A 461373-nucleotide genomic window follows, 5' to 3' on the forward strand; every position below is an offset into this window, starting at 1 on the left:
GCCACTGCACTACAGCATTTTCTTTATCACCTTTTAAAAACAAAATATCACCGTAATGTTCCAAATAAACAGGATTGTTAGCTTCGTTGTTTTGTAAAGCTTTTTGAATATAAGTTAGTGCCTCATCAACTTTGTTTAACTTTAGGAGAACTATGGCGTAAGTATCTAAAATTGAAGAATTTTGTGGCATAGCCGATGCTGCCTTGGATGCCAATTTTTCGGCCTTTGGCAAATCGTGGTTACGCAGGGCAAGATAATAGGCATAATTGCTCAACGTAAGGTAATTATTAGGTGCTAACGACACCGCTTTATCGAAAGCCAGATCAGCCTCCTTTAATTTCCCTTGATCTATCAGCACTTCTGCTTGCAAGGCTAAAATCATTGCTTTTAAATTGGCGTCTTCTGGCTCCAACTGCAAGGCATTCTTTAGTTCGAAACCTGCTTCGGCATTTTGCCCATTACGATGCAACGCAAACGCTCGGTAATAATATAATATTGCCTGATTTGGATAAATCTGCAAAGCTTCCTCTCCTGACTTGATGGCTTCTGCATAGCTCCCCATCAGCGTTTGTACGCCAAGCAATTTTTCCCAAGCAATGTAAAGCTGTTCTGATTGCTTAATTGCAGCTAAGTATTGCTCTTTAGCACCACTTAAATTTCCCTGTTGATATAAAATATCGCCATAAAGCACAACTATTTTAGCATCGCTTTTATGTTCGTTTAGCGTAATTAAGCCTAACTCCGTTGCGTTTTTTACTACTTCTGGCTTATTAAAACGCAATAGCATTTGGCTCAAAATTTTCACCTTGTTAGGCAAAGGCATTTCAGCGTTAGTGAATGCAGCTTTAAGTGAGGTAAAGGCTTCTTCGGGCTTCTTTAAGGCATAATACACATCAGCCAATGCTAAATTTAACTCATAGTTATCTGCATCTATCTGCTTAGCTTTTAATAGCGTTGCCAAAGCTTCGTCATTTTGGTTTTTCTCTAACAAGGTACCACTTAGATCGAGGTAGTTTTTAAGATCGTTAGGATTATCGTTAATCTGTTTTTGCAGGTCGTTGCTTTTTGCAGGATCATTTATACTTTTAAAACGTTGCTTGGCCGTAGTTGAGGCTTTTGAAACACCGAATTTCTCCTCCAGCAAATCATAAGCTTTTTTTGATTCATCTACTTTGCCCGCAATGTACAATGCGTTTGCTCTGTCAAAATAGAAGCTTTCTGCATCTGGCTCTAGTTTAATCAATTGATCGAAAACCTGAACTAAAGCATCCATATTACCGCTTCGCTTATAGATTTCGCTTTGCAGCTTCAAATACCAAACATTGTTGGGTTGACCGGTCAATGCCTTTTTGATAGATACTTCTGCGTCGAGCAGTTTATTTTGGCGCAACTGGATGTTAGCAATTTCGAAATGAGCAGCACTGTTATCTGGATCTATGATTAAAATCTTCGAAAAACTGTTGCTGGCATTTACATAGTTTTCGCTCAGCTTTTCCTTTAAACCCGCGAAGTAAAATTCTTTTATCGCATTGCTATCTTTTACGGCAAGAGGTTTCTGTTGCGCTTTTACGGAAAAGCACAAACTTATAAATACCGCTGCAAAAAATAGTTTATTCATTGATTCTACTTTTTAGTTATCAAGCGCCAAGAGCACTAAGTGAGTTTCGGTTCATACTTGGAAACTCCTTTCTTAACAATTTATCAATTTAAGCAATTAACCCTTGCCTGTATGTCCGTAGCCACCAGCACCTCTGTCGGTGTTACTTAATTCTTCGGTAGTTTCCCAAATTACAGTTTCATGTTTAGCTACTACCATTTGTGCAACGCGTTCGCCATTATTTACCACAAAATCAGTATCTGATAAATTTACCAGCAATACTTTTAACTCGCCACGGTAATCGGCATCAATGGTACCTGGTGAGTTTAATACCGTAACACCGTGTTTGTAAGCTAAGCCACTGCGGGGTCTAATCTGTGCTTCGTATCCTACTGGCAACTCAATAAACAAACCCGTTGGAATTAAAGAACGTTGTAAAGGTTTAATTATGATTTGTTCTTCGATATTAGCTCTTAAATCCATGCCTGCTGCATGTGTAGTTTCGTAAGCTGGCAATTGGTGGCTAGATTTATTGATGATTTTGATCTGCATATTAGATTTGCGTATTGAGATTTGAGACTAGGCTTTCTTAAAAAATCGCTTTAGGTCGTTCTTTTCTAAAACGTATACTATCGCCAAAAATAAAATTAACAAAGCATTACCGATGAATATATTTTTATTGAATAAGAAAAACGAACTGAAGCCAATCACTACCGAGATCATGAGATAAAGTAAAATTCTTTTCAGATTATAAGGAATTGGATAGTGCTTTTGCCCCAAAATATATGAAATCACCATCATGGTGAAATAGGTGATCATGCTTACCCAAGCCGAGCCCATGTATCCAAATTTTGGAATAAGAATGGGATTAAAAGCGATGGTGATAACCGCACCTATAACAGAAATATAAAGCCCGAATTTAGTTTGATCAGACAATCTATACCAAATAGATAAATTCATGTAAACACCTAAACAAACGTAGCCCAACAATAAAAAGGGAACAGCAGGCAAACCTACCCAGTAATCCTGATTTCGGATAAAATATTTAAGGATCTCGATATTTGCAATTAGTGCTACAAAAAGAATAGCTAATGCAACAACAAAATATTGGAGTATAATGGCGTAAATTTTTTTCGCATTCTCTTGTTTTGCATAGCTGAAAAAGAAAGGTTCGGCACCTAACCTAAAAGCTGTGATAAAAATGCTGATAAACACGGCAATCTTACATACAGCTCCGTAAATACCAACTTCGCTAGCTGCAATATCTTCTGGCAATAATTTATTTAATACAATCTTGTCTAAACTTTCGTTAATGGTAAAAGACAAGTTAGCTACCAAAATTGGCCAGCTGTAACTATACATTTGCTTAAATAATACCTTATCGAACTTAAGTTGAATTTTACCAAACTCTGGCAACAGCATAATTAACGTAGCCGCACTTGCAATAAGGTTAGAAACGAAAACATAACCAATCCACTGTGTTCTGTACCAACTTTCTACCCATTGTGCTCCAATCCATTGATGTTTGATAATTGCTGGAAGTACAAACAAAAACACAAGGTTAAATCCAACGAAAAACCCGATGTTAAGAAATTTGACAGCACTGTATTTTATTGGCCTTTCATCTGCTCTAATTTTAGCAAAAGGGATTACACTAATCGCATCCAAAAAAAGGATCAACAAAAAGTAAATCGTATATTTTTTATAGTCGCCTATATCATCGGGAGAACTTGCAAGGTAATTGGCAATTGGATCGAGAAATATCAACCCTGTTACCAAAAACAATGTGGATATAAATGCAATGCACCAAAATGAATTATTATAAACTTCCTGCTTTTTGTCTTCGTGTTTATTTAAATATCTGAAAAATGTGCTTTCCATACCAAATGCCAAAACCGCATTGATGATGGAAGCATTGGCGTACATGTTGGTAAAGATCCCGTACACACCTGTTTTGTAAACTCCGGTGTAAATTGGGGTAAGAATGAAATTGAACAAGCGGGAAAACACAGTGCTCAATCCGTATATTGCTGTTTGACCGAGGAATTTTTTTAAAGCCAATTTGATTTTAGATTTGCGATTTTAGATTTACGATTTTCTAAAATTAATATACCTATTAAATCATTTTTGAGATTGCAGATGGCTAAATCGTAATTCGTCAATCTACAATCGTAAATTATATTACCAAAGCAAATTCTTTTTAATTACAACAAAGTTAGTATAACCTTGCAATTCCCCGTCTTCTACAAGCACTTGCTCCACATTAGATTTCTCTGGTCCTTTATGGCACCACTCCAAAAACATATCTAAAATAATTTGATCAGCTTCGGCTTCGATTAAAACGGAGCCATCTTTTTCGTTCTTTACCTTTCCTTTTACTCCCATTTGGTCGGCTACCGCTTTAGTGCTTGCTCTAAAAAACACGCCCTGTACTTTGCCTATTACTTTTATGTTGATGTGCTTCATTACTAGATTTGAGTATTGAAATGTGAGATACAATACAAATTTACTTACCGCAAAAGTAATTATTTTGAACCACCTAAGACACCTAAGTTAATTTTACAACAAAGAATTATAAAGTTGCCAAAAATTCTTAGACAATCAGCTTAGGTTTCCTTAGGTGTCTAAGGCGATAAAACCTAAAATGCCAGACCAGCTAGTTTTTCTTTCTCCGCTAAAAACTCATCCCAAATTTCATTTAAAATAACCGCAGCGGGTTTAATTTCATTAAGCATGGCTGATACTTGACCTATTTCCAACTCGCCTTCTTCCATATCTCCTTCGAACATTCCGAGTTTGGCTCTTGCTCGTCCGAGTAATGTAGCCAACTCTGCTGTGCCTGCTCCGTTAGCTTCTGCTTGTGCTACGGCATCGGCAAATTCATTTTTCAATAACCGAACTGGAACTAATTTTTTCATCCTCAATTTGGTATCGCCTTCGGTAGATAAAAGGATTTTCTCCTTGAAATTAGGATGTGCAGACGACTCGTCGGCAACGGCAAAAGCCGAACCTACCTGCACCGCATCTGCTCCTAAAGCAAAAGCCGCTAACATCGCTTTTCCGCTTGCAATACCTCCCGCAGCAATTACTGGTATATTTACTACTGCTTTAATCATAGGGATTAAACATAAGGTTGTAGTTTCTTCTCTTCCATTGTGGCCACCAGCTTCGAAACCTTCGGCAACAATAGCATCTACACCACTTTGTTGTGCTTTTAAAGCAAATTTTGTATTTGCAATTACGTGAACCACGGTCATTCCTTTTTCCTTCAAAAAACTAGTCCACGTTGCTGGATTGCCCGCTGAGGTAAAAACAATTTTAATATCTTCTTCCACCAAAATATCCATGATCTCTTGCACATTCGGATAGAGTAAAGGTACATTTACGGCAAAAGGTTGAGTTGTCGCTTCTTTGCACTTTTGAAGATGCTTTCGTAAAACATCGGGATACATAGAACCTGCACCAATAATACCCAAACCACCAGCGTTAGATACGGCGGCGGCTAAGCGCCAACCACTACACCAAACCATACCAGCTTGGATAATTGGATATTTGATATTAAATAAGGAAGTGATTGGGTTTGCCATTAAATCAATCGTTTTACATTTTTAGATCTTATAATTTTTGCACCTCCCAACTCTATCAAATTTACTCCGGGAGTTTTACCGATTTCAAAGCTTCCATACTGATTGTTGATACCTAAGAACTCAGCACCATTGATAGTTGCCCATTTTAAAAGCTCATCGAAAGGCACTCTTTTTTTCTGTTGTAGCGTTTGCATTTCTGCCAAGATAGATAGCTGGTGATTACTCGCCAAACTGTCTGTTCCTAAAGTAACTTTAACTTTTGGATCGATGAAAAGAGTAACGTCTGGCAAATTATTTTCGATGTAAACATTGGCGTTTGGACATAAACACCAATACAAATCTTTGTGAGTGGCTAAGGCAAAATCAATATCAGCTTTGCTTGTAAAAGTGTTGTGCACTAATAAACTTTTGTTACTTGGCATTTGAGGCAAGTGGTATTGGATAGCATTTTTCCCAGTTCCATGTGCATCACTTTTAGGCACACCCATACGCTGGTACATTACCTCAAAATCTCCAGTACCTCGTTCAAAAAAATCATTTTCTGCAATGGTTTCTTGATTATGAATACTAAGAACATCTTGCAGGCGGGTATTTTTCTCGATGTGCTGAAATAACTCGTTAGATACTGAGTATGGTGCGTGCGGCACAATTGAAGCTTTAAGCGGCCAATAGCTATCTCTAATTTTCACCGCCTCATCTATAATAGGCTGCGATGGCCAGTTAAATCCAAAAACCTCCACAAAAGTGTGGTAATATAAAGAACTGTGTTGTTTCACTTCTTTAGAAATCAACTGATTTGAAATATCGCCTACTGCAACAATTCCATGCTCGTACATTTGTTTATCCGCAGCGTCCATAGCAGCTATGATTACCTCATCTTCTGCCGCACGTTGAGCCACAATTTCCCTCACAAAAGCTGGCAACCCGGTTTGTTCCGGAATTTTGCCAAATAGGTGTGATAACTCCAAATGGCAGTGCGTATTTACAAAGCCAGGAACCAGAACACCTTCAAATTGTTCTATACCATCTATATTTTTAGCGGCTGCTTCTTCGGTAGTTAATATTGAAATAATTTCGCCTGTTATAGAAACCTCTAATACACCATTTTCAATTGGCGCACTGGTTACAGGATAAATCCATTCTGCTGACAAGTATCTTTGCATCCTACAAATTAAACGGAATACAGCCTAATATGGAAATTTAAAACTTTTTTGCAGCCTTAGGCAACAAGTTGTAGAGAAACTCCACATTCTTAAATTCGGCAAAAAACACATAAATGACTGATTTTTATTCACTTAAGTTTTGGCATAACGCGATAATAGCCTCTGGCACTATTCTGTAGCATTAGGTTAGTATAATTCACAAATTGTATTAAACTTAAAAATAGATATTATGAAAAAGTTATTTGTAGCAGCTATCGTAGCATTCGCAGGTTTTACAGCAACTCAAGCTCAAGCTTCAATCAATAAAGTAGAAATGGTAACTGTACAAGACAGTGTTGTAAAAACGCCAATTGAAATATCAGCATTGCCAGATGCAATTAAAACAGTTTTGGCAACAGATCCGTACAAAGATTGGACACCAACAGCAGCTTTCAGTGTAAAAGATGGTGATAAAAACTACTTCCAAGTTGATGTGAAGAAAGAAGAAGAAACAGCTTCATTAAAATTTGACGCTGAAGGTAAACCGGTAGATTTTGCTGGAACTAACCTAACACAAGCAACTGCTTCGATTGCTAACGAAGAAAATGTGTCGGTACAAGACAGTGTAGTAAAAACTCCAATTGAAATATCGGCATTACCTGATGCTATTAAAACAGTATTAGGAACAGATCCATACAAAGATTGGACGCCAACAGCAGCTTTCAGTGTAAAAGATGGTGATAAAAACTACTTCCAAGTTGATGTGAAGAAAGAAGAAGAAACAGCTTCATTGAAATTCGACGCTGAAGGTAAACCAGTAGAATAATTAGATCATTCTAAAAACTACATAATTTGAAAGAGCCAGCTTTAATGCTGGCTTTTTTTTTGTACTGATTATGGAGAAGGTGGACGACCACAAGCAACTGTAGAAAGTAGAAAGATATGCAACAGCGTTCCTAAGAAAACTTATCAAATTCATAGTAAACACCTTCTAGATCATTAATCTGCTGATTGTCGACATAAGAAACAAGTTGTAGAGAAAGTCCTCAAAACTAATTTTAACGCAAAAACTCCAATAAACTGATTTTCAAATAATTAAAGTTTTGGCACAACATCAAATCCTTGTTGGCATCATTATGTAGCATTACTTAGTATAATTCACAAAATGTATTAAACTTAAAAATAGATATTATGAAAAAGTTATTTGTAGCAGCTATCGTAGCATTCGCAGGTTTTACAGCAACTCAAGCACAGGCTTCAATCAATAAAGTAGAAATGGTAACTGTACAAGACAGTGTTGTAAAAACGCCAATAGAATTATCGGCGTTACCAGATGCAATTAAAACAGTATTGGCAACAGATCCGTACAAAGCTTGGACACCAACAGCAGCATTCAGTGTAAAAGATGGTGATAAAACCTACTTCCAAGTTGATGTGAAGAAAGAAGAAGAAACAGCTTCATTAAAATTCGACGCTGAAGGTAAACCAGTAGAATAGTTAAATCTATTATATTCTTAAAACTAAAAGCGGGAAAAGTCAGTTATATAATACTGGCTTTTCCTATTTTTGTATATATGGCATCTGTTTTAATTATTGAAGACGACAGCACTTTCGCTCAGATTATTGAAGGATTTTTAATTAAGAACAATTTTGAAGTAACCACCGTAAGTAATGTTGCCAAAGCTCTCAAACTCATCGCAAACGAAGATTTTCAGCTCTTATTAATTGATTATCGCTTGCCAGACGGTACTGGTATAGATGTGCTTAACCACAGACGAGAAACGGGTTTATCTGTGCCTGCAATAATCATGACTTCTTTTAATGATGTCCGTACCGCTGTAAAAGCCATCCATTTAGGCGCTGCAGATTTTATCACCAAGCCTATTAACCCTGACGAGCTTTTGATGGTAATTAGCAATGCACTTAAGAAAAAGGAAACTCCAAAAAATACCGAAAACAACTTTATTCGTGGTAAAAGTGACGTAGCGCAGAGACTTTACCAGCATATAGATTTAGTGGCCGAAACCGATATGTCTGTAGTGATACAAGGTGAAAGTGGTACTGGAAAGGAATTTGCTGCAAGAACTTTACACCAGCAAAGTAAACGAAAGAACAAACCTTTCATTGCTATTGATTGTGGCGCTTTATCGAAAGATTTAGCAGCTAGCGAATTGTTCGGACACATTAAAGGTGCTTTTACTGGGGCAGTTAACGATAAGAAAGGTTCTTTCGAAGCCGCAAATGGCGGAACCATTTTCCTCGATGAAATTGGAAACCTAAGCTACGAAGTACAGGTTAAGCTACTTAGAGCTTTACAGGAACGAGTAATTCAACCTTTGGGCAGTAATAAACAAGTTCCAGTTGATGTCCGTATCATTACCGCCACCAACGATGATTTGGCCAACAGCATGAAAATTGGCGAGTTCCGAGAAGATTTGTACCACCGTATCAACGAGTTCAAAATTCAGTTACCGCCCTTACGAGAAAGAGGTTCAGATTTAGAGCTTTTTATCGAACTTTTTATCAAATTATCTAACGAAGAACTAAACAGGAATGTACAAGAATTAGATAAAGAAACTCGAAGCTTACTGCTTAAATATGATTGGCCAGGTAACTTACGTGAGCTACGAAACGTGATAAAGCGCATGGTTTTGCTTACCGCTGGTAGTGTGGCAACCGCCGATAGCTTGCCAGATGAGATGAAGATTGCCGTAGCAAATGAAGTACCTTTAGACAATCCGTCTGATTTGAAAGCGGTAAACGAAAGCAACGAGAAAGCACTAATTGCCGAAACTTTAACCAAAGTAAAATACAATAAATCTAAAGCGGCAAAATTGCTCAATATCGATAGAAAAACACTTTACGCCAAAATGGAACGCTACGGCATTGATTAGGCAGTTCGTCTTTTTTCAGCATTGCAAAGCACGAATTAATCTATTTTGAAAAGCACAACCACTACCACTACCAACAGAAAGTCCTTCTTTCCGCTGTAGTCCCTTCATTCGTTACACTCTGTCGGGAGCTGCCGCTACAATAAGGTTTATTTAAAGAAGCAATTACAACTATTAAACAACCCTAGCATTATCGCTTTAAGAAGAAAAATTAATATCAGGAATAGTGAAAGTATCAATTACAAAATACCAAAATGCTGTAATGCATTTAAAATCCCATCACTGTCTACATCGTCCGTAACGTAATCTGCAATGGCTTTTACTTCCGGATTGGCATTGCCCATAGCTACACCAATATTCACGTGTTTTAGCATTTCAATGTCGTTTCCACCGTCGCCAAAAGCCATAGTTTCAGACAAATCTATACCGAAATGTTTACAGAAAACATCGATACCTACCTTTTTGCTTTGATTTTTTGCATTCACATCAGCAAATAAAGGTGTCCATCTTGAAGCTGTAGAATTTGGCATTACCGCCGCCATAAAAGCAGTTTCCTGCTCCGGCCCTAAAAAAATGTTTGTTTGCAAAACCGAAGCAACATCAACCTTATCAAAATCAATAAGCGGTGGCACTGGCAAATTCACATGCGCATACATTCCAGCAATTTCTGGAGTAACATCATGGATACCGATTTCCTTCTCTGACATGAACGAAAAACTCAATGAATTTTCCTTCGCATAGGCTAAAATCCCTCGGATATCATCAGCATCGATACATTGTTTAAAAAGCAGCTCTCCATCTTTTGCGGCACAATAACCACCGTTAAACGTAATGTATCCATCAAAATTCAAATACTTTACATGATCGATACTGTTAATTGAACGACCGGTAGATAGGATAGTCTTAATGCCTTTAGCCTGTAAATCGGCAATTGCTTTTTCTGTAGAAGCAGCTACTTTGTGCGTTTTGAAACTTAGTAATGTACCGTCAATATCGAAAAAAACAGCTTTTACGGATGGATTTTGCATAGAACAAAGTTAAGAGTATTTATTTGCCGCAGATGCATAGATAAATCATCAAATGGTTAATTTTTTAGGCTGAAGTATTCCCAAGAAAATCTGCGTATCTGTGGCAAATTTTTTAAGAGAAAGACTGAATACGAAATGATACTGTTTTCAATAACGACTGCAACTGTTCCGACAAACCTGATATGCTAGCTTGAATAGTCTCATCCAGCATTTCTACCCCAGCAATCTCTTGTTCCAATTGCCTAAACGCAGCACCCAAATCTTTGGCACCAATTTGGGCAACCCTTCCAGCTAATCGGTGAACCACCAACCTAGCTTGCGGCTGATTTCCGTCGATCAAACTTTGTTGCAATAGCATTTTATCTTCTTCGCAATCTCGTTTAAAGCTGGCCAAAATCTTTCCCATCATCACTTGATCGCCCATTGTCATTTTTTGCAAAGAACTATCATCAAAATTCACATCTTGTGTTGCCGCCGAAATCGAAAACAAGCTCAACAGATCTTCCGCCTTAAAAGGTTTGATAATCACCCCTTCAAATCCCTGATCTAAAACCGCCTGCTGCTCATCTGGCAAAACCTGGGCAGTAATAGCATAATACTTCACTTTCGCTGGTAACTTAGTTTTTAGCTTTCTGTGCAACTCAATACCTGTAATTCCCTCCAAGCGCATATCCACCAAAACATAGGTTAAATTATCGTCTATTGGTTCGCTCAAAATTGCCTCGGCGGTGCTAAAAGTTTTATATGGAATTTGATGGGCGGAGAAAATCAAATCGCACAATTCTAAAATCAGTTTATCGTCGTCAATCACCCAAACTGTCTTCATTCTATCCACAGCTTTCGCTTTCGTCAAGCCAATGGTTTCTAGCGGAGCATCCACTTGTTGATAAGGCAGGTAAACCACAAAAGAAGTACCTTTACCTGGTTTACTTTTCGCAGTAATTCTACCTTTTTGCGCATCAACCAATGTTTTCACAATAGCCAAACCTAAACCAGTGCCATTTTGGTTAATTGCCTGATGATCTTGGTTCGCTACCTGCTCAAACTCCTTAAAAATCTTTTCCTGATCTTTCTGCGAAAAACCAATACCAGTATCCTCTACAGTAAAGTAGCAATGCACCAGACCTTCTGCTTCCTTGCAATCTGCCAAAAGCTTCACATATCCTTTCATGGTAAACTTAATGGCATTACCCAATAAATTATACAACACCTGCTTTAACCTAAAAGCATCACCATTTACCCAACGTGGTTCGGTTAATTCAAAATTAGCCAACAGGCTGATGCCTTTCTTTTCCGCCAACGGACGTACAGCATCCAACACCTCATCCAGCAATTTTTGAAGATCAAAATTCTCCTGCTTAAAACTAAACTCGCCCGAAGTAATTCGGTTATAATCTAGCACTTCATTCACAATTTGCAACAAGTGCACCGAAGAACGATGTATCGCATCCACATGTTTTTTATCGGGTCTGTCTTGTTGCGCAATAAACTCGGCATAACCCAAAATGGCTTGCAGAGGCGTTCTAATTTCGTGGCTCATATTAGAAAGAAAGCGCTGCTTTGCCCTACCATGATATTCTGCCTCCTCTTTAGCTTTCTCCAGCGCCACTCTATATCTATTATTCTTCGTAATATCAATGAGAATCAACGAACCCAAAATCAACGTAATCACAAAAAACACAATAATGATGATTTTGATTTGCTCCACACCCTCGCTCACCACAGCTCTTGCTTGTTCTCCAGTAGAGTCTATTTGTGTCAGAGCCTCCGATTCCACTTCGCGAAGTACATTCAGCATTTGCTTGGTTAGCGCACTACTAGAACTCGCTAATTCGGCTTCCTTCTTTAAAAAACGGTTACTCTTTTCGCGTTGTTCGGTTTCTATCGTTTTCAACGAAATTTCTACGCCTCGCATAATGCTATCTTCTACCTGCGGATTGAGTGTATCTTTTTTAACCTTGTACTCTTCGTTAATGATTTTGTAAACTTCTGCCTTTTTTTTACCGAACAATCTGCTTAAAAAGCCTCGAGATTTTTGCTCTTCTTCAGGAGCCACTGTTGTAGTAGAAGTCGAAGTTTCGGTAGTAAACACAGCACTATCTGCTTCTCTGGTTCGCTGTGCAAATAGCGTGTTCAGTTTTTCTACCTCTTCAGAAAACGATTGGGTGTTCACCAAATTTTCCTTCACTTCCAAATAAAGCAGAAACTGTTTATCCCGATCTTTAAGTAGCTGTTTTAACTTCGAAATACGTTTTTGTTGCTCCTGATCGGCATCGTAAAGCGTATTTAAGGTCTCTAAAGTTCTACGTAATTTCTGTGTGGCTGCAAAAAAACTCACATTGTTTTTCGGCTCCCGCTGCAATTGATCTAAAGAGGCAATTTGGTGCGAAAGTTTATTAACTAGCCTCAACTTATCGTTAGGGGTCGATATTTTTTCAACCGTTCCTAATATTTCTTCAAAAACAAACTTACTAACGCCCCAGGCCATAAACAGTGCCAAACCCGCAAACAAGAATCCAAGCACTACCTTACCTTTGGTAGCCCTAAAAAAATGTTTCTGAGGTTGCGTTTTCGAAGTCATATTTAAATAGTAACCACAAAACACGCACCGAAAGTGTTTTCAAAATCTAAAAATTTTATTACTTAACATCTTCCTACTATCTACATCCCTATCAATTACAAATCTTTCAATTCTCATGATCAGATTTTTTTCAATCTTATATCTTTGTTAAATGAACAGAATTGATCGGCTATTTGGCATCCTCATTTTATTGCAATCTAAAAAACATGTAAGTGCCGAAACCATTGCCAGTCGGTTCGAAATTAGCGTTCGCACCGTTTACAGAGATGTAAAAGCTTTGGCCGAGCAAGGCGTACCCTTAAGCTTCGAACCTAACAAAGGCTACTTCATCGTTCAAGGATATTTCCTCCCACCCGTTTCATTTAATACTGACGAAGCCAGTGCACTATTAATGATGGAACGTTTCATCGAAGGTTTTGCCGATAAGTCTATCAAACAGCATTACCACAGTGCGCTAGATAAAGTTAAAAACGTACTGAAAAGTAATCAGAAAGAAATTTTGGAGAACTTGAATGAGAACATCAGGCTTCAGCTTCCAAAACGTTTGCACAGCGATGTCGAGTATCTTTCTTTGCTACAAAACGCCATTGCCGATAAGAACGTCATTTCCATCAAATACAAAAATTACAAAGAAGAAATTAGCGAGCGCCGCTTAGAACCAATCGGATTAATTTTCTACGCTTTTTCTTGGCACTTAATTGGCTATTGCCATCTGCGAAATTCCTATCGAGATTTCAAGGTGAACAACATCCTGCAACTCAATTGTTCCTCGCTGCCTTTTACCCTGTCATCGCACATCAGCATTAACGATTACATGAAACAACTTCCTGTAGATTATTAGTTTTTAGAAAGCGATTTCCTTCCAACATCGGCAATTGCAGCCCCGCTTTCCGCTACAATCTTTTTGTATACTGTTTCCGTCATTTCGAACTCAGAGAGAAATCTGTCAGACAGGAGCAATGACACACAGATTTCTCCTCGTACCTCGTCGAAATGACGTACCAAAAAGTATTCCGCTGCAATCGGGCTTATTTAACAAAGCAAGCTTCTACTTTTGCGCCCTTAGCGATTCTTCTATCGCTTTGCGTTAAAAATAAAACCGCAAAGATTAATTAAGTGTTCGCAAAGGACGCAAAGCCCTCCAATTGTCGTCATACCCAACTCGGTTGGGTATCGTAATGCGAAAGTTCCAATAAAAATCCTATCTAACATTAGCTTCGCTGAGCACTTTTTGTTCCCACCAACATGGAAATAACAAAGAGACAAAAAATATTTTCTCATCAATTTCCCACTGCCATAGGGTTGTCACTCCCGGTTCTCAACTTTGTTTTAACAAAAAAATAAACGTTATGGATATCATCAAATTATTAAAACACGAACTAACCGAAGAGGCTGCAACTACCCGTAAATTTTTAGCGTTAGTACCTTTCGACAGGCCTGATTATGCACCACATGAGAAAAGTATGAAAATGATGGATTTGGTAACGCACATTGCTGATCTATTTAGCTGGCCTAAGTTAGGTGTAGAAACCGACGAGCTCGATTTCGCAACTGCTCCTTATAATCCTACAAAAGTTGAAAATAACGATCAACTAATTGCCATTTTAGACAAAGGCTTAGCAGAAAGCTTGGCCAGTCTAACAGAAGTTGAAGAAGCATTTCTAGAAAAACCTTGGGTTTTACGTACTGGCGAACAAATTCATGCCGAAATGACTAAATACGGACTTATCAGAGTGTCGCTCAATCAAATTACACACCACAGAGCTCAATTAGGTGTTTACCTTCGTTTGCTTAACATTCCAATTCCTGGATCTTATGGTCCAAGTGCCGACGAGCAGAATTTCTAATTCCTATAACCACATAGACACATAGTCAAGGTAGCTTTGGAATTGAAATAGATCTTGCCTTATTGCATACAGACCTATGTGCCTATGTGGTTTCATTTTTTGAAGCCTTCAACAAGATATTCAAATTAGAATTGGTTACTTTGCATCTTCGAAGAACCAATTATGGATAACACCACTCGTTTAAATAAATACATCAGCGAAAGCGGACTTTGCTCAAGACGGGCTGCCGATAGATTCATTGAGTTAGGTCAGGTTTTTATCAACGGCAAAAGAGCAAAAGTAGGCGATAAAGTTGCTGTAGGTGATGTAGTAAGCGTAAACGGACAAAAAATTGAAGCTCGCGAAGCAGACAACACCGTAATTTTAGCGTATAATAAACCTGTAGGCGTAACTAGCACCACAGAAGCTTCGGTTAAAGACAACATTGTTGATCACGTAAATTACAGCGATCGTGTTTTTCCTATCGGCAGGTTAGACAAAGATTCGCAAGGCTTAATTTTTCTTACCAATAATGGCGATTTGGTAAACAAAATTCTTCGTGCCGGTAACAATCACGAAAAAGAATATATCGTTACAGTTGATAAACCCATTACCGACCAATTTATTGAAGGCATGGGTCATGGTGTACCCATATTAGGTGTAATGACCAAAAAATGTAAGGTTAAAAAAGAGAGTTCAAATGTACTGCGAGTTACACTAATACAAGGATTAAACCGACAAATAAGACGTATGTGCGAGCACTTTGGTTACGAAGTTGTTAGATTGGAAAGGGTTCGCATCATGAATATTTCGTTAAAAGGACTTGCTGTTGGCGATTGGCGTGAGTTAGAAGAACAAGAGCTCAACGCTATCTATAAACTTTTATCCAACTCAAGCTCAGAAGTAGAAACGCAAAAGAAATCGGCGATTAAGGCAGCAAAAGACTTTAGCAAGCAGAAAGCAATTAAAGTAGGTGCTAACGTAGATAAAAGAGCTAAAACAACATCCAGATCTACTGGAAAATCTCCCAACAAAAATACTAGAAACAGCACTGCAAAAGCAAAACCTAAAAATTTCTCATCAAAAGGGAAAAGAAGATAAGTCCTACCCCTTTTTTGACTGCTTTTTATTGAAGTAGTGTTGCAATAATCGCCTAATTTCATTATATTAGCGAGAAACGCACAATTACAATCTATGGACGCACTAAACAATCTCGAACCCTTACTTAAGGTCTTTTGGTATCTTGCTATACCTATCAGCTTCATTTTCATCGTTCAAACTGTCATGACATTTATCGGTGCCGATTCTGGCGATGGTCTTGATGCAGACTTTGATGGTGATTTAGACGGCGGTAACGCTCCCTTTCAACTTTTTTCTTTTAGGAACTTAATCAATTTCTTGCTAGGTTTTAGCTGGACAGGCATTTCATTTTATGGTTTGATTACGAATAGAGCTATCCTCATTATTCTTTCTGTAGTAATAGGTATTGCTTTTATCCTGATCTTCTTTGCCATCATCAAACAAATCCAAAAACTAGCAGAAGATAATTCCTTTAAAATTACTTCGCTTTTGCACAGAAGTGGCTCTGTTTACCTCCGTATTCCCGAAAAAAGAACCGGCATGGGTAAAATACAAGTAAGCGTAAACGGATCTTACAAGGAAGTAGATGCCATTACCAATGATGAGCAAATTGCCAGTGGTGCAGCAGTAAAAATCGTAAAAATTGAAAGTAACAACTTAGTACTCGTAGAAAAAATATAATATGGAAAACCTCTTACAATCGCCTATTACCTTAATTTTAATTGCTGTTATCGTTGTATTCGTAACGCTCTCTGCTTTATTAGCCCGCTACAAACGTTGTCCTTCCGATAAAATCCTAGTGATTTATGGAAAAACTGGTGGTACATCCGCAAAATGTATCCACGGTGGTGGTGCTTTCATTTGGCCAGTAATTCAAGACTTTGCTTATCTAGATTTGAAGCCAATTTCAATCGAAGCAAATTTGGTTAACGCATTGAGTAGACAAAACATCCGTGTAGATGTCCCTTGTCGTTTCACCATTGCTATTTCTACCGAAGCAGATAGCATGAACAACGCAGCTGAACGTTTATTAGGTTTAGCACCTGCTGATATTCAAGAATTATCGAAAGATATCCTATTTGGTCAGTTACGTTTGGTTATTGCTACTATGACTATCGAAGAAATTAACTCTGACCGTGATAAATTCTTAGATAATATCTCTAAAAACGTAGATACCGAGTTAAAGAAAATCGGCTTAAAATTGATCAACGTAAACGTAACGGATATCAAAGACGAATCTGGCTATATTGAAGCTTTAGGTAAAGAAGCCGCAGCGAAAGCGATCAACGAAGCGATCATCAGCGTTGCTGAACAAACTAAAATCGGTGAAACCGGTAAAGCCATTGCTGATAGAGAAAAAGACGTACAAATTGCAGAAACACAACGTGAGCGTGATGTTAAAATCGCTATCACTCAAAAAGACAGAGAGATTAGTATTGCCTCTGCTTTTAAGGACGAAGCTATTGGTAAGGCAGAAGCAGAAAGAGATACGCGTATCAAAACTTCGGAAGCAAATGCTATCGCCGTAAAAGGAGAAAACGAAGCGAAAATTGACATTGCCGCTTCAGATGCTTTACGTCGTGAAAAGGAAGCGGAAGCTTTGAAAATCGCAGTAGCCGCAGAGAAAGTACAACAAGCGAAAGCCCTAGAAGCATCTTACTTAGCGGAGCAAAAAGCAGAGGAGGCTCGTTCTGAAAGAGAAAGAGCAACGCAGATTGCAAACATTGTTGTTCCAGCAGAAATTGCTAAACAAAAAGCGATTATCCAAGCACAAGCTGATGCAGAAACTATTAGAGAAAATGCAAAAGGTGAAGCTGATGCTATTTACGCAAAAATGGAAGCAGAGGCGAAAGGTTTATTCGAAATCTTAACTAAGCAAGCAGAAGGTTACCGCGACGTGGTTGCAGCTGCAGGTGGCGACCCAACCAAGGCCTTCCAGTTATTGTTAATTGAAAAATTACCTGAATTAGTTAAAACGCAAGTTGAAGCGGTTAAAAACATCAAGATTGATAAAATTACTGTTTGGGATTCTGGTAACGGAACTGGAGAAAATGGTGCTGGTTCTACCGCAAACTTTGTTTCGGGCATGATGAAAACAGTACCTCCTTTAAATGATTTGTTTAACATGGCCGGATTGAACTTACCTACTTACCTAAAAGGAGAAGATACGGAAGTGACTCCTACAATAGAAGCAAACGACACCAATCCTAAAGCTTAATTTTAATTAGCTTTTATACATTTTTGAGGCTTCGGAATTAGGTTTTCGAAGCCTCAATCTTTTTAAGTAACTTTGTAGCCTCATGCAAAGCACAAAGAAGATAGATATCAGATCGTTAAACCCAGAACAGTTAGCCCAACATTTTAAGGATATGGGCGAACCTGCGTTTAGGGCCAAACAAGTCTATCAATGGCTTTGGGAAAAATCTGCTCGCAATTTCGAGGAAATGAGCAATCTCTCGAAAGATTTGCGCAAGAAACTGAGCGAAGGCTATGCCATTAATACCGTCGAAATTAGCAACGCACAATTCAGTAACGACCATACCATCAAAAATGCTTTTAAATTACATGATGGCAATATCGTTGAGGGCGTTTTAATTCCTACAGAAGAAAGAATGACTGCCTGTGTAAGTTCACAGGTAGGCTGCAGTTTAACCTGCAAATTCTGCGCAACTGGCTACATGGATCGTGTTCGTAATTTAAATGCAGATGAGATTTACGACCAAGTGGTATTAATTGACCAACAGGCGAAGAAAAACTACAATATTCCCCTCACCAACATTGTGTACATGGGGATGGGCGAGCCCTTGTTGAATTACGCCAATGTACTGAAATCTATCGATCGTATTACTGCACCAGACGGCTTGAACATGTCGTACAAACGTATCACGGTTTCTACGGCTGGTATCGCCAAAATGATTAAAAAGCTAGGTGATGACGGAGTAAAATTCAATTTGGCACTTTCACTTCACGCTGCAAACGACCAAAAACGTCACGAAATTATGCCAATTACAGAGCATAACTCTTTAAAGGCATTGGCCGAAGCATTGAAATATTATTTCCAGAAAACTAAAAATCCAGTTACTTACGAGTACATCGTTTTCAATAACTTTAATGATGAAATACAAGATGCAATGGAATTGGCCAAATTCTGTAAACACGTACCTTGTAAAGTAAACTTAATTGAATACAACCCAATTCAATTTGCAGATTTCATTAATGCTGAAGGCGATAAAATTGATGCTTTTGCAAATTATCTAAAGAAACAAGGCATCACTACCAATATCAGACGTAGTAGAGGTAAAGATATCGACGCCGCTTGTGGACAGCTGGCGGTAAAGGAAAAAGCTTAACCTTTCTTAATCAACTAATATTTAGTAAATTGTATAATGTTTGCCTTGAAACGTTATACCGAAGATCTCATCAATCTACTTTTTCCAGAACTATGCAATGGTTGTGGCAAGTTACTTTATCACGGAGAAAAAGACATTTGTACCAAGTGTCTTTATGATTTGCCTTATACAGATTTTCACTTGCATGGAGAGAATTTGGTGGCCAAACAGCTTTGGGGCAGATTACCAGTAAACGCAGCAATGGCGATGTTGTATTTTAAGAAAGGTACTAAGGTTCAAAATCTCATTCATGGATTAAAATATGACGGTAAAACCGAAATTGGTGTTATGCTTGGAAAGCTATTGGCGAAAAAACTAGCAGAGAGCGACCTTTATGCGGATGTCGATGTGGTAATTCCAGTTCCATTACATCAAAAGAAAATGAGAACTCGAGGTTACAATCAAAGTGAGTATATTGCAACTGGTTTGGCAGAAGAACTAGGAATAGCAGTGAGTACAAAATATTTACTGCGTGATAAATCTACCGAAAGCCAAACCAAAAAAGCAAGATATACGCGTTACGAAAACATGCAAGATGTTTTTAGCGTTATTAAAGCCGAAGAGCTCGCAGAAAAACACATCCTTTTAGTAGATGATGTAGTTACTACTGGGGCTACATTAGAAGCTTGCGGAAATGTCTTGCTAAACAATGGAATTAAAAAATTGAGCATCGCTGCTGTAGCATTTGCAGAATAATGAACCGTCAAAGATTTTAATTGGTTTTAATCTTTGTAAGCTCCATCTGACAAATAAAAATTTATAAAAAAACAGATGAAAAATAGAGTTCTACTTTTCTTAATAACTATAGTCACTTTATCTTTTGCGGCTTGCAATAAAGATGAGGACATCACTTTTGACCCTAATGCGAAGCTCAGTTTTTCTACTGACAGTGTATTGTTCGACACGGTTTTTACGTCTATAGGATCGACCGTTCGCAGATTTAAAATATTCAATTATAACGAAAAAGCTATCAACTTAGATGAAATAAAGATTGGTGGGGGTGCCAATTCCTCGTTCGTGATGAATGTAAATGGGAGGCAAATTGTTGATGGGAAAAACGTTAAAATTAACGGCAAAGATTCTATCAATATATTAGTTAGAGTTAACATTAATCCAACTGCAGAAAATCAGCCATTTATTGTACAAGACTCAATCTTGATGTTCTTCAATGGCAAAAAGGAAAAAATACCACTACTCGCATACGGTCAAAATGCCATTTTCCTCAAAAATGCCTCTATAAAAACGAATACCTCTTGGGATAGTAAATTACCGTATATCATCTCTAATTCTATTACTGTTGAAGAGAGTGCAACGCTAAACATTGCTCCGGGAACGAGGGTTTTGTTCCATAACGGAGCCACAATGCACATCAAAGGGACACTGAACGCAGTAGGAACAAGAAAAGATACCATTCTATTAGCCAGCGATAGAACTGAGCGTATTTACGAAGAAGAACCTGGACAATGGAATGGCATCCATATTTACGGCACTAGTAAAAATTCTATTATCAATTACGCCACCATTAAAAATGGCATTGCAGGTATTACTGTAGATTCGTTGTCGGTGAATAGTAATCCGAAATTGGTGTTGGCAAATACTGTGGTTAAGAACATGCAAGTTGTTGGCTTGCTTGGCTATCATACCGAAGTAGCAGCCTTTAACAATCTCTTTTATAATTGTGGACAATACTTAATTTACGGCATTGGTGGTGGCAATTACGATTTAGCTCAAAATACTTTCGCCGCATATAACTTTAATTTTGCACGACGAACTTCGGCAGTGCATCTATCCGATTTCATTAGCGCTACCGAATTTGCACCATTAAGAGCGAGCTTAACCAACAATATCATTTGGGGCAGTTTGGAAGATGAACTATTGATAGAAAAAAAGTCGAGTGCAGTTTCTGTCGTTGATATTAAAAACAACTTAATTAAAACAACAAAAGCTGAATTTAACACAAACGGAAACCTAATTAATTCAGATCCGCTTTTCATCAACACAAGACAAGGAAACTTCAAGATTTCTGAAAACAGTCCAGCTAAAAACAAAGGCATAAATTTATCATCGCATCCTTACTTTTCGTCTTATTTATCGAAAGACATTTTAGCAAACGAAAGATTATTTCCTTCTGAATTAGGATGTTACGAGAATAATTAAAAAAATATCAATCTTTCAAAAACTTTTTGACCACGCTTCTCGTTTATTATATCGAGAGCGTTAATTTAGATGGTAAGGGTCGATAGTTCCATACGGAATATCGGCCCTTTACTTTTAATAATCCGCCGAACATGAAAGCCGATGCTGACCTGTAGCGAAGCGAAAAGTTACGCAGTAAAATAAATTCAGGGTCAGTAAATCAGTCCTAAAACTCAATTATCCCAAAAAATCCATTAAAACCTTTTTGATCTCACTCGGATTAAATGGTTTTAACACATGACCATTCATGCCGCTTTCTTTAAATTTACTTTCTTCGTCGTGCAAAGTAGAGGCTGTAAGTGCAACTATTGGCAAGTTTTTATAATACTCTTGTTCCATTCCCCTAACAATTATTGTAGTTTCAAAACCATTTATTCCAGGCATTTTAATATCCATAAATACCAAGTCGTAATGGTTTTTGGTAATATGCTCAATCGCCTTATAACCGTCAGATGCAAAATCAATACGCAATCCCCACTTCATCAAGATTCGTTTTGCAATAAGAATATTAATTTCATTATCATCTACAATTAAAACCCTTTTTCCATCAAAATCTACGGCTTTAGTTTTTTCCTGCAAAGCCTTTTGAGATGATTTACCAAAACTAATTGTAAAAGAGAATGTTGTCCCCTTCCCCTCTATGCTGTCTACTCTTACTTCAGAGTTATATAGTTTCAACAACTTCTTGGTTATTGCAAGCCCCAAGCCTGTGCCTCCATATTTTCTAGAAATATCTGCTTTCGCTTGTGTAAAAGTCTCAAAAATGTATTCTTTCTTATCCGATGGAATACCAATACCATTATCTCTAACTTCAAATTGAATTTCAATATTATCAGAACCTTCTTTTACCAATTTCAGTAACAAATCAACATTACCGTTTGTGGTAAACTTGATGGCGTTACCCAACAAGTTCATCAGTATTTGGTAAAGTCTGGTTTTATCCGCAAGTATTAAATGAGGTATCTGACTATCAAAAGCAAGCTTTAAAGAGTTTTTCTGTTTAGCGGCGCTTACTTGTAGCGAGTTAATGATATCGTTACATAAATGATGGAGGTTGGTTGGCAAAAACTCCAAATGCAAATTTCCTGTTTCAATTTTGGTGAAATCAAGCACATCGTTAATTATATTCAGCAAGTTTTCGCTAGAGAACTTCAAGATATTAAGATCTTCGGTTTGAGATGGCTTAGGATCATTTTCGATGAGCAAATGCGTCATGCCGATAATAGCATTCAACGGAGTGCGTATCTCGTGGCTCATTACCGAAAGGAACATTTCCTTAGCTTCACTTAGCTGCAAAGCCTGTTCTTTGGCTAGCAAAATATCACGTTCTACCTGCTTACGCTCCGTAATATCGGTAATCAGCTCTACATATCGCTCTACTTTTCCCTTACTTATAATTGGTGTATTAGAAACGGCAAGCCAAACATCTGTTCCATCTTTCTTTTGCGCTAATACTTCAATTGAGAAAGATTGCTGATGCTCGGATGCTTCTCTAGCCTTCAATATTACTTGTCTATCTGTTTCATCAGTAGAAAGTACATCACCCAATAATTTACCAGATAATTCTGCAGAAGAGTAACCTATCAGCTGTTCTAAAGCTTCATTAACCCAAGTAATCTCTCCATTTTGGCTACAAATTGCAACACCTGTGTGAGATTTACTCGCAACTGTAGACAATACTTCCAGCTCTTGCTCAGCTTTTTTCTTATCTGTAATATCTAAAATAATCTCAATTTCTGTTTCTACCTCTCCGTCTTCACTTAAAATTATTGTACTGTAAATGGAAAGCCAAATTTTTCTTTTGTCTTTTCGATAAGCCAGAATATCAACTGTGAAAGATTTCTTTTCGCTAATCAGCTTTCTAGCTTCCTCAATTACAGACCAATCGGTTTCTGGTCCCCTAATTAAATCGCCCAATGGCTTACCCTGAATATCTTCTAAAGTAAAGCCGGTAATTTGTGTAAAGGCATCATTTGCCCAACTAACGCGATTATAATCATCGCTAATTACCACACCGTTATTCACTTTGCTTGCCACAAACGACAAGTGGGTAAGTTCAGTTTCTAAGCGCTTCTTTTCTGTAATATCTCTTCCGTAGCTATACCACCTATCGTCTTTGGCGACCATAATCCAGCTCAGCCACTTAATCTGTTTTGCTTTGTCAACAACCCGAAAATCTAAAAAGAACTGCTTTTTACCCTCTTTTAGTCCTTCTTCAATATAACTTATAATCTTAAAAATATCTTCACTATGGCAAAAGCTCCACATACTTTTACCCAACACATCTTCAATCTCGTATCCAAGTAATTTTTTGGCAGCTTGGTTGGTAAAAATAATATCGCCGTCTCTAGTTAAAATACAGTGAATTTCGGGAGAAGCCTCAAATACATTGATAAATTCTTCTGAACGTTTGGTTTGAACCTCTAACTGAAGATTTTTTCTCCTTAAGGAAAGTTGCGTAATAATTTGTAGAGACAAAGTTTGCAAAGCTTCCGTTTGCAGCGATGTAAGTTCTTTCACGCAATCGTCTACTACGCACAAACAGCCCAAGGCATAACCATCAGCATCTATCAATGGCACACTGGCGTAAAACAAGATATTATCCTGCGAAGAAATTAATCCATTATCATGAAACTCTTCTGTTAATCTAAGGTCTGGCGCAAGGTAGATGTCTTTATACATCGCATATTGGCAAATGCTGCCTTCTCTGCTAAAAATACGTTGCTGAGTAATTAAACCATAAGTAGCCTTAAAGACAATGTTTTCTTTATCAATGAAACTGATATAGGCTTTTTTGGTAGAGGCGATTTGAGCAGCTAATTTAACTAGGTTATCTAGTTCATTGTTAAGTCCTTCTCCAAGTACATCGTAAGAATAAAGTGCGGCCAAGCGGCGCTCTTCCATCTGAGAACTTGGAGAAGGTACATTTAACATATTATTCGGTAATTAAAACCGAATATAACTATTTATAAAGTGGAAAACGACTTACTAAGGCTTGAACTTTAGTTTTTACTGCCTCAAGTACTTGGTCATCGCCAGCATTCATCAATGCTTCATCAATCAAGTCAACAATTTCTTCCATTTGTTCTGCTTTAAAACCTCTAGAAGTAATCGCAGCAGTACCTACTCTAAATCCTGATGTTACAAATGGAGATTTATCGTCAAATGGCACCATATTTTTATTAACAGTGATATCGGCTTTGCCTAAAGCTTCTTCAGCAGCTTTACCTGTGATATTCTTGTTTCTAAGGTCAATTAACATCAAGTGGTTATCTGTACCACCTGAGATAATTCCGTATCCTTTAGCTACAAACGCTTTAGCCATAGCTTGTGCATTTACACCAACTTGCTTGATATAATCGCCATACTCATCTGTTAAAGCTTCGCCAAATGCAATTGCTTTAGCAGCGATGATGTGCTCTAATGGACCACCTTGTGTACCAGGGAAAACAGCCATATCTAATAAGTTAGACATCATTCTAGTTTCGCCTTTCGGTGTTTTTAAACCCCAAGGATTTTCAAAATCTTTACCCATCATAATCATCCCACCACGTGGACCTCTTAAGGTTTTGTGCGTAGTTGTAGTTACAATATGGCAATGAGGAAGTGGATTGTCTAATAAGCCTTTAGCGATAAAACCTGCTGGGTGAGAAATATCTGCCAATACCAAAGCACCAATTTGGTCTGCTACCTTGCGGATAAAAGCATAATCCCACTCTCTCGAGTAAGCAGAAGCACCGCAGATAATCAATTTTGGTTTTTCGGCCAATGCAACTTCTTCCAATTTTGCATAGTCAATTTTACCATCTTCCTTTTTAACTCCGTAGAACAAAGGTTGATATAATTTTCCAGAGAAATTAACAGGAGAACCGTGAGTTAAGTGACCACCGTGAGACAAATCGAAACCTAAAATTTTATCGCCAGGTTGAATTACAGCTAACATTACCGCAGCATTAGCTTGTGCTCCTGAGTGTGGTTGTACGTTTACCCATGCAGCACCGAAAAGTTTTTTAGCTCTGTCGATAGCGATGTTTTCTATTTCGTCTACCACTTGGCAACCTCCATAGTAACGTTTCCCTGGTAAACCTTCAGCGTATTTGTTAGTTAATACCGACCCCGCAGCTTCCATTACTTGCTTGCTAACGAAGTTTTCAGAAGCAATAAGCTCTAAACCGTGTTCTTGTCTGTCTAATTCTTTGTCAATTAAATCGAAAACTAATGTGTCTCTGTTCATTATTGGAATTGGAAATATGTGTTTGTTTCGGTAAAAATACTCAAATTATTAGGGAATACAATGAACAAATGCGGATAACTAAGTCATCCTCATTAGCATTGGTCGGCACATTCTACCTATTTGGAACTTTTATTGATAAATTTATTAAACAAAATACCGTAATTTGTGCTTTTATAACATTGCATGGAAGTAAAAACAGGAGCCTTATTATCTACTATAAATTATCCAGAGGATTTAAAGAAATATAGTGAGCAGGAACTGGAGCAGATTTGTCAAGAGTTACGTCAGTATATCATTGATGTAGTGAGTGTTAACGGTGGGCATTTTGGAGCGAGTTTAGGTGTGGTAGAGCTAACTGTTGCTTTGCATTATGCGCTCAATACTCCTTACGATAAGTTGATTTGGGACGTCGGCCATCAGGCTTATGGTCATAAAATCTTAACAGGAAGAAAGGACCAATTTCATACCAACAGGATTATTAATGGCATCAGTGGGTTTCCAAAAATCAGCGAAAGCGAATATGATACTTTTGGTGTAGGCCACTCTTCTACTTCTATTTCTGCAGCTTTGGGTATGGCTGTGGCTTCTCATTACAAAGGCGAAAAAGATAGACAACACGTTGCCGTAATTGGCGATGGCGCTATGACTGCAGGTTTAGCTTTTGAAGGTTTAAACCATGCTGGCATTGAGAAATCTAACGTTTTGGTGATTTTGAACGACAATTGCATGTCGATTGACCCGAACGTTGGGGCATTAAAAGAATATTTAACGAGCATCACTACTTCTAAATCATACAATCGTTTTAGGGATGATGTTTTCAATGTGCTGACCAAACTTTCGGAGCTTGGGCCAAACGCACAGAAATACGTAAAGAAAATTCAAAAAAGCATTAAAGGTACTTTGCTAAAACAGAGTAACCTTTTCGAAGCTTTAAATTTCAGATATTTTGGTCCGGTAGATGGCCATGACGTGAAGCGTTTAGCGGCTATCATCAAAGATTTAAAAGATATTCCTGGTCCTAAATTATTGCATTGCGTTACGGTTAAAGGCAAAGGTTTCGCATTGGCGGAAAAAGACCAAACCAAATGGCATGCACCAGGTTTATTCGATAAAATCACGGGAGAGATTAAAAAATCTGTTCCAGATAAACCGCAACCACCAAAATACCAAGATGTTTTTGGACATACTATGGTGGAATTAGCGGAAGCAAATAAAAAAATTGTGGGTATTACACCTGCAATGCCATCGGGTTGTTCGTTAAATATCATGATGAAAGCAATGCCAGACAGAGCTTTTGACGTAGGTATTGCCGAACAACATGCAGTAACTTTTTCTGCCGGTTTAGCAACCCAAGGATTGGTTCCTTTCTGTAATATCTACTCTAGTTTTATGCAAAGGGCTTACGACCAAGTTATCCACGATGTGGCGATACAGAACTTGAATGTAGTATTTTGTTTAGATAGAGCTGGTTTAGCTGGCGCTGATGGTGCAACGCATCACGGTGCTTATGATTTAGCTTTCATGCGCTGCATTCCAAATATGACAGTTGCTTCTCCTATGAATGAGGAGGAATTGCGCAACATGATGTACACCGCACAGTTGGAAAACAAAGGTCCATTTACTATTCGTTACCCAAGAGGAAATGGAATGTTGCCAGATTGGAAACGTCCATTAAATGAACTACAAGTTGGTAAAGGTCGTAAGGTGTGTGATGGCGAAGATGTTGCCATCTTAACCATTGGTCATGTTGGTAATTTTGCTGTTGAAGCTTGTAAAGAGTTGAACAGCGATGGCATTAACCCTGCACACTACGATTTACGTTTTGTAAAGCCTTTAGACGCAGAATTGCTTCACGATGTATTTACTCGTTTTAAAAATGTAATTACGGTAGAAGATGGTTGCTTACAAGGTGGAATGGGAAGTGCGGTTTTAGAGTTTATGGCTGATAACGGTTATAAATCTAACGTGACTAGACTTGGTATTCCTGACGAGATTGTAGAACACGGAGAGCAACCAGAGTTATGGGCACTTTGTGGCTATGATACTACTGCAATTATCCAAGCAGTAAAAAAAGTTGCAGTAAGCAGACCAACTAAAATAATGGCTTCTTAGTCTTCGAAAAGCGCAGGCTGACAAATAACACTCAATTGGAAAAGAATTCTAAAATCTTCGTAGCAGGCCACCGAGGTATGGTAGGCTCTGCCATTTATCGTAAACTTCAAAAAGAAGGTTATCAAAATATCATCACTAGAACTTCAAAAGAGTTAGATTTACGTAACCAACAAGCAGTAGCCGATTTTTTTGCAGCCGAAAAACCTGATTACGTATTTTTAGCAGCGGCTAAAGTTGGTGGTATTGTAGCGAACAACACTTACAGAGCAGATTTCCTTTACGAGAACTTGGCTATTCAGAACAACGTTATTCATCAATCTTATTTGAATAACGTAACTAAACTGATGTTTTTAGGCTCAAGCTGTATTTATCCGAAATTGGCCCCCCAGCCACTTAAAGAAGATTATTTGTTGACTGGAACCTTAGAGCCTACAAACGAGCCTTACGCTATCGCTAAAATAGCCGGGATTAAAATGTGTGATGCTTACAGAGAACAATATGGCTGTAACTTCATTTCGGTAATGCCTACTAATTTATATGGCTTAAACGATAACTATCACCCAGAAAATTCTCACGTTTTACCTGCTTTAATTAGAAAGTTTGATGAAGCTAAAAATGACGGCAGCAAAGAAGTTGTTATTTGGGGAACAGGCTCGCCGATGCGTGAGTTTCTATACGCAGATGATTTAGCTGACGCTTGTTATTACCTAATGGAAAACTATAGCGAGCCAACTTTAATTAACATTGGTACCGGAGAAGATTTAACCATTAAAGACTTAGCTTTAGCCGTTAAGAAAACTGTAGGATTTGAAGGAGAGCTGGTATTCGATACGAGCAAACCAGATGGCACACCACGTAAACTGATGGATGTTTCTAAGCTTCATAACTTAGGCTGGAAGCACCAAATAGAATTGGAAGAAGGTTTAAAACTTGCCTATCAAGATTATCTAAGCAAGAAATAAAAGAAAAGTCCTGATTTGAATTCAAATCAGGACTTTTCTTATGCTGTAACAAGACTTACGAAGTTTAACTTTCTTTGTTTATTGATTTTTAAAGGTTAAGTTGAGGGCTTCGCCGTTTAAAAACTTCGTAAGTCTAAAGATTAAAAATCGTAGTAAAGGTTCCTAAAGCTAGTCTTCAATCCGAAGGTTACCATTGCTGTATTATGGCTGGCTAAGCTATTTTTCTCTTGTCTCAAGATACCGCCTAACTCTAACCTTAGATTATATTTCGGATTTAACAAATAAGCCACTCTTCCTTGTAATGTGAGAAGGTCTGTTTTAATTCCTTGTCCCACATGGCTGCCATATTGTACCGAACGTGTTTCGTAGCTTTTAAAAATATCTTTTCCGAAGTTCGTTCCAGCTGCATCTAAACCATAAGTAGCATATAAAGCTTGCCCTTGGAAATCAAATCGTTTTACGCTGTAGTTCAACAAGCCTAAAAACTCTCTAAAATTAGCCCCAAAAGGGTGCGCTAAAGACTGATTATAGTTTGCGTAGTTAGATAACCTATCAAAGTGTGCGTAAGTGTAAGGACGAGCTGTATTAAACTCGGCTAGGTAATTTAAACGAGCAACCTTAAATAAATCAGAACCTCTTAAACCTAACTGTACAGCCCATTTATTTGCCCAGTATCCATTTCCTGCAAAAAATTCTTTTGCTGTAAATTCGTCAAACATGAATTGCCCGTAAAGAGCTGTCTTTTCTAATAGCTCGTACTTTGCATTCAAACCTAATCTCATTTTATCTGGAGATGTAGTGTTCGTATTCTCTACTGGTCGTAAGAACATAAAAGGATGGATGTAATTAAAATCAAACCCCCTCTTGCCTTCTACCTCAGCATCAGCCCAGGTTACCGCCTGAAACAAACCGATAGATAAACGATTTGTTGCGTTCCAATCTAAGTAGTGTGCTGCCATCCACTTGCCTCTGTCGCCTAATCTCCTGTCGTTAGCCAACTTCGGTGCTCCGGGGTCTAGCATGTAGGCATAAATGGTTTGATATTGCAAACTTCCTAAACTAGCCCTCATTCTAAAGAAAGAGTAGTTGGACGAAACATCCGATAACAGTACCGAGCGATAACCGTCTCCAATGAAGTTCTTATCGTAGCCTAAAGCGAAATTTAGGTATTTATTGGGTGTGTATGAAAGTAAAGCGGTAACATAAGCCCAATCTTGGGTGTCAGTTCCAAGTTTGCCAAAACCCTGTCCTGGCACCACTCGATTAGTAACAATATAGTCATTGATATAATCAGCGAATTTACCTTGATTCTCAAAAGCATTTAAGTAGAAAGAAAACTTCTGTCCTACATTTCCACCAACTTGAAAACCACGAGTATTTAACCAAGTACCTCTATTACCTTCTATATCTTTACCAATCTGAAAGTCTGCAAGAAAATCGGCATAAATGTTATATTCATCAGTTTTAAATTGAATTAAATGCTCTTGAAACAACTTGCGGCGAACCCAGCTCCTTTTGTTAAGACTATCCGTACCGTAATTCATTAAAGAATCATAAGCTGATTTCAACTTCATATCATCTGCATAAAACCCTCTAATGGACGAGTGAAATTTCGCTTTAATATCGTAAACAGACTTATTAAGCTTTTGATAGAATTGATAATCGTGAAGTATGTTCTGATTTGCTGTTGGATTAGTATCTTGTGCATTTGCTCCAAAAACAAAAAAGGCCATGAGAGTGGCCATTATAATTTTAGTCTTCATTAAAATTTAGTCTTTATTTATTACTCCGTCTAGCTCTTCGTAAACAGAGTTTTTGCTTTTAAACTCTACTACCATTTTCTTCATGCCAATTACCACTTGCCTATCATCATTCGCCTTAGCATAATCAATCAATGAATAGATCTGATCTTCTACTTCGCTAAAAACATATTCCCTCACCCTGCCAATCATAATTTTTTCATGGTGTGTAGGCATAGTATTTTCGTTATCATTCAGTAACTCTTCAAATAACTTCTCTCCTGGCCTTAAACCAGAATATTGAATTTTCACGTCTTGATTTGGTATCAATCCCGCCAAACGGATCATTTTCTTAGCAAGCTCTACAATCTTTACAGATTTACCCATATCAAACACGAAAATCTCTCCACCTTTACCCATACATCCAGCTTCAAGAACCAATCTACATGCTTCTGGTATTGTCATAAAGTATCTTGTAATTTCTGGATGAGTTACGGTTACTGGCCCGCCCTTTTCAATTTGCTGTTTAAAACGAGGAATTACGGAACCATTGGAACCTAATACATTCCCAAAACGCGTGGTGATAAATTTGGTAATTGGTTTTACCTGTAAATTGTTAATGTAACTTAATCCATTACTAAAAACAAAATCTTTTCTATTAAGAGAATTATTTAACGACTGTACATATATTTCGGCAATACGCTTAGAAGCACCCATAATATTAGTTGGGTTAACCGCTTTGTCCGTAGAAACCATTACAAATTTCTGCACACCATATTTTACAGACAGGTCTGCAATCATTTTCGTACCTAACACATTATTCTTAATTGCTTCGGAAGGATTATCCTCCATTAAAGGAACATGTTTATATGCTGCCGCATGATAAACGTAATGAGGTTTATACATCTCAAAAAGATGTATCATTCTTTTTTCGTCTTTCACGTCTCCAATAAACGCGTGAAAATTATTGTGCTTATGCGTTTCTTCTAGTTCTAAGTAAATATCATGTAAAGCAGTTTCGGATTTATCACAAAGGATAATTAAACCGACCTCAAAATTCATCAACTGACGTACAATTTCACTTCCTATAGAACCTGCAGCGCCGGTAATTAAAATCCGCTTGTCTTTCAGCTGATTTTGAAGTTCTTTAATATCTATTTCGATAGGTTTACGGTTTAGTAAATCTTCAATATTAATATTCTGGATTTGCGATTTATTCAGCTTTCCACCTTCCCAAGCATCTGCTGGAGGGATATTTAGAACAACAACATCATTCTCCAAACATACATCTACAATACTATTTTTTCTATCTAAAGGAATAGTATAGGACGCAAAAATAACTTCATCCACCTCGTGATCCTTAATAAGTTCTTCCAAGCGAGCGGCACTTAAAATCTTAACGCCATCAATAGCCTTACCTACCTTTCTCTCATCATCATCAACAAAAGCCATAATGGTTTTATTTACCTTACCATCGTGATCGAAAGTACGCTTTGTTGCAAGACCAGCTTCACCTGCACCATAAATGATTACTTTTTTCTTATCCAGGTTTAAATTCTTGATATACATGAAGAAGTACTTGATAAGAACCCTATACGTAATCAGTAAAAGGAATGATGTAAGAAGGTTTATGATCAGAACTGTATTTGAAATATATGGGTGGTGACCAAATGCAGTGATGACAAAATTGATAAATGAAAAAACACCATTGCTGATAATTACAGCAAATAATATCCTGAAGGTATCTTGTGCACTTGTGTACCTAATGATACCAGCGTAGGTTTTTACATTAAAAAATACAACGATATTAATTGCAGTGAGGATCAGAATGTTTCTACTAAACTCTACAATATCAATAGCAGATAATGCTAGATTTAATTTAACCGCATAGGCGATCACGACAGAAACTAAGCAAATGCCTAGGTCTAGGAGGAAAATAATCCACCGGGGAACAATATTTATTTTACCAAACAAAGTAGATAATTTTAACTAAGGTACAACTATTAATACAGTCTATCAATTTTTTTACATTTCACTAATGATAAGACACCAATAACTTTTGCCTTCCTTCGAGTTTAACGCGAAGCAAAAGGTAAATTGAGATAAAAGCAAAAAACATCATTAGAGAATATATTACATCCGTTTTAACTACTGATACGAGGACTACATTTACCAATAATTGAGCCATAATGTAGATTAATGAAACTAATATATGTGGATACTTACGTTGGTTAGAAAGATATTGATAAAAATGGCTACGGTGTGCCTCAAAGATGTTTTCACCTCTTACTTTTCTAAATAAAACGGTAAAGGCTGTATCGGTTCCATAGATTAGCAGCAGTAAAATATAGGATAGATTTTGAGTAGTTAATATTAACTGGCCTAGAAGGAATACGATGATAAATGCTATACTTACACTTCCTACATCACCAGCAAAACACTTAGCTCTCTTTCTGAAATTAAAAAAATTAAATACAACTAAAGATAAGCCGACAATTATTAAGAGTTCGCTTGAAGTGAAATTTGTTATTCTCTCATTGATATAATATAGTGTTATAATTGTGAGCAGGCTATATCCGCCGGTGATGCCATTTATGCCATCCATAAAGTTATAGGCGTTAATAGTAGCAATTACAAAAATTAGAGCGATCAGTATCCAATACCAGTTTAAACTGAATAAATTCCATTGAAAAAACAATAACAATACCGAGCTTAAATGTATACTTAATCGAACTTTGTTGTTTAGCGTCAACACATCGTCTAGAAAACTGATGGTAGAAATAGCGACTAGACCAATTACAAAATAAATATTTTGAAATCCGTTAACCAAGGAGTAAGCGAGAACGGCCAAAGGGAAGATAATCCCACCACCGCGAATGGTAATCTTAGTATGAGAACTACGATGGTTAGGTTTATCAATAATATTATATCGATCTGCGATCTTAAAATAAAACAGTTCTAAAATGACAAAAAGAACAAAATATAGAAGTAGAATTGAGTTTTGCATTAAGTTTAAATAAATTTTTATCCTTACTTGAAAGATATTTGATATTTAGGACTGGGATGGAGTTGAGGTATTGAACGATTTAGCTGTAACTGTTAGTCCCTCAATAACAGATTTTGGGAGTTCTGTAGCTAGTGCAGTTTTAATTTTTGCATTGCTTACTAAATAGCTCTCTGTCAGTTTTTGAAGCCGTTCTGAATTAAGAGGTAACTTCAATATGTCACCAACTTTTGCCATTCCTTTGATTAATCCAGACGGAATTTTCCAAAGTTTAGCTCTTTTATTTGATGATTGAGCTAAAATTTCTACCACTTTATTTGTCGACAACGCTTCGTCGTCAGCTACGTTGTATATTCCGGAGTGCACTTCGTGTTCCAATAGCTGTTTGATTACGAAACAAAGGTTTTCGATACTTAAAAAAGAGCGCCTATTTTCGAAAGCAGCTAAGGGGTATGGAATACCTTTTTGCACGAATTTATGAAGCAAATTCAAATTTCCTTTGTTACCAGGCCCATGGATCATACAAGGTCTTAAAATATAATATGATTTACCTTCTGGAAGTTTTTGCTCTTGAATATATTGCTCAGCCATCAATTTAGACTTGCCGTAGTCCGTTTTTGGACTAGGTTGATGGTCTTCAGTTAAAACGTTGTCAACACTATCTGCAGCGGCCTTTACAGAACTAACGAAAATAAATTTCTTTGCGCCAGATTTCAAGAACGCATTGTAAAGTTTTTTTGTCAATTCGTAGTTAACCTGATAATACTCCTCCGGGTTCGAAGTTTTTTTAAGATCGTGGGCTTTACCTGCAAGATGGATAATTGCATCGGAATTCTCTAATCGCTCAATTGCTAGATTGCTTAGCTGTTCGCGGGTAAGTTGGTCCAGAGTAAAATCATCTTTTAGATAAACCAAAAGATTTTGGCCAACGAAGCCAGATAAGCCAGTGATTGCTATTTTACACATTTTTTGTCATTTAACTTACTTGGAATAAATTGAGGGAATTCACAATCATAACTTTCATTTAATAATAGACAATAACTACCCTATTAGAGGTATTTCACAATTGACCTGGTCATTTCTTGATTTATATTTTCTCTCTTGAATTTTTCAACAAATCCCTCCCTAAACTCATTCTTATAAGTATACTCTTCTAGTTGAGCAACCATATCAGAAACATCGCCGGGGAGAAATAAAATTTTGTTTGAGATATTTTTCCTGATAAATTCATTTGCAAACCCTGCAACACCTGCAATTAATGGCTTATCATATGCAGCTAGTTCAAATATTTTTGAAGGAAGAACTTTTTTAAACGCATCATAGTCATTTAAATGAATGAATAGATAGTCTGATTTTTCATAAATCTTAAGGAGTTCATTGCGCTTAATAGGTTCCACAATTTCAACGTTTTTCACTTGCATTCGTTCCAATTCATCTAGCAATAGTTTCTTAGCTCCTCCATCTCCAATTAGTAAAAATTTAAATTTTGCTCCTAGCCTATTAGCTGCTTCAGGAACTATTTTGTGTAAACCCTGCCCTTCTCCAAAATTTCCGGCATAAGTAATTAATTTCGAATCGCTATCGTTTGGGGCAGAGTTAGGTAAGTCTAGAAATATGTCATCGATGCCATTAGGGAAAAAAGTGTAATTTGCTGAAGGAAACTTTTCAAAATACCCTTTGAACCCTTCCGAGATAAGATTGATATGCACGGCATAATTAAACACCTTTCTTTCAATCAATCTCAATGCTGGCAATGCCGATAATTTAATTAATGGATTCTTTATCACATCATTTAATGTATCTGTAAAAATGTCTCTAATATCAAGATACAACGGTATTTTTTGAGACTTTGCAATAGTGTAGCCTAGGTATGCTGTAAAAAGTCTAGAGGATGAAGCTACTACCAAATCGTACTTTTTTGATTTAATTAACTTCTTCGTTTCTGCAAAATATTCTTTAAATGAGAATATTTGATCCCTCATGCCACTCTGGTGTTTAGGTATAGCTATCCTATATATATTGATGTTACTGCGTACTTCAAACCTAGGTGCATCTGCTTGAAAAGTACTATATCTATTCGGGAGTGTAGTAATTACGTCCAACTCTGCTTCCCCTTCTGTTTGTACCCCAAGCTCTTTAATTAATGGCGAATTACGAAATGAACCAGCACATAAATCAGGTTCAAAATAAAAGCTTAAATATAAAATTCTCTTCATCTTATTTTAAAAATGTTACCTGTGATGTTAATTGATTTTGAAATTTAACAATCACTTTTTTCGCAGATCTATAAATGTTAAAACCACTTGCAAACTCATAATCTTCTACCCGTAAATCTATTAGGTTTATATCTGCAAACGATAAAGTTGCATTTGTGTCAATTAAAACCACATTATCTTTAACGATAACCGACTGACAATTTGGATGAAAATGAAAATTTGCCTCTCCATAGCCATTACCTATTTCATCTAGTATAAAAATTTGAGAATCAGAGAAAATGAATTCACGTTTATGGAGTATTCCAAAATTAGACAAGTAACCATTATGAGTAGCAGTTAACTTAGATTTACTAGCCTCAATAGTACTAACAACAGCACGTTTACCTACCCTAAAGCCTCCCCAGACTTCTGATTGGTTGATATTCGAAACCACGACAGTATTATGAGCAGCAGTAGAACGTTCCTTATTTCTTTTTTCACCAATTTGGTATGTTGATGTTCCCTGTTCTACTAATAAAGGGTTGTTTTTGTAGTAAAGAATAAATGATAAAGCATCTGCGTGGCTATGTCCAGGCTGGTAATTAGGTCCAACAGCGCCTATATCAACAATACACTTGTAATTGGGATAATTAAAAGTTCTATAACCTGAATTTTTTAGTTCAACCGAAACAGAATTATCAATTTTTAAATGCGCAGCGTAGTCTAAAAGTTCCTTAGAACTTAGCGCTATCAAATCGGCGCTATCATTAAAATGAGGAATATCTCCATTAGAAAAGGTGATCTCTTTTAAAAAAGCACACATTTTTGCTGCCTTTTTGTTTAAAAACCTTAAAAACTCCTCATCCTCATTAATTTTGCTGTACCAATCGATAAGTTCTAATACCCTAAATAAAATAATCTGATGATACATAGGGCTTAACTCAAAATGGCAACCATCATCGAGTATTTGTTCGTCCAACTCTTTATATAAAATAGACTTGGCTTTTTTTTTCCATTTGTCTTCATCAAAAAAATAACCACCCATCATCAATGCAAAGGAATTCTCCAACAAATGGTTTCCTAATAAGTGATATTCCAGATTTCGATATAAATATTTGAGTTGAGCCTTTATTTCTGCAAATAATGACGTATCTGTTAATTTTTCCCGAGATAGGAATCTGATCGTATTTATCACTCTTAACGAGACAGGATAAGGCTCCAATTTTAGCCTACCTTGTTTTAACCATATACCAATATCTTTAAGCCAAGCTAATTTTACTTCTTTCGTTAAGTAAGGATCGTTTAAATAATTTAGGTATTGAAGATTATAATTCCACAGCTTACCAAAACCTTGATAATTCCAATCAATATCTTCATCAAACGTTTTCTTTAAGTTCAAAAAACTAAACTCCCCAATTTCGGTAACATGTGTTTTAGGGAATGTCTCGCCTTCAAAAGCTAAAAAATTGAGTTCATTAGAGTTTTCGAATTTATTGAGATAAAAATTGAGATCTCTAGAAGGCTTTAAACGATAAAGAATTTGATGAGAAATCTGAGTAGGTTTTAGATATTTAACAGTATTAAATAATAATCTGATTTTTTTTAACATTCAGCCTTATTTTACTATCGATAACAAATGGCTAACAATGCGTTCAGCAGTTTTTCCATCCCATAGTGATGGAATACTTCCTTTTTTCCAATTACCTGCAAATAGATTTTCCATTGCAGGTTTGATAGCTTTAGGATGGATGCCTAGAAGCTCATTAGTACCTATTGAAATGGTTTCTGGTCTTTCCGTGTTATTTCTTAAGGTCATACAAGGAACCCCCATAACAGTAGTTTCTTCTGTTATGCCTCCAGAATCGGTAATTACAGCTTTGGCTTTTTCTACCAAATAGTTAAATTCCAGATAGCCTAACGGTTCTATAAAGAAAAGATTTGGTGCCTTAATACCCAAATTCTCAAGGTTTTTAGCCGTACGAGGATGTACCGGAAAAATGATGGGTATGTTGCGGCTATTTTTAATGATCTCTTCCATTAAATATTTAAGACCATTTTCCTGATCTACGTTAGCTGGTCTATGTAGGGTTAATACTAAATAATTTCCCGGCACAAGCCCTGCTTTATCCCAAATTGTTGGCGCAACAAATCGAGGTCTATTTTTCAGCAATGTGTCTATCATAGTATTCCCTACAAAAAATATTCTTTCTTCTGGAATACCGGATTTCCTCAAGTTATCATTTGCAACTTCAGATGTAGTAAAGAAATAGTTAGTAATCGCATCCGTCACCAATCGATTTATCTCTTCAGGCATGGTCCAATCATCGGATCTAATGCCTGCCTCTACATGAGCAACTGGAACTTTAAGCTTTTGTGCAGTAATGGCACAGGCCATAGTTGAAGTTACATCGCCCACAACTAGAACGAGATCTGTTGGATTTGAAAGCAATTCTTGTTCAAATCTAATCATGATTGCCCCCGTTTGTTCAGCTTGGGTACCACCTCCTGCTTCCAAATTAGCATGGGGTGAAGGGATATTTAATTGATCAAAAAAATCTCCAGACATTTTTTGATCAAAATGCTGTCCAGTATGGATCAATCTAAAATCGATTTTTTTACTTTCTATTTTTGCTTTTTGAATAGCATGAATTATAGGGGCAATTTTCATAAAATTAGGTCTTGCCCCGGCGATTATCGTTATTAACATTACTTTCTTGTTTTTACTTTTAAGAGATGTCGATCCATTTTTTATTCTTAAGACTTTCAATAGCGGCAAATGATGCTTTCGTTGTATTTACAAGTTCATCAAAAGGTATTAGTGGACTACCTCCATTTTTTAAGGAAGCTACCAATAATTGGAATTGATTTTCATGACCTTTATCAATTCTTGTTTTAAGCTTAGAAAAATTCTTAAATCCAAACCCTTCAGTAACTCTAAAATTGTCCATAGTAAGGGTTCTCTCTTGAGAGTAGATTTCTACCCTTTCTTTAGAATATGCTTTAGACCCATTCGAGAAATAATTGATTACTCCTGTACTACCGTTTTCGTAAGCTAATAAAATAGACGCATTATCTGTATTTTCTTGCGGATTTATTCCCATCGCATTCATACAAACCGATTTCACTTTACTTCCAGTTAAAAAAGTAATTAAATCTATATAATGACAGGCTTCTCCAATAATTCTCCCTCCACCTATTGTTAAATCATGAACCCAAACACTAGGCGGAATATAACCTGCATTCATAGTAGCAATTACATTCATGGGAGACTTACCTACTAGGGATTTCATTTTTTGGATGTGAGGAGAAAACCGCCTATTAAAACCCACTGTTAAAGTTTTACTACCTGTATAAGCCTCAATAATTCTATCAAGTTCATCGGCATTTAGAGCTAACGGTTTTTCAACGAATACATGCTTATTTGCATTAAGTGTTTCAATTACTGTTTGGGCGTGTTGGTTATGTCTAGTCATTACCATAACCATCTCTACAGCCGAATCATTTAATATTTCTTGATAGTCTGTAGTACTTTTAGCAATCCCATATTTCTTGGCCAAAGTTGTTCCAGATAATCCACCTCTACTCGCTATCGACATCAGATTGCCTTTTGCCTTCTTTAATGCGGGCAACATGGTCATCTGAGTAAAATTTCCAGCTCCTATTATACCTATTCCTCCGATGCCTGGTTTAAATTCTCCATCTGACAAAACAACAGTACTTAAGTTCTTACTATTTTTATTATAAGATAGAATAGAGGCAATTGAATTCCCACTAGAAGCCATGTTATCATAGATCTGAGCATAATCTTCTAAATCTACGCGTTCTGTTATTAAAGACTTCACCTCAAGTTTTCCAGACGAAATTGCTTGTAAAACAGCTTCAAAGTTTCTCTTTTCTGTCCATCTTACAAATGGCAATGGATAATCTCTACCTTTTTGTTCATAGTTCTCATCATATCTCCCAGGTCCATAAGAACATGACACTTGAAAACTCAATTCCTTTTCATAAAAATCAGCTCTACTAATATCTAGGCCTGTAACTCCAACCAAAATTATTCGACCTCTTTTTCTGCTCATTTTAGCAGCCTGTCCAATAATTTCATTAGATTTAGCTGAAGCGGTAATTATTACTCCGTCGGCACCAATTTCGTTAGTAATATCATTTACATACTTAATTACATCTGTACCATCTTTAGGATTTACAGCTAACACACCTTTTGAACGAGCTATTTCAATTTTACGTTCATCTAGGTCTATACCTATTACTCTACAGCCGTTTGCTATCAGTAGCTCCGCTGTAATAATACCTATTAATCCTAATCCAATGACAACAATGGTTTCTCCGAGAGTAGGATTACATAATCTTATTCCTTGTAAGCCAATTGCTCCAATTACTGTAAAAGCCGCCTCTTCGTCTGAAACGTTTTCTGGAATTGAGCATACTAAGTTCTTTGGAATAGACACAAATTCGGCATGATGACCATTTGATGCAACTCGATCACCTATTTTAAATTCACTTACTCCTGCTCCAATACCTATAACTTCTCCAACATTACAGTAGCCCAATGGCAAAGGACTTCCTAATTTATTAAATACGGCTTCTAAAGTTGGCATTAGCCCATCCGTCTTAATTTTATCCAAAACTTGTTTTACCTTATCTGGCTGTTGTCTAGCTTTCTGTATTAAATTCGCCTTACCAAATTCGACTAGCATTCTTTCTGTACCTAAAGATACAAGGCTTTTAGTTGTTCTTATTAATACACAGCCCGCATCTGCTATTGGAGCAGGTACTTCTTCAAGAATTGTTTCTCCTGTTTTAAATGATTGTATAATTTGTTTCATAACTTACTTAGATGCTTCAATTAACATAAATAATCCGTGCTCTGGGAAAAATTTCTTGATCAAGTAGCTTGGCCATATAAACCTTGCTATTGAAAGAAAAATTCCACGGTGTCTCTGGCCCGAACCAGAATCAGTTTCTAACAGGTCTGCATGCGTTAGGACTGTCTTTATTTTAACTGTTTTAAACTTTTTAAATAGCTCTGCGGCTTCAATTTTAGAATATGCTTTTGTTCCTGGGCTTTCAAGTTGGTCAGCATAAATATCTGATAGTTTTCTAAATGGCCTTAGTTTCATCAAGCCATATCTTATCCAAAGCATATATCCTACAAAACTATTAGTATGATAAATCATAATTTTTGCTTTCCCATTCTCCTTTAGAATTCTAAATATTTCATCAATTGCTTTAGGTGTATCAGGAGAGTGGTGTATTACCCCCCAAGAGTAAACAACATCAAAAAAAGAATCTGTAAAAGATAAGGCTTCTGCGTCGCCCAGAGATAAATTAGATTTTAATCCAAATATTTCAAAACGCTTGCGGGTATTTTCTATCGCTCTATCCGTTAGATCAATTCCGTAAAGGTCTGCTCCATTTTCTGCAAAGCGTTGATGGTCTGCCCCGAGCCCTACTCCAATCTCAAGAACTTTTAAACCATTTACCGATTCAAAACCTGCAAAAGGAACAATATATGGCTCTAATTTATACCTTTTAATAGATTGATTTTTGAAAGCGTCAAGCTCGTTTGAGCCGTGAAGATATTGCTTTTCTCCACAAGAGGCTTCATTCCAAAAGTTCTTTACATCTTCCTTTTTTCTTTCCAAACTAGTTATCTATAAATTGCCTACTCCATGATTCGAAGGCCATTAACGCCAAAACAATATAAGAGCCATCAATTTGACCAGATTTATTTTTATTTAAGAGTGCTTCCACCTGTATTGGATTAAAAACTCCTCTTTTTTTGATACTCTCAGCAGAAAGATAGTCTTCTACCAACGTATTCATGTCATTTAATATCCATTTTCGTAAAGGAACCCCAAATCCTACCTTAGGCCTATAAATTATATCTTTAGGCATATAGCGCTCCATTACTTTTTTTAGAATATACTTTGTAGTCTTCCCCTTCATTTTCAGATGGACAGGGATCGTTGTAGAGAACTCTACCAGCTCTTTATCTAAAAAAGGAACCCTAACCTCTACACCAGCAGCCATACTCAATTTATCCGTATAATTTAAGTTATGATCCACCAAAAACGTCTTCAATTCCCAGTATAAACTTTTATTTATATCAGATTTCTCCTCTGATATATTATTTAGCAAGCTCATAAAGTAATCACTAGGAAGATAGTTTTGTATTCTAGCTTTAGCTGAGTCTGTAAAGAGATTCATTACCGATTCATTGTCCAGCCATTCAAAATAAGAATAAAGTCTCTCATTTTTGCTTTTGGCTATATTTTGAGCAATTTTTTTTATCCTACGACTACTTGTTGAGTTACTTTTAACTGCCATAATTTTTTTACTAGCAAATTGTCTAATGGCAACCGGAAGAAGCCTTATGTATTTTTCTAAAATTATAGCTTGGTGTCTTCGATAACCCGTAAAAAGATCATCTCCAGCTGTCCCTCCTAATAAAACTTTATACCCATCAAGATTAGCCCTTCTACATATATTCAATACGTTAAGTGCTGCCAAATCCGCTTGAGGCTCATCTAGGTGAAAAATCATTTTATCAAATTCCTGTAAGATTCCTGCATCAGCCTCTACTTCTACCAAATCCAGATTCCATTTATCGGCAAGTTTTCTAGCATATTCCAGATCACTGCCAATGCCTTCACTTTCCTCCGATTCAAAATCTGTTTTTATAGTATAACACCTCAATCTTTCATTTGGCCTAATTCTTTTCGCCATTGCAACAATTGCACTAGAGTCTAGTCCTCCAGACAAGAAAAAGCCTACTGGCACATCTGATAGCAATTGTCTTTCAACAGCTTTGTATAATTTCTCATCTAATAAATCTAAAATTTCATTCTCTGTTCTTTTTAATCTATTTCCATTAAAGGGGATATCATAATATTTTCTAACCTGATATTGTTTGGGATTTGTTACAATTAACTTAATATAATGCCCGGGTAATAGCTTTTTTACTTTTAAAAATGGTGTTAATTCTCCTGGCGACCATAGTAAAGAGGTATAGTTAACCAAACTGTTATAAGCTATCTCTTTATTTAGTGCAGGATCTGCCAAAAAAGACTTCATCTCTGAAGCAAAATAGAACTTATCTCCCTCTATGTAGTAATATAATGGCTTTACTCCAAAGTGATCTCTTGCAATAAAAATCTCTTTGGAGCTGTGATTAAATACAGCAAAAGCAAAGATTCCATTTAACATATTCAACAATTCTTCTCCGTATTCTATATATCCATATAAAAGAGTTTCCGTATCTCCGGTGGAATGAAAAGGATATTTATTGATCAGTGACGATCGAATCTCTGCATGATTATATATTTCTCCGTTAAAAATTATCGTATAATTACCATCTGCCGAGTGCATAGGCTGACTTGCACTTTGGCTTAAATCTTGAATAGCTAGACGTTTATGTCCCATAGCCATGTTCTCTGCGATAAAAACACCTGCCCCATCTGGCCCCCTATGTCCCATAAGATCAATCGCTTGATCAATATACTCTTTCGAATTTTCACCTATTAAACCTACTATGCCACACATATTTTTGGAGTTATTTTAAATTTTATACTAAATAATGATATCATTTAAACTGCGATATAAAAAAGTTATCAGTACTAAAACAAGAAATGCAGTTATCATGACAAAAAAATCCTTATAACCTTTCTTGAATTCTGGTTCATATTTCGAGGAATACAAAAAGGTTAATAGGCAATACGTTAAGTAAGTTAAAAAGATACCTATAGACGCACCAAACATTCCTTTAGATATAATCAAACCGTAATTTATTAGAATACAGAAAACAGCAACAGAAGAAGTTATAAGTGAAAGGGACTTATTTTTTCTTAGAGCAAATAGAATGTTAGAGTAGATATAATAATATCCCAGCAGATAAAAACCGAGGTATATCAATAAGAAATCGAAAATAAAAGTCGAAATATTAATGTTTATTTTTTTTATATAAGCTTGATCTATAAAAATACCTGCTAATAAAAAACAGTAGAGTAAAACACTTGATATTGTATAATAAATTAAAAACTTACTTCTTAATGTTCCCGTAATCCATTTGTTATAATTTTTAATAATTTGTTGGGGAATAACTATACCAATACCACTATTAATTATCATCAATACCATAGCGACATTAAATACCTTACTATACTGCCCTAATTCATAGTCTCCTAATAATTCTTTAAGTAAGAACCGTCCAGAACTAGCAATTAACCAAAGTGCTATAGAATGGGGGATTAATAATATGGAGAACCTAATTGCTTCGGCTAAAGAAATAATATATTCTTTAAGTCTATATCTAGTTATTATCAAATGGTATATTATTCCAATGCAACTGAACCATAGTATTTGAAGGAGAAGATAATCGTACAGTTGTTTGCTATTTGTGAAATAGTTGTAAGCTACATAAATCACTAGTAGTCCTAATGTTTTACTAATAGAAAATGTAAAGAAAGTCCAATTTTTCTCAAATGCTCTAAAAACATTTAGAATCATATTATGCCAGGCCTCTATACTAGCTAAAAGTAAAATCCAAGTATATATAATGCCCACGTTAATGTTTGTAAGCATCCATGCGGTTAAAGCGACTATAATAGCTATTATAAGTAAAGGCTTTAAAGATTTATGGTATAAATATAATCCTTTGCCTGGATCATCTGCTCCTTCTCTGCTAATAGCAACTATAATATTAAGTGAAAGTATTGGAGCCAATAACTGAAATAATAGTTGTGCGTAACTGTAAAGCCCGAAATCTTGAACAGATAGGATGCCGAGAAGAAAGGGCATAAGTAATAATATCGCCCCTCTATTAAGACCTACCGAAAGACCATAAATTATTAATTCTTTCCTCAACTAACTAATTCCTTTCGACTTGTCTTTAATAATGTCTATAATACTTTTCATTGGATATCGGTGATAGTATAACACTTCAATGCCTACTTGCTCATATTCTACTCCTAATGTAGATTCGTATGATACAACTAAGTCTACCTCTGGAAAAAATGTACTGTCTTCTATCAAGAAAAAAGGATGGTCTTTTTGAAGTCTATAATATTCCTTTTTGGGTAGTACTGGATGGGGCTTCAAATAAATATCTACCGATACGCCATGCAGTTCTTTTATTAATTGAATTTCTTTATCCAAAGTAAGCACAGAATTACCAATTATTAAAAGTGACGAATTTTGCGATTTTTGAATACTTCCCAACTTGATTTTGCCTTCCAAGTACAGAATTTCAGGTGTTCTCATGAAAATTTTATTTTCAAAATGAGGTCTCTGATCTGGCGCAATTAAGTATGCTTTTTTAATTGTTCTGTACCTAACGATAGGAATTACGTTTCCCTCTTCGATACCGTGTTGCACAAAAATTTTATTCTCTACTGGTAAATATTCACAAAGTACAGCCCATCTATCAAAATGATTGGCAAACCATATTTCCTTTAAAGACATATTATTTAGCGTAAACCAAGCTACAAACCATTCAAAAGCGGTATAATTTTGAAGTTTATATATAAAATCGACTTTCAATTTTTTAACTAAAAAAGACGTTGAAAGACTAGCTCTGTATGCTCTAAATAAAATTTTGATTGTACTGAATTTACTAAGCATTAAATTACCCCGCCCCTTATAGATAGACAGGTATTGAGTGGGTAAATTAGCGTTCAAAATCTTTCCAATTTGTTCCTCAATTCTAGGTGTAAAAACCAAAACCACACGATTATCGATTGTATTTTGTTTATTCTCTAAAAGCGATAAAATACAACCATAGAAAAATTTACATGTAGTAATAATTATAAATAAAACTGGCCATAAGAATGCAAAAAAGTATATAAAAACCTTGAATAACTTAGGATACTTGCGAACCAATCCTTGAATTTTATGAACTCTTACTAACTTGTAGTCAATAATTTTGTTTATACCAGAAAAAGCCAAAGCTATTTCATCTCCCTGTATTTCACTTTCAATCGCAAGCTTATATGCGGTTAATGCTCTTTTCAACTCTTACTACTCCTTAGATTTACTGACTTAATTAGAATTACCCAAAAAACATAGGCGGTAGGCCATATGTAAAAGATATTCAAAGAAAAACCACACAATAGCAAGGTCATATAAGGAAATATTAATGCTGGCTGTAGGTAATACATTTTATATACTGAGAAAAGGAGTACCCCACAAAAAATAATCATTCCAATTATACTAGTATCTCCCCATAGTTGTATGTATGCATTATCTACAGTAAATCCCTCCTTATCATAGAAAGGGAATAGAAAGTTTTTTTTGACATCATCTACAAAATCCACCATCTGTTGTGCCCTAATTTCTCCCGTTTCCAGAGAAACCTCTCTACCACCTCCATCGCTCGTTTTACGACTTAATTGCACATAAAACGCAGCAACTGCTAAGAGACACGAAATTGATAAAAATTTCAGTGTATTTCTTTTTATTGAATACGTATTTAATATGCGAATGGTAGATTTAAAAACAACATACAGCAAATACATTGCAAGTACAACAAATCCCGTCTTTGATCCGGTTAGGTATACTAAATAAGAACTATTCAAAAAAATAATTCCTGATAAACAATAGCTTATAAATGTTCTATGTTTTGTATTCTCTATAATATAATAATTTAACAGAGCTATCAATAATCCTGCATTGTTTGGATTTATAAATACTGAAGAAATTCTAAAGGAATCACCACCCGCAACTAAGTAGAATGCTTCAAAAATGCCTTTTAACACATAAAACTCGACATACCCTACCACAGACGTAAAAAGCAAAGTGAATATTGCCACTTTTCTCCAATTTACAATATCAATCACCCTATCTAACAAAAGTATTGTTGCAGGAAAAAAATAAGGAATGAATTTACCTAAAAGTTGGGCTGGATTAGTTTGAACATAATAATTAGAGATAAGCAGTAGAAAAAATAAAAAAAAACCTATCAGTGTTATTAGAAATACCCTTTGAATAGAAATCTTGTTAAAATTAATTGCGATTAGTAGCAAGACTATAATATATTTAATCCACTTTAATGGACTCTCTGGATTTTGTATATCTTGAGGAAAGAAAAAATAGATTATCCCATGGAGCAAAAACGCATATATAAATAACAAAGAAATACTACTTTGTGCTTTCTTTAAAAACTTGGCTACGAAAGGCATCCTAAATTAAATTCCTCTTATCAATCTCGCAGGATTTCCGGCAAAAACAACCCTATCCGGTACACTTTTAGTAACTATTGATCCTGCTCCTATTACGGCATTTTCTCCTATTGTAACCCCTGGTAAAATAATAGCATTCGCTCCTATCCAACAGCCTCTTTTTAATATAACCTGTTTAGCTTGTTCATGTCCTTGGTCAACAATTAATTTACTACCATCTGAAAATCGATGATTCTCAACATAAATATGCACACCAGAACCAATTAAAACGTCATCTTCAATAATAATAGAGATACTTAAGGTGTTGGTCTCGCCATGCAACATTGTCAACGGCCTAATAACCACGCTCTTACCGATAACTATTTGACTACAACCAACAGCATAGGCTCCCGGTCTAAATTGTGATCCTTTATCGAATTGCTTAAACTTTCGTTCACAAATTCTCTTCATTGTTGACGAAAAATATAGCTTCCAATGGGTAAAAGGAATATCCGGACCTAAACGATCACAATTTAAATCAAACTTTCTCTTTAGTAGAAAATCAGATATTAATGACATTTAGCACTGATTAATCATCTAATCCCTTACCCGCAACGTTATGCCTCAATTTCCATTGCCCGTTCTCATCCTTACCCCAAAGATGCGGAGATCTAAATTTATCTACTAATTCATGGAATTGGTTAGCATCCATATCCAAGTACTTCATAACGTCATCAAAATAACGATCTGGGAATTCGCCATCAAAACGGTTAACCAACGCGACCCCTTCCTCTCGGGTTAAGTGTTTGTTTCTAATCTCTTGAGACGCATCATAACTTGCTCTACCAATACCGAATTTAATGAAAGTAGTATAGAAGTGCAAATCATCAATTTTATCATCTATCCCGCTATATTTACTATAGGTTCCTTGTGTTCTGTGAGGCCTCGCTTTGAATCCTGTATTTTCAACAGCATAGTAGTAAACTTCTTGTGGAGTCCATTTTAGGTAATAGCCTAAGTAATGAACTTCAATATTTGCTCTTTCTAAATCTGCGGCAGTCGGCGGAAGATAAGCCATCAAATCACTTAATCTAACGTCATGTTTTTCCATTAAATCTTTAATAGAAACTCCAGCAAGATAAATATCATCTAAATGTTCAAAACTGTAATATGATTTATCCCTTAATGAACTAGTGTTATCTGCTAATGGATTTCCGTATTCCGCTTCATTTTCTCCGTAAAAAATCAAATTGATGCCATGAGCTGCAGCTATTTTAGGGGCAAGATTTTTTTGACCGAGGATAAATGTTTGAAACGGGTGCATTAAATTTTCTATAGACAATTTGGTAAGCAGTTTCATCACTTTTCCGTTTCTGTAGAATGATACGTTATCAAAACCGCTATCTAACCAATTTCTCCAGTTATTTAATCCATAATCTGTATATAAAATTGGTGGCCAAGTACAAGTAAGTGGATTCATGTTGTATTTGTACTTCAGAATATGTGCTTGATATGCGCTATCTTTACCACCACTGCCTGGAACTAGACAGTCGTAAGAGCCATCATTCTTTCTATGCTTATCCAATAGTGCAACCAGTTCTTCTTCACGCATTCCCCAGTTAATTCCGTCTTTAATTTCGGCGGTTCTACATGCGTCACAAACACCATGCTCATCAAAGTTCATGGTTGTTTTCTTACTATCTTTAGTATGTTTAAATTCAATGGTCGAAGCCGGCCTTTGATTAGACATTACACAAATTTTACAGAATTTCACTTCTGTAGGCAAGCCATAATATGCTTCTAGTTCTTGTTTTTCACTCATGATATTAAGTTATAATTTTTAGCCCAATTTTTATAAATCGATAGTCCCTTTTCGCCACTCTTCTCTGGATGATACTGCGTAGCAAATAGATTATTCTCTGAAATTGCAGAGCAAAATTCAATTCCATCATAATTTGTAGTTGTTAGGATACAACTATTTTTAGCAGGTTCAACATAGTAAGAGTGTATAAAATACATGAATTCTCCATCTTGAAGTTCTTTCAGTGCAGTATCTCCCCAACTTTGGTTGCTACCATATATTCTATTCCAGGCAATTTGAGGTACTTTAATTTTCTTGCCATTTAACTCTTCCGGAAATCTTTTAATTACTCCAGAAATTAAATCTAGTCCATTTCCTGCTCCAAATTCTTCGCTTTCTGTAAACAACAATTGTTGGCCCAAACATATTCCGAAAATTGGCGTCCCGGCTTTCACTTTCTCTTTGATGGCGTCTACCAAGTCCAGTGATTTCAAGTTGTTCATCGCCTCAATAAAAGCTCCAACACCAGGTAAGATAAGTGCGTCCGCATTTAGAATATCTTCTTTTGACGAGCTGATTTTCGCATTCATCCCTACAGTTTCACATGCTTGGTTCACACTAAATAAATTACCCAATTGATAATCTATAATCGTTACTTTTTTATTGCTTTCCATTTTATATTCTACAATCAATTTTATAGTCTACCAAAGTGTTTTTTAAACTGTTTATGCTGCAAGATTCAAAGGTATGAAAGTTTCTTTTTTGTTTCAAAAATTCTACATTCCCTTCAAGCATTGATCCTTTAGACTCATTTTCCTTAATGAAATCATAATGGAAAAGTGAAGAAATCATTACGGCATCTGCTTGCGCTTTTTCCAATACTTCCACAACATGTGCTTTTTTACCGGCTCCACCGTGAGCAATAATTGGACAGCTTACCAGACTACTTACTTTTGATACTAAATCTAAATCAAACCCTTGCCCAGTTCCTTCTTTATCAACAGAGGTAATTACAATTTCGCCTGCACCTAGTTCATCAACCTTTTGTGCCCATTCAAAAACATCTACACCTGTATATTCCCTGCCATTATCTGTATAAGCTAGATATTTTCCTTCTCCTTCTTTAATAGCTTCTATTGCCACAACAATTGTTGAAGACCCAAACATTCTCGAAGCTTCTTTAATTAAATTTGGGTTTTTAATAGCTGCAGTGTTTAAGCAAACTTTATCTGCACCTGCTCTAAGAACCTCTTTGATATCAGATATTGTTCTTAAGCCACCGCCAACCGTAATTGGGATAAATATCCTCTTTGCGGTTTCAGAAATAATATCATGAAGACTATTACGCTCATACAGTGATGCTACCACATCCATAAACATTAATTCATCGGCACCTTGCTCATAGTAAAACTTAGCAAAATCCGAAGGCTTTCCTAAAACTCTAAGCCCTTCAAGATGGATACCTTTAACTAAATTTGGCCCTTTTATGTCTAGCCTAGGAATTATTCTTACTGTTTTCATTTATTTTATTTATTTGCTTGTAAAAGCTTATATTAAATAGCTGTCCATCCTCCATCAACCATCAAATTATGTCCTGTTATAAACGAAGCATCATCAGACAATAAAAATGTGATTGCAGGGGCAATTTCTTCTGGTTTCCCTAACCGTTTCAAGGGTGATTTTTCGCTATATCTTCTTATAAAAGAAGGATGTTGATTTGCTTCATCTAAAATACCTCCCGGTGAAACACAATTAATCCTAATATTATACCCCCCATAATAGGAAGCTAAATACCGGGAAAAATTAACTACTCCTCCTTTGATTGCCGAATATGCTGCTGGAGAGGTTCCTCCATATTCTTCATAAAGGCTAAAATCGTTACCTACTACGCCATAAATGGAAGCTATATTTACTATCGAACCGCAATTTTGCTTCTTCATTATCGGCAAAACCTTTTGGCAAATATAGAACAAACTATTCAACTGCATGTCAACATTTTCTCTCCATGAGTTTAATTCTATATTTTCAAAACTAGCCCCCCAGTCTTTAGTTCTTGGGTAGGCTAAATTAACTAAGCCATCTATCTTTTTGTATTTTTCTAAAACTTGCTGTATCAGCTCGTCTATTTTCGAAGCCTCAGTAATGTTCTTTTCGATAAAGTCTATATCCTTAAAGGGGAATCTATCTCTTTCAAGGTCTACCGCAACAACAATTGCAGCATTATCAGACAAATGTTTAACCGTCGATCTCCCGATTAAACCATTTGCTCCCGTTACTATAATTACCTTATTTTTTAATTTTTCAAACATAATTTTAACACTTCATAAGCTTCATCAATCGGATTAAATTTTGCTTGTCCAGAGCATATCTTATTTAGAAAAAAATCCATTTGAGACTGATAAGTATCTGCAATGGTATTACTAGATTCGTAGTATACCTCATCATTTTTATAGATAGTATTCTTTAATAAATCTACAATCCAAACATCCTTATCCGTGATGACTTCCAATTGTCTCTTAGGTATTTTCCTATAATAGTTTAATATTACATTAACAGAAAATGTTGGATAGACCCAAAGGTAATTGGCATAATCATTTGCTGTTATATTTAATGATGAGTGGTTGGTAAAGAAACCAGAATTTTTTTGAGGCTTGCCAAATAGCCAATAGACATAATCTAACTCGTGTATCAAATCTATCTCTACCCCCCCTCCCATTTCTTTGTTTGCGCTGTATGTTTTTCGAAAATCTACGTTCTTTCTCCAATTTGGTAAATAAGACCCGCAGTAAACATTTACTTCTTCAATTCTTGGATGATATTTATCTAACACCTCGTTTTTGAAATAAGAGATACAGTTTAAGAAACGTAGATTACAAGCAACATAGCTTACTATTTCAGCATCATTTATATCATTTACCAAATTTTCCATTTCGCGACCTAAGGCAGAAAATAATGGCTTCTCAATAAACAGTGGTATTCTAAACCTTTTCAAATCATCTATTACTTGAAAATGGTTGCCAGTTGGGTTTGAGATTATAGCAAAATCAGGGTTAATTTTTTCAATATCCTCTATAGAATAAATATTCTGAACGCCTTCTACCTCCGACTGGTTTGTCGTACTTCGTAATGCAAAAATCTCTACCGAATTTAGGAGGGCTTTAAGTGATAAGATGTGCTTACCAGCAATTGAGCCAAGCCCTACAATTAGCACTTTCATAAAGCAAAACCAAGTTTGTTTTCTGTAAAGAGGTATGACATAAACTCAAAATCAATGGGATGATCTAAATCAAAACACAGATGCGGAACTTCATATATCAAACTCCTGTTTTCTGTAATTACTGTGCTGTAGTTATCTTCAAAAAATTCCTTTTTGAAAACATAAAAAGACGCATTAAGGTCATATACTTTAGGGGCTGACTGCCTAGTAAGAAACTTCCCTTTTTTACATAGTCCATAAAACCCTGAGGGTAGTTCCTCAACCATATTAAAATAAGGGTTACGGTTTGCCGGACTAACAGAAAAAAGATTCAGTGCATTTTCGTTTTCAAAAAGCATTGACTTGGCTATTTGTAAGTCTTCCACTGTTCTTAAAGGAGAAGTTACATCTAAATCTATGACATAATCATAATTGCAGCTATTACTTTCTTGCGCATAGCGTTTAATATCTTTAATGACATCTAATTTACCAGCTTGATCTGTAGCCAGACTCTCAGGTCTGGTATATGTTGTATTTATGTTAGGTATATTTAATTTATCTACTACATTTCGTATTTCCTCAGAATCTGTTGATAGAAAAATATCTACATTATTTTTTAGAGAAAAATTAAATGCTGTATTCAATGAATAAAATATCAGGGGTTTTCCTCCCAGCTCTCTTATATTTTTACCAGGTATTCCCTTAGAACCACCCCTTGCACATATTGTGATTAATCCTTTCATATATCTATAGATTAATATGTTTTATGTCTTCTTGGGCCTTCTTAAAATCATCGGGTTTCCCTATATCTAACCAATATCCGTTAATTGGGTATGTAATTAATTTTAGATCCATTTCTAGAACTTTTTCCATTAGATCTGTAATATTAAAGAACGTATCTGCAGGTATCATGTTTAACAATTTCTTCTTGAGGATATAAATACCTGCATTTGAATAATAAGTATATCTTGGCTTTTCTTTTAAAGATTTTATCGATATCCCTTCTCCAAGTTCTAAAACACCATAGGGTACATCAACATGATAACTCGTTGCGGCTACAATCATATCTGCACTAGAATCTCTATAAGTTTTATAGAAATCATAGAAATCAATGTTTGTAAGCAGGTCACTATTCATTACAATAATGTCATCGTGTAGGAATCTATCGACCAAGAGTATTGATCCAATGGTACCTAAAGGCTTGTCTTCTTTTACATAAGAGATCTGTATTCCTTTCGAGTCGCCATTTCCAAAATAATTAATTAATTGATCTCCCAGGTAATTAATGCTAAGATTTATTTTTTTAACTCCATGATTAATTAATCTGTCAATGTTATATTCTATAATAGGCTTACCGCCTACTTCAAGTAATGGCTTTGGTGTATTTTCTGTTAATGGTCTTAGTCTCTTTCCTTCTCCTCCCGCCATTAAAATGGCATCTACAGGCAAAATAGTTTTTTGGAAACTAAAACTAAGAACATCTACAATTATCGATTCTTCATTTAAAATTGGGATTACCTTAAATGAATTATTTCTATATTCTTCTATTTTTTTGAGATCGTAACCATTCTCTTGTAGATAAACTGGCGATGATTGTACAAAATCTAAAAGTCTATTTGAAAAGTCAAGCCCTTTGATAAATCCTCTTCTTAAATCTCCGTCAGTTAGTGAGCCTAATAATTTGTTGCTTGAATCTGTAACAAACAAAATAGAATCTGGGGCTATTTCGTCCAATTTAATTAAAGCTTCCCTAACAGATTGATTTTTATCTATAATATGCTTTGCTACTATTTCTTTCATACTAAATCAAAAAAATTCTTCATTTCTAGTCCCTTATTAAGGGATTTTTTTAATACATCGTACACTTTTCCTGTTGTGCTACCATTACCATAAGGATTTTCTATAGTAACTTTCTTCGAGCCGAGTAGCTTAACTTGTTCAAAGGCATTTGCTATTGCTTCACAACTTGTTTCACAATTTATCACACTATTAGCCTGTATTCTCCCACTTTGTCGGCCTCCAATATTTATTGTAAATGTTGCTAAAGACGGAGCCTCTATAATACCGCTAGAACTATTACCAACTATGGCATTGCAATGCTTTACTAAAGAAAGAAATTTAAGAGAACCCAAAGAGTCGAAAGCTTTAGATGTCTCGGGGTTCTTAGTTACATACTCGTTGATCAGTTTGTTCAAGATTCTTCCATCTGTATCTGCATTAGCTTTGGTAAAAACAAAAAAGCTATCTTCTTGTTGATCAATGGCACTTAACAGCTCTTCGAACTGCTGCACAACACTTTGTTTACTAAGCGTTTCTGGGTGGAAAGTTATTTGATAATTATACTTCTTAAACTTGATATCTAATTGCTTTTCTAAATCTTCCTTAGAAAGAAGTTGTTGATTTACAATATTATCTAATCCAATAGCTCCCACATTAAAAACTCTTTCGGGAGCTTCCCCCATCTGTATCACTCTATTTTTATATTCTTCTGTAGAGGTAAAATGTAAATAACTCAATTTAGTAATGGCATGTCTAATTGCATCATCATAGGCTCCTTCGGTTATTTCGCCCCCATGTATATGTATAATAGAAATTTTAAATATGGTGGCAGATGCCGCAACAGCTAACATTTCATATCGATCGCCTAAAATAATAACTACATCTGGTTTTAACTGAGCAAATGCATCTGCGTAACCTATCATCCCTATCCCCATTGATTTAACTATGCCAGAATCTGTATCTGCCGATAAAAGCATTTCTACTTTACTATCGATCGCATAACCATCTGTTTCTATTTGAGCGTATGTTAATCCAAACTCTGGAGATAAATGGGCTCCTGTAACCAATATTTGTAAAATAAAATCTTCTTCTTCCTTAATTTTTTTAATTAAGGGTTTTAGCAAGCCATATTCTGCTCTTGTAGCTGTTACAATACAGATTTTCTTCATTCTAGTCTAATTAAATCATCAGCAGAGAAATCAAATACCGCTGTGTTACCTATAACTTGATCCCAAAGCATAGGAGATATGCCATCTCCTGGTCTCTTAACAGTTATATTATCTTCTGTGAACACCTCGCCTTTTTTAATATTTGTTAGTGCAACTATGCTTTTTCTAGCAATAGCTATATTTTTAACTTCCGAACTAGAAGGCTCTTTAATACCAGAACCTTTTAATGCGCTTTCAATATTTCTAATGGCAGATACCATTGCCTTTAATTCCTTTGGTTCTAATGATGCGATGTGGTCTGGTCCTGGCAAATTACGATCTAATGTATAATGCTTTTCGATCATTGTTGCCCCTAAAGCAACGGCTGCAATTGGGACTTCGATACCTAATGTATGGTCAGAATAGCCAATCGCTGTTCCAAATTCTTCGCCAATAGTAAGCATTGCTTTCAAATTGACATCTAGCATTGGTGTAGGATACTCTGTATTACAATGCAAAATTGTAATGTTATCTTTTGCAATACCTGCATCTAAAAACACATTTAAGGCCGATCTGATATCTTCAAGCGTTGCCATTCCTGTGGAAAGAATTACCTTATCAAACAATTTTGCTGCTAAACGCAGATACGGCAAGTTGGTTATCTCTCCAGAAGGAATCTTCACCATATCTAAGCCAATTTCCGATAAATATTGTAGTGAAACCAAATCAAATGCTGTTGAAAAAAATTGAATATTTTTCTGCTTACAATACTGGATTAGTTTTTCATGATCATCTTCAGAAAGCTCCAATTTCTGTAACATTTCTAGTTGAGATTCATCTGCATTATTTGTATTATCAATCTGATAATCTGCTTTTTTTGCAATTCCAGAAACTAATTTGTCTGCTTTGAAAGTTTGAAATTTAACATAGTCAACGCCAGCATCTACAGCTGTGTCAATCAATTTAAAAGCATTTTCTATGCTTCCATTATGATTTACGCCTGCTTCTGCAATTATAATCGTGTGCTTCATTTTTTAATACTTTTAGCGGGATTACCAGCTTGTATATCGCTTATATTAACATTGTTTATTACTACCGATCCTGCCCCTATCACAGCTTTGTCTTCAATAATAATTTGATTAGCGATAGTGGCATTACTTCCAATAAATACTCCATTACCAATCCTACAGTTCCCGTTTACAGTAGCTCCAGTAGAAATGTGAGTATGATTGCCAATAATAACGTCATGCTCAATGTCACATTTGTTGTTTAGAATACAATTATCACCAATCGTAGCCCCTGCATTAACTATAACATGGTTCATCACAATACTACCGGCACCAATCTTGCTATACTCAGAAACATAGGCTGATGGAGCCACTATGGTAGCTATATCTGCATGGTTTTCTCTTAGCTTATTGAATAGTTTTTCTCTTAAAGTTGCTGATTTTATTTGCCCTACGGTTATCAAGAAACCATATCCTAATTCAGCATATTTGATAATGTCTTGGTCTGTTCCAATTATTTGATAATCAAATACTGTTGTCCCTACCAATTCTGCCAAATCTAATATGCCCATAATTTCAAATTGTCCAGTTTGTTCAATTACATCGATACAAACTTTGCAATGTCCGCCCCCGCCAATTAGAATAAGCTTAGTCTTCATCAATTATCTTGTCCTGTAGCCGCTTGGTATATTCACCAATCTGTCTGCAATCCAAATGCTGTTGGTAAGTTCGTCTGTTTGACAATCCTCAAACATTGGTAGACGGTTCATCAATTCCCACACAGGCCTCGTCATGACGCCCCTATCATTGGTATACGCTAAAAAATCCTCCCTCTGAGCTGAATCAGCTAATAGAACAGCATTTAACCAATAATTTGATTTGGAATTGTCTGGTTCCTGAACAAAATCGATAGATAGCTCGTTAAACAACGTGATATACTTTGAAGTTAATTCACGTTTATTTTCTACAAACATTGCCAATTGTTCTAATTGGGCACAGGCTAACGCAGCGTTCAAATTTGGCATTCGGTAATTATAACCTATTTGATCATGTACAAATTCCCATTTATGAGGAACTTTAGCTTGGGTAGTTAAGTGTTTAGCTCTTTTGGCAAGCTCCTCATCATTAGTAATTAAAGCACCGCCACCTCCACAAGTTACTGTTTTGTTGCCATTGAAACTGAATACACCCAATTTACCAAACAAACCTGTATGTTTACCCTGATAATAACTGCCCAACGACTCTGCTGCATCTTCGACTACTGTAATTTGCCATTCTTCACATATGGAAACAATTTCATCAATCTTGCAAGGCAAACCAAAAGTATGCATAGGCACACAAGCAGCTATTCGTTTACCTGTTGATTTATTATAACAGCCACCAGCTCGCAGTTCGGCATTTGCTTCTAGAAAATTTTTCAAAGCAACTGGCGACATACCTAATGTCTCTTTATCTACATCTATAAACACAGGTTTTGCATTAATATAAGAAATAGCATTTGCTGTAGCTATGAATGTTAATGCTTGCGAAATTACCTCATCTTCGCTTGTTACATTAGCTAGTATAAGTGCCAAATGAAGCGCATTTGTTCCATTTACAATAGCCACGGCATGTTTTGCACCTGTAATTTCGACCATCATTTCTTCAAAACGATTTACATAAGCGCCAACTGAAGAAACAAAAGTTGAGTCAATTGCATCCAACACATACTTGCGCTCATTCCCTATAAACACAGGCTCGTGTAAGGAAATAAAATCTTTATCAGGATATTGCTCTTTTACGAAATCAACTACTTTTTGAAATTTTTCCATATTACATTTTAGCATCTAAGTACTTCCCAGTTTCTTTATGACCAAAATCTGGAATAATTTGATGGAATAATTCTACTATTTGTTCTTTAGACCATTTCTTGTCAGACTTATATTTTGATATAACCGCTGTAAAATTATTCAGTTTATTATCATCAAATTGAAGTTCATTTTTGATAATACCTAAATTTTCGAATTTGGCCATATCCAAAATTTCTCTTGACGTAAAAAACTCTTCGAAATCTTTTTCGCCAGTAGTATCACTAGTTGTGAATAGGCAAGGCCATTTCTTCTTTTGAGGCAAGGTTTTAACTAATTCACGTGCTTCCTCTTCGGTTTGGCACAAAAATGGTTCATAGCCGAGGTCGTTCAGATACTTTACTGCAATGTCTGCAAAGGTTATTAGATGTAGATCTTCGCTCAGTTTTGGGAAGAAAATATCTCTATTTTCTCCGAAAATGCATGACATCAAGCATAATTCGCCAGACTCTTTAGGAATTACAAAATATCTTTTAATATCATTTGGAGCAACTATTGGCTGCATTTTTTGAATACGTTGATTGAAGCCATGCAGTAATGAGCCATCAGAAAATGCGACGTTCGCAAATCTAGCGGTAGAAATAGAAATCTCTTGGCTCTTTCGCATTAAAAACATCTCCATGATGCGTTTCGAGGCGCCCATCATATTTACCGGATTTGCAGCTTTATCCGTTGAAACACAGAAATATTTTTTTACCCCCTTTGCTATCGACTGATTGATGGTCTTTTCTGTATTAAATATGTTCACGTCAATCATTCGCATTAGCGTAAAAGGATCTTTCTCGCTACGTACATGTTTTAATGCCGATAAGTTCAGTACGTAGTCAAACTGACCATCAGCTTCAATAAAAGCATCATACTCTATTGAACCGATGTCTAACGCAAATGTCTGAAAGTCGCCATCTATATAACCAAAAGAACTTCTAATATCTCTTACCAGCTCAACCATATTGTTTTCGCTGATATCAACTACGTGAAGTTTTTTAGGATTTCTTTTAAAAATTTCTTTGGTTACTGCCTGTCCTATTGAGCCAGCACCGCCAATTACCAAAAATTTAGATCTGCTTACAATTTCACGAAGTTGATCATCATGCTTTTGAATATCATGATGAAACAATTCAGTATCTCTTCCAATTAAGTTTAATAATTTCATGAGCAATATCTATCTTCTATAACCTACCATTAACAAGCCCTTTATCCAAGAAAGATTTTGTATCAAAAATTATCGATTCTCTTTGTCTTTTTAGATCTTCATAATTAATGCTTAAAAACTCATTATGGCTTACTGCAAGTACAATGGCATCATACTTCTGCTCTAGCTTATTCGTCAGCTGTATCCCGTACTCTTCCGATACTTCTCCTGCATCTGCATGTGGATCATACACATCTACTACAAGTCCAAATTGAAGTAATTCTGTATAAATATCAATCACTTTAGAGTTTCTAGTATCTGGACAATTCTCTTTGAAAGTAACACCTAATATTAGGGCTTTTGCTCCTTGTATCTTATACCCCCCATTAATCATTAACTTAATAACCTTATTAGCGACAAACATACCCATGTTATCATTCACTCGCCTTCCGGAAAGAATAACTTGGGGATGATAGCCTAATGCTTCAGCTTTGTGAGCTAAATAGTAAGGGTCTACCCCTATACAATGGCCTCCTACAAGTCCTGGTTTATATTTTAAAAAATTCCATTTAGTTCCAGCCGCCTCTATAACATCTGAAGTATCAATTCCAATTCGGTCAAATATCAGAGCTAATTCATTCACAAACGAAATGTTTATATCTCTTTGAGCATTTTCAATAGCTTTACTAGCTTCTGCTACCTTTATACTTGTTGCTTTGTACGTTCCTGCCGTAATAATGCTTCCATATAATTGGTCCACAATCTCTGCAATTTCTGGTGTAGAGCCTGAAGTTACCTTAATTATTTTAGTAAGGGTATTTACCTTATCCCCTGGATTAATCCTCTCTGGGGAGTACCCACAAAAAAAATCTTTATTATACTCAAGCTTAGAATATTTTTCTAAGATTGGCACACAATCTTCTTCAGTACATCCCGGATATACAGTTGATTCATAGATGATGATATCACCCTTTTTAAGAATTTCTCCAAGCATTTTGGATGCACTAAGTAGTGGAGTTAAATCTGGGGTCTTAAATTTATTTATTGGGGTAGGAACAGTAACGATATATATATTACAATTTGAAATTGCTTGTATATCTGAAGAAAAAACTAATGTTTTATTTTCAATTACCGCATTCAAAGTTACTAAATCTGCTTCCTTAGTTCTGTCCTCACCTCTTTGAAGCTCATTTGTTCTGTTTTCATTTATATCGAAGCCTACAACATTAAATTTCGTCGCAAACTCTATCGCCAATGGTAGCCCAACGTAACCAAGGCCAATGACCCCTATTTTATAATTATCCATTAATAATTCCTTTATATATTCTATATATTGTTAAATAAAAAAAAGTAAAAACCCCAAACAATAATGCTCCAAATACAATTCCCTTTGCTTTGCCTAGTTTATCTTCCTTAAGTGGATAAATCGGTCCATCTATAATTTCAATTAAAGGAGTCTCTTTCATCAGAGACATCTTACTCATCTCTAGGTTTTTTACCATCTCGCCCAATACAGCTTTATTGGTTTCTGCAGAAAATTGGGCTCGCTGTACTGGCGCTGCTCGTTGTACTTGTCTAGTGGGATTCAAGTTAGGTGTAGCATCCGCTACCGAAGCTGCAGAATAAATGGCTCCATTCATCACTGCTCTAACCGAATCTGTTTTATGTTGCAGAATCTTAACATTATCTAGCGACTTTTTAGTCTTGGTTTGCACGTAGAAATCGTTAACGTTCTTTACTAATTCTTCATTGAAACGTTTGGCAAAAATTTCTCCTTTAGCTTTTACGTCGATCTGAATTTTACTCAATTTCTTATCTGGTTTAGAGACATTTAGATAATTTCTATTGATATCCTCAACGATCTTTCCTACTACGCTGTCTCTAAGTCTATCACGTTTGATATTAACAGTGTTTAATGTAAAGACAAGGTTCTTCAATTTAGGTTTTTTTGACCATTTTTCTCGTAACTCGTTAATTTCGATATAACTTTCAATAAGTGGGATTTTCGAGGAACTGTCAACCGGACTGAATAGAGTCTTCTCGATCATCTTACGCGACTTATAGAGGTCTAGAATATTGTCACCCTGGAAGATGCCTCCACCTCCGCCCCCTAGGTCAATCCCCATCATAGAGGCCACCCCAGCATAAGTGCTAAGTCCGCCACTTTTCTCGCCACTTTCTAAAACAAATGTTGTAGTTGCAGTATAAATTGGCTTCTTTACTAATGAGTATCCAAAGCCTAATATTCCTCCAAAAATACCTGCGGCTATGATGATCCACTTCTTACTCCAAAGATATAGCCACAATTGCTTAATTTTTAAGATGAGTTCTTTTAATGAAATTTCATCTTCCTGAATATTCTTGTTTCTCTCCGTTTCTTTTGTCATTGTTGTTTGTACAATTAAACTAAAACTTTTCTCTTTTTAGCATAACTTTTGATATTTCTACTATCGTATATATGACTTATCATTTCAACCACTTTAACACCGTCCTCAAGAGATACATCTGCAATTCCGTTATTTTTCAAAACATGAATTACATTGTCTATCACACAATTATGATTAGATGCAGAACCTTTATAAGTACCGTAGTTATTCATTAACAGTTCGTCAGGGAATACAGGTTGTTCAGCACCTTCGACGTGACTATACTCTAAACAGTTCATATATTGACCGCCGATCTTTATTGTTCCTTTTTTTGCTATCACAGTAATACTACTTTCGAAGTTACTTTGGTAAACACATGTCGAATAATTGATAGAACCAATACCTCCATTTACAAAATCGAAAGAAATTACACCGCTATCCTCAAATTCGGTACTATGTTGATGATTAAAGTTAAAAAACTTCGTTTGTAAATTTTTTATATCACCAAAAGTCCAATGCAATACGTCTATAAAGTGAGAGAACTGAGTATATAAGGGACCTCCATCTAATGAAAGTGTGCCATGCCAACTTCCTTTAGTGTAATAATTATCATCTCTATTCCAAAAGCAATTCAATTGAACAACAAATATTTCACCTAACTTGCCGTTAGCAACAATTTCCTTAAGCCACTTTACAGTTTTAGAGTACCTATTTTGCACCACAGGGAAAACTTGTTTCCCGCTAGCCAAAGCTACAGCAGAAATAGAATGTGCTTCAGCCGCAGTCAATGCAATCGGCTTTTCAATTATCACATTAAGTCCCTGATTCAAACAACTGATTGCCTGACTTGCATGTAATCCGTTTGGAGTACAGATATTAACAACATCTACCTGTGGGCCAGTTGACAAAAAATCTTCTAAATTTTTAAAATGTGGAACATTAAAATTCGAAATTTGCAATTTCTGCCCATCAACAGGATCGATAATTGCAACCAGTTCTGCTTCTGGGTGCTTCTGCACCAATTCAGCATGTCTCTTCCCAATATGGCCACAACCTAAAATAGCAAATTTTATGTGCTCAGACATTATTTCAACTCAACCAATTGATTATCTATCAACTTATATTTTATATTACATTCCGAGCAAACCGCTACGTCACCTACGTTAAAATTGAGTACATTCCCACACTTACTTACCCAACCTTTATGTTTTCCTGGAGTACCAACGATCAACGAGTGCGCTTTTACATCCTTCGTAACTACTGCGCCAGCTCCGATCATCGCATAATTGCCTATCGTTACTCCACAAATAATGGTGGAATTTGCCCCAATGGAAACACCAAAGCCAACAGTCGTTTTTAAAAATTGATGTTTACGATTGACAAAACTTCTCGGCATCTTTACATTTGTAAACACTACAGAGGGGCCAACAAAAACATCATCTTCAATTAAAACCCCATCGTAAATAGAAACGTTGTTCTGTACCTTAACCCCATTTCCCAAAATTACATTGTTGGCGACCATTACATTTTGTCCCAAAATACAATTTTCTCCAATTATAGCATTCTGCATTACATGCGAAAAATGCCAAATCTTAACTCCTTCTCCAATTTGAGCACCTTCATCAACAACTGATGTTTCATGTACAAAGTAATTAAGCATAAGTAAAGAAACGGTTGATGTGCTCGACCACGTAGTCTTGTTGTTCAGAGGTAAGTGCAGGAGAAATGGGTAGTGCTAAAACCTTCTTACAAATACTTTCGGAAGCATGTAATTCTCCTTCTTTGTATCCCAAATATGAGTAGGCTTCTTGTAAATGATTAGGTTTATCATAATAGATCATTGTAGATATGCATTGATCTTCTAGATATTTTTTCAGACTATTTCTTTGAGATTCATTTTGTAGCTGGATACAATATTGATTGAAACTATGTTTAATATCTGCTGTTTCCTCTGGCAGCTTGATACCGAGCTTTCTTAAACCCTCTGAATAGTGCTGTGCTAACTTTCTTTTCTTTTCAACATCATCATCAAGCTTTTTAAGCTGATATATTAAAATAGCCGCTTGGAGCGTATCCAATCTTGAGTTAATACCTATATATTGATGTTCGTATTTTTTTTTCTGACCATGGTTGGCTAACATCTTAATCTTTTCCGACAGCCTTAAAATATTGGTAAATATAGCTCCGCCGTCCCCAAAACATGCGAGATTTTTAGTGGGGAAAAAAGATGTACAACCAATATTACCTATAGTTCCTAACTTGCGCCCTTTATATTCGCCTCCCAATGACTGAGCCACATCTTCTATTACAGAGATATGATGCTTATCTGCTATCGTCATGATTGCGTCCATATTTGCAGCACCACCAAAAAGATGAACTACTATGATAGCCTTGGTTTTTGGCGTTATTTTTTCGGCGATACTTTCTGCACTGATATTAAAATCATTAGCATTTACATCGGCAAAAACAGGAACCAAACCCAATAAGGCGACAGCCTCTGCTGCTGCTATGAAGTTGAACGCAGGAACTATCACTTCATCACCTTTTTCTAAATCCAACGCCATTAATCCTAAAGAAATGGCATCAGTTCCGTTGGCACAAGGAATAACGTAATTGATATTTAGATAATTCGAAAGATTTTTTGCAAAAATCTGAACCTCTGGCCCATTAATATATAGACCTCTTTTTAGTACTTCTTGCATAACCAAGTCTATCTCTGCTTTATTTGCAATGTACTGCGCAGAAGCGTCAAAAAATGGAATTTGTAATTTATTCAATACTATCCTATCAAAAAAGTATCTTACCGGGAAACTGGCTATCATTTCGCCTTAGCTAGCGAACTCTAGCCAAGAAAATCTGAATATTAAATTAGCTTTTTAAACAAAATGCCAACGGTAAATAATATAAACGAAGCCAATTACTGAGATTTTTAATCTATCGGCAGCGTAATCTTATCTTAACAAACTAACTACAATAGCCGCCAATGAAGCTACGCCTGTTCCTATTCCAATCCAAGCTTGCGGACTAATTTTTTCTCTTTCAGCTTTAACAGGAACCATAATTTCTGACCCTGGCTTAACTTTAGGATAGTTATTAAAAAACAAGAATTTCTTAGCTGCCTCTGCTGAACCGTTAGCATACTTGATGTACGCTCTATTTTTCCAGGCACTACTAGTAAAACCACCAGCACCATTAATATATTGTTTAAAGCTTTTGCCAGGGATATAAACTATACTATTTGGATTTAATACCTCTCCTGTTACTTTAACCGTTTGAAGCTGTTTAGGAACACGCACAATATCACCTTCTTCCAAAATCAAATCTTGCCTAGACAAAGGTTTTTCCAAAATACGCTCTAAGTTAATTCCAACCAAATCAGATTGAACCAACTTTTCGTCAATTTTTTTAGTGCCTTCGTTTTCTTTGCCATTCTTTTCCTGAACACGCTCTAAATTCAAGAATTTCTTCTCTTCCTCTTCCTTATTGTTTATGGCATTCTTATCCGCTGGATTAACTTTCTCAGCCCCTGGACGTTTCAAAGAAGCACCCTCAGCATAAGCAAATGGCGTTAAACCACCAGCTCTTTTAATTAAATCTGATATGCGATAATCTTTGCTTGTTATAGTATAAGGCCCCGGATAAAGTACCTCTCCCTCAATTTTAACCTGTTTCTGAATGGCATATCCTTCAGAATTTCTCACAGAAATAATATCAAATGGCCTAATCTCAAACTTATCTCCCAAAACCCTCAAGTTTTCATCTACGTTAACTACAAACACGTCAGCGGTCTTTGAAGATGTAGAATTTGGATCCGTATTTTTAATTCTTCTAGAAACCTCAATTCTATTTGGCGCTGCACCTTCCCTTAAACCTCCAGCCATCTGTATGACATCTTCCAATTTCAAATTTTCGGCGAATTGAAAAGTGCCTGGCGCTCTAACTTCACCTTGGACGGTCACCGAATACTCTTCTCTTAAATCGAAGATCGAACTGATAGTTACTTTGTCTTCCCTTGTTAGAGGGATATCTTTTTCTTCACCGGAAAGAATCTTAGCTACATCAAATGAGATAAAATACTGTGTTTTATCCGGGTTTAAACGATTGATGTATCCTCTATTTAAAAAAGCATCTTCGGTAATTCCATCTGCCTTCCTAATCAATCCTCTTAGCGTAAGGCCTTTATCTAAAGCATAAACACCTGGTCTGAATACCGAACCAATAATTTCAACACGATTTTCAAAACGTTCTAAGATTGCTTCTACGACAAATTTATCTCCATTCTTAGGTTGAAACGTGGCATATTGTGATGAAGAAATATCTCTAATTCTTCTCTCTTTGTTTGTATTTTGAAAGGTTTTGATTTTAGCAGTGTATGCTTCAGCAGTAAAACCTTTGGCAAAGTTGATCACATCTTGCAAGGTTTCTGTTCCTTTTATTTCGAAAATGGCAGCTTCCTTAACTTCTCCAGAAATTTCTACTCGCTTATCATAAGCCGGGATATTGATTACATCCTGATCTTGCAAACGAATATTTCCTTGTTGAATTCCTCTCAATAAGAAATCATAAACATCAATTGTAGAGATTATTCTATTATTTCGGATTACTTGAATATTTCTGAAAGAACCGTTTTGTGATGGTCCGCCTGAAACATATAGCACTCTAAATACATTGGCAAGCGACGGCAATGTATAGGTACCTGCCTTTACGGCCTGACCCGTTACTGTTACTTGGATGCTTCTGATGTTTCCTAAATTGATGGCAACGGAAGTTCTACCCGTTCTTAAAGCCGGATAGGTCTTAGACATTGCTGCTCTTATTTTAGAAGATGCTTGTTCAACACTTAAACCAGCAACAGCAATTCTTCCTACATATTCTAAATTGACTACACCTTCTGGGCTTACTTGTAGGTTATATGAACGTTCGTTATCACCTGTCAAATCAACGATAAGTTGGTCATCTGGACCAATAACATAACTTTTTGGTGTAGCAATCCTTAAATTTGGTTCAAATGTAATACTTCCATTTCTAAACAAATCTGACCCGAAGATTTTTGCTTGGATTTCACCATCATCTTCTTTCTTATCGTTGGTAATAGACCCACCATCAGTAGTTTCGCTATATTCCCTACCAGTACCTGTTGTAGGTTTGTCTGTAGTTTGTACGCCAGCACCTTGTTTTTTCAGCTTTTCTACTCTTGCTTTAAACTTTACAAGTTCTTCCGGTTTAACCCCTCTATTTTGTGCTACTTGCGCCAGTTGTGCTTCGGACGTATAACCCATTGATTCTGCCTGTTTTACAATCTGTAGAATCTGAGCATCAGAAAGCTCATCTACCTTGATGTTAGATCCAACCTGTGCAAAGGTTGAAGCTGATAAAATGATAAATGAGAGTAATAGAAATATTTTTTTCATAAGCCGTAGCCGTGTCCTTTTTACTTTTTATTATTCGAAATAATTTAAGGTCTGGTAATCTCCCTGTTTTAGGTATTCATCTTTCTTCATTAGGTTAAGGTCTGATTGCATCATATCCTCTACCAAAGCTTGCAGATCGTATTTAGGCTGCCAGTTAAGCTGGGTTTTAGCTTTAGTTGGATCACCTAACAACAAATCTACTTCGGTTGGTCTAAAATACTTAGGATCTACCTTAACTACTGTTTCTCCAAGTTTAAGTACTTCAACATTTAAACCTAATTGCAAACCTTTTTCTCTGTCGATATCTATAATTACACCTGTTTCCTTTTCGTCTTTACCAGAAAACTCAACAGTAATGCCAAGTTCTGCAAAAGCCATACGCACGAAATCACGTACAGTTGTTGTAATACCAGTAGCAATAACGTAATCTTCCGCCTTTTCTTGTTGCAAGATTAACCACATCGCTTCAATGTAATCTTTAGCGTGCCCCCAATCTCTTTGTGCTGAAAGATTACCAAGATATAGGCACTTTTGCAGGCCCAAAGCAATTTTAGAAGCTGCTCTAGTAATTTTACGTGTTACAAAAGTTTCACCACGTAGCGGACTTTCGTGATTAAATAAAATACCGTTACAAGCAAACATATTATAAGCTTCACGATAGTTAACTGTAATCCAATAACCATAGATTTTAGCTACTGCGTATGGTGAACGAGGGTAGAAAGGCGTATTCTCACTTTGCGGTACAGCTTGCACTAAACCATAAAGTTCTGAAGTAGATGCTTGGTAAATTTTTGTCTTTTCTGTTAGACCTAATATTCTAATTGCTTCTAACAACCTTAATGTTCCAAGACCATCTGCATTTGCAGTATATTCTGGCATTTCGAAACTTACCTGTACATGGCTCATTGCGGCCAGGTTATAAATTTCGTCTGGCTGTGTTTCTTGAATTATACGGATAAGATTGGTAGAATCTGTTAGGTCTCCATAATGCAATTTAAACCTTAGGTTACTCTCATGTTGATCTTGATATAAATGGTCTATCCTATCGGTGTTAAATAGCGAAGATCTCCTTTTAATGCCATGTACGAAATAGCCCTTCTTCAGTAAAAACTCTGCCAAATAGGCGCCATCCTGGCCGGTCACTCCCGTAATCAGTGCAACTTTCATTTATATTTTGAGTAAGATTTAACGTGCGCTATCATATACATCACTTTGTTTGTAATAAAAAAGTTGTAGATGAGCAACGTCGCAAAAATAGTATTTTTATCGAACTTCTATAAGAATTTTACATAGGTAGGTTATTGATTTACACCAAATAGGAATAACGCTGTAGAGATAATGCTCCTAATCCATTGCCAACCAACTTACGAGCAATCATTCTAAAAATATTCAATATTTTTTGTGAATGTAATTACATGAGTTTGTCGAGCACTTGTCGCCAGCTATCTACACGTTCGTACGCTGTGATGAGCATATTATGGGGAGAAGTGAAAAGCAGCGGCCTTCCGTTAAAGTCAATAAAGTTCTTTATCCTATCATCAATCATAACATCCACATTTACGATTTTATCTCCACAGAATATGATATGTTTACAACTTATAAATGGAAAATGTTCGGTTAACCAGTCTAATTTATCTTCTAAAGAATTGCGAAATTCCATTGCTGCAGATACGATATAAACTTCATATTTTTCTTGTAGCTTTTTAACAGCATCAACTGCGCCGTCAATTACCGGCAAATCTCTGAAGAAACCTTTTTCGTTAATGTAATGGAACCATTTATCGTTTACATCTTCTGGAACGTTTTCGAAAAGTTCTGTTCCGGGTTTGATGATTAAATCTAAGGGAACTTGATGGTCTCTATTATAAAGTCGCATGAATTTATGAATTGGGTCGGCTAAAACTTCATCCATGTCTATGGCTATTCTCATTTATTTTGAATTTATTTTTTTGCAATGGCTGATGTAACCAAATATCGACAAAAGGTATTTCACTTTTATTAGCTCGACTTATTTTGGGCAAAAACAGGCATTTTTTGCGTTGGCTTTCGGCAATAAACCTGATTGAAGTGATTATCCTTTTTGTTTACTTGTCATTCTGAGCGCAGCGAAGAATCTGTGGGAATAGATCCCTCTAAACTCGGGATGACAGGCAGACTAAAACAAAAAGATAAAAACGGAAAGCAGGGCTGCAATCACCATGAAACGATGACTTTGATTTTCAAATATTTACAATTGATGATAATTTTTAACCTAGTTTGCTAATTACCAACATATTGTTTATTTTTGCAGCCCCGCAATACAAAGTTCCGGGAACTATGTTGAATACATAAACTATAAAAAAGAATGGCAACTAAAATCAGATTGCAAAGATTCGGTAAAAAAGGAAAGCCTTTTTACCACGTGGTAGTAGCAGATGCTCGTGCTCCAAGAGATGGAAAATTCATCGAGCGTTTAGGTTCTTACAACCCAAACACTAACCCAGCAACTATCGAACTTAACTTCGATAAAGCTGTAACTTGGGTACTTAACGGTGCTGAACCTACAGACACAGCTCGTGCTATCCTTTCTTACAAAGGTGTGCTTTACAAAAAACACTTAGAAGGCGGTATCAGAAAAGGTGCTTTAACTCAAGAACAAGCAGATGCTAAATTTGCTACTTGGTTAGAAACTAAAGCTGGCAAAATTTCTGGTAAAACAGAAGGATTGGCTACTAGTAAAGCTGAAGCTCGTAAAGTGGCTTTAGCAGCAGAAGCTAAGAAAAATGAAGACAGAGCAGCAGCTATCGCAGCTAAAAACGCACCAGTTGCGGAAGAAGTTGTTGAAGAAGAAGTAGCGACTGAAGAAGCTCCAGCGGTAGAAGCTGAGGCTGCAACAGAAGCTCCTGCTGAAGAAACTCAAGCAGAAGATAAAGCTGAATAATTAGCTTTACTTCAAAAAGGAATAGCGTTTCGAGTAAATCGGGACGCTATTTTTATAACCACCCACCTGTTATTCTAAAGTGAAAGAAATCTGTTTCATCCTACAATTTTGCTTACAGACTCTTCATTAGCATTCGGAATAACAAAATTCAAGATACATGACTAAAGACGAATCATTTTATATAGGTTACATTACTAAAACTAAAGGCTTAAAGGGTGAGGTGCAGCTTTTCTTCGAATTTGAAGACTACCACGATCTTGAGCTAGATGTAATATTTCTAGAGTTGAATGGAAAAATGGTTCCCTTCTTTATTGCCAGCCATAAGTTGTATGACAATAAAACAGGTCTATTCTATTTTGATGATGTTGACCATGTGGACAAAGCATCGCCTTTGGTAAAGAAAAAAGCTTATTTGCCTTTGAGCAAAAAGCCGGAACGCGATGAGGACGAATTCTATTATACCGATTTAAAAGGTTTTATTGCTGTTGATGAAACTTTAGGGGAGTTAGGAGAAATCATAGAAGTAAACGAATATCCTCAACAGTTTGTAGCGACGGTGCATTATAAAAATACCGATGTGCTTTTTCCTTTAAACGAAGATTTTATTGTAGAGATAGACGATGAAGAAAATATCCTCACCTTGGATTTACCTGAGGGATTGCTAGATGTTTATCTTAACCCGTAAGGCGCTGCAAACAAAAGCCAATTTATTTTAGTTTGTATAATTATGAAAAAACTCGGAGCTTATTGTGTTATTATCCTATCTACCTTGGTACTTGCTTGTACTGGCTCTGACCGTACGGACCGTACGACAGAATCTACATTGTCGAAAGATACAATTAAGAACCAAAAGCCTACCGACACTATTGGTGAAGAAGAGACAATTAACACGATAGCTTTAGAAATACTGACAACCTTAAAAGCAAAAGACTACAAAGCATTTGCAGCTTACTTTCATCCCACAGAAGGCGTTGTTTTTTCTCCGTACGGATTTATAGATACCAAAACTTCGAAAAAGATGACAAAAGCCACCTTCTTAAAGTTAATAGAAGAACATGGCTCAGTAATTTGGGGAAGCTACGATGGCTCTGGCGAGACAATTAGATTAACTGCGCAGCAATACTTGGATAAGTTTGTGTACAACGCCGATTACATCAACGCAGAGAAAACTGCTTACAATCAAATCATCGGCAAAGGAAACTCCATAAACAATCTCAACGAAATATTCCCTCAATACCCTTTCGTAGAATATTATTTTAGCGGCTTTGATGAAAAACACGAAGGTATGGATTGGACCAGTTTGCGTTTGGTTTTTAAGCCGCATCAGGGCACCTATTTTTTGGTAGCAATTGTACATGACCAATGGACGACCTAGACTTTAGTTTACAGCAATATCATTAGTTAATTAAACCCGATTGCAGCGAAAAGCCCGGAATGAGCGAGCGCAAGAATTAGTGCGTTGGCAAGGCGAATGAGGACTTGTAGTGAAAAACGGGGCCGAACTATCTTAGCGGCAACGCCTGTGCTTTTCAAAAAATCTAAACCAAGTTTACAGTCTGTTTGAAACCGCAAACAATTCTTACCTTTGCGCCATGCGTTTTGATATTATTTCTGTACTCCCCGATTTATTGACCAGTCCTTTTGCCCATTCTATTTTACAGAGGGCACAAAAAAAGGGAATTGCGGAAATTGTGGTACACAACCTAAGGGATTATGCTACTAACAAACAAAAAAGCGTAGACGACTACCCGTACGGAGGTGGCAGCGGCATGGTGATGAGTATCCCTCCTTTTGCGGCTTGCATAGAGAAACTGCAGCAAGAACGCACTTATGACGAGATCATTTTCATGAGCCCTGACGGGGAAACATTGAACCAAACAATTGCCAACGAACTTTCTATTAAAGGAAATATCATCATTTTATGTGGCCATTACAAGGGTATTGATCAACGTATCCGTGATATTTATGTAACTAGGGAAATTTCTATTGGCGATTATGTGCTTTCTGGCGGAGAGTTACCTGCTGCAGTATTGGTAGATGCTGTTATCAGATTAATACCAGGAGTTTTAAATGATGAAACTTCGGCATTATCAGACAGTTTTCAGGGTGAGTTGCTAGATGCACCCGTTTATACCAGACCTGCAGATTGGCGTGGACATAAAATTCCAGATATTTTGTTGAGCGGACACGAAGCCAAAATTAACGAATGGCGACACGAAGAAGCTTTGAAACGCACACAAGAACGCCGCCCTGATTTATTAAAATAAAGCGGCAACAGACCGATTTGATAATTAGCTAACTGGCAAAATATTAAATCGATAAATATTTTTAAATTTCACTTTTATTTTAAAAAAATAATCCCTAATATTGCAGTCCGATTTTAAACAATACAAAAATCGGCTTAATAGCTTAAAATCATGGATTTAGTAAAATTTGTAGAAGAACAGGTAAGCACTAAAAAAGAATTTCCTTCTTTTAAATCAGGAGATACAATAAGTGTTCATTATAAAATTCGCGAGGGTAACAAAGAACGTGTTCAAATTTACCAAGGCGTTGTTATCCAACGTAACAGTGCTGGCGCTAATGAAACATTTACTGTTCGTAAAATTAGTAATGGTATTGGCGTAGAGCGTATCTTCCCTATTAGTTCTCCAAATATTGAGAAAGTAGAAGTTAACAGCCATGGTAAAGTACGTAGAGCTAAATTGTTCTATTTACGTAGCTTAACTGGTAAAGCAGCTCGTATCAAATCATTAAGAAAGTAATTTACTTTCTAATAGAAAAAATATAACCTCGACATCATGTCGGGGTTTTTTTGTTTCCTATCTTTGCGCAACCAAATAAAAAATCTGATAGTGACATGTTGTGCGCACTTTAACTAACTTTTGCTCATAACAGCTTCATTATTTATAAAAATGAACACCAAATGAAAGAACTTTTAAAGAAGTACGAAGAAAAACAACCCGAAATTGTTTTTGAATGGAAAGACAAAGAATCTGAAGCTGAAGGTTGGGTAGTAATTAACTCTTTGCGTGGCGGTGCTGCTGGTGGCGGTACTAGAATGCGTAAAGGATTGGACAAAAACGAGGTGGAATCTTTGGCAAAAACAATGGAAGTGAAGTTTACGGTTTCTGGCCCTCCTATTGGCGGAGCAAAATCGGGAATTAACTTTGATCCTGCCGATCCGCGTAAGAAAGAAGTACTAGAACGTTGGTACAAAGCCGTAATGCCTTTACTTAAAAATTACTACGGTACTGGTGGCGATTTAAATATCGACGAAATTCACGAAGTTATTCCAATTACCGAAGGCTACGGCTTATGGCATCCACAAGAAGGTGTAATTAGCGGCCATTACCAAGCTAGAGAAAACGAGCGTATCCACCAAATTGGTCAATTACGTTACGGTGTTTCTAAAGTGTTGGAAGATTTGACCTATACGCCAGACATCAAAAGAAAATACAAAGTTGCCGACATGATTACCGGTTATGGTGTATCAGAATCCATTAGACATTTCTACGAAATTTGGGGAGGCGAAATTAAAGGCAAAAAAGCCATTATACAGGGCTGGGGCAACGTGGCTGCAGCAGCCGGCTATTATTTGGCACAGCAAGGCGTAAAAGTGGTTGGTATTATTGATCGTGTTGGTGGCTTAATTAACCCAGATGGATTTAGTGTTGCTGAAGTAGCCCAACTTTTCAACAATCGTGTAAACAACACTTTGGTTGCCGATAACCTGCTTTCTTTTGAAGAAGCAAACGAAAAAATCTGGAGTATGGGTGCTGAGATTTTTGTTCCAGCTGCAGCTTCGAGATTAGTAAAACAAAACGAAGTAGACCAAATGATTGCTGCCGGCATGGAAGTAATTGCCTGTGGTGCAAACGTGCCTTTTGCAGATAAAGAAATTTTCTTCGGCAGCATTATGGAACATGCAGACAACCATTTAGCGGTAATTCCAGATTTTATAGCCAACTGTGGCATGGCAAGAGTGTTTGCTTACCTAATGCAGCGTAATGTAGAAATGAGCGACGATGCCATTTTCACAGATGCATCAAACATCATCGGCAACGCACTTAAAGCCGTACATCAAACATCTAACAAGAAAACAAATCTATCAAGTACTGCGTTCGAGATCGCATTAAAACAACTCGTATAACCTATGAATACAGACTTTTTCGAACAGATTTTTTGGGGCAACACCTTAAAAACCTATGCCATTATTACTGGCATTATCATTATTGGCCTACTATTTAAACGGATAGTATCTCGTGTACTTAGTCAGCTGATTTTTAAGCTCTTCAAAAAATTTGCAGATCAAGTCAATTCCGAAACTTTTATTGCTTTATTGATAAAACCAATTGAGTTTTTCATTAGTGTATTTACGTTTTACGTTGCCGTTAAGCAATTAAAGCACCCGCTTGATGTTACCTTTTTCAAGTATAAAAAGACCATTGATAAGGTTAAGGTTGATGAAGTTTTTACCATTGGCGAACTGGTAGACAAGGTATTTCTTTTCCTCATTTTACTTTCGATATTTTGGATTGTTCTGCGGATGATCGATTTTGTTGCCCACGTATTATTGGTGCGTGCCGCCAAAACAAAAAACAAAGCAGATGATCAATTGGTGCCTTTCATCAAAGAACTGCTGAAATTCATCATTGCGTTTATCGGGTTTTTCGTGTTGCTTGGCTACGTTTTCGAAGTAAATGCGGTAAGTTTAATTACTGGCTTGGGTATTGGTGGTATTGCGATCGCAATGGCAGCTAAAGAAAGTTTGGAGAACCTTTTGGGATCTTTCCTCATTTTCTTAGACAAGCCCTTTACCGTAGGCGATGTGGTAAAAGTTGACGGCATTGAGGGCACTATTGAGCGTGTAGGCTTTAGAAGTACCGTATTGCGCAGTGCCGATAAAACCACTTATGTTATCCCTAACCGTGCTATGATTGACGGCGTGTTGGAGAACTTGACCATGAGAAATGCCCGCAGAGTAAAATTTGATATTGGTTTGGTTTACGAAACCAGCAATGAAGTACTGAAGAAAATTATTGCAGATATCAGTACATTTTTAAACGAAAATCCGGCGACTACAGATGCAGTTGTTGCACTTGATTCGTTCGGAGATTCGGCACTGAACATCCAAATTATTTACTTGGTGCCAATGAAAAAGGAGTTTGATTTGGCAAGAGTAAAGGAAGCGGTAAACTTTGCCATTATTGAAATTGTACAGCAAAACGGCTCTGACTTTGCCTACCCAACACAGCGAAGCATCGGCGAAAGCACTCCGGCAAAAAATGATAATTAATTGTATTAGAAAAGCAATTGCAGGAGCCCGATTAAATATTAGTCGGGCTTTTTGCTATAATCTTTTTGTATAGGTAACCTGTCATCCGGAGTTTCGAGGGATCTATTTAAGAAGTACGTTAAGCAACAGATTCTTCTCCGCCAGTTGGCGGATCAGAATGACAAGTAAACAAAAAGTATTACCGCTTCAATCCCGTTTATTTAACACGGGTAAGTGTTAGGCATAACGGACAGTTTCCCCTCAATAGGTTAATGAATAAATAACGATGTTTCTTGCCTCGCAATGACGGGGAACTCCACTTATCCATTACAATAAAAAAAGCCTTGCAAGTATTAACTCACAAGGCTTTCGAATATCTATTAAAGCGAAACTAGCTCAATTCTCCTAAAACGGTGATACCACCTTTAACAACCTGGTTAAGCTCTAAGTTAATTTTGGTACCTAATGGTAAGAAAAGATCTACCCTAGAGCCAAATTTGATAAAACCAAACTGCTCGTTTTGACTTACTTGATCGCCTTCTTTCACATACCACACAATACGACGAGCCAAAGCACCGGCAATTTGACGGTACAATACGGGCGCACCATTTTTATGCTCTACAACTACTGTTGTACGTTCGTTCTCGGTACTCGATTTCGGGTTCCAAGCAGCTAAATATTTACCTGGGTGGTATTTGAAGAACTTAACCACTCCAGAAATTGGGTTACGGTTAATGTGTACATTTACTGGCGACATAAAGATAGAAACCTGTAAACGTTTGTCTTTGAAATATTCACCTTCCTCAGTTTCCTCAATTACTACCACTTTACCATCTGCAGGGCAAATAATCAAATTATCGCCATTGGTAAAAGTACGTTTCGGATTTCTAAAGAACTGTAGTACGGTAACAAACAATGCAAAAGAAAAGATGTAAACGAACCATCTTAGCACAAACATATCAGCAAATCTGTATTCTACTACTGCATTGATGATAAATATAAAAAGTACTGTAAGGGCAATTGAGGTATATCCTTCTTTATGTATGGTCATTTGATTTACGAATTACGATTTTAACTATTCCGAGCGCTATACACAGGAATGATTTCATCTGGTTTTTAGTTACCTGCAAAACTCGTAAAAATTTATCAATTTTGTAGTGTCTTTTTTGACCTACCTGCATTGTTTTTGGTTTACTAAACCCGATTGGAATGGCAGCCCCGGGAGAGCGTTTGCTAACGAGGGCTAAAATGTAAAGCGGGGCTATCGGAACAACAGTATTACTGAAATTGCTTTTCTAAAAAATCTAAGCGCCTATAATTGAAATTTAGCGCTAAACAGCTCTGTAAATATCGTTCAAGTTTCTGCCCAAACCATCGTAGTCTAAGCCATAACCAACTACAAATTCATTCGGAATTTCGAAACCGATGTAGTTGAGATTCTCTACTTCCTCTTTCAAAGCATCGGGCTTAAAAAGCAAAGTACATACCGTAACAGATGCAGGCTCCTGTTCGTTAATTTTAGAAAGAATATATTTCATTGTTAAGCCGCTGTCTACAATATCCTCCACAACAATTACATCACGATCCTTGAGGTTTTGCGGCATCCCTAAGGCATCTTTTATTGCGCCAGTACTAGTAGCACCGTGGTAAGAGGCAACTTTGATAAATTCAGTTTCGCAAGCTAAATCTATTTCTTTCATCAGCTCTGCCATAAAAAGAAAACTTCCGTTGAGCACACCAATAAAAATTGGGTTTCTGTTTTCGTAATCGACATTGAGTTGGATCGCCATTAAACGAATGCGTTTTTCAATCGCCTCCTGCTCTAGCAATAATTCAAATTCCTTGTCATGAACGTTGACGTTAGTTTCCATTTTTCTCCTCCTCTTTTTGTCGTCTGCGTTCTTCTCTTCGCTCTTGCCTCAGCTGTTTTTTAGTTTTTGTAGTATCCGTGGCAGGTTGTACCTTAACTGTATCTTTCTTCGCTGCACCTCCAAACAAGCGGTCAAAAAGGTTTTTCGACTTATCTTGCATCCCTTCTGGCGTCATCATATCATCTTCACCAATATCAACTGCATTAGTATCTATTGTAGTCGAGTCTGGCAGTAAATATTGACGTAAACCTTCACGTAAACGCACATCGTAAAAGCCATATCCCGTACTATCTGCCGGAGCCAGGCCACGGCGAGCCATGATGTTTCCTATATATCTGAAGTACGGCAGCAAATAGCCTTTTAAGCTACCATTACTCATAAACTTGTATAGCGCCACTTTTGGTTTGGGTACAATATTCGCTAAGAATATACCTTCGCCCAAGTTTAACTGCGATGGCGTTTTACCAAAGTAATGTCTCGAAGCTTCACCTATTCCGTATACATTATTGCCCATTTCGATGATGTTGAAATAAACCTCGAGCATGCGAGATTTACTTACCAAACGGTTATTCTCTATGAGCCAAACAATAAGGATTTCTTCTGCTTTACGTACCAAGGTTTTCTTCCTACTTAGGAATACATTTTTAACCAACTGCATGGAAATGGTACTTCCGCCTCGTTTAAATTTCTTCTCTTTAAAGTTTACCGCGATAGATTTACGGATAGATTCTTCTACAAAACCTTTGTGCCTAAAAAATGACGGATCTTCTGCCGTTAGCAAAGCATTCTTAAAATTTGGAGAAATATCATCAAGCCTCGTAAAGTTAGGATTTGATGGGCCAATGGTAATATTTCGCATTGGTTTACCATACTCGTAAGGCGTGTAAACAAAGTCTGAATTAATTTTGGTGAGGTCTGTTTTACCAAATTGCAGTACCTTAAAATCTGTTGGTGTTAAAGTAGAACTAAACCTAACGCTGTCTGGCGTTTTCGTGTCTAAATGGAAATCTAAACTGTATTTCAGTTTTCCTTGCACTTTAATACCATCTAACGATTCGAACAAACCTACTGGGAAAGAATTGAAAATAGCCTGTGCATCTTGCTCTGGCGCATTCAATTTCATCTCATAAATTTTGTTCGGCGAAAGTGTGTATTTCAAGTAAGGATGTATAGAAGCATCTCGCAGATGAACTGTTGAGGTACTATCTAAACACACAAAATTTTCACCAATCAGCATGTCCGCCTCTACTCTGGCATCGGGCACAATAATGTCTTCTGCCGAGATACGAGGCTGGTTGATCAGTAAATTTTTGATAGCCCAAGAGCCAGAAATTTTATAGTCGCCCCCGCTAAAACGAGCATCTTTCATTTGGGTCCTAACCGTATCAAACTTAATCTTGGTGTGTAGCTTATTTTCTAAATAAGGTAGTTCTACTTTCTTCCCATCGGCAAATAGCATTACATCTAATTGCTTATCTCCAGGATCTAATTCACCGTTAACATGCCAAACCGCAGCTGTATCATTTACTTTGATAGTCGATTTTAATTCACCACCATCAATGGTTGCCGTAGTAGTTAAAAATTTTACAAAGGCAGTATCGTTGTCGTTCAACTGCATCATAAAATTATTGATCTCCATATCATCAGGTATCTTATAAAAAACCTGATTTAACAAGTTACTAGCAATTTCACTTAAATCTACCTTGCTCTTAGTTGTTGTACTGTCTTTTTTCTTTCTTTTAAGGATAAAATCGATATTAGTTAGCGTATCACGCATTACAACATTTAATTTACCATCTTTTATAGCAACTTCCGACAGCTTCACATCGCCAAATAGCAAAGGAAATATCTTAACACCAACAGTAATATCGCTAATGGTGGTTAGTGTGTCTCTATCTTTGGGTACCACAGAAACGTGGTTCATATGTACACTGCTTAGTCCCTTAAAGCCATACTCGCCAATTTTTACCGTTAAACCGTAGTCTTTCTCAGCTTTGCTGATAGCCTTAGCCACCATTTTATTGAGCAGTGCTTCTCTTTTAGAATAAGCTATTGCTCCACCAGCAACCAATATTAATGCAAATACGCCCAACACCCAGGCGCCAATCTTCAAGTATTTTTTAGGGATCTTAATTTTAGGTATTTGCATATATCTATATAGAAATCATTGTTTTAACAAACGCAAAAAGCAAATGTTTAGTTCATGTTTTTTCAATGGAATTTACCAATTATAACCACTTTATCCAAATGGGTGTCAGCGGCGGCTCATTTTGCGCTAAAAATACAACAAAAAGCTAGATACAAAATTATTTGTAGCTTATGTTTATTAATTTTGCGGCATGATAATTACCGAAGAAAAAGTTTTAGCCGCACTTAGTCATGTAGAAGACCCAGACTTGAAAAAAGACTTGGTCACCTTAAAGATGATTAAGGATGTTAAAATTGAAGATAAAAAGGTTTCTTTTACGCTTGAACTGACCACACCAGCCTGTCCAATGAAAGACATGTTGAAAAATGCTTGTACCAACGCTATAACACATTTCGTGGATGCATCCGCTGAAATTGATATCAACATAACTTCACGAGTAACCAAGCCAATGGACACGAGCCAACTGAAAGCGATCAAAAACATTATCTTAATTTCTTCGGGTAAAGGTGGTGTTGGAAAATCTACAGTATCGAGCAATTTAGCGGTTACATTAGCGGCAAACGGTGCTAAAGTTGGTTTAATAGATGCAGATATTTATGGTCCATCTGTACCGATTATGTTCGATTTAGTTGGTGCAAAACCTAGTGCCAGAGAAACTGAGGATGGTAAAACTTTAATTCTTCCGATAGAGAAATATGGTATTAAGTTACTTTCTCTTGGTTTCTTCTCAGATCCAGATCAGCCTGTGCCATGGCGTGGACCAATGGCATCTAATGCTATAAAGCAATTATTTAACGATGCAGATTGGGGTGAACTAGACTATTTACTGATTGACTTGCCTCCTGGTACGGGAGATATCCATATTACAATTTGCCAGAGTTTCCCAATTGCCGGAGCTGTAATAGTAACTACACCACAACAAGTTGCCCTTGCTGATACAACAAAAGGATTAAAAATGTTCAGCATGCCAGGAATTAATATTCCAGTTTTGGGTGTGGTAGAGAATATGGCTTATTTTACACCAGAAGAACTACCAGAAAACAAATATTATATTTTTGGTAAAGATGGCGGTAAGGGACTAGCACAACGTTTCGAGGTTCCTTTTTTAGGCGAAATCCCATTAGTGCAGGGTATTACTGAGGCTGGAGATAAAGGCGCACCGATTTCTTTGCAAAAAGATCATCCGCAAGCGACTTCATTTAAAGAAATGGCAGGAAAAATTGCACAGCAGATTTCTATACACAATGCGCAGCAAATGGCTAATTGCTAAATTTTTATTACTTTTATCTTTTTAAAATTAACAACATGGATTTAACAGCACGAGTAGAGCAAGCTTTAGAAAGTATCAGACCATATCTGATAGCCGATGGGGGAAATGTAGCTATTGAAGAAATTACACCAGATAACATTGTAAAAGTTAAGTTGTTGGGTAACTGTGGTTCTTGTAAAATGAGCTTTATGACTATGAAAGCCGGAATTGAGCAGGCTATCATGAAAGATGTGCCCGAAATTAAAGGTGTAGAGTCTGTTGATTTAGCAGAACAAGCGTAAGAGAGCGTTAAAGAGCGTAACACTTTTAACACATTTTAACCAAATAGAAACTCCATAGCATATACATTTGTTATATTATTGTATTACAGATGAGATATTCGTTAGCCGTCATATTATTATTTTTTGTAAGCTCGGTTTTTGCACAAGATAAAACCCAGCAAAACAAATTGATTCAGTTCTCTGGTATTGTTACCGATGCTGATAGCAATATGGTTGTGCCCTATGTTACCATCACCAATTTGAGCAACAAGGGACAAAAGTACGCTGCAAATTATCAAGGCTTTTTCTCTTTTGTGGTAAACCCAGGCGATACGGTGATGTTTTCTGCCGTAGGCTTTACCAGCAAAACATTGGTTTTACCTAGAATTGTAGCCGATAACAAATACACGGCAATGGTTCAAATCAAATCAGAAATTGTTTACCTTAAAACAGTAAGGGTAAATCCTTGGGCTACCGTAGAAGAATTTAATAAAGATTTTCTCGCTTTAAAAGTAGCTGATGACGATATGGCTATTGCAAAGAAAAACCTCTCTCGTCAAAGTATAAATGGCATGAAACTAACATTACCAAGAGATGGTGGTGAGATTGCCAACTCCAACTATCGTTACAATTTCGATAGGATGATGAACGTGAATATGCGCCAAACCAATCCATTACTGAACCCATTTGCTTGGGGCAAGTTAATGCAGGAGATCTTTAACGGCGATAAAGCCAGAAGTTCGGAACAGTAAAATTATGAAAACAAAGCGCTCACTTTACATTACACTTTCTTTCTTGGTATTTATTCTAAGTTTTTATGCTTGTAAAAAAGACGAACCAATTGAAAAAAAATTAATTGGTACTTGGGAACTAAATAAAATTACTTTTCTAGAAACTAAAGTGTCTTACCCTTTAGACTCTTTTAGAAATTTACGCAACGTAAGCCTTACACTAAATAGTGACTTTTCTTTTAAGTCGACAGAGATAATTGACGCATTTTCATTTGGTCCTCTACTAAGTTCCGAAATCATAGAATCGTATGCGCCTAGAAATAGCAAAGCAAGGTTTTTACTTTATAAGTATTCACAAGACAATAGCATAGCTGATCTTAATTTTTCTATAGATAGAGATACATTGATTTTTACAGAAAAGAAAGGGACAGCAAATTACAGTTACGAACGAAATTACAAAAGGAAATTTAACCTAGTAACCAAAAACGAGTTAGAAGTGGATAGAGAAGACATTCTGATTGTCAACATCCATAACCGTAGTTACCCTTCAGAAAAGCTTAGATTTTCATTTAAAAGAAAGTAATTATTCTATCTACCGTCTATTTTGATATTTTTTCAAAATATTTTCACAACTCCGTGCAACAAAACTAATTCGTTTGCGACTATCATATAGTTAGCAACCAAAAAGCTGTGCGATTTAATTAATATCTTTAATTCATACAGTTTAAGAAATTAGTAGAAATAAGTTTTAACACCTTGCATCTGAGTATCTCTATAAACGAACAAGAATTGGTACAGCAATGTGTAGCCGGCGAAGAAAAAGGCTATGCCATGCTATACAACAAGTACGCAAAACGTATTTACCATGCAGTTTTTAGAGTGATGGGCAATAGTGCCGAAAGCGAAGATATTGTTCAGGAAGCCTTTTGTACTGCTTTCGAGCAAATTGACAGGTTAAAAAATCAAAACAATTTTGAAGGCTGGGTAAAACGGATCGCTATTAATCAGGCGATATCTGCTTTGAGAAAAAAGAAGATGGTTTTTGCAGACGATGGCCAACTAGAAGCAGTTGCTGATGAAGATGTAGATATGGACGAGGAGTTTCTGTTTCAATGTCAAGTAGATGATGTGAAGCGAGCCATACAAGAACTACCAGATGGTTACAGAACGATTGTGTCATTGCATCTATTTGAAGATATGGGACAAGAAGAGATAGGCCAAATGCTCGGTATTAACCACGCAACAGTACGCAGTCAATACCACAGAGCAAAGAAAAAAATTTTTATAGCATTAAAAGATAAAGCATACTATGGAACGTGATTTTTTTAAGCGATATGTAGATGAGCACAGAGATGCCTTCGAAAATGAAGCTTTGCCTCCAAACATGCTAGGCAATATTTTAAATAAGTTAGAGGAGCGCAAATCAGCTGAAGAGAACCTAAAAATTGAAATTGCGCCAAAGAGCCGTAAACTCAACTACACTTGGTTGGCTGTAGCGTGCTCATTGTTAATGGTAGCTGGTGCTTACTTGTTTCTTTCGCAAGAGAAAAATGAGTTGACCGCAATGCCTCCTCAAATCGTATCAAATAACAATACCAGTGTTGAACCAGCTCCAGTATTAGCATTGGAAGAAGTAGTAGAACCGCCGCAGCAAAAAACCATAAAAGCACAAAGAAACTTTGTTGCTCACAAACCAAAAGCAGAAGCGCACCAAGAGATATACGCAGGCTTGTCAGATAGCTCATCAGTTGCTAACAGAATGGAGGCAATTATTAAGGCAAGTGCGCTAGCATCGCTAAATGAAAAGATGAAAGCTGAGCTTTGCAAAACTTTTAGCGACGACAATAATGATAACGTGAGATTAGCGGCTTTAGAAGTTTTATCGAAATTTTCGAATGATAAATATATCCACGAACAACTGATGGCTGGTTTAAGTAGACAAAAAGATCCAATTGTACAGTTGGAACTGGTGAAGATAATGGGGAACAACAGCAGCCCAGAAGCTACAGATAAATTGATTGCGATGGCCAACAATCCATTTACAGTAGACGCTGTGAAAGAGCAAGTGCACTTTGCTCTATTAACAAACAATAATTAAACACACACAGATGAAACCTTATGTTTTTGAATCGTATAGCTTCATCGTCTTTTAAAAAATAAACAAACAGATGAAAAAAATAACTTTGATAGCTTCGGTATTACTTTTAATAGTTGCCCAAGCGTTTGCCCAAAAAGAATTTAAAATTGCTAAAAGTAGCGGAAAATTAGTAATTAACAATATCCCTAACTTAAAAGTAGAAGGCTACGACGGAAAGGAAATTATTTTTTCGGCAGCAGCCAAGAAAAGTGATAAAACAGAAGACCCAAGAGCGGCTGGTTTAAGCGCTCTGAGCAGCTCTGGTTTTGACAACACTGGCATTGGTATCAGCGTAACAGAAAAGGAAAGTATTGCTATTGTTTCCCCTGTAGAAAAAGATGTGAAGTTAACGGTGAAACTTCCTCAGGGTGTAGCATTATCTATTAAAACCTCGGGCTTTGCACACAGAGACTCAACAGTAATTGTACTGAATAATCTTAAAAGCGAAATAGATGGCTCTACGCAGTACGAGAATTTTAACTTAAACAATGTTACAGGGCCTATTAGTTTAAAAAGCCTTTATGGAAATATAGAAGGCAAGTTAACACCTTCGTTTAAAGGTCCAATTTCTTTGGTTTCGGTATATGGTTTTATAGATGTTACAGTACCAGATCAAGCAAAAGCCGACTTGACAATTAGTTCGCAGTACGAAAACCTTTACGCTGCTAAAGATCTTAAATTGGTAATGGACGAAAATCCAGTGAGGGTAGAAGGACAAAACATTCAAGTTTATACCGTTGATGGGTTTAGTACAAGCACCTCTACTAGCACCACTACATCTGCTAAATCTAAAGGTAAAACTGTTACTTCAACAAGCGAAAGCCCTGCCGTAGCTGTAGCAATGGCAGTACCTACACCTCCCAATCCAGAAAAACCAGCAGCCCCTAAAAAATCGGCTACCATAGTAGGCGATGGTGTATTCAATTTTGCTGCAAGTCCTTCTGTTTTTTCTTACGCATTTGGCGGAACTACCGTTAATGGAAAACTAAACGGCGGTGGAGAAAAGATTGTTCTTAAATCTACGTACGGTAAAATCTATTTACGGAAATAAAATCAAACAAACTATAATTTAAAGCCAGCATCTATTGATAGCTGGCTTTTTAATTTTATTGCAGCTTTATGCGAACATTTGCAGTTTTATTTTTATTTTAGTAAAATAACCAACTAAAAACCAGCATATGAAAAGACATTTACTTGCTATTTTTATCATTTTATGGCAAATTTCCGCATTCTCTCAAAACCCTAAGAAAGAGATGAGAGCTGCTTGGATATCTACTGTATTTGGAATAGATTGGCCCAGTTCTGGCGATTCTCCAGCAACTCAGCGAACTAAACTTACTAATATTTTAAATGGTTTAAAAGCATCTGGTATAAATACTGTTTACTTTCAAGTCAGAACAGTTGGTGATGCGCTATACAATAGTTCACTTGTACCTTGGTCACATTGGCTAACTGGTGTTTATGGTCAAAACCCTGGTTGGGATCCTTTAGCTTTTGCAATTGAAGAAAGCCATAAACATGGAATTGAGCTCCATGCTTGGCTAAATCCTTACAGAGCGGCAACCGCAGCAGCAAACATTAACAGCTACAGCGCGATACATAAGGCGAAAACTAATCCAAACTGGCTTTTGAGTGAGGTGAGCGGAACATCAACACTTCGTTATCTGAATCCGGCATTGGCTGATGTTAGAAATCATATAGATGCCGTGGTTAGAGAACTGGTTACAAATTACGACTTGGATGGTATCCATTTTGATGATTACTTTTACTATGCAGGTATCGGCACCCAAGATAATGCGCAATTTGCCAGCGACCCACGAGGTTTTACTAACCAAAGCAATTGGAGAAGAGACAATGTTACGCTACTGATACAGCAATTGAGCACGTCTATTAAATCTTTAAAACCTTGGGTTAAGTTTGGTATTTCGCCATCGGGAATTTATAGGAATTTTACGGTTCCAGGATCCAATCCCGCAATTACCACTACAGGCTCGCAACATTACGTTACCCAACACGCCGACACCAGAAAATGGATAACAGAAGGCACCATAGATTACCTAGTCCCGCAAGTGTATTGGGCGTTTAGCCAACCTACCGCAAATGCCAAATTTAATTATATAGTTGATGAATGGAATAGGCAGAATTTCACTCGCCATCTATACATAGGTTTAGGCACATATAGAGTAGATCCTGCAGATGGGAGTGCGTGGTCATCTACAATAGCCGGAACCGAAATCAAAAATCAAATTGACTACTTGAGAACTAATACTCCCAATGTGTTGGGTGCTGCTCATTTCACTAGCCATGATTTACTTTCTACCAAAACAGTAGTGAAAGATGCCATGGATTTGGTACGCATACAATATAACACACCTGCAATTATCCCAAGCATGAGCTGGATAGACAATGTTGCACCAGTAGAACCCACTAACTTAACGCCAAGTTTGGTAGCTGGCAAAACCAAACTAACTTGGACTGCACCTGCAGCTACCTCCGACGAATTGCAGAAAGTTGTAAGGTATGCGGTTTATCGTTCAACTTCTGCGACAATAGATTATAGCAACTCGGCCAATTTAATTGCTGTAATTTCTAGTAACGATGCAACTTACACCGACAATGCCGTTACGCCTGGGCAAGGAACTTCGTATTATTATGCTGTCACCTCCCTAGACAGAATTAGCAACGAAAGTGCAGCAAGCAATGTGGTTCCAGATGCGGTTACACTTCCTGTTAAGCTAATTAATTTCATTGCGAAGAAAGGTAACAACAGAATCAAGATTGAATGGTCTACTGCAACTGAAATGAATAGCGACTATTTTCTAATTGAAAAAGCTGGAGCTGATGGCGTATTTACTTATTTAGATAAACAAAGCTCGAGCTCTGAAAATACCACTACAGTTAAAAATTACGTAACTTTTGACATCAATCCTTTTAACGGAACAAATTACTATCGACTAACTCAATTCGATAAAAATGGTGAAGTAGCTAAGCCCTGGTTAACCTCCGTAGATTTCAATGAATTGATTATAGCTAACGCTACTGCGTTTCCCAACCCAACACAAAAAGATATTAATTTCAATCTGAATAATTTCCAAGGCAAGTCGATAAAAACAAAGTTGATTAATCTATATGGCCAGATAGTTCACGAAGAAGAGTTCAGTACACAAAACGGAAGCAGTAAGTATCAGCTTAATTTGAAGAATGATTTACCAAAAGGCCAATACATTCTAACCTTGTTCGACAATACATTTAAGAAGAACATAAAGCTGATTGTATTATAGACTTATGCAGTTTTTAAACGGCGAAGCCCTCAACTATTCCTTTGAGGACAACAAATTATAAAACTTCGTAAGTCTTTTAAACAGAAAGCCCCGAATTAATCGGGGCTTTCTGTTTATCTCTTCTTATTCTGTCTAGGGAATTTCATTTTGTAATCGCCTCTAATTTCTCCTTTAGAGATCTTATCTAGCTTGCCTTTTATTAACTGTTTACGCAATAAGTTAATTTTTTCGGTGAATAACTTACCTTCTATATGATCGTATTCATGCTGAATTACACGAGCTGCAAAACCAGTAACTTGTTCTTCGTGCTTTTGCCAGTTTTCATCATAATAACTGATCAAAACATTCGGCTTGCGGAACACCTCTTCTCTAATTTCTGGAATACTTAAACAACCTTCCGTAAAACCCCAAGGTTCGCCAGTTTCTTCTAAAATTTGAGCATTGATGAATACTTTTTTATAGCGAGGTTCGTCGTCATTATCTCCAGTATCTACTATGAATAAACGGATAGGTAAACCAATTTGCGGAGCCGCTAAGCCAACACCACTTGCATTGTACATGGTTTCCCACATATTTTCTATCAGCTCGTTAAGCTCTGGATAATTTTCGTCTATTGGCGTACAAACTTTCTTTAAAACTGGGTCGCCATAGGCTACAATTGATAGTTTCATCGGGTATTTTTAATCTTTTCTAATGGTCGATGAGCTATGATGGCTTTAGAAATTATTTTAAAATAGGTAAACCATCATGGTTCATGCTGCAAATTTAAGAAAATTGTTTGATTGCTTGATTGTTTAATTGTTGTAAACGAGTTTCAGAAAGGTTTTGCCAATGCTTAATCTATTGGGTTAAATAGTAGACTCGTCCATTTGCTTTCATCAAAAACTTCGTTGATGATGTTGCTCATATCCGAAACACTTACTTGGTGAATTTTCTGAAAAACGGTTTCCAAGCTATCTATTTGGTTATAATCTAGCAAGCTTTTTGCCATAGCGATGATTAAACCAATTCTGTTTTCTTCTCCTAGTGCAATTTGACCAATGAACTTACTCTGCGCCTTGTGCAATTGTACCTCTGTTAAAGGTTTTTGCTTCAGTTTATTCATTTCCTTGCGGATGAGTCGCAGTGCTTTCTGCGATTTTTCTTTATCTGTACCAAAGTAAATGGCAAAAATTCCCGTATCAGAAAGTGGGCTATAGGCAGATTCGATAGTATAAGCAATACCGTACTTTTCTCGTAATTGCAGATTTAAAATTGAACTCATTCCGTTGCCACCAAAAAGGTTATTCAAAAGCAATAAACCCGTTTTATAAGGATGATGTAAAGAATAAGTTTGCGTACCCATCATACAGTGACTTTGCGCAATTTGTTTATCTACAATTTGATGGGCTGAAGGATTAACAACTGGCACAATTCTACTGTTTGCGCTCGTGTTTTCAGGTACATCGCCATAGTACTTCTCTCCTATTTTAGCAAGCTTGTTAAAAGAGTAATTTCCAATAACTGCAATTACTATCTGATCTGTGCGGTATTTCTTTTTGATAAAAGATTGGATGTCTTTCTTGGATAATTTAGAAACAGTTTCTGGAGTTCCTAAAATATTTCTACCAAATTGATGGCCTCTAAAAAGGATGTCTTCAAAGTCGTCGTTAATAGCTTCTTCTGGCTGATCTAAATAAGATGAAATTTCATCTAGCACCACTCCTTTTTCCTTCTCCATTTCATCTTCGGGAAAGGTTGAGTGAAAAACGATATCATTAAAAAGCTCTAAAGTTCTATCTAAATAAGGATGAAGAAATGACGCATGAACGCAAGTATATTCTTTGGTAGTGTAAGCGTTTAAATCGGCACCAACACTTTCCAATCTGTTCAAAATTTGCGATGTATTACGCTTCTCGGTGCGTTTAAAAATTAAATGCTCGATGAAATGCGCCAAACCCATTTGCGCATCTTCTTCATCGCGGGAACCGGCATTAATTAAAATACAAGCATGCGAAATTGCCGAGGCAGCTGGAACATGCAAAATACGGATGCCGTTTTTAAGTGTATGAACGTTGTACTCCATTAAGCGGCAAAGATAAGTATTGTTTTGTTGTTAAAACGTTGAAATGTTGTGAATAGAATTTAACCACAAAAACACTAAGAACACCAAGCTTTTTTTATGGTGTAAATTAGTGTTACTGCAGTTTTAGAAGCTTGCCTTTGCGCAACTTCGCGAATACTTTGAAAAACTTTGCGTTAAAATTAGCCGCAAAGAAAAGGAAAGTTTCGCGAAGGGTGCAAAGGTTTTTCCCGCAATTTTTTTGGTTAATTAAACCCGATTGAAGCGAACACGTATCCCGATTTTATCGGGAGAAGTAAAGCGGAAAGCGGGACTATCGTACCCGAAGAACTACTGCAATTGCTTTTCAAATATTATAAAACAGCAACTAACTGCCTGCCACTTTGACCTATATTTTACTTTGGAACAAGCATTGATAAACAAGCGTATAAGCAAAAATTTAGATTAAGATATGACAACAGAAAAAGGAAATATTTCCATACACACAGAAAACATTTTCCCAATCATCAAGAAATTCCTGTATTCGGACAATGAGATCTTTTTAAGGGAACTAGTTTCTAATGCGGTTGACGCGGTGCAAAAGATTAAACGCTTAGGCGCTCTTGGTCAATTTAACGGCGAGGTTGGCGAACCTTTGGTAGAGGTAAAATTAGACGAGAAGGCAAAAACCATCACAATTAGTGATAATGGTTTGGGTATGACTGCCGAAGAAATTAAGAAATATATTAACCAAGTGGCTTTTTCGGGCGCTAGCGAGTTTGTTGAAAAGTTCAAAGATGCGAAAGATGCTAACGAGATTATCGGTAAGTTCGGTTTAGGTTTCTACTCGGCATTTATGGTTGCAGATTTAGTTGAAATTAACACTTTATCTTACCAAGAAGGCGCTGAAGCTGCAAAATGGACTTGCGATGGTAGTACTTCTTTCGAAATTTCGGAAGGTTCTAGAACTACTCGTGGCACCGATATTATTTTGCATGTTAACGCAGAAAGCGAAGAGTTTTTAAGCGAGCACAAACTGCAAGAAATTTTAGATAAATACGCTAAGTTTTTACCTGTGCCTATCAAATTTGGCACTAAAACAGACAGCGTAGAAGATGGTGTTGACGAGGAAGGCAAGCCGAAATATACATCGGTTGAGGTTGATAATATTGTAAATACTACTAACCCAATTTGGACCAAAGCACCTGCAGATTTGTCAGATGCTGATTACTTGGATTTTTACAAGCAATTATATCCGTTCTCTGATGATCCTTTGTTCTGGATCCACTTAAATGTTGATTATCCTTTTAACCTAACGGGAGTTTTATATTTCCCTAAGGTGAAGGAAGATTTCGACATGCAACGTAACAAAATCAAGTTATTCTCTCGTCAGGTTTTTATTACGGATGAGGTGAAGGATATTGTTCCTGAGTTTTTGATGTTGTTACACGGTGTAATTGATAGTCCAGATATTCCTTTGAACGTTTCTAGAAGTTTCTTGCAAGCGGATGGAAATGTGAAAAAAATTAACAACTATATCACTAAAAAAGTAGCTGATAAACTAAGCGAACTGTTTAAAGCAGACCGTAAAGGTTTTGAAGAAAAATGGGGCGATATTGGCTTGTTCGTGAAATACGGTATGATTAGCGAGGAGAAATTTTACGATAAAGCGAAAGATTTCGCCTTGTTAACCAACACTAAAAAAGAGGCTTTCACTTTTGAGGAGTACAAAGAAAAGGTAAGTGCTGTACAAACTGATAAAAACGGTAACGTAGTTTACTTATATGCTACAGATTTAGATAAACAAGATGGTTTTATCCAAGCGGCAGAGAAAAAAGGTTACGATGTATTGGTAATGAACTCTGCAATTGACAGTCACTTTGTAAGTAGTTTAGAGCAGAAGTTGGAGAAGACTTTATTGAAACGTGTAGACGCTTCGGTTGCTAACCAATTGATCGAGAAAGATGAGAAATTGGAGTCGGTATTGAGCGAAGAACAATCAACTACAGTTAAAGGTATTTTTGAGAAAGCGATTACTAAACCAGGTTATACCGTAGAAGTTGTTGGTTTAAATCCGGATGATGCGCCTGTTACCATAACAATGGACGAGTTTATGCGTAGAATGAAAGACATGGCTAAAATGGGCGGTGGAATGAGTTTCTATGGAAGCATGCCTGATAGTTACAAAGTAGCAATTAACGGAAACCATAAATTGGTAAGCAAAATTTTAGCATCGGCTGATGAAGCAGAGCAAAGCAAATTTGCCAAACAAGCAGTTGATTTAGCATTGTTATCTCAAGGCATGTTGACTGGTGCAGAATTAACTGCATTTGTAAGCCGCAGCGTTGAGTTGATATAACTAATAAAACAACATTAACATATAGCGTCATTTCGACTGAAGCGTAGCGAAATGGAGAAATCTCTCTAAAGACCTCTCCACTACAGTCGAGGTGACGCTTTTTTGATTTGTTTATTTAACCACCTTAGACACCTAAGTTCATCTAAGTATAAGTCTTTCTAAGTTTTCTTAGGTGCCTAAGGTGGTTCAAAATTTCAAAATATGAGAAGAAAATTTCCATTTGTACCAATTTTAATATTTGCATTGGTATTTCTATCAATTAATGGATATGCCCTGAGTGCATTAGCTCCAGTTATTGCTGCGCCATTTTTACCTTGGCTATGGCTTTTTCCAATTTTATTGTTAGTGGTATTTTCTTTTAGTTTAAGCAGACTTAGCGTAGACGGACAAACAAGTTTATTTAAAATTAGTGCACACACACTGCTGGTATACTTTGCTTCGCTACTCGTATTCGTGTTGACAGAGGTACTCACTGATGTCTATAGATTAGGAGCAGCTGGAATTAATTATCTCTCTGAAGGAAATTTCACATATCCCGAAAGACCTATAAACAGTGTTTATTTAGGAATTCTATTATCATTACTAATTATCATAGCTTTTGTCTATGGAATTTTGAAAGGCAAATACGCTTATCGTATCATTAAGCATACTTTGTATTTTGATGATTTACCAGATGCTTTCGATGGTTTTAAATTAGTGCAGATTTCAGACGTACACGCAGGCAGTTTGACCAATCCAAATGCGGTACAAAAAGGTATCGATATGATTAATCGTCAACAGGCAGATTTATTTGTTTTTACTGGAGATTTAGTAAATAATAAGGCAGAGGAAGTAAAACCTTACATCAATCATTTCTCGCAAATTAAAGCCCCATTTGGACAATTCTCTGTATTGGGCAACCACGATTATGGCGATTACATAAAATGGGAAAGCGACGCTGCGAAACGAGAAAACCTCCAACAACTAAAAAAGTACCATTCTGAAATTGGTTTTGAATTATTGTTGGATGAACATGCGACTTTGGAGAAAGGCGGCCAAAAAATCATTTTAGCTGGAATAGAAAACTGGGGCTTGGGCTTTGGCGAACGTGGTGATTTGGAAAAGGCTTTGCAAGGCACTACCAAAGACGAATTTAAAATCTTGTTGTCTCACGATCCAAGTCATTGGGAAACGCAGGTGAAAAACCATCCATCGAAAATACACCTTAGCTTAGCTGGGCATACCCACGGAATGCAATTCGGTATAGAAGCTTTTGGTTTAAAATGGAGCCCTGTCCAATTTAGGTACAAACATTGGGCTGGCGTTAAAGAAGAAAATGGAAGATTCTTGAACGTAAATAGAGGTTTTGGTTTCATTGGTTTTTCTGGCAGGGTTGGAATTTGGCCAGAAATCACGGTAATTGAGCTTAAAAAACAAGAACTAAGTCGCTAAAAATCAATCTCAAACAAAAAACATTTAAAAACTTGTAGCGTTCTTAATAGGATTAACGTATTAGATGTGTGAGTTAATGGCAATGTGCCGTATTGTTTAAATATTTTTATATATCATCATGAGATTTTTTTTAAAACACAAAGCTATCGCTGCTGCGTTAACGTTCTCAGTGTTTTCTTTAGGCTTGGTTTCTTGTTCTAAAATGGACAACAATTATGAGCCAATTCAAGTATCTGGATTAAACATTATCCAAGCTTCTCCCACTACCGAGCTGTTAGATGTTTTCGTAGGAAACGACAGAGCAAATGGCTCAACAGATTTCGAATTTGGAAATAAAATTGGTTATCTAAGTGCTTTCTCTGGCAACAGAACATTTAACGTAACTAAGAAAAACAATCTGACTTCATTAAAAAGTTTACAATACACCTTGAAGCCAAACTTAGGTTATTCACTTTTTGTAGTTAACAAACTAGAGAATATAGAGCTTTTAATGCTCGACGATAATTTAGAAAAACCAGCAACAGGAAAAGCAAAAATTCGTTTCGTGAATTTGAGCCCAGATGGCGGTTCTTTGAGCTTAAATGTAAATGGTGCTGCAACAGATCTAGCTACCAACAAAGCGTTTAAAGAATTTAGCACTTTTGAACCTGTTGACGCGACAGAAAGTACAACACTTAATATCAAAAATGCTACTAGCGGAGTTGTAGAAACTACGCTTACCAATGTTAAACTTGAAGACGGTAAAATTTATACAGTTTATGCAAAGGGTTTAAAAGCAAACACTGACGATACTAGATTTTCTGCTAAGTTATTCGTTCACAGTAGCGGAAATTAATACTCCCAAACACACAATACTCTGTCGCCATTGCGATTTTAGGAGGGACTTAAAATGTCTAAGCAACAAAAGTTTCTTCTATCGCAGTGGCGGCTTTTTTTTATTTTAAAATACTGTATATCAAATGAATAAAACAACATAAAACACCTTGGTTGTAAGAATATAAAATAGAAAAACTTAATAGATAACTTAGACTTAACATCAAAATCTAAAAAACATGAAAAAAAAATTAATCTTAGGTCTAACTGCGATTGGGCTTACCTCAGTGTTATCTTCCTTTACAGAAAGTAAATCAAAAACCGAAGTAGAAACTAAATTAAATCTCGCCGTTGCAAATACGGTAGAAACATTTTACGAAATTCCAATATCCATTTTTAGCCCTGTTACGTTTTACGAAACATTTTGTGCTTGGCCGAATACTAATTGTTTAAAAACAGTTGTTATAGTTCCTTCAAATCCTACAGAGAATAAAAATGCTTCGAATAAGTCAGATGATTATATTTATGAAGTTAGAAAAGAAAGAGAGATTTCCTCAAAAGCTCTAGCAGAAACATTTCAAGCACTTGATAAATTTCCAGAGCTTAAATCTAGATTACTGGCTCATTCAACTATTAAGACAAAAATTGTTACTGATTATAAAACAAGAATAATGTTTTTAAAAAGCTATAAAATAGAGAATGGTGAAGAACAAGTTGTTTTTGCCTCTCCAGTAGCTGAAAGTTATCTAGAAATTTACGACAGCTTATGATTAATAGGAACCTTCTCATATTAATTTCTTTCCTGTTTGGGTGTAAAAACCCCAAACAGGAAACTTCTTTTAAGGTCGTAAAAAACATTAAACTCAATGTTACGTACCAAGACATAAATAATAAAATTGGATTTGGAACATACAACAATGGTGTGAGTTCTGGTTTTTATTTCTTGAATCAAAGTAATGAAGTGCTTTTCTTTGAAAATGGTATCGAGAAAATGAAAAAACAAATTTTATCCGAGCCAATGCCATTAGATGGGATAACTTATGATTCCGCAAAAGATGACTTATATTGGACCATTTCAAACAAAGTCTTTTGTTTAAACTCTTCTAATCTTTTAACTCAGATTTTATTTAATGCACCCAATGGCTATGTTTTAGAATCATTAAGCTCTGATATACAACCAAAGGCAATTAATGGATTTATTAATTTGAATATAGTAGATCCAATCCCAGTAGCGAATACAAAAACAGGCTACTCATTATACTGCAAAAACCCATCATTTATAAATGGCACGATTTCAAACGGGAAAATGGAAAATGTACGTTTACTAGGTGAGTTTCCTGAGAACTATAGGTTAGGAAAAAACTACAATAACTACTTTTGTAACATTGAAACAGACGGAGAGAACATTTTAGCTAGTTATGCAGCAAATGACAGCGTATTTGTTTATGGAAAAAAAAATGTTGAACCTAAAAAATATTACCTGGGTTCCGAAAACATTAAACATGAAATAGAACAAATATCTTTTGATGATTTGCTTATTAACTCTAAGATAAGCAAATACATTAGAAATGAGGCGAAATACATTAAAGCAATGTATGACCCTTACAACAAGCAATATTTGAGAATATATCAGTTAAAAAATACTGAAACAAAAATGACTGTTGCTAAATGGGGTATATCTTTTTATCGTGAAGACTTTACTTTCATCAGAGATATTGTCTTCGATAGTAGTCAATACATTTATTTGCTAGTATCGCCATCAGAAAAAGGATTAATTGTAACCAAAGCTCTTAAAGATTACAGGAATGATAAAATCGAAATGGATATACTTAGTTTTAATTAACATAATCTTATTAAGTTCATTCTACGCTTATCGAAATAATAAACTTAAAATAGATACCCCTCCTATAAAACGGAAATATCTAAATTGGGTAAATAAAAATTTTAATGAAACTGCCGACCATATCTTTTTAATTCCACGTAAAGGTTGTTCTGGATGTATGGCAAAAAGCCTTTCTTTCTTATTAGAAAAACTTCCAGCTAAAAAATCCAATTCTTCCATTCTAATTATTAGCTCTAACATTGACACTTATAATTTGTTAAAGAAATATCATGCTCCAAATTTAGAAATCATATTTGACAAAGAATTTTTATTAGACAACCAATTTGATATAGACATTTCTAATATGACATACATTAATTTAGTTGCGAAAGATGATAAAATCATTTTTGACGGCCCAAGTTTCAATCTCGATTCTATAAGATTAAACTAAGCTATAGTGAATAGAGTAACTAAAAAATTATGGAATCTTGCCCAAGATTACATCTTATAACGAAGCTTTGTTAAAATTTCCTAAAAACTAAAAAGCTTGACAACTAAACATTAAGTTTGTTTTTAGAAATACAAAACTCTTGAAGAATTTATCTTTCTTACCGCTCTTTCTACTACTTCTTTTTGGAGGATTGACTTCATTTGCGCAAAACAAAAAAATTAACGGCAAGGTTACAGATACCGCTGGTGTTGCCATTTCTGATGTCACCATTTTAGTAATTGATCAAAAAGACACTTTACGCACTAAAACAGACGCTGATGGCTTGTTTAATTTCAGCAAAATAAAAAGTGAAAATTTCAAGCTTGATGTAAGTATAATGGGCTATTACACTTTCCAGCAGAGCTATAGTTTTGGCAAAAAGAAGAATTTAGACGTTGGGGTTATTAGCCTAAAACTAGCGAGCAACATGCTAAAGGAAGTGGTTATTAAATCGAAGCCAAACCCTATACGCATTATGCAAGACACTGTAGAATACAACGCCGCAGCTTACCAAGTTTTTGATGGAGATAATGTAGCTGATTTAATTAAGCAGTTTTCAGGAATTGAAGTTGACGATGAGTACAACGTGAAGTCGATGGGGCAAAACGTAGTTAAATTGCGGGTAAACGGAAAAGATTTTTTCACTAACGATGTAAAGGAGTTTATTGCTACTTTACCTGCCGGAATTGTTTCAAAAATTCAAATTATAGATGATTATGGTGACCAAGCCAATTTTACAGGATTGAAGATTGGGGAACCGCAAAAACTGATCAACATTGTAACGAAACCCGGCATGGACAGAGGAAAATTCGGCAGCCTTGCTATTAACGCTGGGTCGAACGATCAGATTGGCTCTAAAAACAGAATGAACCTTTGGAAAAGCGATAAACAGACTGGTTTAGGTTTAAATTATACAACACAAAATAACGGAGCTGGAGATAGTAAGAATGCTAACTTTTCAATTAATCACAGAGATAAAATTGGAAAAACGGGTAGTATTGGTTTCAATTACAACACCAACCAAAACAGCAATGCTTTTACCAGAGAACAAGCTGTAGAAACTTTGAGTGATCTGGGTACCTATTTCAATAATTCACAAAATAACGGCAACTCAAAAAATGGCAGACATGGTTTTAGCACCGACATTAACCATCGTAATAAAATTTGGTTCTTAAACGGATCTTTAAATGCTGGCTTTGGCAGAAACAATAACAACAATTTTTCAATCAATAACCAAAGTGGTGTAACCAAACAAGATTTTAGAAACGTAAGTGACAACAATGGTAATTCGGCAAACATAGATGCTAACTTTAGTTTATCAAAGAAATTAAAGAACGTCCGCAATAATTTCTCCACCAATTTTGGCTTTTCAATTAATAACCAAAATTCTGCTCAGCTCGTAAACACCAACACACTTTACTACAACCAGCAAGATCAAACCTTATTAAAAGACTCTGTGCTGAACCGTAATATCGACAACGATAACCGATCGCAGAATTTTTCGTTTAGCACTGCTTACTCTGCAGCTATAAGTAAGGTTACCGATACCGTTAACCGAAGACACGTCAACTTCAATTATTCCCTTTCGTTAAACAACTCTTTCAATCGCTCTGCCACAAGTGTGCTAAGCAACCTAACCAACGAGTACCGCTTTGTAGATTCGCTAAGTTCTGAGCTCAAATCTTTGTTCATTACGCAATCAATGGGTGTAAGCTACAGTCAAAACAGTAAAAAGACCAGACTAACCGTAGGTTTTAATGCTCGGCCTAACATCTTACAAAACAACTACATCAACCTAGGGCGAAAGATAAATAACAACACTTTAAATTATTCGCCCACTATCAATTACAACAAGACGTTGAAGAAAGGCAAAACATTAACGTTAGGATATTCTGGCAGTAACAATAGTCCAACACCAGCTCAGTTACAACCTATCCGAAATACGCAAAATCTACAAAACATTATTATTGGAAATCCAGATCTGAAGCCTTCTTTTCAGCATAGGTTAAATGCCAACTACAATTATATCCAAGAAAAATCGGGGGCTTCTATGTTCGCTTCAGCAAATTTTTCTACTACACAAAACGAAATAGTAAATAACATGGTTTTATTGGCCGATACCCTGGGTGCTTTTAGGCAGGAAACCCGCTACGAAAACACCAATGGCACCTACAACCTTAGCGGAAATTACAATATCAGCATTCCTATTAAAAAGAAGGTTTTCACTTTGGGCTACAACGGGACTATTGGCGTATCAAACAGAGCGTTATTTATCAATAATGTACGCTATTTTAATAGTGGACTAAACTTTTCGCAACAAATTTCTGGCAATTTAAATTTTAAGAAAGCCCATCTTAGCGCTAGGGCTGGTTATAATCAAGTAAATAACAATAACGTACAAAACTTGCAAAGCAACTACATCAGCCTTGGAAACTATGATATAGGCAGCCTAAACCCAGGCTATGTTTTGCCATCATTTAATCCCGGGCAATTTACAACTACGCAGTTTTTTGTTACAAGAACCTTTAACTCTAGTTTAAATGGTAGAGCAACAATCAAAAACTTTAACATCAGTGGCAATGCCGAATATTCTTACAGCTCAAACTCAAATAGTAGTTTGCAAGGTGGAAATCGGGATTTACAGAACTTATCATTTTCGTTAAACGGAAGTGCTTTCATCAAAAAAACGTATAGGATAAGTTTTAACGGCTCGAAAAGAATTAGTACTGGATTTGCCGTTGCCAATCAAAACCCACTGCTATTGGGTGTAAGTTTCAGCAGGAATTTCCTAAAAAACAAATCGCTAAGCTTAACCGCTAGTGCAAGCGACTTGCTAAATCAAGGCAATATGGTCTTCAGGCAGGTATCGGGTAATTCAGTTATTGATTCTAGAAACAATGTAATTACCAGAGTTTTCTCTTTCGGTTTAAGCTACAATGTCTCTAAATTTGGTGCAAGGGGTACTACTTTCCGTGTAGATCCAGATTTTTGATGTATACCACATGGTTTTTCAAAACAAAACATGGAATGAAAAATTTGAAACTTCATCACCAATAAAAGCAAAAATAAACGGATGAAAAAAATTTCGATCTTACTCATTTTAAGCCTAAGCTATTTTTTATGTTTCGGCAACACAGATACTGTATTGGTTAAAAAACATCTTAAAAACATCTCCAAAACTGCTGGCTATCGTAATCCAGAAAACCTTGTCCAACTTAATGCTATTGCGGCATACATTAAAAAAGATTTTTCTACATACAGCAGCAATGTATCTTATCAGGAGTACAAAGTAGATGGAAAAACTTATAAGAATGTAATTTGTTCATTTGGCATCGAAAATAAACAGCGCATCATTGTTGGTGCCCATTACGATGTTTGTGGAGACCAAGAAGGTGCCGATGATAATGCAAGCGGCGTGGTTGGTTTACTAGAATTGGCCTGTCAACTGAAAGGTAAAAAACTAAATAAGAGAATTGATTTGGTGGCTTACACTTTGGAAGAACCGCCCTATTTTAGAACAGAACAAATGGGAAGTTATGTTCATGCCAAGTCGTTAAAAGACAATAAAATTGATGTTTTGGGAATGATTTCTATAGAGATGATTGGCTATTTTAGCGATAAAGAAAATAGCCAAAATTATCCAGTAGCAGAGATGTCTAAATTGTACGGCAATAAAGGAGATTATATCACACTAGTTTCTACCTCTAACAAAGGAAAATTTGTAGAAGACTTCAGTCAGCGTTTCAAACAGTCTAAATCTGTAAAAACCGAAGAGTTTAATGCGCCAAGGGCATTACCAGGCATCGATTTTTCAGATCATTAAAATTACTGGAATTTTGGTTACAGCGCAATGATGATTACCGATACATCGTTCTATAGAAATAAGAATTACCACAAGAAAACGGACAAGATGGAAACGCTAGACATCCGCCGTATGGCAAAAGTTATTGATGGTATTTATTTAGCTTTGCTAGATTTGACGAAATAAGGATGAACAAAAAGAACTTAACAAAATACATTTCCAACGGGATTTTCATCCTCATTTTAGGATTGATTTTATTCGTGCCATCTGCAAAGGCATTGGTGATACAAGGTTTAATAAAAATTGGTTTGTTTAATCCTGATGTTACAACCGAACAAGTGGCTGCAAACCCAAGTTTAGATTTACGCTTTAAAGACAGACAAGGAAAAATTGTTACGTTGAACGATTTGAAGGGAAAAGTTGTCTTCCTCAATTTTTGGGCTACTTGGTGTCCGCCATGTTTAGCAGAAATGCCATCTATCAACAAGCTTTATGAGCAACATAAGAATAACAAGGATGTGATTTTCATTATGGTTGATGCTGATAGTAATTTAGAAAAATCACAGGGTTACATGAATGCTAGAAAGTATAGCATGCCGGTTTATCAGATGGCGAGCAGTGTTCCAGAGCAGATCTTTGCTGGGTCTTTGCCAACCACAGTGGTTTTCGATAAGCAAGGTCGTGTATCGTTTAAGCACGAAGGAGCAGCGAATTATAATAGTAAGAAGTTTGTGGAATTTATGGAGAAGTTGCGGAAGAGCACGAAGTAGAATTGAAACATTAATAGTAGTACTAATCGACTATCATATCAACTAGCTAGAAACTCCTCGTAAGTTTTCCTATCCATCATCTCCGCACCCAAACTTAACAAATGCTCATTAGGCAGCTGGCAATCTATTAACTCAAAATCTGTTTGCTGACAAAGAAAAATCAGTGCTACTTTAGAGGCATTACTTAGTAAACTAAACATACTTTCGCCGCAAAACACTTTGCCAATGGCGATACCGTACAATCCGCCAACCAGCTCGTTAGCTTTCCAAACTTCCAAGCTGTGCGCATAACCTAATTGATGTAAATTGATGTAAGCATCTTGCATTTCTTTGGTAATCCACGTTCCTGGCTGATCTTTACGTGGTGTTTTTGCACAGTTGGCAATCACCTTTTCGAATGCCTGATTTGCAGTTACTTTAAAACCTGCATTTTTCAGCACCTGCTTCATACTTTTGGTAATCTTAATCTTATCAGGATAAATTACACAACGTTCGTGCGGCGAATACCAACAGATGGGGTCGCCTTCGCTAAACCAAGGGAAAATACCGTACTCGTAGGCAAGAATTAATCGCTCTGCGCTGAGGTCACCGCCAATAGCAAGCAAACCATCTTCGTCGGCTAATTCCGGGTTAGGGAATACAATTTCATCATCAGGCAACCTAAAAACCATGCTCAAAAATACAGAACAGATATTTAGGTTGCCATAAAAATTAATCTTTACGCTTTAGCACATAATATTTTAAAATGGTATCATCGCGAAGCGTTACACCATAGGCCGTAAATAATTCATAACCATAAGCCTTCATTTTATTTACGAAATCGAGCGCCGAGTTAAACTCCATGTTTTTCCCATTTTCATCTTTCACGAGCGATGCCTGTCGCTCGTTGATTACTCGCTGGCCATATTCAAGTTGAACGAGCACTTTGCTTCCAAAATCTTGTTTGAAAGCACGAAGTTCCAAAACTGGTTCTTTTAACTCCGATAATTTAACTCCATTAATGGTTTGAGCTGAAACTTTGCCATAAGCAAAGCAGGCGAGCATTGCCGCCAATAAGATGGTTCTTTTCATTTGTGTAAGGTTTAAATTGTGTGTATAAAACCTTAAACACTAACAATGCCAAAAGAAATCTAGCTAAGTAACAAAATCGATGAATACTAAATTTAGGGTAATTTAGTAAACACCATTAATAATGTTTCGTTCTGATACAGATACAATCTTTTACCAGAGATGTTTCCAGCAGTTACCTTTTCTAAATCTGCGTAATATTTATTCTCAGCATCGCCTACGGCTTCACAATACATTTTGGTGCCAAAAATTTTGCTAAATTGTATTGCATTGCCATTAATTACAGCGCTACCGCCATAGCTATTGCAGAAAGATTTACCGCCAATTTTATTTCCGCTACTTATATTCAAAGTAGCTTTAGCTTCGTTAGGCAATGTTTTGCCAGGCCAACGTACAAGCTCCCATTTGCTGTCACTTTGCTTAATAGTGCTTAAATCTTTGGTACAAGCTTGCATAGTAAAAACTACAAATAGTGCTAGAATGATTTTTTTCATAATTAAGTAATTAGGCCTATTTTTTTGGAGTGAGCAATTGCATCTTCGCTATGTACAAAAATACAGGTACTAATGTTTTTCTCCTCTAATTTATTCAATATTTCTTGTGTTGCGAGTAATTTAGACTTTCTCACGTTTCTAATATAAACAGCAATAACATTTTTACCATATTTTTCAGCTATTTTATAATAGATTTCGGGATCCATTTGTGAATTATCGCCCAAGAAAACAAATTTCTGATTAGGGAAAGCGTCAATAATCCGCATAATTCGTAGTAGTTTTCCTTCATGCCCGGTCTTTCCTGTCTTCATCAAATCTTTCCATCTTTTTAACTGATTTAACAAAAACGTACCTTCTGGAAATCCGTTGAAACGAAAAGTCTCTACCAAATAATCGTACAAATTCCACTCGCTGCTCGATACGTAGAAAAAAGGATTTGGCTGTTCTGATTTTGTATGTGCCTTAGCCAACAATTCGTAATGATACCTTGTAGATTGAAAAGTTTTCCTAGTCCGTGGATTTTTCAACAAAAGCTCCTTCAATCTTTTAGCTATGGTTTTAGAATGCGACACCATAATTGTATCATCAATATCAGAAATAAAGGCATACTGCGTAATGTGCGGAACGTAAATAGAACCTTGAGAATTTGCAAGTTCCTTTCCATTTTCATCAAAAGCAATCACATCCACACTGTGCCAACCAGCGTCTACATTATCAACAGCATCCCATTCAAACTTAAAGAAACCATCATAGGCAGCGTTAGTATAAACGGTTTTTCCATTAAAAGTTAGCTGCACTTTTGCAAAGGCATAAGGCTTTAGTACAAACAACTTAAAAACGTGCATCAGATTAACAAAAAGGCCATTCTTAAAGCGCTGCTTTGTTTTTGCTCTATACTTAAAAACATGTCCATAGACTACTAAATTATGGGTGTGCCCATAGCCATGATATACTTTTACTTCGGCAGTTTTTTTTGACATATAATTTTAAAACAGATTAATACAATTGTTGTTTTATATCATATTTTTGATATGACCTATAAAAACAAACAACGGTTACTCTTCGTAGTAAATCAAGGCTCAGGCAACAAAGACCAAAGCCTAAGTGAAGAAATTATCAATTATTTCAGTGAGAGCGATTTAGCTATTGAAATCTACGAACTTCCTCGCAAATGCAACTCAAAACAAATTAAGGATGCCATTGAAAAAGCAAAGGCAGATAGAGTGATTGCTGTGGGTGGAGATGGTACCCTCAAATTAGTAGCAGAGTGCTTGCTCAACACTGAAACACCCATCGGAATTATACCTACAGGCTCTGCCAACGGAATGGCAAAAGAGCTCGGCATTCCTTTAAATATTGAAGAAGCTTTGGAAGTTGCCGCCACAGGTACACCAAAAAAAATACACGCTACCTTAGTTAACGACGAGCTTTGCATCCATTTATCAGACATCGGCTTTAATGCCTATTTAGTTAAAAAATTTGATGAACTACCCACACGAGGCATGCTCACCTATGCTAAATCTGCTTGGCACGCCTTCTGGAACCATCGTAAAATGAAGGTACAATTTAAAGTTGGCGACCGTGAGATTAAAACCGACGCAGCGATGGTGGTTATTGCCAATGCAACTAAATACGGTACTGGTTTTAACATCAACCCCAATGGTAAATTAGACGATGATGCTTTTGAAATTATCTTAATTAAAGAATATGCAGTAATGGAAATTCTTAAAATTTGGGTGAGTAAACTTCCTTGGAACCCCAAAAAAATCGAAAGTTTTCAAGCATCTGAAGTACAAATAACCACCAAACACAAAGCCCATTTTCAAGTAGATGGCGAATATTTAGGCAAAACCAACAAGGTAGAAGCTAAACTTTTGCCAAACGCGATAAATGTAGTTACACCCTAATAGATTGATGCGCCCTCACTGTTAAAAACAGTCGGATAAATTCGGCAGCAAAGCAAACTTTAAATAAGATCGAAAACCACTTATCATCGTAATTGCCCAAGGCTTCCGGAAAAAGAGTGATAAAGCCCAAGGTAAAAACCCACAAATAAAGTCTGAAAGGAAACTGAATATAATAGCTGATAAAGCCAATTTTCTTAAAGAAAAACAGTCCGTAAGCTCCTACCAAAACCAAAATGAACATCGGAAACATTAACACGCCCTGCACCTTCTCAGACATCAAAGAAAACCTTTCGTAGTTTTTAAATATTGCCCACAATTGCATTGACATAAATACAAGTGATACTACGTCTAGAAAAGCAAAAGCACGAAGAAGGATACGCATGTTTATTTACAATATTTGGCAAGCAGTTTATCCGCTTTTGTAGAGCCCATATATTTCACAAACTTAAGATCTTCACAAGCGTGTTCCAAATCGCCCTGACTAATTTTTTTCTCTGCAATTCGTATTTTCTTTGCAATAAAATCGTCATCTACGCCCATATCGTTTTTTAGGGAGATAATTTTCGATTCTTCAATAAAATTCTCTGTACCCTGTTCTATATTACGGTAAAAACTAGCTATTTTACTGTAAGAAGTCATATCATCAGCATACTGCTTTATGGCCAAACCCACACTACCCGGATTAATATTTTCGCAGCCATAATCTTGCAAAGAAAATTTCATGGGCGAACGGATCAAAAAAGTAGTGTCGTAACCTGCAGGTACTGTCCACTTTCCGCTGGTTAATTTAATTAAACGAAGCGCCTCGCCATCTAAATCGGCACCAATGCCTCTAGTCACCCCCGCATAGGTGATCTTCCCTTCTTTGTTCACTTTAAAGGCTACTTCAATAGTACCCTGAATGCAGTTTTCGAGCGAATATGTCGGGTATATGGTATTTGCCTTCACAAAATTCTCCAAGCCATTTTTAATGGTAGGCTGTTGTGCATTAAGCTGTAACGATAAAGCTAGTAGTAAAACCAAAATCAATCTGCTCATACTTAAATTTACGATTTATAAACCAAAGCCTAAAACTTGCATTGGCATTGTTACTCAATTGGTTCAGAGTTTATTTTCTTGAAAAGCAATTGCAGTAGTTCTAAGGTTACGAAAGTCCCGTTTTCCGCTTTACTTTGGAGCAAACACATAGGTTTGCCCCTACGTGCTCGCTACAACCGGGTTTATGAAACTTCTGGAGTTGCAACTATTGAAGAAGACCGTTTCAACGCCTAATATTCACGCTGATTTTAACAGATTTGAAACCGCTAATTTACGCTGATATTTATTTCACATTAATATTTGAGCAATTCGAACTAAATCTCCTTATATCTGCGGAGAAATCAGCGAAAATCTGCGGGTAAACTTTCAATTAGAGACGCTTGACATGTCAGCAAAACTATCCCTTAAACACGTAAACGTAGTTATAAAAGAAATGCGATAAAGCCCCGAAGTTCACAAACAAATGCCACAACTCGTGACTATGCAAATATTTGTACAAAGGCTTATCTTTTGCATAATAGTAAGTACCGCCAATATAGAAAACACCGCCCAGAAACAACCAAAACAAGCCCATTACAGGCACAGCTTCAACCATCTTTGCCATAAACGGAATAATTAAACAGCCCATGCCAATGTACAAAGCCGTAGACAGTTTTCCCTTTTTTAGTTTGTTGAAGATTTTAAGCAAACAACCTAGTATAGCTATTAACCACACCAATCCAAACAACAACCAACGCAACCAGCCATCAAAAATGATAAGTGCTGTGGGAGTAAACGAACCTGCAATCATTAAATAGATGCAGCAATGGTCGAACTTTTGCCAAAACCTAATGCCATATTCTGTTTTGGGTACGCTATGGTAAATAGCACTTACGCTAAATAGCACGAATATGCCCAAACCATAAACTACCGAAGCAGTTTGCTCAATAGATGTCGTCGATTTTTGCAGCAGCAAATACATCCCTGGCAAAGCCAACAGTGCAGGCAAGAAGTGAGTAATGAAATTTCCAGGTTCCCGGATGTATTTATTCATTCTCTGGCAAATCCGTTTCCTTACGTTCTTTCGCTATTTTATCGAAAATCTGGTCCATTCTTTCTACATATTCGTTGGTATCATCAACAAAGAAAGATAAGGTTGGGATAACCCTAGCCTGGTGACGAATGCGAGAACCCAATTTGTACCTAATTTCGCCAGCGTGTGAATTAACCGTGGCTACCGATAAGCTTGTGTTGTTTGTATTTAAAAAACTAAGGTATACCTTCGCCACCGCCAAATCTGGCGATACACGCACCTTAGTAATTGTTACCAATGTATTTGGCAAGTAAGCAGCCCCTTCACGTTGAAAAATTGACGCCAATTCTTCCTGTAATAATCCTGCAAACTTCTTTTGTCTGTTACTTTCCATATTTTTTTCTTTTCGTCATTGCGAGGTACGAAGCAATCTTAAAGCGTAAGAGATTGCTTCGTACCTCGCAATGACGGTTTTAATTCCTAATAAAGCAATTTATCATACGGATATCTCGTGGTATGAATATCCTTCACTTTATCGTACAATAATGTTCTAAACTCTTCTAAATTCTCTTTTTGCGTAGCCGAGATAAAAATAGCCGGAGCGTTATTATGTGCCATCCAAGTCTTCTTAAAATCTGCCAAAGTTACTGGCTCACGCTGCTCATCTACATCTACCAAATTATCAAATTCTGGTGCAACGTAAGCATCAATTTTATTGAAAACCATGATAGTTTCTTTATCTCTTGCACCTAAATCTTTCAAGGTTTCGTTTACGGTATGTATCTGGTCTTCGAAGTTCGGATGCGAAACATCTACTACGTGCACTAAAATATCGGCCTCGCGAACTTCATCTAATGTAGATTTAAAACACTCTACCAAATGGTGAGGAAGCTTGCGAATAAAACCAACCGTATCAGATAGCAAGAAAGGTAAGTTTTCAATTACTACCTTACGTACCGTTGTATCTAAAGTTGCAAATAACTTGTTCTCTGCAAAAACATCAGACTTAGAAAGCATATTCATAATGGTAGATTTACCAACGTTGGTATAACCCACCAAAGCCACACGAATTAACTGTCCGCGGTTTTTACGCTGCGTTTCGTTCTGCCTATCAATCAGTTTTAAGCGGTCTTTCAACAAAGTGATTTTTTCCAAAATCATCCTTCTATCGCTTTCTATCTGGCTCTCTCCAGGACCACGCATACCAATACCGCCTTTTTGACGCTCCAAGTGGGTCCATAAACGTGTTAAACGAGGCAACAAGTATTGCAACTGTGCTAGTTCTACTTGTGTTTTTGCTTGCGCTGTTTGTGCTCTACCCGCAAAAATATCTAGGATTAAATTACTCCTATCTAATATTTTAACCTGTAATTCTCTTTCTATGTTACGCAATTGCGATGGCGAAAGCTCATCATCAAATACTACAATATCAATCTCTTCCGCCTTTACGTAAGCCTGTATTTCTTCTAACTTACCAGTACCCACAAAGGTAGCACGGTCTGGCTTTTGCATACGCTGGGTGAAATTTTTTTCCACCACACCACCAGCTGTATTTACCAAAAAGGCTAACTCATCCAAATACTCCTTGGTTTGCTCGGCTTTTTCACCTGGCAAAGCCACCCCTACTAAAACCGCCCTCTCTTGCTTGGGCGCTGTGTCATAAAATTTCTGTTTTCCCATTAATTAATACAAAGATACAAAACCGATTCCGATAATTTCGGGTGACCTACCATCATCCATTTAAAACAAAACATAGATGTAGGCTATTTCCTTTCATTAAGATAACAGACTATATGTAATAGTGTTTAGACAAAAAACGCCATCCTAAATGGATGGCGCTCTTTCTAATTTCATTTTATATTAGTTGCTAGTCATATAAACTACAGTACTCGATAAAATTTGGCCAAAACTTTCATTTTCCTTCACCACTTTACCATTTACTAAGATCTGTACTTTTATGGTTCCAGTTGCATCTGTGGCAGTTGCATTAGCTCCAAGAGATATAGCTTGCACACCTGCGTTAACAGTCAACGTTTTACTCCAAGTGCTTCCACTTAAACTGGTAATTGAAGATGCATCACCTTGTGCATTGGTATGTACAACAGTGCTTATGCTCGCATTTGAAGAAGTTGTTACTCTATACTCAACTTCATAAGGTCCACCATTATTATTTTCATCATCTTTTGAGCAAGAGAAAAAGGCTGTTAAAACAACTAAACAAAACGAAAGAGCTAATAATTTTCTAAAATTTTTCATGATTTAATATTAAGGTTACACATTTAAGGAGTAAGCGGAAAATCAAACTCCATGCCAATAACGTCACATTTCCTTTACAAGGTTTCCAATTTTATATTAAAAAGCACGTTCTAATCTTATTTAATTAGGTTAATTTTAGCCTCTTTTAAAATTGATTATGAGTAACCATCTACAACATATTTCTACAGCATTAAACATCAGTAGCAAACAAGTTAATGCAACGCTAACACTCTTAGAAGAAGGAGCTTCCGTTCCTTTTATCTCTCGTTATAGAAAAGAAGTAACAGGCAGTTTAGACGAAGTGCAGGTTGCCGCCATTAGGGACTTGGCACAAGCTTTAAAAGAGTTGGACAAACGCAGGGAAGCAATTTTAAAATCGATTGCCGAACAAGGCAAATCAACCCCAGAATTGGAGGAAAAAATCAATTCAGCAGAAACTTTGACCATTTTAGAAGACATCTATTTACCATACAAACAAAAACGCAAAACCAGAGCATCGATAGCGAGAGAAAAGGGCTTAGAACCTTTAGCGTTACGCATTTTGGCGCAAAGTAGAATTGATATAGAGGATGAAGCGGCTACTTATATCGACAGTGAAAAAGGTGTTGTCAATACTGAAGAAGCCTTAGCCGGCGCAAGAGATATTATCGCAGAGATTATCAACGAAGATGCCGAAACTAGAACTAAAATGCGCAAGTATTTTGAGCAAAAAGCTACTTACAAAGCGGTTGTAGCGAAAGGCAAAGAAACTGAAGCAATAAAATACAAGGACTACTTTGAGTGGGAAGAAAGTGCTAAGAATGCACCATCGCACAGGGTTCTAGCAATGCTTCGTGGAGAAGAAGAAGGTTTATTAAAACTAGATGTACTTCCGCCAGATGAAGATGCGATTGACTTATTGCAAAAGCAATTTATTACGGGAAATAACGCAGCCAGTGGACAAGTAGAATTAGCTATTTACGATGGCTACAAACGCTTGCTTCGCCCATCGATGGAAACGGAATTAAGAACTGCGATTAAACAAAAAGCAGACGAAGAAGCTATCCGAGTTTTTGCAGCTAATGCTCGTCAGTTGTTAATGGCGGCGCCTTTGGGACAGAAAAATGTGATGGCCATTGACCCTGGTTTTAGAACTGGCTGTAAAGTGGTGTGTTTAGATAGACAGGGAACTTTGTTGGAAAATACAGCAGTTTATCCGCACACGGGACAAGGAAATATTAAAGATGCTGAGTGGAAAATTAAGCAGCTTTGTGAGAAATATGAGATTGAAGCTATTGCTATTGGCAACGGAACGGCAGGTAGAGAAACCGAAACTTTTGTGCGTGGTTTAAAGTTAGCCAACATGACTATTGTGATGGTTAACGAAAGTGGTGCTTCTATTTATTCGGCATCGCCTTTGGCAAGAGAAGAATTTCCTACGCACGATGTAACGGTGCGTGGTGCGGTTTCTATTGGTCGTAGGTTGATGGATCCTTTGGCAGAATTGGTGAAAATTGACCCGAAATCTATTGGCGTTGGTCAGTACCAGCACGATGTTGACCAAAGCAAATTACAGCAAAGCTTAGACGATACCGTGATGAGTTGTGTAAATGCGGTTGGCGTTGAATTAAACACGGCTTCGAAACAAATTTTAGCTTACGTTTCTGGTTTGGGCGAAAGTTTGGCTCAAAACATCATCAACTACAGAACTACCAATGGTGCTTTTAAAAATAGAGCTAGCTTGAAGAAAGTGCCTCGTTTAGGCGATAAAGCTTTTGAACAAGCGGCTGGCTTCTTGCGTATCCGCAATGCTGAGCAACCTTTAGATAGTAGCGGCGTACACCCAGAACGTTACGACTTGGTAAAACAAATGGCGAAAGATTTGGGCGTTTCTGTAGCACAGCTGATGAAAGATACAGAACTGCAAAAACAGATTAACCTACAGAAATATGTGAGCGCAGAAGTTGGTTTGCCTACGCTGCAAGATATTGTAAAAGAATTGGCAAAACCAGGTCGTGACCCACGTGAACAATTTGAAGCTTTTAGTTTTGCCGATGGCGTGAATAGCATGGCAGATTTGAGAAAGGGAATGAAGTTGAAGGGCATTGTGACCAACATTACCAACTTTGGTGCTTTTGTAGATATTGGCGTGCATCAGGATGGTTTGGTGCATACCAGTCAGTTGGCTAACCGTTTTGTGGCAAACCCAAATGATGTGGTAAAAGTGAGCCAAGTGGTAGAAGTTACTGTAACAGATGTTGATGTAGAACGTAAACGTATTTCTTTGTCGATGAAGGAGGAAGGAGTTGCCAAGAGCAAAGAACAAGGAGCGAAGAATTGGAACAAGGAGCAAGGAACAAGGAATAAAGACAAAGCGCAGAAACGTAATGAGCAACCTCGTAAGCAATTCAATCAAAATCGACCTAAAAAGGAAAAAGAAGTTGATGGCGATTTGCAGGAGAAATTAGCGAAGTTGAAGGGAATGTTTAAGTAATCGCTATCTTCTTTCTTGTTTGCATAAACTCCCTCCTATATTAGGTAATTGGATGGTTTGAGGAAGTTTTTCCAAAAAATCCGATATAAAAAGTTAGCTACCAGGCCAAAACCATGACCATGATCAAAGAAGAATTGTTCGATAATCCAACCGTGAATGAAGTAGAAAAGCAGATTGCATCTGAATTAGGATTGGAGCTGTACGCTGAGCAAAAACATATCATCCGAAATTTGATCCAAAAAGAAATCGAACAGAGTATGACACCACTGTTTTACATTCATATTTCATCAACAATAGAAGTGAATTGGTAAAATTTGGAGTGTTGCTTTATGCAGGGGAACAAAAAGCAAATGATGGCGAGGAGTACCCAAAAGGAGAAACTGTTTCGAAAGAACAGAGACCAATTGAACATAAAAGTCACGGACCAAGTGTCGGTTTTGGGATAACCTATGCCATCTATTTTCACTTTCTGCATACAAATACTTTAGCAGAATTAAGCGAATACTTAAAAAACAGACGTATCCCTCACTTTAAGAAATTCCAGTTAAGGATGGAAAATTATTATAGAGAGGCAGTGAAATAAAAGAATACCAAAAGAGCTGCCTAGCAGCTCACACATTAATCCTTCTTCCCTCTAATTTTTCTATACACTTTAGACCATTTCTCGGCCGTTCTTTTTCCTAAAACGGCATTCGCAACCTTACCGAGCAAGGTATAATTATGATCTATCCAAGAACCTGCAAAATGGTGAATACAGTACGTATTTGGGGTAATATCCATCTTTAAAGTCTTCCAACTTTTCGGATAGAAATACTCGCTAGGGTATATCGTGCAATACTCCTCTATTTTCTGATAAGTGTTATTGGCTAAAACTCCTTTTTTACTTACTAAATGGTCGGTAATCATCTCCGTAATCGGATTAAGATCTAGACTTCCATCGGCTTTGTAAAAGCTTTTATCTTCATAAAACTCAAGTAAACTGCTAACCCATTCGCTACCTTTAACACTGCCTATTACTCCTGCCGAAACTAACTGATCTTCAAAAGCAGTAAATGCAACATCATTTAAAAAAGTATCTGGCATAGATTTGATGAATTCTACATCAGTATCTAAATAAAGTCCGCCAACTTCTTTAAGCACATGCAAGCGGCACACATCCGCCACGAAAGCAAATTTCCTTGCCTTGTACGCATCTGAGGCATACTGATAACTATCTATGTCGAAATTATCTTCGTTCCATAGCTTAATTTCATAGTCTGGAAGATGTTTTTTCCAAGAATCAACACATTTGAGCGCCAACTCAGGCATTTCTCCCCTACCAAACCAGCAATAATGAATAACTTTAGGTATCATGAGCTTAATTTACGTTTAGAGCACCAGTTTAAAACATTTTTTTACTCCTATATATTTTAGACAAAGCGTCCGCAATCCTTTTACCAAACAAAAAACGAGCCATTTTACCCAAAAAGCTCTGTTTCTTGTGCAACCAAGAGCCTGCAAAATGATGAATGCAGTAAGTATTCTCTGTTTGTTTAATTTCCAAAGTTTTCCAAGTTTTAGGGCAGAAATAATCGCTGGGATAAATTGTACAATAGCCTTCTATTTTCTGAAAACGGTTATCAATTCGCACGTTTTTCTTCGTTTTCATAAAATGGGTGATGATTTCTGTATTTGGGTTTACGTCAAATCCCCCATTCTTGAGGTAAAAACTTCGGGTATCATAATAAGACAGCAGATCGTTAATCCAGCTCCCATTTTTCTCACTTCCCATAATAGCAGAAGAAAGCAAAAGATTATCTTCGAAACCAGTAAAAGCAACATCGTCGAGTATCCCATCATCCAACGGGCGTAGAAATTCTACATCAGTATCGAGGTAAATTCCCCCCATATTTTTAAGTGCGTATAAACGACAAACATCGGCTACGAAAGCATATTTTTTCTCTTTATAAGCTTCTGAAGAAAAACGATACATATTCACATCAAAGTTTTCTTCGTTCCACTCTACAATTTCATAGTCGGGAAGATGTTTTTGCCAAGACTCTATACACCTTAGCGTTAATTCTGGCATAGTGCCTTTCCCAAACCAACAGTAATGTATAATCTTGGATATCATATATTCGCCTTCTCTCTAATTTTTCTAAAAATTTTGGCCCTGGTACCGCTATCGAAATTTATAAATAGCGTTACTACCAATAATACAGAGCCAATTAAAAAACAATTGATGAGAAACGTTAACCAAGTGTGTACTTCAAACAAGTTAAGCTGTTTCCAACCGTAACACAGTGCAATTAAAAACGAGAAGCCCGCAAGCCCACGTATAATTTTTTTGAAGAAATACCATCTACTTTCCTGCAAACAATAAGCAGCATACAAGGGCGTGAAAGTTAAATGGCTAAGTACGCCACTTACCAAAGCTCCTACCGGGATGCTGTATACACCTAAGCTACTGTATTTACATAAAATGATGACTAGAACAAAGTTGAAAAAGGAGATAAAAATACCCCAGAACGATGCTATGCGCAGTTTATTGGTGATTACGAAAATGTGATACACCGTTTCTATTGTACCATGTACAATAAACGGAACAAGTGTAATTACAGATAAAATATGCAGCGCATGGGCATCTTGCGTTGGCAACCACAGCCTAAAAAATACTTCTCCGTAAACAAAAAACACCGAAAGTGGCAGCAATACCACCAAGAAAATAGCTTTGAAAGATAGGTCTAACGTTTTTTTCAACTTGCCCATGTCACTATTGGCGTAGGCCTTCAGCATTTCTGGCAAAAATATGGGCACTATAATCCCTAAAAGGATGTAAATAGCGTTGGGTATAAATTTGGTGAGCGAAAGAAAACCCATTCCAGAAGCACCAAAAAAGTGGTTGGCGATCAATAAATCTAATTGGGTATTGATTACGTTTGCCATGGCCATAATTGAGTTCCAAACGCCTGAACCCACGATTACGTAAAGTGCGCTTTTAGAAAAGAATGACCAATCTATCTGTACTTCTGGAAGCAACTTTTTAGTAAGCCGATAGTTGGCTACTAGCATATAAATTGATGTTGCCGCCGTAGTTACGCCTAAGAAATAGATGCGTGGTGTAAAAAAGTAGAACAGCAAAATAATGGCACCTAGTTTCAATACATTTGAAATGATATTGATAAAAGCCAATTTATCAAACCTATTCAGTGCAAAAGCTGTAACCTGGAAAACTGCAGACGAAACATTGATAACCAAACTGAAAAGTATGAACACAAAAAGCAGCCTTACATCGTACAGTAGATTTCCCGGTATGTCTAAAATTTTATCGATAAAAAAACAAAACAGCGCACTTACTACTACAAAAGCAAGTGAAATAAAGATATTTCCAAATAGAACCGAGTTGAAGTAGGTATTAGCTTCCTTGATATCTTTTTTCTCTAGGCTTATGGTAATGTAGCGACTAGACATTGAGTTTAGCGCCGTTGTAATAATGCCCGCGTACATCACAAAGTTGTTAGACAACGGAAAAAACCCGTACGCTTCTTTTCCCAAATGCTCTACAATATAAGGCGTTAGAAAAAAAGAAATACCTACACCCGAAAGTGCACTGAAAAAATTAGAAACTAAATTTACTACGAACCGTCTTTTATCCATACTTCTATTAGCTTTACTAAATTACGTTTTATGCCTAAACTTAGAGCTATTTGTGATAAAATATGTTTATTTTGGATATCATTTTCAAATCAATTAATAAAATAAGATAATTTGGAACCACTTGTAAGCATTATAACGCCTTGTTACAATTCTGCCGATTTTATTGCGCAAACCATCAACTCTGTTATAGCGCAAACGTATAGCAATTGGGAGTTAATTCTAATTGATGATAAATCTAAAGATGAAACCTGTAAAGTAGCAGAGGAGTTTGCACAAAAACACAGTAACATCAAGCTGATTAAGTTGGAGCAGAATGGCGGAGTTGCTAATGCAAGAAATGTAGGCTTAACCAATGCAAACGGGAAATATATTGCCTTTTTAGATAGTGATGATATCTGGCTGAAAGACAAGTTAGCTAAGCAAGTGGTTTACATGGAAAATGATAATTTACCAATGACTTTTTGCGCTTACCACAGAATTGACGAGGCTGGCGAGGTGATCTCTAAAAAAATTGAGGTTCCACATAGCGTAAGTTACCAGCAGCTATTATCTCACAACGTAATTATTTTTTCTACCTCGCTAACCTTAAAAAGTGTAATTGGAGATACCAAATTTAAAAAAGCGGGGCACGAAGACTGGATTTTCTGGCTGGAAATCTTTAAAAAACCCTTTAACGGATATGGGATTAATGAAGCACTAGTCCAGTACAGAATAAGGCAAGGATCGGTTTCTTCCAACAAGTTAAAGGTAATTGGCTTTACTTGGAAAATCTACAGGGAAAGTGAAAAACTGGGCCTAATCCCCTCAATATATCATTTTGTTCGATATGCTTTTTCTACAGTTTGGAAGAGATTGAGATAGAACTGTCAGCAAAATCATACTATCAAATGATACTATCATACACAAAATTTAATCTCAAACAAACTGCAATTATCTATTCAGCTTCAAAACGTTACCACTTATGCGGAAACAAATTAAGGGTGTCAGTTTAACGATAATTCTTCATCGAAAAATCTGGTGACAAAAAAATATCGACTTACAAAAAGGTAAATTAGGATTTTATTTCGTAGCCTAATTCCTTGCTGTTTTTGGTGTGCGTAAAATTCCACCACAATCCTTTTAATGTCCATTTAGCTAGCTGAGTTTGTCCAGCCAATAGGTATTTTACAACCGCTTTTGGACAAGCAATCAATGTGAAGTACACTGAGAAGAAAATGGTGTTTAACCACCCGGTATTTTTTCTAATGAACAACATTCGGTTGCGGGTGTTAAAGTAAATCTTCAGACCGCTAGCTTTGCCAACGCTAACCGATTCCTTATGATAAACCTGCGTTTTACCTGTAAACCAAATCTGTTTGCCAATGCGCATAAACTTCTCGCACCAATCTAACTCCTCGTAATACAGGAAATAGGTTTCGTCCATTAAACCCGCCTTGTTCAAATCTGTTTTACGACACATTACCGCAGCGCCATGGCAATAACCGGTTTGGCAGGTTTGGTTGTCGTATTGTCCCACATTTTTTTCAAACTGACCGATGTATGCGTTACGTGCAACGAGATAATTCATTGGCGTAAAACCGGCATATTGTACCAAATCCTTTTGATCATAGTATAGCAACAGTGGCGAAAGTAAGCCGATTTTATCGTTAGCTTCCAATTCAGCAATCATTGTTTCAATGCAATTAGCAGGAATTTCAGTATCGTTGTTAAGCAGGAAAATATATTCGCCCTTAGCTTGTTTGATCCCTAAATTATTTCCGCCAGCAAATCCCAAATTTTCTCTAGACTGAATGTATTTGATATTCTCAAAATATGGCTGAAAAATTAGTTCCATGTTTTTATCGGCACCATTATCTACAATGATAATTTCCACTTGCGAAGGCGAGTAAGATTTTGCTACAGATTTCAATAATTCTATAGTTACTTCTGCTTGATGAAAATTGACGGTAATAATGGTGGTTAATGACATCCTTATCTAAATTAGCCACAGATGCACAGATATTTTGCAGGTAATTATCTGTGTATCTGTGGCAATAAAAAACTTATAAAGTCTTAATTGTTTTATATATCTCCTCTACATTCCTTTCCCAAGTATGCGTATGGGCAAAAGCGATGCGCTTATTTGCTAGTTCTTCGCTATTTTCTGTTAATGCTTTTTCAGCCAACGCAACGTAATCTTCTTTTGTTTCTGCAATGTAGACATAATCTTCAAAAACACTCATTGCTTCGGTCTTGGTAGCCAGCGTTGGTTTTCCCATGGCTAAATATTCATCAATTTTGCGTGGATAATTTCCAATAGTCAACGGATTTAATGCCTGCGGATTTAGACAAATATCAAAGCCTTTAATATAAGCAGGCAAAGTTTCTGGCTTTTGCGGACCGAGGAAATAAACATTGCTCAACTGATGCAATTTGCTACGTTTGAAATCATCATCTTCCGGGCCTACCAAAACGATACTCCAATTTGGCCTTTGTTCTGCCAAATGAATCAAAATATTTTCGTCTAAGCGGATAGAAAGCAAGGCGCCTACGTAACCTAAAATGGGCTTCGGAATTGAAACAAGATTTGGAGGAATTTCTACGCTTTCATCGTTTCTAAAGATCGTAAAATCGCAACCCTGCCCTACATAAAAAGAGTTTGGGTTATATTTTTTGCAATAATTGGCCAAGTAAACTGAATTAGCTACGCATAAATCGCTCTTTTTAATGAGCTTTGGCTCTAAATGTTTACCATGTTTGCCCCAATAAGGTGTTGCCAATAAATTATCTCGAGAATAGTAGATACTGGTAGCCGGGTTAAGTAATTCTTTCAAATGATAGCTCCTGAACATATCGCTATCATTAAATAAAATGAAATTTTTAAAATCTAACCGTTGAATGGCTTTTTTGATAGACTTCGCAAATCGTTTGTTATTGATTTTATTGAACAAACGGAAGATCGCAGTAGGCATCCAATTGATAGACTCATTCATCACGTCTGGATAAAAAACCCAGAAGTTAAGGGCTATTTGCTCCAAGCCATCTTCTTCTCCTTTAATTACCCTCACACGTTTTTTAACGCCTTCGGTTTCGGCCTGCTGAAATTTAGTTCTACGATCTAAAGGCGCATTAATGTACAGCACCCGATTATGCTTGCTAAACTCCATTGCGATATCCTTGCAGTTACTTCCAATAGGAGTATCCCAAGGTTGTTGGCCGACTACAATAACATCTCTATTCTCAATAATTGCCATAGCTATGATTTATCTTGAACGCGTTTGTAAGCACTTACGCCTCGTACGAAACCTAATATACCGAAAACTATAGCGGGAAGGATTAATAACTCTAAAGGCATAACTAAATATTTTCTTTTTCTACAGGTTTACTACTATGTGGCGTTGCCATGAAAGACTTTTTTGCTTTGCCGATACTCAACAAAGCAACCACCATTCCCCACATTGCTCTCGGTATTTGGAACAGTGCAACATACATCCTTTTATCTGCGTAAAATCTTCTTGGTATAGAGATAATCAATGTTAAGCAGAGGCTGATGAGCAAACCTATCCAAAATGCTTTTGACGGACCGAAAGGGTTAAAAAAAGACTGAGCAACCAATAAAAAAAGTAGTGCCAGCAACAACATTCTTGGACCTAAAAAAGTCTGTAAAGTTTTATTGAAGAACTCAACATTACCTTTAAAAAGTTCCGCAAAACCCACAAATGCATATTTTTTCAGGAACTCTACCTGCGAGGCAATCCACCTGGTACGTTGCTTGGTGAAAACCTTTGCATTTTCTATTTTCTCATCATAAACATACACATCGTTTAAATAGGCAATGTTTACTTTGTCTTTTGCAATCATAAAATCCAACTGCTTATCTTCACCTACGGTTTCGCCAATATTATTTAGCAAATTGTGGAAATAACCAAACTCAAATGCCATTCCAGAACCAATTAGCGCTGGCGACAAACCCAAAACAGCATGGCTTTTACGGAAAAGATGATTATTCACTTCCTCGTTACAGGCATCTAAAAATGCGAAACTGCTGTCCATATTTTTGGCTACGCGATGTGCCTGCACTGCTAGTTTCCCTTGCTCAAAAGAACCGTTGATGTAGTTCAGACAATCATCGGCCATGATATTATCTACATCTAAAACTACCGCAATTTCGAAACCTTGGCCTTCTAACTGATTCATTGCAAATTGCATCGCTTTTCCCTTGGTGCTTTTTTCAAAGAAAACCTCAATTACCTTCGCTCCCAATTCGTTCAATGTATGCAGTGTTTCTTGTTCCAAACCATCGGCAATAACTACTACTTCAAAATTTCCTTTGTATTGATGTTTCAAAGCCGTTTTCACGCTATCTATGATCACCACATTTTCTTGATAAGTTGGAAACAAAACCGCAATTTTCCTATAATGCGTTGCTTCTTTTTTTGATTTGCGCAAAGGCAGTAATCCCACCAAGGCAAAGAAAGCCAGGTAGGCGCAGTTGAGCATAATGTAAATGCCGACTATCCAAAATATGATATCAATAATGCTATAAACTATCTCCATCGGTTTCCAATTGTTTTCTTTGTGTATCTAGCCAGGGGGCGATAAATATAAACGACCAAGACATAAACATGATTACGGAAGAAGGCACGGCATTCATCACCTCATTACCATAACTACAGACAAAACAGCCTACTGTGCCTGATGTAAGTGCAATCATCTTGGTTTTAAGCTTCGGATCTTTTAACTGCCAAACAATTCCACTGCATTTACCTATCATATAACAGTTGATGCCGAACCAGCTAACTAGCCCAACTACGCCGTACATCACCCAAACTTTTACCCAATAACTATCTGGCTGGATGTTAGCTATTGGCTTATCTGCATTATAGGTGGTTCCATTCATGCCGCTCATTCCCAGCCCAGCACCAAAAGGTTCATCTTTCAGCAAATAGGCTAATTTCTTTTGGTTAATCATCCTTACGTTAAAAGATGCATCTTTCGGGTCTAAAGCACTGCGCAAACGTCTTATCTGGAAAATTTCATCACCTATGGTGGTATATTTTAATACGCCCAAACCACTTAACGCAAAGGCGCTACCTATGATCAAAACTTTAAAATTCTTACTTAAAAAAAGTGCAAAGGCTAATCCAGCTACTAGGGCAAACAAAGCACCCCTAGTTCCAGAAATACCCATTCCGTAAAGCATAACCAATGCAAGCACACCAAAAATGAGTTTCTTGAATAGCGAAAACGGCCCCATAGCCAGCACCATCGCCATTACTGCCATAATTGCCTGTGATGCTCCGAATTGACCTGCATCGGTAAAAAAAGAGAATACCCTTAACTTCCCACCTAAAATATGGGTAACACTATTTCCCAAATCTAGCCATTGCTGCTCGCCACTGGTTAAGCCAACGTACAGCTGTTTTACGCCATATAACGTAGCCACAGCAGAAAAAAAGAAAATAAAGGCAATAAAACGGTTGAGATCAACCATTCGGTTAAACAGCAAAAATACGATTGGGGCAATGAGCAACCAACTTAATGCAGTAAACCTCAATTCGTTAAACCAGCCGGTAATACTGCCGCCGTAAGGATTTAACACTTGTAACACACTTACCCCAAACCAAATTAGGGAAAGTAAAACGTGTTCGTTTTTTAAGGCCTTCCAATTAAAGCGGTTCATGTTCACCAAAATACTGGCCCAAGTGAGCAGTAAAGTAGCGTCCATCGCTAAGCCTACCGGTATGTTCAAGAAAGTTTTGCCAACAAAGCCGAGGAAGAAACAGTAGACAAAATAAACTATAAAAGCGATACGTGGGTTACTAAAGGCAGCAACCAGAAATGCTCCTGCACCAGCGGCTGCAAGCACAAAAGCTGGGCCTAAGAAACCGTATCTAGCTGTAGAGCCAGCAACCAAAATAGAAAGACTTAAAGCTATCAGAATAAATAGCACTTTCTGTTTGTAATCGGCAATATGTAGTTGCAGATTTTTAAGCATAGCCTACTTATTTCTTTTTACGCCGTTCATCAGCCAACCAATGAATTTCTCATCCTTGTTGAGTAAATGAATAGCCTCTTTGTCTTTTTCGCTGAACGAATTACCAGCCATAAAAGTGGCCACGTACCTTTCTGTGAACTGAATCCACTCTTTTACATCAGAAACACTATTTACCGCATCTAGGTATATAATGATTAAATCAAACTCGTTCTTTAAACCCTTAAAAATTTGCGCAACGCTAGAATTATCTTTGTTTTCTAACAGAGAAACACCATCTAAATCTTTATTTAAAAAGGTAATGAGGTTATTTTTTTGAAGGCTAAGCGTTTCTAAAACGGTTTTTAAAGATTGATTGGTCGGCACATTCCACTTCTGAATTTCTTCGGCTATTTCCGAATTTCCGATTAACAAGATCTGCTTGTCTAATCTTGCAAAAGCGTAGGCTAAACTTACCGTAGAAAACACCGTAAAATGTTCGGGATGCAATCGCGTTAAACCCAAAACTTTATGCTTTCCTTCAGTAAGTGATTTGTCAATTTCGAAGCGAACTTCACGCAGCAAATTCTTATAGGTAAGCATTTCCTTACTATGCTCAGCATTTTTCCAAATCTCATCAATATCTCTGTGATCAGGTTTGATGTAGTTAAGTTCACCTATCACTTTCCCTTTGGTAGCCGCAGCAAGCTGTTTCTTATTATTGATAGAACGATCTAAAACGTGAATGACAAACAGTACGCAAAAGCAAATTACAAAACTTGCAATGGCACTCAGCGCCATAAAAATTAACTTTTTAGAAGGTTCTGCCAACGATGGCACACCTTCCTGTTCTAATTGTAAACGAAGGCCAATATTTTTATCGAGGTTGTTCTGATTGTAACGGTTCAGCAAATCCAAATACTCTTTAGTGGCCACATCTGCATCACGCTCAAATTTTTGCACACCAGCATCATAAGGCACCATGGTAGAAAACTTTGCATTCAGCTTTGCTAATTCTCTGTCGATATCTTGGATGCTCGCTCTAGTTTTTTCCAAATCGATACGTAAACCAATTCTGCGCTGCACCAAAGTCTGCTTAGCAATTACAGGATCTGCCACATATTGGTCGTTCGTTTTTATCAGCTGTTCTGTAAGAAGTTGCTGTAGCGAGTCTACTTTTTTCTTATCTGCCGGATTAAAGCCACCATCCAAATACCTTTCATTTGCTGTTTGCAATTTGTTGCGCAAAGCGATGACCGCCTGATTATCGCTCGACAACTCTGCACCTAGGTATTTATCTAGCGATGTATTGTCGAGTGTACTATTTACATTGTTCAAAGCAGATTGCAGAGACTGCAAATCGATCAACGCTTGCGATTTCTTGTTCTCGTAATCAATAATTTGCTGATACACGATTTGAGATTGCTTATCGAGGTTAAGTACACCGTTGCTGATTTTGTACTCTTTAAGCTCTTGATTTTTCGCGTTCATTACCGCTTCTGCCTTTTTCACTAAAGAATCAAGCACCAGAATAGATTTATTTTTATTGCTGATGAGGTCTAAGCTGTAATTATTGATAAAATCGTTTGATAAGGTATTTACCACGAAAACAGACATGAAAGTGTTTCCGGAAGTAAACTCTACGGTAATGAAATCACTATTGTCTTCGTGACTAATTGATAATCTTTTACTAATGGTAGCGCCATCATAACCCATCGATTTAACCAGGTTATAATATTTTACATCTGCATAATTATCAAATGGCGTTAACACGAGTTTTTTTGCCAAACGTTCCTCAAACCCTTCAATTGCTCGTTGGCGTTGCGCTGCACTTAGCGCCTTCATATCATCACTTTGTGGCTGAAAAGGATCATTAGGATTGCGCAAATCATGTAATACCAACCTGTATGACAAAATGCTCATATTCTTTGGCATCGCCATGATATCCATGATGTTGGTAAACTGCTGGTTAATCTTGATGAGCAAATCTGGTCCAGAATAATTAGGCACTTCTGGGGCAACCTGCCTAGAAGGATCTAACAGACCAGTAGATAATTTAGCATAAGATTTATACTGCTTTGGAAGGTTTCTAACAGAAAGATAGGTAACAAAAAGCGTAATTATCGGGATAGCGACAATCAGCCATTTATACTTAGCAATCAGATGTAAAAACTCCTTTATATTCATATGCTACTTTACTTCCTCCAGTTTTTTTCCAATTAAGGCTTCTAACGAACTTTTTGCCCTTAGCATATTCAGTTCGGCAGTCAGTTTTTCAGAATTAGATTGTGATGTTAAAGATTTTGCTTTGCTATATACATCGAGAGAAACCTCGCCCTTTTCAAACTTATAACGCAGCCCATCGCTCGATGTTTTATTATCATAGTAGGCTTGGTTGCGCACTTTTAGATCGGCAAACCATTGTAGGTACTCAAAATATAGCTGCTTCACTTCAGTTTCGAGCAAAATATCATACTCTTTTGTTAGGTAGGCAGCAGAATTATACTCTTCCCTTGCTTGCTTAACTAATGATGGTGTACGGAAAAACATGCCCAAGTTTAAATTTACACCAAATTGAAATCCATTAATAGAATAAGGATTCATGGCATCTAAAATGGTTCCATTACCAGGGCGATAAAAATATGAAGCATTCAGCGCCTCTAAATAGCTTGCTTTAGCAATACCAATTTTCGCTTTTGAACTTAGTTCGCTCGCTTTATACATCTTCCTTTTAGGATAATATTCTTTAGCGAGGTCTATATATTTTTGAAGTAAGGGCGTGTTAATTTGGCTTATAATATCATCTTGCGCATTAACACTTATGTTAATCGCCAAAAGAAGCAATAAGATTGTCAGCCTTTTTAATATCATTGATTTCTCATTTATACCTTTTCTTTTTGGAAAAGCACAGGCACAGTCATAAAAATAATTTTCAAGTCTAACCAAACCGAAAACTTCTTATTGTAGAAGTTATCCAGTTTCTTTCGTTCACGATCAGACATATCACTTTTCCCTCTTTTAATAATTTGCCAAAGTCCGGTAATTCCGGCAGGGCCAAGAAACCTCATAGACCATTCATTGGTAGTTAACTGCTCTGCCTCATACAATGGCAAAGGCCTATTTCCTACAATAGACATATCGCCTTTAACTACGTTAAATAGTTGCGGAAGCTCATCTATACTCGAATTTCGTAAAAAATTACCCAGTTTGGTCACCCGAGGATCATCCTTCATTTTGAAAAACGCAGAATCGCCATATTGGTTTGCCGTAGTTGCTTTTAAAGCTTCAACTTCCTTATCGGCATTGGCACGCATCGATCTAAATTTATAGAAATCGAATATTTTATAACCGGTTCCTACACGCTTACTGGTGTAAAAAATAGGCCCTTTAGAATCTAGCTTAATTAAGATAGCGATGATTAAAAAGAATGGACTTAACAAAATAAGTGCGGTAACTGATATCCCTAAATCTAAGAAACGTTTTAAGAAGGGAGCTTTATATTGTTTTAATGGAGCTTCTGGTAAATTCTTTAACTGCTCGTTTAAAATTTTGTAGGCAGACAAGAATTGGATACGCAGTTTTACATCTGCAAAGGATATCGACGGAGAATAACAGTCTGCAACTCTAGCTTCGAAAGCTGCTGCTGTTGCCGCAGGATCCTTTTCGGTTAACAAGAAGATGACCACTAAGTTTCTACTCAACCAGTTTTTCCTGAGTGTTTCGACAAGTCCAAGCGCTTCGTTAATTTGGCCCGGCTGTACTTCCAATAAAACACTTACATCGAGCTCGTAAACCGACAATTTGCTTACAATTTCGTAAAGGTTAATAAAGCTATTCGCCTTTTTTGCAGTTCCGCCGTTTCCAAATGCAGCAACAATATCTGCATCGTATAAATTGGCATAGTATATCACATTAACTCTAGACTGCGGCATGCCAAATGAGCTGTTTTCTTGCATATCGGATGGGCTAGTTTAATAGGGTTTGAATACTCTCTTTTAACTTTGCAGGGTTAAAAGGCTTAGGCATTAATAAATTGAAATTATAAGGTAGTTTTTCAGCTAAGTCTTCTAAAGAATAAGCCGCCGAAAGCAAGATGATTGGGATATCTCGATAATAGCCGCTGGTTTTTAAACTACGTACAAAATCGAGCCCATCTACATAAGGCATTTCCAAATCTGATATGATCAAATCTGGCATATTTCCTTCATCCATCCAACTGATGGCTTCCAACCCATTATTATGAATAACCAACTCGTAATCTTTCTTAAGGATGAACTCCAAAAGTTTCAATACGGTTATCTCATCATCAACGAGTAAAATCAGTTTTTTGTCTTGGCCTATCCTCATACCTAGAAATGTGTTGCTTGGGCAAATTGCTACAACAATTAGTACGGAACTAATCTATTAATAAAAACTCAATTTTTACTCCTTTTTGTGATATTAGAGTACTTTTTACACTAAATAAGTTCAATTTGGCGTTTAATACTTTCTTCTAAAGAAATAAGCGTTTCTGTACGCTGGATACCTTTAACTGCCTGTATTTCTTCGTTTAACACATGACGTAGATGATCGGTGTCTCTACAAGTAATTTTAGCGAACATACTATAGGCTCCAGTGGTGTAATGCAATTCTACCACTTCTTTAATCTTACTCAATTGATCTACGGCATCCTTATATAAAGAACCCTTCTCTAAATAAATACCTAAAAAGGCAGTAATATCATAACCAGCTTTTCTTGGGTCGATAATTAAATGTGATCCTCTAATGATACCCATATCAGCCAATTTTTTCATTCTTACATGAACGGTTCCTCCAGAAACAATCAGTTCTTTGGCAATTTCTGTATATGGTTTAGTAGCATCGGCCATCAGCTGGGTAAGTATCTGAATGTCGAGGTTATCAATTTCTAAATTTTGAGTTTCCTTTTTAAGCATAAATTACATTTTTGTTAACTATTTATAAATATAAATGAAAATATAATAAAAATAAAATTAAATCATTAATAAATTTGCAATAAACTATTTAATTGTTCTATATTTGTTTCAAGCAAACGCCAGAGGGCATAAGCGATTTACAGTTACCAACAAATAATTTGCAGTATTGACAGCTGTCAATTGGAAACTGAAACTTGAAATAACAAACAAAATGTAGGGTGGTGAAATTGGCAGACACACCTCCTTGTCTCGGTGGTAGAGGAAATGGGAAATCCGGCAACGGTACAACCACTCTATGAAGGTTCGACTCCTTCCCCTACAGCAGTGAACAGTTCTCGGTAAACAGTTTGCAGTTTTAACTGCCAATTGGAAACTGAAAACTGTAAAACTAAACAAAATGTTGGGTGGTGAAATTGGCAGACACACCTCCTTGTCTCGGTGGTGGGGATCATGGGACAAACGCAGTTTATGGGTTGACCACAAATTAATTTTTGAACTGTAGCTAACTACCCCTTGAAGGTTCGACTCCTTCCCCAACAGCCATTTTTATAAATAATAAGTTAGTTAAGGAAGCGGTTCTGGATTGAATCGCTTTTTTTATTTTCATTATTTTTTCAAAGACCAAACTTTGCATTTCATTATTTCTCGAAGTGAGCACTTACGAACGCAGGTTCAAATGTACGAAATAATCATTTATATATTTTTTTGATTAATTAGCTATCAATATTTCAAAACATCCTTGAGTGAAAAATAAATCTAATAAAAAAGGCGAGTGATAAACACCCGCCTTTAACTTGATTTTTTCAATGTTGGCGAGGACGCCAACATCGGCAATGGAAGCACACGTTGACGTCCCCGCCAACGTGCAACAATTACTTAATTGTATATTTATCGCTAAACTTCTTATCCAATTGCTTGTGTAAGTTATCTAGGTTGATATCTCTACCTTGAATAAAAGCTTTTTCGATTTTATTGGTTTTCATATCCAACGCATCGCCAGTAGAAACGAAGAATGTAGCATCTTTGCCTACCTCTAAACTTCCAGTAGTTTTATCAATACCTAAAATTTTAGCGGTATTTAAGGTAATGGTCTGCAAAGCTTTTTCTTTATCTAAGCCCCAAGTTGCTACCGTACCTGCCATAAAAGGTAAGTTACGTTGCTGCCAAAAATCGTTGATACTTACCGCTACAGTAACGCCAGCATTAAATAAAATTGCTGTGTTTTTGTATGGCATATTCACATCATCGTCTATATTACCGGGCAAAGAGTGCGGCTGATTTACAATTACAGGAACATTGTTTTGCTTTAAGAAATCAGTAACTAAATAAGCATCGCTACCACCAATAATTATTGGAGTGATGTTGAATTTCTTCGCAAAATTTACCGCAGCAACAATATCCTTTTGAGTATTTGCGCTGATGTAAAGCTTCTGCTCGCCTTTGAAAAGTTTCGCCATTGCTGCCATACGAGTATTCGTTTCAGCAGGTTTAGCACCTTCATTGTACGCTTTTGCCTCTGCGAAGAAACTGTTCAATTCTGCAATTGCAGCTTGCGTACGCTCAGCCATTGCTTCCGCAGAAAAACCAGGTCTTGCAAAACCTCTGAAACGAGGTGTAGCCGGCCAGTTCACGTGCATACCATCATCGGTTTTTATGGCAGCATCTTCCCAGTTCCAAGCATCTAACTGAACAATAGAAGAACTACCAGAAACAGCACCACCGCTTGGTCTAATCTGCGCCATTAAAACGCCATTACTACGTAAAGTTGCTGGCACCTTAGAGTCAGTATTGTAAGCTACTAACGACCTGATATGCGGATTTAAATTTCCAATCTCTTGAAAATCTAAAGTTGCTTTGATTGACTCGTACTCTACCAAACCCAAAGTATTTACCGGAGCGATAAAGCCAGGATAAACGTGCTTTCCATTGGCATCAATCACATCAGCATCTGTAAGCGCCAATTTTACAACAGTTGCATCGCCAACGCCAGTAATTTTGCCTTTCTCAAAAGTCATGTAGCCATTTTGGATAACTTGTCCGTTACCGACATGGATGACAGCACCCATCAAAATCGCTTTTTTGGATTGTACTTTGGCCGGAGAAATATTGGCCTGCCCAAATGCAGATGCACTTGCCGCAAGCGCTAAAAACAAGGTTAAAATTTTCTTATTCATGGTGATGTCCTCCTTCTTCTGAATGAATTGCTTCGAAACCGTTTGAGAAATCGCTCGCAGTTTCGCAATTGTATAATGTAGAAGTATTACCCATTGGACGCTGAGTTCTTCCTCCCTTATTTTTACTATCTAACATTTTTTGAACTAGTCTAGCTCTTTCAACTTGTTGTTGTTTCAATTTTTGAGCATCTTTTTCGATATCCCAATATAAAACACCATCTACGAAAGTCATTTCTGCTTTTGCATAAATTGACAGTGGATTATCAGACCAAACTACTACGTCGGCATCTTTACCAGCTTTTAAACTTCCCACTTTGTTATCGATGTGAAGCATTTTAGCCGGGTTTAAGGTTACGAATTTGAAAGCATCTTCTTCCGAAACACCACCATACAATACCGCTTTACCAGCTTCCTGATTTAAACGACGAGCCATCTCAGCATCATCAGAGTTAAATGCAGTGGTGATACCCACATTGTGCATAATTTTTCCGTTGTAAGGAATTGCTTCCGCTACCTCAAATTTATAAGCCCACCAATCTGAGAAAGTTGATGCTGCAATACCATGAGCTTTCATTTTATCAGCCACTTTATAACCTTCTAAAATGTGCGTAAAAGTGTTGATTTTGAAGCCCAAACTATCAGCAACATGAATTAACATGTTAATTTCTGACTGTACATAAGAGTGACAAGTGATGAAACGTTTGTTGTTAAGAATTTCTACCAAAGCATCTAATTCTAAATCTCTACGTACATTATTGCCTTTTACTTTTAAAGCAGTTTCGTAATCTTTAGCACGAGTAAAAGCATCAACAAATGTTTGCTCTACACCCATACGAGTTACCGGAAAACGCTGACCAGAACCGAAGTTACTTTGTTTCACGTTCTCTCCTAAAGCGAATTTAATGAAACCATCAGCGCCAGCAAATTTCAACTCTTCAGGTAATTTACCCCAACGTAATTTAATTAATTGAGATTGACCACCGATTGGATTTGCCGAACCGTGTAGAATTTGCGAAGTAGTAACACCACCCGCCAACTGGCGATAAATATTGACATCTTCAGAGTTGATGATGTCGCCAATGCGAACTTCAGAAGAAACAGATTGTGCGCCTTCGTTGATACCACCTGTACCCGCAATATGCGAGTGCTCATCGATAATACCTGTAGTTACGTGTTTGCCAGTAGCATCAATTACTTTTGCCGAACCCGCAGCTAAGTTTTTGCCTACTGCTTTAATTTTTCCACCTTCTAAAAGTACATCTGCATTTTGCAGGATGCCTTCTTTTTCGTTAGTCCAGACCGTTGCATTTTTTAGCAATACGCTTTCTGCTTGTGGCTGTACTTCGTTACCAAAAGATTGGAACGGATAAACTAAAGGTGCATTTGCTGCCAAAGCAGGTTTTTGTTCGTCGCGTTTTGGAGCTTCCTTTCCAGCTTCTTTGAAAGTTGCTGTCCATTTGCCTTCCGAACCATCACTTAATGCAGATTCGCCTTTCATAGCAATTGGTGCTTCCGAAGAAATGTATCCTGTTAAGCGAACATCACCTTTTGGATTTTTCTTTAAGTTGAAGCTCAAAGTAATCCAATCGCCGTTGCGACCTAAAGTTGCTGTAGTTTTAACGCTGTCAGCACCAGTTCTTTCAATTGAAGCTGCAGTAGGTCCAGTGATTTTTAAAGTTAGCGAACCAACGCCATCAACGTTCAAATTGTAAACACCTTTCAAGTCGCTTACGTCCATTTTGTTTACTACGTAACGTTTGCCTTGCACCCAGTTTTCGTGGATGATATTAGTGCTTTTGAATAAATTATCTGACGTAATTAAGAAGTTAGCTAATTTACCTTTCTCCAAAGAACCTACCTTATCGCTAATGCCCAACATTTTCGCGGGGGTTTCAGTCACTGCCAATAATGCTTGTTTCTCGGTCAATCCACTTTCTATCGCGGTGCGGATATTTGCCCAAAACTCACGAGTGTTATCTAAACCAAAAGAAGTTAAAGCGAAGTTAATTCCAGCTTTTTCTAAAATCCCAGGATTTGACGACGCCATTTCCCAAGCTTTCATTTGCGCCAAAGTAACGTTTCTAGCTTCTGCTGGGTCTTCCACATCATAAGCTTTCGGATAAGCGATTGGAATAATCAGACTAGCGCCAGTTGCTTTAACCGCATCTATACGTTGGTATTCATCGCCATTAGATTTGATGATGAATTGCTTGCCAAACTCTTTTCCAATTTTATCGGCACGAAGAATGTTTTGCCATCCATCAGCTTCAAAGATTTGGGGTAAGTTTTGTTGCTTATTAAATTCATCCAACGAGATGTTGTATTCTTCTTTTTGACCTTTATACCAAGCTGCATCTAAATAAGTTTGGCGCAATAAAGCGATAGAACCCATTAAAGAGGTTGGATAATCGTTAGTAGAACTTCCTTTGCTGAACGAATAATTTGCCGCAGTTTGGTCTTTCAAAATTACCTTGTGCTCAAATTCATCGTTCAAAGTAACCGCAGCCGAAGTACCACGAGCAATACCATCACGGTTAATTACATTCACACTACCGAAACCAGCCTTACGTAAATCGTCCGCTTTTTTAGTATCGATAGAAAAGATAGTTCTTACTTCTGTTTCTGGGCGAATAGCTGCGTTCCAATTGTAAGGTCCTTTTTTCTGTGAAGTGAAGATAGATTGACGCTGTCCGCCGAAGCCGCCACGTTGTGCAGCACTGGCATCTACAGGAACTCCGTAGCTTGTAAAAGCATCAATCAATGAAGGATAGATGTATTTTCCTTTGAGGTCAATGACTACATATCCTTTTGGAATTGACGTACCAGTACCCACAGATTGGATGACCTGGTTTTTGATTAGCAACACGCCATTGCTAATAGTTTGGTTAGCGTTTACCACAATAGTTGCATTGGTAAAGGCATATTGCCCCGACCGCACATCATAAGAACCATTTACTGGATAAGTTTGTTGCGCAAATGCAAATACAGTAGAAAATACCAACGCTAACGCTAGTAAAATTTTCTTCATGTTAGTTAAAGTTTAGAATTATTGCTTAAAGCTATTTATAAATTAGGAGCAATTACAAGATTAACTTACTTTTTACAATAAAGCCATCCCCTATTCTGGGATGGCTTTGAGTTTATATTGTTTAAAAGAGTTAATGAAATATCTCTATCTGTTACTTGCTGAAATTTTTACCTTCGAAAATATGGAGATAGTAAATACCACAGTTTGTTCAATTAACTAAAATACCAACTTCTTTTATTCGAATGTTTAAAATATCAAAGGTTATTGGAGTTTGTACTTCACATTGTTGTTTGACAGGACTTGTATCTAAGTAAAAGTGAAACGAGTAGGTTTTTCCAATGTTTTTATAAGCGTCCGCGAGATTATATGTTTTTACAACATTTACGTACTTTATATTGTTATAGGTAATTTCATTTCCGAAAGTTCTACCCCCAGCACTAGGTTTAGTTAATTGTATCAACCATGCATTTTTTGATGGATCATTTGAGCAGTTTTCCTGTCCAATAACGATACCTGGAGCGAGTTCAAAATCTATTTTAAATGGTAATTTTGGCTTGCAGCCACCTAATGTAATTAGTATAGCTCCTAGTGCAATTAGCTTTTTCATAGTATTCGTTTTGTAAAGGTATCAAACATAAAAATGTATATAAAAAGTTAATATAACGATGTGTTTGGATTATTCTTTTGTTAAGTGCGTTTTTTAGGATTATTATCAGTTGAGGAGAAGGGAAGTAAAAAAATAGTCAAGTAATGGATGCAAAGCTGTAAATTAAAACGATTATAAATTACGCCCTAAATTTACGCTTAACACAATCGCTCAATTAAATTCCTATTTTTGAAAAAATAAAAAGACAAAACATGAACTTATACAATATCTTAAAAAGTGCGCACTCAGGATGGCGTTATTTAGTATTAATTTTATTAGTAGTTGCAATTATCCAAGCATTAGCTGGCTGGTTAGGCAAAAAAGGATATACAGAAGGTAATAGAAAGCTGAATGTTTTCACTTTAATTAGTGCGCATATTCAGTTGTTAATTGGTTTAGTTTTGTATTTCTTAAGTCCGTTTACTAAAGGGCCAACTAGTGAAGCTGTATATCGTTACTGGAAAATGGAACACATTGCGATTATGATTGTAGCCGTAGTGTTAATTACTGTTGGAAATTCGAAATCTAAAAAGATTGCTGATGCAGTTGCAAAACATAAAGCTATTGCTATTTTCTTCGGTATTGCATTAATTTTAATTATTGGATCAATCTTTATGATGGTAAAAAATGATCCATCAAGAACATTATTCGGCATATCTTAATTGAATATTTCATAATATTTTTAGGTTTGGCAGAGAAAATTTTCTAAAATATTTTGATTATTTAACATTTTCTATAAATTTGCTTTACAATGATTAACAAAACAAACACTTGGCACTGGCGAACTAACTCGAAAGAAAGTTTCGTCAATGGCTCGTGCAAGAAATAGTTTATCAACTTAAACCTAAACTTAAACCACATTCAAACCCGACGGAACCACACGTCGGGTTTTTTATTTTATAAAAAAATGAACACTTACAAAATACATACTTACAGCAAGAAAAGGTTAGCAGACACCACCACGCCTGTTAGCATTTATCTGCGTTTGAGAGATGTTTTTACCAATACCATATTATTGGAAAGTTCCGATTATCATAGTCGTGAAAATGCCACGAGTTATGTGTGTGCTGAGCCTGTAGCGGGAATTATCCTTAAAAATGGCGAGTTGAACATCAATTATCCAGATGGGAAAACCGAAGTAAAAAAAGACTTCGATCTATCAGAAGAAATTACTGTTTTTAAAGGAAAATTCGAACGCGTTTCTTCTCCAGATTCGAAGCACATCTCTAGTGGTCTATTTGGATACTTCACTTGGAATACCGTACAATATTTCGAGGATATCAAGTTTTCTTCGGCTACTCCGGATGAAGATAAAATTCCAGAAATGCAGTACCATATTTACAGGTACATCATTGCTATCGACCACTTTAAAAATGAAATCACTCTGTTTAAAAATACTTTTAACGAAGATGAAAGTGATGATTTGAGCAAGATGGAATATATTATCCAGAACAAAAACTTCCCAGAGTATGGTTTTAGTACCAACGGCGAAGAAAGCTCAAACTTAACCGATCAAGATTTTATTGATGTGGTAGAGAAGCTGAAAAAGCATATTTACCGTGGCGATGTTTTCCAAATTGTTCCATCAAGAGCGTTTACACAAGGATTTTTAGGCGATGAGTTTAACGTTTACCGCTGTTTACGTTCTATCAATCCATCGCCGTATTTATTCTATTTCGATTATGGCAGTTTCAAACTTTTTGGTTCATCGCCCGAAGCACAGATTACCATTAAAAACGAAACGGCAAATATCTTTCCAATAGCAGGAACTTTTAAACGTAGCGGCAACGACGAAGAGGATGCAAAAATTGCAAAAGCTCTAGAAAACGACCCCAAAGAAAGTGCAGAACACGTAATGTTGGTTGATTTAGCAAGGAACGATTTAAGTCGCCATTGCAAGCAAGTTGAGGTAAAATCTTTTAAGGAAGTACAATATTACTCGCATTTGATCCACTTGGTTTCTAAAGTAAGCGGACAACTGCAAGATAAGGGAAGCTCGTTTAAAGTGGTTGCAGATACTTATCCTGCCGGAACTTTAAGTGGTGCGCCAAAATACAGAGCCATGCAATTGATTGACGAAAATGAGAACCTTGGTCGTAATTTTTACGCAGGTGCAATTGGCTACATGGGTTTCAATGATGATTTTAACCATGCGATTATGATCAGGACTTTTATGAGCAAGAATAACAAGCTTCATTACAGAGCTGGTGCTGGTATTGTGGCTGATTCTGTTGCCGAAACAGAGTTAAACGAAGTAAATAATAAGATTGCGGCTTTGCGTAAGGCAATTGAAATGGCTGTTGAAATTTAGACTAACCACAAAGGCGCAAAGTACACAAAGAAAAACTTAGAGTTTTTGGTGTCTTGGTGGTAAATTAATAATATGAATAACAAAATTATTTCCCCATTGGGGGACAAGAGCGTAGTGCTAGTAATAGACAACTACGATAGTTTTACCTATAATTTGGTGCATTTAATTAACGAATTAGGCTATGATACCGAAGTTTGGAGAAACGATAAATTTGAACTGGAGGATGTAGCCAAATACGATAAGATCTTACTTTCTCCAGGACCGGGAATACCAGAAGAAGCGGGTTTGTTATTGGAGGTGATTAAAACTTACGCCCCGACAAAAAGTATCATGGGGGTTTGTTTAGGTCAGCAGGCTATTGCAGAAGCTTTTGGTGGAAGTTTGCTGAATTTAGGTAGACCAATGCACGGCATTGCTACACCAGTAACCAAAACCGTTGAAAACGAATTGCTTTTCAGAGATGTAGCAGCTCCGTTTGAAGTTGGTCGTTACCACAGTTGGGTGGTTGATCCTGCGAATTTACCAGAGAGCTTGACCGTTACTTCGGTAGATGCAGACGGACAAATCATGTCGGTTAGGCATAAGGAACTGGATGTTTGTGGCGTGCAGTTCCATCCAGAGAGTGTATTGACACCTGAAGGAAAGCAAATGATGAAAAATTGGTTAACTCTTTAACTTTACCGTCATTCCGAGGAACGAGGAATCTGTTAAATAGATTGCTTCGTCATTCTTCCTCGCAATGACGACTACTTATATATGAACATACTTGACAAAATCGTTCTACGAAAAAAAGAAGAAGTTGCATTTGCTAAGCAGCAAGTAAGCGTAAAAGACTTAGAAAGTAATCCAACTTTTCGTAGAACACCCTATCGTTTTAAGGATTTCCTTTTAGCCGATGATAGAACTGGTATTATCGCCGAGTTCAAAAAGCAATCGCCTTCTAAAGGTATAATTAATGGCAATGCCGATGTAAAAGCAATCACACAAGCCTACAATGCGGCTGGTGCTTCGGCACTTTCTGTACTTACTGATACTGACTTTTTTGGTGGCAAGAAAGAAGATTTATTACAAGCCCGCAGCGTAAATGAAATTCCAATCTTAAGGAAGGATTTTATGATTGACGAATATCAAATCTTAGAAGCTAAGGCTTGGGGAGCTGATATCATTCTATTAATTGCAGCCATTTTAACACCTCAGCAAATTGTTGATTATGGAAAGTTTGCACAAAGCTTAGGTCTAAATGTATTGCTGGAAGTTCATGATTTAGCAGAGCTGGAAAGAAGCATTTGTCCGCATTTGGATGCCATTGGCGTAAACAACCGCAACTTGGGAGATTTTACAGTTAACATCCAAACTTCATTCGATTTAGTGGATAGAATTCCTAATGAGTTTTTGAAGATCTCGGAAAGTGCCATTAGCAATCCGCAGACAATTAAAGATTTGAAGCAAGTTGGTTTTCAAGGTTTTTTAATTGGGGAAAACTTTATGAAAACGGAGAACCCAGGCTTGGCGATGAAGGAGTTTGTTGGGGAGTTGTAGGTTAGATTTTAGAAAGACTTACGAAGCTTTAGAAACTTCGTAAGTCTCAAGTATAATTCGTCATTGCGAGGCACGAAGCAATCTTACAACATTAGTAATTATTCCCTTTAAGATTGCTTCGTGCCTCGCAATGACGGTAGGGATAATAATAGCGCCAGAGGCTGATGACTACTCCCTAAGTCCTAGTTCCTAACTACTAATACCTAATTAACTATCAAACGAAACACATTCCTTCAACTGCTTTTCTGTGTAAGCTAACTTATACTGCTTCAACACATCATCAGGTACACCATTCCATTGGTTTGGAGCATTACCAGCATAACCAATATCGGCTACGCCAATTTCTGAAGTATAAAAACCAGAAGCTACCAAATTGCGCAATCGGTTAAAAAATGCTACGCCTTGGCTCATTTCTTTTGGGGCCTTGTTTGGGTAAGCAATTAAATCTACCAACTCAATCTGCTGTTTCTCGCTGCATTCGCGAAAAGGTTTCCCAAAGCGATTTAAACATTGCATATCCACCCAACGCAAACCGCCCCGCATCGGAATTTGATGGTAAGGCATATCCTTTACAATAAACTCTATAAAGTCTGGAACTTTGGCTTCAGAAGCACTTCCACTTACTTCATCTTTTGGGATTATAATATCCGACAGAATAGTAATGGTAGCCATTTCTTCTTTGCTGAAAAACTTACCTTGAGCCAGTAGTTCCTTTTCTCTTTCAATCTCTTCTTTAGCTCGGTCGTAGGTAAATTCTGGATCGCCAGTCACTACTTCCTTTTTTTCTTCGCTAGGTTTACAGCCACTTACTATAGCAGTAGCAGAAATGGCGCCAACGCCCAACATTTTTAAGGTTTCTCTTCTGTTCATGCTTATAAGTTTTGTTTTTTCATTTCCGAAATAATGTATTCACTAGCTCTCATAGAAAGCGCTAAAATGGTCCAAGTGATGTTTTTGTCTGCCTGTGATGTAAAGGCTGCCCCATCTACCACAAACAAATTCTTACAGTCGTGTGCTTGGTTATATTTATTTAAAGCTGATGTTTTCGGATCGTTCCCCATACGTGCCGTACCTGCTTCGTGAATGATTTTACCTGGAGATTCTAAACCATAATTGTTCTCCTTGTTATAATCGCCACCCCAAGTTACAATTGCACCCATGTTATGCATCATTTCATCGAAAGTCTCCTTCATGTGCTTGGCCTGCAAAATCTCGTGCTCACTCCATTTCACATTGAATTTTAACACCGGAATACCAAATTTATCAACTACGCTTTGATCGATTTCGCAACGATTATCGTACACAGGAATAGCTTCGCCTCTACCTGCCATGCCCACACTTGCACCATAGAAATAACGGTAATCTTCCTTCAACGACTTGCCATAACCTCCTGCTTCTTTCTGTTCACCTCGAACGGCAAATTTCCCATTCATCCCCTCAATTCCACCGCCAAAACCATAAGCTGGCTGGCTCATTCCGCCCCAATATTCGATATGGTAACCACGTGGAAAATCTAGTTTTTTATTGTCTAACCACCAAGGCGAGTAAATGTGCATGCCACCTACGCCATCTTCGTTGTAACGTTTTCTATCAAATAATTGAGGAAGCACACCACCTAAAGCCGCACCAGTAGAATCGTGTAAATAACGACCAACAACATCGCTACTATTCGCTAAGCCATTTGGATGACGCTTCGATTTCGAATTGAGCAACAGACGCGATGATTCGCAAGCACTAGCCGCTAAAATTACTGTACGTCCGGTTACTTGGTATTCCATCATATCATCTTTGTTGATGTACGAAACTCCAGTTGCCAAGCCTTCTGCATTAGTCAAAACTTCCCTAGCCATGGCATTAGGAATTACATCAACATTACCGGTTTCTATAGCTGGATAAATGAGTACGTTGGTAGAAGAAAAATCGGCTTTTGCCATGCTACAGTTTCTGTTACACTGCCCACAAAAAAAGCAAACCCCTCTATCATCGTTTAATTTTTGGGTAAGGATAGATAACCTTGATGGAATGACCTTAACGCCAGACACCGCAGCACCTTTTTGAATAAAAAGTTCGTGCAAACGTGGTTTTGGTGGCTTCAAGAAGAAACCATCGGGATGATCTTCCAAACCTTCATTGGTACCGAAAATACCAATCAGTTTGTCTACCCTATCGTAAAATGGTTTGATATCATCGTAGCTGATAGGCCAATCTTCGCCTAAACCATCTATACTTCTTCTTTTGAAATCTTTTGGACCGAAACGCAGTGAAATACGTCCCCAGTGATTGGTTCTACCACCCAACATACGGGCACGCCACCAATCCCATTCGGTACCGGCTTCTTTCGTATATGGCTCACCTTCTACATCCCAACCGTAGTAACAGGCATCAAAATCGCCAAAAGGACGAAATTTTGTGCTTGCTCCCCTACGCGGTGATTCCCAAGGATTTTTTAACTGCGTAATGTTCTTTTGCGGGTCATACATGGCTCCAGCTTCTAAAAGACACACTTTTAGTCCAGCTTTGGCAAGCGTATAAGCCGCCATACCGCCACCAGCGCCCGAACCTACAATTACCGCATCATAATGTTTGCTTTGTTTTTTAATCTGCATCTCGGCTTATAAGTTAGTAAGCTCAAGTTAGTGATTTTTATGGCTTGCGCAAACACACCAATCAATTGTAACGACATCGATAAGAACGACATTACTCTATGCAGATTTTAGCCAGCTTACTTTAGCTGTTTCAACAATTGATTTAACTCTTGTTGAGTTGTAGCAGTTTTGTCTTTTGCGTACCAAGAATGAAGTTTTTCTGCTAACTCGGGCATTACTACTCCTTCATTTTTCCACTCCAACATCAAATTGTGCAAAGCGATTGGTCTTGGTCCCCATTTAGGTAACACCAAATTTCCAGCTTCATCTAAAACCAATAATACGGGGATTGCTCTTCCACCATTGGTTAGGTGAGCATCGATTAACGGGAGGTTTTTGTCTCTTAAAGTCAGTTTCAATTCGAATTTATCAGCCGCTGCTGAAGCAATTTTATTGAAAACAGGTACAATTTGAGCTGCATCACCACACCAGCCTTCAGTAATAATTAAAAAGCGATACTTGCCTTGAATTTGTTGTAAGGTCGAGATGATTTCTTCGGTTAAAACAGTAGTTTTATCAACTCTGTTCATACGTTGCACATTCATTTTGGTGTAGTGCAGCATATCTTCCGAATTATCTGGACCGGTAGTTTTGCCGTTGGCTAAAAGTTCATCCACTAAGTTTCTGTAGCTAGGATAGTCTAGCGCCTCTTTATCAAAAATATTACTGTAATTGAGCATAAAATAGCTGTAATAAAATGGTTACTCCCTTCTTTTAATTCTTTTATTGAGCGAGATTTGCCCCCTCATTAAAATTACATTAAACTCACCGAATTTAAATGGATAGGATTAAGTGCAAAGTTCTTTTATTAGTCGCTTTTATTTGTATTGCAACTGTAAAAATTTATGCCCAAACGGGTAATACAGGAAAAATTAGCGGCCGAATTGTAGATGCCCAAACCAATGAGACCATACCTTACGCTTCTGCTGTACTTACCGACAGAAAAACTAAAGCGCAAGTTAGAATAGTACAGACTGATTTAGACGGAAATTTTAGTATCCCCAACCTAGCCAATGGCGTATATACTTTTAAAGCTAGCTATGTAGGTTACCAAACAATGGTAAGAGATTCTATCTCGATTACTGGAGCTCTGAAAAGCATCAACTTGGGCACTATTAAAATGAAAACTGGCAAAGGCAACATCTTAAATGAAGTGACCGTTACCGCCCAAAGGCCAACCATGCAGTTAGGTATTGATAAGAAGGTTTTCTCGGTAGATCAAAGTGTTGTAAGTGAAGGTGGTTCTGCTACAGACGTATTACAAAACGTACCTTCTATACAAACAGATATGAATGGTGGTGTTTCTCTGAGAGGTTCTAACGCAAGAGTTCTGATCGATGGAAAGCAATCGTTGATTGGAGGTGGAGATGTAGCGCAAATCTTAGCTTCCATTCCTGCCAGTTCTATCGAAACAATTGAAGTGATCACCAATCCTTCTTCAAAATATGATGCTGAGGGACAAACGGGTATCATCAACATTGTTTTAAAGAAAAACAAGAAGTTAGGTTTAAACGGTAATGTAGCCTTAACGGCAGGTAATAGAGATAATTACAATGCATCTACCAACCTCGCTTTCCAGAATAAGAACGTAAACCTTTACGCCAACTACAGCTATCGCTATGGTAACAGACCAGGCAGCGGATTTAATAACACTTCTTATAGAAACGAAGTTAACGGAATTGGATTTGTTGGTCAGCGCAATAGTTCTAACGATTTGGAGCAGGGGCACAACGTTAAATTGGGCGTAGATTATAACCTAAGTGAAAAAAGTACGGTGAGCCTTTCTGGTGGTTTTAACGCTAGAAACAGTACCGACGAAGAATTTATCTACCTGAGCAGCTTTAGCTCGAGCAACGTTTTGGTGAATGGATCTGATAGATTTAATACTAGGGACCGTAAAGGTAACAGCTATGATTTAAGCTTAGATTTTGTACAAAAACTGAAGAAAAAGGGTGAAGAATTAACCTTCAACGCAAGTTACGCAACAGGAAATAACGATACATACCAGTTATTTAATACCGATCAGTATTTGCCAACTACTGCTTACTTTTTGCAACGTACAGACAGACCTAGCGACAATAAAAACTATAACATCCAATTGGATTATACTTTACCGCTAACCGAAACATCTCGTCTAGAGGCAGGCTACAGAAGTCAGTTCCGTATTGCCAACAGCAGAACAATTGCAGATTCATTAATTAACAATGTGTACGAATTTAGCCGTGCCTTAAGTAATGATTTTAATAGCGATGATTATGTGCATGCGATTTATGTGAACTATCAAAATCAGATTAAAAACTTTGGTTACCAAGTTGGTTTAAGGGGTGAAGATGCGGCTTTAGAAACTGAGATGGGTGCTTACGATGCCAACAGAAACATTAGCTATACGCCGGGAAGAGTAGCTTACACTCGTTTGTATCCAAGTGTTTTCTTAACCCAGAAATTGAAGAATGAGCAGCAGCTTCAATTAAGCTACAGTCGTCGTGTTAACCGGCCAAGAGGTTGGGATACCAACCCTTTCTTAGACGTTTCTGACCCGATTAACTACCGTCAGGGTAATGTGAATTTGATGCCAGAAGATGTTCACGCATTTGAATTTAGCTACAGCAGATTTTTCAATAAATTCTCTTTGGTATCATCGGTTTACTTCCGTCAAACAAATGATGTGATACAACGTATTAGGGAAGAAATTGGTAACGGTATCAACTTAACTACGCCTCGAAATCTTACCAGTGCAAAAAATAGCGGGGTTGAATTAATTGGAAAGTTCGACATTTCAAAAAAATGGAATTTAACATCGAACTTTAACCTATTCCACAGAAAAATTGAAGGTGTGGCAGAATTTGGCACCTCGGATGTTGATGGAATGGCTTACAACGCTAACATCACCAACAACATCACATTACCAGCAAATATCACCTTACAGTTAAGAGCCGATTACCGTTCGAGCGAAGTAACTGCGCAAGGAACTTTCAAAGCTATGTACGGATTTGATGCCGGTGCAAAAATGGATTTGATGAACAAGAAAGCAAGTTTAAGTTTCAACATCAGAAACTTGTTCAATGCCCGTAAATTCCAAATGGAGTTCCAAAACACAGGTTCTACTATCGACTTCAGTAGAATGAGAGCAGGAAACATGGGTTCATTAACTTTCTCTTACCGTTTTGGTAAAACCGATTTTAGCCAGCGTAAAAAGAAAGCGCCAGAAACGCCAAGATCTGACGAGGAGACGTTTTAAACGAAATTTAACCTAATTTAAAAAAATGTAAAAACCCTTAAGAAAATTAAACCTTAAGGGTTTTTTGTTGTCCAAATGCTTAATCGGCTAATTTTTAAAATACGAAACCTAAAGTTTAGATATTGATTACATCGCTAACTGCAATAATTTTAGCAATGAATATAATTGAATTTGATACTGTTTCTTAATATATTAGCGTAACCAAACACATGATTTAGCAAACTAGACGTTGAAAAATTTACTTGCCTTTGTAACCGTAATCCTATTTTTTTTTCCTTTTTTAGCAAGCTCGCAAACGGCAAATAAAGGTGCTATTAGAGGTAAGGTTGTGGAGGAAGTTGGTGGCTTGCCAATTCCTTACGCAGTAGTTTCGGTAACGGAAAGCAATTCAGAATCGCCAACAGCAACTTTCCAGACAGACGAAAATGGCTACTTCAAGTTTCAAAACCTTAAATTAGGGAGTTATAAAGTGAAGGTTAGTTTTGTCGGTTTTAGCCAGGTAGTGGTGAACGACATCTACGTTAGCGCATCAGAAGCTGAAAAAAACATAGGTACCATTAAGCTCGGTCAATCTCAAAACAGTTTATCGGAAGTAGTAATTACTGGTGAAAAGCCTCTAATTGAAAGCGATGGCGATATGATTACCTACAATGTTGGTGCTAGCATACATGCCGAAGGAAGTTCTGCCGTGGATATTTTAAAAGATGTGCCAATGGTAGAAGTAGACATTGATGGTAAGCCAACCATCTCTGGCATGAGAAGCACTCGTGTTTTTATCAATGGTCGCCCTTCTGATTACATGACCTCCAACATTGCTGATTTGCTGAACGTACTGCCATCAGATGCAGTAGAAAAGATTGAAGTGATGACTAATCCGCCAGCAAAATATTCTGCTGATGGCGAGGGTATCATCAACATCGTTTTACGAAAAGATTTTAAGGTTGGTTTTAATGGCAACGTAGGTATTGGGGCAGGTTTGCAAGGCAACAAAAATGCTAACGCTAACGCGTCTTACAAAGGCAAAAATTACAGCATTAACGGTGGTGGTTCTATTAGATCTAGTATTGGAAAAGGGTATAACGAAAATTTTAGAACCAATGTTTTCCCAGACACCACTTACTACTATAACCAGTACAATAATAGCGAGAGCGACAATGGAGGTACCAATGTCCGAGTAGGCTTCGATTGGGATATCAACAAAAAACAAAACCTAAAAACCTCTGCAAGTTATGCGGAAAACCACAATGAAGGGCTCACCACCAACAACTTCTATTATATTACCGAAGAACTTACCGAGAGGAGGTTAAGAAACCAATTAAACGGTTCTAATGGTGATAATAAAACACTGGTTTTTAGTGCAGATTACAGTTATAGAATTGATACTTCTGGCAACACGCTTTCGATGGGTTTAACATTAAACACTAATAGCAATTACTCGTTCAGGAATTTTGACAGAAGCTATATTTTTCCAACAAATCTATCGCCATCATTACAACAAAACAACAACGACATTGGCAATAACGGGCTAAATTTTAACCTAGATTATGAGAAACCGTTGTTTAACAAGAGAGATCGCATAGAAGTTGGCGTAGCTGTTGGCATACGCGAAAACCAAAGTGATTTATTGGTAGAAAACTACAATTTCAAAAATAATGTATTCAACAAGAACGATAAGTTAAGCAGCGATTTCATCTATAACGAAAAGATATATGCAGCTTACGGTTCATACAATTATAGAAAAGACGGCTGGACGGTAAGAGGGGCTATGAGAGCAGAATATACCAACGTAGATTTTGATCTGAATACTGCGCAAAGCTACGCTGTAAATCCATACTTCAGCATGTTTCCATCCCTATCGGTAAGCAAATTCATCAAAAAGAAATATAACGTGGGACTTAGCTATGGCGTTAGGGTAAACAGGCCTAGAGAAAACACGCTGAACCCACAAGTAAACAACGCCGATACTTTAAACATCTCTTACGGAAACCCAAACCTATCGCCTTCGTATACACACCAGATTGCATTAAACATGGGGATGTACGGAAGAGATTGGTCATTTAACCCACGCATTACTTATTCAAGGGCTACTGGCGTGATAGAAAGATACAGGTTTGTGCATCCTAACGGGGTTTCGGAGTCTACGTTCGATAATGTGGGCAGCAACTACTACATTTCATATATCCTAATTGGTAATTACAGACCTACGAAGAAAACATCTTTCAATGGTAATTTCACGTTGATACAAAGCAATTACAAATCTGCCATGAACCAATCGTTAAATCGTGGTGGTTGGAGTATAAGATCTCGGATTGGTATGTCGCTACAGATTAGTAATAGAACCGCAGCAGAAGGAAGTTTAAATTACGCCAATAATTTGGTGGCGCAGGGCAGAAATAGAAGTTCGATGAATACCACCATAGGCATCAGGCAAAACTTCTTGAAGAATAGATTATCTGCAAGAATTTCTGCGAACGATCCGTTTAGAGGTCGTCATAGCTATTCTTTTAACGAGGGCACCAATTTTTTTGCTGATTCTTTTAGTAGAAACAACACCAATAACTTCAATTTGAATATCAATTACAGATTTACACGAATTAAAACCAACAAGGTTACGGTACCGCCAGCACCAAAAGTGGTAACCAAAGCTAATTAGGATTTTGTGTATATTGCCTGCCTATGAGCAGCGAAAACCCTTGGCAAACCCTTAGCAGCGAAGAAAAATACAGTAACAATTGGATAAAGGTTACCGAACATCAGGTGATTAATCCTTCTGGCGGCAAAGGAATTTATGGCGAAGTACATTTCAAGAACATTGCCATAGGCGTGCTTCCATTAGATGGAGAACAAAATACCTGGCTGGTTGGGCAATATCGTTTTCCGCTAAAGGCTTACAGTTGGGAAATTCCAGAAGGTGGTGGGCCATTAGGCATCGACCCAGAGTTAAGTGCAAAAAGAGAGTTAGTTGAAGAAACAGGCTTGGTTGCCAACAAGCTCACGGAAATACAGCGCATGCATCTTTCCAATTCTGTGAGTGATGAATTAGCAATTATTTATCTTGCCCAAGAGTTAACGCAGGGCGAAGCCCAACCTGAGGAAACAGAAGAGCTTGAAATTATAAAAGTGCCCTTTGCAAAGGCTTACCAAATGGTAATGGATGGTGAAATTACTGACAGCATGAGCGTGGCTGCAATTTTGAAAGTACAACTGTTGCTAGAGAAAGGATCAATATAGTGCGCTTTTGCTATGTTTTAGTACTCATTTTACTACTCCTTTCATGTAAAACACAACGTGAAGCAAGACAGAAAACTACCTTTGAAGAAAACTTCAGCAATGGTTACCACGAACATTGGCAGGCAGAAAATCATACTTTCGAGAATAACCTAGCTCACTTCTCAGAGTACAATGTTTCATCACAGCAGAACCAAATTATTTTAACGCTTGACAATAAAAAGCATCACGAAAAAGCTTACACCGCAGCCGAACTTCGTACCAAAAAGATGTTTCTTTACGGCCGCTTCGAAGCGCAGCTAAAAGCATCTGATGCCATGGGCTGTATCACGGCATTTTTTCTTTACCGACCAAATGCAGCTCATAACACCGAAATAGATTTCGAAATTAGCGGAAAATACCCAAAGGTAATTACAACAAACCATTGGGTAGACAGACGGTCGCACGACAAGGAAACACCCCTAGATTTTGACAGCACGAAAGACTTCCATACTTATGTGATTCACTGGAAACCAAATAGTATAGTTTGGGAAATAGATGGAAAGGTAATCCATAGCACCACTACTGCTGTACCCAATAAACCAATGCAGGTAATCTTTAACTTATGGGCTACCAAATCTGAAAATTGGGCAGGTAGTATAAAAGACGCAAAACTTCCTACCTTTGCGTACGTAAATTCGTTTAAATACACACCTTATAAAAAATAAAATGAGCAAACTTATTGGCTATATCTTAACTCCAATATTTTATCTGTCTTTCGGTTTATTCCTAGTTATTTTTCACCCCATACAGTGGATTTGCTATAAAGCTTTCGGTTACTCGGCACATAAATGGTCGGTAGATGTGCTCAACTTTTTCCTTACTTATTCTCAAATTACCTTGCTTAATAGCGTAAGTTTTAAGAACAGCCAAAAATTGCCAACAGATAGACCAATTATTTTTGTGGCCAACCACCAAAGTATGTACGATATTCCGAGCTTAATTTGGTTTTTACGCAAACATCATCCAAAGTTTATCTCGAAAATTGAGCTCACCAAAGGGATACCTTCTATTTCGTTTAACTTGAAATATGGTGGTGGTGCTAATATTGATAGGAAAGATAGCAAACAGTCTATAGGCGAAATCATCAAATTAGGTCGACGAATGAACGAAAATAACTGGAGTACGGTAATTTTCGCGGAAGGTACACGAGCTAAAGATGGCAAAATGAAGCCTTTTCAAGTAGGTGGTATCGCAACTTTGTTGAAAATCGTGCCTACTGCGATTATTGTTCCCGTAGCTATAGAAAACTCTTGGAAAATTGTTCGTAATGGAACTTACCCATTAAATGCGCTGCTACCTTTAAAGTGGACGGTGTTAGCGCCAATAGAAAGGGGCGATAAAAATCCAGAAGAGTTGGTTTTGCAGGCGGAGAATGCGATTAAGCAGCAGATTGGACAGTAATATTTATTCCAACTCGTGATATTTACTAGCTCAAAAGTATCGTCATTGCGAGGCACGAAGCAATCTTACAACTATAAATAGGCAATAAATCGAATAAAGCTTCTAGTAAAAACCGATAAATATCCCGATTCTCCTTAAACGTTCTTTGCGTCAATTAACTTGAAAAAAGCATCTCTGTAAGTATCTCCTACTGGGATAGTTTTGCCAGCAATCGCAATTCGGCTGCGCTCTATGCTTTCAATTTTATCTACTGCGATAATGTAAGATTTATGCACTCTGATGAATTCGCCTTTTGGCAAGGTTTCTTCCATCTTTTTCATATTTTGCAGGGTAATTACACGCTCGTTTTTGGTAAAGATGGAAATGTAGTCCTTCAATCCTTCGATGTACAGAATGTCATCTAGCTCAATTTTTTGAATTTTATGCTCCGTTTTTACGAAAATAAAATCTTGTATAGGCGAAGTGGCAGGTGTAGCTACAGGCTCTGGAGTTGGTGCAGCAGCGACAGTTCCGTTATCTTGCTTTTGATGTTGATTACGAACCTTCTCTACAGCTTTGTAGAACCTGTCGAAAGCGATTGGCTTCAAAAGATAGTCGGAAACATTTAAATCGTAGCTTTCTAATGCGTACTGCGAATATGCCGTAGTTAAAATGTAACTCGCTTTGTTTCCGGCAATTTTTAAAAACTGAATACCCGTTAATTCTGGCATCTGAATATCTAAAAACACGAGATCGATGTTACCTTCTTGCACCAATTGCATGGCTTCGATAGCACTTTCGGTACGTTTAACCAGTTCTAAAAATGGAACTTTCGCTACATAATCAGCAATAATATCAAGCGCTAAAGGCTCATCATCTACGGCAATACATTTTAAAATCATAAATCAAGCATTAGTTCTGTGGTGTAGTGGTCTGACGTATTTACAATATTTAGTTTATACCTATCGGGATAAAGTAATTGCAGCCTTCGTTCTACGTTGTTTAGGCCAACTCCGCCAATGGCATCTTTATTGGCTGTATTTTTTTTATTGCTTACACTAAAATGCAAAATCTTTTGGTTAGCAATGATGTTTATTTTAATTGGGTCTTCCTTATCGTTTGCTACACCGTGTTTAAAGGCATTTTCTACAAAGGAAATTAAAATTAATGGTACAATTTTTTGTCCGTCTATTACGCCGTTGATACTAATTTCTACCGCAGCACCGTCTTTAAAACGCAGTTTTTGTAGTTCTACATAACTTTCTACGTAATGCACTTCTTTATCTAAGCTTACCCAGCTATCATTACTCTCGTAAATCATGTAGCGCATCATCTCCGAAAGCTTTAAAATTGCGTCGGCAGTTTTATCAGATTTTTGGTAGGCTAAAGAATAGATGTTGTTTAGCGAGTTAAATAGAAAGTGTGGATTTAGCTGAGATTTTAGGAACTGCAGCTCCATATCTTTCTTCTCGCTTTCTAAATTGCGTTGGATACGCTCATTTGAGAACCAATCTACAGCGAATTTGATGATACAGCTGGAAACTAAAAAGAAGCCTGCTATAAAAATAACACTGATAATGTAATTGGTCATTGAGATGTTTTGAACCTTGCCGTCATCTGTAGTGTACTGCAACACATACTCGGGATTGAACATGGCAACCCCAACTTTAATGCCTACACTTACAACGATTAAAAGAACAAAGCACACCACATACCATAGGTACTGCTTCCTCTTTTTGATAAGTTCTGGAATTAGAACAATGTAGTTGATGTAGAAAACGGCTACGTTAATAGCGCCAAAAACCACATAATCTAATATATACTCCTTTATAGAATGTGTTTTTGTAGAAAAAATAAGGGAAGCGGCAACCAATGCGCCAATAATTCCCCAGAATATGATGTTTAATATTAATGATGCCCTGCTGCTATTCTTCATAAAATTTGTAGAAACATAATTATCTAAACTACCTATAAGCCTATTTGCAAACAAGCACTTTCGACCAACTGGCATTTTTTTTCTACGAAAGGGCAATTTAGCCGATTTATTCGACAAACTGGCATTTTAGCCGTTTATCTAGGATTTTTTGCACTTGGTCTAAAACATTTTCACAGGTTTTTAAGAATTATTCTATTTGTTCAACGAAAACGAAAAGAGTATTAAACCTTAAATATTACAAACATGAAAAAGTTAACCAACGTATCGCCTTTCTTACTTTTATTAGTACCTGTATTTGTGGTAATGTTATTTGCTTTTACTACTAACGGCAACAATAACACTGGCGAAGAAGGCTTAGTGAAAACTACCTCTAAAACTACTTCTATTGTTAAGGCTGCAACTGTAATTTTAAAATAAGGATGAGCAGATTTGCCATAGAAACCGTAGGGCTTAACCATCATTTTGGTTCGCAAGCTGTAGTAAAAGATCTATCGTTACAAGTACCTAAAGGCAGCATTTATGGCTTTTTAGGTCCGAATGGTGCGGGTAAAACTACTACCATTAAAATTTTGCTGAACTTGCTACAGTCGCCAGCTGATACCGTTTTTATCTTTGGCAGAGAACTCAACAACAACCGTACTACTTGTTTAAAGCAAATGGGTGCTTTGGTAGAACAACCAGCCATTTACGCCCACCTTACAGGAAAAGAAAACCTTATCAATAGATGCATCCTTTTAGGGATAAACAAAAATAAAGCAAGCGAAATGTTGGCATTGGTAGGCTTAAGCGATGCTGCCAACAAGAAAGCTGGCAAATACTCGCTAGGTATGAAACAGCGCTTGGGTATTGCTTTGGCTTTAATTGGCGATCCAGAATTACTCTTGCTCGACGAACCTACCAACGGCTTAGATCCTAACGGGATTATCGAAATAAGAAACTTGATGATTGAACTGACTAGCAAGCATGGCAAAACGATTTTGGTTTCTAGCCATTTACTGGCAGAGATAGAAAGAACAGCTACCCATGTGGGTATCATTAACAAAGGGGCACTTCTTTTTCAAGGAACCATAAACGAGCTGCACGATTTGAGCAAGCCATCTATCAAAATAGAGGTAGACGATCATGCTGCTGCAGTTAATATTTTGAGCAGCAATGGCGCAGAAATTCTGAGCGAAGAAGCTTGCCGTATCCATATCAATTATACTGGCAAAGCCGAAATGGGCAATTACAATAGTCTTTTGGTGAAAAATGGAGTTACCGTTTACAGCATTGGCACCGAAAAGAAAGATTTAGAGAATTTGTTCTTGGATATTACCTCGAAGGGATAATGACCAATACACAATATCCAATTACCAAATAGTCAAAATTCAATATCCAACTGCCATTTCAATTAAACAACCCAAAAGTTTAAACGATTAACCAAACCCAACAAACACATTATGCGATCTTTATACATATCATTTATCTCCGAGTTTTATAAATCTCGTAAAACATTAGCTTTTTGGGCTGCCATTATACTTCCATTAGTTATTTGCGGACTAATTGCTTTTGGCTATTACACTAGCTCGGCTAAAATCTTAAAATATAACTATCCAGGCATGATGTTGTGGTTTCAATACAGCAGTGCTGCGCTTGGTGTAATGGGAATGCTTATACTTCCATTTTATGTAATGTTTATGGCATTTTCTGTAAATAACATTGAACATAAAAACGATACCTGGAAAACCCTATTCTCGCAGCCGTTAAATAAGTTTTCAATCTACTCGGGCAAATACCTTTATTCAGTAGCGTTATTGCTCATTTGCGTTGTACTTTTTCCTCTTCTTACTTACGGTAGCGGATATTTATTACAAGCCCTTGTTCCAAAATACACTTTTAACGCTTACGATCCCGCGATAATACTGAGCAGATTTTACGGAAAACTATTTTTAGCATCATTGGGTATCCTCTCTATTCAATTTGTATTGAGCTTAATTTGGGGAGATTTCCTAAAACCTATGGGCATTGGCTTTATTGGAACTATTGCTGGAATTATTACTGCGAATGTTGGTTGGAAGTATGCTTTTCTGATACCTTACAGTGCACCAACTTTAGCATTAAGAGCGGCTAGCGGCACCAAAAATGGCCGTCCGGAAGATCTGCCAATTTTTACACAAGAAATTTGGGTGAGTTTAGCTTATGCAGCTGTACTGTTTATTGCCGGTTATTTTATCCTTTCGAAAAGGAACATCAAATAAAGATTTTAGTTTAGTTTTAGTTAATTAGAGAAGGCGGCTGGTTACCGCCTTTTCCTTTTTTAGCGTCCCGGCTTCGGAATAACCATTAAGCTTTCATGGCCTTTTTCATCCACAGATTGCACTGCAAAAAAGTAGTTATCTTTAGAATAATTTAGCGTAGCTTGATTTTCCTTCACAAAAAATTTGCGCTCCCAAAAAGGACTAGAGGTTTCTCTCATTAAAACGTAGTAGCCATGGGGCGATTTTCCCTTTGGAGCGTCCCATTTCAAAGTTGTTTTATTGGTTAAGCCCGAAGTAATGACTATCACATTTTCTGGCTCTTGTGTAGCTAAGCCTAGGTTTGCCATCACCGACATATTCATTCTGGTTACTTTTTGCAGATAGGTATAATCTACGTACTCGGGCAAATCACCAAATTTGAAACCGTTTTCCGTTCTCACGTCCTGATGTTGGCGGTTGAAATCCTCGTTCATTTCTGTAAGCCTAACTGCTGCAAAACCTTGTTGTGAAAATGGCGTATGATCTCCACCACGTAAATATCGATCTCTTCTGTAAATCAACTTCACTTCCAACTGATCCACATATCTTTCAGCTATTTCTTTGATATAACGTGCGGCTTGTCGTGCTTTCCCGTCATTTTCCGTTCCTGCCGACTGTCTGGCCGCAGCTTGTTCTTTGGTTTCGGCAGCAGAAACTCCTTCGCTAAATACACGGACACTCTTATTGTCTTTAATATCGGTTTCCATTCCGTAAGAATTCCCTACAATATCATTGTTCATTAGTAAATGAACATTCCATCCCTCCTCTTTTGCTCTTTTGGCTAGGTTAGCAGCTCCGTATAAACCTTGCTCTTCGCCAACAAAAGCCACAAACACCAAAGTACTACTGAATTTATATTTGCTCATTACACGAGCCATTTCCATTACCGCAGCTACGCCAGAAGCATCATCATTAGCACCGGGAGCAAAATCTTTAGCATTCATCACATCGGTAACTCTCGAGTCGTAGTGACCAGAAACCATCAACATCCGTTTATCAGATGGATCTGTTCCCGGTAAGATAGCCATCACATTCTTCAAAACCACCGCTTCCTTTATCCTTCTGCCATCTGCCGGCTGGGTGAAAGTATCGTAAGACACCTGTAAACGCCCGCCGCTTGCTGCAGCATATCTTTCAAACTCACTCTTAATCCAGGTTCTTGCTGCACCAATCCCTTTAGTTTTACTAAGGGTGTCACTTAAAGTATGTCTGGTATGAAAAGAAACCATTTTCCTAACTAAAATTTCCAAATTAGCCGCAGATACTTCGTTCAGCATGGTGGCAATTTCAGGATCTTTCACTTCTGTTTTTTGAGAAAACGACGATTGAGGAAGACCAAAAGAAAGGCAAAAGAATAGCAGGAGTAAGTAATTTCTCATCTTTTTTAAACGTTGTAAAATTCTTAATAGAAAGTTACAACTATTTCTCTTTAGCTGTAAATTCACACCATATTGTTACTTAACCTAACACAACATTTATGTTAAAAAAAATTACCATTGGCGCATTAGCGTTTGCGGTTTCTTTTAGTGCTCTTGATGCATTTGCACAAGAAGCGGTAAACAACGAGGCTGTACAAAAAATTAGAAAAGAGGGATTAGAAAATTCAAAGGTAATGGACATTGCTTTCCAAATTACCGATGTGATCGGTCCTCGTTTGGCCAACTCTCCGGGCATTAAAAAAGGAAGAGACTGGGCTGTAAAATACCTTACAGACTTAGGTTTAAAGAATGCTAAGCAAGAAAGTTGGGGTAACTTTGGTAAAGGCTGGTCTGTAGAGAAATACTATGCTGCAACTACCGCTCCTTTTTACAGACCAATTATTGGTTATCCGAAGGCGTGGACGCCTGGCACAAATGGTCCAATTAAATCTGAAGTGGTTTTAATTAAAGCCGATACTGTAACCGATTTAGATAAATACAAAGGCAAATTAGCTGGCAAAATCGTGGTGATTGAGTCGGTAATGGTGCAACCATTAAAGAATTCTTATACACCAGATGTTGTTCGTCATACTGATGAGAAATTAGCTGAAATGGCAGCTGCTGAACCTGCAGCTCCAGGCCAAGGTCGTCCGGGCGGTCGTGGTGGCAACAACCAAATGGCCATGATGATGCGTATGCGTCAAAACCGAGTGGCAATTAATGAAATGTTACTTCAAGAGAAAGTGGGTTTAATTTTAACCTACGCTCGTGGTAATTATGGCACTTTCTTCACTAGCAACGGTGCTTCTTATGCTTTAGATGCTAAACCAGTTGCACCAGAGTTAGAAGTTTCAGCAGAAGATTTCTTGCACATCTTGCGTTTGTTACGTGGCGGACAAAAAGTTGAAGTTGAAGCAGAAGTGAAAACTACCTTCTACCCTCAAGATCCTAAAGGCTACAACGTAATCGCTGAAATTCCGGGTACAGACAAAAAGCTGAAAGAAGAAATTGTAATGTTGGGTGCGCACTTCGATTCGTGGCATTCTGGAACTGGCGCTACAGATAACGCTGCCGGCTCTATTGTGATGATTGAGGCAGTACGTATTTTGAAAGCTATCGGTTTTCAGCCAAAAAGAACAATTAGAATTGCACTTTGGGATGCTGAAGAACAAGGTTTACACGGTTCGAGAGGCTATGTGAAACAACATTTTGCAGACCCAACTAAAATGGAATTATTACCTGAGCACAGTAAATTAAGCGCATATTACAATTTAGACAATGGTACTGGCGCCGTTCGTGGTATTTATTTGCAAGGCAACGCTGGTGCGAGAGATATTTTCCAAGCTTGGTTAAACCCATTTGCAGATTTAGGTGCTAAAACTGTAACCATTAACAATACTGGCGGCACCGACCACCAAGCTTATGACGCAGTTGGTTTACCTGGTTTCCAGTTCATCCAAGATCCGATGGATTATAACACTCGTACGCACCACACCAATCAAGATACTTACGATAGATTAGTGGAAGATGATTTGAAAAAGTCGGCTACTATTATTGCTTCTTTTGTGTATCATACCTCAGAACGAGCAGAAAAAATCCCTCGTAAAGAGTTACCTAAGCCAGTAGCTCCGAGAAATTAAGACGTTTAACACTTAACCACATAGGCACATAGTGAAATCTATGTCTCTATGTGGTTTTTTATGCAAAAACTCTCTCCTTAAATGCCCAAACTACCAACTGGTAAGCATTTTTAAACCCCATTTTCTTCACCATATTCCTTCTGTGGGTTTCTACCGTAAGTCTACTGATGAAAAGCATATCCGCAATTTCCTTATTGCTATAGCCTAAAGATATGAGGTGTAGAACCTCAACCTCTCTGGTACTGATATTATTCTGTACGTATTCTTCATTAATTTCGATTGTCATAGCTCTTAGTTTTATCCAAAATTATTTAGAGCTAAGTGTTTTATTTCAAGAGATATTACCCTAACTTACAGGGTGTTTTTACGGTATTGACCACCTGTAAAAACGCTTTACTTTGAAGAAATAAAAAAACATTAAACTAAACCTTAAATCAACGAACTATGCAAGAAGAAAAAGAAAAAAGTTATTCCCTCAATGGGTTTACTAAGGCAGAAGCACAGACAATCATTAAAAATTACATTTCGAAAGCCTCTAGAGGGAGGGATGAAAAAATTAATGAAACAATATCGGTGTGGTTTTCTTATGAAGAGATCAAGAAATTTTACGATCAATTAGATAGTGAAGTCAAAATTTCGCGTGCAAGAGGAGATAAAAATCCAGTTGACGGCGTTCGAATTTACTTTGCAAACTATGGCAAAGATGGTGTTGAGCATGATGCAGCATATAAACATCAAAACACATTAGTGTTAGTATCTACAATTGACTTAGGTGTAATAAAAGGTCCAGATGATAAACCTTTAGTGGATTCCGAAGGGAAGCCAGTTCATAGGCATAGAGATTTATATTCCAACATCAAAAAGACAGGGCCTCTCAACAGAGGAAAATTATGTCCTCCCGAATCTGGCTGTGATTGTGATGAAATTTTAATCACAGGTAATTTTTGTAAAGAGGAAACAGAAGAAGAACCAACGGAATAGTTGTATCAAATGCGTCTTTCTGATCTTACATTTGTCGTTGAAGTATGCTGCTTCTTAACATCTCTATTTTTTCTCTGGAAAAATAGAGATGTATTTTCTAAGATAACCATTGCTTACTTAGTGTTGGTACTGTTAACGGAAACTTTGGGTACTTTATGGTCTGTTATTTACCGCCAAAATAACTCGTGGATTTATAACATTTACAGTATTTTTGAAACTGGATATATTTCTATAGGCTTTTACTACTTATTGGGAAAGAATAAGCTACTAACCTTAGCCGTTTACGCTACCTTTCTAGTAAGTTACAGCTTTGAAACTTCTTACCATGGTTTTTTTAAATATCATGCAGTTACCAACACCATTGTTTCCGTTTGTTTTGTAGTACTCAGCTTGGTATATTTTTTTAGGTTGGTAAAGCATGAAAAGGCTTTTGACCTACAATTTTACAGCCCATTTTGGTGGGCCGCAGCTGTCCTTATTTACTATTTTGGCGGCACTATGTACAATTTATTTGTTTTTTATGCCATACAGTACAATCAAAGCTTTTCTATTCTAGTTCACACCATGCTTGTACTTAACTTTTTACTATACGGAATTTGGTCTTATTCTTATATATGCAGCTATCGTCATCGGAAATTGTTGCCATCGTTATCATAGGCACCTTAATATTTTTATTGGCTCCACTATTTCTGTTGATCTATATCAGACAGTACAACCTGCGTAAAATCAAAGATGTAGAAGAGAAAAAATTGATGGCGCAGCAATTCGAATCCGAACTGCTCAAAACCCAGATAGAAGTACAAGAACAAACCATGCAGACCATCGCCAGCAACTTGCACGACAACATCGGCCAGCTACTGAGTTTAACCAATATCATCTTGGGTTCTATCAACATCAGTAATGCTGAAAAAGCGGAAGCCAAAATCAATACTTCGGTAGAGTTGGTGAATAAATCTATCAAAGAACTGCGGGAGCTCGCAAAGCTCTTACAAGGCGAACAGTTATTACAAAATGGAATTGGCTATGCTATTGAACAGGAAGTGAATTGGCTAAGAAAAACGGAAGTTTACGAAGTTACTTACGAAAATGGATTGCTGGAACAAATGAGTGCCTCGCCAAAAACCGATTTGGTGATACTGCGCTTATTTCAGGAAATTTCGAACAACATCATTAAACATGCACAAGCCTCAAAAATCATCGTACAACTTTATCAAGAAGAAAATCAGCTCTTTTTAAGCATTAAGGAAAATGGTATCGGTTTCGATTATCAGGCGGCAAAAAATAGCGGCCAAGGCTTAGGATTAAATTCAATCGAAAAAAAGGTACGGCTTATTAACGGTTCATTTGATATTCAATCGAGTTTGAATAAAGGAACTCAAATTGTGATACAGATACCTTACCCCCTAGCTACCTAATTGTTATTTAACAGCATGACTGATGGAAATATACATAAAATAATAACACTGATATAATATGAGCGATTGTAAGGAAAGCCCTTTTAGGGGTTTGGGGTTTAAAATAGCCTTAGTAGACGACCACAGCTTATTTAGATCTGGCTTGGCTAGCTTATTGAGCGAATTTGAAGAGTTGGAGATAGTTTTTGAAGCCACTAATGGTGCTGATTTACAATCTAAAATTAAGAAACACGAAGATGTACAGCTCATCTTAATGGACATCAATATGCCTGTAATGGATGGTTTTGCCACCACAAAGTGGATGAAAGAAAACTATCCGAAGGTTTACATCTTAGCCTTAAGCATGTTCGAGGATGAAAAATCTATCATCAATATGATTAAGGCTGGAGCAAACGGTTACATGCTAAAAGAGTCCAAATCATCGGAGCTGCTCATCGCTATTAAAACAATGATTGAAAAAGGCTTTTACGTCAACGAATTAGTGTCAGGACGTTTGCTGGTATCGGTTAAAAACGAAGAACAAAAAAACATCCTCACAGATAAAGAATTAACTTTCCTGCAACATTGCGCCAGCGAACTTACCTACAAAGAAATTGCTAGCTTAATGAACGTCAGCCCAAGAACGGTAGATAATTACAGAGAGTCGCTATTCGCTAAGCTCTATCTAAAATCTAGAACAGGTTTAGTAGTTTACGGCATTAAAAATAATCTGATAAAAATTTAGTTGTTTAATTGGTTAACTGTTGAAATCGGTTAAATCGATCACATCTTGAGGCTAGCCTAAGCGACATACTCAATCGTAATTCTAAAATCCTAAATCAAAAGACTGATGTCTATCAGGAATTTCTACATTCTTAAAACCTGCAGCCTGTAATTTCTCTTTAAAAATTAACTGTACTTCATATTCGCCGTGCACCAAAAACACTTTCTTTACCTTACTCGCATCCTGACAAGAAAGAAACTGCAACAAATCGTTATAATCTCCATGCGCACTCATAGATTGAATGCTCTGCACTTCTGCGTGTACAGTAAATCGGTCTCCGAAGATGCCTACTTCCTGAGCACCCGCTTTTAACCTCCCGCCTAGAGAATTCGGTTCGCAATAGCCAACCAACAATATTGTATGTTTAGCATCGCCAATGCAATTTTTAATATGATGTTTCACCCGTCCGGCTTCTGCCATACCCGATGCAGAGATAATAATGCAAGGCTCTGGGTTTGCATTTAGTGCAATCGAATCTTCCGCGGTTTCTACGTAGTGTAAACGTTCAAAATCAAAAGGATTGTCATCAATTTTCATGATATCCAAAACTTCATCATTAAAACCCTCTGCATGATTTTCTACAATCGCCGTAGCCTTAGCCGAAAGTGGGCTATCTACATAAACATGAACTTTAGGCAAGCGACCTTCTAAATCTAAGTTGTTAAGCACATAGAGGATTTCCTGCGTTCTGCCCACACTAAATGCCGGGATGATTACTTTACCCTTTTTCTCTACGCAAGTTCGCACCACAACATCTAACAAAGCCTGTGCTGTTGGTTGCGCATCCTTATGGAGTTTATCACCATAGGTAGATTCCAGTAGTATATAATCAGCTTGCGGAAACGACGCTGGTGGTCTCAATAACAAATCACCATACTGACCTACATCGCCACTAAAGCTTAAGCGAGTTGTTTTGCCATTTTCTGTAATGGATAAATGGACAGATGCGCTACCAATAATATGACCAGCATCGAAAAACTGCAAAGTAACATCGTTGGTAATTGATACCTCTTTTTGATAGGGCACCACCTCGAAAAAAGACATTGCTTTTAGCACATCATCTTCTTCGTACAAAGCTTCCTCTAATGGCAAACCACGCTTTGCAAGCTTTTTGTTTTTGTACCGTAAATCTCCAGCCTGAATTTTCGCAGAGTCTAGCAACAAAATCTTTGCTAGTTCTTTCGTAGCCGAAGTTCCGTAGATCTTTCCCTTAAAACCTTGAGCTACCAGACGTGGAATTAGGCCACTGTGATCTATATGCGCATGTGAAAGTACCAAGATATCTACTTCAGCAGCGTTAAATCCGAAATTTTCGTTTAAAGCTTCTATCTCCTGCCCCATTCCCTGGAACATTCCACAGTCTAGCAAAATTCGAGTTCCATTAGCTAACGTAAGTAAGTGTTTACTGCCAGTTACATTTCTAGCAGCACCGTGAAAGGCTATTTTCATTTATAGATTATTTATTCAATAATAAGAAAATTGTTTTATTGTTCTATTGCTAAATTGATTGAGAGACTGAATACAGAACTCCTAAATTAACACTTTACCCTTCATTCGTTATGTGTTCAAAAGTCTAGGCTTGCCGACTTCTAGATCAAACAAAGAAATAAATTGCTAAAAATTTTGAAAACTAAAATATTAGTTATAAATTAGTATTAGATATCTAATTAGTAATCGGCGCATTGCAAGGCGCTGTTTTCAAAATAACACAAAAATGGAAATTAAAGATTTAACAAAAGCAGAAGAACAGTTAATGCAAATTCTATGGCAATTAGAAAGCGCTTTTGTAAAGGAAGTGATTGATGAGTTGCCAGAGCCTAAGCCAGCCTACAACACCGTTTCTACCATTATCAGAATATTGGAAGTTAAAGGTTTTATTGGGCACGAAGCTTTTGGGAAGGCACACAAGTACCACCCATTAATTTCGAAGGAAGAATATAAAAGACATGCTACCGAGAAGCTGTTAGGTGGTTATTTCGAAAATTCTGTAGAAAGTATGTTTTCATTCTTTGTAAAAGAAGAAAAACTCGACTTAAGCGATGTTGATGAGATTTTGAAAATGATTAACAAATTTAAAAACAAACCGAAATGAGTTGGTCGCATTATTTATTGCAGGTAAATATCTATTTAATAGTTTTTTACGCCTTCTACAGGCTTTTACTTGCCAAAGAAACTTATTTTGTTCTTAACAGGATATATTTAATTTGTTCGGGTATATTTTCGCTTACCATTCCTTTTATGCAATTTGATTGGTTTAGCAAACGAGAAATTAGTAAGCAAATTTATGTTCAGGTAGAACAATTGAACCAGTTTGTAGTGCAAGATACTACGGTAAAAGCAATAGCCCCACAATTTAGTTGGGGAGGTTTAATCGTAGCCGTGTACCTAATAGGTGTCGCTTTCTTTTTAATTCGCTTTGCGATAAAATTATTAGCCGTACGACAAATGTTTAAAGGCATAAGAAGCGGATTGGCATTTTCATTTTGGAACAAAAAAGTAGTGAGCCAAAACCTGCCCGAGGCAGCTACAGTAAACCATCACGAAGACATCCATATTAAACAACTGCACACTGCCGATGTAATTTTTTTCGAGCTCTTAGGAATTATTACTTGGTTCAATCCCATCATCTATTTGTACAAAGAAACGGTAAAAAACATCCACGAATATTTGGCAGACGAGGCTGCGGCTAAGTTTCAGGGTGATAAAGAACTGTATTCTATGTTGCTCCTTAACCAAGCTTTCGGCGTAAACGCAAATACTTTAACAAACGGTTTTTTAAAGAAATCGATGATTAAAAAGCGGATTTTTATGCTGTACAAAGAAAGATCTCGTAAAACTGCCATTCTTAAATATGGCATATTTGTTCCCCTTTTTGCCGCAGCTTTACTCCTATCTTCCGCAACCATTAAAAAGAATAACCAGCTTTTAGTGGCGTCAGAAAAAATCCAAATAGCAGAAGTAAAAGCAGCCGTTGCAGAAGTATTGGATATTTCTACAGAGGTAGTTCCCGAAGCTGCTATTGAAACTAAAGTAAAGTTCCCAGAACCTAAAACCAAAAAGGACGACGGTTTGGAAAAATTCTATAGTTTCTTAGGAAAGAACATCAAGTATCCGTCGACAGCATCTAGCAACCATGTGCAAGGGAACTTGATAGTCAACTTTTCAGTAAAAAATGGCAAGCCAGAAAATATTGTAATTGAACCAAAAATGGGTTACGGCGCCGACGAAGAAGTGATAATAGCCTTATCAAAATATGAGGGCAAGGTACTGAACGATGGCAAATACAGTATGCGAATTGAGTACAGACTTAACGGCGCTAACACCGCAGTGATTAACGACGACGCTACTGTGAAAAAAGGCTATAAGAATTTAAATACCATTAAGATAATTGGCTATGCCCCTAAACTAAAAAGTACAGAAGATGATGACAATACCATTTACAGCTTTGTAACCCTAGAAAACCCGCCGACTTACCCAGGCGGAATGGAAAGTTTCTACAAGTTTTTGGGTGCCAACATTAAATATCCAGCCCTTGCTGCAGAAAATAATATCCAAGGAAACGTATTTGTCTCCTTTACCGTAGAAAAAGACGGATCTCTAAATGATATCAAGATAGATAAGAAATTAGGTTACGGCACCGATGAAGAAGCGGTAAGGGTTTTACAGCTGAGTAGACGCTGGAATCCAGGAATGATTGGCGGCAGGACGGTGAGAGTAAAGTACAACCTTCCTATCAAGTTTGCACTGAATAATATCCCAAAAAATCCAAAAACTTACAGAATGGTTCCTAGTGAACGAATGAATACTGAAAGCTTCTTTGCTAAACGATTGGAATTTGAAGGCGAAAAAGCGCCACTTCTTATTCTTAACGGGAAAGAGTATGACGGAAAAATAGCCGAACTAGACCCTAAAAAAATTGAATCTATCTCGGTATTGAAAGATGCTAGCGCCACAGCACTCTATGGACTAAAAGCATTAAATGGCGCAGTAATAATTACCACAAAAGCAGATAAACCATTAATATCACAACCAAAAAATTAAAGAAAATGAAAAAAATCGCACTCATTACATTAGTTACGTTACTAGGTTTTAGCGCAAGTAAAGCTCAAACACCTGCTAAAGCAGACGACAAGGTGTATTCTTTTGTTGCTATGGAGAACCCTCCTAAATTTCCTGGCGGTATAGCAGAATTTTATAAATTCTTGGGAGAGAATATCAATTATCCAGAGGCAGCCAAGCAGAATAAAATTCAAGGAAATGTATTCATTTCATTTGTAGTAGAAAAAGATGGCAGTATTTCTAACGTAAGAGTAGATAGAGGACTAGGCTACGGAACAGACGAAGAAGCTGTAAGGGTTTTAAATCTTAGTCCGAATTGGATAGCTGGCACACAAAACAGAAAAGAAGTGAGGGTGAAATACAACATCCCTATCAAGTTTAGCCTAAATAAACAAACGCATTAAGCTCCAAAAATCCGCAACTAACACCTGCGGATTTTTTTATGGAATGGTGCTGCTAATAACATCATTCTCTTAAAAAACTAATGATGCTTTTGAGGAACCACAAAATATCTCTACTTATCCTCGCAATTTTATTTATTGGAATAAGCGCTATTGGTCAACTTCCCAAACATTATGGGCGTAGATTAGAAAAGACCTATCCGATAGATTTGCAACGGCATTTATTTAACAGCATAAAATACCCCCATAAAGCTGAACATTCTTACACCCAAGGAAATACCGTTGCATATTTTAAAGTTTACAACCGCAAAATCACCTTACTTTCTGTTGCGCCAAAACTCACTGTCGATTTTAAAAACGAAATCATCAAAGCCTTTAAAAATTTCGAAACCAACGATTTGAAAAATGGATTTTATGGTTTACCGATTAATTTTAGGATCGCTAATGTGGTCACAAAAATTCATAACGCAGAAATTGAAGTTCATCAAAGTTATATCGATTTACCTTACTTAGAAATTTTATTAGGTATTCCAAGCTGTGATCCAGGTGCACCCCATCTCTATTGCGATCCAAATACTTTACACGCTCCCTATAAATTACAAACCCCTCCGGTTTATCCAAATGACAATTACAGAGGCTTTATAAAGTTTCTCAAAGCCAACGTTAACTATCCAAAAGCGGCAATTGAAAACCAAGTACAGGGAAATGTGTATGTCTCTTTCGTAATAGAAAAAGACGGCAGTTTAAATGAAGTAAAAATTGAAAGAAGTTTAGGCTATGGTACCGATGAAGAGGCGCTCAGGGTTTTGAAACTAAGTCAAAAATGGAAGCCTGGGTATGAAAATGGCAAACCAGTAAGAACAATCTATCGAACCCACATCTCGTTTCAGCCAGATCGCCCTTTTAAAAACCCAAAACTAATAAAGATCTATCAGCTAAAGCAATTAAAATATCCACCCCAATATCCGGGAGGGAAAGAAAGGTTAATGGAGTTTATTAAAACCAATATCAATTACTCAAATTTAACCAACAGACAAATTAAAGGTATAGTAGTAATTAGTGCTGTGATAGAAATGGATGGTAGTTTGAGTCAATTAAAAGCGATTGATAACCTAGGTTATGGCACAAAAAAGGAAGCTTTGCGGGTGGTATCAAAACTTAAGCGTTGGAACCCTGGAATGGAAAACGGAATACCTACAAGAACACAGATAGCAATTCCAGTAAAATTCAATCCTTAAAAAAACAAAAGCCCTTCCGACAAAAATATCGAAAGGGCTTTGTAATTCTCCTGTGTCTCGGACAACTAAAGTTAAATAATTAATTTCAATTTTCCGAATTTACTATGCTAGCATACAACCAATTACGATTGGAAGATCTTGCCTTTTATTTTACGCTCGTTCTCAGTTAAGAAGATTTTACGTAAACGGATGCTTGCAGGCGTAACCTCAATATATTCATCAGCTTGGATATATTCCATACATTCTTCTAACGAGAATTTAATTGCTGGTGCAATACGAGTGTTATCATCTGTACCAGAAGCACGCATGTTAGTTAATGCTTTTCCTTTAACAATGTTAATCACCAAATCGTTATCACGGATGTGCTCACCTAAAATCTGTCCTTCATAAATATCTACACCTGGATCTACAAAGAAACGACCTCTATCTTGTAATTTATCAATAGAATAAGCGGTAGTTGTACCTTTATCCATAGAAATCAATACACCATTTAAACGACCAGGAATTGCACCTTTCCAAGGCTCGTAAGCTTTGAAACGGTGTGCCATAATTGCCTCACCAGCAGTAGCAGTTAATACGTTGTTACGTAAACCAATAATACCACGAGAAGGAATTTCGAATTCCAAGTGTTGTAAATCGCCTTTTGGCTCCATAATTAACAACTCACCTTTACGTTGAGTTACCAATTCGATTACTTTACCAGCTACATCTCCAGGTACGTCTACAATTAAAGTCTCAACTGGCTCATGTTTTTTACCGTCAATTTCTTTAACAATTACCTGCGGCTGACCCACTTGCAATTCGTAACCTTCACGGCGCATAGTCTCGATCAATACTGATAAGTGAAGAATACCACGGCCATAAACCAACCATGAATCTGCACCTTGAGTCTCCACAACTTTTAATGCCAAGTTTTTCTCCATTTCCTTCATCAAACGATCTTTGATACGTTGAGAAGTAACTAATTTACCTTCTTTACCAAAGAAAGGCGAATTATTAATGGTGAACAACATGTTCATTGTTGGCTCATCAATGCTAATTACTGGTAATTGTTCTGGTGCCTCAAAATCAGCGATAGTATCACCAATATCAAAACCATCAATACCAACAACAGCACAAATATCTCCAGATTTAACTTCAGTAGTTCTTACTTTACCTAAACCTTCAAAAGTATATAATTCTTTTACTCTAGACTTAACCAATTTACCGTCACGTTTAATCAAAGTAACAGGTTGGTTTTCTTTAATCGTACCTCTGTGTACACGTCCAATAGCAATACGACCTACGAAAGAAGAATAATCTAACGAAGTAATTTGCATTTGCAACGTACCATCGTTAATTGGCGCAGCAGGAATATGCTCTACAATTGCATCTAACAATGGGAAAAAGTTATCAGTTGGTTTAGTGTAATCAGTGCTCATCCAACCATTTTTAGACGAACCGTAAATTACAGGGAAATCTAACTGCTCTTCTGTAGCTTCTAAGTTAAAGAACAACTCAAAAATTTGTTCATAAACTTCTTCAGGGCGACAGTTTTCTTTATCAACCTTGTTTACAACAACAATTGGTTTTAAGCCTAATGCCAAAGCCTTTTGCGTTACGAAACGCGTTTGAGGCATCGCACCTTCAAAAGCATCACATAACAAAAGTACACCATCAGCCATTTTCAATACACGCTCTACCTCACCACCAAAATCGGCGTGACCAGGAGTATCAATAATGTTGATTTTAACATCTTTATATTTTACCGACACGTTTTTAGACACGATGGTAATACCACGCTCACGCTCTAAATCGTTGTTATCAAGAATTAAATCTCCAGTTTGCTCGTTGTCACGAAAAATAGAACAGGCATGTAAAATTTTGTCTACCGTAGTGGTTTTACCATGGTCTACGTGGGCTATAATAGCTATGTTTCTTATCTTTTGCATATAATGCGATTGTATTTAAGGGCGCAAAGGTAGTAAAAAAACCTTAAAACCGAAATAAAAACGACCAGCAAAATGTGTTAAGTTTTTGTAAATCAATTGCATTGCTAATTGGTTGTTGTAGCCCCGCTATCCGTTTTATCCCGAAAAAAAATCGGGATGCCCACTGCTATCGGGTTTATTACACAAAATTCTTCCTAACTTGGGGTAAAACATCTACCTAACCATGTACAAAGCCGAACTTATTACACATAAGGGCCAAAACCGCATTGCGGTTTATTTTGATAACAAACCAGAGCTTATTTTACGTTTTAAAAAGCTGGCGGGCGCAAAATGGAGTGCCAGCCTTAAGGTTTGGCACTTGCCAGCAAGCCCAGCAAACCTTCAGAAGTTTAAAATTAAAACAACCAACAGTAACGTGGCTAGCCTAGCCGCAGATACGAGGATAAAACTTGAACAGTTTACACTTTACCTCAATACAAAAAGATATAGCCAAAACACCATTAAGACCTATAGCGAAGCGCTGTTAACCTTCCTAAATTTTTATAAACATAAAGAAGTAGCGGCAATAACAAGCAACGATATCGATAATTTCAATAACGATTATATACTCCAAAAGAAACTAAGCGCTTCCTACCAAAACCAAATCGTTAACGCCATCAAATTATTTTTTGCTCAAGTTGAGCAAACCAAAATAGATATCAGCGTTATACAGCGGCCCAAAAAATACAATGCACTGCCAAAAGTATTGGCAATTGAAGAAGTAGCAGCCATAATCAACGCTTTAACCAACAGTAAACATAAGTGCATGATTAGCTTAATTTATGCTGCAGGTCTTAGACGCAGCGAACTACTAAACTTAAAGCTTACAGATATAGACAGTAAAAGGATGCAAATTTTAATTAAAAATGCCAAAGGCAGAAAAGACCGAAATTTACCCTTAAGCAATACCGCTCTAGTACTATTGCGCAATTATTATAAAGATTACAAGCCCAAAACGTATTTATTTGAGGGCCTAAACCATGGCAGATACAGCGAGAGAAGCTTGGCGCTAGTACTAAAAAAGGCCTGTGCCATAGCGGGAATAAAAAAAGCGGTAAACCTGCATATGCTGCGACATAGCTATGCCACGCACCTGCTCGAAGCTGGCACCGACCTACGCTACATACAAGCTCTGCTTGGCCACAAGAGTAGCAGGACTACCGAAATCTACACGCATGTTAGTCAAAAATCTCTGCAAAAGATAGTTAGCCCGTTAGATAAATTAGGAATAAAATGATAGTGGGCAAATTTTATTCAAAAACTTCCTCCTATATTTATAAAACCGGAGGCTTGAGGAAGTTTTTCGAGAAAAAGATTCCGGTATAAATAAGTTGTGCGTAATGCTATGAGAACGACAGTAATCATATTGACAATTTTACTCTTGACAAGTATTTCAGGACGACTTTCCGCTTGTTCTTGTATTGGACAAAGGACAGTTCAAGAAGAAGTAAAGCATGCAGACGCAGTTATCGTTGGGACAATTGTAAATAAAGATATTATTACACTTACCGACTCGACACTATTACAAATGTTCCCGAATGACACGACAATGAAGAACTCACCAATGGCAAAAAGGACAATTGCTCGTTACGGACTTCTTGTATCAGATATTTACAAAGGAAAAATTACAGCCGACACAATAACAATTTACACAGGAATTGGTGGCGGTGACTGCGGAATTAGATTTCAAATAGGTGAAAAGTATATCGTTTACGGAGAAAGTAACACTTACTTCGGGCAGGTTAACAACGACTTCAAATTTCCAAAACAGAAAAATGCATTTTGGACTTATAGTTGTTTAAGGACAATGTCATATTACCAAGACGAGATTACAGAAATTGAAAAATATGCCAAAAGAAAACATATTGACAAAGACGAAGTAATTTTTGCAGACCCAGACATTCCGCCAACATTCAAAGACGGTGGTGATATTGGACTGAAAAAAGTTATCCGAGAAAATTTACGTTACCCAAAGACAGGCGAATGTGTGACAGGAAAAGTTTATGTAGGATTTACGGTTGACACGCTTGGCAACGTAAAAGACATTGAAATTAAAAGAGGTATTACGACTTCAACAGACGAAGAAGCAATAAGAGTTGTAAAATTGTTGACCTTTGTTCCGGGAACAAGATTTGGACAACCCATTGAAATGAAAATGGTTTTACCAATCAGTTTTACAATTGAATAAAAGGACGACAGATGACAATAAGAAAAAAAGCACATACGCACAACATCGGCTTGCCAAAAGCGGGGCTGACGTGCATAATTGAACAGTTGTGCTTCTAATGCCCCGCCTTCGGCAAGCCCAGGACCGTTACCACCAATTATAAAAGACGACACCGTAAAAATAAACAAACAGACAAAAAGAAATGCCATTTACATTTTCACACCCAGCAATAGTTTTACCGTTGACATTTTTTCCTCGACAATGGTTCTCATTGACTGGACTTGTAATCGGCAGTTTGACACCAGACTTTGAATACTTTTTAAGAATGAGAATTAAAAGCAATTACAGCCATACAATTGACGGACTTTTTTGGTTCGACTTACCGTTAGGACTTTTGCTTGCATTCATTTTTCACAACATTGTTCGGGACAGTTTATTCGACAATCTGCCGACAATTTTAAAGCCAAGATTTTTCGCATTTAAACAGTTTGATTGGAACGAACACTTTAAAAGAAACTGGTTTGTAGTGACAATTTCAATTCTAATCGGTGCAGCTTCTCACATATTTTGGGACAGCTTCACTCACGACGACGGCTATTTCGTACAGACAATTCCAGCACTACAAAACTTGGTTGACTTTTTAGGCAGACAAATTCCAATCTTGAAAATATTGCAACATTCTTCGACTTTGCTCGGTGGACTTGTAATTGCTTTTGCCATTTATAAACTGCCGAAAAACAAGACCAAAAAAGAAAATATAAATTTGAAATATTGGGTAATTATAGCAGGACTTACTTTGACAATTATTTCAATAAGACTTTTAAGCGGACTTGAATTGAAACAATACGGAAACGTAATTGTGACAGCAATTTCGGCAGTACTAATTTCATTAACATTGACACCGTGGCTAACAAGGACGAAAGTAAAATAACTGGTGGTAACAGGCGTTTGGCTCAATGGCGAGTGACGTGGTTAATTGAACATTCTACCTCGGATCCACTTTTGTGGTTAAATGAAAGTTTTGAGCTCCGAAATCCGCCACTGCGCCAAGCGCCGAAACGTTAGTGGCTATTTTTAAGACGACCGTGAAACATAAGATTTATATATTAGCAATTACAGCAGGATTTTTAAGTTGTAACAATCAACCTAATCAAGTTGAAAAGACTGCTATTGCTAATACAGCCACTAAGACTACAAAGATTGACAACTCACAATATTATACACAACAAGACACCATTTTCATCACAACAGAAATTGGTGATACTTTGAGGTTTGCCAAATCAGACTTCAACAAAATTGTGGACGAACATTCTGAATTATTTCAAGAGTTTTCACAACACCCCGACAAGCTTTATTATCGTTTTGTAAATAGTGTAGACTTTGGAAGCGAACAGGGACAAGATGTTTATTATGTCTTATATGCGCACTTCTTAAAACAAAAAAACGGTATCGCAAAATATGCTCAAAAAAGAAAGAACCTTATCGAAATTTATTCAAGAATAAACTCTTTATTTGGACATTTTCAATATGGTGGAACATATTTCGGACACCAACGAATGAGGATTTTAGGATATGCTGAATACTCAATTTACCTTTTTCCTAAGGAGAGAAATGAACTTGAAAAAACTTACAATATAACTAAGCAAAAAGAGCTTTATATAAAGTCTTTAAGACAACTAATAGAAGACGAAAGTAAAATTGATTTTGAAACATTAGGACGAGAGAAAATTAAGCGAACAAAAAAACTAAATGAAATTGTTGATGAACTTGATAACTTAATCACGGACAATTTTTATTTGAGACGAACTCAGGAATTTCATTATAGCAACTACGAATATTATTGATTAAAAAACAGCCACTAACACGGGTTTTGCGTCAGGCGGGCTGACGTACAACCTTGAAGCTTTGTACTTCTAATGAACTTTAGTAATAAATTGAAACTTTGTGATCCGAAACCCGCCCGAACGCAAAGCCCCAAAACGTTATAGGGCATTTTAGGACGACAGTCAAATGAAAGAAAAACTGATCAAAATAATATTACCATTCATTTTCATATCGACAAGCTTTCTGTTGACATATTCTTTTTTCTATTGGCTTGTGTTTATTCGATTAAAGCTTTTTGACCTTAATGATAACATTTTTGGTTTCTTTGTTCCAATAATTATTTCATCAGCTTTAATTTGGTTTTATTTCAGAAAAAAACTTCGGTTGTTAGACACGACAGGCAAACATCGTGAGTTTACACTTTTCATATCTTGGATTTTATTGACCGCACCGATTTTGACTTTCCAATTTTATGTTGACAGAGAAACTGGAGAATTAACGCACTTAACAAGTGTAGACGAAATTTTGACCAATAAACCGACAATGTATTATTCAATCGAAAGTTCATCACAGCATAAAAACAGAAGTGGCTTATTTGTCACAAAAGGTTATCCCGACAGAGGAAACGAAGTAGGAATTGGATGTTACTATGCTTGTCCCTTAACAAATAAAGACGACAGCATTTATGATAAAAATATTTGGATAGGAACTATGTTTGGTGATAAATTCAGCAATAGATTATTTGACAACAAAGAGAAACAGGCGAAATTAATATCAAAATTTATTGACTCATCAGTAGCACTTTACGACAAGTATGAATACAAAACGACATTATTAAAACGCCTTACAAATTCAGACGAAAGAAATTATTACTTGAAAGCGATACAGCAAACCAATTTATCATTTGACAATGAGAACTTAATAATTCTGAGAGAAGAAACCGGAAATTATCAATCAAGAGCAGGGACAAGTTTGTGGTGGACAGTATTTTTCGTAATAACTTCAAACTTAGTTTGGACACTCTTGACAATATTTACAAAACTAAAAATCAACGGAAAGAAAAACGCCCTATAACAAGGGTTTTGCTATAGTGGGGCGAAACTGCAACGTTCAACAGTTGTTCTTCGGTTCAACTTTTGTACAAAATTGAAACTTTGTGCTCCGAAACCCGCCCGAACGCAAAGCCCCAAAACGTTGTGCGTCAGCTTAAAACGACGGCGTACAAATATAAACAGACAAAAACAGAAAATATGAAATTCATTTATTACAACCTATTTTTTATACTTGTAACATTGACAAGTTGCTCAAATACATCACAACCAAACGACCCAATTCCAGAACACGAAACCTTTAAAATTCAATCTAAACAAGTTGGAGAAGAAAGAATAATCAACGTTTGGACACCTGAAAATTATAAAGCAAGTAAAGACTCTTTGCCAGTAATGTATATGGCAGATGGTGGAATAAAAGAAGACTTTCCTCACATTGCAAATACATTGGCTAAACTGATTAAAGAAAAGAAAATAAAACCTTTAATACTTGTAGGAATTGAAAACACTCAAAGAAGAAGAGATTTGACAAGCTTTACAGAAGTAGCAAAAGACAAAGAAATTGCACCAGTTGTTGGCGGTTCAGAAAAATTTAGAGCCTTTATAAAAGAAGAACTTTTTCCTGAAATTGACAAACGATACAGAACAACGACTGAAAAAAGTATAATTGGAGAATCTGCATCAGGACTTTTTTTAATGGAAACTTTCTTCTTGACACCTGAAATGTTTGACAATTATATCGCTTTTGACCCTTCACTTTGGTGGAATAATCATTATTTAGTGAGAACCGCAAAAGAGCGTTTAGCAAAATTTCCATCAACTGAAAAACGAATTTGGTTTGCTGGTTCAAATGCAGAAGATGTTTCACCTTTTACAAAAGAACTAGCTGAAATCTTGAGTACTGAAAACAGAACAAACATAAAATGGAAATTTTCTGACGAGCCGAAAGAAAAGCACACGACAATTTTCAGAGCAACAAAAGAAAAAGCGATTACTTGGACACTTAACAAAACTGAATAAAAAGCCGAACGCACAACAGCAGTTTGGCAAAATGGCGGGTTCAGTGCTAAATTCAACGGCAGTTCTTCGATTGAGCTTTTGTGCAAAATTGAAGATTCGTGCTTCGATTGCCCCACCATCGCAAAGCCCCAAAACGTTAGCATCCTATAAGTAAACAAACGCAATAGGTATTACACCACTATTATCGGTTTACCAGTAAGTTCATTAGCAAACATTCCAGAAGGATTTGTTGGCTTAACGATTGAAACCGACATCTACCAGAAATTTGTTTCGAAGGGTAAAATGCCCGAAGCCGTTGTTAATACCTGGTTAGAAATATGGGGCAATGAAGATTTAAATGCAAAGCGAGCTTACAAAGCAGATTTCACCATACACGGTAAAAAATATTACGATGGAGATCAGGCAGAAGTAGAGACCTTTATTTCTGTAAAAGAATAACATTTCCGAATTGGAAAAAATAGGCGAGAACCTAGTTATTGCACTTTGTTCTCGCTCTTTTTCTATAGCACTTTAGCATATTTCTACGACGAAAAGGATATTCTTTGCTAACTTTATAATCCAAAAAATTCCAATTCCAATTCCAATTCCAATATGAAAAACACTCGTCAATTTCTAGTCATAGCTCTTTTATCTTTTGTAGTTATCAATTGTAGTGCTCAACATATATTCAAACCTAAAGTAGTTTACAAATCCGATGATTTAATCGTTACCCAAATTTCAGCAAACGCTTTTGAACACACTTCCTATCTTCAAACCCAAGATTTTGGTAAAGTTCCGTGCAATGGATTAATTGCTAAAAACGGCAACGAAGTCGTTATTTTCGACACACCTACCAACAACAAAAGCGCCGACCGGCTAATAGAATGGATAAACAATAAACTGAATTGCCGTATCAATGCGGTTATTGCAACTCATTTTCACGACGACTGCCTCGGCGGCTTAAATTCCTTTCACCAGAAAAACATTGCATCTTATGCCTATTTCAAAACCATTGAATTTGCTAAAGCAAAAAGTTTCACTGTCCCGAAAAACAGTTTTAGCAAACCACTTATGCTAAAATTAGGCAAAGCACAAGTTACAGCTACGTTTTTTGGAGAGGGACACACCAAAGATAATGTGATAGGCTATTTCCCTAGTGAAGACATTATGTTTGGTGGATGTTTAATCAAAGAATTAAATGCTACCAAAGGTTTTCTTGGCGATGCAAACGTTGCTGCTTGGTCTACGACGGTAGAAAAGGTGAAAAAAGATTATCCCAACGTTAAACTTATCATTCCAGGACATGGCGAACGTGGCGATGCTAAATTGTTAGATTATACCATCAACTTGTTCAAGAAACCATAAACAAAGCCTATCGTAATGCTAACCATTTTTCGTAGCTAAGGACGCCCAATTCTGATTTTCCTTCTCCTTCTAGCATAGCGATAAATTCTAATTCGTGCCCATCTGGATCTTTAAAGTAAATTGCAATAGCTGGCATCCAAGCAAACACCATCGGTTCTTCATTACCGTCTTTAAGGAAATTGTAAGGCTGTAAGTTTCGTTCCTTCAAGAAAGTCACGGATTTGTTCAGCACATCATCTACACCACACCCAAAAGCAAAATGACGGATATCAATCTCATTCTTTGGCTTTTCCCACAAGCCTAACATTGCCCCTTTGGGCTCGCCAATCCAAAAGAAGGCTACCCTGCGAACTTCGTTGTAACCGCAGTCGATTAAGCCCAATACATTTTTATAGAAATCGATAGACCTTTCTAAGTCTTCAACGAAAATATGCGTTTCAAATAATCCTTTAATCATTTGGTGAAGTTACGCTAGCGTTAGGTGTAAAGAAAATCACTTCTTTCAATCAGGACATCAAGAAAATCTATGTAAATTTTAAAAGGGTGCCACAGGTGTGCAGCTATTCGTTTAATAAAAAAAGTTGAATTAACTAAATCTTAGTTACCATAAAAAGAAACGGGGACTTAGCATACCGCCTTGTCCCCGCCATCTAAATTAACGCTCTCGAATATATAAACTCGTAAACTTTTAGTTTATTGTATAGGTATTGTATTTTTTCGAATTTTTATTGAAGCTTTAGTCTTTCGACTTTAGTTCCTACGCTCAACTTTCAGCGTTCAAAATCATTTCCCAAAAGCCCACTCCAAAAACTTCGGAAAAGCCTTACCCCAAGTAGGTACATCATGCTTACCTCCTACCATTTCGTAGTAAAAAACTTCCGATGGACGCTGGTAACCTTTGTTCACTAATTCCTTTACTACATCAATGGTGTCGTCAATAGAATCGATAATAAAATTCTGGTTACGGTCTGCTTTTTCATCTTCGGTACCGGTCATTAGCCAGAACTTAAGATCTGGTTTGGTAGCTGTTTCCCTCACCATTTCATGTAAAATTCGGTCATCATCGGTATAGCCATCACTCAAATCCTTTTTACGCCACCAAAACGAGCCAGAAAAAACCCCAACCAGATCAAAAACCGCACTGTTATGCCAAGCAACGTCAAAAGCCGTCAATCCTCCCAAAGAAAAACCTGCAAATGCCTTTTTACCATTAATATTGATCCCTGTTTCCTTCTTTATAAAAGGTAGCAACTCGTTAATTACAAAACTGGTATGAAGATGTGCCTTGCTTCCGCGATTTTTAAAATCTGGCCTATGGGCAACGCCATACTCTAATAAACGTTCTTCATTAGCTTTAATACCCACCAAAATAATAGGCTCTATTTTCCACTTTGTGTACAAAGATGAAAGCGATTGCTCAATTTCCATTTGGGCTAAATCTTGCCCATCGTTTACCAAAAGTAGGTTCACAATTTCATTTCCCAACAAATTTTCGGGCACATAGATATCTACATCAACGCTTCGCTGAAGAAATTTAGATTTTATTTGATAGGTAGTTTTAATAACAGAGGTATTATGTTCGAGAAGAAAATCTTCAATTCTGAAGCAAAGTTATCAATATCCTAAAAAGAGGCAAATCTATAGCTGCTTTTTACTTGTTAAAATATTTATCAGATATTTTTGTCGTTGAGAATGATTTACTTAACTTAAGTCGTCTAAAACATTATGCCAATGAGAGAAGAACTACATAAATGGTACAGCCCAAGTTTAAATAAAGATATAGAAACGCTCGTTTTCGGGCATAGCGGTCTTCCGGTCGTCTTATTTCCAACAAGTATGGGCCGTTATTATGAAAACAAAGATTTTAAGCTAATTGATTCCGTACAAAACTTCATCAACGAAGGTAAAATCAAAATCTATTGCCCAGATAGCATCGATTCGTTGAGCTGGTATAATAAAAATATCCACCCGGCAGAAAGAGTAAGAAATCATATTTGGTACGATAAATTTTTGCTGGAAGAATTGCTCCCATTAGCTAAAGCCGAGACGGGAAGAGATAAGGTAGTAACTGCCGGATGCAGTTTTGGTGGTTACCATGCTGCAAATTTTGCCTTTCGCCACCCTTGGGCGGTTAGCCATTTGTTCAGTATGAGCGGCGCTTTTGATATCAGAAGCCAATTAGATGGATTTTACAACGATGATGTTTACTTTAACAACCCTGTAGACTACCTACCTAACAACATAAATCCCGAACTTTGGCAATTGAAAATTGTTTTGGGAACATCGGATAGAGACATCTGCAGACCAGACAATGAAAACCTTTCTGGCATTTTGCATCAAAAAGGAATTCAGCATTGGCTGGATATTAGACCAAATGCCGACCATGATTGGCCAATTTGGAGAGACATGTTCCCAGAATACATTTATCAGCTGTAGTCGAAATGACTAAATGAGAAAATTTTGAATGATTAAATATCAGCCCATATCAACCTTCAAACATTACAACAACAATAAAAAAACATAATATACCAATGAAAAAAATAGGAATTTTATTTGGCCAAGAGCGTTCATTTCCGCAAGCTTTCGTAGATAGAGTAAACCAAAAAGCAGTTAAAGGAGTTACTGCAGAATTTGTAAAAATTGATAAAGTTTTTCAAGCAGAAAAACCAGATTATGCAGTAATTATTGACCGTATTTCGCAAGATGTACCATTTTACCGTGCTTACTTAAAAAATGCAGCAATGGGCGGTACAGCAGTAATTAACAACCCATTCTGGTGGAGCGCCGATGAGAAGTTCTTTAACAACGCATTAGCAGAAAACATTGGTGTACCTGTACCTAAAACGGCCCTAATTCCATCGAGAGAACATCCGGATGATACAACGGACAAATCATTTAGCAATTTAGTAATGCCTTTTGATTGGGATGCAATTTTTGAATACACTGGTTTCCCAGCATACATGAAACCTTTTGATGGCGGCGGCTGGAAAGAAGTTTACAAGTTACGCAGCAAAGAAGAATTCTTCGAAAAGCACAGCGAAACCAAACAAACAGTAATGATGCTGCAAGAGGAAATCATTTTTGATGAATACTTTAGATGCTACTGCATTGGTGGCAAACATGTGCGTATTATGCAGTACGAACCGCGTAACCCACATCATTTACGTTATGTGGTTGATGGCCCTAAACCTAGCGCCGAACTTTTAAAAACCATTGAAGAATATACCTTAAAACTGAACCAATATTTAGGTTACGATTTCAACACAGTAGAATTTGCTGTACGTAATGGCGTGCCTATTGCTATCGATTTCTGCAATCCTGCTCCAGATGCTGGCGTAGAAAGTGTTGGTGAAGAGAACTTTGAATGGGTAGTAGAAACTGCTGCTAATTATGCCATTGAGAAAGCATTGGCACAGGAGTTTGGCAAAGACAACCTAACTTGGGGTAATTATGTAAAATCTGGCGCTGCTGGAACTCCACTTGTTGCTAAAGCTGTAAAAGCCGCAGCTAAGCCTGCTGCAAAACCTGTGGTTGCTAAAGAAAAACCAGCGGCGAAACCAAAAGCAGCAGCAAAAGCTCCTACCAAAAAATCAACCAAATAAAACAACGCTAAACCTAAACCACCTATGAACGAATTCACCTTAGGGATTGAAGAAGAATACATGATCGTTGACCCTGTAACAAGGGAATTAACCTCTCATGACCAGAAAATTGTCGAGGCGGCACAGAAAATCCACAAAGACCAAGTGAAGGCAGAAATGCACCAAGCTGTGGTGGAAGTGGGAACTGGCATCTGCAAAAACACCGACCAAGCTAGGGAAGAAATATCCCAACTGCGAAGAACGGTGGCCGAATTGGCTGGAGAACAAGGTTTGCGTATCGGTGCTGCAGGCACCCACCCCTTCTCACACTGGGAAAAACAGTTGATTACGGAGCATCCTCGCTATAGTGAAATTGTAAACGAGCTACAAGAAGCGGCTAGATCCAATTTAATTTTTGGATTACACGTCCATGTAGGCTTCCAATCGAGAGAGCTGGCAATACATATCGCCAATCAGGTGCGCTACTTTTTGCCTCACGTTTTTGCACTTTCAACCAATTCTCCGTTTTGGGAAGGTAGAAATACAGGCTACAAATCGTTTCGTACCAAGGTTTTCGATAAGTTTCCACGTACCGGTATTCCTGATATTTTTAATAGTATTGAAGATTACGACAATTATGTGAAGCTGTTGATCAAAACCAACTGTATCGATAATGCGAAAAAAATCTGGTGGGATATCAGGGTACATCCTTTCTTCGAAACCATTGAATTTAGAGTGTGCGATTGCCCAATGCTAATTGATGAAACAATGGCTTTTACTGCCTTATTTCAAGCATTATGTGCTAAATTGTACAAACTACGTTTACAGAATTTGAATTTCATTTCTTACAGCAGAGCACTCATCAACGAGAACAAGTGGAGGGCAGCTCGTTATGGAATTGACGGAAATTTGATAGACTTTGGCAAGGAAATGGAAGTAAATTGCCGAAATTTGGTGCTCGAATTGCTAGACTTTGTAGATGATGTGGTAGATGAGTTAGGCAGCAGAAAAGAAATTGAGTATGTGCAAACGATCTTGGCTAATGGCACCGGAGCCGACAGACAGCTAGCAGTTTACGAACAAACCAAAAGTTACGAATCAGTAGTAGACTACATTACTACGCAAACATTAATTGGTGCTAAATAAAAAAATGAACGATATTAACATAAAGGTGGCCGTTATAGATATGAATAACGGGTTCCCTAATCAGGGAATGAGGGGTATACAAGAGATTTTACACCGATACAAAATTTACAATCAGCTTAACTTAACAGTAGATATTTTCGACATTAGGCAAAAGGGCGAAGTGCCAGACTTAAGCTACAATATCTACATTTCGAGTGGTGGTCCAGGCAATCCTTACGATGGAGAAGGACAGAAATGGGAAACAGATTTTTTTGATTTATTAGATAGAATCGATGATTTTAATTTGAGCAATAACGACAAAAAACACGTTTTCTTGATTTGTCATTCTTTCCAATTAGGTTGCAGGAAATATGGATTGGGTGAAGTAACACAGCGTAAATCAAACGCATTTGGCATTTTTCCAATTACCTTAACTCAAGCTGGAGAAAATGAACGTGTTTTCGAAGGCCTTTACAACCCATTCTTTTCTGTAGACAGTAGAGACTGGCAAGTGGTACAGCCCAACGAAAGTGTTTTCAAAAAAATGGGAGCTAAATTATTGGCAATAGAAAAAGAGCGTCCGCATGTAGATTTAGAACGATGTATGATGGCTATTCGTTTTTCGCCTTACATGATCGGCACACAATTTCATCCAGAGGCAGACCCAATTGGTATGAAAATGTATCTTTTGCTAGAAGAGAAGAAAGAATTGATCATTAAAAACCACGGCAAAGAAAAGTACGAAGACATGATTGATAGCCTAGAAAATCCGGATAGAATTATGCTTACACAAAGTGTGATTTTACCGAATTTCCTAGATGAGGCTATTAATGCGCTACAAGCGGTTTAGTTCTACCGCTCATTTTACGTCATTCCCGCAAAAGCGGGAATCTTAAAGCGAATTATATTTATTTCTTTAGGATTCCCAATCGAGTTGGGAATGACGACAATAGGAATGTCAATACTAGATTACAAAAAATTCATCTACCATGATCAACAACCACCGACAAGCCTTTAACGTTAATTTCAGCCAAGAAAAATACCAAAGCTTTCTAGAACAACTAAGCGAAGGTTATCCCGAAATTACTTTTAGGGTGGCAGAATCTCCTATTTTCATTTCCGAAGATTTAAAGCAGAAACTAATTGCCGCTGGCGATGAAATTATAGCACTAATTAAACAAGATAATTTTAAGGAACTCACTCAAAATGCAATTCCGAAAGAATGGACTGTACCTAATGAGAACAAGCAACCTCACTTTTTAACCTTCGACTTCGGTCTTTGTAAAGATGAAAATGGAGAAGTCTCACCAATGTTAATTGAGATGCAAGGCTTTCCTTCATTGTATGGCTTCCAAACACATCTGGCTAAACAATATAAATCTGTTTATGATCTAGATCCTCAACTTACACCTTTTTTTAGCGGCTTAACAGAAGATACTTACTTTGATTTATTAACGAAAGTTATTGTTGGCAAACATCAGCCTCACGAAGTAGTATTAATGGATATTGATGCACTAAACCAAAAAACAGCAATCGACTTCTTTGTTACAGCAAATAAAATCGGCATTAAAATTCTCCCATTAGAAGGCATCAAAAAGGAAGGAAATCAGTTGTTTTACATGCAAGGCGAAGAAAAAGTTCAAATCAAAAGAATTTATAATCGTTTAATTTTTGATGAAATAGCTGATAATACATCTGTTTTCGAAAACAGTTTCGATCCTCGGGAAGAATTAAATGTAGAATGGATCACGCATCCAAATTGGTTTTATCGCATCAGCAAATACACTATGCCTTTTTTGAGCGGCAAATTCGTTCCAGAAACTAGGTTTTTAAACGAAGTGGAAGCAATTCCATCAGACTTAGAAAATTACGTACTTAAACCACTTTTTTCGTTTGCGGGCATGGGTGTAATCATCGATGTTAAAGAAAACGATATTACATCAATAAAAGATCCAGAAAATTGGATTTTACAACGCAAGGTAACTTACGAACCTGTGGTGCAAGCTCCCGATGGCGGCGTGAAAGCTGAAATTCGTTTAATGTATTTGTGGCCAGATGGCGGAGAACCTCAGCTTTGCATTAACTTGGCTCGTTTAAGTCGTGGTAAAATGATTGGCGTTCGTTACAATGCCGATTTTGATTGGGTTGGCGGAACAGTTGGACTGATGGAATAACCGGTGTCATCCTGAGCCCGTCGAAGGATTTATATGGTCTTCGACAAGCTCAGACTAACACCGTTTCAATTGTTAAACCCACATTTTTCTTTTACAATCTGTCAACAATTAAACAACTTAGCTATATCACAATACCCTATCTTTGTAGTATGGATATCCAATTCGTTTTAATGATTGTGGTTTTCGCTCTTGCATTAATTTATGTAGGTCGAATTATCTATCGCAGTGTTGCAGCGAAGAAAGACTCATGTGCAACTGGCTGTGGCAAATGCAGTGCAGATTTCAGCAAAATCCCTGACACTAAATCTTAATTGATGTTAGAGAAATTCCAATCTTATCTAAAAGAGCGTTTGTCAATTACCGACGAGCAGGCAATAGAAGCCACGAGTTGCCTTAAAAGTAAAAGCTTTAAAAAAGGAACCATCTTATTAAGCCCTGGAGATCTACGTTCGGAAAACTATTTTATTAATGATGGTTTGCTGCGTTACTTCTCCATAGATGAAAAAGGAAAAGAGCATATTTTACAGTTTGCACCAGAAAATTGGATGATTTCAGACCGTAACAGTTCTGTTTTTAATGAGCCTTCCATCTTTTTTATTGATGCCATAGAGAACACCGAAGTCCTTGTTGTTCCCAATCATTTCTTTGCAGATATTCAAAAACTTCTACCTCATATTTTAGAATTAAATATTTTGATGCTGCATAATTCCATCCGCTTTATGCAGAAGCGCATCAATATGCTTTTATCCGCAACTGCGGAAGAACGTTACCTAGACTTCATTAAATTATACCCAAATTTAACTTTACGCGTACCACAATGGATGATTGCATCTTATTTAGGCATCACTCCAGAATCTTTAAGCAGGGTACGTAAAGACCTTGCTAAAAAGCATTTCAAGTAGCGAGGTGCTATTGGTGAACTAATGAACAATTGAACCAATAAGCCAAATTCATTACTTAACATACATCAACGTTTAGTTAAACAGCTAGCCATACCTTTGTGTTATAAATATTAAAGAACACAAAACTTAAAATACTATGGCAACTACTAAATGGGCTTTAGACCCTACCCACAGCGAATTACAGTTTAAGGTAAAGCATTTAATGATTACTACCGTAACTGGAAACATCAAATCTTTCAATGCAGAACTATCTTCAGAAGGTGATGATTTTACCAACGCAGATATTTCTTTCTCTGGCGAGATCAGTTCTATTGATACTGGTAATGGTGATAGAGATGGTCACTTAAAAAGCGGTGATTTCTTTGATGCAGAAAAATTCCCTGCAATTACATTCAAATCTACTAGCGTAGAAAAAGATGGTAGCGATTACATTGTTAAAGGCGATTTGACGATTAAAGATGTAACCAAACCAGTAAAATTAAACGCAGAGTTTGGCGGTATCGCAACAGATCCTTGGGGAAACACTAAAGCTGGCTTTACTTTAAGCGGAAAAATTAACCGTACAGAATTTGGCTTAACATGGAACGCGGCTTTGGAAACTGGCGGTGTAATGGTAAGTGAAGAAGTAAAAATCTTAGGCGAACTACAATTCGTTAAACAGGCATAATTAGAAAGGAGGCTACCATGCCTACATTAAAAAAAGTTGCTGCTATTCTAAATCCACCTGCGCCTCACATGGTTGGAGATGGGTTTAGAGTGCACAACTTCTTCCCAAGCGGACACAAGATTAAAATGGATCCGTTTTACTTACTCGATTACAACGCAAAAATCGAGTTTTCGCCAACAAATAAACTCAGGGGTGTTGGCGTTCACCCGCACCGTGGATTTGAAACCGTAACCATTGCTTATCACGGCGCTGTAGCACATCACGATAGTGCGGGCAATAGCGGTGTCATTTATCCGGGCGATGTGCAATGGATGACGGCTGCTAGTGGTATTTTGCACAAAGAATATCACGAAGAAAATTTCAGCAAAAGTGGCGGCACATTTCAAATGGTACAGCTTTGGGTAAACCTGCCAGCCAAGTTCAAAATGAGCACGCCAAAATATCAGGCTTTGCCTAATGATGGTATGGCTAAATACAATCTACCTAATGGAAACGGAGTTGTAGAGATAATTGCGGGCGAATATGAAGGCATTAAAGGTAGTGCATCTACTTTCACACCCATTGAGATGTATAACCTTAAATTAAATGCTGCTGCGAAGATTACGTTAGCTAGTCCGGCAAATTACAACACCGCCTTGATTGTGATTGAGGGAGCAATAACGGTAAATGGAATTGAAAAAGCCGCTACCAATCAAATGGTACATTTTGAACATGAAGGCTCCGAAATTGAAATTGAAGCCAACGAAAACTCAGTAGTATTACTCTTATCTGGAGAACCAATTAATGAGCCAATTGCTCAATATGGCCCGTTCCTAATGAACAAACCAGAAGAATTGCAACAAGCTATCGAAGACTATAATACTGGAAAGTTTGGGTATTTAGAGGAATAAACGTTACGAGTTATGAGTTGTGGGTTGTGGGTTTAAAATCCACAACTCGTAGCCGATAACATTTAACCAATTTTCTCTATCAAACAAACGGCATATGCAACCACGCCTTCCTCCCTACCAATAAAGCCCATCGTTTCGTTTGTAGTTGCTTTAATTGAAATATCATCTACAGAAATACCGATGGCCGCCGCAATATTTTCTTGCATCTGCGGAATGTGTGGGTTGATCTTTGGAGCCTCTAAACAAAGCATCGCATCAATATTCCCAACTTCGTAATTTTTATCCTTTAACAATTTAACGGTTTCCTTCAATAAAACTAAACTGCTAATTCCTTTCCATTGAGGATCGGTGTTTTTAAAGTGAAAACCGATATCACGCAAGTTTGCCGCACCTAGTAAAGCGTCGCAAATCGCATGAAGCAAGACATCTGCATCAGAATGACCGAATGCACCTTTGTGGTATTCCAAGTTTACACCACCAACGATAAACGGATGATTATCTTTCAGCTGATGAACATCAAAGCCGAAACCTACTTTTATACGCATTATAATTTCTACTTACCTACTTTATCAATATTCCAAGCCAACGTAAATCTCAAAGTATTGGCCAAAGGGCTATTTTGTGCATTGGCTACTAAATAAGAGAAATCTAAATTGAATACATTATACTTCAATCCGCCACCAATGGTAAAATATCTTCTATCTCCCTTATCAGGATTTTCGTAGAAATAACCAGCTCTCACAGCAAATTGTTGGTTGTAGGTATATTCGATACCCGTTGAAATGCCAACTTCCTTAAGTTCTTCTTTAAAGCCACCTGGCGCATCACCAAATGAGCCTAATATGCCAGAAGGTACTGAGCGGAACGGATCTTTTCCGGCAACAATTTCTCCGTTGATATCTCTAATTGGATCTGTTGGCACCATCAGTTTATTGAAATCTAATGCAAACGTGAATTGATTGTAGTCATCGATTATAAAGGTAGACGCACCACCCAATTTCATATTTGCGGGTAAAAATCTTCTATTTTGAGTTTCAGCATAACTCATTTTCGTACCGATGTTTGATAAGTTCAAACCTGCAGACAAGATCGCATCTTTTCCAAACAAAACTGTGGGCTTTTTGAAAAATGCGGATACGTCTACAGCCACTGCCATACCAGGCTTTTGTTGACTGCCGCCAACTTGGGCTGAAGTAAGGTTAGAACGAATGAAACGTGCAGAAGTTCCTAAAGAGAAATTCTCACCAAATCTACGTGAATAAGTGGCATCAAAAGCTAATTCATTAGGATTAAAAGTGCCTTCAGTGCCACCTTGATCATTTGTTAGCGAAATATCGCCCAAAGAGAAATACCTTAACGAAGCTCCAATTACTGTTCTGTCGTCTACTTGATAAAAACCACTCAAATAAGCCAAGTTAATATCAGGTACTAAATTTGCTAGCCAAGGACTATAAGACAAACTTACACCGTAAGGTTTATCTAAGAAAGCCAATTTAGCAGGGTTAATGCTCATTGCATTTCCATCTGGCATTACCGCTACTCCTGCTTCGCCCATGGCGCCAGCTCTTGCATCAGGAGTAATTAATAAGAAAGGAACATCTGGATAAACGCCATTTGTTTGACGGGTGCTGCTTCCTGTGGTTGTTTGAGCAGAAACATCTCGCTTTATAAATACGAAAAAAGGCAACAGCAATAAGGCTCTACTCAAGTAGTTTAATTTCATCATAAAATAGTTAATCTGCGCAATTTAATATAGAGTTTGGTAATTTCAAAGAAGTATTCCTTACGTTACAACCTTGATGCTTGCCTAACGTAAAAATCTAAAAAATATTGTTCCCCAAATTACCAGCTACATCACGTTTTGCTATTTAATTGCATGACTGGTTCTTCAGCACTAAAAAAATTATTAAAAGTCGCAGAAACAAACAGTTTTAAGCCTATGCAACTCCCAAAACAGGGAAAATATTCTACACGAACAATATTTAAAAAGATACTAACAATATTATAGATATTTGCACGTTTACTAGCTTTAAACGAGAAAGTTCCAATTTGGTTTACGCATTTTTCAGTACTCCTTTTTTGAATGTTTTTTATTGGATAAAAAAGATTTTTTTATTTCTCGTTCTTTTTTTGTGTAATTTTAACGACTAAAGTGCAATTTGCAATATATGAATAGATTTTACTTATACGCATTAGCGTCATTTATCGGTGTAGGGGCATTAAGCTCTTGCGGTGGCTCTAAAAAAGGCAGTGCAGTTTCCGAAAAAACTGGCTACGCTTACAACAAAAGAGAAAACGGCGGTTTTGAAGTAAAAAAGGACTTTAAGAGAGGTCCCGGACCAGGCTTAATTGAAATTGAGGGTGGTGAATTTATTATGGGCGGCAGTGCGGTTGAAATTCCTGGACAGGACATGAGCACCTACAACCATAAAAGACAAGTTACCGTAAGTTCGTTCTACATGGATGAAACTGAGGTTTCTAACACAGATTGGCTAGAGTATTTGCACTGGATAAAAACAACCTTTAAAGGAAAGACTGAACTTGCACAATATTATTACGAGGCGCTTCCTGATACATTGGTATGGAGAAGACCTTTGTCATACAACGAACCTTACGTAAACAACTATTTGAGACATCCAGCTTACGGAGACTACCCAGTTGTTGGAGTAACTTGGCAACAAGCTACCGATTATGCTGTTTGGCGTACAGATAGAGTAAACGAGTTTATTCTTAGAGAAAAAGGTATCATGACCCCTTTCAAAGAGTTGAATAAACCTACAGCGAAAGGCGGCACTCCAGTAAAAAAATCAGACACTGTATTTAACACAGATATTTATTTAAACGGCCAAATTAAAGATTTAGGCAAGAAAGCTCCTCTTGATTTAAGTGCTGATGCAGCTGCAGGTGGCGGCAAAGGTAAAGCCTTAAGAAACGTGAGATTGGAAGACGGTGAGATTTTCCAACCTTACCGTTTACCAACTGAAGCAGAGTGGGAATATGCTGCTTTGGGCTTAATTGGAAATACACAATACGCTAACATCAACGAGAAAAAAGTATATCCTTGGAATGGTTTAGGCATTACCTCTCCTAGAAAATCTACCAGAGGGATGATTTTGGCCAACTTTAAACGTGGCAAGGGTGATTATATGGGTGTTGGAGGTTCTTTAAATGATAAGGCTGGTATTACATCTGAAGTGAAAAGCTTTACACCAAATGATTTCGGACTTTACAACATGGCTGGAAACGTAAATGAGTGGGTGAACGACGTTTATCGTCCTAACACGTTCGAGGCAACAGAAGGCTTAAACCCATTTAGAGGTAACCAATATGCAGATAAGGAGAGAGATGCTACATCTAATGTAATCAAGATTGATGGCAAAGGCCGTCCAGTAATGAAAGCTGCTGTTTCTGGTGTGAAACAAACTTGGGCGCAGCTACAAGCTAACTATGTAGATTCTGCTTACAAAGCCGATCAACGTGGTTTTAAAGACGATGAGAAAAACTTAGGCAGCGAGGTAATCACTTTGTATAACGACAAATCAAGAGTTTACAAAGGCGGTTCATGGAACGATCAGGCAATGTGGTTAAACCCAGCTGCAAGAAGATATTTGCAAGAAGATGAATCTACAGCAGATATCGGTTTCCGTTGCGCTATGACCATGTTAGGTGCTTCTGAAGTAAAATCTGCTGGAAAAGCACAGTTTAGAAATAAACCTACTAAACCTTTCAAGGTTAAATAGTTAAATTATAGCTTAAAAAAGAAAGCCCTTTGCAAAATGCAAAGGGCTTTCTTTTTGGAATATCTTTTAAGAGAATTGGATTAAAACAGTATTCTTTTCTATTTTATCTCCTTTGGCTACTTCTATTTTTTTAACAACAGCATCTGCTGGCGCTTTAATGATATTTTCCATCTTCATTGCCTCCAGTATTACTAAGCTGTCTCCTTTCTTTACTTCATCACCTTCTTTCACCAACAGATTTAATACCAAGCCAGGCATAGGCGCTTTAATTTGCGCTACTTTGCTGGAATTTAGGTTGTCCATACCTAATCGCTTTAATAACTGATCTAGTTCAGTAGTAACCTGCACCTCATACTCAGTTCCATTAACTTTAATTTTCGCTAATTTCTCTGTCGGGTCAAAATCAACTACTTCTACATTATAAGATTGATTTTGATGGATGATGTGACTAGACCGACCACCTAGTTCAAGTGTATCTATTGTAACAGGTTGTTGATTAACCTGCAAAACTTCATTCACAATATCAATATCAAATTGTAAGTGGCTATTAACGGTTACTTTGTTCATAAGTTATTAATTGGTTAGCGCATATTGCACTAGGTTTGCACCCATTTTAAGCGCACTAGTTCTACTTTCTTGTGTATCGGAAGAATAAGTTCCGTAATCTTCCCAACCATTGCCCAGATCCGTTTCATAAGAATAATAGCAAACTACCCTTCCTTTATAAACTAAGGCGAAACCTTGCGGTCGCTTGTTATCATGTTCATGGATTTTTGGCAAGCCGTTAGAGAATTTAAACTTTTGATGGTAGATTTTGTGATTGGCTGGCAATTCGATAAAATCTAGCTCTGGGAAAACCTTCTTCATCTGTGGGCGAATAAACTTATCTAAACCATAGTTATCATCGATATGAAGAAATCCTCCGCCAATTAAATATTTACGCAAATTGGCCACCTCTTGTGCGTTAAAAGTCACATTTCCGTGCCCAGTCATGTAAACAAAAGGATAGTTAAACAACTCGGCACTACCAACATCAACAATACCTTCGTCTGCAGCAAAGTTAGTAGCGATATTTCTATTACAAAACGCAATGAGGTTAGGCAAAGCGGTTCTATTTGCATACCAATCGCCCCCACCAGCATATTTCAGTTTACCCATCTTGTAGGTTGGCGGGAAAGTAAAAGCAGAGAGGCCAAAGACGAAAGTCAAAAGCACCACAAACCTTCCAAATTGTTTAACAAAAAACTGAAAACTGAAAATCGACAAACTAATCCCTATTTAAAAAATTAACTTCAAAACAAGCCGCCAAACCAGCAGTTTCTGTACGCAGACGGGTGTTGCCTAAAGTTACTGGTTTAAATCCGCTTTGCAAAGCAAGTTCAATTTCTTTGGGAGTAAAATCGCCTTCTGGGCCTATTAAAATTAAGTATCGTTGATGCGGCTTGATGTACTGAGAAATTGCCTTTCTATCTTCTGCATCAATACAATGAGCAATCAACTTCTCACCTGCGTCGCTCTGTTTAATGAAAGCTGCAAAAGAGATTGCAGTATTAACTTTTGGATGATATGCCGTTAAAGATTGCTTAACTGCGGAAGTAACTACCTTCTCCAAGCGCTCTTCCTTAACGATTTTGCGTTCAGAGCGTTCGCAAATAATTGGTGTTATTTCGTCAATTCCTATTTCTGTTGCTTTTTCGAGAAACCACTCAATTCTATCATTGTTTTTCGTAGGTGCGATAGCAATATGAAGATGGTGATTACGTTTACCAAACTCACTTTGCTTCTCTAGTACAGTTAAATGAACTGCCTTTTTGGTTACTTCCGAAATTTCAGCGGTATACAAACCTCCCACGCCGTCTATCAAATGCACCTTATCACCTTGTTTTAGGCGAAGTACCTTATTACAATGGTTACTCTCCTCCTCATTTAAGGTGTAATTGTTAGAGGTAATATCGGGTGTATAGAATAAATGCATATATAGTTAAGCGTGTGGCGTTAGGCGAAACTAAGACTAAAGGCTGAAGACTAAAAACAACAAATACGCCTCAAAACAAATGAGCTAATGAACCAACAAACCTTCTAGTGCAAGTCGACCATATCGCTCTTATTAATTAAAATCTCAAGCTTTACGGTTTCAATATTTTGCTCTGTTTTTTTAAGGATGGTGAACAGATATCCATAACACTCCTCGTTATCGCCAACTTCTGGAATTTTACCGAAAGCATGGGATACCAAACCGCCAACAGTATCAAAATCTTCATCCTCTGGCAAATCGTGCGGTAAATATTCGTTTACGTCGTAAACAGTAGCATATGCATTTACGATAAACTCTGTATCTGTTACTTTCTCAACAATAGGTTTTTCCTCGTCGTACTCGTCCTGTATTTCACCTACAATTTCCTCTACGATATCTTCCAGGGTAACCATGCCCGCAGTACCGCCAAACTCATCTAAAACAATAGCAATTTGAATGCGCTTTTGCTGCAATTCGCTTAATAAATCATTAATTTTCTTAGTCTCGGGAACGAAATAAGGTTTTCTAATGATATCGGTTAGCGCCCATTCTTTCTGACTAGCTAACAGCGGCAGTACGTCTTTAGCGTGGATAATTCCAGTAATTTTATCAATGATTTCATCGTAAACTGGCATTCTCGAATATCCTTCTGAAATGATTTTTTCTACAACTTCATTTCTAGGCGTGTTTCTTTCAATACCTGAAATTTTTGTACGCGGTACCATGATATTTTTCACTACACGTTCATTAAAATCGAATACGTTTTTAATGAGTTCATGTTCGTTATCTTCCAGTGCGCCACTTTCCTTTCCTTGATCTAAGATATACTGTAGCTCCTCATTACTATGAATAGATTCGTGCCCACCAGAAGTATCAATGCCAAATGGTTTGAGGATAATTGCGGCCAAGCCGTTCAAAGCCCAAATAAAGGGTTTCAAAACGATATAGAAACCTTGCAATGGCGCCGCAATAAAAAGCGTTGTTGCCACAGGTCTTTGTATTGCTAAAGATTTAGGAGCAAGCTCACCAAACACAATGTGCATAATCGTAATTACCGAAAATGCAACAATAGTAGCGGCGGTGTGCAATGCTGCATCGCTAACCTCTATGCCAAAGCTATTGAACATGTTTAGAAAGATAGTGTGCATTACGCCCTCACCTACCCAACCTAAACCTAGTGAAGCTAACGTGATACCTAACTGCGTGGCCGCCAAATAGCCATCTAAATGATGAACTATGTTTTTTGCCATTTTACCAATTCTGCTGCCTGATTTGGCCTTCACTTCTATTTGAGAAGCTCTAACCTTTACAATCGCAAATTCAGCGGCTACAAAGAAACCGTTCAAAAACACCAAAAACAACGCGAATAAAACGCGTAGTCCAATCGATCCTCCATCGCTATCAGCAGGAGTAACTACTGCCAATACCGATGTTGGAAAATATGCATTTAATAGTGCCACTAGGGGCGTACCGACGGAGTAAATCATTAAGAATTATCTAAATGTATTATTATAGAGCTCAATGCTCTCATTAATCACCTTGTGCGCATATCTTACGCCCAAAAGATGTTCAATGGTAACTTGTTTATTCTCTAACGCTTTATAATCTTGAAAGAATTTTACAATTTCTTTCATAGTGTGCGGAGGCAACTCGCCCAAATCATTAATATAATTAACCGAAGGATCGTTTTTCGCTACCGCGATAATTTTATCATCCTGCTCTCCATTATCAATCATATGCATTACGCCGATAACTTTCGCTTCAATTATTGTCATTGGGTATACATCTACCGAACACAATACCAATATATCCAACGGATCTTTATCATCACAATAAGTTTGTGGAATAAAGCCATAGTTTGCTGGATACATTACTGATGAAAATAATACTCTGTCTAACTTAATTAGGTTAGAATCTTTATCTATTTCGTATTTAGCTTTTGATCCTTTTGGGATTTCTATAATTGCATTTACTGTTTCTGGTAAATTTTCACCAGGAGATACGCTGTGCCACGGATGGGTTTCCTCTTTAATCATCTTTCTTTTGAAACTCTGTTTCTTCTAAATTATTCTTATTTTTTATTTTATTCTTTACAAAGGTCATCACTAATGGAATTGTTGTTATTACAATAAACCCAAAAATGATATAACCTAAATATTCTTCAATCTGTTTGGCAAAACTTTTGCCCAAAAAATAGCCCAGCAAAGTTAAGGAACAAATCCATAAAAGTGCACCCGAAACATTATAGAGTACAAACTTCTTAAAATCCATTTTGATAATTCCGGCTACAATTGGCGCAAAGGTTCTTACTATTGGTACAAACCTTCCCATAATTAGGGCAAAAGCACCTTGCTTGCGGTAATATTCTTCTGCGGTTTTAAGAAACTTTTTCTTGAAGAAGAAGGTGTCCTTTCTCGTATGTAATACCGGTCCTGTTTTTCTTCCGAACCAATATCCTGTGAAATTTCCAGAGATAGCAGCGACGATCAAAGAGAAAACTAATACGTAAATATTTACATCTAGCTTACCTGTTGCAACGAACATTCCCGCCAAAAAGAGTAAATAATCACCTGGTAAAAAGAAACCGAAAAACAACCCCGTCTCTGCGAAAATCACAAACACAACAAGATAGAAACCGCCTTGGTGCAGCAGTTTCTCAGGATCTATGAGATGTTGTAGATGATTCCAGAATTGTTGCATAGTTCCGATTATTCGTAAAACTACAAATAAAATTCTATATCGCTATGCTATATCAAGTTTAAAATAAGCGAAGGGTAAATACCTAAAACTAAGATGACTATTGTTGAAACAACTAATACCACTTTGTACTGCATAGGCGTATCTAGCTCCACTTCTTTACCTTCCTTAAAGTAAACGGCAATAATTACTCTGAAGTAATAATAGAAACCAACCAAAGCATTTAAGATAGCAATTACAACTAGAATGATTTGATAGTTCTCCATAACGTTTAAGAACATCACATATTTACCAATGAAACCTGCTGTTAAAGGAATACCTGCCAAAGAAAGCATTGCAATAGTTAAAGCCAATGCCGCTAAAGGATTGCGTTTTGCTAAACCATCGAAAGCTTCGATATCATCACTTCCAGTTTTCTGTTTTACGTTAATTAATACCGCAAAAGCAACAATACTTGCGAAAGTATAGGCAGCAGCATAAACCAATACATTACTTGCTGAGTTTGCTGTTAACACGATTAGCGAGAACAACAAATAACCTGCGTGAGAAATACTAGAGTAAGCCAACATCCTTTTGAAGTTCTTTTGGAACAAAGCTGTGATATTTCCTACACAAAGCGTGATGATAACGATCACCAATAATGCCGGCATCCAGAAATCGTGAAGCGGTTCGAAAGCACCTGCGAACAATCTTAAGAAAGCTGCGAAACCTGCAGTTTTAACCACGGTTGACATGAAAGCTGTGATTAACGATGGAGCGCCTTCGTACACGTCTGGTGTCCAGAAGTGGAAAGGAGCAGCGCCAACTTTAAAGCACAGGCCAACCATCATCAAAATAATACCTGGGTAAAACAAAGGCGATACATTAGTAACGTTGTTTACCAGGTTTGTTTGGATCACATCAATATCAAATGAGCCCGTAGCACCGTAAACCAAAGCGATACCAAACAACAAGAAACCTGTTGAAAAAGCACCCATCAAAAAGTATTTCAACGACGCTTCGTTTGATGCAAAATTTTGCTTTCTGATGCCTGCCAATATATAAAGACATACCGACATGATTTCTAAACCAACAAATAACATTGAAAGGTTTTTATAAGAAACCATGATGATGATACCGCACAATGCAAAAAGTATCAAAGTAAAATATTCGGCTGTGTTAGGGCTGTTTTCAGCAAAATAACGTTGTGTTAAAAGGAAAATTAAGAATGTTCCTATAATTGAGATTGCTGCAAAAGCTAATGCAAAGTTATCTATTTGCATCATTTGGAAGTGAACCGTTGGTTGATCCCAAGAGCAAACAGTGAAGCCTAAAGCAACCAAAAGACCAAGCAGGGTAATAGGTAATAAAGCTTTTTTAGCTTTAAATAAACCTGTATAAAGAACTACTAAAGCCGTTACGGCAATGGTGATAATAATATTCATGCTTAGTTAATCCCTGTTAATTTATGATTAATCTGTTCCAATAAGTGTTGTACCGAAGCGTCTGAAATTTGCAATAGTGGTTTTGGATAAACACCAATTGCAATAACCAAAGCACAGATGGTATACAACACTACTTTCTCCGTTCCGTTGATATCTTTAAAGCTAGCCGTAAGTGCATTCGTTTCGCCCAGCATAATTTTCTGGTAGCTTCTTAACATGTAAACAGCTCCGAAGATAATCGTTAAACCTGCTACTGCACCTAACCAAGCATTATAGTTGTAAACGCTCATCAGCAATAAAAACTCACCAATAAATCCATTAGTTCCAGGTAAAGCAACTGTTCCTAAAAGGATGATTAAGAAAGTAATTGCTAATTGAGGAGCTACTTTAGCTAAACCGCCCAATTCATCAACTTTGTTGGTTGCTAAACGAGAGTTAATGATATCCAATACGAAAAACAAACCGATAACATTGATACCGTGACTTAACATCTGTATCATGCTACCTTGTAAGCCTTGGTGACTTAAAGTGAAAATACCTGCTGCAATTAAACCAACGTGGCTGATTGATGAATAGGCAACCAAACGTTTAGCATCTTTCTGCATGAAAGCAATGATAGCAGCATAAACCACTCCGATAATTGCCAAAATCATTACTAAACAACTCCAGTCTTGAACACCCTGAGGTGCAATTGGCAACAACCATCTGATTACACCATAAATACCCATTTTCAACATAATACCCGATAACAACATTGTTCCTGGCGTTGGTGCTGTAGTGTAGGTATCTGGCTGCCAAGTGTGGAACGGGAAAATCGGCATCTTAATAGCAAAAGCGATAAAGAAAGCCCAGAAAATCCAGCCTTGGTGCGCAGCGTCTAATTCAATTTTATAAAATTCAGCTAGCTCGAAATTGTTAGCTGGGTTTTGTAGATACAAGTAAATGATCCCCAAAAGCATGAACAAAGAACCTGCAATGGTGTATACAAAAAACTTCATGTTAACCTTGATGCGGTCTTTACCTCCCCAAGTAGCACAAATAAAGTAAATTGGAATTAAAGCAGCTTCCCATCCAATATAGAACAAGAAAGCATCTAAAGCTGTAAACACCAACAATAAACCTGTTTGCATAAATAACACTAGTGCATAAAAAGCATTCGCATTTTTATATTCATGTTTAAAGCTCGCTAGAATAATTAACGGCATTAAAACATTCGTTAATAAAACCGTAATCATGCTAATTCCATCAATTCCTGCGTGGAAGTTAATGCCTAATTGCGGTATCCAAGGGAAATTAACAACAAACTGTGTGCTTGCATCTGGAGTGAATTTACACAATAGGCCAATGGCAACCGCCAGTGAGAAAAGTGAAAAAGCTAATGCTGCTACCTTAGCTGTGTTTTGCTTGGCAAATAAAGCGGTGGCAATTGCGCCAACTAAGGGTAGAAATATGAGTATTAAAAGTTCCATTTATAATATTTGAACTAGTTTTAAGCGATAGACAAATAAGTGTATAGCATCAGTGCCACCACACCAACAACCATCATAATGATATAGTAACCAACGTTACCCGACTGCAATAATCGCAAGCTCTTGCTACCTTCATTGGCAGTCCAGCCTAAGCCGTTTACCAAACCATCAATTACTTTGTTATCGATAATTTTATAGAAGAAGTTAGAGAATGCATCCAAAGGTTTTCTGATAATGGTATCGTAAATCTCATCTAAATAGAATTTGTTGTACGATAATTTTTCTAAAGCAGTACGAGGTGCTTCATCAGCTACCGGAATATCTGCCTTTTTAACGTATTTACTGTAAGCTAAAAGTATCGCTACAATAGCAGCTAATACTGAAACGCCCATCAAAGTAAATTCTGTAGTGTGATCTAGCTCTAAATGGTTTTGCGTAACCTTTGCACCAGTTAACCAGTGTGCTAACCACTCATTTCCACCAAATACATGGGGAATGTTTAACAAACCACCAACAGCAGCTAAAATTGCCAATACCACTAAAGGAATAGTCATTGATTTTGGCGACTCGTGAATATGCTCTTCTGTGTGATGAGAACCTCTGAATTTTCCGTAAAAAGTTAGGAACATCATGCGGAACATATAGAAAGCAGTTAAAAATGCTGTCAATACACCTACACCCCAAAGTACCGGACTAAATTGATAAGCATGTGCTAAGATTTCATCCTTAGAGAAAAAACCAGAGAATGGAGGTAAACCAGCGATTGCAATGGTACCCACCATCATGGTAGCAAAAGTAGTTTTCAACTTAGCTTTTAATCCACCCATATGGCGCATATCTTGTTCGTGGTGTAAAGAGTGGATTACCGCACCAGCACCCAAGAATAACAAAGCTTTAAAGAAAGCATGAGTTAATACGTGAAAGAAAGAACCTGTATAAGCTCCAACGCCTAAGCCTAAGAACATATATCCTAATTGAGATACCGTTGAATAAGCCAATACTTTTTTAATGTCTGTTTGTGTTAAGGCAATTAACGCTGCAACTAACGCGGTTGCTGCCCCTACAATAGCGATGATATTTTGAGCGATTGGCGCTAAATCGAACACTACACTTGAACGAGCAATCATGTAAATACCTGCTGTTACCATGGTTGCTGCGTGGATTAAAGCCGAAACTGGCGTTGGTCCAGCCATTGCATCTGGCAGCCAAGTAAACAAAGGTAATTGCGCAGACTTACCACAAGCACCTATAAACAATAATATCGCAATGATCGTAATCGTATCGTTTCCTGGCAACATGTTAGCTGCTTGAGGGAATACTTTTGCAAACTCTAAACTTCCAAAAACTTGGAACATTAGGAATACCCCTAAAAGGAAGCCTAAATCACCAATACGATTCATTACAAATGCTTTTTTAGCTGCACTTGCATAACTGCTGTTGGTAAACCAGAAACCGATTAATAGGTATGAACATAAACCTACGCCTTCCCATCCAATAAACATGACGATGTAGTTTGAACCTAAAACCAAAATCAACATGAAGAAGATAAATAGGTTTAAGTAGGCGAAGAACTTTCCAAAGCCAGCATCTTCGTGCATATAGCCTGTAGAGTAAATGTGAATTAAAAAGCCAATTCCAGTGATGATCAAGAGCATAATTGCACTCAATGGATCGTATAAAAACGACAAAGGAATTTTTAAATCTCCAACACTAATCCAATCGAAGAAATTAACGGTAAACTGTTTTTCTACACTTGAATTTAATTCGAAGAAAAAACAAACGCTTAGGATAAATGAAGCTAAAACCACTCCGCTACCGATAAAACCAACGGCACCTTTGCTCAATGTATTACGGCCTAAACCGTTAATCACGAAGCCTAAAAGCGGAAGAACTGGAATTAACCAAAGTAAACTTGTAATCATTTTATTTTATTAGAATTACCACTTAAGGCGATTTAATACATTAATATCTACTGATTGTGTGTTGCGGTATACCATCACGATGATACTTAAACCAACTGCTACTTCTGCGGCGGCCAAAGCCATAATGAAGAATACAAATACTTGCCCTGATGGATCATTATGATGCACCGAGAATGCAGCTAAAAGCAGATTTACTGCATTTAACATCAACTCTACCGACATAAAAATGATGATCGCATTTCTACGTACCAACACGCCAATAACACCAATAGTGAAAATAAGTGCGCAGAACCAAATGTAGTGGTTCAACGGCACAGCCTGCATATTTTCGAATAAACTACCCATTAGTTTTTTCCTCCCTCTTGGTTAAAAGTACTGCACCAACCATTGCACTTAATAGTAGTAATGATGATAACTCGAATGGTAACATAAACGGACCAAATAGTTCTTTACCCAAACTTTCTACTAAACCTAAACTTGGGTTTTTCAATACCAAAGGATTAGTAATTGCTACTGATTTTAACGAACCAATTAGCGTTACAGCCAAACATCCGCCAGCAACTACACCAATAATCTTTAGGAATACTGATTTATTGGGTTCACTTTCTTTATTGAGGTTTAGTAACATCAGCACAAAGAGGAAGAGTACCATAATGGCTCCCATGTAAACGATGAAGTTAACTACCGCTAAGAATTGTGCGTTTAAAAGCACGTAATGAACTGTGAACGTAAAGAACGTTAGAATTAAGTATAGCACACTATGGATTGGATTTTTTGCAAAAACCACCATTAGCGCACAAATAACGCTTAGTGTTGCTACGAAATAGAATACTGATGTACCCATTAATTTTTATTTAGTTGTTATTTATTCAACTGTCATGCTGACGAAGGAAGCATCTGTTTGATAGAGATTCTTCGCTGCGCTCAGAATGACAAACTATTTTACCTCCAAAGGAGCTTCTACCAATTTATCTTTACCGTAAATAAAATCTTTACGTAAATAATCTGCTGGTACAATTGGTCCATCTAAGTAAATCGCCTCTTTTGGGCAAGCTTCTTCGCATAAACCGCAGAAAATGCAACGCAACATGTTGATTTCGTAAACTGATGCATATTTCTCCTCACGATATAGGTGTTTTTCATCGTTCTTACGCTCGCCAGCAATCATGGTAATTGCTTCTGCCGGACAAGACAGAGCACATAAACCACAAGCGGTGCAACGCTCTCTACCTTGTTCGTCTCTTTTTAAAGAGTGCATTCCTCTCCAATTGATAGAGAACTCACGCACTTGCTCCGGATATTTAATCGTTGCAGGTTTCTTAAAAAAGTGACCAATAGTAGTTGCCATACCACTTGCAATAGCAGGCAGATACAGTCGCTCTGCCAAATTAAGCGGTTTGGAAACCAATACTTTTTTCTTATTGCTTAATGATTCCATGTCTCTCTTAAAATTTGTTTACGATAGCGATAACGATACCTGTGATAATGATATTCGCAATAGCTAAAGGGATTAAACCTTTCCATCCTAAATTCATCAACTGATCATAACGGAAACGAGGGATGGTCCAACGTACCCACATGAAGAAGAAGATAAATCCAAATATTTTTAGGAAGAAAATTAATGTACCGAATAGAGGAGCCCACGTTGGCCCTAACAATTCGCCCATATAATCCATTCCTGGATAATTGTAACCTCCAAAATATAAAGCCGCCATGATTGTTGATGAAACAAACATGTTGATATACTCAGCGAAAAGGTAGAAACCCAATTTCATTGATGAATATTCAATGGTATATCCACCGTTTAGCTCCGCTTCACACTCAGGTAAATCGAAAGGTGCACGGTTAGTTTCTGCAAAAGCACATACCATAAAAATGATAAAGCCTAAGGGCTGATAAAGCACATTCCAATGCCAGCCGTGTTGTTGTGCTACAATTTCTCTTAAACTAAGTGAGTTGGTTACCAATAGCAAAGCGATGATAGATAAACCCATCGCAATTTCGTAGCTGATATTTTGAGAAGCAGCACGGATAGCACTTAATAACGAATATTTGTTGTTAGATGCCCAACCACCAATCATCACTCCATAAACACCTAAAGCAATAACACCGAAAATATAAAGCAAGCCAACATTGATATCAGCAACTTGTAACTTCACTAGTCTATCCCCTATCATCATGTCTTGTCCCCAAGGAATAACCGCTGTACCAATACAAGCACAAAGCATTGCTAAACCAGGACCAAACATGAATAACCATTTATTGGCATTTGCAGGAATAACTTCCTCTTTCATAAACATTTTCACACCATCGGCCAAAGGCTGCAAAATTCCAAAAGGACCCGCTCTATCTGGACCAAGCCTATCTTGTAAAAAAGCTGCCACCTTACGTTCTGCGTAGGTAGAATACATCGCAATTAGCAAACTAATCGCAAATATGGCAGTAACCAATATAAATTTCTCTATGACGAAATCGATTTCCATTAGATTTTAAAGGTTTTTTCTAATTCGCGTTGATTTGCTTCTTGTAAAGCCGGGTTTTCCTTAATTACAGGAAGTGGCTTAAATGTTTCGTAATGATTTGATGCAATCACCGAAGTATCAGAGATGTGTGTTGGATGTTCTAAAGTCCAATCTGAAGTTTTCTTCTTATCGAAACGACACTCATTACAGATAAATTCTTCTACCTCACCAAACTGATCTTTTCTCGCAGTAACACGTAAAACATCTTCTCCTTTGTACCAAAGCGTTACTTTACCATTGCATTTTTCGTGTGAGCAGTTTCTATGTGCATCAACTGGTTTTGTAAACCAAACACGGTTTTTGAAACGGAAAGTTCTATCGGTTAAAGCACCAACTGGGCAAACATCAATTACGTTTCCTGAGAAATCGTTATCAACAGCTGTTTGGATATAAGTTGAGATTTCTGAATGATCTCCACGATTTAAGATACCGTGAACACGTTTGTTAGTGATTTGGTCTGCAGTAAACACACAACGATAGCATAAAATGCAACGGTTCATGTGCAACTGGATTTTATCACCAATATCAATTCTATCAAACGTTCTACGCTCGAACTCGTACCTTGTTTTTTGTAAACCGTGCTCATAACCTAAGTTTTGTAAATCGCACTCACCAGCTTGGTCGCACACAGGGCAATCTAACGGGTGATTAATCAACAAAATCTCTACCACACCAGCACGAGCTTCCAAAACTTCCGGAGAAGTAATGTTTAGCACTTCCATACCATCCATTACTGTGGTACGACAAGAAGCTACCAACTTCGGCATCGGTCGAGGATCTTTTTCAGAACCTTTGCTCACTTTCACAATGCAGGTACGACATTTACCTCCACTACCCTTCAATTTAGAATAATAGCACATTGCAGGAGGCACAATGTCTCCTCCAATTTGACGAGCAGCGTTTAAAATGGTAGTACCATTTTCTACTTCTACTGTTATTCCATCTATGGTTACTTTAACTAAATCACTCATGGTTAAAGATTATCCTGTTTAACTTCTTCTTTCTTTTCGATTGGATTAGCATAATTCGCTAAACCATAATTGCTGCTTTGGCTTTTCATTGGCTCTTTCACGTGCCATTCAAACTCATCTCTGAAATGTCTGATCGCACTTGCTACCGGCCAAGCTGCCGCGTCACCTAATGGACAAATCGTATTTCCTTCAATTTTACGTTGTACATCCCATAAAAGATCGATGTCTTCCATAGATCCATGTCCATGCTCAATTTTATGAAGGATTTTCTCCATCCACCCCGTTCCTTCTCTACAAGGCGAACACTGTCCGCAACTTTCGTGGTGATAGAAACGAGAAAAGTTCCATGTGTTGCGTACAATACACTGATCTTCATCAAAAGCGATGAAACCACCTGAACCCAACATGGTCCCTGTAGCAAAACCACCTTCAGATAAAGACTCGTAACTCATTAAACGAGGCTCGCCGTTAGCGTATTTTAAGGTTAAATTAGCAGGTAAAACTGGCACCGATGAACCTCCAGCAACAGTTGCCTTTAGTTTTTTGCCATTGGCGATACCACCACAGTATTCATCAGAATAAATGAATTCTTCTACTGGTAAGCCTAATTCTATTTCGTAAACTCCTGGTTTTACCAAGTTACCAGAAGCTGATATTAATTTTGTTCCTGTACTTCTTCCAATACCGATTTTAGCGTACTCATCACCGCCATCGTTGATGATTGGAACTACAGCCGCAATAGATTCTACGTTGTTAACCACTGTTGGACAACCATACAAACCTGCAATAGCTGGGAATGGTGGTTTAATACGAGGGTTTCCTCTTTTACCTTCCAATGATTCTAAAAGTGCAGTTTCTTCACCGCAGATATAAGCACCACCGCCCGGCTGAACGTAAAGTTCTAGGTCATATCCTGTTCCCAAGATATTTTTACCTAATAAGCCCGCGGCCTTTGCCTCCTCAATTGCTCTCTCTAATATTCTAATTTGAGGCATCATTTCGCCCCTTACGTAGATGTAAGAAGTATTTGCGCCTAAAGCAAAACTTGAAACAATCATTCCCTCAATTAAAGCATGAGGAATGTGCGTCATTAAATATCTATCCTTAAAAGTACCTGGCTCAGATTCGTCTGCATTGCAAACCAAGTAACGAGGCACACCTTCAGGCTTGGCCAAAAAGCTCCATTTCATGCCTGTAGGGAAACCTGCACCACCACGACCTCTCAATCCAGATTTCTTAACCTCTTCAACAATCTCTTCTGGAGTTAAGGTTTTCAATGCCTTCTCAACCGCACGGTAACCGCCTTTTTCACGATAAACCGCCAGCGTATTAATGCCAGGCACATTGATATGTTCTAATAATAGTTTACGAGCCATTATTTTTTGCGTAAATCGTCAATTAATTGATCTACCGATTGCTCGGTTAAATTTTCGTAGAAAGTATATTCTGGACCAATTTGTAAAACCGGACCAAAACCACAAGCGGCTAAACACTCTACACCTCTCCAGCTAAATAAGCCATCTTCCGTTACTTCACCTTCCTTCACTCCTAACTTATTTTCAATATGAGTCATGATTTTTTCGGCACCCACTAAACAACAAGGTCCAGTACGGCAAACCTCCAAAACATATTTTCCTTTCGGCTGTAAAAAGTACATGGTGTAAAAACTCGCCACCTCATATACTTCAATAGATTGAATGTTTAAATATTCCGCAACTTTATCCATTGCTGGTACACTCGTCCATCCAAATTCTGCTTGTACCAAGTGTAATAATGGTAGCAAAGCTGATTTTTGCTTTCCTTCTGGATAGCGTTTTACAATCTCATCAAACTTAGCTAGCAAAGCTGATGAAAATTCTACAGGCTGTGTTTCTTCTACTTTAAGCATCTAATTCTCCTGCAATAATGTTCAAACTACTCATGTTAATGATAGCATCAGATAATAACATGCCCTCACTCATTTTCGCGTACATTTGGTAGTTAATAAAACTAGGTCTTCTAAAGTGTAAACGATAAGGACTTCTGCCACCATCATTAATTAAGTAGAAACCAAGTTCACCATTACCACCTTCAACAGCGTGGTAAACTTCTGCTTTTGGAGCATCAATTTCGCCCATCACAATTTTAAAGTGATAGATTAACGCTTCCATATTATTGTAAACTTCTTCCTTTCCTGGCAAATAAAAATCAGGAACATCGGCGTGGAAAATACCTTTTGGCTCCGATTTCAATTTCTCAATGGCTTGCTCAATGATGCGAACACTTTGCCACATCTCTTCGTTGCGCACCAAATATCTGTCGAAAACATCACCGCTTGTACCTACTGGAACTTCAAAATCAAAATCTTGATAAGACGAATATGGCTCGCTTACTCGAACATCATAATCAATACCAGTAGCACGTAATAAAGGACCAGTCCAGCTGTAACTTAATGCATTTTCTGCAGTTACCTCAGCCACACCTTTAGTACGATCAATGAAAATACGGTTACGGTTCAATAAACTTTCAAATTCCTTTAAGGCAACAGGAAATTCTTTTAAGAATTTATTGATTTTAGCAAAAGCCACCTCATTAAAATCTCTTTCTAAACCACCAATACGCCCAATATTTGTGGTTAAACGAGCGCCACAGATTTCCTCAAAAATCTCGTAAATATGCTCTCTGTATTGAAAAAGGTAAAGGAATGTTGTAGTTGCACCGGTATCTTGGGCAATGATGGTATTACAGATAATATGATCGGCAATACGTGAAAGCTCCATGATAATTACCCTTAAATAATCTACCCTTTTTGGGATTTGAATATTTAAAAGCTTTTCTACCGTCATGTGCCATCCCATATTATTAATAGGCGACGAGCAGTAGTTTAAACGGTCGGTTAACGGAGTAATTTGATAGAATGGACGGTGCTCAGCAATCTTTTCAAAAGCTCTGTGAATATAACCAATGGTAGAAACACCACTTACAATTCGCTCGCCATCCATTTGCAAAACATTTTGGAAAACCCCGTGTGTTGCAGGGTGTGTAGGCCCTAAGTTTAGGGTTACCAATTCGCTTTGCGGATCGTTATCTGTATATACTGGTTGATTTACACTCATATTATCTACCAAAATATTCGTCTTTTTTATCTACCCTGTTAGGATCTTCTAACGGATATTGTCTTAACATTGGATGCACACCTAAGTCGTCCATGTTTAATATTCTTCTTAAATCTGGATGTCCCTCGAATTTAACGCCGAAGAAATCGTAGGTTTCTCTCTCCATCCAGTTAGCGCCATTCCATAACACTGTAGCAGTGGCGATACGAGGATCTTTTTCGTTCAAAAAAACCTTTAACCTCACCCTAATACCACTTACCATGCTATGCAAATGATAAACCACTGCAATTTGCTCCTTTTCGGGATAATGTACCGCAGTGATATCAGTTAAAAAATTGAAGTTAATCCTGCCGTTCTCCTTCAAAAAAGACAGCACTTCAATTACTTTATTTTTTACAGTAGAAAACGTAAGCAAGCCATAAGGTTCAGAAACATCAAAAAGCTGTTCGCCGAATTTATCGCCTAAAAGTTCTACTAATTCTGTATTTGTTGCTTTAGCCATTATTGTATTCCGTAACTTGCTAAAAGTTCCTTATACTCTGGAGAATGTCTTTTTCTGCCAGATTCGTTTTTCACTAAATCTTGAATGCGCTGAAAACCATCCAAAATTGCTTCTGGTCTTGGTGGGCAACCCGGCACGTAAACATCTACAGGAATAATTTCGTCTATACCTTGCAACACCGAATAAGTGTCGAAAATACCACCACTAGATGCGCAAGCACCAACTGCCATTACCCAACGAGGCTCGGCCATTTGAAGATAAACTTGCTTCAATACAGGACCCATTTTTTTTGCTATAGTTCCCATTACCATTAAAACATCGGCCTGACGAGGAGAAAAACTCAACCTTTCTGCACCGAAACGTCCAAAATCGTAATGCGAACCCATGGTAGCCATAAACTCGATACCGCAACAAGAAGTTGCAAACGGCAAAGGCCACAACGAATGTGAACGGGCCAAACCGATAGCCTTGTCTAAAGAAGTAGCAAAAAAGCCATTTCCTTCTATGCCTGGAGGCGCCTCAACTATTTTGATTTCACTCATGCTTATAAACAAAAATGCTTGTCCAAATATAATTAGGACAAGCAGCAAATCTACGATATTTAGGATGATTTAGCTCACATCCTTATCATTTAGAAACAATCTAAATAATTGTTTTTACCTTCTAATGCCAATCTAATGCCTTCTTTTTTAAGATGTAGATGAAACCTAGCAAGAGTGTACCCATAAAGATAAACATCTCGATTAAACCGTTCCACCCTAGCTCTCTAAAGTTAACCGCCCAAGGGTACATAAAGATTACCTCTATATCAAAAAGCACAAATAATATCGCCACCAAAAAATACTTAATAGAAAATGGCTGACGAGCATTACCTATTACTTTAACTCCAGATTCGAAAGTGCTTAACTTATCTTCAGTCTTTCTCTTTGGACCAAGTAAGTGAGTTGCAAGTAATGTAACTACCACGAAACCTAAGGCTACAATTACCTGAAATATAATAGGAATAAAATCTTGTGCTGTACTATGTGCTTGCATAATGATAATGATTTGTGGCAAAATTAAAATAAAAAGGCAGGATTACAAATCCTGCCTTTTTGATATTTGCTATAAAGACTATTTCTTAATAGGTGCTTTTTTTGCTGGAGTGGCCGGACCAGCTAGATATTTTAAGTTATCTGTTGCTAAAGCATTTGCTGGATCTAGCGCTAAAGTTTTATTGAAATATTCTTTAGCTTTTTCTTTATCTGATGATGCCCAAACTGCTCCTAAATAATTGTATGATTCTACTAACGCATTTTTATTAGCAGCTGCTTTTTCTGAATTCTTTACAGTCACCAAATCAATGAATTTTTCATAATAAGGAACTGCCAGTTTTTGAGTGCTTTCAGCATCGTCCAAATTTTTATTGATACGAGCTCTGTATAAATAAGCTGTCTCATAATCTGGAGCTAACCTAGTCAATTTAGAGAAAGCGGTATCTGCTTTTACTAAAGCATCTTTTGTAGGGTTTTTATTATCTCTAACATCAAAAACGTAAGCGAAATAGTGAGAAGCACCTAAATAATAGTAGTTCATTGCTATGTTAGGGTCTTTCGAATTAGCTTGCGTTACTTTATCGTAAACCTCTGCCGATTTAGCAAAGTTTTTAGCTGCATAATATTTAGCCCCGATAGCAGCCAACTCCTCAACTTTGGTAGAATCTAATTCTACAGCTTTAGAAACATTGATAAAAGCTAAGCTGTCTTGACCTAAGTTTTGTTGCGCTCTACCCAAGTACAAATAATCTGAACCAATGATACGAGAAGCATCTTGAGTTCTACCAAAAAGCTCATTCATGTACTTGATACCTTGCTCATAATTTTTATTCTCGATAGCTGAGTAACCTCTCATCCTTGCTACAACAAAGGTTTTAGGGTTATTTGGATCTGATGCATTTAATGTTGCCACTTCTTGTCCAAGTGTTGCGAAATCACCTGCATAAACTAAGAACTGTGCATAACGTAAACGAGAGTCAAAAGATTTATCAGTTAAATCTAAGTACTTTTTCATGTTAGCTAACGCTTCAGCTTTCTTAGCTGCACCGTTTTTTGGATCAGCAAATGACCATTGCATTTGGATCTCTGCCAACTCTCTATAGGCAGGACCGTAATTAGGATCAGTTTCAATTACTTTTTTCACCTCGGTTTCAGCCTCTGGAAAAGCAAAAGCTGACTTATACATTCTTCCAATCTGAACATGAGCTCTCGACAAATTCGGATTGATATCTAAAGCTCTTAAGTACATTGGATACGCTTCTGTATTTTTAGTTTGCTGTGCGTAATAGTCAGCTAAAGCCAAGAAAGTTTCTGGATCTTTATCTTTTGAATCTAATTCATCAGCTTTTTGCAAGTTTGGCAAGGCTTGCGCATAATCAACATTCGGTTGATCTATGTATGCTCTACCAATAGCTAAATAAGTTTCGTAATTCTTAGCTTTCAAGCCAACAGCCTTATCAAAATTTGTTTTAGCGTTAGCTGCATTTCCTTGTAATAAATCAGCCTGACCCAATCCTACAAAATTCAATGCATTTTTGGGATCAGCAGTTGTTCCATTCGTAAAAGCAGCTCTAGCCGAATCGATATTATCTGTTAGTAAATAAACTTTACCCAAGTTGAAGTAGTTATCTCCTTCCTTGGCTTGGTTTGCCACCAAAGTTTTCAGCATAGATGTTGCTTTTTGATATTGTTCAGCATCTATCGCCTTCTTGGCATCAGCTAAACTCTGAGCAAATGAGGCAGTGCTACCCATCAATAATAAGCCTGTGGCCAAGGCTATGTTCTTCTTAATCATTTTCATTGTCTGCATTTGTTAATTTGAAATAACTTCTACTGCGTTTACGTTACAGCTTCTATTTCTCTAGTTGAATAATTAGTTTTTTAGTTATTGTTGTTAGTTCTTAATTTAATTTCTCTGCTCGCTATTTCGTGGGGACCTAGTCCCGACTTCAGTACTATCAATTGTCCTCTAGGGCTTAATAACCAGTTTGCAAAACCCGTGCCCAAACCGTTAGTTCCTTCCGCATTGATAATGCAAACATTTCTTAAAAAAGGATACTTCCCGTTGATCAAATTCTCCTGACTAGGCTTGTAAAAGGCATCTGCGCCATTTTTTGCTTTAGAATTCTTTACCCCTAACACCTTTACCTTAGGCAAATAGTCAGACGACTCTTTAACATTTTTTAACAACCAATTTACACCTATTACGCCAATGTAACCACTATTGTCAGCTACATATTTAATGACATCATTAGTTGTTTTTAAAGTATAAACTCCCGTTTTAGGCAATTCCTGTATACGTGCCGAGTCTATAAAATATCTTATGGTACTAGAATAGGCATTATCAAATACCAATTTCTTACCGCTTTTAGAAGTACCCTGCATAATTTTGTAGGCTTCTTCCGTTGTTATTGTCGAGTCTTTATCTGCTACGTTTGTAATCAACGCCAAACCGTCAATTGCAAATCTACTGGTATAAATACCGCTTTCCCTTTTTTTGTAGAAGGTTTCCTCAGCTGGTTTCAATACTCTTGATAGCACGATCATTTTTACTTCACCGCTTCTAAACTTACTAAGGATCTCACTCTCATTGCCAGTAATGGTCTCCACTTTTGCATCTGGATAATCTGACTCGAAAACTTCAATCTGATCATCTAAAATACGTGCGTAAGTTTCATCAACCAATACTGTCGTCTTTCCAGAAGTTCTTTTCTCACCAACAGTTTCTTGGTTTGTATTTCTGTTACAAGAAATCCATACAAGTGCAAAAACAAGAATGAGCGTTAAAAACGATGCTTTTCTCATCTATTTATTATCTCTTAATATTCTGAAAAATCTGATTGCAGCATAAATAACCAACACTATAGCAAATGCTATACGGTATTCTTGCGGGAATTTCAGCGGATCTAAGTTAATCAAATCGCCAAAAAAAGCAACCACTACGGCTAGGGTGCAAAAGAGAATAATCATCGCAACCCCTAAAATAAGCAGAAATCGCTGTTGAGGCGATTTCTGCTGTGAACTATTTGAATTAAACATGCTTTAACTAGTTAGCTAAGCTAAATTTAATTGGAATGTTATATTTAACACGCACCGGTTTACCATTTTGCATACCTGGATTCCAACGTCTACTCATTTTCAATACGCGGATAGCTTCTTCGTCTGTTCCATATCCTAACTTCCTATCAATTTTGATATCAGTTAAAGAACCGTCTTTCTCAACAGTGAACGAAACGAATACGTTACCTTGAATATTATTTTCAGCAGCCATTGGAGGATACTTGATATTCTTACCTAGAAAATCGTAGAATTTCTCGATACCGCCAGGGAACATTGGAGGGTTCTCCATACTCACAAAGCTATATACCGTATTATCTTCTACAACAACCGCTTGTTTAGGACCTTCACCAGCAGCAGTAATTTGCACTACGTCTGCAGTTGGGTCACCTTCCATTGTTTTCTGTCCAGGATCTGCTTTCTTCAAATCCTCAACGGTTGGCGGTTTTTCATCAGTTACCTGGTTATCCGGTTTTACAATCGGAGGAGGGAACTTAATTTGATCCTGTTTTGGTGGTGGTGGCTCAACCGGTGGAGGTGTTTGAACCTCTGGGTTAATTGGTGGCGGCGGCGCCATAACCACCTCTGTTATCACATCCTCTGGCGGCTCTGGAGCCATTCCCTTTAACAACGCATAAATTTTCGGTGTAAAGAAAAGGAAAATGAAAACCGAACCAGCCATAAGTAATGATTTGGTTGTATTCCAAGAATTCTCCTGACGAAGCTTGTATGCTCCATAAGTTTTGTTCTTGTCTTCGAACACAACGTCGATCCACTTCTTATTATATAAATCTATTTTAGACATTGTTCAATTTTTTAATTGTTAATAATCGCTACCAAATTCCGTTAGATTTCATGAAATCTCTCTCGCCATCCAAAATATGAGCAGGATCATCGTCAACAGCAGGTGCACTGATGTTGGTTTTTGTAATAGCAATTTCATCCATGATATCTACAAAGTTTTTATAAGTAGAACCATCTGTTGGTTTAATGATAATTACAATATCACGACCTGTTTTATCTTTAACTTCCTTTTTATTCTTCAACAACGAACTCTTGATATCACCAAAACCTTCAATTGTTGGAGCATTTGTAGCTGAAGGTTGTCCCATATACCATGCTATTTTATCATTTTTACCTAGTAAAATGGTCATAGTCTGAGATTCCCTTAATTCTAATCTGTTTTCATCTTTAGCATCCTTATCTGGCTTCGCTATTTCCATAGCTGCAGGCTTAGATAATGATGTGGTTAGCATGAAGAACGTAATTAATAAGAAAGCTAAATCAACCATCGCAGTTAAATCTACCTTAGTAGCCTGCTTCTTGGTTCTTACCTTACCGCCTTTTTTACCTCCGCCGGACGAGGTGTCTAATTCTGCCATAGCTTAAAAATTATTCTCCGCCGCCCTCCGACGATGTAATTAAACTGAATTTGTTAATTTTTTGGTTCTGGAACACCTCAATCACTTTTCTTACCTGAGGATACTCGGTCTTTGAGTCTGCCTTGATTGCCGCATTTAAATCGATACCATAAATCTCTCCATTTGCCATACGTGCTTCTTTCAACCAATTGAAAAGCTCGTTGTTTTTTGTAGAGTCTAACGGAATTCCACTTTGCAGGCCAGATTTCTCACGGGCTGGACCATCCATTGCCAGAAATTGTTTAAGGTTTCCGAAAGGAACACCAAATGCTGGTAGTACAGAAAAACGTTTGTATTCTTCTTCCGTGAAGTTAACGTTGTAAGCAGCACCCATTTTTTGAAGTGTAGCTCTTTTAACGTCTTGTCCTACGATGTCTAAAAACACTTTGCCTTTACCAACACTTACAACTACAACACCTTTATCTGGCAATTTATATTGCACGGTAGAGGAAGGCGTTGCAATTTCTAACGGATCTGGCTGACGAGCCGTAGCCGTTAAGATAAAGAAGGTAAGCAACAAGAACGATACGTCGCACATGGCGGTCATATCAATCGAGGTACTGCTTCTTTTTACTTTTGCTTTAGCCATAATTTATAAATTATTTAAATCTTTTTTATTAATGATGTTAATTGTTCCGGTTTTCCATAAAGCCGGGAAAAGATTTTTTAATAATTCTTATTTATGGGTACTAGCGTAAGTTTGAACGATGCTGAATCCAGCTTCATCAATAGCATAAGTTAACTTATCAATTTTAGAAGTAAGGATGTTGTACATGATAATTGCTAATGTAGAAGTACCGATACCAGTAGCTGTACACATTAGGGCCTCAGAGATACCTACCGCTAACGCTGCTTGATCTGGAGCACCAGAGTTTGCCAAACCTGCGAAGGCCTTGATCATACCTGTTACTGTACCTAATAGACCTGTTAATGTACCGATAGATACTAATGTAGCAATTACAGTTAAGTTTTGCTCTAACATTGGCATTTCTAAAGTAGTTGCCTCTTCGATATCTTTTTGGATAGCTAATACTGACTGCTCAACATCTAATCTGTCGTCGCCTTCAACTTCGCTATATTTTTTAAGACCTGATTTAATTACATTAGCTACTGAACCTTGTTGTTTATCACACTCAGCGATAGCAGCAGAAATGTTGTTAGTTTTCAAGAAACCTTGAATTTTAGTAACGAAAGCTTGTAAACTTCCTTTACCAGTTGCTTTACCAATAACGATCATACGCTCTACAGAGAAAACGATTGTCATTAATAATAATCCGATTAAGATTGCCACAATTGGACCACCTTTGTAAGCCATACCTGCATAGTTTCCTTGCTTAGGTAGGTTGTCAACATTGTTATCGATAAAGTTATTTGCATCACCCAAAACGAATTTGAAGATTAAAATACCAATAACGATACAAATAGGAATAACTAGCGTTGCAAATAAGTTAGATGCTGATGAGCTACCCTCTTTTTTAGCTGGTGTAGGTTTTGGTGCGTTTGCCATTTTTTTTTAATTTTTAGTTTTAGTACTTGTTTTTTAAAATTTCTAAATAAATATAAGTTAATACACTCAACGCAGCCTAGGCCGAATTGTTGCGGAAGCAAATTTATAATTTTGATTTAAATTACAAATTAAATATTCATTACACAATTAATTCGTTACTTAAGCTTTTTAAAAAGTGTATAACTAAAAAAGATTGCCGTAGAGGCAATCTTAACGCAATTAAAACTAAAAATTTAATTAAAAGCAAATTTTTGAAAGAAAAAAAAGTGTTACGCTACAATTTCAACGAGTTTTGGCATCCCTTTTTTCATCTCTTCGTCGGCAAAATCTTCGAAATCTTTAAAGTTATCTAAAAATGCCAATGCGAGCTCGTTTGCTTTTAAATCATAAGCTTGTGAACTTTCCCAAGTATTTCTAGGATCTAAAATTTCTGAGGGTACGTTCTCACAAGAGGTAGGCATTGCCAAACCGAATATAGCATGATTAACAAACGCCGCGTTTTCCAAAGATCCGTTCAAAGCAGCAGTAATCATTGCACGGGTGTAGGCAAGTTTCATTCTTTTCCCAACACCGTATGGGCCTCCACTCCAACCGGTATTTACTAACCATACGTTTACCTGGTGTTTTTTCATTTTTTCACCTAGTAATTTTGCATAGGCGGTGGGATGTAGGGGCAGAAAAGCCTTACCAAAGCAAGCTGAGAATGTCAACTGAGGTTCTGTTACACCTGTTTCGGTACCAGCAACTTTGGCAGTATAACCAGAAATGAAGTGGAACATCGCTTGTCCAGCTGTCAACTTTGAAATTGGAGGCAAAACGCCAAAAGCATCTGCAGTTAAAAAGAAAATATTTTTTGGCACCGGCGCTACAGAAGGCTCTAATGCATTTTCTATGTGATGCAATGGATAAGCTACCCTCGTATTTTCTGTTTTATCAATATTTGCAAAATCTACCGAACGTGTACCAGGAAAGTAATTGATGTTCTCTAGCAATGCACCAAACTTAATCGCGTTGTAAATCTGCGGTTCTTTTTCGGCAGTTAGGTCTACGCATTTGGCATAGCAGCCGCCTTCGAAGTTAAAAATTGTGCCCTCACCCCATCCATGCTCATCATCTCCAACCAAAGCTCTATTTGGATCTGCAGAAAGTGTTGTTTTGCCAGTTCCAGACAACCCAAAAAACACAGCAGAATCTCCATCTTTACCTACATTGGCAGAACAGTGCATAGAAAGTGTGTTTCTTTGCTTCGGTAAAACAAAGTTTAAAACCGAGAATATTCCTTTTTTCATTTCACCAGTATAAGCAGTACCTCCTATTAATATTACCTTTTTAGAGAAATTAAGAATAGAAAAGTTTTCTTGCCTCGTACCATCTGTAGCTGGATCGGCTAAGAAAGATGGAATAGCGATAATCGTCCACTCTGGTTGTTTAGGCAGTTCTTCGCCATCCTGATATCTTAAAAAAAGATTATTAGCAAAAATACTTTGAAAAGCATATTCGGTAATTACCCTGATACTTGTGCTGTAGTTTTTATTAGCGCAAGCGTAAGCATCTCTAACATACAGTTCCTTACCATCTATATAGTTAAGTACTTTTTTATAAAGCTGATCGAAGTGTTGCGTACTAATTTTGATATTGACATCGCCCCACCAAACGGTATCGTTGGTCACATCATCGGCAACAATAAATCTGTCTTTAGGCGAACGCCCCTTGAATTTTCCGGTGTCGATAGCAAGTGCTCCCGAATCGGCTAATGTACCTTCTCCGTTTTTGACGGCTTCTTCTACAAGTTCTGGAATGCTGAGCTGATATTTAAACGTCAGCGAGCCCATTCCCAGATAATCTAACTGAGGTTTTTGAACACTATATTTGGTCATATTTTTGGTTTAAATATCCCGCAAAGCTAAAGAGATATTTCCCCAAAAAACAACCATTTTGCTACAATTATTTTACTTATTGTGGCAATTACACTAAGAATTAATTATTTGATTTTCAGTAAATTAACCAGAAATTACCCGCCAGATTTTTTTACTTTATAGCCGTCTTTTTGAAGGAATAAAAACACTTTTTCCTTAAAGTCGCCTTGCAAGATGATCTCTCCGTCTTTAGAAGTACCGCCAACACCGCATTTCGTTTTAAGCGTTTTAGTCAGTTTTTCCAAATCCACATCAGTTCCTACAAAGCCAGTGATTAAAGTTACCGTTTTACCACCACGGTTTTTCCGATCTAACATCACCCTCAAATCTTGTTGGGTATTAGGCAAAGTCTCTTGCTCACTTGTTGACTGATCCTCATACACAAAATCGGGATCTGTTGAGAACATGATACCACTAAAATCGTTGAATGTATTTTTCTTTTGCTTACTCATTGAAAGTTGGAGATTAAAAAGTTGAAACGCTAAGTGGTTAATATCTTTAACGAAGCAGGTACAATCTTTATTTCAAGTTGCTCGCCTAATTGTAGCGGTTCACCGTCTAAATGAACAGCATCGGGAGCTTTTCTTACTATATTAATATGTTTACCTCTGATGATTTTTACCAAACTAGATTGATGAGTTTTAGCGGTAATCATTTGAAAAGCCAAAATTGGCAGCTTCACCAAAGAAATAGGATGTATGATACAAACATCTAAAAATCCATCTGTTAATGACGATTGAGGTGAAATGTATACGTTATTACCATATTGCGATGAATTGGCAATACTGATGGCAAAAGCATCTTTATCGTAAACCTGTCCATCTATCTCTATGTGATAGGGTTGCGCTTTGTAGGTAGTAATTTCCTTAAAACCCAATTCTACATAACTTTTTAACCCGCGTTTCTTATTTCCTGCAAAAACCGAGCTCAAATGTGCATCAAACCCCATTCCTGCCATGTTAAAAAACTTCTTTCCATTCAACTCAGCGGTGTCTATAGTTTGGGTTGTTGCTGTATTAATTAACTCAATAGCTTTTTTTGCCTTTAGGGGGATGTTTAGAAACCTCGCTAATCCGTTGCCAGAACCAAAGGGAACTATAGCCAGTACTTTATCGCTATGCACTAATTTACTGGCCACTTCGTTAATGGTTCCATCGCCTCCAACAGCCACAATAATGTCATAGTTTTTCTTATCAGCTTCTTCAGTAAGCTCTGCTGCGTGACCGACGTATTCGGTAAAAGCATATATGGGAGCAAACTTCTCTTTATCAAGATATTGATCTATTAATGCTGGCAGGTCAGTTTTCTTCTTGCCACCAGAAATAGGGTTAATGATAAAAAGGATATTTGACTTGTTCGACGACATATTTATTAGCGCACAAAATAATTGATAATTTTTGAGTATTAAAATTTATTGTAGTAGTTTTGCGCCGTTAGAGTGGATCGATTTGCTAATCTCGACTAGATCGGGACTGATTGCAACCACGTAAAAAAAAGTGCTAATGTATTTCTACACTTCTGTTTTACAGCCTGTAAAGGGGTCTTTCATTTTAACTTTATTGTTTTGTTTATTTTAATAAAAAACTTAAAATGTCGTACTTATTCACATCAGAATCTGTATCTGAAGGTCACCCAGATAAAATTGCTGACCAAATTTCTGACGCACTAATTGATAACTTTTTAGCTTTCGATCCAGAATCTAAAGTAGCTTGCGAAACTTTGGTAACTACTGGCCAGGTTATTTTAGCTGGCGAGGTAAAATCTAAGACTTATTTAGATGTACAGCAAATTGCTAGAGATGTGATCAAGAAAATTGGTTACACCAAAAGCGAGTACATGTTTGAAGCAAATTCTTGCGGTGTACTATCTGCAATTCACGAGCAATCTCAAGATATTAACCAAGGTGTAGATAGAAGCAGCAAAGAAGAGCAAGGAGCTGGTGACCAAGGAATGATGTTCGGTTACGCAACTAACGAAACTGAGAATTACATGCCATTGGCGCTTGATTTATCTCACGCTTTGTTAAGAGAATTAGCTGTACTAAGAAGAGAAAACGCGGAGATTACTTATTTGCGTCCGGATGCAAAATCTCAAGTAACGTTAGAATATTCTGATGATAACCAACCGCAAAGAATTGATGCAATTGTAATTTCTACACAGCATGATGATTTTGTAAAATCTAAATCTGACTCTAGGGCTGACAAAGATGCTGCAAATGACGAGATGTTGGTTAAAATAAAAAGCGATTTGATCAGCATTTTAATTCCAAGGGTTAAAGCTAAATATCCTCAATACGCTCATTTATTTAATGATGATATCACTTACCACATTAACCCAACTGGTGTTTTTGTAATTGGTGGTCCGCATGGCGATACAGGTTTAACAGGCAGAAAGATTATTGTAGATACTTACGGTGGTAAAGGTGCCCACGGTGGTGGTGCATTTTCTGGAAAAGATCCAAGTAAAGTAGATAGAAGTGCTGCTTATGCTACCCGTCATATCGCTAAAAACTTAGTTGCTGCAGGTTTATGTGACGAAGTTTTAGTACAGGTTTCTTACGCTATTGGTGTTGCAAAACCAACTTCTATTAACGTAGTTACTTATGGTACTTCAAAAGTTAGCTTAACTGATGGAGAAATCAGCAAAAAAGTAGAAAGCATTTTCGATATGCGTCCTTACTTTATTGAGCAACGTTTGAAGTTAAGAAACCCAATTTACAGCGAAACTGCTGCTTACGGACACATGGGCCGCAAGCCAGAAACGGTGAATAAAACTTTTAAATCACCAAATGGTGAAGAAAAAACTGTAAGCGTTGAGTTGTTTACTTGGGAAAAATTAGATTTTGTTGATCAAGTGAAAGCCGCTTTTGGTTTGTAGTTTTTAACCACGTAAAAACATAGATTTTAGCCACAGATACACAGATTAATTCTGTAGATCTGTGGCTGTTTTTTTTATAGGCGGCATGAGCGAACACCTGCGCCAATACCACAGTTTATATCCCTTTGCTTTTCATGAAACCAATCTCTTCGTCTAATAAATATTTATCATCTATTGCGTAGGTATTGATATTATTGACTCTTATTTCATCGATTACATCTACAAAATTTTTATAAACTGATGTGCTGGTTGGTTTCACAATCACATACATCGACTTATCATCACTAGCACTATGGGTTTCTGCAACTCGTTTCTTGTTATCCAATAGTACTTTTTTTATTTCAGCCATACTGATTACCTGCATCGGGCTTTTATCTGCTTCGCCTAAAAAGTATGCCGCTTGGTTATTCTTTCCCAAAAGGATGGTCATAGTTCTGGAAGCTGGCCAAGGTTCTTGCAAGTCTCCATCATCAATGGGAACTGGCTTTGCTATTTCCATTGCACCCATTTTGCTCAAAGATGTGGTAAGCATGAAGAAGGTAATGAGTAGAAATGCCAAATCGACCATTGCAGTTAAGTCCACACCAGGGATTGGTTTTCGTGAGCTTCCCCTTACGGCCTTGCCGCTTTGAGGAACGTTAAGTGTAGCCATCTTTTTTAGTTTAGTTTTTTAAGATGATGATGACTACCACTTGATTTCCATAAGCTACTACAATTTTTAACGAAGTTTATAAGATTAGTAAGTCTAAGCACAAAAAAGGGCGATCAAAATTTGACCGCCCTTTCGTTTACTTTACTGCAGCAATTACACCACAACCAATTCGTGGCCCTGAGTTGCCTGTCGGCTGTGTTTCGTAATCGTCTGTGCCTCCATGTACAATAATTCCTCGGCCAATAATATTTTTCACATCGCCATCTGCTATGCTCCATCTAGCTGTGCTTACAGATATTTTCGCATGGCCCTTGCTATCTAAAGCAATGTTGCCAATGTCTCCAGAGTGATAGGTATCCGAATCCCATTTTCCATGTGGTTCGTTGGTTGGGTTCCAGTGTCCGTGGGTATTTTCTCCCATATTGCCGCAATCGCCGTGCTCGTGGAAATGAACAGCTACAGTGCTGTCTGCTTTTTCTGGCATATTAATTTCTAAATCCATCTTAATTTTACCATCCGACAGTTGAAAAAACTTTGCGGAACCTACAGCCTCGTTGTTTGCTGTTGAGTTTAAGGTAGCATTTGCAACTTCCCTTTCTTTATTTGCACAGCTGCCAAATACGGTTACTGCGCCAAGCATTAGGTATAAAATGTGATGTTTCATGTTCTAAGGTTTAATTAATTGTGATAAAAATTAGAGCTAACTGAATAGCAGACGATAACAGAACAAATTATGTTGGTTTTGGTTTTTTGACAGCTGATTTAGCACAAAAAACCAAAACCATTCTTTTACAGGGTTGTTTTATAGGTGAACAAAAATTAAACGTTATGGAACAGCCAGTTGATATGAATACCCTTAGTCAGATTTTAGAAAAATTAAGAAGCAAGGGAATAGATAATGAGTTAAAGATGACCGATCACGGTAAAATGCAGTCTAAAACTTTGGATAAGATTTATACACCAGAAGACCTCAACATTGTAAAAACATATAGGTTCGAAGGAATGTCTGACCCAGGAGATAACTCTGTGCTATACATGGTAGAAGATAGTGATAAGAATATGGGTTATATTTTGGATTCTTACGGTGCCTATTCAGATAACGATGGTGCAGCGTTTGCAGACTTCCTTAAAAGAATTAACACGATAGATAGAGACGAGCAGGAACTTTTCCGTTAAATGCTATTGGCCTAAAAGAGGCCATCATTAGTTATCCATATACCGGTCAAAATCATATATTTGTTGTACCTACACCATTGTATGAAAAAACCGGTTACTATAAAAGAGATTGCAAGGAAATTGGAATTATCATTCTCAACAGTCTCTAGAGCATTACACGGACATCCTAGCATTAGTATAAAAACTCAGGAACGAGTTAAACAAACCGCCGCTGAAATGGGCTACGAACCTAATCAGACGGCGATTTTTTTTCAAAAGGGCAAGACTTTTACCATTGGTGTTATTTTGCCGGAATTAGCAGAGGCTTTCTTCGCTTCAGCAATTAGTTCGATTGAAGACATCGCCTATAAAAAGAACTACACGGTTTTACTGGCTCAATCGCACGACGATGAAGAGCGTGAAAAACTTTTAGTTGAGAAACTTAAGTCACACCGAATTGACGGTTTGTTGGTATCCGTAGCCAAAAGCACTTCCAATTTTGATCACTTTGAACAGTTAAGGAAGCAAGGTATCCCTGTAGTTTACTTTGATAGAATTCCTCCATTAAAAAACATCCACTCTGTGTCCTGCAATATTGAAACTGGGAGTATTGAGGTTGTGCATTATCTTTTAAAACGAGGACACAGAAATATTGGTTTGATTAATGGCCCAAACTCTTTAGTTGCTAGCGGACAGCGCAAGGAAGGCTATATTAAAGCTTTGCAGAAAAATCGCTTAAAGTTTGATCCATCACTTGTGGTTAACTCCGATTTAACCACCGAAGGTACAACTGCAGCATTGGAAACTTTGTTTAATCATAAACGTAAACCTACTGCTATTGTAACGTTCAATGACTACGTGGCTGCAACTGCTATAAAACATGCGTTAAAATTAGCTGTGAAGGTAAATGAAGAAATTGAATTTGTGAGTTTTGCCAATTCGCCTATCACTGCATATATGCAATATCCTCCACTGGCATCTGTTGAACAGTTTCCGTCTGTACAGGGACAAAGAGCTATTGAAACCTTACTCGATATCATCAAAAATGACGATGAAGAACAGGCCTTTTACAAGATTGTGATCGAGTCGGAGTTGATTGAGAACCAAAAAGAATAATAACATGCCCACGGTTTAATTCGTGGGCTAAATAATGCTAATATCCGCTATCGTCTAGCGCAAATGTATTTTTTCTGTTCTTCCACTTACCTTGCGTAAAATCTGGAAATTCTTGAGGTTTATTTCCTTCTTTTAGTGATTTGGTAGATAAAGGGGTAATTACGCTCATAGTAACGGAATCGTAAACGTCTATTGGAGTTTGTTTTTTATCTTTCACTGCAAGAATAAATGCATTGAAAACAAACCAATCCATGCCACCGTGACCTGCACCCGCAGCAGTAGTTTCGTATTTTTTCCAAAGTGGATGGTCGTATTTCTTAAACCATTCTTCGGCTTTATCCCAGCTATGTGGTTTAGATTTTCCTTCAATGTGAACCGACTTATTTACATCCATCCATAAACCATCAGTGCCTTGAATTCTAAAGCCTAATGAGTATGGGCGTGGTAAGTGCGTATCATGCGAAAGCATTACAGTTTCACCATTTGCACAGTTCAATAAAGTAGTGGTTACATCTCCATTTTTGTAACTAATCTTCGCATTTGGATGACCTGGAGATTTTTTCTCTACATAGTCTGCCAATCCGCGGGCTTTAGAACTGAAAGAAACCAAGTTGGTGAAACGATTTCCTCTATTGATATCAACACATTGTATAATTGGCCCTACACCGTGTGTTGGATACAAATCTCCGTCTACATCTATATTAAATTGGGTACGCCATTGCGCTTCACTGATTGCTTTTTCTCCAAACTCTACACCGCCGCCATAGTATTGCTTTCCATCGTTAAATAAAACTTCTCTTAAATCATGCTGGTAACCACCTTCCAAATGCACTAATTCACCAAAAAGACCTTGTCGCACCATATTCAAAGCAGCCATTACATCTCTTCTGTAACATACATTTTCTAGGGTCATGTAAGGCATTCCCGTTTTTTCAGAGGTTCTCACGATATCCCAATGTTCTTTAATTGTTAGACCAGCAATTACTTCGCAACCCACATATTTGCCCGCGTTCATCGAATAAATTGATTGCTCATGGTGAAATTGCCAAGGAGTAGAAATAATAATAGCATCAATATCTTTACGATCTACCATTGCTTTGTAGGCATCCAATGAGCCTGTGTATTCTTTCGCAGCTGTTCTACCGGCTTTAGCTATGGCATTTCTGCAGTTTTTTAAAGCCCATTCTTGCGTATCGCAAACCGCTACAATCTCTACATCATCTCTTAACAATCCTTCTTTGATATGGTTCATACCTCGGGCACCAACACCAATATAACCTAGTCTTACTTTTTTAACATCTTTTGCAAACAATGAGCCACTTGGTAAAATGGTTATTCCGGCAGCAGCTACCGCAGTATTCTTTAGAAAATTTCGTCTTTCCATTACAGTTTTATTCGTGGTTAATCGAATATGATTGGTAAGTTAAATAAAATGCTGCTTGAAAATCAAATTTCATCGAACACTTCTACTGCGCAAACGTTTGATATATTATTTATGAGTATTTGTACATTTACCTTTCGAATGAGCAGCACATCATCAAGAACATACGAAATTGACTACCTTCCACTTCAGGTAAATTTTATGGATAAGGTGGTTAGTATCGACTTCACTCCTTACCACAAAAAAGAACATCTATTAAAGCTATATCGAAGCAGTTCCTATTTAATTGGGCTGATCAAAGTCGATTATCTTAACATTTACAATACTCCGCTAAAGATTAGGAATGCATCTTTTGTAGCAGAAATTTGGGGACACCTCATTGCTTACAAAATATCTCTTTGGTTAAAGAAAAATATCAAAATAGGTTTGGTACAGAAGTTAGCGAAATTTACTGCCTTTAGAAGCGGCATGACTGATTGTGGTGAAGCAAATGTAGATACCAACCGCTGGTTTTGGGATATTTTAGGCTGGATGTTTTTTCAGAAGTACAACTGAGAGTTTTAAAGAACCTCGGCTAATAATCCGTGAACTTTTCAACAAAATAAAATTGAGCTTTTTAACAAAGTGATATTCGATTTTTATATTGACTTTTGTGCTGTAAATTAAAGTCGAGAAAATAAAGAAGGATAATACTCGCTCAAATTGTACTAATGAAGAAAACATTCAAAATATTTAAATACACCATGATCATCTTATTGAGTTTAGCCTTGATATTGGCTATAGCTACCTATTTCTACATGCGCTCGCCTAAATTTGGCCAAGCACCAAGCGGAAAACGTTTGGAACGCCTACAACAATCTCCCAACTACAAAGACGGAAAATTTCAAAATATCAGCTTTACGCCAGATTTAACAAAAGGCTATTCGATGTTAGGCATCATGATGGATATGTTCTTCAAAAATCATCCAAGACGCAAACCTGTAGACAGCCTGCCATCGGTTAAAACAGATCTTTTAAACCTACCTGCAGACTCGAATGTATTAGTTTGGTTTGGGCACTCTTCGTATTTCATGCAAATTGAAGGCAAGCGCTTTTTGGTTGACCCTGTGTTTAGTGGCAATGCTTCGCCTGTACCTGGTACTACCAAAGCTTTTAAAGGCGCAGATATTTACAGCGTAGCTGATTTACCTAAAATAGACTTTTTGGTAATTAGTCATGACCATTACGATCATCTCGATTATGAAACAATTATTGAGCTAAAAGGAAAAGTGGATAAGGTAATTTGTGGTTTGGGTGTTGGCGAACATTTTGAATATTGGGGCTATAAAGCCGACCAGCTCATAGAGAAAGATTGGCATGAAAAAGTTGATTTGGGCAATGGTATGATATTAAATACTGTTCCTGGCAGACATTTCTCTGGTCGTAGCTTTACACGAAACAACACTTTATGGACATCGTATGTTTTGGAAACACCTAATGCTAAAATATTTATTGGAGGCGATAGCGGTTACGATACCCACTTTGCTGAAATTGGCAACAAATTTGGCCCGATAGATTTAGCAATTTTAGAAAATGGTCAGTATAACGTTGCGTGGCAAGCTATTCATACTTTACCTCAGGAAACCGTACAAGCAGCAAAAGACCTCAAAGCAAAACGTTTTTTCCCTGTACATTCGTCTAAGTTTACGCTTGGCATGCACCAGTGGGACGAGCCTTTAAACGAAGTTACTAGAATAAATAATGGCCAAATACCGTTGGTTACGCCAATGATTGGACAAGTAGTAAACCTTAATGACGACCAGCAGGTATTTACACAGTGGTGGAAAGGGGTTAAATAATGGAAGTTAAAGGAATAGAAATCACATCTTGTTATATCGGCCCGGAAATTTCTCCCGAGCACTTTATTCCAGAGCACTTGTTTATGTTTTTAGCCAAGGGCGATATTACCGGATATGATGGTGATAAAAAATTCAACATGAAAAGTGGCGAATACTGTTTGGCAAGGAAGAACCACTTAGCAAGATATACCAAGCAAGAAGACAATGGCGCTTTCGACAAAGTTGTAGTGGTGTTCGAAGAAGATTTCTTGAAGCAGTTTCAGCAGAAACATCAAGTTAAACGAACTGGGAGCATAGCTAAAGGAGCTTTTTACGAACTTGTTAAAACAGAACTCGTACCCAACTTTGTAAGTTCATTAATGCCTTATTACAATGGAGCACATCAAATAGATGGCGCTTTTGAGCAAATTAAAAAAGAAGAACTTTTGTTAATTCTGTTACAGACCAACCCAGATTTGGTGAACATTCTTTTTGATTTCGGCATTCCAGAAAAGATAGATCTGGAAGCTTTTATGAACCATAATTACAAGTTTAATGTAGGCATAGAACGCTTTGCCTATCTTACAGGCCGCAGCCTATCGTCTTTCAAAAGAGATTTCATCAAAATATTTTCGAAAACACCGAACAGATGGTTAGTTAAACGAAGGTTAAAGGAAGCACATTTTCTAATAAATAAAAAACAACAAAAGCCCACAGAAATTTACCTCGATTTAGGGTTTGAGGATTTGTCACATTTTTCTTTCGCTTTTAAGAAGTTGTTTGGTTATGCCCCTACAAGATTGGCGGAGTAAGCAAAAAGGCTAGTTGAATATTCAACTAGCCTTTTTTAATAAATATTAATCTTATCAAATTGCTTTAAAAAGCAAAAATCCTCAATCTTTATCAGATTGAGGATTTTTTGCGGTCCGGACGGGACTCGAACCCGCGACCTCCGCCGTGACAGGGCGGCATTCTAACCAGCTGAACTACCGAACCGTTCGCAACGTTAAACAACCGTTTTCCGTTTTGGTGATGCAAATATAGAGCGAATATTTTATTTATTCAACAATAATTTAAAAATAATTTAACACCACCCAAAAACACCTCATTTACAATTCTTTATTTTTCAAAACCATATAAATCAAAAAGCCCCGAAATCAATTCGGGGCTCTATATAATTTCAAACGAAGCAATCTTAATTAAATCGCTCCCTCTTTCATTTTTTCTGCATTTTCAGCAAATTGTAGCTTCTCAATTAACTCTTGAATATCTCCATCCATAATTGAAGGCAAATTATATAAGGTTAAACCAATACGGTGATCAGTTACACGACCTTGCGGATAATTATAAGTTCTAATCTTGGCAGATCTATCACCTGTAGAAACCATCGTTTTACGTTTTGCGGCAATGTCACCATGTTTTTTCTGCACCTCAATATCGTAAAGCTTACTTCTCAACATCTCCATCGCAATAATACGGTTACCCAATTGCGAGCGCTCCTGCTGACAAACCACCACAAGTCCCGAAGGCTTGTGCGTTAACTGCACCTTAGTTTCTACCTTGTTTACGTTTTGCCCACCAGCACCACCAGAACGCGATGTTTGCAGTTCAATATCCGCTGGGTTCAAGTAAAAGTCAATTTCTTCCGCCTCTGGCAAAACCGCTACAGATGCCGCCGATGTATGTACCCTACCCTGAGTTTCCGTATCTGGCACACGTTGCACACGGTGCACACCACTTTCATACTTCAACGTACCGTAAACATCATCTCCAGTAACTTTTAGCACCACCTCTTTATAACCGCCAGCAGTACCTTCCGTTACGTCAACCGTTTCCACTTTCCAGCCTCTACTTTCGAAATAACGAGTGTACATACGGTACAAATCTCCAGCAAAAAGTGCCGCTTCATCACCACCAGTACCACCACGAATTTCAAAAACAGCGTTTTTAGCATCTTCAGGGTCTTTCGGAATTAGCATCAACCTAATGCGCTCTTCCATTTCCTCCTGCTGTTTCAACAAGCCATCCTGCTCCTCCTTCGCCATTTCCCTCATCTCAGGGTCCTTCTCGTTGTTCAAAATATCTTTGTTCGCCTCAATATTGCTCATTACGTTCTTGTACACCTTGTACTCCTCCACAATCTTGGTCAAGTCTTTATATTCCTTGTTCAACGCAGCAAAACGCTTCATATCCTGTATCACATCCGGATTACTCAACTGCTCTTCTACATCTTCCCAACGCAACTTAATGGCTTCTAATTTATCTAACATATTTTTATAAGAAAATCAATACTATTCTTCCAATTAAAGCAAGTCCCGCTTTTCGTTTTTATTTTTTTTGCAAACTTCTGTCATCCAGAGCCGGTCCCAACTATTCACGAAACTCAGCGCAACACAAAACGACGTTATAGCAAGCAAAAAAGATAATCACTTCAATCGGGTTTATTACACCAAAAACGGTGCAAAAAGCAACACGCTTTAATTATCGGACAGCAAAAATACGGCTTTTTCGGTTAACACTGCAATTAATTTGTTTCCAACTGCTAACTGCTTAATTGGCGCTCCTACAGCAAGTTTGGTTTGCGAACTTTCAAACGAAGTGGGATTGTATTTAATCAACCTATCTCCCTTGGCATAGGCTATAATATTACTCGTGATATTAAAGTCCGACAAACTATCTATTGGCAACTCTCTAATAAAACCACCAAATCTGTCGAACTGCAAAATTCCGTTATTCTTTTGCTGCAGGAAAACGTATTGGTCCGAAGCCACCAATTTCTTGGGGTCTATCACTACATCAAAAAGTTGGTACAAATTTGCAGAGCGAATATCTTCCGTAAAATTACTGCTAAGTTTAATCAGCATATTGGTTGTTCTATCAAAAGTCCAAAGGCTATTGTTATTTGCCGATGCTACCACCGAAACCTGCAAATTACCATCCTTCGCAAACGAATAACTGGTAATTTCATTTAAGTTATTGTTAAGCACCACCACCTGCTGAAAATCTGCATAGAAAAGCACTACACGCAAAGGGTCCGAAACATCCACACTGTGTAATTTACCAAAACGGTTATTACTGTAACGCCAGCGAAGTTTTCCTTTAGCATCATACTTTAACAATTCATCTCTGTCAGAAAGCAAATAGACATTATCTAGGTTATCGGCATAAATGGCTTTGCCAACCGTATCTACTTTTGCAATTTGTTTTAACTGCGCCTTGGCAATACCGCTATTCAGTAGTACCGCAATAAAACAATTCAGCAGTAAAACAATTAGCTTTCTCATTTCTCGAAATACTCTAACCTTAATTCTTTTCCATCAAACACACCGTACGAATTATAGTTTAACCACTCCCCTATATTGATGTAGGTGCTTTGGTCGTTCAATTTCATCTCAATTGGCAAATGTCTATGTCCAAACACAAAATAATCGAAGTGTTGCTTTTGCAACTGCTCTTTAGCGTAAATAGCCAGCCATTCTTTATCCTCTCCTAAAAAAACTTCTTCAGCTTTGCTAGCTGCCCTACTGTGCGACGACCAACCGTTGGCAATACCCATTCCTATTCTTGGCGGTACAATACCAAACAACCACTGACAAACTGGATTTCTAAAGATTTTACGTAAAAACTTGTACTTTTTATCGCCAGGTCCTAAACCATCGCCGTGATGAAGGTAAAATTTCTTTCCGCCTCTCTCAATCAGCAATTCATCGCTTACAATTTGCACGCCCAATTCTTTAATAAAATAGTCTTTTACCCACATATCGTGGTTACCTTTAAAGAAGTAGATTTTAATGCCTTTGTCAGACATTTCGGCCAATTTTCCTTGCAACCTCACAAATCCCTTTGGTACCACATATTTGTATTCGAACCAAAAATCAAATACATCGCCCATTAAAAATAACTCGCTGCAAGTAGGCGTGATAAAGTTTAACCACCTTACAATACGGTCTTCTCGTCGTCTGCTTTCGGTATAATTAGGCGAACCTAAGTGAAAATCTGATGCGAAATATATGTGCTTAGTCATGTAAAGCCAAAGGTAAGCAAAAAGCTGAAACAAAAACTCCGAAGCAACAGCCACCTACGGCTATCTTCTCCATAAGAAAAAACATATATTAGTAAATAAATTTCGTAAACATGAAGAAACAAATTTTATTAGGCTTATTTGCAATAAGTCTGTTTGCTTGTAAAGAAGGCAAAAAACCAGCAGAAAAAATTACCTTAATGAAATATCCAGATACTAAAAAAGACAGTACTACAGACAATTATTTTGGAACTATCATTGCCGATCCTTACCGTTGGCTAGAAAACGACACTTCAGCAGAAACTAAAGTTTGGGTTGATGCGCAAAACAAGGTAACACAAAATTATTTGGAGCAGATACCTTATCGTAACGATATCAAAACCCGCCTTACCGAAATTTGGAATTACCCTAAAGAAAGTGCGCCATTTAAAGTAGGCGAGTATTATTTATTTACTAAAAATGATGGCTTGCAAAATCAAAACATCTGGTTTATTAAAAAAGGTCTGGATGTTACCGAAGAAGTATTTTTAGACCCGAATAAACTTAGTGCAGATGGTACAGCGGCTATCAGCTTTCTAGGTATTTCTAACGATAAAAAATACATTGCCTATTCTGTAGCTCAAGCCGGCTCTGATTGGAGTAATATTTACGTAATGGAAATGGCAACTAAAAAGAAACTTGCCGACGAGTTAAAATGGACAAAATTCTCCGGTGCAGCTTGGAAAGGCGATGGTTTCTATTACAGCAAATTTGATGAGCCTGCAAAAGGAACTGATTTATCTGCCGCCAACAAGTTTCAAAAAATCTACTACCACAAACTGGGCGACGACCAAAAAAATGACCAGTTAATATTCGAAGATAAGACAAATCCGAACCTGTATTTTGGAGCAAGCGTTACCGAAGATGAGCGATTTTTGAGCATCTATGCCAGTGCCGGAACTTCAGGAAATGCCCTTTTCTATCAAGATTTAACTGAGCCAAACGGTAAAATTTCACTGTTAGTTGAAGGCTACGCAAACAACCACAGCATTATTGACAACGATGGCGACAAGCTATTACTGAACACTGATTTGGGCGCAGAAAATAGGCAAGTTGTACTCATCGATCCTAAAAATCCAGACCCAAAATCTTGGCAAACAATTATTCCAGAATCTAAGTTGGCGATGGAAGGCGTTGGCACGGGCGGTGGCTTTTTATGGGCTACCTATTTGAAAGATGCAAGCACAAACATTGCCCAGTTCGATTATAAAGGAAAGAAAATAGGCGATGTTAAACTTCCCGCAATTGGTACGGTTGGTGGCTTTGGCGGCTACAAAGATGACAAAGAATTTTTCTATTCGTTCACTAATTTCACCACACCAGGAACAACTTATCGCTACAACATCGCCAAAGGCGAATCGGAGCTGTACAAAAAATCTCAACTGAAATTCGATACTGAAAACTACGAAACCAAGCAAGTTTTTTATCCTTCAAAAGACGGTACGCAGGTGCCTATGTTCATTGTCCACAAAAAAGGAATTAAATTGGATGGCAACAACCCTGTCTATCTTTATGCTTATGGGGGTTTTCAAGTGAGTTTAACTCCGGCATTTAGTCTTTCGAGAATGTTGTTTTTAGAAAAGGGAGGTATTTATGTACAGCCTAGTCTGCGTGGTGGCAGCGAGTATGGCGAAGCTTGGCATAAAGCAGGAATGTTGGAGAAAAAGCAAAATGTTTTTGATGATTTTATTGCGGCAGCCGAATACCTGATTAATGAAAAATATACTAATTCTTCGAAAATTGCCATATCTGGAGGTTCAAATGGCGGACTTTTGGTTGGCGCTTGTATGACACAACGTCCGGAACTTTTCAAAGTCGCATTGCCTGCCGTAGGCGTTTTAGACATGCTTCGTTACCATAAATTTACTGTTGGCTGGGGCTGGGGTGTAGAATATGGCACCAGCGACAAAAAAGAAGATTTCGACTATCTAATTAAATACTCTCCATTGCATAATATTAAGTCTGATGTTAATTATCCGGCAACATTAATTACTACGGCAGATCATGATGACCGTGTAGTACCTGCACATTCATTTAAGTTTGCGGCTACACTACAAGAGAAATATAAAGGTAACCATCCAATGTTAATTAGAATTGAAACTAAAGCCGGTCATGGAGCTGGAAAGCCCACTGCAAAACTTATAGAAGAGTCTAGTGATATTTGGAGTTTTGTATTCCAAAATTTGGGGATGAATTGGTAGTTATGGCTAGCTCAAAGAACTGTTAACAGCTTTTCTTTGAGCTAAATTTCAGTTTTTTCTTGATTTTTTACAACAAAAAGAAATAACAAATCATTGTAAAAACGCTATATCTATAGATTTACTAGTACTTTTTTGACTTTCTATCTAGAATTCATCTAAATAGCTGCCGTTTTTTAAAACTTAATTTTGTACTTTTGCACAAAATTTTATTTGATATGATCTCTACTGATATAGCTATTATAGGCGCTGGGCCAGTTGGTTTGTTTGCAATTTTTGAAGCGGGTTTACTAAAAATGCGCTGCCATTTAATTGATTATTTGCCACAGGTAGGCGGTCAGCTATCAGAAATATATCCTAAAAAACCAATCTACGATATCCCTGGTTTTCCATCGGTATTGGCTCAAGAACTAGTAGATAACTTAATGGAGCAGGCTAAACCTTTTCATCCGGGTTTTACTTTGGGCGAAAGAATTGAAGGTTTAGAAAAACGAGGCGAGGCTGATTTTGTGTTGACTACCAACATGGGTACCGTAATTGAAGCTAAAGTAATTGTTATTGCTGGCGGATTAGGTTGCTTTGAACCTCGCAAACCTGCTGTTTCTGGTTTGGAGAAATTTGAAAATGGCCGTGGCGTAAATTACATGATTTTAGATCCAGAGAAATACCGTGATCAGAAAATGGTAATTGCTGGTGGTGGCGACTCTGCTTTAGATTGGACAATTTTCTTGGCTGAAGTTTGTAGCGAATTGACTTTGGTACACCGCAGTGAAAGCTTTAGAGGTGCTCCAGATTCAGTTGCAAAAGTGATGGAACTAGCAGAAAAAGGTAAAATCAACTTAATTTTAAATAGCAATTTAAACGCTGTACATGGCGAAGGCAAGTTAGAAACTGTTGAAATTATCCATAACAAAACAATGGAAACTATTTCTGTAGAAGCAGATCATTTAATTCCTTTGTTTGGTTTAAGTCCAAAATTAGGACCTATTGAGCAATGGGGATTAAATATTAGCAAAAGTGCTATTGAGGTGAATGTTGATGATTATTCTACCAACGTACCAGGCGTTTATGCTATCGGTGATATCAACACTTACACCAATAAATTGAAACTGATTTTATGTGGTTTCCACGAAGCCTCTTTAATGAGCCACAGCGCTTATCAATACATGAACCCAGGTGTAAAATATACCATGAAGTACACTACGGTTAATGGTGTAAGCGAGTTTTAAATAACAACGAAGATATAAGGAATAAAAACCGCTTTGTGCCTTCGGTACCGTTGCGGTTAATGATATAAAACATGAGTGATATCAATATAACTGTTGAAGACAGAGAAGGAAACGTAGCTGAGCTTGTAGCGCCAACTGATATGGGACTGAGCTTGATGGAGTTTTTAAAAGCTAGTGAGTACGATGTATTAGCTACGTGTGGCGGCATGGCCTTGTGCGCAACATGTAGTGTAGATGTGCTTGAAGGTGAGGAGAAGCTGAACGAAATGAGCGATGATGAGTATGCGATGTTGGATACTTTACCTGATTTACTCCCTAATACAAGATTGGCTTGCCAATTACAATTAAGCCCTGCAATGGAAGGCTTAAAGGTGAGACTACATGCAATGGATTAAGCCCTCTAAATCTCCCCCTAAAAGGGAGACTTATATAGACATAGAAAAGTCCCGACATTTGATTTGTCGGGACTTTTTTAGTTTTCAGCTTGATCTGTTTTTAAGGTTGGACTGCCAATCGTTTTATGGTTACCATCTCCTTTCAATATAGCTAACATTTGGCTCTGGTTACCGAATAATGATTTTGCCTTTGCAATTTCCTTATCGTATTGAAAAGATTGCTCTATCCTACCCTTTTCATGAAAATAGCGACTGATAATTTGCGTTTCCAAAGCACGCTTAATTTCGGCTTTATGCGTAGTTAAGTCACTTTTCTTGACCGAAGTCATTTTAAGTTTTAGAGCTTCAAGATCTGCTTTTACGGTTGTGGCTTTGTTTTCTCGCTCAGCTTCTTTGGTAAGCTCGTTTAACAAACGTTCTGATCTAGAAGTATAACTGTAATCCTTATCAGACAATGAAGCTAAAAATTGGGTATAATTCGCATCGCTGATTTGGAATTCTTTAGCAGAAGTAATTGTTTTATTAGCTTTCTTAAATGAATTTGCATAATCGAAAAACAAGTTCTTAGTAAACAAAGAGATGGTAATTGGACTGTACTTGGTTGGTTCTATTTCTACATCTGGAAAAACACCATTGCCATCATATACCGTTCTTCCAGCTTTTGTACCGAAAGCCTTTAATGTACTATCGGCAAATTTCCCTGCCGATCCATCTTGTTTTTTGTGCGCATAATCTAAAGCTTGAATGCATCGCCCAGATGGCGTATAATATTTTGCCACCGTAACCTTAACTAAGCTATTATAAGGCAAGTTAAATGTTTGTTGTACCAAACCCTTGCCATAGCTGCGTTGTCCCACTACAATGCCCCTATCTAAGTCTTGCAGTGCACCCGCAACAATCTCAGATGCTGAGGCTGAAGTTCCGTTAATTAAAACTACTACTGGTAAATTTGGGGCAATGGCATTAGCTGTAGTCCTGTAAGTAACACTTTTTTCCGGATTACGTCCCTTTTGGGTAACCACCAAGATATTTTTATCTACGAAAAGGTTAACAATCTTCACGGCTTCTTGCAATATGCCTCCGCCGTTGTTTCTTAAATCTAGTATGAGACCTTTTGGATTTTGCTTGTTGATTTTCTCTAAGGCTTCCCTAACCTCTTGCCCAGAATTTTCTAAGAACTTGTCTAATCTGATGTAGCCAATTTGGTCATCTAACATTCCAGAATAAGACACATTTGGCTGCTTAATTTCTTCTCTATTTATTGTCTTGTTGATTACCGTACCATCCCTCAATAACATTAGATTAACTGGAGAGCCTTTTGGTCCACGTAATAACTGACTAATTTGTGAGCGCTCTTTGCCCTCAATCTCTACACCGTTAATTTTTACAATCTGATCTCCTGGACGTATGTCATTTTTTTGGGAAGGATGCCCTTCACTAACTTCATTTACAAAAAGTTTACCGTTAATATTTAAAGTTCCCGCACCAATTCCTCCATATTGGGTACTGATGTATTTCATTTTGTAATCTTCAATCTCCGATTCTGGCACGTACTCTGTGTACGGGTCTAAACTACCCAACATGGCGTCAATACCATGCTTCATCAACTCCGAAGGATTGGTTTCATCTACATAATTGATGTTGATTTCTTTATAAAGAGATGCAAATACATCGAGATTTTTTGATACCTGAAAAAGATCTTCCTTAAAAGCTAAAGTAAGCGAGGTAACGGCTAAAGTAGCGCAGAGAAGTATAGTTTTTACTTTCTTCATATCTTTAAAATGAAAAAGTTATTGCGCTTGCACTAGGAAATAGCGACAACCGATAAATAACGAAAAGTAAATTTACTAAAAAAGAATAGAAAGACGAGCCGCTAGTGAGGAAACTTATAACCTGTTACCATCAGGGTCTGCCAATGCCTTGCGGATCGTAAACTCTATATAGGCATTATCTCTATTTACCAGTTTGGCCAAAGTTTGTACTAACTGATCCTCTTGTCCAGGTGTAAAGTTGATTTCTACCGCCGCTAACTCACGATATTTTCTTAAAAACTTTGTCTTTACTTTATTCCAGCTTTCAGATGTAAGGGTAAAACTTGCCATGGTTAAAAGGTTTTGGGCAAATATAGGAATTTTGCCGAGGTGTGGGAACAAAAAAAGCCCCGAAAATTTCGGGGCTTTAGTGTTTATGTGTTTATCTGTTCTCTGTAAAATCGAGGAACAAAGTTGGATAACTCGTTGCGCCCATCAAATCTCCACGTACAGTAAACGTGTAAATTCTATTTCTAAGTAAAGCAGTAGCCGTGGCTCTGTTTACAAACTTACCGCTAGGACTATCAATGCATCTTAAGGTATACAAACCAGGAGTAACTTTTACAAATTCTGAACCAGATTTATAAGCAACGCCATTAATGGGAGTAGTAACATCTACTACTGGTACACCATCTATAGTAAACGATCTAGTTAATTCCAATGACAATCCATTCGTATTAGGTGCAGGATTAACTAGCCTTACGTATGCGAAAGCGGTATCTGGAGCTGGAAGCACATCCTCAACGATAAAACCATCAGCCTTTTTTGTTGCTGCTGTAAATTCGCCACAAACGTAAAAAGTATAATTTTTTCCATTTTGAACGTTAGCGGTAACACTGGCTATCTCTAAATCAGGCCCAAAACCTGTGGCAGCATTTGTTAGTGCATTTTTAGGCGTAAACGCTTTGAAAGTAACATTACCGAACGGAGTTAAAGAATAACCCCTAGTTGGTGTCAATCCTCCACGTGCTAATCCATCAGCGCTTTCTGTACCTGTAGTAGAAAGAATTGCTGCAAATTTAATGTCATTAACGTATGAATTAAATGTTAAATAAGGAGTGGTGTTACTCCTAACAAATGCAAAATTATACACCTTAAACAATGCTCCATCGTAAGGACGGGTAATATCTACTACCGCATTTTTTTCGCAGCCAAACATTAATGTTATAGCAGCTAAGCCTAAAAAGGCGTATCTAGAAAAGATCTTATTCATAATCTTAAATTAGTTTTTTTCAAAAATCCACATTATATCTGTGTGATAGCTTTCCTTATCTCCACCTATCTTCTTCAATGTTTCCAAATTCCAAACCCACTCAGAGTTATATCTTGGTCTAACGCGATATGCAGGCTTACTCAAATTTGAAGTAGCAAGTCTATCAGGTTCTGGAATTAAAAAGCCTCTAAAAACCTGTTTGTCTGTACTACCTGGCTCCAAATCAGTATAGTGATAGCGTCTCAAATCTGTCCAAGCTTCGTTAAATGCCCAACCCCATTGTGAAATATATTTCTGCAACATAATATCTCCCAACTTTAAAGTGCTAATAGTTTTCTTTACAGCTACTGAATTCAGAAAAGTTGTTTTTTCTGCTGCAGTAATTTGTGTAATAGCTGGATTTGCCGCTTCCGCATTTGCGGTATTTACAAAATCAAGATGTGCAGCAATACCAGTTTCATACGCAGTTAACGCAGTCTGTTTTTCTCCCAATAAAAAAGCTGCTTCTGCCTTTACAAATTGTAATTGCGCATACGTCATTATTGGAAAGCTAGATTTAGCATTAAACACATAATTACCTGGTAAATCAAGACCAGATGTAGTGGTTCCCCAAATAGTTCTTGGAATCTTATTAGCAGGTATTCCAGTTACGCCAAATGTAGGTTCAACTCCGTTGAAGGTACCATCTGTAGAAGGGAAAATCAATCTGCTTAACCTAGGGTCTACCACACCGTCAAATTCAGTTCCGTTCAACATCTTCACAAAGAAATTGGTTTGACGAACATTAGTAAAATTACCTCTGTCAGGACTTAGGAAATTTTTAGTAACGTTATCAATTCCTGTGAATTTAAACTTAGCGTCATCAGCGTTGCTTTGAAACGAATTATCAACAGCGGTTATTACAGCTCTTGCATCATAAATGGATTTATTTGATAGATGGTTCAAGCTTATCGCTTTTAGTCCATAAGCCAATTTAAGCCATTTTTCTCTATTTCCATTATAAACTATATCTCTAGAACCGATATAGCTAGCATCAACTTTTCCATCAGTTCTTTTTAAGTTTTCAATTGCTAAATCTAATTGCTTGATGATTTCAGCATACACCACATCTTGGTTGTCATAATCAAAAGTTTTTCTGCTGGTATCAAAAGCTTGTGTTACAATAATTTGACCGTGAGTAGTTGTTAAATTCAACCAGCCCCAAGCTTTAAAGATATGTCCAATACCCAACAAATCCCATCTCTGCTCCTCTTCAGAAAGCCTCATCATATCTATGAGGTTATAGCCCACTAGGAAGTATATTGCCCTCCACTGCTCTGAGGCGATATCGCCCGCAGTGAATTGATATCCGTGTCTGTCCCAAACATCTAGCGCTGAGTTCTGACTCCAAAACTGAGCATATTTACCTGTATATCTACCGTCCCAAGTAGGTGCGGCTACAAAATTCGTCATTAAAGGACCTAAATATAAATTAGGCGCTACCACATCTGGTGCGTTAGGACTTTTATTGACATCCAACCATTTCTTACAGCCTGAGCCAACGATAATGGTTGAGATTAAAAACAATTTTATGAGTTTACTTTTCATAATTCACTTATATTATAAACCTATTCTAATACCAAAATTAACACCTGTAGAAATTGCGAAGTTTCCATAATCTATTCCCATACCCCCTGAACCTACAGTTGATGCGTTATTACCGTTTGCCACTGGATCAGCTCCTGAATAATTTGTAATCAAAAATACATCTGTAGCGGTAACAAATGCCGAAGCCGATTTAAAGAATTTCTGCCTAGCTAGAAGTTTACTTGGTAAAGTATAAGAAAGTGTAACGTCTCTTAATCTAATCCAATTTATATCTTTTTCTATAAACAACTCTTCACTCATTGTAGAGTAATAGGTTTGATCAAAAAATGGATTAATTACGATATTATTAACCGTTGGATTAGCAGAATTTTCCAAACCATCTCTTAACACTCCTTTTACTACACGAGGAGTTTCTCTATCTAATGTTCTCATAGATAAGCCTCTTTGAGTTAAGTAATGTTCGGTTGCATTTAATACGTCTCCACCTTTTCTAAAGTCTAACAAGAATGATAATCTAAAGTTCTTATAGCTAAATTCGTTTGTTAACCCTAAAGTCCATTCTGGCCAAGTATCTGTTCCATTGGTAATAAAATCAGGAGAACGGTAAGGAATACCTGTACTTGGGTTAATTAAGATATCGCCATTATTATTTCTCATGTAAAACATTCCTGAAAACGCTGTTAACGGCATTCCTGGTCTAGCAGTTTTTCTTACGTTACCATATAACCATGTGTCAGAATTGTACGACTCTGGCAAATCTCTAGGTAAAGAAACTACTTTTGACCTAGAAACATCAAAGTTTGCGATTACATTCCACGTGAAATCCTTTTTAAGTATAGGCTTAAATGTTAACAACGTTTCGTAACCATGGTTTTGTGTGATACCGCCATTCATATCCATCAATACGAATCCTGTACCATAACTAGCTCTAATATCTCTTACAATTTGTTCTTCAGTTCTCTTTTTGTAGTAAGCAAATTCAACATTAATTCTGCTATTTAAAAAAGATAATTCAGTTCCAACCTCAAAAGATTTTGCCTTTTCTGGTTTTAGACCAAAGTTAGGTCCAGTAAAACCGTAGCGATACCCGCCAACACTAAGATCTTCAAATTGTAAAGCGGGGTAAATTTTATATGGTCTAGCATCGCGACCTACTTGGGCAAAAGCTGCACGGATTTTACCAGAGTTTAAAACTTTCTTTATTCCTTCTAAACCTTTGATATCCGTAAAATTGATATTACCTGATACTGAAGGATAAAAGAAAGATTGGTTAGCCACTGGCAAAGTAGAAGACCAGTCATTTCTACCTGTTACAGTTAAATAGGCAATTCTATTATAGTTAAATTGCATTTGTCCGTAAACCGAAGCAATTCTTCTTTGCACTTTTGTATTTAATGCCCTTCTAGTACTTGCTGTTGTATTATTAATTGATGAGAAATTTGGTTCCAAAAACTTTTCACCGTAAGAAGATAATGACGAAGATTCTTCTTGCTTCATTTCGGCACCGGCTAAAACGCTAAAATTAAGTTTTGGCAACAATTCTTTCTGATATCTAGCAAAACTGTTAACATTTAAGTTTTGAGTGTTTCTTGAAATCTGCGTAAAAGCTCCACCTCTAAGGAAAGCTCGAGCAGTTTCTGGATGTTGAAACATTTCGCTTGAAAAGTTACCCACATCGAAACCAATCCTGGTAGTAAAAGTAAAATCTTTAATAGGTGTTAAAATCAACGAAGTCGCTGCAAAAATCCTGTTGTTAACATCCTTAATATCATTCTTATTAACGTTAAAATACGGATTATCAAGTTCGTCGTTTGGATCTAAATTATCAAAGTATTGACGTCTAAGACCTCCTGCAGTTAAGTAATTTCTAGCATCATCTACACTTGGCCAAGTCATCAAACTCAATAAAGGTCCACCTGTACCATTAAAAACTTTATCATTAGCAGCATAACTGTAAGTTAAAGACAAATCGATATTAAACCAGCTATTAATTTTAGCGTTTGTTGCACCACTTAAAGTAAACCTGTCATATCCAGTAGTAGGTACCACTCCATTTTGATTTGTATAAGTGGTAGAAATCCTATAAGTAGCTTTATCACTACCCCCTTCGAAAGACATATTATGCTTTTGTGTCAAAGAAGATAAAAAGAAATCGGACACATTATCATAAAGTGTGGTCCCTGGTTGATACTTTGCACCGAAATATCTAACCGGAGAAACGGTAACATTCTCGGTTAAGCCACTAACACCCACTCCATAAACTTGTTGTACTTCAGGCATTCTAGTTACTTGATCTATTCTAAAGGCATTGCTATAGTTGATCCTTCCATCACCCGCTTTACCTCTTCTGGTAGTAATAATGATAGCTCCATTTGCAGCGTCAATACCGTATAAAGCGGCAGCTTCAGGACCTTTTAAGATGGTGATATCTTCAATATCTTCAGGGCTAAAATCTGAAGATCTATTCGCAAAGTCAATCCCTCTGTTTTCCATTGAAGTTGGGTTCTGAGTTGTAGAACCAATGGACGACGCCAATTCTCCAGTAGATAATGTACTGTTATCTGAAGGAATACCATCAATTACGATTAGAGGTTGATTATTACTGTTAATTGAACTGATACCCCTTAAAATAATAGAGCTAGATGCTCCAGGAACTCCAGATGTACTATTAACTGTTAAACCTGCAACCCTACCCTGCAAACCATTGATAAAGTTTTCCCTCTGGGTTTGCGCCACCTCGGTTCCCTTAACGGTTTGACTTGAAGTTGACAACGCTCTTTTTGTTTCCTTGATACCCAAGGCACCAGTGATCTCTACTTCAGAAAGCTGGCTTGCATCGTTTTTAAGTCGTACGTCGATTACGTTATCACTTCCAACTTTTATTTCTTGACTAACTGTTCCGATAAAGCTATAGACAAGCGTTTGGCCTACACTAGCCTTAATCGAGTAAACACCGTCACTAGAGGCGGTGGAACCACCGGTAGCACCTTTAATTCTAATGGTAGCTCCGGGCAAAGGCAGTCTGTCTTCATCTAAAACCTTACCTGTAATAGTCTTTTGCTGAGCTAGCACTTGTAAGCTTAGAAGAAAAACTCCCACCCATAGCATGAGTAATTTTTTTTTCATAAAAGTTTTTTTAGTTAATAGATATTTTGTTGGTTATAAAACCGCATATACACGCAGTTCAAATAGTTTAGGTAAATATAAACATTTGTTTTTCAGTAAAAAAAGAAAATTTTAACATTTTTTTAACAAAAACAGAACTCTTTCACGAAGAACCCCGCAAAAATACGCAATACTCTAAAAATTTGAGTATCAACAGAAAAGGCTTCCATTTTCTGAAAGCCTTTTCTGTTGAGGTTAAAATACTAAATAGCTATTTTGCCGCTCGTATCAATGAATTTTCACCAGCTGCATCTTGAGCAATCTCCCAAAACATAATGCCTTTAGCACGAGTTTTAGCTAATTGAAATTTCTGTTGAATATCGGAAATGCCATTATAATAATAAGTAGCACCTCCCGGAACGGCAAATACAGAGCCATTTTTATCTGCGCCTGCTTTAAGCAAATCTTTAAAAGACATCGCAGTATTTCCTGAAGTTTTACCATAAGCAGGCACACCTAACACAGCCTTTTCGGCTGGTAAATTCTTGTCTGTTAACCAAATATTCAACACCCTCTCTGCCATTGCATAAGTTGAGTGGTGATTTGGACTGGCAGAATCTGTACCTATACCATCGTAAGCCATTAAATTTACGAAATCGCAAGCATCAATAGCCTGTTGGTTAATTCCGTCTTTAATAGGACCGGCATAAATACCTGCTGTAACCGCCATACTTAATGATTTATGCCAACTATGTAGCTCAGCTGCTAATTCGGTCATGAAAATACCGAAAGTTACATCGTTACCTTTTGTAGCATTAGGATATTCCCAATCCATATCTACGCCGTCAAACTGATTTTGTATCGCATAGTTAACAATATTTTGCACCAACAATCTTCTAGTTGTAGGGCTAGAAATTAAAGTGGTATAAATTTTACTATCTCCATTTAAAGCAATTACAATTTTGCAATTATGTCGTTTTGCTAATGCAACAACATTTCTAACACTTTCCCTAGAATCGTCTAGTACCAGTGTTCCATCTGCCCTAGGTTTTAAGAACGAGAATATAACATGCGTTAAATGATCTAGAGATGTCGTGTCAATATCGGCAATAGCTCTGTAAGCTGGAAAATAGGCGACCTTTTTAAACGTATTATCAGCAACGTATGGTGTAGTAGGCTTTACGAACTCTTTAGCGCCATAACCATCTGGCACCTGCGCTATTTCCTTCTGACATGCCGTAAGCGATGCGAGCGCCGCAATCCATAATAAAAAATATTTTTTCATAATCTATATTAAAGTAAACTATCCTCTATCAAAGAGGATAGTCATAGTTTCTCTATCTTTTTACGTTATCTATAGCTATGCCATAAGGCGCATAACCTTTTATTAAAAACCCAGCAGGTTGCGTTCCATCTAACTTATAGCGCATGATACCAGAGTTAGCACCAGATCCTACAGATTGAGGTGCATTAGTACCGAACGAATCTGTTCTGTTTCTGTAACCAAAATATAGATAGCCTTTACCATCATCATCTTGATCTAGCTCCATCCCTGTTACGTAAATTGCCTCACCAGAAGGAAATGCCGCTGTACCCACGTAGCCTTGATCGCTAAATCCTGTTGCTGCAGTAAAGCCCATGGCAGACGGTGTGTTGTAAACAGCTACGATATTACTGCCATCCATATTACACCTGTAAATACCTGGTTCATAAGCAGTCGCTCTGTTAATAGCAAGATAAATATGATTATTCTTACTATCTACCACAAACTGCCTGATACCGATATCTTTCAAATTTGTAATCTCACTAACAAATTCTCCGGTTTTCTTAAATTTATGTAAACCGCGACCTCCGTTTCCTGTAAATGAAACCCAAATCTCGTCGCCAACTTCTCTAATACCAGAATAGAAGTGTGAACTAGAACTAAATCCAGTAGAGGTTACACCCCTAATTCTAAAAGCTGGATATGGAGCTTCGGTAGATGATGCATTGATTACATGTACACCATTATTTCTTGTGCCCCACCAAATATTACCATCCTTATCTACAGTATGCAACCAAGGATCGACATTGTAAGCTCCGGTTCCGGTATTCCTGGTAATGATTTTCTCACCAGTACCATCCAAGTTAAATGACTTTAAATAACCATCGCCATCTGCATTTACGCCAGTACTAAATCTTAATCCTAAACCTGCTTCCGAATAATAAATTTTGTTTCCCGAAACAGATAAGCCTAGCGGACTAACTCCCGTAGTAATACCTGGTAACGCAATTGGCGTAGATGGTGTTGAGGTTGTAAGTTTGTAAGCATAAATTTTCTTAGTAACTACATCAGTAAAATATATAGTTTTAGCTAATTCGCCTTTTACCTGAACCTTAGCCTCAACGGTGATTGTTTCCTGTCCGTCGTTTACTGTTAATTTAACAATATGCTCGCCATCTGTTGTAAACCTAACAACTGGATTTTTAATATTAGAAGTTCCAGCTGCGCCGAAATCCCAAGAATAAGTTACCGGTTGACCTGGATAGTTAAAAGCTTTAGCATCGAACTGCACATCTTCAAATACAGCAATATTTGCTGGCACAATGATGCGAGGCTGCATTTTTACTAAGGTAATTTTTTTGCTCACCTCTTGCGCCTTATCGCCTTGCCATGTTGTTAGCTTTACCGTATACTCTCCAGGAAGCTCATAAAAGATAGTATCTGGAACCATTTTCTCTGACACCGAAACGTCTGAAAGGCCACTTTTATTAAGCGTTTTACCTCCGGTATATTCCCAACGGTATTTATCTGCATTTTTAGAACGGTTAGTAAGTACCACTTTAGCAGGCACATTTACCACACCAGTAGGGAAATCGAAATTTGCGGCATAATTGCCTTGTTGCCCAATTGTTGTAATTTCCTCTTTTGAACAGCCTAGGTAAATAAGCCCAATCAAAAGCAATAATAATTTAAATTTCTTCATGATCTTATTTTTATAAGGTAATATCAAAAGTTCGTGTTGCGGCTGTAATCGTGTTTGAAGGTGTTACAGCATTTACATCTATCGTTACACTGTAATTCCCTACTTTCTTAACCGTATTAACGTTAGCTGCAAGCATTGCTTTAGTACAGTTGTTTCTTAAATTCTGCATCCCCGCAGCAGTTAATATATACGTACCTCCTGTTGTGAAGTGCGAAGCTGGTGCTGTAGGGAAGATTGCCAAATAATCGTTACGCGTAATGGTGTACGCAAGCAAGCCTTTAAGCGTAGCAAACTCACCGTCGCCCATAGTAGTAATTATTGTAGCATCACTTGCATATTTACCTACTTTAGGCTCTACCTTATATTGGTGGTTAATTACATAGTTGCTAGATGATGTTACCCAATAATTATCTAATTCGCTCGCTTGCACATCAAGCACTGCACTTTTCTTTGCTATAGAATCTACTAGTGTTAAAGTAGACTCATCATTTGTTCTCGTAACGATTGAGGTACCGTTTTTTAAAGCTAGCTGTATACCGAAACTTTCTACAACAGTCTCATAAAATGTTACCTGTTTAAATTTATCATCTCTTTGCCAAGTAGATGCCGTTACGATCAAGGTATCGCCAAACGCCGGCCTTGTATTGTTATAAGTTACTCGCAACTGACTAGCAAATTGATTGTTTGACGAGCCCAACTCGGTAATTGGGTCGTTCTTTTTACACGATGCTAGGGCTAAAAAGCAAAGCGATAAAATGCCTATATATTTTTTCATGCTAATCATCCTTCTAGTTTTTTAATGTTGAATTTTGAACCCACCAAACTGGAGTAAATGCCCAGCTTCTAACTTTAGCCCCAAGCCTATCAATTTCTTTAGGATTGTACACATATTCCGTTTGAGGATCATAAGGGAAGCGTTGAACAAACTTACCGCCCCATTCTGCCAAAGCATATCTTGGGTAATATATATTATGATCGGTATTTCCAAGTCTGTTAGTGTAAACGGAAGCTTTGTAGCCATAACGTCTCATATCAGACCACGTTTCGCCCTGTAGATATAGTGCAACGTACTTTTGCATCATAATTTTTGAAATAGTGAGTTCCGCTTCGCTCTGCGCCACTTTTCTTTGATCACCTAAATAGCTTATAATTTGACCCTCGGTAACACCTAAGCGCTCCATGTTGGTACGGATTGCCTCACGATAGGTCGCCAAAGCACCAGCAATATCGTTTAAATAAAACTGCGTTTCTGCCTTAATGAAAAGTAACTCTTCTTTAATTAAAATTGGATAAGGAGAATTGTCAGATGTCCAATAGCCACCGTGAAGTTTCGCAAAGTCGTTGAATGTAGTTCCAGTTGGCAGATTTACATCCCTCAATCCTTCAGACATTTTAGCGCCCAAGTACTTGCCTGTTGTACCTGGAGTAGTCAGTTTAAGCAAACGAGGATCGTAAGCTACAGGATTTCCCGTCGAACCATCATCTACTGTTAATGCTCTCATTAAGAAATCTGTTGGAAGTGTGTTCACCAAGTCACTTCTAATATCAGCAAATTGGAAAGCTTCACCTGCCGGAGGAGGATCTGAAGGACCCCATAAATTATGTGTCCAACCTGTTGTGCTTACTTCAGGATATTTAAACATGGCATCGCTGAAACTTACTAAAGCATCGTTTACAATGGTTAGCAACTCTTGGTTTCCACTTTGGAAATTAGCTGTTCTTAGCTTCAATCTTGCCCTAACTCCTTTAGCTAATGCCTTCCACTTATTCAAATCACCGTTATAGATCAAGTCAGACTTGGCATCCATAGTTTCTGCGGTAGCACTTACATTATCTAGTGCAGCAACACCTTCTAAAAGTAGTGCATCAGCACCTGCAATTACCTCTTCTTGAGGATCATATTTTGGATTAAAAGTACCGTTGTAAACTTCCTTGAAAGGCATGTCGCCAAAAACATCGGTAGCAGAAAGATAACTCAATCCAAGTATGATTTTACCCACACCCACGTAGTTGTTAGACCCTTCATCTGTTGCTCTTCTTAGCATTTGGTTAATGTTTGAACCTACATCAAAATAATGCCATCTCCAAGCTCCCATACGGGTGATGTTGTTATAGTTCCAAGTGTCAGTGATTGCATTACTATTTCCAGTTCTAGTTGTGAAATAATAGCTATGGTAAGCACCAAACCTAGCTTGCGAGAATAGCGAATAAGCTAAATTTGCCTGAATTGCCGGCAAACGTTGCTTAGGCGGAACAGTTACTGGCTGCACCGGATTTACGTTTAAATCTAATTTATTACATGCGCTTATCGCTACAACGGCAAGCACCAATATTGTGTTTTTAATTATCGTCTTCATATCCATCATCTTAAAGCGTTATATTAATACCCAACGAAAAAGTACGCGGCAAAGGAATAGCGCCGTTATCCACCCCCATGGTACTCGCTCCAGAACCTCCAGCATTTGGCCCAGCACTATTAACTTCGGGATCACCCCCAGAATAATTTGTAATAATGAAAGGATTTTGTGCTCCCAGTTCTAATCTTGCATTTTTAAGTCCTAATTTGGTAGCAAAAGAACTAGGTAATTGATATCCTAGGTTGATAAAACGAACTCTGGCCCAATTCACTTTTTCGACAAAATTTGTTCCCACTTGGTAGTAATTATTAGCAAAATAGCTATAATCTAGCACCACGTTTTTAGTGTTCTTGATATAGGTTCCATCGCCTTGTTGTACCACACCGTTAAATACAAATTCTTTATCTCTCCATTCACCAATGTCGTATGCAATACCGTTAGACATCATGCCTTGGCGGCTGGCGTTTAAGATATCTCCACCTAACCTGAAATCCCATAAGAATGACAAGCTAAATTGTTTATACTTTAAATTATTGATAAAACCGAAGTTGAACTCTGGCTCTCTATTACCAATGTAACGCTCTTTGGTACTTGCGTCAATAATAGGGTAACCATTAGCATCTACTACAACATATCCCTCAGGGTTTCTTCTATAGTCAGATCCAACGATACCTAATACCGGTTTATTAAGCGTAGTTGCAGCAGAACCTGCGTTTAACTGTGCGTTTGTATAAATAAACGTAACGATATCTCCAGCAAACTGAAGCATTTTCGAATTGTTTTTCCATCCGTTTAAGGTTGCAGACCAAGTAAAATTTTCTGTTTTAATAGGTGTTCCTGTAACAGAGAATTCTACCCCCCTATTTCTAAGAGAACCAGCGTTAAATGTCATAATTACATAACCTGATGGCAAAGGCACACGAGGTGTCATAATCATGTCCAAACTTTTTCTTTCGTAAACCGCCAAATCGAAGGTTAATCTATTTTTGAAGAAACTCAACTCTGTACCAAATTCTAATTCTTGTGTTTTTTCTGGTCCTAAATCTGGATTTCCTCCAATTGGATCGTTCACAAAGCCACCACCCACAGTGAAAGCTTGTCTTAGGTTACTGTTAGTCCTGTAAATCGGTGCATCTTTACCCACCCTTGCAAAACTAGCCCTTAACTTTCCGTACCATTTGTTACTGTTTTCGAAAAGTTCTGAATAAGTAAAACTTGCAGAATAAGACGGAGAGTAAAATGTTCTGGCGTTTTTCGGTAGAGTAGAAGTCCAATCGTTACGACCAGTAATACCAATAGATGCAATATTTTTGTATTCTAACCTAACATCACCAAAAACAGCATAACGTTGTCTACGTGCAATTGATTCCGATAAAACAACATTTTCTCTATTCACCACATTTGGAGAATAAATATCACTGATCAAAAATCCAGTTGCTTCGTAACTCACACCTCTAGCATCGTAGTACTCGCTGCTTCCTCCTAATATTGCAGTAGCCCTAAAATCTGTTAAAAATTTCTTGTCTACAGTTGCTGTGAAGTTTGAAGTAATGAATTTAGTTTCACTATTGTTTTCAGCAACAAAACCGTTAAATGCTGTTGCTGAAGGTGTTCCGGGAGTAATTACTCTTCTAAATTTTGAAGAAGTAAAATCCTGTCCCAATCTGTAATCTAACCTTACACCTTCGATAGGTTTGTAGGTAATATTGTTATTTACCAAAAATCTATCAACATTGTTATTTCTAGGGTTACGCATTACGCCCCACATTGGTGATATTCTTGCTAAATTTTCGCTACCTGGCTCCACATATGCGTAAGCAGGGTCTCCATTTGGCTTTTGATAATTAAGGATATCGTAGCGGCGAGGAAACAACAAAATACTGTTGATCCATCCACCTGCTCCTGCCCCCACTAAACCTTCCTGAATATCATTTTTAATGTAACTGGCAGAAGTTGTAAGATCTATCTTCTTACTTAATTTTGCAGTTCCTTTTAGCATTAAATTAATCTTTTCCTGATCGGTATTTGGAATCATAGAACCTGCGTTTCTATAACCGCCAGACAGGTAATAGTTTAACTTTTCCGAACCACCATTAACATTGATATTGGCATCGTGTGTAACCGCTGTTTCGAAAAAACGGTTAATGTTATTATATATAGGCTCGTCGTAACGGAACTTTCTTCCCCAAGAGCTTCCCGAAGTTTCATCGTAAACACCGCCTGTACCAGTAGTATAAATGGCTTGTTGGCGAGGAGTTCTGCCCATTGTTTCAACAAACGACCTATAAGAACCTGCAACTTGCAATGTTCCGGCCTTTCCGCTTTTTGTAGTGATGATAATTGCTCCCGAAGCTGCATCGATACCATAGAGGGCCGCAGCGGCTGCACCTTTCAATATGGAAATATCTTCAATATCTTCTGGGTTAAAATCTGCCAAACGGTTTACAGTACCATTTGAAGCATTATTATTTACACGTATACCATCTACAATCATTAAAGGTTGATTGTCGCCAGATAAAGTAGTAGAACCCCTTAAGATAATTTCAGAAGGCAAACCAGGCGAACCCCCAGTTGCACTGATCTGCGCTCCAGCAATTTGTCCCTGTAAGGCGTTAATGATATTGGACTGGTTAGCATTCCTTAAGTCGTCGCCCTTTACTGTTTGTACAGAATAAGTTAATGATTTTTTGCTTCTCTCTATCCCTAAAGCCGTAACCACAACCTCATTCAAAACCTTTGAGTCTGGTCTTAGCTGTACGTCGATAGTCTTTGCATCCCCTACTGTTCGCTCTTCGGAAATAAAACCAATGTAGGAATAAACCAGTACATCGCCTTTTTTTGCGCCTATGGTATAAGCACCGTCTGGATTTGTTTGAGCGCCATTAGCGCCATTTTTCACTCTAATTGAAACCCCGGGAATACCAAGCTTGTCTTCTGCTGATGTTACCTTACCTGCAATGGTTATTTGCTGAGCCATTAGCTTTGCACCCAACAAAAACACACTCAAGAGCAACATGAGTAGCTTTCTTTTCATAAATCTAAATTTGGTTAATTAACTAAAATTAATATTGCATATCGGCAATACAAATACCGCAAATAAATGCAATTATTTTTTTTGCAACTGTAAATATCCTATTTATAAACCAAAAAACAAACACAAAAACGCAAACACTAAAACAAACAGTATTTAAAGCAAAAAAACAACGCAAAAATCCGCAACATTTTTGTTGCCTTGAAAATATTATTTTGGTAAAAAATATTACTACCTTACCATCATCAAACGCTATATTAAGAAATGTTAAAAAAAGAACGCCACAATATGATTATGCGCCAAATTAACTTGCACAATAGGGTGCTAAGTTCAGATTTGGTGGATTTATTAAATGTATCGGAAGATACCATCAGAAGAGATTTGCAAGAACTTGCTGACGATAATTTACTTACTAAAGTACACGGAGGAGCGCTTTCTAAATCTTACCAATCCTCTTTTGATGATAGTAAAGTATATGCGAAGGATGCAAAAATTAGTATCGCCAAGAAAACCTCATCACTTATTAAAGATGGCATGGTGGTTTTAACTGGCGGCGGAACTACCGTTATAGAGCTGGCCAAGCAATTACCGCAGCACCTTCACGCTACGTTTATTACCATTAGTCCTTTAGTTGCGGTAGAGTTGGCGAAATACGAAAAAATTGAAGTGATCTTAATCGGTGGGCTTTTCGCAAAGAATTCTCAGATTAGCTACGGCGGCCACGTAATTAGCCAATTGGCTGATATTAGAGCAGATTTATGCCTGATGGGAACAAGTGCACTGCACCCAGCGGATGGTGTAACTGATACTGATTGGGAAATTAATCAATTGAAAAAGGCGATGATTGCTTCTTCTAAAAAAACTGCAGTACTTTGTATCTCAGAAAAACTTGGAATTACATTGAGGTTAAAAGTAGCTGGGCTGGAGAATATCAGTTATCTGATTACTGAACTAGACCCTAGCGAGGAAACTTTACAAGCTTATCAAACCAAAGGTTTACAAATAATATAATCATAAAAAGGAGGCTTAAAGCCTCCTTTTTATTTATTAAAATGCTGGGTTTGCTGGTGTGTTTGGATTGTTATCTCTTTCTTGAAAAGGGTAAGGCATAAAACGACGTTTCATTTCTGCCTGTGGTCTATTAAACCTACGCATGTCTTCTAATTTCAAACCTGAAGCAAACAGCTCGATACATCTATGTTGATAAATGCGATCTAATAACGCAGCTTGTGTAAATGGCCCAACCAGTGGAGGTAGATTTGCATTTACACCAAATACATCATTATTTTTAGTTACCACCTTATTTAACTCCGTTAGTGCATTGCCTAAGTCTGGTGTAGCCTGACGAGCATAGGCCTCAGCCTTTATCAATGCCATTTCACCAGGTAAAAACACAGGTATACCGCCAGTTACCGAGGTTGAAAAACCAGCCATGCGTACGGTAGCTGGACTGCCTGCCATTATAGTGTAGAATGGAACACGCTTGTCATTCGGATCTGGTGCTAATGTACCTGACAAACCAAAGTTCGTATCCGTGGGCTGAAATACGTTATTTGATGCGATAATAGTATTCAAAACGTTGGGATTTGCATTATCAAAAGCAAATGACGACCCAACTGTTAATGTAACTGCATTTGCCTCAGCTATAGCCAATGGGTATTGGGCTGTAAATAACGCATATCTTGCTTTTAATGCATGAAGTGCATTTACAATATTTAGGTTGGGTACCGTAGCATTAAATTGCGATGAAATTGGAGCCGCCGCAATAGCAGCTAGAGCCTTATCTATTGCAGCAATTGCCGCCTTGTAACCTTCATCACGAGTTACAAAAGGAACATTTTTACCTGTCGTTACCGGTATTTTTTCCCAAAATGAAGATACCGTACCTAAAGATAATGCCTTAAAGATTGTAACATAGCCGATTAGGCCCGATGCATAACCTTTGTCGCCAAGCCTTTCTGCATTGCTGATTACGTTATTACTTTCAGCAATAACCTTATAGGCAGATGCCCACAAATTAAAAAGAATGGTATTGGTTCCATCTACTGCATTGCCACCTGTACTTAATTGCAATTCTGGTATGTTTCCCGAATTTAGCAATCTTAGTTCATTACCCGAAAAACCTGATGTTGCTATAGCATTAAAGATAACACCGGTACGTGCTACCGTGTATGTCCGTTGGATACCAACGGCAACAGCCGACATCGCTTGGGCAGAACCTAAAGCGACATCCGATTTTGCTCTTGAAGGATCATCAAACTCCTTTTTGCACGATGACATTATACTTGCAGCGAATAATAACCCGCAAGCAAGGTATGTTGAATTTGTTCTTATATTTTTCATCATTATATCTCGTTAACCATTAAAACTTAACCTGTAAACCTAAACTGAATGTTCTAGGAATTGGAACAGAGCCGAAATCTATGTTTCTTAAAATAGTCGATTGACCTGCTGAGTTCAACTCTGGATCATAACCTTTGTATTTATCCCAAGAAATTAAATTTCTTCCGCTTAGCACAACAGTCATGTTACTGATAGACTTAACCTTACCAATGTTGTAACTCAATGCTACCTCTCTTAACTTAACGAACGACCCATCATCAATTCTCCACTCTTCAATAGCATATACACCAGCCACATAACCTCTTGGTAATTGGCCCAACTGTTCTTGTTCAGCCACTTTTCCATTACCAACACCTTGTCTAGTTCTCCAATCTGCGTTCCAAACTTCACTGCCTTGTACACCATCTAGCTGAACTCGCAAACCAAATTTCTTATAGTTAAAATCGTTAACGATAGTCCAGTTAAAATCAGGATTTGGATCTCCAAGCACTTTTCTTAACGGATTTCCTGCGCCATCTCTAGCCTGTTGTGGAATACCAGCAGCATTAGTCACCAAACTTCCATCGGCATTTCTAGCGAAATATGTACCATAGAAAACTCCCAATGGTTCTCCATCAATAATACCTATTGGAGCGCCTGGGTTTGTACTTAACAAACGCATTGCACCAATATCATAAGCTTCATTTCTATTTTTGTTGAAGATCAAATTGGCATTCCAATTGAAATCATTCGTTTTAACAGGAGTTCCTCCCAAAATAATCTCAAAACCTGTATTCTTTAATGATCCGATGTTATTTAAAAAACTAGTAAAGCCTTCAGTCGGTGCTATTACCTGAGGAAGCAATAAATCCTTTACTTTTTTATTATAGTAGTTGAAACTTAATGTTAATCTATTTTTTAAGAAGCCTAAGTCTGTACCTACTTCTAACTCATCTTGACGCTCGGGCTTAACATCCTCATTGGCCAATGTACCAATGGTAAATAGTGACGTAAAACCTAGAAAAGGCTGACCACTATAAGCGTTTATTCTTTCATAAGCGCCAATACCTGTTAAATTGCCGGATTGTCCGTAAGCCGCTCTCAATTTAAAAGTATCCCACCACGAAGAAAGGCTGGTTTTTTTCCAGTAATCTGCTGACGACAATACATAACTTAAACTTGCTTTTACGTAAACCTGATTTCTATACGCCTTGCCAAACACAGATGACTCATCCATGCGAAGGGCACCTGTAACGAAAAGATGGTCTTTATATTTAAAATTTTGCTGCAAATATGCTCCACTGATAGAAAGCTCTGTTCTGCCATCAACTCCTGGAAGCGGTGTAGAAGCGCCATTTACCGTATTGATTTTGGGAGCTAAACCACGTCCTTGCAATAATGCATACTGCCCTCTTTCGTATTGATATGAATAACCTACCTGCGTAACGGAAGCCAGTTTTTCAGAAATTTGTGCCTGATAAGTGGCATTGATTTCGTTGTTAAACAACAATGCTTTGTTGCTAGCGGCACTAGAATAACCGTTTTGGGCAGCATTCATAGTAACACCACCGCCAAAAAAATCTGGGTTAACATTATAAGTATACGGTGGAATGTAGGTTGTTCCATTTTGCATAGAGTTATCTACACCCAATGTAAAATCTACAGTTAGGTTTTTTATTGGATTTAGTTTTAACGCTGCGTTTGCAATAATCCTGTCAACCTCTTGCTTCTGTTTAATGTCTTCAATAACAGATACTGGATTTACACGACCTCGCTCTCCCACTGCCATTAAGTTTCCGTTAGCATCTCTTCTCCAAATGTCATGAAAATTACCAATAATGGTTACAGAGTTCATTGGAGAGAAAAATGAGTTACCATCTGGCTTTTCGTTAGCAGCACTTTTTACATAGTTTAAACCTCCCGAGAGACGAGCCCAGTCGGTTATTTTTTGTTCGATATTTGTTCGGAAGGTATATTTTCTAAAATCAGTGTTTTTAATAATCCCTTGATTGTTAAAGTAACCAAATGAACTATAAACTTTGGTGTTCTCACCTCCACCAGAAATAGAAAGGTTATTGTCAGTACCTACAGCTGTTCTAAAAATGTAATCTTGATAATCGTAGCGGGTAACAGGACTAGTAATGGTAGCCAGCGGCGTGGCAATAACATCCTGCGTCAATACATCAACCCCCAAGCCAAACTTAACCGGAGATTGGTTCACTTCAATTTTTTTGCGTAGCTCGCTAATCATAAAATTAGTGTTAAAGCTCACTTGTGTCTTACCTGCAACACCTTTTTTAGTAAAGATTTGGATTACACCTGCGTTTGCTCTAGAACCGTAAATCGCAGCCGCAGATGCACCATTTAAAACCTCCACTCTTTCAATATCCGCAGGATTGATATCTACCATCCTGTTCTGTCCAATGCTACCCACGAAGTTACCTCCATCATAATTAGCGGTAGTATTTGTAACCCTTGTAGTTGTATTGTTAACGATTACCCCATCGATAATGTACAATGGCTCTGTAGAAGAGTTAGCAGAGCTGATACCACGAAGTTTAACAGACATACCTCCGGCTGGATCACCAGAGTTCTGGCTGATTTGTGCACCAGCAACTTTTCCCTGTAATGAAGTGAGTACGTTCCCAGTTGGTGCTTTCACCAAATCATCTCCTTTTACAGTAGTAATGTAGTTACCCAATTGCTTCCTTGTAGTTCCTTGCGAAGTACCTGTAACAATAACCTCATCAAGTCCCATCGCATCTTGCGACATAGAAAAATCTGCAGTTACGTTATTGTTGCTTCCTAACGTGATCTGCCGGGTTGATGTTTTGTAACCAATAAAAGTTACTGCCAACTGGTAACTGCCGGGAGCCAGATTAGCTGTTAAAGAATAAGTTCCATCGCTATTAGCAGCTACAGCAAAATTAGTTCCTTGCACCTTTACCCCCGCCCCGGGTATGGGTGCTTTAGAAGCATCTTCTGTAATTTTTCCAGTAATTACATAACGATTGGTTTGTGCATTTGCCGTGATAAACAACAGCAAAAAGATTGGCGCCATAATGAGTACCCTCAATGTGGAATGCCATGAAGTGTTGAGTTTCTCCATACCTGAAGTGAATATAAATGGTTAGTTATCCTGACTAAATTGTCAGCTTACGCAACAAATATGTTACGCTGAGATAAATATCCAAATTTATTTCAAATCTGCAAGGCTAAAACTTATAAACAAATTCACATTTATTTTGGCAAACTGATTTTTCCCATACAAATAGACGGCACACCCTCTCTATCACCAAAGTTAATTTCGCCACCAGTTAGTGTTTCATTTGCTAGTAAAGCGAAAAGAACCGCCTCTTTCGCATCCGGGTTGATCTCCAGATCGTGAGTAGTTTTAAACTCAATTTGTGGCAAAGCTTCTCTCAATAAGGACAACAATAATGGATTGTGCATTCCACCTCCACTTAGATATAACACAGGCTTAGATAGATTTGGCAATACACGTTGAATAGATTCTATAATTCCTTTGGCAGACAAGTGACATAATGTAGCCATTACATCTTGCTCGTTCAAATCGGTAGTTGCACTTTTTTGTTGCGCTTGCTCCAAATATCCTAAACTAAACAGCTCTGGCCCTGTCGTTTTCGGAAAATCTGCCGTGAAAAAAGGATCTTTCAATAGTTCATCAAGCAATGCTTCATTTACAGTGCCGGATTTAGAAATTGCAGCATCTTTATCGTAGTACAAACCTTCAAAATGCTTCTGTACATACTGATCCATTAATGTATTTCCCGGGCCAATATCGGTTGAAAACACTTTAGAAGAGTCCAGATCACCTGGCAAATAAGTATAATTGGCAATCCCGCCAATGTTGAGCATAATCCTGTCTTCATCTTGTTTAGAAAAAATCAGATAGTCTCCGTAAACTGCCAAAGGAGCACCTTCGCCACCTGCGGCAATATGTTTTTGCCTAAAATCGCTAAGCGTAATTATTCCAGTATGTACCGCAATATGATCTCCATCGCCTATCTGCAAAGTACCGTTTGGCAAATCCGTTCGTTTATGTAATGATTTTGGAGCATGGTAAATCGTTTGTCCATGGCTGGCAATAAAATCAATATCGGCATTTTTATAGCCCCACTCGGCAATAGCTTCATTAATTAACTTAGCATGGGTAATGGCTACCTGCTCATTCATTAAGCAAACCATCTCTAAATCTACCTCTCTTTTAGAAAAAATCGACTTTACCTGCTTTCTGAAGGTATCGGTATAGTCGGCTGTTTTAAATTTTAGCAACTTGATTTGCGTGTTAGCACCGCTACCTTTAAACGAGCTAAGGGCAATATCCAAGCCATCCATAGAAGTACCCGACATTAAGCCAATAATTAATTTCTCTTCCTTGTTAGATCTTTGGTAAAGATTTTCGATTTGATTTTTCATCGTTGCATATTTGGACGAAGCAAGTTACAAGATGTTTCGGTATCTCGTTTGATATTCTTGAATTAAAGCAAAACTCAACAGTCACCAAAAAAAGTTTTTTAATTTTTTTAAAAAGTGCAAACGCTTGAAATTGCGTTTAAAGGCTGTTTTCGTTTAAAACCTGCATCCTTTACAAATAACTAAACTTTTTTTTATTGCCTAACTATTCTATATTTACTGCTCCGTTCAATAAAAAACCAAGATTAATGGCAAGATTAAATCTATTAGAAGAAACGAGGTTCGAAAAGCTCCCAGTAAGTATTTTTAAAAATCCGAAAGAAGCTTCTCTGAGTGTTGCGAACCGTATCGCTTCACTAATCAAAGAAAAACAACAAAAAGGTGAAAATGCAGTGTTAGGTTTAGCTACTGGTGCTACGCCTGTTGCAGTTTACAAAGAGTTGGTAAGGCAGCACAAACAAGAAGGATTAAGCTTCAAAAATGTAATTACTTTCAATTTGGATGAGTATTATCCAATGCAACCAAACTCTGTACAGAGCTATGTTTATTTTATGAATGAAAACCTTTTCGATCATATTGACATAGACAAAAACAATGTGCACATTCCAGATGGCACCTTAAGTCTTGAAGAAATTCCAGCTTTCTGTTTAAATTACGAAAAGAAAATAGAAAGTGTTGGCGGACTGGATATTCAGATTTTAGGTATTGGTCGTACGGGTCACATTGGTTTTAACGAGCCAGGTTCTGCACCAAACTCAGGAACACGTTTAGTTACCCTAGATGACCTTACCCGTAGAGATGCGGCTCGTGATTTTGGTGGTAAATCTAACGTACCAACCAAAGCCATTACCATGGGTATTGGTACTATTTTCAAAGCTAAAGAGATTATCTTGATGGCTTGGAATAGGAAAAAAGCTTCTATCATTAAAAAAGCGGTAGAGGGAGAAATTTCGAGTGAAGTTCCTGCTACTTACCTACAACTTTCTGAAAATGTAGAGTTTATCTTGGATCAAGATGCTGCTTTAGACTTAACCAGATTTAACACCCCTTGGTTAGCAAGAGATTGTGACTGGACGCCAGAACTTACCCGTAAAGCGGTAATTTGGTTAGCTAGACACTTGAAAAAACCTATCCTTAAATTAACTGAAGACGATTATAACAACAACGGCATGGCTCAGTTAGCTACAGAGCAAGGCCCTGTTTATGATATTAACATCGATATCTTCAACAAATTACAACATACCATTACCGGATGGCCAGGTGGCAAGCCAAATGCCGATGATAGCCAACGTCCTGAAAGAGCAAATCCTGACAAAAAAAGGTCAATTGTGTTTTCTCCGCACCCAGATGATGACGTTATCTCGATGGGTGGTACTTTTATCCGCTTAGCAGATCAAGGTCACGAGGTTCACGTAGCTTATCAAACTTCTGGCAACACCGCTGTTTGGGACGATGATGTTTTACGTTTCGTAGAATTTAACATCGATTTCTCCGAAAAAATGGGTGTTGACCAAGCTAACATGAGAAAAACTTACGAAGATATGCGTGAGTTTATGGCATCTAAACTACCTAACCAAGTAGACACCGAAGAGATTAAGTTAGTTAAAGGCTTAATAAGAAAAGGTGAAGCTATTGCGGGTGCCCGTTTCTCGGGATTACCTGATGAGAACATTCACTTTATGGCGCTTCCGTTCTATGAGACTGGCAAAGTTAAGAAAAATCCAGTTTCTGATGTAGACGTTGAGTTGACGATGGAATTACTTCAAAAAGTAAAGCCTCACCAAGTATTTGCTGCTGGCGATTTTGAAGATCCACATGGTACACACATTGTTTGTTTTAACATTATTGTAGAGGCTTTAAGACGTTTAAGAGCTTCTGAAGCTTGGGTTGAAGATTGCTGGTTATGGATGTATCGTGGCGCTTGGCATGAGTTTGAGCCGCACGAAATTGAAATGGCAGTTCCGTTGAGCCCTAAAGAAGTTGAACGCAAGAAATTAGCTATTTTCAAGCATCAGTCGCAAAAAGATATTCCAGTTTTCCCAGGTGATGACCCAAGAGAATTTTGGCAAAGAGCAGAAGACAGAAATCGTGAAACAGCAAAAATTTATGATGATTTAGGTTTAGCTGATTACGAAGCGATGGAAGCTTTTGTGAGATATCATTATTAATGTTTTAGCACGTCATTTCGAACGTAGGGAGAACTGAAAGAAAGCGAAGCTAATTCTCTTAGCTAGAAGCTATAACTAACAGTTTTCTCCTCTTTAAAGTCGTCGAAATGACGTCATTCGATAAAATATCTTCTATCTTTAGCGTAACAAACTAAATGATAGAAGATATTTTTATTTACAGACAATGGAAACCAAACCACAACGCCTCCTTTCTTTAGATTTTTTTAGAGGTTTAACCGTAGCTGCCATGATTTTGGTAAATAACCCTGGAAGTTGGGGTCATATTTATCCGCCTTTGGAACATGCTGCATGGAACGGCTGCACTCCTACCGACTTAGTTTTCCCTTTCTTTTTATTTATCGTTGGCGTATCTATTGCCTACGCGATGGGCAGCAAAAGAGAAATTCCAACATCTCATGGACAAACGATTTGGAAAGCATCAAAAAGAGCTTTCACACTTTTCCTTTTAGGTTTTATTTTAGCTTTTTTCCCAAGAAATTTTAGTGATTTCAATTTTATTGAAGCGTTGAAAACGGTTAGAATTCCGGGTGTTTTGCAAAGAATTTCGGTCGTTTTCCTTATTTCATCTATTTTATTTTTAAAGCTGAGCGATAAAAGGCTTTTCCAAACCATTGTAGCTTTGTTATTTGGTTACTGGGCATTAATGACTTTTGTTCCAGTTCCCGATTTCGGCCCTGCCAACTTAGAAAAGGAAACCAATTTGGGAGCTTGGTTAGACAGAACCATTTTAACTGAAGCACACCTATGGAAATCGGCAAAAACTTGGGACCCAGAAGGAATTTTGAGCACCTTACCAGCCATTGGCACTTGTTTAATCGGTGTATTGGTTGGCACTTACCTTAAAAAGAAAACCATAGAACCAGCTACCAAAATTGCTTGGCTATTTTCTGCTGGCACACTAATGTTTATGGGTGGTTTACTTTGGGATTTGTCGTTCCCAATCAATAAATCTTTATGGACCAGCTCTTATGTTTTATACACTGGCGGATTAGCGACCGTTATTTTAGCCCTGTCTTATTGGCTGATTGATGTGAACCAATACAATCGTTTTACAAAGCCCTTTGTAGTTTATGGCGTAAATGCTATTACGGTTTTCTTTTTATCCGGCTTGATGCCTCGATTGCTAAATATGATTAAAATTGATTTGAACGGAGAAAAAACTGGAGCATTGAGTTATGTAAACAAGGCTTGGTTTGTGCCTAATTTCGAAAATCCAATGAATGCTTCTCTGGCTTACGCTGTTGCATTTGTGCTCTTTTGGTATGTAATACTTTGGGTGATGTATAAAAGGAATATCATTATTAAGGTTTAAATAAGGGGGGAAGGAAGGATGGAAGACTAAAGTTGAAAGTTGCCTCAATCTTAACCTCACCCTCAATCTCAAATCTATTTGTAACTTTAACATCCACATCTTATCTAAAAAACAAAATACCCTTAACTAAATTTATATCAATGAAAAAAAATCTGCATTTACTTGCTGCCGGTGCGCTCTCACTTGTGTTAGCCCAGCCAGCAATTGCACAGAAAAAAGCACCAGGCAAAGCTCCTGTTGCTAAAACTGCTGTAAAAACAACTGCAAGCCAAACCCTACCTAACGATCCAAACGTTAAAATTGGCAAACTGCCTAATGGCTTGGTGTACTACATCCGTAAAAATGTTGAGCCTAAAAATAGAGCTGAACTTTATTTAGGGAACAAAATTGGCTCGTTAATGGAAAATGAAGACCAATTAGGTTTAGCGCACTTTACAGAGCACATGGCTTTTAACGGAACTAAAGATTTTCCTAAAAACGAAATCATTAATTACCTACAAAAAGCTGGCGTACGTTTCGGTGCCGATTTAAATGCATACACAGGCTTTAACCAAACGGTATATCAATTACCGATTCCTACAGACAGCGTTGAAGTTTTCAAAACAGGTTTCAAAATTTTAGCTAACTGGGCTGGAAAAGTAACTATGGACGGTGCAGAAATTGACAACGAACGTGGAGTTATTGTTGAGGAAGACCGTCAACGTGGTAAAAATGCACAACAAAGAATGAGCAATCAGTTGCTACCTTTCTTGTTGGGCGATTCGCAATACGCTAAACGTATCCCAATTGGTAAAGTTGAAGTATTGCAGAACTTTACCCACGATAAAATCCGCAATTTCTACAAAGATTGGTATCGTCCGAACTTACAAACTGTAATTGCTGTTGGTGATTTTGATGTTAACGAGGTTGAAAAACTGATTATCGCTAACTTCTCTGAACTGAAAAACCCGGCAAACGAAAGAGCAAGAACTTCTTACAGTATTCCTGACAATGCACAGCCTTTAATTAAGATTGCTACAGATAAAGAACAGCCTTACAACGTAGCTCAAGTAATTTACAAGCAAAAACAAGGTACTGTAAAAACAGAAGCTGACTACAAACTGCAAATGACACAGGGTATGGTAAACAATATGTTGGCTGCCCGTATTACTGAGCTTACACAAAAGGGAACTGCTCCTTTCTTGTTTGCTCAAAGTAGCTATGGTCCTTATCAAGGCGGAATGGTTTGGGATATGAGCGCACTACAAACTGTAGCTGTAGCAAAATCGGGTGCCGAATTAGAAAAAGCTTTAGTTGCTGCATTAGCAGAAAATGAGCGTATGGCTAAATTTGGCTTCACTGCTGGCGAGCTGGAAACTGTGAAAAAGAAATTGGAAGCAGGTATCGAGAAGCAGTTCAAAGAAAAAGACAAAACTAAATCTGCTGCTTACGTTCAACAGTATTTGAACAACTTCCTAATTGGTTCGGCTATTCCTTCGGCAGAGTACACTTACGAGCTTTCTAAAAAAATGCTTAACAACATCACCTTAGCTGATATTAACGCAGCTGCAAAGGCAATGGTTACTAAAACTAACCAAATTGTGGTGGTTCAGGCTCCAGAGAAAGAGAAAGAAAATCTACCTACAGAAGCCGCATTATTAGCAGCGATAAAAACTGCTGGTAACGGTGTAACTCCTTACGTAGACAACACTGTAAATAAGCCTTTAATTGCGCAGGCTCCTAAAGCTGGAACAATTGTTAGCGAAACAAAAAATGATAAAATTGGTGTAACAACTTTAGCTTTGAGCAATGGAGTAAAAGTGGTTTTAAAACCAACTGATTTCAAAAACGACCAAGTAATTTTCACATCGTTTGGTAAAGGTGGTGCTTCATTAGCTAGCAATGACGATTTCATTTCTGCTGAAAACGCAAACCTAATTGCACAAAGCGGTGTGGGAGATTTTAATCCAACGCAATTGACCAAATACTTAGCAGGAAAAACAGCTTCTGCTGGTGCTTATATCGATGATTTGTACCAAGGTTTCTCTGGAAGTGCTTCGCCGAAAGATTTAGAAACTGCATTCCAGTTAATCTACGCTCGTGCAACTAATCCACGTAAGGATACAGAGATTTTTAACAAAAACATTAGCGACTATAAAGTAATTACCGCAAACAAAGGTAGTAACCCAAGCAGTGTATTTGCAGATACAGTACAAGCTGTAATGGCTAATTACCACAAACGTGGGATGCCTACAACTTTAGCTGATATTGATAAAATCAACATCGATAAAGCTTATGCTTTCTACAAAGACCGTTTTGCTGACGCTAGCGGACAAACCTTCGTTTTCGTAGGTAACTTCGATGTAGAGAAAATCAAACCTTTTGTAACTACTTATTTAGCAAGCCTACCATCATTAAACAAAAACGAAAACTTTGTAGATAATGGCGTAAATCCTCCAAAAGGAAAAGTAAGCAAAACCGTTAAAAAAGGTTTAGAAGACAAGGTTACTGTACAATTGTTATTCCATGATGATTACGTTTACAATGCAGAGAACAATGTGATGTTAGATGCTTTGAAAGCGGCATTAGATATTAAAATCACTGAGCGTTTGCGTGAGAAAGAAAGTGGTGTTTATAGTCCGGGTGTATCTTTAAGCGTTCAGAAAAACCCAACCGCACATTACTATTTCACTATTTCATTTAACTGCGCTAAAGCTAATGTAGATAAGTTAATCAACGCTGCTTTAGAGGAAGTGAATGCCTTTGCTAAGAATGGCGTAACTACAGAAGACTTGCAGAAATTCAAATCTGAAGAATTGAGACAAGAAGAGTTAAGCCTTCGCGAAAATGGATTTTGGTTGAATTATTTGACTAACCGTTTAAAATACGGCGATAACTTAGAGCAAGTTTTAGGTAACACAGCACGTATTAACGGCGTAACTGTTGATGCAACCAAAGCTGCTGCGCAGAAATATTTAAATGGCGATAACTATATTCGTTTGGTGTTGTTGCCAGAGAATTAATAGTAATTTTCATTACTAAAGAAGGGGATGTCTAATAAGCATCCCTTTTTTTATTTAAATTCAATTTGACAATTGAACCTCAAAGATTGCTTCGTCGATACTCTCCTCGCAATGACGAAAATGAGAGCGTCATTGCGAACTGAAGCTCAAGGCGTAGCGAGGAGTGAAGCAATCTTTCCAATGATTTATCTCTCGGCGGTTAACACAGAAGTTTTTATTTTCAAACCTTGTAGCGTTTAGCAATACTTCATCGTATCTATCTAAAACCAACCAATACAACCATATGAAAAAACTTCTACTCAACAGCATTTTCTTCGTACTCACCCTTGCAACGCTAACTCAATGCAAAAAAACCACGAATAATTCATCGCAGTTAGAATTGATAGAAATAGCTAAAACCGTAACTGTAGAATCTATCAGAGCAGAAACAACCGGACTTACCAAACCCGCCAAAGTATTAAGAACGGGGAAAATCTACATTTATAAAAACTTCTTATTTATCAACGAAGTAAGAAAAGGCATCCATATTTTCGAAAATTCTGATCCGAGTAAGCCTGTTAACGTAGCATTTTTGAAAGTTCCAGGAAATGTAGATATGGCAGTTAGTAATGATATTTTATATGCTGACAGCTATGTTGATTTACTTGCATTTGATATTTCCTCAATTAACAATATCAAAGAGGTGAACAGGCTGAAGGATGTTTTTATGCAGTTTTACGCTAATAATGCCGCCCAAAGATATGTGGTTACCTACAAAGACACATTAGTTAAAAAGGGTTATCACAAAGATTTAATGTATGCTTCTACAACAAGTAATGCATTTTCGTCGGGACAAGGTGGCTCTATGGCTCGTTTTACCTTGCTTAACGATCATTTGTATACCGTCGGTCATACAGATTTGAGTTTGTTTAATACTAAAACTGCAGCAAACCCAACCTTTGTAAAATCTATCAATTTGGGTTGGGGTGTAGAAACTATCTTTCCTTACGAAAACAAGTTATTTATTGGCACCAACACGGGCATGCACATTTTTAACGCTGCTGATGCTGCCAACCCTGTAAAACTGTCTACCTATAGCCATGTTTTTGCCTGCGATCCTGTAGTGGTGCAAGGCAAGTACGCCTATGTTACCCTTAGAACTGGTAACTTCTGTATGCAAGCAGTAAACCAATTAGAGGTAGTTGACATCGAAGATCCTACGAAACCTAAACAAGTGGCGGCATTCCCAATGAAAAATCCGCATGGTTTAAGTGTAAGCGGCAATAACCTATTTTTATGTGAAGGCGATTTCGGTATCAAAAGCTTCAACATCACCAATAAAAACAAAATCGATGATAATCTTTTACAACATCTTAAAGACATCAAAAGCTTTGACGTAATTGCCGGCCCAAAATCACTCATTGTTACCGGCAAAGATGGCGTTTATCAGTTTAATTATAGCAACGCAGCCAACCTAATACAATTAAGTAAAATTAAACTCCAAAGATTACCAATAGAAGGGTGGGATTAAACTCAGCTCAAATAGACTTGCGGAGCTCATCAACTTCGTAAGTCTTATTTCGCTTCTACGCCTACTGGGCCACTCGGCTCACTTTCGTTCTTAATTCGATCTAAAGCCGTCACTAAATAGCTGTAACGCTTGCCCTTTTCTATGTTAGTATCCAAGAAAAAAGCATAATCGTTAAAGGCAATACGTACAATGTTTTTAGCATTAAGCACATCCACCTTCTCTCCTTCTTCAAAACGATACACCACATAACCCGATGCCGTTTCTCCATCTTTTGCACGCAAAGGTTTAGTCCATTTTAAATGAATACCATCTGTCTGTGCATCTGCAGTCAAATTTTGAGGTTCGTTTGGCACTACATCATCAATCCAAGGCATTTGTGGCGGCAAAGCCGGATATTTGTAAAAATCGGTACGTAGTGAATCTGCCAAACCACGTGCTACCGTAGATAGTGATTTGGAACTGAAGAATATACTTCCCTGAGTTCTGTTATTTGCCCTTATAGCCCTAATTTGGTTAGGGATTTCATTTGGTCTGCCCCAAGCTGCTTCCTTTTTTGTATTTCCGTTATGAATTAGATAGGCTGCCTGACCAATGTACAAATGACGCCCGTAAGTATTTTTATTCCACCAATCTAACAACACCTGAAAAGGAGCCGCAGCACGAGAAAATGAAAAGTAAATCTGAGGATTGATATAGTCTACCCAACCTTCTTTGATCCATTTTCTAGAATCAGCATATAACTCGCCGTAATTAGATAAACCGTTTGTCTTCGAGCCAAGTGTATCCTCTCTAAAATTTCTCCAAATACCAAATGGACTGATCCCAAACTTAATGTGTTTTTTATAATGATGCACGCTGTCGTTCACCATCTTCACTAAAAGATCTACATTATTTCTACGCCAATCATCAATTTTTGTAAATCCATTGGCATATTTAGAAAATGTAGCGCTATCGTTAATTGTTTGTCCAGCTATGCGGTAAGGATAGAAATAATCATCAAAATGTACACCGTCGATATCATATCCCTTAACTACATCTAATATTACTTGTGTGATGTATTCTCTATTTTCAGGAATACCTGGATCAAAGAGAATTTGTCCGCCGTAGCGATAAAATAATTCTGGTCTTTTGTTAGCGATGTGGTCTGGATAAACTTGCATTTTAGCGTGCATAGTTACCCTATACGGATTAAACCAGGCATGCAGCTCCATCCCTCTTTCGTGAGATTCTCTAATAGCAAAAGTTAAGGGATCGTATCCGTCGGCTGGTGCCAATCCTTGCTTGCCCATCAGCCAATGGCTCCAAGGTTCTCTAGATTTGGCATAAAGTGCATCGGCAGTTGGTCTAATTTGTAACAGAATGGCATTTAATCCATTTTTTTTGTGTTGCTCTAAAATGCCAATTAGCTCTTGTTTCTGTTGGTCGGCAGTTAAGCCCTGTCTAGAAGGCCAATCTATGTTAGCTACTGTTGCTACCCAAACACCTCTAAATTCTCTTTTAGGCGCAATTTTTATATCCTGTTGTGCGTTTAATGTTGACACATTTAGCGTTGCGAGAAAAAGCGATAAAAAGATGTGGTATTTCGATAAATATTTAGACATTTTAATTATTTGAAGTAAGCTAATATGTTAACGCATATTGGCGAGTTTACTTACAAAAGTGACATTATTTTTATACTTTTTTGATTTTTTATTAAGTTAGCACTCACTTTAACGCTACAGAATTACTTAATGGATACTAGAAAATATAATGCAGACACCCGAAAAAGCTGTAGATAATAAAGTAGACCGCAATAAGGTTTACTTCCTAATTATTGTAATTGTTGCACTATTAGGCATCAATGGCTACCTATATTTCAGAGATCAACAGCAATCTAGCAGATTTGTTACCATTAGTTCGGAAAAAGACCGTTTGAAACTCGAAGTAGAAAAAATAGAAGTAGAACTTGACCGTGTTAATCTATTAAATGTTACACTAAATGACAGGTTAATTGAAGAGCAAAAGTTGGCTAGAGAAAAAATTGCTGAACTTAAATTAGCACTAAAGAAGGGTGAATTAACCCAACAGGAACTAGATGAAGCACATAAGCAAATTGTTACGCTAAAAGACTTTGTAAAAAGTTACAACAATCAAATCGCTATTCTGGAACAAGAAAATTCTTACCTTAAAACTGAACGCGATAGCTTAAAAACAAGTATCAGCAATTACAACGAGCAAACTGAAAATTTACGTAGAGAAAATAGAAATCTAAATAAGAAGGTTAAGGCAGGCTCTTCTTTAAAAGCTGCAAACATTAGTGTAACGGCATTTAGGGTTAAAGACAATGGTAAAACTTCGTTAGTCACCAAAGCAGGTTCGGCTAATAAACTAACCATAGATTTTGGCATTGCTCCAAACGATTTAGCTGAAAAAACTTACCATCGCATTTTTTTAAGGGTTATTGATCCGGCGGGAAATTTAATTGCTGATGAAAATAACATGTTTGAAGCCGATGGACAACAAATGCAATATAGCAGAGCCATAGAGATCTCATATAATGATGATGATACGAGATACAAGATAGATTGGATTAACCCGAGGACCTTCATTAAAGGCACCTACGGAATTTTCTTGTATGCAAATGGCTTTCTAATGGGGAAATCAGAAATTGAGCTAAAATAGGATTAAAAGAGATTTTAACAGAAAATCCCGCTAGGAAAACCTAACGGGATTTTTTGTTCTTAGTTTTCATCATTCCTTCTCGCAATGACGAGATGGTCTATTACATCTTAATATCCATCACCTTGCTTTTCTTACGACTTTCCTCTGCCATAAAACCCATGACGTGACTTTCTATAGAGTCGTCAATAGTTGAAGTAAGTAAAGCTGGATTTTTTTGTGAAACCGCTTGCACAAAATCTCTTACTAGTAACCAATCTCCACCACCGTGACCACTGTTTTTGTATTCTTCTACATCTTCTGCTTTCGGGATAAACTTTGTGTCTTTACGGGTTTTGAAATCGTAGTGAACCAACTCAGTCATATCTCCAACTAAATCACCCATTGAGCCCATCACCCTAGTTCTTCTGCCGTGATATGACGTGAAGGCTTCCATTGAGAAACTAGCCGTTACACTATCTGCAAATTGGATGTTAGTGATGTAATGGTCTGGTTGATCGTTTTCCATTCGGTATACGCAGCGACCGTAATTAGTGGTCTTCAGTTTTTCTGTGATGTAGGCTTTTCTGTCTTTTGTTCCGGCAGGCACATCGAAAACCGAAGTACGTTTATTTAAATCTACATATTCTTTAATGGCAGAATAAGGGCATTCTCGTTCTACCTTACAACCATCGGTGCAACGAGCAGTACTGCCCGCTGGTGCATTTACCGACCTAAACCATTTTAAATCGCCCATGGCAGATATTTTTTGGCTAGGTTTATTGATTACCCATTTGATGATATCCAAATCGTGGCAAGATTTCGCTAAAATGATTGGCGTAGTTGCTTTTGAATTATGCCAGTTTCCTCTCACGTAAGAATGCGCCATGTGTGTATGCTCAATCGGCTCGAAATGCTGAATGCTAATTACTTCACCAATAGCTCCTTTCGCAATCAGCTCTTTCATTTTTACAAAGTACGGTGCATAACGTAAAACATGGCAAACCGCTACAATTCGGTTGTTCTTTTTGGCCAAGTTTAAAATATCTCTGCACTCTTTTTCTGTGGGTGCAATAGGCTTTTCTAAAAGGATATCGTAACCCATAGCCAAAGCTTTCATACATGGCTCGTAATGCATGGCATCTGGTGTAGAAATGATTACAGCATCTGCAAATTTTGGACGCTTAAAAACATCTTCCCAAGTATTGAAGCGGTTTTCTTTAGCGATATTATGGATTTTCGCATACCTATCGTTTCTGAACTCTATAGGCTCAGCAACTCCTACAATCTTAATCTGGTCGGTAAATTTAGCTGCAAAACCTCCATAAACCATCCCTCTATTACCTGCTCCAATAGTAATTGCCGTTACTGGTTTATCTAAGGGTTTATGCTCCGGATTATCTGGGATGTTGTACAAAAAAGAACGTTCGCCAATTTTTGCAAGCACATCTGTGCTAATCAGTGATGCTCCTGCGGCAAAGGAAAGTGTCTTGAGTAAATTTCTACGGTTCATGATATTTTGGTTATAGATTGCTTTGTATAACCAAATATACATTTCATTTAGTTTTGAATTATTCTAAATTACTTTTATTTTATTTCGATTTTTAACAAAAAGAAAACAAATAAAACATATTGAGTTGATTTTGACGGTTTGATTGGTGGCGATATGAAATGGCTTTGTTAAATAAACCTGATGGAAGCGGATATATTTTTGTAGCGTCATTTCGAAGGAGGCACGACTGAGAAATCTGTTAGTTAGAAGCACATAGTTTGGAGATTTCTCTCTGCGTTCGAAATGACGGAAAACGTTCTCAAAAAGATATTAGCGGACAGCAGGACTATCGAAACCGATGAAACACTGACCTACCTTTTCAAATAAATTTACTTAATCACAATTTTAGCTGCAATTGGTAAATGGTCTGAAGCTTGATGCTCTTGAATAACTTCATGGTGAAGCACCGAAATCTTGTTATTCTGCTTAAAAGCGATGAAATCTATGGTGCGTTTTGGATTGACCACAGGAATGGTAAAACCGCAATCGGTGCAAGTTCTGGTAAAGGTTTTGTCTAACAACTGGATGGTTGCCGTATTTGGCATGGCATTAAAATCGCCAGCTACAATGAATGGCTTCTTTTCTTTTTTGGCTTGTTGCGCTATTTCAGAGATTTGGATTAACCTTAAAGCTTCGTCTTTTGTATGGTCTAAATGGGTAGATGAAAACTTGATTTTCTTTCCACTTTTTAGCTTCACAGTTACGGTTGCTAAAACTCTATCTTCCGCTTTGCGACCTTCTATTCTTGAAAATTTTAAGGTAGTTTCTTCTTCTATTGGAAATTTAGACAACACAGCAACACCATAATCGCCGCCATCGTGGTCAATTGCCTTGGCAAAATAGAAATGCATATCTAGCTTTTTCGCCAAATATTCGGCTTGGTTAATGTTTCCCGAACGTTTGATATTCACGTCTACTTCTTGTAACGCTACTAAGTCTGGTTTTTGTGCAGCAATCACGCTGGCAATGGCGTCTAAATCTATTACATCGGGCTTTGTTGGTGGATTACCGTGGTGAATGTTGTAACAAACGATGATTAAAGTATCTGCCTTTTGTGCAAATGTGTTGATACCGATGAGTGTTAAAAAGAACAGCGAAAAAGTTAGTATAACAGCTTTCATATCATTTATTTTAATGAGCTATAGCATTAAGATTGCTTCGTGCCTCGCAATGACGAATTAACGAACCAAATCTTCGATAGCTTTATTTACTTTCTCGAAGCCAAATTGACTTAAAGTCTGTTTCATTCCAGCAGTAATTTCCTCGTTCATTAAGTTGCCGATGGTACCTTCGTGTGTATGTTTTACCTCGTACATCGGTTTGAAAGTGCCGGTTTCAATTTGCTCGCCAACCACTTTGTAGGCATCTCTAAATGGCATTCCGTTTAATGCCAACTCATTTACCACTTCAACGCTGAACAGGTAATCGTATTTTTTGTCTTTAAGGATATCGTCTTTAATGCTGATGTGCTGCAACATGAAAGTAGTGATTTCCAAACATTCGTTCAACGAAATAAACGATGGAAAAAGGTTTTCTTTCAGTAACTGTAAATCTCTATGGTAACCCGATGGCAAGTTGGTAGTCATCATTGCAATTTCGTTAGGCAAAGCCTGAATTTTATTACAACGCGAACGAACCAGCTCAAAAACATCTGGGTTTTTCTTGTGCGGCATGATGCTACTTCCCGTAGTCAGCTCTGACGGGAAACTGATGAAACCGAAGTTTTGGTTGATGAACAAACAAACATCCATGGCCATTTTGGCTAAAGTTGCCGCTACAGATGACATTGCCTGCGCTAAAATTCTTTCCGTTTTTCCACGACCCATTTGGGCGTAAACTACATTATAATTTAAGCTTTCGAAACCTAATAATTGGGTGGTTAAAGTTCTGTTTAGCGGAAATGAAGAGCCGTAACCCGCAGCCGAACCTAGTGGGTTTTTATTGGTAATTTTCCAAGCGGCCAACATCAATTCCATATCATCAGCCAAGCTTTCTGCATAGGCTCCAAACCACAAACCGAATGATGATGGCATTGCGATTTGCAAGTGCGTATAACCTGGCAACAATTTGCTTTTGTGTTCTTCGCTTAGTTTAATAAGCTGATTGAACAAAGCCTCGGTATTGCTTACCATTTCTTCGATACAGCTACGGAAATATAGTTTCAAATCTACCAAAACTTGGTCGTTACGTGAGCGACCGCTATGGATTTTCTTGCCTGCCTCGCCAATGCGCTGCGTTAGCAACCATTCAACCTGCGAGTGCACATCTTCTACGCTGTCTTCAATAACGAAGTTGCCTTCTTCAATTTCTTTGTAGATATTTTTCAGCGCTGATTGAACTTCAGCTAGCTCATCGGCGGTCAATAGATTGATGGTTTCTAGCATTTGCGTGTGTGCCAAAGAGCCCAACACATCAAACTTTGCCATTTGTAAATCTAGTTCACGGTCTTTGCCTACGGTGAAGTTTTCTACAAATTGGTTTACATCAATATTTTTCTGCCAAATTTTCATTTTAATTTACGATTTTAGAATTACGACTTACGATTTGTTCGCTTCTATTTAAGTTGTTGCTATTTTATATCCTGTGCTAATTCAACCCCACCACTGGTTTCAACATCGCGATATAACCTTCAATCCCCTGTCTAATTTCATCGACATATAAAAACTCATCTGCCATGTGCGAGCGACCAGAAAAACCTGGACCACATTTTAACGATGGGATAGACAGTAACGCTTGGTCTGAAGTTGTTGGAGAACCGTAAGTGGTTTTTCCTAAAGCAACGCCCGATACCACAATTGGGTGGTTTTTATCGATTGATGATGGTTTTAACCGCACCGACCGTGGTTTCACTTCACAGTTTACATGCTGCTTGATGATTTCTACCACTTCCTCGTTGGTGTAGGCATCCGTTACGCGAACGTCAACGGTGAAAGTACAATTTGCAGGCACTACGTTGTGTTGCGAACCAGCGTTAATAATCGTAACCGTCATTTTAACCGGACCAAAAACATCAGATACCTTTGGAAATTGATAAGTGCGAAACCATTCGATATCTGGCAAAGCTTTGTAAATCGCGTTTTCGCCTTCTTCTCTAGCTGCGTGACCGGCTTTTCCGTGAGCAGTACAGTCGATTACCAACAAGCCTTTTTCGGCAATAGCCAAATGCATTTCCGTAGGTTCTCCAACAATGGCAAATTCCAATTCTCCCAAATCTGGGATTACCAATTCTAAGCCATCATTACCCGAAATTTCTTCTTCAGCAGTTGCCGCCAAACAGAAGTTATATTTTAAATTTTCCTGCTCGTAGAAGTACAAGAAAGTCGCAATTAGCGATACCAAACAACCGCCAGCATCATTACTACCCAAACCAAACAACTTGCCATCTTCAATGGCAGCATCGTAAGGGTCGCGAGTATAGCCCGAATTTGGCTTAACCGTGTCATGATGCGAATTTAATAGAATTGTTGGTTTAGCAGCATCAAAATATTTGTTATAAGCCCAAACATTGTTCAGCTTACGGTTAACTTTAATACCATGCTCTCCTAAAAACTGCGCAATTAAATTCGCAGTCCTATCTTCTTCCTTGCTAAAAGACTGAATACGGATTAAATCACGCAATAATTCAGTACTTTCTTTAATTAGTTTTTCAATCATTTTGTGTGTTTAAAGCTGAAAGTCCAAGGCTAAAAGCTCATAAAACCTCTTGCTAAAATGCTTTAAGCCTTTAGCTCTATTCATTATACAACCCGCCAGCTTTTTTAGCCGATAGTTTAATTCCTTTAATTAGCGACGAACTGAAGCCATTATGTTCCATTTCATTCAGGCCTGCAATGGTGCAACCCTTCGGCGAAGTTACTTTATCTATTTCAGTTTCTGGGTGCGTTTCGTTCAATAACAGCAAATCTGCTGCTCCTTTTGCCGTTTGCACTGCCATTTTTAAGGCATCGTGTGCATGAAAACCAATTTCTACACCACCTTGCGATGCCGCTCTAATGCTACGCAAAAAGAAAGCGATACCACAAGCACATAAAGCAGTTGCCGACGTCATTAAATCTTCTTGAATAGTTACCACAGCACCAACAGTTTCGAATAAAGTCACTACTTCATTCAAATTTTCTTCCGTAGCAGTGTCTGTAGCTACGCAAGTCATGCTCTGACCAATAGAAATTGCGGTGTTTGGCATTGCTCTAATTACCTGCACATTTTCGCCAAGTTCTTTGCGAACATCGGCACAGCTCACCCCCGAAATTACCGACACAAACAATTGCTTTTCTGGATTTACCGCTGGAGCCAATTGCGTTAAAACTTTCTTCAATTGTTGCGGCAAAACTGCTAAAACAACAATATCTACACCTTCAATTGCAGCTAAATTATCGTCGCTTACATTAAAACCAGCAGCCACTTCTTCCGTCATCAATTTGATGTTTCTACGGGTTAAAGTGATATTTTCTGCCTTGCAATAAGCTTTGTTGACCAGCCCTTTCGCTAAAGAAAGTCCGATATTTCCGCTACCGATAATGGTTATTTTTTTCATTGTTTTGTGATTACACAGATTTTATGATTTCACCGATGTTTCGATGTTTATTATTTTATTTTGAAAAGCAGTTTTTGTGCTCTTTTTATTGTTCAGTCCTGCTATTCGCTTCAATCTTTTTTAAACTTCTTGTCATGCCCCCCTCTCCGTCATTGCGAGAAGGAACGACGAAGCAATCTTTCAAGTTGGGCGCAATAAAAAAGTATTTCCGCTACTATCAGGTTTAGTATACTTCATTTGTGCAAACCACAACCAAACACCCCGCCTTTCAGGCACCCCTCTAAAAGAGGGGAATGCATAGTTTTCAAACACCAACCTATTCCGTAATTGCGAGCTTTGCAAAGCAATCTCATTCGCTTTAAGATTGCTTCGTGCCTCGCAATGACGATATGGCTAAGCTAGGTCAAAAACCTTATACCTTCCACCTTTAAACCTTATACCTTATTTCAACAATTTCGTTCCAAAAGTCCCTTTTTCAATTTCCGCTAATTCATCGGCTTTGCCAATATAAACCGAAGTAACACCTTTATTAATCGCTTCAAAAGCGTTGTGCAATTTCGGTATCATTCCACCTGCAACAGTGCCATCCGCTTTAAACGGTTCAAAATCTGATGAACGGATTTCTCTTACTACCGTGGCATCATCGCTTACATCCTTCAAAACCCCTTTTTTCTCGAAGCAATATACCAAATGCGTTTCATAAGCACTCGACATAGCTACAGCTACCGCCGATGCAATTGTGTCTGCATTGGTATTCAGTAATTGCGTTTTACCATCGTGAGTGATGGCACAAAGCACAGGTACAAATCCAGCTTGTAGCAAGTTGGAAAGCGAGCTAACCGAAACCGAGCTTTCGTCCAAATCACCTACAAAACCGTAATCAATTTCTTTTACCGGACGTTTTTTTGCTTTGATGATATTTCCATCTGCACCGGTTAAACCGATAGCATTTGCTCCCTTGGCTTGCAGCTGCGCCACAATGTTCTTATTGATTAACCCAGCGTAAACCATCGTAACCACACGCAAAGTATCGATATCGGTAATCCTTCTTCCATCAACCATCTTTGCTTCAATACCTAACGAAGCACTAGTTTCTGTCGCAATTTTACCACCACCGTGAATTAAGATTTTCGGTCCTTCTAACGCAGTAAAATCTTCCAAAAAATGATGCAAATTTTCGGAGTTATCGATGACGTTTCCGCCGATTTTTATGATGGTTAGTTTTTGCATTTACGCTGTTTTATCTGTTGAAAAGTTGGAATGTTGGGCTTCGACAGGCTCAGCCTGACAAATTGCATTTTTATTCCGACCAAACTGCTAATTCGTAGCCGTCAGGGTCGGTAAATTGGAAACGTCTACCTCCAGGGAAGCTAAAAATATCCTTCACAATTGTTCCGCCCGCAGCCAACACTTTGTCTCTCGTCGCTTCAAGGTCTGATGAATAAAGTATCACCAAAACAGTTCCATTAACGGGTTCGCCTGTGGTAAATCCTCCATCAACATATTCACCTTCAAACGCAGTATAATCGGGTCCGTAATCGGTAAACTTCCAACCAAAGCACTTGGTATAAAAATCCTTTGCCCTATTAACATCTGCTGATAGGAATTCGATATATTGTATTTGTTCGTGTTTTAGTTTTTGCATTTTTTTTGAGCTTAAAGTTTAAAGCGAAACGCTAAAAGCTTTGGGCTTTTAGCTTTAGTCTTTCTGCTTTTATAATTCCTCCAACATTGCTTTTAACACCGCTTGCGCAGACCACAATCTATTTCCAGCTTCGTGGATTACCAATGAATTTGGCCCATCCAATATTTCTGAAGACAGTTCTAAATCCCTACGAACAGGTAGACAGTGCATTACTTTTGCGTTATTGGTTAACTTTAGTTTTTCGTTGTTCATCATCCATCCCTCTGGGAAATCTAATAACTTACCATACTCTTTGTAGCTGCTCCAGTTTTTCACATAAACATAATCAGCATCAGCGATAGCTTCATCTAAATTATGAGAAATCTTAGCACCTGGAGTGAAACTTTCTTCGAGTTCAAATCCCTCTGGTTGTGCGATGGTAAAATCCAACATTCCTTCTGCCTGCGCTCTACTCATCCACTCGGCAAACGAGTTTGGAACTGCTTGCGGCAAGGGTTTAATGTGCGGTGCCCAAGCCAAAACTACTTTCGGCACTTTTCCGTTCGCTCTATCTGCAATAGGAATTGGATTAGTTTCTGTGATGGTAATTAAATCTGCCAAACTTTGCAAAGGATGTCTGGTTGCGCTCTCTAAACTCACCACTGGCACACCACAAAACTTCACGAACTTATTAAAAAACTCTTCGTTATAGTCTTCGTCTCTGTCTTGCAACTTCGGGAAAGAACGCAAACCCAAGATATCGCAATACTCGCCCATTACGGCAGCAGCTTCGCGGATATGCTCTACAGTTGTACCATTCATGATGATACCATCTTGCGTTTCCAAAGCCCAACCTTCCTTATCCATGTTCATCACCATCACATTCATTCCTAGGTTAAGGGCAGCCTTTTGGGTACTTAAACGCGTACGCAAACTCGGGTTCATAAACACCAATCCGAGGGTTTTATTCTTGCCCAAATCGCCATACGCATAAGGACTTGCCTTCAGCGCCAAAGCACTTGATACTAATTGTTTGATGTCGATTACATCATGTACGGAAGAAAACAACTTCATATTTTAAAAGGTATAAGGTTTAAGGTATAGGGTTTAAGGTTTTCCTGCACCGTTTCTTAAAAATTTCAAAAACGAAATTAGCATCGCTCTAACTTCATTAATTGACTGGTTCACTTTATTATATTCTTCTTCACTTATGTAATTCAATTCTAAAGCACATAAGCAACAATAATCTATTTCATTTGTAGAACCTAACGCTGTATCTAGAAAATGGGCAAAATCCTTATCAGTAAATCTTCCACATCCTTCTACAATATTTAAAGGGATGGATAGTGAAGCTCTAGTTAATTGAGAGGCTAATTCAAATCGCTCTTCTTTGGGAAATTGCGTGGCAATACTCTTTTTGATGAACATATTCAGCTCATGCGCCTTTTTCCAAACATCGAGTTTTTTGTAGTCCCTCATAACCTTAAGCCTTATACCCTACACCATTAACCGCTTTCTCAAAAGCACTTAAAAACTCATCTGCATGCTCCTTCGTTAAGTTTAAAGCTGGCAACAAACGAATTACATTAGGTTTAGCTTCTCCTGTAAACACGAAATGCTTGAACAACAAATCTTTCTTCACGTGAGCCAATTCTTCTGGCAATTCAATGCCAATCATTAAACCTCTACCACGAACTTCTTTTACTTGCTCAAATTTTTGCAATTGCTCAATTAAGTAAGTTCCTACTTCTTCAGCATTTTTCATCAAGTTATCTTTCTCGATTACTTCCAACACCGCTAACGCCGCAGCGCAAGCCAAATGGTTACCTCCGAAAGTAGTGCCTAGTTGTCCGTGCCAAGGTTTAAACTTCGGAGCGATAGAAATCCCAGCGATAGGAAATCCGTTGCCCATTCCTTTTGCCATGGTGTAAATATCGGCATCTACGCCAGCCCAATCGTGCGAATAAAACTGTCCTGTTCTGCCATAGCCACATTGTACACTATCAGCGATGTAAACTGCGTTATATTCGTCACAAAGTGAACGGATTTTTTGTAAGAAACTTTTTGAAGCTTCTCTAATGCCGCCAACACCTTGAATGCCTTCGATGATTACCGCAGCGATTTCATTTCCGTGTTTAGCAAATTCATCAGCCAATGCTTGCTCATCGTTGAAAGGCAAGAATGTGATATTCTCGGTTTCGTTAACTGGTGCTACAATTTTCGGATTATCCGTAGCGGCAACTACTAAAGAGGTACGTCCGTGGAAAGCGCCTTTAAATGCTATGATTTTCTTTCTTCCGTTGTAAAACGAAGCTAGTTTCAAAGCATTTTCGTTCGCTTCAGCGCCAGAGTTCAACAAGAACAACTGGTAGTCGGTTTTACCAGAAACCTGACCTAATTTCTCTGCCAGCTGTGTTTGCAAAGGAATTTTGATCGAGTTAGAGTAAAATCCAACTTTGTTTAATTGCTCGGTTAAACGTTGCACATAATGTGGGTTGGTATGACCAATGCTAATTACCGCATGACCGCCATAAAGGTCTAAATATTTTTGTCCGTTAGCATCCCAAACATTGCTGCCTGATGCTTTCGTGATTTCTATGTCGTTTAATGGATATACGTCGTATAAGTTCATTTTTTCGTTGTTGTTGTCATCCTGAAGAAAGAAGGATCTGTATAATCGTTTGCAGATGCTTCGACAAGCTCAGCATGACAGGGTGTTTAAAAGTTCGCAGCCTTTAAGCGCAAACCACTATTCTCTTCCAAGCCAAACATTAAGTTCATATTCTGAACTGCTTGTCCGCTGGCACCTTTTAAAAGGTTATCTATAATGCTGATGATAAATAATTTATTGCCATGTTTCTCCAAGTGTACAAGGCATTTATTGGTATTTACCACTTGCTTTAAATCGATGTTTTTCCGGCTTACATGAGTGAACGAATGACCGGCATAATAGCTCTCGTAAAGTTCGTAAGCTTGCTCCTCTGTCAAATCACTTTCGATGTACATTGCAGCCAAAATTCCTCTGGTAAAATCGCCACGTTGTGGGATGAAGTTCAAAGCTTCTTTTACTTCACCTTGCAACTGAGTTAAACTCTCGCCGATTTCATTCAAATGTTGGTGTTCAAAAGCTTTGTATATAGAAAGGTTGTTGTTTCTCCAGCTGAAGTGTGAAGTTTTGCTCAAACTTTGTCCGGCACCTGTTGAACCTGTAGTAGCATTAATATGCACTTCGCTTTTCAGCAAACCTTTAGAAGCTAAAGGCAACAAACCCAACTGAATGCAAGTGGCAAAACAACCTGGATTAGCAATATTTTGTGCCGAAGCAATTTTCTCCTTGTTCAGTTCCGGCAATCCATAAATGAAGTTACGAGTTGCGAGTTGTGAGTTCTGAACTAGTCTAAAATCCTGAGATAAATCAATGATTTTAACTTTCTCATCAATCGGATTTACTTCTAAAAACTTCTTCGCATCACCATGACCAACACATAAAAACAATACGTCGATGTCTTGCAAAATTTGGTCTGTAAACTTCAAGTCAGTATCACCAAATAAATCGGTGTGAACATCTGAAATCAAGTTCCCAGCGTTGCTGCTGCTATTTACAAAAGCAATTTCTACTTGTGGGTGGTTTACCAAGATACGTAGCATCTCGCCACCTGTGTAACCTGCTCCTCCAATAATTCCTGCTTTTATCATATTTTTAGGTTTAAGGGTTTATGGTGTAAGGCTTAGGGTCTTGGCGCATAACCTTACGCCTTTTACCTCAAACCTTATACCTTCAAAAACTACTTCTCTCCGTTTACTTTATGCCAAATCATTACTTGGTTACCGAAGATTTTAGAGAAACCTTTTACATCTTCACCGCTCCAAGCATTGTTCATCTCGCCGTAGCTACCAAATTTATTACTCATTAAATCGTTAGCACTTTCGATACCCACAATATGGAAACGATAAGGCAACAACTCTACGAATACTTTACCGTTAACAGTGCTTTGCGTAGAGCTTAAGAAAGCTTCCATATCTCTCATAATTGGATCGTGGAATTGACCTTCGTGCAACCAGTTACCATAAAATGATGACAAGTTTTCTTTCCAGCTCAACTGCCATTTAGTTAAGGTGTGCTTTTCTAAAGCGTGGTGCGCTTTGATGATGACCATCGGCCCTGCCGCTTCAAAACCTACACGACCTTTAATACCAATAATGGTATCGCCAACGTGTATATCACGACCAACTCCGAAAGGAGCAGCAATAGCTTGTAATTTTTGGATAGCTTTCACTGGCTCTAATTTCTCGCCATCAACAGCAACCAATTCACCTTTTTCAAAAGTTAATTCTACTTTCTTAGCTTCGGTTTCGGTTACTTGCGTTGGCCAAGCACTTTCTGGTAAAGTTTGGTGCGAAGTCAATGTTTCTGAACCACCTACCGAAGTACCCCACAAACCTTTGTTAATCGAATATTTCGCTTTCTCTGCAGTGTAAACCACCCCATGTTTAGCTAAATATTCTATCTCCGCTTCGCGTGATAATTTCAAATCTCTAATTGGCGTAATAATTTCAACACCAGGAATTAGGATATTAAAAATCATATCGAAACGCACTTGGTCGTTACCCGCACCAGTACTACCGTGAGCCACATAATCGGCACCAATCTTATTTACGTAATTGGCAATTGCCGTAGCTTGGCAAACACGCTCTGCACTTACCGACAACGGGTAGGTCGCGTTTTTCAATACGTTACCAAAAATCAAATACTTGATGCTATCGTTGTAATAGTTTTCGGTTTCATCTACCGCAGCGTGCGATGTTACACCTAAAGCATAAGCCCGTGCCTCAATTTCCTTTAGCTCTTCTTCAGAAAAACCACCTGTGTTTACTACCACCGAGTGTACTTCTAAATCTCTGTCTTTAGTTAAATGAATGCAACAGAATGAGGTATCTAAACCTCCGCTAAATGCTAAAACAACTTTTTTCTTCATCTTGTATTTTACTTTTATTGTTTACCACATAGGCACATAGATTTCAAGCTTCCTATGTTTCTATGTGGTTATATTTCAATTCTATTTATTTATAACGGCCAAAAACAACAATAGTGATTTAAGGTCGCTGCCTCCCTTGTTCTTTTCAATTAAACGCTGCTTAATGCGCATAAAACGTTCATAAAGCTTTGGTTTTTTCTGTAGCTCTTCCGCAAATTCTTTGGCAGCTTCGTGTTTTTTCTCCTTCGGGTCGTACAACATAGCTGTGCACATGCAGTTCTTGCGCTCCTTCATCTTCAAGATTTCGAAGTTGACACAGCTTTGGCAGCCTTTCCAAAATTCTTCATCTTGGGTAAGTTCCGAGTAGGTAACTGGTTCGTAACCTAAATCAGAGTTGATTTTCATTACTGCCAAACCAGTAGTTAAACCGAAGATTTTTGCTTTAGGGTACAGCTTTCTCGACAAAGCGAAAATTTCCTCTTTAATTGCTTTGGCTAAACCTTCTTTGCGAAATTTCGGACTTACAATTAGTCCCGAGTTGGCCACAAACTGACCATGACTCCATGTTTCGATGTAGCAAAATCCAGCCCACGTGCCATCCTTGTGGAAAGCGATTACTGACTTTCCTTCTTGCATTTTACCAGCAACGTATTCTGGCGAACGTTTAGCGATACCCGTACCTCTAGCTTTCGCAGACTCGGCCATCTCTTCAACTATTTCTTCTGCAAAAACACGATGTTCAGGAAGTGCGACTTGCACTATAAAATCGTTATTATTCATTAATTCTTTAACGAAAAAATATGGTATTCTTGTTAATTGGGTTTTTATTGAGGATCAATTCCTCATGGGTTTTAAGTTCCCTAGGGTAAGACTTAAATCCGCGGCGTAAAGAGTTGCCGACTTGTAGTGATATGAAATATAGGGTGTAAACGCTCAATAAAATAGCCGTTAGGCGCCATATTTTTGGCATCTAAAACAGATAATTTATGTACAATTTGTTTACTCATTTTTTAATCCAATCAATTGTATTGAATTGATTGTGGCGCAAAGGTTTAAATAAAAAATGAGTTGTGCAATACAATTCGCATTTTTTTACATTTTGTTTATGATTTTTTAACCCTATGCAGGAGTAAGGATAAAGGAGTAAAGACTTGAGTTTCATAATTTAATTTGAAAAGCTAGGTAAGTACTACTATTTAGGTTCAGTCCCGCTACTTGGCTCATACTACACTTGGCCTTAGCCACAAGGCCGGTATCCGCCAGTATCGGGTTTAGAAGGCAAAAGTCTGACCTCGGCTTTGCGTCCTTTGCGCAACTCTTCTGTTCTTCGCGTTTATTTTACCGCAAAGGTTTTTCAAAGCTGACGCAAAGAACAATCTACGTAGCAGCGTTATCTAGTTATTGTTATGCACAGGTTTAAGTTCGTTAAACCCGATTGAAGCGGATGCCGATTCTTCATCGGCAGAAGCGGAAAGCGGGGCTGGCTAAGCCAAGAGGAATTTACAATCATTTTCAAATGTTAGCTTACAATATTATTTTTCAAAACCTTGTAGCAAAACATGCAAACCAAACGTATTGAGAAATACCAATGCCAGGTAATTGGTCATTTAACAAAGTTTAACATCATACTAAAGCCGATAAAACCAATATTTGTATATTTGAAACTAAATCGATTATCAACTCCAGAACATGAATAAATTTTCCTTAAAAACTTTATACGCTCTTTTTGCAATTGTAACAGCAACTTTAATTTCTGCGTGTGGCAGAAGCGACCAAGAACAAATTAACGTTGGTTCTTTAAGTGTTTACAACGCATCGCCTTCGCTTTCTACTTACGATGTTTATATTAACGGATCGAAATTAAACTCGGCTAATTTACCTTACGGTGGCGGTGTTAAATACACGCAATTGCCTCAGGGCACTTACGAAGCTAAATTTAATGTAGCTGGAGAAACGGCAGCAGTTTACACCAAAACAGGCATTAGTGTTGCCAACAATAACTTCTCTACTTTATATTTAACAGGTACCACTGGAAACTTTGATGGTTTGTTGTTAACAGATGACTTTTCTAATGCTTCAGTAGAAAAGGCTTACGTTCGTTTCATTAACTTGTCGCCAGATGCTACAGCTTTAGATTTACACGTTAAAGACGCTACAGGCAACTTGGTTGCTAACAAAAAATATAAAGAATACAGTGGTTTTACAGCAATAGATGCAGGTTCGGTAACTTTTGAGATTAAGGATAATGTTTCTGGTGCTATAAAAACCACTTTAGAACCTACAACGTTTGTAAAGGCTAATTTCTACACCATTATTGCAGGTGGTAAAGTTAATGCTGGTAATAACGAAAGACTGTTTAACGGACAGATTATTCAACACAGGTAATAGTAGCCTACCCATAAATTAATTTAAATCCTAAGCAGTTTCCTGCTTGGGATTTTTGCATTTAGGGCCTCATTTTCCTCTGATTTTAAGGTTCGGCAACATCAAACTGAAGCGCCACCCTTCTTTCTTTATTTAGAATAATTAAAAATAATTTGTTTATCAGAAATATTGCTTGTTAATTTGCGTCTGTTTGGAACAATTCTAAATAACATATACAATTATAAGACAATGAAGAAATTACAACTTTTGGCAATCCTACTATTATCTGGTGTATTTGCCAATGCACAAAACAAGCTTGAGCAAGATCGAAATGCCATTAAAGCTTTAGCAGGCTTTTATAAAGTAAGTTTTAACTATGCGGAGACATTTTCGCCGGTTAGAGAATATGAATATCATGGCAGACATCGCTCTTCTGCAAAGGAAATTGCCATTATTGTTGAGGATTCTCCAAAGAAAATTGTAATTCAGCATTTGTTGGTAATGAGAGGCGATAGCATGATTATTAAACACTGGCGTGAAGATTGGACTTATGAAGATCCGAAAATATTAGCGTTTGACAAGGAAGATACTTGGAAAGCTGTAACCTTAAAACCCGCAGAAACCAAGGGTAAATGGACACAAAAAGTATTTCAGGTAGATGATAGCCCTAGATACCAATCTATTGGTACTTGGGTACATGTTGATGGCAGATCTCAATGGTTGAGCTACGCAGATTCGCCGCTTCCTCGTCGTGAGCACACCGAACGTAGCGACTACAATGTATTAAACCGTCGCAACTTTGTGTATTTAACGCCAACAGGCTGGATGTTTGAGCAAGACAATAAAAAAATGGTACGTAAACCAGGACAAGCAGATGAGCTGATAGCGCAAGAAAAAGGCTTGGAAGAATTCGTAAAAACTGACCCTTCCTCTTTTACCTACGCACAAGAATGGTGGAAAAAGAACGAAGGTTTCTGGAAAGATGCCCGCGATATTTGGGACAATGTTTTTGCAGCTAATGCAGTAATTAAACTAGCACCTAAAGTAGATAACAAATTACTTTACGAGAAATTCTTCGCAGCTAATGCGCAGTCGGTTAAAGAAAAATGGACTTCGGCCAAAAACAAAGAAGAGATTACAAAAATCATCAATGCTTATTTAATTAAAGGCTAGGTTTTTAAAAACAATACAAATGCTTTGTGTTTGCAATTTTATATATTGTAGTCACAAAGCATTTTTCGTATGTACCGTTTCGTTATTATCGCTGCCTTTCTTCTTTTTGGTTTAAATGGTTTAGCACAAGATTTAAACTATGCTAAAAAGACCATCCATACTTTAAGTTCTAAAAAATATTGGGGACGAGGCTACACGAAGAACGGCATGCAAAAAGCCGCTGATTTTATTGAAAAAGAATTCTTACGTTTCGGTTTAGTCGCTCTGGGCGACAACGACTTCAAACAAGAGTTTTCTTTCCCTGTAAACACTTTTCCTAGCCAAATGAACCTGAGGCTAAATGGGAAGAAGTTAATTGCGGGAACGGATTTTATCGTACATCAGGCGAGTAAAGGAACTAATAAGAAAGGTAGCTTAATCCAAAAAGACAGCATCACTTTTGTGAGCAAAGACGCATACATTGTCTTCAGTTCACAACCAAAGCTAACTTGGTCTGTATCACAAAAACAGGAAGAATATACCGTAATCGAAATCAATAAGAAAACAGTTCAGTATCAACCTTTGAACTTTGAAATCAATATTGAAAATGAGCTTGTACCCAACTTTACAGCTGCAAACGTTGCCGCTATGGTAAAGGGAACCGCAAAACCAGATTCGATAATTGTATTTACGGCACATTACGATCATTTGGGTGGAATGGGCGACAAAACTTATTTCCCGGGAGCAAACGACAATGCTAGTGGTGTGGCTATGCTGTTAGATTTGGCAAAGCACTACGCTAAAAACCCTCCTAAGTACAGCATGATCTTCATCGCCTTTGCGGCAGAAGAAATAGGCTTGTTAGGTTCTAAATACTTTACTGAAAACCCGCTATTCCCTTTAAAAAACATTCGCTTTTTGTGGAATTTGGATTTGCTTGGTAACGGTGATGCAGGAGCTACAGTAGTAAACGCTACCATTCATCCAAAAGAGTTTGCTTTGCTGAACAAAATTAACGACCAGAAAAAATATCTACCTAAAATTAATCCCAGAGGGAAAGCAGCCAACAGCGATCATCATTTTTTTACCGAGAAAGGAGTGCCTGCGTTTTTTCTATATACACAGGGTGGCGTAAGTGCCTATCATGATGTGGATGATGTTGCCAAAACATTGCCGTTAACAGCCTATGAAAATCTGTTTAAGTTGTTCGTGGATTTTAACAATGCGATCATCAACTAAAAGTTTAATTATTAGACTAGCTTTCAGCGAATAAGAATTATATTCGCAAAAAAAACAAATTAACTCGTCTAATGAAGAAAATGCTTTTCACCGTCGCTTTAGCGATGGTTACGCTTTATGCAAGCGCTCAAGAATCAGAAAATTCTGATTTTAAACCCACCAAAGGAAGCTTCGCTACCGAATTAAATTTCAACCCTTTTAAAGGAAACTTGAGTTTCAACAATGTACTCAATCAGATTAAAGGTAGATATTTCCTGTCGCCACAATTAGCCTTGAGGATTGGATTTAACGTAAACACTTTAGATTCGACCCAAAATTATGGCACGCCGTACGGCACACAAGCTTCTTTTACTAACGATAAAAGAACGAGCACTAGCTTTGGGTTAAATATCGGTATCGAAAAACACTTTAAGGGTACTAAACGATTATCTCCTTATATCGGCGCAGACGCATTTTGGGGCACAAAAAGTGCAAAACAAGAAACATCTACCAACGCCAACACCACTACAGTGAAGAACGGTTGGATAGAAACCCAAATTATTCAAACTAATAATCCGCCATACTACTACAGCACAATTACAAGAATTTCTGAAGGTGCTTATACCCGCTTTGGCATATCGGCCGTTGCCGGATTTGATTTCTACATGGCTAAAAACTTTTTTCTAGGCTATGAGTTCAATTTGGGCTATTCAAAAACTGATTATAAAACACCAGAAATAACTACTACAGGGCAATCGGCAACTACTCCAAATTTCTACTCTAATAATTCTACGGGTAAATTTGGAACCACGCTAATGAATGGTATACGTATTGGCTATGTATTTTAACGCAACTCAATCATGAAAAAATTAGCTCTTTTTTGCTTTCTGGCAATAACAGTAATTGCTTGTAAGAAAGATAAATTTGCTCCGCCAGAAGTACAAACACTTTCTGCTACGGCTATTTCGACCAACAGTATTACCTTGGTAGGCAACATCGTTTCTAAAGGTAAGCATAACCTAAAAGATTACGGTTTTGTTTACAGTACTAACAATCAAAATCCCGATGTAACAACTGGCACCAAAGTTTCTTTAGGTGCCAATCCGGGCGAAGGTGAGTTTAGCAAAACTATCGAAAATATTAATCTCACTAGCGCAATTTACGGTAACATAGTTTGGGCAAGGGCCTATATTACCGACGACCAGGGAACGGCATTCGGTTCTACTTTATCGGTAAGCTTACCAAGACCCAACAGTACTAGTATATTACCTACATCGGGACAAGCAGGCGATATTGTAAAAATCTCGGGAAAGTTCTACAATCCTAATATTAATTTCTTGGTAGTAAACTTTCAGAACATTAAGGCAAAGGTAATTACAGCCACAGACACCGAAATTTCGGTTGAAGTACCTAGAGGTGTGACCGCTTCGCATAACCAACAAGTACAGGTTACGGTTTCGGTAGATGGCGCTATGGCTTCTAACTCACATTACTTTACGATGTTGGCTACCGTAAGAGATTTTTCTCCTAAAACCGGCCCAGTTGGCACATTAGTAATCCTTTCTGGAGATAATTTACCTACCAGTTACTATAGCAATAACTTTTCCGTTTATTTCGGAGGTCAGCAAGCTACTGTATACAATTACCCTAACCAAGTAACAGTACCGTTTAACGTGACGGAAACTTCTGAGATATCAGTATTGATTAACGGGCAGAAAAAAGTGTTACCAGGTGTGTTTACGGTAACAGCTCCACAAATTACCGCTATTAGTCCAGAAACTGTGTTGCCAGGGCAAACTATTACCATTACTGGCAGCAATTTCCCAACACGCTACGATAATACCACTGGCAGGGCCATGATCAAATTGGGCACGCAAGCCTACCAAGATGCTTCTTACAGCTCTAGTACCAGTTTTAGTTACCAAGTGCCTACCAACACTTCTCAGGGCGATCATACTTTGTATTACAAGGTTGGACCGCACGAAATACAGGCACCGAAAAAACTAAAGGTAGTTGACTACAGCGCAACAAGCTTTTCGCCAACAGCTGGTGCTCCAGGAAGAGAAGTAAATATTACCGGAAACTTTATTCAAGGCAGTAACTACTATGTTGCTTTCGGTACGGTTAATTCTTACGGAACGGCAACTTCTAGCACCAATTTAAGAGTTATTGTACCTACTGGGATAAATGCTGGAAAAGTGAAATTGACAGTAGACCCATCTAATCGTAGAATTGTGATCCCAGGAGAATTTGAGATATTAGGCCCATCTTTCACCTCGTTCTCGCCTACCTCGGGTGTTGCTGGCACGCAAATTACCATTAGGGGCACTGGTTTTTATCCGGGCATGTATGGCGCCTCTGTGTTATTTGGTACCGTAAACGTTACACCAATTAGCGTAACAGAAAATACCATTGTGGTGGCAGTACCATCTAACGTTACACCTGGTGCCATGAAGCTTTCTGTGGTAACAGGCGGACAAACCGTTACGCACAATGACAACTTCACAAAGACCAATTAAGAAATATTAAATCAATCAGGAAAGGATAAGTCGCTTGACTTATCCTTTTTTTATGAAGCCTATTCGTTTAATTCCAACCTTAAGCTTATCAATCTTTACAACAGCTCCAAACAAATTAGTTTTACGTTTTGTTAAGCTTTTAATATCTTTATACTTAACAAGATACCAAATATACGCCTGCCTGTTGATCAACTACTGACAAACGCTCTTAGGAACGATCTTGAATGCTCTCAGGAACGCTCCCATCAGCGCAACCATTAATATGAAATGCTTTGGTACAAACCACGGCTTTCTAAATGATATGGCTATATGGATACAACTACTCGCTCATCAGTTAGAAGGGAATTCAAGGGAATTGACATTACTAAATTCATCTTGGCGCTCTTGGTCGTTGCTGGCCACACGCATCCCTTTAAAGACATTACCAACCCAACGTTTCTACAAATCTGGAACGGTATTCTATTCCTCGTAGTGCCCTATTTCTTTATGGCTGCGGGCTATTTTTTGTTTGCAAAAGTATTTGCCAAGCCAGATAAAGATGCCCAATTGGCAGCACTTTGGCCTTATCTTAAACGAATTATCAGCCTCTACGTTTATTGGACCATCATTTTCTTACCCATTACCATTTGGCGGGCGGCAACCAATGATCTTTCCCTATCACAAGACCTTGTACTGTTTTTACGCGGAACTTTCTTTTTCGGCGAAAATTACTTTTCCTGGCCGCTCTGGTTTTTGTTGTCGATGATCTATTCCATCGCTTTTATCTACCTCCTCATTTGGATCAACCTAAAAATCAATACCATTTTCTTCATCTCTATATTGGTATTAACTGTGGCGATGATTTTTAATTACAGCGTAGAAACCGAAACCGATAACAAATACGTGCATGCCTTGGGCAAAGTGGTAAAATACCTCTTTTTAACCGGGCGACTGTTTACGGGTATGTTCTACCTGTTGATGGGAGGCATGATTGCCCTTGGCAAAATCAAACTTTCTCGTCCAATCTTATTGCCTCTGGTTGTTATTGCTATCGTTTTTCAGGTTTTTAAGGTCGATGTATTTTCTGCATTAGTGTTTGCCTTATTGCCAGTTACTTTATTTTACAGCACCTTATCTTGGAACTTAGACAACGTTAAAAACAATGCCTTTTTAAGGCGTTGCAGCACCGTGATGTATTTTACACATATGATCGTCTTCTTCTGCTACATCATCATTTTTAGGCAAGTGCCTTACTTCGGTTGGGATGCCTTTTTGGTAGCTGTAGCAGTACCCATTTTGCTCACGCCTGTCATCATCCGTAACGAAGAACGATGGCCTATTTTAAAGCATTTGTTTGGATAGCCACATTGCAATACATTGTTTTTAAACTTTGTGTAAAGGCAATTAGGAATTACCTAAAGTTTTAGTACTTTAGGGCATCTAAACAAACATTTTTAATGAAGAAAATCTTTTTAACGCTCACCTTTATGGGAGCATTCTGCCTTTTCGCCAAGGCACAGTTGAGCGCCAGTGCTGGTGCAACCTACACTAATTACGGATCTGAATTTGGAAAAGCGTCGCCAGGTGTACACCTCCGCGGATCTTATTATTTCCGTGAGAAAGTCGCCGCCGGATTAGGCATTTCCTACAGCCTGCCTATGAAGACCACTTACGATGATGGTATTACAAAATTTGACCAAAGCAGTTCATTTATGTCTGTTGGCGTAGTTGCTACCTTTCACCTCATTGGCTCTTACGAAACCGATTTCAGTTGGTACTTCCCTTTTGCTGCTAATTACCAGTTTGGCAACAGCAAGTACAGTATCACCAACAACCAAGCAAGCGTTGTTGCACCCGAAAGCGCAAAGCTAAGTGGTTTAACGGTAGGTTTAAACACTGGCTTGCAGTACAGAATTGGCAATCCTTATGTATTTGTAGAAGCTGGTTTTGCGTTAGCAGCCAATAACACTTCTAACACCCGCGATGGAGTGACTGGAACCAATCCGGCACCAAGCTCTACCGTGCTACAGTTAGGCATTAGAATTCCGCTTGGCGCTGGTATAGGCGGCGGCGTTTATTAAGTTCGATTTAAAGCAATTTTATAAAGGTTTCTCAGCAATGGGAAACCTTTTTTGTTGATGCGTCTACAGAATACGATTCTCACTGGCCTCTATTCCTTTTAGCTATAAGAAACTCTTATTCAATTATTTGAGAAAAGGTTATAAGCAGCTATTTTTAGTAGAGCAATGTCTATTGCTTCATAACTAACTAAATATCTCACCTAAAAAACATTGAACTATGGGATTAACCAATTTGAACAACACGCATCTAAGCGCAGCAGAAGCTACCGCAGCCAAAGATGCAGTAACACAATTAGAAACTGCATTAGCTGCCATTACCCTTGTTGTTTCGGCTACCGACCGCCAAAAGTATGGACGCATTAACGAGCAGAACAAGCTTTTTGTGAACAAAGTATTTGATTTCCACAACAACCAACCACAACTACAAACATCGCAGGTAGAATGGGGTGAGTTTGACAGAGATTACAGCAGCCGACTTTTAATGGAAGACATTATTACCAAATTAGAAAGTGTTTTAACGAAATTAAAAGGTGCAAAAACGCTACACGATTACGACAACTATCAGGCTGCCTTGCTAGATTATGCCTACACTAATTTTATGGCGGGCGCTGGTGGCGAAAGCTACGAAAACAAGCTTAGGGAATTGAAGCAGTTTTTTCAGAGAACTAAAGCCAGCAATGGTGACACCTAACAGTGTAACCGAGTATTTTTGTAATGGTCTGTTGGGCAGAATTAACCTAACAGACCATTCTTTTTATAGCAAATACTTTTAATGTAATGGTATAATGGCTTAAGCGAATGCTCGACAGCTTAACTCGAATACTACGACGGGTTAATTTAATGCTCTGTTGCAGTTCGGGGGTAGAACCGAGCGATCGGGAAGTGCAACGGAGCGCTTCCGAAGCGCAAATGATCTCTCGGAGACTGCAAATTTGCACTCGCCGATGCCAACCGAGCAGTCCAGAAGCGCAACTTTGGAATAAACAAGCAGAACGGAGCATTAAATAAGTATGCTAGGTACTTTGCAGTGGCTTTTTTAGTTTTTGCTTTTCGTTTTCTTCTCCGATTTTATACAATTTGGAACTGTCTTGCCATCTTTCTTCTTGGTACCCGCTTGCTCGTAACCACTCCAACACGGATCTTTTGCCTTTTGCTTTGCCATAATGATATGTTTGTTTATAGGTTAACATACGGGTTATGGGGATTGTTTAGGGGAGGGTGTGGAAGCACAAGCGGGGCGGTTGCGCTAGCGGGAATACTTTATTTTATCGGGAAAACACCTCTGTTTTTTTCATCCATAGACCATTGAACTTGATATACTTCTCCATCAATTTGATCGAGTAGCAAAAAGTTATATATGTTTTCTGTAGAATATAGAGTAAACCTGCCCTTAATTTCTTTTTCTTTACTAATTAAAGACAAGGAATTTAAAACTAATTCTCCTTGTGCATCATCATCTTTGACACTAAAATGCACTTGCCAAATCTTCCCATTCCGCGTATCTAACTTTAAAAAAGTCCAATAATTTTTCGTAGGAAATAACTGATAGATAGCATTTTCAGCAATTGGCTTCTGTTGAACCGTATTAATTGGTTTGGTTTGGCTTTGGGCAAACGCAAGACTTGTAAACAATAACAACATAAATGTGAAAATTTTACCCATGGTCTTATTAATATAAATTCCCCAATAACAAAAGTCTTTGGTGTGTACACTTACTTACCAGCACAATGATATATTTGCGCTCACAACTCATTAATTAGTAACTTTATCTATCTCATTCAGTAATAATTCAGCTCTTTTTTCTAAAAAGTCATTGTAATTATCATTCTGATATAACTCCTTTGTAAGTGGAATTAAATTGCTAGATAGTATCTCATTAAACCTTACCTGAGGAATCAAATTAAAGAAATAATCAGAAGGTTTTTTACTAGATATTTTCTTGTTGCTATCAGCAGGAAGAAAACAAAAATTTGCGATGCTAAATATCTTATTTTGGGGGAAACCCTGCTTACGCAAAAATGCGTTTGGAAAAATATGATGATATTGTTTTCTATTGTATCTCGATAAAGATTGTGTGATATCTATTCTTGAATTTTTCACTAAATCGGAAGGCTTGTGCTGAGCTAAAAGAAGTAAGAATGCTCTGGTCAAAGGGTTTGCTTTTGAAAATTTAGTTTCCATTAGATCACTTTTAACCGTTGAATATTTTAAATTCTCGACTTCTTTAAAATCATTATTTCTAACCTCAATTATTCTTTCAATATCGACATTCATTTTATCTGTCGTTTGACCTGTAGAATACCTATTCGAAAAAGACGTTTTCCAAAACCATTTTTTCAATACTTCCAATTGTTCTGCCGAAGGGCTCCCTGAAATTGAGAAGAATTTGGTTATTGCAACAATTTGCTGTTGATAAGGCAGAAAATCGATATGTAAACAATTTAATTCAGAACAAATAAAATCAATCCCTCGCTTTATTGCCTCACAAAAATTATCCCAATTATCCCTAATTTCCTCACCTGACAGTTCAGTTACGGACTTAGTTGTCGTATTATTTTGTATAACACCTGAAATAGCCTGCAAAAGAATATTTTGTGTTAAATCTCCAAAATTTTTCTCTTCTAATTCTTCCTGCAATGAGTTCATTGATTCAAGTAAATGAAAGTCATCTGTCCAAGTCCAGGCAGTCATAAGGTCGAGAGTGGAAAGTTTTGTCCCTGTATTATTAATTCTTTCAAAAATAATTCCCACTTCACTTTTTTCTCTATTTTTTATAGTTACCACTGGCAACTCATAATTTATAAACTTAGAATAAAGTTCCTTTGCTTCTTGATGATATCTTGAGTCAAGAACTTGCAATAAATCAATTAGTTTAGCTCCATCCAAAAAATCTCGCAAATAAATTACGCTTTTACCTTCAGGGTCAACATCTTCTCTTGGCATGAACTCCTGTTTACTAAAGTCATAATAGATCTCAAAAATATCCAAATTAGGGTTATACTTTGCAGAACTAATATCTTGCTTAGTTTTCCCACTAAAAGTCGCATAAATCGAGGAAATTCTTTGCTGCCCATCCAAAACATAATTTACGGGATATTCTTCTCCTGTTTCTGGTATACTATAACCTGCTATGTTTCGAGTATGGTTCAAACGCTCGCTCGTACTCCAAAGTAAAACGCTTCCTACTGGATAGTTCTTTACAATACTGTCGAGCAAGTCTAAAATTTGATTTTGTTTCCAAACATAAGCTCGTTGAAATGCTGGTATCCTAATATCACCAGTGTTAATTCGAGTGATAATTTTATCTAGCTTTTCAGGAACTGTTGATAATTCTGGGGCCCTCATAGTTTCTTATTAATTAATAACGATAAACCTACCCATTTTCGATATCAAAATGTCAATGACTATTTGATAAGTAAAGGGTGAATTGGAGTTTTTCCAAAGCACGTGAGATATGAGCACTTAATTTTCTCTAAACTAACATATTACATTCATATTTACAAATTAAGAAAAAGCACCAACCATTATCTGATTGATGCTTTTAAAAAGTAGCCCCGAGCAGAATCGAACTGCTATCTAAAGTTTAGGAAACTTCTATTCTATCCGTTGAACTACGGGGCCTATTGTGTGCGCAAATATATAAAAAGCACTTATTTAAATTTTCCTTTTTTTTAAATAAATTGCCGTAAAACCTAAGCGGTGTACTTGTTTTCTGTGCAAAGCCATTGGGTCATGTGCGGAAATGGTTTCGCTCCATTTTGTGCTGCATTTCTTTCATCGTAGCACATGCCCAACCACTGCAACAACGGAATGCCAGGTCCATGCCCTGCTTCATAAGCTTCAATTAGCACTTTAGATTCATCTTTGTAACCGAACTCATGAAAAACTACCGTAGTATCTAGTTGCAAATGTTTACAAGCTGCAAAAGACCAAGCCATCGCCATCATTTCACCACCTTGCATCATGTCGTTATTAGGCAAAACACCAGTCATACCAGTTCTTACATCTGGAGGCATACACGCCAAATGCCCAGCTTCATGCAAAATATCCCCCTCGTATTTCAACCTTTTCAAATCAATAATGATAACCCCTTCTCGGAGCTCAAGTCCAGGTAAAAAACCTTCGTCTTCAATCTCCAAAAAAGCATATTTAATACCAATAGTATCTAAAAACGTTAATATGGTTTCCATCTCCTACTCTGTTGAATTAATTTCGATATGTTTTAAATCGCCCGAACCTTCGGCTTCGTAAATCTGCAGACCAAAATAAGGTGCAGCTGCAATAATATGGTCAAAAATATCGGCCATAATATGTTCGTACTCTGCCCAAATAATGGTGTTGGCAAATACATAGACTTCTATCGGTAAACCATGTTGTGTAGGTGCCAATTGCCTCACCATAATGTTCATCTTTTTATTGGTGCCCGAGTGGCTAGCTACATAGTTATCGATGTATTTACGAAACAAACCTGCGTTGGTGAGGTTTCTACCGTTAATCAGCAAGCTTTTATCTGCGTTGGTACGGGTGTTATGTCTTTCTATATCTTTTTGGCGGTGCTGGATGTATGAACTCACCAATTGGATTTGCTCAAATTGAGCCAATTCCTCTGCTTTTAAGAAACGAATACTCGACTGCTTAATGTTGATCGCCCTTTTTATCCTCCGTCCACCAGATTGGCGCATTCCACGCCAGTTTTGGAAAGAGTCGGAAATGAGTGAATAGGTAGGAATGGTAGTGATAGTTTTATCGAAGTTCTGCACCTTTACTGTAGTGAGATTAATTTCGAGGATATCGCCATCGGCACCGTATTTGGGCATGGTAATCCAATCGCCAATGCGCACAATATCGTTGGTGGTTACTTGGATACTGGCTACAAAACCCATAATGGTATCCTTAAACATTAATAAGAGCACAGCAGATATCGCCCCCATGGCTGTAAAAAATGCTACTGGCGATTTTCCCGTGAGGTTAGAAAACAGCACTACCGTACCAAACAGGTACAACAAAATCCGGATGACTTGCAGGTAACTGTCCATCGGTTTGCCTTTGAAACCTGGCTTCTCTTTGAGGAGGTCGGCACCGGCTTTAATAATAGCCATGAGTACCCAAACTACTACGAGCACTAAATAGATATCGCACAGGCCTAGCAGCAGTTTGTTAATTTGCGGATAATCATGAAATGCAATTGGAATGGTTAGGTAAAGCACCATCAGCGGTGCTATTAACGAAAGGTAGTGTGGGGCTTTGTTCTCCAACAAAAACTTGAAGAAGGGAATATCCGCCTTGCGAATGGTTTGAATAACGATTAAGCGCAACAAACGCCTAACAATGTAATAAATAATGTAGGTAATTACGAGGGCAAGTGCCAGCAACGTTAGCGCATTAATTACTGCCGCTGCGTTGTCTGATAAGCCTAGGCTTTTAAAGAAGTTTAAACTGGCACGACTGAAATCTCGCAAGTAATTGTTTAATTCCATATCGTGGCAATATAAGGGTTTTGAGATTAAGTAGCGAAGGGTGGGCGTAATACTCTTGTTAATAAATGCCCTCTCTGCTCGTTGTAATCTAATAACGGGTGGCCTTGAAAGCTTTTATAAATAATCCCTGGTCTACGACCACCCCTCTAAAAGAGGGGAATAGGGAAGCTGCAAACAAACATCATTCGTATAATACTTTACTTCTAGACTTTAGCCTAAAATTCCCCTCTTCTAGAGGGGTGCCCAAAGGGCGGGGTGTTTTTGCAGGCAAATCATTAACTTTAAGCAAACCTACGTTATGGATATCAGTATCAATGGCGACTTGATCAAATCATCGCCTAAACAAAACCTTCCATATAATCCCCTATTAAAAGAGAGGGCGAAAGCCTTACGTTATGCAGAAAACCTTCCCGAAGTATTATTTTGGATGCAGGTTAACAAGAAGCAGTTTCACGGTTTAGACTTCGATAGACAACGAGTAATAGGAAATTATATCGTTGATTTCTACATCAGACAGTTGGGCTTAGTAATCGAAATAGACGGAAAAAGTCATGATTTTAGTGGTGAATATGATGAACAGCGAGAGAAGTATCTTAATTCTTTAGGACTAAAAATTTATCGTGTTACCGTTGATGATATATTGAAGCAAATGGTTTTTGTATTGACTGGGCTAGAAAATTACATTGTTGAACATTACAAATGAATTTTACTTTGGATATATTTTTTCTGAGGTATGCAACTTTGATAGAAACACCCCACCCTTCGGGCACCCCTCTAAAAGAGGGGAATTGGGAAAGCGCTAAAACAAAAACAGTCCGTTGTAGTTAACAACGGACTGTTTCGATATCATATGCAATCAACTTACCTCACAACACCACCATTTGTACTAGCCGCTGTTGGACTTACAAAACTCAATTTCCCTTGCGCATCCTCAGCCATTAAAATCATGCCTTGCGAAACAATTCCTTTGATTTCTCTTGGTGCCAAGTTAGCCAACAAACTTACCTGCTGGCCAATAATTTCTTCTGGCTTGTAATGTTCTGCAATGCCCGAAACCACCGTACGTTGGTCTAAACCAGTATCTAAAGTCAGCTTCAACAGCTTTTTGGTCTTCTCTACTTTTTCGGCAGCAACAATGGTTGCTACACGAATATCCATTGCACCAAAATCTTCGAAAGTGATGTTTTCTTTCGCCGGAGCAACAGTTGCATTTGCCGCTTCGTTTTGTGCTTTACTGTTGTTTAACTTGTCAATTTGCGCTTGCACTTCTTCATCTTCAATCTTAGCGAACAGCAAAATCGGCTCGTTAATTTGGTGACCGCGTTTCAATAAACTTACCGAACCAGCGTCTTCCCAAATGTGACCGCCGTAGTTTAACATCTTCTGCAATTTATCTGCAGTGAACGGTAAAAATGGCTCAATCAGAATTTCTAGGTTAGCAGCAATTTGCAAAGCGATGTTCAGGATTGTTCTAACTCTATCTTCGTCGGTTTTAATCAATTTCCAAGGCTCTGTATCTGCCAAGTATTTATTACCCAACCTAGCCACGTTCATCACCTCAGAAAGAGCTTCTCTAAAGCGATAATTCTCAATAGATGCGCTAATCTTAGCAGGATAAGCTTTTAACTCTTCAATCACCGCGTTATCGATGTCGGTTAGTTCCATGCAAGTTGGCACTTTACCGTCAAAATATTTATGGGTAAGTACAGTTACACGGTTAATGAAGTTACCGAAAATAGCAACCAGCTCATTGTTATTTCTTGCTTGAAAATCTTTCCAAGTAAAGTCGTTATCCTTTGTTTCTGGAGCTGTTGCCGTTAACACGTAACGTAAAATATCTTGTTTCTCAGGGAACTCTAGCAAATACTCGTTCAACCAAACTGCCCAGTTTTTAGAGGTCGATATTTTTTGACCTTCCAAGTTCAAGAACTCGTTAGCAGGTACATTATCCGCCAGTGTAAATTCGCCATGCGCCATTAACATGGCAGGAAAAATGATACAGTGAAAAACGATATTATCCTTACCGATAAAGTGTACCAATTTCGCATCTTCACTTTTCCAGTATTCCTCGTAATCAAATTTGTCTACACTATTTTGGTCGATGTAATATTCCTCTGCCTTCGGGTTCCACACATCCAATTTCGCATAATTAGCAAGTTCTTTGGTTGCAGAAATGTAGCCTATTGGTGCATCGAACCAAACGTAAAGCACCTTGCCATCCGCACCTTTTACTGGCACTTTTACACCCCAGTCTAAATCTCTAGTCATTGCCCTTGGCTGCAAACCTGCATTTAACCAGCTCTGGCATTGTCCGTATACATTTGGTCGCCATTCTTTGTGGCTTTCAATGTAGGTTCTTAATTTATCCTCGTACTTATCCAATGGCAAAAACCAGTTCTTGGTTTCTCTCATTACAGGCGGTTCGCCAGACAAAGTCGATTTTGGGTTGATTAAGTCTGTAGCATTTAAGGTGCTTCCACAGCTTTCACATTGGTCGCCATAAGCATTTTCGTTGCCGCATTTAGGGCAAGTACCGGTGATGTATCTATCTGCCAAGAAAGACTGTGCTTTCTCGTCATAGTATTGCTCGGTAACTTCTTCGGTGAAAACACCGTCGTTGTACAATTTCTCAAAGAAATCTTCGGCAGTTTGGTGGTGTGTTAAGGACGAAGTACGGTGGTAGATATCAAAAGAAATCCCGAACTCCTTAAAAGAATCGCCAATGATTTTATGGTATTTATCTACCACTTCTTGTGGTGTAATGCCTTCTCTTTTCGCTTTTAGCGTAATAGGCACTCCGTTTTCGTCAGAGCCGCAAATAAACTTTACATCTCTTTTGTTTGAGCGGAGATAGCGCACATAGGTGTCTGCAGGCAAATAAACCCCTGCTAAGTGACCAATATGCACCGGACCATTGGTGTAAGGCAAAGCTGCCGTTACGGTATATCTTTTAAATTTATTATTATCCAAAACAATTTATTTATTTTGGCAAAGATAAGCGTTTTTAACATGATTAAACAGCCACCATATTTAAAAAAGGGAGATAAAATTGCTATTGTTTGTCCGGCAAAGAAACTTCCCAAACCTATAGACAAAGGAATTGAGATTTTACAAAGCTGGGGACTAGAAGTAGTTTTAGGCGAAACCGTTACGGCAGAGCACCATCAATTTTCGGGTACCGATGAGCTAAGAGCTAAGGATATCCAACAGTTTCTGGACGACCCATCTATTAAAGCCATCATTGCTGGGCGTGGTGGTTATGGTACCATTAGAATTATTGATGAGTTGGATTTCACTGCCTTTAATGAAAACCCTAAATGGTTAATTGGCTTTAGTGATATCACTATTTTGCTTTCCCATGTGTTTGCACAGTTCGAAACACAGAGCATTCACGGGCAAATGCCATATACGTTCGAAGACAGTACTCCCGAGGCTTTAGAGAGCCTTAAAAAAGCGTTATTTGGAGAGAATGACTCTTACATTTATCAAAGTGATTTACCTTGCAGAGATGGAAACGTAGAAGGCGTTTTAGTGGGTGGAAATCTAACGTTGTTATTGGCTGTAGAAGGTTCGGTTTCTGAAATGAATTTCGATGACAAGATTTTGTTTATTGAGGATGTTGGCGAGCACGAATATTCGATAGATAGAATGATGAGAGTGTTGAAACGCAAAGGCAAATTAGCCAAGCTGAAAGGTTTAGTGGTTGGTGCATTTAACGAGATTGGCGAAGAAAGCATTTATTTTGGTCAAACACCAGAAGAAGTAATTTGGGATTTGGTGAAGGAGTACAATTACCCAGTTGCTTTCCTTTTCCCTTCTGGCCACATTGCCGATAACAGAGCAATGGTTTTAGGCAAAACGGTATCTTTATCCATCACAAATAACAACGTAACTTTCAAATACATTTAAGCTCATGGCAATCTTCGACACATTAGGCAAATATCGCAATACAGGTCTTTTAATTTTAAGAGTTGGCCTTGGTGCCATGATGATGGTTCACGGCTTGCCAAAAATTATGGGTGGTCCGGATAAATGGGCAGCATTAGGCGGCAGCATGAAAGTAATCGGCATTGACTTCCTGCCTACTTTTTGGGGCTTAATGGCAGCCCTTTCTGAAGGTATGGGCGGTTTTCTTTTGGTGCTGGGTTTATTCTTTCGTCCAGTAAATATGCTATTGGCTTTTACAATGATGATAGCTGCCCTTGTGCACTTTGGCAAAGGCGAGGGCATTATGGGGGCCTCTCATGCCATTGAAGTTGGCATTGTGTTTTTTAGCTTAATTTTTATTGGACCGGGTAAGTATAGTGTAGATAAGAAGTAGAGGTTCTATTTTATAATACAAAAAAGGGAGGCAAATTGCCTCCCTTTTAAGAATGATTAAATTTCTTAATCGTCTTGTTTTGAGTTGGTATTCGCTTGAATCTCTGCACGAGGAATAACCCATTGCCATCTTGGATCTCCAGCAGGAACAACCATTACATCACCTACAGACGCTGCTACAAAGTTAGGAGCAGTTCTTCTGTCTAAACCTCTGTTTAAACGTTTTAAATCATAAAATCTATGGCCTTCGCCCCAAAGTTCAACCCTTCTATAAACCAAAATCTCTTCTATTAACGCTGCGCCACTATTTGTTGATAAAGCATAGCTCGCATTCCTAGTTCTGTTTAAATCGTATAATTTTTGTCTAGCTTCCGCTTCTCTTCCCGGAATATTTGCTAAAGCTTCGGCTAAAGTCAAATACACTTCTGCCAAACGGATGTAAGGAACATCTCCTAAAGTAGTATTAGCTTCTTTAATTTTAAACTTTCTGCTCATGTACGGCTCGCGTCTAAACGTAGTAGCTGGTAGAGGAAAATTTGCAGCTGTTGGAGCTGGTTCCCACATTTTCTTTCTTACGTCTGTAGCAGGAATCAAATCATATAATGCTGAGTTAATTCTTTTAGGCCTGTCACGAATGAAGGTTGTATTTCCATCTAAAGAAATCTGACCATGGAAATTAGCGAAAGTATCACCTTGATCAGCTTGTAAAAATGCTCCCCAGATCCACTCTGGATTAGAGATATTGTTGAAGCCCGTTTGATATTGAGCTTCGGTCATTAAAGTAAACTTATTGTTCGTAATCACTTGTTGTGCGTAAGTCGCCGCAACTTCGTATTCTTGCATAGTAAGCGCAACACTTGCTTTAATAGCTCTTGCGGCGTCAATGTTCAAGTGTGATTTATTTGCAGGAGCAGTAGCGACTGCATAAAATCCAATTGCAGCATCAAGGTCTTTATTAATTTGCGCATATACGTCTTCTACCTTTGATCTTGGCAACTTCACTTCTTTTGCACTAAGTGGCATAGAAACCCCTAATTGTGTATTAGGTTTAGATGCTTTATCGTACCTTTTAGCAAAAAGTCGCACTAGATTGTGATAAGCCCAAGCCCTTACTGTTAGTGCTTCCGCTTTTAGCATCGCTTTATCAGCATCTGGTCCCTGTGCTGCATCGATATTATCCATGATAGCGTTGGCATTTCCGATCACTCGATAATATAACCTAAAAGGAAATTCTACCCAGATATCGGCATCATTACGCATCTCTATATAGTTAGCCGCCCCGTTAGCAGCATTCGTATACCAAGATTGTACCGCTAATCCAATATCCTCACCCATGAAATCCAATTGCAGCATCATTCCGCCGTGGCCAGGTTGGTTCTGCGTACTGTATCTGGTATACATATATCGATAAATACCATTAATTACATTTTTCGCATTAGTTGTGGTTTCAAAAATACTTGTATCATCCACACTAGAGGTTGGTTTTGTATCTAGAAACTCTTTTTTGCAATTACTAAAAGATAGTACTGCAAATAGTAGTATTAATTTTAAACTAATCTTTTTCATCTCGTTAAATTAAAGTGTAACATTCAAACCTGCAGTAATGTACCTGTTTGGAACATAGATGTTGCTATTCGTTCCGTTGAAACTTTCCATTGGATTTAGCCCCTTACGTTTCGAAAACATATGAATATTTTCACCCATGGCAAAAACTCTTATCCTTTGTAAACCTGTTTTGCTCACTAACTTTTGCGGGATTGAGTATGTTAAGCTTACATTTCTTAAGGTCAAATATGAAGCATCGATCAAGAAACGTGACGACTGTGTATTGTAGGTGCCATAATTAGCTATATCTAAGCGTGGTGTATTATTTGTTTCTCCAGGCGTAGTCCAAGAGTTTAATGCATCCTTATGTACTGCTGTACCATAAGAAAGTCCAAACAAACCTGCATAAACAGAATCATAGAACTTGCCGCCTAACTGATAATTTAATAAGAACGAAAATGAAATACCTTTATAGGTAAATGTATTGTTCATAGACCCAAAATAATCAGGGATTGCTGATCCAGAATAGTCGAATAACGCATTGTTGGGATTGTTAGTTACCGCTACATCATTGATAGTTTGAGAACCTGCAGCAGTAGCTGAAATAGCGGGGTCCCTTAACCATAATGCTTGGCCGTTAGCAGGGTCTGCACCGTACCATTGCCTTAAATAAAACGCATATATATCCCTTCCCTCTTCCAAACGCTTAGTACCTGACGTAATAGGATTACCGCTAGGTAATGATGTAATTTTATTTTTGATAAAAGTGTTGTTTAATTGAATATCCCATGCAAAATTCTTACTTCTAATGATTTTTGCATTTAATAGAAACTCGAAGCCTCTGTTAGACATTGCGCCTATATTTTCATTACGTGTAGTTACTGATGAAGATAAACCTTGTGGTACATCAAATAACAACTGAGACGAACCTCTCTTAAACCATTCAACTGAGCCATCAATTCTATTATTAAATATAGCAAAATCTAATCCAGCAGTAAAAGTTTTATTTACTTCCCAAGTTAAATCTACATTTGGCAACTTTGTCGCTAGAGCACCCGGTTCGGTCGCATTATTAAAGTTTAAGCCATATAAAGATTGAAATTCATAATAACTATCCAAAGCATCATTACCTACTGTTCCATAAGCGGCTCTTAATTTCAAATTGCTCACCCATGAAACATCTTTAAGAAAACTCTCTCTTGTTAAATTCCAAGCAGCACCTGCAGAGAAAAAGTTACCCCATCTCGATTTAGAGCTAAATCTCGCAGATGCATCTCTACGATAAGCCGCATCTACAAATATTCTATTGTCAAATCCATATTCAACTCTAGACAAATATGCATCCCTTCGAAGATTTGTAATAGATCCTGTCAAACCGGCTAAGGTAACGTAGTTTACCAATTCAATATTTCCGTCAAGATTTAATAGCCTTTTGCTCCCTGATAAAAAAGTATTATCAACTTTCTGTATTTCGTGACCGACTAAAGTCTTTACACTATGTAAACCAAATTCACGCTCATACCTTAACAACTGATTAAAAGATACGTTTCTATACTCATTAGCTGCACGACTTGAGGTACCGCTGTTAGTAACCCCATCACCAACTGTTTTATTTTGAGAAGATGTGGTCCTATTTGTTGCTAAATCCAGAGCTAAAGTCGTTGTGAACTTAAAATCTCTTAGAAATGAAATTTCCGCATAAGTTCTACCTGTAATACTATTTCTAGAACTTCTGTTGGTATTTAATAAGGTTTCGTATATGACGTGTCTGCCTGGATAAGCACCTCCAGGACGTCCTGTTGCTCCAGTGTGCATACCATAATCATATACGTGAACTCCTTTGTCGTCAAGAACAGGCTCTCCAGCTGCAGTATATGCTCTAACTGGATAAATTGGACCAATCCCCCTAGCAAATACGAAAGGATTGACAATTGAACCTGTATTATCAGAAGTAGCATTTGCCAAATTATTATCTACCAAAGTAGCCGCTAAATTAATACCCGTTGTTAACCAAGATTTTGGTTTAGAGTTAATTGAAACCCTACCATTGATACGTTCAAAGTCTGAACCAATTACAAATCCGTTATCTTTAACATATCCCATCGATACATAATAATCCGATTTACCCTGTTTTGCTGAATAATCTATCGAAGCTTCGTTTCTAGCACCATTGTTTTGCATTTCACCAAACCAATTGAAATCGTTATAAAGCAGACTTGCGTTAGGATTTAATTTGCCGTCATTCGTTACAAGCTGGTTTGCCGGTACGTTAAATGGATTGTAGATTAATTGAGTACCTACTGTATTATTGGCATACGTAATTGCTGCAGCTTCCGTATCACCGTTACCATAAATTCTATTATTCTTTAATGCCGTCCAAAATAAAGGATAATATTCATTTATACCCACTCTATCATATTCTGGAATAGCCCTACTACTTACACCTTTTGAAACATTAATGTTAAATTTCGGATCTAAAGTAGCTCCTTTTTTAGTTGTAATAACAATTACACCATTTGCAGCTCTTGCACCATATAATGCAGTCGAAGATGCATCTTTCAAGATAGAGATACTTTCGATATCATTTGTATTGATATCTCCTAAATAACCTTCATAAGGGAAACCATCCACAACATAAAGTGGTGCATTACTCGCATTTACAGATCCAAAACCTCTAATTCTTATACCTGCGTCTGATCCAGGCTGACCGTTTCCAGAACTAGTAGAGATACCTGGCGCAGCCCCAGCAAGAGCCTGTGTCGCATTCGATATTGGTCTATTTTCTAGATCTTCAGCACCGATCTTAGCAACGGAACCAGTAATCGACTCCTTCTTTTGTGTGCCATAAGCGACAACAACAACCTCACTAAGCACCTTAGTATCTACATCTAAAGACACATTCAAGACATTATTTGTAGGCACGTTCACAGTTTGGCTAGTAAAACCAATAGCACTAATTTCTAATGCTGTTGCTGAACGATTAATAACGATGGTAAATTTACCATCTTGACCGGTAGCTACACCTGTGGTAGCCCCTTTCACCTTTATACTTACACCAGGAAGCGCCAATCCGTCGGCTCTAGATGTAACTGTACCAGTGACTGTCCTATTTTGCGCCGTAGCTGTAAAGGCTACAAAAAGCAAAATGAACAAACTTTGTAGAAGTTTCTTCATACGTTTTCGATAATTAGGTTAGTTAATAATTGTCTAAGATATAAACATTATGCTTTGTAACAAAACTTTTATAAACAATTCGCAAACCGCATTGGCTTTGGGAACCATGCACATTTGAGCAGTTAAACCTATTTCACTTCTATTTTAAAAGTCTGAAACCCAGGTGTACCATCAACACCAACGCCTTGTATAACCCCAATATACTTTCCAGAAATGTCTGATGTGTAGAAGCTAATTCGGGATTCATCTTTCCCATTAAACAAAATATTTGGTTCCCAATGCAAGGTTGTTCTATAATCTGGCAAGCGCCTTTTCAAATTTTCTACAGAACTGTATTTCGGTGAATAAAACTCCCTTTGTAACTGCATTCCATCATAGTCGATCACTATTGCCTTCGGATTAAGTTCGTAGTCGGATATTGTTGCCTTTTTACTGAAAAACTGCACAATGCCCGCAAATGTCTCTCCGTTATAGAAATATCTGTCTTTAAAAATTTCGATCTTTTCAATAGCCTCTGGGTGCACAGTCATCATTTTACTAAGATTAAAGTATGGAATTCCGTCATATAATATAAGCGGATCATTTTCGAAAATTTCCTGTCCCCCAACGGCACGTAATGCTATTGTTCCTCTTCGTTTAAAAACATGGATTTCCTTTATATATTCTCTAAAAACATCCTCTAGTGTATTAAACTTAGTAAAATCTTGCAAACTGTATGATTTATGTGCATTGTTATAAAACTTATTGGCACGAGGAGGTATAGAATAACTATCAAATAAACTTCTAGAGTAAATTTCTTGTACCTGCGATGAAAAATAATAGCTTTCTAACGTTTCTTTACTTGATGTCAGATTTGCCTTAGTCATTTTTTTGCTAACTGAAGTATATTCTTCGAAATACGGGCTAGAAATTAAGATATTAGATGTACTATCTTTTGTATAATCAGCTTGGATAATAAGTTCATTTTTACCATACAATTTATCAGTGTTAAACAAGAAACCGCCCAAAGAATCTGTTTTTGCAATATAGAATGAACCTTGTTTCTTAGGCGAGCTAAAATATAAGCCTAAATTTCTTACTGGTATTTTATTGTCCGATAAAACTTTTCCAGAAATCAAATGTCCATTATACTCCGGAAGAAACCTCAAGACAGGCTGTGCTCGCTTCTTTAAGTCAAATTTTCGCCATCCTTGTGTTAAAAGCAAATTATCTAATGCTTCTAAAGCTTCCTTTGTATCAGAAGAAAAATAATACGAGGGATGATCGATGTGCCCTCTTACCTCGGATTTTAAATAAAGTTCACTAACAATATCAATATCATCAGTAGTTTGAATCGAATCTACTTTATAAACAGAAAATGAAGCATTGCTCAATTTAGCTCTAAACTGTTCATCTAAAGCTGATAATTTTAACTCTACCCTCTCTCTATTTAAATATTCTGTTTTAGCTAACTCTGCTTTAAAACTCAACTTATCTTTAAATCCATTAAAAAACATTCTTTCCGCAACAGGGTTTCCTTCAGAGTTAAATGCTGTTAAGTAATATACGCCGTTAGAAAGTGTTGATCTTTTGATAGAAATTTCAGCCGTTCCATTAGTTAATTTACTGGCTTTAGCGTAAGCAATAGACTTCCCATTATGTATAACAATGTATACGTCATTTGTATGCATATTCGAGTTCACTGAAATTACAATCTCATCTTCATTCTTGGTTAACCTTAACCCATAACCTTTAGGAGAAGCATCAGGCAATTGTTTTATCAAAATTTCTTTATCAGGCATAATGCAAACAGCCTTATATTTTCTACCCAAGCTTGGTGCAAAAGCGAACTTTCCGATGCCAAATTTTAAACTTTTGATAACCGCAACCGTATCATTTTTATCGTCAACAATTACGCCTTTAAAATCCGTACCTACACCATCTTTGTCTATCGCTTTAAAAGCAACATTCCCCAATATACCATCAACCATTTCACCACCCTCCGCAAAAAAACTGATGTCATAACCTTTCTTCTGAACAGCCGCTGACTGAGTGATCTTTAATGGATTAATGATATAAATATCCTTTTCAAAGAATGTTTCTGCTCCCGCATTCTTCATCAAGTTAGTATACGCACGAAGCTTATATTTTCCTGTTTCTATGAGTTTCGACAAATGTAAACTTCCATCACCCGTCCCCTCATTTAGCGCAATCATAGTTTGTATTTGAGGACTATTCTTTTCGTTTAGCAGCTCTATATAAACTACTTTACTCATATTCGAAAGTCCATTTTTCAGATTACTTATATTGTAAACTTTAAACCACAAGGTCTCATTGGAAAAATAGGTGGACTTATCTGTATGAACAAATATCTTCTCAGCAAAATATCTTTGTTGGCTATGAAAACTACTCAATATTGTTTCAGGGACTTGACTAGATGCACTAAAACAAGTAAGCATTAAAACAGCAAAGACAATTTTTTTAAAAACTATTTTTTTCATAAATTAAGTATACTGATTATTGCCAGAATGCTGGACGCGTAGTGGTACCACGGAATGTACAGTCGCCGCATCTTTTTTGTGTACCTGTATGTCCAATTAGCGCCCCTCCATCATTGTATATTTCTTCCAAGGCAACATAATTAGGATCATTGAAAATATAATTTTGAGAAAGCTTAATTGTATCTGGCACGCCACACTCAAATGGCTCAGAAAATTTCCAATCCGGCAACTCATTTTTTGCAATGAATATTCTTCTACTGGTAATACTACCTACACTAATAAAACCAAGCACGGGTTCGTTTGGATCTTTTACATTTCTAATATTCCCAGTTAATTGAGAAGGTTGAGCATCAAATATAGACCCTAAACTTTCTGTATTTTTTCTTAAATTTTCCCAAAAATCAAATGCTTCTTTAGTAAGCACATATTGCCTAACTAAGATGCTATACTTTTCAGAAAGCTTCTCCGAACTAGACGGAATCAGCGCTATTGGTTGTTTATAAACTACATCTTCATTTAATTTAGCTGTAGAACCTACTATAACAGAACTAGAAATACCATTCCCCCAACATTTGTAAACATTTTCCGTATCTACATCTCTACGTCTCATCGCGTTTCCTGTCCATATTAAAGCAGAATAGTATTTGGCGTGAAATATCCAAGTATCATCAAATTCCCATCTATAATATTTAGATTTATCACTATCATCATGAGTATTCAAATAAACCTGTAGACCATTTTTTTTTGCCTCCCAAAACAGATCGTCTATAGGTGGTGATAGCTTGACATCCAAAAAATCAGTGGTATATTCCACATTTTTAGTAATGATCTTTAATCTATATTTTTTACTTGGGTCTAGTGTGAGCGCTTCAGACTCATACTCGCCCTTTCCCTTATCTAATAATGGGTAAGACTGACTTGTATTGCTTTCTATACTAATCTTCGCACCAATTTCTGGTGTCCTATTCCCTGTTTCCGAAATAGGAACAGTGCGACTTAATCTGATATATGTTTTTTCTCCACCGGCGTTAATCATCCCTTCAACAACCAACAGTTTACCATTTGTTTCTCTCAATTGTGGAGTGAATTGTTCTTTACATCCTAAAGATAAAAGTAGTACCAGTATGAAAAAATATTGTTTTAAAACCCTCATTTTAAAATCTTATGTTATAATTGATAAACGGTATTGCAGTAGCAAAAATTGACAAGTTATACCCATTTATAGCCCCACCTTCTTGAGTAAAAAATGTAGAAAAAACATTTCTTCTGCCGGTTAAGTTATATACTCCAATTGTCCATGAATTATGCGTCAACTGCTTCACCTTATGATTTCCCTCAATATTGAATGAAGCATCCATTCGTAAGTAGTCTGGGATTCTATAGGCATTACGATCCGAGTAATAAACCCTTTCGCTACCGGCATAATAATATTTAGAAATAGGTAATGTAATAGGTCGGCCTGTACTATATGTGAAATTTAAAGAGAAGTGATACCTGTGCTTAAACTTATAATTCCCGGTAAAATTAAACGAATGTGGTTTATCATAATTTGCAGGGTAATAATTTCCTTCATTCACTAGAGGGCCAACATTAACATCATCCATTTTTAGCAAAATTCTAGAATATGCATAACTTACCCAGCCATTCAATTTACCCGTGTTCTTTTTAATAAATAGCTCCACTCCGTAAGCCTTCCCTCTTGTGTTGATCACATCTTGTTCTATATTGTGGTTTAGCACTAAATTTGCTCCACTTTTATAATCCAAATAATCTACCAGTCGCTTATAATATCCTTCTACTGAGGTTTCTATAGTTTGAGACGCAAAATTTTTGTATAGACCCAAAGCTACCTGTGATCCCTTCTGAGGACGAATGTTTGGATCGCTTAACTTCCAAACATCTGTAGGAGATATAGCTGTTGTATTAGAAAGCAAGTGTATATATTGTCTGAGAGTGTTATATGATGCTTTTACAGAAAGATCATTGGTGATGATATACCTTCCTGCCAAACGGATTTCTGGGGCATGATAGGTATTAATGATTTCATTATTACCATAAGTTTTAACATCTAGAATATTGACATCCGATTTAGGAAGATTATCGGCATATACAGCTACCTCTCTAGAGCCCAGTACATTGAACATCGAATATCTCAAGCCTAAATTAACCGATAATTTATCATTAACCTTGAATTCATCGCCAAAATATATAGCTGTTTCTAGTGCCTTTTCTTTCTGTACAATATCTGGGTTAACCAAAGAAGCATTACCAATTGGCTTAAACTCTCCCGGAGTGAGGTTATAATGCGTTGATGAAATTCCGAAGTTAAAAAGATGTTTCGCATGGAAATCATACTTAAAATCGGCTTTCAAGTTAATCTGATCTATTTTGAAGTCTAATGCGTAAGCATTAACTGGGTTTTGATCACTTCTAACATTATACTTATAGCTATCTACTGCAGTTTTAAAAACACCGTTAAGCTTTTGGCTATATATTTTCTTCCATTCTAAGGAAGCATTTCTATTACTGTAATTATAACTAGTGTCCGAATTTAGCCTAAAGTTATCTTTGCTATGATAAGCTGTCAAATTAATTTCATTTGTTTTATTAATTTGATGACTAACACCTAGATTAAAATCATAAAATGAGGCTCTGCTATTTTTATAATCTTCTGGCAATAAATCCATAAGCCAATTAGAGTAAGTTGCCCTACCTCCTAAAATAAATGAAGTTTTACCACTATCTATCGGTGCTTCAATATTGAAACGACTTGTGATCATACCAATTCCAGCAGAACCTTTCAGTTTAGATTTATCTCCTTGCCTATTCTGAACCTCCAAAACTGACGACAAACGTCCGCCAAAACGCTCAGGGATAGTACTTTTATAAAGTTGCACATCTTTAACGATATCTGGATTGAAAGCAGAAAAGAAACCAAAAAAATGTGAAGGATTATATATGGTGGAATTATCCAACAATATCAAATTTTGATCTGCAGATCCTCCTCTAACATTAAACCCAGTACTCGCTTCGCCAACAGATTGAACCCCTGGTAGTGTTAACACCACCCGTAACACGTCTGGTTCTCCAAATACAGCTGGAACTTGTTTAATACTAGCAATACTTAGCTTATTTACGCCCATTTCTAAATTTTTAAGCGTAGACGCTCTTTGCGACAAAATTCTAACTTCGTTAAGTAATTCGATATCTTCTTTAATTTCGATATTTAACTTACCATCTCCATAAAGCATCAGCTGTCTCTTAGCTGTACGATACTCATGAGCAGAAACTATTAGCTGATTATGCCCAAGAGGCAACGTGATAGAAAAAAAACCTTCACCATCTGACACAGCAACACTCTTTTTATCAATAGTAGAAATTCTTCCGCTTGGTATGGGTTCTTTAGTAATTTCATTTCTTAAGTAGCCAGCAATAGTCGCAGTTCCTCCCTTTTGTACATTAGACTTAGTTCCAATTTCGTAAAGCTTATTAAAAACACTCGCATCTACAGAGCTCTGTCTTTGATCAATTTGAGCTTGGGAAGCTGTTACATCATCATTAGAAAATGAAATGCCTTCAGTATCAAATTTGACATCTTTTGTAAGAAAAACATTGCCGCCTCTAATTAAAAAATGAATTTTGGTCCCCTTCGTTAGTTCAGACAGAATAGTGCTAATTGTAACATTTTCTAATGTTAACGACAATCTCGTATTAGAAATGTCTTTTTCGATATAATAAAATTTGAGTGCAGATTTGCGCTCTAAATCCTCTATAATTTCTTCCAAAGCTTGATTTGTATAACTAACGCTATGGCGTTTATCAACACGATCTTGCGCCTGGGCCAAGTTTTGCAGTGAAAGAAATGCTAGAAGCAAAAAATAGACGTGAGTTAGTTTCATACTTATTTAAAATTTTCCTCATAATATGAAACAAGAGCAACCAAAGTCCCGTTAGGATCGTCCCTAAATTTTAGGTTTTGCGATCTTACGTATTTCTTCAGCTCTGATTTTCTATCGGCAAATAGTCGCAAAATATCAGCTTCCCGATTAATTTTATAAAGTTGCTTCTCTTTACTAATAAAATATTCATTCTTTTGATAAAAGATTTTTGTTACGCCATATTGTTCCACCATTTCTTTTATTGACTTAGTCCTCTTAACCAATACCTGCATTTTTCCTTCATAAGATATTTCGAAAAAACCTCCCTTTCTAATTGTTGCATTTTCTGAAGTATCAGAAGGAATAGACAAAAATCTTCTGTCATTAATTATAAATCCTGATAGTCTATCGTTTAACAGACTATACCAGTTGTACCCATCACTAGAAAGCGAAACCAACTTTTCAGCAACTAGATCTACCAGAATCGGAACATTCTTGAACTCGAAGCCATCATATGTCACACTTCCATTAACAAAGGTTGCATTATCGTCTAAATAAGCATTTCCTTCTAGTTTACCAAAATAGCCTGTGTATGACACGCCATTATATAACCTTATTTGAGGCTTTAACTTGCTATTAAAGGAACTAATCAAATCATCCTCAACAGCATTATATTTAGACTGGCCTAAAAGGTTTAGACATGAAAAAACACAAATACATAGAATAATTTGCGAAATATAACTTGGGGCGGATTTTCTCCTAATCATGAAATAGTTAGTTGGAATATTGTTGACAAATTAGAAAAAAAAAATAGTCTACCAAAAATTCCTATAAAAAACATTTATTCCGTCTTCACATCATATAAGAATTGTCCTTCTTTATAATTTATATACAAAAAAAAGAAGGGTTGTCACGAATTCTCGGACAACCCTTCTATTATTAAGCCTAACTATTGACATTAAATGCCACTATTAAGCATTTTACAAACTGTATTTAATGTTACGGCAAATAAAGAACTTCTTTACCCGCTCCGAACGAACCAGCAGAAACTGTATAAGCTCCAACGTTTATTGTTGCAACGTTATTTGTAACAGTTCCAGTCACGTTTGTAGCTGATACAGCTCCGTAAGTAGCATGCATAGCAATCACCTGGTTAGGGAATACAATAGTTTTACCATCAGACTTAACCATAAATGCAAAGCTTACAGCACCAAATGGTGTAACCATCTTATAAACATTAGCGCCATTTGCTTTTTGTATTTTGGTAGTCATGTCCGTTCCTGACCATCCATCGCGAGAATCAAGCCTAACAGTACCTTTATCTTCAAATACTAAAGCACTAGAGGCTGAAACATCAACCTTTTTCACATTGCTAACAGAAGCATCTGCAGTAGCAATATTTAATGAAAAAGGAAAAGCAAGACCAACATTTACATCAGATCCAGCAGCACTTACAGATAGTGAACTTGGGTCAATTGTTGAAAAATTACCATATTTTACCTTTGCATAAGCTTTTGATTCTCCTGCGGCAAACTTAACTGGTCCTTCCAAAGAAAAAACAGTACTGTAATTGGCACCTGTAGCTGTCAATGTAAGCGGCACAGATAACTCTCCAGACGAAGAAGTCCTACCAACAGGTACACTAATGGTTCCACCAGTCATAGCAATGCTTGTAGTTGGACCATAAAAGCTAACTTTATTAGGCTCGCCAGAATACAACGCTCCTTCTGTCTTGTCACAAGAATTCAGCACAACAATAGCCGAAATACCTAAAAGACATTTTATTATATTTTTTTTCATGACTATCTTTTTAAATATTAAAGTGGATTTTGATCTGTTGTAGCGTTCATGTTAGGGTTACCATCAAACTCTTTTTGAGGAATGGTAAGGATAAACTCTTTATTTCCAACTAACAATGTGTTAAATGTAGGTTTGAAACTGTGGTTTGATCCTGGAGCATTTCTATCGAAGCCCATTTTTAGGCGTTGGATATCAAAAATACGCTCTGCTTCGCCCCATAACTCTATACGTCTTTGAAGTATAATTTGATCCATCAAAGTTGTAGGTGTACCGATAGAGCCCATTGTATGCTGATTAGATACTGTCATTGCATTCAACGTTGCTTGGTATCCTGTTGGGTTTCTTAAAACCATTAATGATTCCAATGCAGTTCTAGCTTCTGGCAATCTATTATCATTTGCTAACGCCTCTGCTTTAACTAATACCATCTCTTCAGCTCTCATGAAAATATAATCACCTAAATCTGTCGCGATGTTAGAATATCTAAACTTAACTTGGTTGTAAGGCTTAGTTGTATTTGTACCTCCATCAGTAGCGCCATTCCACCATGCTCTTCTAGCATCTGTAGTTGGCACTAAATCGTAAAGCCATTTGTAAGCGCATTTTCTTGATGCTCTAGCGTAACGATCTGCTGCAGCATCCATGTGCGAGAAGAACGACGCATAGATACCAGACTGATCTGCAATTACCTCTGCACCCCACATCACATTTTTCAAGTTTCTGTTGTTAAATCCAGAAGTTAAATCAGTACCACTACCAATAGCTAATCCAGGTTTTGTTAATGCCTCTGTTGCAAATTTAGCAGCATCAGCCCACTTATTTTGAACTAGAGCTACATTTGCTTGGATAGCATTTGCAATATAATAGTCCATGTGTGATTTGTGCTTTTGAAGGTTTTTATTTGCAGAAAACAGAGAAATAGATTTAGTTAAGTCATTGTTAATTTGCGTGTAAACTTGTTCAACCGTTCCTCTTCCTTTACCTTCAGTTGCTGAAGTTGTAGGCTCAGTATACAAAGGCACACCTTTAGCTGTTTGATTTCCAATATAAGTTTGTTGGAATGACTGTATCAATTGAAAATAGGCATATGCTCTAATAGCATAAGCTTGAGCCATAATGTTGTCTACAGTTGCCTTGTCACCTTTTAAAGTTGCCTCTTCTGCCAATACATAGTTTGCATTACTTACCAAAGTATAGTAAAAATTCCAAGTAGCATAAGAACGCCAAGTTGTAGCGGTAAAACGACTACGAACGTCATATCTATAGTCGAAATAAAACCAACCGTTACCTTGAGCATCTTGAACCATATCCTCACCCATTAGTGAAGTATATAGTTTCGTAGACAGAATACCAAAGTTTTGCGCAGTATTACCAGTTGTCCATCCAGAGGTGTATAACATTCTGTAGATACCATCCATAGCTACCTGTGCGCCTTGAGTTGTTTCAAACAAGGTTGGACCCGCAACCCTATCCGTAGGGCTTGTTTCCAAAAAATCCTTCTTACAAGAGGCTAGGCCTAAAGCAAGAGAAAGTGCCGATACATATAATAATTTTTTCATTTGCTTTTTTTAATTAAAATTTAAGACTTAATCCTGCAGAAATAATTCTGTTAGGAGAGTACACATAATCAGTTGTACCTGTAAAGTTCAATTGAGGGTTCAAACCTTGTCTTGCTGAGAAAACCGCAATGTTATCACCTTGTACGAATACTCTAACTGAGTTTAATTTAATTGATTTCACATCAAAAGTATAACCTAATGAAATATTTCTAATTGAGAAATACGACGCATCAACTAGAGCTCTGTCAGTAATAGTATGGGTAACCTCTTTTTGCAATCTAGGTACATCTGTTATATCTCCTGGGTTTTTCCAAGATCTTAATGCATCTCTAGTCATATTATTACCGATGTAAAGTGGATTCAAATAGCTGTAACCTACAACATCATAAATTTTTCCACCAACTGAATAGGTAGTCAATGCTGCAAAATCAAATCCTTTATATTTTAAGCTTGTCGCCAAAGAACCAGAAAATTTCGGGATGCGACTTCCTAGCATCACACGGCTTGCAGCGGCTTTATTTCTATCGCTAGAAATATAATGTTTGCTCAAATCTGTCTCGTCAGCCTTGTTGTCATAAACCCAATACAACTGAGTACCAGTAGCTGGATCTACACCTGCGCTTCTAGCCATATAGAATGAATTAACTTCTTCTCCTACTCTCACGATAGTAGTACCTGCGATGATCTCTGTTTGAGTACCAGTAAGCTTTAAAACTTTGTTGTTTATTTTTGAAGCAATTGCAGTCACATTCCAAGTAAGATCTTTGGTTTTTAGAACGTCGTATCCCAATGTTAAATCAAAACCTGAGTTTTTCATGTCACCAATATTGTCATTGAAACCGTCGAAACCTGTTGATAACGCTAAAGGTCTATTCAACAACATATCTGTGGTTTTACGAGTATACCAGTCAAACGCAAAAGTTAACCTGTTATTTAGCATACGCCCATCAATACCTAGGTTTATATTTTCGTTTTTCTCCCACGATACGTTTTTGTTTTCTACTGAAGCTACAGCACCACCATTATTAGTAGCATTGTTCCAAGTCAGGTTGTAGAAAGCCTGCCATGCGTATAAGCCAACAGAGTTATTTCCTTGCTCACCATAACTTGCTTTCGCAGTTAAGCTATTGATCCAGCTGATGTTTTTCATGAAGTTTTCTTCTGAAACCAACCAAGAAGCACCTACTGACCAGAATTTACCCCATCTGTTATCAACATAAAAACGTGAAGATCCATCTGTACGGAAACTACCGGTTAAGAAATACTTTCCTGCATAGTTATACTGTACTCTTGAAAAATAAGACTCTAATGTTTCATTGTTTTCGTAAGAGTTTGCACTTGCAATTGTTGAACCCGGAGCTAACTCATATAATCCACCAAAAGGGAAGCCAGTTTTTTGTGCACTTAGTAAATTGAATCTATATGAATAGCTCTCATGACCAAGCAATACATCAAACGAGTGTTTGTCAAAATTACGGTTCCAAGTCAATAACTGGTTAAAAGTATAAGACAAGGTCTTGTTCCACTCTTTATTTAAACGTCCTGAACCAGATGCATTACCAAAAAATGGATTATAATAATAGGTATAAGATCTTCCAATATAATCAGCACCTAAGTTAACAGCAAAAGTAAGCCCACTAAATACACCATATTTAGGATCTCTTGTGTTAAACTCTATTCCAGCTCTTGTTCCTACGTTATCTCTCAAATCGAAATATTTATCGTCATATAAAACCGCAATTGAGTTAAAGTTTTGCTGTGCTCCAGAAGCTCTATTCAAACCATAATCAAATAGTTTGTTTCCGTTAGCATCCAGTACTTGATTTCCACTAGCATCTCTAGTCCAGATAGGATAAATAGGAGCCATTTGCTCTGCAGAATACCAAACATTCGACGTTGAACTACCACCAGAATTTAAAAGATTTGAAGTACCTTTTGAGAAGTTTGCAGACAAAGAAGCTTTAAACCAATCTGTTGGTGTTAAATCTGAATTTACACGACCAGTAAGCCTATCAAAACTTGTAGTTTTCAAAAGACCGTTTTCTTTCAAGGCATTAAATGAAACTAAGGTTTTCATTTTATCATTACCTCCAGAAGCATCAAATTGATACTCTTGGCGTAAAGGGTTGCTTGCCATTACTTCACCTAACCAATCTTCATCCCATCTTAAAGAAGCATTAGGATTTAATATTCCAGTGATAGGATCTATTAATTGCGCAACAGGAACATTATAAGGATTATACTGCTCGTTAACACCAAAGATAGGATCAACAGTACCTTTCATTCTATTCAAAGCATTAGTTCCTGCTAAATTTTCTGGAACTCCTTTAGCAAAAATCTCATCATTTTTGTAAGCTAAGAAAACAGACTCTAACCATTCTTTGGTGTTCATTACATCGTATCTCTTAATTGCACGAGACGCAACACCAACATTTGCTTTAAAGTTTACATTTACTTTTCCTTGAGTGTTTTTACCAGCCTTAGTGGTGATCATTACCACACCATTAGCAGCTCTTGAACCGTAAAGTGAAGCTGCAGATGCATCTTTCAACACCGATAAGCTTTCAACATCATTAGGGTTGATCGAGTTTAAATCGCCATCGAAAGGAACGCCATCTACCACGTAAAGTGGGTTAGAAGACGCATTGATTGAACCAAAACCACGGATTACAACACCTGCGTTAGAACCTGGCTGTCCACTTCCTAATGTAGAGGTAACACCTGCCACAGCACCATCTAGGGCTTTCGTAATACTTGAAATAGATCTGTTCTCGATTAACTCAGGCTTCACTGTCGAAACAGATCCTGTAAATGTAGATTTTTTAGCGGTACCGTAAGCAACTACGATAACTTCGTTTAGGTCACTTGCGCCAGCGGTTAAGGCAACATTTACTACATTTGAAGCACCGATTGTTACCGTCTGTGCAGCAAAACCGATTGAACTGATTTCTAATGTTCTGACATTTGCCGGAACGGACAAAGAAAACTTACCATTGGCACCTGTAGAAACACCAATATTTGTTCCTTTTACCTTCACACTCACTCCCGGTATCGGTTGCCCATCTTCTTTAGAAGTAACCGTACCAGTAACTGTTCTATTTTGGGCTAATGCCGCCGAGGCAACAAATAGCAAAATGAACAAACTCTGTAGAAGTTTTTTCATGAATTTTTAAAAATTTAGGTTAGTTAATAATTAATTAAGAGCTAAATATAGGCGAATTTAAAAGTACCAACAAATTTTATTTAACATTTTTTAACAAAATAGGTAGAAATCTCGTCTTTGGATTACTCTATAAATCATTGATTTGGATGATTTAACTAAACTAGGCTATTAAGATAATGTCAAATAAAACTTCTAAATAGACTTTATCAGATATCTATTTAGAGAAAAAAGCATCACATTTAAATTCATTGCATAAGGCTGAATTGTTTAAAGCTATCGATCAAACGAGGAACAAAACATCAGACTATATTTAACTAATGAAGTGGGATTCATATCGATTTCAAATTATAAACCTGTTTTCTTAAATCATCCACCTTAATTCAAAAACACCCCATTCAACAACACCTGTTTGCCGTTCTCCCAGAAATTCCTAAAAATTAAGCCGGTAGCAAAGTACAACACCTGACCTTTTCCAATTTCTTGTGCACCATACAGCATACCCGACGAGATTTTGCTTTTCACTTTGGAGCCAGCCACACCAGCGATATAGCTGTCTGCATTAAGTGCACCTAAACTATAGCCGCTTTCTAATGGCTCATAGATATTGGCATCCGTTTTTAACGTGAAGTAATATTTACCGATACCAAAACTTAAAGGATGCGTTTGATCTAGGTACACTTTGTAAATGGCACCGGGAATAGAATTGCTGAAATCATCATGGTCTCTTGAGCTATATTGCTGACCACTTTTTACCTCGGTAGTTTTAGGTTCTTCTTTTCGTTTGATCTGGTAAGGCTTTTTACCCACAAAAGCAGCAATGGCATCTTCTAACAAGATCAATTTACCGCCTGCACTTACCCACGACGTCAGTTGATCGGCCAATTTATCATTATAGTAGCCGTCGGGCACTAGCAAGGTATTTACCTTATTGATATCCAAATTGGCTACAGCACCAACATTGATCATCGATATCGGATATTTCAATTCCTGCTCAAAGAAATGCCAAATTTCTCCTAAAGATTGCGATGAAACCTCTGTCCCACTTAATGCAGCCACCCTAGGTGTACTTAATAATCTGTATACGGAAGAGCCAAAGTCCTTCCCTTTTTCTACATAGCCCGAGTTCAATGTTTTAAAATCGGCATTCAGGTTAGAAAGCATTTTTTCTAGTTGAGCTTGGAAATTAGGCCTTCTCTTTTCATTCTCTGCTCTATAGATAAGCAACGTGCCAGCTTTATAAGTAATGCCCCCTATGGTAAATGCCTGTTCCGCCATCCTTACTTTAACTTCTTGCTGTTGCAAGGCCATCAATACTTTAGCGTCCTCCATCCCATTCCATGACAATATCCATGCGTAAGGTTTTGTTGTACCAGCTACATTTCTTTTCGGCTCTTCTATAAAAGAATGCGTTCCCACTACATTTTCCTTCAATGCGTAGGCATTTAAACCGTAGGCATAAGGAAGTGCCCAAGCCGTGATATCGTAAGTATTCGAATCGGTAACATAAGTTTGTGGCTCGAAAAGGATATTCGCCAACACACCGTGCTTCTGCGCTACGCTAATCACCATATCGTTACGTTCCACCTTAAATTGCTCTACCTTTTGGGTTTCGTAATTGTAACCGTTTAATGTGCGTTCTACCCTTTCAGCACCAAAGTTATAGCCAATTTTATTCTTCGTGAGCAGTTCCGCTAATTTCCTCAGTCTGGATATGTTCTGTGCTTTAATCACGTAGCTTTTATAGGTAGTTGTAGGTGATAAGCTTTGCTCAAAGAACTTCTTAAACTCCACTACTAACTTTTCGGCATGGGCCGATGCCACTTCTATCGTAGACATCGAGGTAGTAAAGTGGTGCGAGATACGATCTTTTAAAGTCAAGGTATCCCCGTTTGCCGTCACCACGGCCAATCCAGCCCTGCCACTTCCAGCTTGCTCATAGGTCATCCCGATAGCACCATTATACAATGGATAAGTATCACCATAAGATGGATACAATAAATCAAAGCGCTCTTTAGTAAAATATTGCCAGCCATTTTCATCAAAGTACTTCGCATTATTTCTACCCACGATCACCTGAAATTCTCTTTGCCACGGCGTAACCGCTTGATGAATTGGCTCTGCTGCAGGTGCGAAATAATAGGGCTCGTTGTAACCTTGTTCATGAAAATCGACATGAATTTGAGGCAACCATTGATGATATTGCTTCAGCCTTTGTTCGCTTTCTATCTGAGTTTGCCAAGCCCAGTCGCGGTTTAAATCAAAATAGTAATGGTTTGTTCTGCCTCCTGGCCAAGGCTCGTAATGCTCTCTACTTGTAGGGTCTGGATTCGGAACTGCTCCCGCCACACTGTTATAAAAGTTCACATAACGTTCTCTCCCATCCGGATTTAAGCAAGGATCAATAATTACTACAGTGTTCTTTAGCCATTGCTTTATCTTTTCGTCCTTCGCTTCTGCCAAAGTATAAAGCACTTTCATTGCCGTTTCGGTAGAATTAGCTTCGTTACCATGCACATTATAGCTTAACCACACAATGGCAGGCTGCTTAGCAGTTTTTATGGTTTTGTTATTATTGGAAATAGCGATGTTGTTAGTCCTAATCTGCTCCAATTGCTCCATATTTGCGGCATCAGAAACTACCGCAAACAGCAACTCCCTGCCCTCATAAGTTGCGCCGTAAGATTGTAATTTGACATTTTTCGCCTTGCTGGCTACATCCTTAAAATAGTCGACCACCTTTTGATGTGGAGAAAAGTGCGTACCCAACTCGTAACCCAAAAAAACATCTGGACTTTGAATTTGTGCGAATAAAGGCGAGGCAAAAACACCCAACCACAATATTAGTAACGTTCTTTTCATACCTCACTGTTAAAAGCCACAGATGCACAGATTTGATTAGATTAAAAACAGAACTATCTGTGCATCTGTGGCTACATCAATAATACTAAAAGAATATTTGATTTCATCTAAGCATTTGTAATTTTACAAAGTATTCAAATCAAAGCAATGGCCAACATCGAACAGCTTTATCAGCATTATTTAAAACACCCCGTTATTTGTACAGATACCCGTTCTATTACCGAGGGTTGTTTATTTTTTGCCTTAAAGGGCGATAAATTCGATGCCAACCAATTTGCGGAAAAGGCGGTAGCGGCTGGTGCTGCGTTTGCAATTATTGATAACTCAGCATTTGCCAAAGGCGATCAGTTTATACTAGTTGATAATGTTTTGACGGCTTTACAAGAATTGGCCAGACATCATAGAAAGCAATTAACCATTCCTGTAGTTGGCTTAACAGGAAGCAACGGAAAAACTACTACCAAAGAACTGATTAGGGCTGTACTAGCTGAGCACTTTAAAGTATTCGCCACCAAAGGAAACCTAAACAACCATATTGGCGTACCGTTATCTATTTTAAGCATAGCTGATGACGTAGAAATTGCCGTGATAGAAATGGGTGCCAACCATCAAAAAGAGATTGAATTGTTGTGCAGCATTGCCCAGCCAACCCACGGACTGATCAGCAATGTAGGGATGGCACATTTAGAGGGTTTTGGGGGCTTTGAGGGAGTAAAGAAAGGCAAAGCCGAACTCTATGCTTATTTAAGCGAAAACAATGGTTACGCCTTCTTAAATGCAGCCAACAAAGATTTAACTGAAATGGTTACGAAAGCAGGCGTTAAAAACGTTGTTCGCTATAATATTGCTGAAGAGGGCGTGGTACAAGGTGTACTGAAACACAGCGATCCGTTGATTGAATTTGAATGGAGCTACAGAGGAGAAACCCACGAAGCGAAGGCAAATTTAACTGGCACTTATAACTTTGAAAACATTTTAGCGGCCATCAGTATTGGTTCTTTCTTCAAATTAAGTGCAGAAGAAATTAACAAAGGTTTGGCAGATTATTTCCCAACCAATAACCGCTCGCAGCTTACCAAAACAGAAAAAAACACGGTAATTTGCGATTTCTACAATGCCAACCCAAGTAGTATGGCCGCAGCAATTACAAATTTGAATAGCTTAAGTTCTGCCAATAAGATTGCCATTTTAGGTGATATGTTCGAGTTGGGCGATGAATCTGCAGCGCAACACCAGCGGATTATCGAGTTGTCTATCAAAAATGAAATCGGAACCCTGATTTTTGTAGGCCACCATTTCTATAATGCCAAAGGCGATGCTAATGCCAACTTTTTTGCTACACCAAGCGAAGCAGCCGAGTTTATCCAAACACAAGATTGGAAAGATTCGCTTATTCTTTTGAAAGGTAGCAGAGGAATGGCGCTGGAGCAGTTGCTGCCGCTTCTGTAACCCCCTCTCTGCCTTCGGCATTTATTGGTAAGTTATTTATTTTTCAAAAGTCTCAATGAGCTTCGTTTCACTACGGTTCTCCCCTAAAAGGGAGAGAAAAGAAAATAGGAACGGTAATAAAACCGTTCATTCTCATTACGTCAATTCCTAAGTATGTATTCGGCATAGCAGATTTTCGCAGAAGAAAGCGCCAAAACACATCTTGCAAAAACATTAATTATTCACCAATAAGCAAGAAAGCAGCGTGTGGGTGAGAAGTGTGTAAAAGGGGTCGCATTTTTCTTGCGCTATCGATGTGTTGGCAGCTTTATTCAAGAAAAGGTGCAAGCCTAGATTTTTGTTTCTTTTCATCGATGGAAAAGAAATAGATTTACTATCGCTTTATGATCCCAGACTAAATCTGGGATGACGAGATAGGAACGATACCGCTAACACGATTAACCAGTTTCAACAGTTAACCGATTAACTAAAAAAATCAGTTGCCCATATTCTGCAAAGCCTGCCTTAAGTCTTTCTTGATATCTTCTGGCGTATTGGCGCTAGCTAACATCGCATTCGCCGTCTCTTTAAACTTATCGGTTTGTTTAGTTTTGATATAGATGATCGCTTTTACAAAATCTTTAAGGTAAGCTAAATCAGCTTCTTTTGCTGGTACAGGAATGGTATTGAACTTCTCCAGATAAGGATCTAACTTCCCTTCTTCGAACAAAGTTGGCCCAAAGCCCATCATTGCATTACATACGTGTTGATAGCCAACTTTGGCTGGATTGTCTATGATTTCGTTAAATGCTGACAAAGCTGGTTCTATTTCCTTATTTTCTAAGAAATATTGCGTTTTGAAGTAATTGTAAACGAAGAATGAACGTTCTGGAACATATTTATCTAAAATACCTTTGACGGCATCAAAATCAAGTTCATCAGTTACTTGCACTTCTTCCGACAGCGCAAATTGAATAGCCAAACTCACTAAACGCTCCTCAAAGTCGTCATCGGTATATTTGCCTACTCTTAATACCTTACTCTTGTTATTTTTGAAATAAGCTAAGTCCTTATCCTTTGGTAGAACGAACGCATAGTTCATCACTAAATCAATTAGATCCGGATCACCTAAAATATCTGGTTTTGCCGCTAGAAAATCTTTACTGATATAACCAAAATCTTCATCTTGTAATTCTGTTGCTTGTTTTGCGAACTTCAAAAACTGCGCATTCGTCAGCTTTGCTGCATTTTTCTTTAAGGTATAGTACTGCGTCTCTGGATTTTTTGCTGTTTTAGCCAAGGTTAGAAATTCGTTTGCCGCTACAAAACCTACCGCTTTATGTACCATCACCCCATCTGGGTTAATAAAAACCAAATTTGGATAGGCCGAAACATAGTAACGATCTGCCAACATTGCCCCTTCGCCTTTTTCCATATCGTATTTCACGTTAATGAAATTGGCATTATAGAAATCGGCCACCGCCTGATTGGTGTAGGTTTCTGCATCCATTTGCTTACAAGGACCACACCAAGTAGCACAGGCATCCAAAAAGATGATCTTGTTTTCCTTCTTCGCTTTTTCAAGTACCGAAGTCCAAGTTGGGTTTTCTAAAAACTTGATTTCGGCAGCTTTAGCACCTAAGGCAGCTACCAACAAATACACAGCAAATAATATCTTTTTCATATAATCAATCAGTTTCCAGTTAGCGGTTTGCAGTTAACCACTGAACAATTTACAATTTTAACCACAAAGGCACCAAGAGCACATAGTTTTTCTTGATTAGCGAGACAATTAAGCCTATTGCGTCATTGCGAGGAACGAAGCAATCCTAAAGCGAATGGTTTCATTTTAATAGTTGTAAGATTGCTTCGTTCCTCGCAATGACGAAGAATATCCCAATTAACCAGTTAAACGATTAACCAATTAACCAACATCACTTCACTTCAATCCCCACATCGCTTACGCCCACCAATGGGTTATCACGCATGTTTTGCTCTATCTCAATACTGTATTTTCCAGTATCCGCAAAGCGATGGTTTTTCAATAACGGAAAAGAGTAAGTATACAAATCTCCAGAGCCATTGCCAAGCCATTGCCCGTCTTCCTTCGCTAATTTAAACTGATAGCGAATTCTTTTCCTTTTCTTGCTGTCTTTAAATGTTGTAAGCACAAATAAGTTAGCGTACCTGTAGTCTGTATTGATACGCAATTTGAAATTCACCTGATAAGGCTTGGTCGTATCTTTAATTTCAAACTCAGCTTTTGCCGCATTGGCGTAAAGCCACTGGTTATCTTCAATACTTTGGTTGGTATCTACTACGGTATCGAAATTGCAGGAAGAGAACGCAAACAAAAGACAGAAAAAGGCGACAAGTTGCAACCATTTTCTAGTATCAAAGATTGCTTCGCCGAATTGTCGGAGCAGGCTGCTGTTTCTCCTAGCAATGACTAAAAAAGGGCGATCCTTGCGCTTTACTTCTTTAAACATTTGGAATTCATTAAACTCAACCTTATTCTCCATCTGGCTTTGGTCCTTGGTCTTTATTCCTTTCTCCTTGCTCTCTATTCTTATTGCGGTTTTTATTTTTATTTCTGTTGTTACGCTTTTGCGCTGTATTTCCGCCCTCGCCTTGCGCTTGAGGCGTTTCTGCCTTTGAATTAGGTTGATTATTCTCCTTCGCTTTAGCTTCTACAGGTTTTTGTTGTGGTCGCTGGTTTTGTGGCGGCCTGTTATTTTCCTGTTTCGGCTGATTTCTCTGATTTTGCTCTTGCTGAGGTTTATCTTGAGATTTCTGCTGTTGCGGTCTATTTTGGTTTTGTTGTCTATCTCTATTTTTAGAGTTAGCTTGTCCGTTTCTATTGCCAGCGTTCTCTTTATCGCCACCTTGACTAGACTGAGGTCTGTTTCTGTCACGCTCTCCACGTTCTCCGCGGTCTCTATCTCTATCACGCTCTCTGTCGTTTCTGTTGTTGTTATTGCGGTTACGGTTGTTTCTGTTACGGTTTTTATCGTCTAAACGCGTTAAACTATCCTGACCAACTACATTTTCGTAATCGTGAACTTTCTCTACCACGGTAGTAGTTTTCAATTCAACTGCTTCATCTTTCAAGTTACTTGGTTTTTCGCCACGTTTATTCATTGCCATGATTTCTTTCACACGGTCAACTTTTAACGGAATCCAATCTTCTTGATTAGCATAACTGAACCACATCAGTTTTTTAAAGATATCTGTCTTTTGGTGACGAGCAACGCCAACCTCAGTTTGTAAGGCATCAATGCGGTCAGGAATATCCTTTAAGGCATCTAAATAAGTATCTAGCTCGTAGTTTAAGCAGCATTTCAACTTACCACATTGTCCGGCAAGTTTCAAGGTGTTTAACGACAGGTTTTGGTAACGAGCCGCAGCCGTAGAAACGGTTTTAAAGTTAGTTAACCAAGTAGAGCAGCACAATTCGCGACCGCAAGAACCAATACCGCCCAAACGACCAGCTTCCTGGCGCATTCCAATTTGGCGCATTTCGATACGGATACGAAAAGCCTCTGCCATTTTCTTAATCAACTCCCTAAAATCTACCCTACCTTCTGCAGTGTAAAAGAAAGTTGCCTTTGTTCTATCACCCTGATAATCAACATCGCTAATTTTCATAGAAAGCTTTAAATCTAAAGCCAGCGTACGGGCTTTGTGCATGGTTTCCCACTCTAAGCCTTTGGCTATTTTCCACTTTTCTACATCAGCTTCTGTAGCTTTTCTGTAAACCTTGCGAGTAACCTGATCTATCGGTGTTTTTCTGCGTTTCAATTGCGTACGCACCAATTCGCCAGTAAGCGAAACGTGGCCAATATCGTAACCACCAGTAGCGCCTTCAACGGCAATTAGCTCACCAATTTCCAAATAAATATCATCGTTATTTACAAAAAACTCTTTTCTAGAGCCTTTAAATTTAACTTCGATAATTGGAAAAGATCTATAATTTGATGGCATATCCAAATTAGACAGCCAGTCGTGTACTTCCATTTTTTGGCAACCTCCAGTAAGGCAAGAGCCATTACTTTTGCAGCCAGCGGGGGCGCAACCACCTCCCGTAGAGCAACTTCCACATCCCATATTACGTGTATATATATTGAGTCCCTTTCGGGAGCGTTTTAAACTTTATAATTTTTACCAATTGTAAAGATACATCTAAAAACAGAATTTTCGGATTCGCATTACGTTCGATATGGTAATGCGCCTTTTCTAATTCGTTAATAAGCGCCTCTATCATAGGCATATTTAGCACAGCTGATAATTTTTTTGCCACTTCTAAGTGCTGAGGAGGCAGTTTTACCAAAGCTTCGGCCCCGCTGAGAATTAAACCACATTCTCTTAAAAAATTAATGCCGTATTTGATGTAATTCTTCTGATTTTCCCTGCCCCAACTTGCGGCGGTTTCGGTAAAAGCCATCATATCTGGTACTCTATTGCCATAAGCCATACGCAACCATTCGGCAAAATAGCCTGCATTGTTATTCACCTGATCTGCCAGTAAAGCATTGGCTTCAATCAAATTTCCATCTGCCAAAAAGCTGTATTCTTCTGCCTGATGGTCTGACAGATTAGCTTTGTCTATCAAATATTGCTTCACAACTTCATCCGCCAGCTTAGGAATTTTAACAATTTGTGTACGAGACAAAATAGTGGTTAAAATTTGCTCTTGATTTTGTGCAATGAGAATAAACAAAGTATTTGCAGGCGGTTCCTCAATAATTTTCAGCAGGGCATTTCCTTCTCTATCCAAATACTCGGGCAACCACATGATGAGCACCTTGGTTTCTGCCTCAAAAGCTTTATAACTTAATTTCTTGATGATGTCATGCGCTTCGGCAATGTTGATGTTTGCCTGTTTGTTATCTGCACTTAACTTAGAACGCCAAATATCCAAATCGAAGTAAGGATTTTCTAACACCATGTTGCGCCACTCTTCCAAAACATCGGTGGCAATTTTTACATCCTTCGAAGCGAAAAACGGATAAGAGAAATGTAAATCTGGATGAATTAAGCGTTCGTATTTACGACAAGACGCACATTCTCCGCAGCTATCTTGTTCAGTTTTTTGTAAACAGTTAATGTATTGGGCATAGGCTATTGCCATTGGTAGCGCACCACTTCCTGCAGGCGAAAGAAAGAGTTGCGCATGGCTCACCCTGCTCTCGGCTACGGTTTGCAATAAGTGTTGCTTTACGTCTTCTTGTCCAATAATCTCTTTAAACTGCATTGGTGCAAAATAAGAAATTTTTAGTTAGCGCATAAGATGATGTGATAATTAGCCGATAGGATAATATAGATTAAGAGCGTATTTTTGATACTCGACGTATGCTGTGAAATTAGATGGACGCCAAAAACTCTGTAGCCGAACTTGGAGAAAACCCTATAAGCTCGGCTGCAATTTCATTCTTCGGTATGACAATCAATGTCCGCCTGATTTCGAAAAAACATTGATTACTACCACACCACAAACAATTAATGCCATTCCTAAAATTGCTGGCGTATCTAACTTTTGTTTAAAAATTACAACCGAAACTGTTGCAGTAAGTACAATGCCCAATCCTGCCCAAATAGCATAGGCAACGCCTAAAGGAATACTTTTTAACGCAATGGAAAGTACATAAAAACAAGCACTAAATGCGATAACGGTAACTATACTCGGAACTAGTCTTGTAAATCCGTTTGATTTTACCAAAAAACTAGACCCTAAAACTTCGAGGCAAATTGCCAAACCTAAAAATAGATACTTCATATTAACTTACTTTTTCTGCCAAATCCCAGATGTAACCAAACGGGTCTTGAATTCTTGCTTTCAAATCTCCCCAGAACATTATTTCTGGGTCTTTTAAAATTTTTGCTTCTCCGTCTTTTATAAGCTCTTCCACCAAAGCTTTTACATCATCTACATACAAGTAAAAAACAAAGGGCGATACTTGCCCGGAGGTAATTGGGGCAACAGCATTAAAATCCCAATGTTCTTTATTGAGCACAAAATTATTTCCACGATAGCGAATTCTTGCAAAGAGCAGTTCTCCAGTTTCGTCTTCCAGTTCTGAGATAGAAACCATACCCATTACTTCTGTATAAAAATTCACTGCTTTTACTACATTTGGCACACTGATGGTTGCTGTAAGCCAGTTTAAACCTTGGTGTGGATGTGGACGGTGTTCTACGTTTTGGAACCAATTTAATTTGTCTTTTTGCATATCGAATTATTTGATGATGCAAAGTTCAGCTTAAATCAAAGCACTTTTTTTGATGTAGATCAAAATCGTTAGCCTTTTCTGATACGGCTCAAAGTTTCTTGAGTTACACCTACATAAGATGCAATATGGCCCAACCTGATCCTGTTTAATAAATTTGGATGTTCTTTGATCAGCGATTGATAACGTTCTGGAGCACTTTCAGTATGTAATGAAGTAATTCGATCTTCAAGTACGATGCAGACTTCTTCAGCAATTTTTCTGCCGATAAAATTAAGCTCGGAATGTTGTTTGTATAAATATTCTAAATCGTCAACTGAAATAGCATAAATCTCTGCATTTTCTAGAAACTGAATATTTTCTGGTGAAGGTTTGTTGGCATACATTGGTTTAATTGCCCCAAAAATTTGGTTCTCCTCTCCAAACCACACATTTACTTCTTTATCTTTCCGATGGATATAAGCTCTAAAAACACCTTTTTGAACAACAAAATAACTTGATGCCATTTGTCCTTCTTTTAGAAAGTGGTCGTTCTTCTTCTTTTCGAAGTATTTTATTTTCTCCTCCAAATCCTTTTCAGCCTTTGGACTAAGATTTCCATATTTTTTAAATTGGGCGATGAGGGGGTTCATTTATTCTGGGTCAATTAAATTATTCAAATTTAATTTTATTTTGAAGTTAATCTAACGTAACTTTTTAAGTCTTGGACAGGCATGTCTTTAATACGGGAAAGTAGCCTAATTAGCTTTAAACTATTTACAGCTTCCTTTTAACAAAGTTTTGCTAAATAAATCTAGTTATTTCCTTTTTCTCATTACCCAATTTAGCGTGTAAACGTATTCGACATACGCTAGAGTCCTATATTGACTATTGATGTATTTCGGACAGGCAATTCCTAAGAGTGCTTTCTAATGAGATTTCCATTATATTTGGGTTATTCATGAGGCGCTTTTTAATTCAAACACTTTTTAAATCGGGTTTAATAATATTAATGCTATGGCCCGCAATGGCAATAGCTCAATCGACAAGCAGTATTACACCACTTATAAAGGCTTGGAAAGTAGCCGATACCAGCCAAACTAGGCGAGCCGAAGCAACTTATGCTTCGTTACGATTAAAAAACAATCCAAACGAATATAGTAACCACCGAAAAGTAGTTACAGAATTTGAAAACTACCTTAAGAAAAATCCGAACGACAGGCTACAAGCGAGATTAACAATTTACGAGATTTTAGGAAAGATATCTTACGGTCAGCAAATTACTCAACTAGACCATGAAAAGATATTTCAGCATATCAAACTGGCGTATAAACTTAAAGACGACCAGTTAAAATCTGAACTTTTTGCGCTTTATGCTTCCGTTAACTATTGGAACGACAGCATTTTCTTGCTCTACCACATTAAATCTATTTTACTACAACAAAAAGTAGGCATTAAATACTTTGAATACGACCAGAACAGGTATTTCAATCTAAGCTCCGCATTATATCGTGCAGATAAACACCAAGAAAGTATTTACTATGGCAAGCAATCTTTAGGCTTTATGAAGCATAGCAAGAAAAAAGATAGCATGGACTACATCTTCCAAAATGATATTATCGGCGCAAATTACATTAAGTTGAACCAGCCCGACAGTGCTATTTTCCACTATCAGCAAATGTTAAATATGTTAGCCAAATACCAATTTGATGCTCAAATAATGCAAAGTATTTGGACAGCAATTGCTAAAGGCAGAATTGGGCAGTCTTTAATTTTAAAGGGAAATGAAGCGGAGGGTGTGCCTTTAGTGAAAAGCTACTTAGATAGTGTTAAAATTTTAAAAGACACCATAAATATCGCCATTGGCGAAAACATTTTAGCCTCGGTAAATTATCATCACCAAAGTTACCAAAGTGCTGTTGATGGATGGAAAAAAGGTTATCAATACGCCTTAAAATTTAACTTGTATGATGAACAGATTTCGGCATTGCATGGCATTGCAAAGAGTTTTACAAGGCTAAACCAAGCCGATAGCGCAATAAAATATTTTAAAATTTACGAACGAGCTAGAGACAAACGTAGGGCATGGCTAAACTCTTTAGAGAACGATAAACTAAAACTTGAACTATCCTTTGAAGATTTACAGCGTAATGTAGAATTGAAAGATAGTGAACTCAGTTTCCAAAAATTAGTCCGAAATTTTGTGATTACCAGTGCCGCACTGCTATTGATCATCGGTATTCTCATTTACAAACGAAAAGTCGCGAGGACAAAATACCAAAGAATGGAACTAATGGTGCAGCAGCAAGAAGCAGAAAAGGAATTGTTGATTGCGAGAAAACAAGTAGAGGATTTCAGTAAGAACATTCTGGAGAAAGACCGAATCATCTATGACCTGTCCAAACTTATTAAACCTCAAAAGGCACTTTCTGAAGAAGAACAAAAAAGTGAAAACCCCTTATTAAAATATATCCTATTAACTGACCAAGAACTCGTTAAGTTTAAAGAAATGGTTAACAAGGCCTACCCTACTTTTTATACTAGGCTAGAAACTGTAATTCCGAACATCACCCCTGCCGAAGAGCGTATAGCCAGTTTAATTTGTTTAAAATTGAACGACAGGCAAATGGCCAATATGCTTGGGATCAGTAAAGAAAGCGTGGGCAAAAGCAAGCGACGCTTAAAACAGAAGTTAACCATTCCAGAAGGTCAAAAACTAGAAGACTATATTTATCATTTAGCTACTTGGTATAAATGATCTTGGGTCATTCCGATGTTAGCGCTTGCTCCGATTTTTCGAATGAAATTTGTTTAATAGTATCTAAAACATCAATTTCAGCACTATTTTTATTAATGTTTCTAATCATGACAAATTGATTTCCCGCTGTGATTACATGGCATTATCCAAAAGCACAATCAATTGACTTTTAACTAATTAATCTCTTCAAAAACATTTGTCCGTTTTTTTGTCCGTACCGTTTCCTTGCCTTTATACTATAAATAAGCAATTTTTGGCTTTAGGTAATTTCAATAATCTCAAACGATGATGAAAATTAAAAATCTACTTTTTACACTACTGTTTTTACTGAGCGTAAAACTGAGCATCGCACAAACTTGGACTAACTATAGTCTGGCAAATAGTACTGTTCGTTGCATAGCGATAGATGTAGAAGGCAACAAATGGTTTGGTATTACTACTGGTGGTATAAGAAAATTTGACGGGACTACATGGACTACCTACAAAACTGACAACAGCGGACTGGTAGATAATAATGTTCGCTCCCTAACCTTAGATGCAGAAGGCAACAAATGGTTTGGTACTGATGGTTGGGGCGTTAGCAAGTTGAGCGGTACTACGTGGACTACCTATACTACCGCCAATACCAGCAACGGGCTGGCAAATAATTATGTTTATGCCATGACCATGGATGCACAGGGCGATAAATGGTTTGCAACTGGTGGTGGTGTTAGCAAGTTGAGCGGTACTACGTGGACTACCTACCATATAGGAAATAGTGGGTTGGCAGATAATAATGTTCGTTCCATAGTCATAGATGCAAATGGCGACAAATGGATTGCTACTTTTGGTGGTGTAAGCAAGTTGAGCGGTACTACTTGGACCACCTATAATACCAGTAACGGGCTGGTAGATAATTTTGTTTATTGCATAGCCATAGATGCACAGGGCAATAAATGGTTTGGCACTGTTAATGGCGTAAGCAGGTTTGATGGTACTACCTGGACTACCTACAGAGCCATCCACGGGCTGGCGCATAGTAGTGTTTGGTCAATAACCATAGATGCATTGGGCAATAAATGGTTTGCTACTAATGGTGGTGGTGTTAGCAAATTTAGCGGTACTACATGGACTACCTATAATACCACCAATGGGCTGGCAAATAATGTGGTTTATTCCATAGCCATAGATGCACAGGGCAACAAATGGTTCGGTACTTTCTCTCGTGGTGTTTCTGTTTTAAACGACAATACGGTTTTGCCCATAAAGCTAAATTCATTTACTGCAACGCCCAAAAGCTACGGCAATGTGCTCAACTGGCAAACCGCTAGCGAAAACAACAACAGCCATTTTGTGGTAAAGAGAAGTACCAATGGGGCAGATTTTGTAGAAATTGCTACCATAAACGCAAAATCAGTAAATGGAGCGGTTTACAGCTATAATGATAATAAACCTGCCAACGGCACTAATTATTACCAACTTTTACAGGTAGATTTAGATGGCGAAACAACAGATTTGGGTGTAAGAACGGCAATTTTTAACTTTTCACTCTCTACTTTCAACTTATACCCCAATCCCGCAACAGATATATTAACGTTAAACGGAGCAATTACCGATATTAAAAGCCTAAGCATTACCAACATTAGCGGTGGAATTATAAAAACCTTGCCCCCAAGTATCAAAATAGATGTGTCGGCACTACCAACGGGCATATATTTCATTAACATTACCACTCTTACGGGTGTGCGAACCGTTAAATTTGTGAAGCAGTAAAGCTCCCCGTCATTTTGAGGGAAGCGTAGCGACGAGAACCGAAGCTCTACGAAGTAAAATCTCTGTGTTTATTAGCACTAGCTTAAATAGGGCAGTAACATATTTAGGTTCTGGCTACTATTTAACAGATTCTCCCTAAGGTCGAAATGACGCAACACTTACCAACGTAACCATGCAGTTAACTTCTCGCTGTTAAATGCCGAAGTTAAAGCATGGCCAAACCCTGTAGCTAAAATCTTAAAATTAAGCTTCCCTGCTGCGAAATACCAGGGCTTAAGGATAATGAACTTTAGCGGTAAAAAACTACATGAACAAACATTAAGCAAAACGCAAAGCGAAGTAGAACTGGATATGGGTAGTTATCCAAAAGGTGTTTATATCATTGAGCTACAAAGTAGCAATGGCAACCATGTAATTAAGGTACTGAAATAAAGAAACACTTTCTCCCTTGGAAGGGATCTGTGTCCCCTTTCAATTTTAAACCTCACCGTAGCAACTACCGCCCCTCTTGCCGTCATTGCGAGACTGGACTTGTGCGAGCCGAAGCAATCTCAAAATTGATTAGCATTGCCTCCCTCTAGATCATGCGTCATCCCAGATTTAGTCTGGGATCGTAATGCGATAGATACTACACCTCCTTTTTTCTTGATAAAAAAGGAGGAAAAAATCAAGGCTGCTTTGCCTAGCTCGCTAAAGCTCGATAAAACTTTAATAGCGCTGGCTGAAACGTGTGACCGTTATTGCTTAACTATCGTATCTGCTACACTTCTGCACCCAGCTTGTTTGTAGAGAGATCCTTTTGCAACTGCTAACGTTTTATAGAGAGTATTTATTGTTGTTTTAATTAGCTCTATGAGCTCTGTGCTGCGCCCAATCGGTTATCGGCTTACACATCGCTATGCCAAGAGGCCGTCCTCGTCCTTGGCAATGTCAGTTCTTACCTTGCACTATCCATGTCCCCCTCTGGAGGGGGTTGGGGGAGGAATTCAAGGCACAGCCCCCTCTGCATCATGCGTCATCCCGTACTCGATACGGGATCGTAATGCAATAGAAAGGCTTAACCTCCAACTTCTTCTGCGCCATCCATGTCCCCCTTTGGAGAGTTTATCCCGACTATTCGGGAGAGCTTGTTCCGTACATACGGAAGTAGGGGGAGGTTATCCAAACTAGCTAACTTACTCCTTTTTCACCTCCGTCCCCTTTTCGTCATTGCGAGGCCTTGGTATGAGCGAGCTGAAGCAATCTCAAAGTTTCGTAGCAATTCCGTTCCTATTCCGTCATCCCGACTATTATGGAGGGATCTTTGGACTATACCTTTTTGGTCATTGGTTCATTGATTTTTGGTCATTGGTTCAGTCGTAATGCGGTATAAAATCCTAACTCCAGATCCAATAGGGCTGGATAACCAAACATTGCAGCGCAAATTGTATTTGCTTAATGAGTGCATGATAGCCTCATCCTGTGGTTGTGCAAACAACCTCAATAAAACTTTATTCTACAATTAACTGTATACCTGCTTTTTCAGCTTTGTAGCTAATTTTCTCCTTCAAACTATAATAACTCCAGTTCTGCAACAAGAAAGGATCTTCCTTCGCCAGTTCTTCCTTCGCCTGCTGATTAACCAATAACAGCGTAGCCGCTTGATGTTTGATACAAAAGTTGATGAGCATTCTGCTGTACACATGCAGTTTCTGCTCTATATAGCGCTTTTCCTGCTGTTGATAATCGTCCAAGCTTTTCATCTTTCGTTTTCTACCATGCCCACCAACATTAAAGTTTACGCCCTTTGTTACCCTTTGTATTGCTGCCCTAATTGCCAAGCGACGGTGCAAAAATTCCTCTTTGTTGCCTATCACATACTCGCACTTTCCAATCTTTACCACTACCGGATGTTCTATAGACAGCGAAGCTTCGGCAATAACACTAGGATCTAGCGCATGGTGCTCCTGTTCAGTCTGTATAGCCGCCAATAGAAATATCTTGCCCTGATCTAACTGCAAATGGCTGGTACGCAGTTTCAAGAGCTGGCTTCGTAGCCTTTCTAGGAGCATTTTCTTATCCAAGCGATCCTTACCTAAGTAAGTTCTAAAGGGAATTTGAAACAGCTTAAAGCAATAGTTCTTCCCATCTGGACTTAAGCTAATGTTAGAAATTGCTTCTCCTCCAAAAGGCATCGGAATATTCCTCTTGTAATTCCGCAGCGACTTCTCTCCTTTCCAATAGGCGGTTTTCTCTCTATTAAAATACGACAGCAAACTATGGTTAAGGTTGGCCATCATGCCCATAGGTACCTGCCCCTTAAAATGTTTAGAAAGCAATTGATAAGTGGTACTTGCCCTCGACGATTGAAGTATCCCGTCTTCATCCTTCTTTTGGTCGGTTAACTTTAGCTTGATGTCTTCCGTGAGGTAGAAAAAATCTTTCACCTGCTCCTGTATAAACTGATGGCTCATGATCATGTTAGCCGCCCTAAAACAAATGTTTTGCCATTGATAGAGTTGGGCTTTTGCCTGTTTAACTACCTCTGCATCCTCGCTGTCTATCAAGAGTTGAATTTTACGGGTAATAATGATGCTTTTAGTTTCCATTTTTTCATAGGTTTAAGTCACTTTAATACATCGGTAATTGATATAGGGGCATAACAATATTTAAACACCCCGGTCTTCGACCACCCCTCTACAAGAGGGGAATTTGCGACATACATTCCCCTCTTCCAGAGGGGTGCCTGAAAGGCGGGGTGTTTAGTTGTTTAAATATGGAATGATATTTCCCATCCCAACACTTCGACAAGTTCAATACCCCACAAACCCCTACAATTAACCAAATAACCAGTTAAACAGTTAACCTCAAATCAACCTTTATCCGTCATTGCCTTTACAAAAGCCTGTTGAATGTAGCCTTGGTTCATGTTCAGAGCTTTGGCTATTTCCTCGAAACTATATTTCAGCTCATATCGCATCTTCATAATCTGCACTTGCAATTCATCTAAACTGCCGCTAAAAACCAAAGGCCGCCTACTGCTTGCTTGTTGCAATTTTTGATTAGCCGAAAGCATGCACTTTAAACGCTCTAATAGCACTTCTACCTTTTTCTTTACCGCATAGTCCGAAATACCCCCTAAATAAAAAGCAATATGTTCATAGCTGAAATCATACTTCAAACAAAGCTTAATTAATTGTTGCTACGTGTGAGATAAATTGGCCACGAGCTGTGCCAACTGCTCCCATTGCTTTTGCCTGAGCAATTGAGCTGCTACATCTGGCTCTGCTAATGCTTCGTCTTCCAAATTCCCATCGACTAGTAAAAAATCGTGGTTTTCTAATTCATCTAAACGGAAAAGATTGGCATGAAACTTATTTTTAGCGGTATCGTAATAGGCGTATACAGATTTCTTCAGTTGCACTTTTAAAAAATCATATACATCACTCACCGAAAGCTGATCTCGCAGTAGCCACACCCTTAAAAAAGCATCTTGAACCATGCCACTAGCGGCTACTTCGTCTTTTACCGAGCGCTCGCAACGCCAAGCAAAGAGGTTATAGTATTTGGCGTACAGCCCATTAAAAATTAGGAGTTGATTGTTTGATTGCGTTGTCATAGGTTTTTGGTTAGTTTTTATTGGTATATTTTAGTTCATCAGCGCTGCACTTCCACTACCCCCCGCACCATTACCGCCTCACTCTGCATCATGCGTCATCCCAGATTTAGTCTGGGATCGTAATGCGTTAACTTTTTCCTTCTTCTTTTCCATTGATGAAAAGAGCAACCTGAGCTTTAGCGAAAGCATGCCTGCCTATAAAAACAATAAACTACTAGGCATAAAATCTAGGCTGCTTAGCCTAGCTCGCTACAGCTCGATAAAACTTTAATAGCACTGGCTGAAACGTGTGACCGTTATTACTCAACTATCGTCGCTGCTACACTTCTGCACCCAGCTTGTTTCTACAAACCCTTACGAAACTGCTCACGCTTTATCGGCTTACACGTCGCTATGCCAAGAGGCCGGTCTTCGTTCTTAGCAATGTCAGTTCTTACCTTGCACTATCCATGTCCCCCTCTGGATGGGGTTGGGGGAGGAATTCAAGGGACGAACACTCACTACACCACGCGTCATCCTCAGCCTCATTGCACGTCATTGTTCGTCAACGTCTGCTGTCATCCTGCATGTCCCGACATCATCGGGGAGCTTGTCGAAGGATCCAAGTTCATAGCACTGCCCCCTATGCATCATGCGTCATCCCAGATTTAGTCTGGGATCGTAATGCGATAGAAAGGCCTAACCCCAAGTTCATCTGCACTGCCCATGTCCCCCTTTGGAGGGGGTAGGGGGAGGAATTACACCGGGTTCTTAGGCTTTAACGCATAAAGCCTATCAAATAAATAAACCGATAAAGATGAATGGTTACGGAAAGAAAAGCCAAACATTTGGCCATGCCCATTGCCAAAATGAGCTACAGATAATACCGATGTGTTAATTCTTCCCATTTACTCGTATTTGGTGATACGAGTCTTGTTGGTAAGCTAACCCTACACAATACATGTGGGACTACATACCATGGTTACAATAAAGCTCTGACCCCTTACGCTAACATGGATTTACAGCAGTCCCACATCTATTTCGATTTGCACAAAGATATGCATCTACGTATAGACATGGGTATTAATCTGCTGTCTTGCGTTAGCGGGGTCAGAATATGCAACCACAAGACTCTTATTAATACCTAATTACATTAAATCAAATATACAAATTCATTTCATTTGTTACAAGAACTTGTAACAAAAAATAACTGAAATTTTGTTGCCTTTATTGAATGAATGAAGCAAGAGACAGAAAACGATTAAAAGCATTCGGTGAAAACATTCGAAAAATTAGAGAGAGCTTAAATCTAAGTCAAGATCAAGTAGTTGCAAATTGCGATGTTACAAAGGGTAATCTTAGTAATATAGAAAATGGGAATAAAGATTTTACATTTACAACACTCTTAGAAATAGCAAAAGGTTTGGGGATAGAGCCTAAGGAATTATTGGATTTTTAAAGTAGCGGTTTGATATACCTAAGGCGGGGATTTTAAGAACAAAAGTTAAATAGAATTTCGGAAACTTGCGGGACTGCACTTTGCACAATTTGTCCAAAAATTTCGTGGAATGCCCTCAACCATTTCCAACACACTTTCGGTAAACCCTTTTTATAGGTAAATCAACCGAATTTATCGAATACGTTTAACAGTAAAATTTCAATGTGGGCTGCAACTTTTTGTTCTCCAACTACCAATGTACTCGGATGACCGCAAGAATTTCTAAGTTTAAGACAAGCTTCTAATTCATTTTTGGTATTTTTACCAAACACAGAAATACTTTCTAAAACTTGTAAAAAGTCATACTCTCCCATTCTAGTAAGTCCATCCACATTTTTTGCATTTATCCATTTCGGATTTCTTCGAAGCGCTTCCAGATTAAAAGCGTTCAAATGAATATTGATTACATGCTCATACAATAAGGAAATAGCACCAATCCAAGAGAAGACCACAGCTGATTTTAGCAAATTATATTTTAAACAACTTATTGCTTCAACTATAAAATCTTTTACATATAATGATTTGATTTGCTTAGACTTTTCTATTAGATCATCGTATCTGGCGGCAATTGGCGGCGAACTTTTTATAATCTTTTTCTCAGATAGTTTATTCAATCCTTGACTTGTCAAAATCCAACCATCTTTAATTTTAATTACATCTCCTTTTGACTTTAATAACAAATCTGAAAGATTCCATTTTTCGATTTCTCGAAGTCCATTCTCCTTAGCAATTTCTCTGATTTCGTTCAAAGATTTAGCAGAATTGTTCTTATAATTTAGAATCAAATGAGTCTTTTCCGTTCGACTAAGATCATTCCTACTAAGGTTATCGCTTAAATCAATTACCATTAAGCATTGGTTTTATTCTTGCTAGTTCTTTAGCTGACAAGGCATATTGACCTGTTGATCTCTCCATTAAATTTTGATTTTTCGTAAGAGTTTTAAGCGATGCTATTAGATTTTTAGAAATAGTTTCCTTAAAATAATTTGTTGCATTTCTTATTTCTTTTGAAATATCATTTCTGTTAAAAAGATTTTTATTTTGAACTAATGACAAATGTGCGCAAGCAGCCATAATTAAGTCTGGACCAGTTTTAACATTCATTTTTGCAGCAATTGAATTTATTGACATTTGAGGGACTGCGGTTTCAACGCTACTAATAGAAATCTCATTTACAGTTGAATTATTGTAATGATTGTCATGATGTTCTGCTGGTATGTTCAGAGAAACTAATTTATCTATTAAAGATGGTAAATCGTTTTTTAGATAATTTAAGTCCCCTTCATATTCTATTTCTAATGAACCAAGTTTGATTCGGATTTTGTTATCCATAATGTTTCGTTTTGTTAAGAAGTAAATATAAGAAGTTTTAGTAATAGACTAAAGGTTAAAATGCTGCCTATAAAGTTTCGGAGATTTGCGAAGGCGGGGATTTTTAGCATTAAAGTTCAATCGAATAACTAATGTTGAAGCCTGTACAAATGTTCCATCGAAGGCATTCAGCCCCACTTTTGACAATGCCTTATTGTATGCAGTTATGTTTTTCTTATTTCTTGCATTATTTCTGGTATTTCACTATAAGTATCAACCCAAATTGTTTTAATACCAAAGGACTTTAAGTCATTTTCTTCAAAAGATTCTATTATCTGGACTAGGGTAGTTGCAGTTTCCTCTAGTTGCAATGATGCTTTTGACTTTTCATTTAAAAGTTCAACTTCATTATTTAATAGAAGACTTAAGGCTTTTTTTACATCCTCTACTTTATACTTAGTTTTAAAAATGAAGTGGTAACCTTTTTTAGTGGTTCTCTGCTGATTTGCAATGTCAAGTAAACGTCTCGTATTTGGGTCAGTTAAAGACGTCCCAATAAATAAACAGTTGTTCTCCCTGAATTTGTTTATCTGTACTATATTATTCCAACTGTATGTGTCTGTATATTGCTTATGATAAACACTTTCTCCAAATGTAATTTGATTTGCTTCAGTTAATTTTCCTTTTTCAGGCAAATAGCCGTGAACATGATATATTGGAAGTTCCCCTGTGTCAACACCCATACCATTGCCGTAAATAGACTTGTAGGGTAAGTCTAAACTACTTTTTTGTATGTTAAATTCTAAAATATCGTCAAAATTATACGTGATTATACTATTCAGATTTGGGCTTTTGCCAGGTGCAATGCAATACCTGATAATTTCGTCCATTAATTTTGATTTTGTTTCCCTTTCAATCTCTTGATACAAGATTTTTCGAACCTCTTCCTCAAATGAAGTTTTGTTATTCTCGAAATATTTTTGCAAATATCTTCCTGCAATTAGTGGGCTTGGATTGAAAATTTTTGCAAACAATTTCGACAAAATGCTTGAGGTGTTTTTCTCCTTTTCAAGAGTTGTCATCATTAGTTTTTGCAATAAAATATCCCAAGATGGTAGTCCAAACGACATTGAAACTCCAGCACCCAGAACTAAAACTAATTTCTCTTTTCTGTAGTTCTGTTTTAATTCTCTGATTATTTCAGTTCTATCGGTTTTACTAAAACTATGAACTAAGCTATTTCTAAACTTTTGAAGTATATCAGAATAATTTCCTTTTAAGTCTTCATAAAAATACTTTTTTAAATAGTCCCTTGTTTTAGATTTGACTTCATCTGAATAAACTGGAACTGAGATTCTAGAATACGATTCAATAAAATCTTCTGCAGATTTTAAGCTTTCCGATTCTTCATCTTTTGTTGGAATTGTCTTTTTTGCCATTAGGATCTTATTTTGATTGCACACAACTTGCATATGCGTGCTACTGTTTAGCGAAAATTCACCCAAATATGGTACGGCCACGAAACTTTAACGCAAAAATTATACAGTAGCTAGAGCTTGAGATATTTAGATAACGCAATATAAATGAAGGCTTTGAGATTTGCAAATCTTTACGAATATCGAATACGAAGCAAATAGCACAACCTACTTCAACCTACTATTCGCATTACTGCTAATAAACATTTCATTTCTTCCTTCGGCAACAATGACCATAAAACGTTCGTAATGCTTAAGTACGTCCGAAATAAGTTCGTTGCGAGTAAACAGCCTTACATCATAGCCCTCTCTGGCATCGCCAAAATAAGCCATCGGGAAATAAGCTTTAGCACCTTCATAATCGGGCAGGTTATCTTCAGAAAGCACATGCTCAGATACTGCCCTCGATTGGTTTCTTACGCCATACACGAAATTGTTCACTATATCATAATGGATTTCAACCTCTACCCTAGTCGGTTTTTCATAGCTGTTTACCTCTGCTGCAACACCATTTTGGGCAAACTCTGCCTGTAATTCTATCAAGGCGGGCTTTACCTTTTCTGCAATGAAAACATCTATTTCCTTACGATCGCCATAGGAAACCATTTGCTTTAGCCGCTCTTTCCAAAACTCTCCAGACCAAGGCACCGTAGTCACCGAAAAATCTTTCTCGTAATAGCTGTAATCCATCACCAAGGCCTTAAGTAAGCTCACAATAAACAGCAGCACAATAATAGCAAATGGCAATGCTGTAATTAAGGTGATACTTTGCAAGGCCTCCAAACCACCTGCATTAAGCAAGATAAGCGCCAAGGTAGCCAGCAATATACCCCAAGCTATGGTTTGCCATTTGGGCGAGATCTTGGCATTTCTAGTGGCAATGCTGTTCATCACAAACATTCCCGAATCTGCCGAGGTGACAAAAAAGATAACGATGATGAGGATCACCAAAAAACTCGCAATGCTGCTCAAAGGAAGGTATTCCAAAAACTGGAACATCAATGTATCTGGGTTGGAAGCCAACCTACCCAATGCCCCGCTGGCAATATACTGATCGAACCAAATGGCACTGTTGCCGAATACCGACATCCACACGAAGTTGAAAAGCGTAGGCAGTAACAGCACCGCAGCAATAAACTCGCGGATGGTGCGGCCTTTAGAAATTCTGGCAATGAAAAGTCCCACATAAGGCGACCAAGAAATCCACCACGCCCAATAAAGGATCGTCCAGTTGTAAAACCAGGGCAAAGTTTCTTCTTCGTACACATGGGTACCAAAAGTGAGGTTAAAAAAGTTGTTGATGTAATTGCCAAGCCCCTCGGTGAAACTGCCAATAATGTACACCGTAGGCCCAAATATCAATACAAACAACATGAGCACCATGGCCGCCGAGATATTGATGTTACTTAAAATTCTGATGCCCTTGTCTAATCCGCTTACGGCAGACAAAATGGCGACACCCACCAAAACGCCTACAATGGCAATTTGAGATCCGATGTTACTTTCGGACAATATCCCCAGCGATTGCAGTCCTGAGTTAATTTGCACCACCCCGAAACCAAGTGTGGTGGTAATGCCGAAAAAGGTACTGCATAGCGCAAAAACATCAATGGCGCTGCCCCATTTGCCATTTACCTTTTCTTTTAACAAGGGATAAAGGCAGCTGCGTAAGGATAATGGCAGTCGGTAGCGGTAACAGAAGTAGGCCAAAGCCAAACCTACTACACCGTAAATAGCCCAAGCATGAATACCCCAATGGAAGAAGGTGTACAGTTGTGCGTTTTTTGCACGGTTAATCTGCCCACCTTCAAAAACAGGATTGGTATAATGCTGCATTGGTTCGGCCACGCTAAAGTACATTAGCCCAATTCCCATACCTGCGGCAAAAAGCATCGATAGCCAGGAGAAGAAAGAATATTCTGGTTTACTGTCGTTTCTGCCCAGCCTGATCTGTCCGTATTTGCTGAGCATTAGGTATACTAAAAACACCACAAAAATGGTAACCGACCATACATAAACCCAGTTAAGGTTAACGAAAATAAAGTGCTTCACCTTAGCCAACAGTTCGTTGGTTAACTGTGGAAAAATGGCTGCGAGCATACAGATACCCACAATAAAAACTAGGCTGGGAAAGGTTACCCCTTTACTAAGGGTATGTTGTATTCTTTTCATTAGATCATGTATTTGCCAAAAGGCGATTGCATTTTAGCAGGTTTAATTCTGACTAAGCTACAAATTCACCGAATACAACAAATATACGGTCGATGTGTTTAACGGCATAGTTAGAGATTGATTTTGGTGGGTAGGGTTTGGATAAAGTTTTGGTGCCGAGTTGTTTTCGATGGTGGATGACAGATAAGATTTCCTAATACAAAATAACAACATAGCTCAAAGATCCCTCCGCAAGATTAGGATGACGATGTAGGAAAGGAAAGCGAATTAGCACAATCCATTCCCAAGAACGACGACTGGCCTAGCAGGTTTTCGCAGGAGAAAGCACCAAAATATCCATCGCACCAACTGAAAAAAAAGTACCACAGAGCAAGAAAGCAGCGTGAGGGCAGGAAAGCGAAACGGCAAACGCCTCTTTCTTGCGCAAACAGGATATTGGTAGCTTTATTCAAGAAAAGGTGCCAGCCTTGAACTTTTGCTTCTTTTGGTTCAAGCCAAAAGAAGAATAAAAGCACTTAATTTCCAAATCATCAGCATTAAAAATATAATAGCCCAAGATGTTAACCTTGGGCTAAGCGATAGTTGATTAAATTACTCCTCGTCAGCAGTATTTTTCAACTTCATTAACAAAGAATAAGCACCTTTAACGGCAACCTTTTTACCTTTCAAGTCTGTAGTGATAGCGGTTTTGCCGTCGGCGGTTTCACCAGCTTGCACAGCGTTCATCACAAATTTTCGCGGACTGGTCTCTACGAAAACATAGTCCTTGTTCTCAAAATTGACAATGGCATCTTCTGGTAAGAACTGCACTTTTTGATTTTTGAACTGTAGCTCGGCATTCATGTACATCCCAGGAACCAAGCTTTTGTCGTATTGCTCAAAATGGCAATGCACCTCGCTCCTGCCACCTTCCACATTGTGACTTACCAAAATCACTTCCGTTTCGTACTTCTTTTCTGGCTTGGCGTTAGTGTAAGCCAACACCCGCTGACCAATACCAATTTGATGTAAGTCTTTCTCGAAAATAGTTAAGTTCAAATGGATGTCACTTGGATTAATCAGTTCGAAAATCACATCAGATGGGGTAACGTATTTGCCAATATTCACGTTTACCTTGCTCACATAACCGTTAATTGGCGAGTACACATTCACAGATTTTGAAATCTTACCCGAGTTCAGCTGCGCCGTACTGATGTTGATTAACTTCAGTTTTTCTATCAATGCAGTATGCTCTACTTTCAGGTTTTGGTATTCGGTTTCTGCCAGTTGTAAAGTTTTATCGCTGTTTGCCTTGCTTAAATTCAACTCTTTTTGGCGAGCAAGTTCTTTACTTGCATAGTTCAATTTGTTGTGGATGCTCAAATAATCTTGCTGCAATTGAATGTATTGCGGGTCTTCCATTACGGCGATGATTTGACCTTTTCGCACCTGCGTACCTGGCAACATTTTGGTAGCTTTTAAATAACCTCCCAAAGGGATGCTCACCGACACCAAGTTTTGAGGCGGAACATCAATTTTACCTTGCAGTTTCAATGTTTCGTTAATTTCCCCAAAACCTACTTCTCCAATTTTTAGGTCGATATTTTTTGCCTGTTCGGCAGTTAAACTTACTTCGTTCTCGTTAATGGGCGCTGCCTTTTCTTCTTTTGGTTCATTGCTGTTACTGCAAGCAAATGTTAAAGAAATAGCCAAGGCTCCTAGATATAAATAGTGCTTCATTGTGTTATTGCGCTAAAAGGTAATTCAATTCTGTAATGTTTCGGTTCAATTGTTGGATGGCTTCAAAGTAGCTTTCCCGCATACTAATCGCCTGATTGTTTAGCATCGTCCATTCCAAATAATTGATTTCTCCGTTTTTCAACTGCTTGTTTAAGGTCGAGGTAATTTCTCTAGCGGTTTTCAAACCATCTTTTTCCAAGCTTTCTACCAATAATAATTGTTCTTGATATTGGGTGTAAGCGGCTTTCAAACCTGTGCTAATTTGCTTGCTCGCATTGGCCGTTTCCGATTTCCTAAACTCTTGGTAAGTCTTGGCAGACTTCACTTTGTTTCGCTGCGAACCACCAAACAAAGGAATGCTCAAACCTAATTGGAACGATTGAAAACGGTCGCTTTGGTCGAAGTTGATACCATCTTGCAAGCTGGTATTGTTGTAACCTACATTAAACTCCGGCAACAATTTAGATTGCTCCATTTTTGTAATTGCCAAAGCTGCCTTTTCTTCCTGCTGTTGCAGTTTAATTAAAGGATGATTTGCCCAACCTAAGGTATCAGCAAAAGTAGATTTCACTTTTAAAGCTTCTGCTGTAGGTTTCAAAAGCTGATTGGTATTCAGCAAAAATGCCAACTGCTGTTGCAATACCAGTTCCTGTATTTTAAGGTTTCTCAACTTCGTGTTTACCTGCAACAATTGATTTTCGGCACTCGCTTTTTCCAGAAGATTACTTTCACCACTTTTCAGTCTCAGCTCAGCCAATTGCTTTAGTTTGAGATATGCACTATCGGCTTGCAGATACAACTTTTGCAGTTGTGCTATCAGTACCAAATCGTAGAAAACTTGGGTAGTTACTTTGGTTAATTCAGCTTTGCTCAACTCCCTTTGCAACAAGGTAGTTTTCCATTCTTCCAAGAACTTATCTTTCTGTCTTGCATACACACTTGGCAAGCTAAAACTCTGGCTAACGGTAAGCATATTATCTACCAAATTACTATTGTACTTGCCGTATTCGCCAGTTACACTTAAAGGCGCAATGGTGGTGGCGGTTTTACTCAATTGCTGGCTATAATCGGCTTTCAACTGACTACTTTTTAAACTGATGTTGTTTTTATACAAGCTATCTAATGCGGCATCCAACGTAATAGCTTGTTGGGCATTGGCCGATGAAATAGAAAGACCAACAAGCACCAATATCATGGTAGCAACTTTTGGTAATTTCTTCCTTCTGATTAAGCCCTTTTCAAAGCTCACGTACAAAATAGGCAATACAAATAGCGTCAATAAAGTGGCAATCATTAAACCACCGATTACTACAGTAGCTAATGGACGTTGTACTGAAGCTCCCGCACCGTTACTAATCGCCATTGGCAAGAAACCCAGCGATGCTACAAAAGCGGTCATGAGTACTGGTCTTAAACGAGTTTTAGTACCTTTTAACACTACTTTCTTCATATCCTGTTCTCCCGTTTTTTTAATGTTATTGAACTCTGCCACGAGTACAATCCCGTTGAGTACCGCAATACCAAATAGCGCAATAAAGCCTACGCCAGCACTGATACTGAAAGGCAATCCGCGGAGCGCTAACAAGAAAATACCGCCGATGGCAGATAAAGGGATAGCCGTATAAATGAGCAAGCCATATTTGATAGAACCGAAGGCGAAGTAAAGCAACAAGAAAATAAGAATTAAGGACACCGGAACGGCAACCGTTAACCTCGCTTTTGCTTCGTTTAAATTCTCAAATGAGCCACCGTAAGTAACAGTATATCCTGTTGGCAGCTTAATTTCTGCTTTTACCTTCTCTTGCAGTTCGTTAACGATACTTTCTACATCTCTACCGCTTACGTTAAAACCTACCAAAATTCTACGCTTGGTATCTTCCCTTTGGATTTGACTAGGGCTATTCACCAAAGCTACATTTGCAACCTGCGACAATGGAATTTGATTGCCAGTTGGTGTTGGAATTAACAGGTTTTGTACATCTTTGATATCCCTTCGTTTATTGTTCTGCAAACGAACCACCAAATCGAAATGCTTTTCGCCTTCGAACACCAAACCTGTACTTTGTCCGGCAAAAGCAGTGTTTACATTTCTGTTGATATCGGCAACGTTTAAACCGTATTGTGCAATGGCTGCTCTGTTGTACTGGATTACAATTTGCGGTGTTCCTGTAATCTGTTCTACGTAAAGTTCCGTTGCACCTTCCACCGTCTTCACCAAATTACCGAGCTTCTTCGAATAGACGGCTAGCGTGTCAAAATCCTCACCGAAAATCTTCAATACCACATCCTGTCTAGCGCCGGTCATCAACTCATTAAAACGCATTTGCACCGGAAATTGGAAACTGGTAGTTACGCCTGGTATTTCACTGGCAGCTTCGCCCATTTTCTCCGCTAATTCATCAAAACTTTTGGCAGAAGTCCACTCGCTTTTAGGTTTTAGGTTGATGATCATATCTCCCATATCCATTGGCAGCGGCTCTGTTGGCACTTCACTACTCCCTATTTTGGTCACAATATTTTTCACCTCTGGAAATCTTTCCTTAAGGATGCCTGCTACTTTCTGAATGTTCTCGATAGAAGTATTCAAGTTACTGCCCGAAAGCACTCGTGTTTCTACTGCAAAGTCCGCCTCTTCAATAGAGGGAATAAACTCGCCACCAAGATTGGCTAAAATCACTACAGCAGTCACGAACAAGCCCAACACAATAGCGATGACCGTTTTAGGGAAACCCAACACACGTTGCAATAGCTTTTCGTAACGGTTTTCGACCTTCGCCATTGCCTTATCAGAGATATTTGGTTCCGTTTTGATTTTCTTGCTCAGGAACAAACTAGACATCATTGGGATATAGGTTAACGATAGGATAAACGCACCTAACAAGGCAAAAGCTACCGTTTGTGCCATTGGCTTAAACATCTTTCCTTCGATACCTTGTAAGCTGAAAATTGGCAAGTAAACAATAAGAATGATGATTTGCCCAAACACGGCGCTGTTCATCATTTTAGAGGAAGCACTTTTCACTTCCAAATCCATTTGGTCTTGCTTAAGGAAGGTCATTCCTGCAAATCTCTTGCTGTGTCCGAGTTGATGCATTACCGCCTCCACGATAATGACGGCGCCATCTACAATTAAACCGAAATCTAGCGCACCTAAGCTCATCAGGTTACCGCTTACGCCAAACATGTTCATCATGATAATGGCAAACAACATGGAAAGTGGAATTACCGAAGCTACAATAAAGCCTGCTCTAAGGTTGCCTAAGAAAATTACCAATACAAAAACTACGATTAAAGCACCTTCCAATAAATTGGTTTCAACCGTTTTAATGGCATTGTTCACCATGCTGGTACGGTCTAGGAAAGGTACAATCTCTACGCCTTCGGGCAAGGTTTCAGAAATTTGTGCAATTTTAGCTTTGATGTTATCAATTACGACATTGCTATTCGCACCTTTCAACATCATCACAATGGCGCCCGAAACTTCGCCTTCATCATTGAAAGTTAACGCTCCGTATCTGGTCGCAAAGCCGATTTCTACATTGGCGATATCTCTGACTAGCAGTGGCGTAGCGCCTTCGTTATTTCTTACCACTACATTCTCGATGTCCTCCTTGGTGCCAATCAAACCTTCCGTTCTGATGTACTGAACCGTGGCTTGCTTTTCGATATAAGCACCACCTGTGTTTTGGTTGTTGGCCTCTAACGCATCAAAAATTTCACTGATGGTTACTTTGTGTGCTACGAGTTTATTCGGGTCTATGGTCACTTGATATTGTTTCAGTTTACCTCCGAAACTACTTACTTCGGCCACACCTTTAACACCCAGCAACTGCCTTCTCACCACCCAATCTTGAATGGTGCGCAGTTCGGTAATGTCATAACGTTTTTCGTAACCTTTTTTCGGTTTTACAGCATATTGGTATATCTCGCCCAAACCAGTAGAAATAGGCCCCATTTCTGGTTTTCCTATTCCTTTCGGGATTTGTTCCTGCACCACCAATAAGCGTTCAGCCACTTGTTGACGAGCCCAGTACACATCTACATCGTCATTAAAAACCAGCGTTACTAGGGAAAGTCCGAAGCGGCTGTAACTTCTAATTTCTTTGATACCTGCGATGTTACTATTGGCCTGTTCCACCGGAAAAGTCACCAATCGCTCAATATCTGTAGCACCATACGAAGGGGCTGTAGTAATAATTTGCACCTGATTGTTCGTGATGTCAGGTACGGCATCTATGGGTAATTTGGTAAGCTCAAAGCTTCCATATATGATGAGGGCAATGGTAAATAGCCCAACAATGAGTTTGTTCTTTATCGCAAACTCAATAATTCTATTCAGCATGAAAAATGGGGATATCGTTTCTAAATAGCTTTATACGTCATGTTGTCCCGTATGTACGGGATCAGCATCCGCATAGTAAGCCAGTAAATAGTTTTTAATTCTATATTTTAAGAAAGGATAGCCTTTGGCGGTTGCCAAATTTTTCCGGCAAAAGCCGAATTAGGAATGTAATCGTTATTGATTAAGATTTTCTGCTTTGGCAGAATTTGATAAGCTTTTTTGGGTATTGCTCCAAAAGAAGGTGTTATTGCATTAGCGACATTGCCGGCAAAAAGTTCGTGGGTTTTAAATGGCAGTTGATTATCCCTATCCTCATCATTATCTGTATGTGGGATATCGTTGTAATGTTCTTCTAGATAACCAAAGAAGGTGATTTTGCTATCCAGATTTTTGTGTTCGAAATAGTGTTGAAAAAGCACAGGTAGCCTAGTCAAATCTTGTAAACCAGTACAAGAAAGCATGTAGAAGCTTAAAAGTAATATGTTAAGTGCCTTTTTCACCGCGTCAAAATTAGCCAAATGAAACAGATTTACAATTATAGAAAGTTAAATGTTACAAAATGGGAACTGTTTTAACCTCTATATATGGATTTTATTCTTTTCTTCCAATAGGCTACTTCCTTTTTGTTCACACCTGTCTGAAATTGGCAAAATTTGACTGGCTTTGGATACCCTTGTTCGTATTGTGTTCGGTATGTGTTCGACTCACCTTCGGTAAAACGGCCTTTTTACCGAAGAAGCACCGAAGCAGGTACGAAGAAAAGCCCTAGACATTCTTGATGGTGTAATAAAGTTAAATAGACCGGATTGTAACGAAACCCGATTCAGATTTCATACTATCTTGCGGACATATCTATCAATTCTTCCGTTATTCTTTTCCTTGATGAAAAGAAACAAAAATCAAGGCTGTATTGCCTTCCTTGCACTACGCTAGCGAAACTTTTGAGGGCGAAATTGGAATGTCCTGCCAACTCTTTAGCCCCACGCTCGACTGCCCAATTTCTTATTTCTGCAAAATTTTGGGTTGCTGCAAAAGTTTCACTGCCTATTGCATCGGAATCCAATAAGGCCGATAGCATAGCGCATAACCTTTATACTAACTAAGCCTACTACATTGGATATTTTGCAGAGCTATTAAACAATACATTCATTGGTTCGGCCTATAAAATGTGTCAACACGATAGGATGAAAAATCGGGAGAGCCAAGCCGGACTAACGTTGATTGAAAAACAGGTGTTGCTCTTCCAAAAAAATAATTTAATCTAAAAGGTTCTCGTAGCTATCGCCGTATTTGGTTTTTAACCTTTGTTTGGCTTTTTTTACGGCGTCTAAAGTTAAGCCAAGTATGCGGGCAATCTCCATGTTGTTCATCCCTAACTTCATTAAAAAGATAACACGTAGGTTAGAGTCGGTTAAATCTTTAAAATTTTGAACCAGATTTTGATAATAGTCTGCGTGCTCTTGAATAAATGCATGTTTAAATTCCGTCCAAGCAGCATTATCTAACAGGTGAGACTGTAAAAGCGCTTCTATTTTGTTTTTGTATTGCTCAGAATAGCTGGCAGACGACTGCTTAATCTTAGTCATTTCTGTCTCCAACTCTTTTATTTGGTCATTTTTTTCTTCCAAATAGGTGACATAAGACTGCAATGTTTGGTTATTGACCTTCAGTTTCTTTTCAGACTTTTCCTTATCTAGGCTTAGCCGATGTAAGTTCTCATCATATTCATCCGCATTAGTTTTTATGGTTTTGCGATATCCCCTAACTACCAAAACAATAATGACCAATAGCACACAACAACCCACTAATGCAGTAACCTTTAACAATGTTTCTTTCTCCCGTCCTGTCCTTTCGGCTTCGATACTAAGTTGGAGTTTTTCCTTTTCCAAGTTCCAGTTTACTTTGGCGATCACCTCTTTTCCATCTAAATGAGCTAGCGATTTTTTCAATGTCTCCAGCTTTCTTCTTGCCTCAAGCTCATCTTTGTCGCTCCCTACTTTTTTAGCAATTTCTAGAATAAGCGTGTTGATTTCGTAATCTGAGCTTTGCAGGTAAACCTTAGATTGAGCGTAGCTTTGTGCTTTTTGCAAGGTCTCATTTGCCTTTGTGAGGTTATTATTTGCCAAATGGACTTTGCCCAACATTACCAGTGCAAAAATGGTATTTTGGATATTATTAACCTTTTGAGATATCACGATATCCTTTTCTAATAATTCAATGGCTGATGAATATTGCTTTTGCTTAAATTCTAGCATTGCCATATTGCCCAGCACTTTCGCATATCGCAATTCATCTTCGGCTTTTTCGGCGATCAGCAAGGCTTGGTCGAAATATTTTTGTGCTTCTACTGGTTTATTCCTGTTGATACTATTTGTACCCAAATTATCGGTGATAGCTGCAAGCTCTGCACTATTTGGTTCTGCATACTGTTTCGCTTTGTTGAGATATTCATCAGCTTTCTCATAATCCTCTACCGTCATTAGAAAAAAGCCTATCTTTTTGTACGTTTCGGCAGGGCTGATGATGTTATCGGCATCTATTGCATCCAAAATATGGATACTGGACATAAAAAGCGGAAAGGTTTCTTCGTACTTTCTGTAGGTGTACAGATAAAATGCATATTGTGTAGTTGCCCAAAGCTCTAAATCTTGTCGCTTTAGCTTCTTGGCGGCTTTTATGGCATTGTTAAAAAGCTGCGTACTGGTAGCATTTAATGCATCTTTTTCTGAAGCGGTCTTAGTGGCGATGAAAACATTGTTAATTAGCGCTCTACTCTTAGCGGGCAGAGCAGCAGTGTTTTCCTGTAAGATTTTTTTTAAATCCTCTGGGCTCGTTAAATAAGGATATTTCTTTGTTACAAAAGCTATTATTTCCTTTTCGGGATGGGCATCATTTGTATTCGAGTTGGCATGACTAGGCTGGAACCATAGCAAAGCCAATAAAACGGAAAGCATTATTTTTTTCAAAACCATAGGGGGATTTCCCCCAAATGTAGTAAAAATGCTGATTAAACGCTAAAAAAGCCCATTTTTTCATTTGTCCCCTTTTTGTCCACCCCTAAAATTTTAAATTAGTTAAGGTGAGCTTTAATTTTATGCCCTAGCGTACATGAACTCTATAGAGATTACACGAAATGAAAATTGTTTTTACGCCTCAGCTTACTCTCGCATTCATGAAAAAAAATCTACTTCTCATTTTAACTTGTTTGGGCTATAGTTTTTGCGCTATAGCACAAACACCTAGTGCCAACAACATTCTTTACGTTAACAAAAACGTAACAGGTGGCAACGGCAGTGGCAGTAGCTGGGCTAACGCCGTACCCGAACTGGCAGATGCATTAAAATGGGCAAATGATAACAAAACTGCCAATGCCACGGCTTGGGTCACAACACCTTTAAGCATTTATGTGGCCAAGGGCACCTATAAACCCAAATACAGCCCAGAAGATGGCGCAAATTACGGCACCAACCAGAACAGAGAGAATACCTTTTTAATGGTAAATAATGTGAAGTTGTACGGTGGTTTCGACCCAGTAAACGGCATTACAGATCTTAGCCACAACAGAATTGTCGCTACCAAAGCGGGCGCACCTACAGCTGGTGGCAGTATTTTAAGTGGAGATTTAAATGACAACGATGCCGCGAACATACCTTTAGACCAATTAGTTACTCACAGCACAAGACAGGACAATGCCTACCATGTTATTGTAGCAATAGGTAGTAACAACAATGCAGCGATCACCGAAATAGATGGCTTTGAAATTAAAGGAGGTAACGCAAATGGTAATGGCACCTTTGCTATTAATGGCGAAACTATGTCTCCTAGCTACGGTGGAGGGATTTATTCTTCTTCTTCTTCTTCTTCTTCAACGGTAAGTTTAACCAATTCGAGCTTGACCGGTAATACGGTTTCTTCTCCTTCTTCTTCTTATTATTCTTCCAATGGCGGAGGAATTTATTCTTCTTCTAATTCCTCTTCAACGGTAAGTTTAACCAATTCGAGCTTGACCGGTAATATGGCTTCTTCTCCTTTTGAATATTCTTATGGTGGAGGGATTTATTCTTTTTCTAATTCCTCTTCTTCAACGGTAAGTTTAACCAATTCGAGCTTGACCGGTAATATGGCTTCTTCTCCTTCTTCTTCTAATGGTGGAGGGATTTATTCTCGTTCTTCTTCTTCTTCTTCTTCGGTGAATTTAACCAATTCGACTTTGACCGGCAATACTGCCTCTTCTTATTCTTCTACTTCTTCTTCTTATGGCGGAGGGATTTCTTGTTCTTCTACTTCTTCTTCTTCAACGGTAAGTTTAACCAATTCGACCTTGACCGGCAATACTGCCTCTTCTTATTATTCTTCTCATGGCGGAGGGATTTATTCTTTTTCTAATTCCTCTTTTTCAACAGTAAGCTTAACCAATTCGAGCTTGAGCGGTAATACGGCTTCTTCTTCTTCTTATTATTCTTATTCTTCTGCTTATGGCGGAGGTATTTCTTCTGTTTCTTATTCTAGTACTTCTTCTTCTTCGGTGAATTTAACCAATTCGAACTTGAGCGGTAATACTGCCTATTCTTCTTCTTCTTATGGCGGAGGGATTTCTTCTGTTTATTCTTCCATCAACCTGATTAATAGCGTAATGGCAGGTAATAAGGCAAGCAGTTTTATAAATTTTTCTCCAAGCAACGCAAAAAGTTTCAAGGCGCACAATAGCTTGGTGTATGGTAACCACATCAGTGCAACTGATGCTACTAATAGCATCCTATTTGGCAGTCTTGTTAAAGACATCAAGCACAGCTTGGTGCAGGGAGAGACAGCTATTACAGAGGGTAACCTAAATGGTACAACAGATCCTTTATTTACCGATGCAGCTAACGGAGATTACACCCTCAATCCAAACAGCCCAACCATTGGTGCAGGTAGCAACCAATTATATACCGATGCTGGAGGCAATTTAACTACAGATAAAGACTTAGCTGGCAATCCTCGTGTTTACAACCTTGCTAATAACGGGGCGATAGATATGGGCGCTTATGAATACCAAGGCGAAGGTACGCTACCTGTAAGCTTTGGCAAATTTACCGCTGCCCTGCAAAGCAACCGTGTAAAACTAGATTGGAATACCTTTAGCGAACAGGAAAACCAGGCCTTTATAATCTACCGCAGTACGGATGGTAAAACTTATACTGAGATTGCACAAACACCAAGCAAAGGTAACAGCGCAAACAATTACACCATCTTCGACAACAGCCCTGCAAATGGTGTAAATTATTACCGCTTAAAGCAAAAAGATACAGATGGTACCATTACCGAACTAGGCGATGATGCTGTTAATTTCTCTTTAAATGCTACTGAAGTAAAAGCATGGCCAAACCCTGTAGAAAGAACTTTGAAAGTAAGTTTTACAGCAGGTAAATATCAAAGTTTAGGGCTTAAAGATATTACAGGCAAAAAAATACAGGAACGCTCGTTGGCAAATACGCAAAGCGAAATAGAACTGGATATGGGCGGTTATCCTAAAGGTGTTTATGTTATTGAACTAAAAGGCAGCAACAGCAGCCATGTGGTAAAAGTACTGAAATAAAATTTGTTAAATAATGCCTCCTAGGAAGGGGGATGGTGTGTTTCCTCCTTCCTAATTTTTATAAACTTAATATTAAATCGTCGTCGTTTTATAATGACGAGAAACAGAAAAAAATGAAAAAAATTACAACGCTTCTTACTTTCTCTTTTGGTTTCTGTCGCTACCTGCTCTCGAAAGTATGGGGTTAATATTACCCCAAGTCTACTTTGCGGTGCCACTTCTTTAAAGAGCGAGAGAGATGCTATTAAAGGTTTAGGGAACTAGCTAGATTGTTTTTGTAGACTTACGAAGTTTCTATACATTAACAAAGTAAAACTTCGTAAGTCTTTTTATTGCGCATAGTAAGGTACTGGCAACTGTTGTTCTACGCAACAGACCTTTGTTAACTAGACCGGATTGAAACGGAAACCCCGCAGGCAAGCGTAGCGAAGCCGAGGAGTTGGAGTGAAAAGCCGGACTAACGTTAATTGAAAAACGGGTATTGCTCTTCAAAAGATTAGTCGTGATATCTCTAAATGCTGCTATCTGAATACTAATTACTCATATCTAACTACTAAATAGTAAATCAATTCGTACTTTTGCCGCTTAAACATCGAATAAATATGTTAAGAACAACTACTTGCGGTGCTTTGAGCCTTGAAAATTTGGGCGAAAATGTCACTTTGTGCGGCTGGATGCAGAACTCTAGGGATTTAGGCGGAATGACGTTTATCGACATCCGTGACCGTTATGGCATTACCCAATTGGTATTTAACATGAACGATAATGCCAATTTATGCCAGCAAGCACGTGAACTTGGTCGCGAATTTGTGATTACAGTGAGCGGTGTAGTGGTTGAGCGTACCAATAAAAATAAAGACATCCCAACAGGAGATATCGAAATTAAGGTTACTGCTTTGGAGATTTTGAATGCAGCTAAATTGCCGCCTTTCTTAATTGCTGATGAAACCGATGGTGGCGACGATTTGCGTATGAAATATCGTTACTTGGATTTGCGTAGAAACCCGGTGCGTAACAACATGGTTTTGCGTCATAAAATGGCACAATCTGTACGTAGGTATTTAGATGGATTGGATTTTATTGAGGTAGAAACGCCGGTGTTGATTAAATCTACGCCAGAAGGTGCCCGCGATTTTGTGGTGCCTAGTCGTATGAATGCTGGTGAGTTTTATGCTTTGCCGCAATCGCCACAAACGTTTAAGCAGTTGCTGATGGTTTCTGGTTTCGATAGGTATTTCCAGATTGTGAAATGCTTTAGAGACGAGGATTTACGTGCAGATAGACAGCCTGAGTTTACGCAAATTGACTGCGAAATGTCGTTTGTAGAGCAAGAGGATATTTTGAACACTTTTGAGGGTTTGATTAGAACTTTGTTCAAAGAAATTAAAGGCATTGACTTACCTGAAGTGCCTCGTATGCAATACAGCGATGCGATGCGTTTATACGGTTCTGATAAGCCAGATACGCGTTTCGAGATGCTTTTTGTAGAGCTAAATGAGATTGTAAAAGGTAAAGATTTTGCTGTTTTTGATAATGCAGAATTAGTAGTAGCGATTAATGCTAAAGGTTGTGCACATTACACCCGTAAGCAGTTAGATGAATTAACGGATTTCGTTAAGCGTCCGCAAATTGGGGCTACTGGTTTAATTTACCTGCGCCACAATGAAGATGGTTCGTTAAAATCGTCGGTAGATAAGTTCTATAATGAGGATGAGTTGAAGAAATGGTCGGCAGCGTTACAAACTGAGCCTGGCGATTTAGTGCTTGTTTTAGCTGGTGCGGTGAAAGAAAAAGTGCAAAAACAAATGAACGAGCTTCGTTTAGAAATGGGTTCTCGCTTAGGTTTACGCGATAAAAATAAATTCTCGGCACTTTGGGTGTTAGATTTCCCTCTTTTAGAATGGGATGAGGAAAGTGAGCGTTACCACGCCATGCACCATCCGTTTACTTCGCCAAAACCAGAAGATATCGCTTTGCTTGATACTAAACCAGGTGAGGTAAGAGCTAATGCTTACGATATGGTATTGAACGGTACTGAAATTGGCGGTGGTTCTATCCGTATCCACGATAAAGAAACGCAGGCTTTGATGTTTAAGCATTTAGGTTTTAGTGATGAAGAAGCGCAAAAGCAGTTTGGTTTCTTATTGGATGCCTTTGAGTATGGCGCACCTCCACATGGTGGTTTAGCCTTCGGTTTCGACCGTTTATGTTCTCTTTTTGCTGGTTTAGATAGTATTAGAGACGTAATTGCTTTCCCTAAAAATAACTCGGGTAGAGATGTAATGATTGATAGCCCAAGTACGATTGACGATAAGCAGTTGAAGGAATTGAAGATTAGTACTGTTGGATAGTTAACAGTTGGCAGTTTTCAGTTAACATATAGCATAGAAGCCTCGATTTACGTCGGGGCTTTTTTTACGAAACATTAAGGAGTTAAGATGAATTAAGATTGTTTGCACTCTGCCGTCATTGCAATAACGACAGTCTATTTGCTCCGTCATTTCGACCGTAGCGCAGCGAGCGGAGAAATCTTTCATCCTGCAAACACAGTTCAAAGATTTAACTACGTTGATTTTCAATTCTCGACTACGCTCGAAATGACGACCGACTTAAATCAGCATGTCAACAAAAAAGCCTAGTCAATTTCTTAACTAAGCTTCATTTCTTAATGGTTTAAAACGCCTACGCTAATACCATTTCAATATGCGGGATATCATCTTCCAGATACTCTTCGCTATCTTTTACAAAGCCAAAGCCTTCATAAAATTTCTTCAAATACAATTGCGCACCAATACGGATTGGACGTTTGCCATGGGTTTCGTAAACCTTTTCAATGCTTTTTTCCATTAAAGTGATACCAGCACCTATGCCTCTGTATCTAGAATTGCTTAATACACGTCCAATACTCGCTTCTGTGAAAGAAACTCCCGGTGGTACTATTCTTGTGTAGGCTGCTAAGTTTTCGCCATCCCAAGCCATTAAATGGTGGCATTTTAAATCTTTACCATCTACATCTTGATAATTGCAGTGCTGTTCTACGATGAAAACTTCACTTCTTAGCTTCAAAATGGTATAAAGCTCTTCTTTCGATAGTTCTGCGAATGATTTATACGTCCAGGTTAATATCGGTTTTTCCATAAAATTATATTTTCCCGCTGATGCCGCGGATAAAAAAACGCAGATTTTCGCTGAAACTATATCTGCGAAAATCTGCGTACAAATCTATTAAATCTGCGGGAAATATAAGCGGTGCATTACTGGCATCCTATCTTCGGACTTCCCGTCTACTATCTTCCGGACTTCTAAGCCAAGTTTCTACCAGCGTTCACAATACCGTAAACAGTTCTAATTGCCAATTTCTCATAAGCTTGCTGTTTTTCTTCACTTAGTTCACCTTGCAACTTATCCAAAGCAAAATGTTGGATTAACACTAATGGTAAAATAATCTTCTCACGAACAGCTATAGACTTTTTCTCTACTGGATAGTTTTCCATCATTGTTTCGTGACCAGTCAGTTTTAGCAACATCGACTTAGAAAGTTCGAACTCATCATGTAACTGTTTCCAAAAAGAACCAAACTGTTTATCGTTAGCTAAGTAAGCCGTAATCTCGAAATCAGATTTACTCATTGACATGATACAGTTATCTACAATCGTTTTAAAATATCCCGACTGATGATAGGTTTTTTGTACCTGCTCCCAATTCCCTAAATCTTCTTGAGCTTTTAACGCTGTTCCTACACCGTAAAAACCAGGTACGTTTTGCTTTAATTGGCTCCATGAAGTCACAAAACCAATAGCTCGTAAATCATCAAGTTTTAATTTATCTCCAGAGTTTCTTTTCACTGGCCTACTGCTAATTGTAATTTTTGAAAGCAAGCTTAGTGGCGATAATTTCTCTAAATATTCTAGGAACAATGGGTCGTTACGTAAATCGATGTAAGCATCGTAACTATCCTTCGCCATTTTGTTAAGGATGTCGAAATTCTCCTTATCCAATAAAACATTATGTCGGCCTTTAACGCCAGATGAAATACCAGCATTGATTAACTGTTCGATGTTGAAGGCAGCGCTATCTACAGAACCATATTGAGAACTGATGGTTTGCCCCTGCACCGTTAGTTGAATGTTTTTATTAGCTATTTCTTTACCCATTGAAGCATAGAAACGGTGTGTTTTACCACCACCACGAGCTGGAGGTCCGCCCCTGCCATCGAAAAACGCTAATTGAATGTTGTGTTCTTCAGCAACTTTGGTTAAAGCAACTTTAGCAGTAAAGATTGACCAATTGGCCATTAAATAACCACCATCTTTGGTGCTATCAGAAAAGCCGAGCATAATGTGTTGCTTTCCGCCTCTCGAAGCCAAGTGCTTTTTATAGAATGGATGTGTATACAATTTCTCCATGATTTCGCCAGCACCAGTTAAATCGTTAACCGTTTCAAATAATGGCACAAAATCGATGGTTAAATCTTCTGCTTCCCAACCATTCCAAAGGAAAAGCTCCATCAACTGTAAAATATCACTTGCTTGCTGGCAGTTACTTATAATGAAACGGTGACAAGCCTCCTCTCCGTTTTTCTGCTGGATATCCTTAATCTCAGCAATGGTTTGCAAGGCGTCCTTAACCAAATTATCCTGCTCATCAGTGTAAATGATTTTTGCTGTCCTAAAGGAAATCGCTTTTAGTTTTTCTTCTTCAGACAAGTCATCATAGTTTTCGCTGTATAATGAATTAATTGGCTTTTGGCTTCTACAGTATTGGTGCACACTTCTCAAAACTCGACTATCTTGTCTGATATCCAAAGAAGCGAAGTGGCAACGATAAAGCTCTACTTTTCTTAGAAGGTCTTGCACAATATTAGCAAACAAACCATCGTGACCATTATTTAAAGTATCAATTATATCATTCAAGTTTTTAATGATATAATCTGATATATCTTTCTCTTCTACAGTATTGTTAAATGCATTTTCGTAAAATACTTCCTGAAGCAAATTGATACTGTCTTCTACTCCTCTAAAAGTGATACGTCTTTTGATATTTCTAAAATCACGGTAGTAACACCTGAACAAAATTTGTCTAAGCATTCTAGAAACCTCTAAGGTTGTTTGCGCCTTCACGTTTGGATTTCCATCTCTATCTCCGCCCGGCCAAAAACCTAATTCGATTACTTTCTTAGGGTCGATGTGGTATTCGCTTAACAACTGGTTTAATTCAGTTTGAATATTTGCAGCAGCAAAATAGAACACATTTTCTAAGTACCAGGCTAAACTCAAAGCTTCGTCTACCGGTGTTGGCGATTTTTTATTGAAGAAAGGTGTTTTACCTAACTGCTGCAACAACTGGTTAATCGTTGTAAAATCGTTGGTTTTAATTGCTGAAGTTAAATCGTTGATAATTCCCAAAACCGGACCAGGGTAAAACTGCGTTGGATGTGCTGTTAGTACCAATCTCAAAGAAAATTCCTCTATCAATTTATCAATTTTCTCGTACAAATTAACGTCGTCATTTGCTTTAAGAAACAAAGCTCTCAGCGAGCTCTGTTCATCGCGGATATTCAATTTAGTAAATGAAGCATCCTCTACGGCATCAAATAGTACCACTTGGCGTTCGATATACTGAATAAAGCGGAAAAGCAAATCTACAACGCTATCCTCATCCTTATCGTGAACATACTTTTCGAAAAACTTCTCAATAAGTTCACTTGGCTTTTCGTGGTTCTTAATGCCATCTTCGCAGCTCTTGAAAAAAAGCGGCAAAAGCGTTCCCGTATCCTTAATTTTATAAAACGGAAGCGTTAGAAACAAACTGTTGTACAATTCGAAACGAGAAACAACCTCGTTGTTAAAATAATACTCTCTTTGGCTGGGTTGATTTAATTGCATCCCGAAAAATAAGTTATATTTTCTTGTTAGAAAAATAAAAATCGATTTTAACGAGTATTTTAGTAGACTTAAATGTCAAATTAATTTTATCATTTTGATTATTCAAGAAATAATCGCTACCTTGTACTATTAAAGGTTAAACACATAAAATCTTTTAAAAGCATTACAAATCTTATTTTAAGCTTTGTAAAAATTGTTAATTTTTTGGGAAAAACGTCCCGACTTAAACGTCGGGACGTTTTATTTTAAAACCTTTCACAACTTACAGATTTAGCACTTTTGGGAATGATTTTCCCCAACTAGTGCATTCCAATTCTCCTGCAAAAAACCGTGTTTCCATTGTTGCCTGTCAATAATTGTACTTTTTACACAAAAACTAGCTAATAAGCAGGTAAAAACCCCCGATTAATAGTACTAATACCCCTTTTGGCTCTGTCTTTGCAAAATAGTTAGAAAATTTAACTGAAAAAGATGTCTTTTATCAATGCTATACAGCAATACTTAGAGCTAATTTCATCGTATCCATTTGTCTTGCAAGTGGCACTTTACTTTATCTTTTTTAACAGCATTACTGCTATTACTTTTGTAGCGTCTATCTATTTAATTCGTGGCAGAAAGGATAAAGAAGAGAAAATTGAAGAAGAATTGTACCCTTTGCAGAGAAAATTTGTCCTTCAAAGACTTGCAGACGAAGAAATTTTAATCAGCGAAGCCGTCCTTAACGACTACACAGAGCAAATAGGAAAACTGAACAATAAAACCTATGCACCCCTTATTACTGCTTTTGAAGACTTGATTAAAGCAGATGAAAGCGTAATCGAAAATAAAAACTATAGAAACATCATTAAAGGACTTAAAATCGAAGAATTCTTAATTAAAAAACTTGATTTTTCTAATACAAGAGAACGTTTAAGAACATTTCAGTCGCTGTCTATTATGGACTTGACTGTACCAGATTCTTCTATTTTGCCGCATACCTACAGTAAAAATCCATTCCTTAGAAAAGAATCTAGAAGCTCTTACTTAGCCATCAGTAACCACGATCCTTTCAAATTCTTCGATCAACAAGACAACAATTTGAACTTTTGGGATCAAATTAACTTATTAGAGCAGTTGGAGGCACACCATAAGCATAATTTACCTAACTTTAGTAAGTGGATTTTGTACTCAAAAAACAACTCACAACTTTCGTTTATCATCAAAGCGGTGGCTTATTTCAACCAAACAATTTCAGTACCTTCATTGATTAACCTTGTTGATACAGAAGATCATGAGATTAGAAAAGAAGCCATTATTGCTTTAGGCGAAATGCGAATTTTCGATGTAGAAGATAAGCTGAAAACGATCTATTACCACCAGCCTGTAATCTGTCAAAATGCGATTATTGAAGCCATTCTATCTATCAACTCTGGCAACTCTTTGGATTTCTTGAAGTCGATTTACAGCGGCGCCAACAACCTGGACACTAAAAAGCTGATTGCTGAGGTAATTTACAAATACAATACCGATGGCAAGATCTATATCGAGAGCCTTTACTCTAATGAAACAGGCTTCAACCGATTAATCATTGACCATATTAAAAACCCTTTAATTCCTTCTAGATTAAGATCTGCAAGGAAAAACCTAAGAAGGTCAACCACCGTAAATGAAGAAGAATACAACCACAGTAATTTAAATTTTTCCATATAGTTTTTAGCCGCCACATCCTGCAACATGGACACCACCGCCTTTAGTTTATTTGAATATTTCATTTTTTTCTACGCCTCGTCGTTATTCCTATCGTACTCCGTTTTAGGGGTGCTTTCTTTTATCAATATCATTCGTTACAAGACATATAGTTCAAAATTAGACGACAAATTTTTACTCCATTCGCCACTTACTCCTGGCATTTCTATCGTTGCTCCAGCATATAATGAGGAAAAGACAATCATCGTTAACGTAAAATCGTTATTGACGTTAAACTACCCTTTGTTTGAAGTAATTATTGTTAACGATGGTAGTAAAGACAAAACTTTAGAGCTCTTAATTGAAGAGTTTGAGCTGGTAGAAACACCGTATGCTTACGTGGAAAGGATCAAAACCAAGCCTTTCAAGCGTATTTTCAAATCTACTAACCCAAAATATAGCATCTTAACTATCGTGGATAAAGTGAACGGCGGAACAAAGGCCGATGCTTCAAATGCGGGCATCAATGCTTCACAATATCCTTATTTCCTATGCACCGATGTAGACTGTATCTTACACAGAAACACAATGCTTCGGATGATTAAACCCATCCTTAACTCGAAAGTAGACACTATTGCGGTAGGTGCTACGTTGAGGATGTCTAACAGCTGTGATGTGGAAGATGGAACGATTACCCGAGTTAGACCGCCAAGGGCGCTAATTCCTCGTTTCCAAGAGCTGGAATATCTTAGGGCTTATCTTTTCGGGAAAATGGGCTGGGGATTGGTAAACTGTGTACCTAACATTTCTGGGGGGTTGGGGCTTTTTAATACTGAGATTGCGATTAGCTCGGGAGGTTACAGTGGTGAGTCACACGCTGAAGATATGGATTTGACCACCAAAATGGCGGCATTCATGATCAACAACAAACGTAAATATCATATCGACTATATTCCTATTTCTTGCTGCTGGACAGAGGGTCCTCCCAACATTCAAATCTTGTCTAGACAACGTGTAAGATGGGCAACTGGTCTGGCTCAAATCTTTGTTGTACATCGTAAAATCCTATTCAACCCCCGCTACGGTCGTTTAGGCATGGTCGTTTTTCCTTTCATGTTCCTTTACGAATTTTTAGCACCGATTATTGAGATATTCGGTTTAGCATGGTTCATTTTACTCATTTTAAAGGGGGATGTTAACTGGAATGCGGCGATGTATATTTTTCTTTATTCATATTCATTTGCAATTACGATAGGAACATTAGTAATTTTATACGATAATTTTATTCAACGTCAATATAAAACGCTCTACGAAACATTCAAGTTGTGGATCCTCATATTCGTTGAATCCTTCATCTACCACCCGTTATTGGCTTTTTTCTCTGCAAAGGGATATTTCAACTACTTCACATCTAGAGAGGTAAAATGGGGAACTATGACAAGACAAGGAGTTAAAACAGTGAAAAAGACAAGTTAATGAAGATCAGTTTACACCGTACGTTTAAATATTTTGTGATGAGCGCAATCTGTCTTTTGCTCATTAGCAATTTGTCGGCGCAAGATTCATCTGACGAGTACTTCACTATTGCCAGAGTTGCAGGTTCTAAGGGTAATTTTGCAAAAGCAGCTACTTATGCCGAAAAGGGACTTAAAAAGTCGCCTTTGGATATGGATATCAAAGAATACTTGGGCAAGTGCTATATGGAACTGGGCCAGCTAGAGAAAGCTCGCTTTACTTTACTAGAGGTATTGAAAGAAAGCCCTAGACGTGTGGATGCCAGACATTACCTAATCAACATTGAAACCCAAACCAAAAGATACTACAGCGCCGTTTGCTACGCTAACGAACTATTAGAAATCACCCCTTATAGCAAAGGGCTTTGGTTAAGAAAAATACAGCTTTACAGTTTAATGCAAAACTATGTAGAGGCAAACAGATCTGCCAAAAGGCTATATCAAATATTCCCTGAGGACAATGAAATCAAATCGCTATACAACAACATTTTAAGAGAAGAAGTTACTCGCTTAAACAAGAGCAAAGATTTGCCTTCAAGTGTAGATCAGTTTGAGAAAATTATAGAGATTGCACCAACAGACCCAGAGGGATATTTAAATCTGATTAACGCTTATACCAAGATGGGAAATTACTCTGCGGCACTGTCCATTGCCGATAGAGGTTTACAAGCAATTCCATTTCACCAAGGCATTTTGGATAAAAAAATAGGTCTATTGGATGAAACCCACGAGTATCAGAAAGCAATTGCTGTAATTGAAGAGCGCATGAGAAAAGGAGAAAGCGCTCATTACAAACAAGTATTAAACTACATGGTAGCTAAAGCCGCTAGGTTTTACAAAAACTCGGATCCTTATGTACTTTACACTCGTATTTACGACCAAAACCCTAAAGACACCGAAGCATTCGACTACCTTTTAAACACATCAATATCAAGAGGTTACTTTACACAAGCTGAAGAACTAATTAACAAATCATTAAAGTCTAATCCAAACTCTAAAGATTTACTTGCTAAACAACTTTATGTTTATGAAGCGCAGAAAGATTGGGAGCGTGCTGGCAATAGCATTGAGCGATTAAACACCCTCTATCCAAATGATGCGGACGTAAAGGAGAAATATCGCAATTGGACTTACCAGAAGGCGAAACTAGATTATAATGATCAGAATTATAAAGAGGCTTTATGGGGTTTCCTAAAAGTTTCGCAAACACCAGAATATAAAAAGTATGCTGCGCAGTATATTTTTGCCATCCACAACAACCAAAAAGCATACGCCGATGCGTTGAAAACGATCAACACCTTGGTTGCTGATTATCCACAAGAAAATCAATATATCCTTAATAAAATTGATTTATTGATGGCGATGAACGACTTTGAAGCTGCCTATAACTTGGCGAAAGAACAACAAAGCAAAAACATTGATAAACCTGAGTTTAAGCACATGTATGCCACAGCTTCATTGGGTTACATCCGAGATTTGAACAAAAAGGAAGATTTCGAAAAGGTAAAAATTATTGCCGACGAGCTTTTATCGAGCGATCCGCAACAAGCAGAAGCCTACAATTACGGCATTGGCGCTAGGGTAGCTATGAAACAATACGACGAAGCCATAGCGTTCATCCAATCGAAATCGATGCAAATAGCGCAGCCAAAAGAGTTTAAGCTGAAGTTGGCTGGTGTTTATGCCGAAGCAGGAAAGCATGAAAATGCAACGGCTTTGTTAAAGGAATTGCATCAGGAATATCCGTTTAACGACAGCATTAAAAATACCTTGGTGGAAGAAATGTTGGTGTATGCGAAAACATTGGACGATAGCAGCAACTTCGCCAAGAGCAAGGAAATTTATGGCGAAATTAGAACTGTAGACCCGAAAAACACCACTGCTGCAATTAAACTGACCAACATTTTAATTGACCAAGGTGATTTAGCTCGATCGATGCAGATTGTTGATTCTACCTTGCTTTACAACAAAGATTATCCAGATTTACTATATCAAAAAGGTTTGATATTTGAGAAAATGGGCGATTTTAAATTGGCAAGAGAGTATCATCACAAATTTATGAAGCCTTTGGAAAAACCACAGGAACATAAAGACCGACTGGATTATCTGGAAAGCAAAGAGTTGAAAAACCAGGTGAATGTAAGTTACTTGAACACCACATCCGACTCGACGATTTTAAATACTTCGATTGCGAGTTTAGAGTATTTGAGAGACTTAAACAAGAATAACAAGCTGGTAATTAGAGGTAACTATGCTGGCCGAAAAACGGGAGCATCAGGTCAGGTAGAAGTAGATTGGTACCACACCTTTAATAACAAAGCTAGTTTTCTTGCCAATGTGGGCGTGGCCAATGCCTTTTTTCCGAAACAAAAGGTCGCTTTCTCGTATTTTCAGCCTTTTGCAAAGGTATGGCAGGCAGAAATTGGCGCACGTTACGCCCGTATGCTCGATAACACTAGCTTTACAACAGGAGTAATTGGTATAGAGCGCACCTTTAATAATGTGTGGTTTAATGCTAAGGCTTTGATTATGACAGATGGACAGAACTTGTTTAATACCGTTTTTGCCCAATCTAGGTTTTTCATGAAAAACGAGCGAAATTATGTGGCTACAATGGCATCTATTGGTACAGTACCCGAAGACCAAAGATTACTTTTTCAAACGAATACCTTTACCAACTACATGAATACAATGGTTGGTGCAGGATATTACCATCACATTAACGCAAAAACGTCTTTTGGCTTACAGGGAAATTGGTACAACTTTAAAGTTGCCGAATATGCTTATGTAAACCAATACAATCTCTTTTTAACGCTTAGAACTAAGTTTTAAATCGTCGAAATGCAAACTAGAGCAAGTTTATTAGTTGTTATTATGCTTTTGTTGATGAGCTCATGTGCCCAATCGAACGATTTTGTGATTTACAAAAGGGGCGAGATAAAGCCTATTGTTTATTATCAAAACAACTCTAAAGCTATTGCGGATGAATTTGTAAGTCTGTTCAGGAAGCTTGGTGAAGATTTGACCATGAGCAATCAGCCGCCTCAAATCGAAAAGCCGTACATCAGTTTGAAAATTGATTCTAAAATGGATGGTTTTAAGCTTATACAAGCTGAAAATGGCTTAGTCATTAGCGCCAGCACAACAAAATCGCTTGAACGAGCTATTAGGCACTTCTTTAGCAATTACACGCACTTAAATCAATTTACCGCCGAAGCAGCCAATCTGAGTCAAGAAGTGATCACTATTCCAATTGGCTTAGTTTATGGCTCTGAGAGCCCAATATCCTACAAAGAGCCCTATTTCGCTGAAAACTTTAACGCAAAATTTCGACTTTGGAACAACACCAACACCTTAGAAGAAAGTTGGGCGCTTTGGGGGCATAACATTGGCAAGTTGATTAAGGTAACGCCTAAAATGTATGCTATTGTTGATGGCCAGCCTAACGAAGAACAATTGAACTTTTCTAGCACGGAGTTACAAAAAGCTTTAGAAAAGGCCATAGAGGAGAAATTGCAGAATGAACCTAGTGTCGATAAGTTCATGATCATGCCTTATGATAACGATTTGGTGTGTAACTGTGAATTGTGTTTAAAAGAAGGAAACAGCAGAACCAATGCTAGTCCGGCAGTATTTGCGCTGATTGACAGATTAGCCGCTAAATTTCCAAAGGCAAGTTTCTATAGTACTGCTTATGTAAGTACCGAAAAGGCTCCTCAAAAGCCTGCAAGGGAAAATGTTGGGGTAATGATTAGCACGATGTCTTTTCCAAAAGGAATTGTAATAGAGCGCTCAAATAAGGCACAACAGATCAGTCAATACTTTAAGAGCTGGCAAAACATTACTAAAAACATCTATTTGTGGGATTATGCCATTAATTTCGATAATTACTTTGAATTCTATCCAACGGTAAGCATCACCCAAAAAAACCTTCAGTTTTATATCAAAAACGGCGTAAACGGCATTTTTATGCATGGAAGCGACGAGGGTTCGTTTGTGGCATTCGGAGGGCTTAAAAGCTATCTCTACGCACAGCTTTATAACAATCCAGATTTAGACCTTCAAAAACATATCAGGTTGTTCTTAGAAAACTCTTATCCTACCGTTGGAAAAGAACTTGCGAATTACTATATCAGCATAGAAGAACAAGCCTTAAAAAGCAATAAAATATTTGATATATATGGAGGCACTAAAATAGCTGTAAATAAATATCTTAAATATGATGAGTTAGATCATATATTTAAAATAATTCTAACCAAAAAACCTAAAGTTTCTGATAAGCAATTTGATCTTTTATTGATGTCTTTTCTATTTCAAAAATTGGAACTGTTAAGGATCAATGGATTTAAAGAAAATGGCTATGCTACGTATCAGAACCATCAAAGAAAGTTACACCCCGAAATTATCGCTCATCTATCGTTATTAAAGCAATTGAGCATGTCTACCGGCATTAGTAAATATAACGAAATAGGTTTGCAGATTGGAGACTACATCAATGCTTGGAATTCAAAAATAGTGAACGCTCCGTATCAAAATCTTCTTTTTGGCAAGGAGTTAAAAGTCACTACTTCTTTAGATGAAGAGTACAGCGATGTAAGCATGTTGAACGATGGCGCTATAGGTTTTGAAGATTACTACAACAATTGGCTACTCAATAGCTCAGCAAAATTATCGATTAGCGCAAGTTCAACAGGAATGCAGTCGGCGAAGACTGTGCAAATCGACTTCCTGTACGATAAGAAACATAAAATTTATCCGCCAGAAAAAGTAAGCGTTTACATAGGAGATCGTAAATTTGAAACCGTATTAGGTCAAAGTTCCGAGCCTGAGGCGGGCAGGAAAATAATCAGGGCAGTAATACCAGTGAAATTTAACAGCAACGATACTTCGATTAAAATAGAGATTACCAAACAAGGTCAAAAGCAAAAAAGATCGTTTGCTTGCGATGAAATTATATTAAAATAGCATGAAAATAAACGGACATACAACTTGGCAGCTCAAAACGGTTAGCATATCCATCTATTTAAGCATGGCTATTTTCGCACTTATTACATTCTCTGGCTGCTCTGCCGATACGAAAGAAAATCTAACTACTGTGAAGATTGAAGACCCCGAGCGCAAGTACTTTCCAATTTTACAGGGGCAGCGACAAAATATCAATGTAAAGGTCTTCAATACAGGAGATCATCCATTAAAAATTTACGAGGTATATCCTTCATGCGGCTGCACAGTGGCAAAATATCCTACAAAGTTAATTCCGGTAGGCGAATATGGCACCATAGAAATGGAGTATAATAGCAACAAAAACTTGGGATATGTTGGCATTTACACTACCATTAAGACCAATACTAAACAAGGTTCGCAAACATTCTTTTTCGAGATCAACGTGGTGCCAGATCCGCATTACACAAAAGATTACGAAGAGCTCTATAACGCAGATAAAGAAGCCAACAAAAACTTGGTAAAGGAACTGGTTGACGGGGCAGCTAACCAACAAGGCTACATCACAGATCCAAAGCAAATGCGCAAGTTCCAATAATTCTTACCGCAGGCAATCGGAAGGTTTCTGAAAATTATTCATAATTTAGGCTAGAAGATAAGCACATAGACATTTTTGTGCAGTAAATTCTTCTAGAACCAAATTTAGCCGCTTGTCATGAGAAAAATATCCTTTTCTACCTTAGCCTTTGTTTTCAGTATTGCATTTTTACTCTTCATCGCTTTTAAACCTAAAAATCAGCAAAGCTGGATAAGGATCAACCTTTTGGGTTATCAACCTAAATCTATAAAAGTTGCAGTTTGGGCAAGCAAAGGCGACAACATCCCAACAAGCTTTGAACTGGTAGATCAGAAAACTGGAAAGACGGTTTACACCTCCAAAAACATTAAAGCTTTTGGCGCCTACGGCCCTTTCAAAACATCGGCAAGATTGAACTTTTCTGATTTCAAAAAAAACGGAAACTATTACATCAAAGCTGACGGTATTACTTCACCTCAGGTAATTATAAACGAAGATGCCTATAAAAACACGGCTGATTTCGCTCTGCGATACATGCGCCAACAGCGTTGTGGTTACAATCCATTTTTAAAAGACAGCTGCCACACACATGATGGTTTTGTGGTGTATGGTAAAGAAGGTGGACTGAAAGACAGCACACATTTTGATGCTGTTGGTGGTTGGCACGATGCCAGCGACTACCTCCAATATTCTACCACCACAGCCAACGCAACCTATCATCTGTTAATGGCTTATCGAGATTTCCCAAAATCTTTTACCGACACCAAGCTAGCTACCGGTTTAGATGGCAAAAACGGTGTTCCAGATGTTGTAGATGAAGCTAGATGGGGTTTAGATTGGCTAATGAAGATGCACCCACAACCAAACATCATGTTTAATCAACTGGCGGATGATAGGGATCATATCACTATGCGGATTCCGAAAGAAGATAGTCAGTATGGAAAAGGCTTTGAACGCCCGCTGTATTTTATTGATGGCAAGCCGCAGCAAAGAGGCAAATTTATGAATGATACCAAAGGCACAAGCTCTACAGCAGCTAAATTTGCAAGTGCTTTTGCTTTAGGAAGTGAAATTTATCAAAATGATAAAAGTTATGCTTCGCTATTGGCTGAAAAATCGAAAACAGCCTATAAATATGCCATCAAAAAGAAAGGTGTTACGCAAACCGCTTCGGTAAAATCCCCCTATATCTACGCAGAAGATAATTGGGTTGATGATATGGAACTTGCCTTGGCGAAAACAGGAAAGCTTAACGGCTATGGCCAAAAGTCTTTAGATTCTTCATTTTACTACGCCATGCAAGAGCCCGTTACGCCTTGGTTAATTGCCGATACCGCTAAACATTATCAATGGTACCCTTTTATCAACCTGGGCCATTACGAATTGGCCAAACAATCGGATGGGGATCGGAAACGGGAACTGATCGACTATTACAAACAAGGCATCACACATGTGTGGAATAGAGCCAAAAACAATGCTTTTTACAGGGGCGTGCCTTTTATTTGGTGCAGCAACAATTTAACGGTTGCTTTTGCCATGCAATGTATGTGGTATAAGCAATTGAGTGGCGATGGCACTTTTTCTGAACTGGAGCAAGCTAACTTCGATTGGCTATTTGGTTGCAATCCTTGGGGAACGAGTATGGTTTATGGCTTACCAAGCTGGGGCGATACGCCTGTAGATCCGCATTCTGCTTTCACACACATAGGAAAATATCCGATTGATGGTGGTTTAGTTGATGGTCCAGTTTATACGAGCATTTACAAGAATTTAATCGGCATACAACTTACAAAACCAGATGACTACGCAGAATTTCAAAGTGATTTAGCCGTTTATCATGATGATTACGGCGATTACAGCACGAATGAACCCACTATGGACGGAACAGCATCTTTGGTGTATTTACTAGCGGCGTACGACAGTAGAACTGACAAAGAGTTTTCGAGTTATAAAAAGGAACAAGGTGCAATTATTAGAGGGGATGCTAAAGAAAAGCAACTTGCCATAGTATTTACTGGCGATGAATATGCAGATGGAGGTCAGCAGATTATTACCGCACTAGATAAGGAGAAAATCAAAGCGTCGTTTTTCCTAACTGGTAATTTTTATAGAAATCCAGCCTTTTCATCGTTCATTAAAACTGCAAAAACAAAAGGGCATTACTTAGGAGCTCATTCAGACCAACATTTGCTATACGCCGATTGGAAAAAACGAGATTCACTTTTAGTAACGAAAAAACAATTTGAGGATGATTTGGCTGCTAATTATAAAGCGATGGAGCAATTCGGCATTGCCAAAAAATCTGCTCCTTACTTCCTCCCTCCTTTTGAATGGTACAACCAAGCTATTAGCAACTGGACTGAAGATTTTGGCTTGAAGCTTATCAATTTTACCCCAGGAACTCGCTCTACTGCAGATTACACTTATCCAGAGTTGGGCAAGTCTTACAGGAGTAGTGACGAAATCTACCAATCTATCATTGAGCACGAAAAGCAACAAGGATTGAATGGCTTTATTTTACTGCTTCATGTTGGTACCGACCCTAGAAGAAAAGACAAGTTTTACGACAGGTTGCCCGAACTGCTTAAATATTTGAAGCAAAACTGCTACAAAGCGGTTACAGTTAACAATTTATTGAGCAATACGGCCAATTAATTCCGCTTTTTAAATTAAAAAATTTAACTTTGGCGCAAAAGTTTTAAAACATGAACAATTCAGAAAATAAAAACAATTTTGATTGGGTTTGGTATGTAATTGGTATGCTGGCGTTTGTGCTTGCTTTTTCTGCCGTTACTTTACACATTGGTTATTTGTTCCTTGCAGCTATCATCGGCTTAATTTTCGGTGGAGTTTTCTTAAATGTGATTGTAAGAGGAAAACAAGAACACTAGTATTCCTCACATCTATTTCTGCAAAGCTGTAAATCAAGATACACAACCAACAAAAATATTTTGATGAAGAAATTTAGCTTTCTAATGTTCCTTTTATTAGGAACTTTTGCTGTAAACGCACAAAATGTAACTACTGCCGTAAACTTCCCTAAAGTAGACACCAGTCCTTTAGATGTGGTTTACTATCCGTTAAACACTACAAAATCTAAAGAGGCCGTAGCGCCTGTGATGCGTGTGTTATATTCTCGTCCGCAGAAAAAAGGAAGAGAGATTTTTGGCGTACTTGAACAATTCGATAAAGTTTGGCGCTTTGGAGCTAATGAGAACACCGAAATTCAATTCTTTAAGCCTGTAACTATTGCTGGCAAGAAGATAAAAGCTGGCAGATACAGCATTTTTGCTATACCAAGTAAGGATAAATGGACGATTATCATTAATAAACAGAATGATAAATGGGGCGCATTTACTTATGACCAGCAAAACGATGTCTTAAGAACTGATGTTGTAGTGAATAAGATAGAAAAAACGATAGAAGCGTTCTCTATTACTTTTATTGATGCTCCTGAGGGTGCAAATTTGGTAGCCGCCTGGGATACAACTCAGGTCTTTTTACCAATTGCGTTTAAGAAATAAGAATTTGATATAATTATGAAAGGGAGGATGTTCACATTCTCCCTTTTTTGTGCAGTAAATTAGTGTAGTAAGTCGGCCGTCATTGCTAGCTTTGCGAAGCAATCTTAAAGCTAAAGTTTTAAACCATTAAGAAATGAAGTTGAGTTAAGAAGCACCTACTAACGAGGCTTACTTTTTACCTGCCTTCTTCATTCCTTTTCTAAGGAAGAAATCTAAATAGACCAATAACAATACAGCATTAAGGAATAGAAAGATACTTAGCGTAGTTGTACTCATTAATCCGTCTAACTTAGTCGTTAAATTAACTTCCGGTATCGAGACTTTGAAATCTGGGGTTGCTGTAGCAATGGCATAAATCAAAATCCCCAGCAAAGTGACTGAGAAAAATCCGCCAATGGCGTATATGATACGAGAATCTACCTTTGTCTTTAACTTAACCGGCGCAATTTCTTGCTGCACTTTCTCCATCACATTTCGAGTAAAAGACATTGACGGCTCGTCAATTTCCAAGTGCATTTGCAGTTGTTCATTTACCTCCAATAATTGATGATATAGCTGCCTAAAATTATCGTCGGCTGCTAATTTTGCTTCAATCTCAGCTTTTTCTACATCATCGCAGAAACCATCAATATAGCTCCAAAGTTGTTCTTCTTGATTCATCATATCAACTCCTTTACTTCTTCTTTTAACAAAAGTTGTAATTTTTCTTTTAATCTGTGCCTAGCTCTATGCAATTTTACTTTCACCGTATTAGCTTCCATGGCTAAAGTTTCTCCTATTTCCTCTAAACTTTGCTCGCCTTTGTAAAACAGCGTGATAATTGCCGCATCATCTGGTAACAGCATATTTATGGCTTGGTTTAAGTATTTATAGGTCGATTTCTTTTCTACCGTATCGGCATCAAAAGCGCTATCATTGTTGGCAACCTGCAAAAACTGGTCGTCATCATCAATTGATGTGGAATCTAATTTTTTCTTCCTTAGGTAAGTCATCGCCGTTGTGTAGGTGATGGTGTATAACCAAGTAGAAAATTTAGATGTTTGCTTAAAAGTTCCTAAAGCTTTATAGGCTTTAATGAAACAATCTTGCGCAATCTCTTCCGCATCTTCCCTATTTTTTGCAAAACGCAAGGCCAAAGTAAACACAAACCGTTGGTGACGCTTAACCAACATCGCATATTTAGCTGTATTTCCAGCTAAAATGGAATTGATAAGGTCTAGATCTGTCTCTACTTGCTGCATATTTAACCTTATGACGCGAGGTATTGGAATGAGGTTACAGCAAATTACATTTTTTAACTTTTGGTTAATTGATTAATTGTTGAAATCGGTTAACCGTCTTGGACGACATTGCAAATTCGATTAACCAATTAACCAGTTCAAACAGTTAATCCAATCACATTTCAAGCGATTAACCCAACTTAGTGCGACACCGCTTTTAAACCGATAATTGAGCCAATTAGGGTAACGATAAAAAACATTCTCCAAAAGCTAGCAGGATCTTTGAAGACCAAAATGCCCATCAATACGGTACCTACAGCACCAATGCCTGTCCAAACCGCATAAGCTGTACCAATTGGCAATGTTTGAGTTGCCTTAATTAAAAGCAGCATACTAATGGTTAGCGACACCAAAAAACCTACAAACCACCAAGCAGCTTCTGTGCCCGTAGTTTCCTTTACTTTTCCTAGACAAGAGGCAAATGCTACTTCAAAAAGTCCAGCGATAATTAATATAATCCAATTCATGTTTTTAATTTCTGCTGCAAAAGTCAGTACTTAAAAGCGCATTTTTTTTAACAAATGATAAAAAAATGGCACTCTTCAAGCTCGAGAACTACTTAACTCTCTTATAAGGGAATTCCATTTTTCGTTTCTTTCCGCCAATATCACCTTCTATCCAGGCCAGAAGTTCATCTTTTCCTTTGTTCTGATAAGTGATTTGTTGTGGGAAATCATGCAGCTTGTTTTCGAAGGTAAAAGTATTGTTTGCAGATGCTGCCAATTTAAAGTCGGTTCTCCCTTCATTACCTTTCTCATAACCAGTGACACAGAAAGACCAATTACCTTTTATTTTTTTCAGCACTATCGATTCTGTAAGCACGCTATCGCCCTGGGCATTAAACCGATACGAACTTCCTGTTAAGCTATCGCGATGTTTTTGCCACCGCTCTACAATTTTGCCATTTTTGGTGCTCATTTCCCATTTCCCGATTAAGAAATCGAAAGATTTAAGTGCTGTTTTTTGAGCGAAACCACACAACGAAACCGTTATAAATAATAAGATCAGGTATAGTTTTTTCATGAAAAATATATTTAACCACAGATGCACAGATAATTTCATTCAATATAATTATTAAAATCTGTGTATCTGTGGCGATGTCTACATAATTTTCTTCAACAGTTTTAACACCCATTGTTTGGTGTGATAAGGCGGATAAACTAAGTTATTAAAATCGACACTTCGCTGTTTCACCACAGTACGTTCGTGCGAAAAGTTCTTGAAACCAAAAAAACCGTGGCTGCTGCCCATGCCGCTGTGATTTGCTCCACCAAATGGCAGTTTCGGGTTGGCGATGTGAACCAAAACATCGTTAATACAAGTGCCACCTGCACTAGTAGATTTAATGATCTTTTTGATGTTTTTACTGCTTTTGCTAAAAATGTAAAGTGCCAAAGGTTTTGATTTACCATTCACGAAAGCAACTGCTTCATCTAAATCGGAGAAAGGAACAATTGGCAAAATTGGACCAAAAATTTCCTCTTCCATTAATTTCGTATCGGCTGGAACTTGCGTTAAAACTGCAGGATATATTGTCTGGCTTTTCTCATCAGTTTTACCACCCCAGTTAATTCTAGCACCTTTATCAACCGCCTCGGTAATTAAACCACTTAACCTTTCGAAATGCTTTCTGCTAATAATTTTCCCATAAACTTCTGGGTTTACTTCTTCCTTTGCTTTAAAGTACATCTCAGCAGCAAATTTCTTGTACAAGCCAATAAACTCATCCAAGCGATCTTGGTGGATTAATATATAATCTGGAGCGATACAGGTTTGTCCAGCATTCACCAACTTACCCCAGGCTATCTTTTGGGCTGCCTTCTCCAAATCAACATCTCTATCTACAATGGTTGGAGATTTACCCCCTAATTCTAAAGTAACTGAAGTAAGGTTTTTAGCTGCAGCGCTCATTACAATTTTGCCAATTTCAGTGCTTCCCGTAAAAAAGATATGATCGAAAGGCAGTTCTAACAATTGCTTTGAAACATCGGCATTGCCTTCAATGCAAGCTATATGTTCTTCCTCAAAAGTCTCCAAAATAATCTTTGCAATAACCCTGCTTGTTGCGGGGCTTAATTCGGAGGGCTTTACCATTACGCAATTTCCCGCAGCAATGGTAGAAACTAATGGCGACATCACCAATTGAAAAGGATAATTCCATGGCGCTATAATCAAGCAAACTCCTTTTGGTTCGTAGTAAATTCGGTTCTTTGCGAAGGGATTGCTCATCGTCTTACCGATCCGTTTCGGAGACATCCAACTTCGAAGGTTACTGATGGCAAAATCAATCTCGCCGTAAATAAAGAAAAGTTCAGTTACTGATGCTTCAAAACGACTTTTGCGGAGATCTTTTTGTAAGGCAAAATAAATGGCATCTTCGTTTTCTCGAATGGCATTTCGCAGCTTCCTGAGCGTATCTATACGCTGCAACGCATTACCTTGCCTCAACACATATTGATGTGCCTGCTGATTTTTAAATACGCAGCCAATTCTGTTCATAAGGCGTCACAAAGTGGAAGAATAATTGTTAAATATAGTTAAACGCCAATAAAACTTCTTATAATTATAAGCAAATTAGCGTTTATATCACTTTAGTAACGTCATGAGAAAATATCTGTTTCTTTTTTCTGCTTTATTTTTTTCGGTTCAACTTAAAGCGCAGACTTTAAAACCTGACGTTTTAGTGGTTGGAAATAGCAATGCAGCAGCGGCAGCGGCAATTCAAGCGGCACAATCTAATGTAAAAACCATCCTGTTGCTTCAGGCTGGAGGTTTTGATATTGAACCTATCGGCAAAGACCTGCATTCTGGCGTACAGGCTACCTTCCTTCAAAAAATCAAATCCTTTAAAAAAGAAAAAGATAGCGTAGCTGATGTAGACTTTGACAAACAAACAGCAAACCAAGTGCTCACACAATGGACAGACAGCATCAAGAACTTAACTGTGCTTAAAAATGTGCAATGGATGAAGGCAGATCGCTCTGGAAAAGGTTGGGTGTTTAAACTATCAGACGGAAAGACTATTAGACCCGAAGTTTTTGTAAATATTGCCGACCAAAAACTAAATACAGCACTAAAAATCGATGCCTCGGCAGCAAACACTTGGCATAAGTTCGATTACGACAGTACCATCTATAAAACCAGTGTAGCTGTAGGAAAAAACGTAAGCGGCAGCACCAATACAATTTATTCGCTGTACCAATTTTTAATGCCCACGCAAGAAAATTTGGTTTACGTAAATGATGCTTCAAGTATGCTGATGGGACAATCGGCAGGGGCTATTGCCGCCTACGCAGGTTTTTTCAACCTTAAAACTTCTGAATCAAATTTAAAGCGTATACAAGGTGAGCTGATTTCGTTCAATACCAACTTAATTCCATTTACAGACATAGGTGTAAAAGATGCTAACTGGAAGGCCATACAAATGGTGGGATTAACTGGAATGTTAAAAGCAGAACTTATAAATGGAAAACTTCTTTTTAACGCAGAAAAATTGGTTAGCGCTGCTGATGTTAGCCAAGCAATGAAAGACCATTATTACAAGGCACAAATTTGGTTTGATGACCACAAAAGTGATATTATTACCATTGGCTCTGCCTTAGATCTTATTCGTTATGTTGGCAATAAAGCACCAGAAACAATGCGGAAAGAGGTAGAAAAGAAATGGAAGACGACTTACGCTTTTGCATCAGATTTTAATGCTGACAGGCAAATTTCGAGAAGAGAGTTTGCCGTAATACTTCAAGATTATGCACCCCCTTTTAATGTTACGATAGATAAAACTGGGAAAATTTTGAGGTAGCTTGTTGTTTCCCCATATATTCGCAGATTGGAAACGCAGATTTTTTGAGGTAGCGTGAAATCTGCACTTTTATCTCTATAGTCGGCGGGAAATTGTCTGATATGTAACATTTACTTTGCCTTATTTTGGTTCGTTGGTTTTTGCATAACTTGCAAGCATAACCATAAACTAAGCATGAAAAAGCTATCATTTCTATTTTTCTTGTTTGCCACTGCTGCCAGTGCGCAAGAATTGGTCCCGCTAACTGTTTCGAAAATAATGCGTGATCCCAAGTGGATGGGAACTTCACCTGAGAATTACCGTTGGTCGGCAGATAGTAAAACCATTTTCTTTGATTGGAACCCAGAAAACAAGGACAAAATACAACCCTATAAAGTAAGTGTGTCATCTAAAAAAATAGAAAAAACTGATAGTACAGAAGTTGAAGACAACCTGGATATCCGATATCTCTACAACAAGGATAAATCTTTGGGCTTACTAGAAAAAGGCGGAGATATTTACTTAACAAATATTAAATCTAAAAAAGAAACGAGGTTAACCAATACTTTAGAAACGGAAAACAACGCAAAATTTCTTTATAATAATGATGTAGTCTACCAAAGGGCTGATAATGTATACCAATTAAATTTGGCTACAGGAGAGTTAAAACAGCTCACCAATTTTGTTAAAAGGAAATCAGTAGACGCTCCTCCCCCAGCCGTTAGATCAAGTGGCCGCTCAATTGGCACTTCACAACAAGATCTTTGGCTAAAGAACGACCAAACAGCATTGTTCGATATCATTAAAAATAAAAGCGCAGAGAGCAAAAGCAGATTAAGAGGCAGAAGTTTTGGCTTTTTTAATGACCCTGTGAAGCCCAGAGTAATTAAGCCAATTAATTTAGGCGATGATTTCATGGCAGGTTTAACCGTTAGCCCCGATGGAAAATATGTGAGTTATAGGCTGATTAAGCAAGCTAGCGGAAACAAAAATACTATTGTACCAAACTATGTAACCGGCTCTGGTTATACGGAGGATATCAATTCTAGGGCAAAAGTTGGAGAAGCGTTATCTACCATTACAACTTACGTATTTAATGTAGAGAAAGACTCGGTGTATGCCATAAATGTATCTCAAATACCTGGTATTAAAGATTTACCAGATTACGTAAAAGATTATCCGAAACAGTTAGAAGAACGCACGAAAAAGAACGAGGATAGAAAAGTAAATCTTAACGTGGTGAACTGGAATGAAACAGGTTCATTTGCGATTGTAAGTGGCAGATCGCAAGACAATAAAGATTTCTGGATATTGAGCCTAGACCCGGCTACGGGAGCCTTGACGTTGATTGACCGTCAACGGGATGAGGCTTGGATTAGTGGTCCTGGCATTGCCCGCGATGTGAGGTGGATTGACAATCAAAGGTTCTATTTCCAAAGCGAAGCTACTGGCTATTCGCACTTGTACACCTACAATGTAAGTACAGGCGAAAAAAAGCAACTTACTTCTGGTAAATGGGAAGTGCAACACGTGCAGCTTTCGAAGGATAACAAAACATTTTTTATCAAAACAAATAAGGATCATCCTGGGATTACACACTTCTATAAATTAAGTGTTAACGGAGGAGATTTATTACAAATTACAACAATGAAAGGCGGAAATGAGGTAACCCTTTCACCGGATGAAAAATGGCTGGCTATCAATCATTCTTACATGGACAAACCTTGGGAACTGTACATTCAGGAGAATAAGCCAGGGGCGAAGGCGGTAAAAATTACCAAATCTACTTCTGCAGAATTTGATAGTTATCAATGGCGCCAACCAGATTTAGAGTCATTCAAAAACCGTCATGGCGATGATGTTTACGCAAGAGTTTATCCATCAAAAAACCCACATCCCAATAAACCGGCAGTAGTTTTTGTGCACGGTGCAGGTTATTTACAGAATGTACATTACTGGTGGAGCCAATATTTCCGTGAATATATGTTCAATAATTTGCTGGCGGATAATGGATACACCGTTATCGATATTGATTACACTGCTAGTTCTGGCTACGGCCGCAATCACCGCACCGGAATATATCGCCACATGGGCGGAAAGGATTTGACTGACCAGGTAGATGGTGTGAAAATGCTAGTAGAGAAATATGGTGTAAATTCGAAAAATGTAGGCTTATATGGAGGTTCTTACGGCGGCTTTATTACTTTGATGGCTTTGTTTAATGAATCGGATGTTTTTAGGGCCGGAGCTGCACTAAGATCGGTAACCGATTGGGCTCACTATAATCACGGTTATACCTCTAACATCTTGAACGAACCAGTAAACGATCCAAACTCGTATAAAAAGAGTTCACCAATTTATTTTGCAGATAAGCTGAAAGGCGATTTATTGATGTTGCACGGCATGGTTGACGTGAACGTACATTTTCAGGATATCGTTCGTTTATCGCAGCGTTTTATAGAATTAGGAAAAGATAATTGGGAGTTAGCTGTTTACCCGGTAGAAGATCATGGTTTTGTAGAACCTAGCAGCTGGACGGATGAATACAAACGAATTTTTAAGCTGTTCGAAAACAGTTTAAAAAAATAACTCATTGATATTATCTTAACCAACAATAGTGATTTTTTAGCGGTAAGCATTTTTAGAGCGAAAAATGTTGTTAGCAAAAGATATTCTGTATATGTTTAAAAACATTAATTATCATAGATGATGGATCTTAGAATTTTTAAAAAGCGATTGGTTTACGTAGTTGCGTTTTTGTCTCTCTTTTCTGCAAGCGTTAGTAGTGCAAGCACACTAGATTTTAACCAACTTAGTTTCGAAAAGCCAAGTAAAGATAGCGTTATCAAAATATTAGCTATTGGCAATAGTTTTTCTGATGATGCCCTGGAACACTATCTCTACGGTTTGGCTAAAGCTGGAGGTTACAAAGTAATTATCGGCAATCTGTACATCGGCGGTGCCCCCTTAGATTTACATGTAAAAAATGCGCTTGAAGATAAAGATGTTTATGAGTACAGAAAGGTAAATATTGATGGTTCGAAGCAAAAATTACCGAAGACAAGTATTTCAAAAGCTCTAGCCGACGAAAACTGGAATTACATTAGTTTTCAGCAGGCAAGTCCGAAATCTGGCGTATTTGAAACATACGTAGAACCACTTCCAATATTATTTAAATATGTAAAAGAGCGGGCCAAAAATCCAAAGGTGAAATATGTTTGGCACCAAACGTGGGCTTATGCCCAAAATTCGACGCACAATGGTTTTGCAACCTACAACAAGGACCAGATGCGTATGTACAACGCTATTGCAGATGCATCAAGTAAAGTGAAAACCTTAGCTCCTATTGATATTGTAGTACCAGCAGGAACTGCAATACAAAATGCTCGTACTAAACTAGGTGATGTGTTGACACGAGATGGTTACCATTTAGATTTAAATATAGGTCGCTACACCGCAAGTTGCACTTGGTATGAAGCCATATTCAAACAAAATGTAGTTGGCAATCTTTATAAACCTGAGAAAGTTAGTGGCGCCGATGCATTGATTGCTCAAAAGGCAGCACGCAAAGCGATCAAAAAGCCGTATAAAGTTTCAAGAATAAAATAATTTTCCGCTTATTTCTGCAATTAAAGCCGCATTTTTTGCGGCTTTAATTTTTTTCTTGCGTTTTCTTGCGTTTTCAAATTGGTTTTCGTAATATTATCCTATTGAAACTTAGCTCCTTATCCTAACGGCATCAAAAGCGTTTAATTATCTGCGTTTTTAGTGGCCTGGTTGATTTGTGCCAAGTTCTAACCAAACAATAACCTTTAACCACTAATTAAAAACGTATGAAAAAACTTTTACTTTCTTTTGCGCTGGCTTTTGCAGCGCTAATTGCCAATGGGCAAACAGTTTTCTCTCCAACTTGGTTTTATGACGCTACTACAACGGCAGGAGAATTGTTGATGACAAACAACGGAGCAAACTCCATAGCTTTCAATCCTAATAATGGAAAATTGTATGTTACAAATAGGGGTGATAATATCTACATAATAGATCCTGACGCTTATACAGGAACAATTAGTTCACTTCAAAAATCTCTCTTACCAAAGTTGAAAGATGGAGGCAATACCGAACAATTTCGTTTTAATAAAGTTAGGGTAGATGCAGATGGTGTTATTTATGCAACAGCTCTACAGGTTAATGGCACTGCTGTTATCTATAGATGGGCTAACGAAACGGCGGTACCCACAATGAAAAGTATAAATGTGAGTGTTGGTAATACAGGCGTTCGTGTTGGCGAGTCTTTTGCTTTATATGGATCAGGTGACAATACCTATCTATATGTGGCTAGTAATCGTACTTCTGCAGGATACGACGGAAGAACTTTATCAGTGTTTAAAGTTACGGCCGGCGTGGTTAATCTACTAGGTATTGTAGATATGTCTAGTGCTTTCGCCACAGTAGTTGGTACAAACTTCTATGATATTGCTGGGTCTAGCATAAGCGCTGAAACTGAAGATGTTCTTTGGGTTTCTGTAGGAGAACTTGGAGTTACACCAAGAAGAATAAAAATAAATTTAGCTTCTTTAGATAATACAGGAGCAACTTCGACACCTATAAGTTCGTTTCAAGCTATTTCTACAATTGGCGGAAATTTCATAGGCGTAGAATTTGTAAACAGTAACAACTTAGGATATGCTATATCTTACGGAAGCCGCACTAATGGTGGCTCTTTGGCATATGTTTTTCATGTCTATAGCACTGGTACTGTAAATGCAGCAACAGCTACATTAGCGAAAACTTCCCAAGCCAATCTTGCAAGGTCTGCAACTTATGTAAGTAATTCTGGAGTATCAGATGTTGCAGTTAGAAGACATGCCGACAATACAAGAACGGTTTATTTTCTTGCTACAAATAATGCATTAGGCGCTTTCAAGTCTGCTGCTCCACTTCCCGTTTCCCTTACTTCTTTCGACGCTGCTCTAGTAAAAGGCCAAAGTACTTTAACTTGGGAAACGGCATCAGAAACTAACAATAGCGGTTTTGAGGTATTGCGTTCTACAGATGGTAAAGATTTCACGAAAATCCATTTTGAAAATTCTAAAGGACAAAACGGAAACTCTACAACTGCATTAAAGTACAGTTTTGTAGACCGTACTGCTAAAGCAGGTGTAAATTATTATCAGTTAAAACAAATAGATCTTAATGGTGATAATGAGCTTTTTAAAGATGTTAAAAGTGTAAACGTAAGCTTAAGTGCTGCAGATGTAGTTGTATTCCCTAATCCAGCGACTACTTACATCAGCGTAAATGCTGGCGGTGCAGATTTTAAAGATGTTAAATACGAACTTTTTGATGCAAGCGGTAAAAGAGTATTGAGCGAAAAGGCCACAGCTGAGCAGCAAGATATTTCTTTGAGCAAGTTGCCTGCATCAATATATATCTTAAAAATTTCTAAAAATGGCACCGTTCAAAAAACAGTCAAATTAGTTAAGCAATAGGTTGTTAGTTAATATATGGGTTAATTTAATCCCGACCTAGTGGTCGGGATTTTTTGTTATAATCAAAATCTAATCATAACTCAATAATTATAGCTTCTCTCTATAAGGCTATCAAGATTTAGTATAGCAGCACCATTGTCTCAGCATAGTTTTTACCTTATCTTTGCGGCAAGAAAAAATTAAAAACAAAAATAAATTATGAGTTTCGTAGGAAAAAAATTCCCAAGTATTACAGTTGATGCCATGTCTGAAATGGGTGACGATTTAAAAATCAACGTTTTTGAAGAAGCAGTAAAAAATAACTCTAAAGTATTGTTGTTCTGGTATCCAAAAGATTTCACTTTTGTTTGCCCAACAGAATTGCACGCTTTCCAAGCAGCAGTAGAAGATTTCAAACAAAGAAATACAGTAATTATTGGTGCATCTTGCGATACTAACGAAGTTCACTTTGCTTGGTTAAACACAGCTAAAGATAATGGTGGTATCGAAGGGGTAACTTACCCTTTAATTGCTGATACACACAGACAATTGGCAGGTACTTTGGGTATCTTAGATCAAGAAGTAGAATATACTGAAGAAGGCGAAGAAATCTTCTCTGGTTCTAACGTATCTTACCGTGCTACTTATCTAATTGATGAAACTGGCAAGGTGTTCCACGAAAGTGTAAACGATATGCCTTTGGGTAGAAACGTTAAAGAATATATTCGTTTAATTGATGCTTACGCTCACGTACAAAAGCATGGCGAAGTTTGCCCTGCTAACTGGGAAGAAGGTAAATCGGCTATGAACGCTACAAGAACAGGCGTTGCTGAGTACTTAAGCGCTAACTAAACAAAAGCTTAAAAATGGCTGTTTATTACAGCTGCATGTCACATTGAGCTTGTCGAAATGTTTCTTTACTGAGGCTTCGACAAGCTCAGCCTGACAAACCATATAACATTCTTTTTCCAATCATTAACTATGCGATTTCTTAAATCTGACACAGGACTGAAAGTAATGTGATTGCATAGCTATTAAATATAAAATCATGTTTTTAGAATTAACAGAAGATAGTTTAAGCCAACACCTTTCAGACAATAAGAAAGTGATGGTACAATATGCAGCTTCGTGGTGTGGCAACTGCCGTATCATGAAACCAAAGTTTAAAAAATTAGCAGCAGAAAATGAAGATGTAGCTTTTCTAATTGTGGATGCAGAGAAGTTTCCAGAATCAAGAAAATTTGCAAAAGTAGATAACCTACCAACCTTCGCTGCCTTTGAGAATGGTGCATTGGTAGAGCAAGTTCAAACTAATAAAGCAGAAGTTTTAACTGATTTATTTGCAAAAATTAAGTAATTATGAAGGTTCCAGTAATAAGACAATTTTTCGAGAACTCAACCCCTGAGCAGTTAAATACAACGCTAGAAGTACTTGAGGCTTTTTGCGAATTTAGAGGAGTAAGCGAAGCGGAAGTTGACGTGGCGGGAGAAATGATCACTAATATTTGCGGTGCTTTGGAGGTTCATGCAAGTGTACAAAGCGGTTTAGAACCAAGAGAAGCTTTAAATGCATTTTCTCAAAAAGTGATGGGTTCTATTGATAGATAACAATCTCAAAACAAATAAAAAAGCCCCACAGTTTAATACTGTGGGGCTTTTTTATTTCACATTCTTCCAGTTTTCTTTAACTAATTCCCGTTAATTGATTTTTAAATACCTACAAGTAGGTATCAATTTAAAGAAAAATACTAACTATTAGGTATTGTCTAATCATCTGGTATTAAAGAGATTTGAATTAAAAAGAACCATTATGAAAAGACTTTTACTAACAATTTTTATCGGATTGTTCGCTGCAACAGCTTTTGCACAGTGGAGCAACAACCCAAATGTAAACACTAACATAGCTGCAGGCACAGCTGGCAGCAGGGTAGGCTTAATTTCAAATATCGCAGATGGTACTGGTGGAATTTTAACAGTTTATAGAGAGGAAATTTACAACAACGTAACCTTCGAATGGACCTATAATGTATACGTTCAGCGTATATCATCTACCGGTGTAAAACAATGGGGCAGCAAGGGAGTAGGTATCAGCAATACGGTAAACGACATAGGCTGGCCCGGAACCGTTAGCGATGGCAATGGAGGGGTTGTGCTTATCTGGAATGAAGAAACCATTGCTGGAAATCACGAATCGGAGAAAATTTGTATGCAGCGTATTGACGCCAACGGAAACAGGATGTTGGGCCCTAATGGAATTGATGTTATAACAGACATTAGCGAGTATGGATTAGCAGAAAACGTAGTAAGAGATGTGACAGGCAACTATGTTTTTGCTTATTCAGATTATGCGGATAACAAAATATATGCTCGCAAAGTTAACTCAAGTGGTGTGCACCAATGGGGCGCACCAATATTATTAAATGAGGCCGCAAATCCAGGTGAAGTAGAAGAAGGTTTGATTTACCCAGACGGCACAGGCTATATTTTCTTATGGATGTCGGAATATCAAATAGCGGGGGAATGGGGTGAAAGCGTTTACTGGCAAAAATTAAATGCAGATGGCACAAAAAATGGAGCTAATTTAATGCTGTATGATTTTCCTCCTGCAACAGGTCCGATAGACCATTCTTTGGAAGGCGTCGCTTCTGACGGAAACGGAGGCTTTTATGTGGGCGTAACAGAATATTCTTCTACCGTGGCAAAACTCTATTTGCAACACATTCTTAGTAATGGTACAAAAACTTTCGCAGGCTGGGGTATAGAAGTAGATCCATCGATAGGAAAGTACAATGCTGGTGGCAATTACGTAAATTATGGCGTAGCTCTCGCAAGTAATGGAACGGGCGGAGTAATAATTAGTTGGACAGACACCAGATCTGGAAATGACGGGCTTTATGCTCAAAACTTTAACAGTGCCGGAACAAAACTTTGGGCAAGCGGGTCAGATGTTACTGTTATCCCTAGTTTAGTATCAAGCGACTTCTATGAGAGTCATTTTAAAGTAGATTCAGACGGAAATTTTGTATTTATGGTATCTAAGGATGCTGGTGCTAATAACAGACATCTTTATGTACAGAAATTGTCGCCTGCAGGAACTGTACTTTACCCCACAGCAGGAGTTTTTGCTGCCGGAAGGGCCTCAAGCAAATATGGTGAATTACTGGTTATTGGCAATAAAGCAGTTTTACTTTGGGAAGATTATTTTTATGACAATGTAAATAATGAACAAGTCTATAATATATTTGCCCAAACGGTATTTTCAGATGGTACTTTGCCCGTAGAATTAACCTCTTTCAATGCATCAGCTAAAACATATGGAGCTTTATTAGAATGGCAAACTTTAACGGAAACCAATAATTCACATTTTATTGTAGAAAAAAGTATAGATGGAACTAGTTTCCAAACCATCAATACGGTTTCTGGCAAAGGCACCACTCAGGAAAAGTCTAATTATCAATTCACAGATGCAAACTTTACCCAATCGGCTTATTACCGATTAACGCAAGTAGATTTGAACGGAAACAAAAAAGTTTACGATGACTTAGTAAAGTATCTGAAAGCTCTTGGTGCTACCGAAAAGATAGCTGTATATCCTAACCCAACCGTTGCAAGTGTATTTGTAAAATCAAACGATGCTACAAAAGGCTTAACGGCATCTTTAACGGATTTAACCGGAAGAGTGCTAGAAACCAAAACAACTGCTGGACCGCAGCTAGAATTTAACCTCAATAAGCTTCCAAAAGGCATCTATTTAATTCAAAGTAAAGATGACAAAGGAACATTTACAGAAAAGGTGATCAAACAATAAAAGCAAAAAAGCCCCAACTCAGTCGAATTGGGGCTTTTAATTAAAGACTCTTCTTATACAGATTATATATTACCTGCTTATCAAACTCGGTAAGCGTATGCGTAATATCTGTTTGCACAAAGTGGATTTTAAAAGCCTCAATAGCATAATTAGGGCGGGCAATGTTATAGCCAATCACCTTTAAGCCAATCATCGGGTCAAAGTTTTCTGGAACGCTATCCAAAACATCATCGTACCATAAACCGTAACCTTTTTGCGCCAATGTTTTCCAAGGGAAATTCTTCGGATCATTTTTTCTGCCTGGTGCAAAATCTGCGTGACCAATGAAATTAGCTGTTGGAATGCTGTACTTCTTTTTCAGGGTTTTCAAAAGAGCACACAAACTCGAGATTTGTGCATCCGTCCATGGGTCGGTAGTCCCATTATTATCCATTTCGATTCCGATAGAACAAGAATTCATATCTGTAACACTACCCCATTTACCTGCGCCGGCGTGTTGTGCCCTTAAATAATCATTCACCATTTGTACAATTTTTCCGTCCCTGCTTACCACATAATGCGAACTTGTGCCCGTACGTGGAATAGTGAAGGTTCTCAGCGTTTGTCCCAACGAATCTTGTGCAGTATGATGAATCATCACAAAATTTGGCTTACGTATGCTCATATTAGTAGTACCTACAAAATACTGCTCATTAAAAAGTGAATCTATCTGCTGATTTTCTGGCGGAGTGGCTGCGATAATCTTAGAAAACGTCTTTGCATTATTTTTATAAACCTTATCGGTCGCTTTGTATTTATAAGTGCTACAAGCTGCTAAAAATAGTAATGCAGTAAATAAGAAAGCAACTGATTTTTTTTGTGATCTCATTTTGTTAATTGGTTAATAGGCTAACTGTTGTCCCAATAGCTGTCGGGAGGTTAATTGTCAAATGCTAAAATGTTGTTTAAAAAAATTTTCATTATACAAATTAAAACCGCTAACTCTTTTGTGTACTTTGCGCCTTTGTGGTTAGATTTGGTAAAATAATTTTTTACTAATTTAGTACATTCACGCAAAAACCCGAAAAAACAATCGCATATGCGCAAAATAAATATCAAAATCGTTAAAGGAATTCTGCTGGGAACCGCATTGGCAACAGCTATTGCTGCCTGCACAAGCAAAAACTCCACCGAAGATAAATCGGCAAAAAAAGAGGTGGATTCCCTAACAGAATATGTAGCACAACGGTTACCTATTTACGAAAAGGTAAGGCTAACTACAGATTTAAACCTCCTAACACCAAACGAACGTAAGATATTACCTCTTTTAATTGAGGCTGCGCAAATTATGGACGAGCTTTTTTGGAAGCAAGCCTATCCGCAACGCGATAGTTTATTAGCAACTATTAAGGATGAAAAAACTCGGGAATTTCTTAAAATCAATTATGGCCCTTGGGATAGATTAAATGGGGATAAACCTTTCGTTGCTGGCATTGGCGAAAAGCCGTTAGGCGTAACTTTCTATCCTTTGGATATGACCAAAGAGGAGCTAGAAAAATCTGATGTAAAAGATAAACAAGGCCTGTATTCTGTCATCAGAAGAGAAGAAGGGAAACTGACCTCTATTCCTTATCACATCTACTTTGCAACAGAACTTCAAAAAGCAAGTAGTTTACTGAAACAAGCGGCGTTAATGGCTGATGATGCAGGTCTTAAAAAATACCTCAACCTAAGAGCTGATGCTTTGGTAACCGATAATTACACCGCAAGTGATTATGCTTGGTTGGATATGAAATCGAACGGATTGGATATTATTATTGGTCCAATTGAGAATTATGAAGACAAACTTTTTAACGCAAGAGCATCATTTGAGAGCTATGTGCTTATCAAAGATAAAGAGTGGAGTAAGCGTTTAGCCAAATACGTTTCGATGCTTCCTGAACTACAAAAAGGCTTACCGGTTGATGCGAAATACAAAAAAGAAGTGCCTGGCACCGATTCGGAATTGAACGCTTATGATGTAGTTTACTACGCTGGCGATTGTAATGCAGGATCAAAAACTATTGCTGTGAACTTGCCTAACGATGAGAAAATCCAGCAAGAAAAAGGAACTCGCCGCTCACAGTTAAAAAACGCAATGAAGGCCAAGTTTGATAAAATTTTAGTGCCAATATCGAGTGTGCTGATTGATAAAGAGCAACAAAAGCATATCAAATTCGATGCTTTTTTTGCTAACGTTATGTTCCATGAAGTGGCGCACGGTTTAGGAATTAAAAATACTGTAACTGGAAAAGGAATGGTTCGTACTGCCTTGCAAGAACAATATTCGTGGCTAGAAGAAGGCAAAGCCGATGTTTTGGGTCTATATATGGTAACTGGCTTGCTTAAAAAGGGCGAACTGGAAGGTGATATCAAAGATTTTTACACTACTTATATGGCTGGCATTTTACGTTCGGTACGTTTTGGCGCATCTAGTGCCCACGGAAAAGCGAACATGCAGTGCTTCAATTTCTTCCAAGAAAAAGGTGCTTTTGAGCGTAGTGCACAAGGAACTTACAAAGTTAATTACGGTAAATTTGCCGCCGCAATGAATGAACTAAGCGCAGTTGTACTTGCTTTACAAGGTAACGGCGATAAAGCTGCGGTAGAAAAAGCACAAAAAGAAAGAGGAATTATTAAACCAGAATTACAGGCTGATCTAGATAAATTAGCTCAAAAAGGAATTCCTGTTGATGTAATTTTTGAACAAGGCGTAGATGTTTTGGGCATGAAATAAAAAATTTTAACATTTTAAAAAAAGCGGCTTGATACAAAATCAAGCCGCTTTTTTTGTGATTATTACTGCACCATTACAAAAAAATGAAAATTTCTTGTAACCTTTCGTCCTTCTTCTTCGTCTACTCGATACAAACTATAAGAAAGGTCTCGGCCTTTTTGAAAAACTAAGCTAAAGATTTTTAAACGCTAAAAAATGCGCTAGATGCGTACGGGAACTTTTGTGCCCAAAAATCAATCTTAAAACACAAAAAATGAAGAAGATATACTTTTTATTAATTGCTTTTTTCACCTCTACCTCCCTTTTTGCGATAGCTAATCATTCCAAACAAGTTGATATTAATGGAACTGTATTAGATGAACAACGCAAGCCGATAGATTATGCCACCGTTGGTTTATTTAAATCGTCAGACTCTTCTTTGGTAAAGACAGCTATGACTACTCCAGAAGGTAAATTTAGCTTTCCAAACATTGTAGCAGGCACTTACTACATCAAAATTAACATGATGGGCTACCAAGTCTATAAAGGTAAGAGCTTTGTAGTGGCGGCAAACCCAATGACGTTACCAGAAATATTACTCGTTGCTAACAGCAAAACCCTAAACACAGTAAGCATTGTTGCAACCAAACCTTTGTTAGAGCGCAAAGCGGATAAAATGGTCATGAATGTAGAAAACAGCGCTGTCGCTGTGGGTTCTTCAGCTTTGGAAGTGCTTCAAAGAGCTCCTGGTGTTACGGTAGATCAAAACGATAGAATTTCGATGCAAGGCAAACAAGGTGTTTTAATTATGCTCGATGGAAAGCAAACCTATATGAGCCAAGCTGATGTTGCCAATTTGTTAAGGAACATGCAAAGTTCAGAAATCGAAACTATTGAGCTGATCACTAATCCATCGTCTAAATATGATGCTTCTGGAAACTCGGGTATCATCAATATTAAAACAAAAAGATCTAAAAACGGCGGTGCAAACGGAAGCTTTGTTGCGGGCGCAGCATATGGCAAAAACTTGAGAGGAAATACTGGCCTTAACTTAAATTACCGAAACAAAGGGGTTAACCTTTTCGGAAGCTACAATTTTAACAAAGGAACAAGAAGTAATATAATCGATATCGATCGTATTTCGGCAGGAACTGCTACAGAACCCGATACCTATTTCTCGCAAAAAGGTGGCGATGACCGTGATTTCGAAAACAATAACTTTAAAGTTGGTGCCGATTTCTTCTTAAATAAAAACAACACTATTGGCGTTTTAGCTACGGGATATTTAAATAGTGGACAAGAAAATGCCTTTAATAGGACACGTATTGGAAAGTCTTTTACTCAGTTAGACTCGATCTTACATTCTAACAACACCCAAAAATCTAGCTATAGAAATTTTGCCTATAACCTTAACTATAAGTCTGTTTTAGATACCACCGGACAGGAAATTACTGCCGACGCAGATTATTCTAGGTATAACGGAAGAGATAATGCTGAATTGGTGAATCAGTACTTTTTCCCAGATGGTTCTCCTGTTAAACCACAAGGACGCTTAAGAAACAATACCCCAAGCACCATCGACATTAAAGCGGTAAAGGTAGATTACGTTTTACCTATTAACAAAACAACCAAGTTTGAAGCCGGAGTGAAAAGTAGCTGGGTAGAGACAGATAATGATTTGCAAGCCGAAGAATGGAAAAGCAATGCTTGGCAAAACGATGTACGTAGAAGCAACCGTTTTGTATACGATGAAAATGTAAATGCGGTATATTCTAACTTTAGCAAGCAGTTCAAAAATACGAGCGTGCAATTGGGCCTAAGGATGGAACAAACCAATTCGAAAGGGCATTTAATTACAACAAACGATGTGGTTGAACGCAGTTATTGGGATTTCTTCCCAACGGTTTACGTACAGCAAACTTTGTCTAAAAACCATCAGGTTGGTGTTTCTTACGGCCGTAGAATTGACAGACCTAGTTACGACGCTTTAAATCCATTTATTTATTATTTGGATCAATATACCTACAACAAGGGAAATCCTTTCTTAAACCCGCAGTATACGAACAATTACGAGGTTAATTATACCTTGATGCAAAAGTATTTCTTAAACCTAGGCTACAGTGTAACAAACGATGCCATTACCGAAGTGATTTTGCCTGACACGGAACAAAAAGCTTTGTTCCAAACTAATGAGAACTTACAAACACAAACGGTATTGTCGGCTAACTTAACCGTACCCGTAAAAATTAAAAAATGGTGGACGATGAATAACAATCTGAATGTGTTCCACATGGCTTTTGAAACGCCAAACTTACAAGGCCAAGCACTAAAAACCGGACAAACTTCGTATCAGTTCCGTATGCAAAATAGCTTTATCATTATGGATGGTTTAACCGCCGAAATTAATGCCAACTACGATTCGCCATTGACTTACGGTACACTTGATTTAGAAGAAAGAGCCTTTGTTGATTTCGGTATCAGCAAATCGATAATGAAGAAAAAAGGAACGTTAAGGTTTGCGGTATCAGATGTTTTCGATACCAATAGGACTAGATTAAGAAGTGCATTTACAGGTTTAGATTATAGTCTTTATCAAAAGAATGAAACACAATTGTTCCGTTTAAATTTCACTTACAGATTTGGTAAAAATGAGATTAAGCCAGCTCGTAGAAGATCTACAGGAACCGAAGCTGAGCAAGGAAGGATGAAGAATTAGTTTTTTCCAGACTTACGAAGTTTTCGAAACTTCGTAAGTCTTTTTGGAAGCCTTTTTTAAAACTGATGCTGAAATAAATTCAGCATGACGGAGCTTTCTGATCGTGTAACAAGGCAATGTCGACAATATTAACCTATCTCCCAATCAGCGAAACCACCATTCCTTCCAATTGATCAATATCAAAAGGTTTAGGTAAATAGCACTCTGCTCCTGCTGTTTCTGCCAAGGTTTTAATATCGTTATTAGCCGAAAAATAAATAACTGGAATTTCTTTATACACGGGATGCCTTTTAAGCTCTTGTGTGGCTTCTATACCGCCCACATCTGGCAGCCAATTGTCCATTAAAATAATATCTGGCTCGTAGGCAGATACCTGAGTAATAATATCGTTTGAGGTAGATGAGGTTTTGGTCTCATAACCTGCCCCTTCCAATATCAAAGTGCAGAGATCCAAAATGTCTTTATTGTCATCAAAAATGAAAACCTTTTTACTCATCTTTTTAGTTGTTTAGCGATAATGAATTGATATAATCAGCCATTTCGTCTATAGTTAAAATAGCAGATACGTTTGCCCTTAAAATGGCTTGCTCGGGCATATATGTTACTTGCGCAGTTTCTGGGTTTTGTACTAGAGTTGTGCCTCCATTTTTCTTTGCTGCAATTAAACCATTAACACCGTCGGCATTAGAGCCTGATAAAAGTAAACATGCCAAATTTTGCCCGTAGGCATCAGCGGCAGACTGAAAGGTTACGTCAATAGATGGGCGAGAGTAATTTATTTTTTCCGAATAATCTAGCGAAAATGTGAAATCTTTTTCAATTAATAAATGATAATCTGAAGGTGCAATGTAAACGTTACCTGCTAATATTTTTTCCTTTTCATCGGCCTCTTTCACTTTAAGTTTAGTGCGGTGCGAAAGCAAATCTGTTAGCAACGAGTCGGCTCCCTGCTTACGATGAATGACTATAATAATAGAGAAATCGAAATCTGGTTTAATATCTGGCAGTACTTTTAAAAGCACATCTAGGCTACCAGCAGAGCCTCCGATTATTAATGCTTTCTGCTTTCTCATTAGCCAATTTTCCTCCAAACTTTATCAGTTTCCACTCTTTTGTAAGACTTGGAAATAGGTGAAAAATCTATGGTTTCTTTAGTACCCAAGGCTAAATAACCTAGGTTTTCTAAGCTTTGATCAAACAGTTGCAATACTCGAAACTGCAGCGGTCTGTCGAAATAGATCAATACATTTCTACACAGAATTAACTGGAACTCGTTAAAGGACCTATCGGAAACCAAGTTATGTGTAGAAAAAATCATTTTTGCTTTAAGTTCTGTATCAAATTTAGCTAAAGAATAACTAGCCGCATAATAAGAAGAAAAGTCTTTTGTTCCGCCAGAAGCAATATAATTTTCCGAATAATTTTTCATTTGGCTAAGCGGAAACATGCCATTACCCGCTTTTTCCAATACCGTAGGATTAATATCTGTAGCATAAATCAGCGACTTGTGTAGCAAATTCAGCTCTTTCAGCATAATAGCAACAGAATAGGCTTCCTCTCCGGTAGAACAGCCTGCCAACCAAATCCTGATAAACGGATAGGTGTTTAAACTTGGCAAGATCTTCTCTCTTAACAAGCGATAAAAACTCGGATCGCGGAACATTTCTGTCACATTCACCGTAACACCTTCTACGAAATGTTTGAAATAAACTTCGTCGTTCAGGGTTCTGTATCTGAACTCGGCAAAGCTGACATGTTTGTCTAAACTGTATAATCTGGATAAGCGTCTTTTTAAGGATGCCCTAGAATAGCCCGTGAAATCGTAACCATGCTGTTCGAGCACATCGTTGATTAAAATTTCAACTTGTTCATCGCTTATCATCCCGAGATTAGACACTATAGATATTGATTTAGCAGTTTAATAAGTTCGTCTACATTTACAGGTTTTGAGACGTAGCCAACTGCACCAGCTTCTAGGCAGCGCTCTTTGTCTCCAAGCATTGCTTGTGCAGTAACGGCAATTACAGGCACGTCTTTCAACCGTTCGTCTTGCTGCATTTTTGCCATAGCCTGGTAGCCATCTAAATCTGGCATCATCATATCGAGCAGCACTACGCCCACATCACTACTATTCCTGATAATTTCGAAACCCTCTTCTGCGCCGTTGGCCGCCAAACAAGCATACTTTTTAGCAGTTAAAACAGCTTTTAACGCAAAAATGTTTCTGCTATCATCATCAATTATTAAAACTTTTTTCTGTTGTGTTTGCATATTTTATTTACACAATTAAAGTTTATCGTAAAGCCAAACTCTTAACAATGAGATCAATTGATCTATATCTACTGGTTTCGAGATATAGTCAGATGCACCCGCGGCAATACATTTTTCTCTATCTCCCATCATCGCTTTTGCGGTTACTGCCAATATTGGCAAGTTTTTATACTGCGCCATTGCCCTAATTTGTTTGGTAGTTTCGTAGCCGTCTAATTCGGGCATCATCATATCCATTAAAACTACATCAACGTTTGGATTTGCTTTAATAGCTGCCAAAGCTTCCTTGCCATCAGTTGCTGGTAAAACCTTCATTTTATGAGGCTCTAAAGCTTTAGTTAGCGAGAAAATGTTTCTCACATCATCATCGGCAATAAGCACAACTTTATCTTTCAGTACATCGGCTACGTTTGGTAACGTTTCCGATTTACTTGGCTGCTTACCCTTATTTCCCTTTTCTTCTACCAGATGTAAGAAAACCGCAGCTTCATCTAAAATACGTTGGTAAGAATGCGCAGTTTTCACCACAATTGAATCGGCATATTGTCTTATCCTAGTTTCTTCGCCTTTAGAAAGATTTTTACCAGTAAAGATGATGATTGGAAGATTTTCTAATCCATCACTTTTCTTGATCGTTTCTAAGGTTTCGTAGGCCGTTTTGTCTGGAATTCCCATATCTAGAATTACACAATCTACTTCCTTACGTTGTAGCGCTTCTATACTTTCATTGATGTTAGAGGCCACAATAGTCTGCAAGTTTGCCGTGCCCAAATAATGGCTTAAAGCCTGTGCATGTTGCTTATTTTCTTCAACAATTAGCACCTTTTTAGGATTTTTACTTAAGGCATATTCCAGCTTTTCAAAAATCAGTTTCATGTGCTCTAAAGCAAAAGGTTTGTTGATGAAATCTACCGCTCCTTTTTGCAAGCTCTCTCTCTTTGCCGAAAGCGAAGACATGATGTGTACCGGAATATGTCTTGTTAACGGATTCGATTTTAACTCGTCCATTACTTGCCATCCATCTTTAACTGGCAATTGAATATCTAGCAAAATAGCCAATGGATTGTACTTCAATGCCATTTCTACACCTACATCACCACGAACAGCTACTAAACCTTTATAGCTACGTTTTCTGGTAAAATCTAGTAGCGTTTTGGCGAAGTAGGTATCATCTTCAACAATTAGAATTGTTTTGTCTTCAGAAGTAATATTCTCCCTGTCATCTTCTACATCTGCCGGAATTTTAGAAACAACAAAACGCTCCTCTTGAGCAATTACTTTTGGTTTCTCTTCTTCGATTAGGGGTGTATCTTCAGAGAAAATTGCTTCGTTTCTTTCATCAAAGGTAGCTGGTATGGTAAGTGTGAAAGTACTTCCCTCTCCTTCTTTACTTTCTAACTTAATGTTACCGCCTAAAAGTTTTGCAAGCTGTTTGCTAATTGACAAACCTAAGCCTGTGCCGCCAAATTTGCGTCGTGTAGAACCATCTGCCTGTTGGAAAGCCTCGAACACCAAGCCTTGTTTTTCTCTAGGAATACCAATGCCAGTATCTGCAACTGCGAAGGTTAAAATATCATCTTTCTCATGATATCCGATAGACATGCTTACTCTACCTTGAGAGGTAAATTTAAATGCGTTAGATAAAAGGTTTTTCAAGATTTGCGACAACCGCATTTTATCGGTTGTGAAGCTTGCTGGAGCATCACCAGAAACACCGATTACTAGATCCAGGTGTTTATCTTTTGCAATAGGCATGAACAACGACCTAATATCTGCTGTAACTTCATCTATCCGAACATTACCAATCTCCAACTCCATTTTACCAGCTTCAATCTTAGAAAGATCTAGGATTTCATCAATTAAGCTTAATAGACCTTGACCAGAACTTTGAATAACCGACGCATATTCTGTGTATTCTTTTTGCAGCTCTTCGCTTTCAGACATCAGTTTAGAAAGCAATAAAATTGAGTTTAGCGGTGTGCGCAGCTCGTGAGACATGTTTGCCAGAAACTCCGATTTGTATCTCGTGCTTTGTTCCAGCTGCTCTGCTTTTAGCTTAATTTCTTGGTTACGCTCAGAAATTAGTTGGTTTCTTTCTTCCAACAGACTGCTTCTTTCTTCCAATTCCTGATTGCTTTGTAGCAGTTCTTCCTGTTGTACGCGGAGTTCTTCTTCCGAAGCTTGTATTTTTTGGGTTTGTGCTTCTAGTTCTGCATTTAGCGCTTCTAACTCGCTGTGCTGTGCTTGCAATTCTTCGGCCTGCGATTGTGTTTCTTCTAGGAAATCTTGCAGTTTCTTTCTATTCTGTGCCGCGTTAACAGCAATACCGATATTGGTAGAAACGTGGTCCATGAAATCTAACTTACGCTGCGGATATGCATTTACCGTGGCCAATTCGATAACACCCAGCACCAAGCCATTTCTCATAATTGGAAAAGCCACCACATTTGTAGGTTTAGTCTGCCCTGTAGCATAGCTGATGGTCGCTTCGTTGTTTGGCACTTTTTCCAGTAAAATTAGCTTCTCCGATTGAAAAGCTTGACCCACCAAGCCTTCGCCAATGGCAATTCTTTTTCTGCTTTCGTTAAAATCTAAAGCATATCCGGTAAGTAAATGCAAATGTTGGTCTTCTTCTAAAATGTAGAAGGCGCCAACCATACTTTTTGTATGTTCTACTACGGCGGTAAGCACATCTTTAGCTAAGCTCTCCACATCTCTGTCGCCAACCATTTTATCGTTAAGAACGGCCACGCCAGTTTGCATCCAATCTTTATCTTCCAAAAGCGTAAACGAATGCTGTAAAGACTCGGCCATACTATTTAATGAGCCCGATAAACTACCTAAACCATCTTTAGACGTTTCGTGTAGTCTGACCTTATAATTGCCCGAAGAAATTTGATGTGCAATGCTCTTAATGGTATCAATTCTCTTCGCTGTATCTTCATTAACATGCTGCAATTGCTGAAACAATGATACACGCTCATTAAACTCTGAACTAACTTTTTGATAGAAAAACACCGTACTAAGAACAGAAAGCACCGCAGCAATTACGATCAAAATAGGAGAGAAACCCGCCAAAGTGTTCATTTCGGCTGTTCTTTCGGCTAAGGATCTTTTTTCTTCTAACCTAATTTCTCTAATTATCTTGCGGGCATCGTCCATGTAGACTTTGCCTTCCAAAAGTGTCTTTTCTAAAACTGTTCCTCGTTGGCGTTTAGTTTCTATGGTGCTCACCAAAATCTCCATCCTTTTGCCAATGATAGATTTTAGCTCCTTCAACTTTCCCTGCTGAAATGCATTGTCTTTTGTAGCCCCCATCACGATAGCGAAAAGAGAGTCTGTTCTTTTAATCCCTCTTTCGTACGGGTCTAAAAAAGCAGTATTTCCTGTTAATAAAAAGCCTCGCTGTCCGGTTTCAGCATCTTTCAGCATCGACACTACATTGTCAACATCGTTGATGATGGCATTACTTTCTACCACCATATCGGCACTTTTTATTAAGTTTTTAATACTTACAAAAGAGGCCACCGAGGTGATGATTAAAAGTAGCAGGGAAATTCCTAAACCAATACGCAGGTTAGTTTTTAAGGATAGTTTCATCTATAAATAATATGCTGTTAAACTTCAGTGTTTAGTTGATCTACCGGTATGGTAAAATAAAATTCGGAGCCTTCGCCATAAACGGATTTAACGTTAATTTTACCTCCATGTCTTTTGATAATTTCAGAAGAGATGTAAAGGCCAATACCTAAACCCTGAAAGCGGTGAGAAGTTTCCTCTACACGGTAAAATTTTTCGAAAACTCGTTGTACCTGCTCCGGCTGCATTCCTATTCCAGAATCTTTTACCCCCAAATAAAGCTCGTTGTTTTCCAAACGGACTTTCATGTGGGCCTCGGTTGTTCCTGGCGAGTACTTGATGGCATTGGTTAAAAAATTAACCACCACTTGTTCAATCCTCATTTCATCGCCAAAAACCTTTGCATTTACTTTGCCTTCCTTAATGATTTTGAAATCTGGATTAGATTGGTGGATCACCTCAATAATGCTATCCAACAAAGGATCGATATCGAAATACTGTTTATTGAATTTGAGCTTGCCACTTTCGATCTTAGAAATGTCTAATAAATCGGCAATTAAACCGTTCAACTTTTCTAACTGAACTTGCGCTTTTGATAAGTGGCTTTTAACGTTGTCGATATCACCTTTACTTAAGCCCCGTTCCAAAAGCTGTATGTAGCCTTTTACACTAGTTAATGGTGTTTTTAATTCGTGACTAGCAATACTGATGAAATCATCCTTTTTTCTTTCTGCCTCTTTTCTAAATTCGATCTCCTCTAAGAGTGCCTTTTGCACCTCGTTAAGCTTACGGCTTTGTTCGTAAATACGATAAAAGGTTTTAATTTTTAATAGCAGAATATTGATATCAACGGGTTTCGTGATATAATCTAAACCGCCAGAAGAGTAACCTTTGGCAATAAATCGAAACTCGGTATTTGCAGCAGAGAGGAAAATAATTGCCGTTTCTTTTGCTTTGCTATAGCCAGAAATTACTTCGGCTACCTCAAATCCGTCCATTTCTGGCATTTGTACATCTAAAATAATGAGTACATATGAGTTTTTAAGCACTTTCTTTAGCGCTTCTTCTCCTGAATTGGCGGTATCTACTTCAAAACCATGTTTTTCGAGAACGTTTTTCAAAGAAATTAAGTTCTCTGGAGTATCGTCAACAAGTAAGATCATTCTCAAATGTAAATAAAAATGATTGGATATGAATTTTATTTACAACTTATGGTTTTGATAGGCGTATGGCTATTGGCGGTTGTTAAAAGTATCTCCTTGGTTAAAATTGCCACTTTCGAATCCTTTTTTGAACCAGTACATGCGTTGTGCCGAAGTACCATGTGTAAACGAATCTGGAACAACTTCGCCTGTGGCTTGCTTTTGTAACTTATCATCGCCTATGGCATTTGCAGCAGTTAAGGCTTCTTCTAAATCTCCAGGATCAAGTCGGAAGTTATCAAGTTTTTGTGCATGATAAGCCCATAAGCCAGCGTAGAAATCTGCTTGTAATTCCAAACTTACTGATAACTTATTGTACTCCGTTTCACTTAAGCTGCGGCGGGCACTTTGTACTTTTTCAGAAGTACCCAGCAAGTTCTGTACGTGGTGACCAACTTCATGAGCAATCACATAAGCCTGCGCAAAATCTCCAGCTGCACCAAAGCGGTTTTTTAGTTCTTCGAAGAAAGAAAGATCAATGTAAACTTTACTATCTGCAGGGCAGTAGAATGGGCCAACCGCAGAAGATGCGCCACCGCAAGCCGTTTGTACGCCGCCTTCAAATAACCTCAATTTTGGTTGTTGATATTGCAAGCCAAGTTGGTTAAATTGCTGTTCCCAAACAATCTCCGTTGATTCTAGCACCCCGGAAACGAATTGCGCTTGCTCATCGCCAGCTGGTACGCCTTGTTTCACCTCAGTTTGTTCAGAAGTAATTGGCAGCTGATTTACCAAGCCTGTTAGGTCTTTTCCTAAAAACAAACCAATAATAACGATGATGATACCGATACCACCACCAAGAGCAACTTTTCCACCGCCGCCACCGCGACCGTCTTCCATGTTGTTGCTGCCTTTACCGAACCACTGCATAGTTTAAGATGTTTAAATTGTATTACCAATTTATAAATTAAATTCGGCAATACCTTTGGCTATTCTTTTTTGAGTTTTTTCTTTTCCTAACAACTTTACGATATCGAAAACACCCGGGCCAAATTTACCGCCTACTAACACAATACGCAACGGCAACATTACTTCTCCTGGCTTTAAACCGTGTGTTTCTGCCAAGGCCTTAAAACTAGTTTCCAGTTCTAAAGCACTTAGTTCGATATCTAGAGTATCAGCAAATGCTGTAAAAAAAGCTGCTTTTTCTACGTTCCATTTTGGTTTTACCGCTGCAGAATCATACTCGGATGGACTAACAAAAAAGTATGCAGTTTGTGTTACGAAATCGGGTAATAAAGTGCATCTATCCTTTACAAGCTCAATCACTTGTATCAGCTTTTGTTCATCGGCAACTTCTATATCTGCTTTATCTAGTTCTTTTTTAACGCTTAACGCCAAACGCTCAACGCTCGACGACTTAATCCACTCGTGGTTAAACCACTTGGCTTTTTCGAAATCGAATTTTGCACCAGCTTTGCTTACTCTTTCTACAGAGAAACTAGCTTTCAGTTCTTCCAATGAGAAAATTTCTTTGTCAGTTCCGTCGTTCCAACCTAATACACCTAAAAGATTGACGAAAGCTTCTGGCATAAAGCCTAATTCCTTAAATCCTTTTGTTAAATCGCCAGTTTTCGGGTCAGTCCAGTTCATGGCATAAACAGGGAAACCTAATCTATCTCCGTCCCTCTTGCTCAGTTTTCCGTTGCCATCTGGCTTTAAAATTAATGGTAAATGCGCCCAAGCAGGCATTTCGTTTGCCCAACCCAAATATTTCCAAAGCAGTAGGTGAATTGGTGCAGAAGGCAACCATTCTTCACCTCTAAAAATGTGCGAAATTTCCATTGCTTTATCATCTACCACCACTGCTAAGTGATAAGTTGGCATACCATCAGCTTTTAGCAAAACTTTATCGTCAACTAAATTCGTATCAAAACTTACTACGCCTCTAATCATATCGGTGAACGTTACCTGCTCATCGGTAGGCATTTTAATACGAATTACATGCGGTGCATTTTGAGCTAATAGTTCACTTACTTCACTTTGTGTTAAAGTAAGCGAGTTGCGCATTTGCATACGGCTTTTTTGTCCGTACAAAAAGTTAGGCTCTTCTGCCCTCTTGGCTGTTAATTCTTCGGGAGTATCGAAAGCGTAATAAGCGTAACCACTTGCAACAAGCTGCTCTGCATACTGGCGGTAGCTAGGTTTACGTTCGCTCTGGCGGTAAGGACCAAATGCTCCTGGTTTCTGCGGACTTTCATCGGGAGCAATGCCACACCATTCTAAACAGTCTACAATATATTGCTCTGCGCCTTCTACAAAGCGAGTTTGGTCGGTATCTTCTACTCTTAGAATAAAAGTACCATTATGTTTTTTAGCAAAAAGATAATTGAAAAGGGCTGTTCTAACTCCTCCTAAATGCAAACCTCCAGTTGGGCTTGGCGCAAATCTAACTCTAACTTCTTTACTCATGATTGTGTTTAATCGTTTGGCGTAGAGCGTTAGGCGTAAAGCATTATTTCGCTTATCGCCATGCGCTTAACGCAAGACGCTGCAAAGATATGTTTTTCATCTTGATTAAGCTTTTCGAAAAAGCGTAATGGTTTTGTAGTTTTTCCGTTCTGATATTGTAATTTGGCACAACATGAATCCGTATCAGAAAAAAAAGCGTTGGAAATTGTTTTTGTTGATGTTTGCTGCACTTATTGGTGCTGCATCGGTTTTCTACTCCGATTTTTTCGTGAAAAAGATGGAACGTGAAGAGGCAGCGCAGTTTCAGCTTTTTGTGAAAGTGCTGGAGATTAGGATGACGATGTACGATAATCCACAGTTGAGCGGTATCATAGAAACGATTAAAAAGAACACCAAAATGGATGTCATCATTACTAAAAAAGACGGCTCCATTTATACTTGGGATGGATTAGACACCACCAAAACTTACTACGACACCGATAAAACCAAAGTTTACGACTCGCTCTATTTTGTAAAGCAACTCAACAAGATGAAAGCCCAACATCCGCCAGCAAAAATGAAAGGTTTTGAAGATGAAGAGCTGATTGTGTACTACAAAGATTCAAATATCCTTACGCAACTGCGTTATTTCCCCTACATACAATTGGGCGTAATTGCACTTTTCTTAATTACGGCTTACGTTGGTTTTAGTGCAGCAAGAAGAGCAGAGCGAGATCAAGAATTTGTGGGTATGGCTAAAGAAACCGCCCATCAGTTGGGCACGCCAATTTCTTCGCTAATGGCTTGGGTAGAACTTATTAAATCTAGATTTGATGCCGAAGACGACCCGCTGGTTGCCGAAATGGAAAATGACATTCAACGATTGGAGATTATTGCAGATCGTTTTTCTAAAATTGGCTCGATGCCGATATTGGAAGATCATGTAGTTCACATCATCATCAATAATTTTGTACAGTATTTCAGAGTTCGGGCATCAGACAAAATCAACTTTGTGATTACTGGAGATACGCAAGTAAGGGCAATGCTTTCGGCACCGCTTTTTGATTGGGTGATTGAAAATTTGCTTAAAAACGCAGTAAATGCCATAGATAACGATGGTACCATCACCATCAATATTATTGAAAACCTAGCTAAAGAAGAGGTGCTGATTGATGTAACCGACACAGGAAAGGGCATTCCTCGCTCTAAATTCGATACTGTTTTTCAACCAGGCTACACAACCAGAAAAAGAGGTTGGGGCTTGGGTTTAACTTTAACTAAAAGGATTGTAGAGAACTATCATCGGGGCCAAATCTTCGTGAAAGACTCGGAAATGGGAAAAGGCACAACATTTAGGATTATTTTAAAAAGTAGCATTACTTATGAACCCACCACAAATACAGGATTACCCTCAGTGGTATAAAGGCTATATCGACTTAGTTGATGGTGATGTGTTGCATATTTTGGAAACGCAGGCCGAAAATTTCGCCGCTTTTGTACAGGAACATGCTGATAAAGCAGACTATGCCTATGCGCCAGGAAAATGGACTATCAAAGAGATGTTTGGGCATATCATCGATACTGAACGCATTATGGTTTTTCGCTTAACCAGCTTTGCAAGAGCAGAAAAATCGGCTTTGCCAGGCTTTGACGAAAATGATTACGTAACAAATGCGCACTTTAAAGATAGAAGTTTAGTAAGCCTGTGCGAAGAATTTGTATGGCTGAGAAAATCGAATATGCATCTCATTAATTCGCTTAACGAAGAAGAATTAAACAGATCTGGCAATGCAAATGGCAATCCCATATCGGTTAGGGCATTAGTTTTTATCTTAGCTGGCCACGTAATGCACCATAAAAATGTAATTGTAGGAAGATATTTAAACTAGCCACAGATGCACAGATATTTAAAAATGAAAATCTGTGTATTGTGGCATATTGCTTAATTTATGATTTGGTTTAAAGAATTTACTCCCGAAATGCTCAACAGCCGACCTAAAAATCACATTGGTGCTTTGCTAGGGATAGAATTTACCGAAGTGGGCGAAGATTTTTTAGTGGCTACCATGCCGGTAGACGAACGTACGCACCAGCCAGCGGGAATTTTGCACGGTGGTGCTTCGGTGGTGTTGGCAGAAACGTTGGGCAGTATTGCTTCGTATATGTGCATCAATCCTGATAAGCATATTGCTGTTGGCTTAGAAGTAAATGCCAATCACATTCGTCCGGTAAGTTCTGGATTTGTTAAAGGTATTTGCAAACCACTGCATATTGGCGGCAAAACACATCTTTGGGAGATCAAACTATACACCGATAAAGGCAAGATGAACTGTGTAAGTAGATTAACTGTAGCTATTTTATCGAAGCCGCAGTAATTAAATCATCCTGAACGTTAGTGAAGGACCTAAGATAAAGCTGTTCAGAAATAGATCCCTCGAAACTCGGGATGACAAAGTCGTGTAAAACCTTTTTCAACTCTTTATTGTTGTTGCCATAAATATAAAATCATGGTAAGCACAGCTGATATCATTAATAACAGTCCTTTAGTTTTTGTAAGCCCAGAAAACGGTGGTATTTACCGAAAAGGTGAACCCGGAAAGTTCAAGTACGAAGACCATAAAGGCGATAAGATTACCGATGAAGCAGCGCTAGAACGTATCCAAAAGTTAGTACTGCCGCCAGCTTGGACCAACGTATGGATTTCTCCCAAAAAGAATGGTTACCTACAAGCCATCGGTACAGATGTAGCTGGCAGAAAACAATATCGCTACCATCCCGAATGGGTAAATAGACGCTCCGATCATAAATATTTCCGGCTGTTAGAATTTGGAAAAGCCCTACCAAAAGCCCGTAAGCAAGTAGAAAAAGATCTGAAGCGTAGAAACTTCGACGAACGTAAGGTTTTGGCCATTTGTGTGAAAGTTTTGCAAGAAACACTCATCAGAATTGGGAGCTCCATTTACGAAAAAAGCTACAACAGTTACGGTTTAAGCACTTTGAAAGACAAGCATTTTAAAGAAAAAGGCAGTACTGCAACGTTGTGCTTTGTGGGCAAAAAAGGTGTGAAACAAGAAATAAAATTGAGCAATAAAAGTCTAGCCAAAATGGTGAAAAAATGTAAGGACATGCCTGGCCAAGATTTATTCCAGTTTTATACTAACGATAATGAACGGAAAGCTGTTGATTCTGGCATGATTAACCAATACATTAGAGAAATAACGGAAGATGATTTTACTGCAAAAGATTTTCGTACCTGGGGCGGAACTTTAGAAGCAATGCGCCAGTTGGCCGTTTGCTCTAGCGAAACCCCGGAAATTGCTGCGAAGAAGTTGGTAGTTAAAGCACTAGATTGTGTGGCTGCAAAACTCGGAAATACTCGTGCAGTGTGTAAAAGCGCCTATGTATATCCAATTTTACTGGAAGCTTTTGAAGCAGGAGATTTACAGCTTTATTTGAAAAAAATCGCCACCACAGAAAAAGATGAAAAGAAAGCGCTAAAGAATGACGAAGCGGTTTTAATTCATTTTTTAAAAGCAGTGAAGCGCAAGAAAAAATAGCTTTAAACAAAAAAACTTGCGAAGTTTTAAAAACTTCGCAAGTTTAATGCTGCTATAATAAATCTCGTTATGGTTGCTGATCAAGCCATTTCTTCTCGATCACATAAGAGCTGATTAAGCCTAAGCCACCGAAGATAAAGATACTTCCAAAATACACCGCTACCGCTTGGCCTTCTTCTGCATTGGTCATATCGCTTCCAAACAAGCCTCTTACAGTAAACAACGCCACCAATAGTCCTAATCCTATTCCTACCATCAACAAGCCAAATTTCAAGCTTATAAAAGGTCTTGGGGTCGATTTCCTTACCCTTAACCCTGGATCAATCCCTCTTTCAATCATGGCCATCTTTTCTTTATTGATAAGATATCTGATGCCAAAAACTAATGCAAATGCGCCAACAAACATTGTGATGGCTACTAATTCTCCACTCATGGTTTTTATAATTTTTTGTTAAATATTCAATTGATACGAACCGTGTTCTGTGAATTATGACAACAGCAAAAAAAAATAGGTTACACTATTCGCATAAAAATTTTAAATTGTGCTATAAAATCTTTGCCCTTGACCATTAAATCCAATAAAATAGATGAAATTTTTCTGTTGCCATTAACAGAAAAAGATTTGCTTTTGTCTCTTTTTGAAAGAGTTGAAGCTAAAAAAGGAAAGATCTTGATTAACGCAGGTAAAATTGAGCATTATATCTATTTCATTGAAAAGGGAATTGCCAGGGCTTACATAGATGCCGCTAAAGGACAAACTACAATTTGGTTTGGCGAAGAAGGTGATATGATACTTTCGTACCTCAGTTTCTTTAAAGACAAACCCGGTTACGAAAGTATAGAACTGTTGGAAAATAGTATGCTCTACAGAATTTCAAGCAAAGCGATAAAGACCTTATTTTCCCAAAACATTCACCTAGCAAATTGGGGCCGTAAATTTCTAGAACAGGAATTGCTCAAAACCGAAGAACGTTTTATGAGCCTACAATTTAAAACCGCTACAGATCGCTACCACGATTTAATGACGCAATCTCCTTCTATTTTGCAAAGGGTATCTTTAGGGCATATCGCCTCTTATTTGGGCATTACACATGTTTCGCTCAGCAGAATTAGAGCAAAAAGTTAAATTCGCTTAGGCCACTTTCACTGAAGTCATGGTTAAAGAACCTCCAACGGCTTTATCATTAAACAACAAAGCTTCTTCTTTATCGCTTTGCAAACCTAAAATATACATTAAGGGCAAATAATGCTCTGGTGTTGGGATGGCCAAACGCACATCACTTCCCATTTGCTCAAAATTAATGAGCGACTGGTGGTCTTTGTTCAAAATTGCAGATTTGAATTTTTCGCTGGCTTCATTTGCCCAGTCGTAACCACCGCCGTTAATCATTTCCCAACTCAGCATACGGAGGTTATGCACCATATTTCCACTACCTAAAATTAGCACTCCCTTTTTACGCAAGGCGGATATTTCCTTTGCCAAATCGTAATGGTATTGAGCACCTTTTGTATAATCGATACTCAGCTGCAAAACCGGGATATCAGCATTTGGATACATGTGTCTAATTACCGTCCAAGCGCCGTGGTCCAAACCCCAATCGTGGTTAAGTTCTACTCCGGTCGTTGTAATTAAGTCTGCGGTTTCTTTAGCCAGCGCTGCATTTCCAGGAGCTGGATATTGTACATCAAACAGTTCCTGCGGAAAACCACCAAAATCATGAATGGTTGGCGGAAAATCCATTGCTGTAATTTTGGTTCCATTAGTAAACCAATGTGCCGAAACTACTAAAACTGCAGTAGGTACCGCAATGGACTTAGCCATATTTGCCCAATCTGTACTGAATTCGTTTACTTCAATGCCGTTCATTGGTGAACCGTGGCCCATAAATAAAGCCGGCATCACATCACTTTGTGATAGGTTGGAAGTAAAGTTCTTGAATTGATTTAGTGTGTTCATTTTGTTTTATTTATTAGCCACAGATGCACAGATTTATTTTTTAAGTTATCAATAATGATATCTGTGCATCCGTGGCAAAACAAGCTTACTTCGCCTGTGCAAATTGCAAATTCAACGTAATATTTACGTCTTTAGCAATACCAGCACCAGTTGGGTCATATTTTACGTTGTAATCTAAACGGTTAATTTTAGTAGTAGCTAAAAACCCAGCTTTAGTATTTCCTTGTTGGTCTTTAGCTGTTCCACCAAAAACAACTGTAAAAACCACATTTTTCGTTACATCACGGATGGTTAGTTTTCCCGCCAAAGCATAGGTGTTGCCTTTAATTTTTTTGAAAGAAGTACTTTCGAAAGCAAGCTTAGGAAACTTCTCTGCGTTAAAGAAATCATCCGATTTTAAGTGGTTATCTCTTTGCTCTACACCAGTATTAATACTCGCTGCATCTGCCGTGAAACTAATCTTAGCATCAGAAAAATCGGCTTTAGATGAAATAAAACCACCTTCAAACTTCTTGAAATTTCCGTCTACAAATGAAATTCCCGAATGTTTAACCGAGAAGTTTACGAAAGAGTGCATTGGGTCTACCGTCCACTTTGTTTGAGCAAACGTTGCTACGCTTAAGCTTGTTGCTAATAAAAATAAGAATAATCTTTTCATGTCTTTGAATTTTTAAATGTGAGGATTTGGGTCTCAACTATTTGAACACAAAGTTAGAACAGACAACTGAGCGAAAAGTTGATGTATGATAAGAAAGGAAAGCTGCTATTTCAGTTTTTGCCCGCAGATTTACACAGATTTAACCGCAGATTTAAGGAGAATTGAATTTCCTCTTTTAGAATGTATGAACTGAAAGATTGGTTAAAAATCCCCTCCAATCTGCGGAATTCATCAGCGAAAATCTGCCGGAAACTAAATTTTATCCAAAGTCTGGCGTTTCAAATCCTGCTTAAATTGCGATGGTGTTAATCCTGCTTCCTTTTTAAACTGCGCCGACAAATGAGCAACGCTGCTGTAATTCAATTGGAATGCAATTTCGCTCAGCGTCAACTCGCCGTAACTAAGCAGTTCTTTAGCCTTCTCTATTTTTTGTTGGATGTAATAATGCTCAATCGTGTTCTTTTCTTCCACCGAAAAAGCAGTGCTTAACGAGGTGTAATCAGCGGACAGTTTTTCGCTCAAATAATCTGATAGATTTACCTTCAAAGGTTCTTTGCTATAGTGAGCTAATTCAACAATCGCAGCTTTAATTTGAGCCACAACAGCCTTCCTTCTATCCTCCAACAACTCAAAACCTAAGTTCTCCAAAGCCGCTTTTACATCTTGATATTTTAAGTCAGAAAGGTTTTCTTCTCGTAACTCAACTTCTCCCAAAACCACATTGGTGGGATTTAAATCCAGTTTATCGAACACCGTTTCTACTGCCATTTTGCAGCGGTCGCATACCATATTTTTGATGTACAGCTTCATTGATTACTAAAGTAGCTAATTATTTCTTGCGCTTAAAACTAGAGGTGATAATTCAACTTTAGGCAGACAATAATTTGTTTAACCATTAAGGTATTAAGAAAATTAAGTATTAAAAGTCAATCTTAAAGTATCTTAACTTCTTAATGTTTAATATCATCAAGCATCTAAATTTAAACAGTTATATTTTTTAAATAACTTAGCAGAAATTCAATTCGTCATGAAAAAACTTCTATTAATTTGCCTCTTATTTTGTTGCAGTTTCGCCTACGCTGCAAAGCCAAAATATCAATATATTAAAATTGCAACGTCCAAAGGCGAATGCATTGTTAGGCTATATAACGAAACGCCCTTACATCGAGATAATTTCTTAAAACTAGCTAAAGAAGGCTATTATAATGGTACAATTTTTCACAGGGTGATTAAGGATTTCATGATACAGGGCGGTGACCCAAACTCCAAAAATGCTACTCTAGACGCAATGTTGGGTGATGGTGGACCAGGCTATACCGTGCCCGCTGAATTTAGAGACAGTCTTTTCCACAAAAAGGGAGTTTTGGCAGCAGCTAGAGACAACAATCCTGAAAAAGCTTCTAGTGGCAGTCAGTTCTATTTAGTGCAAGGCAAAGTTTTTACAGACGAGCAATTGGATAAAGTAGAAAAAAACCGTCTGCAACATAAAATACCGGCTAACCAACGTGAAGTGTACAAAACCATTGGCGGCACACCACATTTGGATAGAAGTTACACGGCGTATGGAGAAGTGGTAAAGGGATTAGAAATGATTGACCGTATTGCCAGCGTAGAAACAGCAACGGCAGACAGACCAAAAGAAGATGTGAAAATGACGGTTACAATATTAAAAAAACGCGAAGCGAGGAAATTGGAGAAGGAATTGAAAAAAGCACAAGAAAGAATGGCTAAAGCCATTAAATCATAACACAGCATAAATGAAAATCATATCATACAACGTAAATGGCATTCGTGCCGCAGCAACCAAAGGTTTATTTACCTGGCTACAAGCAACAGATGCCGACATGGTTTGCTTGCAAGAGGTAAAAGCATTAAAAGAGCAAATTCCTGAGGTTTTAGCTTTAATCGAACAATTAGGTTACCATCATTATTGGTTTCCGGCAGAGAAAAAAGGATATAGTGGTGTAGCTATTCTTACTAAAGTGCTACCAAAGCATGTAGAATTTGGCTGCGGCGAACCTTGGATTGATGCTGAAGGCCGAATTTTAAGAGCCGATTTCGAAGATTTTTCATTGATGAGCGTTTATCTTCCATCTGGTTCTAGCGGCGATGAAAGACAGGTGAAAAAATACGAGTTCATGAAGTTTTTTGATGGTTACATTGGCGAACTGAGAAAAAGCTATCCCAACTTAATCATCTCCGGCGATTACAATATTTGCCATAAGGCGATTGACATTCACAACCCAAAATCTAACGCTAATTCATCTGGATTTTTACCAGAAGAACGTGAATGGATGGAGCTTTTCATCAATAATGGTTTTATAGATACATTCCGTCATTTTAACCAAGACCCACACCATTACACCTGGTGGAGCTATCGTGCAGGTGCAAGAGGCAAAAACTTGGGCTGGCGTATCGATTACCACTTAAGCACTAAAGAAATGGAAAGCAGGTTAAAAAATGTACGCATTTTACCTGATGCCTTGCACAGCGACCACTGCCCTATTTTGCTTGAATTAAATTGAGTTACGTTAAATGTTATGGGTTACGAGCCCAAACCAATAACACACAACTCGCAACTCATAACCCGTAACCAAATATGCTCATTACCAATATCAAAGGCCTAGTTGGCATCCATCCGAAGGAAAAACTTTTTCTTCGCGGCAGCGAATTAAAAAAGCTTCCTATTTTAGAGAATGCTTGGTTGTTGCTAGAAGATGGCTTAATTAAGGATTTTGGGTTGATGAGCGATATGCCTTCTCAAATCTCTAATCTAAATTCTCAAATCTCGGCAGAAGGTCGCTTCGTATTCCCATCTTGGTGTGATAGTCATACACACATTGTATTTGCAGCACCTCGTGAAGAAGAGTTTACGTTAAAAATTGCAGGTAAAACTTACGAGGAAATCGCTGCTGCCGGCGGTGGAATTTTAAATTCGGCCAATAAACTGCAGAAAGCTAGCGAAGACGAATTATTTGAAAGTGCCAGCATCCGTTTAAAGGATATGATTAAACAAGGAACTGGCGCTGTAGAAATTAAAAGTGGTTACGGGTTATCGGTAGAAAGCGAGCTGAAAATGCTTCGGGTAATTAAAAGGTTAAAGCAAGCATTCCCAATTCCAATTAAAGCAACTTTGTTGGCTGCTCATGCTTATCCAACAGAGTTTAAGGAAAACCATCAAGGTTATATCGATTTAATTATCAACGAGCTTTTACCTAAAGTTGCCGAAGAAAATTTAGCAGATTATATTGATGTGTTTTGTGAGAAGGGCTTCTTTTCTAACGAAGAAACAGCCCAAATTTTAACTGCTGCAGCTAATTATGGCTTAAAGCCTAAAATTCACGCTAACCAATTGTCGATCTCTGGGGCTGTTCAAACAGGAATTGCACATCAAGCTATTTCTGTAGACCATTTAGAAGAAACCGACGAGCAAGTTTTAGAAGCGTTAAGCGAAAGTGAAACCATTGCTACTTTGTTGCCATCTTGTTCCTTTTACATCAACATCCCATTTGCTAATGCTAAAGGATTAATTAACAGCAATGCCATTATTGCCTTAGCAAGCGACTATAATCCTGGTTCTACGCCATCTGGAAATATGAATTTTGTGGTTTCCTTAGGCTGCATCAAACTAAAAATGACACCAGAGCAAGCCATTAACGCCGCAACACTAAACGGAGCCGCAGCAATGGAATTAAGCAACGAGGTTGGCAGCATCGCCATTGGCAAAAAAGCAAATTTGTTTATTACCAGACCTATGAGTTCTTTAGCTTATTTGCCTTATAGTTTTGGTCAAAGCGAGGTAGAAACGGTAATTTTAAACGGAGAGATTTACAATGGCTAGCTTCCACATTTTTTCGCAGGGCGATATTTTGACCTTAGTTAACAAACGTGAAGGTGAAACTAAATTGGGCGAAAAAGTGGCGTTTTATCGTCATTGCGAGGAGAGAAGCGACGAAGCAATCTCATTAGACTACCTAAAAAATTCAACTGCAAAATTCGTCCTGTTGGGCATTCCAGAAGATATTGGTGTTAGAGCAAATTACGGTATCGGTGGTGCACAAACCGCTTGGAAACCTGCACTAAAAACATTCCTCAACCTGCAACAGAACCAATTTCTCAAAGGAGAAGATATTTTAGTGCTTGGCGAATTTAATATTCCAGAGAATAATGCAACTGATATTGAAGTGCTTAGAAAGGCCGTTGCCGAAATTGATGATTTAGTTTGTCCAGTAATTCAAGCAATCGTATCAGCTGGAAAAATTCCTATTGTAATTGGCGGTGGACATAACAACTGTTACCCAATTATTAAAGGAACTTCTTTGGCGTTAAAAGAAAAAATCAATGTATTAAATATTGATGCACATACCGATTTACGTAATACGGAAGAAGGTAGGCACAGTGGAAACGGGTTTAGTACAGCGATTAAAGATGACTACTTAAACCAATATCGCATCTTCGGTTTGCATCAAAACTACATTAGTGAAGCCCAATTAAATTATATCTCCAATAACGAAGCCATCAAAGCGCTTTATTTCGATGATTTACTAAAAGAACGAACTAGCACCCGCACAGAAGCAGAAAAGCTCTTAAAAGACGTCAAATCGCCCCTTGGACTGGAAATTGATTTAGACTGCATAGCTAATACATTGGCTAGTGCTACCACACCAAGTGGATTTGACTTAAATGAAGTAAGACGACTTTTGCTTCAACTAAAGAAAGACTTTGTTTATTTACACATTTGCGAAGGTGCTTATCAACTTAATGATGGTAGAAAAGATGAAACCATCGGTAAAACGATTGCTTATTTGATTAGCGATTTTGTTAAGCTGTTTTAGATTATCTTTTCACAATACTATTGATTACATTATCTAGGCTAATTTCTTCTTTATTTTCATAGAGCTCTACACTAAGTCCAAATAGCTGCTGTGGCAATACATTATAAAATTTTGCTAAAATATATAATCTTTCAACGCCAAGTTCAATTCTTCCGTTTTCTATATGCCCTAATAAGCTTTTGCTGATATTAACTTTACGGGCAACATATTCTTGCTTATACCCAAAAGACATTCTTATAGCCTTTAGGACATTTCCTGTTTCTTTTTTCATAGGTGGTAGGAGGTTAATTCAAAATATCTTACTGTACATATAAATATAAAAAATATTAACACCCAAAATTTATTATTTTGAATTTTTTGCCTCGTATTTTGAGACTAAAAAGGTTTTGAATTTTTCGGTTACAGATTTAAGTTTGATTTAATGTTTGGCCAAACAGCAAGAGTAAGTCGAAAATCTTTAATAGAGTAGGCATTTATCAATAACTCTAACTATGAAAAAGAAACTAATTTTATCCGCTACAATATTGGCGGTTGCCGGCTCGGCATTTGCATTTATGCAAACAACAGTTGTCGAAACTTTTTGTAATCCCCGAGAAGGAGGATCTGGGTTGTGTGTTAAAAATCAAGACGAAGGTGGGTTTAAGTGTGTGAGCAGAGATTACCTAGGCGACTGTTCAGGCACTCGTTGGGAAGAAGTAGCTCCAGAAACTAACCCTTAACAGAATTTATCCAACGGTTTCCGTTGGATAAATTTAAACTTCCAATTCCATATCACTACCCTAATGAACAACATATGCCTAATTTTGCAATTATTATTGCTACTAAACCTCCAAAAAACTAAGGCACAAACAAAGTACAGCTTTGAAGTGTCTAAAAATGCCTACTCATTTCAATTGAACAAGCAACAAGGGTTTAATTCTTTGTTTAACCTTGTTGATGAGGAGAATAATGAATTTTTGCGCTCTGTAGAAAGTCCCAGCTCTTCTATCGAGATATTCGATTTAAATACGGGAACGTTTAAACATAACATAAAAGCTAAAGGCTTTGGCATTAGTAGTTTTAAAAAAAACGCTGATGGTACGTTTTTGATATACGATGCTTGGCCAACAAAGTTTTTACTCATAGATAAATACGGTAAAATCTTAAAAGAGCTTAAAGATGTGCCAAGAGAAAATATCGACTTAGTTTCTGTTGATGGAAAGTTTAAACCGATTATAGCATATAAAAATGCTATCTACTCTACTGGTTTATTTCTTTTCAGAGCTGGTTTAGATGTCAACTCACCGTACTACCTTAACAGCGGTCCACTTAGAAAAACAACTTTCGAAAACAAAGTGAGCTATATGGGTAAATTGTCGGCAAAAGCTAAAACATCCTTTTATGGAAATATGAACAGCTATAATTTTACACAAAACAAGAACACTGTTGTTGTTGCACCTCTGTTTTCAGAAGAATTACAAGTTATAAATCTAGATAACGGAAAATCTAAATTCATTAGTGTAGACAGTAAATATGCTAATTTAATTACACCAATGGGCCCAATTGCGACACATGCAAAGTTTACCAACGCAGAAAATAATGCTTATGGCGACGATAAACATGCATTGATAGGCATCGTTTACGACAAATATAGAGATATTTATTATCGCTTCGTGCGCATGCCAGGCACGCAAATAGGTAATATTTCTTACGCTATGTACGCAATGGACAAAAACTTTAAGGTCTTATCTTATTTCGATTTTCCTAAAGGATATATGGTCGCAAACTTTTTCATCACCGCTAATGGTTTACATGTAATGGATAGAAGCGCCTATCAAAAAGATAACACGAAAATAATTTATGATTTGTTTAAACTCGTAAAAAAATGATATTGAGAATAATAATTATCACGTTTGCTCTTTCGGTAGTTTTATCCGCTTGTCAAACCAAGCCTCAAAAAGAAAAAATTGACATCATTGATAAGAGCCAATTTGAGAGTTTTTTAGATGGCAAACCGATCTTGAAAAAAGAGTTCAAAGAAATAATAATCATACCGGGAGTGGGCTGTTCTGGGTGCATCAGCGAAGCGCAAATGAATTTCAACAAAAACTACAAAAACCAAGAGACACTTTATATTTTCACATCAATTGAAGATTTAAAACTATTTAAGAACTCCATTGCAAATGATGCCTTAGATTATAAAAACGTAGTTCTTGATACTGCAAATTTGATGATGAATTTAGGATTTAAGTCTATTTACCCTTCCAGATTATCAAAAAGAGATGATGGGTTTCATATTGAAAAACTATAGGGAATTACTGATGAAAAATTTAATATTATTTTTTTTGCGTGTTAGTCAATGGTGTTGCTCTTGCGCAGGACGCTGACAAAGTCATTGCCCGTGTTTTTTATACCATGCAACATAAACGGGATACTTTGAATAGAGACAGTGTTTATAAAGAAAACATGGTTTTATCAGTTGCGCAAAAGCTTCCCTTTTTAGCAGTTTCGATAAGATTGCTCAGGGTGAGAAAATTAAGAAACAAGAACAAGAACAAACCAAAAATTGGACTGGAGACGGTCCTCCAGTTCATAAATTTAGTGGCTTACGCAAAATCTTTACCGAGGATATTTACCACTTCATAACTGATCGAAAGCGTATAGTTAAGGAGTTTTTAATTAGGTATTATATATACGAGCAACCACTAGAAGATGTAAATTGGACATTAACATCTGAGAATAAAACTATAGGTAAATTTAACGCACAAAAAGCTACCGCATTGTTTAAAGGTCGTCAATGGATAGCCTGGTTTGCAGCCGACTTGCCTTTTGAAACTGGACCTTGGAAACTTCAAGGCTTGCCTGGATTGATTGTAGAAGCTTACGATGAAAGGAGGGAGATTGAATTTATTTTTAATGGTTTTGAAAGTGTTGATAAGGCTATTTCGCCAGCGAACTCGTTACAAGCCTCGCAAAAAGATGATATAATAGAGCTACCTAAAAAAGTAAACAAAATTAAGGAAAGCGAACTATCAAAGCTGAAAGCCTCTATGTACGAGGACCCAAAGGGATTTTACGTTGCCCAACTAACCGCCACAGGTGGTTTCCCTGATAATGCGGACGACATGCTAGGTTTAAGTTATAAAAAAATAAATAATCCTATTGAGTTGTCTGTGAAAAAATAATGAAAAAGTTCGTATTAGCGATTTATTTCACTTTTCTAATGTGTATAAACATTTCTTATGCTCAAATAAAAATAACTGGTACCGTAACAGACACATTAAACAGACCTTTGGCTAATATTACCATTTCTGTAAAAAAAAAGAACACTATATTACATTTTACCAAGACAAACAATCTAGGAAGTTACACGCTTTCTTTAAACAAAAACGACACCGTAACTATTGAGGCGAAAGGCTTGGGTTTTAAACACGCTACTTTGATATATAAAATTGGGCAAATTCTTTATAACTTCATTCTAAAGGAGGCCACAATTAATCTAGCTGGGGTAAATGTTAAACACAAGCCTATTATTAGCCAAAAAGGTGATACCCTAAATTACCGTACTGCCGATTTTGCCAACGAAAACGACCGTAGTATTGGCGATGTGTTGAAAAAAATGCCAGGTATAAATGTTGCTGAAAATGGAAAAATTACCTACAACAATACCGCAATTACCCAACTCTATATAGATGGAGATAATGTTTTGGACGATAAATATAATATTGGCACAAAAAGCATTCCGCACAAGGTTGTTGCTAAAATACAAGTTATAGACCACGACCAGCCTATAAAAATGCTTCAAAAAAACAATTTGAGCAATGATGTTGCCATTAATCTAGTGATTGATAAAACCGCCAAGCTAAAAGTTATGGGCAATGCCCAACTAGCTGCTGGCCTGCCCAATAGATACGATGAAAACATTGACCTGATACTTTTTAAGCAAAAATTTAAGTTCCTGGATAACATTTCATTAAACAATATAGGCAATGATCTTAGCGAAGATATCATATCGCACAACAGCAATCTCAACGTTAACTCGTCCGAAAACAACAGGCCCAACTTCCAATTATCAACCGGTATTGGTTCGCCTCCATATTTACCAAAAAACAGATTTTTGTTCAATAATTCTGCCATTATAAACACCAATAACTTGGTTAAACTTAATGCTGAAAAACAGCTAAAGGCAAACGTATATTACCTATACGATAATCAATCACAAAATAACAATTAGAGTAGCGTAATTACCCTACCCAATGAAACTATCAATTTTGGCGAGCTGCAAAATAATAGAGCCAGAAAACAAAGTCTTTACAGTCAATTTAATTTCATTGATAATGCGATTAGCCATTACGTTAACAACGGTTTAACAATTAACCATTTGCCAAACCAGCATCTTTCTTCAATCACGAGTGTTCAAAAGCCCTTTAACCAGCAACTAAATCAAAAAAGACTTAATTTGATAAACAACTTAAAATATCTGCAAACGTTAAAGTCTGGCGTTATACTAGATTTAAGTTCGTATGTAGAGTACAACACCCAAGCAGAGCTGTTGAGCATCACTCCAGGCATAAACGAGTTCGCCTTAAACTCGAACAATCCATATCAGGAACTTGCTCAACAAACGAGTATTCCCGGCTTTTTTACTAACAACTATATCACCTATAGCACGCTAAAAAATCGAATTACGCAATCGTACCAAATTGGGTTTTCTTACCAAAACATCGATTTCAATTCTAATTTAGAAACCGTTCAGAACAATAACCAAACTACCCCATTTACTAACGGCGTTAACGACATAATATGGAATAGGTTTAAGGTTTACATAAATCCTGGACTAGATTATAAGGCAAGAACTACGCATGTAGCACTACGCGTACCAATTAGTTTAAACCTAGTGAACTACAGCAACTCCAACGCTCTTAGCCGCATTTTAGCAAATCCTTCCATAAGACTAGACCAAGAATTTAACCAAGAAAACAAGCTAACGTTGTCCTATAGCTTTAATCAAACTATAGGTAGCATAGAGGATATTTACGGCGGTAACACTTTAAAAAGCTATCGTTCAATTATTGCGAACAACATTCCGTTGCCTTCCGCCAAAACCCAAAGAATGTCCGCTAACTATCGCTATCAGAAAGCTAGCAATATGTTTTTTGCGAATATACAGACAACTTATACTAATATCCTTTTAGATAATATTATTGAAAATGTGATAACCAATAGCATACAAACCCGCAATTCAATACCATTTAAAAATAGTATATCAAATTTCACGTTAAACGGCAGCATTGGTAAATATCTCATCGATTTAAAAACAAATATTTCATTAGATATTGGTCTAATCCAAAGCAGTGGAGAACAACTGCAAAATCACATTCTTTTTCCCTTTCAAAATAATAGTACCAATGTTGGGATAAGCACAAGTGCAAAAATTTTGAAAAATGTGACCTGGGTATTACGCTCTAGTTATGTACGCACAAATAGCTTTACCAATGGGATACAAAATTTTAAAATGCAACAACTGAGGCAAATTTCGAAACTTGATGCAACCCTATTAAAAAGACTAACTCTTAGTTTAAGCGCTAACCATATCTTTATAAATCAAGAAAGCCAGCAAAATTTAAACTACCTCTTTACAGACGTGAATTTAAAATATAAGCTGCAAAAAATAAAAACCGACTTTGAGTTTGGTCTAAACAATATTACTAATATCAAAACCTTTGGTACTTATTTTATAGATGCAAACTCCTTTACATCTTCAAATTACAATATCCCGGGTAGATACGCATTATTAAGGGCCGTTTTTGCGTTTAACTAAAGTTCCTCGTCTTCGTAACGTTGAGCAGCCTTAGCCATAATTTCGATATCGGCCAGCTCCTTTGCGGTTAAAGGTTCTTCTTGCTCTTGCAACTCAAACATAGCAATCATGGTATCTTCATATTGCTTCGCCGTAGTAATTCTAAAGTCCTTATCCATAATTGTTGTTTGAAATGAATTCAAAGGTATAAAAAAGATTTAATGTAGAATTATGGCTCTACCACTGATGAACTCGCCTAGGCGTAATGCAAAAATCCAATCGAACATCATCTTCGTGCACATCAGAAATAACCTCATTCTGATCTTCAAATAGCGAAATCCCAACTTTTAATGTTTCAATTCCAGAAAGAAACCTATCATAAAAACCTTTGCCGTAACCAACCCGATAGCCCCTATTGTCGAAAGCCAACAAAGGCACCAGCACCATATCAATTTTACCTTCAAAAATGGTAGTTGTTTGCGGCTCTGGGATATGATAGCTATTCTCCACTAAATCTTCTTTACTAAAAGGATGGTGGCTCATAGAGTGGTCTTCAAAATTTGTTCTCGAAACCACAATGTGGATATAAGGATGATTTTCCTGCAACCAATCAATCATTAAAAACGTATCTGGCTCTCGCTTTTTAACAATTGGCAAAAAAACGTGAATACTCATAACATCAGCAAAGTCCAAAGTTTTAAACTGTGCCAAAAGCAACTGGTTCATCACTAAAAACTCATCTTCAGATAGTGCTTTTCTTTGTTCTAGTGCTTGTTTTCTAAGAGTTGATTTGTTAGCCACATCTAGGAGTTTAATTAGATTCTTCGCTGCGCTCTGAATGACAGCAATAGTGCTAAGTTATAAAAAATGGCCTTGGAAATCTATCCAAAGCCATCAATTTTATTTAAGGATAAAGGAAAATAAATCCGAAAATCTATTAATCCTTAAATCTTAATATTATTTTACACGCTCTACATACTCGCCAGTACGTGTATCAACTTTAATTTTATCGCCTTGGTTTACAAACAAAGGAACTTTAACCTCTACACCGTTCTCAAGCGTTGCAGCTTTTAATGCGTTGGTAGAAGTATCACCTTTTACCGCAGGCTCAGAGTAAGTAATTTCGAACTCCGCAAAGTTTGGCAATTGTGCCATAATAGGCTCATCGCTTTCAATAGAAACAATTACAGTCATTCCTTCTTTCAAGAATTTAATTGCATTACCAAAAAGTGATTTTCCAACGTTAAATTGCTCATAACTGTTGTTATCCATTACTACTAAAGAATCACCTTCTTCATATAAATATTGGTAATCGTTAGTTTCTACACGGCAAATCTCAACAGCTTCATCCGTATTCATACGAGCTTCTACCAATCTACCTGTTTTAATGTTACGAAATTTGCCAGTGTAAAAAGCGCCGCCTTTACCCGGTGTACGGTGATTCCACTCATCAACAGTAACCAACTCGTTATTAACTCGAAGAATGTTTCCTGTTTTAATTTCTGATGCTTTTGCCATTACTATATATGCTTAAGTACTTTTTATTTTTTGAAGCTGCAAGGTAAAAACAATTTTTAAAATTTAGTACAAAAAAAGATGGCTTCGGGAACCACTCCGAAGCCACAATCAACCTAAACCTAAAACTAAACTATGAAAATTTATTTTACTCTTTATATGTAACCTCTGTTCTAGAATTAACCTTAAACATTGGCACTTTTATTTCTATTTTATATCAAAATGCCACTGGCATTTTCCCGAAAGTAAAACGTTAATATTTCGTCCTCATTTCGTGGCGCAAAGGTATATACTATTTTTCAATCTCACAATAGTAATTTTAAAATATTTTTTTGACGTGCTTTAGTTAAGTTTAAACCTATATTTCGGCACATTTATCATATAAATTTTACTTTTTATAGTCTGATATGTTTAGCAAGTTTTTACAAAAATCATATTCATAAGACTGATTTGATCCAACTAAAACAAGCCTATCTTTTGTAAATCTTTCAACCAGATTTAAATACCATTCTGTACCCTGTGTATCTAAATTTGAGGTGGGCTCATCGAGAACTAAGATGGGCGAATCTGTACAAAAAGCTAAAGCTAGCTTCGTTCTTTGCTTCATACCCGACGAGAAATATTTCAGGGGTTTATCTTCAGCTTTGCTTAGCGCTAGTAAATCTAAAACCGCAGCAGCATTAAAGCCTTCTTGATATTTTTTAAACTTAAAGTGGAAGTTTATAGTTTCCTGTAAAGTAAATTCCTCTATCAAATCTATATAAGGGGCGGCAAGGCTAATAGCGCCGAAAATATTTTCTGGAAGAATTTCCTTCTGATCTTTGTAAGTAAGTTTACCTTCTGAAGGGGTTAGATTGCCGAGCAAAACACTTAACAGCGTTGATTTCCCTGAACCATTTGGCCCAAGTATGGCGTATTGCTGTCCTTTAGAAAAAACATAGTTGATATCTCTAAATATCCACTCTTTATTAAATCTTCTACCTAAATTCTCAAGTATAATTTTCATCAGGATAATGTTTGCTTTTAAAGGCAATGAAGTAGCATGGGCTACAAAATTTTAGCTCATGCTGACCGCATATAGACTAGCTACCAGAGCCAAAGCCCCTCATTACACCTCTATTTGAATTGCGTATAAAATCAACAATCTCATCACGAATTTCAGTTGGTTGAAATTCTGCCTCTATCATATCCAATGCTTTAGTTACATTGTTATTTTTAACAAACAATACGCGATAAACTTCCTGTATTTCATTGATTTGTTCAGAAGAAAACCCTCTTCTACGCAAACCAACAGAGTTGATCCCCACATAAGAAAGTGGCTCTCTAGCTGCTTTCACATAAGGAGGTACATCTTTACGTACCAAAGAACCGCCGGTTACAAAAGCGTGCGAACCTACTTTTACAAACTGATGGATGGCAACTAGACCTGCTAAAACTACATAATCACCAATGGTAATATGACCAGCTAAGGTTGTACTGTTAGAAAAAATGCAATGGCTACCTATATGGCAATCATGAGCAATGTGAGAATAGGCTTGGATCAAACAATTGCTCCCAATTACAGTTCTCCATTTATCTTTGGTTCCCCTATTTATGGTTACGCATTCGCGGATGGTGGTATTGTCGCCAATTTCGGCAGTTGTTACTTCGCCTGCAAATTTTAAATCTTGGGGCACACCAGAAATTACCGAACCTGGAAAAATACGGCAATTTTTACCTATACGGGCACCATCCATAATCACCACGTTAGACCCAATCCAAGTGCCTTCTCCAATTTCTACATCTTTATGTATTACTGCAAAAGGCTCTACTACTACGTTATCCGCAATTTTAGCCTGGGGGTGTATATATGCTAATGGTTGTATCATTTTGTAGTCTCGCTGTCTTTTATTTTTACAATTTGGGCCATCATTTCGGCTTCAACAACAACTTTATCACCAACCATGCCAATGCCCTTCATTTGAGCAATACCTCTTCTAATTGGCTCCATCAAATCACATCTAAATACAATTGTGTCTCCTGGAAGCACTTGGGCCCTAAAGCGCACATTGTCTATTTTAAGGAAGTAAGTTAAGTAATTTTCTGGATCTGTAACCGTGCTAAGCACTAAGATACCACCTGTTTGCGCCATGGCTTCAATTTGAATAACGCCAGGAAACACAGGAGCACCAGGAAAATGCCCTTTAAAAAACTCCTCGTTCATCGTTACATTTTTAACACCGACTACGTGAGTTTTACTTAGCTCCAATACTTTATCTACGAATAAAAAAGGTTGTCTGTGAGGCAATATCTTCATGATATCTACCACATCATACAATGGTTTTGCATTTACATCGTAAACGTTTAATTTTTTCTTTCCTTTTTCTTTCTTAATTGCTGCCTTAATTTTCTTTGCAAATGCAACATTAGCTGCATGGCCTGGCCTTGCAGCCATAATATGGCCTTTTAGATGTACGCCAACCAATGCTAAATCGCCAATCATGTCTAAGAGCTTATGACGAGCGGGTTCGTTCTGATAGCGTAACTCCATATTATTCAAGATACCTTGTGGAGCAACGTCAATTTCTTCACGATTAAAGATCTTAGCCAAATGCTGCAATTCTTCTTTCGTAACTTCCTTATCTACAATTACAATTGCATTATTCAAATCGCCACCCTTAATAAGGTTGTGTTGCAGCTGATATTCTAATTCGTGTAAGAAACAGAAAGTTCTGCAAGAAGCAATTTCTTTTTTAAACTCGCTAATGGTTGTAATTCCAGCATGCTGGCTACCCAAAACAGGTGAGTTATAGTCAATCATACAGGTAAAGCGATAATCATCTAGCGGCATCGCTACAATCTCTACACTTCTTTCTGGCTCTGTATAAATGATGTTATGAGGAATTGTAAAATATTCTCTATCTGCGTTTTGCAAAGCAACACCTGCTTGTTCTAAAGCATCTATGAATTTGATAGAACTTCCGTCCATAATAGGAGTTTCTGGTCCGTCTACTTTCATCAGTACGTTATCCAAATCCATACCAACCAAAGCTGCCATTACGTGCTCTACTGTACTCACACTTGCGCCGTTTTGTGAAATTGTAGTTCCTCTGGCGGTGTCGGTTACATTATCGCAATCAGCATCTATAATTGGTTCGCCAGGCAAATCAACGCGTTGAAATTTAAACCCATGATTTTCTGGCGCTGGGCTAAAAGTTAAAGTTACGTTTGCTCCGGTGTGTAATCCAACTCCTTTAACTGAGATTTCGCCTTTAATGGTTCTTTGCTTAACGTTCATTATTGTGTTTGTGTTGTTGTCATTTTCTCAAGCGTAGCAGTAAGCGCTGCTATTTTAGCTTCTAACTCTCTTACCCTTTTATCTACTTCTGGCAACTTTTTGAATATCACGGTGGAGCGCATCCAATCTTTTAAAGGTTGGGCCGGACTTCCGTGCCATTGTTTATTCTCTTCGGTATTAAAATTTATTCCAGCTTGGGCCCCAACTTGGGTTCTTTTACCAAGCGTAAGGTGCCCTGCAATACCAACCTGGCCTCCAATTACTGAATTTTCTCCAAGTTTCGTGCTTCCCGAAATACCTGATTGAGCCGCAACAACAGTGTTTGCACCAACATCTACATTGTGCGCAATCTGTATCAAATTATCTAATTTTACACCCTTACGTACGAAAGTAGAGCCCATCGTAGCTCTATCAATAGCGGTATTTGCTCCTATCTCAACATCGTCTTCTACTACAACGTTACCAATTTGAGGAATTTTATTGTAAGAGCCATCTGCTTGTGGTGCAAAGCCGAAACCATCGCTACCCAATACTGTGTTTGAATGAACTGTAATCCTATTGCCCAAAATAGTATGCTTATAAAGCTTTACTCCTGGATACAAAATACAATTATCGCCAACGATACTGTTTGCACCAACATAAGTTTGTGCGTATAGGATAGTATTGTCGCCTATTTCAACATTTTCTTCTACACAACAAAACGGGCCAACGTAAACATTCTGCCCTATTTTTGCTGAAGAATGTACATAAGATGAATTGTGTATGCCAACCTCTTTTGAACTACTATTAATTACTTCATTGTATTTATCCAACAATATAGTAAAGGCACTATAAGGATCCTTCACTTTTACTAAAGTGCTCTTAACCTGTTGTGTTGGCACAAAATCTTGTGAAACGATTACTATAGATGCATCTGTTTGATACAAAAAGTTCTCGTATTTAGGGTTTGATAAAAAACAAAGCGAGCCAGCAGCGCCATCCTCTATCTTAGAAAGCGTACTCACTTGAGCGTTTTCATCGCCTTCTATTGTTCCGTTTAAAAATTCGCCTATCTGCTTGGCAGTAAATTGCATGTTACAAAGTTAAATGTTAAATCGATATGAACAAATTATCAATACTTAGTAATTGTAAGACGAAGTAACGGCTATTTTGTATCATTATTTTGTTAAAAAAGCTTAAATATCTCTAACGTAGCACAGTATGTGCTTTTTTACAGTCTTATCTAGCGATTCTAAATTAGATAAATCTGATGCTTTTGCGATGTCAGATAATGTCCCATTTTTCATCAATATGTTGATATTACTGCTTTCGGCATTGTAAGCTCTATTGGTAATGGTATCTGTAAACACAAAATAAGACAAGTCTTCTTCATCAATATTTAATGCGACTGAAGTTTGAAAAGCAATTCTTTCTACGCGTTGCGGATCTGGTGCTTCGTTGCTAATTTCTACTTTATACAGCTTTCTCGCATTCAACATTTTGCAAAGCTTAGCCAAAATAGCGTCATCGGCATCTGCCCAAACCTTTACAGAAGCATAAATATCTTGATCGTCAAGCTTAGAAAACTGCTGCAAATGGATTTCCTCTTCAAAGAAATTAGCTGCGTTTACATTATTCACTAAAAAATGCTGCAAGGCTGGAGTGGCGAAAAGTGTAATACCTTCTGAGGTTAACTCTTTAGCACGCTCCAAAATTTTTACCAAAAGCTGCTCACCAGCGATAACGGTCTTGTGTAGATATACCTGCCAATACATTAACCTGCGGGCGATCAAAAATTTCTCTACCGAGTAAATCCCTTTTTCCTCCACAACTAGTTGATCATTAACAATGTTGAACATTTTAATGATGCGATCAAAACTGATCACCCCCTCGCTTACACCAGTATAAAAGCTATCGCGATTAAGGTAATCCATCCTATCTAGATCTACTTGTCCAGAAATAAGCTGACAAAAGAATTTCCTATGATACTTTCTTTTAAAAATATTGATGGCTGTTGTCAATCGTCCACCAAATTCTTCATTAAGCTTATCCATCATCAGCAATGATATGTCTTCATGCTTTATGCCTTGTGCTAAAGTATGTTCTAAAGCGTGAGAAAAAGGACCGTGACCAATATCGTGCAGTAAAATTGCAATGGTAGCCGCTTCTTCTTCCTCTGGAGTAATCTCGTGGCCTTTGCTTTTTAACACTTCCAGTGCCAAACTCATTAAGTGCATAGCGCCCAAAGCATGGTGAAATCTTGTATTTAGCGCTCCAGGGTAAACAATGTGGGTCATAGCCAACTGCTTAATGTACCTTAAACGCTGAAAATAGCGATGTGAAATAAGGTCGAAAACAAGTTCTGTTGGTATGGTAATAAACCCGTAAACCGGATCGTTTATGATTTTCTTTTTGTTCAAATCTTAAAAAGGGTTAAAAAAAGTATATGCGGTACAAAAATTGCTAATTTTATCGACAGTAGAAAAGCTAAGTGCTTTTAAATCTCTTAAATTACACAAAAACGATATAAAATGCAGGAAACGAAGATATTATGGGCCGATGACGAAATTAACTTACTAAAACCTCATATTTTATTACTGAACGAAAAAGGCTACGCTGTTAGCACTTTTACGAATGGCAATGATGCACTTGAGGCTTTTGGAAAAGAACATTTTGATTTAGTTTTTTTAGACGAAAATATGCCCGGCCTCACAGGCTTAGAAACGCTATCTGCCATTAAAAATATACGCTCTGATGTGCCAGTGGTGCTAATCACAAAAAGTGAAGAGGAAAATCTGATGGAAGATGCTATTGGTTCTAAAATAGATGATTATTTGATTAAGCCCGTAAACCCAAAGCAGGTGTTACTGACTATCAAAAAATTGATCGATAACAAGCGCCTAGTAAGTGAGAAAACTTCATCAGCCTATCAGCAAGATTTTAGAAATATAGGGATGACCCTAAACGACAAACTAAGCTACGAAGACTGGGTAGACGTTTACAAGAAGCTTGTTTTTTGGGAATTAGAACTAGAGAAATTGGATGACCCACAGATGCATGAAATTTTAACCATGCAAAAATCGGAAGCCAATATGCTGTATTCGAAATTTGTGGAGAACAACTACTTGGACTGGATTAACGGCAGTAGCGATGCACCTCTTTTTTCTCATGAATTGATTAAGAAAAAGGTGTTTCCGCTAATTAACGATAACACACCGGTATTTTTTATCTTGATTGACAACTTAAGATACGACCAATGGAAAATCATCAACCCATTAATATCTGAGTATTTCCGTTTGGAAGAGGAAGATACCTATTCGAGTATTTTACCTACTGCAACACAGTATGCTAGAAATGCAATTTTCTCAGGTTTAACGCCTTTAGACATGGAAAAACGCTTTCCAAATTTATGGCAAAATGACGATGATGAGGGAGGAAAAAACTTACATGAAGAAACATTTTTGGAGGAGCAAATCAAGCGTAGCTTAAGAAAAGATTGCAAGTTTAGCTACAACAAAATTCTAACTTTCGATCAAGGTAAAGAGCTACTAGATCAGGTAAACAACTTAATGCACAATGAATTTAATGCCATTGTGTTTAACTTTGTAGATATGCTTTCGCACGCTAGAACCGACATGCAAATGATTAAGGAATTGGCTAATGATGATGCAGCCTACCGTTCGTTGACTTTGTCGTGGTTTGAGCATTCTCCGTTGTTGGAGTTGATCAAGAAAATTTCTCAAAAACGTGTTAAACTGATTGTTACTACAGACCACGGAACAATTCGCGTAAAAAATCCGAGCAAGGTAATTGGCGATAGAAGTACGAACACGAATTTACGTTACAAACAGGGCAAAAATTTAAATTTTAACCCTAAGGAGGTGTTTTTGATTAAAAATCCGCACGATGCGAAATTACCTAAGATCAATATCAGCTCTAACTATATTTTCGCAAAAGAAGACCAATATTTCGTCTATCAGAACAACTATAACCAGTTTGTGAATTATTACAATGAAACGTTCCAACATGGTGGTATCTCTATGGAAGAAATGATTATCCCTATTGTAACTTACGGATCTAAGTAATTTGACAACCACATAAGCACATAGAATTTCAACAGCAGAACTATGTATCTATGTGGCTAAGCTATATCTTTGCATTGATGAAATCTATTTCTATTAGTACCACAGGCGAATTACCCATAGTTGCCAAAGAATTATTGGCTTTCGCCGAAGGACAAAAGTTCTTCATTTTTGAGGGCGATATGGCAGCAGGGAAAACTACTTTCATCAAATCGCTTTGCGAAGTTATTGGTGTGGAAGATGTAGTAAGCAGCCCGACTTTTTCTATCGTAAATGAATATGAAAGCAATGATGGTTCTGTTTATCATTTCGATTTTTACAGGTTGAAAAACCTACAGGAAGCTTATGATATTGGCTACGAAGAATATTTTTACAGCGGAAATTATTGTTTAATAGAATGGCCATCTAAGGTAGAAGAATTATTGCCTGAGGAATATATAAAAATTGAAATAACCGTTACTGGCAATGAGCAACGGTTATTTCAATTCACTAAGGTTGTAGAATAGTTTATACGTTTGTTTTCAAAGTATCTTTCAATCCTGAAGTCGCTTTTTCAACCACCTTTTCTTTCTTAGTACTTGTATTTGGCGCTTCCGGAGTTTGGATGATGAGCTTGTAATCTCCTGTTTCCAGCACATCAAAACCAACCTGCCCTTTCTCGTTTACGGTTAAGTTGATGTAATTGCCCCCCGGGTTTTTACCCCCTTTAACAACTATTCCTCCAATTGGAGTTCCCGGACTAGCCATTGCCGCAGCGTCACTTCGCTTCACTCCTTTTTGGCTAATGCTTTTACCCGACGGCTCCGCACCGCTCAACTGGAACAAATAGCTTCCTTTTTGTAAGCTATTTAGTGTTACCTCTCCGTTGCCGTTAGAAACTAGTCGCATATTACCTCCTGGGTTTTTACCTCCTTTAACTACAATTCCACCTATTGGACTTCCTGGCGCAGCCGCAATATCACTTCTTTTAACCCCTTTAGCTTTGATACCCGACACCCTCATAGCTTCTGCTTCTAAAACAGAAGCATTCGCCTCAGTATCACTTCTTTTCATACCTTTTTGACTGATGCTTTTACCTGCTGGATTAAGCTCGTTTACTTCTGCTGTTTTAGGGTCGCTCATGTCTTTAACCGAAACTTTGCCCACAGTTGCGCCACCTTCTACATTATCTGCTTGGCTTCTTTTAACGCCCTTTTCACGAATGCTTTTATCCGATGATGGAGTTACAACTTCTCTACTAATTTTCACGCCTTTTGATTTTAGACCCGCAACCCTCATTGCCTCAGCACTTTCCGAAGTACCTCCAGTGTTAACTGTTTCAGATTCTATTGTGCTGGCCTCAACATCATTTTTCTTTACTCCTGGTTGGCTAATACTCTTTCCATTGCTGTTATCATTCGGGTTAGTAGTACGTTTCACATTCCCAATAGAATTCATTGACGTCTCGTGATTTGGTTTGTTCTTTTTATTTTCTGCCACTGCGTTATCTAATTCGGCAACCTCTCCCCGTTTTACACCTTCGGTTCTAATGCTTTTACCTACCGAATTAGGTTCGTTTACCTCTGCTGTTTTAGGTCCACTCATATCCTTTACAGATACTTTTCCCACGGGCTGGTCATTGACATCGTTTACCTTTTTATTTGCATTTGGGTCGCCCTCTTTGTTGCTTTTCAAAACCTCCACTCTTCTTCTTGGTTTTTTGCCTCCACTTTTCTTTTTACCAAACGCCACAGACAATCCGAAATTCAGCTCCGAAAAAGTTAAGTTACTCGTAATGCTCTTGCTTTCCCAAGTACCATTTAGCAATTGATCTGTTTCATACATTTTCCTATCATTAAAGCCGCCTTGTGGTACTCTTTGCTGTACAGTGTGTGTCAATTCGTGGCCCATTACCATCGCTGGAGCAACAAATAAAGAGACGTCCGATGAAACTTTATAGCCCACTTTCACTTGCGGTTTAAAAACAAGTCCGTTACTGCTTCGTGGTTCAACCTTTACTAAATTAATTTGTCTGTTTTGTCCGTTTATCGCGGTATTGCCTATTTGCACATAACCTTCTTTTTTAAGGCTTAAATATCCAGTATTTAATGATGGTGAAACATTCAATTTCCCAAATGAAAGCATGCCCTGTAATCCAACCAAACCAGAAAAGCTAGCAGATGTTTTAGCACTTGGTACTGATGAAACAGAAAGGCTACCTCCAAAAACCTGATATTGATCTTGAATATTTGAATTGTCTGGAGATAAGTTTTTCAAACTAGTGTAATTTCCCGAAATCTTAACTCCTAACATAAATTTGCTGCCTTTTACGCTACCATCCCAGCCTTTTCGAAGAAACGGAACAAAAGCATCGCCTTCAATATTTAAACCATTTCCAATTAAATTGGATTTATTTTCGGTTGTAGTGTTCGCTAATCCAGATGATAGAGAAACCCATAGTTTTTTTTCTTGCGCAAAGCTGATTTGTGTGAAAATCAAGATGATGCTTAGTGTAGATATTGTTTTCATAGTGTTTATAATTTTTGGTTACGGTTACATATCCATAAACCTTCTAGTTTGTTACCGCTCTTTTTCAAAATTTTTATCTCTCATAGCTTTTAGGAGTAGCTTTATCAGTTCAGTTCTTTTATTTTTACAGCCTTTAGTTTGAGATAACCGTGTTGTTTTCGTATCTTCAAGGTTTAAACTACACCATAAATAATGGCTACAGGACTACGCGATGAAATGGCTGCCATTGCTCAAAGAGGGTTGTTACAAACCCAAGAAGCAATGCTAGAAACAGGAAAGAAAAGCAACAGCTTATTTATTGGAATTCCGAAAGAAATATCTTACCAAGAATGTAGAATTGCCTTAACACCTTTATCGGTTGCGCTGTTGGTTAATAATGGCCACGAAGTGATGTTAGAAAGTGGGGCTGGAGATGGCGCCAACTTTAGTGACAAAGATTACAGTGAACAAGGTGCACAAATATCCTTCAATAAAAAAGATGTTTGGGCTGCAGACGTTATTGTGAAAATTGCCCCACCAACCATTGAAGAAATTGGCTTAATGCACAAAGGTCAGACATTGATTTCTGCGCTTCAAATTGGCACCTTAAAAGCGGAAGTACTAAAAGCATTACTCGCAAAAAAAATAAATGCGCTTTGTTTCGAGAACATTCGTGATGAAGGCAATGTGCTTACCGTGGTACGTGCCATGAGCGAAATTGTGGGCGCAACTTCCATTTTTATTGCGGCAGAATATTTAAGTAGCGCCTTTGGTGGTAAAGGGTTGATGTTAGGCGGTTTTACCGGAGTTCCACCTACAGAAATTGTAATTTTAGGTGCTGGTACCGTTGGTGAATATGCAGCTAGAACAGCACTTTCTTTAGGCGCTGAGGTGAAAGTCTTCGATAGCTCGATTTTTAAGCTGAGACGTTTACAAAATAACTTGGGCAGCAGGGTTTTTACTTCGGTAATGCAACCTATCGTGTTGGCTAAGGCAATCACTACCTGCGATGTTGTGATTGGCGCCATTAGGTCTGACCACGGTAGAAGCCCATGTGTGGTGATGGAGGAAACTGTGGCTAGAATGAAGCCGCACTCGGTAGTGGTTGATGTAAGTATAGACCAAGGTGGTTGCTTTGAAACTTCTGAAGTTACCAACCACAAATCGCCGACTTTTGTAAAACATGATGTGATCCATTATTGTGTGCCAAACATCGCTTCTAGAGTGCCTCGTACAGCTTCGTATGCTTTAACGAATATTTTCGCTCCAATTTTGGTTGATATAGGTGATATGGGCGGACTAATGAATATGGTTTGGAGCAAGCCAGGAATTAGGGACGGTTTGTATTGTTATCAAGGTCATTTAACCAATAAAGACCTAGCTAATATGTATAATTTACCTTATAAAGATTTGGAACTACTCGTACTTTCAAATCAATAATTTTTCGTTAACCCAAAGCTTACTACCAATGATTTTACGCTTGCTTTTCCTACTTACCACCTTAAATTTAAGTGCTTGTGCACAACAAAATGCGCAAAACAAATATGGCTTAAAAGTTATTAACGATTACCAAGTCTATAAGGCCGATGTTGCTAAAAATCCAAATTTGGAATTGGTGGATATCAAAAAAGCTATTCCTTCGGTGGTTCTAGACATCCGCTATGCAACAAAAGATAACTTTATGAAGCAGGTGATGTACAAACAAGCGAGAGCTTTTGCACGTAAGCCGGTTGTAGAGAAACTAAAGTTAATACAAGCAGAGCTGAAGAAAAAAGGCTATGGTCTTAAAATTTACGATGGCTACAGGCCTTACGCGGTAACCGTATCTTTCTATGAAAAAGCAAGCGATAAGAATTTTGTGGCAAACCCGGCAAAGGGCTCAAAACATAATAGAGGCTGTGCTGTAGATTTGAGTATCATCGATCTTAAAACAGGGAAAGATGTGCCAATGCCGACGCCATACGATAGCTTTGAAGCAGCAGCTGCTCCACATTATGCTAATTTACCAGCAGATATCATTAAAAACCGTGACTTTTTAATCAAAACTATGCAAGCAAACGGATTTAAAGTGATTTACAACGAATGGTGGCACTTTGATTTTATTGGATGGCAAGATTACGATTTGATGGATATCCCGTTTGAAAAGCTTTAATTACTTTTCGCCCCGTACTTGGAACTCTTCACATCAACTTTATCCCCTTTTACGCTTAAAGAAAACAGATAATCATACTCATTATCAGAAATTGAAGGTACTGGACGTTTAGCGCCAAAAGCTTCTATCAGCTCTAAAACAGTATTAGAGTGGCCGATAATCAATATTTTTTTACCCGCAGCATTCTCTTTTAAGGATTTAATGAAGTCCTTTGCCTTTCCAGGTTCGTAAGTTTTTATACTGATGCCAGTAATATCTGCCAAAGGAAACCCGGTTAATTTGGTGCGCTTATAATCTGTAGAAAAAATACTATCAAGCCTCTGCCCTTTAAGCTCTTTCTTTAAAGCTTCGGCTCTTTCTGCGCCTGCGGTAGATAAATCTGGGTCTCTGTCTTGTTTATCTGTCGTATCTTTTTCGGCGTGTCTTACAATCCAAACCTTTAGCGTTTTTTGAGCATGTAATGTTTGCTGTAAACCAAAACCTAATAACAATAAGAGTAATAATTTCTTCATTCCAAATGTTTTTTATCTTAGCAGGATGCTAGCCTAGAGCAGCAACCAACTTTAAAATGTCATTTTCGCTATGCCAACTTGATAACACAATACGATTTAAATTCTTTCCATTCCGATCGGGATATGGAAAAGAGGAAATCAGAATTTTCTGCTCCAATAACCGATCGTCAATAGCTGGCTGCTTAGACAAAAATACAGGAAAGTCATCAACAAAATGCCAATCATTTTTATTAGTTAGCTTTTGCGTAAACAATTTTACGTTTTGTTGAAGTTTTTGGTAAGCGTTTTGGTAGATCTCGTTAGCTTTAATAAAGGCATACAAACCTGCTGCAGCTGGTGGTGATGCACCATAAAATATATCGCTCTGCTTTAGCGTAGCTATCGATTTTTCTGAGCCCAGAACAACGCCAGCATCAATTCCTAATGCTTTTGCCATGGAAGCAACAACTACTATTTCTACATTATTTACTTTTGGTAAATTGCTAATTACACTATTCCCTTGATTTAGTATACCTATGCCATGAGAATCATCGATGATTAAAACAACTTTTTTGGTAGGTTTTAGCTGATGAACGAAGCTGAAATCGTAAATTTCGGGAATAAGGTTATTCAAAGAATTAGTTATCAAAACCCAATTTTCTTCGGCGCTGCCGTTTATTTCAGCCACAATAGCTGTAGCCCAAGCATTGAACGCAGTAGTAATCGCTGGATTTTCATTTTGCCACAAGGCTGGATGTGTATTTGGGGCGTAACGCACATGTCCTGTCTTTACGTAGCTTGACACGGTAAGTTGTGCAGCGAGATAACCGCTCGACGTAATTAGCGCTGCTTCGGCACCAAATCTTTCGGCAATGGAAATTTCAGCATCATCATAAATACTCAGCTGAACATTGTTTCCCCTGCTAGTGCCATTATTAAGACCATAAAGCTCTAGCCCTTTGATGTAAATTTTGATCATTTCTTTACTCTGGGGAATGCCTAAATAGGCAGTTCCCCCAAAATAAAGGTATTCTTCATTATAATTTGTTATTTTAGATGATAGTCTTTGATCTAATTGATTAAATTTTTGATTGTTGTTCATTAATAGGCTCTTCCTAATTGATCATTTGCTGCTTTAATTAGCGATGTTTCATCATTAGTATCCTGACCAAACTCCCAAAACATAATACCATTAGCCCTATCTTTCGCTAGGGTTGTTTTCTGTTTAATGGTTGGAATACCGTTATAGCCATATTGTACTCCACTAACCGTTGCCACGTTAACATTGGCATTAGCTTTAGACGCTGCGATAATTGATGAGTAAGCTATACTAGAATTTGTAGATGTTTTACCATATATCGGTACCCCAACAATTGCCTTTTCTTTAGGCATATTACGGGTAGTTAGCCAAAAGTTCAAGCTATTAACACTCATGTTATACGGAGCGTGATTTAATGGCTCTGCAGTGTCATAACCAGAGCCATCATATTGCATGATGTTAAAAAAATCTACATATTGGTAAACTTCTGGTGAAATAGCATACCTATTGGTCGAAGCATAAACCCCTGGCGTAATAGCGGCGCTTAAAAATTTATTAACTTTATGTAGTTCGGCACTTAACTCTTTCATAAGCAAGGTAAAATTACCATTTGGTGTTTGATCAGTAAGACTTGGTGTCCTTGGATACTCCCAATCCATATCTACGCCATCTAGCTGGTTGGCCACCGCAAAAGTCACAAGGTTTTTAACGAAGTTTGCCCTAGCTGTAGCTGAACTAGCGATAGAAGCATAGGTATTTTCTGTTGCTCCACCTGTTGGTCCAATAGAAATACCAAATTTTACATTATTTGCTTTTGCTTTTGACCTTAACGCTGCGAACCTTGAAGGTTGCTCGATCGATTGTAGACTACCGTCTGCACTTGTGCTTGGTGCCAAAAATGCATAAAACAAATGCGTGATCATTTTATATTTGGCGTCAGAAACTGTTGCTGGATCACGATAACTCGGCATATACGCTATAATTTTAAAACTATTATCAGGCACATATGGTGTTACTGGCTTAGGCGGTTCAGGTGCCGGCGTTGGGCCTGGAGTTGGATCGTTTTTTTTACTACAAGAGGCTAGAAAGATTAATAATGCAAATAAATAGAGTAAGTGTTTATTCATCGTTTTGTTGGTTTTAGGTTTTTCTGTTAAAGCAATGGCTCTTTATCCATTCCTTTAAGTTTAGTAATATTAAGGAATGTTTTTTAAAAGCGCAAGAACCTGCAAAACTATTTTATTATGCGTCAAGATATTACCTTAAAAACAACTAAGCCAACGCAGCCTATCGCACAAAACTGCAAAAACCGTTAATCCAACTTAAAAACGATCATGGATAGCTGTAACTACTCTTACCATTTCCTTTCTAATTTCGGCAGTTGGCTGCACATAGTTGTTATTCATAAAAGAGTATAGCAACAACTTGCCTTTTTTTGTAAGAATATAGCCACTTTGGTTGTGCACCCCACCCAATGTTCCAGTTTTAGCAAAAACAAAAGGTGTATCTGTTTTTGGATAAGCATTTCTAAGCGTACCCGACTTTCCTCCTGCAGGCATCATCGCAAACAGTCTTTGCTGATCATTCACTTCTGTGTAAATCAACTCTAAGAGTTTTATTAGCGATCTCGGCGTAAACAAATTACCTCTAGAAAGCCCAGAGCCATCTATCCATTTTGGCCTATCAGGTAGTACAGTAAGATATTTTTCTTGAATGGCTGCGATTGCTTTAGAAGTACTGAGTTCCAGGCCCAATTTATCGGCATAAGTTAAAAGTAATTGCTCCGCCACAAAATTATCAGAAGGTAGCATTAATTGTCTAAAAACATCATCGCTCTTTGAACTGTAGATCGTTTTTGCATCTTTTGGCATTGTATAATCAACAAGCTGCAAATCTTTGTTCAAGGTGTCAGATAACAAAGTAAGTGTTAACGTTGTAGAAGTTTTAAAAGGTATCTGCTGCTCATAATTTGCAGTTGTTTTTACTAAGGGATAATGAAACTTGTTGTTTAAAAACTCTCTTTGCACACTGAACCTGGTCATTTTGCTGTTGCTATCTACCGAAAAGCACGAATTAAAATGTTTAGGTGTAATATTTATATCTCCAGCTTGCTTAGCTGTAACGAGCACCACGTTGTCAAATAACGGAAGCTCAGAAATCTCTGGTTGGTAATAGTCATTATAATCGTTCCAGCTCCAGCCGTTGCCAAAGAAGTTTCCAGTATATCGCCCTTTGGCAAAAAAAAGTTTCTTATTGGTGTTTCTCAAAAATTCGATAGCCTTAGTACCTTTTACCGCAGTATGCAACAAAGACGGATCCCCTGTTCCCCAAAAAATAAGCGAGTCTCCTTTTTCGATATATCTTAACGAAGGAATAGAATCTGGCGCAATTTTCAAGCCTGCATAAAGTGTGAAAAGCTTGGTATTAGATGCTGGCGTAAAATATTTATCGGCATCTTTCTGGAAAATCATTTCCTTGCCTTCGAAATCGTAAAGTGCAAAACCCACCTGATATTTCTTCAGCATTTCGGAATTTTTAAATTCCTTCGATACTTTTTTTGCTATGATCTGGTTAGGCTTGCAGGCATAAAAGGAGGAAATTACAGCGAGAGCACTGCCAAACAAAATAGTTTTAAGGTTGAATTTAATCATGAGCTAAGGTGGCTTTATACTTTTTAGAACAGCTTAGGGGGATAAGTCTGCACTAATTTATTAATTTAGATTTATGAACCGCATTAAACCAAGCAAACATTTTAAAAAACATCTTGCGTTTCTGGTTTTTTTGTGCTTTTTATTCGGTAATCGCCCAGTAAAGTCGCAAGATTTCAAATTTACCTCTGGCCGAAAGCAACAAACAATGTCCTTCGAGCTAACCAAAAACCTGATTATTATTCCTATCTACATTAACGACAAAGGACCTTTTGATTTTATTTTAGATACTGGCGTTAGCCCGATGATCGTTACCGACACCACTTTAAAAGAAAGTTTGAAAGTAAGCTATCCACGCCCAATAAAAATTAGTGGTTATGGAAACTTTGAAGGTATAGATGCCTTTTTGGGCGCAACCAGTGTAAGAGTTGGTGATGCTGAGGCTAGCAGTATTCCTACCGTATTTTTAAAAGACGATGTTTTATCCTTATCGGGTTTTGTAGGCAAAAAAATATATGGATTAATAGGCTACAATTTCTTCAATAGCTTTACGGTGAAAGTAAGCTACTCTAACAAGACTATAAGGTTTATCTCTCCAGAGAAAAAAACAAAATTGAAAGGCGAACGCATTCCCCTAGAACTGATCGACAACAAGCCTTATGTACTATTAAATATTGAACAGGATGGTTTAGGCCAAAAAACCGTAAAAGCCTTGGTAGACTGTGGTGCCAGTCATTCTATTTCTCTTGAGTCGATAGATTTGAAACCTTTCCCTCAACCGGATTTTACCATGCAGGCTAATTTAGGCAACGGTTTAACAGGAGAAGTTAAAGGTAGAATTGGACGACTTACTTCTCTAAAAATAGGTAGCTTTAAGTTTAGCGATGTAATTTCGAACTACCCGATATACAATATCGACTCACTAAGAAACAAAGATCGTAATGCCAACTTAGGAGCAGAAATTTTGACCCGCTTCAATACCATTTACGATTATCGTAACGACTGCATGTATATCAAAAAGAATGACAAGTTCAGCCGAATTTTTGAGCATGATATGTCTGGTATAGAACTTTACACGGAGAGTGGTCCTCCATCTAGAACTTTGATCAACAAAATAGAACCTAATTCTCCTGCCGAACTGGCAGGGCTAAAGGTTGGAGACGAAATCACTTCTATCAATTTCAAAAAAATAGATGATTATTCTTTAGATGAAATTACTACTACATTTAAAGCCAGGAACGGTTACAGCGTTATACTAGAAGTGTGGCGAGAAAAATCATTCCTAATTAAATTGATAAAACTTAAAAAACGAATATAACACACAAATGAAACCTTTTTTTCGCGTACTTTTCTTGGCCCTTATTTCGGGCAATTTGTTTGCTCAAGATGCAGACTCTCTAAACTTTTCAAAAGCCAAATGGGAGAAAAAATCAGTTACTAAAAAAACCAAGGTGTATACCCATCACTTTTCTGACAGCTCTTTATTTAAAGCCAACCAATACATTAGCTTTGTTGAGGTGAAAAAACATAAAAAAGCGCCAGGATTTTACATCGGCTATGATAAGAAAGAACTCATCAAAACATCGGCCTTTGCCAAAAAACATAATGCTGATGCAGTAATAAACGGTACTTTCTTCGACATGAAAAATGGTGGTTCGGTAGATTTCCTAAAAGTGAATGACACGATCATTAACGTTACCAGGTTAGATAAAAACAACAAAAGGAATTTTCATCAGGAAGCCGCTGTTGTAATAAACGATCAGCAAATTGCCATTAAAAAATGGGATGGCAGCGAAAATTGGGAAAAATCACTTAGCGATAAAAGCGTGATGGTAAGTGGTCCGCTGCTGATTTTAAATGATAAAAACGAAACGCTAGATTCAATCTCTTTCAACAAAGCAAGGCATCCACGCAGTGCAATAGGAATTAAGCCCGATGGCAGCGTTTTACTGCTTACTGTTGATGGTAGACAAAAAGAATCTGCTGGAGTAAGCCTATTTGAACTTACCAAGATTATGAAGTGGTTGGGCTGCAGCAGTGCCATCAATTTAGACGGGGGCGGTTCTACCGCACTTTGGGCTACTGGCTACGGGGAAAACGGCGTAGTCAACCATCCTTCAGATAATAAAAAATGGGACCACGAAGGCGAAAGAAAGGTAGCTAACGTTATATTTATCAAAGGTAAACCATAATTTTGCAGCCAAATACCTTTAAATACATCATGAAATTTACCCGCTTAGCTTGCTTATTTTTACTTGCCGTTTCGCTATATGCCTGCAATAATCAAAACAAAGGAACAGATGGAAAAAACCCAAATACGGGTTTAACATTTAAAGATGTAGATGGCATTAGATTTTACGAAGTGAAAAGACGTTTCAGCAACGGCCTTTCGTTCAATAAAGATGGCTTTATGTTGGTACCAAACTGGATTATAGAGCACAAAGCTCCTGATACGATGCTGGCCTACAGTCCAGAAAAACAAGGCATGGAAGCTTTTTATTTGCTACACGATCATGGGCAGATCTACAACTTCGCTCGCGAATACTTTAGGGCAAAAACCATAGCCAAAGACAGTTTGATCTTACAACGCTTACAGGTAGAAGCGCTTGTTATCGCAAAGGGAGAAGTATCTGATGTAAACTCTACCTATTACACGAAAGACTACATCGAAAAGGTGCTAAAAACAACGGTTGGAGAATTGCAACGACCTACCAAGCAAGACACTGCATTTATTAAAAAATTGGCAGAAAAGACCTACAAACACCCAGCAAACCCAGATACAGCCTTTGCTGCTACTGAGATTGTAGATTTGAAGCCTAACAGTAAAAACGTTTCTGTAAAACTGATTGGCTACGCAGATAGCGGTGCTCACAGAAAATCTTACGCCTACATGTACCCCGAGTACAAAATAGAAATCAACAAATCGTACAAGCAATTTCGTTACCGCTTTTCTGTAATTGTTGATGTAAAAGGGAACTTATATGTAAACCGCATTCAGGGGGTTTTGCCAGACGATATGCCTTACCGTAAAAAATTGATACAGGGCATAGCTGACGTTTATTTAAAAAACTTACTGTTCATTAAACCAGGTACAACAATGGGCATTCCCCACTCTAGCGAAATCACCATTAGCTTGGCCGGCAATCGTTAGCTACGTTAAAGGCTATAATTTTGAAAAAAATCAAGTTTTGCTTGTAATTAGATTTAAATCTGTACCTTGCAAACTTAATACATAATATAATGCAAGAAGGAACAGTAAAATTTTTCAATGTAACTAAAGGTTTTGGATTTATCGTACCAGCAAATGGTGACGCTGAAATCTTCGTACATTCAACAGGCCTTATCGACGAAATTCGTGAAAACGACAAAGTTCAATACGAAGTTGAAAACGGTAGAAAAGGCTTAAACGCCGTTAATGTGAAAGTAATCTAATTATTATCATATTTTACCAAGAAAAAGTCCCAGCCTAGTGGTTGGGACTTTTTTTATGCCCACTTTTAAACGCTATTTTTCGAAAAGCACCATCATTGCTCCTGGCAAAAGCAGTCCTTTGCTTTCGCTAATCCCGATAAAGCCTGTGCAATAATGTAAGCAAATACCGAAACATCGGGAAACCGCTTCGCCAAGGTTTATTTTACAACGTAAGAGCAACAAAGCAAAATTTACTTACATAGCGCAGAACATTCCTTTACAGTTTTTAAATATTCTGTAGATTTAAGAAATTAAAGTGCAAATATAAGTTGGCAGTAATTTTAAATTAACCTCAAAAAAAACAGACATTGACAACAAAACGTAAAAAGACCAAAAGAAAATCAGCAGGAATTAGCCTTACACCTTTTTTAATTATTGCAAGTGTATTAGGGCTTGCCTTGACAATGTATATTGGTTATAGAGCCTCAATTAGCGACAGAAAGCTGTTTTCTGTAAGCCTAATAGCATTGTTCGCTGGACTTCTTTTTGAAAGCATAAGAGTTTCGGGGAGTTGGAAAACTGTAATCGGAATTTTTGCTGGAACATATCTATTTAGTTTAGTTACCTTTTTACCAGGAAAGCGTGAACGAGTTTACAATTTTGAAAACCACATTGAGATGTGGCCATACTTCTTTATTTTCATATTCACTCTATTTTTTGCAATTACTTACAAGGATAAAGTAACAGCGAAACTTACTGAAGGAATTACTTTACTGCTCTCTATTTCTTTAATCTATTGGGCTGTTGACTATGGATTTACAAACTATCATAATTGGTTTTCAATTTCTTTGATGGCAATTGGCTTGTTGCTAACCACCTTTTCAATTGTTAACGCCTTAACGCATATTCATCTATCAAGAACAACCAGATTAACCCTAAGTATTTGGAGTACTATTATAATGTTTACGTTTGCAATTGATAATATTATACGTGTATTCAGTAATCCAGACATCGAAAGTTCATATCTCTCAGAAGGATTTTACATTGGTCTTCAATATTTTCTACTAGGCGTATCAGCAGTTTATATAATGCAGAACTATATGCTACTTGCTGCTTTTTTACCAAGTAAAAATGGCAACTATAAAAGAGATCTTAAGGAAAACAAGAAAGACCATATTGACCGTTACTCTGATGAGCAAGTAAATGTTGGACAATCTTTATTTTGTATTCTATTTACCGTGACAATTTATTGGCTAAATCATAAATTTCAAATATTGCCTAGACATACGATGATTTGGCTTGTGCTGTTCACTTTCCCATTTTTATTACATTTGACAACGTTGTTCAATAGACAAAAAAACTACAGCTAACATCTATTTGGCAATATAACGGATGAAGTGCTTTAATTAGACATTCGTGCGCAAAGTTTAACTTTTGCGCTAGTTATCCCCTCCCCCTTCGCAAAGCCGCAAAACGTTAAACAGCTTTCAACAAAAAACCCCATCCGTTGTGCGAATGGGGCCATTTATCATTTAACCAATTACTTAATCTTAGTAAAAAGCAGTTCTGGTTCGTTAGTGGTAATGTAATCCACTTTATGATCTAAGAACAGGTCCATGTCTTTTGCGGCGTTCACCGTCCAAACATTAAGGATCAAGCCTAAATCTTTAGCCTGCTTAACCCAGTCTGGGTTTTTCTTGAACACGCTTTGATTATAATCCAATCCGTAAAAACCTTGTTCCTTTAACTGAGCTGGTGCAATTTCTCCATTTAAGTAAGAAACTTTTGCCCCAGGCACATTAGCAATTACATATTTCCCAATAAAATGACTGAAAGTAATGTATTCTACCCAAGGAGCAGCCTTTAACTCGTTAACCGTAGCAATTACTGCTTTCGCCAAAGCTTCTTCTCTCTCCTGCGTTTTTTGAGGCTTAATTTCTAAAATCAACTTTGTTTTTTTCTGCTTCATTCCAGCTTTTAGGTATTCTACCAATGTTGGGATATTTTCTCCGTTGCTTAGTTTTTTGTAATCTAACAACTCTTGGTATGTACTAGTTGCAATATCTTTACCTAAAAAATCTGCATTGTGGTTTACTACGGGAATACCATCTTTGGTAAACTGAACATCAAACTCACTACCAAAACAGCCTAACCTAATAGCTTCCTTTAACGCCGCAATAGAATTTTCTGGCAAGCTTTGTGTTTTCCAAGCACCTCTGTGGGCAATCACCACATTTTTATGCCACGATTTAATTTGCTTTTGTGCCAATGCTGTTCCTGTAATCATTAGTGCTAAAATAGCTACAAAAAGTTTCTTGCTCATTTGTGTATTTAGTTTTTAATCGGCGATAAATATCTTACCGAAGGTTTTAAATTGTTGTATTTTGTTTCTAATTTACGTTTTCACATCATTTACTCAAAACAATTCGAAAGTTTTTTCAATCTAATTCGTCTATTTTTATTTAGGCGCACATTTTTTACCTTTATTGTCGTTTTAAATAAATATTACCATATAGACACAGAGCATTTAATTTGCGTAATTGCACAGCGGATTTCTATGTGTCTATGTGTTTAATTTAACAACTAAATGGGCAACAACTATAACTTACTGATATCAAAAATCAATGAGTTTACCCGAAAGTTTTATCTTAATAAACTTTTACGTGGTAGCATATATGCTGCTGCCTTAATTTTAAGCCTTTATTTATTTCTCTTCGTTTGGATTTTCTACAGTTATCCAAGCATCTCTACTAAAACACTACTTTTTTACGCTTTTATCGCAATATCCTTAACTGCAATTCTCTTCTGGATTGTAAAACCTGCGCTATCTTATTTCAAGTTAGGCAAAACCTTAAGCCTCGAAGAAGCCTCAAACTTAATCGGAAATCATTTCTTTAATGTTAAGGATAGGTTATTGAATACCTTGCAATTGAAAGAACTGGCCGACAACTCTCCTCAAAACAGTGCGCTAATTTTAGCTGGCATCGACCAGAAAATTAACGAACTAAAACCTGTTCCTTTTTCTACCGCGATTAACCTGGGCGATAATAAAAAACACATCAAATACATCGCTTTGCCCCTTTTTATCATTTTAATGATTGGCATTATCGCTCCAGCAATTTTAAGGGAAGGCACCAGCAGTTTTATCCGCTACAACGAAGAGGTTCTACCGAGAGCGCCTTTCAACTTTGTTGTAGAAAACAAGAGCCTAAATATTACGCAGGGCGATGATTTGACGATTAAAGTGAAATTAACTGGTGATGAATTTCCGCAAGATATTTACTTGGAAGATGGCGTGAACAGCTACAAATTGGAAAAACAGAACATCAGTCATTTTAGCTACACTTTTAAGAACGTTCAAAAAGATAAGGCAATCCATTTTAGCGGTGGCGGATTTAATTCTGCAAGTCATACCATCAGTGTAAAACCGCGACCATCGTTGTTAAATCTAAGTGCAACGTTGGTTTATCCCGCTTACCTGAAAAGAAAAAGTGAAGATTTAGCTAACGTTGGCGATTTGCTCATCCCCGAAGGGACAAAAGTAAATTGGAACCTAAAGACTGAAAACAGCGAGCAAATCAGCTTCATTTTGCAGCAGAAAATCCACCAACTTAGTGTGGTAGAAAACACCGCTAATTTTAGTGCTATCATTAAGCAAAATGCGAATTACCAAATCGTTCCTAAAAATCAATTTGTTAGTCAACGCGATTCGCTAAGTCATCAACTTACGATAATTAAAGATCAGTTTCCGAGCATTTCTGTAACCGAAACTCCAGACAGTTTAAGTAGCAAAGCGCTCTATTTTACTGGGGTAGTTAACGATGATTACGGATTTTCATCGTTGAAATTCAGATATCAAATTAAAGATAAAAATAAGATTGTTGGCCAGGGCGCTAAACTTATTTCCATCAAAAACCAACAAATAGAAAACAACTTTTTCTATCTCTGGAACTTAAACGAAATTGCTGTAAAATCGGGCCAAACCATCGATTACTTTTTTGAAGTGGCTGATAATGATGGCGTAAACGGAGCGAAAGTTACCCGTTCGGAAATTAAAACCTACCAAGCGCCAACACAACAGCAAATTGCAGAGAAACTGGCAGAAGGTAGTCAGTCGTTAAAGCAAAAAATGGAGCAAACCATTAAATTGGCAAACAGCATTGAAAAAGACAGCAAGAAACTGAGCGAAAGTTTGCTGGACAAAAAGCAGCTCAATTTTGAAGATAAAAAGCAAATTGAACAATTGCTCGATAAACAAAAGCAATTAGACCAAGCGGTTAAGGATATTAAAGAACTAAACGAGAAAAATAATTTCGACAAGCAGGAAAATGGTCAGCTTAGCGAAGAATTAAAAGAAAAGCAGAAAAAAATTGATGAGCTTTTTAACAATGTGTTGGACGAAAAAACCAAAGAACTTTTGCAAAAGTTACAACAGTTGATGGACCAAAATAGGAAGGACCAAACAAGGGAAGAGCTCTCGAAAATGCAGATGGATAACAAATCTGTGAAAAATGAACTCGACCGTATTTTGGAACTTTACAAACAGCTAGAGTTTGAACAAAGTTTGCAAAATAAAATTGACCGTTTGAATGAGATGGCCAAGGAGCAAAAAGATTTGTCTGACCAGAGCAAGAAGCAAAATTCTACTCCACAAGATTTAAAGAACAAGCAAGACCAAATCAATAAAGACTTCAAGGATCTGAAGAAAGAACTTCAAGATTTGGATAAGAAAAACCAAGCCTTGGAACGCCCTAACGATTATAAAAACCCAGAAAAGGAAACCAACCAGATTGAACAGACGCAACAGGAAAGTAAGGAACAGCTAAACCAAAATAACAATCAAAAAGCTTCGGAAAAACAACAGCAAGCGAGCCAGCAAATGCAGCAACTGGCGCAGCAAATGCAAGAACAACAGCAGGCTGGAGCCGAAGAAGAAAATAAGGTGAATGCGCAAGAGCTTCGCAAGCTGTTAGAAAACTTGTTAAGTTCTTCTTTTGAGCAAGAGAAGGTGATGATGGCTTTACGTAAAATGGGCGCATCTGACCCTGCTTATGTATCGCAGGCACAAAAGCAGAACATGATTCGCGACAACATGAAAACCATTGCCGATAGTTTGTTTTCGCTGAGTAAACGTGTGCCACAAATTGAAAGTGCCGTAAATACCGAGGTCGAAAAAATCAATTTCAATATTGGTAAAGCGATAGAATTTTTGGGCGATAGAAGAACCGGCGAAGCCAATCGTTCGCAACAGTTTGCCATGACTTCTATAAACAATTTGGCTTTGATGCTTAATGAAGCTTTGGAGCAACTACAAAATGCCATGAAAAATGCAAAAGGTGGCAAAGGAAAGCAGAAACAAGGCATGCAGCAATTGCAACAGATGCAGGAGCAACTGAACAAAAACATGCAACAGGCTAAGGAAAAAATGGAGCAGCAGGGAAATATGGGCTCCGTTCCGAAAGGGCAAATGAGCCAAGAATTTGCTAAAATGGCTCAGCAGCAACAAATGATTAGGGAAGCTCTGGAAAAAATCAACAAGGAAGACAACAAGGATGGCAAAGGCTCGCTGGGTAATTTGAATCAGGCAGTGCAAGAAATGAAACAGTCGGAGCTTGATTTGGTGAACAAACGCATTAGCCAAGAAACCATTAACCGTCAGAAAAACTTAATGGTGAAATTGCTAGATGCAGAGAAAGCACAGCGAGAGCAAGAGCAGGATGAAAAGCGAGAAAGCAATGCGGCAAAACAGTTCCCTCCTTCTTACCAACAAATGCTAGAGAAATTTAACAAGAGCATGCAAAGCGAAAGCGAACTAATACAAAAGTTACCGCCAAACTTAAACTACTATTACAAAAACAAGGTCGCCGAGTATTTCAAATTGTTAAACTCGACCAAAAAGTAAACTATCATTTAGAGCTTAACCACTAAGAACACCAAGATAAAGATTTGCATTTTTCGGAAGTCTACCCTTTTATGCCTAAATAACTCAATTAGTTTTTCTTCCGACAAAAAAGTCTCCATGTTCTTTGTGCTTTCGTGGTGAATTCTTTTTTAACTTTGCCTTTTCAATTATCTCCATGCCAAAAATAAATTTCTTTACCGAAGACATCAATTACAACTTAAAGGGAAAAAACGCTGTAAAAGCTTGGATCAAAGAAACGATTAAGCAAGAAGGCTACAAATTGAATGAATTAAACTTCATTTTTTGTTCTGACGAATATTTATTGCGTGTAAACCAAGATTTCCTTCAACACGACTATTATACTGACGTAATTACTTTCGATAACTCTGAAGAGCTTAAAACAATTTTAGGCGATATTTTTATCAGCATTGATAGAGTTAAAGATAACGCAAAACAAAATAAAGCCTCAACCCATGATGAATTATGTCGCATCATTATTCACGGCACATTACACCTTTTGGGTTATAAAGACAAAACAAAAAAGGCTAAAATAGAAATGACAGCTAAAGAAGACTTTTATTTATCAGCTAGAAGAAGCCAATAATTACGCTAAACCATCAATTCTATCCAAATATTTAACTATCCCTGAAAAACCAAATGAAAACAGCAATCATTAAAACAACTCCCGAAAGTGAAATCGTAAGTTCAAGAATTTTTAATTTTCAAAGAGAACTGCTTTTCAAAGCTTGGTCAAACCCAAATCATCTTAAAAACTGGTGGGGACCAAATGGTTTTACAAATACGTTTAACGAATTCGATTTTAGAGTAGGCGGAAAATGGAGTTTTGTAATGCATGGTCCAGACAAAGGAAATTATGCAAATGAATGTGAATTCATTAAAATCGAAGAGCCTTCACTTATTGCTTGGAAACGACATTCGAAACCGCTTTTTCAAGTTGTGACAACCTTCGAGGAAATGGAGGAAAACCAAACTAAACTTGTTTTCAAAATGCTTTTTGCTACAGCAGAGGAGTGCAAAAAAATCAAATCTTTTGTGGTCGATAAAAACGAAGAGAATTTTGATCGTTTGGAAACAGAATTAGGTAAAATGACCTTATAACAAACGTTTTTCATTAAAAATCCCTTGTTTCGCTCTTAAACCCATAAGAACACAATGGGTTTTTAAATACTTGACACTTTTTTAGGTTTCTTGCAGCTTTTTTCTTAAATAGCGTTAATTATCAATTTTTTAGTGCGCATTTATGCTGCTTTTTAATTGAAAATTATAACCTAAAACCAAAATTTAAAGACTATGAAGATAACCTTTACTTCATCTAAAACAGCTAAGCTTTGGCTCTTTATTGCCCTATTTGCAACCGTACTGGCATCTTGCTCTAAAAAAAATGATCCAGTTCCAGGAGTTCCAACTCCGCCCCCTACCACGGGAACGCAATCTAGTGCCAAGCAAATCAGCGGTGTTACCATTTTAAAGTCGGAAAATGCAAATATCCAGGGCGATGGTTATATTTATCGATCAACAGCCAAAATATATATTACACTTCCACTGGGCTCTACCCTAACTGGTGTAAAGGTGAATTTCAATTTATCTGCAAAAGCAACAATCAAAGTAGATGGTAATACCTTAACCAATAATTCTGGCACTTTAGATTTAAGTAAAACCCTTCCTGTTGTTGTAACCGCAGAAGACGGAACGACCGCAAACTTTACCATTTTAGCGCAGCTTGGTATCAAGGAAATTGATGAAATGATCTATCCTTTTATCGAGAAATATAATATCCCTGCGGCATCTTACGCTATTGGCAAAAATAGTTCAGAAGCTATAGTCTACAAAAATGCTGCTGGTTTCGCAAGCGTAGAGGCTCAAGAAAGAGCCTCTCCAGATTATGAATTTAGGCTGGCATCTATGAGCAAGCAACATACCGCCATTGCCATCATGACTTTAATTCAGCAAGGCAAAATAGGATTGGATCAACTTGTTTTTGGTACTACTGGAATACTAAAGGATTTCTGGCCTTCTGTAGGTCCAAGATCCTCGAGGGTAACCGTAAGGCATCTGTTGGAGCATACCGCAGGTTACACTGGCGATCCTATGTTCTCTAGCAGCGCAGGTACAACCTTAGATCAGAAAATACAAACGATGTTGAATTCTACGCAAAGCGAACCTGGCACGGTTTATTCCTATTACAACATGGGTTATGGCACTTTGGGCAAAATTATCGAAGTAGTATCTGGTAAAGAATATGGTGCGTATTTAAAAGAAATCTATGCTCCAGCAGGCGTAACCGTCGAGCTAACTTCGTCATCAGCGGCTGGCAGAAGGACAAAGGAAGCAATTTGCTACCCTCAAGGTGCTTCAACGGCTTACGGAAACAATGTAGAAGTTTATAAAGCTGCTGGTGGTGTTTCAATCAATACGGATAATTTATTCAAAGTACTCTATGCGGTAGACGGAGGAACCATAAGACCAGATATTTTAACACCTGCCACCAGAACCTTAATGTTTACCAAATCTACAGTAGCAAACTATGCTTTGGGCTGGCGTACTGGCCACTCGTTATTCGAAGGTTTTTACCACGGCGGAAACCTAATTGGCACCGCTACATTTTGGATCTACGGCACAGAGTACAGTGCGGCAATCTTGTTGAACTCTAGAAGTGAAACTTCCGGTTTCGATACCGAACTAATTGTACTTACCAACAATGTAATGGCAAAAGCCAAACAATTGAATTTGTAAAAAACCCTAAGACTTACGAAGTTTCGTATACTTCGTAAGTCTTTCCTCCTATTAAACTTCCGTTTCGTAAAGCATTTTCTTGTTGCAGTAACTATTATGCAAAGCTTAACGAAAATACACCGCCTACATACATTTCACTAAGCCTATCACACGGGCTTTTAAATAATTTTAAGATATTTCAGTAATTTTTAACCTTCCGTTGGTCGAAAAATTACAGGCGTTTGTCGAGCCTTTACAATTGCTGGTATAATACACCCATACCTCGTGCAACGTTTTCGTCGTGTTGCAGTCTTATAGATATAACAAGTTTAAAAACAAGAAATTATTTACAGATATAAAACACACACGATATGAAAACCTCTATTAAAAATTTATTCGCAGCAGTATTAACAGTAGCAATTAGCGTAACAGCTCCATCTTTCGTAAACGCAAAAGAGACTAAAAAAGTAACAGTGCTTAGCGAAGTTAAAAGCTTTAACAAATTAAATGTTGCTGGCAATGTCGAAGTTATTTTGGTACAAAGTATTAGCCCAAGCGTGCAAGTTTACGACAACTACTATGCAAAAAATGCTTTGGTACAAGAAAGAAACGGCGAACTAAGAATTAGCTCTTTTGAAAAAGAAACTTTAACAGTGGTAGTTTACGCAAATCAATTAAATGAAATTACTGCTAGCGATAATGCAACAGTGAAAACAAGCGGCAAGTTCAACGCACTTACGTTAAAGGTTAATTTGAAAGATCAATCTAAAGCAAGCCTTAACACAAACACCATCGATTTATTTGCAAAAGTTAACGGCAAATCTAGCTTAACATTATCTGGAAACACTGCCGATTATAACGCTATCATGAATGGAGCAGCTGCAATTAACACCGATAAATTTGTTGCCGAGAATAGCAGTATCCAATCTAAAAATACTGCGGTAGCACAGCAACAACAAGTTAAAAACGAACTTCCAGGTACCGACGTTCTAACCATTTTTTAAAATTCATATTTACATATAAATTTAGTTTAGTTTTAGTTAATCAAGCGGGTGGATGCCCGCTTTCTTTTTTGCCGAGATTTTTTTGAAGCGTAGTTTCCCCAGCTACTATCAACCGCTAGTCCCGCTTTCTCTCCAAGTCCGCACACCCCGCCAAACTGGCGCATCGTTTACGGGCTTTCCATTCAATCGGGGCTATGTAACAACCTGCCCTGCTACCAACCCACTAATATAACATCAGGAGCAAATATAAACCTGTCTACCTTTTAAAAAATATAGCTATATTGTGGGTTAATTCAACCAAATATGAAACCTTATCCCGACAAGATTGGGATGGCTCTCGTTACCTAAAAAATAAAGTAAAAATGAAATTTGCTTATTCTTTAAAACAGAAAACCAAGATCGCTGTTCTGCTTTTTTTAATTATGGCGTGTACCATTCTAATCAGACTCTTAGAAGATCGAAGCATTAAAAATATGGAGAAGGCATTTACTTCCCTTTACAACGATCGTCTTGTACCAGCCACCGATATCTTTTACATTTCCGAAAAGCTATATGCTAAGCGTTTTCTATTAGAAATTTTCGTTTATAGTGATGAAAATAAACTTAGCATCCCACAATTAAACGCAAAATTAAAAAGCTACGATAAGGAAATCGATACGCTTTTAGCAAAGTATGAAAAGACATATCTAGTAACAAATGAGAAGAATCATTTAACTGAACTAAAAGTAAAGCTACTGGAAAATAAAGTATTGGAAAAAAACATTTTATTAAATGCAAATTCGTTAGATAAATCATCGTTAAGAAAACTTTACGATAATGGTGAGAAGTCTTTCTTAGATATGTCTGCACTGCTCACCCAGCTTACCAAAATTCAAACTGTAGTTGGCGAACAACTCAAAGAAGACTCTCAAAAAATTGTACGCGGCACTAATTTATATTCCACTTTACAGCTACTCATTGCTATAGTTATTGGCGGATTAATAGTGTCAATTCTTGCTGCTTCTAATGTCATGAATATCAAAAACGATAAGTTCAATCTCAATTAACACCGTTCTAGCTTAACATAGCCAAGTAATTTTTAGCTATCCTACAAACTAATCTGTTAGCTACAAAGCATTAAGCAGTTATTATTCCTTACTTTTGCAACAATTTTCATAATAGATAATTGTTTATAAAAAGTGATTGCCGTTTTAAACGATGGACTTAATCACATAAAACGTTTCAAAGTATTTTGAGTACACTAATTGCAGCAGAGGGGCTTGGCCACGCCTATCACGACGAATGGCTATTTAAAAATTTAACGTTAGGGATTAACGCCGGGCAGCGTGTTGCCCTAGTTGGCGTTAATGGTGCTGGAAAAAGCACCTTAATGAAGCTTTTAGCCGAGCGCTTCGCTCCACTAGAAGGCAAAATCGTTAAGAATAAATCTACTAAGATTGGCTTCTTAGATCAAGATCCGTCTTTTCCAGATAATTCATCAATTAGCGACTTCATATTTTCTGCGGATAATAAGCAACAACAGTTGATAAGAGAATATGAAGAATTAATTGAAGAAGAGCATCCTGATGAAAAGAAGCTCAATAGATTATACGATGAATTAAGTGAACATAATGCTTGGGAATATGAGCATCAGATAAAAACTATTTTAAGTAGAATGGGCATTAATCACCTACAACAAAAAATAGATACCTTATCTGGTGGTCAACGTAAAAGGCTAGCCTTAGCTAAATTATTAATTGAAGATCCAGAGATATACGTTTTAGACGAACCTACCAACCATTTGGACATTGACACAATTGAATGGTTAGAGAAAATATTAACTTCTGGAGCTAAGACATTGCTATTAGTTACCCACGATAGATATTTTTTAGATAACGTTTGCAATACCATTGTAGAACTAGAGCGCGGAAAAACCTACACCTACAATGGTAACTATGCATATTTTTTAGAAAAGAAATCAGAAAGAGAAGCACAAGACGATGCAACGTTCCAGAAAAATAAAAATCTTTTAAAGAAAGAATTGGAATGGATGCGTAGAATGCCGGCGGCCAGAACTACAAAATCACAATCTAGAATTAATGCTTTTTACGACCTTGAAGAGAAGACAAAACAAAGAAGCGACAACCAAAAGGTAACCTTAAATGTAAAAATGGCTAGACAAGGAAATAAAATTCTTGAGTTAGACCATATTAACCAAAGCTTTAATAAAGTTACCATCATTGAAGATTTTTCTTACGTTTTCAAAAAAGGCGACAGAATTGGTTTAGCTGGTAAAAACGGAACTGGTAAATCTACCTTATTAAATATCATTACCGGAAACTTGAACCCAGATAATGGCAAAGTTGATATTGGTGACACCACGCAATATGGTTATTACAAACAAGGAGGTTTAAGTTTTAACGAAAAAGAAAGAGTAATAGACATTGTAAAAGCAGATGCTGAATATATCAAAATGGCAGATGGTCAAACAATTTCTGCTTCTGCCCTACTTACTTTATTCTTATTCCCTCCAAAGAAACAACATGGTTTAGTAGAAAAACTAAGTGGCGGAGAAAAGAAGCGTTTACACTTAATGAAAGTGTTAATGCAAAATCCGAACTTCTTGATACTAGATGAGCCAACCAACGACCTAGATATTGATACATTAAATGTACTTGAAGAATTTTTAGAGAACTTCCCTGGTGTATTAATGCTTGTTTCACACGATAGGTATCTTTTGGACAAAATGAGTGATCAGCTCTTTATCATGGAAGGCAATGGAAATGTTAAAATTTTCAATGGAAATTATTCTGAACATCGTAACAGTTTAGAACAAGAGAAAGAAGCTGCAGTAAAAAAACAAAGAAACGAAGAACAAAAAGCCGCTCAATCAACTACTAATAAATTAAGTTTTAAAGAACAACAAGAGTTTAAAAAGTTAGAAGACACATTAGCAGAGAACGAAAATAAAATAAAAAATCTTACGCAAGAACTAAACAATACAAACCCAACAGACTACGTTAAAATTCAAGAGATATCAGAATCGATAGAAAAGACCAACAAAACTATAGAGAAAGATATGGAGCGTTGGATGGAATTATCAGAAAAATAATGAAATTTATACGATGTTTCACGTGGAACATCAAATAAAAAGAATAAAAATTAAATGTTTCACGTGAAACATCAAAAAATATATGTTTAAAGAATACGACGTTATTGTGGTTGGCGCTGGTCATGCAGGCTGTGAGGCTGCTGCCGCTGCTGCAAATTTAGGTTCATCGGTATTGCTAATAACCATGAATATGGAGACCATTGCACAAATGAGTTGTAACCCTGCTATGGGTGGTGTCGCCAAAGGTCAAATTGTGAGAGAGATTGATGCAATGGGTGGCTACTCTGGCATAATTGCAGATAAAACCACTATTCAATTTAGAATGCTCAATAAGTCTAAAGGTCCTGCGATGTGGAGTCCACGTACGCAAAATGACCGCAAAAGATTTGCTGAGGAGTGGCGATTGTCATTAGAGCGAACGCCAAATATAGACTTTTGGCAGGAAATGGTAAGCTCACTACTTATTAAAAATAATACAGTTGTTGGTGTAAAAACCAATTTAGGTGTAGAAATTAAAGGTAAATCTGTTGTACTAACTAACGGCACTTTCTTAAATGGTATCATCCATATTGGTGAGAAAAAAATGGGTGGTGGTAGAACTGGTGAAAAATCTGCTACTGGTTTAACAGAACAATTAGTAGAATTAGGGTTCGAGGCAGGTAGAATGAAAACTGGAACTCCGCCTAGAATTGATGGTCGTTCGTTAAATTATAGTTTAATGGAAGAGCAGTGGGGTGATGAAGAAAGAGGCAGATTTTCGTATACAAATGTAGAACTTCCAACAGACCAACGTTGCTGTTGGATTACTTATACCAATGATAAAGTACACGAAACATTGAAGGAAGGTTTTGAAAAATCTCCTATGTTTACGGGTAGAATTAAAGGTTTGGGTCCTCGCTACTGTCCATCTATTGAAGATAAAATTAACAGATTTGCAGAACGTGAACGTCATCAAATATTTGTAGAACCAGAAGGTTGGAACACTTGTGAAATTTATGTAAATGGTTTTTCTACTTCTTTACCAGAAGATGTACAATATAAAGCCTTAACTCAAATTCCTGGTTTCGAAAATGCAAAGATGTTTAGACCTGGCTATGCTATTGAATACGATTACTTTCCACCTACACAACTATCTTTAACTTTAGAAACCAAGCTAATTAGCAATTTGTTTTTTGCTGGCCAAATTAATGGTACTACAGGTTATGAAGAAGCTGCAAGTCAAGGCTTTATAGCTGGAATTAATGCTCATCAAAAGGTTAATGATCAACATGAGTTGATTATGAAGCGTTCAGAGTCGTATATAGGTGTATTGATAGATGATTTGGTAACAAAAGGTACTGAAGAACCATATAGAATGTTCACTTCTAGAGCAGAACATCGTTTATTGCTACGCCAAGATAACGCTGACATTCGCCTCACTCCTATTGCACATAGCTTAGGTTTAGTGAGTGATGAAAGATTAGATATTGTAAATCAGAAAATCAAAAACTCTGACGACATTGTTGCTTTCACTAAAAAACAAGGTATCGAAATGTCGGAGGCCAGTGCTTTAATGGAAGAATTAGGAACATCTCCATTAACACAAAATGTAAAACTATTTAGTGTTTTAAGCAGACCTCAAGTAAATATTAGTGATATCAGAAAAGTGAGTGAACCCTTTAACGATCTCCTAAATAAATTTGAAACTGAAACTGTTGAACAGGCTGAAATCAAAATTAAATACGAAGCATATTTTGAAAAGGAACAGGAGATTGTAAGTAAGATGCAGAAGATGGAAGATAAAGCAATCAATCCAGATTTTGATTACAACACTTTAGTATCTTTATCAAAAGAAGCTCGCGAAAAATTATTGAGGATAAAACCGCGAACTTTAGGACAAGCGTCAAGAATTTCTGGAGTTTCGCCATCAGATATTTCTGTTTTAATGGTTCATATAGCTAAATAACTGTAAATCAATTATTTAATTAAATAAAATACAAGTTAAAATAAAGCGTTATAAAAGCGTAACTCAAAATTTTAATACTATCAGTTAAAAAAGAATAAAAATCGCTTAAAAAGCCTATAAATGCTAAAAAATAGAAACTCACAAATTTTAACTCATTTTTCACTGCTTATTTTAGTAGCCTTACTAATTTATGGTTGCGCGGCTATGCAAACTCCTCAAGGTGGGCCAAGAGATGAAACTCCACCAAAGGTTTTAAAAATGACCCCCGAAAATTTAACTACAAATTTTAATGCTAAAAAAATAATCATAGAATTTGATGAGTATATTAAGTTGAATAACGAGTTCAAAGAATTTTCTATATCACCAGAGTTGGAAAAAATTCCAGAGTTACGTGCAAAATTGAAAAGATTGGAAATCACCCTACCCGATACTTTAGAAAAAAATACAACTTATACTTTAAATTTTGGAAAGTCAATTGTTGACTTGAATGAAAACAACGAACTCAAAAATTTCAGCTATGCTTTTTCTACCGGCCCTACCCTAGATTCTTTAAGTATTAGTGGAAATGTAACTAATGCTCTTACCGGCGAAGCTGAACTAGAAGCTACAGTTTTTATTTTGCCTTTATCAAGAGATAGTTTGTTCGGCAAAAAACGTGCTCCAATATTTACACTTACAGACAGCAGCGGAAATTTCAAATTAAATAACCTTAAAAAAGATACCTACAAAATTTATGCGTTAAAGGAAAAGGGAGGCGATAGGATTTACCAACAAGTTAGTGATGAAGTAGGTTTTTTAAAGGAACCTTTCGTATTGGATAAGAATATCGACAGTATCAGATTAACTGTATTTAAAGAGTTAGCACCTGATTTCCGTATCACAGACAGAAGATTAAATGCCGATGGAAGTATATTTTTAAGCTTTAATCAACGTTTGAAAAATCCAGATTTAACTGTTGTTTTTCCAACTGTAGTAGATCAAGGAAAACAATTTCAGTTTAATAAAACTAAGGATACTGTTAATCTATGGCTTAACGATTTATCATTCGATTCTGTTAAAATAGCGATCAAAAACGAAGGTAAAACACTTGACACCGTTAAACTTACCAGATCAAAAAGGGATACTTACAATCGTGTTGTAACTGCTAGCGACAATTTAGATGGTGGTGCATTAAACCCGTTCAAAGATCTAACGCTTAGTTTCAACCTACCAATAAAGAATGTAGATGAAAGTAAAATAGTGCTTTTAGAAGATAGTATCCCGAGAAAGTTTACGTTGGTAAAAGATAGTTTGGATATCTTAAAATATCATATTAAATACAAATGGAGAGCTAAAGAAGACTATATTTTATTACTAAGAGAAAATGCTGTAAATGCTATTTTTGATGCGAAAAACAAAGAATTAACAAAGAAATTCACACTAGGAGATGCAAATGAATACGGTACATTGACTCTAAGTGTAGAACCTACAGATACTACCAAACGATATGTATTGGAAATTGTAAGCAAGGACAAAAATGTGATAGCCGCTTATCCGATAGCTAGAAAAACTCCTGTTAAATTGTCAAATTATAAGCAAGGAATTTACTATGGTAGAATTGTTTATGATACCAACAGAAACGGCATTTGGGATACGGGAAATGTGAAAGAAGGTATACAACCAGAAGCCATTTGGTATTTTACAAAAGAGTTGTCTATAAGAGCAAATTGGGATAGAAATGAAATTATAAGTATCCCTGCAACCCCACCTTTGCCAATTCCTACAGTAAAAGAAAAGGTAAAAGTGGAAAATAAGTTACCTCAAAATACTGATACTGGGCCTTCAAAAAATGATTAGTTATTTAAACCAATCAGCGTACATAATATAATTATCAGGTAGCTTATTTAATAAAGCCCTTTGCTCTTCAGTAATGGGCTTTATTTTTTTAGCTGGAGTACCGGCATAAATATATCCGCTTTCGCAAATTGTATTTTCTAGTACTACGGCTCCTGCAGCAATAATACAATATTCATCTATAACTGCATTGTCCATCACAATTGCGCCCATACCAATAAGTACATGATCTTTAACTGTACAACCATGAACTATGGCATTGTGACCAACGTTTACTCTGTTTCCAATAATTGTAGCTGCTTTTAAGTAAGTTGCGTGTATTACAGCACCGTCTTGTATGTTGCTTTCGTTACCAATAGTTATGCTATTTACATCTCCCCTAACTACAGCATTAAACCAAATTGAGCAGTTTTTTCCAACTTTAACATCACCTACAATGGTAGCGTTAGGTGCTATAAAACAATCACTTCCAAATTGTGGATTAACTCCTTTTACTGGTAATATTACTGGCATTTTATATCTATTTTGTCATCCAGAGCGCAGCGAAGGATCTAATAGATTCCTCCTATCGTCGGAATGACAGGTTTTAATTAAATTATTGTATCAACTAATTCGTTAGCATGTTGTGGATAATCTGTAGTATAATGTAATCCCCTACTTTCTTTCCTGGCTTTAGCAGATTTGATGACCATATACGCCACCTGGATTACATTACGTAATTCACAGAGTTTTACAGATACCTTATTATTTTTATAGAATTCTTCTGTTTCTTCGAACAATAGATAAAGTCTTCTTAAAGCCCTGTCCAATCTGAAATCAGAACGAACAATTCCAACATAATCGCTCATAATTTTTTGAGTTTCTCTTAAGTTGTGAGTAACCAAAATATCTTCGTTAGATTGTATCACGCCTTTATCATCCCATTCTGGAATATTTTCTGGTATCACATTGTGTTGATAACTCTCAATAGCTGATAAGAAAATTCGATGAGCAAATACTGTAGCTTCTAACAATGAATTGGAAGCCAAACGATTAGCACCATGTAAACCTGTTGAAGAAACTTCGCCACAAGCATATAAATTGTTGATAGACGATTTTCCATATTCATCTACTAAAATACCACCACACATGTAATGGCAAGCTGGTGTTACTGGTATAAAATCTTTAGTCATATCTATACCAATAGATAAGCATTTGGCATAGATGTTAGGAAAATGTGTTAAAATATCGGCTTTCTTGCGCATGGTAATATCCAAATACACAAAGTCATCGCCCGATTTCTTCATTTCATTATCTATGGCACGAGCTACAATATCACGTGGTGCTAAAGAACCACGTTCATCGTATTCGTACATAAATTCGTCGCCATTTCTTCTGCGTAAAACACCTCCAAAACCTCTAACTGCCTCAGAAATAAGAAATGAAGGATATTCTCCTGGATGATATAATGCTGTTGGATGAAACTGTATAAATTCCATGTTTCTAACTTTACCTTTTGCTCGATAAACCATGGCCATTCCATCGCCTGTGGCAATTACCGGATTGGTTGTATTTGCGTAAATATGCCCAGCTCCCCCGCTTGCCAACACAGTTACATTGGCTAATATTTTCTCAACATGGTTGATTTCTGTGTTAAAAGCATAAATACCATAGCAATTGATGTCTTTACTACTTTTATCCACATGTTCTCCCAAGTGATGTTGGGTAATCAATTCCAAACAGAAATAGTGAGTTAAAATCTCTATATTTTCATTTTGATGAATTTGCTTCAACAAAACACTCTCAATTTCGTAACCTGTAACATCTTTATAATGAAGCACTCTGTGTTCAGAATGGCCTCCCTCTTTTGCTAAATCAAAAACTCCAGCCGGATTTTTATCGAAATTAATTCCGTAATCTATAATCTCTTGAATACGTTCTGGACCTTCTTTTACTACAATTTCCACAATATCCTTATCACATAAACCATCTCCAGCAATTAACGTATCTTGTATATGTTTTTCGAAGGAATCAGACTTGTCTACAACTACAGCAACACCACCTTGCGCATACTTAGTGTTCGACTCGTCTTCGTTAGATTTGGTAACTATCAGAACCTTACCATATTTAGCTGCCTTTAGTGCAAAACTTAGTCCGGCTATACCAGATCCAATCACTAAAAAATCGACTTTCTTCATTAATTTAAATAATATATAACAACTATGTGGATAACATTAACAAGCCTGTGAATTGAATGTATAAATTATCGTAACAATTATTTTTGATTGTTTAAAGCTAAGTAAAAAGCCAAGTTTGACACAATCTTTTGAAGATTTTTTAAGCCACTTTGCTTAGGTTATCAACTTTTAACAACACACTTAACAATACACATTTTGATATTGATAATTTAATCCAATAAAAAGTATAACATTGAGAATCAAGCTAAGTTTAAATTAAAAAATCATAAAATTTGTTGATAACTATGGGATAAGTCATTTTACAACATTTTTTTAATGATTCTTTCTAACAGTTTCAACACACTAATAAAGAATAAGAATCTATTTATTTAATTAAATTATATTTTGTTTGAAGCGTTGATAAAGTTCAAAGCCTGTATCTTTACAAAAAAATTAACGAGCGCTTAAAAAGCATTCGTAGCTAAAAAGCATAGTAATGGAAATTTTAGAAGAACTTAATAGAAAAGGTTACGTAGAAGAAAAAATAGATCCAACCTTGGATTTATTTGCGGAAATAGAGCGACTAAAAAAAGAAAAGAATGCGATTATTTTAGCGCACTACTATCAAGAACCTGATATACAAGATATTGCAGATTATATTGGTGATAGTTTAGGCTTATCTCAAGAAGCTGCAAAAACCGAAGCTGATGTAATTGTGTTTGCTGGAGTGCATTTTATGGCAGAAACAGCTAAGATTTTATCGCCACAAAAGAAGGTTTTATTGCCAGATTTAAAAGCTGGATGTTCGTTGGCAGATAGTTGCCCACCGCATTTGTTCAAAAAATTTAAGGAGAAATATCCGGATCATTTGGTGATTACTTACGTGAACTGCACAGCTGAACTAAAAGCACTGAGTGACATTGTTTGTACCTCAACAAATGCGGTACAAATTGTGGAAAGCTTGCCGAAAGACCAGAAAATTATCTTCGGTCCTGATAAAAACCTAGGTGCTTGGGTTGCTAAAAAGACTGGTAGAGACTTAGTTTTGTGGAATGGTGCCTGTATGGTGCATGAAATTTTCTCTAGGGAGAAGATTACCAAGTTGAAAGAACGCCACCCGAATGCGAAGTTTATTGCACATCCAGAATGTGAAGAAGCGGTGCTGCAAATGGCAGATTACATTGGTTCTACCACTGGATTGTTGAAATATAGCATCAACAGTGATGCAAAAGAGTTTATTGTAGCTACAGAGAGTGGAATTATCCACCAAATGCAGAAAGCTTGTCCAGATAAAACTTTTATTCCAGCCCCTCCTACCAATGCTTGTGCTTGTAACGATTGTCCGTACATGAAACGCAATACTTTAGAGAAACTCTATTTGTGTATTAAAAATGGTTTGCCAGAGGTTACAGTACCTGCTCATATTATTGACGATGCAAGAAAACCTATTGAAAGAATGTTAGAAATTTCTGCACAATTAGGTTTGTAAAATGATAAAAGGACACTTTTTAAGAAATTCATTGTTAGTAACTGCAGTTTCACTGGCTGCTTGTTCTTCTGTAAAGGAATATAATGCAACCATTACAGATAAAAAGCATAGTGTACAAGCTTTACATCAAGATATAAATCTTACTTATCAAATTCTAAAAGATGGGCATCCTGGTTTGTATTGGTATATTTCTAAAAAACAGCTTGATGATAAGTTCGATAGTTTGAAAAATGCTATCAATGAACCACTTACTACAACACAATTTTATCAAAAATTATCACCAGTAGTAGCGGCTATAAAATGTGGTCATACTGCTTTAAGATTTCCATCGGTTATACAAAAAGATAAAGCTGAAAGAGAAGCTGCTAAAAACAAAGTTTATCCTTTAAATCAGTTTACTTACGCCGTAGCTGATGATAAATTGATAGTTATCAACAACAAGAGTAAAAACAAAAGCGTTAAGACTGGAACAGAGATTTTAGAAATTAATGGTTTAGCACCAAAAGAGATTTTTAACATTGTTTCAACCGGTTTTAGTTACGATGGATATAACTCATTATCAAAGAATAAGCGAATAGAGAGAAATTTTGCAAGTCTTTATAAGATTTATTTTTCAGAGCAGGATAGTGTTGCTGTTAAGTTTAAAACAGATAGTACAGTTATCAACACCTTCATCTCATTTTATGATAAGAAGAAAGATGCGGAAGAGAAAAAGAAGTTAGACACAACTAAAACTATTGCAAAAGCACCCGTTAAGAAAGTAAAAGAAACATTCAAACACAGAGGTAATAAAGTTAACAACGAATATCAGTTAGATTTTAAATTTTTAGATAAGGAAAAAGACATCGCTTACCTAAAAATTAAGAGTTTTAGTGTACCAAGTGCTAATTTTCCACTGTTTTATAAACAAGCTTTTGATAGCATCGCTTTATCAAAAAGTAAGAACTTAGTTATCGACATAAGAAACAATCCTGGTGGAACTTTAAGTGCTAGTTTAGCTTTATTTTCTTACCTAACGGATAAAGAATTTGTGTATTTAGCAAAGCCAATTAGCAATGGTGGTTTTAGTGCAGATAAATATCAAACTGGCTTTAAAAAAATACGATATTACCTTACTGCATTTAATGATAACGGTGATATTTATGAAGATGAAGAAGGTAATTCTTTCTCATTTATGAAAGGATATAAACCTCAAAAACCACATAAAAATAACTACAAAGGCAAAGTTTATGTGTTAATAAATGAGTTCAGTTTTTCTGCATCTTCTTTAATTAGCGCTAATTTAAAAGGAATAAATAGAGCTACTTTTGTAGGTACAGAAACTGGCGGTGGCTTTAATCAATGTACAGCTGGTAGAATGCCAGTGGTTACTTTGCAGCACACTAAGTTAGCTTTAAGGTTTGGATTAAACAGAATGGCTCCTATCTATCAGCAAGATTTGTTTGGTAGAGGTGTTTTTCCGGATGTAGAGGTGCAATCTACCTTAAAAGATAGAATAAGTAACTACGATAGAGAGTTACAATGGATTTTAACAGATATTAAAGGAAAAGGATAATGTTCGAGAATAAAGAACGTACTTCGTTAGAAGAATTAGGTGAATTTGGATTAATCAAACACTTAACAGATAACTTTCAAATTAGACACGAAAGTTCTATAAAAGGAGTTGGCGATGATGCTGCAGTGCTTGAATTTAAGGACAAGCAAACTTTAATATCAACCGATTTATTGTTAGAAGGTGTACATTTCGATTTATCTTATGTGCCTTTAATGCACTTGGGTTACAAAGCTGTACAAGTAAATTTGAGTGATATTTATGCCATGAATGGTATAGCTACCCAAATTACCGTTTCTTTAGGAGTTTCGAGCAAGTTTCCATTAGAAGCAATTGAAGAAATTTACAAAGGCATTGAGTTGGCTTGTAATAAATTTAATATCGATTTAATTGGTGGCGATACTTCATCGAGCAAGCAAGGTTTGGTAATCAGCATTACTAGCATCGGCTATGCCAATAAAGAAGACGTAACCTACAGAAACGGCGCACAGGAAAGCGATTTATTATGTGTTTCCGGAGATTTAGGTGGTGCTTACGTTGGTCTGCAGATATTAGAAAGAGAGAAGCAAGTTTTCTTAGAAAATCCTCAAATTCAACCAGATTTAGAAGGTAAGGATTACATTATAGAGCGCCAGTTAAAACCAGAAGGACGTAGAGATGTGGTAGATTTATTAGCACAGCTGAAAATAAAACCTACTTCAATGATTGACGTTTCTGATGGCTTAGCTTCAGAGATTTTACATTTAGCTACACAGAGTGATAAAGGTTGTACCATTTACGAAGATAAACTACCAATTGACCCAGTAACCTACGAAACCGCTAGAGAGTTAGGCTTAGACCCAACTATTTGTGCTTTAAATGGTGGAGAAGATTATGAGTTGTTATTTACCATCAAACAATCTGATTACGATAAGTTGAAAAACGATGTAGATATTAGTGTAATAGGTCATATTACCGATAAAAATTCTGGTGTAAAAATGGTTTCAAAATCTGATGTGGTACACGTATTAAAAGCGCAAGGTTGGAATGCTTTCAAGCATTAATACCTGTTTTATATACTTATAGCTATTTTTGCTATACTTTATTTGATATTTTAAATTCTTATTCAATATATTGCTAGACCAAAACGCTAACAAACTTGAAGAGAATTTTTGTATTTTCTTATCATGGTAGGGAAACCTACCAAACAGGATTTAACAGATTACTGAGCATAGCAGAAAGTTTATCAAATTCTTATGAAGTCCATTTTATTTATGGTAATAAGAATAAGATAGAAATGCCAATTAAGGTGATTGGTAATCTGATAGAAATACCATTAAGTTATACACCAGGTTTTTTTCATAACCACTATAAAAAGCTGATAGAAAGCGGAAGAAGAATAATGTCCAAGTTTTTATTAGCTGGCTATTACCTTTTTACCGGAAAAGAGATTTTTGATTTAGGTAGAGAATTTAAGAAATACAAAGAAAAAACTAATATCAACCTTACTAAAGATGATGTTATTTTGGTTTCTTTTCCATCTATTGCTATTCATAATTTAGGTTATGCTTTAAAGCAAGAATACGGATGTAAGCTAATTTTGGATTATAGAGATCCAGGCGTATTTGGCTATAAACTCATAGAAGACAACAAAATATTATCATTTTTAAGAAAGCGATTTCTTAAAAGAAACGAGTTACGTAATTTAAAAGCAGCCGATTTAATTGTAACTATTTCTGATTCTATCCGCAATTTATTTCCCGAAAAATACAGAGATTCTATTCGGGTTGTTAGAAATGGATATGATTTAAAAAAGACAAATTTTAACCTTATAAAACATGATCCTATTACTTTTAAAATGGTTTATTTGGGAACCGTTTACAACGATCAGTTAGAGGATGTTACTTTTTTTAAAGCATTGAGAAAGTTTATCGATATTTATCTGGTTCAACCACAATATTTTCAAATTAGGTTTATTGGCAGTGGCGAATCACTTAAACTTAAAGAAATTATAAAACATTTTAAATTAGAACCATATACATCTATCAGTCAGAAAATGCCAATTTCACAAGCTTATGCAGAATTGTATAATACAGCAATGTTCTTTCATTTAAAGTATGGAAATAGAAAGGAAATAATTACTACTAAACAGTATGAATATTTAGCTTTTCAAAAGCCTATTTTACTACCAGTTAATGATTACGGAGATTTAGAAGAAAGTATAAAAAAATATAATGCTGGTTATGTCTGTGAAAATGAAGAGGAGATAGTTGCTTTGTTAAAAAAATCGATGGATGATCATTTTAATGGAAATCCTACAAAAATTGAAAGAACAGAGGAAGAACTTTATCATTTGAGTAGGCAGGGACAGGAAGATAAATTGCTAAAATTAATAGATAAATTATAATTCTTCTTCACCCAAAAATTTGCTATCTATTTGCTTGCTCGCTTTAGTTTTTGCACCTAGTTTTTTAATCTTTTCAACCTTTCCAATCAAATTTCCACTACCAAATTGCAACTTTTTAAAGGCATCATCATGTGCTTTTTGAGTTTGCTCTAAATGTTTGCCAATCTTTTCCATATCGCCTAAAAAGCCTACAAACTTATCGTAAAGTGAACCTGCCTCTTCAGCTATTTCAAAAACATTTTTATTCTGTCTGTCTACTTTCCAAATGCTGGCAATGGTGCGTAAAGTAGCTAATAATGTAGTTGGACTAACCAACACTACTTTTTTATTCCAGGCGTAATTAAACAGCTCAGTATCTGCTTGTACAGTTGCACTAAACGAAGCCTCTATTGGAATAAATAAAAGCACAAAATCTGGTGAGTTAATAGCATACAAATGCTGATAGTTCTTTGCAGATAAACCATCAATATGATTTTTGATAGAAAGCAAATGTTGTTTCAAATAAAGAACCTTTTCATCTTCCAATTCCGAACTCACCATTCTTTCATAAGCAACCAACGAAATTTTAGCATCTATAATCAAGTTTTTCTCGTCGGGCAGGTTAACAATCACATCTGGCTGAAAACGTTCACCTTCGCTGCTATTTAAGCTTTTCTGTATGGTATATTCTCTGTCCTTTACTAAACCAGAAGTTTCTAGCACACGTTCCAGTATAATTTCGCCCCAACTGCCTTGCTTTTTGTTATCTCCTTTTAACGCTTTCGTTAAATTATTGGCATCGGTTTGTATCTGTTTACTTTGGTCCATTAACTGAAAAATAACACCTTTTAACTGGCTTCTTTCGGCAGCTTCAGTTTGGTAAACTTTATCTACTTTTTCTTCAAAAGATTTGATATTCGCTTTTAGAGGATTAAGAATTTGATCTAGATTAGTTTGGTTTTGTGCAGTAAATTTTGCAGATTTTTCATCCAGTATTTTGTTGGCAATATTTGAAAACTCTAAAGTGAATTTTTGTTGAAGCTCTTCTAAATTTTGTTGCTGTTTAATAGAAATTTCTCGCTGTGCTTTTAGGTTTTCTTCCGCTCTAGTGGCTCTATTATTTTCGTTGATATAATCTGCCCTTAATTGCATAAGTTCTTGTTGCAATTTCTGATTTTCATCTTTCAAATAGTTTAAAGTAAAAAGTTCTTGTTCGTTTGGTTTGCTTGATTTTTTGGTAATCAAAACCAATAAAAAAGCAATGATGATAACTAATAGTGCAACAATAGCAATTTCCATAAAGAATATTATTTTAGCCACAGATGCACAGATATTTTAAGAAATGTAAAAGAATAGATAAATTAATTATCTGTGCATCTGTGGCAAACCTTATACAAAATAACGAAATTAACAGAACGCCTTATATTTGATTGCGCTTAAATACTATATTTAGCTTATGAATAGGCTTTTAGTTTTAATACAATGTAAGGATCAAGTGGGCTTGGTGGCCAATATCACTCGTATTTTAGCAAGTCATCAGCTCAATATTATTGCTATGCGTGAGTTTGTAGACGAAGAAGAACAACGATTTTTCGCCAGAATATCTTGCAGTAATAACATAGAAAACACCGAGGAACTAAAGTTAGAATTGCAAAATACACTACCTCAAAATGCACAAATTGAAGTAGTGCCAAAGGCAGATAAAAGTATTGCTGTATTGGTTACAAAGGAGTTTCATTGCCTATCTGATATTTTGATTAGGAACTATTTTAAAACGTTAGGAGCGGAGGTAAAATGTGTGATAGGTAACTATGAAAATCTGAAGGAATTGTCGGAAAAATTGGATGTTCCATTTCATTACATTTCTCATGAAGATATTTCGAAGGAAAACTTTGAGAATGCCATCACAAAGCAACTAGATAAATACGATTTGGATTATATTGTACTAGCCAAGTTTATGCGGATCATTTCGCCAACTTTTGTAGCTAAATACAAGCATAAAATTATCAATATTCATCATTCGTTTTTGCCTGCTTTTATTGGCGCTAGTCCGTACCAGCAAGCTTTTAAACGAGGTGTAAAAATTATCGGTGCAACAGCACATTTTGTAACTAACGATCTAGATGAAGGGCCAATTATCAATCAACAAACTATTCATGTAAACCATACTTATGGTGCAAAACAAATGGCTATTGCAGGTAGAGAAATTGAAAAATCGGTACTAAGTAAAGCTTTAGAATTAGTATTTGATGATCGGGTTTTTGTGGTTGGAAATAAGACGGTTGTGTTTGAGTAGATTTAATTTTAGAAGCGCAAAGCTTGTGCTACTATAATAGTGTAGTCCCGCTTTTCGCTTCTCCCGATGAAAAATCGGGATCCGCTGCAATCTGGGCTATTTTACAAACTTCGCAACACCAATTCTCCAGCCTCTTCCCCAGTTTGGCTGCCAATGGCAATGCCCATTCCGTTACAACGCACAGCACAAAAAACATTAGTTTTTACTTCGTCAATAATTGGATTTAGTTCTGGTCCAAAAGCCATAATTCCACTCCATTTCTGTTCAATCTCAAACGGCGTATCAGGTAAAATAACTTCTTTTAGTAGGCATAATAAATTATTTTGTACTAAAGGAGTTTCTCCAAATTGATGGGTTTCCTCAGTAAAAAAATCAAGATTTCTACCACCGCCGAGCAAAACTCTTTCACCCACATTTCTAAAATAATAATAACCCTTATCATAATGGAAAGTGCCTTTTAACTTCAGGTTATCGATAGGTTTTGTAATTATTACCTGACCTCTACCAGGTTTTAAATCGAGCTGAGGCAACAGCTGGTTAGCAAATGCATTAGTGCAGAATAAAAGCTTATTAGTACGAAAATCACCTTGTGATGTAAACAAAGAAATCTTATTTTCTTCTTCTTCAAAACCATTAACAGTGCAATTATTAAGGATAATTACACCTAGAGAAGCAGCTAACCCAAGCAACGCTTTTATCATTTTACCAGGATCTAGCTGCGCCTCCAATCTATTTTCAATTAAAGTGTCAATTTGGTTAAAGGCAAAGGTATTCAGTTTTCCATTTGCTGAAACAAACACATCTCCAACACCAGTAATGTCTTTCAATAAACTATTAAAATGCCCAATTTTTGATACACAACCTTCTTTTAGAGAAAACTTTTCAGGCTTGAAAAGCTCAAAACCACCATTAATTTGTAGGTCTAATAGATCATCGCCAACTAAAGAACGTAATTTTTGCAAGCCATCCCAACGTTTTTTTATCAGTTGATGCAAACCATCAGTACCACAAGATTTCTCTTGCTCTATTAACTCAGAAATACTTCCGAAACAGGCAAATCCAGCATTTTTAGTACTTGCTCCTGAGGGTAAAAAACCACGCTCAAGGATAATTACACTAAGATTTGGTTGTTGTTTCTTAATAGTAATTGCTGCATTTAAACCAACAATTCCACTGCCTACAATAATCACATCTGCGGTATAAAAATTAGCTTTTTCCCAATAAGATAGGTTTTCGGATATCATCAAAAATTGTAAAAATTTTAATTATTATAAATATGGGAACACTTTTTGATTTAACGAAATCAACTGTTAAGGATGTATAAATATCTGCAACAATTTACTGCAAGTGAAAACAAAATAAAAAGTAAAAAACAAACATAAAAATGGAAACGTATTTAATTTTATTTGTTCCGATTCTTCTGCTTAGCATGTTTGTACAGTGGCGTTTCAGAAACAAATTTTCAAAATATGCAGAAATGCAACTCAACTCGGGTTTTTCTGGCAAAGAGGTAGCAGAAAAAATGCTAAGTGATAATGGAATTTACAATGTAAAAGTACTTAGTTCAGAAGGTCAATTAACGGATCATTATAATCCGAGCGATATGACCGTAAACCTAAGTACAGATGTTTACTATGGTAGAAGTGTAGCTGCGGCGGCTGTTGCTGCCCACGAGTGCGGACATGCCATTCAACACGCTAAAAGTTACGGATGGCTACAATTTCGTTCTAATATGGTACCTGTAGTTAGCATCTCGTCAAATTTGCTACAATGGGTATTATTAATTGGTGTATTGCTAATTGGCTTTACAGGAAATCCAATTGTATTAGGTATTGGCGTAGTTGGTTTAGCGGTAATTACTTTGTTTAGTATAGTTACCTTACCTGTAGAGTTTGATGCCAGTAATAGAGCATTACTTTGGTTAAAAAACAACCAAGGTGTAATGAAAACAGCAGAAGAAAACGTACAAGCTAAAGATGCTTTATGGTGGGCTGCAATGACCTACGTAGTTGCTGCTTTAGGTGCGTTAGCTAACTTACTGTACTATGCTTCAATGTTATTTGGTAGAAGTAGAGAATAACCTATTTAGAAAATAGTAAAAGGGATAGTGAAAGCTATCCCTTTTTTATTGCGGCGAATATTTCACCAAATCAATCCCAATACCATTCGGATCTTGAATAGCAAAATGTCTATCACCCCAAGGTTCATTTCTAATCTCAATTTTAATTTCTACACCTTTCTTTTTTAAGGCTTGATATAAGGAATCTACATCATCAATCTCTATGGTTAAATACATGCCTTCGCCTTTAAATGGCTTTTGAAAAAGTGCTTGTTGAGATGGATGGTTGGGTAATAGGAAACTGATTTCTGAACTTTTACTCGGTGTGTGCATCAGTAAATAGAATTCGTTTTCGAAGGTTACGCCAAAATCTAAAACTTCAGTGTAAAACTTCTTTGTTTCAGCTAATTTTTCAGTGATGATACCTGCATTTAATTTCATAACTCTTTCTTTTTTCGTTTGACCATAGATGTTGCCTGCAAAAGCCAACATCATCAAGATTAGATATTTTGTTACTTTCATTAACACAAAATTGGCTAATCGGGTGCTATCAAAATTGTAAAAATCGGACTATTTAAAATTTTAACATTAAGAAGTTAAGGAAACATTAAGAAAATACGCTTAACTAACGTGAGTTTTGATTTATCTATCAATGAGTTATGTCTGTGTGTTAAAATATGTATTTAGAAATGCACCTAAAAGCTGAAGCTGAAATAAATTCAGCATGACGAACGCCAATATACCGTCACCCTGAATTTATTTCAGGGTCAGGTAGGTAGGATTATGACCCAAAACTCACGTTTTTCTTAATTCCTTAATGGTTGACATCTATCATTTATCTACCAAAAGCTTTACTTGGCGTTACACCATAAAAATGCTTAAAATCTTTAATAAAATGAGATTGATCAAAGAAACCTGAGTCGAAAAAGAGCTTGTTGTTTTTTAAACTTTGGGTTGATGGTTTGGCTCTTAAAATGTTTTGGAAACGAACAACTTTACTAAAGGTTTTCATCGAATCGCCGATGTAAAAATCAAAAAGTCTACGTAATTGCCGCTGACTTAAACCGGTATCTATTTCATTAATATTAACGACACCAAAATTTTTCATAATAAAAGAAATAGCGTTGTAAAGACGAGTATCATTTTGAAAATCCATCGCAGCAACCTGTTCCAAAAGAAATTCATCTAGTAATTTAACTGCAGAATTTATATCCACCGATGTGTTAAAATAGGATTGAATAAATGAGGAAACTTTTGGTACTACCAGATTTAATTCTTCTGCTTTATTGCTAATACTCGATGCATCAACCCCAAACAGCTGCGGAAACATAGTGGGCAAAAACCGAATGCCGATGTAGTTAAATTCGGGAGGTAATTCAAACTCTGTGTACTTTTTACAAAAACCCATGACAAAGTTTTCGGTGGGTTTATCGAGCTCGAAAAAGATATCAATACAACCATCGGCAACAACACGGTAGTTAAAAGGTTGTGCTAATTTTTCTGACGTTTTTAACTGCCAGTAACAATAAATAATAGGCTGTAAGCGTAAATGTGGCAAAAACTCTTGATAAGTTACTGCTCCGTAAGATTTTACTGTAGGCTGAATTGGAATGTATAAATCTCTAATGAACGAAGCATCCATTAGCAGCGGTTAGTTTAACCTAAAAGGAACAATCAGTTCAAACTCTGGAATGTCCACCATAAACTCTGTATCATCTACGCTGCGGTGCATCAAATATCTGCCACGCATACTGCCAATATCTGTTTTAAGGTTAGAGCCAGAAACGTAGGAATAACTATCTCCAGGCGCAATAATAGGCTGTTCACCAATAACACCTTCGCCTTCAACTTCTCTTACAGTTCCGTTTGAATCGAAGATAAACCACTGACGACGCATTAATTGTATTTCGTAATCTGTAAGGTTTTCGATATGGATACGGTAAGCAAACATGAAGTGGCCACTTTCAGGACTCGAATGTTCATCCTGATAAATGGTATCTACCGATATTTTCACGCCTTGTGTAATTGCTGTAACCATAACTGTATTTGTTAAAAGCTATCTCTCAATAATCACGCCAGTTCGTTTACAGGCGTTACATTGGCATATTTGTCAGAAATTTCGTCTAGTAATGCGTATATGGTGTCTATATTTTCTTCCTTAACTAATTGAGTACGATAAGGTTTAAAATCTGGCAAACCTTTAAAATAATTAGAGTAGTGACGACGCATTTCGAACACGCCAACTTTAGGTCCTTTCCATTCTACCGATTTAGTAAAGTGAGTTCGGCAAGCTTCTACACGTTCATCTAAAGTTGGTCCAGCTAAATGCTCGCCAGT

Annotated in this window: 397 protein-coding genes, 4 tRNA genes and 2 pseudogenes (2 of these 403 running past the window's edge); 172 read left to right on the forward strand and 231 right to left on the reverse strand. The window is 37.5% G+C overall.

Annotated elements, in window-relative coordinates; genetic code table 11:
* From AC23ME_RS00205 to AC23ME_RS00230, 6 genes are all read right to left on the reverse strand, one after another.
* Positions 1 to 1618, reverse strand: partial view of a tetratricopeptide repeat protein gene (locus AC23ME_RS00205; protein ID WP_487725732.1) — the 5' portion only. It extends 74 nt beyond the left edge of the window; the window shows 1618 of its 1692 coding nt (coding positions 1-1618); it begins with the start codon at positions 1616 to 1618; its stop codon lies beyond the left edge, outside the window.
* Positions 1619 to 1714: 96 nt separating this feature from the next.
* Positions 1715 to 2149 carry a dUTP diphosphatase gene (gene dut / locus AC23ME_RS00210; RefSeq protein ID WP_487725733.1) on the reverse strand — a complete coding sequence of 145 codons (435 nt, stop codon included), beginning with the start codon at positions 2147 to 2149 and terminating at the stop codon, positions 1715 to 1717.
* 27 nt (positions 2150 to 2176) lie between these two features.
* A complete protein-coding gene (locus tag AC23ME_RS00215; protein ID WP_487725734.1) occupies positions 2177 to 3658 on the reverse strand; it encodes an oligosaccharide flippase family protein in 1482 nt (493 codons plus the stop codon).
* A gap of 120 nt (positions 3659 to 3778) precedes the next feature.
* Positions 3779 to 4063: an acylphosphatase gene (locus AC23ME_RS00220; RefSeq protein WP_487725735.1), complete on the reverse strand. Its 285-nt coding sequence runs from the start codon at positions 4061 to 4063 to the stop codon at positions 3779 to 3781.
* Between the two features lie 173 nt (positions 4064 to 4236).
* Positions 4237 to 5184 carry an NAD(P)H-dependent flavin oxidoreductase gene (locus AC23ME_RS00225; protein ID WP_487725736.1) on the reverse strand — a complete coding sequence of 316 codons (948 nt, stop codon included), beginning with the start codon at positions 5182 to 5184 and terminating at the stop codon, positions 4237 to 4239.
* Entirely contained in the window at positions 5184 to 6347 is a 1164-nt protein-coding gene (locus AC23ME_RS00230) for an amidohydrolase family protein (protein ID WP_487725737.1), read from the reverse strand. The genes AC23ME_RS00225 and AC23ME_RS00230 overlap by 1 nt, the downstream gene beginning before the upstream one ends.
* A gap of 229 nt (positions 6348 to 6576) precedes the next feature.
* Between AC23ME_RS00230 and AC23ME_RS00235 the strand changes: the two genes are divergently transcribed.
* From AC23ME_RS00235 to AC23ME_RS00245, 3 genes are all read left to right on the forward strand, one after another.
* A complete protein-coding gene (locus AC23ME_RS00235) occupies positions 6577 to 7152 on the forward strand; it encodes a hypothetical protein (protein ID WP_487725738.1) in 576 nt (191 codons plus the stop codon).
* A gap of 365 nt (positions 7153 to 7517) precedes the next feature.
* On the forward strand, positions 7518 to 7823 hold the full coding sequence (locus tag AC23ME_RS00240) for a hypothetical protein (RefSeq protein ID WP_487725739.1): 306 nt from the start codon (positions 7518 to 7520) through the stop codon (positions 7821 to 7823).
* 77 nt (positions 7824 to 7900) lie between these two features.
* Positions 7901 to 9220 carry a sigma-54-dependent transcriptional regulator gene (locus tag AC23ME_RS00245; RefSeq protein WP_487725740.1) on the forward strand — a complete coding sequence of 440 codons (1320 nt, stop codon included), beginning with the start codon at positions 7901 to 7903 and terminating at the stop codon, positions 9218 to 9220.
* Positions 9221 to 9456: 236 nt separating this feature from the next.
* On the opposite strand, the gene AC23ME_RS00250 is transcribed toward AC23ME_RS00245, so the two are convergent.
* On the reverse strand, positions 9457 to 10245 hold the full coding sequence (locus AC23ME_RS00250; protein ID WP_487725741.1) for a Cof-type HAD-IIB family hydrolase: 789 nt from the start codon (positions 10243 to 10245) through the stop codon (positions 9457 to 9459).
* A gap of 112 nt (positions 10246 to 10357) precedes the next feature.
* Entirely contained in the window at positions 10358 to 12826 is a 2469-nt protein-coding gene (locus AC23ME_RS00255; RefSeq protein ID WP_487725742.1) for an ATP-binding protein, read from the reverse strand.
* Positions 12827 to 12977: 151 nt separating this feature from the next.
* Between AC23ME_RS00255 and AC23ME_RS00260 the strand changes: the two genes are divergently transcribed.
* From AC23ME_RS00260 to AC23ME_RS00295, 8 genes are all read left to right on the forward strand, one after another.
* Positions 12978 to 13667, forward strand: coding sequence for a helix-turn-helix transcriptional regulator (locus AC23ME_RS00260; RefSeq protein WP_487725743.1), 690 nt, complete (start codon positions 12978 to 12980; stop codon positions 13665 to 13667).
* A gap of 508 nt (positions 13668 to 14175) precedes the next feature.
* A complete protein-coding gene (locus tag AC23ME_RS00265; RefSeq protein WP_487725744.1) occupies positions 14176 to 14673 on the forward strand; it encodes a DinB family protein in 498 nt (165 codons plus the stop codon).
* Positions 14674 to 14835: 162 nt separating this feature from the next.
* Positions 14836 to 15753: a 23S rRNA pseudouridine(2604) synthase RluF gene (gene rluF, locus AC23ME_RS00270; protein ID WP_487725745.1), complete on the forward strand. Its 918-nt coding sequence runs from the start codon at positions 14836 to 14838 to the stop codon at positions 15751 to 15753.
* A gap of 183 nt (positions 15754 to 15936) precedes the next feature.
* Positions 15937 to 16413: an NfeD family protein gene (locus AC23ME_RS00275; protein WP_487725746.1), complete on the forward strand. Its 477-nt coding sequence runs from the start codon at positions 15937 to 15939 to the stop codon at positions 16411 to 16413.
* A gap of 1 nt (position 16414) precedes the next feature.
* Positions 16415 to 17950 (forward strand): flotillin family protein, encoded by a 1536-nt coding sequence (locus AC23ME_RS00280; protein WP_487725747.1) that lies wholly within the window; start codon positions 16415 to 16417, stop codon positions 17948 to 17950.
* 82 nt (positions 17951 to 18032) lie between these two features.
* Positions 18033 to 19082, forward strand: coding sequence for a dual-specificity RNA methyltransferase RlmN (gene rlmN / locus AC23ME_RS00285; protein WP_487725748.1), 1050 nt, complete (start codon positions 18033 to 18035; stop codon positions 19080 to 19082).
* A gap of 36 nt (positions 19083 to 19118) precedes the next feature.
* Positions 19119 to 19817, forward strand: a complete 699-nt coding sequence (locus AC23ME_RS00290) for a ComF family protein (protein ID WP_487725749.1) — start codon at positions 19119 to 19121, stop codon at positions 19815 to 19817.
* A 75-nt stretch (positions 19818 to 19892) separates the two neighbouring features.
* Positions 19893 to 21278, forward strand: a complete 1386-nt coding sequence (locus AC23ME_RS00295) for a hypothetical protein (RefSeq protein WP_487725750.1) — start codon at positions 19893 to 19895, stop codon at positions 21276 to 21278.
* A gap of 216 nt (positions 21279 to 21494) precedes the next feature.
* Here the strand turns inward: AC23ME_RS00295 and AC23ME_RS00300 are convergent, their stop codons facing one another.
* Positions 21495 to 24251, reverse strand: a complete 2757-nt coding sequence (locus AC23ME_RS00300; protein ID WP_487725751.1) for a PAS domain S-box protein — start codon at positions 24249 to 24251, stop codon at positions 21495 to 21497.
* A 28-nt stretch (positions 24252 to 24279) separates the two neighbouring features.
* The gene (gene glyA / locus AC23ME_RS00305) at positions 24280 to 25551 is read right to left on the reverse strand and encodes a serine hydroxymethyltransferase (RefSeq protein WP_487725752.1); all 1272 of its coding nucleotides are present in this window, start codon (positions 25549 to 25551) and stop codon (positions 24280 to 24282) included.
* A gap of 183 nt (positions 25552 to 25734) precedes the next feature.
* On the opposite strand from glyA, the gene dxs reads away from it, so the two are divergent.
* On the forward strand, positions 25735 to 27663 hold the full coding sequence (gene dxs, locus AC23ME_RS00310) for a 1-deoxy-D-xylulose-5-phosphate synthase (RefSeq protein ID WP_487725753.1): 1929 nt from the start codon (positions 25735 to 25737) through the stop codon (positions 27661 to 27663).
* A gap of 35 nt (positions 27664 to 27698) precedes the next feature.
* Positions 27699 to 28625 (forward strand): GDP-L-fucose synthase, encoded by a 927-nt coding sequence (gene fcl / locus AC23ME_RS00315; RefSeq protein WP_487725754.1) that lies wholly within the window; start codon positions 27699 to 27701, stop codon positions 28623 to 28625.
* Positions 28626 to 28765: 140 nt separating this feature from the next.
* On the opposite strand, the gene AC23ME_RS00320 is transcribed toward fcl, so the two are convergent.
* The 34 genes and pseudogenes from AC23ME_RS00320 to AC23ME_RS00485 form a co-directional block, all read right to left on the reverse strand.
* A complete protein-coding gene (locus tag AC23ME_RS00320) occupies positions 28766 to 30388 on the reverse strand; it encodes a gliding motility protein RemB (protein WP_487725755.1) in 1623 nt (540 codons plus the stop codon).
* Between the two features lie 6 nt (positions 30389 to 30394).
* The gene (locus tag AC23ME_RS00325; protein WP_487725756.1) at positions 30395 to 32338 is read right to left on the reverse strand and encodes a polysaccharide biosynthesis protein; all 1944 of its coding nucleotides are present in this window, start codon (positions 32336 to 32338) and stop codon (positions 30395 to 30397) included.
* Between the two features lie 61 nt (positions 32339 to 32399).
* A complete protein-coding gene (locus AC23ME_RS00330) occupies positions 32400 to 33371 on the reverse strand; it encodes an MraY family glycosyltransferase (protein ID WP_487725757.1) in 972 nt (323 codons plus the stop codon).
* 45 nt (positions 33372 to 33416) lie between these two features.
* Positions 33417 to 34334 (reverse strand): NAD-dependent epimerase/dehydratase family protein, encoded by a 918-nt coding sequence (locus AC23ME_RS00335; RefSeq protein ID WP_487725758.1) that lies wholly within the window; start codon positions 34332 to 34334, stop codon positions 33417 to 33419.
* An 83-nt stretch (positions 34335 to 34417) separates the two neighbouring features.
* A complete protein-coding gene (locus AC23ME_RS00340) occupies positions 34418 to 35584 on the reverse strand; it encodes a glycosyltransferase family 4 protein (RefSeq protein ID WP_487725759.1) in 1167 nt (388 codons plus the stop codon).
* A 1-nt stretch (position 35585) separates the two neighbouring features.
* Positions 35586 to 37172: a heparinase II/III domain-containing protein gene (locus AC23ME_RS00345; RefSeq protein ID WP_487725760.1), complete on the reverse strand. Its 1587-nt coding sequence runs from the start codon at positions 37170 to 37172 to the stop codon at positions 35586 to 35588.
* Positions 37173 to 37178: 6 nt separating this feature from the next.
* Positions 37179 to 38270 carry a non-hydrolyzing UDP-N-acetylglucosamine 2-epimerase gene (wecB, locus tag AC23ME_RS00350; protein WP_487725761.1) on the reverse strand — a complete coding sequence of 364 codons (1092 nt, stop codon included), beginning with the start codon at positions 38268 to 38270 and terminating at the stop codon, positions 37179 to 37181.
* Between the two features lie 19 nt (positions 38271 to 38289).
* Positions 38290 to 40404: a bi-domain-containing oxidoreductase gene (locus AC23ME_RS00355; RefSeq protein ID WP_487725762.1), complete on the reverse strand. Its 2115-nt coding sequence runs from the start codon at positions 40402 to 40404 to the stop codon at positions 38290 to 38292.
* Between the two features lie 3 nt (positions 40405 to 40407).
* The gene (locus AC23ME_RS00360; protein ID WP_487725763.1) at positions 40408 to 41223 is read right to left on the reverse strand and encodes a class I SAM-dependent methyltransferase; all 816 of its coding nucleotides are present in this window, start codon (positions 41221 to 41223) and stop codon (positions 40408 to 40410) included.
* Position 41224: 1 nt separating this feature from the next.
* Positions 41225 to 43123: an asparagine synthase (glutamine-hydrolyzing) gene (gene asnB, locus AC23ME_RS00365; RefSeq protein WP_487725764.1), complete on the reverse strand. Its 1899-nt coding sequence runs from the start codon at positions 43121 to 43123 to the stop codon at positions 41225 to 41227.
* Positions 43124 to 43150: 27 nt separating this feature from the next.
* The gene (locus AC23ME_RS00370) at positions 43151 to 44443 is read right to left on the reverse strand and encodes a lipopolysaccharide biosynthesis protein (protein ID WP_487725765.1); all 1293 of its coding nucleotides are present in this window, start codon (positions 44441 to 44443) and stop codon (positions 43151 to 43153) included.
* The gene (locus tag AC23ME_RS00375) at positions 44444 to 45589 is read right to left on the reverse strand and encodes a hypothetical protein (protein ID WP_487725766.1); all 1146 of its coding nucleotides are present in this window, start codon (positions 45587 to 45589) and stop codon (positions 44444 to 44446) included.
* Positions 45586 to 46755 (reverse strand): hypothetical protein, encoded by a 1170-nt coding sequence (locus AC23ME_RS00380; RefSeq protein WP_487725767.1) that lies wholly within the window; start codon positions 46753 to 46755, stop codon positions 45586 to 45588. The genes AC23ME_RS00375 and AC23ME_RS00380 overlap by 4 nt, the downstream gene beginning before the upstream one ends.
* A 6-nt stretch (positions 46756 to 46761) precedes the next feature.
* Positions 46762 to 47313 carry an acyltransferase gene (locus tag AC23ME_RS00385; protein WP_487725768.1) on the reverse strand — a complete coding sequence of 184 codons (552 nt, stop codon included), beginning with the start codon at positions 47311 to 47313 and terminating at the stop codon, positions 46762 to 46764.
* Between the two features lie 106 nt (positions 47314 to 47419).
* A pseudogene (locus tag AC23ME_RS00390) lies at positions 47420 to 48556 on the reverse strand (N-acetyl sugar amidotransferase); the annotation flags it as partial.
* Entirely contained in the window at positions 48553 to 49209 is a 657-nt protein-coding gene (gene hisH, locus AC23ME_RS00395; RefSeq protein ID WP_487725769.1) for an imidazole glycerol phosphate synthase subunit HisH, read from the reverse strand. The pseudogene AC23ME_RS00390 and the gene hisH, both read right to left, overlap by 4 nt.
* Position 49210: 1 nt before the next feature.
* A complete protein-coding gene (gene hisF / locus AC23ME_RS00400; protein ID WP_487725770.1) occupies positions 49211 to 50056 on the reverse strand; it encodes an imidazole glycerol phosphate synthase subunit HisF in 846 nt (281 codons plus the stop codon).
* 32 nt (positions 50057 to 50088) lie between these two features.
* Positions 50089 to 50844, reverse strand: coding sequence for an SDR family oxidoreductase (locus AC23ME_RS00405; RefSeq protein WP_487725771.1), 756 nt, complete (start codon positions 50842 to 50844; stop codon positions 50089 to 50091).
* Positions 50829 to 51752, reverse strand: coding sequence for a Gfo/Idh/MocA family protein (locus AC23ME_RS00410; RefSeq protein ID WP_487725772.1), 924 nt, complete (start codon positions 51750 to 51752; stop codon positions 50829 to 50831). The genes AC23ME_RS00405 and AC23ME_RS00410 overlap by 16 nt, the downstream gene beginning before the upstream one ends.
* Positions 51749 to 52474, reverse strand: a complete 726-nt coding sequence (locus AC23ME_RS00415) for an acylneuraminate cytidylyltransferase family protein (RefSeq protein ID WP_487725773.1) — start codon at positions 52472 to 52474, stop codon at positions 51749 to 51751. The genes AC23ME_RS00410 and AC23ME_RS00415 overlap by 4 nt, the downstream gene beginning before the upstream one ends.
* Positions 52475 to 52478: 4 nt before the next feature.
* The gene (locus tag AC23ME_RS00420) at positions 52479 to 53531 is read right to left on the reverse strand and encodes a nucleotidyltransferase family protein (protein WP_487725774.1); all 1053 of its coding nucleotides are present in this window, start codon (positions 53529 to 53531) and stop codon (positions 52479 to 52481) included.
* The gene (gene neuC, locus AC23ME_RS00425; RefSeq protein ID WP_487725775.1) at positions 53528 to 54679 is read right to left on the reverse strand and encodes a UDP-N-acetylglucosamine 2-epimerase; all 1152 of its coding nucleotides are present in this window, start codon (positions 54677 to 54679) and stop codon (positions 53528 to 53530) included. The genes AC23ME_RS00420 and neuC overlap by 4 nt, the downstream gene beginning before the upstream one ends.
* A complete protein-coding gene (gene neuB, locus AC23ME_RS00430; protein ID WP_487725776.1) occupies positions 54676 to 55689 on the reverse strand; it encodes an N-acetylneuraminate synthase in 1014 nt (337 codons plus the stop codon). Before neuB ends, neuC begins: the two co-directional genes overlap by 4 nt.
* A complete protein-coding gene (locus tag AC23ME_RS00435) occupies positions 55686 to 56324 on the reverse strand; it encodes an acetyltransferase (RefSeq protein ID WP_487725777.1) in 639 nt (212 codons plus the stop codon). Before AC23ME_RS00435 ends, neuB begins: the two co-directional genes overlap by 4 nt.
* Positions 56325 to 56327: 3 nt before the next feature.
* Positions 56328 to 57476 (reverse strand): LegC family aminotransferase, encoded by a 1149-nt coding sequence (locus AC23ME_RS00440; RefSeq protein WP_487725778.1) that lies wholly within the window; start codon positions 57474 to 57476, stop codon positions 56328 to 56330.
* A 1-nt stretch (position 57477) separates the two neighbouring features.
* Entirely contained in the window at positions 57478 to 58665 is a 1188-nt protein-coding gene (locus AC23ME_RS00445) for a UDP-N-acetylglucosamine 4,6-dehydratase (RefSeq protein ID WP_487725779.1), read from the reverse strand.
* 16 nt (positions 58666 to 58681) lie between these two features.
* Positions 58682 to 59950 (reverse strand): nucleotide sugar dehydrogenase, encoded by a 1269-nt coding sequence (locus AC23ME_RS00450; RefSeq protein ID WP_487725780.1) that lies wholly within the window; start codon positions 59948 to 59950, stop codon positions 58682 to 58684.
* Entirely contained in the window at positions 59943 to 61031 is a 1089-nt protein-coding gene (locus AC23ME_RS00455; protein WP_487725781.1) for a Wzz/FepE/Etk N-terminal domain-containing protein, read from the reverse strand. Before AC23ME_RS00455 ends, AC23ME_RS00450 begins: the two co-directional genes overlap by 8 nt.
* A 14-nt stretch (positions 61032 to 61045) precedes the next feature.
* Positions 61046 to 62095 carry a Gfo/Idh/MocA family protein gene (locus AC23ME_RS00460; protein WP_487725782.1) on the reverse strand — a complete coding sequence of 350 codons (1050 nt, stop codon included), beginning with the start codon at positions 62093 to 62095 and terminating at the stop codon, positions 61046 to 61048.
* Positions 62095 to 62670 carry an acyltransferase gene (locus AC23ME_RS00465; RefSeq protein ID WP_487725783.1) on the reverse strand — a complete coding sequence of 192 codons (576 nt, stop codon included), beginning with the start codon at positions 62668 to 62670 and terminating at the stop codon, positions 62095 to 62097. Before AC23ME_RS00465 ends, AC23ME_RS00460 begins: the two co-directional genes overlap by 1 nt.
* On the reverse strand, positions 62663 to 63787 hold the full coding sequence (locus AC23ME_RS00470) for a DegT/DnrJ/EryC1/StrS family aminotransferase (protein ID WP_487725784.1): 1125 nt from the start codon (positions 63785 to 63787) through the stop codon (positions 62663 to 62665). The genes AC23ME_RS00465 and AC23ME_RS00470 overlap by 8 nt, the downstream gene beginning before the upstream one ends.
* A 174-nt stretch (positions 63788 to 63961) precedes the next feature.
* Positions 63962 to 66421: an SLBB domain-containing protein gene (locus tag AC23ME_RS00475; RefSeq protein WP_487725785.1), complete on the reverse strand. Its 2460-nt coding sequence runs from the start codon at positions 66419 to 66421 to the stop codon at positions 63962 to 63964.
* Between the two features lie 30 nt (positions 66422 to 66451).
* The gene (gene gmd, locus AC23ME_RS00480) at positions 66452 to 67588 is read right to left on the reverse strand and encodes a GDP-mannose 4,6-dehydratase (protein ID WP_487725786.1); all 1137 of its coding nucleotides are present in this window, start codon (positions 67586 to 67588) and stop codon (positions 66452 to 66454) included.
* A 244-nt stretch (positions 67589 to 67832) separates the two neighbouring features.
* Positions 67833 to 68351, reverse strand: coding sequence for a 5' nucleotidase, NT5C type (locus tag AC23ME_RS00485; RefSeq protein ID WP_487725787.1), 519 nt, complete (start codon positions 68349 to 68351; stop codon positions 67833 to 67835).
* Between the two features lie 414 nt (positions 68352 to 68765).
* On the opposite strand from AC23ME_RS00485, the gene AC23ME_RS00490 reads away from it, so the two are divergent.
* The 7 genes from AC23ME_RS00490 to AC23ME_RS00520 all read left to right on the forward strand — a co-directional run bounded on the left by AC23ME_RS00490 (position 68766) and on the right by AC23ME_RS00520 (position 74640).
* The gene (locus tag AC23ME_RS00490) at positions 68766 to 69341 is read left to right on the forward strand and encodes a 30S ribosomal protein S16 (RefSeq protein WP_487725788.1); all 576 of its coding nucleotides are present in this window, start codon (positions 68766 to 68768) and stop codon (positions 69339 to 69341) included.
* A 157-nt stretch (positions 69342 to 69498) separates the two neighbouring features.
* Positions 69499 to 70026 (forward strand): ribosome maturation factor RimM, encoded by a 528-nt coding sequence (rimM, locus tag AC23ME_RS00495; RefSeq protein ID WP_487725789.1) that lies wholly within the window; start codon positions 69499 to 69501, stop codon positions 70024 to 70026.
* Between the two features lie 42 nt (positions 70027 to 70068).
* Complete coding sequence (locus tag AC23ME_RS00500) at positions 70069 to 70716, forward strand: hypothetical protein (protein WP_487725790.1); 648 nt, start codon at positions 70069 to 70071, stop codon at positions 70714 to 70716.
* A 217-nt stretch (positions 70717 to 70933) separates the two neighbouring features.
* Positions 70934 to 71608 carry a tRNA (guanosine(37)-N1)-methyltransferase TrmD gene (gene trmD, locus AC23ME_RS00505; protein WP_487725791.1) on the forward strand — a complete coding sequence of 225 codons (675 nt, stop codon included), beginning with the start codon at positions 70934 to 70936 and terminating at the stop codon, positions 71606 to 71608.
* A 150-nt stretch (positions 71609 to 71758) separates the two neighbouring features.
* Positions 71759 to 72106: a 50S ribosomal protein L19 gene (gene rplS / locus AC23ME_RS00510; RefSeq protein ID WP_487725792.1), complete on the forward strand. Its 348-nt coding sequence runs from the start codon at positions 71759 to 71761 to the stop codon at positions 72104 to 72106.
* 161 nt (positions 72107 to 72267) lie between these two features.
* On the forward strand, positions 72268 to 73494 hold the full coding sequence (locus tag AC23ME_RS00515; RefSeq protein ID WP_487725793.1) for a Glu/Leu/Phe/Val dehydrogenase dimerization domain-containing protein: 1227 nt from the start codon (positions 72268 to 72270) through the stop codon (positions 73492 to 73494).
* A gap of 3 nt (positions 73495 to 73497) precedes the next feature.
* On the forward strand, positions 73498 to 74640 hold the full coding sequence (locus AC23ME_RS00520) for a mechanosensitive ion channel family protein (protein WP_487725794.1): 1143 nt from the start codon (positions 73498 to 73500) through the stop codon (positions 74638 to 74640).
* 370 nt (positions 74641 to 75010) lie between these two features.
* On the opposite strand, the gene AC23ME_RS00525 is transcribed toward AC23ME_RS00520, so the two are convergent.
* The 3 genes from AC23ME_RS00525 to AC23ME_RS00535 all read right to left on the reverse strand — a co-directional run bounded on the left by AC23ME_RS00525 (position 75011) and on the right by AC23ME_RS00535 (position 78639).
* Positions 75011 to 75670, reverse strand: coding sequence for a phosphatidylserine decarboxylase family protein (locus tag AC23ME_RS00525; RefSeq protein WP_487725795.1), 660 nt, complete (start codon positions 75668 to 75670; stop codon positions 75011 to 75013).
* Positions 75671 to 75950: 280 nt separating this feature from the next.
* Positions 75951 to 76490, reverse strand: coding sequence for a hypoxanthine phosphoribosyltransferase (gene hpt / locus AC23ME_RS00530; protein ID WP_487725796.1), 540 nt, complete (start codon positions 76488 to 76490; stop codon positions 75951 to 75953).
* Complete coding sequence (locus AC23ME_RS00535; RefSeq protein ID WP_487725797.1) at positions 76480 to 78639, reverse strand: transglycosylase domain-containing protein; 2160 nt, start codon at positions 78637 to 78639, stop codon at positions 76480 to 76482. The genes hpt and AC23ME_RS00535 overlap by 11 nt, the downstream gene beginning before the upstream one ends.
* Positions 78640 to 78829: 190 nt before the next feature.
* On the opposite strand from AC23ME_RS00535, the gene AC23ME_RS00540 reads away from it, so the two are divergent.
* From AC23ME_RS00540 to AC23ME_RS00575, 8 genes are all read left to right on the forward strand, one after another.
* A complete protein-coding gene (locus AC23ME_RS00540) occupies positions 78830 to 79909 on the forward strand; it encodes an Mrp/NBP35 family ATP-binding protein (protein ID WP_487725798.1) in 1080 nt (359 codons plus the stop codon).
* A gap of 35 nt (positions 79910 to 79944) precedes the next feature.
* Positions 79945 to 80190, forward strand: coding sequence for a NifU family protein (locus AC23ME_RS00545; RefSeq protein WP_487725799.1), 246 nt, complete (start codon positions 79945 to 79947; stop codon positions 80188 to 80190).
* A gap of 89 nt (positions 80191 to 80279) precedes the next feature.
* Entirely contained in the window at positions 80280 to 80921 is a 642-nt protein-coding gene (locus AC23ME_RS00550; protein ID WP_487725800.1) for a peptidase associated/transthyretin-like domain-containing protein, read from the forward strand.
* Positions 80922 to 80925: 4 nt separating this feature from the next.
* Positions 80926 to 81483 (forward strand): hypothetical protein, encoded by a 558-nt coding sequence (locus AC23ME_RS00555; protein WP_487725801.1) that lies wholly within the window; start codon positions 80926 to 80928, stop codon positions 81481 to 81483.
* A gap of 173 nt (positions 81484 to 81656) precedes the next feature.
* Complete coding sequence (locus tag AC23ME_RS00560) at positions 81657 to 82220, forward strand: RNA polymerase sigma factor (RefSeq protein WP_487725802.1); 564 nt, start codon at positions 81657 to 81659, stop codon at positions 82218 to 82220.
* Positions 82210 to 82998, forward strand: a complete 789-nt coding sequence (locus AC23ME_RS00565; RefSeq protein ID WP_487725803.1) for a HEAT repeat domain-containing protein — start codon at positions 82210 to 82212, stop codon at positions 82996 to 82998. The genes AC23ME_RS00560 and AC23ME_RS00565 overlap by 11 nt, the downstream gene beginning before the upstream one ends.
* Positions 82999 to 83068: 70 nt before the next feature.
* Complete coding sequence (locus AC23ME_RS00570; protein ID WP_487725804.1) at positions 83069 to 84088, forward strand: hypothetical protein; 1020 nt, start codon at positions 83069 to 83071, stop codon at positions 84086 to 84088.
* Positions 84089 to 84215: 127 nt separating this feature from the next.
* Positions 84216 to 86318, forward strand: a complete 2103-nt coding sequence (locus tag AC23ME_RS00575) for a family 10 glycosylhydrolase (RefSeq protein ID WP_487725805.1) — start codon at positions 84216 to 84218, stop codon at positions 86316 to 86318.
* A gap of 113 nt (positions 86319 to 86431) precedes the next feature.
* Here AC23ME_RS00575 and def read toward each other — a convergent pair whose 3' ends face one another.
* Together def and AC23ME_RS00585 are read right to left on the reverse strand one after the other, a co-directional pair.
* On the reverse strand, positions 86432 to 86989 hold the full coding sequence (def, locus tag AC23ME_RS00580) for a peptide deformylase (RefSeq protein ID WP_487725806.1): 558 nt from the start codon (positions 86987 to 86989) through the stop codon (positions 86432 to 86434).
* Positions 86990 to 87153: 164 nt separating this feature from the next.
* Positions 87154 to 88383: a M16 family metallopeptidase gene (locus AC23ME_RS00585; protein ID WP_487725807.1), complete on the reverse strand. Its 1230-nt coding sequence runs from the start codon at positions 88381 to 88383 to the stop codon at positions 87154 to 87156.
* Positions 88384 to 88831: 448 nt separating this feature from the next.
* On the opposite strand from AC23ME_RS00585, the gene htpG reads away from it, so the two are divergent.
* The 5 genes from htpG to AC23ME_RS00610 all read left to right on the forward strand — a co-directional run bounded on the left by htpG (position 88832) and on the right by AC23ME_RS00610 (position 94805).
* Positions 88832 to 90718: a molecular chaperone HtpG gene (gene htpG / locus AC23ME_RS00590; protein ID WP_487725808.1), complete on the forward strand. Its 1887-nt coding sequence runs from the start codon at positions 88832 to 88834 to the stop codon at positions 90716 to 90718.
* A 201-nt stretch (positions 90719 to 90919) separates the two neighbouring features.
* On the forward strand, positions 90920 to 92149 hold the full coding sequence (locus AC23ME_RS00595) for a metallophosphoesterase (RefSeq protein ID WP_487725809.1): 1230 nt from the start codon (positions 90920 to 90922) through the stop codon (positions 92147 to 92149).
* 118 nt (positions 92150 to 92267) lie between these two features.
* Positions 92268 to 92984, forward strand: coding sequence for a DUF4397 domain-containing protein (locus AC23ME_RS00600; protein ID WP_487725810.1), 717 nt, complete (start codon positions 92268 to 92270; stop codon positions 92982 to 92984).
* 217 nt (positions 92985 to 93201) lie between these two features.
* Entirely contained in the window at positions 93202 to 93732 is a 531-nt protein-coding gene (locus AC23ME_RS00605; protein WP_487725811.1) for a hypothetical protein, read from the forward strand.
* Positions 93729 to 94805, forward strand: coding sequence for a hypothetical protein (locus tag AC23ME_RS00610; protein WP_487725812.1), 1077 nt, complete (start codon positions 93729 to 93731; stop codon positions 94803 to 94805). Before AC23ME_RS00605 ends, AC23ME_RS00610 begins: the two co-directional genes overlap by 4 nt.
* A 27-nt stretch (positions 94806 to 94832) precedes the next feature.
* Here the strand turns inward: AC23ME_RS00610 and AC23ME_RS00615 are convergent, their stop codons facing one another.
* Positions 94833 to 95045, reverse strand: a complete 213-nt coding sequence (locus AC23ME_RS00615; protein WP_487725813.1) for a hypothetical protein — start codon at positions 95043 to 95045, stop codon at positions 94833 to 94835.
* A gap of 329 nt (positions 95046 to 95374) precedes the next feature.
* Between AC23ME_RS00615 and AC23ME_RS00620 the strand changes: the two genes are divergently transcribed.
* From AC23ME_RS00620 to AC23ME_RS00635, 4 genes are all read left to right on the forward strand, one after another.
* Positions 95375 to 98266: an outer membrane beta-barrel protein gene (locus AC23ME_RS00620; protein WP_487725814.1), complete on the forward strand. Its 2892-nt coding sequence runs from the start codon at positions 95375 to 95377 to the stop codon at positions 98264 to 98266.
* A gap of 81 nt (positions 98267 to 98347) precedes the next feature.
* Positions 98348 to 99097: a M28 family peptidase gene (locus AC23ME_RS00625; RefSeq protein ID WP_487725815.1), complete on the forward strand. Its 750-nt coding sequence runs from the start codon at positions 98348 to 98350 to the stop codon at positions 99095 to 99097.
* Between the two features lie 27 nt (positions 99098 to 99124).
* The gene (locus tag AC23ME_RS00630) at positions 99125 to 99262 is read left to right on the forward strand and encodes a hypothetical protein (RefSeq protein WP_487725816.1); all 138 of its coding nucleotides are present in this window, start codon (positions 99125 to 99127) and stop codon (positions 99260 to 99262) included.
* A gap of 2 nt (positions 99263 to 99264) precedes the next feature.
* The gene (locus tag AC23ME_RS00635; protein WP_487725817.1) at positions 99265 to 99846 is read left to right on the forward strand and encodes a TlpA family protein disulfide reductase; all 582 of its coding nucleotides are present in this window, start codon (positions 99265 to 99267) and stop codon (positions 99844 to 99846) included.
* A gap of 38 nt (positions 99847 to 99884) precedes the next feature.
* On the opposite strand, the gene aat is transcribed toward AC23ME_RS00635, so the two are convergent.
* The 4 genes from aat to AC23ME_RS00655 form a co-directional block, all read right to left on the reverse strand.
* On the reverse strand, positions 99885 to 100517 hold the full coding sequence (gene aat, locus AC23ME_RS00640) for a leucyl/phenylalanyl-tRNA--protein transferase (RefSeq protein WP_487725818.1): 633 nt from the start codon (positions 100515 to 100517) through the stop codon (positions 99885 to 99887).
* A 40-nt stretch (positions 100518 to 100557) separates the two neighbouring features.
* Entirely contained in the window at positions 100558 to 100917 is a 360-nt protein-coding gene (locus AC23ME_RS00645) for a hypothetical protein (RefSeq protein WP_487725819.1), read from the reverse strand.
* Between the two features lie 92 nt (positions 100918 to 101009).
* Positions 101010 to 101408, reverse strand: coding sequence for an META domain-containing protein (locus tag AC23ME_RS00650; protein ID WP_487725820.1), 399 nt, complete (start codon positions 101406 to 101408; stop codon positions 101010 to 101012).
* 2 nt (positions 101409 to 101410) lie between these two features.
* A complete protein-coding gene (locus tag AC23ME_RS00655; RefSeq protein ID WP_487725821.1) occupies positions 101411 to 102388 on the reverse strand; it encodes an App1 family protein phosphatidate phosphatase in 978 nt (325 codons plus the stop codon).
* Positions 102389 to 102439: 51 nt separating this feature from the next.
* Between AC23ME_RS00655 and AC23ME_RS00660 the strand changes: the two genes are divergently transcribed.
* Positions 102440 to 103315 carry a diacylglycerol/lipid kinase family protein gene (locus AC23ME_RS00660; protein ID WP_487725822.1) on the forward strand — a complete coding sequence of 292 codons (876 nt, stop codon included), beginning with the start codon at positions 102440 to 102442 and terminating at the stop codon, positions 103313 to 103315.
* Here AC23ME_RS00660 and AC23ME_RS00665 read toward each other — a convergent pair.
* The 6 genes from AC23ME_RS00665 to AC23ME_RS00690 all read right to left on the reverse strand — a co-directional run bounded on the left by AC23ME_RS00665 (position 103305) and on the right by AC23ME_RS00690 (position 107621).
* The gene (locus AC23ME_RS00665; protein WP_487725823.1) at positions 103305 to 103697 is read right to left on the reverse strand and encodes a hypothetical protein; all 393 of its coding nucleotides are present in this window, start codon (positions 103695 to 103697) and stop codon (positions 103305 to 103307) included. The two genes, AC23ME_RS00660 and AC23ME_RS00665, sit on opposite strands and share 11 nt — an antisense overlap.
* Before the next feature lie 2 nt (positions 103698 to 103699).
* Positions 103700 to 104353 carry a TonB family protein gene (locus tag AC23ME_RS00670; protein WP_487725824.1) on the reverse strand — a complete coding sequence of 218 codons (654 nt, stop codon included), beginning with the start codon at positions 104351 to 104353 and terminating at the stop codon, positions 103700 to 103702.
* A gap of 397 nt (positions 104354 to 104750) precedes the next feature.
* Entirely contained in the window at positions 104751 to 105386 is a 636-nt protein-coding gene (gene trhA, locus AC23ME_RS00675) for a PAQR family membrane homeostasis protein TrhA (RefSeq protein ID WP_487725825.1), read from the reverse strand.
* Positions 105379 to 105759, reverse strand: coding sequence for a 30S ribosome-binding factor RbfA (gene rbfA, locus AC23ME_RS00680; protein ID WP_487725826.1), 381 nt, complete (start codon positions 105757 to 105759; stop codon positions 105379 to 105381). The genes trhA and rbfA overlap by 8 nt, the downstream gene beginning before the upstream one ends.
* An 86-nt stretch (positions 105760 to 105845) precedes the next feature.
* Positions 105846 to 107045 carry a GTPase HflX gene (gene hflX, locus AC23ME_RS00685; RefSeq protein WP_487725827.1) on the reverse strand — a complete coding sequence of 400 codons (1200 nt, stop codon included), beginning with the start codon at positions 107043 to 107045 and terminating at the stop codon, positions 105846 to 105848.
* 180 nt (positions 107046 to 107225) lie between these two features.
* Positions 107226 to 107621: a hypothetical protein gene (locus AC23ME_RS00690; protein WP_487725828.1), complete on the reverse strand. Its 396-nt coding sequence runs from the start codon at positions 107619 to 107621 to the stop codon at positions 107226 to 107228.
* A 157-nt stretch (positions 107622 to 107778) separates the two neighbouring features.
* On the opposite strand from AC23ME_RS00690, the gene AC23ME_RS00695 reads away from it, so the two are divergent.
* From AC23ME_RS00695 to AC23ME_RS00705, 3 genes are all read left to right on the forward strand, one after another.
* Positions 107779 to 110094: a Tex family protein gene (locus AC23ME_RS00695; RefSeq protein WP_487725829.1), complete on the forward strand. Its 2316-nt coding sequence runs from the start codon at positions 107779 to 107781 to the stop codon at positions 110092 to 110094.
* A 119-nt stretch (positions 110095 to 110213) separates the two neighbouring features.
* The gene (locus AC23ME_RS00700; RefSeq protein WP_487725830.1) at positions 110214 to 110405 is read left to right on the forward strand and encodes a hypothetical protein; all 192 of its coding nucleotides are present in this window, start codon (positions 110214 to 110216) and stop codon (positions 110403 to 110405) included.
* Positions 110399 to 110677, forward strand: a complete 279-nt coding sequence (locus AC23ME_RS00705; protein ID WP_487725831.1) for a hypothetical protein — start codon at positions 110399 to 110401, stop codon at positions 110675 to 110677. The genes AC23ME_RS00700 and AC23ME_RS00705 overlap by 7 nt, the downstream gene beginning before the upstream one ends.
* A 35-nt stretch (positions 110678 to 110712) precedes the next feature.
* On the opposite strand, the gene AC23ME_RS00710 is transcribed toward AC23ME_RS00705, so the two are convergent.
* From AC23ME_RS00710 to AC23ME_RS00720, 3 genes are read right to left on the reverse strand one after another with little or no spacing between them, the layout of a single operon-like run.
* Entirely contained in the window at positions 110713 to 111447 is a 735-nt protein-coding gene (locus AC23ME_RS00710) for a glycosyltransferase family 32 protein (protein WP_487725832.1), read from the reverse strand.
* 28 nt (positions 111448 to 111475) lie between these two features.
* Positions 111476 to 112207: a glycosyltransferase family 32 protein gene (locus AC23ME_RS00715; protein ID WP_487725833.1), complete on the reverse strand. Its 732-nt coding sequence runs from the start codon at positions 112205 to 112207 to the stop codon at positions 111476 to 111478.
* Positions 112204 to 113730: a lipopolysaccharide biosynthesis protein gene (locus tag AC23ME_RS00720; RefSeq protein WP_487725834.1), complete on the reverse strand. Its 1527-nt coding sequence runs from the start codon at positions 113728 to 113730 to the stop codon at positions 112204 to 112206. The genes AC23ME_RS00715 and AC23ME_RS00720 overlap by 4 nt, the downstream gene beginning before the upstream one ends.
* A gap of 111 nt (positions 113731 to 113841) precedes the next feature.
* Here AC23ME_RS00720 and AC23ME_RS00725 point away from each other — a divergent pair, with 111 nt between their 5' ends.
* Entirely contained in the window at positions 113842 to 114591 is a 750-nt protein-coding gene (locus AC23ME_RS00725; RefSeq protein ID WP_487725835.1) for a glycosyltransferase family 2 protein, read from the forward strand.
* A gap of 190 nt (positions 114592 to 114781) precedes the next feature.
* On the opposite strand, the gene AC23ME_RS00730 is transcribed toward AC23ME_RS00725, so the two are convergent.
* From AC23ME_RS00730 to AC23ME_RS00770, 9 genes are all read right to left on the reverse strand, one after another.
* Positions 114782 to 115699 (reverse strand): glycosyltransferase family 2 protein, encoded by a 918-nt coding sequence (locus tag AC23ME_RS00730; protein WP_487725836.1) that lies wholly within the window; start codon positions 115697 to 115699, stop codon positions 114782 to 114784.
* Between the two features lie 73 nt (positions 115700 to 115772).
* On the reverse strand, positions 115773 to 116963 hold the full coding sequence (locus tag AC23ME_RS00735) for a glycosyltransferase (protein ID WP_487725837.1): 1191 nt from the start codon (positions 116961 to 116963) through the stop codon (positions 115773 to 115775).
* A 103-nt stretch (positions 116964 to 117066) separates the two neighbouring features.
* Positions 117067 to 118266: a glycosyltransferase family 2 protein gene (locus tag AC23ME_RS00740; RefSeq protein WP_487725838.1), complete on the reverse strand. Its 1200-nt coding sequence runs from the start codon at positions 118264 to 118266 to the stop codon at positions 117067 to 117069.
* Positions 118250 to 119707 (reverse strand): O-antigen ligase family protein, encoded by a 1458-nt coding sequence (locus AC23ME_RS00745; RefSeq protein WP_487725839.1) that lies wholly within the window; start codon positions 119705 to 119707, stop codon positions 118250 to 118252. The genes AC23ME_RS00740 and AC23ME_RS00745 overlap by 17 nt, the downstream gene beginning before the upstream one ends.
* Positions 119708 to 119710: 3 nt before the next feature.
* Entirely contained in the window at positions 119711 to 121870 is a 2160-nt protein-coding gene (locus AC23ME_RS00750; RefSeq protein ID WP_487725840.1) for a GumC family protein, read from the reverse strand.
* 3 nt (positions 121871 to 121873) lie between these two features.
* Positions 121874 to 122554 carry a TolC family protein gene (locus tag AC23ME_RS00755; protein WP_487725841.1) on the reverse strand — a complete coding sequence of 227 codons (681 nt, stop codon included), beginning with the start codon at positions 122552 to 122554 and terminating at the stop codon, positions 121874 to 121876.
* 11 nt (positions 122555 to 122565) lie between these two features.
* On the reverse strand, positions 122566 to 123639 hold the full coding sequence (locus AC23ME_RS00760; RefSeq protein ID WP_487725842.1) for a sugar transferase: 1074 nt from the start codon (positions 123637 to 123639) through the stop codon (positions 122566 to 122568).
* Positions 123640 to 123649: 10 nt separating this feature from the next.
* Positions 123650 to 124030 carry a response regulator gene (locus tag AC23ME_RS00765; RefSeq protein ID WP_487725843.1) on the reverse strand — a complete coding sequence of 127 codons (381 nt, stop codon included), beginning with the start codon at positions 124028 to 124030 and terminating at the stop codon, positions 123650 to 123652.
* 110 nt (positions 124031 to 124140) lie between these two features.
* The gene (locus AC23ME_RS00770; RefSeq protein WP_487725844.1) at positions 124141 to 124617 is read right to left on the reverse strand and encodes an Lrp/AsnC ligand binding domain-containing protein; all 477 of its coding nucleotides are present in this window, start codon (positions 124615 to 124617) and stop codon (positions 124141 to 124143) included.
* A 212-nt stretch (positions 124618 to 124829) separates the two neighbouring features.
* Here AC23ME_RS00770 and AC23ME_RS00775 point away from each other — a divergent pair.
* Both AC23ME_RS00775 and AC23ME_RS00780 read left to right on the forward strand, forming a co-directional pair.
* A tRNA-Asp gene (locus tag AC23ME_RS00775) sits at positions 124830 to 124939 on the forward strand.
* Positions 124940 to 125015: 76 nt separating this feature from the next.
* Positions 125016 to 125160: transfer RNA gene (locus AC23ME_RS00780), tRNA-Asp, on the forward strand.
* 329 nt (positions 125161 to 125489) lie between these two features.
* Here AC23ME_RS00780 and AC23ME_RS00785 read toward each other — a convergent pair.
* From AC23ME_RS00785 to AC23ME_RS00795, 3 genes are all read right to left on the reverse strand, one after another.
* Positions 125490 to 126791 carry an amidohydrolase family protein gene (locus tag AC23ME_RS00785; protein ID WP_487725845.1) on the reverse strand — a complete coding sequence of 434 codons (1302 nt, stop codon included), beginning with the start codon at positions 126789 to 126791 and terminating at the stop codon, positions 125490 to 125492.
* A complete protein-coding gene (locus AC23ME_RS00790; protein WP_487725846.1) occupies positions 126784 to 129819 on the reverse strand; it encodes an amidohydrolase family protein in 3036 nt (1011 codons plus the stop codon). Before AC23ME_RS00790 ends, AC23ME_RS00785 begins: the two co-directional genes overlap by 8 nt.
* A 208-nt stretch (positions 129820 to 130027) precedes the next feature.
* On the reverse strand, positions 130028 to 130426 hold the full coding sequence (locus AC23ME_RS00795) for a hypothetical protein (protein WP_487725847.1): 399 nt from the start codon (positions 130424 to 130426) through the stop codon (positions 130028 to 130030).
* 251 nt (positions 130427 to 130677) lie between these two features.
* Between AC23ME_RS00795 and AC23ME_RS00800 the strand changes: the two genes are divergently transcribed.
* The 4 genes from AC23ME_RS00800 to trpC all read left to right on the forward strand — a co-directional run bounded on the left by AC23ME_RS00800 (position 130678) and on the right by trpC (position 134315).
* Positions 130678 to 131127, forward strand: a complete 450-nt coding sequence (locus AC23ME_RS00800) for a cytochrome B (RefSeq protein ID WP_487725848.1) — start codon at positions 130678 to 130680, stop codon at positions 131125 to 131127.
* A gap of 245 nt (positions 131128 to 131372) precedes the next feature.
* Positions 131373 to 132776: an anthranilate synthase component I family protein gene (locus AC23ME_RS00805; RefSeq protein WP_487725849.1), complete on the forward strand. Its 1404-nt coding sequence runs from the start codon at positions 131373 to 131375 to the stop codon at positions 132774 to 132776.
* A 72-nt stretch (positions 132777 to 132848) separates the two neighbouring features.
* The gene (locus tag AC23ME_RS00810; protein WP_487725850.1) at positions 132849 to 133451 is read left to right on the forward strand and encodes an anthranilate synthase component II; all 603 of its coding nucleotides are present in this window, start codon (positions 132849 to 132851) and stop codon (positions 133449 to 133451) included.
* 81 nt (positions 133452 to 133532) lie between these two features.
* The gene (gene trpC, locus AC23ME_RS00815; RefSeq protein ID WP_487725851.1) at positions 133533 to 134315 is read left to right on the forward strand and encodes an indole-3-glycerol phosphate synthase TrpC; all 783 of its coding nucleotides are present in this window, start codon (positions 133533 to 133535) and stop codon (positions 134313 to 134315) included.
* Positions 134316 to 134522: 207 nt separating this feature from the next.
* Here trpC and AC23ME_RS00820 read toward each other — a convergent pair whose 3' ends face one another.
* The 3 genes from AC23ME_RS00820 to AC23ME_RS00830 all read right to left on the reverse strand — a co-directional run bounded on the left by AC23ME_RS00820 (position 134523) and on the right by AC23ME_RS00830 (position 137640).
* Complete coding sequence (locus tag AC23ME_RS00820; protein ID WP_487725852.1) at positions 134523 to 135185, reverse strand: gluconate 2-dehydrogenase subunit 3 family protein; 663 nt, start codon at positions 135183 to 135185, stop codon at positions 134523 to 134525.
* Positions 135186 to 135187: 2 nt separating this feature from the next.
* Positions 135188 to 136921, reverse strand: coding sequence for a GMC oxidoreductase (locus tag AC23ME_RS00825; protein ID WP_487725853.1), 1734 nt, complete (start codon positions 136919 to 136921; stop codon positions 135188 to 135190).
* A 116-nt stretch (positions 136922 to 137037) separates the two neighbouring features.
* Positions 137038 to 137640 carry a thioredoxin family protein gene (locus tag AC23ME_RS00830; protein ID WP_487725854.1) on the reverse strand — a complete coding sequence of 201 codons (603 nt, stop codon included), beginning with the start codon at positions 137638 to 137640 and terminating at the stop codon, positions 137038 to 137040.
* Between the two features lie 98 nt (positions 137641 to 137738).
* Here AC23ME_RS00830 and AC23ME_RS00835 point away from each other — a divergent pair, with 98 nt between their 5' ends.
* The 5 genes from AC23ME_RS00835 to AC23ME_RS00855 all read left to right on the forward strand — a co-directional run bounded on the left by AC23ME_RS00835 (position 137739) and on the right by AC23ME_RS00855 (position 144869).
* The gene (locus tag AC23ME_RS00835) at positions 137739 to 140198 is read left to right on the forward strand and encodes a TonB-dependent receptor (RefSeq protein ID WP_487725855.1); all 2460 of its coding nucleotides are present in this window, start codon (positions 137739 to 137741) and stop codon (positions 140196 to 140198) included.
* A 229-nt stretch (positions 140199 to 140427) separates the two neighbouring features.
* Positions 140428 to 142851: a TonB-dependent receptor gene (locus AC23ME_RS00840; RefSeq protein WP_487725856.1), complete on the forward strand. Its 2424-nt coding sequence runs from the start codon at positions 140428 to 140430 to the stop codon at positions 142849 to 142851.
* A 23-nt stretch (positions 142852 to 142874) separates the two neighbouring features.
* Positions 142875 to 143429, forward strand: coding sequence for an NUDIX domain-containing protein (locus AC23ME_RS00845; RefSeq protein WP_487725857.1), 555 nt, complete (start codon positions 142875 to 142877; stop codon positions 143427 to 143429).
* Positions 143429 to 144133 carry a family 16 glycosylhydrolase gene (locus AC23ME_RS00850; RefSeq protein WP_487725858.1) on the forward strand — a complete coding sequence of 235 codons (705 nt, stop codon included), beginning with the start codon at positions 143429 to 143431 and terminating at the stop codon, positions 144131 to 144133. Before AC23ME_RS00845 ends, AC23ME_RS00850 begins: the two co-directional genes overlap by 1 nt.
* 1 nt (position 144134) lies before the next feature.
* Positions 144135 to 144869, forward strand: coding sequence for a lysophospholipid acyltransferase family protein (locus tag AC23ME_RS00855; protein WP_487725859.1), 735 nt, complete (start codon positions 144135 to 144137; stop codon positions 144867 to 144869).
* Positions 144870 to 145003: 134 nt separating this feature from the next.
* Here AC23ME_RS00855 and AC23ME_RS00860 read toward each other — a convergent pair whose 3' ends face one another.
* Positions 145004 to 145750, reverse strand: coding sequence for a LytR/AlgR family response regulator transcription factor (locus AC23ME_RS00860; protein ID WP_487725860.1), 747 nt, complete (start codon positions 145748 to 145750; stop codon positions 145004 to 145006).
* Positions 145747 to 146784, reverse strand: coding sequence for a sensor histidine kinase (locus AC23ME_RS00865; RefSeq protein ID WP_487725861.1), 1038 nt, complete (start codon positions 146782 to 146784; stop codon positions 145747 to 145749). The genes AC23ME_RS00860 and AC23ME_RS00865 overlap by 4 nt, the downstream gene beginning before the upstream one ends.
* 243 nt (positions 146785 to 147027) lie before the next feature.
* Here AC23ME_RS00865 and AC23ME_RS00870 point away from each other — a divergent pair, with 243 nt between their 5' ends.
* From AC23ME_RS00870 to AC23ME_RS00880, 3 genes are all read left to right on the forward strand, one after another.
* Positions 147028 to 147201, forward strand: a complete 174-nt coding sequence (locus AC23ME_RS00870; RefSeq protein ID WP_487725862.1) for a hypothetical protein — start codon at positions 147028 to 147030, stop codon at positions 147199 to 147201.
* A gap of 2 nt (positions 147202 to 147203) precedes the next feature.
* On the forward strand, positions 147204 to 148112 hold the full coding sequence (locus AC23ME_RS00875) for an ABC transporter ATP-binding protein (RefSeq protein WP_487725863.1): 909 nt from the start codon (positions 147204 to 147206) through the stop codon (positions 148110 to 148112).
* 111 nt (positions 148113 to 148223) lie between these two features.
* Positions 148224 to 149021, forward strand: coding sequence for an ABC transporter permease (locus AC23ME_RS00880; RefSeq protein ID WP_487725864.1), 798 nt, complete (start codon positions 148224 to 148226; stop codon positions 149019 to 149021).
* Positions 149022 to 149080: 59 nt separating this feature from the next.
* On the opposite strand, the gene AC23ME_RS00885 is transcribed toward AC23ME_RS00880, so the two are convergent.
* Positions 149081 to 150439 carry a M20/M25/M40 family metallo-hydrolase gene (locus tag AC23ME_RS00885; protein WP_487725865.1) on the reverse strand — a complete coding sequence of 453 codons (1359 nt, stop codon included), beginning with the start codon at positions 150437 to 150439 and terminating at the stop codon, positions 149081 to 149083.
* A gap of 98 nt (positions 150440 to 150537) precedes the next feature.
* Between AC23ME_RS00885 and AC23ME_RS00890 the strand changes: the two genes are divergently transcribed.
* A complete protein-coding gene (locus tag AC23ME_RS00890) occupies positions 150538 to 152118 on the forward strand; it encodes a M28 family metallopeptidase (protein WP_487725866.1) in 1581 nt (526 codons plus the stop codon).
* 58 nt (positions 152119 to 152176) lie between these two features.
* Here AC23ME_RS00890 and AC23ME_RS00895 read toward each other — a convergent pair whose 3' ends face one another.
* Positions 152177 to 152404 (reverse strand): response regulator transcription factor, encoded by a 228-nt coding sequence (locus tag AC23ME_RS00895; RefSeq protein ID WP_487725867.1) that lies wholly within the window; start codon positions 152402 to 152404, stop codon positions 152177 to 152179.
* A 158-nt stretch (positions 152405 to 152562) separates the two neighbouring features.
* Here AC23ME_RS00895 and AC23ME_RS00900 point away from each other — a divergent pair, with 158 nt between their 5' ends.
* The 3 genes from AC23ME_RS00900 to AC23ME_RS00910 all read left to right on the forward strand — a co-directional run bounded on the left by AC23ME_RS00900 (position 152563) and on the right by AC23ME_RS00910 (position 155238).
* Complete coding sequence (locus AC23ME_RS00900; RefSeq protein ID WP_487725868.1) at positions 152563 to 153099, forward strand: hypothetical protein; 537 nt, start codon at positions 152563 to 152565, stop codon at positions 153097 to 153099.
* Between the two features lie 614 nt (positions 153100 to 153713).
* A complete protein-coding gene (locus AC23ME_RS00905; RefSeq protein ID WP_487725869.1) occupies positions 153714 to 154514 on the forward strand; it encodes a sensor histidine kinase in 801 nt (266 codons plus the stop codon).
* A 58-nt stretch (positions 154515 to 154572) separates the two neighbouring features.
* Positions 154573 to 155238, forward strand: a complete 666-nt coding sequence (locus tag AC23ME_RS00910; RefSeq protein WP_487725870.1) for a response regulator — start codon at positions 154573 to 154575, stop codon at positions 155236 to 155238.
* 81 nt (positions 155239 to 155319) lie between these two features.
* Here AC23ME_RS00910 and AC23ME_RS00915 read toward each other — a convergent pair whose 3' ends face one another.
* The gene (locus AC23ME_RS00915; protein ID WP_487725871.1) at positions 155320 to 156726 is read right to left on the reverse strand and encodes an MBL fold metallo-hydrolase RNA specificity domain-containing protein; all 1407 of its coding nucleotides are present in this window, start codon (positions 156724 to 156726) and stop codon (positions 155320 to 155322) included.
* 265 nt (positions 156727 to 156991) lie between these two features.
* On the opposite strand from AC23ME_RS00915, the gene AC23ME_RS00920 reads away from it, so the two are divergent.
* The 4 genes from AC23ME_RS00920 to AC23ME_RS00935 all read left to right on the forward strand — a co-directional run bounded on the left by AC23ME_RS00920 (position 156992) and on the right by AC23ME_RS00935 (position 160975).
* The gene (locus AC23ME_RS00920) at positions 156992 to 157369 is read left to right on the forward strand and encodes a BlaI/MecI/CopY family transcriptional regulator (protein WP_308851230.1); all 378 of its coding nucleotides are present in this window, start codon (positions 156992 to 156994) and stop codon (positions 157367 to 157369) included.
* 146 nt (positions 157370 to 157515) lie between these two features.
* The gene (locus tag AC23ME_RS00925; protein ID WP_487725872.1) at positions 157516 to 159318 is read left to right on the forward strand and encodes a TonB family protein; all 1803 of its coding nucleotides are present in this window, start codon (positions 157516 to 157518) and stop codon (positions 159316 to 159318) included.
* A gap of 5 nt (positions 159319 to 159323) precedes the next feature.
* Positions 159324 to 159740, forward strand: coding sequence for an energy transducer TonB (locus tag AC23ME_RS00930; RefSeq protein WP_487725873.1), 417 nt, complete (start codon positions 159324 to 159326; stop codon positions 159738 to 159740).
* An 89-nt stretch (positions 159741 to 159829) separates the two neighbouring features.
* Positions 159830 to 160975 carry a TonB family protein gene (locus tag AC23ME_RS00935; protein ID WP_487725874.1) on the forward strand — a complete coding sequence of 382 codons (1146 nt, stop codon included), beginning with the start codon at positions 159830 to 159832 and terminating at the stop codon, positions 160973 to 160975.
* 122 nt (positions 160976 to 161097) lie between these two features.
* On the opposite strand, the gene typA is transcribed toward AC23ME_RS00935, so the two are convergent.
* The gene (gene typA / locus AC23ME_RS00940; RefSeq protein WP_487725875.1) at positions 161098 to 162906 is read right to left on the reverse strand and encodes a translational GTPase TypA; all 1809 of its coding nucleotides are present in this window, start codon (positions 162904 to 162906) and stop codon (positions 161098 to 161100) included.
* Positions 162907 to 163129: 223 nt separating this feature from the next.
* Here typA and xerA point away from each other — a divergent pair, with 223 nt between their 5' ends.
* The 8 genes and pseudogenes from xerA to bla all read left to right on the forward strand — a co-directional run bounded on the left by xerA (position 163130) and on the right by bla (position 170349).
* The gene (xerA, locus tag AC23ME_RS00945; RefSeq protein WP_487725876.1) at positions 163130 to 164182 is read left to right on the forward strand and encodes a site-specific tyrosine recombinase/integron integrase; all 1053 of its coding nucleotides are present in this window, start codon (positions 163130 to 163132) and stop codon (positions 164180 to 164182) included.
* A 108-nt stretch (positions 164183 to 164290) separates the two neighbouring features.
* Positions 164291 to 165133 (forward strand): TonB family protein, encoded by an 843-nt coding sequence (locus AC23ME_RS00950; protein WP_487725877.1) that lies wholly within the window; start codon positions 164291 to 164293, stop codon positions 165131 to 165133.
* Positions 165134 to 165314: 181 nt separating this feature from the next.
* Positions 165315 to 166043, forward strand: a complete 729-nt coding sequence (locus AC23ME_RS00955; RefSeq protein WP_487725878.1) for a DUF4184 family protein — start codon at positions 165315 to 165317, stop codon at positions 166041 to 166043.
* 154 nt (positions 166044 to 166197) lie between these two features.
* Entirely contained in the window at positions 166198 to 166956 is a 759-nt protein-coding gene (locus AC23ME_RS00960; protein ID WP_487725879.1) for a hypothetical protein, read from the forward strand.
* Positions 166957 to 167122: 166 nt separating this feature from the next.
* Positions 167123 to 168010 carry a hypothetical protein gene (locus AC23ME_RS00965; protein ID WP_487725880.1) on the forward strand — a complete coding sequence of 296 codons (888 nt, stop codon included), beginning with the start codon at positions 167123 to 167125 and terminating at the stop codon, positions 168008 to 168010.
* Between the two features lie 176 nt (positions 168011 to 168186).
* Entirely contained in the window at positions 168187 to 169005 is an 819-nt protein-coding gene (locus AC23ME_RS00970; RefSeq protein ID WP_487725881.1) for an alpha/beta hydrolase, read from the forward strand.
* 174 nt (positions 169006 to 169179) lie between these two features.
* Positions 169180 to 169443 (forward strand): annotated as a pseudogene (locus AC23ME_RS00975) (GyrI-like domain-containing protein); the annotation flags it as partial.
* 153 nt (positions 169444 to 169596) lie between these two features.
* Positions 169597 to 170349, forward strand: a complete 753-nt coding sequence (bla, locus tag AC23ME_RS00980) for a subclass B1 metallo-beta-lactamase (protein WP_487725882.1) — start codon at positions 169597 to 169599, stop codon at positions 170347 to 170349.
* A 7-nt stretch (positions 170350 to 170356) separates the two neighbouring features.
* On the opposite strand, the gene AC23ME_RS00985 is transcribed toward bla, so the two are convergent.
* The gene (locus AC23ME_RS00985; RefSeq protein WP_487725883.1) at positions 170357 to 170806 is read right to left on the reverse strand and encodes a VOC family protein; all 450 of its coding nucleotides are present in this window, start codon (positions 170804 to 170806) and stop codon (positions 170357 to 170359) included.
* 326 nt (positions 170807 to 171132) lie between these two features.
* Positions 171133 to 171948, reverse strand: a complete 816-nt coding sequence (locus AC23ME_RS00990) for an alpha/beta hydrolase (RefSeq protein WP_487726731.1) — start codon at positions 171946 to 171948, stop codon at positions 171133 to 171135.
* Between the two features lie 132 nt (positions 171949 to 172080).
* Here AC23ME_RS00990 and AC23ME_RS00995 point away from each other — a divergent pair, with 132 nt between their 5' ends.
* The 9 genes from AC23ME_RS00995 to AC23ME_RS01035 all read left to right on the forward strand — a co-directional run bounded on the left by AC23ME_RS00995 (position 172081) and on the right by AC23ME_RS01035 (position 179688).
* On the forward strand, positions 172081 to 172785 hold the full coding sequence (locus AC23ME_RS00995) for an esterase family protein (protein ID WP_487725884.1): 705 nt from the start codon (positions 172081 to 172083) through the stop codon (positions 172783 to 172785).
* Between the two features lie 95 nt (positions 172786 to 172880).
* Complete coding sequence (locus AC23ME_RS01000) at positions 172881 to 173951, forward strand: ATP-grasp domain-containing protein (RefSeq protein ID WP_487725885.1); 1071 nt, start codon at positions 172881 to 172883, stop codon at positions 173949 to 173951.
* Positions 173952 to 173975: 24 nt separating this feature from the next.
* Positions 173976 to 175076, forward strand: a complete 1101-nt coding sequence (locus AC23ME_RS01005; RefSeq protein WP_487725886.1) for a carboxylate-amine ligase — start codon at positions 173976 to 173978, stop codon at positions 175074 to 175076.
* Between the two features lie 4 nt (positions 175077 to 175080).
* On the forward strand, positions 175081 to 175905 hold the full coding sequence (locus AC23ME_RS01010; RefSeq protein WP_487725887.1) for a type 1 glutamine amidotransferase: 825 nt from the start codon (positions 175081 to 175083) through the stop codon (positions 175903 to 175905).
* A gap of 139 nt (positions 175906 to 176044) precedes the next feature.
* Positions 176045 to 177229, forward strand: coding sequence for a hypothetical protein (locus tag AC23ME_RS01015; RefSeq protein WP_487725888.1), 1185 nt, complete (start codon positions 176045 to 176047; stop codon positions 177227 to 177229).
* Positions 177230 to 177378: 149 nt separating this feature from the next.
* A complete protein-coding gene (locus tag AC23ME_RS01020; RefSeq protein ID WP_487725889.1) occupies positions 177379 to 177540 on the forward strand; it encodes a FeoB-associated Cys-rich membrane protein in 162 nt (53 codons plus the stop codon).
* A 3-nt stretch (positions 177541 to 177543) separates the two neighbouring features.
* Positions 177544 to 178131 carry a Crp/Fnr family transcriptional regulator gene (locus AC23ME_RS01025; RefSeq protein ID WP_487725890.1) on the forward strand — a complete coding sequence of 196 codons (588 nt, stop codon included), beginning with the start codon at positions 177544 to 177546 and terminating at the stop codon, positions 178129 to 178131.
* A 136-nt stretch (positions 178132 to 178267) separates the two neighbouring features.
* Positions 178268 to 178798: a YceI family protein gene (locus AC23ME_RS01030; protein WP_487725891.1), complete on the forward strand. Its 531-nt coding sequence runs from the start codon at positions 178268 to 178270 to the stop codon at positions 178796 to 178798.
* A 17-nt stretch (positions 178799 to 178815) separates the two neighbouring features.
* Entirely contained in the window at positions 178816 to 179688 is an 873-nt protein-coding gene (locus AC23ME_RS01035) for a pirin family protein (RefSeq protein ID WP_487725892.1), read from the forward strand.
* 62 nt (positions 179689 to 179750) lie between these two features.
* Here the strand turns inward: AC23ME_RS01035 and ispF are convergent, their stop codons facing one another.
* Positions 179751 to 180233 (reverse strand): 2-C-methyl-D-erythritol 2,4-cyclodiphosphate synthase, encoded by a 483-nt coding sequence (gene ispF, locus AC23ME_RS01040; protein WP_487725893.1) that lies wholly within the window; start codon positions 180231 to 180233, stop codon positions 179751 to 179753.
* An 8-nt stretch (positions 180234 to 180241) separates the two neighbouring features.
* A complete protein-coding gene (gene porV / locus AC23ME_RS01045; protein ID WP_487725894.1) occupies positions 180242 to 181414 on the reverse strand; it encodes a type IX secretion system outer membrane channel protein PorV in 1173 nt (390 codons plus the stop codon).
* A gap of 442 nt (positions 181415 to 181856) precedes the next feature.
* On the opposite strand from porV, the gene AC23ME_RS01050 reads away from it, so the two are divergent.
* The gene (locus tag AC23ME_RS01050) at positions 181857 to 183428 is read left to right on the forward strand and encodes an SUMF1/EgtB/PvdO family nonheme iron enzyme (RefSeq protein ID WP_487725895.1); all 1572 of its coding nucleotides are present in this window, start codon (positions 181857 to 181859) and stop codon (positions 183426 to 183428) included.
* A gap of 66 nt (positions 183429 to 183494) precedes the next feature.
* Here the strand turns inward: AC23ME_RS01050 and AC23ME_RS01055 are convergent, their stop codons facing one another.
* The 30 genes from AC23ME_RS01055 to AC23ME_RS01200 form a co-directional block, all read right to left on the reverse strand.
* Positions 183495 to 183995 (reverse strand): acyl-CoA carboxylase biotin carboxyl carrier protein subunit, encoded by a 501-nt coding sequence (locus tag AC23ME_RS01055; protein WP_487725896.1) that lies wholly within the window; start codon positions 183993 to 183995, stop codon positions 183495 to 183497.
* Positions 183996 to 184001: 6 nt separating this feature from the next.
* The gene (locus AC23ME_RS01060; RefSeq protein ID WP_487725897.1) at positions 184002 to 184586 is read right to left on the reverse strand and encodes a DUF4159 domain-containing protein; all 585 of its coding nucleotides are present in this window, start codon (positions 184584 to 184586) and stop codon (positions 184002 to 184004) included.
* A gap of 109 nt (positions 184587 to 184695) precedes the next feature.
* Positions 184696 to 185403 carry a 16S rRNA (uracil(1498)-N(3))-methyltransferase gene (locus AC23ME_RS01065; protein WP_487725898.1) on the reverse strand — a complete coding sequence of 236 codons (708 nt, stop codon included), beginning with the start codon at positions 185401 to 185403 and terminating at the stop codon, positions 184696 to 184698.
* Between the two features lie 104 nt (positions 185404 to 185507).
* Positions 185508 to 186827, reverse strand: coding sequence for a hemolysin family protein (locus AC23ME_RS01070; protein WP_487726732.1), 1320 nt, complete (start codon positions 186825 to 186827; stop codon positions 185508 to 185510).
* 108 nt (positions 186828 to 186935) lie between these two features.
* Complete coding sequence (locus tag AC23ME_RS01075; RefSeq protein ID WP_487725899.1) at positions 186936 to 187478, reverse strand: inorganic diphosphatase; 543 nt, start codon at positions 187476 to 187478, stop codon at positions 186936 to 186938.
* On the reverse strand, positions 187471 to 188142 hold the full coding sequence (locus AC23ME_RS01080; protein ID WP_487725900.1) for a DedA family protein: 672 nt from the start codon (positions 188140 to 188142) through the stop codon (positions 187471 to 187473). The genes AC23ME_RS01075 and AC23ME_RS01080 overlap by 8 nt, the downstream gene beginning before the upstream one ends.
* A gap of 47 nt (positions 188143 to 188189) precedes the next feature.
* Positions 188190 to 189563: an NADH-quinone oxidoreductase subunit N gene (locus AC23ME_RS01085; RefSeq protein WP_487725901.1), complete on the reverse strand. Its 1374-nt coding sequence runs from the start codon at positions 189561 to 189563 to the stop codon at positions 188190 to 188192.
* Between the two features lie 2 nt (positions 189564 to 189565).
* Complete coding sequence (locus tag AC23ME_RS01090) at positions 189566 to 191032, reverse strand: complex I subunit 4 family protein (RefSeq protein WP_487725902.1); 1467 nt, start codon at positions 191030 to 191032, stop codon at positions 189566 to 189568.
* Between the two features lie 20 nt (positions 191033 to 191052).
* Complete coding sequence (nuoL, locus tag AC23ME_RS01095) at positions 191053 to 192951, reverse strand: NADH-quinone oxidoreductase subunit L (protein WP_487726733.1); 1899 nt, start codon at positions 192949 to 192951, stop codon at positions 191053 to 191055.
* An 18-nt stretch (positions 192952 to 192969) separates the two neighbouring features.
* Complete coding sequence (nuoK, locus tag AC23ME_RS01100) at positions 192970 to 193299, reverse strand: NADH-quinone oxidoreductase subunit NuoK (RefSeq protein WP_308851195.1); 330 nt, start codon at positions 193297 to 193299, stop codon at positions 192970 to 192972.
* Positions 193292 to 193798 (reverse strand): NADH-quinone oxidoreductase subunit J family protein, encoded by a 507-nt coding sequence (locus AC23ME_RS01105; protein ID WP_487725903.1) that lies wholly within the window; start codon positions 193796 to 193798, stop codon positions 193292 to 193294. Before AC23ME_RS01105 ends, nuoK begins: the two co-directional genes overlap by 8 nt.
* A 93-nt stretch (positions 193799 to 193891) precedes the next feature.
* A complete protein-coding gene (locus AC23ME_RS01110; RefSeq protein WP_487725904.1) occupies positions 193892 to 194392 on the reverse strand; it encodes a NuoI/complex I 23 kDa subunit family protein in 501 nt (166 codons plus the stop codon).
* A gap of 7 nt (positions 194393 to 194399) precedes the next feature.
* Positions 194400 to 195437, reverse strand: a complete 1038-nt coding sequence (gene nuoH, locus AC23ME_RS01115; RefSeq protein WP_487725905.1) for an NADH-quinone oxidoreductase subunit NuoH — start codon at positions 195435 to 195437, stop codon at positions 194400 to 194402.
* A complete protein-coding gene (locus AC23ME_RS01120) occupies positions 195437 to 196447 on the reverse strand; it encodes an NADH-quinone oxidoreductase subunit G (RefSeq protein WP_487725906.1) in 1011 nt (336 codons plus the stop codon). Before AC23ME_RS01120 ends, nuoH begins: the two co-directional genes overlap by 1 nt.
* 2 nt (positions 196448 to 196449) lie before the next feature.
* Positions 196450 to 197823 (reverse strand): NADH-quinone oxidoreductase subunit NuoF, encoded by a 1374-nt coding sequence (gene nuoF / locus AC23ME_RS01125; RefSeq protein ID WP_487725907.1) that lies wholly within the window; start codon positions 197821 to 197823, stop codon positions 196450 to 196452.
* Positions 197823 to 198335 carry an NADH-quinone oxidoreductase subunit NuoE family protein gene (locus AC23ME_RS01130; protein WP_487725908.1) on the reverse strand — a complete coding sequence of 171 codons (513 nt, stop codon included), beginning with the start codon at positions 198333 to 198335 and terminating at the stop codon, positions 197823 to 197825. Before AC23ME_RS01130 ends, nuoF begins: the two co-directional genes overlap by 1 nt.
* A complete protein-coding gene (locus tag AC23ME_RS01135) occupies positions 198328 to 199542 on the reverse strand; it encodes an NADH-quinone oxidoreductase subunit D (protein WP_487725909.1) in 1215 nt (404 codons plus the stop codon). Before AC23ME_RS01135 ends, AC23ME_RS01130 begins: the two co-directional genes overlap by 8 nt.
* A 1-nt stretch (position 199543) precedes the next feature.
* Complete coding sequence (locus tag AC23ME_RS01140; protein ID WP_487725910.1) at positions 199544 to 200044, reverse strand: NADH-quinone oxidoreductase subunit C; 501 nt, start codon at positions 200042 to 200044, stop codon at positions 199544 to 199546.
* Positions 200044 to 200586, reverse strand: coding sequence for an NADH-quinone oxidoreductase subunit B (locus AC23ME_RS01145; RefSeq protein WP_308851186.1), 543 nt, complete (start codon positions 200584 to 200586; stop codon positions 200044 to 200046). The genes AC23ME_RS01140 and AC23ME_RS01145 overlap by 1 nt, the downstream gene beginning before the upstream one ends.
* A gap of 121 nt (positions 200587 to 200707) precedes the next feature.
* Complete coding sequence (locus tag AC23ME_RS01150) at positions 200708 to 201079, reverse strand: NADH-quinone oxidoreductase subunit A (protein ID WP_487725911.1); 372 nt, start codon at positions 201077 to 201079, stop codon at positions 200708 to 200710.
* Positions 201080 to 201157: 78 nt separating this feature from the next.
* Positions 201158 to 202888, reverse strand: a complete 1731-nt coding sequence (locus tag AC23ME_RS01155) for a tetratricopeptide repeat protein (RefSeq protein WP_487725912.1) — start codon at positions 202886 to 202888, stop codon at positions 201158 to 201160.
* A 71-nt stretch (positions 202889 to 202959) separates the two neighbouring features.
* Entirely contained in the window at positions 202960 to 203883 is a 924-nt protein-coding gene (locus AC23ME_RS01160; protein ID WP_487725913.1) for a substrate-binding domain-containing protein, read from the reverse strand.
* Positions 203884 to 204117, reverse strand: coding sequence for a hypothetical protein (locus AC23ME_RS01165; protein ID WP_487725914.1), 234 nt, complete (start codon positions 204115 to 204117; stop codon positions 203884 to 203886).
* 7 nt (positions 204118 to 204124) lie between these two features.
* Positions 204125 to 204940, reverse strand: a complete 816-nt coding sequence (locus tag AC23ME_RS01170) for an energy transducer TonB (protein WP_487725915.1) — start codon at positions 204938 to 204940, stop codon at positions 204125 to 204127.
* Between the two features lie 28 nt (positions 204941 to 204968).
* Positions 204969 to 205517 (reverse strand): ExbD/TolR family protein, encoded by a 549-nt coding sequence (locus AC23ME_RS01175; protein WP_308851180.1) that lies wholly within the window; start codon positions 205515 to 205517, stop codon positions 204969 to 204971.
* 10 nt (positions 205518 to 205527) lie between these two features.
* Positions 205528 to 206145, reverse strand: a complete 618-nt coding sequence (locus AC23ME_RS01180) for a biopolymer transporter ExbD (RefSeq protein WP_487725916.1) — start codon at positions 206143 to 206145, stop codon at positions 205528 to 205530.
* A gap of 87 nt (positions 206146 to 206232) precedes the next feature.
* Complete coding sequence (locus AC23ME_RS01185; protein WP_308851178.1) at positions 206233 to 207063, reverse strand: MotA/TolQ/ExbB proton channel family protein; 831 nt, start codon at positions 207061 to 207063, stop codon at positions 206233 to 206235.
* Positions 207064 to 207332: 269 nt separating this feature from the next.
* Positions 207333 to 208940 (reverse strand): phosphoenolpyruvate carboxykinase (ATP), encoded by a 1608-nt coding sequence (gene pckA / locus AC23ME_RS01190; RefSeq protein WP_487725917.1) that lies wholly within the window; start codon positions 208938 to 208940, stop codon positions 207333 to 207335.
* Positions 208941 to 209074: 134 nt separating this feature from the next.
* Complete coding sequence (locus tag AC23ME_RS01195; RefSeq protein ID WP_487725918.1) at positions 209075 to 209431, reverse strand: translation initiation factor; 357 nt, start codon at positions 209429 to 209431, stop codon at positions 209075 to 209077.
* Positions 209432 to 209460: 29 nt separating this feature from the next.
* The gene (locus AC23ME_RS01200) at positions 209461 to 210345 is read right to left on the reverse strand and encodes a diacylglycerol/lipid kinase family protein (RefSeq protein WP_487725919.1); all 885 of its coding nucleotides are present in this window, start codon (positions 210343 to 210345) and stop codon (positions 209461 to 209463) included.
* Positions 210346 to 210569: 224 nt separating this feature from the next.
* On the opposite strand from AC23ME_RS01200, the gene metK reads away from it, so the two are divergent.
* Positions 210570 to 211856, forward strand: a complete 1287-nt coding sequence (metK, locus tag AC23ME_RS01205) for a methionine adenosyltransferase (RefSeq protein WP_487725920.1) — start codon at positions 210570 to 210572, stop codon at positions 211854 to 211856.
* 115 nt (positions 211857 to 211971) lie between these two features.
* On the opposite strand, the gene AC23ME_RS01210 is transcribed toward metK, so the two are convergent.
* Together AC23ME_RS01210 and AC23ME_RS01215 are read right to left on the reverse strand one after the other, a co-directional pair.
* Positions 211972 to 212508 (reverse strand): ExbD/TolR family protein, encoded by a 537-nt coding sequence (locus tag AC23ME_RS01210; RefSeq protein ID WP_487725921.1) that lies wholly within the window; start codon positions 212506 to 212508, stop codon positions 211972 to 211974.
* Between the two features lie 136 nt (positions 212509 to 212644).
* Positions 212645 to 213172, reverse strand: a complete 528-nt coding sequence (locus tag AC23ME_RS01215) for a superoxide dismutase family protein (RefSeq protein ID WP_487725922.1) — start codon at positions 213170 to 213172, stop codon at positions 212645 to 212647.
* A gap of 164 nt (positions 213173 to 213336) precedes the next feature.
* Here AC23ME_RS01215 and AC23ME_RS01220 point away from each other — a divergent pair, with 164 nt between their 5' ends.
* Both AC23ME_RS01220 and AC23ME_RS01225 read left to right on the forward strand, forming a co-directional pair.
* Complete coding sequence (locus AC23ME_RS01220; protein WP_487725923.1) at positions 213337 to 213684, forward strand: hypothetical protein; 348 nt, start codon at positions 213337 to 213339, stop codon at positions 213682 to 213684.
* 81 nt (positions 213685 to 213765) lie between these two features.
* A complete protein-coding gene (locus AC23ME_RS01225; protein ID WP_487725924.1) occupies positions 213766 to 214779 on the forward strand; it encodes a LacI family DNA-binding transcriptional regulator in 1014 nt (337 codons plus the stop codon).
* A 37-nt stretch (positions 214780 to 214816) separates the two neighbouring features.
* On the opposite strand, the gene AC23ME_RS01230 is transcribed toward AC23ME_RS01225, so the two are convergent.
* Positions 214817 to 216163 carry a Gfo/Idh/MocA family protein gene (locus tag AC23ME_RS01230; protein WP_487725925.1) on the reverse strand — a complete coding sequence of 449 codons (1347 nt, stop codon included), beginning with the start codon at positions 216161 to 216163 and terminating at the stop codon, positions 214817 to 214819.
* Between the two features lie 138 nt (positions 216164 to 216301).
* Between AC23ME_RS01230 and AC23ME_RS01235 the strand changes: the two genes are divergently transcribed.
* From AC23ME_RS01235 to AC23ME_RS01245, 3 genes are all read left to right on the forward strand, one after another.
* Positions 216302 to 216715: a hypothetical protein gene (locus tag AC23ME_RS01235; RefSeq protein WP_487725926.1), complete on the forward strand. Its 414-nt coding sequence runs from the start codon at positions 216302 to 216304 to the stop codon at positions 216713 to 216715.
* Between the two features lie 155 nt (positions 216716 to 216870).
* Positions 216871 to 217998 (forward strand): MBL fold metallo-hydrolase, encoded by a 1128-nt coding sequence (locus AC23ME_RS01240; RefSeq protein WP_487725927.1) that lies wholly within the window; start codon positions 216871 to 216873, stop codon positions 217996 to 217998.
* Complete coding sequence (locus AC23ME_RS01245) at positions 217998 to 218789, forward strand: helix-turn-helix domain-containing protein (protein WP_487725928.1); 792 nt, start codon at positions 217998 to 218000, stop codon at positions 218787 to 218789. The genes AC23ME_RS01240 and AC23ME_RS01245 overlap by 1 nt, the downstream gene beginning before the upstream one ends.
* 110 nt (positions 218790 to 218899) lie before the next feature.
* On the opposite strand, the gene AC23ME_RS01250 is transcribed toward AC23ME_RS01245, so the two are convergent.
* From AC23ME_RS01250 to AC23ME_RS01265, 4 genes are all read right to left on the reverse strand, one after another.
* Positions 218900 to 218973, reverse strand: a tRNA-Asp gene (locus AC23ME_RS01250).
* Between the two features lie 203 nt (positions 218974 to 219176).
* On the reverse strand, positions 219177 to 220247 hold the full coding sequence (gene prfA / locus AC23ME_RS01255) for a peptide chain release factor 1 (RefSeq protein WP_487725929.1): 1071 nt from the start codon (positions 220245 to 220247) through the stop codon (positions 219177 to 219179).
* Positions 220248 to 220454: 207 nt separating this feature from the next.
* Positions 220455 to 221261 carry a hypothetical protein gene (locus tag AC23ME_RS01260; RefSeq protein WP_487725930.1) on the reverse strand — a complete coding sequence of 269 codons (807 nt, stop codon included), beginning with the start codon at positions 221259 to 221261 and terminating at the stop codon, positions 220455 to 220457.
* Positions 221258 to 222001, reverse strand: coding sequence for a UDP-2,3-diacylglucosamine diphosphatase (locus AC23ME_RS01265; RefSeq protein ID WP_487725931.1), 744 nt, complete (start codon positions 221999 to 222001; stop codon positions 221258 to 221260). The genes AC23ME_RS01260 and AC23ME_RS01265 overlap by 4 nt, the downstream gene beginning before the upstream one ends.
* 110 nt (positions 222002 to 222111) lie before the next feature.
* Between AC23ME_RS01265 and AC23ME_RS01270 the strand changes: the two genes are divergently transcribed.
* The 3 genes from AC23ME_RS01270 to AC23ME_RS01280 all read left to right on the forward strand — a co-directional run bounded on the left by AC23ME_RS01270 (position 222112) and on the right by AC23ME_RS01280 (position 225859).
* The gene (locus AC23ME_RS01270; protein ID WP_487725932.1) at positions 222112 to 224238 is read left to right on the forward strand and encodes a prolyl oligopeptidase family serine peptidase; all 2127 of its coding nucleotides are present in this window, start codon (positions 222112 to 222114) and stop codon (positions 224236 to 224238) included.
* A gap of 215 nt (positions 224239 to 224453) precedes the next feature.
* Positions 224454 to 225464: an NAD(P)/FAD-dependent oxidoreductase gene (locus tag AC23ME_RS01275; RefSeq protein ID WP_487725933.1), complete on the forward strand. Its 1011-nt coding sequence runs from the start codon at positions 224454 to 224456 to the stop codon at positions 225462 to 225464.
* A 71-nt stretch (positions 225465 to 225535) separates the two neighbouring features.
* Positions 225536 to 225859, forward strand: coding sequence for a 2Fe-2S iron-sulfur cluster-binding protein (locus AC23ME_RS01280; protein ID WP_138727963.1), 324 nt, complete (start codon positions 225536 to 225538; stop codon positions 225857 to 225859).
* A gap of 77 nt (positions 225860 to 225936) precedes the next feature.
* On the opposite strand, the gene AC23ME_RS01285 is transcribed toward AC23ME_RS01280, so the two are convergent.
* The 10 genes from AC23ME_RS01285 to AC23ME_RS01330 form a co-directional block, all read right to left on the reverse strand.
* Positions 225937 to 227631 (reverse strand): S41 family peptidase, encoded by a 1695-nt coding sequence (locus AC23ME_RS01285; protein ID WP_487725934.1) that lies wholly within the window; start codon positions 227629 to 227631, stop codon positions 225937 to 225939.
* A 114-nt stretch (positions 227632 to 227745) separates the two neighbouring features.
* Complete coding sequence (locus AC23ME_RS01290) at positions 227746 to 227961, reverse strand: hypothetical protein (protein WP_487725935.1); 216 nt, start codon at positions 227959 to 227961, stop codon at positions 227746 to 227748.
* 91 nt (positions 227962 to 228052) lie between these two features.
* Positions 228053 to 228883 carry a hypothetical protein gene (locus tag AC23ME_RS01295; RefSeq protein ID WP_487725936.1) on the reverse strand — a complete coding sequence of 277 codons (831 nt, stop codon included), beginning with the start codon at positions 228881 to 228883 and terminating at the stop codon, positions 228053 to 228055.
* Between the two features lie 9 nt (positions 228884 to 228892).
* On the reverse strand, positions 228893 to 230470 hold the full coding sequence (locus AC23ME_RS01300; RefSeq protein ID WP_487725937.1) for a SusD/RagB family nutrient-binding outer membrane lipoprotein: 1578 nt from the start codon (positions 230468 to 230470) through the stop codon (positions 228893 to 228895).
* Positions 230471 to 230482: 12 nt separating this feature from the next.
* Positions 230483 to 233596 carry a SusC/RagA family TonB-linked outer membrane protein gene (locus AC23ME_RS01305; RefSeq protein WP_487725938.1) on the reverse strand — a complete coding sequence of 1038 codons (3114 nt, stop codon included), beginning with the start codon at positions 233594 to 233596 and terminating at the stop codon, positions 230483 to 230485.
* Between the two features lie 250 nt (positions 233597 to 233846).
* Complete coding sequence (locus AC23ME_RS01310; RefSeq protein WP_487725939.1) at positions 233847 to 234860, reverse strand: glycosyl hydrolase family 18 protein; 1014 nt, start codon at positions 234858 to 234860, stop codon at positions 233847 to 233849.
* Positions 234861 to 234912: 52 nt separating this feature from the next.
* Complete coding sequence (locus AC23ME_RS01315) at positions 234913 to 236541, reverse strand: PKD domain-containing protein (RefSeq protein ID WP_487725940.1); 1629 nt, start codon at positions 236539 to 236541, stop codon at positions 234913 to 234915.
* 10 nt (positions 236542 to 236551) lie between these two features.
* Positions 236552 to 237316, reverse strand: a complete 765-nt coding sequence (locus AC23ME_RS01320; RefSeq protein WP_487725941.1) for a hypothetical protein — start codon at positions 237314 to 237316, stop codon at positions 236552 to 236554.
* A gap of 13 nt (positions 237317 to 237329) precedes the next feature.
* The gene (locus AC23ME_RS01325; RefSeq protein WP_487725942.1) at positions 237330 to 238898 is read right to left on the reverse strand and encodes a SusD/RagB family nutrient-binding outer membrane lipoprotein; all 1569 of its coding nucleotides are present in this window, start codon (positions 238896 to 238898) and stop codon (positions 237330 to 237332) included.
* A gap of 10 nt (positions 238899 to 238908) precedes the next feature.
* Positions 238909 to 241932, reverse strand: coding sequence for a SusC/RagA family TonB-linked outer membrane protein (locus AC23ME_RS01330; RefSeq protein ID WP_487725943.1), 3024 nt, complete (start codon positions 241930 to 241932; stop codon positions 238909 to 238911).
* A gap of 261 nt (positions 241933 to 242193) precedes the next feature.
* Here AC23ME_RS01330 and AC23ME_RS01335 point away from each other — a divergent pair, with 261 nt between their 5' ends.
* The gene (locus AC23ME_RS01335; RefSeq protein WP_487725944.1) at positions 242194 to 242940 is read left to right on the forward strand and encodes a DeoR/GlpR family DNA-binding transcription regulator; all 747 of its coding nucleotides are present in this window, start codon (positions 242194 to 242196) and stop codon (positions 242938 to 242940) included.
* A 36-nt stretch (positions 242941 to 242976) separates the two neighbouring features.
* Here the strand turns inward: AC23ME_RS01335 and AC23ME_RS01340 are convergent, their stop codons facing one another.
* From AC23ME_RS01340 to AC23ME_RS01350, 3 genes are all read right to left on the reverse strand, one after another.
* Positions 242977 to 244275: a RagB/SusD family nutrient uptake outer membrane protein gene (locus tag AC23ME_RS01340; RefSeq protein WP_487725945.1), complete on the reverse strand. Its 1299-nt coding sequence runs from the start codon at positions 244273 to 244275 to the stop codon at positions 242977 to 242979.
* A gap of 16 nt (positions 244276 to 244291) precedes the next feature.
* Positions 244292 to 247360 carry a SusC/RagA family TonB-linked outer membrane protein gene (locus tag AC23ME_RS01345; RefSeq protein WP_487725946.1) on the reverse strand — a complete coding sequence of 1023 codons (3069 nt, stop codon included), beginning with the start codon at positions 247358 to 247360 and terminating at the stop codon, positions 244292 to 244294.
* A gap of 131 nt (positions 247361 to 247491) precedes the next feature.
* On the reverse strand, positions 247492 to 248691 hold the full coding sequence (locus tag AC23ME_RS01350; RefSeq protein ID WP_487725947.1) for an anhydro-N-acetylmuramic acid kinase: 1200 nt from the start codon (positions 248689 to 248691) through the stop codon (positions 247492 to 247494).
* Between the two features lie 245 nt (positions 248692 to 248936).
* Between AC23ME_RS01350 and nagB the strand changes: the two genes are divergently transcribed.
* The 4 genes from nagB (at position 248937) to AC23ME_RS01370 (ending at position 256701) form a co-directional block, all read left to right on the forward strand.
* Entirely contained in the window at positions 248937 to 250856 is a 1920-nt protein-coding gene (gene nagB / locus AC23ME_RS01355; RefSeq protein WP_487725948.1) for a glucosamine-6-phosphate deaminase, read from the forward strand.
* 184 nt (positions 250857 to 251040) lie between these two features.
* Entirely contained in the window at positions 251041 to 252189 is a 1149-nt protein-coding gene (locus AC23ME_RS01360; protein WP_487725949.1) for an acyltransferase family protein, read from the forward strand.
* A gap of 140 nt (positions 252190 to 252329) precedes the next feature.
* Positions 252330 to 255191, forward strand: coding sequence for a M16 family metallopeptidase (locus tag AC23ME_RS01365; RefSeq protein WP_487725950.1), 2862 nt, complete (start codon positions 252330 to 252332; stop codon positions 255189 to 255191).
* Between the two features lie 283 nt (positions 255192 to 255474).
* Entirely contained in the window at positions 255475 to 256701 is a 1227-nt protein-coding gene (locus AC23ME_RS01370; protein WP_487725951.1) for an LVIVD repeat-containing protein, read from the forward strand.
* A gap of 44 nt (positions 256702 to 256745) precedes the next feature.
* Here the strand turns inward: AC23ME_RS01370 and AC23ME_RS01375 are convergent, their stop codons facing one another.
* Positions 256746 to 258302, reverse strand: coding sequence for a glycoside hydrolase family 10-like protein (locus AC23ME_RS01375; protein ID WP_487725952.1), 1557 nt, complete (start codon positions 258300 to 258302; stop codon positions 256746 to 256748).
* Positions 258303 to 258450: 148 nt separating this feature from the next.
* On the opposite strand from AC23ME_RS01375, the gene AC23ME_RS01380 reads away from it, so the two are divergent.
* Positions 258451 to 259362, forward strand: coding sequence for a hypothetical protein (locus AC23ME_RS01380; protein WP_487725953.1), 912 nt, complete (start codon positions 258451 to 258453; stop codon positions 259360 to 259362).
* Positions 259363 to 259462: 100 nt separating this feature from the next.
* Here AC23ME_RS01380 and AC23ME_RS01385 read toward each other — a convergent pair whose 3' ends face one another.
* The 13 genes from AC23ME_RS01385 to AC23ME_RS01445 all read right to left on the reverse strand — a co-directional run bounded on the left by AC23ME_RS01385 (position 259463) and on the right by AC23ME_RS01445 (position 272804).
* Positions 259463 to 260893 (reverse strand): Gfo/Idh/MocA family protein, encoded by a 1431-nt coding sequence (locus AC23ME_RS01385; RefSeq protein ID WP_487725954.1) that lies wholly within the window; start codon positions 260891 to 260893, stop codon positions 259463 to 259465.
* Positions 260894 to 261219: 326 nt separating this feature from the next.
* On the reverse strand, positions 261220 to 262011 hold the full coding sequence (locus tag AC23ME_RS01390; RefSeq protein ID WP_487725955.1) for an endonuclease/exonuclease/phosphatase family protein: 792 nt from the start codon (positions 262009 to 262011) through the stop codon (positions 261220 to 261222).
* Between the two features lie 57 nt (positions 262012 to 262068).
* Positions 262069 to 263400 (reverse strand): argininosuccinate lyase, encoded by a 1332-nt coding sequence (argH, locus tag AC23ME_RS01395; RefSeq protein ID WP_487725956.1) that lies wholly within the window; start codon positions 263398 to 263400, stop codon positions 262069 to 262071.
* Between the two features lie 76 nt (positions 263401 to 263476).
* Positions 263477 to 264544 carry a M20 family metallo-hydrolase gene (locus tag AC23ME_RS01400; protein ID WP_487725957.1) on the reverse strand — a complete coding sequence of 356 codons (1068 nt, stop codon included), beginning with the start codon at positions 264542 to 264544 and terminating at the stop codon, positions 263477 to 263479.
* Between the two features lie 76 nt (positions 264545 to 264620).
* Positions 264621 to 265424 (reverse strand): pyrroline-5-carboxylate reductase, encoded by an 804-nt coding sequence (proC, locus tag AC23ME_RS01405; RefSeq protein ID WP_487725958.1) that lies wholly within the window; start codon positions 265422 to 265424, stop codon positions 264621 to 264623.
* 441 nt (positions 265425 to 265865) lie between these two features.
* Entirely contained in the window at positions 265866 to 266654 is a 789-nt protein-coding gene (gene argB / locus AC23ME_RS01410) for an acetylglutamate kinase (protein WP_487725959.1), read from the reverse strand.
* Between the two features lie 70 nt (positions 266655 to 266724).
* On the reverse strand, positions 266725 to 267069 hold the full coding sequence (locus AC23ME_RS01415) for a VOC family protein (protein WP_487725960.1): 345 nt from the start codon (positions 267067 to 267069) through the stop codon (positions 266725 to 266727).
* 69 nt (positions 267070 to 267138) lie between these two features.
* On the reverse strand, positions 267139 to 268122 hold the full coding sequence (locus tag AC23ME_RS01420) for a Rossmann-fold NAD(P)-binding domain-containing protein (protein WP_487725961.1): 984 nt from the start codon (positions 268120 to 268122) through the stop codon (positions 267139 to 267141).
* A gap of 33 nt (positions 268123 to 268155) precedes the next feature.
* Positions 268156 to 268527, reverse strand: a complete 372-nt coding sequence (locus tag AC23ME_RS01425) for a four helix bundle protein (protein ID WP_487725962.1) — start codon at positions 268525 to 268527, stop codon at positions 268156 to 268158.
* 4 nt (positions 268528 to 268531) lie between these two features.
* A complete protein-coding gene (locus tag AC23ME_RS01430; RefSeq protein ID WP_487725963.1) occupies positions 268532 to 269680 on the reverse strand; it encodes an aspartate aminotransferase family protein in 1149 nt (382 codons plus the stop codon).
* 86 nt (positions 269681 to 269766) lie between these two features.
* Positions 269767 to 270744 carry an N-acetyl-gamma-glutamyl-phosphate reductase gene (argC, locus tag AC23ME_RS01435; protein WP_487725964.1) on the reverse strand — a complete coding sequence of 326 codons (978 nt, stop codon included), beginning with the start codon at positions 270742 to 270744 and terminating at the stop codon, positions 269767 to 269769.
* Positions 270745 to 270833: 89 nt separating this feature from the next.
* Positions 270834 to 272024: an argininosuccinate synthase gene (argG, locus tag AC23ME_RS01440; RefSeq protein WP_487725965.1), complete on the reverse strand. Its 1191-nt coding sequence runs from the start codon at positions 272022 to 272024 to the stop codon at positions 270834 to 270836.
* An 81-nt stretch (positions 272025 to 272105) separates the two neighbouring features.
* On the reverse strand, positions 272106 to 272804 hold the full coding sequence (locus AC23ME_RS01445) for a GNAT family N-acetyltransferase (protein WP_487725966.1): 699 nt from the start codon (positions 272802 to 272804) through the stop codon (positions 272106 to 272108).
* A 909-nt stretch (positions 272805 to 273713) separates the two neighbouring features.
* Between AC23ME_RS01445 and AC23ME_RS01450 the strand changes: the two genes are divergently transcribed.
* The 8 genes from AC23ME_RS01450 to AC23ME_RS01485 all read left to right on the forward strand — a co-directional run bounded on the left by AC23ME_RS01450 (position 273714) and on the right by AC23ME_RS01485 (position 282028).
* Positions 273714 to 274409, forward strand: coding sequence for a DUF4397 domain-containing protein (locus tag AC23ME_RS01450; protein WP_487725967.1), 696 nt, complete (start codon positions 273714 to 273716; stop codon positions 274407 to 274409).
* Between the two features lie 228 nt (positions 274410 to 274637).
* The gene (locus tag AC23ME_RS01455; protein WP_487725968.1) at positions 274638 to 275561 is read left to right on the forward strand and encodes a DUF6607 family protein; all 924 of its coding nucleotides are present in this window, start codon (positions 274638 to 274640) and stop codon (positions 275559 to 275561) included.
* Positions 275562 to 275630: 69 nt separating this feature from the next.
* Positions 275631 to 276779, forward strand: coding sequence for a M28 family metallopeptidase (locus tag AC23ME_RS01460; RefSeq protein ID WP_487725969.1), 1149 nt, complete (start codon positions 275631 to 275633; stop codon positions 276777 to 276779).
* A 71-nt stretch (positions 276780 to 276850) separates the two neighbouring features.
* Positions 276851 to 277606 (forward strand): BT1926 family outer membrane beta-barrel protein, encoded by a 756-nt coding sequence (locus AC23ME_RS01465; RefSeq protein ID WP_487725970.1) that lies wholly within the window; start codon positions 276851 to 276853, stop codon positions 277604 to 277606.
* Between the two features lie 12 nt (positions 277607 to 277618).
* Positions 277619 to 279277 (forward strand): IPT/TIG domain-containing protein, encoded by a 1659-nt coding sequence (locus AC23ME_RS01470; protein ID WP_487725971.1) that lies wholly within the window; start codon positions 277619 to 277621, stop codon positions 279275 to 279277.
* A gap of 309 nt (positions 279278 to 279586) precedes the next feature.
* Complete coding sequence (locus tag AC23ME_RS01475; RefSeq protein ID WP_487725972.1) at positions 279587 to 280618, forward strand: acyltransferase family protein; 1032 nt, start codon at positions 279587 to 279589, stop codon at positions 280616 to 280618.
* Between the two features lie 95 nt (positions 280619 to 280713).
* Positions 280714 to 281337, forward strand: a complete 624-nt coding sequence (locus AC23ME_RS01480) for a hypothetical protein (RefSeq protein ID WP_487725973.1) — start codon at positions 280714 to 280716, stop codon at positions 281335 to 281337.
* 217 nt (positions 281338 to 281554) lie between these two features.
* A complete protein-coding gene (locus AC23ME_RS01485) occupies positions 281555 to 282028 on the forward strand; it encodes a hypothetical protein (protein ID WP_487725974.1) in 474 nt (157 codons plus the stop codon).
* A gap of 345 nt (positions 282029 to 282373) precedes the next feature.
* On the opposite strand, the gene AC23ME_RS01490 is transcribed toward AC23ME_RS01485, so the two are convergent.
* The 6 genes from AC23ME_RS01490 to AC23ME_RS01515 form a co-directional block, all read right to left on the reverse strand.
* A complete protein-coding gene (locus AC23ME_RS01490; RefSeq protein WP_487725975.1) occupies positions 282374 to 282499 on the reverse strand; it encodes a hypothetical protein in 126 nt (41 codons plus the stop codon).
* A gap of 98 nt (positions 282500 to 282597) precedes the next feature.
* Complete coding sequence (locus AC23ME_RS01495; RefSeq protein ID WP_487725976.1) at positions 282598 to 282999, reverse strand: hypothetical protein; 402 nt, start codon at positions 282997 to 282999, stop codon at positions 282598 to 282600.
* A gap of 90 nt (positions 283000 to 283089) precedes the next feature.
* Positions 283090 to 284682, reverse strand: coding sequence for a GmrSD restriction endonuclease domain-containing protein (locus AC23ME_RS01500; RefSeq protein WP_487725977.1), 1593 nt, complete (start codon positions 284680 to 284682; stop codon positions 283090 to 283092).
* Between the two features lie 204 nt (positions 284683 to 284886).
* A tRNA-Arg gene (locus AC23ME_RS01505) sits at positions 284887 to 284958 on the reverse strand.
* Positions 284959 to 285029: 71 nt separating this feature from the next.
* Positions 285030 to 285527 carry a hypothetical protein gene (locus tag AC23ME_RS01510; RefSeq protein ID WP_487725978.1) on the reverse strand — a complete coding sequence of 166 codons (498 nt, stop codon included), beginning with the start codon at positions 285525 to 285527 and terminating at the stop codon, positions 285030 to 285032.
* A gap of 3 nt (positions 285528 to 285530) precedes the next feature.
* Positions 285531 to 286814 (reverse strand): mechanosensitive ion channel family protein, encoded by a 1284-nt coding sequence (locus AC23ME_RS01515; protein ID WP_487725979.1) that lies wholly within the window; start codon positions 286812 to 286814, stop codon positions 285531 to 285533.
* A 298-nt stretch (positions 286815 to 287112) separates the two neighbouring features.
* Between AC23ME_RS01515 and AC23ME_RS01520 the strand changes: the two genes are divergently transcribed.
* Positions 287113 to 287517: an endonuclease domain-containing protein gene (locus AC23ME_RS01520; RefSeq protein ID WP_487725980.1), complete on the forward strand. Its 405-nt coding sequence runs from the start codon at positions 287113 to 287115 to the stop codon at positions 287515 to 287517.
* A gap of 158 nt (positions 287518 to 287675) precedes the next feature.
* Here AC23ME_RS01520 and metG read toward each other — a convergent pair whose 3' ends face one another.
* Positions 287676 to 289784 carry a methionine--tRNA ligase gene (gene metG / locus AC23ME_RS01525; protein ID WP_487725981.1) on the reverse strand — a complete coding sequence of 703 codons (2109 nt, stop codon included), beginning with the start codon at positions 289782 to 289784 and terminating at the stop codon, positions 287676 to 287678.
* A gap of 39 nt (positions 289785 to 289823) precedes the next feature.
* Here metG and AC23ME_RS01530 point away from each other — a divergent pair, with 39 nt between their 5' ends.
* Both AC23ME_RS01530 and AC23ME_RS01535 read left to right on the forward strand, forming a co-directional pair.
* On the forward strand, positions 289824 to 290723 hold the full coding sequence (locus tag AC23ME_RS01530) for a S66 peptidase family protein (RefSeq protein ID WP_487725982.1): 900 nt from the start codon (positions 289824 to 289826) through the stop codon (positions 290721 to 290723).
* Positions 290724 to 290727: 4 nt separating this feature from the next.
* Positions 290728 to 291135 (forward strand): DoxX family protein, encoded by a 408-nt coding sequence (locus AC23ME_RS01535; protein WP_487725983.1) that lies wholly within the window; start codon positions 290728 to 290730, stop codon positions 291133 to 291135.
* A gap of 65 nt (positions 291136 to 291200) precedes the next feature.
* Here the strand turns inward: AC23ME_RS01535 and AC23ME_RS01540 are convergent, their stop codons facing one another.
* From AC23ME_RS01540 to AC23ME_RS01585, 10 genes are all read right to left on the reverse strand, one after another.
* On the reverse strand, positions 291201 to 292700 hold the full coding sequence (locus tag AC23ME_RS01540) for a RagB/SusD family nutrient uptake outer membrane protein (protein ID WP_487725984.1): 1500 nt from the start codon (positions 292698 to 292700) through the stop codon (positions 291201 to 291203).
* A 9-nt stretch (positions 292701 to 292709) separates the two neighbouring features.
* A complete protein-coding gene (locus tag AC23ME_RS01545; RefSeq protein WP_487725985.1) occupies positions 292710 to 295853 on the reverse strand; it encodes a SusC/RagA family TonB-linked outer membrane protein in 3144 nt (1047 codons plus the stop codon).
* A gap of 128 nt (positions 295854 to 295981) precedes the next feature.
* Positions 295982 to 298333 carry a hypothetical protein gene (locus AC23ME_RS01550; protein WP_487725986.1) on the reverse strand — a complete coding sequence of 784 codons (2352 nt, stop codon included), beginning with the start codon at positions 298331 to 298333 and terminating at the stop codon, positions 295982 to 295984.
* A gap of 16 nt (positions 298334 to 298349) precedes the next feature.
* A complete protein-coding gene (locus AC23ME_RS01555; protein WP_487725987.1) occupies positions 298350 to 299486 on the reverse strand; it encodes a DUF4249 domain-containing protein in 1137 nt (378 codons plus the stop codon).
* A 1-nt stretch (position 299487) separates the two neighbouring features.
* Positions 299488 to 302232, reverse strand: coding sequence for a TonB-dependent receptor domain-containing protein (locus AC23ME_RS01560; protein WP_487725988.1), 2745 nt, complete (start codon positions 302230 to 302232; stop codon positions 299488 to 299490).
* Positions 302233 to 302234: 2 nt separating this feature from the next.
* Positions 302235 to 302978: a hypothetical protein gene (locus tag AC23ME_RS01565; protein WP_487725989.1), complete on the reverse strand. Its 744-nt coding sequence runs from the start codon at positions 302976 to 302978 to the stop codon at positions 302235 to 302237.
* A gap of 232 nt (positions 302979 to 303210) precedes the next feature.
* The gene (locus tag AC23ME_RS01570; RefSeq protein WP_487725990.1) at positions 303211 to 304011 is read right to left on the reverse strand and encodes a hypothetical protein; all 801 of its coding nucleotides are present in this window, start codon (positions 304009 to 304011) and stop codon (positions 303211 to 303213) included.
* Positions 304012 to 304028: 17 nt separating this feature from the next.
* Positions 304029 to 305570, reverse strand: coding sequence for a RagB/SusD family nutrient uptake outer membrane protein (locus AC23ME_RS01575; protein WP_487725991.1), 1542 nt, complete (start codon positions 305568 to 305570; stop codon positions 304029 to 304031).
* Positions 305571 to 305583: 13 nt separating this feature from the next.
* Positions 305584 to 308733 carry a SusC/RagA family TonB-linked outer membrane protein gene (locus tag AC23ME_RS01580; protein ID WP_487725992.1) on the reverse strand — a complete coding sequence of 1050 codons (3150 nt, stop codon included), beginning with the start codon at positions 308731 to 308733 and terminating at the stop codon, positions 305584 to 305586.
* A 375-nt stretch (positions 308734 to 309108) separates the two neighbouring features.
* Complete coding sequence (locus AC23ME_RS01585) at positions 309109 to 311592, reverse strand: M14 family metallopeptidase (RefSeq protein ID WP_487725993.1); 2484 nt, start codon at positions 311590 to 311592, stop codon at positions 309109 to 309111.
* A gap of 147 nt (positions 311593 to 311739) precedes the next feature.
* On the opposite strand from AC23ME_RS01585, the gene AC23ME_RS01590 reads away from it, so the two are divergent.
* The gene (locus AC23ME_RS01590) at positions 311740 to 313041 is read left to right on the forward strand and encodes a UDP-N-acetylmuramoyl-tripeptide--D-alanyl-D-alanine ligase (RefSeq protein WP_487725994.1); all 1302 of its coding nucleotides are present in this window, start codon (positions 311740 to 311742) and stop codon (positions 313039 to 313041) included.
* A gap of 475 nt (positions 313042 to 313516) precedes the next feature.
* Here AC23ME_RS01590 and AC23ME_RS01595 read toward each other — a convergent pair whose 3' ends face one another.
* The 7 genes from AC23ME_RS01595 to AC23ME_RS01625 form a co-directional block, all read right to left on the reverse strand.
* A complete protein-coding gene (locus AC23ME_RS01595) occupies positions 313517 to 314704 on the reverse strand; it encodes a thioredoxin family protein (RefSeq protein ID WP_487725995.1) in 1188 nt (395 codons plus the stop codon).
* A gap of 250 nt (positions 314705 to 314954) precedes the next feature.
* The gene (locus tag AC23ME_RS01600; RefSeq protein ID WP_487725996.1) at positions 314955 to 315509 is read right to left on the reverse strand and encodes a gliding motility lipoprotein GldH; all 555 of its coding nucleotides are present in this window, start codon (positions 315507 to 315509) and stop codon (positions 314955 to 314957) included.
* 22 nt (positions 315510 to 315531) lie between these two features.
* On the reverse strand, positions 315532 to 317127 hold the full coding sequence (gene ricT / locus AC23ME_RS01605) for a regulatory iron-sulfur-containing complex subunit RicT (RefSeq protein WP_487725997.1): 1596 nt from the start codon (positions 317125 to 317127) through the stop codon (positions 315532 to 315534).
* A 1-nt stretch (position 317128) separates the two neighbouring features.
* Positions 317129 to 318274 (reverse strand): DNA polymerase III subunit, encoded by a 1146-nt coding sequence (locus AC23ME_RS01610; RefSeq protein ID WP_487725998.1) that lies wholly within the window; start codon positions 318272 to 318274, stop codon positions 317129 to 317131.
* Positions 318275 to 318466: 192 nt separating this feature from the next.
* Positions 318467 to 318796 carry a DMT family transporter gene (locus AC23ME_RS01615; RefSeq protein ID WP_487725999.1) on the reverse strand — a complete coding sequence of 110 codons (330 nt, stop codon included), beginning with the start codon at positions 318794 to 318796 and terminating at the stop codon, positions 318467 to 318469.
* A 1-nt stretch (position 318797) separates the two neighbouring features.
* Positions 318798 to 319250: a VOC family protein gene (locus tag AC23ME_RS01620; protein WP_487726000.1), complete on the reverse strand. Its 453-nt coding sequence runs from the start codon at positions 319248 to 319250 to the stop codon at positions 318798 to 318800.
* Between the two features lie 68 nt (positions 319251 to 319318).
* Positions 319319 to 319879: a Crp/Fnr family transcriptional regulator gene (locus AC23ME_RS01625; RefSeq protein ID WP_487726001.1), complete on the reverse strand. Its 561-nt coding sequence runs from the start codon at positions 319877 to 319879 to the stop codon at positions 319319 to 319321.
* A 374-nt stretch (positions 319880 to 320253) separates the two neighbouring features.
* Here AC23ME_RS01625 and AC23ME_RS01630 point away from each other — a divergent pair, with 374 nt between their 5' ends.
* The 3 genes from AC23ME_RS01630 (at position 320254) to AC23ME_RS01640 (ending at position 324168) form a co-directional block, all read left to right on the forward strand.
* On the forward strand, positions 320254 to 321984 hold the full coding sequence (locus tag AC23ME_RS01630) for a helix-turn-helix transcriptional regulator (protein WP_487726002.1): 1731 nt from the start codon (positions 320254 to 320256) through the stop codon (positions 321982 to 321984).
* 285 nt (positions 321985 to 322269) lie between these two features.
* On the forward strand, positions 322270 to 323736 hold the full coding sequence (locus AC23ME_RS01635) for a Periplasmic ligand-binding sensor domain-containing protein (protein WP_487726003.1): 1467 nt from the start codon (positions 322270 to 322272) through the stop codon (positions 323734 to 323736).
* A gap of 189 nt (positions 323737 to 323925) precedes the next feature.
* A complete protein-coding gene (locus tag AC23ME_RS01640) occupies positions 323926 to 324168 on the forward strand; it encodes a T9SS type A sorting domain-containing protein (RefSeq protein WP_487726734.1) in 243 nt (80 codons plus the stop codon).
* Between the two features lie 1058 nt (positions 324169 to 325226).
* Here the strand turns inward: AC23ME_RS01640 and AC23ME_RS01645 are convergent.
* The 4 genes from AC23ME_RS01645 to AC23ME_RS01660 all read right to left on the reverse strand — a co-directional run bounded on the left by AC23ME_RS01645 (position 325227) and on the right by AC23ME_RS01660 (position 328221).
* Positions 325227 to 326324: a hypothetical protein gene (locus AC23ME_RS01645; protein WP_487726004.1), complete on the reverse strand. Its 1098-nt coding sequence runs from the start codon at positions 326322 to 326324 to the stop codon at positions 325227 to 325229.
* A 263-nt stretch (positions 326325 to 326587) separates the two neighbouring features.
* The gene (locus tag AC23ME_RS01650; protein WP_487726005.1) at positions 326588 to 326896 is read right to left on the reverse strand and encodes a sigma factor-like helix-turn-helix DNA-binding protein; all 309 of its coding nucleotides are present in this window, start codon (positions 326894 to 326896) and stop codon (positions 326588 to 326590) included.
* Positions 326897 to 326917: 21 nt separating this feature from the next.
* On the reverse strand, positions 326918 to 327334 hold the full coding sequence (locus AC23ME_RS01655) for a hypothetical protein (RefSeq protein ID WP_487726006.1): 417 nt from the start codon (positions 327332 to 327334) through the stop codon (positions 326918 to 326920).
* A 737-nt stretch (positions 327335 to 328071) separates the two neighbouring features.
* On the reverse strand, positions 328072 to 328221 hold the full coding sequence (locus tag AC23ME_RS01660; protein WP_487726007.1) for a hypothetical protein: 150 nt from the start codon (positions 328219 to 328221) through the stop codon (positions 328072 to 328074).
* A gap of 326 nt (positions 328222 to 328547) precedes the next feature.
* Here AC23ME_RS01660 and AC23ME_RS01665 point away from each other — a divergent pair, with 326 nt between their 5' ends.
* The gene (locus AC23ME_RS01665) at positions 328548 to 328772 is read left to right on the forward strand and encodes a helix-turn-helix domain-containing protein (protein WP_487726008.1); all 225 of its coding nucleotides are present in this window, start codon (positions 328548 to 328550) and stop codon (positions 328770 to 328772) included.
* Positions 328773 to 328933: 161 nt separating this feature from the next.
* Here AC23ME_RS01665 and AC23ME_RS01670 read toward each other — a convergent pair whose 3' ends face one another.
* The 8 genes from AC23ME_RS01670 to AC23ME_RS01705 form a co-directional block, all read right to left on the reverse strand.
* Positions 328934 to 329659, reverse strand: a complete 726-nt coding sequence (locus tag AC23ME_RS01670; RefSeq protein WP_487726009.1) for a hypothetical protein — start codon at positions 329657 to 329659, stop codon at positions 328934 to 328936.
* On the reverse strand, positions 329649 to 330143 hold the full coding sequence (locus AC23ME_RS01675; protein ID WP_487726010.1) for a hypothetical protein: 495 nt from the start codon (positions 330141 to 330143) through the stop codon (positions 329649 to 329651). The genes AC23ME_RS01670 and AC23ME_RS01675 overlap by 11 nt, the downstream gene beginning before the upstream one ends.
* A 203-nt stretch (positions 330144 to 330346) precedes the next feature.
* Entirely contained in the window at positions 330347 to 331561 is a 1215-nt protein-coding gene (locus AC23ME_RS01680) for an SIR2 family protein (RefSeq protein ID WP_487726011.1), read from the reverse strand.
* Between the two features lie 204 nt (positions 331562 to 331765).
* Positions 331766 to 333769 (reverse strand): BCCT family transporter, encoded by a 2004-nt coding sequence (locus AC23ME_RS01685; RefSeq protein ID WP_487726012.1) that lies wholly within the window; start codon positions 333767 to 333769, stop codon positions 331766 to 331768.
* Between the two features lie 591 nt (positions 333770 to 334360).
* Positions 334361 to 335488 (reverse strand): efflux RND transporter periplasmic adaptor subunit, encoded by a 1128-nt coding sequence (locus tag AC23ME_RS01690; protein ID WP_487726013.1) that lies wholly within the window; start codon positions 335486 to 335488, stop codon positions 334361 to 334363.
* A 4-nt stretch (positions 335489 to 335492) separates the two neighbouring features.
* A complete protein-coding gene (locus AC23ME_RS01695; RefSeq protein ID WP_487726014.1) occupies positions 335493 to 339830 on the reverse strand; it encodes a CusA/CzcA family heavy metal efflux RND transporter in 4338 nt (1445 codons plus the stop codon).
* Between the two features lie 107 nt (positions 339831 to 339937).
* Positions 339938 to 340348 (reverse strand): hypothetical protein, encoded by a 411-nt coding sequence (locus AC23ME_RS01700; protein ID WP_487726015.1) that lies wholly within the window; start codon positions 340346 to 340348, stop codon positions 339938 to 339940.
* 738 nt (positions 340349 to 341086) lie between these two features.
* Positions 341087 to 342784, reverse strand: coding sequence for a tetratricopeptide repeat protein (locus tag AC23ME_RS01705; protein WP_487726016.1), 1698 nt, complete (start codon positions 342782 to 342784; stop codon positions 341087 to 341089).
* A 218-nt stretch (positions 342785 to 343002) separates the two neighbouring features.
* Here AC23ME_RS01705 and AC23ME_RS01710 point away from each other — a divergent pair, with 218 nt between their 5' ends.
* Together AC23ME_RS01710 and aspS are read left to right on the forward strand one after the other, a co-directional pair.
* Positions 343003 to 345408 carry a T9SS type A sorting domain-containing protein gene (locus tag AC23ME_RS01710; RefSeq protein WP_487726017.1) on the forward strand — a complete coding sequence of 802 codons (2406 nt, stop codon included), beginning with the start codon at positions 343003 to 343005 and terminating at the stop codon, positions 345406 to 345408.
* 602 nt (positions 345409 to 346010) lie between these two features.
* Positions 346011 to 347759: an aspartate--tRNA ligase gene (gene aspS / locus AC23ME_RS01715; protein ID WP_487726018.1), complete on the forward strand. Its 1749-nt coding sequence runs from the start codon at positions 346011 to 346013 to the stop codon at positions 347757 to 347759.
* Positions 347760 to 348090: 331 nt separating this feature from the next.
* On the opposite strand, the gene AC23ME_RS01720 is transcribed toward aspS, so the two are convergent.
* Complete coding sequence (locus AC23ME_RS01720) at positions 348091 to 348546, reverse strand: GNAT family N-acetyltransferase (protein WP_487726019.1); 456 nt, start codon at positions 348544 to 348546, stop codon at positions 348091 to 348093.
* A 164-nt stretch (positions 348547 to 348710) separates the two neighbouring features.
* Complete coding sequence (locus tag AC23ME_RS01725) at positions 348711 to 351293, reverse strand: phosphoenolpyruvate carboxylase (RefSeq protein ID WP_487726020.1); 2583 nt, start codon at positions 351291 to 351293, stop codon at positions 348711 to 348713.
* Between the two features lie 471 nt (positions 351294 to 351764).
* Between AC23ME_RS01725 and AC23ME_RS01730 the strand changes: the two genes are divergently transcribed.
* From AC23ME_RS01730 to AC23ME_RS01765, 8 genes are all read left to right on the forward strand, one after another.
* Positions 351765 to 352982, forward strand: coding sequence for a HEAT repeat domain-containing protein (locus tag AC23ME_RS01730; protein ID WP_487726021.1), 1218 nt, complete (start codon positions 351765 to 351767; stop codon positions 352980 to 352982).
* Positions 352983 to 353006: 24 nt separating this feature from the next.
* Positions 353007 to 354434 (forward strand): glycosyltransferase family 2 protein, encoded by a 1428-nt coding sequence (locus AC23ME_RS01735; RefSeq protein WP_487726022.1) that lies wholly within the window; start codon positions 353007 to 353009, stop codon positions 354432 to 354434.
* Positions 354434 to 357304: a tetratricopeptide repeat protein gene (locus tag AC23ME_RS01740; protein WP_487726023.1), complete on the forward strand. Its 2871-nt coding sequence runs from the start codon at positions 354434 to 354436 to the stop codon at positions 357302 to 357304. Before AC23ME_RS01735 ends, AC23ME_RS01740 begins: the two co-directional genes overlap by 1 nt.
* Before the next feature lie 9 nt (positions 357305 to 357313).
* Positions 357314 to 359437 (forward strand): DUF4838 domain-containing protein, encoded by a 2124-nt coding sequence (locus tag AC23ME_RS01745; RefSeq protein ID WP_487726024.1) that lies wholly within the window; start codon positions 357314 to 357316, stop codon positions 359435 to 359437.
* Between the two features lies 1 nt (position 359438).
* A complete protein-coding gene (locus AC23ME_RS01750; RefSeq protein WP_487726025.1) occupies positions 359439 to 360011 on the forward strand; it encodes a DUF1573 domain-containing protein in 573 nt (190 codons plus the stop codon).
* A gap of 117 nt (positions 360012 to 360128) precedes the next feature.
* Entirely contained in the window at positions 360129 to 362645 is a 2517-nt protein-coding gene (locus AC23ME_RS01755; RefSeq protein ID WP_487726026.1) for a bifunctional glycoside hydrolase family 9 protein/polysaccharide deacetylase, read from the forward strand.
* A 50-nt stretch (positions 362646 to 362695) separates the two neighbouring features.
* Positions 362696 to 362881: a hypothetical protein gene (locus AC23ME_RS01760; RefSeq protein WP_487726027.1), complete on the forward strand. Its 186-nt coding sequence runs from the start codon at positions 362696 to 362698 to the stop codon at positions 362879 to 362881.
* 63 nt (positions 362882 to 362944) lie between these two features.
* Positions 362945 to 363514, forward strand: a complete 570-nt coding sequence (locus AC23ME_RS01765) for a DUF2911 domain-containing protein (RefSeq protein ID WP_487726028.1) — start codon at positions 362945 to 362947, stop codon at positions 363512 to 363514.
* 168 nt (positions 363515 to 363682) lie between these two features.
* On the opposite strand, the gene AC23ME_RS01770 is transcribed toward AC23ME_RS01765, so the two are convergent.
* The 5 genes from AC23ME_RS01770 to AC23ME_RS01790 form a co-directional block, all read right to left on the reverse strand.
* Entirely contained in the window at positions 363683 to 364177 is a 495-nt protein-coding gene (locus AC23ME_RS01770; protein ID WP_487726029.1) for an anti-sigma factor family protein, read from the reverse strand.
* Complete coding sequence (locus tag AC23ME_RS01775; RefSeq protein ID WP_487726030.1) at positions 364174 to 364755, reverse strand: RNA polymerase sigma factor; 582 nt, start codon at positions 364753 to 364755, stop codon at positions 364174 to 364176. The genes AC23ME_RS01770 and AC23ME_RS01775 overlap by 4 nt, the downstream gene beginning before the upstream one ends.
* 179 nt (positions 364756 to 364934) lie before the next feature.
* Positions 364935 to 365261: a DMT family transporter gene (locus tag AC23ME_RS01780; RefSeq protein ID WP_487726031.1), complete on the reverse strand. Its 327-nt coding sequence runs from the start codon at positions 365259 to 365261 to the stop codon at positions 364935 to 364937.
* 88 nt (positions 365262 to 365349) lie between these two features.
* The gene (locus AC23ME_RS01785; RefSeq protein ID WP_487726032.1) at positions 365350 to 365817 is read right to left on the reverse strand and encodes a DUF6265 family protein; all 468 of its coding nucleotides are present in this window, start codon (positions 365815 to 365817) and stop codon (positions 365350 to 365352) included.
* A gap of 78 nt (positions 365818 to 365895) precedes the next feature.
* Entirely contained in the window at positions 365896 to 367293 is a 1398-nt protein-coding gene (locus AC23ME_RS01790; RefSeq protein ID WP_487726033.1) for an aldehyde dehydrogenase family protein, read from the reverse strand.
* Positions 367294 to 367396: 103 nt separating this feature from the next.
* Here AC23ME_RS01790 and AC23ME_RS01795 point away from each other — a divergent pair, with 103 nt between their 5' ends.
* The 8 genes from AC23ME_RS01795 to AC23ME_RS01830 all read left to right on the forward strand — a co-directional run bounded on the left by AC23ME_RS01795 (position 367397) and on the right by AC23ME_RS01830 (position 377851).
* Positions 367397 to 368596 carry a hypothetical protein gene (locus AC23ME_RS01795; RefSeq protein WP_487726034.1) on the forward strand — a complete coding sequence of 400 codons (1200 nt, stop codon included), beginning with the start codon at positions 367397 to 367399 and terminating at the stop codon, positions 368594 to 368596.
* A 174-nt stretch (positions 368597 to 368770) separates the two neighbouring features.
* Positions 368771 to 371164 (forward strand): S9 family peptidase, encoded by a 2394-nt coding sequence (locus tag AC23ME_RS01800; protein ID WP_487726035.1) that lies wholly within the window; start codon positions 368771 to 368773, stop codon positions 371162 to 371164.
* A 117-nt stretch (positions 371165 to 371281) separates the two neighbouring features.
* Positions 371282 to 372184 (forward strand): DUF4886 domain-containing protein, encoded by a 903-nt coding sequence (locus AC23ME_RS01805; RefSeq protein ID WP_487726036.1) that lies wholly within the window; start codon positions 371282 to 371284, stop codon positions 372182 to 372184.
* Between the two features lie 224 nt (positions 372185 to 372408).
* Positions 372409 to 374064: a T9SS type A sorting domain-containing protein gene (locus AC23ME_RS01810; protein WP_487726037.1), complete on the forward strand. Its 1656-nt coding sequence runs from the start codon at positions 372409 to 372411 to the stop codon at positions 374062 to 374064.
* 198 nt (positions 374065 to 374262) lie between these two features.
* A complete protein-coding gene (locus AC23ME_RS01815) occupies positions 374263 to 374895 on the forward strand; it encodes a peroxiredoxin (protein WP_308849970.1) in 633 nt (210 codons plus the stop codon).
* A 196-nt stretch (positions 374896 to 375091) separates the two neighbouring features.
* Positions 375092 to 375400: a thioredoxin family protein gene (locus AC23ME_RS01820; protein WP_487726038.1), complete on the forward strand. Its 309-nt coding sequence runs from the start codon at positions 375092 to 375094 to the stop codon at positions 375398 to 375400.
* A 2-nt stretch (positions 375401 to 375402) separates the two neighbouring features.
* Positions 375403 to 375651, forward strand: a complete 249-nt coding sequence (locus tag AC23ME_RS01825) for a DUF6952 family protein (RefSeq protein ID WP_487726039.1) — start codon at positions 375403 to 375405, stop codon at positions 375649 to 375651.
* A gap of 202 nt (positions 375652 to 375853) precedes the next feature.
* The gene (locus tag AC23ME_RS01830; RefSeq protein ID WP_487726040.1) at positions 375854 to 377851 is read left to right on the forward strand and encodes a T9SS type A sorting domain-containing protein; all 1998 of its coding nucleotides are present in this window, start codon (positions 375854 to 375856) and stop codon (positions 377849 to 377851) included.
* Between the two features lie 40 nt (positions 377852 to 377891).
* On the opposite strand, the gene AC23ME_RS01835 is transcribed toward AC23ME_RS01830, so the two are convergent.
* Positions 377892 to 378719 carry an N-acetylmuramoyl-L-alanine amidase gene (locus AC23ME_RS01835; RefSeq protein WP_487726041.1) on the reverse strand — a complete coding sequence of 276 codons (828 nt, stop codon included), beginning with the start codon at positions 378717 to 378719 and terminating at the stop codon, positions 377892 to 377894.
* Between the two features lie 210 nt (positions 378720 to 378929).
* On the opposite strand from AC23ME_RS01835, the gene AC23ME_RS01840 reads away from it, so the two are divergent.
* Together AC23ME_RS01840 and AC23ME_RS01845 are read left to right on the forward strand one after the other, a co-directional pair.
* Positions 378930 to 380606, forward strand: a complete 1677-nt coding sequence (locus AC23ME_RS01840; protein ID WP_487726042.1) for a dipeptidyl-peptidase 3 family protein — start codon at positions 378930 to 378932, stop codon at positions 380604 to 380606.
* A 253-nt stretch (positions 380607 to 380859) separates the two neighbouring features.
* Positions 380860 to 383301: a TonB-dependent receptor domain-containing protein gene (locus tag AC23ME_RS01845; RefSeq protein ID WP_487726043.1), complete on the forward strand. Its 2442-nt coding sequence runs from the start codon at positions 380860 to 380862 to the stop codon at positions 383299 to 383301.
* A gap of 133 nt (positions 383302 to 383434) precedes the next feature.
* Here the strand turns inward: AC23ME_RS01845 and AC23ME_RS01850 are convergent, their stop codons facing one another.
* The 8 genes from AC23ME_RS01850 to gltX all read right to left on the reverse strand — a co-directional run bounded on the left by AC23ME_RS01850 (position 383435) and on the right by gltX (position 392765).
* Entirely contained in the window at positions 383435 to 383797 is a 363-nt protein-coding gene (locus tag AC23ME_RS01850; RefSeq protein ID WP_487726044.1) for a response regulator, read from the reverse strand.
* Between the two features lie 4 nt (positions 383798 to 383801).
* Positions 383802 to 384374: a chemotaxis protein CheB gene (locus AC23ME_RS01855; protein WP_487726045.1), complete on the reverse strand. Its 573-nt coding sequence runs from the start codon at positions 384372 to 384374 to the stop codon at positions 383802 to 383804.
* A complete protein-coding gene (locus AC23ME_RS01860) occupies positions 384374 to 385183 on the reverse strand; it encodes a CheR family methyltransferase (RefSeq protein WP_487726046.1) in 810 nt (269 codons plus the stop codon). Before AC23ME_RS01860 ends, AC23ME_RS01855 begins: the two co-directional genes overlap by 1 nt.
* 14 nt (positions 385184 to 385197) lie before the next feature.
* Positions 385198 to 385572, reverse strand: coding sequence for a response regulator (locus AC23ME_RS01865; protein ID WP_487726047.1), 375 nt, complete (start codon positions 385570 to 385572; stop codon positions 385198 to 385200).
* Between the two features lie 15 nt (positions 385573 to 385587).
* Positions 385588 to 389172, reverse strand: coding sequence for a response regulator (locus AC23ME_RS01870; protein WP_487726048.1), 3585 nt, complete (start codon positions 389170 to 389172; stop codon positions 385588 to 385590).
* A 17-nt stretch (positions 389173 to 389189) separates the two neighbouring features.
* Positions 389190 to 390314 carry an ATP-binding response regulator gene (locus tag AC23ME_RS01875; RefSeq protein WP_487726049.1) on the reverse strand — a complete coding sequence of 375 codons (1125 nt, stop codon included), beginning with the start codon at positions 390312 to 390314 and terminating at the stop codon, positions 389190 to 389192.
* 69 nt (positions 390315 to 390383) lie between these two features.
* Positions 390384 to 391223 carry a KPN_02809 family neutral zinc metallopeptidase gene (gene ypfJ / locus AC23ME_RS01880; protein WP_487726050.1) on the reverse strand — a complete coding sequence of 280 codons (840 nt, stop codon included), beginning with the start codon at positions 391221 to 391223 and terminating at the stop codon, positions 390384 to 390386.
* Positions 391224 to 391253: 30 nt separating this feature from the next.
* On the reverse strand, positions 391254 to 392765 hold the full coding sequence (gene gltX, locus AC23ME_RS01885) for a glutamate--tRNA ligase (protein WP_487726051.1): 1512 nt from the start codon (positions 392763 to 392765) through the stop codon (positions 391254 to 391256).
* Between the two features lie 172 nt (positions 392766 to 392937).
* Between gltX and AC23ME_RS01890 the strand changes: the two genes are divergently transcribed.
* From AC23ME_RS01890 to AC23ME_RS01905, 4 genes are all read left to right on the forward strand, one after another.
* A complete protein-coding gene (locus AC23ME_RS01890) occupies positions 392938 to 394167 on the forward strand; it encodes a sensor histidine kinase (protein ID WP_487726052.1) in 1230 nt (409 codons plus the stop codon).
* Positions 394127 to 394633, forward strand: a complete 507-nt coding sequence (locus tag AC23ME_RS01895) for a DinB family protein (protein ID WP_487726053.1) — start codon at positions 394127 to 394129, stop codon at positions 394631 to 394633. The genes AC23ME_RS01890 and AC23ME_RS01895 overlap by 41 nt, the downstream gene beginning before the upstream one ends.
* A gap of 60 nt (positions 394634 to 394693) precedes the next feature.
* Positions 394694 to 395119 carry a hotdog fold thioesterase gene (locus tag AC23ME_RS01900; protein ID WP_487726054.1) on the forward strand — a complete coding sequence of 142 codons (426 nt, stop codon included), beginning with the start codon at positions 394694 to 394696 and terminating at the stop codon, positions 395117 to 395119.
* Positions 395120 to 395251: 132 nt separating this feature from the next.
* A complete protein-coding gene (locus AC23ME_RS01905) occupies positions 395252 to 396301 on the forward strand; it encodes a DNA topoisomerase IB (RefSeq protein WP_487726055.1) in 1050 nt (349 codons plus the stop codon).
* Between the two features lie 67 nt (positions 396302 to 396368).
* Here AC23ME_RS01905 and AC23ME_RS01910 read toward each other — a convergent pair whose 3' ends face one another.
* A complete protein-coding gene (locus AC23ME_RS01910) occupies positions 396369 to 396734 on the reverse strand; it encodes a DUF6249 domain-containing protein (RefSeq protein ID WP_487726056.1) in 366 nt (121 codons plus the stop codon).
* Positions 396735 to 396863: 129 nt separating this feature from the next.
* On the opposite strand from AC23ME_RS01910, the gene AC23ME_RS01915 reads away from it, so the two are divergent.
* A complete protein-coding gene (locus tag AC23ME_RS01915; protein ID WP_487726057.1) occupies positions 396864 to 397427 on the forward strand; it encodes a Crp/Fnr family transcriptional regulator in 564 nt (187 codons plus the stop codon).
* A gap of 6 nt (positions 397428 to 397433) precedes the next feature.
* Here AC23ME_RS01915 and ygiD read toward each other — a convergent pair whose 3' ends face one another.
* The 3 genes from ygiD to AC23ME_RS01930 form a co-directional block, all read right to left on the reverse strand.
* A complete protein-coding gene (gene ygiD, locus AC23ME_RS01920) occupies positions 397434 to 398258 on the reverse strand; it encodes a 4,5-DOPA-extradiol-dioxygenase (RefSeq protein ID WP_487726058.1) in 825 nt (274 codons plus the stop codon).
* Between the two features lie 85 nt (positions 398259 to 398343).
* A complete protein-coding gene (locus tag AC23ME_RS01925) occupies positions 398344 to 398916 on the reverse strand; it encodes a YceI family protein (protein WP_487726059.1) in 573 nt (190 codons plus the stop codon).
* A gap of 252 nt (positions 398917 to 399168) precedes the next feature.
* Positions 399169 to 399726, reverse strand: coding sequence for a helix-turn-helix domain-containing protein (locus AC23ME_RS01930; RefSeq protein WP_487726060.1), 558 nt, complete (start codon positions 399724 to 399726; stop codon positions 399169 to 399171).
* A gap of 217 nt (positions 399727 to 399943) precedes the next feature.
* On the opposite strand from AC23ME_RS01930, the gene AC23ME_RS01935 reads away from it, so the two are divergent.
* The 4 genes from AC23ME_RS01935 (at position 399944) to AC23ME_RS01950 (ending at position 403751) form a co-directional block, all read left to right on the forward strand.
* The gene (locus AC23ME_RS01935) at positions 399944 to 400663 is read left to right on the forward strand and encodes a peptidylprolyl isomerase (RefSeq protein WP_487726061.1); all 720 of its coding nucleotides are present in this window, start codon (positions 399944 to 399946) and stop codon (positions 400661 to 400663) included.
* A gap of 10 nt (positions 400664 to 400673) precedes the next feature.
* The gene (locus tag AC23ME_RS01940) at positions 400674 to 401441 is read left to right on the forward strand and encodes an exodeoxyribonuclease III (protein WP_487726062.1); all 768 of its coding nucleotides are present in this window, start codon (positions 400674 to 400676) and stop codon (positions 401439 to 401441) included.
* A gap of 74 nt (positions 401442 to 401515) precedes the next feature.
* Positions 401516 to 402757 (forward strand): imidazolonepropionase, encoded by a 1242-nt coding sequence (gene hutI / locus AC23ME_RS01945; protein ID WP_487726063.1) that lies wholly within the window; start codon positions 401516 to 401518, stop codon positions 402755 to 402757.
* A complete protein-coding gene (locus AC23ME_RS01950) occupies positions 402750 to 403751 on the forward strand; it encodes a formimidoylglutamase (RefSeq protein ID WP_487726064.1) in 1002 nt (333 codons plus the stop codon). Before hutI ends, AC23ME_RS01950 begins: the two co-directional genes overlap by 8 nt.
* Position 403752: 1 nt before the next feature.
* Here the strand turns inward: AC23ME_RS01950 and AC23ME_RS01955 are convergent, their stop codons facing one another.
* Complete coding sequence (locus tag AC23ME_RS01955) at positions 403753 to 404022, reverse strand: helix-turn-helix transcriptional regulator (protein ID WP_487726065.1); 270 nt, start codon at positions 404020 to 404022, stop codon at positions 403753 to 403755.
* Positions 404023 to 404242: 220 nt separating this feature from the next.
* Between AC23ME_RS01955 and AC23ME_RS01960 the strand changes: the two genes are divergently transcribed.
* The 6 genes from AC23ME_RS01960 (at position 404243) to AC23ME_RS01985 (ending at position 409551) form a co-directional block, all read left to right on the forward strand.
* A complete protein-coding gene (locus AC23ME_RS01960; protein ID WP_487726066.1) occupies positions 404243 to 404470 on the forward strand; it encodes a hypothetical protein in 228 nt (75 codons plus the stop codon).
* 63 nt (positions 404471 to 404533) lie between these two features.
* Positions 404534 to 405619: a hypothetical protein gene (locus AC23ME_RS01965; protein WP_487726067.1), complete on the forward strand. Its 1086-nt coding sequence runs from the start codon at positions 404534 to 404536 to the stop codon at positions 405617 to 405619.
* Positions 405616 to 406041 carry a hypothetical protein gene (locus tag AC23ME_RS01970; protein ID WP_487726068.1) on the forward strand — a complete coding sequence of 142 codons (426 nt, stop codon included), beginning with the start codon at positions 405616 to 405618 and terminating at the stop codon, positions 406039 to 406041. The genes AC23ME_RS01965 and AC23ME_RS01970 overlap by 4 nt, the downstream gene beginning before the upstream one ends.
* Before the next feature lie 205 nt (positions 406042 to 406246).
* Entirely contained in the window at positions 406247 to 406915 is a 669-nt protein-coding gene (locus AC23ME_RS01975; RefSeq protein WP_487726735.1) for a GLPGLI family protein, read from the forward strand.
* The gene (locus AC23ME_RS01980) at positions 406915 to 407964 is read left to right on the forward strand and encodes a carboxypeptidase-like regulatory domain-containing protein (RefSeq protein WP_487726069.1); all 1050 of its coding nucleotides are present in this window, start codon (positions 406915 to 406917) and stop codon (positions 407962 to 407964) included. The genes AC23ME_RS01975 and AC23ME_RS01980 overlap by 1 nt, the downstream gene beginning before the upstream one ends.
* A gap of 225 nt (positions 407965 to 408189) precedes the next feature.
* On the forward strand, positions 408190 to 409551 hold the full coding sequence (locus AC23ME_RS01985; protein ID WP_487726070.1) for a hypothetical protein: 1362 nt from the start codon (positions 408190 to 408192) through the stop codon (positions 409549 to 409551).
* On the opposite strand, the gene AC23ME_RS01990 is transcribed toward AC23ME_RS01985, so the two are convergent.
* The 8 genes from AC23ME_RS01990 to AC23ME_RS02025 all read right to left on the reverse strand — a co-directional run bounded on the left by AC23ME_RS01990 (position 409548) and on the right by AC23ME_RS02025 (position 416721).
* On the reverse strand, positions 409548 to 409709 hold the full coding sequence (locus AC23ME_RS01990) for a hypothetical protein (RefSeq protein WP_487726071.1): 162 nt from the start codon (positions 409707 to 409709) through the stop codon (positions 409548 to 409550). The two genes, AC23ME_RS01985 and AC23ME_RS01990, sit on opposite strands and share 4 nt — an antisense overlap.
* 58 nt (positions 409710 to 409767) lie before the next feature.
* A complete protein-coding gene (locus AC23ME_RS01995) occupies positions 409768 to 410331 on the reverse strand; it encodes a 5-formyltetrahydrofolate cyclo-ligase (protein ID WP_487726072.1) in 564 nt (187 codons plus the stop codon).
* Between the two features lie 156 nt (positions 410332 to 410487).
* Complete coding sequence (gene efp, locus AC23ME_RS02000) at positions 410488 to 411048, reverse strand: elongation factor P (protein WP_487726073.1); 561 nt, start codon at positions 411046 to 411048, stop codon at positions 410488 to 410490.
* A 385-nt stretch (positions 411049 to 411433) separates the two neighbouring features.
* Positions 411434 to 412051 carry an ABC transporter ATP-binding protein gene (locus AC23ME_RS02005; RefSeq protein ID WP_487726074.1) on the reverse strand — a complete coding sequence of 206 codons (618 nt, stop codon included), beginning with the start codon at positions 412049 to 412051 and terminating at the stop codon, positions 411434 to 411436.
* A 76-nt stretch (positions 412052 to 412127) separates the two neighbouring features.
* Positions 412128 to 412913: an acyl-ACP--UDP-N-acetylglucosamine O-acyltransferase gene (gene lpxA / locus AC23ME_RS02010; RefSeq protein WP_487726075.1), complete on the reverse strand. Its 786-nt coding sequence runs from the start codon at positions 412911 to 412913 to the stop codon at positions 412128 to 412130.
* Positions 412910 to 414322 carry a bifunctional UDP-3-O-[3-hydroxymyristoyl] N-acetylglucosamine deacetylase/3-hydroxyacyl-ACP dehydratase gene (locus AC23ME_RS02015; RefSeq protein ID WP_487726076.1) on the reverse strand — a complete coding sequence of 471 codons (1413 nt, stop codon included), beginning with the start codon at positions 414320 to 414322 and terminating at the stop codon, positions 412910 to 412912. Before AC23ME_RS02015 ends, lpxA begins: the two co-directional genes overlap by 4 nt.
* Positions 414322 to 415395: a UDP-3-O-(3-hydroxymyristoyl)glucosamine N-acyltransferase gene (lpxD, locus tag AC23ME_RS02020; RefSeq protein WP_487726077.1), complete on the reverse strand. Its 1074-nt coding sequence runs from the start codon at positions 415393 to 415395 to the stop codon at positions 414322 to 414324. The genes AC23ME_RS02015 and lpxD overlap by 1 nt, the downstream gene beginning before the upstream one ends.
* Before the next feature lie 102 nt (positions 415396 to 415497).
* Positions 415498 to 416721, reverse strand: coding sequence for an HD domain-containing protein (locus AC23ME_RS02025; RefSeq protein WP_487726078.1), 1224 nt, complete (start codon positions 416719 to 416721; stop codon positions 415498 to 415500).
* A 111-nt stretch (positions 416722 to 416832) separates the two neighbouring features.
* On the opposite strand from AC23ME_RS02025, the gene porX reads away from it, so the two are divergent.
* Both porX and tsaE read left to right on the forward strand, forming a co-directional pair.
* Complete coding sequence (gene porX, locus AC23ME_RS02030) at positions 416833 to 418386, forward strand: T9SS response regulator signal transducer PorX (RefSeq protein ID WP_487726079.1); 1554 nt, start codon at positions 416833 to 416835, stop codon at positions 418384 to 418386.
* A 77-nt stretch (positions 418387 to 418463) separates the two neighbouring features.
* On the forward strand, positions 418464 to 418889 hold the full coding sequence (gene tsaE / locus AC23ME_RS02035) for a tRNA (adenosine(37)-N6)-threonylcarbamoyltransferase complex ATPase subunit type 1 TsaE (RefSeq protein WP_487726080.1): 426 nt from the start codon (positions 418464 to 418466) through the stop codon (positions 418887 to 418889).
* 1 nt (position 418890) lies between these two features.
* Here the strand turns inward: tsaE and AC23ME_RS02040 are convergent, their stop codons facing one another.
* Positions 418891 to 420891, reverse strand: coding sequence for a hypothetical protein (locus tag AC23ME_RS02040; protein WP_487726081.1), 2001 nt, complete (start codon positions 420889 to 420891; stop codon positions 418891 to 418893).
* Positions 420892 to 421083: 192 nt separating this feature from the next.
* Here AC23ME_RS02040 and AC23ME_RS02045 point away from each other — a divergent pair, with 192 nt between their 5' ends.
* Positions 421084 to 422310 (forward strand): alanine dehydrogenase, encoded by a 1227-nt coding sequence (locus AC23ME_RS02045; protein WP_487726082.1) that lies wholly within the window; start codon positions 421084 to 421086, stop codon positions 422308 to 422310.
* A 28-nt stretch (positions 422311 to 422338) separates the two neighbouring features.
* Positions 422339 to 423022, forward strand: a complete 684-nt coding sequence (locus tag AC23ME_RS02050; RefSeq protein ID WP_487726083.1) for a M15 family metallopeptidase — start codon at positions 422339 to 422341, stop codon at positions 423020 to 423022.
* On the opposite strand, the gene AC23ME_RS02055 is transcribed toward AC23ME_RS02050, so the two are convergent.
* The 4 genes from AC23ME_RS02055 to AC23ME_RS02070 all read right to left on the reverse strand — a co-directional run bounded on the left by AC23ME_RS02055 (position 423019) and on the right by AC23ME_RS02070 (position 427203).
* Positions 423019 to 423534, reverse strand: coding sequence for a SixA phosphatase family protein (locus tag AC23ME_RS02055; RefSeq protein WP_487726084.1), 516 nt, complete (start codon positions 423532 to 423534; stop codon positions 423019 to 423021). The genes AC23ME_RS02050 and AC23ME_RS02055 overlap by 4 nt on opposite strands.
* A 28-nt stretch (positions 423535 to 423562) precedes the next feature.
* Entirely contained in the window at positions 423563 to 424615 is a 1053-nt protein-coding gene (locus AC23ME_RS02060; RefSeq protein WP_487726085.1) for an aminotransferase class I/II-fold pyridoxal phosphate-dependent enzyme, read from the reverse strand.
* Positions 424615 to 425679, reverse strand: a complete 1065-nt coding sequence (locus tag AC23ME_RS02065) for a glycosyl hydrolase family 18 protein (RefSeq protein WP_487726086.1) — start codon at positions 425677 to 425679, stop codon at positions 424615 to 424617. The genes AC23ME_RS02060 and AC23ME_RS02065 overlap by 1 nt, the downstream gene beginning before the upstream one ends.
* Before the next feature lie 195 nt (positions 425680 to 425874).
* Complete coding sequence (locus tag AC23ME_RS02070; RefSeq protein ID WP_487726087.1) at positions 425875 to 427203, reverse strand: D-alanyl-D-alanine carboxypeptidase/D-alanyl-D-alanine-endopeptidase; 1329 nt, start codon at positions 427201 to 427203, stop codon at positions 425875 to 425877.
* Positions 427204 to 427408: 205 nt separating this feature from the next.
* Between AC23ME_RS02070 and AC23ME_RS02075 the strand changes: the two genes are divergently transcribed.
* The 5 genes from AC23ME_RS02075 to AC23ME_RS02095 all read left to right on the forward strand — a co-directional run bounded on the left by AC23ME_RS02075 (position 427409) and on the right by AC23ME_RS02095 (position 431981).
* On the forward strand, positions 427409 to 428518 hold the full coding sequence (locus AC23ME_RS02075) for a retropepsin-like aspartic protease (RefSeq protein WP_487726088.1): 1110 nt from the start codon (positions 427409 to 427411) through the stop codon (positions 428516 to 428518).
* Between the two features lie 7 nt (positions 428519 to 428525).
* Positions 428526 to 429392, forward strand: a complete 867-nt coding sequence (locus AC23ME_RS02080; RefSeq protein ID WP_487726089.1) for a phosphodiester glycosidase family protein — start codon at positions 428526 to 428528, stop codon at positions 429390 to 429392.
* Positions 429393 to 429421: 29 nt separating this feature from the next.
* Positions 429422 to 430351 carry a hypothetical protein gene (locus AC23ME_RS02085; RefSeq protein ID WP_487726090.1) on the forward strand — a complete coding sequence of 310 codons (930 nt, stop codon included), beginning with the start codon at positions 429422 to 429424 and terminating at the stop codon, positions 430349 to 430351.
* A gap of 89 nt (positions 430352 to 430440) precedes the next feature.
* Positions 430441 to 430632 carry a cold-shock protein gene (locus tag AC23ME_RS02090; RefSeq protein WP_097133796.1) on the forward strand — a complete coding sequence of 64 codons (192 nt, stop codon included), beginning with the start codon at positions 430441 to 430443 and terminating at the stop codon, positions 430630 to 430632.
* Positions 430633 to 430979: 347 nt separating this feature from the next.
* Positions 430980 to 431981, forward strand: coding sequence for a hypothetical protein (locus tag AC23ME_RS02095; protein ID WP_487726091.1), 1002 nt, complete (start codon positions 430980 to 430982; stop codon positions 431979 to 431981).
* A 170-nt stretch (positions 431982 to 432151) separates the two neighbouring features.
* Here AC23ME_RS02095 and AC23ME_RS02100 read toward each other — a convergent pair whose 3' ends face one another.
* Positions 432152 to 432934: a glycerophosphodiester phosphodiesterase gene (locus AC23ME_RS02100; RefSeq protein WP_487726092.1), complete on the reverse strand. Its 783-nt coding sequence runs from the start codon at positions 432932 to 432934 to the stop codon at positions 432152 to 432154.
* A gap of 264 nt (positions 432935 to 433198) precedes the next feature.
* Between AC23ME_RS02100 and AC23ME_RS02105 the strand changes: the two genes are divergently transcribed.
* From AC23ME_RS02105 to AC23ME_RS02145, 9 genes are all read left to right on the forward strand, one after another.
* Entirely contained in the window at positions 433199 to 436513 is a 3315-nt protein-coding gene (locus AC23ME_RS02105; protein WP_487726093.1) for a DUF4175 family protein, read from the forward strand.
* Positions 436514 to 436688: 175 nt separating this feature from the next.
* The gene (gene ybeY, locus AC23ME_RS02110; RefSeq protein ID WP_487726094.1) at positions 436689 to 437117 is read left to right on the forward strand and encodes an rRNA maturation RNase YbeY; all 429 of its coding nucleotides are present in this window, start codon (positions 436689 to 436691) and stop codon (positions 437115 to 437117) included.
* A gap of 53 nt (positions 437118 to 437170) precedes the next feature.
* Positions 437171 to 437632 (forward strand): SRPBCC family protein, encoded by a 462-nt coding sequence (locus AC23ME_RS02115; RefSeq protein WP_487726095.1) that lies wholly within the window; start codon positions 437171 to 437173, stop codon positions 437630 to 437632.
* A 192-nt stretch (positions 437633 to 437824) separates the two neighbouring features.
* Positions 437825 to 439267 carry a serine hydrolase domain-containing protein gene (locus AC23ME_RS02120; protein WP_487726096.1) on the forward strand — a complete coding sequence of 481 codons (1443 nt, stop codon included), beginning with the start codon at positions 437825 to 437827 and terminating at the stop codon, positions 439265 to 439267.
* A 350-nt stretch (positions 439268 to 439617) separates the two neighbouring features.
* Positions 439618 to 440250: a GIN domain-containing protein gene (locus tag AC23ME_RS02125; protein ID WP_487726097.1), complete on the forward strand. Its 633-nt coding sequence runs from the start codon at positions 439618 to 439620 to the stop codon at positions 440248 to 440250.
* A 281-nt stretch (positions 440251 to 440531) separates the two neighbouring features.
* Positions 440532 to 441296 (forward strand): MCP four helix bundle domain-containing protein, encoded by a 765-nt coding sequence (locus tag AC23ME_RS02130; protein ID WP_487726098.1) that lies wholly within the window; start codon positions 440532 to 440534, stop codon positions 441294 to 441296.
* Positions 441297 to 441481: 185 nt separating this feature from the next.
* Complete coding sequence (locus AC23ME_RS02135) at positions 441482 to 443341, forward strand: ABC-F family ATP-binding cassette domain-containing protein (RefSeq protein WP_487726099.1); 1860 nt, start codon at positions 441482 to 441484, stop codon at positions 443339 to 443341.
* Positions 443342 to 443423: 82 nt separating this feature from the next.
* Complete coding sequence (gene mnmG, locus AC23ME_RS02140; protein WP_487726100.1) at positions 443424 to 445286, forward strand: tRNA uridine-5-carboxymethylaminomethyl(34) synthesis enzyme MnmG; 1863 nt, start codon at positions 443424 to 443426, stop codon at positions 445284 to 445286.
* 120 nt (positions 445287 to 445406) lie between these two features.
* Positions 445407 to 447122 carry an Ig-like domain-containing domain gene (locus tag AC23ME_RS02145; RefSeq protein WP_487726101.1) on the forward strand — a complete coding sequence of 572 codons (1716 nt, stop codon included), beginning with the start codon at positions 445407 to 445409 and terminating at the stop codon, positions 447120 to 447122.
* Here the strand turns inward: AC23ME_RS02145 and AC23ME_RS02150 are convergent, their stop codons facing one another.
* Both AC23ME_RS02150 and nadB read right to left on the reverse strand, forming a co-directional pair.
* The gene (locus tag AC23ME_RS02150; protein ID WP_487726102.1) at positions 447123 to 447632 is read right to left on the reverse strand and encodes a gamma carbonic anhydrase family protein; all 510 of its coding nucleotides are present in this window, start codon (positions 447630 to 447632) and stop codon (positions 447123 to 447125) included.
* A 77-nt stretch (positions 447633 to 447709) separates the two neighbouring features.
* Complete coding sequence (gene nadB / locus AC23ME_RS02155; protein WP_487726103.1) at positions 447710 to 449296, reverse strand: L-aspartate oxidase; 1587 nt, start codon at positions 449294 to 449296, stop codon at positions 447710 to 447712.
* A gap of 475 nt (positions 449297 to 449771) precedes the next feature.
* Here nadB and nadA point away from each other — a divergent pair, with 475 nt between their 5' ends.
* The 4 genes from nadA to AC23ME_RS02175 all read left to right on the forward strand — a co-directional run bounded on the left by nadA (position 449772) and on the right by AC23ME_RS02175 (position 454702).
* Positions 449772 to 450764 carry a quinolinate synthase NadA gene (gene nadA / locus AC23ME_RS02160; RefSeq protein ID WP_487726104.1) on the forward strand — a complete coding sequence of 331 codons (993 nt, stop codon included), beginning with the start codon at positions 449772 to 449774 and terminating at the stop codon, positions 450762 to 450764.
* Between the two features lies 1 nt (position 450765).
* The gene (locus AC23ME_RS02165) at positions 450766 to 452319 is read left to right on the forward strand and encodes a S41 family peptidase (protein WP_487726105.1); all 1554 of its coding nucleotides are present in this window, start codon (positions 450766 to 450768) and stop codon (positions 452317 to 452319) included.
* A complete protein-coding gene (thiL, locus tag AC23ME_RS02170; RefSeq protein WP_487726106.1) occupies positions 452319 to 453359 on the forward strand; it encodes a thiamine-phosphate kinase in 1041 nt (346 codons plus the stop codon). The genes AC23ME_RS02165 and thiL overlap by 1 nt, the downstream gene beginning before the upstream one ends.
* Before the next feature lie 95 nt (positions 453360 to 453454).
* Positions 453455 to 454702: a glycosyltransferase family protein gene (locus tag AC23ME_RS02175; protein ID WP_487726107.1), complete on the forward strand. Its 1248-nt coding sequence runs from the start codon at positions 453455 to 453457 to the stop codon at positions 454700 to 454702.
* On the opposite strand, the gene AC23ME_RS02180 is transcribed toward AC23ME_RS02175, so the two are convergent.
* Positions 454697 to 455980 (reverse strand): DNA recombination protein RmuC, encoded by a 1284-nt coding sequence (locus AC23ME_RS02180; protein WP_487726108.1) that lies wholly within the window; start codon positions 455978 to 455980, stop codon positions 454697 to 454699. The two genes, AC23ME_RS02175 and AC23ME_RS02180, sit on opposite strands and share 6 nt — an antisense overlap.
* Before the next feature lie 157 nt (positions 455981 to 456137).
* Between AC23ME_RS02180 and purU the strand changes: the two genes are divergently transcribed.
* A complete protein-coding gene (gene purU / locus AC23ME_RS02185) occupies positions 456138 to 456977 on the forward strand; it encodes a formyltetrahydrofolate deformylase (RefSeq protein ID WP_487726109.1) in 840 nt (279 codons plus the stop codon).
* 101 nt (positions 456978 to 457078) lie between these two features.
* Here purU and AC23ME_RS02190 read toward each other — a convergent pair whose 3' ends face one another.
* Entirely contained in the window at positions 457079 to 458221 is a 1143-nt protein-coding gene (locus tag AC23ME_RS02190; RefSeq protein WP_487726736.1) for an NAD(P)/FAD-dependent oxidoreductase, read from the reverse strand.
* Between the two features lie 140 nt (positions 458222 to 458361).
* On the opposite strand from AC23ME_RS02190, the gene AC23ME_RS02195 reads away from it, so the two are divergent.
* Positions 458362 to 459057, forward strand: a complete 696-nt coding sequence (locus tag AC23ME_RS02195) for a zinc metallopeptidase (RefSeq protein WP_487726110.1) — start codon at positions 458362 to 458364, stop codon at positions 459055 to 459057.
* 45 nt (positions 459058 to 459102) lie between these two features.
* On the opposite strand, the gene AC23ME_RS02200 is transcribed toward AC23ME_RS02195, so the two are convergent.
* The 4 genes from AC23ME_RS02200 to dusB form a co-directional block, all read right to left on the reverse strand.
* Entirely contained in the window at positions 459103 to 459558 is a 456-nt protein-coding gene (locus AC23ME_RS02200) for a VOC family protein (protein ID WP_487726111.1), read from the reverse strand.
* Positions 459559 to 459871: 313 nt separating this feature from the next.
* On the reverse strand, positions 459872 to 460678 hold the full coding sequence (locus AC23ME_RS02205) for an AraC family transcriptional regulator (RefSeq protein WP_487726112.1): 807 nt from the start codon (positions 460676 to 460678) through the stop codon (positions 459872 to 459874).
* Positions 460679 to 460687: 9 nt separating this feature from the next.
* Positions 460688 to 461074: a Co2+/Mg2+ efflux protein ApaG gene (gene apaG, locus AC23ME_RS02210; protein ID WP_487726113.1), complete on the reverse strand. Its 387-nt coding sequence runs from the start codon at positions 461072 to 461074 to the stop codon at positions 460688 to 460690.
* Between the two features lie 32 nt (positions 461075 to 461106).
* Positions 461107 to 461373: the 3' portion of a tRNA dihydrouridine synthase DusB gene (gene dusB, locus AC23ME_RS02215; RefSeq protein WP_487726114.1), read on the reverse strand. It continues 741 nt past the right edge of the window; only the last 267 of its 1008 coding nucleotides appear in the window; its start codon lies beyond the right edge, outside the window; the stop codon is at positions 461107 to 461109.

Source organism: Pedobacter sp. T50_32 (assembly GCF_057652195.1).

Coding starts and splice junctions, on each gene's coding strand:
- AC23ME_RS01170 (WP_487725915.1), bottom strand. CDS start 204,940: ATGTCTAAAATAGATTTATATAATAAGAAGTGGATCGACGTTGTGTTC.
- AC23ME_RS01315 (WP_487725940.1), bottom strand. CDS start 236,541: ATGAAGAAATTTAAATTATTATTGCTTTTGATTGGGCTTATTTACCTA.
- AC23ME_RS01615 (WP_487725999.1), bottom strand. CDS start 318,796: ATGAAGTATCTATTTTTAGGTTTGGCAATTTGCCTCGAAGTTTTAGGG.
- AC23ME_RS01225 (WP_487725924.1), top strand. CDS start 213,766: ATGAAAAAACCGGTTACTATAAAAGAGATTGCAAGGAAATTGGAATTA.
- AC23ME_RS00930 (WP_487725873.1), top strand. CDS start 159,324: ATGAAAAAAATCGCACTCATTACATTAGTTACGTTACTAGGTTTTAGC.
- AC23ME_RS01510 (WP_487725978.1), bottom strand. CDS start 285,527: ATGGAAACCATATTAACGTTTTTAGATACTATTGGTATTAAATATGCT.
- AC23ME_RS00700 (WP_487725830.1), top strand. CDS start 110,214: ATGATCAAAGAAGAATTGTTCGATAATCCAACCGTGAATGAAGTAGAA.
- AC23ME_RS01570 (WP_487725990.1), bottom strand. CDS start 304,011: ATGAAAAAAAATATAATAAAATGTCTTTTAGGTATTTCGGCTATTGTT.
- AC23ME_RS01545 (WP_487725985.1), bottom strand. CDS start 295,853: ATGAAGAAACTTCTACAAAGTTTGTTCATTTTGCTTTTTGTAGCCTTT.
- aspS (WP_487726018.1), top strand. CDS start 346,011: ATGTTAAGAACAACTACTTGCGGTGCTTTGAGCCTTGAAAATTTGGGC.
- AC23ME_RS02070 (WP_487726087.1), bottom strand. CDS start 427,203: ATGATTAAATTCAACCTTAAAACTATTTTGTTTGGCAGTGCTCTCGCT.
- AC23ME_RS00555 (WP_487725801.1), top strand. CDS start 80,926: ATGAAAACAAAGCGCTCACTTTACATTACACTTTCTTTCTTGGTATTT.
- AC23ME_RS01540 (WP_487725984.1), bottom strand. CDS start 292,700: ATGAAAAAGATTAGTTTAAAATTAATACTACTATTTGCAGTACTATCT.
- neuC (WP_487725775.1), bottom strand. CDS start 54,679: ATGAAGAAAATCTGTATTGTAACAGCTACAAGAGCAGAATATGGCTTG.
- AC23ME_RS00635 (WP_487725817.1), top strand. CDS start 99,265: ATGAACAAAAAGAACTTAACAAAATACATTTCCAACGGGATTTTCATC.
- AC23ME_RS01420 (WP_487725961.1), bottom strand. CDS start 268,122: ATGAAGTTGTTTTCTTCCGTACATGATGTAATCGACATCAAACAATTA.
- AC23ME_RS01375 (WP_487725952.1), bottom strand. CDS start 258,302: ATGTCTAAATATTTATCGAAATACCACATCTTTTTATCGCTTTTTCTC.
- AC23ME_RS00300 (WP_487725751.1), bottom strand. CDS start 24,251: ATGTTAAATGTACCTTCTCCAAGTTCTCAGATGGAAGAGCGCCGCTTG.
- AC23ME_RS02100 (WP_487726092.1), bottom strand. CDS start 432,934: ATGAGCAAGAAACTTTTTGTAGCTATTTTAGCACTAATGATTACAGGA.
- AC23ME_RS00275 (WP_487725746.1), top strand. CDS start 15,937: ATGACATTTATCGGTGCCGATTCTGGCGATGGTCTTGATGCAGACTTT.
- AC23ME_RS01275 (WP_487725933.1), top strand. CDS start 224,454: ATGATCTCTACTGATATAGCTATTATAGGCGCTGGGCCAGTTGGTTTG.
- AC23ME_RS01180 (WP_487725916.1), bottom strand. CDS start 206,145: ATGGCTAAAGCAAAAGTAAAAAGAAGCAGTACCTCGATTGATATGACC.
- AC23ME_RS01830 (WP_487726040.1), top strand. CDS start 375,854: ATGAAAAGACTTTTACTAACAATTTTTATCGGATTGTTCGCTGCAACA.
- AC23ME_RS00920 (WP_308851230.1), top strand. CDS start 156,992: ATGGAAATTAAAGATTTAACAAAAGCAGAAGAACAGTTAATGCAAATT.
- AC23ME_RS00575 (WP_487725805.1), top strand. CDS start 84,216: ATGAAAAGACATTTACTTGCTATTTTTATCATTTTATGGCAAATTTCC.
- AC23ME_RS01025 (WP_487725890.1), top strand. CDS start 177,544: ATGTTAGAGAAATTCCAATCTTATCTAAAAGAGCGTTTGTCAATTACC.
- AC23ME_RS00410 (WP_487725772.1), bottom strand. CDS start 51,752: ATGAAAGTGCTAATTGTAGGGCTTGGCTCAATTGCTGGTAAGCACATC.
- AC23ME_RS01695 (WP_487726014.1), bottom strand. CDS start 339,830: ATGCTGAATAGAATTATTGAGTTTGCGATAAAGAACAAACTCATTGTT.
- AC23ME_RS00745 (WP_487725839.1), bottom strand. CDS start 119,707: ATGCTTAAAAATCTGCAACTACATATTGCCGATTACAAACAGAAAGTG.
- AC23ME_RS00435 (WP_487725777.1), bottom strand. CDS start 56,324: ATGAAGACTAAGCTTATTCTAATTGGCGGGGGCGGACATTGCAAAGTT.
- AC23ME_RS01280 (WP_138727963.1), top strand. CDS start 225,536: ATGAGTGATATCAATATAACTGTTGAAGACAGAGAAGGAAACGTAGCT.
- AC23ME_RS01240 (WP_487725927.1), top strand. CDS start 216,871: ATGAAGAAAACATTCAAAATATTTAAATACACCATGATCATCTTATTG.
- AC23ME_RS00490 (WP_487725788.1), top strand. CDS start 68,766: ATGGCAACTAAAATCAGATTGCAAAGATTCGGTAAAAAAGGAAAGCCT.
- AC23ME_RS01390 (WP_487725955.1), bottom strand. CDS start 262,011: ATGAAAGCTGTTATACTAACTTTTTCGCTGTTCTTTTTAACACTCATC.
- AC23ME_RS02120 (WP_487726096.1), top strand. CDS start 437,825: ATGAAGATAACCTTTACTTCATCTAAAACAGCTAAGCTTTGGCTCTTT.
- AC23ME_RS00500 (WP_487725790.1), top strand. CDS start 70,069: ATGAAAAAACTCGGAGCTTATTGTGTTATTATCCTATCTACCTTGGTA.
- AC23ME_RS00650 (WP_487725820.1), bottom strand. CDS start 101,408: ATGAAAAAAATCATTCTAGCACTATTTGTAGTTTTTACTATGCAAGCT.
- AC23ME_RS01450 (WP_487725967.1), top strand. CDS start 273,714: ATGAATAAATTTTCCTTAAAAACTTTATACGCTCTTTTTGCAATTGTA.
- AC23ME_RS01550 (WP_487725986.1), bottom strand. CDS start 298,333: ATGAAAAAAATAGTTTTTAAAAAAATTGTCTTTGCTGTTTTAATGCTT.
- AC23ME_RS01065 (WP_487725898.1), bottom strand. CDS start 185,403: ATGCATTTATTCTATACACCCGATATTACCTCTAACAATTACACCTTA.
- AC23ME_RS00795 (WP_487725847.1), bottom strand. CDS start 130,426: ATGAAAAAGCTAATTGCACTAGGAGCTATACTAATTACATTAGGTGGC.
- AC23ME_RS01005 (WP_487725886.1), top strand. CDS start 173,976: ATGAACGAATTCACCTTAGGGATTGAAGAAGAATACATGATCGTTGAC.
- AC23ME_RS00670 (WP_487725824.1), bottom strand. CDS start 104,353: ATGAGCAGATTGATTTTGGTTTTACTACTAGCTTTATCGTTACAGCTT.
- ricT (WP_487725997.1), bottom strand. CDS start 317,127: ATGGGATGTGGAAGTTGCTCTACGGGAGGTGGTTGCGCCCCCGCTGGC.
- AC23ME_RS00845 (WP_487725857.1), top strand. CDS start 142,875: ATGAGCAGCGAAAACCCTTGGCAAACCCTTAGCAGCGAAGAAAAATAC.
- AC23ME_RS00890 (WP_487725866.1), top strand. CDS start 150,538: ATGTTAAAAAAAATTACCATTGGCGCATTAGCGTTTGCGGTTTCTTTT.
- AC23ME_RS00345 (WP_487725760.1), bottom strand. CDS start 37,172: ATGTTAAAAAAAATCAGATTATTATTTAATACTGTTAAATATCTAAAA.
- rlmN (WP_487725748.1), top strand. CDS start 18,033: ATGCAAAGCACAAAGAAGATAGATATCAGATCGTTAAACCCAGAACAG.
- AC23ME_RS00860 (WP_487725860.1), bottom strand. CDS start 145,750: ATGATTTTAAAATGTATTGCCGTAGATGATGAGCCTTTAGCGCTTGAT.
- AC23ME_RS00625 (WP_487725815.1), top strand. CDS start 98,348: ATGAAAAAAATTTCGATCTTACTCATTTTAAGCCTAAGCTATTTTTTA.
- AC23ME_RS02050 (WP_487726083.1), top strand. CDS start 422,339: ATGATTTTACGCTTGCTTTTCCTACTTACCACCTTAAATTTAAGTGCT.
- AC23ME_RS00420 (WP_487725774.1), bottom strand. CDS start 53,531: ATGAAAGAAATAGTAGCAAAGCATATTATAGATAAAAATCAATCTGTT.
- hflX (WP_487725827.1), bottom strand. CDS start 107,045: ATGGGAAAACAGAAATTTTATGACACAGCGCCCAAGCAAGAGAGGGCG.
- prfA (WP_487725929.1), bottom strand. CDS start 220,247: ATGTTAGATAAATTAGAAGCCATTAAGTTGCGTTGGGAAGATGTAGAA.
- AC23ME_RS00280 (WP_487725747.1), top strand. CDS start 16,415: ATGGAAAACCTCTTACAATCGCCTATTACCTTAATTTTAATTGCTGTT.
- AC23ME_RS01360 (WP_487725949.1), top strand. CDS start 251,041: ATGGAAACCAAACCACAACGCCTCCTTTCTTTAGATTTTTTTAGAGGT.
- AC23ME_RS01575 (WP_487725991.1), bottom strand. CDS start 305,570: ATGAAAAAATTATTATATGTATCGGCACTTTCTCTTGCTTTAGGCCTA.
- trpC (WP_487725851.1), top strand. CDS start 133,533: ATGAACATACTTGACAAAATCGTTCTACGAAAAAAAGAAGAAGTTGCA.
- AC23ME_RS00320 (WP_487725755.1), bottom strand. CDS start 30,388: ATGAAGACTAAAATTATAATGGCCACTCTCATGGCCTTTTTTGTTTTT.
- AC23ME_RS00235 (WP_487725738.1), top strand. CDS start 6,577: ATGAAAAAGTTATTTGTAGCAGCTATCGTAGCATTCGCAGGTTTTACA.
- AC23ME_RS01750 (WP_487726025.1), top strand. CDS start 359,439: ATGAAAATAAACGGACATACAACTTGGCAGCTCAAAACGGTTAGCATA.
- AC23ME_RS00740 (WP_487725838.1), bottom strand. CDS start 118,266: ATGGAGATAGTTTATAGCATTATTGATATCATATTTTGGATAGTCGGC.
- AC23ME_RS00750 (WP_487725840.1), bottom strand. CDS start 121,870: ATGAATATAAAGGAGTTTTTACATCTGATTGCTAAGTATAAATGGCTG.
- hisF (WP_487725770.1), bottom strand. CDS start 50,056: ATGAAAACAGTAAGAATAATTCCTAGGCTAGACATAAAAGGGCCAAAT.
- AC23ME_RS01135 (WP_487725909.1), bottom strand. CDS start 199,542: ATGAGTGTAAATCAACCAGTATATACAGATAACGATCCGCAAAGCGAA.
- AC23ME_RS01350 (WP_487725947.1), bottom strand. CDS start 248,691: ATGAAAAATCAAATCGAAAATCTTTACCAAAGATCTAACAAGGAAGAG.
- AC23ME_RS01490 (WP_487725975.1), bottom strand. CDS start 282,499: ATGGCAAAGCAAAAGGCAAAAGATCCGTGTTGGAGTGGTTACGAGCAA.
- nadB (WP_487726103.1), bottom strand. CDS start 449,296: ATGAAGAAAGTCGATTTTTTAGTGATTGGATCTGGTATAGCCGGACTA.
- hutI (WP_487726063.1), top strand. CDS start 401,516: ATGCTCATTACCAATATCAAAGGCCTAGTTGGCATCCATCCGAAGGAA.
- AC23ME_RS01600 (WP_487725996.1), bottom strand. CDS start 315,509: ATGTTTAAAGAAGTAAAGCGCAAGGATCGCCCTTTTTTAGTCATTGCT.
- AC23ME_RS01865 (WP_487726047.1), bottom strand. CDS start 385,572: ATGCAAACACAACAGAAAAAAGTTTTAATAATTGATGATGATAGCAGA.
- nuoK (WP_308851195.1), bottom strand. CDS start 193,299: ATGGGTAGTTTATTCGAAAATATGCAGGCTGTGCCGTTGAACCACTAC.
- AC23ME_RS02075 (WP_487726088.1), top strand. CDS start 427,409: ATGTCCTTCGAGCTAACCAAAAACCTGATTATTATTCCTATCTACATT.
- porX (WP_487726079.1), top strand. CDS start 416,833: ATGCAGGAAACGAAGATATTATGGGCCGATGACGAAATTAACTTACTA.
- AC23ME_RS01705 (WP_487726016.1), bottom strand. CDS start 342,784: ATGCTTTCCGTTTTATTGGCTTTGCTATGGTTCCAGCCTAGTCATGCC.
- AC23ME_RS00450 (WP_487725780.1), bottom strand. CDS start 59,950: ATGGATAATTATAAAATAGGGGTCATTGGCCTTGGTTACGTTGGGCTA.
- AC23ME_RS01365 (WP_487725950.1), top strand. CDS start 252,330: ATGAAAAAAAATCTGCATTTACTTGCTGCCGGTGCGCTCTCACTTGTG.
- AC23ME_RS01785 (WP_487726032.1), bottom strand. CDS start 365,817: ATGAAAAAACTATACCTGATCTTATTATTTATAACGGTTTCGTTGTGT.
- AC23ME_RS00260 (WP_487725743.1), top strand. CDS start 12,978: ATGAACAGAATTGATCGGCTATTTGGCATCCTCATTTTATTGCAATCT.
- AC23ME_RS00855 (WP_487725859.1), top strand. CDS start 144,135: ATGAGCAAACTTATTGGCTATATCTTAACTCCAATATTTTATCTGTCT.
- AC23ME_RS00950 (WP_487725877.1), top strand. CDS start 164,291: ATGAGAACGACAGTAATCATATTGACAATTTTACTCTTGACAAGTATT.
- AC23ME_RS01730 (WP_487726021.1), top strand. CDS start 351,765: ATGTCTTTTATCAATGCTATACAGCAATACTTAGAGCTAATTTCATCG.
- tsaE (WP_487726080.1), top strand. CDS start 418,464: ATGAAATCTATTTCTATTAGTACCACAGGCGAATTACCCATAGTTGCC.
- AC23ME_RS01580 (WP_487725992.1), bottom strand. CDS start 308,733: ATGAAAAAACTTCTACAGAGTTTGTTCATTTTGCTATTTGTTGCCTCG.
- AC23ME_RS01075 (WP_487725899.1), bottom strand. CDS start 187,478: ATGATTAAAGAGGAAACCCATCCGTGGCACAGCGTATCTCCTGGTGAA.
- AC23ME_RS02145 (WP_487726101.1), top strand. CDS start 445,407: ATGCTAAAAAATAGAAACTCACAAATTTTAACTCATTTTTCACTGCTT.
- AC23ME_RS02195 (WP_487726110.1), top strand. CDS start 458,362: ATGGAAACGTATTTAATTTTATTTGTTCCGATTCTTCTGCTTAGCATG.
- AC23ME_RS01765 (WP_487726028.1), top strand. CDS start 362,945: ATGAAGAAATTTAGCTTTCTAATGTTCCTTTTATTAGGAACTTTTGCT.
- AC23ME_RS01935 (WP_487726061.1), top strand. CDS start 399,944: ATGAAAAAACTTCTATTAATTTGCCTCTTATTTTGTTGCAGTTTCGCC.
- AC23ME_RS02045 (WP_487726082.1), top strand. CDS start 421,084: ATGGCTACAGGACTACGCGATGAAATGGCTGCCATTGCTCAAAGAGGG.
- AC23ME_RS01655 (WP_487726006.1), bottom strand. CDS start 327,334: ATGACAACGCAATCAAACAATCAACTCCTAATTTTTAATGGGCTGTAC.
- AC23ME_RS02115 (WP_487726095.1), top strand. CDS start 437,171: ATGAAAACAGCAATCATTAAAACAACTCCCGAAAGTGAAATCGTAAGT.
- AC23ME_RS00245 (WP_487725740.1), top strand. CDS start 7,901: ATGGCATCTGTTTTAATTATTGAAGACGACAGCACTTTCGCTCAGATT.
- AC23ME_RS01795 (WP_487726034.1), top strand. CDS start 367,397: ATGAGAAAATATCTGTTTCTTTTTTCTGCTTTATTTTTTTCGGTTCAA.
- AC23ME_RS00290 (WP_487725749.1), top strand. CDS start 19,119: ATGTTTGCCTTGAAACGTTATACCGAAGATCTCATCAATCTACTTTTT.
- AC23ME_RS01210 (WP_487725921.1), bottom strand. CDS start 212,508: ATGGCTACACTTAACGTTCCTCAAAGCGGCAAGGCCGTAAGGGGAAGC.
- AC23ME_RS00730 (WP_487725836.1), bottom strand. CDS start 115,699: ATGTCATTAACCACCATTATTACCGTCAATTTTCATCAAGCAGAAGTA.
- AC23ME_RS01515 (WP_487725979.1), bottom strand. CDS start 286,814: ATGGAATTAAACAATTACTTGCGAGATTTCAGTCGTGCCAGTTTAAAC.
- AC23ME_RS01590 (WP_487725994.1), top strand. CDS start 311,740: ATGGCCAACATCGAACAGCTTTATCAGCATTATTTAAAACACCCCGTT.
- AC23ME_RS01660 (WP_487726007.1), bottom strand. CDS start 328,221: ATGGGAAGAATTAACACATCGGTATTATCTGTAGCTCATTTTGGCAAT.
- hisH (WP_487725769.1), bottom strand. CDS start 49,209: ATGGAAAGCAATAAAAAAGTAACGATTATAGATTATCAATTGGGTAAT.
- glyA (WP_487725752.1), bottom strand. CDS start 25,551: ATGAACAGAGACACATTAGTTTTCGATTTAATTGACAAAGAATTAGAC.
- AC23ME_RS01445 (WP_487725966.1), bottom strand. CDS start 272,804: ATGAATAATAACGATTTTATAGTGCAAGTCGCACTTCCTGAACATCGT.
- efp (WP_487726073.1), bottom strand. CDS start 411,048: ATGGCAAAAGCATCAGAAATTAAAACAGGAAACATTCTTCGAGTTAAT.
- AC23ME_RS01105 (WP_487725903.1), bottom strand. CDS start 193,798: ATGGGTACATCAGTATTCTATTTCGTAGCAACACTAAGCGTTATTTGT.
- AC23ME_RS01675 (WP_487726010.1), bottom strand. CDS start 330,143: ATGGATAACAAAATCCGAATCAAACTTGGTTCATTAGAAATAGAATAT.
- AC23ME_RS01630 (WP_487726002.1), top strand. CDS start 320,254: ATGGCAATAGCTCAATCGACAAGCAGTATTACACCACTTATAAAGGCT.
- ypfJ (WP_487726050.1), bottom strand. CDS start 391,223: ATGCAGTGGTTCGGTAAAGGCAGCAACAACATGGAAGACGGTCGCGGT.
- AC23ME_RS01155 (WP_487725912.1), bottom strand. CDS start 202,888: ATGCAGACAATGAAAATGATTAAGAAGAACATAGCCTTGGCCACAGGC.
- AC23ME_RS01690 (WP_487726013.1), bottom strand. CDS start 335,488: ATGAAGCACTATTTATATCTAGGAGCCTTGGCTATTTCTTTAACATTT.
- AC23ME_RS00900 (WP_487725868.1), top strand. CDS start 152,563: ATGCAAGAAGAAAAAGAAAAAAGTTATTCCCTCAATGGGTTTACTAAG.
- AC23ME_RS01725 (WP_487726020.1), bottom strand. CDS start 351,293: ATGCAATTAAATCAACCCAGCCAAAGAGAGTATTATTTTAACAACGAG.
- AC23ME_RS01020 (WP_487725889.1), top strand. CDS start 177,379: ATGGATATCCAATTCGTTTTAATGATTGTGGTTTTCGCTCTTGCATTA.
- nuoF (WP_487725907.1), bottom strand. CDS start 197,823: ATGGCTCGTAAACTATTATTAGAACATATCAATGTGCCTGGCATTAAT.
- AC23ME_RS02205 (WP_487726112.1), bottom strand. CDS start 460,678: ATGGATGCTTCGTTCATTAGAGATTTATACATTCCAATTCAGCCTACA.
- AC23ME_RS01320 (WP_487725941.1), bottom strand. CDS start 237,316: ATGAAAAAATATATAGGCATTTTATCGCTTTGCTTTTTAGCCCTAGCA.
- AC23ME_RS01815 (WP_308849970.1), top strand. CDS start 374,263: ATGAGTTTCGTAGGAAAAAAATTCCCAAGTATTACAGTTGATGCCATG.
- AC23ME_RS01475 (WP_487725972.1), top strand. CDS start 279,587: ATGGATACAACTACTCGCTCATCAGTTAGAAGGGAATTCAAGGGAATT.
- AC23ME_RS00525 (WP_487725795.1), bottom strand. CDS start 75,670: ATGACCATACATAAAGAAGGATATACCTCAATTGCCCTTACAGTACTT.
- def (WP_487725806.1), bottom strand. CDS start 86,989: ATGAAACTATCAATTGTAGCCTATGGCGACCCAGTTTTAAAGAAAGTT.
- lpxA (WP_487726075.1), bottom strand. CDS start 412,913: ATGATACAACCATTAGCATATATACACCCCCAGGCTAAAATTGCGGAT.
- AC23ME_RS01980 (WP_487726069.1), top strand. CDS start 406,915: ATGAAAAAGTTCGTATTAGCGATTTATTTCACTTTTCTAATGTGTATA.
- proC (WP_487725958.1), bottom strand. CDS start 265,424: ATGAAAAAAATAACCATTATCGGTAGCGGAAATATCGGACTTTCTTTA.
- AC23ME_RS01220 (WP_487725923.1), top strand. CDS start 213,337: ATGGAACAGCCAGTTGATATGAATACCCTTAGTCAGATTTTAGAAAAA.
- AC23ME_RS01755 (WP_487726026.1), top strand. CDS start 360,129: ATGAGAAAAATATCCTTTTCTACCTTAGCCTTTGTTTTCAGTATTGCA.
- AC23ME_RS01080 (WP_487725900.1), bottom strand. CDS start 188,142: ATGCAACAATTCTGGAATCATCTACAACATCTCATAGATCCTGAGAAA.
- AC23ME_RS01680 (WP_487726011.1), bottom strand. CDS start 331,561: ATGGCAAAAAAGACAATTCCAACAAAAGATGAAGAATCGGAAAGCTTA.
- mnmG (WP_487726100.1), top strand. CDS start 443,424: ATGTTTAAAGAATACGACGTTATTGTGGTTGGCGCTGGTCATGCAGGC.
- AC23ME_RS01875 (WP_487726049.1), bottom strand. CDS start 390,314: ATGATCTTACTTGTTGACGATACTCCAGAGAACTTAATTTCTTTGAAA.
- AC23ME_RS00380 (WP_487725767.1), bottom strand. CDS start 46,755: ATGCCTTTCGTAGCCAAGTTTTTAAAGAAAGCACAAAGTAGTATTTCT.
- AC23ME_RS01470 (WP_487725971.1), top strand. CDS start 277,619: ATGAAAAAATTAGCTCTTTTTTGCTTTCTGGCAATAACAGTAATTGCT.
- AC23ME_RS01270 (WP_487725932.1), top strand. CDS start 222,112: ATGAAGAAACAAATTTTATTAGGCTTATTTGCAATAAGTCTGTTTGCT.
- AC23ME_RS01335 (WP_487725944.1), top strand. CDS start 242,194: ATGTTAAAAAAAGAACGCCACAATATGATTATGCGCCAAATTAACTTG.
- AC23ME_RS00885 (WP_487725865.1), bottom strand. CDS start 150,439: ATGAGAAATTACTTACTCCTGCTATTCTTTTGCCTTTCTTTTGGTCTT.
- AC23ME_RS01010 (WP_487725887.1), top strand. CDS start 175,081: ATGAACGATATTAACATAAAGGTGGCCGTTATAGATATGAATAACGGG.
- AC23ME_RS01200 (WP_487725919.1), bottom strand. CDS start 210,345: ATGTCGTCGAACAAGTCAAATATCCTTTTTATCATTAACCCTATTTCT.
- AC23ME_RS01455 (WP_487725968.1), top strand. CDS start 274,638: ATGAAGAAATTACAACTTTTGGCAATCCTACTATTATCTGGTGTATTT.
- AC23ME_RS01770 (WP_487726029.1), bottom strand. CDS start 364,177: ATGATGAATCAAGAAGAACAACTTTGGAGCTATATTGATGGTTTCTGC.
- dut (WP_487725733.1), bottom strand. CDS start 2,149: ATGCAGATCAAAATCATCAATAAATCTAGCCACCAATTGCCAGCTTAC.
- AC23ME_RS00895 (WP_487725867.1), bottom strand. CDS start 152,404: ATGACAATCGAAATTAATGAAGAATACGTACAGAATAATATCAGTACC.
- AC23ME_RS01800 (WP_487726035.1), top strand. CDS start 368,771: ATGAAAAAGCTATCATTTCTATTTTTCTTGTTTGCCACTGCTGCCAGT.
- thiL (WP_487726106.1), top strand. CDS start 452,319: ATGTTCGAGAATAAAGAACGTACTTCGTTAGAAGAATTAGGTGAATTT.
- AC23ME_RS01670 (WP_487726009.1), bottom strand. CDS start 329,659: ATGGTAATTGATTTAAGCGATAACCTTAGTAGGAATGATCTTAGTCGA.
- AC23ME_RS00615 (WP_487725813.1), bottom strand. CDS start 95,045: ATGTTAGAGCTAATAATTAGAATGGAAGAATTGGATTTTTTAGCTGGA.
- ybeY (WP_487726094.1), top strand. CDS start 436,689: ATGCCAAAAATAAATTTCTTTACCGAAGACATCAATTACAACTTAAAG.
- AC23ME_RS00565 (WP_487725803.1), top strand. CDS start 82,210: ATGGAACGTGATTTTTTTAAGCGATATGTAGATGAGCACAGAGATGCC.
- AC23ME_RS00515 (WP_487725793.1), top strand. CDS start 72,268: ATGAAAGAACTTTTAAAGAAGTACGAAGAAAAACAACCCGAAATTGTT.
- AC23ME_RS01950 (WP_487726064.1), top strand. CDS start 402,750: ATGGCTAGCTTCCACATTTTTTCGCAGGGCGATATTTTGACCTTAGTT.
- AC23ME_RS00870 (WP_487725862.1), top strand. CDS start 147,028: ATGAAAAAGTTAACCAACGTATCGCCTTTCTTACTTTTATTAGTACCT.
- AC23ME_RS01965 (WP_487726067.1), top strand. CDS start 404,534: ATGAACAACATATGCCTAATTTTGCAATTATTATTGCTACTAAACCTC.
- AC23ME_RS02005 (WP_487726074.1), bottom strand. CDS start 412,051: ATGAAAATTATACTTGAGAATTTAGGTAGAAGATTTAATAAAGAGTGG.
- AC23ME_RS00225 (WP_487725736.1), bottom strand. CDS start 5,184: ATGGCAAACCCAATCACTTCCTTATTTAATATCAAATATCCAATTATC.
- AC23ME_RS01855 (WP_487726045.1), bottom strand. CDS start 384,374: ATGAGAAAGCAGAAAGCATTAATAATCGGAGGCTCTGCTGGTAGCCTA.
- AC23ME_RS00800 (WP_487725848.1), top strand. CDS start 130,678: ATGAACTTATACAATATCTTAAAAAGTGCGCACTCAGGATGGCGTTAT.
- AC23ME_RS01050 (WP_487725895.1), top strand. CDS start 181,857: ATGAATAGATTTTACTTATACGCATTAGCGTCATTTATCGGTGTAGGG.
- AC23ME_RS01620 (WP_487726000.1), bottom strand. CDS start 319,250: ATGCAAAAAGACAAATTAAATTGGTTCCAAAACGTAGAACACCGTCCA.
- AC23ME_RS01260 (WP_487725930.1), bottom strand. CDS start 221,261: ATGAGAAAGCTAATTGTTTTACTGCTGAATTGTTTTATTGCGGTACTA.
- AC23ME_RS00385 (WP_487725768.1), bottom strand. CDS start 47,313: ATGTCATTAATATCTGATTTTCTACTAAAGAGAAAGTTTGATTTAAAT.
- AC23ME_RS01745 (WP_487726024.1), top strand. CDS start 357,314: ATGCAAACTAGAGCAAGTTTATTAGTTGTTATTATGCTTTTGTTGATG.
- AC23ME_RS01330 (WP_487725943.1), bottom strand. CDS start 241,932: ATGAAAAGAAAGCTACTCATGTTGCTCTTGAGTGTGTTTTTGTTGGGT.
- AC23ME_RS02040 (WP_487726081.1), bottom strand. CDS start 420,891: ATGAAAACAATATCTACACTAAGCATCATCTTGATTTTCACACAAATC.
- AC23ME_RS01340 (WP_487725945.1), bottom strand. CDS start 244,275: ATGATGAAAAATATAAGAACAAATTCAACATACCTTGCTTGCGGGTTA.
- AC23ME_RS00790 (WP_487725846.1), bottom strand. CDS start 129,819: ATGAAGAAAATTTTACTAGCGTTAGCGTTGGTATTTTCTACTGTATTT.
- AC23ME_RS00230 (WP_487725737.1), bottom strand. CDS start 6,347: ATGCAAAGATACTTGTCAGCAGAATGGATTTATCCTGTAACCAGTGCG.
- AC23ME_RS00415 (WP_487725773.1), bottom strand. CDS start 52,474: ATGAAAGGATTAATCACAATATGTGCAAGGGGTGGTTCTAAGGGAATA.
- AC23ME_RS00585 (WP_487725807.1), bottom strand. CDS start 88,383: ATGGAGTACAACGTTCATACACTTAAAAACGGCATCCGTATTTTGCAT.
- AC23ME_RS00595 (WP_487725809.1), top strand. CDS start 90,920: ATGAGAAGAAAATTTCCATTTGTACCAATTTTAATATTTGCATTGGTA.
- AC23ME_RS02015 (WP_487726076.1), bottom strand. CDS start 414,322: ATGAACGTTAAGCAAAGAACCATTAAAGGCGAAATCTCAGTTAAAGGA.
- lpxD (WP_487726077.1), bottom strand. CDS start 415,395: ATGCAATTTACTGCCAAGCAGATAGGCGAATTTTTAAACGGAACAATA.
- purU (WP_487726109.1), top strand. CDS start 456,138: ATGAATAGGCTTTTAGTTTTAATACAATGTAAGGATCAAGTGGGCTTG.
- nuoH (WP_487725905.1), bottom strand. CDS start 195,437: ATGGAAATCGATTTCGTCATAGAGAAATTTATATTGGTTACTGCCATA.
- AC23ME_RS01295 (WP_487725936.1), bottom strand. CDS start 228,883: ATGAATAAGATCTTTTCTAGATACGCCTTTTTAGGCTTAGCTGCTATA.
- AC23ME_RS01215 (WP_487725922.1), bottom strand. CDS start 213,172: ATGAAACATCACATTTTATACCTAATGCTTGGCGCAGTAACCGTATTT.
- AC23ME_RS02125 (WP_487726097.1), top strand. CDS start 439,618: ATGAAAACCTCTATTAAAAATTTATTCGCAGCAGTATTAACAGTAGCA.
- AC23ME_RS01185 (WP_308851178.1), bottom strand. CDS start 207,063: ATGGCAAACGCACCAAAACCTACACCAGCTAAAAAAGAGGGTAGCTCA.
- rimM (WP_487725789.1), top strand. CDS start 69,499: ATGACTAAAGACGAATCATTTTATATAGGTTACATTACTAAAACTAAA.
- AC23ME_RS01895 (WP_487726053.1), top strand. CDS start 394,127: ATGAACCCACCACAAATACAGGATTACCCTCAGTGGTATAAAGGCTAT.
- AC23ME_RS02065 (WP_487726086.1), bottom strand. CDS start 425,679: ATGAATAAACACTTACTCTATTTATTTGCATTATTAATCTTTCTAGCC.
- AC23ME_RS00875 (WP_487725863.1), top strand. CDS start 147,204: ATGAGCAGATTTGCCATAGAAACCGTAGGGCTTAACCATCATTTTGGT.
- typA (WP_487725875.1), bottom strand. CDS start 162,906: ATGCAAAAGATAAGAAACATAGCTATTATAGCCCACGTAGACCATGGT.
- AC23ME_RS02105 (WP_487726093.1), top strand. CDS start 433,199: ATGGGCAACAACTATAACTTACTGATATCAAAAATCAATGAGTTTACC.
- AC23ME_RS00545 (WP_487725799.1), top strand. CDS start 79,945: ATGGATTTAACAGCACGAGTAGAGCAAGCTTTAGAAAGTATCAGACCA.
- AC23ME_RS01195 (WP_487725918.1), bottom strand. CDS start 209,431: ATGAGTAAGCAAAAGAAAAATACATTCAACGATTTTAGTGGTATCATG.
- AC23ME_RS01565 (WP_487725989.1), bottom strand. CDS start 302,978: ATGATTAGGAGAAAATCCGCCCCAAGTTATATTTCGCAAATTATTCTA.
- AC23ME_RS01415 (WP_487725960.1), bottom strand. CDS start 267,069: ATGCAAAAACTAAAACACGAACAAATACAATATATCGAATTCCTATCA.
- AC23ME_RS00965 (WP_487725880.1), top strand. CDS start 167,123: ATGAAAGAAAAACTGATCAAAATAATATTACCATTCATTTTCATATCG.
- hpt (WP_487725796.1), bottom strand. CDS start 76,490: ATGGAAACTAACGTCAACGTTCATGACAAGGAATTTGAATTATTGCTA.
- AC23ME_RS01290 (WP_487725935.1), bottom strand. CDS start 227,961: ATGGCAAGTTTTACCCTTACATCTGAAAGCTGGAATAAAGTAAAGACA.
- AC23ME_RS00335 (WP_487725758.1), bottom strand. CDS start 34,334: ATGTGTAAAATAGCAATCACTGGCTTATCTGGCTTCGTTGGCCAAAAT.
- AC23ME_RS01485 (WP_487725974.1), top strand. CDS start 281,555: ATGGGATTAACCAATTTGAACAACACGCATCTAAGCGCAGCAGAAGCT.
- AC23ME_RS01610 (WP_487725998.1), bottom strand. CDS start 318,274: ATGCAGTTTAAAGAGATTATTGGACAAGAAGACGTAAAGCAACACTTA.
- AC23ME_RS01285 (WP_487725934.1), bottom strand. CDS start 227,631: ATGAAGAAAGTAAAAACTATACTTCTCTGCGCTACTTTAGCCGTTACC.
- AC23ME_RS00655 (WP_487725821.1), bottom strand. CDS start 102,388: ATGTCAAAAAAAACTGCCGAAGTAAAAGTATATCATGGCTATGGGCAC.
- AC23ME_RS00660 (WP_487725822.1), top strand. CDS start 102,440: ATGACCTATAAAAACAAACAACGGTTACTCTTCGTAGTAAATCAAGGC.
- AC23ME_RS00605 (WP_487725811.1), top strand. CDS start 93,202: ATGAAAAAAAAATTAATCTTAGGTCTAACTGCGATTGGGCTTACCTCA.
- AC23ME_RS02085 (WP_487726090.1), top strand. CDS start 429,422: ATGAAATTTACCCGCTTAGCTTGCTTATTTTTACTTGCCGTTTCGCTA.
- AC23ME_RS00630 (WP_487725816.1), top strand. CDS start 99,125: ATGATGATTACCGATACATCGTTCTATAGAAATAAGAATTACCACAAG.
- AC23ME_RS01055 (WP_487725896.1), bottom strand. CDS start 183,995: ATGAACAAAGTAACCGTTAATAGCCACTTACAATTTGATATTGATATT.
- AC23ME_RS01635 (WP_487726003.1), top strand. CDS start 322,270: ATGATGAAAATTAAAAATCTACTTTTTACACTACTGTTTTTACTGAGC.
- AC23ME_RS02055 (WP_487726084.1), bottom strand. CDS start 423,534: ATGAAGAAATTATTACTCTTATTGTTATTAGGTTTTGGTTTACAGCAA.
- AC23ME_RS01955 (WP_487726065.1), bottom strand. CDS start 404,022: ATGAAAAAAGAAACAGGAAATGTCCTAAAGGCTATAAGAATGTCTTTT.
- argH (WP_487725956.1), bottom strand. CDS start 263,400: ATGAAAATTTGGCAGAAAAATATTGATGTAAACCAATTTGTAGAAAAC.
- AC23ME_RS00910 (WP_487725870.1), top strand. CDS start 154,573: ATGAGCGATTGTAAGGAAAGCCCTTTTAGGGGTTTGGGGTTTAAAATA.
- AC23ME_RS01110 (WP_487725904.1), bottom strand. CDS start 194,392: ATGGAATCATTAAGCAATAAGAAAAAAGTATTGGTTTCCAAACCGCTT.
- AC23ME_RS01150 (WP_487725911.1), bottom strand. CDS start 201,079: ATGCAAGCACATAGTACAGCACAAGATTTTATTCCTATTATATTTCAG.
- argB (WP_487725959.1), bottom strand. CDS start 266,654: ATGCAAAAACTAACCATCATAAAAATCGGCGGAAACGTCATCGATAAC.
- AC23ME_RS01645 (WP_487726004.1), bottom strand. CDS start 326,324: ATGGAAACTAAAAGCATCATTATTACCCGTAAAATTCAACTCTTGATA.
- AC23ME_RS01305 (WP_487725938.1), bottom strand. CDS start 233,596: ATGAAAAAAAAATTACTCATGCTATGGGTGGGAGTTTTTCTTCTAAGC.
- AC23ME_RS00810 (WP_487725850.1), top strand. CDS start 132,849: ATGAATAACAAAATTATTTCCCCATTGGGGGACAAGAGCGTAGTGCTA.
- AC23ME_RS00265 (WP_487725744.1), top strand. CDS start 14,176: ATGGATATCATCAAATTATTAAAACACGAACTAACCGAAGAGGCTGCA.
- rplS (WP_487725792.1), top strand. CDS start 71,759: ATGGATTTAGTAAAATTTGTAGAAGAACAGGTAAGCACTAAAAAAGAA.
- AC23ME_RS00955 (WP_487725878.1), top strand. CDS start 165,315: ATGCCATTTACATTTTCACACCCAGCAATAGTTTTACCGTTGACATTT.
- AC23ME_RS01720 (WP_487726019.1), bottom strand. CDS start 348,546: ATGGAAAAACCGATATTAACCTGGACGTATAAATCATTCGCAGAACTA.
- trmD (WP_487725791.1), top strand. CDS start 70,934: ATGCGTTTTGATATTATTTCTGTACTCCCCGATTTATTGACCAGTCCT.
- AC23ME_RS01835 (WP_487726041.1), bottom strand. CDS start 378,719: ATGAGATCACAAAAAAAATCAGTTGCTTTCTTATTTACTGCATTACTA.
- AC23ME_RS00715 (WP_487725833.1), bottom strand. CDS start 112,207: ATGATATCCAAGATTATACATTACTGTTGGTTTGGGAAAGGCACTATG.
- AC23ME_RS01230 (WP_487725925.1), bottom strand. CDS start 216,163: ATGGAAAGACGAAATTTTCTAAAGAATACTGCGGTAGCTGCTGCCGGA.
- AC23ME_RS01120 (WP_487725906.1), bottom strand. CDS start 196,447: ATGAGTGATTTAGTTAAAGTAACCATAGATGGAATAACAGTAGAAGTA.
- AC23ME_RS00220 (WP_487725735.1), bottom strand. CDS start 4,063: ATGAAGCACATCAACATAAAAGTAATAGGCAAAGTACAGGGCGTGTTT.
- AC23ME_RS01925 (WP_487726059.1), bottom strand. CDS start 398,916: ATGAAAAGATTATTCTTATTTTTATTAGCAACAAGCTTAAGCGTAGCA.
- AC23ME_RS00465 (WP_487725783.1), bottom strand. CDS start 62,670: ATGCTTAATTACTTTGTACATGAAACATCAGTTGTTGATGAAGGTGCT.
- AC23ME_RS00485 (WP_487725787.1), bottom strand. CDS start 68,351: ATGAGAATAGCCATAGACATGGATGAAGTTTTAGCCGACCCAATTCAT.
- AC23ME_RS01740 (WP_487726023.1), top strand. CDS start 354,434: ATGAAGATCAGTTTACACCGTACGTTTAAATATTTTGTGATGAGCGCA.
- AC23ME_RS01890 (WP_487726052.1), top strand. CDS start 392,938: ATGAATCCGTATCAGAAAAAAAAGCGTTGGAAATTGTTTTTGTTGATG.
- AC23ME_RS01735 (WP_487726022.1), top strand. CDS start 353,007: ATGGACACCACCGCCTTTAGTTTATTTGAATATTTCATTTTTTTCTAC.
- AC23ME_RS02060 (WP_487726085.1), bottom strand. CDS start 424,615: ATGAACAACAATCAAAAATTTAATCAATTAGATCAAAGACTATCATCT.
- AC23ME_RS00825 (WP_487725853.1), bottom strand. CDS start 136,921: ATGCAGATTAAAAAACAAAGCAAACATTATGATGCGGTAATTGTAGGT.
- AC23ME_RS01370 (WP_487725951.1), top strand. CDS start 255,475: ATGAAAAAACTTCTACTCAACAGCATTTTCTTCGTACTCACCCTTGCA.
- AC23ME_RS01145 (WP_308851186.1), bottom strand. CDS start 200,586: ATGAGTGAAATCAAAATAGTTGAGGCGCCTCCAGGCATAGAAGGAAAT.
- AC23ME_RS00820 (WP_487725852.1), bottom strand. CDS start 135,185: ATGAACAGAAGAGAAACCTTAAAAATGTTGGGCGTTGGCGCCATTTCT.
- AC23ME_RS01530 (WP_487725982.1), top strand. CDS start 289,824: ATGATTAAACAGCCACCATATTTAAAAAAGGGAGATAAAATTGCTATT.
- AC23ME_RS00340 (WP_487725759.1), bottom strand. CDS start 35,584: ATGAAGAGAATTTTATATTTAAGCTTTTATTTTGAACCTGATTTATGT.
- AC23ME_RS01560 (WP_487725988.1), bottom strand. CDS start 302,232: ATGAAACTAACTCACGTCTATTTTTTGCTTCTAGCATTTCTTTCACTG.
- apaG (WP_487726113.1), bottom strand. CDS start 461,074: ATGGTTACAGCAATTACACAAGGCGTGAAAATATCGGTAGATACCATT.
- rluF (WP_487725745.1), top strand. CDS start 14,836: ATGGATAACACCACTCGTTTAAATAAATACATCAGCGAAAGCGGACTT.
- AC23ME_RS01430 (WP_487725963.1), bottom strand. CDS start 269,680: ATGAACTTATACGACGTATATCCATTAAACGACATAGAAATCACGAAA.
- AC23ME_RS01235 (WP_487725926.1), top strand. CDS start 216,302: ATGAGCAGCACATCATCAAGAACATACGAAATTGACTACCTTCCACTT.
- AC23ME_RS00735 (WP_487725837.1), bottom strand. CDS start 116,963: ATGGCAATTATTGAGAATAGAGATGTTATTGTAGTCGGCCAACAACCT.
- AC23ME_RS01775 (WP_487726030.1), bottom strand. CDS start 364,755: ATGCAGCAAGTAGAGACAGATCTAGACCTTATCAATTCCATTTTAGCT.
- AC23ME_RS00455 (WP_487725781.1), bottom strand. CDS start 61,031: ATGACAAAAGAAACGGAGAGAAACAAGAATATTCAGGAAGATGAAATT.
- AC23ME_RS02165 (WP_487726105.1), top strand. CDS start 450,766: ATGATAAAAGGACACTTTTTAAGAAATTCATTGTTAGTAACTGCAGTT.
- AC23ME_RS00835 (WP_487725855.1), top strand. CDS start 137,739: ATGGATAGGATTAAGTGCAAAGTTCTTTTATTAGTCGCTTTTATTTGT.
- AC23ME_RS01030 (WP_487725891.1), top strand. CDS start 178,268: ATGGCAACTACTAAATGGGCTTTAGACCCTACCCACAGCGAATTACAG.
- AC23ME_RS00880 (WP_487725864.1), top strand. CDS start 148,224: ATGCGATCTTTATACATATCATTTATCTCCGAGTTTTATAAATCTCGT.
- AC23ME_RS00805 (WP_487725849.1), top strand. CDS start 131,373: ATGAACACTTACAAAATACATACTTACAGCAAGAAAAGGTTAGCAGAC.
- argG (WP_487725965.1), bottom strand. CDS start 272,024: ATGAAGAAAAAAGTTGTTTTAGCATTTAGCGGAGGTTTAGATACCTCA.
- AC23ME_RS00785 (WP_487725845.1), bottom strand. CDS start 126,791: ATGAATAAGAAAATTTTAACCTTGTTTTTAGCGCTTGCGGCAAGTGCA.
- AC23ME_RS00460 (WP_487725782.1), bottom strand. CDS start 62,095: ATGTCTGAGCACATAAAATTTGCTATTTTAGGTTGTGGCCATATTGGG.
- AC23ME_RS00600 (WP_487725810.1), top strand. CDS start 92,268: ATGAGATTTTTTTTAAAACACAAAGCTATCGCTGCTGCGTTAACGTTC.
- AC23ME_RS00755 (WP_487725841.1), bottom strand. CDS start 122,554: ATGATATTAAAAAGGCTGACAATCTTATTGCTTCTTTTGGCGATTAAC.
- AC23ME_RS01970 (WP_487726068.1), top strand. CDS start 405,616: ATGATATTGAGAATAATAATTATCACGTTTGCTCTTTCGGTAGTTTTA.
- AC23ME_RS01090 (WP_487725902.1), bottom strand. CDS start 191,032: ATGGAACTTTTAATACTCATATTTCTACCCTTAGTTGGCGCAATTGCC.
- AC23ME_RS00830 (WP_487725854.1), bottom strand. CDS start 137,640: ATGCTCAATTACAGTAATATTTTTGATAAAGAGGCGCTAGACTATCCT.
- gltX (WP_487726051.1), bottom strand. CDS start 392,765: ATGAGTAAAGAAGTTAGAGTTAGATTTGCGCCAAGCCCAACTGGAGGT.
- AC23ME_RS01425 (WP_487725962.1), bottom strand. CDS start 268,527: ATGAGGGACTACAAAAAACTCGATGTTTGGAAAAAGGCGCATGAGCTG.
- AC23ME_RS01805 (WP_487726036.1), top strand. CDS start 371,282: ATGATGGATCTTAGAATTTTTAAAAAGCGATTGGTTTACGTAGTTGCG.
- AC23ME_RS01500 (WP_487725977.1), bottom strand. CDS start 284,682: ATGAGGGCCCCAGAATTATCAACAGTTCCTGAAAAGCTAGATAAAATT.
- AC23ME_RS00770 (WP_487725844.1), bottom strand. CDS start 124,617: ATGCTTAAAAAGGAAACTCAAAATTTAGAAATTGATAACCTCGACATT.
- AC23ME_RS00405 (WP_487725771.1), bottom strand. CDS start 50,844: ATGTTTGAAAAATTAAAAAATAAGGTAATTATAGTAACGGGAGCAAAT.
- AC23ME_RS01060 (WP_487725897.1), bottom strand. CDS start 184,586: ATGGGTAAACTGAAATATGCTGGTGGGGGCGATTGGTATGCAAATAGA.
- AC23ME_RS01245 (WP_487725928.1), top strand. CDS start 217,998: ATGGAAGTTAAAGGAATAGAAATCACATCTTGTTATATCGGCCCGGAA.
- AC23ME_RS01000 (WP_487725885.1), top strand. CDS start 172,881: ATGAAAAAAATAGGAATTTTATTTGGCCAAGAGCGTTCATTTCCGCAA.
- AC23ME_RS00970 (WP_487725881.1), top strand. CDS start 168,187: ATGAAATTCATTTATTACAACCTATTTTTTATACTTGTAACATTGACA.
- AC23ME_RS02180 (WP_487726108.1), bottom strand. CDS start 455,980: ATGGAAATTGCTATTGTTGCACTATTAGTTATCATCATTGCTTTTTTA.
- AC23ME_RS00760 (WP_487725842.1), bottom strand. CDS start 123,639: ATGCAAGAAAACAGCTCATTTGGCATGCCGCAGTCTAGAGTTAATGTG.
- asnB (WP_487725764.1), bottom strand. CDS start 43,123: ATGTGTGGCATAGTAGGTTTAATAGGTGAAAATTCGAAAGAGTATATT.
- AC23ME_RS00440 (WP_487725778.1), bottom strand. CDS start 57,476: ATGGAAAAATTTCAAAAAGTAGTTGATTTCGTAAAAGAGCAATATCCT.
- htpG (WP_487725808.1), top strand. CDS start 88,832: ATGACAACAGAAAAAGGAAATATTTCCATACACACAGAAAACATTTTC.
- ygiD (WP_487726058.1), bottom strand. CDS start 398,258: ATGAACACACTAAATCAATTCAAGAACTTTACTTCCAACCTATCACAA.
- bla (WP_487725882.1), top strand. CDS start 169,597: ATGAAAAACACTCGTCAATTTCTAGTCATAGCTCTTTTATCTTTTGTA.
- ispF (WP_487725893.1), bottom strand. CDS start 180,233: ATGCGTATAAAAGTAGGTTTCGGCTTTGATGTTCATCAGCTGAAAGAT.
- AC23ME_RS01175 (WP_308851180.1), bottom strand. CDS start 205,517: ATGGCAGAATTAGACACCTCGTCCGGCGGAGGTAAAAAAGGCGGTAAG.
- AC23ME_RS01790 (WP_487726033.1), bottom strand. CDS start 367,293: ATGAACAGAATTGGCTGCGTATTTAAAAATCAGCAGGCACATCAATAT.
- AC23ME_RS00540 (WP_487725798.1), top strand. CDS start 78,830: ATGATAATTACCGAAGAAAAAGTTTTAGCCGCACTTAGTCATGTAGAA.
- AC23ME_RS01520 (WP_487725980.1), top strand. CDS start 287,113: ATGGATATCAGTATCAATGGCGACTTGATCAAATCATCGCCTAAACAA.
- metK (WP_487725920.1), top strand. CDS start 210,570: ATGTCGTACTTATTCACATCAGAATCTGTATCTGAAGGTCACCCAGAT.
- AC23ME_RS00570 (WP_487725804.1), top strand. CDS start 83,069: ATGAAAAAAATAACTTTGATAGCTTCGGTATTACTTTTAATAGTTGCC.
- AC23ME_RS01015 (WP_487725888.1), top strand. CDS start 176,045: ATGATCAACAACCACCGACAAGCCTTTAACGTTAATTTCAGCCAAGAA.
- AC23ME_RS01495 (WP_487725976.1), bottom strand. CDS start 282,999: ATGGGTAAAATTTTCACATTTATGTTGTTATTGTTTACAAGTCTTGCG.
- nadA (WP_487726104.1), top strand. CDS start 449,772: ATGGAAATTTTAGAAGAACTTAATAGAAAAGGTTACGTAGAAGAAAAA.
- AC23ME_RS01345 (WP_487725946.1), bottom strand. CDS start 247,360: ATGGAGAAACTCAACACTTCATGGCATTCCACATTGAGGGTACTCATT.
- AC23ME_RS01265 (WP_487725931.1), bottom strand. CDS start 222,001: ATGACTAAGCACATATATTTCGCATCAGATTTTCACTTAGGTTCGCCT.
- AC23ME_RS00610 (WP_487725812.1), top strand. CDS start 93,729: ATGATTAATAGGAACCTTCTCATATTAATTTCTTTCCTGTTTGGGTGT.
- AC23ME_RS00720 (WP_487725834.1), bottom strand. CDS start 113,730: ATGGATAAAAGACGGTTCGTAGTAAATTTAGTTTCTAATTTTTTCAGT.
- AC23ME_RS01780 (WP_487726031.1), bottom strand. CDS start 365,261: ATGAATTGGATTATATTAATTATCGCTGGACTTTTTGAAGTAGCATTT.
- AC23ME_RS01940 (WP_487726062.1), top strand. CDS start 400,674: ATGAAAATCATATCATACAACGTAAATGGCATTCGTGCCGCAGCAACC.
- AC23ME_RS01810 (WP_487726037.1), top strand. CDS start 372,409: ATGAAAAAACTTTTACTTTCTTTTGCGCTGGCTTTTGCAGCGCTAATT.
- AC23ME_RS02150 (WP_487726102.1), bottom strand. CDS start 447,632: ATGCCAGTAATATTACCAGTAAAAGGAGTTAATCCACAATTTGGAAGT.
- AC23ME_RS00695 (WP_487725829.1), top strand. CDS start 107,779: ATGAGTAACCATCTACAACATATTTCTACAGCATTAAACATCAGTAGC.
- AC23ME_RS01825 (WP_487726039.1), top strand. CDS start 375,403: ATGAAGGTTCCAGTAATAAGACAATTTTTCGAGAACTCAACCCCTGAG.
- AC23ME_RS01300 (WP_487725937.1), bottom strand. CDS start 230,470: ATGAAAAGTAAACTCATAAAATTGTTTTTAATCTCAACCATTATCGTT.
- AC23ME_RS00905 (WP_487725869.1), top strand. CDS start 153,714: ATGCAGCTATCGTCATCGGAAATTGTTGCCATCGTTATCATAGGCACC.
- AC23ME_RS00925 (WP_487725872.1), top strand. CDS start 157,516: ATGCAATTTGATTGGTTTAGCAAACGAGAAATTAGTAAGCAAATTTAT.
- AC23ME_RS00535 (WP_487725797.1), bottom strand. CDS start 78,639: ATGCAAATACCTAAAATTAAGATCCCTAAAAAATACTTGAAGATTGGC.
- AC23ME_RS01840 (WP_487726042.1), top strand. CDS start 378,930: ATGCGCAAAATAAATATCAAAATCGTTAAAGGAATTCTGCTGGGAACC.
- AC23ME_RS00995 (WP_487725884.1), top strand. CDS start 172,081: ATGAGAGAAGAACTACATAAATGGTACAGCCCAAGTTTAAATAAAGAT.
- AC23ME_RS00255 (WP_487725742.1), bottom strand. CDS start 12,826: ATGACTTCGAAAACGCAACCTCAGAAACATTTTTTTAGGGCTACCAAA.
- AC23ME_RS00985 (WP_487725883.1), bottom strand. CDS start 170,806: ATGATTAAAGGATTATTTGAAACGCATATTTTCGTTGAAGACTTAGAA.
- rbfA (WP_487725826.1), bottom strand. CDS start 105,759: ATGGAAAGTAACAGACAAAAGAAGTTTGCAGGATTATTACAGGAAGAA.
- AC23ME_RS00915 (WP_487725871.1), bottom strand. CDS start 156,726: ATGAAAATAGCCTTTCACGGTGCTGCTAGAAATGTAACTGGCAGTAAA.
- AC23ME_RS01665 (WP_487726008.1), top strand. CDS start 328,548: ATGAATGAAGCAAGAGACAGAAAACGATTAAAAGCATTCGGTGAAAAC.
- AC23ME_RS01870 (WP_487726048.1), bottom strand. CDS start 389,172: ATGAAACTATCCTTAAAAACTAACCTGCGTATTGGTTTAGGAATTTCC.
- AC23ME_RS02190 (WP_487726736.1), bottom strand. CDS start 458,221: ATGATATCCGAAAACCTATCTTATTGGGAAAAAGCTAATTTTTATACC.
- AC23ME_RS02080 (WP_487726089.1), top strand. CDS start 428,526: ATGAAACCTTTTTTTCGCGTACTTTTCTTGGCCCTTATTTCGGGCAAT.
- AC23ME_RS01465 (WP_487725970.1), top strand. CDS start 276,851: ATGAAGAAAATGCTTTTCACCGTCGCTTTAGCGATGGTTACGCTTTAT.
- AC23ME_RS01035 (WP_487725892.1), top strand. CDS start 178,816: ATGCCTACATTAAAAAAAGTTGCTGCTATTCTAAATCCACCTGCGCCT.
- AC23ME_RS00865 (WP_487725861.1), bottom strand. CDS start 146,784: ATGAAGAATAGCAGCAGGGCATCATTAATATTAAACATCATATTCTGG.
- AC23ME_RS00295 (WP_487725750.1), top strand. CDS start 19,893: ATGAAAAATAGAGTTCTACTTTTCTTAATAACTATAGTCACTTTATCT.
- AC23ME_RS01760 (WP_487726027.1), top strand. CDS start 362,696: ATGAACAATTCAGAAAATAAAAACAATTTTGATTGGGTTTGGTATGTA.
- AC23ME_RS01910 (WP_487726056.1), bottom strand. CDS start 396,734: ATGAGTGGAGAATTAGTAGCCATCACAATGTTTGTTGGCGCATTTGCA.
- AC23ME_RS00240 (WP_487725739.1), top strand. CDS start 7,518: ATGAAAAAGTTATTTGTAGCAGCTATCGTAGCATTCGCAGGTTTTACA.
- AC23ME_RS00330 (WP_487725757.1), bottom strand. CDS start 33,371: ATGCAAAACTCAATTCTACTTCTATATTTTGTTCTTTTTGTCATTTTA.
- AC23ME_RS01085 (WP_487725901.1), bottom strand. CDS start 189,563: ATGAATATTATTATCACCATTGCCGTAACGGCTTTAGTAGTTCTTTAT.
- xerA (WP_487725876.1), top strand. CDS start 163,130: ATGTACAAAGCCGAACTTATTACACATAAGGGCCAAAACCGCATTGCG.
- AC23ME_RS01385 (WP_487725954.1), bottom strand. CDS start 260,893: ATGTATATTTGGTTATACAAAGCAATCTATAACCAAAATATCATGAAC.
- AC23ME_RS01710 (WP_487726017.1), top strand. CDS start 343,003: ATGAAAAAAAATCTACTTCTCATTTTAACTTGTTTGGGCTATAGTTTT.
- AC23ME_RS00520 (WP_487725794.1), top strand. CDS start 73,498: ATGAATACAGACTTTTTCGAACAGATTTTTTGGGGCAACACCTTAAAA.
- AC23ME_RS00665 (WP_487725823.1), bottom strand. CDS start 103,697: ATGCGTATCCTTCTTCGTGCTTTTGCTTTTCTAGACGTAGTATCACTT.
- AC23ME_RS01990 (WP_487726071.1), bottom strand. CDS start 409,709: ATGGATAAGGACTTTAGAATTACTACGGCGAAGCAATATGAAGATACC.
- AC23ME_RS01845 (WP_487726043.1), top strand. CDS start 380,860: ATGAAGAAGATATACTTTTTATTAATTGCTTTTTTCACCTCTACCTCC.
- AC23ME_RS01165 (WP_487725914.1), bottom strand. CDS start 204,117: ATGTTTAATTCAAATAGTTCACAGCAGAAATCGCCTCAACAGCGATTT.
- AC23ME_RS00645 (WP_487725819.1), bottom strand. CDS start 100,917: ATGAAAAGAACCATCTTATTGGCGGCAATGCTCGCCTGCTTTGCTTAT.
- AC23ME_RS00765 (WP_487725843.1), bottom strand. CDS start 124,030: ATGAGGATAGGCCAAGACAAAAAACTGATTTTACTCGTTGATGATGAG.
- AC23ME_RS01625 (WP_487726001.1), bottom strand. CDS start 319,879: ATGAACCCCCTCATCGCCCAATTTAAAAAATATGGAAATCTTAGTCCA.
- AC23ME_RS01535 (WP_487725983.1), top strand. CDS start 290,728: ATGGCAATCTTCGACACATTAGGCAAATATCGCAATACAGGTCTTTTA.
- AC23ME_RS00710 (WP_487725832.1), bottom strand. CDS start 111,447: ATGATACCTAAAGTTATTCATTATTGCTGGTTTGGTAGGGGAGAAATG.
- neuB (WP_487725776.1), bottom strand. CDS start 55,689: ATGAAGCACACGATTATAATTGCAGAAGCAGGCGTAAATCATAATGGA.
- AC23ME_RS01160 (WP_487725913.1), bottom strand. CDS start 203,883: ATGAGAAAAGCATCGTTTTTAACGCTCATTCTTGTTTTTGCACTTGTA.
- argC (WP_487725964.1), bottom strand. CDS start 270,744: ATGATAAAAGCAGGAATTATTGGAGGAGCAGGTTACACAGGTGGCGAG.
- trhA (WP_487725825.1), bottom strand. CDS start 105,386: ATGAATAAATACATCCGGGAACCTGGAAATTTCATTACTCACTTCTTG.
- AC23ME_RS01820 (WP_487726038.1), top strand. CDS start 375,092: ATGTTTTTAGAATTAACAGAAGATAGTTTAAGCCAACACCTTTCAGAC.
- AC23ME_RS00475 (WP_487725785.1), bottom strand. CDS start 66,421: ATGAAAAAAATATTTCTATTACTCTCATTTATCATTTTATCAGCTTCA.
- AC23ME_RS01960 (WP_487726066.1), top strand. CDS start 404,243: ATGAAAAAGAAACTAATTTTATCCGCTACAATATTGGCGGTTGCCGGC.
- AC23ME_RS02090 (WP_097133796.1), top strand. CDS start 430,441: ATGCAAGAAGGAACAGTAAAATTTTTCAATGTAACTAAAGGTTTTGGA.
- wecB (WP_487725761.1), bottom strand. CDS start 38,270: ATGTTAATAACGATAATCGCCGGGGCAAGACCTAATTTTATGAAAATT.
- AC23ME_RS01480 (WP_487725973.1), top strand. CDS start 280,714: ATGAAGAAAATCTTTTTAACGCTCACCTTTATGGGAGCATTCTGCCTT.
- AC23ME_RS01310 (WP_487725939.1), bottom strand. CDS start 234,860: ATGAAAAAATATTTTTTATTATGGATTGCGGCGCTCGCATCGCTTACG.
- AC23ME_RS01850 (WP_487726044.1), bottom strand. CDS start 383,797: ATGAGTAAAAAGGTTTTCATTTTTGATGACAATAAAGACATTTTGGAT.
- AC23ME_RS01460 (WP_487725969.1), top strand. CDS start 275,631: ATGTACCGTTTCGTTATTATCGCTGCCTTTCTTCTTTTTGGTTTAAAT.
- gmd (WP_487725786.1), bottom strand. CDS start 67,588: ATGAAAGTTGCACTGATTACGGGAGTGACCGGCCAGGATGGCGCCTAT.
- AC23ME_RS01325 (WP_487725942.1), bottom strand. CDS start 238,898: ATGAAGACGATAATTAAAAACACAATATTGGTGCTTGCCGTTGTAGCG.
- AC23ME_RS00250 (WP_487725741.1), bottom strand. CDS start 10,245: ATGCAAAATCCATCCGTAAAAGCTGTTTTTTTCGATATTGACGGTACA.
- AC23ME_RS01140 (WP_487725910.1), bottom strand. CDS start 200,044: ATGGCTAAAGCAACAAATACAGAATTAGTAGAACTTTTAGGCGATAAA.
- AC23ME_RS01380 (WP_487725953.1), top strand. CDS start 258,451: ATGCAGACACCCGAAAAAGCTGTAGATAATAAAGTAGACCGCAATAAG.
- AC23ME_RS01900 (WP_487726054.1), top strand. CDS start 394,694: ATGATTTGGTTTAAAGAATTTACTCCCGAAATGCTCAACAGCCGACCT.
- AC23ME_RS02200 (WP_487726111.1), bottom strand. CDS start 459,558: ATGAAAGTAACAAAATATCTAATCTTGATGATGTTGGCTTTTGCAGGC.
- AC23ME_RS01905 (WP_487726055.1), top strand. CDS start 395,252: ATGGTAAGCACAGCTGATATCATTAATAACAGTCCTTTAGTTTTTGTA.
- AC23ME_RS01860 (WP_487726046.1), bottom strand. CDS start 385,183: ATGATAAGCGATGAACAAGTTGAAATTTTAATCAACGATGTGCTCGAA.
- AC23ME_RS01400 (WP_487725957.1), bottom strand. CDS start 264,544: ATGATTGAAAAACTAATTAAAGAAAGTACTGAATTATTGCGTGATTTA.
- AC23ME_RS00550 (WP_487725800.1), top strand. CDS start 80,280: ATGAGATATTCGTTAGCCGTCATATTATTATTTTTTGTAAGCTCGGTT.
- aat (WP_487725818.1), bottom strand. CDS start 100,517: ATGGTTTTTAGGTTGCCTGATGATGAAATTGTATTCCCTAACCCGGAA.
- AC23ME_RS01595 (WP_487725995.1), bottom strand. CDS start 314,704: ATGAAAAAGATATTATTTGCTGTGTATTTGTTGGTAGCTGCCTTAGGT.
- pckA (WP_487725917.1), bottom strand. CDS start 208,940: ATGACCAAATATAGTGTTCAAAAACCTCAGTTAGATTATCTGGGAATG.
- nagB (WP_487725948.1), top strand. CDS start 248,937: ATGGCAAGATTAAATCTATTAGAAGAAACGAGGTTCGAAAAGCTCCCA.
- AC23ME_RS00445 (WP_487725779.1), bottom strand. CDS start 58,665: ATGAAATTATTAAACTTAATTGGAAGAGATACTGAATTGTTTCATCAT.
- AC23ME_RS00690 (WP_487725828.1), bottom strand. CDS start 107,621: ATGAAAAATTTTAGAAAATTATTAGCTCTTTCGTTTTGTTTAGTTGTT.
- AC23ME_RS01130 (WP_487725908.1), bottom strand. CDS start 198,335: ATGCTTAAAGTAGAAGAAACACAGCCTGTAGAATTTTCATCAGCTTTG.
- AC23ME_RS01685 (WP_487726012.1), bottom strand. CDS start 333,769: ATGAAAAGAATACAACATACCCTTAGTAAAGGGGTAACCTTTCCCAGC.
- AC23ME_RS01930 (WP_487726060.1), bottom strand. CDS start 399,726: ATGAAGCTGTACATCAAAAATATGGTATGCGACCGCTGCAAAATGGCA.
- porV (WP_487725894.1), bottom strand. CDS start 181,414: ATGATGAAATTAAACTACTTGAGTAGAGCCTTATTGCTGTTGCCTTTT.
- AC23ME_RS00355 (WP_487725762.1), bottom strand. CDS start 40,404: ATGAAACAAATTATACAATCATTTAAAACAGGAGAAACAATTCTTGAA.
- AC23ME_RS01585 (WP_487725993.1), bottom strand. CDS start 311,592: ATGAAAAGAACGTTACTAATATTGTGGTTGGGTGTTTTTGCCTCGCCT.
- dxs (WP_487725753.1), top strand. CDS start 25,735: ATGGAAGTAAAAACAGGAGCCTTATTATCTACTATAAATTATCCAGAG.
- AC23ME_RS01555 (WP_487725987.1), bottom strand. CDS start 299,486: ATGAGGGTTTTAAAACAATATTTTTTCATACTGGTACTACTTTTATCT.